Source organism: Xanthomonas sp. NCPPB 2933 (genome assembly GCF_056725225.1).
Genome location: NZ_CM161518.1, coordinates 2,878,061 through 3,339,433 on the forward strand (window position 1 = coordinate 2,878,061; position 461,373 = coordinate 3,339,433).

The following is a 461,373-nucleotide window of genomic DNA, read 5'->3' on the forward strand; positions in this document are numbered from 1 at the left end:
AAGCGGAATTCGGCCACATAGGTATCGGTGCGCCCATCCAGGTGCGCCTGTACGGCGGCACTGACCAGCGCATGGTCGTCGGGATGAATCAACCCGGACAAGGCGGTGAGATTGTTCGGCAGCGGCTGCTCCAAGTAACCGAGCATGCGGGTCCAGCGCTCCGAGCGGTACACCACGTCTGCAGGAATATCCCAATCCCACAAACCGTGATCGGCGCTGTCCAGACCCATTTCCCAACGGCTGGTGCCATCGGCGCCCACCGGCTCGGGAATGCTCAGGGTGAAGGCCATCACCTGGCCGTGTTCGTCGCAGACTGCGCGCAACCAACCTTCCAGACGCCCGCCGCCGGTGCCCGGCAGCACGCAGGCCGCCATGCCGCCGTTATCGGCCACCTGGGCTCGGCTACTTTCCAGAACTTCGGCATAGGCACCCAGGGTTGCCGGCAATCCAAGCGACTGCGCAACGCGGTTGGCCGCCAGAGGCTGACCATGCGCATCCAACAACACCACCGCTGAGGTCAACGGGTGCTGCAGCATGCTTGCAATGACGCCTGAGTCCACTCTGGAACACTCCGAAGAATCGACCCCTGCCTCGGAGTCGCAATGGATAACGGCCGTTTTGGCGATTAGTTGAGGTACCTGTTTGCGGCACGACCGAACCGGGCCGAGTTACGGCTAAGATGTCTGCATCGCCCGCTCCAAAGGTCGTTCGCGGACCCATGCCTGATCCCGTTGCCGCGCCCGCGTTTTCGTCCGCCCCCGTCTCCCGACTTCGCCTCGCCGAACGCCTGCAACAGGGTCTGTGGACGCTAACAGGGCTGTATCTGCTGACTGGTGTGGTGTGGTTGCTGCTGGGCAACCGGCTGCTGCACCTGGCCGGCGCCGCCATGCCGGAGCGCTGGTCGGATGCGAGCTTCCTGGTGGTGTCGAGCATCGTGATCCATCTGGTGCTACGCCGCTTTGTCGCGCTGATCGTGGAAGAGCACGCTCAACTGGCGCAGTCCGAGGCGCTGCTGCAGGCCAAGTTTCTGGCCCTGCCCAGCCCGGCCCTGATCTACGACCTGGCCACGCTGCGCATCCTGGATGCCAACCCGGCAGCGCTGGAATTCTTCGGCTGGGAGCGCGACGAGTTTCTGCAGCAGACATTGCAGGCGATCTGGCCCAATGCCGACGGCGTGCGCCTGGAAGAAATCATCACCCAGATCCGCGCCAAGGGCGATGACACCTGCACCCTGCACGAGGATCTGCTGACCCGCAGCGGCCCGCGCCATGTCGAGATCCGCAGCAATCAGCTGCATCTGGCCAGCGGCCCTGCCCGCCTGGTGGTCACCGTGGACCGCAGCGAGGAGCGCCAGGCGCAACATCTGCGCGACGAAGCGCTTGAGCGGCTGGAAGAAGCGCAAGGCATTGCGCGGCTGGGCTCGTGGCAGCTGGATCGCGCCACCGGCCTGGGCCGTTATTCGCCGGCGGTGTATCGGTTGCTGGGCCGCAGCGTGCCGATGCATCGCCGCGAACATCGACTGGAAGAATTGCTGACCGCCTCGGATACCGCCACCCAGGCACGCATCGAACGGATGATCGAAGACATGTGCACTGGTGGGCAGGTGCAGATCGATGTGCTGCTACCGCTCACTGGCGGCGACTCGCAGCCGCGCACCGTGCACCTGCGTGCCGAGAGCGTCACCACGACGAGCGGCGCACGCCATATCCACGGCACGCTGCAGGATGTGAGCGAGCGCGAACAATCGCGGCGCCTGCTGCGCGAGCGCGAGGAACAGTTCCGCGAGCTGGTGCGTGTGCTACCCGATGGTGTGCTGATCCTGGCCGACGAGCACGTGATGTATGCCAATGCGGCAGGCTCGACGCAGTTCGGCTTCCAGGGCGAGACCATTCTGGGTGAACCGTTGCAGACGCTGGTCGGCGAGCATGATCTGCCGATCGTGCGCGAGTATCTGCGCGCGGGCAGCGACCGCAACGAGCCGGTGTCCAGCGCACGGGCGATGCGCCGTCGCGATGGCAGCACCTTTTATGCCGGCCTGTCGGCTGGCGATATCCGCTATGGCGGGCGCGCCTGCAAGTTGCTGGTGGTGCGCGACTTGAGCGAACCCGAGCGTATGCGCGACGCCCTGGCCGAAAGCAATGCCGAACTTCAGGCGATGGCCAAGCGGTTGTTCTCGTTGCAGGAAGACGAGCGCCGTGCGATCTCGCGCGATCTGCACGACGATATCGGCCAGGCGATCACCGCGATGAAGCTATCCGCACATGCCGCGCTGGACGAGCTGGACCCGGCCGCGCGTCGCGAGGATCTGCTCGAGGTGGTGTCGCTGGCCGACAGCACGGTGACCAAGCTGCGCAATCTGTCGATGCTGTTGCGCCCGCCACAACTCGATGCACTGGGTCTGGAAGCGGCGTTGCGCTGGCAGGCCTCGATGTTGTTCCGCGCCTCGCAGGTGCATCTGGAACTGGATATCCAGGCCCTGGACGTACGCCCCGGCAACGAAATCGAACAGGCGTGTTTTCGCATCGCGCAGGAAAGCCTGACCAATGCGTTGCGACATGCCTGCGCGGGCGAAGTGCGCATGAGCCTGCAGACGATCGACAGCCAGAGCTTTCGCCTGGAAGTGAGCGATGACGGCGATGGCTTCGAACCCGAAGGCCCGCGCGGTCTCGGGCTGATCGTGATGCGTGAGCGTGCGCAAACCGTCGGCGGCGCGCTCGCGATAGAATCAGCCCCCGGAGCAGGCACGCGCGTGACGTTGCGCCTGCCCTATCACCCGGTCGGCGAGTCCGTCCACGACGATGGTGGACGTTGAGTCATGTGGAGCCCGGTTATTCCGCCTGGATTGGAAATCGTCAAACCCACGCGCCTGGGTGCAGGCAATCCCGAACTGCTGCATCTGGTGGACGCTGCCGCATCCGGCGGCCCGCCGTTGATGGTGTTCCATATCGATATCGATCACTTTGCCTCGATCAACGAGAACATGAGTGCCGAGGTCGGCGATCAGGCGCTGACGCTGGTCGCGCGCCGGCTGCAGGATTTCCTTGGCGCGCGCGGCAAGTTGTGGCGTCACGGCAGCGATGAAATGGTGGTGGTGGCGGTGCGTCGCGAAGACACGCCATTGCCGGAAGATTTCGCCGAAGAGATCCGCCAGCAGCTGGAATTGCCGTTGTCGGTGTTGCCGTACACCTTGTTCATGACCGGCAAGGTCGGCATCAGCTTGTGCCCGGAACACTCGAGCTCGCTGTCGATCCTGCTCGATTACGCCGAGGAAGCCAGCTACCAGGCTGCGCGCGAAGGCGGCAACACGGTGCGGCTGTACACGCGCAACTCGACCACCAGTGCGCATAGCGAAAGCATCATCGCGCGGCAGATCGTGGATGCGATTCCGCATGGCGAGCTGCGTCTGCGCTATCAGCCGCTGGTGAGCGCGCGCGATGGCCGCATCGTGGGCATGGAGGCTTTGCTGCGTTGGCAGTCGCCGACGCTGGGCATGCTGGTGCCGGAGCGTTTCATGCGCACCGCCGAGCGCCTGGGCGTGATCGTGCAGATCGGCGAATGGGTGCTGCAGAACGCGGTGCGCCAGGCGCGTCTGTGGCGCGACCAGGGGTTCGACGACTTCAGCATTGCGGTGAATGTGTCCACGCTGCAGTTGCTGCGCCCGGGCTTCTTCAACGAAGTCATGGGCATGCTGCAGACCGCTGGCGTGCCGGCGCAATTTGTCACGCTGGAGATCAACGAAAGCGCGTTGACCAACAACGTCAACTTCGTCCACGAGACGATGGCCAACCTGCGCAACGAAGGCATCAGCCTGAGTCTGGACAACTTCGGTACCGGCGATTCCAGCCTCAGTGCGCTGGTGCGGTATCCGGTGGATCGACTCAAGATCGATCGCAGCTTCATCAAGAGCGCACCGGCCGGCAGCCGCGAGGCGGCGATTGCGCGCGCGATCATCGCGATGGGCCACCAGCTCGGCATGACGGTGATCGCCAACGGTGTGGAATCGCAGGCGCAGCTGGGCTTTCTGCGTCGCAACGATTGCGACATTTTCCAGGGTTATCTGTTCGGCGAACCGATGTCGGCCGAGTCGGCAGGCATGGCGTTACGTCGCCGCTATCTGCGCCCGGAATCGTTTGCCGAAAGTCGCCCCGACCGCACGCTGTTGTTGCTGGACGACGAAGAAAACGTGCTGCGCTCGCTGGTGCGGTTGTTCCGCCGCGACGGCTACCGGATCCTGGCCGCCGGCAATGTCCGCGATGCCTTCGACCTGCTCGCCACCAACGACGTGCAGGTGATCCTCTCCGACCAGCGCATGAGCGACATGAGCGGCACCGAGTTCCTGGGCCGGGTCAAGATGCTCTACCCCGACACCGTGCGCCTGGTGCTCTCCGGCTACACAGATCTGGCCACCGTGACCGAGGCGATCAACCGCGGCGCGATCTACCGCTTCCTGACCAAGCCCTGGAACGACGACGAACTGCGCGAGCATATCCGTCAGGCCTTCCGCACGCACGATGAGCTGCGGAACGGCCGGGAGTAGGGATTCGGGATTGGGGATTTGCTAAAGCAAGGCAAGCGGCAAGCGCGCCGCAAAGCTACCCTTGCCAATCCCTAATCCCTAATCCCTAATCCCCAATCCCCAATCCCGAATCCCGAATCCCTAATCCCTAATCCCGAATCACCAATCCCAGCGCGCCAGCGCTACCGCGGCTGCCGCACCGGCAACACGATGCGGAAGCTCGCGCCCTGCCCCGGTGTGCTTTCGACGTCGATACGGCCGTGGTGCTTGTTGATGATGCCGTAGGAAATCGACAGGCCCAGACCAGTGCCGCTGCCGACCGGTTTGGTGGTGAAGAACGGGTCGAAGATGCGTTGCATCAGGTCCGGGGCGATGCCGGCGCCGGTGTCCTGGAACTGGATCCAGACCTGCTCGGTGCCATCGGTGCTTTCGCGGCCGGTGGTCACGGTAATCGTGCCGCGCTCGACAATCGCCTGGCCGGCGTTGAGCAGCATGTTCATGTAGACCTGATTGAGCTCGGACGGCAGGCATTCCACCAGCGGCAACTCGGCGTAATTGCGCTCCAGGGTCACCTTGTACTTGAGCTCGTTCCAGATGATGTTGATCGTGGATTCGAGGCCGGCGTGCAGGTCCACCATCTTCCACGACTCGGAACGGTCCGAATACGAGAAGTCCTTGAGGTCGCGCACGATGCGGGTCACCCGTTCGATGCCTTCGCGCGACTCGGCCATCAGCTGCGGCAGATCGCGGCTGATGAAGTCGATATCGGCGCGGTTGCGGATCTCGTCGATTTCGGGAATCAGCGCCTTCGGATCCGGCGCCTGCAGCGCGCGCTCGTAGGCTTCGATCAGCGTGAACAGGCTGCGCAGATATTCCTGCAGGCTACCCAGGTTGGAGTGCACATAACCGATCGGATTATTGATTTCGTGCGCCACGCCCGCAGCGAGCTGGCCGATGGAGGCCATCTTTTCCGATTGCAGCAGTTTGTCCTGCGCACCGTTCAGACGCAGGTAGGCCTGGCGCAATTCGGCGTGGCGCTGTTGCAGCTCGCGCTCGTAATCCTGCTGGCCTTCGATGTTGTGAAACAACGCCAGAAAATGCCCGACGCCCTGCTCTTCGTTGTAGTACAGATGCGCGATGACCACGCGGTCGCCGACCGGCAGGCTGCCGGTCCAGGTGCCCTTGCTACGCGCCTGATTGAGCGCATCGGACGGCAAGACCTGCGATATCCGCTCGCCGAGATTGCGATCGTCGTCGGGGTCTTCCTTGCACAGGCTTTGGCGCGCGATGGCGTTGGCCAGAATCAGCTGCCCGTCTGCGCGGAACAGCAATACGCCCTCGAGCATCTGATCGCCGAAGGCGCGCAGCATGTCCGAAGACGGCAATAGGGTCTGATTGAGAAAAAACTTGGCAGTCACGGGAAGAGGCGGCGTAGAAGACGCGTCAATATACGCCCAACCGCCTACGCGCCGTATTGCGCAACGCCACGATCTGGCACGCCGGGCAGCTCGGATTACGCGACGCGTATGCGCTGGACAACGCGCACGCACGCTCTACGCGAGATCAATCGCTCAAGCCACTGCCAGCGAACGTCCGCCGCGCAGTACGCTCGATTGACCCTTGGCGTCATAGGACGGTGCACTCTCGGTGCGGCCCAGGTGACGCAGTGCCCAGTTCACTTCGCGACGCCGACGTGCCAGCAGCGCGCCGTTGGCGCGATTGGCTTCGGCCAGTTCGCGCAGACGCGCTTCTTCGCCTTCGGGCATTCGCGCTTCGAGCGCGCGCAGTGCCGAGAGCTTGTCTTGCGTATGCCGCATCAACCCATCGATGTCGTTCTCGAGTAATGCCTGGCGTTCGCCGGCCAGCGCGTCGCTGAGACGTTGCAGGAACTCGTTCACGTTCATCCTTTCGGCTGGGAATTAACCCGCCAGTTGCTGATTCAGATCCATCATGCGGCTGGCGATGGCATCCGGGTTGATGGAATAGCTGCCGTTCTGCAACGACTCCTTCACTGCCTGGACGCGACCGGTGTCGATCGCCGAGGACTGCGAAAGCGTGCGCTGCAAGTTCTGCAGGTTGGTGGCCTCGCCGGTCAGCTTGACGCTGTCGGTGGGCGGAAGTGCTGCAATCGGGGACGCGCGGTCTTCACCGGCCGAAGCGATCTTGCTGCTTGTGGCGGCGGTACGAAGGGTGGCGGCGGTCGGTAGATTGCCTTCGATTTTCTGGGTCATGTCAGGAACTCCTCTACAGGTCGTAGGGGATAACGGCATGCCAAAAAAAAACTTTATAGCGAATTTCTATCTCGACACCACAACGGTCCCGCTCGCTTCGACGATCCCCTGCACCACCCGGCGCGAGGACGAGTTCTCCACCGAGACGCGCTCGTTTTCGCCAGCGTCCGACAAGGCGCGACCGCTCATGCGCACTTCCAGACCGCCGTTGCGCGACACCAGCGGCACCGTATCGCCGCGCCGCACCAGCCGCTGCGTGACCAGATCGTTCGACGACAGCAGCGACCCGGCCGGCAGAATGCGCCGGGCGGTCTTGCCCACCGCAGCCACCGGATCGGCGAGTACCGCACCGACAATGCGCGCGGCATCGCGTTTCTCGATGCTGATATCGGCCAGCGAGATGGTTTCTCCAGCGCTGATGCCGCGGCGCAACACCAGCACGTCCTGATTGCGACGCACCTTGAGCGGCACGAACAGACGCCAGCCGGCCGGCTGCGGGCAGGCCACTTCGACGGTGTTGGTCCCGGTGGGCTGCGCCTGCAGCGCAATCGGACAAGCCGGCATGCGCAGACCCGGATCGAGCGTGGCCTCGGCCTCGGCATCGGGGCCGACGGTGGCCAGGGCGGCAGCACGGATGGAATCGACAGACTGGTAGCTCTGGGCCCAGGCCGGAGCGGCAGCCAACAGAATGACAAGCAGTAGCAGGCGCATGGGACCAGATCCGGAGGAAGACGAAACAGACAGTGCAAGAGGTGTGCCTGTTTTTTGCCGGGATTGGAAATTCGGGATTGGGGATTCGCAAAGGCGGCTTTGCCGGTGATTCGTTTACTCGTTGCCAAGGCCCTTTCACCCACTGCATCTATCCGACCAACTGTCACTTAAGCTTTCAAGGACGCAGAAGCAGCAGCGGCCTGACCACTCGCTAGTGCACGCCTTTGAGCCAATCCCAAATCACCCAATCCCAGCGCTTGAGCGAATCCCCAATCCCGATTCCCGAATCCCGGTGGCACTCCGCAGCCTGCAAAGCCCCCTCAAGTTATTGGGCCACCCTGTCGATATCTGCCCCATGACCCACGATCTGCTCAACCGCATCGACCAGCGCACCCGTCTGGCTGGCCACAATCGACTGGCCCTGCTGCTGTTCCGGCTGGGCGGGCGCCAGCTTTTTGGCGTGAACGTCTTCAAGGTGCAGGAAGTGCTGCGCCGCCCGGACCTGTTTCAGGTCCCCGGCCTGCCGACCGAGTTCGCCGGCGTTGCCGACGTGCGCGGGCGCTCGGTGCCGGTGCTGGACTTGGGCCTGGCCATCGGCCACCCGGAGCGCGACACGCTTTCCGAAAACGGCCCTGGCTATCTGGTGGTGGCCGAGTTCAACCGCTCGGTCCAGGGATTTCTGGTCAGCGGCGTGGAGCGCATCGTCAATATTGCGGTGGAAGATATCCATCCGCCGCCGGAACTGGGCGCCGAAGCCACTTATTTGACAGCGGTGACCCGTTTCCAGGGTGAGTTGATCCAGGTGATCGACGTGGAAAGCGTGCTCGCCGACATCGCCAAGGTCAGCAAGGACGTGCAGCTGGATCCCTCGCTGCAGCTGGTTGCCTACGACCGGCAGTTCCAGGTGCTGGTGGTGGACGATTCGCGGGTGGCGCGTCAGCAGATCCGCAGCGTGCTCGACCAGCTCGGCGTCGCGGCAACCTTGTTGTCTGACGGCCGCCAGGCGCTGGACCATCTCTTGCAGGTGGCAGCGTCAGGCGAGAATCCGGCCGACCGCTACGCGATGGTGATCTCCGACATCGAAATGCCGGCGATGGATGGCTACACCTTGACGACGGAAATCCGGCGCACGCCGGGGCTGCAAGGCCTGTACGTGCTGTTGCATACCTCGTTGTCGGGTGTGTTCAACAACGCCATGGTCGAACAGGTCGGCGCCAATGCCTTCGTGGCCAAGTACAGCGCGCACGAATTGGCCGATTATGTGTTGGCGCGCCTGAAAGTGGTCGCCGAAGCGGCCTGATCAGGCCAATCGGCTGCTGGATCCGAGCCGATAACAGCAACAAGGCGTCGCGCCGGGCTGCAAAAGGCTTCGCGGCATAGAAGTGGTCAGTGCGTCGACGCGCTTTTGAAGTGACACCTGCCGACTCCAGACCGCCCCAGGATGCCGAACCTTCGGCTTGGCGCGCTTGATTGAACCAACGTCGTGACGGACACAGGTCCATCGCGTTTCGCGGACGGCCAAGGCGCCGTCCGTCGGCAGCACCGATCATTCTTCGCGTTCTGCGGCCCGCACCACCTCGATTGGCACAAACTTTGCTTTCTCCCTGGTAACACTTCGCGGGAGAGCACCGTGTCCAACTCCATTTCGTCCTTCCTCGGCATCCACGGCGATGCTCTGCCGCTGCGCGAGCAGCGCATGAAGCTCATTGCCAGCAATCTGAGCAATGTGGACACCCCTGGCTACAAGGCCAAGGACATGGACTTCGAGGCCGCGCTGAAATCCGCCGAGGGCATGCGCGACGGCAGTCTGATGCAGACCACCGACGCCAAGCATTACGAAATCGGCAGCAGCAGCGGGCTCAACCCGTTCCAGATCACCCGCGAGTCCGATCAGCCCAGCCTGGACGGCAACACCGTCGATGCCGACGCCGAACGCGCTGCCTACGGCCGCGCCGCGCTGGAATATCGCGCCTCGCTGAGCTTCCTCGAATCCAAGGTGCGCTCGATGCTCACCGCGATCACGGGCCAATAAGTCATGAGCAATCTTCCCATCTTCGATGTGGCCGGCTCTGCGCTGCATGCGCAATCGGTCCGGCTGAGCACGATCGCCTCCAACCTGGCCAATGCGGACTCTGTCGCAGGCTCGGCCGAGGCGACCTACAAGCCGATCGAGCCGATCTTCCAGGCCCAGCAGAACCGCCAGGATCCCAGCCTGACCTCGGTAAACGTCAAGGAGATCACCACCACCAACGCACCGCCGATCCGTCGCTACGAGCCCGGCCATCCGCTGGCCGATGCCGACGGCTACGTGTTCTCGCCCGACGTGGACCCGGTGGCGCAGATGGTCAACATGATCTCGGCCTCGCGCAACTACCAGGCCGGCGTGGAAATGCTCAATACCGCCAAGGAACTGGCGCTCGCGACTCTCACGATGGGTCGCTGACCCTTCTTAGCTGACCTTTACTAACGGACCTTTCCAGATGAGCACGATCGGCAGTGACCTCTATAAAACGCTCGGCCTGAGCACCAGCAGCACCGTCGCCAAGAAGGAAGAAGCGCTCGGCCAGGCCGACTTCCTCAAATTGATGACCGAGCAGCTGCAGCACCAGGACCCACTCAAACCGATGGAAAACAGCGCGTTTCTGGGCCAGTTAGCGCAGTTCTCCACCGTGCAGGGCATTGGCGATCTCAATACCAAGGTCAGCAATTTTTCTGCATCGCAAAGCAGCGATCAGGTGCTCAAGGGCGCGGCGCTGGTTGGCCACAACGTGCTGGTGCCATCGGCGCAGGTGTCCATCGACGCCACCAACTCGGCCAAGGGCGTGGTCGCCGCAACAGCGGCCGGCACGGTCAACTTTGAAATCACCGACGCCAACGGCACCTTCGTCAAACAGCTCAGCGTGCCGTCCAGCGCCGCCGGTGAAGTGTCGTTCGCCTGGGACGGCACCGCTGCCAACGGCAACCGCATGGCAGCGGGCAAATACGGCGTCACCGCCACCCAGACCGACACCGCCGGTTCCAAAAGCAAACTGGCCACCTACGTGGACGCACCGGTAGACAGCGTCACGATCGGCTCCGATGGCCTGTATCTCAACCTGACCGGGCTAGGCACTTCCCCGCTCGCCAACGTGCTCCGCGTCAGCTGAGCCGGCAACCGACACTTAAAGGACCTCATCCATGGCTTTCAATACCTCGTTGTCCGGCATCAACGCAGCCAATGCCGATCTGAACGTGACTTCCAACAACATCGCCAACGTCAACACGACTGGTTTCAAGGAATCGCGCGCCGAGTTTGCCGACATGTTCCAGAGCACCAGCTATGGTCTGTCGCGCAATGCGGTGGGTTCGGGCGTGCGCGTCAGCAATGTGGCGCAGCAGTTTTCGCAGGGCAATATCGACCCGACCGGGCGCAGCCTGGATCTGGCGATCTCCGGCGAAGGCTTCTTTGCCGTGTCCTCCAACGGCGCCAAGATGTACACCCGCGCCGGCAACTTCCAGACCGATGCCAACGGGTATGTGGTCAACCCGCAGGGCGCGCGCCTGCAGGTATTCGCGCCCAATCCCAGCGGCAATGGCTTCGACGTGGGCCGTTTGTCCGACCTGCAGTTGCTGACTACCGACAGCCCGCCCAAGTCGACCTCCACGGTCAACCTGGCCTTCACCCTGCCCGGTAATGCCACCGCGCCGACGGTCACCCCGTTCAACCCGGCCGACGACAAGACCTATAGCCATTCCACCGGCGGCATCAACGTCTACGATTCGTTGGGCGTCAGCCATGTGCAGACCTCCTACTTCGTCAAGACGGCCAACCCGAACGAATGGCAGGTGCACAACTACGTAGACGGCGCCGCGGTCGGTGCCCCGACCGCGCTGCAGTTCTCCGACACCGGTGCGTTGACCAACCCGGCTAACGGCATCATCGCGATGGACCCATTCACCCCGAGCACCGGCGCCGGCGTGCTGAACATGCAGCTCAACGTCACTGGCTCCACCCAGTACGGCGAAGCGTTCGCACTGCGCGACACCCGCCAGGACGGTTACGCCAGCGGCAAGCTCAACGAGATCAGCATCGACACCAGCGGCGTGGTGTTCGCGCGCTACTCCAACGGTGCCGACAAGGCGCTGGGCCAGGTCGCGCTGAGCAGCTTCGTCAACCCGCAGGGCCTGCAGTCGCAGGGCAACAACATGTGGGCCGAAAGCTACACCTCCGGCGCCGCCCGCATCGGCGCACCGGACACCTCGGACCTGGGCCAGATCGAATCCGGCTCGCTGGAAGCTTCCACGGTGGATCTGACCGAGCAGCTGGTGAACATGATCGTGGCCCAGCGCAACTTCCAGGCCAACTCGCAGATGATCTCGACCCAGGACCAGGTCACCCAGACGATCATCAATATCCGATAAGCCGGGATTGGTGATTGGAGATTAGGGATTGGCAGGAGCCGGTATTGCGTTATTCGGATACCGGCCCCGCTTCCCTTCTCTCCACTCGCAGCAACCCTGCTTTTACGAATCCCGACTCTCGAATACCGGTGCCCCATGGACAAAGCCCTCTACGTTGCAATGACCGGTGCCCGCGCTTCGCTGCAGGCGCAGGGCACCGTGTCGCACAATCTCGCCAACGTCGATACGGTGGGGTTCAAGGCCGCGTTGGCCAACACCGAGGCGTTCAAGATCCAGGGCAAGGGCTATCCGTCGCGGATCGATGCGCTGCATGTGGACCAGGGTTTCGATCGCAGCCAGGGCCATCAACAGGTCACCGGCAATCCGCTGGACGTGTCGCTGCAACAGGACCGCTGGCTGTCGGTGCAGTCGCCTGACGGCAGCGAGGCCTACACGCGTAACGGCGAGTTGGCGCTCACCGCCAATGGCCAGCTGGTGACCGCCAATGGGCATGCGGTGCTGGATGAAGGCGGCGCCCCGATGACGATTCCGCCGCACCAGGCGATGGAAATCGGCAGCGACGGCAGCATCTCGATCATTCCGCAGGGCGAAGGCCCGCAGACCATGGCCATCGTCGGCAAGATGAAGGTGGTCGATGCCCCCGCCGACCGTTTGACGCGGCGCCCGGACGGGCTGATGCGCAACACCAGCACCGACCCAGCGCAGGCGTTCCAGATCGCCACCGGCAAGACCATCAACAGCGGCATGCTGGAAGGCAGCAACGTGGACGCCGCCGGTGCGCTGGTGGAAATGATCCAGCTGCAGCGTCAGTTCGAAATGCAGGTCAAGATCATCAAGAACGGCGACGACAACGCACAATCTGCCAATTCGATGATGCGGCTGAACGGCTAAAAGTGGCTCACTCTGTGGCTTTGCTGCAGAGCGCTTGCCCGCCCACCGTCGCGGGACACGTCGCAAGTACGTCCCTGCACTCTGTTCTGAACGGCTAAAAGTGGCTCACTCTGTGGCTTGGCTGCAGGGCCCTTGCCCGCCCACCGTCGCGGGACACGCCGCAAGTACGTCCGTGTAGTCTCTTACGCGGCATCCATGCCGCGTAAGGTCCCGCGACAGTGGGCGGGCAAGGACCAGTCGAGTTGATCGGTACGCATGGTTTTTAACAAAGCAGCCAGCAACCTGTCTGGTGCGGTGTCCTCGCTGCGCTCTTGATGCTGTGAGTTTGCTGCAGGGTCCTTGCCCGCCCACCATCGCGGGACACGCCGCAAGTACGTCCGTGTAGGCTCTTACGCGGCATCCATGCCGCGTAAGGTCCCGCAACGGTGGGCGGGCAAGGACCAGTGGAGATGGTCGGTGGGCGTGGCTTTCAACAACGCGACCAGCAATCTTTCTGGTGCGGTGCCCTCGCCGATTGCGGGACCGTGTGGCGGCATGGATGCCGCCACCGAGCCTCCACGGATGGATTCACGGCGTGTCCCGCGAGCGGTGAGGGCACCGCGCCCTCGACCGACCCAGCGTTTGACCTGGCTTCTGACTGCATCCAACAAGATGCAGCCAACGAAACCACTGCGCTCCTCGTCAGCGAGCCCCGCCACGTTCTGTTAGCCGTTCTGAGATGACCGGCAACCGATCTACCGCGCCTGATCTGCAGCGCAAGTTTCCACCGCTTCCGCCTAGCTGCTACCCACCTGCAGCCAGCCCTGCCCTGCGCAGGCCGCCGCGCCCCACTCCGCGTGATCCACCGCACAGCCGGCAAAAATCCGGCGCGGGTTTGGCACGGCACGTGCATATACCCAGCCGTGCCCGGAACACATCCCCGGGTCTAACGAGGAATCGGGTCATGAATCAGGCTTTGTGGGTCGCCAAAACCGGACTGGATGCGCAGCAGACGCGCATGTCGGTCATTTCCAACAACCTGGCCAATACCAATACCACCGGCTTCAAGCGCGATCGTGCTGCGTTCGAAGACCTGTTGTATCAACAGGTGCGTGCGCCGGGCGGTTCCACCTCCGCGCAGACGCAGTTGCCGACCGGCCTGCAGCTGGGTACCGGTGTGCGCGTGGTCTCCACCTTCAAGGGCTTCGACCAGGGCAGCCAGCAGCAGACCGGCCGCGCGCTCGACGTGATGGTCAACGGCCGCGGCTTCTTCGAAGTGCAGATGCCCGACGGTACCTCCGCCTACACCCGCGACGGCACCTTCCAGATCAATGCGCAGGGCGAAGTGGTCACCAACAGCGGCTACCCGCTGCAGCCCGGCATCCAGGTGCCCGAAGGCGCGCAGTCGCTGACCATCGGCAACGACGGCACCATCAGCGTGACCCTGGCCGGCCAGGCCGCCGCGCAGGAAATCGGCGCGCTGACGTTGACCGACTTCATCAATCCCTCGGGCCTGCAGTCCAAGGGCGAGAACCTGTTCGTCGAAACCACCGCCTCCGGCCCCGCGCAGAACGGCACTCCCGGCCTCAACGGCCTGGGCACCACCGTGCAGGGCGCGCTGGAAGGCAGCAACGTCAATACGGTGGAAGAGCTGGTGAGCATGATCGAGACCCAGCGCGCCTACGAAATGAATGCCAAGGCGATCTCCACCACCGACTCGATGCTCGGTTACTTGAACAACAACGTCTGATCGGCTCGCCGCTCGTCGCCCTCTCAGGAACTCACGCCATGTCACGCCTGCCCTCTCTCTCCTCTCTGGGTCTTGCCCTCGCCTGCAGCGCGCTGCTGGGTGGCTGCGTGGCAGCCGGCGATGTGCGGCCGTTTGCCGAACTGGCGCCGATCGTGCCGGTGGTCGCGCCGGTGGCGCAGCCCACTGCCGGTGCCATCTATGCCGCCGGCCCGGGCCTGAATTTGTACGGCGACCGCCGCGCACGCGATGTCGGCGATCTGCTGACGGTGAACCTGGTGGAAAGCACTACCGCCTCGTCCACCGCCAACACCAGCGTCAGCAAGGCCGACACCGTGGACATGAGCACGCCCACGCTGCTCGGCGTGCCGCTCACCGTCAACGGCACCGATGTGTTGCGCAACTCCACCAGCGGTGACCGCAGCTTTGCCGGCAAGGGCAACACCGCGCAGAGCAACCGCATGCAGGGCAGCGTGACCGTCACCGTGATGCAGCGCCTGCCCAACGGCAATCTGGTGATCCAGGGGCAGAAGAATCTGCGCCTGACCCAGGGCGACGAGCTGGTGCAGGTGCAAGGCATCGTGCGCGCCGCCGACATCGCCCCGGACAACACCGTGCCCTCCAGCAAGGTGGCCGACGCACGCATCGCCTACGGCGGCCGCGGCGCGATCGCGCAGTCCAACGCGATGGGCTGGCTGAGCCGCTTCTTCAATTCCCGTTTGTCGCCCTACTGAGCCTGCGACCATGAATCTGTCTTCCCTGCCCTTCCGTCTGCTCGCTGCCGCTGTCGCGGTCTGCGCGATCGCCGCGCCGGCCTCGGCCGAGCGCATCAAGGATCTTGCCCAGGTCGGCGGCGTGCGCGGCAACGCGCTGGTCGGTTACGGCCTGGTGGTTGGCCTGGACGGCAGCGGCGACCGCACCAGCCAGGCGCCTTTCACCGTGCAGAGTTTGAAGAACCTGCTCGGCGAGCTGGGCGTCAATGTTCCGGCGAACGTCAATCCGCAGCTGAAAAACGTCGCGGCGGTGGCCATCCACGCCGAATTGCCGCCATTTGCCAAGCCCGGCCAGCCGATCGATATCACCGTCTCCTCGATCGCCAACGCGGTGTCGCTGCGTGGCGGCTCGCTGCTGATGGCACCGCTGAAAGGCGCCGATGGCCAGGTCTACGCGATGGCCCAGGGCAACCTGGTGGTCGGTGGCTTCGGCGCGCAGGGCAAGGATGGCTCGCGGGTGTCGGTCAACATTCCCAGCGTCGGTCGCATTCCCAACGGCGCCACGGTCGAACGCGCATTACCGGACGTGTTTGCCGGCACCGGCGAGATCACGCTCAACCTGCATCAGAACGACTTCACCACCGTTTCGCGGATGGTCGCGGCGATCGACAACAGCTTCGGCGCCGGCACCGCGCGTGCGGTCGATGGCGTCACCGTGTCGGTGCGCTCGCCCACCGATCCGGGCGCCCGTATCGGCCTGCTGGCGCGGCTGGAAAACGTCGAACTCTCTCCGGGCGACGCGCCGGCCAAGGTGGTGGTCAACGCACGCACCGGCACGGTGGTGATCGGCCAGCTGGTGCGGGTGATGCCGGCGGCGATCGCGCATGGCTCGCTCACCGTGACCATCAGCGAAAACACCAATGTCAGCCAGCCGGGTGCCTTCAGTGGCGGCCGTACGGCAGTGACGCCGCAATCGACCATCACGGCCACCTCCGAAGGCAGCCGCATGTTCAAGTTCGAAGGCGGCACCACGCTCGATCAGATCGTGCGCGCAGTCAACGAAGTGGGCGCGGCTCCCGGCGACCTGGTCGCCATTCTCGAAGCTCTGAAGCAGGCTGGCGCGCTGACGGCGGAGCTAGAGGTCATCTGACATGCGTATCGCAGCCTCGCCCATTGATCTCAACCCGAGCACCAAGGCCGATCCGGCAAAGATCGACAAGGTCTCACGTCAGCTCGAAGGCCAGTTCGCGCAGATGCTGGTCAAGAGCATGCGCGATGCGAGCTCCGGCGACCCGATGTTTCCGGGTGAAAACCAGATGTTCCGCGAAATGTACGACCAGCAGATGGCCAAGGCGCTGACCGAAGGCAAGGGGTTGGGTCTGTCGGCGATGATCTCCAAGCAGTTGAGTGGCGACACTGGCGGCCCGGCGTTGAACACCTCGCTGAGCACCGCCGATGCGGCCAAGGCCTACGCACTGGTGGCCGGCAAGCGCGATGCCTCGTTGCCGCTGCCGGCACGCGATGGCGCGGCAACCAGCGTCGGTGCGAGCCTGGGCGCAGCTGTCGGCACCGCTGCAGGCATCGGCGCAGGCGGCCTGACCGGGATCGGCATGAGCCAGGTGCTGGATCTGATCGCCGGGCGTACCGGCGGTGGCGAGTCCGGCGGCGACGATGCGGCCGCACTGAGCTGGCCGTCGGCCAACGATCGCTGGAGCGATGTGGCGGTCAGCGATGCCGCCGATGCCAGTGCCGCGGTCAATGCGAGCGCGGCCAGCAGCGCCGCCGCCAGCCTGGGCGAGCGCACCCCGGAAGGCTTCGTCGCCAAAATCTGGACGCATGCGCAGAAAGCCGCGCGCGAACTGGGCGTGGACCCGCGTGCGCTTGTTGCGCAGGCGGCACTGGAAACCGGCTGGGGCCGCCGCGGTATCGGCAATGGCGGCGATTCCAACAACCTGTTCGGCATCAAGGCCACCGGCTGGAGCGGCGACAAGGTCACCACCGGCACCCACGAATACGTCAATGGCGTCAAAACCACCGAAACCGCCGATTTCCGTGCCTACGGCTCGGCCGAAGAGAGCTTTGCCGACTACGTGCGGCTGCTGAAGAACAACAGTCGTTACCAGCCCGCACTGCAGGCCGGCACCGATATCAAGGGTTTTGCACGCGGCTTGCAACAGGCTGGGTACGCCACCGATCCGGGCTATGCAGCCAAGATCGCGGCGATCGCCAACGGTCCGACCATCGACCGCGCGGTGGCCGCCATCGGCAACGCGGCGGCCGACCTGTCCAACCGCTATGCCAGCACCGCCGAGCCCGCCGGGCTTGGCACCATCCGTCGTTGAGGTAAACGCTCATGTCCATCATGTCCACCGGGACCAGTGCGCTGATCGCCTTCCAACGGGCGTTGTCGACCGTTAGCCATAACGTCGCCAACATCAATACCGAAGGTTACAGCCGCCAACGTGTGGAATTTGCAACGCGCACGCCCACCGACATGGGCTACGCGTTCGTGGGCAATGGCGCCAAGATCACCGACGTGGGCCGGGTGGCCGACCAGCTGGCCATCTCGCGGCTGCTCGACAGCGGCGGCGAGCTCTCGCGCTTGCAGCAGCTGTCCTCGCTGACCAATCGCGTCGACAGCCTGTACTCCAACACCGCCACCAATGTCGCCGGGCTGTGGTCGAACTTCTTCGACTCCACCAGCGCGGTGTCGTCCAATGCCTCCTCCACCGCCGAGCGGCAGAGCATGCTCGACAGCGGCAACTCGCTGGCGACGCGCTTCAAGCAGCTCAACGGGCAGATGGACAGCCTGAGCAACGAGGTCAACAGCGGGCTGACGTCCTCGGTGGACGAGGTCAATCGCCTGACCCAGCAGATCGCCAAGATCAACGGCACCATCGGCAATAGCGTGGACAACGCCTCGCCGGATCTGCTCGATCAACGCGATGCGCTGGTGTCCAAGCTGGTCGGCTTCACCGGCGGCACCGCGGTGATCCAGGACGGCGGCTTCATGAATGTTTTCACCGCTGGCGGCCAGGCGCTGGTGGTGGGGACCACGGCGGCCAGACTGACCACCGTGGCCGACCCGTATCAGCCGACCAAGCTGCAGGTAGCGTTGCAGACCCAGGGCCAGAACGTCAGCCTCAGCGCCAACTCGCTGGGCGGGCAGATGGGTGGCCTGCTGGAATTTCGCAGCAGCGTGCTCGAACCGACCCAGGCCGAACTGGGGCGCCTGGCCGTGGGCATGGCCAGCACCTTCAATGCCGGTCACGCCCAGGGCATGGATCTGTACGGCGCGATGGGCGGCAACTTCTTCAACATCGGCTCGCCCACCACCGCCGCCAATCCCAAGAACACCGGCACTGCCTCGCTGAGCGCCAGTTTCAGCAACATGAGCGCAGTGGACGGGCAGAACGTCACGCTCAGCTTCGATGGTGCCGCGTGGAAAGCCACGCGCGCCGATACCGGCGCCGCCGTGCCGATCACCGGCACCGGCAGCACGGGCGATCCACTGGTGCTCAACGGTGTCAGCCTGGTGGTTGGCGGCACGCCGGCCAACGGCGACAAATTCCTGCTGCAGCCCACCGCAGGGTTGGCCGGCAGCATCTCGGTGGCCATCACCGACCCCTCGCGGATTGCCGCGGCAACGCCGGTCAAGGCCACCGCAACGCTCGCCAACCTGGGCACCGGCAAGATCAGCGACGTCAAGGTCACCAATGCGCAGAACCCTGCGCTGCTGACGCCGTCGTCGGTCGAGTTCATCGACGCCAACCAGTACACCATCGATGGCAACGGCCCGTTTCCCTACACCGCCGGCCAGACCATCAGCGCCAATGGCTGGAGTTTTGCGCTGGATGGCGCGCCCAAGGCCGGCGACACCTTCGGCGTCGGCCCGATGGGCGCCGGCTCCAGCGACAACGGCAACGCCAAACTGCTGGCCAAGGTGGAAGACGCCAAGGCGCTCAATGGCGGCACGGTCACGCTCAATGGCGCTCTGTCCGGCCTGACCACCTCGGTGGGCTCGGCCGCACGTGCAGCCAGTTACTCGGCCGATGCGCAGAAGGTCATCAACGACCAGGCGCAGGCCAGCCGCGATTCGATTTCCGGCGTCAACCTCGACGAGGAAGCCGCCGACATGCTGAAACTGCAGCAGGCCTATCAGGCCGCCGCACAGATGATCTCCACCGCCGACACCATCTTCCAAGCCATCCTGGGCGCCGTACGCTGATGACCGACCGTATCTCCACCAGCATGATGTACAGCCAGTCGGTGTCGTCGATGACGGCCAAGCAGTCACGGCTGAATCAGATCCAGGCCCAGCTCGCCAGCGGGCAGCGCCTGGTCACCGCCAAGGACGACCCGGTCGCCGCCGGCACCGCGGTCGGCCTGGATCGCGCCCTGGCAGCGATCACCCGCTTTGGCGAAAACGCCAACAACGTGCAGAACCGGCTCGGCCTGCAGGAAAACGCGCTGTCGCAAGCCGGCGACAAAATGGCGCGCGTCACCGAATTGGCGGTGCAGGCCAACAACTCCTCACTCAGCCCCGACGACCGCAAGGCGATCGCCTCGGAACTGACTGCCCTGCGCGACAGCATGGTGAGCTTGGCCAACAGCACCGACGGCACCGGGCGCTATCTGTTCGGCGGCACCGCCGATGGCACCGCACCGTTCATCAAGAGCAATGGCGGGGTCGTCTACAACGGCGACCAGACCCAGAAGCAGGTCGAAGTGGCGCCGGACACCTTTGTCAGCGACACCCTGCCCGGCAGCGAAATCTTCATGCGCATCCGCACCGGCGACGGCACCGTGGACGCGCACCCCGCCAACACCAATACCGGCACCGGGCTGCTGCTGGATTTCAGCCGCGACGCCAGTACCGGCAGCTGGAATGGCGGCAGCTACAGCGTGCAGTTCACCGCCGCCAACACCTATGAGGTGCGCGACAGCACCAATGCAGTGGTCAGCACCGGCACCTACAAGGATGGCGAAGACATCACCGCCGCCGGCGTGCGCATGCGCATCAGCGGCGCACCGGCGGTGGGCGACAGTTTCCAGATCGGTGCCTCCACCACCAAGGACGTGTTCTCCACCATCGACGACCTGGTCGGCGCACTCAACTCCGACACTCTGACCCAGCCGCAGAAGGCAGCGATGATCAATACGCTGCAGACCTCCATGCGCGACATCAGCCAGGCCTCGTCGAAGATGATCGATGCACGCGCCTCGGGCGGCGCGCAGTTGTCGGCGATCGATAACGCCAACTCGCTGCTCGAATCCAACGAAGTCACGCTCAAGACCACCTTGTCGTCGATCCGCGATCTGGATTACGCCTCGGCGCTTGGGCAGTACGAACTTGAGAAGGCCTCGTTGCAGGCCGCTCAAACGATTTTTCAGCAGATGCAGTCGTCGTCGTTGTTCAACCTGCTCCGCTGATTTTGCAGTAGAAAACCAGGGTTTTTCTTCGCTCCTGCGCGTAAGCACCTGCGCAGGCGGACGGAGTTTATTTGTAGAAAGTTATACCAGCGCTAAAGATCTGCGGGGTTCTGCCGAATAAACCAAACCCCTTGATACACAACGTTTCCGTATTTCGTCCTGATGCAGAAAAACAGTAAAAAAATACTGGATTTCGCTAAAGGTTCCCGACGCAACGCCGTTATTCATCTCAGCAGCGGCAACGGCCAACTTGATGGCCCCCCTGCGGAGGCTCCGGGCAAGTCCCCCTTGCCGGAAAAATCGCTTAGGAGAAATCAAAATGGCACAGGTAATCAACACCAACGTAATGTCGCTGAACGCTCAGCGTAACCTCAACACCAGCAGCGCGAGCATGTCGACGAGCATCCAGCGTCTGTCCTCGGGTCTGCGCATCAACAGCGCCAAGGACGACGCCGCGGGTCTGGCGATCTCCGAGCGTTTCACCACGCAGATCCGCGGCCTGGACGTTGCCTCGCGCAACGCCAACGACGGTATCTCGCTGGCCCAGACCGCTGAAGGCGCGATGGTCGAAATCGGCAGCAACCTGCAGCGTATCCGCGAGCTGTCGGTGCAGTCGTCCAACGCTACCAACTCGTCCACCGACCGTGACGCGCTGAACTCCGAAGTCAAGCAGCTCACCGCTGAAATCGACCGCGTTGCCAACCAGACCAACTTCAACGGCACCAAGCTGTTGAACGGCGATTTCTCCGGCGCGCTGTTCCAGGTCGGCGCCGACGCCGGCCAGACCATCGGCATCAACAGCATCGTCGACGCCAATGTCGACTCGCTGGGCAAGGCCAACTTCGCTGCCGCCGTCTCCGGCGCTGGCGTGACCGGCACCGCCACCGCTTCTGGTTCGGTCAGCGGCATCAGCCTGTCGTTCAAGGACGCCAGCGGTTCGGCCAAGAGCGTCTCCATCGCTGACGTCAAGGTCGGCGCCGGCGACACCGCTGCCGACGTGAACAAGAAGGTTGCTGCGGCGATCAACGACAAGCTCGACCAGACCGGCATGTATGCCTCGATCAAGTCCGACGGTACGGTGCAGATCGAATCGCTGAAGGCTGGCCAGGACTTCACCTCGCTGTCGGCCGGTACCTCCAGCGCCACCGGCATCACCGTCGGCGCCGGCATCCAGACCGCTTCGGCCGCTTCCGGCTCCACCGCTTCGACCCTGAGCAGCCTGGATATCTCCACGTTCTCCGGTTCGCAGAAGGCCCTGGAAATCGTCGACAAGGCGCTGACCGCGGTCAACTCCTCGCGCGCCGACATGGGTGCGGTGCAGAACCGCTTCACCTCCACCATCGCCAACCTGAGCGCAACCTCGGAAAACCTGTCGGCCTCGCGTAGCCGTATCCGCGACACCGACTACGCCAAGGAAACCGCCGAGCTGACCCGCACGCAGATCCTGCAGCAGGCCGGTACCGCGATGCTGGCCCAGGCCAAGTCGGTTCCGCAGAACGTGTTGAGCCTGCTGCAGTAACTTTGCAGCAAATCAGCAGCGCTTTGCAGCAAGTCCAAAGCCCCTCCTCGGAGGGGCTTTTTTGTGGCCGCAGATTTGACCCGATGGCGCGGCACGCCGGGTGGCGCGGGTTTCTTGACGCGGCTAGGGCATGGAAATTGCATCACTTCATCCCGTGAGCGAACGCGTCGCCGCCGCTAAAGTCCCCCCGGATGCGGCCGATACCCGTCTCGTAATCCCATGCGTCCATCTTTTTGTGGACGCCCAGACGAGGAATGCAACATGGCATCGGTGATCAGTACTTCCGGCTCCGGCTTGGACATCCCAACTGTGGTGTCCACCCTGGTCTCCCGGCAGAAAGACCCGGAGCAGGCCCGTATCAACAAGGCCGGGACCGCCGCGACGACCCAGTTGTCGGCGATCAGTCAGATCAAGAGCAGCATGACCACGCTCAAATCTGCGCTGGACAAGGTCGTCAGCAGCGCCGACACCAACGCCTACAAGGCGACCGTGCCGACCGATGCCGGCTTCACCGCCACCACCACCAGTTCGGCCGCCCCCGGCAACTACTCGGTGGAAGTGGTCTCGCTGGCCGCGTCGCAGAAACTGGCCTCCGGTGCGTTCACGGCCGATGCCACCGTCGGCAGCGGCACGCTGACGATTGGGTATGGCGACAAAAGCATCACGGTGGACATCACCGGTACCGACAAGCTCACCGACATCGCCGCCGCCATCAACAAGGCCGCCGGTGGCAAGGGCGTCACCGCCAGCGTGGTCACCGCCAACGATGGTCAGCATCTGGTCTTCAACGCGGTCGACTCCGGCACCAAGGGCGCGTTGACCGTCAGTGCCAGCGACCCGAGCCTAAGCAGCCTCACCTATGGCCCCGGCGTCACCGGCGGCTTGAACCAGTCCGTGGCCGCGGCCGACGCGCTGGTGCGTGTGGATGGCTTCGAGCGCACGTCCAGCTCCAACACCATCACCGACATCGTGCCGGGCGTGGTGCTCAACCTCACCAAGGCCGCTGAAGGCACCAAGGTCACGCTGGGCGTTGCAGCAGACACCAGCGGCCTCAAGGCCAACCTCACTGCCTATGCGGCGGCCTACAACACCGCCAACACGCTGCTGGCCAAAAGCACCAGCTACGACGCTGCCACCCGCACCGCTTCGGCATTGACCGGCGATTCGCTGGTACGTGGCCTGCAGCAGCAATTGCGCGGCCAGGTCAGCGGCAACATCAACGAACTCAAATCGCTCGGCCTGACCATCGACAAGGATGGCGTGATGAGCTTTGACGGTGGCAAGTTCGACACCGCCATCGCCGCCGACGGCGGTGCCGCCGCCGAGGTGTTCGGCAAGGACAGCAAGTACGGTTCCACCATGACCAAGCTGCTCGACAGCAACGTCAACGTCACCAATGGCACCCTGACGCTGCGCTCGGACAGCTTGAACAAGCAGATCAAGGGCTATGAGTCCGACCTGGACGACCTCGACGCACGCATGGTCAAGCTCAGCGATCGCTATACCGCGCAGTTCACCGCGATGGAAACCATGATCAGCAAGCTGCAAAGCAGTACCAGTTCGCTCAGCAGCCTGCTGACAAGCTGATTTCCGTGATCGCAGTCCTCAAGTCGTACGCCGATGTTGCCGATACAAGTAGTACCTATCGTGATGTCGGCCTTGCCTCTTGGCAGGAGCGTTGTCGCAGGAGCACCCCGCTCCGGGACCCGCGAAGGCCAGCCAATTGAGGGAGTCATCCATGTACGGTTCCAATCGCCAATATGCCGAGCAATACCGCAAGGTCGGCGTGTCCACCAGCGTGACCGAAGCCGACCCACACAAGCTGGTGTCGTTGCTGTTTGCCGGCGCCTGCCAGCGCATTCGTCTGGCCCAGGCCTGCCTGGCGCAGGGCGACCAGGCGCGCAAGGGCAAGGCCATCGGCGAAGCCTGCGCCATCGTCGGTCACTTGAACGGCTCGCTCGATCACGAAGCCGGCGGCGAGATCGCAGGTAACCTGTCGGCACTGTACGACTACGTCATGCAGCGTCTGACCGCAGCCAATCTGCATAACGACGAAACTGCGTTGACCGAAGCGCTGGAACTGCTCAGCGAAATCGACTCGGCGTGGAACTCCATCCCCCTCGAACAACGCGGCCTTTCTGCCGTTTCGTGAGTCCAGCCATGCATAGCGCGCAAAGCCTTCAAGCCGAAATCGCCGATATCCGCCTCGCCATGGCGCAGGAGGAGTTCGAGGTGATGCCGTTCCTGCTGGACAGCCACGATCTGCACCTGCGCGAATACGCGCAGCACGTGGACCTGAGCCAGGACCGCGACGCGCTGCAGACCTTGCACACCATGCAGCAGGATTTGATGCGGATGATGCTCGAGCGTCGCCGCAAGCTGCTGGATCTGATCCGCGCACAGCGCACCTCATCGACGGCCAGCCGCGCCTACGCCCGGGTCGGACGGATCTGATGAGTACGCTCGGCACACTCGCGCCATCCGCCGATGCCGCGCTGTTCGCCGACACGCTCAGCTGCGAATTGCGTCTGCCGGCCGGTTTTCGCGCCGGTAGCGATGCCGGCTCGCACAGTGCCGCAGAAACCCTGCTGCGTAGCCTGGGCCAGGTGGAAGACCTGCGCAGCGAAGAAACCAGCGAAGACCGCGGCGACCTGCCGCTGCTGGTGCAGCGCATGGATGCCAAACTCGACCTGATGCTGGCCTTGATCGGCCGCCTGGTGCGGCAAGCCGACACCGGCCTGATCCAGGGCACGGTGCGCTGGTCGGTCCGAGGGATCCGCCTGAGTTGCGCAAGCAGCCAGCCGCCAGGCACGGTTGGCAGCGTTTGCCTGCAGCCATCCGACTGGCTTCCTGAACTGGTACAGCTGCCCGCCGAGGTATTGGCGAGCGCCTACGATGGCCACGATCACTGGCTGTGGCTGCGGTTTGCGCCGCTCTCGCCCGGCCTGCAGGACGCACTGGAACGCCATCTGTTCCGTCTGCATCGCCGTCAGATCGCCGACGCCCGCCGCCAGCGCTGACGCCGCCTGTTGGCGCGAGGCGCCGGGTCGGCTAAGGTGCCCTTTACTGAAAAAAGGTCTCTTCTGCGCCGTGCGAGTCATCATCGTCGACGATCACACCCTTGTACGTGCCGGCCTGTCCAGGCTGCTGCAAACCTTCGCCGGCATCGATGTCGTTGCCGAGGCCAGCAATGCGCAACAAGCCCTGGATATGACATCCCTGCACCGGCCCGATCTGGTGTTGATGGATCTGTCACTGCCCGGCCGTAGCGGCCTGGATGCCATGACCGATGTGTTGCGCGCCGCGCCGCGTACGCATGTGGTGATGATGTCGATGCACGACGACCCGGTGCATGTGCGCGACGCGCTGGATCGCGGCGCGGTCGGTTTCGTGGTCAAAGACGCCGCGCCGCTCGAACTGGAACTGGCGCTGCGTGCTGCCGCCGCCGGCCAGGTGTTTTTGAGCCCGCAGATTTCGTCCAAGATGATCGCGCCGATGCTGGGCCGCGAAAAACCGGTCGGCATTGCCGCGCTGTCCCCGCGTCAACGCGAGATCCTGCGCGAGATCGGCCGCGGCCAGAGCAACAAGGAAATCGCCGCCGACCTGGGCATCAGCGTCAAGACGGTGGAGACACACCGCGCGCGCATGATGGAATCGCTCGGCTGTCGGCGTGCCAACGACCTGGTGCTGCTGGCGGCCAAACATCACAACGAGCTGGTCTGAGGCGTTCGCTCGGTTGCGAGCGCCTGGCAGGCCGTTGAAGGCCAAAATAGTGACGGGATTCCGGCGGGCATGCTTGAGCCCGCCTGTAGTGTCAGGAGGTTCCTGACATGCTGTCAGGAATATCATGAGTCACCTCACACCACTCCCTGATTAGAAACCCGTCGCGTTGTCCTGCAAGATGCGTTCCATCGCCGCTACATGCGGCGCCTTACGGAAGCGCTTCGATGAAGACGACCATTTCCGCCCAGCTTGGCCAGCAACTGCACCTGACCCCGCAGTTGCTGCAGTCGATCCGTCTGTTGCAATTGGACGGCATGCAGCTGGAGCTGGAAATCCGTCGCGCGCTGGAAACCAATCCGCTGCTGGAGCTGGAAGAACTGGCCGACAGCAGCGACGACGTCGCGACCAGCGATGATGGCGCCTCCGATATCGCCGCGTTCGACGAGCTGCCCGAGAGCACGATGTGGGACGTGCAGAGCAGCAGCTGGAACGATGGCGACGACGACCGCATGCAGCGCGTGGCCGCTGGCGAATCCACCGACCCGCATGTGCGCATCCTGCGCGAACTGGCGCTGGACCTGGACGAGACCGCGTTGGCCGCCGCCGCGTTCTGGTTGGAGCAGACCGACGACGCCGGCTATCTGAGCGAAGCGTTGGCGACCCTGCAGCAGCTCGGCGCCACTCGCTTGGGTATGACCGTGCAGGCAGTGGAAGCGATCCGTCAGCGCCTGCTGCACGGCGACCCGGCCGGCCTGGCCGCCTGCGACCTGCGCGAGTGTCTGCAGGCCCAGCTGAGCGCCCTGCCCGGCCGCGTGCCGGCACGCCATCTGGCTGCGCGCATCCTTGCAGGCGATCTGGAATTGCTGGCCAGCCACGACTACGCGTTGCTGGCACGCGCGCACGACGCCGAGCTCGACGACGCCCGCGAAGCGGTGCGCCTGATCCTCTCGCTGCAACCGCGCCCGGGCGACGACCTGCTGCAGGAAAGCAACGCCAGCGTGATTCCCGATGTGCTCGCATGGCATGCCGATGGCAGCTGGCGCGTGGCATTGAATCCGGCCACCACGCATCGCGTGAGCATCAATCCCGTGCACGAGCGCGCACTGGCCGAGGCCGGCGAAGCCGCACAACCACTGCGCGACATGCTGCAGGAAGCCCGCTGGCTGACCCGTGGCCTGTCGATGCGTTACGAGACCCTGCTGCGTGCCACGCGTGCCATCGTCGAGCGTCAGGCTGCCTTCCTGGTGCGTGGCGAAGAAGCCATGGCACCGCTGACGCTGAAGGAAATTGCCGATGAGATCGGCATGCACGAATCGACGATTTCGCGCATTACCACCGGTAAATACATCCAGACCCCGCGCGGCACCTTCGAGCTCAAGCATTTCTTTGCCGTGCGTCTGGAAGGCGCCAGCGTCTCCGGCCAGGCAGTCAAGGCGATGGTGCGCAGACTGATCGAAAGCGAACCGGCCGGCCGGCCGCTGGCCGACGAAGCCATCGCCGGGCTGTTGTCGCGTCAGGGCGTTAACATTGCCCGTCGCACTGTGGCCAAGTACCGCGAACAACTCGACATCGCCCCGGCACGCGAGCGCCGCCGCATCAACAAACCGCTGCTTGCCCGGGCAGGATAAGGATTACTATGAGCAAACTCACCGTGCTGCTGGTCGACGACCACGAGGGCTTCATCAACGCTGCGATGCGTCATTTTCGCAAAGTGGAGTGGCTCAATATCGTGGGCAGTGCCGCCAATGGGCTGGAAGCGATCGAGCGCTCTGAGTCGCTGCGCCCCAATGTCGTGTTGATGGACCTGGCCATGCCGGAGATGGGCGGGTTGCAGGCGACCCGCCTGATCAAGACGCAGGACGATCCGCCGTATATTGTCATCGCGAGCCACTTTGACGATGCAGAGCATCGTGAACATGCCCTTCGCGCGGGTGCTGACAATTTTGTTAGCAAGCTGTCCTATATCCAGGAAGTCATGCCAATCCTGGAGGGCCTGACGGAAGGAGCCAGGAATGAGTGAGTCCCGCATTCTGTTGATCGACAGCGATGCCGTGCGCGCCGAGCGCACAGTGTCGCTGCTCGAGTTCATGGACTTCAATCCACGCTGGGTCACCGACGGCGCCGACATCAATCCTGGCCGTCATCGCCACGATGAGTGGATGGCGGTGATGGTGGGCTCGGCGCAGGATGCTGCACAGGCCGACAAGTTCTTCGACTGGCTGGCCGATGCCAAGCTGCCGCCACCGGTGCTGCTGATGGAAGGCAGCCCGAGCGCGTTCGCGCAGACGCACGGGCTGCACGAAGCCAACGTCTGGACGCTGGACACGCCGCTGCGTCACGCGCAGCTGGAAGCCTTGTTGCGCCGTGCCAGCCTCAAGCGGCTGGATGCCGAGCATCAGGCCGGCGTGCAGCAGGACACCGGCCCGACCGGCAACAGCGAGGCGGTGACCCGTCTGCGCCGCTTGATCGACCAGGTGGCGGCGTTCGACACCACCGTGCTGGTGCTGGGCGAATCTGGCACCGGCAAGGAGGTCGTCGCACGCGCCATCCACCAGCATTCGCCGCGGCGCGATGGGCCGTTCGTGGCGATCAACTGCGGCGCGATTCCGCCGGACCTGCTGGAAAGCGAACTGTTCGGCCACGAAAAAGGCGCCTTCACCGGCGCCCTGAGCACACGCAAGGGCCGCTTCGAAATGGCCGAGGGCGGCACCCTGCTGCTCGATGAAATCGGCGACATGAGCCTGCCGATGCAGGTGAAGCTGCTGCGCGTGCTGCAGGAGCGCAGCTTCGAGCGCGTGGGCGGTGGCCAGACCATCCGCTGCAACGTGCGCGTGATCGCCGCGACACACCGCAATCTGGAAACCCGCATCAGCGATGGCCAGTTCCGTGAGGATCTGTTCTATCGCCTCAACGTGTTTCCGATCGAAATGCCGGCGCTGCGCGAACGCGTGGACGACCTGGCCATTCTGGTGCAGACCATCGCCGGGCAACTGGCACGCACCGGGCGCGGCGAAGTGCGCTTTGCCGATGAAGCCTTGCAGGCGCTGCGCAGCTACGACTGGCCGGGCAACGTACGCGAGCTGACCAACCTGGTGGAGCGCCTTGCGGTGCTGCACCCGGGCGGTCTGGTGCGCGTGCAGGATCTGCCAGCACGCTATCGCGGCGATTTTGCCGCGGCCACTGCGCTCGAACTTCCGCCCGAGCCGGCGTTGCTTGCCGCACCCGCAGAGGTCAGCACCTTGCCGAGCAATGTGGTGACGTTGCAGCCCAAATCGGCCACCACCGAACCGGCCACCGCGTCCAGCCTGCCCGACGATGGCATCGACCTGCGTGGTCACATGGCCAACATTGAGCTGGCGCTGATCAACGAGGCACTGGAACGCACCCAGGGCGTGGTGGCGCACGCCGCGCAGCTGCTCGGCCTGCGCCGCACCACGCTGGTGGAAAAGCTGCGCAAGTACGGCATCGATCGCGAGCAAACCGAGCTGGCGAACTAGGACCAGCGCGCCGGCCACGTCTGCTGGCACAGCGCTTGCTTCAGCAGGATCACTCCGTTCGCAGTCATCGGCTGCGAGCGGAATCGACATCGACGTGCCGACTCCACTTGCCGAGTGTTTGATGACCATACCCGTCACCAGTCCGCTGCTGCCGCCGCTGGAAGAATTTCTGCCCTATCTGGAGCAGATCTGGACCAGCCGCATCCTCAGCAACGGTGGCGAGATGCATCGGGCACTCGAGCGCGCACTGTGCGACTACCTGGGCGTGTCGCATCTGGCATTGCTGACCAACGGCACCACTGCGCTGATCACCGCGTTGCAGGCACTGCGCATCACCGGTGAAGTGATCACCACACCCTACTCGTTCGTGGCCACTGCGCACTCGCTGCTGTGGAAAAGCATCACCCCGGTGTTTGTGGACATCGACCCGGTGACGCTCAACATGGATCCGTCCAAGATCGAAGCGGCCATCACGCCGCAGACCACCGCGATCATGCCGGTGCATTGTTACGGCACGACCTGCGACACCGCTGCCATCACGCGCATCGCCGATATCTACAACCTCAAGGTGATCTACGACGCGGCGCATGCCTTCGGTGTGCGCGATGCCGGCGGCTCGATCCTGCGCCATGGCGACCTGAGCGTGTTGAGCTTTCATGCCACCAAGGTGTTCAACACCTTCGAAGGCGGCGCCATTGTCTGCCCGGACGAAAAAACCTATCAACGTATCGGGCATCTGAAGAACTTCGGCTTCGTCGACGAAACCACGGTGGTCGCACCGGGCATCAACGGCAAGATGAATGAGATCAGCGCGGCGTTCGGCTTGTTGCAACTCAAGCACATCGATCACGCCATCGCGCAGCGCAGCGCCATCGATGCGCAGTACCGGCAGCGATTGAACGACATTCGCGGCATCCGCTGCGTTGCCCGGCCCGATCACGCCACTGCCAACTACGCGTATTTTCCGATTCTGGTGCAGGACGATTACCCGCTGGCGCGCGATGCGCTATACCAATTGATGCGCGAGCACGGCATTCTGGTACGGCGTTACTTCTATCCGTTGATCAGCGATTTCCCGATGTATCGCGCCCTGCCCTCGTCCGCACCGGCATGGCTGCCGGTGGCGCGTTCGGTGGCGGCGCAGGTGTTGTGCCTGCCGATCTTTCCTGGCTTGACCCACGACCAGGTCGATACCATTGCCGATCTGATCGCCGGCCAACAGGCAACATGATCGCAACACGCTGCACCTGCATTTCAGACTCCCATTTCTTCAACAGGCAACCAGGCGAGATCGCATGACCCAGGCAACGTTTATCGAGAACTTCATCTCCGCCACCGACTTCCAGGAACCGGTGGAGGTCACGCTGGACACCGTGCTGCTGGAATTGCCGGAATGGGATTCGCTGGCCGCGCTGGGCGTGATCGTGATGTTCGATATGGAATACGGCAAGACCATCACCGGCGAAGACCTGACCACGGCCATCACTGTCGGCGATCTCTACAAAATGACCGAGGCGTAAGCACCATGCCGACCTCCACGCTGCACAACGTTCGCTTTGCCGGCATGGCGACATGCGTGCCGAAGCGGGTGGTGTCCAATCTCACCGATTGCCGGCCGCAGATCCGTTCCGAGCGCGAGCGCCTGGTGCGCAACATCGGTATCGAGACGCGCCGCATGGCCTCGGAGTGGCAGTGCTTCTCCGATCTGGCCTTCGATGCGACGCAGGTGCTGTTGGAAAAACTGCAATGGAAGCGCGAGGAGATCGACGCACTGATCGTGGTGACCCAATCGCCGGATTATCCGATTCCGGCCACCGCGATCATCCTGCAGGACCGGCTGGGGCTCTCGCACGCCACGGTCGCCTTCGACGTCAACCTCGGTTGCTCGGCCTACCCGTTCGGCATCAACCTGCTCGGCTCGATGATCGCCGCCGGCGGCGTCAAGAAAGGCCTGCTGCTGGTCGGTGACCGCAGCGCCACGCTGGAAGACCCGATCTTCTCCGATTCCGGCACCGCCACCGCGCTGGAATTCAGCACCGACGCGCCGCCGATGCATTTCGACCTCAACAGCGATGGCAGCGGCTACAAGGCGATCATCCTGCCGGTAGGCGGACAACGCGAACCGGTCGCCATGCAGCACCTGATTCCATTTCGCGAAGAACCCAACGGCCCATGGCGCCGTGGCGTGGACCTGATTCTCGATGGCGTGGCGGTACTGAGCTTCTCCACCCAACGCATCCCGCCGGCAGTGCAGAAACTGCTCGACTACACCGGCGTGGCCAAGGAAGACATCGACTACTTCGTGTTCCACCAGGCCAACCGGATGATCAACGAAACCATCCGCAAGAAGCTCGGTCTGCCAGCGGAAAAAGTTCCCTCCACGCTGCGCGACTTCGGCAACACCAGCGGCGCCTCGCTGCCGGTGACCATGACCGCGCGCATCAACAAGGAACTGGAATCCGGCCGCAAGCGCGTGCTGCTATGCGGCTTCGGCATCGGGCTGTCGTGGGGCACCTGCCTGGTGGACATCGATGGTGCGGTGTTTCCTGATTTGATCGAGTCATGACGGCCACACCTGCAGCAACCACCGATGCGTTCGGGCTGCAAAACAAGACAGTTATGGTGACCGGCGCGTCGTCGGGCATTGGCGCTGCGGTCGCTAGGTTGTGCGCGCGTCTGGGCGCGAGTGTGGTGCTCACCGGGCGCGATATTGCGCGACTGGATACGGTAGCCGGCGCGTTGCAGGGCAGCAGGCATGCGGTAGTGGCCGGCGATCTGACCGAAGAAGACACCCGTACACGCCTGCTCAACGCTGCAGAGCGGTATCACGGGCTGGTTTCCTGCGCAGGCATCGCGGCGTTGGTGCCGTTCCGCATGGCCGCAGAAAAGCATCTGCAACAGATGCTGTCGGTGAACTATCTGGCACCGATCGCGCTGACGCAGCAGTTGCTGGTCAAGCGCCGCCTGAGCGAAGGCGCATCGCTGGTCTATATCTCGGCATTGTCCGCACGCGCGGCACCTCAGGCTGCCGCCGGCTACGCAGCATCCAAGGCAGCGCTGGAAGCTGCGGTCCGCACGCTGGCGCTCGAACAGGCCAAACACGGCATCCGCGCCAACTGCATCGCGCCAGGCTACGTGGACACGCCCATGCTGAAGAAATTGGGCACCGCAGCAGACCTTGACGACAAGATCGGGCTGACGCCGCTGGGACGCATCGACCCGGATGACATCGCCAAAGGCGCGGTGTATCTGCTGTCGGCGGCCAGCCGCTGGATTACCCGCAGCACCTTGACCATCGATGGCGGGATTTCCCTGCCCATCCGCCTATGAGCATCGACACTACCATGGCAGCAGACGATCCCGTCTCCGCGCTGCTGCGCGACATGTATGGCCTGCACGGCAAGACCGTACTGGTGACCGGCGCATCCAAAGGCATTGGCGAAGCGGTCGCACGTGCATGCGCCGCCGCAGGGGCACGCCTGATCGTCAGCGGGCGCGATGCGGAGCGTCTGCAAACCACGCTGGCATCGCTGCACGGCGATGGCCATCGCCTGTTTGCTGGCGACCTGAGCGATGCAGCTGTCGTGCAACAACTCGCTGCCGATTGCGGGCCCGTCGACGGTGTGGTGCACAGCGCCGGCATTCGCGGGCTGTCGCCCATGAAACTGGTCAGCGAAAAATTCCTGCGCGAGGTCATGGACATAAACTATCTGGCGCCGGTGATGCTGACCCGCCACCTGTTGGCGCGGCAATCGCTGAAGCCTGGAGGTTCGGTGATCTTCCTTTCATCCATCGCCGCACTCACCGGCACGGTGGGTGTGGGCCCGTACGCAGGCTCCAAGGCTGCACTGGTCGGCACGCTACGGCCGTTAGCGCTGGAGCTGGCGCGCCGCAAGATCCGCGCGAACGCGCTCTGCCCCGGCCTGGTCGAGACCTCGTTGATCAATGAGGACAAGGCCTGGTTCGAAGAAAGCCGCAAGCGTTATCCGCTGGGCATCGGACAGCCCGACGACGTGGCGCTGGCCTGTCTGTATTTCCTTTCCGATGCCAGCAGCAAGGTGACCGGACAGGCCTTCAGCATGGATGGAGGCGTGGAATTCGCATGACCGCCGATACACCTGCCCCGCCCTACCACCTGCTGATCGTCAACGCCGGTGGCTTTGGGCGGGATATCGCATCGCTGGCGTATCACGAAGATCCAGCCTACGGGGTGGAGTGGGACATCAAGGGATTTCTGGATAACCGCACGCATCTGCATGGCACATCGCGTTGGCCGATCGTAGGAGACCCCTCCACCTATCACCCCGTCGAAGGCGATATCTTCATCTGCGCGATCGGAGACCCTGCAGCGCGACGGCGCTATTCCCGTGCGCTGATCGACAAGGGTGCGGACTTCATCGTGTTTCATCCGCCGCCGTCGCGTGAGGCCGCTGCCGGCTACATCGGGCGCGGAGGCGTGTTCGATTCGCGCGTCTCTATCGGCTCAGGCAGCCGACTCGGTGAGTTCGTCACTGTGCTTTCCACCTCCATCATTGCGCACGAAGTCACTATCGGTAACTACGTGCAGATTGGCAGTTTCGTTTTCATCGGCGGCGGCGTAGTCATTGGCAACGAGGTAACGATTCACCCGCACGCCACCATCATTCCCGGCATCAGGATCGGCGACGGCGCGATCATCGGAGCTGGCAGCGTAGTTGTGAAAGACGTGCCCTCCAACAGTACCGTGGCTGGTAATCCTGCGCGTGTGATTTTCAGCAGGTAGGCCAGGAAAATGCAGATCAGGACTTTGGGAATATGACGCGCCACGCGCTCGACGTTCAGCACTACACCAATCCGGAGACCTACCGTTTGGAGCAGCAGCGGCTGTTCGGCCGGTTGTGGACATTCGTAGGCTTTTCTTCGCTTGTGTCCGAGCGCAATCAGTTCTTCGCGCGCCAGGTGGCCGGCGTGCCGGTGCTGGTACAGCGCACCGATGCCGGCATTCGCGCTTTCATCAATCAGTGCCCGCATCGCCAATCGGCCATCCAGATCGACAGCCATGGCAAGCGACCGTTGGTATGCCCGTATCACGCCTGGTCGTTCGGGCCGGAAGGCGAGTTGCGTGGGCTGCCCAACCCAGGTCTGTACCAGTTCACCGCTGAAGAGAAGGACGCCATCTGCCTGCGCAAGTTGCATATCGAGCAAGTCGGCCAGCTGTTGTTCGTCAATTTCGCCGAGCAGCCGCTGCCGCTGACCGAACAGTTTTCACCCGAGTATCTGGAGCAGCTCCGCCTGGCGTCCTCGCATCTGGATACGCAGATCATCTATAGCTGCCATCGGGTGCGCTACAACTGGAAGTTGAATATGGAGAACGTCAAGGACTACAACCATGTCCCTTTCGTTCATCCCAAGACCTTTGGCCCGTTGATGACGAGTACGGACAAGGCGGCACGTACGCAAGAGTCCGCACCCGACAATGCTTCGCCGGTGAAACAGCTGCTGCGATCGCAAGCCGTTCCCGCGTTGAGCGAGCTCAGCTTTCCGGTCAAGGCACACATCACCGCGCAAAACAGCTGGTTTCGTGCGCTATGCGATCGCTATGGCGAGGACGAGGCCTACTACAACTGGTTCGTCTACCCGAACGTCAACTTCTGCAGCGTTCGCGGCGACTATTTCCTGCTGCAGCAATACGATCCGGTGTCGCCATCGGAAACCGACTACCATCTTTGGGTGATGACGGCACAACGCAAGCACGAGCGCACCGACTTCACGGCCCTGTTAAGCGATCTGATCCGAGGTGAGCGCACGGTCATTGCTGAGGACACCGCCTTGCTGGAACGCATGCAGGCCGGTTTTGGACCGCACTCCGACCTCATCATGCACGGCGATTACGAGATTCAACTAGTGCGCCAGCACCGTTGGTACCGTGATGCGGTGCTGGAGGACGCGCCGTGACGTCGCTTCTGCTGCTAGGGCAGGACGATGCGCTTGCCCATGCGGTGCGCCTGGCAAGCGCATGTGGATTGGCGCATACCGTCGTTGCGTTGCAATCGGCAGACCGCCACAACTTCGACCTGAGCGAGATTTTGGCTCAGTTTCCGGCGACTGACACGAAAATCTTCGTCGCGCTAGACGCGCGTGCAGTGAACTACACACGCCACAAGCTGATCGCGCAGCTGCGGCTTGCCGGTTATCGACTGGCGAACCTGGTTTCGCCGACGACCATCGTCGACGACGATGTGCGTCTGATGGGCAATGTCTACATCGGGCCCGGCTGCAACGTGGCTGCTGGAACACGCATTGGCGTTGGCAGTTGGCTCGACCGCCAGGTTGTCATCGAGTCCGATGCCCACCTGGGTGCCTGCACGACGATGCATGCCGGCGTCTCCATTGGGCGCGGTGCGGACATCGGGCAAGGCAGCACGCTGGGCAGCGGCAGTATCGCAGGCGCAGGCACCAAGGTTGGTCGACATTGCGAATGGCTGTTGCCAGGTCCGCTGCCGGCCAACCTGCCGGACCGTTCTTTTCACGATGCGCTGATGCCGCAGGGAGCTCGCATTCTATGATTGGCCTGATCATCCGGGCAGCCCCGACGACAGGTTTGCTCACCTACACTTTCTCGAGAATATGTCATGACGCTGGATGAATATCCCCGGATGAGCATCGATCCCAACGGGGACGATCGCATCCTGCGTGAATGCCTTGCTGCCTACGCCGATTCGTATGTGCGCGAGCTAGATTTCTGCGTACCGCAAGAAGCGCGTCGAATTTTGAAAGAGAAAGGCGAGAAGGTGCAGGTGGTGCTGCTCGGCAGCAAACTCTTCGGAAACGTATTCGTACGAGAAGCCGCAGCGCGGGTAGACATTGTTGGCGTGGTCGACGATTACAAGGTCGACAGTGGACATACTTTCCACGGCATCCCGTTTATCAGCTCCGCTACCCTGATCGAGTGGGCCAGTACGCGCCAAATTGTCTGCGTAAACACGTGTCGCTTCGATTACTCACGCCGCTACTTCAAACATCTCGCGCTTGCGCACAAGATCCCTCTGCTCAACTACGAGCAGGCTATCCGCTGGCTAGGCATCACAGCGTGCAGCGATCACCGCGTTAGCGACTGGGGTAGCTACATCGTGCGCAACTTGCCGCGCTTCGATGCTTTGGCTGCCCGCCTTGACGACCCTTATTCGCGTTTTACACTGTTCAGTGTGTTACTGGCGCATTTGACCTGTAACCCGGAGTGGATCCTTCACGCAGCCAAGCCGTATTCGAGTCTGTATTTCCGCTCAGGCCTGTTCGTTCCGGGCTTGAAAGAATGCTTCGCCGACTGCGGTGCATCGATCGCCGAATCGAGCCGCGCCTTTTTAGACAGCGTGGATGGACGATTTGAAAAGATCTGGATGATCGAGCCGGATCAAATCAACGGCAGCACGCTGCAGGAGTTCATTCGGAGCCGGCCTTTACTGAACAGCGATGACGGTCAAATTGAATTGATAGCCTGCGCGTTGGGAGAAGCCGACGGCGAACTGCCGTTTCTGCACGAGGGCGGACACGGTGGCCAACTGGTGTTGGTACCGTCGGGGCAGGCACACTGCCACAACGTCCCAGTGCGCCGTCTGGACGACCTGCTCGATCGCACACCGACACTGATAAAAATGGACATTGAAGGTGCCGAGTTGGGTGCGTTGCGCGGTGCCAGCGCGCACATCGCAAAGGGACGTCCAACTCTGGCGATCTCTGCCTACCACCGCTCTTCGGACCTGCTTGACCTGGTTGACGCAGTTGAAAATATTCGCGACGACTACCGTATCGGCCTACGCCACCACACCGAGGATCGCTGGGATACCTGCCTCTATTTTTATTGAACGATCCGCTTTGCGTATCACTGTCTATTCCAGCCGGAAGCAGTCTGCCTTGGTGGCTGCGTTAATGCATGTCGCGAAGATGGCTTCCAGCCAGGAGCGCTCATGTCGGCAACGGCCCTGCCTAATCCAAGGCCAGAGTAGCCATATGGAACTAAGGACGCGTTTGCCGCAACTCCTATCTGCGGCCACGAATAGGAACTCATCACCATGGCGCTAGCCACCGGCTCCATCGCGCGAGCCAGCATCAAGTATCCGGGCCTGGATCCTGCCAAGACCAAGCTGATTGGTTGGGGCGCGGGGCAGTTTTTCCGCGACTTTTATCCTTGCGTCAGCCAACAGCTGAACTTGCAGTACACCATCTGCCCGCGGCCGGAGAATCAGGGTACGACCGTCCATGGCGTACCAGTCAGATCACCTTCGGCGCTGGAGGAGGAATCGATCGACGATGTGCTGATCGTCATTTTTTCCAATCACTCGCCGGAGGTGATGAATCAAATTGCAAAGGTACATGGTCGTTTCCGTACAGTGCGTGCGGTCGATTACGATCAAGGCAGCATCCCGCTGCTGCAGGAGCTGCAGGACTTCTCCAGCTTGCTACCGGAATTGCAACTATCGCGTCGACTGAAGTCACCAGACACGGGCATTTTCGTGCAGGGACTCGCGTTCGAATTTACGCCATTGGTGCTGGCCTGGAATCGCCTGCGCTTCCCTTGGGCGTATCAGTGCATGGTGACCTGGGACCATCAACCAAGCGCGCTACTCGACCGCTGCCGGCCTTGGCTGGATGCATTGATCCTGGTTCCTCAGCCGGACAATCTTGGCCTGCACTACCGCAATGCGGTGCTGCGCTCCGCGCGCCTGGGCGCCGAGCATCTTGCCGAGCAAGGTATCGAATTTGCGGTGCGGTGCCGTAGCGATAACGTGCTGACCGGCTCAACCAATGACGCCATCAATGCCAACTTTAGAGGTAAACGTAATCAAGGAAAGATCGCAATTTCTTTAGCAGGAGGGTGGCGAAACATCCCGTTCCATTTCACCGAGAAAGCCATGCTTGGTAGGACACAGGACATGCTGGCATTGTGGTCGATGCCAGAGGATCCGCGACCGGCAAATTATGCGGACGACGAATTGTCTCCAATGAACGAACTTGCGCCAAATCGGCATTTTCAAGAACTCAGCCAATACGCCTTCGAATCGTCATTATGGAAGGACTACGCACGCCGGCTTGGATTCCCGGCCGAGACCCTGGTCGATAGCTACCGGTTTGCACAGTCTCGGCTGCTGGCACTGGAGCCGCATCTGAGCTGGTCGTCGTTGAAGTTCGTCCCGTTGTTCAATGTGGCGCGTGACAACAGTTACGGTTTCTCGATGGACTTGTGGAACCGGCTGTTCACCGACAGCGATGCGGTGCTGGAGGCTGCCGAGGCAGTCAGCCGGCTGGATCTCAACTCCACCGATTTTTGGCAAGGCAGAGTCGGCTGAGCCGCCCTCGCCACTCAATGCCATCGGTTGCCAGGAGGCTTCTATGACTTACGCCATCATCATCCCGGCGCGGCGCGACTCCTCGCGTCTGCCCGGTAAACCACTGATCGAATTGGGCGGTGTGCCCATGATCGTGCGTACCTATCAGCAATGCGCCAAGGCCGCGCCGGCCGAGCACATTCTGGTCGCCACCGACTGCGATGTGATTCAACGCACCTGCGAGCAGGCCGGCATCCGCACCTTGATGACCTCAAGCGACTGCCTGACCGGCACCGATCGTGTCGCCGAGGTCGCGCAGCAGCTGGATGTGGATACCTACATCAATGTGCAAGGCGATGACCCACTATTCAATCCGCAAGACGTTCGCTTGCTGATCGATGCGGCGGTAGCGGCGCCGAATGATGTGATCAACGGTTACTGCCCGGTGGCCAACATCGACGAATTCCGTAATCCGAGCGTGCCCAAGGTGGTCGTACGCCCTGACGGGCGCCTGTTATACATGTCGCGCGCGTCGATCCCGATCACCAAGCAAGGCGAGTTCCGGCGTGCCTGGCGGCAGGTGTGTGCGTATGCGTTTCCCAAGCAGGCGTTGCTGGCATTTGCGTCGGTATCTTGCAAGACAACATTGGAAGAAATCGAAGACATCGAGATCCTCCGTTTTCTGGAACTGGGCTTTGAGGTGCGCATGGTGCAGATGAGTGACAAGTCGATTGCCGTGGATACGCCGGCGGACGTGCAGCGCGTGGAGCAGGCGCTGCGCGCCCAGTCGTTAACCGACACGCCAGCAGAGCAGTAATGAACAGAGTAGACAACGATATTCAAAAAGCATAATCGTCGGCCTGCGGTACCGCCGACGCCAGAGAAACCGAACACGCCAACGCCTGCCCGCTGATCGCCATTTTTCTGAGGATATTCGGTCAGTCAGCGCCGCTGGGCAGATCGAAAGAGCCACACGACCACGAAACCGCTCTAGAGCGCCCCTTTGGTATGCTCCGGCGAACGCGCCTGCGTCGTTCGCCGTCTCCAACAGCAAACTCACCTTCCACGAAGCGTAGCTCTAATCCGACTCCGTGAAGTGTGCTGGGCGCCTTCCTAAGGCAGACAATGAAATTCCGGATCAATTACATTGAACTTAAAATACTATTACTCTACATACCAGCGCATAGGACGAATCGTAGAAGTGTTTGAAATCAAATCCCCTGTTTTAATGTTTACAGCAGCCAAAGCATATTGACCCAACGTATTCAGGAGATAATGGTGTGATTGCAAAGGAGACGAAACCACAGCAAATTGACTCCCCACTGTCACATCAACAACAAGATCGGTTTCACTCATACAGACTACGGCCTGTGAAGCATCAAGCCTCAAAGAAGTATGTGTGCACTGCACAGTCCATACGTGTATGTTGGGTGCCGGGACCAGCACCTTGACACTCGCACCAGCGTCCACAGCAGTTCTTAGGCTTCGCAGCGATCCCGAAACAACATTGCCATTTGCATCAGTTTCATATACTAGCGTCCATGCCTTCGAGTTGCCCGCAACCAGAACAAGCACTGTAAAAAGAGCAATTTTCGCAATCATTTTTTGACCTATTGTGGACGTGAGAATACGTATCAGGATTTTCTTACTACTTTTAAACGATTAACTTCGCGAATCGAAAATCTCACCTCACCGTCATTCTGTCAAGCGTGAGCTTGACGTCACAGTCGTTCAATTTTAATTAGAGACTGACAAACCCTATGAGTTACCCCGCCCTCGTCAGCATTGTCATGCCCACCTACAAGCCGCGCTATTTTGCGCAGGCGCTGGATAGCGTGCTGGCGCAGACCTACACGGCATTGGAGCTGGTGATCTGCGACGACAACACCGATGGTGCCATCGAGGCCGTGTTGGCGTCGAGGCTGGCTGACGCCCCATTTCCGATCCGCTACCACCGCAATGCCACCCGCCTCGGTGAACTCGCCAGCACCGTCAAGGGCATCGGCCTGGCGCAGGGCGAGTACGTCAAGTTCCTGCACGACGACGATGTGCTGCAGCCGGACTGCATCGCACAGCTGGTCAGCGCAATGGAGCGCAATCCTGGCACCGTGCTGGCGTCCTCGCGCCGGCTGCGGATCGACGATGACGGTGCGCCGTTGCCCGACATCCTGGCCACCAGCTTCCCGTTCGGCGAGGACGTGCTGATCGACGGGCCGGAGCTGGTGTCGTTCCTGGCCGACCACGCCATCAACTTCATCGGCGAGCCGAGTTGCGTGCTTGCACGGCGCGCCGACCTGGTGGCGCTGGGTGGCGAGCTGATGATGTTGAACGGCAAGGCCATCCACTGGGTTGGCGATCTGGCGATTTACGTCAAGCTGCTGCGTCACGGCAACCTGGCCCTGCTGTCCAGCCCGCTTACGCATTTTCGCGTGTCGAGCGCGCAATTCAGTCAGGCTGGTCGCGATCAGCCGGGCATCGGCGATCAAGGCCACGAAGACCTGCGCGAAGGCATCCGCCAACTCGGCTGGCGGCGCGACAGCGGCGACAATCGCCAGGTGCGCGTCGCGCCGCTCAGCACGCACAAGGCGCGGGTGTTCAAGTCGGTGGATCTGGTCAATGCGCTGATGCAAAGCGCCGGCATGGCCGAGCGCGTGTCGCCGTCCACGTGGTTGGGCGTGCGTCATCCCAGCAACGTGCAGCGCGCACTGATCGAGGCCCGCTTGCGGGCGCATGCGGGCGGCCCGCGGATCGCGGTGATGCTGATCGACAGCAATGGCGATGCGGCAGCGGTGGCCGCAACTCAGGCCAGCCTGGCTGCGGTGGCGTGTTATCGGAATCAGCAGACCTGGGTTTTCAGCAGCTCGCCGCAGCAGGTCGCCGACCACGGCGAGCGCGGTGTGCTGATTGGCCCGCACGGCCTGGCAGCGACACTCAACCAAACCAATGCCACGCAGGAGTCCATCGACTGGGTGCTGCTGGTCGAAGCCGGCAGCCTGTTCACCGCCAGCGGCCTGTTAATGCTGGCGCTGGAGATGCTCGCGCTGCCGGACGATTGCCAGGCCGTCTACGCCGATGAAGTGGTCGCGCTGGACGACGGTCAGCTGGGGCTGGCGATGCGGCCGGCGTTGTATCTGGACATGCTGTTGAGTGCGCCGTCCACGCTGTCGCGGCATTGGCTGTTCCGGCAAGGCACTCTGTTGGCCGATGGCGGATTTCCTACTGGATCAGGCGACGCTTTCGAACTGGATTACCAACTTGGGCTGGTCGAACGCCACGGCCTGGCCTGCATCCAGCATATCGCCGAACCCTTGCTGGTGGCATCGGCCACCACCGCCCGGCACAGCGACGAAGACGAACAACGCGCCATCATCCGCCATCTCGCCACCCGCGGCTATATGGACGCGGTGGTGAGCAGCAACGGCTCCGGTCGTCATGCAGTGGATTATCAGCACGCGCAGCAGCCGCTGGTTAGCATTCTTGTGTTGGTGGATGGACGCCTGGCGCAGGTACAGCGCTGCCTGGAAAGCGTGCTCGCCAATACCGCCTATCCGCACTATGAGTTGCTGTTGCTGGATCGCGGCGACAGCGCCGAGCCGGCGCTACGCGACTGGCTGACGGGCATCGACAACCTGGGCCTGCAGCAGATCCGCGTGCTGCACTTTGAGGGTGAACCTTCGCGCGAGGCGGCCTGCAATGCCGCAGCCGAGCAGGCACGTGGGGACGTGCTGCTGTGGCTGGCAGCGGGCGCGGCAGCGATCAAGGCCGATTGGCTGGCGCAGTTGCTCAACCACGCGCTGCGGCCAGAGGTCGGCGCAGTAGCCGGCAAGTTGCTGCGCGGCGACGGTACCGTGCATCACGCCGGTCTGCTGCTGGGCCTGGGTGCACCGGCAACACGCGCATTCGAAGGGGCCGCGTTCGACGAATCGGGCTACCTGCAGCGGCTGCAACTCGATCAAAACTACAGCGCACTCAGTGGCGAATGCCTGATGCTGCCGCGCCAGCTGTTTCTGGATGCCGGCGGCTTTGCGCAGGAGCCGGCGTTGGCGCAGTGGAGCGATGTCGATCTGTGCCTGCGCCTGCAGCAGGCCGGCTATCTCAATGTCTACGCTGCGCGCGCGCGGTTGTTGATCGACCCGCCCGAAGCGGCGCCGGCCAGCGCTCTCGACGAAGAGGCGATGTACGCACGTTGGCTGCCGGTGATGGCCAACGACCCGGCATACAACCCGGGTTTTTCGCTGGATCCCGGCGCCGGCTTCAAACTGGCCGACCCGCGCGCCAGCTGGCGCCCGTTGCAGTCGTGGCGGCCGCTGCCGAGCGTGATCGCGCTGCCGGCCGATATCGAAGGCTGCGGCCACTATCGGGTGATCCAGCCGCTGCGCGCCTTGCGCGAAGCCGGCATGGTCGAGGGCGTGCTGTTCAACGGCTATCTGGAGATCAGCGAGCTGGCGCGCCAGGATCCCGACGTGGTGATCCTGCAACGCCAGGTCGGCGAGCCGCGGCTGGAAGCGATGCGGCGGATGAAGGCGCTGTCGCGCGCATTCAAGGTCTACGAGCTCGACGACTACCTGCCCAACCTGCCGCTGAAGAATGCCCATCGCGAGCACATGCCCAAGGACATCCTCAAGACCGTGCGGCGCGGGCTGGGCATGGTGGACCGCTTCGTGGTCTCCACACCGGCGCTGGCCGAGGCATTCGCCGGGCTGCACAGCGACATCCGCGTGGCCGAAAACCGCCTGCCGGCACATTGGTGGAACGTATTGCCGGAGCGTTCGCTCGAACGCGGCCGCCGCCCCCGCATCGGCTGGGCTGGCGGCGCCAGCCACACCGGCGACCTGGAACTGATCGCAGATGTAGTGCGCGAGCTGGCCGACGAGGTCGACTGGGTGTTCATGGGGATGTACCCGTTCGCGCTGCGCCAGCACATCCATCACTTCCAGCCCGGCGTGCCGATCGATCACTATCCCGCCGCGCTGGCAGCGCTGGATCTGGACCTGGCGCTGGCGCCGGTAGAGCAGAACCTGTTCAACGAGTGCAAGAGCAACCTGCGCCTGCTCGAATACGGTGCCTGCGGCTACCCGGTGATCGCCAGCGACGTGCGCTGCTACCAAGGCAACCTGCCGGTGACGCTGGTGAAAAATCGCTACCGCGACTGGATCGGCGCGATCCGGGAGCACCTTGCCGACCCGGCCGCTGCGGCGGCAAAGGGCGCGGCATTGCGTGAAGTCGTTCGCCGCGACTGGATGTTGACCGGCAGGAATCTTGATCAGTGGCGTGAGGCGTGGTTGCCGGATTAGCTGGTCAAGTGCGCGGGTGCATGCACTACTGTTAGGACACGTTGTCATCGAAACCAAGCCCGCCGACTCAATCAGCTCACAGCCGCAGAGTTATCGAGTCGTAGCGTCGTTTAGCTACAGTCAAACGAATAGATCAAAAGCCTGGTTGGTCGAGCGCGCGGTTATCAGAACAACGCACCTCATGCCCGCTTGCAACCATGCACACCGACCGTCTCGACTGGTCCTTGCCCGCTCACCGTCGCGGGACCTTACGCGGCATGGATGCCGCGTAAGAGCCTACACGGACGTACTTGCGGCGTGTCCCGCGATGGTGGGCGGGCAAGGGCCCTGCAGCAAACTCGCAGATCCGCCGCCCTGCAATTGATCTATCCGTGCTGACCAACTACATCGGGACACAACAACCCTGGATTGCGAATCGCAGCTTTGTCTATTAGATGCAGTCAAGCTCAGTAGATCGAGGGCGCGGTGCCCTCGCCGCTCGCGGGACACGCCGTGAACCCGTCCTTGGGGGCTCGGTGGCGGCATCCATGCCGCCACACGGTCCCGCAATCGGCGAGGACACCGCACCAGGAAGTTGGTCGGTAGCCAAGTAAAAGGCGGGCCATCTCGCGGGTTGCATTGGCTTGCGAGTACGGGCCGCAACTACAGAGATCCAGCGCATCAGAAGCACGTCATGCATTGCTTACACCCTGCACACCGACTATCTCGGCTGGTCCTTGCCCGCTCACCGTCGCGGGACCTTACGCGGCATGGATGCCGCGTAAGAGCTTACAAGGACGTACTTGCAGCGTGTCCCGCGACGGTGGGCGGGCAAGGGCCCTGCCGCCAAGCCGCAGATCAGTCGCTCTTCGCCAGACAGGCCCGCGTCTTGCTAGACAAACCGGCTGAACAAACGCGCGCCCTGTCGACAAGGCCCGGCTAGAGAAGCACCCGACTCAACAGTAGGTGCCCGCCTCGCTAGCGCAGAGAAAGTTGCGCCCGCAGATCACACTCAGCCCAGCTACGGCAGTCCTCCCTGCCACGGCGCCGGAATCCCGGCGCGGTTTCGGCACGCCGCTTGCATTGGTGTGGATGCCTCCCTGGCTGACCGCACCCATGAGCGATTCCGTTACCTCCATCCTCTCGCAGATCCGCAGCTACCAGACGCAGATGGGCCAAGGCCCCATGGGCGCGGTGGGCGATGCGGCGCGCGGTAATCAGATCCAGGGGCTGGCCGGCACGCAGGGCACCCCGGCCACCCAGGCACCGAGCTTCAGCGAGACCTTGCGCGGCGCCATCGGCGGCGTCAACGAGGCCCAGCAGAAGTCCGGCGCGCTGGCCAAAGCATTCGAAATGGGCGACCCCAGTGCCGATCTGGCACGGGTCATGGTCGCCTCTCAGCAGTCCCAGGTGGCCTTCCGCGCCACCGTGGAAGTCCGCAACCGTCTCGTCCAGGCTTATCAGGACGTCATGAACATGCCGCTGTAAGGGTTAACGACACATGGCACTCGCGATTTCCAAAGAAAACATCAACCAGAACGCCGAAAAGGCCGGGCAATGGTTCGACCGTGTCCGCAGCCTGCAGATCACCCGCAAACTGACCATGATGGCGATGATCGCCCTGGCGGTGGGCGCCGGTCTGGCGGTGTTCTACTGGTCGCAGAAACCCGGCTATCAGTCGCTGTACACCGGCCTGGACGACAAGGGCAATGCCGAAGCGGCCGACCTGCTGCGTACCGCGCAGATCCCGTACAAGATCGACCAGAACACCGGCGCCATCTCGGTGCCGCAGGACCGTTTGTACGATGCCCGCCTGAAGCTGGCCGGCTCCGGCCTGACCGGTAAAGAGACCGGCGGCGGCTTCGAGCTGATGGAAAAAGACCCCGGCTTCGGCGTCAGCCAGTTCGTGGAAAACGCCCGTTACCAGCACGCCCTGGAAACCGAATTGTCGCGCACCATCGGCACCCTGCGCCCGGTGCGCGAGGCCCGCGTGCATCTGGCCATTCCCAAGCCTAGCGCCTTCACCCGCCAGCGTGATGTGGCCAGCGCCTCGGTGGTGCTGGAGCTGCGCGGCGGCCAGGGTCTGGAACGCAACCAGGTGGATGCCATCGTCAACCTGGTCGCCTCCAGCATCCCGGACATGACGCCCGAGCGCGTCACCGTGGTCGACCAGAGCGGCCGCATGCTCTCCATCGCCGACCCCAACAGCGACGCCGCCCAGCACGCCGCCCAGTTCGAACAGGTGCGTCGTCAGGAAAGCTCCTATAACCAGCGCATCCGCGAGCTGCTCGAGCCGATGACCGGCGCCGGCCGGGTCAACCCGGAAGTCAGCGTGGACATGGATTTCTCGGTGGTCGAAGAAGCCCGCGAGCTCTACAACGGCGAGCCGGCCAAGCTGCGCAGCGAGCAGATCAACGACACCAGCACCAGCGCCACCGGCCCGCAAGGTCCCCCGGGCGCCACCAGCAACAGCCCCGGCCAGCCGCCGGCCCCGGCCGCCAACGCCACTGCCGGCGCACCGGGCACCCCGGCCGCTGCCAATGGCCAGGCCGCCGCGCCTGCCGCGCCGACCGAAAGTTCCAAGAGCGCCACCCGCAATTACGAATTGGACCGCACCTTGCAACACACCCGTCAGCCGGCCGGCCGCATCAAGCGGGTGTCGGTGGCGGTGCTGCTGGACAACGTGCCGCGCCCCGGTGCCAAGGGCAAGATCGTCGAACAGCCGCTGACCGCCGCCGAGCTCACCCGCATCGAGGGCCTGGTCAAGCAGGCCGTGGGGTTCGACGCGGCACGCGGCGACACGGTGTCGGTGATGAATGCCCCGTTCGTGCGTGAAGCGGTGGCCGGCGAAGAGGGCCCGAAGTGGTGGGAAGACCCGCGCGTGCAGAACGGTCTGCGCCTGCTGGTCGGTGCGGTGGTGGTGCTGGCGCTGCTGTTTGGCGTGGTGCGCCCCACCCTGCGTCAGCTCACCGGCGTGACCGTGGTCAAGGACAAGCAAGGCAAGGGCGGCAAGGATGGCACTCCGCAGAGCGCGGATGTGCGGATGGTCGACGATGACGACCTGATGCCGCGCCTGGAAGAAGACACCGCCCAGCTCGGTCAGGAAAAGAAAGTCCCGATCGCCCTGCCGGACGCCTACGAAGAACGCATGCGGGTCGCACGCGAAGCCGTCAAAGCCGATTCAAAACGTGTCGCACAAGTCGTAAAGGGATGGGTCGCCAGTGAAGCCTGAAACACCGCCGATGACCGGAGTACAGCGCGCCGCCGTGCTGTTGCTGTCGCTTGGGGAAAGCGACGCCGCCGAAGTGCTCAAGCATATGGACCCCAAGGAGGTGCAGAAGATCGGCATCGCCATGGCCACGATGACCGGCATCTCGCGCGACCAGGTCGAGCGGGTGATGGACGACTTCAACGGCGAGCTGGCCGGCAAGACCTCGCTGGGTGTGGGCGCCGACGACTACATCCGCAACGTGCTGATCCAGGCACTCGGCGCCGACAAGGCCGGTGGCCTGATCGACCGCATCCTGCTCGGCCGCAACACGACCGGTCTGGACACCCTGAAGTGGATGGACCCGCGCGCGGTCGCCGATCTGGTGCGCAACGAGCACCCGCAGATCATCGCCATCGTCATGGCGCATCTGGACAGCGACCAGGCCGCTGAAGCGCTGAAGCTGCTGCCCGAGCGCACCCGCGCCGACGTGCTGCTGCGCATCGCAACGCTGGACGGCATTCCGCCGAATGCGCTGAGCGAGCTCAACGACATCATGGAGCGCCAATTTTCCGGCAACCAGAACCTCAAGTCGTCCAACGTGGGCGGCATCAAGGTCGCTGCCAATATCCTCAACTTCCTCGACACCGGCCCCGAGCAGGGTGTGCTGGGCGAGATCGGCAAGATCGACGCCGACCTGGCCAGCAAGATCCAGGACCTGATGTTCGTGTTCGACAATCTGGTGGACCTGGACGACCGCGGCCTGCAGACGCTGCTGCGCGAAGTCTCCGGCGAGCGCCTGGGCCTGGCCCTGCGCGGCGCCGACACCAAGGTGCGCGAGAAGATCACCCGCAACATGTCCCAGCGCGCCGCCGAAATCCTGCTCGAAGACATGGAAGCGCGTGGCCCGGTACGCCTGGCCGACGTGGAAGCGGCGCAGAAGGAAATCCTCACCATCGTGCGCCGCCTGGCTGACGAAGGCGCCATCAGCCTGGGCGGCGCCGGTGCGGAGGCGATGGTATGAACGACATCGTCACCCGTTGGCTGGCCCCGGACCTGCATATGGCGCCGGCGCTGCCGGAAACCGACTTCGACGAACCGGCGATTTATGAGCCGGTGCTGCGCCCGCCGACCCTGGAAGAGATCCAGGCCATCGAAGACGCCGCCCGTCAGGAAGGTCTGGAGCGCGGGCATGCCGAAGGCTTCGCCCAGGGCCAGTCCGAGGTGCGCCGGTTGACTGCGCAGATCGACGGCATCCTGGACAACTTCACCCGCCCGCTGGCGCGGCTGGAGAATGAAGTGGTTGGCGCGCTCGGCGAGCTGGCCGTGCGCATCGCCGGTTCCCTGGTCGGGCGTGCCTACCAGGTCGAACCGCAGCTGCTGGCCGATCTGGTGCACGAAGCCATCGACGCGGTCGGCAGTGCCGGTCGCGAAGTGGAAGTGCGCCTGCACCCGGACGACATCACCGCGCTGCTGCCGCATCTGGCGCCCAGCAGCACCACCCGCGTGGCCCCGGACCTGAGCCTGAGCCGCGGCGACCTGCGCGTGCACGCCGAAAGCGTGCGCGTGGATGGAACCCTGGATGCGCGCCTGCGGGCCGCGCTGGAGAGCGTCATGCGCAAATCCGGAGCGGGCCTGTGAGCGACGTGTTGGCAGCCACCCCAGCCCCGGCCGATTGGCTGGACGCGCGCAACCTGCGCCTGGCCACGCGCCTGAGCGGGCTGGGACTGGAGCCCACTGCCGGCCGCACCCTGATCCGCGAAGGCATCCTGCGCCGCGCGGTCGGCCTGACCCTGGAAGCCACCGGCTGCGAGGCGCCGATGGGCGCCACCTGCAAGGTCGAAGTCGACGGCGGCTGGGTCGATGCCGAAGTGGTCGGCTTTGCCGGCGAACGCACCTATCTGATGCCCAGCGCCGAGCTGCATGGCCTGCTCCCGAATGCCCGCGTGGTGCCCTCGCGGCGCCGCGGCGGCGTGGAAGTGGGCGAAGGCCTGCTCGGCCGCGTCATCGACAGCGACGGCACCCCGCTCGACGGCAAGGGCCCGATCCGCGGCGAAGGCAGCGTCAGCATGGCCGGCGTGTCGATCAACCCGCTGGCGCGCGAGCCCATCACTACCTCATTGGACGTCGGCGTGCGGGCGATCAACGCGCTGCTGCCGATCGGCCGCGGCCAGCGTGTGGGCCTGTTCGCGGGCTCCGGCGTCGGTAAATCGACACTGCTCGGCATGATGACCCGCTTCACCTCGGCCGACGTGATCGTGGTCGGGCTGATCGGCGAGCGTGGCCGCGAAGTACGCGATTTCGTCGAAACCACCCTCGGCGAAGAAGGCCTGCGCCGCGCCGTGGTCGTGGCCGCCCCGGCCGACCGCCCACCGTTGGCGCGTCTGCATGGCGCCTACCGCGCTACTGCCATCGCCGAATGGTTCCGCGACCAGGGCTTGAACGTGTTGCTGCTAATGGATTCGCTGACCCGTTTCGCCCAGGCGCAGCGCGAGATCGGCCTGTCGGTGGGCGAGCCGCCCACTACCCGCGGCTACCCGCCGTCGGTGTTCGCCAAATTGCCGGCGCTGGTGGAACGTGCCGGCAACGGCGCCAAGGGCCGCGGCTCGATCACCGCCTTCTACACCGTGCTGACCGAAGGCGACGACCCGCAGGACCCGATCGCCGACGCCGCCCGTGCCATTCTCGACGGCCACATCCTGCTCTCGCGTCGGGTTGCCGACAGCGGCCTGTACCCGGCCATCGATGTCGAATCCTCGGTCAGCCGTGTGGTGCAGGACATCGCCGACGACACCTGGCGTCTGCGCATCCGCAAGCTCAAGCGGCTGCTCTCGGCGTATTCGTCCAATCGCGATCTGATCGCCATCGGCGCCTATCAGCGCGGCAGCGATCCGGCCACCGACGAAGCCTTGGCGCGTTGGCCGGACATCGTCGAATTCCTTGGACAGGACGTCCACAAGGCCGCCCACCTGCCCGACAGCCTGTCCGCGTTGCAGCGGCTGGTCGAACCCGAGAACTAATCCATGATGCAGTCCAAACGGATCGACCCCCTGCTGCGCCGCGCCCAGGAACAGGAAGACCAGGTCGCGCGCGATCTGGCCGAGCGTCAGCGCGCGCTGGACACGCACCAGTCGCGTCTGGAAGAACTGCGCCGCTACGCCGAGGAATACGCCAACAGCCATATGGCCGGCACCAGCGCCGCGGCGTTGACCAACCGCCGCGCCTTTCTGGACCGGCTGGACAGCGCCGTGCTGCAGCAGGCGCAGACCGTGGAAAGCAACCGCAACAAGGTGGAGGCAGAACGCACCCGCCTGCTGCTTGCCAGCCGCGAAAAACAGGTGCTGGAGCAACTGGCGGCCAGCTACCGCGCACAGGAGAACAAGGTGATCGAACGCCGCGACCAGCGTGAGATGGACGACCTCGGCGCGCGCCGCTCGCGCCTGGCCCGCAGCGAAGATACCCACGGAGAATCCGCATGAATCCCCTGTCCGCTTTTGCCGCCGGCCTTGGCGCGCTTGCCGGCACCGGCAAGAAGTCCAGCTATAGCGACCCGTCGTCCGAGCCGGACGCCGGCCAGGACCAGTTCGCGCGCATGCTCAATCCGGCCAACACGCCCAACCAGGCCCCGCCGCAGGCGCCCGAGCGCGTGCCGGCCAAGCAGGCCGCGCCCAAGCCCAGCCAGTCCGACAAGCAGCGCGACGACAACGATAACGGCGACGATGCAGCCGGCGATGCCACTGCACGGCCGCGTGCGCAGGAGGGCGACAGCAAGGCTGCAAAGCCCGCCAAGTCCGGCTCCACCAAAGAATCAACTACAGCCGAGAGCAGCTCTGCCGCAGGCACCGCCAAGACCGGCAAGAACGCAAAACCCGCGACCGCCAGCGAAGACGCACCTGCCGAGGCAGCCACCGCGACCGATTCCACCTGGCCGCCGCCAGGTCTGGGCGGCTTCGGCATGGGCCTGCTGGCGCAAGCCCTGCCCGGTGGCGAGGTGCTGGCTGCCGCGGCAGCGGCCCTGACCGCCAGCATGGCCGGGGCAGCGGGCGGCACGGCGAGTGCAACCGCCCTGCCCACCGACGCTGCTGCACCTACCGCCACGGCAACCGCCGGCACCGCCCTGCCCTCGTTGGGCGCACTGGCACCGGCCGCCGCCGCGGGCGCCAAGCCCACTTCCGTCACCGCCTTGAGCGGCGACGCCCAGACCGCCGCGCTGATGAGCATGGCCACCAAGGCACTGGACCCAAGCGCCGACGACTCCGCTGCCCCCGCAGCGCCGGACGCCCCGGCGTTCGTATTGCCGACTACCACGGCCGCCACGCTCGGTCGCCTGCAGGATCCGGCGCCGGTGTTCAGCGCCTCGCCCACCCCGACCCCGGAAATGGGCAGCGACAACTTCGACGATGCCATCGGCGCGCGTATGAGCTGGCTGGCCGACCAGAAGATCGGCCATGCGCATATCAAGGTGACCCCGAACGAGATGGGCCCGGTCGAAGTGCGTCTGCATCTGGATGGCGACAAGGTCAGCGCCAGCTTCACCTCGGCCAACGCCGAGGTGCGCCAGGCGCTGGAACAAAGCCTGCCGCGGCTGCGCGAAATGCTCGGCCAGAACGGCTTCCAGCTGGGCCAGGCCGATGTGGGCCAGCAACAGCAGGGCCAGGCCAGCAACCGCAACGGCAGTGGGCGCGATGGCAACGGCCTCACCCTGGACGACAGCCCGCCCGTCGGAATTCCGTCGGTGGTGTTACGCCAGCGTGGATTGCTGGACGCCTACGCCTGACGTTCTGCGCCGGGCTGGCCCCGGCGACGCTGAAAAACGCGCATCGGCGCCATGTCGACGCGCCTCATATTCCTCGCAGCGCAAGGCCTGCGGGGGTGTTCGTATTAGCGCGCAGGCCGCGCCAGGAAACCGTCACGGTTTTGGCATGCCAATTGCATCCACAGGGTGAGCATTCCCCTGGAGCAGACTGTGGCAGCCGCCGAAAAACCCAAGAAGACCGAAGACAAAGACGAGAAAGGCGAAAAGAAGAAGGGTGGCAAGAAGTCCATCCTGCTGATCGCCATCGGTGTGGTGGTACTTGCGGCCGCTGGCGGCGGCGCCTGGTTCTTCTTCGGCCACAAGGGCGATGAGAAAGGCGGCAAGCACGCCGCACCCAAGGTCGCCGAAGTGCCCAAGCCGGCCCAGTACTTCCCGATGGACCCGGCGATCGTGGTCAACCTGGCCGACCCTGGCGATGGCCCGCAGTACCTGCAGGTCGAAGTGCAGCTGGTCACCCGCGACCCGGAAGAACTCAAGCTCATCACTGAGAACGCCCCGGCCATCCGCGCGCATCTGCTGATGCTGCTGTCGCAGACCAAGGCCACCGACGTGGCCGACCTTGTCGGCAAGCAGAAGCTGCAGAAAGCCGCCCTGGTCGAAGCGCAGAAGGTCATGACCAGCGAGACCGGCAAGAAGTGCGTCGAAGAACTGCTGTTCACCAGTTTCGTTACCCAGTAAGGCCTGCCCATGAGCGTCAGCGATCTGCTTTCCCAGGACGAAATCGATGCCCTGCTGCACGGCGTGGATTCGGGCGTGGTCAACACCGAGCCGGAGCCGTTGCCCGGCGAGGCACGCCAATACGATCTGTCCAGCCAGGACCGCATCATCCGTGGGCGCATGCCGACCCTGGAAATGGTCAACGAGCGCTTCGCGCGGCTGTGGCGCATCGGCCTGTTCAACCTGATCCGGCGCTCGGCCGACCTGTCGGTGCGCGGCATCGACCTGGTCAAGTTCAACGAGTACATGCACTCGCTGTACGTGCCGACCAACCTCAACCTGATCCGCTTCAAACCGCTGCGCGGCACCGGCCTGATCGTGTTCGAACCTACTCTGGTGTTCACCGTGGTGGACAACTTCTTCGGTGGCGACGGCCGTTACCACACCCGTATCGAAGGTCGCGAATTCACCGCCACCGAGATGCGCGTGGTGCAGCTGATGCTCAAGCAGACCTTCGCCGATCTGAAGGAAGCCTGGGCGCCGGTGATGGAAGTGGACTTCGAGTACATCAACTCGGAGATCAACCCGCACTTCGCCAATATCGTCACCCCGCGTGAGTACGTGGTGGTGTGCCGCTTCCATGTGGAGCTGGAAGGCGGCGGCGGCGAGATCCACATCACCCTGCCGTATTCGATGCTGGAGCCGATCCGTGAATTGCTCGATGCCGGCATCCAGAGCGACCGCAACGACCGCGACGACTCCTGGAACGTGATGCTGCGCGAGCAGTTGGACACTGCCGAGGTCACCCTGTCCAGCGTGCTGGCCAGCAAGCGCATGAGTCTGCGCCAGCTCACCGGTTTGAAAATCGGCGACATCCTGCCGATCGACCTGCCCGCACAGGTGCCGCTGTGCGTGGAAGAAATCCCGTTGTTCACCGGCGAATTCGGCGTTTCCAATGGCAACAACGCCGTCAAGATCACCGCCGTACGCCCGCCCGGCGTGCAAGCCCCGCGTGCCGTTCCATCCCAGGACCCCAGCAAATGATCAACTCCGACATCCTCGACGCCGCGCCCGCCACCTTCGACAGCCTGCAGCCCGAGCGCGACCTCAATGCCACCGACCTCAACCTGGACGTCATCCTGGACGTGCCGGTGACCCTGTCGCTGGAAGTGGGCCGCGCGCGCATCCCGATCCGCAACCTGCTGCAGCTCAACCAGGGCTCGGTGGTGGAACTGGAACGCGGCGCCGGCGAGCCGCTGGACGTATACGTCAACGGCACCTTGATCGCGCATGGCGAAGTGGTGGTCATCAACGACCGCTTCGGTATCCGCCTCACCGACGTGGTCAGTCCCAGCGAACGGATCCGGAGGCTGCGGTGATCGGCTTGCTGGCCACTGCCGCGCCGGTCGCGGCCAAGGCCAGCCAGGTCGGCGCGCAGGCGCCGTCCTCGCCCAGCCTGTTTGGCGCGGTCTTTGCATTGCTGCTGGTGCTCGCGCTGATCGTCGGCCTGGGCTGGTTGCTCAAGCGCCTGCCCGGCAGCGGTTTCCGCAATACCGAGGGCCTGCGCGTGGTGACCAGCCTGGCAGTCGGTGCCAAGGAACGCGTGGTGGTGGTGGAGGTGAACGGCCAGCAGTTGTTGCTCGGCGTCACCGCAGGCGGCATCAACACCCTGCACACCTTGTCCGAGCCGCTGCCGACCGCGCCTGCCCCCACCCTGCCCAACTTCAAGCAACTTCCCAATTTCGCCCAGCTGCTGGCACAGAAGCTGCGCAAGGACCCGTGACATGTTCAGTCGTTGGAATCGCTGGGGGCGCAGCCTGCGCCTGATCCTGATCCTGCTGGTGATGAGCTGCCCGCTGCTGGCCGCCGCCGCACCTGCCGCCTTGCCTGCGATGGCCCAGGCCGCCGCTCCCGCTGCGGCGCCCGCTCCGGCCGGCGCCAATCAGTTGCCTTCGTTGCCGAACGTGAGCGTTGGCCGCATCGGCGACCAACCGGTGAGCCTGCCGCTGCAGACCTTGCTGCTGATGACGGCGATCACCCTGCTGCCGTCGATGCTGCTGGTGCTGACCGCCTTCACCCGCATCACCATCGTGCTGGGCCTGCTGCGCCAGGCGCTGGGTACCGGCCAGACCCCGTCCAATCAGGTGCTGCTGGGCCTGTCGATGTTCCTCACCGCGCTAGTGATGATGCCGGTGTGGCAGAAGATGTGGGGCGCCGGCCTGTCGCCGTACCTCAACAGCCAGATCGATTTCTCCACCGCCTGGACGCTCACCACCCAGCCGCTACGCGCTTTCATGCTGGCGCAGATTCGCGAGACCGATCTGATGACCTTTGCCGGCATGGCCGGCGACGGCAAGTACGCCGGCCCGGACGCAGTGCCGTTCCCGGTGCTGGTGGCCTCGTTCGTGACCAGCGAGTTGAAGACCGCCTTCGAGATCGGCTTTTTGATCTTCATTCCGTTCGTGATCATCGATCTGGTGGTCGCCAGCGTGCTGATGTCGATGGGCATGATGATGCTGTCGCCGATGTTGATCTCGGCACCGTTCAAGATTCTGCTCTTCATTTTGGTGGATGGGTGGGTGCTGGTGGTGGGCACGCTGGCAGCGAGCTTCAATGCGTCGTAGCCACGAGGCTTGCATGCGCGCCGCTCTGCCGGGATGTCTACCCGGCTTGCCGATTCGGCATGGGGTCTCGAGGCCGAGCAGCCAATAGAGGCCGAAGCCCACTACTGAGCAATGAGTGAGCTGGCGGAGCCAGACACCACGCGTGGCTTCGCCTCGTACCCTCACCCCAACCCCTCTCCCGCTGGAGAGGGGCTAGTTTCTGCAGACCTCACGTTCTTCAGCTCATATCTTCAGCTCATACACCGTTGCACCAGCTCAGAGCTCATTTCTCTAATTCGCAATCTCGATTTTCGACTCCCCACTCCCGTCCTTTGGCACCCCACTTGCATCAGACCACTCCATGAGCCCTGAAATCGCCCTGACTGAATTGCGTGGTGGCCTGGTCACCGTCCTGTGGATTGCCGGGCCGATGTTGCTGGCGGTGCTGGTGGTCGGCGTGGTGATTGGTGTGGTGCAGGCTGCCACCCAGTTGAACGAACCGACCATCGCCTTCGTCGCCAAAGCCGTGGCGCTGACGGCCACCTTGTTTGCCACCGGCAGCATGCTGCTGGGGCATCTGGTGGAGTTCACCATTGCGCTGTTCCAGCGCATTCCGCATCTGATCGGTTAGCGGGTCAGACCGGATGGATGCTGCCACCCAGATGGTGATCGATGGCCAGCGCGCGTTCGCGATGGTCGGGGCGATCATGTGGACGATGCTGCGCACCGGCGCGTTGCTGACCGCGATGCCGTTGATCGGCACGCGTGCGGTGCCCGGGCGGGTGCGGGTGATGCTGGCCGGCACCTTGTCGATGGTGCTGGCGCCGCTGCTGCCGCCGGTACCGGAGTGGGACGGCTTTACCGCGCAGGCGGTGCTCAGCGTGGCACGCGAGCTGGCGGTGGGCGCCAGCATGGGCTTCATGCTCAAACTGATCTTCGAAGCCGGCGCGTTGGCCGGCGAGCTGGTGTCGCAATCCACCGGTCTGTCGTTTGCACAGATGTCCGACCCGCTGCGCGGGGTGACGTCCGGCGTGATCGCACAGTGGTTCTACATCGGGTTCGGGCTGCTGTTCTTCGCGGCCAACGGGCACCTGGCGGTGATCTCGCTGTTGGTGGACAGCTACAAGGCCTTGCCGATCGGCACCGCAGTGCCGGATGCGGCCGCCTTTGCAGAAGTGGCGCCGACGCTGTTCCTGCAGATCCTGCGCGGCGGGCTCACCTTGGCGTTGCCGATGATGGTGGCGATGCTGGCGGTCAACCTGGCCTTCGGCGCATTGGCCAAGGCGGCGCCGGCGTTGAATCCGGTGCAGTTGGGCTTGCCGCTGACGGTATTGCTGGGCCTGTTTCTGCTTTCCAGTTTCGCCAGCGAATTCGCACCGCCCGTGCAGCGCATGTTCGACACTGCGTTCGACGCCGCCAGAGCATTGACGACGTAAGTGTGAACTGCCTCAAGTTTTTGGCCGGCAAGCCGTCAACGCCACAGGATCACTGACGACGCCAATCGCCAGTCATCACATCCTCACTGCCACGCCTGCGGGAACCGATGCCCAACGTGTCTGCGCTGTTCGCCCGTTCTGCCGTGCGCAGCATTGCGCCATGGGCATGGCTCTGCCTGCTTGTGACCGGCCTGACCAGTATCGCGAGCGTGCAGGCGCAGAGTTACAGCTTCCGCGATTACGCCCAGGCCGATGGCCTGCAAGGCATGACCATCACCGGTCTGGTCGAGGATCGCCGTGGTGTGGTGTGGGTGGCCACCGAACTGGCGTTGCACCGGTTCGAGCGTGAGCGCTTCATTGCCGTCGGCCAGGATCAGGGCCTGGACGCGCGCTTCACCCGCGGCCTGACGCTGGATAGCGCCGGGCGCTTGTGGGTGGCCACCGCCAATGGCGTGTTCGTGCGCGACGGCGAGCAGTTCGTCCAGGTGCTGCGCGAGGGCAAGCGCATTCGCGCCGATGCCGGCAATGTGATCGCCGCCTACCGCGATGGGGTCGCGGTGATCAGCGCAGGGGCGCTGCTGGCGGTGACGCCGGGCGCGGGCAAGCAATGGCAGGTGCAACCGCTGCCGCTGCGAACGCCCGATGGAATCCTGCAGCCATCGGGCAGCACCCTGCTGGCCGATGGGCAGTTTCTGTGGGCGTCGTGCGGCGCTGGCGTCTGCCGGTTAGATGCAGCCGGCAAGGTGGTCGAATCCCTCTCCGAAGCCGATGGCGTGCCAGCGCGCCGCTGGCGGGTGATCTTTCGCGAACGTGGCGGTCGGCTGTGGCTGCGTGGCGGCGGCGCCATCGTGTCGCGCGAGCCGGGCGCGCGCCGCTTCCAAACCCATCCGGCCAGCGCGCACAGCAGCTTCAGCACCATGTCCGGCGCCACCACCATGGTGGAAGATGCGCGCGGACGCATGCTGACCCGCTCCGATCATGGCCTGGTGCGCTGGGACGGCACCCATTGGCACGACATCGGCCCCGACCAGGGCCTGCAGCTGGATGCCATGGTCGGCCCACTGCTGTTGCAGAGCAACGGCACCTTGTGGATCGGCACCCGTGGGCTTGGGGTGCAACGCCTGCTCGGCTACGGCAGCATCGAGCATCTGACCGAGCCGCAAGGCATGCCATCGGCGCCGACCTGGGCGATGCAGCGCCTGCCCAACGGCATGCTGGCGGTTGGTGCCGATGGCGGCGCCGCCCTGCTGCCCCGGCATGCCCAGCGTGCCCAGCCGTGGCTGCTGGAAAACGGCAAGCCGTTGTCGCAAACGCTCAGCCTTGCGGTAGCACCGGATGGCGCGGCCTGGGTGTCGTACTTTTCCGGCGCCATTGCCCGGCGCGATCCGCACACCGGGCTGACCCGCGTGGTGATGGACATGCCCAGGCCTGGCTACAAGTTGTTGTTCGACAACGCCGGTTCGGTCTGGATCTCGACCCCGCGCGGGCTGGCACGCGGTCAGACCACCCCGCCCTATGCGCTGAACTTCGAGCCTGCGCTGCAAGGCAAGTTTGTCGGCGACATCGATGTCGACCGCCAGGGGCGGCTGTGGGCGGCGACCGGCGACGGGCTGTATCGCCGCGAGGGCGCGCAATGGGTGCGCGTGCCGGTGCGCGGCTCGCTGCCCAGCCAGGACATGTTTCAGATCGACTTCGCACCGGACGGCGAAATCTGGCTGTCGCTGCGCGAAGCCGGGCTGTGGCACGGTCGCCTGCAAGCCGACGGCGGTGTGTCGGTGCAGACGGTCGACGACCCGCTGATCTCCAAGGTGATGCCCTTCATCCTGCGCCACGACCGCAAGGGCCGGCTGTGGGTCGGCAGCAGCCAGGGGCTGGATCTGTATCAGCAAGGCCGTTGGTCGCGTATCACGCGCAGCGAGGGTCTGCTGTGGGACGACCTGTCGTCCAACGCGTTTCTGGAAGACGACGACGGCAGCCTGTGGATCGGCAGCAGCCGCGGGCTGAGCCACTTGCTCGACCCGCAGCGGTTGTTCGCCGCACAACCGCTGCAGGTGGAGATCGCGCACGTGCGGCGCGGCACCGAGACGGTACGCGCCGGGGCGGCGCTGGAGTGGTCGGACATTCCGCTGGATATCGACCTGGCCACGCCCGGCGTGGAAGGCGGCGCCGACCGGATCAGCTTCCGCTACCGGGTGGAAGGCCATCAGGCGCGCTGGACCACCACCTCGCTCAGCCACCTGACCTATCCGCTGCTGCCGCCCGGCACCTACACGCTGGAAGTGCAGGTGCTGGATGCCTATCAACGCAGTAGCAGCCCGATCACGCGCTTTCGTTTTGTGCTGCATCCGCCGTGGTGGCGTGGCATTCCCGCGTTGATCGGCTACGTGCTGCTGGGCATCGCAGCCGTGATCGTGCTGCTGCGCTGGCGCACGCGCAAACTGCTGCGGCGCAAACGCGAGCTGGAGCAACTGGTGGCCGAACGCACCGCCGAGCTGGAGCAGGACAAGCGCGAGCTGGAAGCCGCGCGCGCCGAACTGGCGCTCAAGGCCACCCACGACGAGCTGACCGGCCTGCTCAATCGCGCCGGCATCTTGCACGCGCTGCGCGGCATGCTGGCGCGTGCCAAGGTCCAGGCGCAGCCGTTGGCGGTGGTGCTGATCGACCTGGATCACTTCAAGCTGGTCAACGACCAACACGGCCATCTGGCCGGCGATGCGGTGCTGGCCGAGGTCGGCCGGCGCCTGGATACGTTGGTGCGCGGCGACGACCGCATCGGCCGCTACGGTGGCGAGGAATTGCTGGCGCTGCTGCCCGGTCTGAATGCCGACTCCACGCATCGCTTGCAGGCCTTGCATCGCGGCATCTGCGGCGATTACCCGATCGACGGCAGCGTGCTGGCGGTGACCTGCTCGGTCGGCGTGGCCTGGTTTCAGCCGGGCGAAACCCTGGAACAGTTGCTGGCGCGCGCCGACGCGGCGCTATATCGCGCCAAACGCAGTGGACGCAATCGCATCGACTACGACCACACCGCGTCTGAGCACGCCGCTAAGAGTTGAGCGTTAGCGTCGAAGCGCCTTGAAATACATCGAAAGCGGGGTTGCAGTGAACGCACAACTCGATTCGACTGCGCTGCCGGCAAACCGATGCCAGCGCCTGTCGAGCTCGCATGCAATCGACTGCCGGGCGGCAATCACGCCATCGTGTTGCTGCGCGCATTAAAGAAACACGCGTGAACAGCCGTTAGTCGGTTTACTGCGGCCTACTATGGGGGCCGCCCATGGCAAGCGTGAGACACCCGCGCAAAGCGCGGACCACACCTGCCGACGCGTGGGAGAGTGCAACGCTCGTGGGGTGTGAGTACCGCCAGTGGAGGTCGTCGAGCCGGCGCGCGCCGTTTGCCGCGGTGCTGCTGTTGGCGTTGCTGTCGTTGGCCGATCTGGCCGGCGCGCAGACCGCAAGCATTCGCCGCTACGCCCATGACCAGGGCCTGCTCGGGCTGGCCGGCACCTGCCTGCTGCAGACCCGCGCCACGTTGCTGTGGGTGTGCACCGAAAGCGGCCTGTATCGCTTCAATGGGCGCAGCTTTCAGCAGGTGGTGCTGGATGGCCTGCGCAACGAATCGATCAGCTCGATGACCGAAACCGCCGACGGTACGTTGTGGGTGGCCGGCTTCCAGACGCTGTTCGTCGGCAACGAACACGGCTTCCGAAGACTGGCACCGTACGAGGCCGAGCATCTGCAGGAAGGCATGCTGCTGGCCAGCCCGCCGTGGGGTACGGTGCTGGCCAACGGCGGCACGCTGGAGCGGCTGAGTGCACGCGGCAACGGCCGCTGGCATAGCGAGCCGCTACTGGATACCGCCACCCGCGTGCGCGTGCCCGAGTTGTCCAAGGTGTTGAGCCTGTCGGTGGACGGCGACACCTTGTGGGCCGGCTGTGCCAAGCGGCTATGCGCCATCGATGCGCAGCGCAAGGTGCAGGTGTACGGGCCCGAACAAGGCGTGCCGGAAGATCGCTGGTACAGCGTGCTGCGCGACCACGACGGCGCATTGTGGGTACGTGGCACCGGCACCCTGCTCTACCGAGCACCGGGCGCGGCCACCTTCAGCGTGCGGCCGCTGCCGTTGCTGGATGGCAGCACCGTCGGGCAGCAGGCGCCGCTGGTACTCGACCGCGAGGGACGGGTGCTGGTGCGCCGCAACGACGGACTGGTGCGCTGGGAAAACGGCCAGTGGCGCAGTTTCGGCACCGAGAACGGGCTTCCGCCGGGCAGCAGCGATGCCATCGTGGTGGACCGCGACGGCGACATCTGGATGACCGTGGACGGCGAAGGCCTGGTGCGCTGGGCCGGCTACGAGTGGATCGAGAACTGGGACGCCTCGCAAGGCATGCCGGTTGCGCCGACCTGGTCGATCGCCCGCGATGCGCAGGGCGCGCTGCTGGTCGGCAACGAACATGGCGTAGGTCGCCAGGCCGACCCGAAGGGGCGCTTCGTTCCTGCATTACCCAACTCCGGGATCCAGATCGTGGGCATGGCGCGCAGTGCCGACGGCAGCCTGTGGACGCTGAACTCGGCGGGCTTCGTGCGCCGCAACTGGCCGAATGGCCGTAGCGCCGAGATCGCCAAACTTCCGCGTACCGGGCGGCGTCTGATCATCGACCGCCAGGGCCGGCTGTGGGTGCTCACTGCCGGTGGCCTGTTTGCACTCGAACGGCCGCTGGACGGCGGCACGCTGCACATGGTCAGCCAGATGCCGGCCATCGCCTATACCGATATCCAGCAGACTGCCGACGGCACGTTGTGGGTGTCCAGCGCCAATGGCCTGTTTCGGCTGCAGGGCGCGCACTGGTCGAAGGTGAAGGTCAAGGTCAATGGCGGCGCCTCCGACCCGTGGATCAGCAAATTCCATATCAGCGACAGCGGCGAAGTGTGGCTGGCGTTCTATCGCGCCGGGCTATGGCACGGCCTGTTGCTGGACGAAGAAGTGGATCTGCAGGCGGTCAGCGATGAAGCGCTCGCCGACGTCAGCGTGTACCAGTTGCGCGGCGACAGCGTCGGCCGGGTCTGGGTGGGTCACGCACGCGGCGTGGAGGTCTACGACGGCGAGCATTGGGCGCATCTGTCGCAGTCGCAGGGGCTGTTGTGGGACGACGTGTCCGAAGCGGCGTTTGCCGAAGATCCCGATGGCTCGGTGTGGATCGGCACCGCGCGCGGGGTGAGCCATCTGCGCGACCCGGCGCGCTTGTTCGATCAGCGCCAGCCCAGCGTGCGTATCGACAGCGTCAGCCGCGGTGGCGTGCCGGTGCAGCGCGGCCAGTTGCTCGCCTGGAGCGACAGGCCGTTGCATATCGAGCTGTCCAGCATGGAGGTCTACGACGACCCCAGCCGGCTCACGGTGCGCTATCGCCTGCTCGGTCTGCACAACGAATGGATCCAGAGCGACACCCTGTCGATCGACCAACCGCCGCTGCCGTCCGGGCATTTCCGCCTGCAGGTGCAGCTGCTGGACCGCTACCGACGCACCACCTCGCCGATCGCCGATCTGCCGTTCGCGGTAGCGCCGCTGTGGTGGCGCAGCCCACCGGCAATCGCGCTGTATCTGCTGATCGGCAGCGCCCTGCTGGCCGGTTTGTGGCGCTGGCGGCACCGCCATCTGGTGGCGCGCGAACGCATGCTCGCCGAGCTGGTCGCCGAGCGCACCTATCAGCTGGAGCGCGAAAAACGCGAGCTGGAAAGCGCCCGCGCGGCGTTGGCACTGAAGGCCAGCCACGACGCGCTGACCGGCCTGCTCAATCGCTCCGGCGTGCTCGAGGCGATGGCCGAAGAACTGCAGGCCTGCGCCCACGGTGCGCATCCGTTGGCGGTGGTGCTGATCGACCTGGACCACTTCAAGCTGGTCAACGACGAACATGGGCATCTGGTCGGCGATGCGGTGCTGGCCAAGGTCGGCGCGCGGCTGACCGCCTGCCTGCGCGATTCGGACCGCGTGGGCCGTTACGGCGGCGAAGAATTGCTGCTGTTGCTGCCGGGCATGTCGCAACACAGCCAGCACCGGCTGCGCGCCATCCACGAAAAGCTCAGCGTGGCCCCGTACGAAGTGGGCGCCGCCCGCCCATTGCCGGTGACCTGCTCGGTCGGTGTGGCCTGGTTCCGGATCGGCGACACGGCGGCCACGCTGCTGGCGCGCGCCGACGAGGCGCTGTACCGGGCCAAGCGGTACGGACGCAATCGCATCGAACCGGAGGAGCCTGAGTCGTCGGTGGCATGAGCAGTCACTCCCATCACCCCAGTGCCGCGAACGGCTGCCGGGCCGATGTGCGCGATATGCCGCAACCGCCGTGCATGCGTGCGCACTGCATCCGGGCCGAGGGCACGGCTGCCGCGCATCTCGCGCCAGCGAGTCTCTGTGTCGCCACAACCGGCGCGCAGTTGCCATTGTCATGGCTGACCGCAGTAGTGGTGGTGGTGACGCTGGCCTTGCTGGTGTTGGCGCTGGTGATCTCGGTGCTGTCGCGGCGCTTCCAGCAGCGCACCGATGTGCTGGCGCAATCGCTGGCGCAGGCCAATGCCGAGCTGGTGCTGGCCGCGCTGCATGACCCGCTCACTCGCCTGCCCAACCGCGTGCTGCTGCACGAACACGTGCTGCAGAGCATCGACCGCGCCCAGCGCGACGGGCAGCGCTTTGCGGTGATGCTGATCAATCTGGATGGCTTCAAGGCGGTCAACGACGGCTACGGGCATCAGTTCGGCGACCAGCTGCTGGTGGCGGTGGCCGGGCGTATGAGCGCGCACCGCCGCGCCAACGGCAGCCTGGCGCGGCTGGGCGCCGACGAGTTCGCGCTGGTGTCCGACATCGCCGACCCCGAGGACGCCGCCGCGATCGCCGCGCATCTGCTGCAGGCGCTGGCGGTGCCGTTCCTGGTCGGCGACCAGGAGCTGCGCCTGAGCAGCAGCGTCGGCATTGCGCTATATCCCGAAGACGCCGGACCGGAAGACGCCGGCAGCGAGCATCAACTGATGACGCATGCCGATGCGGCGATGCGCCACGCCAAACAGGCCGGGCGCAACCGCTACAGCTTCTTCGAGCGTTCGATGACCGGCACCACCCGCGAGCGCCTGCAGCTGCTGCAGGACCTGCCGCGCGCGCTGGAGCTGGGTCAGTTCGTGCTGCATTACCAACCCAAATACTGCGCCGAGGATGGCCGCCCGATCGGCGCCGAGGCGCTGATCCGCTGGCAACATCCCGAACGCGGCCTGGTGCCACCGGACAGCTTCATCCCGCTGGCCGAACGCAGCGGCATGATCGGCCCGCTCGGCAGTTGGGTGCTGCAGCAGGCCTGCCGGCAGATGCGCGCCTGGCGCGAGGCCGGGCATGGCGACTGGCGGGTGGCGGTGAACCTCTCGGCCACCCAGTTGGCCTCGCCCAGCCTGCTGGACGAAGTAGCCACCACCCTGGCCGAGCATCTGATTCCGCCCGGCCAGCTCACCCTGGAAATCACCGAAACCATGGCCATGCGCGATGCCGATGCCTGCCTGCGCACGCTCGGCCAGCTCAACGCGCTGGGCGTGCGCATCGCCATCGACGATTTCGGCACCGGCTATTCCAACCTGCTCTACCTGCGCAAGCTGCCCGCGCACGAACTCAAGATCGACCGCAGCTTCGTGCAGGCGATGGACACCTGCCCCGAAGACATCGCCATCGTCGCGGCCGTCGTGGCGCTGGCCCACACCATGCGCCTGCAGGTAGTGGCCGAGGGCGTGGAGACCACCGCCCAGCGCAACACCCTGGAACGGCTGGGCTGCGACCAGCTGCAGGGCTATCTGCTGGGCCGGCCAATGGACGCAGAGCGTTTTATCGCCACGGTGGTCGCCCAGCGTGATGGCGTGCGCCGCCAGGCCAGCTGAGCAAAAAGCATCAAAAAAACGACCGTAGACCTGCATCCACGCTCGACGACCCGCCAACCGAGCCGAGCACCAGCCTGCAGTTGGTCAGCCCTCGCGCCCGATTCCCGACCTGCGGCCCTCCCGCTAACCACCCAACTACAACACCCCGCCAGCGGCTCCACGCGCGGCCCCTGCGTCCCGATTCCCCAATCCGAATCCCCAATCCCCCAATCCCCGCCCCATCAACTGGAACGCCGCTTGCATGAGGCAGGGCTGACAAGTCACCGGCACCTCCATGTCCGAGTCCGAAGACGGCGGCGAACGTACAGAGCTTCCCACCGAAAAACGCCTGCGCGAAGCCCGCGAGCAGGGCAACATCCCGCAGTCGCGCGAGTTGTCCACCGCTGCGGTGTTCGGCGCCGGCGTGTTCGCGCTGATGGCCCTGGCCCGCGGCATCGGCGATGGCGCCAGCGTCTGGATGAAGACCGCGCTCAGCCCGGACCCCAAAATGCGTGAAAACCCGATGGCGCTGTTCGGCCACTTCGGCGACCTGCTCCTGCAACTGCTGTGGGTGATGGTGCCGCTGATCGGCATCTGCCTGGCTGCCGGCCTGGCCGGCCCGCTGCTGATGAGCGGCCTGCATTTTTCCGGCAAGGCGATCATGCCCGACCTCAACAAGCTCAACCCGGCCAACGGGATCAAGCGCATGTGGGGCAGCAATAGCCTGGCCGAGCTGGTCAAGTCGGTGCTGCGGCTGCTGTTCGTCGGGCTGGCCGCCAGCCTGTGCATCTCCAAGGGCCTGCACGGCCTGCGCTCGCTGGTGAACCAGCCGCTGGAACAGGCCGTGGGCAACGGGTTGGACTTCACCAAGAGCCTGCTGTTCTACACCGCCGGGGCCTTGGTGCTGCTGGCTGCCATCGACGCGCCGTACCAGAAGTGGAACTGGATGCGGAAGCTCAAGATGACCCGCGAAGAGATCAAGCGCGAGATGAAGGAGAGCGAGGGCAGCCCGGAGGTCAAGGGGCGCATCCGCCAGATGCAGATGCAGATGTCGCAGCGCCAGATGATGGAAGCGGTACCCAAGGCCGACGTGGTGCTGATGAACCCGACCCACTACGCGGTGGCGCTCAAGTACGAGGGCGGCAAGATGCGCGCCCCGATCGTGGTGGCCAAGGGCGTGGACGAAATGGCCTTCCGCATCCGCGAAGTCTGCGAACAGCACCGGGTGTCGATCGTCACCGCCCCGCCTTTGGCACGCGCCTTGTATAGGGAAGCTCAAATTGGCAAGGAAATTCCCGTGAGACTCTATTCGGTCGTGGCCCAGGTGCTGTCCTACGTCTACCAGTTGCGTGGCTGGAACGGCGGCCCGATGCCGGAATTGCCTTCCCTCGAAGTGGATGAGTTCGGCAAGGGAGCCAGCGCATGAGCGCCCAACCCGCACCGCTGAATGCCCGACGCATCATGGAGTTGCTGCGCAACGGCCTGGGCGCCCCGCTGGCGCTGATGGCCATGCTGGCCATGCTGATGGTGCCGCTGGCCGCACCGGTGCTGGATGCCTTGTTCACCTTCAACATCGCCATCTCGCTAATGGTGCTGCTGGCGGTGATCTACGTGCAGCGCCCGCTGGAATTCACCATTTTCCCGATCGTGCTGTTGATGACCACGATGCTGCGCCTGGCGCTGAACGTCGCCTCCAGCCGCGTGATCCTGATCAACGGCCAGGACGGCCATGCCGCAGCCGGCAAGGTCATCGAGGCGTTCGGCCAGTTCGTCATCGGCGGCAACTACGCGGTGGGCATCGTGGTGTTCGCGATCCTGACCATCATCAACTTCGTCGTCATCACCAAGGGTGCCGGGCGCGTGTCGGAAGTGACCGCGCGCTTCATCCTGGACGCCATGCCCGGCAAGCAGATGGCCATCGACGCCGACCTCAACGCCGGTTTGCTGACGCGTGAGGAAGCCAAGGCCCGCCGCGAAGAGGTGCGCGAGGAAGCCGACTTCTACGGCGCGATGGACGGCGCCAACAAGTTCATCCGCGGCGATGCCATCGCCGCCATCATGATCCTGTTCATCAACCTCATCGGCGGCATGGCGGTGGGCATGTTCCAGCACGGCATGAGCTTTGTGGATGCGGCCTCCACCTACACCCTGCTGTCGATCGGTGACGGTTTGGTGGCGCAGCTGCCGGCCTTGCTGGTGTCGTCCTCGGTGGCCTTGCTGGTCACCCGCGCCTCGCGGGCGCAGGACATGCGCGGCGCCATGATCAGCCAGGTGTTCGGCCAGCACCGCGCGTTGGCGGTGGCTGCGGCCATCCTGGGCCTGGTCGGCCTGGTGCCGGGCATGCCGAACGTCGCGTTTTTGACGCTCGGCCTGATCCTGGGCGTGATCGCCTGGAAAATGTACAAGCGCAGCCTGGTCATCCCGCCGACCGGCGACCCCGCCACCGACCCCAAGGCCGCAGCGGCGGCCACCGCCGCCCAGGCCAGCTCGGAACTGAGCTGGGACGAGCTGCGCCCGATCGACCCGCTGGGCCTGGAAGTGGGCTACCGGCTGATCCCGCTGGTGGACAAGAACCAGGGCGGCGAGTTGATGGCGCGCATCAAGGGCGTACGCCGCAAGCTCACCCAGGACATCGGCTTTCTGGTGCCGCCGGTGCATATCCGCGACAACCTGGAACTGTCGGCCAACGCCTACCGCCTGCTGGTGCACGGCGTGCCGGTGGCCACTGCGGAAATCTATCCCGATCGCGAACTGGCGCTGGACCCGGGCGGCGCACTCGGCCAGCTCGACGGCATTCCCGGCAAGGACCCGGCATTCGGCCTGGACGCCACCTGGATCCAGCCGCATCAGCGCGCCTATGCCGAATCGATGGGCTACACCGTGGTCGACCCGGCCACCGTCATCGCCACCCATCTGTCGCACCTGATCCGCGAACACGCCCCGGAACTGCTCGGCCACGAGGAAGTGCAGCAACTGCTGGCGACCCTGGCCAAGACCGCGCCGAAGATGGTCGAAGACCTCACCCCCAAGGCGTTGCCGCTGTCGGTGGTGGTGCGGGTGCTGCAGAACCTGCTGATCGAGCGCATCCCGGTGCGCCAGCTGCGCAAGATCGTCGAAGCGCTGGTCGAGCACGCCCCGCACAGCCAGGACCCCACCACCCTCACCGCCGCGGTGCGCACCTCGCTGGGTCGCTTCATCGTGCAGGAAATCGCCGGCATGTCGGCCGAGCTGCCGGTCTACACGCTGGCCCCGCAGCTGGAGCGCGTGCTGCAGGAATCCACCCACGGCAATGGCGTGGCACTGGAACCCGGCCTGGCCGAGCGCCTGCACCAGAGCCTGGCCGATTGCGTCGGCAAGCAGGAAGCCCGCAACGAACCGGCGGTGGTGCTGGTACCTGGCCAGGTCCGCGCAGCGCTGGCCCGCCTGGTCCGCCATAGCGTGCCGACCCTGTCGGTACTGGCGTACAGCGAAGTGCCGGAAGACAAGCGCCTGAAGCTGGTCGGCACGATCAGCTGAGCCTGACGCACCTCGTAGGAGCGCACCTGGGCGCGACGGGCTCTACCGGGACAGCCCGTCGCGCCCAAGGGCGCTCCTACGACACGCGACGTGCTGCGGACCAGAAAAGCTTGCTGACATCACTGTAGGAGCGACCTTGGTCGCGAGGGCGTTACCGGGAGGGCCCATCGCGCCCGGGTGCGCTCCTACGAACCCACCCGCGCCCGGCCCTCTCGCTGCAGACAGGCGACCGACCACCGCACCCAGCGTCGGAAAGCCGCCACTCGTTCAAACCTCCAATCGATTGCACGACGCTGGCCGTTTCGAGACCTTGCGGGCGCTCCACGCTCGACCTCCCACCCGCCAGCGCATCCACCCACACAGTGGATGCCAACGCATCGCGGTCCCAGAAAAAAGTAAATAAAACCAGTGACTTGAAATCTTGCAGCCGGGCCGATCGCACAGCTCCAGCCTGTCCCAACACTCCAGATCCCCGCGCCGGAACCCCGGCACCGCGTTTTGGCACGCCGCGTGCATTAGCTCTGGCGAGACCGCAGTCAGCTTGATCGCTGCGGGGCGAGCAGCAGCACTTGGAACAACCGAACGGGACAGGCAACTCATGACGCTGGCAACACACCCACATTCATCGCGCACCCGTCCGGCGTCCGGCGGGTCCCGTTCCTGGAGGCACTTCGCATGAAAATCAAACGCTTCGTTGCCCCGGACATGCGCACCGCATTCCGCATGGTGCGTGAAGAACACGGCCCGGACGCAGTGATCCTGTCCAACCGCCGTACCGCCGAAGGCATCGAGATCGTCGCTGCCAGCAACTACGACGAAGAACTCGTGCAGCGCGCTCTGGAAACCGCGCGCTCCGAGACTCCGGCAGCTGCGGCGGCACAGATCGAACAAGCGCCGGTCCAGCAGGCGCCGGCCAGGCCGGCCGCGCCGTTCCACGCCCCGCTGAAGCCGGCCAGTGACACCGGCAGCAGCCAGCGTCAGCGTGTTGCCAGCGCCGCAGACGACATGATCGCCGCGATGGCGCTGCGCCAGCCGGTCAACGTGCCGCGCTCGGCGCCGGTCGCCGCACCGGTGCGGACTGCCGCCGCCCCGTCTGCCGCCGCTCAAGCATTGGCCCACGCCGTTGCAGTTGCCGCCGCACCGCGCCAGGAACATGCGCTGTCGGCAGTGCCGGAACAGCTGTTCGCCGACTTCCTGACCACCGCACCGGTGCAGGCTCCGGTGCACGCTGCCCCGGTGCAGGCACGCACGCCGATCATGGCCGCCGCGCTCGCCACCCACGCCTCTTACGGGCAGGACGACGACGAGCAGGACGACGACGGCTTCGACATGGACGACGCGCTGCCGCAGATCCTGCCGCCGGCCGCATTGCCGCCGCTGGTGGCCGCCCCGGTCGCCCTGGCCGCCGTGCCGGTTGCCGCCGCCCCGGTGCCGCAGAACGACGAAGAACTCAAGCAGCTGCGCGGTGAGCTGGCGCTGATGCGTCAGATGATCGAGCGCGAAATGAACCGCCTCACCGACGAGCGCCTGCGTGGCTCCCCGGTGCGTGCGCAGGCCCTGGAGCTGATGGACGACTACGGCTTCGACGCCGGTCTGATCCGCGATGTGGCCCTGCAGATTCCCGCCGATACCGAATTGCACCGCGGCCGCGGGCTGATGCTGGGCCTGCTGTCCAAGCGTCTGCCGGTGGCCCCGGTCGACCCGCTGGAACGCGGCGGCGTGATCGCCCTGGTCGGCCCGACCGGTGCCGGCAAGACCACCACCATCGCCAAGCTCGCCCAGCGCTTCGCCGCCCAGCACGCCCCGCGCGACGTGGCCCTGGTCACCACCGACACCCAGCGCGTCGGCGGCCGCGAGCAGCTGCACAGCTACGGCCGTCAGCTCGGCATCGCGGTGCACGAGGCCGACAGCGCCGAGAGCCTGCTGGAACTGCTCGAGCGCCTGCGCGACTACAAGCTGGTGTTGATCGACACCGCCGGCATGGGCCAGCGCGACCGCGCCCTGGCCGCGCAGCTGAACTGGCTGCGCGCCGCGCACCAGGTCACCTCGCTGCTGGTACTGCCGGCCAACGCCCATTTTTCCGACCTCGACGAGGTCGTACGCCGCTTCGCCCACGCCAAGCCCCAAGGCGTGGTGCTGACCAAACTCGACGAGACCGGCCGCTTCGGCAGTGCCTTGTCGGTGGTGGTCGACCACCAAATGCCCATCACCTGGGTGACTGACGGACAGCGGGTCCCCGACGACCTGCACCGCGCCAATGCCGCCAGTCTCGTTCTTCGCCTTGAAGATTTGCGGCGCGCTGCCGATAAGCCCTGTACTCCGGAGCACAACCATGCAGTCGCGTGAATACGCCAAGCTGACCAACGCCTTCCCCCTGACGGCGACCCGTCCCGAGCCCTTGGGCCCGGTGCGCACCATTGCCGTGACCGGTGGCAAGGGCGGCGTGGGGAAAACCAACATTTCCGCCAACCTGGCCGTGGCCCTCGCCGAGATGGGCAAGCGCACCCTGCTGCTCGACGCCGATCTTGGCCTGGCCAACCTGGACGTGGTCTTGGGCCTGTCGCCCAAGTACACCCTGGCCGACCTGATCGCTGGCCGCTGCACGCTGGACGAAGTGATCATCGAAGGCCCGGGCGGCGTGCTGGTGGTTCCGGCCGCCTCCGGTCGCCGCCACATGGCCGAACTGGCCCCGGCCCAGCACATCGGCCTGGTCAATGTGTTCTCCGAACTGGAACGCGACCTAGACGTGATGGTCATCGACACCGCCGCCGGCATCACCGACAGCGTGCTGACCTTCTGCCAGGCCGCCCAGGACACCGTGGTGGTGGTCTGCGACGAACCGGCCTCGATCACCGACGCCTACGCGCTGATCAAGGTGCTCTCGCGCGAACGCGGCGTGGACCGTCTGCAGATCATCGCCAACATGGTGCGCGACCCCAACGAAGGCCGCTTGCTGTACGACAAGCTGTCGCGGGTCTGCGAAAAATTCCTCGGCGACGTGTCGCTGAACTACCTCGGCCACGTGCCGCAGGACGACTGGTTGCGTTTGTCGGTACAGCGCCAGCAACCGGTCATCAAGGCCTACCCCGCCAGCCCCTCGGCGCTGGCCATCGCAGAAATCGCGCGGCGTACCTCGCGCTGGCAGGCCCCCACCGTGCCACGCGGCAACGTCGAGTTCTTTGTCGAACGCATCATCCAACGGGGGGTCGCCGCATGAGCACCGCTACCGCAACCGCAACGACGGCCACCGCGCAGTACCGTGCAGTGCAACGCAACAACGCCAACGACATCGTCACCCAGCACGCAGACCTGGTGCGCCGCATCGCCCACCATCTGGCCGCGCGCCTGCCGGCGAGCGTGGAAGTGGACGACCTGATCCAGGCCGGCATGATCGGCCTGATCGAAGCCTCGCGCAGTTATGACTCCGAGCAGGGCGCCTCGTTCGAAACCTATGCCTCGATCCGTATCCGCGGCTCGATGATCGACGAGATCCGGCGTGGCGACTGGGTGCCGCGTTCGGTACACCGCCGTGCCCGCGACGCTGCTGCTGCAGTACGCAAGATCGAACAGAACACCGGCCGCGCCGCCGCCGCCACCGAAGTGGCCGCCGCGATGGAAATGCCGTTGCCCGATTACCTGCGTCTGATGGAAGACGCCGCGCGCGGCCAGGTGCTGAGCCTGGAATCGCGCATCGAAGATCACGGCGAGCTGGACACCACCGCCAAGGGTGGCCCCAACCCGCAGCAGATGATGGAGCGTGGCGAGTTCGGCCGCGAGCTGGGCAAGGCCATCGGCCAGTTGCCCGAGCGCGAGCAGCTGGTGCTGTCGCTGTACTACGAACAGGAATTGAACCTGAAGGAAATCGGCGCCGTGCTCGGTGTCAGCGAATCGCGCGTCTGCCAGATCCACGGCCAGGCCGTGGTGCGTCTGCGCGGCCGCCTCAAGGTCTTCGAACTGGCCGATGCCGGTGTCGAAATTGACGAATGATTTTTTCGCGTATTTTTTAGTGTTAGGAGCTTGATGTGAACAAGAACATGCGGATTTTGATCGTGGACGACTTCTCGACGATGCGACGTATCGTCAAGAATCTGTTGGGCGATCTTGGCTTCACCAATACCGCAGAGGCCGAAGACGGCAACAGCGCATTGGCTGCATTGCGGGCCGGCCCGTTCGATTTCGTGGTCACCGACTGGAACATGCCCGGCATGACCGGCATCGACCTGCTGCGCAACATCCGCGCCGACGCCAAGCTCAAGCACCTGCCGGTGATGATGGTGACCGCCGAAGCCAAGCGCGAGCAGATCATCGAAGCGGCCCAGTGCGGCGTGAATGGCTACATCATCAAGCCGTTCACCGCGCAGACGCTGGAAGAAAAGCTGGGCAAGGTGTTCGAACGTCTGGCGGCGACCGCCTGATGAACGCCACCGTGGAAACCAATGCCGAACGCGCTGCCTTGATCGACCGCCTGCAGGGCGCGCTCGATGCACTGGAAAGCGGTGACGAAGCCGCCTGGAAGCGCGAGGTCGATCACCTCGCCGCCTTGCGTACCCGTCCGATGATGCAGGGCCTGAGCCGGCTCGCACGCGAACTCGGTCAGGCGCTGGGCGAACTGCCCACCGTGCCCGAAGAAGCCGGCGAGCTGGACGATGCGTGTTCGCGCCTGGACCACGTGGTGGAAATGACCGAAAAGGCCAGCCATCGCACGCTGGATCTGGTCGAAGAATGCCGTGAGCTGGCCAACCAGCTGCGCGACGGCGGTCTGAATCAGGACCAGGGCGCGCTGATGGACAAGATGCGCCACAACCTGACCGAACTGTCGCTGGCGCAGAGCTACCAGGACCTGAGCGGGCAGATCATCCGTCGCGTGGCCGGCATCGTGCGGCGCGTGCACGAAGGCTTCGGTGCGCTGGGCCTGCCGCCCAAGAGCACCGAGCCGAAGAAAGACGACGGCGGTCTTGCCGGTCCTGCAGTCAAGGGCCTGGACCGTCACGCGGTGTCGCAAGACGACGCCGATGACCTGCTGTCCGGATTGGGGTTGTAACCATGAGTGCTGTTCCAGACGATATTGCTGCCGATTTCATCGTCGAGGCCCAGGAAATCCTGGATCGCCTCGGCGAACAGCTGGTCGCGCTGGAACAGGCACCGGACGAAGCCGACCAGCTCAACGCGGTGTTCCGCGGTTTCCACACGCTCAAGGGCGGCGCCGGCTTTCTGGCGATCAAGCCCATGGTGGAGCTGTGCCACGCCGCTGAAGAAACCCTCGGCATGGCGCGCTCCGGCCAGGCGGTGCTGCAGGCGCATCACTTCGATGCCGCGCAGCAGTCGCTGGATTATCTGCAGGCAATGCTGGATGCGATGGGCTCAGGCGAAACCGTGCCGCATGCACCGGCCTCGCTGATTGCGCAGTTCGATGCCAAGAGCGGCCCGCCGGCGGTCAAGGCCGCGCCCAAGGCCGCGTTGGCTGCCGTGGCCGCAGCGTCGCACGATGAGGGTCATGCACCCGCGCCCGGTGCCAAGGCCGCACCCAAAGCAGCCGCAAAAGGTGCCGAAGCCGAACAGACCGTGCGCGTGGACACCAAGCGCCTGGACGCCATCGTCAACCTGATCGGCGAACTGGTGCTCTCGCGCAATCGTCTCAAGACCCTGCGCACCCGCCTGCGCGACGAGGAACTCGATCGCGCGGTCAGCGTGCTGGATATCGCCACCGCGCGTTTGCAGACCGCGGTCATGCGCACCCGCATGCAGCCGGTCAGCAAGGTGTTCTCGCGCTTCCCCAAGGTGGCCCGCGATGTCGCGCGCACCCTGTCCAAGGAAGTGGAGCTGGAACTGATCGGCGCCGAGACAGAACTGGACCGTAATCTGGTCGAAGCCCTGGCCGACCCGCTGGTGCATCTGGTGCGCAACGCGATCGACCACGGCATCGAGTCCCCTGCCCTGCGCGAAGCCACCGGCAAGCCGCGCAGTGGTCACGTGCGCCTGTCTGCGCAGCAGGAAGGCGACTACGTCAGCATCGAAATTCAGGACGACGGCGCAGGCATCGACCCCGAGCGGCTGCGCGAAATCGCCCGCAACAAGGGCCTGATCGACGCCGAAGCCGCCGCACGTCTGAGCACCGACGAGTGCCTGCACCTGATCTTCATGCCGGGCTTTTCGACCAAGGCCGAGGTCACCGACATCTCCGGCCGTGGCGTGGGCATGGACGTGGTGCAATCGCGCATCCGCGAACTCAGCGGACAGATCCAGATCCAGTCGGAACTCGGCCGCGGCAGCCGCTTCATGATCCGCGTGCCGCTGACCCTGGCGATCCTGCCGACCCTGCTGGTGCAGGCCGGCGAAGCCGTCTATGCACTACCGCTGGCCCGCGTGGTCGAAGTGCTGCATGCACCACAGACATCGCTGGGCTGGTTCGACGGCCGCGCCGTGCTGGACCGCCGCTCGCACACCTTGCCGCTGATCGACCTGCGTCGCTGGCTGGGCGTCCCGGCCGAACAACCGCCGCTGTTGACCGTGGTGCTGCTGCAGGCCGGCGAAACCCGCTTCGGCCTAGTGGTGGACCAGGTCCGCGGCCGCGAGGAAGTGGTGATCAAACCGCTACCGCGCGCCCTGCGCGGCCTGCCCGGCTACGCCGGCGCCACCCTGATCGGCGATGGCCGCATGGCGTTGATCCTGGATGTGGATGGCTTGCGCTCCAGCGATCATTGAGTTTGGGGATTCGGGATTCAGGATTGGGAAAGTCGGGAATCGGGAATCGGGAATCGGGAATCGGGAATCGTCAAGACGATCCTGGCTGCCTGATCTAACAACAACGGCCGCGTACTGCGGCCGTTGTTGTTTCACTACCAGCATCGCTGTCGATCTATGTCGCTACGCGCGCAAGCATGGGCGCGATCGTTTGGCGACGGTCAGGCTGCCGTGGAAGTGAACCTGGAACCGTTATTTCCCATCCAGCTAATATTTAAGCACCTTAAACCAGCCCGGGTTTTAGAAAAACGGGGGAACATGCGAGCCAGCTGGCGCAAGCATCCCAAGCGCGATATCGTCAACTCCAAAACCCGATGTTTTGTTGATAAACGCGATTGCGGCGACGCGCGTGTCGGCGTTGAAGCCCATGAAGCTACGAACGCCGCCGCCATTTCCATTGCTCCAAGCTATACTCTGGCCATCCGGGTGGACCTTCCGCCAGCCGATACCCATTCTGGTATCGGTATTATCGCCGGGCCTATCTACGGCCAGCATCATTGAAGCCGCCCGCGAGAGGGGACCACTTTCTTTGTTTGTCCAAAGTGTCATGAATTTCGACAGGTCCTTTACCGTCGAAAAAAGGCCGCCTGCCGGCGCAAGCGCACCAAATTCCCAGGGTTGAGCCGAGTGGAAGTCCGCATCGTAACCCCAAATTTCCCGGTGCTGCATCGCCGTTGATAGAGTAAGCGTAGTCTCGTCCATACGAAGCGGTTCAAAAATGCGAGCTCGCAAGAGGTCAGCATACGTTTTGCCAAGGCGCTGTGACAACGCGTAACCCAATAACGCGTAGTCAAAATTCGAGTATTCAAAACTCGACCCCGGTAAGCGCGTGAGATGGACACGACCTAAATCAGCACAAAGATCGCTCTCGGTGTAGCCGGCGTAGGGGTTATCTTGACTGAGGCCGGTGCGACTGGATGGCCGAAGTGGTAGCCCACTCGTATGAGTGGCTAAATCGAGAAGCGTGATCTCATTCCCGTCGAAGGTGACGGGAGGAACTGCAATGTACATTGATAGTGGATCGACGAGATTCACTTCACCCCGCTGAACGCAATCAGCAAGTAATAGTGCCGTAAATATCTTGGTTAGCGAGGCGATCTGAAATACTGACCGATCATTCGGCTGTTGGAGTTTACCTAGGCCAACCGTTCCGTAGTGGAAGGTCTTCAATTCGCCTGCACGCACCACCCCCAATACGGCCCCGGTGCCCTGCTTTTCCTCGGCTACGCGACGGCGAAGGGCCGAGGACACGCTATCAGCTTCAATTCCGGGTTTGGCAAAGCTACGCATCGGCAGGGCCATGGATAATGCCGCAGCCAAAACAGTGCGACGTTTAATTGAGGCGACCATTTTTACTCCTCACTCCAACATCAGCGTTTGAGCCATGCAGAGGTTATCACCCTATTCGGACGGATGCTTCCTGTCCGCATACGCGACGTTGTATGGTGTCGCCACCTCGCACTACAGAAATCTCTCGCCTGTTTGGTGATCCGGCTAAGCGGCGGGAATCGCTTTAGCTGCTTCGAAACCAGCCTTTCCGCATTTCACCAATCCCGGCCATTCAACAATGGCAGCTATTTGTCGAATAACGGGTCCAAACCTCAGGGTCAGGTTGACTTCCTTAAGTGAATCTGAGCCCGTTCTTTTGGCACTGAGGTCAATCGCAAGGCTTATGGCAGCCGCCGCATCATCGCCGCATGCTGCGCGCCTTGGCCGGCACCTCCACCGGCGGCAACACCTCCATCAGCAGCTGCCCTTCGCTGGCGGTGATGCGCAGCTTGGTGCCGATGGCAAAGCCCAGTTGTTCCAGCCATAGGCCGCTGAGGCGGACGTGGGGCACGTGCTGGTCGCCGGCGTGGTCGTGGGCACCGGGGTAATGGGTGTAGCTGACGGTGCATTGGCGCGGGCGGCGGGCGCGGCGGGGTGCGCGTAGCGTGCCGGGGCCTTGCGGGGAGGCGTCCGGGTCGGGTGGCAGCATCGGTGGCAGCTTGGTGCGGTCGGGTTCCACAACGACCCACTGCACCCGCTTGGGCGGCGTGGGGCGTGCACGGTTGCGGGTGGGCCGTGCGCCGGCAGATGCCGTGGGTGGGCGGCGGCGTGTCATGGCGCCTCCGGGTGATGGCCGGTGATGGTTGCAGCGACGTACTGCTGCAATGGCACAGCCCTGCGTGCCGACAGGCGGCGCGAGGTGTGCGGCAATACACCGAGCTGGCGACTCAGCGGATGCGCAGTATGGTCTCTCGCCTGCTCAATAGCTGTGCTTGCGTCGAGCCAGCGCAGCACCTCGCCCACATCCCACCGCAGGCGGTGAGCGGAAGCGGGCAACAGATCAACCGGCACAGATGCCGGTATGGATGGTGCGATAGACATGGCAACGCCCTCCTGGAACAACCCAAGAACCGCCGCCAACGGCGACGGGATGTCGGGAGGTTCGAAACCGCTCATAGCCGGCGGGCGTATTCCCCTTGCGGGTGTTGTATTAGCCGCCCTCCCGACACAGGCATTGCGTCGGCTTGCACCTGCAGGACGCAGGCACAAAAAACCCACCGGTTTGACGGAGGTGGGTACCGCTATGAGAGGAGTTTCGACGCTCCTTGGGCCTAGATTGCAAGTACGCGGTCTGGCGTGTCAAGACACGCTGGCGGGTCTCGCGTGGCTGTGTGCGCCGATGAAGCAGTTCCATACGGGCCACGCAAGCCGAGCGCCCTCGCCTGATAAGTGCACCTGACCCTTCACGGTCCGATGCGAGCGCGGGAGCGTCGCGCCCATACCGCCGCGTTTCAGGCATAGGCGCGTGGTTTGGCGACTGCCAGGCTGCAGTGGAAGTGAACCTGGAACCGTTATTTCAAGACCTCGCATGCGAGGCCTTAGGTCGTCGGCGCTTAAGTGGAGGTTCTCGCCCCCGTCCCCCAGCATGGTGGGTGAAGTGGCCTGGACGACGGGGGTAGCTTGAGGTCGTTCACATGGTACGTCTAGCGCCTGGAACGCATCGCAGCGTCAGAAAACACCATATGCGCATGTCGGGCTTGCCTGACTGCTGCCAAGCAAGTCCAAGGCCAGCCTATGCCAGGAGACAGGGAACGAGCATAAGAGCGCTCTGAGAACTACGCTCCGATCGACCAAGGAAGCACTGAAAGCAATGCTGAATCATACGACCTACCAATGCTCCTAGTCGATTCGGTACCCTTGGACCAAATCGCTTCTGGGGACGCGTGATGTATCTGAGCAGGATTGTCGTCAAGAATTACCGATCTCTTCATGAAATTGACGTCCCCATCAGCAAGGGGGCCTCTGTGGTTATCGGCGAGAACAGCCTGGGTAAGACGAATCTCTTCCAAGCGCTTAGACTCTGCCTAGACGTTCAATTGTCTTCCGCATTCAGAACGCTCATGAAGGAAGACATCCACGCCTTAGTGGATCAGTCCAAGGCGTTCCAAGTTTTGATAGGGGTCGAATTCTCCGATTTCATCGGTAATCAGAACCAAGAAGCCTTGCTGCACGAGGCGCAAATTGCGTCTAACCGAGCTCGCTTGTTCTACAGATTCAGGCCAAAACGCGTTGTGCGTGACGCCTTGAAGAAGGGAACATTTGAAGGTGTTCCGACTTTGGGGGACTACGCGTGGGAGCTAGTAGCTGGAGGAAGGCCTAATGTGGACCTCGCAAGCATCACCTGGGATATGGAGCCGGGTGAATTTGGTGCCACACACATGCATCTCCAGTACCTACAAGCCTACCTCGTGGTTTTCCTTCCGGCGCTGCGTGACGTCGAGAAGGACCTACAATCACGTCGCTCCACCCTCGTCAGATTGATTGAAGCCGCTGAGATAGATATCGCTGAGCAGGAAGTCTTGGTTAACGCAGTTCATCAGGCCAATACAAAGATCGAAGCATCCGAAACTATCAAGGGCTTATCCAAATCAATGGACGCCGCTTTTGGTGAAATTACAGGACCAGCCTTCAAGCTTGCAGTTGACCTCGGACTTTCAGCGCCTACGTTCCAGGCTATCGTGCGCAATCTGGTTGTTTTGCTCAGTGGTGGGTTGGTCAAAAATTTCGAGCCGCAGCGCAACGGCCTTGGCTTGAACAACATTCTCTACATCGCGATTCTGATTGATTACTTCAAGAAGCGCGCATTGAAAGGGAAATCAGCGGGCGAACTGATCCTCATTGAAGAACCGGAAGCACACTTGCATCCCCAGCTTCAAAGTACATTGATGGATGCATTGGGAAACTTTTCCTTTCAAACGATCGTCTCCACTCATAGCCCACAGATCGCCGCAAAAACACCTCTGAAGTTCCACTTGGTGATGACCGGTCAGATGAACGGAACTCCACATATAACTGCGCCCGTTACTTCTGGGGCTCTTCATCCTTCAGATGTTGAGAATTTGGATAGGTACCTAGATGCGACCAAGTCCAACCTCCTGTTTGCCAAGAAGGTCATGCTGGTAGAGGGAGCGGCCGAACTCCTACTGATTCCGCCACTCGTGAAAAAGACAATGGGTGTTGATCTTGAGCGGGAAGGCATAACCGTGATTGCTGTACATGGCACGCACTTCGGCTCGTTTGCGCGACTGTTCTGCGAGAAGTGTCTGCCGAAGTATTGTGCCATCGTCGCCGATGCTGACCAACCACCAAGTCTGCTGGCCCCCGACGATGATCCTATGCTACCTCCGCCGCCTCTATTGGCATTGAGGGGAAAGTATGTTGAGGTCTTTGCAGGAGCGACCACCTTCGAACGTGAATTAGTGATGCGTGACAACCTAAAAATGCTCGATAAAGTCGCAGAAGCACTAGGTGCAACCAAGTTGCGCGCTGCCATATTCGATGAGGAATTGGCTACTGGTCCAATAACCGATGGATTGAAGAGCCGGGTGTTACGCACGTCTATACGCTTTGGAAAGGGGCGTTTCGCACAGATAATGGCAAGGCATGTCGATCAAGCAGGAAGCCTCCCCTCCTACATCCAGGAAGCAGTGACATGGCTGCGCAAGCACTAGATCTCACAGCCGAGCAAGAAAAAGCTGTTGGCGTAGAGACCAATCTGCTGCTAACTGCATGCCCCGGTAGCGGTAAGACCAGGACATTGATCGCGAAGGCAATCAAGGAGCTTGACGGAGTTCGAGGCACGCCAAGAAGGATCTGTTGCATCACCTACACCAACACCGCCGCCCAAGAGATTGAGCATCGCATCAGGCAACAGATGCAGGAAGGCGATCATCTCAACATAACGGTCCTCACGATCCATGCGTTTTGCCTGCAAGAGATCCTGCGTCCCTTTGCATGGCTACTGCCTGGATTTAGCGGGCAGCTTAAAGTACTGACACGTGACAATCCAGACTTTAAGTCGCTAGCAGATGAGGCCGCCTCAGAGGCAGGACTGGGGCCACTGACTGAAAAGGACTACGAGAACTTTGAGCAACTAAGCGTAGGATCGTCGGGTAAGCTGACGGGAGCCTGCGCCGACCATCCTTTTATGAATGAGTTGGCACCTATCTTCTGGCGTCGCTGTTTTGCAAGCGGATATGTCGACTTCTGCTCAATCATGCTCCTTTCATTCCAGATCGCTCAAGATCATAAGCTCGTCGTGAGCTCCTTAAGCTCACGCTATGCATGGATACTGGTAGATGAGTTCCAAGATACCTCTGAATTACAGCTTTGCCTTTTGAGGCATCTGTTTCTTGCCGGCAAGTCAAGATTTTTTCTTGCTGGCGATTTGACGCAGTCGATCTACGGCTTCAGCGGTGCAACACCTGAACTTTTGCAGCCTTTTGCATGCGAAATCGGTGCAAGAGCGGACTTGTCGCTCAGCGTTAATTTTCGCTCGAGCCGACATGTCGTAGCTGACGCGGAGAAGCTTTTCCCAAGGACTCCAGCCATGAAGGCTGAAGGAGAACACCGAGATTTCACCTATGTGCCAAAACTTGTAAAAGGCGTAAAAAGCTTCGATGCAATCAACCGGCACTTCATTCCGACATTGGCCGAGCACGGTATTCCATTAGGGAAGGCAGCCGTTTTCGCTCGGACGTGGTTTAGCCTGGTGCCACTCGCCAAAGGTTTGCGAGAAGCCGGACATCCCGTCGTGGGGCCGGGGGCAAGGCCTTATAGAAAGGCCCGCCTGTTTGCAGCTCTCGCCGAACAGCTCTGTGGCGCCCTGGTTGATCCTCAGCCTGACACGATGCGACGTGTCCAACGGGAGCTCTTCAATACGATAGAACAGTCGATAGGGCACGCACCCTACAGCATCCTTAGTTTCGAAGGGCGAGTCCTTGTCATTGAGCTTCTTCGTCTTGCACACATAGTTCCCAGGTCAATGGGGGCGTTTCCCTGGCTTGAAACTATGGCGCTTCAGACTGCCAAGATCCTATCCAATTATGGCTTGGTCACCGCCCAGACTGCGAAAATATTTAGCGAATCGGTCGAAGAAATGAAAAATGACATGATCCGTAGAAGGTACGATCCCAGCGCTCTGACCGTCGATGACCTCGGTATGTTCGCCTCACCTAGCAAAGCGCTGCGTTTGCTTACCTACCACGCTGCTAAGGGTCGTGAGTATGAGGCGGTCGCTTTGCTGGATTTGCGGGAACGCGCGTTTCCCTTCTACAAGTCAAGTACCAAAGCCCAGATCGATGAGGAAAAGCGACTGCTTTACGTGGGGGTGACGAGAGCACAAAAGATACTGATGTATGTTAGCGAGATTGACAATTACGGCAATGCTCCTAGTAGATTCCTTGGTCCTGGCGGCTTGAATTTGCTGTGAATCGGGTTAAGCCAATGCTTCTGGACGAGACGCATGAGCATCCCATCCAGAAGTTCAATTCTCCCAAGACTATGCCGAGCTCGCCTTAGCGACTGCGATAGGCCCGGCGTCTTGAAGCTCCGAACCCTGCGGTGACGGCTTGAACTCGGCGCCATCTGGTTGGTCGGCAATGCTGTCCTTTTCGGGAGCGACAATGGCTTCGTACGAATTGTTCGGCACCACGTACCACGCGTATATAACTGGTAACCCGTACTGGCTTTCTAATGCTGCAACTGCAGCTAGTCTGATTGGTCATTTGATGTCTCCTATGCAATGACGCACGGAGCCATCGGGCACCCATGCTATTTCTATTTAGTGAAACGCCTCATGGGCTGAATATTTCCTAGTGAGTCGATACGTTAGACAATAATTTTCCATAAAAGTTCCCGTAGACCTTGGAGGCTCAGATTGCCAGTTTCAGATTGCTGCTAGGACTTTGAAATGAAGCGCCCGGGCTTGGTTACTTGCTTGCCCGCTCCAATGTTGAACTCATACGTGTACCGCTTACCGCTCTCACCGAATTCCTCAATAAGAAAATTATGGCCTGAAGATGTCTACGAAATACTGGATGGTCCAGTTTAAGATCGTGACAAGATAGTCGTAGACAACACCTCTGCGACCGGGATAGGCTCCAGGACGCGACTTCGATACCGGGGATATCGACATGCCCATCGTGTTCGTTCACGGCGTTAACAATCGAGACGGCGACGCTTACCGAGAAAACGAGAAGGCGCGGGATGGATTCCTGCGAGAGTACTTGGCGCCAGCGCTCGGCTTGAGTGCCGACAAGCTCACCGTCACCAGCCCGTACTGGGGCGAGTTCGGCGTTACCTTCGCTTGGAACATGGCGGTGCTCCCAAACCCCACCACGAAGTTCCAGGCCTTTGGGGCCGACGAGGAAGCCAAGGCCCGCGGCCGGGTGGTCGGCCTGCTCGCGGAGTCGAACCAAGAGGGCGATCTGCTCGCCCTGGCCAAGACAAACCTGCCCGCCGCGGTCGATCTGCTCTACGCTTCGGCGATGGCCGGCGCGACCACCGAAGACGAGGCGCGATACTTGGCGCGCTCCTACGAGCTTGCGAGCGAGTATGCCAAGGCGAACCCGCATCCGAGCTGGGTCGCCACTGCCGGGCCGAAGAACTTTGCAGACCAGCTCCTCAGCGCGTCCAAGGCCAGCCAGGTACAGAGCTTCGGCCCGGGTAGCAGGATCCTCGACTCGATCAAGGAAGGGGCTTCGCGCCTGTTCAACGTCGCGCCTGACGTCACGACTGAGGTAGCTGGCCTGCTGCTGCGCAAAAAGCTCAATGCCACCGTCACTCGTTTTGCGGGCGATGCATTCGTCTATCTCAATAGCCGTGGCACCGTCGATGCTCCAGGTCCGATCGTCACGACCGTTTTGAAGGCGCTGCGGGAAGCCCAGGCCAAGCGCACCGAGGACGATAAGCTCATCGTGGTAGCGCATAGCTTCGGCGGCGAGATCGTCTACGACATCCTGACCTACTTCGCCCCGTCCCTGAGCATAGACTGCCTGATCACGGTCGGCTCTCAGGTCGGCCTGTTCGAGGAGATGAAACTCTACAAGGTCAGCGACCCCGATATCCCGACCAATCTGAAGACCGATCATGTTGCTCGCCCCGAGGGGATTAAGCGCTGGCTCAACGTGTTCGACACCAACGACATTCTGAGCTACCAACTGGCGCCGGTCGTGGACGCTGTGTCTGACTTCAGCTTCGACACCGGCTACAGCACGCTGGGGGCTCACGGCGGCTACTTCCTGCGCCCCAGCTTCTACAAGCGCCTGGCCGCACGGCTCAAGGAGACAAATCCCGCTGCCGGAGCAGGCACCCCGTGACCGTGCTGCTGGATACAGGAGCAGTTGACCAGCCCGGTACGCACGTCTTGGCCATCGGCGTGGGGAAGTACCCCCATCTGCTGGACGGGACGGGCAATCTCACCGCGGACCCAATGGGGCTCGGGCAGTTGGAATCACCGCCTGTCTCGGCCAAGGCCTTGATCGACTGGTTCCTGTCGTCCGTCTCCGGCGCTGGGATGTTCGAAAACTCGGATGCGCCACTGGCGTCGATCGAGGGACTCGCATCGGCCGAGCAACCGGTGGTCATCGACACGCCCAACGGCTCTATCGCGCTTGCTGAGGCGACTCAGGACGCTATCCAACGGGCCTTCGAGGACTGGCTCGCTCGGCTAAAAGGCCATTCCGACAACGTTGGGATCTTCTACTTCTGTGGCCATGGGGTGATGGTTTCCGACCACTATCTGCTGGCGCAAGAGTTCGGCCATGCAGCGCAGCCTTGGACGAAGGCCTTTAACGTGTCGCTGACGATCCGCGCCGTGGAACGAGAGATTCGCGGGTCCGCCTTCTTTTTCATCGACGCCTGCCGGAAAATCCCGCGTGCCCTGGCAATGTACTTGGGCGCACAGCCACAGCCGCTGCTGCCAGCCGATCTCGGGAGAGACGTGTCGCGCAAGCATGTCACTGTGATTTACGCGACGGGCGAAGGCGAGCTTGCGTTCGCGCCGCTGGGCTTCACGGTGTCTAGGTTCACCTCCGCGCTTATCTGCGCGCTGTCGGGCTACTGTGGCACCAAGGACGTAGGTCAGCAGACCTGGGCCGTCGATGGTGACAATCTCGCGGTGGCGGTTCGTACCTTGCTCGCTGAGAACGAGCCGGATCTAGCGGATGTCGGCTACGGCAAACAGGTCTCAGAGCAGCTCGTCACCGGGCCTGTGGTGCCGTTGATTAGGCGGACGATTGTGCCCAAGGTAAAGGTTCGTCTGGACCTCGCGCCCAGCCAGCGACGGGCGCTGTACGAGCTGTACCTGGAGTCGCCCAAAGGAAACAACCGAGTCGCGCAGACACTGCTAGATCAGGTATTCAAGGTGGAGCTTCCGCGTGGCATCTACGAGGTCGGTGCGCTGGACCCGGCCGGTGCCCTGCCCCAGCTCGTCCATGCGGACGAAGAGTTGTGTCCCCCGATGTACCTGTTCACGATGAAGTCGGAGCCATGAAGCACATCGTCGTCTTGCTAGATTATCCGACCGATGATCACATGCCCGAACAACATGCGGATCCGGGCGCAGTCTTCCCAGTGAAAGTGCTGGACGCCGAAGGCGCCGTGCTGGCAGTCGGCTCTTTGCGATCTGGAGATCGATGCAAGTTGAGCGTGCCCGACGAAGTGAAACTTGCGTTCGTACGGGTGACCTGGCCTTCCGGCCGTGCCATGACGCAACGCGTGGACCTTAGCGGCACGCCAAACGAGGGTGTGGGCCACTATTCCGCGTCATTCAGACCGATAGAGGTATCGGCCAACGAGTGGTCGGCCTGGGCCATCCCCAAGCTCAACCCGGGCAGTCGTCTAGCAGGTCCGCAAACTGACCTAGACCTCGGCATGGATGAGTTCGCGAAGGTCTGGCTCCGGTTGTGGAAGTACCACGACGGTGAGTGGGAGAGCGTGTCCGTGAAACCCGTGGAGGCGCACCGCAGCCGCTCGGCGTGGCAGATGGACCTGCAACTGGACGCGTCGAACTGGCTGATGCAACTCGGTGGATCTAGCGTCACGTGGCGCTTTGTCGCACTGCCTGGGAACGGTCGTGCGCGGGTGCTAATCACGCCAAAGGACTCACGCGATCCGCGAGCGGACGAACTTAAAGTCGTCGTCACAGGTTTCCGCTCCGACGCCGAGACGCTGCTTGAGTTCTTATCCCGGGACGCGATCCGCTCCCTGAACGCGGTCGCCGATCCGGTACAGGTCGCGCGTGATCTGCTTCGCCTGAAGTTCGACGATCCGGCGGGGGCCGTGGCCGCCGCCTACTTCCTGTTGCGCGTCGACGCGGCTAAGCATGTCCCGCTGGCGTGGTTCGAAAACCTGTCGCGTTACTTTTCTTGGTTGCCCGATACCGCCATCGTGCACTGCGCAAGACTGCTTCGTGAGGGAAGCAGCACGCACACGGCGGAGTTCAACCCGCTCAAGCTCCTGCGCGAAAGCCTGTCTCATGGCTGGCCGGTCTTCTCGGAGGGCGTCAACCTGCTCCAAGAAGCAGCCTCGCTGCTAGGCGACAAGCTGATGGAATCTGACCCGGAGGCCTTCCGCAAGGTCCAAGCGCTTGGTGCCGCCAAAGGCTGGGCAGGTGCGACCACCAGCTTCTATGGGCGCCACCCAGGTGAGCCTGATGCACTGCGGTGGTCCGGCATGCCAAGCGCGCCTCGCCTGTGGCAAATCATCCCGCAGCTGACCAAGTCACCGCTGGCCTTGGACAACAGCTTACGGCTCGCGACCGAGCTGCTTGAGGAATTGCCCCGAACCGGAATCCAATTTGGTATCGCGCTAGCTGTCCAACGACTCTTGCTCATTCGCTCGCTTGAATCGGTCCCCGTGGCGGCGGGAAATCCTCGGAGGGAACGACGTCAACAAGACGACGACGAATTCCTGCTGGGAAGCGTGGCTCGGTAGCGCGTTATTTCAGTGAAACGGATAGAACTGCACCAGCCCGCTGTGGGGCGCGTGCGGTGCCTGCCGATTCTGCTCAAGCCGTTACGCTGGACCGTCAGCAGGTTGCGCGGCGCAGCCGAGTTCGTTCCCAGACCCTGCGCGTGCTAAGCCGAGAGCATCGAGATGGATACGTGGTTGAGCGCCTACTCGCCGTCCTCGATGCCTAGCTGTGATGTTTCAAGAGGTTATTCCCACTCACGCTCTCGATTTGGGCACGAGAGCCGTAGAACTTCGAGGCCGTGACACGGCCCTTGAACAGTGCGCAAGATGACGAACTGTGAGGCCCCAATGTAGGTTTCCACTCTCGACTTCTGCCTAATAATCGCTCTCGCGAACCAAGCCCAATTCGCACCTTCTACCGCAACCAACACCGAAGTTAGCGAAAGAGGTATCCCGAAGGTCTCGATTCGCGTGTGGAAGGCCGGCATTGCCGGCCGAAGCCGCGGATCTGGGGCTCGCCGTAGCGCCAACCGGCATAGTGCGCGCCGTTTGGGCTGACCCGGATCATCCCGAACGGCGCAGATGTGCGGGGTAAGGTGTTGCCGTCGTCCTTGCTGCCAATGAAGATGTTGACATCGGCACTGAGCAGCGGTGCGGCGGCCAGCCTCGACGTGGCCAGCAACAGGGACAGGGCGGCAGTTCGCAGCAGGGAAGACACCATGCGATGAGATCCTGCAGTAAACGACCGCGCGCGAAGGTGTTGTCGTGGACGGCGACACTGCAGTCCGGCCGTCGCCAAACCATTGCGCCCATACCGCCACGCGGCAGACATGGGCGCGACACGCTGGGACCTAGAACTTGTAGGTCAGCCCTAGGTACGCCAGCCGGCCTGCGTATCCGCCGGTATAGAAGCGGGCGCGAGTGTCCTCGCCCAGGTGCGAGCGGGACTCCTGCTTGGTCAGGTTCAGCACCGAGGCGGTGAGGCTGAGCGCCGGGGTGATGTTGTACGCCGCGTTCAGATCGATCTGGTAGTACGGCTCCTCAAAGACGTTCAATCCGTTGACCAGGCCTTGCACCAGTTCGCCGCGACGGTTGTACGAGGCGCGCAGCAGCAGGCTGTCGGTCTCGTAGAACACGGTGAGGTTGGTCTGGTTTCTGGCGCTGCCCGGCATGGCGGTCTCGCCGGCCTCAGTGCCGTCTTCCAGCCGCACCGCCGCCTTGCTGGCATCGTTGTAGGTGTAGTTGAACTGCACACCAAGACCGAATGGCAGCGTGTGCTGCGCGTAGAGCTCCACACCCTGCGACACCGCATCCTGGCCGCCGGCCTGGGTGCTGTAGTTCTGCACGGTGACTGGTTGCCCGTCGACCATCATGTTCACGTCGCTGATCACGTCGACCGCAAAGTTCTCCACGTTCTTGCGGAACAGTCCCACGCCCGCCACCGAGCCCGGCTGGAAATACCATTCCAGCCCCAGGTCGAACTGGTTGGCCTTGTACGGCTCCAGGTTCTTGTTGCTGCCCGAGCCGTACCAGCCCTGCTCGCTGGCACCGCCGGTCAGGCGCCGGTCGGCCACGTACTCGGGACTGTAGAACTCCAGGCTGCCAGGCGCGGCGATGTCGTTGTAGCTGGGACGTGCGATCACCTTCGCGGCTGCCGCGCGCAGCAGCAGGTTCTCGGTCAGGTCGTAGGCCAGGTTGAAGCTCGGCAGCACGTCGGTGTAGTTGCGGTCCAGCCCGCTGATGACGAACGACTCGGTGCGTTGCACGCTGTCGGACAAACGCCAGTAGCCTTCGGTCCCGCAATAGGTGTCGGCCGGGGCGCCGCCGGGCATGGCGGCGCCCTGCTGGCAGGCCAGCGGATTGCCGTCGGCGCCATCGAAGAAGTAGTCGTTGTAGGCGGTCACCTTGTCGGTGGAATCGGCACGCTGGCCGGTGCGCGCCACCCGCACGCCGACGTTGCCACGCAGCCGCTCGGTGTGGAAGTTGAGTTGCAGGTAGGTGGAATAGATCTCCTCGTCGACGTTGTAGACGAAGTTGTCTTCGCTGCGGGTCTGCATCGCGCCGTAGGTCTGGTTCAAGTAGCCGATGTAGCCCGGGAAGTTGATCGCCGGGAACGCGCTGGCGTTGACGCCACCGGCCAGATTGTCCTGCGAGAACAGCAGGCCCGGCGAGAACTGGGTGGCAATGGCATTGCAGCGCCCGTTCCAGTAGCGGTTTTCGTAGTCACTTGGATCGGTACCCGGGCACACCCAGTAGTTGTTGCCGGTACTGCGGTGGATGCCGCCGTCGCGACGCTTGAGGCCGAACTGCAGCGAGTCGACGACCTCGCCATCGAAATGCCAGGTGGTATCGATCTGCGCGTACTGCTGCTGATTGGTGTTACGGGTCCAGGACGAGCCGGTCGAGCCCAGGTCGACCTGCAGGATGCCGTCGCGCAGGTTCTGCATCAGCTGCGGCGAGAATGTCATGGACGGCGTGCCGGTCAGGTCCCAGGCGCTGGCAAAGTTGCCGTTGCTCCAGCTGCCGTCGGCGTTCTGCAGGCGCGGCTTGATCGGCAGGGAGAACTGCAGCTCCGGCCCGCCCTTGGCCCAGGTGCGGCCGACCTTGAACGCCACGTCCACCTGCTCGCCACGCCATTCGCCGCCCAGGTCCACCGTCTGCGACTGTGATTTCTCGATGTTGTAGCTGCCGGTGATCTGCGGCGTCGGCACCGTGCAATCGTCCGAGCCCCAGCCGCCCGGCGGCAGGCCGGCCGCGGCGGCCTGCGCCTCGCTGCAATAGTAGGTCTTGCCCGGACGCAGGCTGTAGGCGGCGCCAGTGACGATGGTGCCGCTGGGATCGAACTGCAGCCCGTCGAGCAGACGGCCGCCGCGCCAGTTGCCGTCGCCGTTGTAACGGGCGATGTTCCACTCGGGAATCTTGATGGTATTGGTCTGCGAGTCCTGCGACAGGTCGAAGCGGAAGTAGTTCGCGGTCAGCGTCAGGTCGTCGGTCGGCTTGAACTGCAAGGTCAGTTGCCCACCCTTGCGCTCGCGCTCCTCGCGTTTGGCCTCCAGGCTGACCGCCGTCGGCATCATGAAACCGGTGGAGTAATTGCCGTCCTGGTTCCAGAAACCGGTACCGCCCCACCAGTTGGCGTTGAAGTCCGACGGATTGCCGTTCACGTCGACCGCCGGGCCGACTTCGTCGCGGCCGTACCACTGCCAGCTCTCGGTACTGGCATTGAGCGTGCGCGCGGTGCGCTTCTGCTGCGTGTAGCCCACGAAGACACCGAAGCGGTTGTCCTTGTCGTGCCAAGAGTACGAACCGGAGAACTGGCCGTCGGTCTTCTTGCTGGTATCCGACCAGGTGCCCTCGGCGGAGACGAAGCCGGAGTTTGGCTCCAGTTCCAGCGGGCGCCGCGTCTGCAGGATCACCGTGCCGCCGATGCCGCCTTCGTCGATGCGTGCTTCCGGGGTCTTGTACAGCTCCGCGCTGCCCAGCAGGTTCGAGGGCAGCAGCGTGTAGTTGAACGAGCGCGTCGGGTCGCCGTTGGATTCGGCGGTGGCGATGTAGTTGCCGTTCAATTCGGTCAGCACCAGCTCCGAGGACAGGCCGCGCACACTGACGTTCTTGCCTTCGCCGCCGTCGCGGCTGATGACCACGCCGGGCACGCGCTGCAGCGCATCGGCCACGTTCTTGTCGGGGAACTTGCCCACGTCCTCGGCGGTGATCACATCGACCACGGCGTTGGCGTTGCGCTTCTGCTCCAGGCTTTTTTCGATCGCGTAGCGGTAGCCGGTCACCGTCACCGCGTCCAGGTCCGTGGCCTGCACCTCGGCCTGGCCCGTAGGCGCCGGCGTGCCGTCGGCCTGCTGGGCGGCGGCACTGGAGGCGGTGCCCGCGAACAAGGCGATGGCGATACCGGCGGACAGCGTGCTGCGGTGGCGTGCGAATGGCATGCAGTTCATTTCGATCATGCTCTCCCAAAGGTGATTGGCTTCGGCGGAGTTCTGTCGATCCAACGATCGGCTAGGAACGCTGCGCGAAGTGGCACAAAAATATCCGTCGCCTTTGCGGCAACCCGCCCCCTCCTCTTGCGCCCGCTTCCCCATGCAGATGCAATTAGATCGTTCTAATGGCGTGGAAAGCTAAGTAGCACAGCCCATGCGGCAGCGCATTCTGCCGCGCAACAGACCAGCGGCGTTGCAAGCCGTCAACGATGGGCGGCCGGCCCGCCACGCTTGCACACGGCACGGCAGAACCTGCCGCGTCGCCGGCTGCAGCAGCGTGATCGCTGCAAGCAACACACCCTCGCTTGCAACCGGACGCAAGCGGTTTACCGAAGCGCCAGCGCACACCCTATTTGAAACCGAGCTCAGCAAGAGGCTGGATCGACGTGAGGGCATCGCCCACCACACGCCGCTTGGCGGCCATCGCTAACGCGATCGCCACACCGAACATGCGCGCGCTTGTTGTCTGCGTGCACGCGTACGGGCGGCGCGGCCTGCTGCGGGCTTGATGACACGCCCTGGTCGGAAGCGCATACGCCGATGACCTGGAAACCCTGCATCGATGCCCGAGTGGAAGCGGCCCATGCCGCAAAACGACAACTTTCTGGCGCTCTCAACCATCTGGCTCTATCAAGTCCGCCGCGCCTGGGCCGATACCGCTTGCATAGACAGATTGAGCATCATCGGACTGGTGCTGGCGATCGTGGCGATCGAAGGCGACTACGTCAGCATCGAAATTCAGGACGACGGCGCCGGCATCGACCCCGAGCGCCTGCGCGAAATCGCCCGCAACAAGGGCCTGATCGACGCCGAAGCCGCCGCCCGGCTGAGCACCGACGAATGCCTGCATCTGATCTTCATGCCGGGCTTTTCGACCAAGGCCGAAGTCACCGACATCTCCGGCCGTGGCGTGGGCATGGAGGTAGTGCAATCGCGCATCCGCGAACTCAGCGGGCAGATCCAGATCCAGTCCGAACTGGGCCGCGGCAGCCGCTTCATGATCCGCGTGCCGCTGACCCTGGCGATCCTGCCGACCCTGCTGGTGCAGGCCGGCGAAGCGGTCTATGCCTTGCCGCTGGCCCGCGTGGTCGAAGTGCTGCATGCACCACAGACCTCGCTGGGCTGGTTCGACGGCCGCGCCGTGCTGGACCGTCGCTCGCACACCCTGCCACTGATCGACCTGCGCCGCTGGCTGGGCGTGCCCGCCGAGCAACCGCCGCTGCTGACCGTGGTACTGCTGCAGGCCGGCGAAACCCGCTTCGGCCTGGTGGTGGACCAGGTCCGCGGCCGCGAGGAAGTGGTGATCAAACCACTACCGCGCGGCCTGCCCGGCTACGCCGGCGCCACCCTGATCGGCGACGGCCACATGGCGCTGATCCTGGATGTGGATGGATTGCGCTCCAGCGATCATTGAGTTTGGGGATTCGGGATTCAGGATTGGGAAAGTCGGGAATCGGGAATCGGGAATCGGGAATCGGCATTACGATCCTGGTCGCATGATGTTGATGACAACGGCTGCGTATTGCGGCCGTTGTCGTTTCCACGCGTCGCCTCGCCGAGAACCTAGGCCGCCACACGCGGCTGCACGTTGCGCTCGATCTCGCTGCGGTTGGGCAAGGTCTTGAGTTCATACGTGGCCTGCAGCGCGAGCCAGGACGCCGCATCGCCACCGAAGTGGCGTGCAAGCCGCGCTGCGGTATCGGCGCTGATGGCACGCTCGCCATGCACGATGCTGTGGATGCGCGTTGCCGGTACATCCAGCGCCCGCGCCAGGCCGTTGATGGTCAGCCCCAGCGGCAGCATGAAATCTTCCCGCAGGATTTCGCCAGGATGGATGGCGCGCAGTTTGTTGGTGAGTCGCATGGCAACACCTCAGTGGTAATCGACAATCTCAACATGCTCGGGGCCGGCGTCAGTCCAGACAAAGCACACACGCCATTGTCATTGATGCGGATGCTGTGCTGACCTGCACGCGTACCCGCCAACAGCTCAAGCCGATTGCCCGGCGGGCTGCGCAAGAACTCCAGCGTCTGCGCCGAATCCAGCAATTGCAGCTTCCGTTCGGCCGCTGCCTGCATGGACCGGAATTGCCGCGGGCTAGCGCCTTCGAACAAGGCGCGTGTGTGCTTGCATCGAAACGACTGGATCATCCTGATCACCCTCATTACGTCAGACGGAATATATTACGCATCGCGTAATAGCGCAAGGGTGATCCATACCCTCACCCCAATCCTCGCGCCACGGCCCGGCCCGCGCTTACGGCGCGGTCGCTTCGAGGCACGCGCGCCAATGGAGCGCAAATCGTGCCTTCTCGCCCCGACGGGAGATGGGCTTCAAGCAACTTCTTCATCACCGCATTCATGCCTTCTCGAAGTCACAGCAACAAAGTACCGAGGCGGTAGCGTGGCCGGGGATTGGCGGAGAGCGGCACACGGATGTGCCGCGCGGCGAGTCAGACAGGATGTCTGACCGAGCCGAGGAGCCGATCCCCGGCCGCGCTGCCGCCGCTTACCGAAGCCAGCAACTGACAGGTGGCGCTCAGCACCGGATGAGGTACGGCTGCGGCAATAACATTGGTCAACCGTACCCTCACCCCAACCCCTCTCCCGACGGGAGAGGGGCTTCAGGCAACTTCGTCGTTACCGCGTTCATGCCTTTTCGAAGTCACAGCAACAAAGTACCGAGGCGGTAGCGTGGCCGGGGATTGGCGGAGAGCGGCACACGGATGTGCCGCGCGGCGAGTCAGACAGGATGTCTGACCGAGCCGAGGAGCCGATCCCCGGCCGGGCTGCCGCCGCTTACCGAAGCCGGCGACTCGCAGGCGAGGGCCTGGTCGTACCCTGAAAAACCGTACCCTCACCCCAACCCCCGCTCCGCGCCCCGGCCCGCGCTTGCGGCGAGGGCGCTCCAAGGCACGCGCGCCCATGCCGCGCAAGCTGTGCCTTCTCGCCCCGGCGGGAGAGGGGCTTTAAGCCAGCAGGAAATGGGCCTCCAGCCCCAAACGACAACTTTCTGGCGCTTCAACCAAGCGCGCCTATCAAGTCCGCCGCGCTTGGGCCGATACCGCTTGCATGGACAGACTTAGCATTATCGGACTGCTGCTCGCGATCGTGGCGATCGTGGGCGGTAGCGTATTGAAAGGCGCCGGTATTTCGTCGCTGTGGTCGCCGGCTGCCTTCCTGATCGTGATCGTCGGTACCGTGGCGGCGATTTTGCTTCACACCTCCCCGGCAGTTTTCCGGCGCGCCTTCAAGATCCTGCGCTGGGTGATCCAGCCGCCGGCCAGCGACCGACCGCAGCTGCTGGCGCGCATCGTCGAATGGAGCAACATCGCCCGTCGCCAGGGCTTGCTGGGCCTGGAAGACCAGCTCCCGCGCCAGGACGACGCGTTTCTGCGCAAGGGCCTGCAGATGCTGGTCGATGGCGTGGAGCCCGAATCCATGCGGCATATGCTCGAGATCGAAGTGGACAACCAGGAGCGTCAGGATCTTGCCGCCGCCAAGGTGTTCGAAGGCATGGGCATCTACGCGCCCACGCTGGGCATCATCGGCGCGGTGCTGGGCCTGATGGCGGTGATGAAGAATCTGGCCGACCCTGCCATGCTCGGGCACGGCATCGCGGCTGCGTTCACCGCCACCATCTACGGCATCGCCTCGGCCAATCTGTTGTTTCTCCCTGTCGCCGCCAAGCTCAAGAGCGTCATCCATTGCAGCACCAACGAGCGCGAAATGGCGATCGAAGGCTTGATCGCGATCGCCCAGGGCGAGAACCCGCGCAACATCGAATCGAAATTGGCCGGATACTTGCATTAAGCCCGTCATGGCCCGCCGTCGCAAACATCACGAAGACCATGGCAACCACGAAGCGTGGGCGATTCCGTATGCCGATCTGATGACGCTGCTGCTGGCGTTCTTCGTGGTGATGTACGCCATCTCCTCGCTCAACGAGGGTAAGTACAAGGTCATGGCGCAGGCGTTGACCACCGCGTTCGGTGGCTCGTCCAATGCCGCCAGCCCGGTGCAGATCGGCAAGACCCAGACCTTGGGGGCGGACTACGACCGTCCGTCGGTGATCAAGGCCGGCGCACCGATGGCCGCCTCCAACGGCCCCACCGACCCCACCCTGCTGCCATCGATGGCCGCGCAGATGCGCATGCCGGTGTCGCTGCGCAACCAGGCGCAGCTGGCGCGGGCGCAGCGGCAGATGGATGCGGTGGCCGCGCAGCTGAGCAAGACGCTGGCGCCGCTGATCGACAAGAAACTCATCACCATCCGCCGCAACGATCTGTGGATCGAAGTGGAGATCAACAGCGACATTTTGTTCGGCACCGGCTCGGCCGCATTGGCCGGCACCGCCCGCGACACGCTGTCCACCCTCGCCTCGGTGCTGCGCGATGCGCCCAACGGCGTGCGCGTGGAGGGCTATACCGATAACCAGCCGATCGCCACCGCGCAGTTTCCCTCCAACTGGGAACTGTCGGCCGCGCGTGCCGCCAGCGTGGTGCACCTGTTCGCCGACGATGGCGTTGCCCCGCAGCGATTGGCGATGGTGGGCTATGGAGAATTCCGCGCACGTGCCGATAACAGCACTGAGGCGGGACGGAATGCGAACCGGCGTGTGGTGTTGATCATCCTCGCTGATTCGGCTGGCTCACTCGCACCCGATCCGCCATCGCAGATGCATGCGACCGCCGCCGGGGCGCCGAAGCTTCCCAAGTCTGACGGCGGCCAAACGGCCGTCACCACCGAAAGCGGCACAAGTTCCGTCCCCGCCGTAATTCAAGGAGTGCAGTGAGATGCGTATCTGGGCAATCGCCAACCAAAAGGGCGGCGTGGGCAAGACCACCACGACGCTGGCACTGGGTCGCGGCCTGGCCGCGCTCGGCCACCGGGTGCTGTTGGTCGACCTCGATCCGCACTCCTCGCTCACCCGCGCGTTCGGCGTGGCGGTGGACCCGCCGCCGCGCGGGGTACTGGACCTGTTCGGCACCCCACCGAGCGACCTGGCCAGCCTGTTGCACGAAAGCAGCATCCCCGGCCTGTCCTATGTGTGCGCGCAAGCGGCACTGGCCACGCTGGAACGTCGCAGCGCCAATCAGCCCGGTCTGGGCCTGGCCCTGCAGAACGCCATGACCCGCCACGCCGGCCAGCACGACTACATCCTGCTGGACTGCCCGCCGACCCTTGGCCTGCTGATGATCAATGCCCTGGCCGCCTGCGACCGTGTGGTGGTGCCGACCCAGGCCGAGCCACTCGCCCTGCATGGCCTGGCCAGCATGGTGCGCACCGCCGACATGGTGCAGCGCTCGCGTCGCCGCCCGTTGCCGGTGTCGATCCTGCCGACCTTGTTCGACCGCCGCACCCGCGCCGGCACCGACACCCTCAAGGAAATGCAGGCCACCTATGGCGCAGTGGTCTGGGAAGACGCGGTGCCGGTGGATACCCGTATCTGTAACGCCGCTGCGCTGACCGTTCCCGCCACCGGCGGCGACTATCAGGGCCGTGGCCTGTCTGCTTATCGCCGCGCGCTGGAATGGGTGCTGGCCGATGACGCGATGCCCATGGAGCAAGCCGCATGAGCAACCACACCGCCAATGGTGAGCTCGACGATTATCTGGAAGGCCTGCTGCACGATGCCGGCGTGGATGTCCCCGCTGCCGTCACTGCAGCTGCTGTCACCGCTGCGGTGGCGACTGCCGACATCGCCGCGGCACCCGCGCTTGCCGACACCGATGCAGACGTCGCGCTGGCAGAGCCACCCGTGCAGGCTGTCGCTGTTCCGGAAGCAATCACCCCCGTGCTCAGCGCCGAAGCGATTGCCGCCGATTTCCTGGCCGAAATGGATGCAGACCCCGCCTTCGGCCCGCCAGTTGTTGCCGCGCCGAGCGCTGCAGACATCGCCGCAGATTTCCTCGCCGAAATGGATGCCGACCCGGCCTTCGGCCCGCCGGTCATTGCCGCGCCGAGCGCCGCAGACATCGCCGCCGATTTCCTCGCCGAAATGGATGCCGATCCGGCCTTCGGCCCGCCAGTCGTTGCCGCGCCGAGCGCTGCAGACATCGCCGCCGATTTCCTGGCCGAGATGGATGCCGACCCCGCCTTCGCCACCGCCGCGCCCAGCCCGTTCATGAGCACGGCCGACCTGATGGCCGAAATGGACGCAGACCCGGCCTTCGGCACCGCCGCCTCCAGTGCCGACTTGTTGGCTGCCGATCTGTTGTCGGAGATGGATGCGGACCCGGCCTTCGGTCTTGCCGCACCGCCCGCGCCGGCACCTGCGCGCCCGGCGCAGGCGCCGATCGCACCGCACCGCGCGCCGCCGCCATCGATCTATCCGCAAGGCCTTGAAGCGCTGCTCGCACCCGGCCAGGCCGAGCGCATCCATGCCGAACGGCGCGCGGCCGAACGCAGTACGCGTTGGCTGCGCCTGCGCTGCGGCGAACAGACGTATGCACTCGAATTGCTCAAGGTGCAGGAAGTGGTCTTGCCGGTGCCACTGCTGCCATTGCGCGGCACCCCCAGCGCGATGCTCGGCATCATGAATCTGCGTGGTCAGGTGGTGCCGGTGATGGATCTGGGTATCCATCTCGGTGCATCGGCGGTGGACATGGATCTGCACACCCGCGTGGTGGTGCTGGAAGAAAACGGCGAAACCATGGGTCTGCGCGTGTCGGCGGTGGAAGACGTCACCAGCCTCACCGATCAGCAGATCGAGCCACCGGACAACGCACGCCTGTGCCGCATCTCCAACAACCTGTTCCGCGGCGTCGCGCGCCTGGGTCATCAGCCGATGATCCTGCTCGATGCCAGCCATCTGCTGCATTGATGCGCCGCATAGCTGACGCGCGCATGCACGCGCAGCGATTCAACGTTAAAGCTTTCCCGCCCCCCGCCGTTAGTACGCATAGAACCGTCCGTTCGGAGCAACGATGAGCACAGTGACATTGGGTGAGGATCTCGGCATCGAGACCAGCACCGACCTCAAGCAAAAGCTAGCCGCAGTCCTCGCGGAGGATGGCGATCTGGTGCTTGACGCCGGTGAAGTCCGCCGCATCCACACCGCCAGCGTGCAGTTGCTCTGCGCCTTCGTGCAGGCCCGCCGCCAGGCTGGGTTGAACACCGAGTTCGATGGCTGCAACGACACTTTTAGAGATGCGGTCCGTCTGCTCGGCGTCACCGACGCGCTCGGACTTTCCGCATCCAATGACAACCTGAAATCTGTGGAGAACGCCGCATGAGCGCACGTATCTTGGTGGTGGACGATTCGGCGTCAATGCGCCAGATGGTCTCTTTCGCCCTCACCTCTGCCGGCTTTGCCGTCGAAGAAGCCGAAGACGGCGCCGTTGCGCTGGGCCGCGCGAAGGGCCAGCGCTTCAATGCGGTGGTGACCGACGTGAACATGCCCAACATGGACGGCATTTCGCTGATTCGCGAACTGCGCCAGCTACCGGATTACAAGTTCACCCCGATGCTGATGCTCACCACCGAATCGGCGGCCGACAAGAAATCCGAAGGCAAAGCTGCCGGTGCCACCGGCTGGCTGGTCAAGCCGTTCAATCCAGAACAGCTGATCGCCACCGTCCAGAAAGTTCTGGGTTAATTCTCTCTCGCTTCACCATCGGATTTCGCACCCATGAGCATGGACCTGCAACGTTTCCACGCCACCTTTTTCGAGGAAAGCCGTGAAGGGCTCGACGCGATGGAGGCCGGGCTGCTGTCCCTTGAAGAGGGCAACCGCGACCCGGAAATCATCAACTCGGTGTTCCGCGCTGCGCACTCGATCAAGGGTGGCGCTGCCACTTTCGGTTTCGAGGCCGTCGCCGGCCTGACCCACGTGCTGGAGACGCTGCTGGACGAACTGCGCTCCAACAAGCGCCAGCTCGCACCCAACGCGGTCGATGCCATGCTTGGCTCGGTCGACGTGCTGCGCGCCCTGCTGCGCGAAGCCGAACACGGCACCCCGGCCGACCCGGCTGCGGTCAAGGCCGTGCACACCCGCTTGAACGCGGTGCTGGCTGGCGAAGCACCTGTAGCTGCAGTCGTTGCCAAGCCGAAGGAAGAAGAACCCGAAGCCTGGCACATCGGCTTTACCCCGGCGCCGTCGCTGTTCATGAGCGGCAACGACCCGCTGCGCATCATCCGCGAGCTCGAGCACCTGGGCCCGCTGCAGATTGCCGCCCGTCTTGAGCGCATGCCGGGCTTTGAAAACATCGACCCGCTGGAAGCCTATCTGGCCTGGGATCTGGGCCTGATCGGCAAGATTCCGCGCAGCAAGATCGAAGACACCTTTGCCTGGGTGGTGGACGATTGCGAGCTGGACATCCGCCCGATGGCCGTGCCCGGCCCGCCGCCGAGCCTGGCGGTCGACGCGGCTGACACTGCTGCCGTCGCGGCTGCAGCAACCGCCGCTGCAGAACCTGCGGCCGCCGTTGCCACGCCTGCCAAGGCCGCCGCTGCCGAAGCCGAAAGCTCCATCCGCGTCAGCGTCGACAAGGTCGATGCCCTGATCAACCTGGTCGGCGAACTGGTCATTACACAGGCCATGCTCAAGCAGGTCTCCACCGGCCTGGACCCGGCGCATGCCGAACAGTTGTTTGCCGGTCTGGATCTGCTCGAACGCAACACCCGCGATCTGCAGGAAGCAGTCATCGGCGTGCGCATGCTGCCCGTCGATGCGGTATTCCGCCGCTTCCCGCGTCTGGTGCGCGACCTCTCCAGCCGCCTCGGCAAGCAGGTGCGTCTGCGCACGATTGGCGAAAGCACGGAACTGGACAAGGGCTTGATCGAAAAGATTGCCGATCCGTTGGTGCACCTGGTGCGCAACTCGATCGACCATGGTCTGGAAATGCCCGATGCGCGCCGCGCCTCCGGCAAGGACGAGACCGGCACCATCACCCTGGCGGCATCGCACCAGGGCGGTCACATCGTGATCGAAGTCAGCGACGACGGCCGTGGCCTCAATCGCGCCAAGATCCTGGAAAAAGCGGCCGAACGCGGCATTGCCGTGCCGGATAACCCGACCGATGCGCAGGTGTGGGATCTGATCTTCGCACCGGGCTTCTCCACCGCCGATGCTGTCACCGATCTCTCCGGTCGTGGCGTGGGCATGGACGTGGTCCGCCGCAACATCCAGGGCCTGGGTGGCGAAGTGCAGCTGGAAAGCAGCGCCGGCAGCGGTACCCGCGTGCTGATCCGTCTGCCGCTGACCCTGGCCATCCTGGACGGCATGACCGTGTCGGTGGCCGGCGAAACCCTGATCCTGCCACTGTCCTATGTGCTCGAAGCGCTGCAGCCGGCGCCGGAAGATGTCCGCTCGATGGCCGGCGACGGCCGGGTGCTGCGGGTGCGTGGCGAATATCTGCCGATCCTGTCGCTCACCAATTACTACGGTTTCGGCGGGCAACAGTCCTCCAAGGAATCGCTGGTGGTGGTGGTCGAAGGCGACGGCCAGAAGATCGCGCTGGAAGTGGACGAATTGCTTGGCCAGCAGCAGGTCGTGGTCAAGAACATCGAAAACAACTATCGCCGTATCCCGGGCGTCTCCGGCGCCACCATCCTCGGCGATGGACGGGTCTCGCTGATCGTGGACATCGGTGGCCTGGTGCGTTCGTTGAAAGTGCCGCAGGCGGCGTAAGACGCAAAGCCGCAGAAGAAGGCACTAAGAGCGGCTAACAAAACCTAGCGAGCGCCTGTCAGTGACTGCAGTGGTTTTGTCGGCCGTCTCTTGGTGGATGCAGTCAGACGTCCAGATCAAACACTGAGTGGGTCGAATGCGCGGTGCCCTCACCGCTCACGGGACACGCCGTGAACCCGTCCCTGGGGGCTCGGTGGCGGCATCCATGCCGCCACACGGTCCCGCAATCGGCGAGGACACCGCACCAGAGAGTCTGCTGGTTGCTTTCACGGACTACTTGCGGCGTGTCCCGCGATGGTGGGCGGGCACAAGGGCCCTGCAGCCAGACAGCAGATCAGCCGGCCTGCAGTAGGCTGGCGTGACGTAGTTTTGTTAGCCGCTCCAAACCGCGAAGGCCGCCGATGTTGTGCGGTAACGACAAAGCCCTGGCAGCGATGCCGGGGCTTTGTCGTTACCACGCACCCACTCGCCACACGCTGGCAATGCCGACGTTGCCGCCCGTGCCTGTCCCCATTGCACGACGCAACGCAACGCCTCATACGCAGCGCACCCGCCGCAGAGACGATGAACGCAGACGCATCGACGAACGCGCATCAGCTCAAGAAAACCCGCCAGCGAACGCTACCGCTGTACCTCTTTTCCTCCCTCCTCCCCGAGACCACCATGAAATTTCTGCATTCGCTCAATGTCGGGCGACGCCTCGCCTTGGCTTTTACCTTACTGATCGTCCTGCTGGCCGGTTCGACCAGCCTGGCGTTATACGAATTCAAGACCGTCAAGAACCAAGTCTCGATCATCATCGAAATCAATAACCGCAAGGCGCAGCTGCTCAACCAGATGCGCGAGAGCAATATGCTGGGCGAGCGTTATATCCGCGACTTCATGCTGGCCACGCCGCAGCAACAGCCCACGATCGATGCGCAGCTCAAGGCCAATCGCGCGCACTACGCCCAGTTGTGGACTGCGCTAAAACGCCTGCCGACCACTGCAGATGGCATGCGTGCACGCCAGACCATCGAAGACAGCCTCACCGCCGCACGTGCCACCAACAACCGTCTGCTCGGCATGATCCGCGACGGCAATCTGGACGGCGCCAAGCAGCTGTTGAGCGGTGAAGCACAGCCGCTGCTGGAGCGACGCTCCAACGCGATTGCCGCCGCAGTGGAACTGCAGAACCAGCAGAACGCCGCCGGTGCAGCCGCCATCCTGGGCAGTGTTGCGCTGGCCAACCGTGCCCTGATCGCCTTCGGCCTGCTGTCGGCGTTTCTGGCCGCTGCACTGGCGTGGCTGATTTCGCGCAGCCTGGTGCGTCCATTGACCCAAGCCACGCAAGTGGCCGAAGCGATCGCGCATGGCAAGCTGGACAACCCGATCGGCCCGCAGCCCGGCGACGAACCCGGCCAGTTGTTGACCAGCATGCGTGGCATGCAGGACCAGCTCAAAGCCGTCTCCGCAGCGCAGCAGGACATGGCCCGCCGCCACGACAGCGGGCAGATCAGCTTCCGCATGGACGAAGCGGCATTTCCCGGCGAATACGGCAGCATGGTGCGCGACACCAATGCACTGGTCGAATCGCATATTGCGGTGAAGATGAAGCTTGCACGGATCATGTCGCGCTATGCGATCGGCGATATGAGCCAGGACATGGACCGCCTGCCTGGCGAGAAGGCCGTGCTCAGCGACACCATGGATGCGGTCAAGCGCAATCTCTTGGCGATGAACAGCGAAATCAAATTGCTGGCGCAGGCCGCCGCCAATGGCGACTTCAGCGTGCGCGGCGATACGCAGCGCTTTCAGTACGACTTTCTCGCCATGGTGGAGAGCCTTAATCAGCTGATGGCCACCGCCGATGGCAACCTCGGTGCCTTGTCCAAGGTACTGCAGGCGATTGCCGCGGGCGATCTGACCGAGCGGATGCACGGCCAGTTCCACGGCGTGTTCGCACAGATGCGCGACGATGCCAACGCCACCACCGAGCAGTTGTCCGGCATCGTCGGGCGCATCCAGCACGCGACCACGTCGATCAATGCCGCTGCCAGCGACATTGCCGCCGGCAACAACGACCTGTCGCAGCGCACCGAGCAACAAGCGGCCAACCTGGAAGAAACCGCCGCCTCGATGGAAGAACTCACCTCCACCGTCAGGCAGAACGCTGAAGGCGCTCGCCAGGCCAACCAGTTGGCGATCGGCGCAGCCAGCGTCGCCTCGCAAGGGGGCGAAGTGGTGAACAAGGTGGTCGCCACGATGGCCGACATCGAGGCATCGTCGAAGAAGATCGCCGACATCATCAGCGTGATCGACGGCATCGCCTTCCAGACCAATATTCTGGCTTTGAACGCCGCCGTGGAAGCGGCGCGTGCGGGCGATCAGGGTCGTGGTTTTGCGGTGGTGGCCTCTGAAGTGCGAACGCTGGCTCAGCGCTCGGCTGGTGCGGCCAAGGAGATCAAGCACCTGATCGACGATTCGGTCGGCAAGGTCGCCGAAGGCGCGTTGCTGGTGAATCAGGCCGGCACCACCATGACCGAAGTGGTCGCCAGCGTGCAGCGCGTGACCGACATCATGGGCGAGATCTCCGCCGCCTCGCAGGAGCAATCCGCCGGTATCGAACAGGTCAACCTCACCGTGACGCAGATGGACGAGGCCACCCAGCAGAACGCCGCGCTGGTGGAAGAAGCCAGTGCCGCAGCACGTGCGATGGAAGAACAGGCTGGTGAGCTGTCCGATACGGTGGCGATCTTCAGGATCCAGCCGAACGCTGCGCTGGCTTCGGCAACGAGCACCCCTGCCCCGCGGCGTCTGGTGGTGGTTTAAGCGTCTGACGGTGCTTTGGCATAGGACGTGGGTTTAGGCATCTGACGGGTTTAGGCATCAAAGAGTACTTTTGCTCACAAGGCTTTAAGCACACTAGGCTTCGCCCGTACCCTCATCCGGCGCTTCGCGCCACCTTCTCCCGCAGGGAGAAGGGTTCATAGCCCCTCTCCCATCGGGAGAGGGGTTGGGGTGAGGGTACGGAGCGAAGCCCTGTGCCAATTAAGTTGTCCACCAACTGCTCTGCCAGTTCCAGCGACGCGCTTTTTAGTGCACGAGGCTGCGCCCGTACCCTCATCCGGCGCTGCGCGCCACCTTCTCCCGCAGGGAGAAGGAAACGCACGCTGCGGTTTTACACCCTGTCATTGACGCTCAAAACGCCCCGATCCTGTCGGGGCGTTTTGCTGTGTGGCACTAACCAGCCGATCAAAACTTGCCTCGCAACACCTCTTGCGATTCCCGCGCGACACTGCCGTTGGTCGAAAGGTGATCAAGCGCAAGCTTCTGCGGCCGATACACAGAGCAATGAGGGCAGTCTTGCCCGCGCTACGTCGAAGGAACTCCGCATGCACACCGCCAATTCCACACGCTCTGCCCGCCACATGCTGGGCTCCATGCTCGTCGTCGCGCTGTTGGCTGCCGGTGTGTCGTTGCCCCCCTCTTTCGCCGCACCGGCGGCGCCGGTCTCGGTGCTTCTGGACAACGTCCCGGTGAGCGCGCTGCAGTCGCTTGCCATCGATCTGGTGCAATTGCGCGACGACCAGCGTGCGCAGCTTGCTGCCTCGCATGACCTCGCACGCATCGATGCCTACGACGAGCGTCTGGGCAATCTGCGTCAACGTATCGCGCGGCATGCCGGTTACTTCCAGGCCACCGCACCGCAGGGCGAACAGGCACGGCAGTTTGCGCTGGTGCAGCAGCAGTTGGGCCAGTATCTGGCGCAACACCGTCAGGCCAATCGTGCCCTGCACGATGGCGATCTGCAAACCGCACAAGCCTTGTCGCTCGGCCACGACGGCGATACCCGCCACCAGTTGTGGAGCGAACTGCAGAACCTGCAGCAGTCCGTGGCAAGCGTCAGCAGCACGCAGCGCAACTAAGAGCGGCTAACAACACTACTGCGCATCCGCAAAACGCCTACCCCGCCACTCCTCGGTCGTGGCGGCACCGCAAGCCCATTCCAGCCAGCCCCCACGCTGCGCCGATCCACGCGACCTGACGTCCAGGTCGGCGTGCGGCGTGCGCTGCGCGTAACCCGCCGCAGACTTGCCAGGTCATGTGCCGGCGCGGAACCAGCACTGGCATTCAAAGAATGGCTTCAAAAAAGCACTGCAAATCACCCACACACCAGCCGTCGGGCAACGCTCAACATTTCTGCAATCGGGTCGCTATCCGACATATCCCGGTCACACATCCTTTCACTGGATACCTGCCATGACGTTTAAGACCACGATCGCAAACACGCTGGCCAACGTGCCGCTCAAGCGCAAGTTCCTGTTCCAGACTGCGTTGGTGGCGCTGGGCATCATCGCGCTGGCGGTCATCGCCGCGCGCATGCAGTACGTGGATCTCACCGATACGCGCCGCGATGGGCTCAAGAGCCAGATCGAAATGGCGATCGCGGTGGTCAATGGTTACGCCGAGCGCGCCGAAAAGGGCGAGATGGATGTGGCGACCGCAAAGAGCAGAGCGCTGGCCACCTTGTCGACGATGCGCGCACGCGGCGGTGTGGATTACATCTACGTCACCGACCAGGCACCGGTAATGCTGATGCACCCCACCCGCCCGGATCTCAACGGCAAACCGCTCAACGATGTGCTGAGCCCGGACGGCAAGCGCATCTTTCCGGCATTCGTCACTGCCGCGCAGGCTGGCGGCGGCTACGTCGATTACGCCTGGGCCAAGCCCGGCGAAAAAGAGCCGGTGCAGAAGACCTCCTACGCGGCGCTGTACAAGCCGTGGGGCTGGGTGATCGGCACCGGCGTGTATCTGGACGACACCCAGGCGCAGGCGCTGGCCTTCACCGGCATTGTCGCCGTGGCCGGCGGCGTGCTGGTACTGATCAATCTGCTAGTGGGCTGGCTGATCGGCAACTCGATTCTGGAGCCGGTGTCGCGTGCGCTTGCCGCCATCAAGGGCGTGGCGCGTGGCGATCTGAGCGTGCGCACCGCCCAGCACGGCAGCGATGAAATCGGCCAGATGCTCAAGGCCACCGACGAAATGGTGCACACGCTGGAGCGCTTCTCCGCGCAGACCAAGGTGATGATGCACATGCACGCCGGCGAAGACGTCAGCCATCGCATGCCGACCGATTTCCCCGGTGTCTACGGCGAGCTGGCGGGCGGCATCAACACCATGATCTTCGAACACCTGGACGCCATCATCGATGCGATCGGGGTACTCAACGAATACGCGCAGGGCGACCTGTCGCGCGACGCCGCACGCCTGCCCGGCACGCGTGCCGTGCTGCACGAAGCGATGGATGCGGCCAAGGCCAGCCTGCTGGCGATCAACACCGAGATCAAGCGCCTGGCCCAAGCTGCGGCCAATGGCGACTTCAGCCAGCGCGGCGATGCCACACGGTTCAAGCACGATTCGGCACGCATGATCAACGACCTCAACGCGATGATGGAGGTCAGCGACCGCAATCTGGGCAAGCTATCCGAGCTGCTGGCCGCGCTGGCCGAGGGCGACCTCACTGCGCGCATGGACGGCCAGTTCCACGGCGTGTTTGCGCGCATGCGCGATGACGCCAACACCACTGCAACCCAGTTGGCCGGCATCGTCGGACGCATCCAGCAAGCGGCCAGTTCCATCACCGGATCGGCCAGCGAAATCGCCGCCGGCAACAACGACCTGTCGCAGCGCACCGAACAACAAGCGGCCAATCTGGAAGAAACCGCCGCCTCGATGGAGGAACTCACCTCCACCGTCAAGCAGAACGCCGAGAGCGCACGTCAGGCCAATCAACTGGCGATCGGTGCGGCATCGGTGGCATCACAAGGCGGGCACGTGGTCAGCCAGGTGGTGGACACCATGTCCGGTATCCAGACCTCGTCCAAGAAGATCGCCGAAATCATCAGCGTCATCGACGGCATCGCGTTCCAGACCAATATCCTGGCCTTGAACGCGGCAGTGGAAGCGGCGCGTGCCGGCGAACAGGGCCGCGGGTTTGCGGTGGTCGCCAGCGAAGTACGCACGCTGGCGCAACGTTCCGCCGGCGCGGCGAAAGAGATCAAGCACCTGATCGACGATTCGGTCGGCAAGGTGGCGCAGGGCTCGGCACTGGTGGATCAGGCCGGCAAGACCATGGCCGAGATCGTGTCCTCGGTGCAGCGCGTGACCGACATCATGAGCGAGATCTCCGCCGCCTCCCAGGAACAATCGGCCGGTATCGAGCAGGTCAATCTCACCGTCACCCAGATGGACGAGAGCACCCAGCAGAACGCCGCGCTGGTGGAAGAAGCCACCGCCGCCGCCAACGCCATGCAGCAGCAGGCGCAGCAGCTCGACGAAGCGGTGTCCAGCTTCCGGGTGAGCGCAGCGGTTCCTGCACAGCGCAGCCACAGCCGCGTTGGCGCACGCGCAGGAGCCCTGCTCGCCACCGGCTAAGCAACATCCACACCGTCGCCTTCAGCAGTCCCCCCCTTCTTTCGCAGCGACTCCCATGACCGTGTCTTCCACGCAATCTCGCTCCGGCGGCAGTCTGGCGTACCGCCTGATGCTGGGCACCGCAGTGGCTGCCTTGCTGTGTTTCGGTCTGACTGCGGCGATCAGCTACTGGCAAAGCAGTCGCGCGCTGATCGCCTCGGCACAGACCACGATGCAGAACGCGGCGCGCTATCAGGCCGAGCAGATCGGCAACGAGCTGGGGCAGGCGTTCACCACCGGCCAGTCGGTCGCCAGCGCCTTGCTGGCGCAGCGTGCCCATGGTGGGGTGAGCCGCGATGCGGCGGCGGCGATCGTGCACGACCAGTTGCAGAACCATCCCGAATGGGTGGGCATGGGGACGTTGTGGGAACCGCAGGCCTTCGATGGCAAGGACAGCGACTATATCGATGCCAAGGGCCACGACAACACCGGTCGTTTCATGACCTACTGGGCCTATAACGGGCAGTCGCTGATCCGCGAACCGTTGGTCGGTTACGAAAAACCTGGCGACGGCGACTGGAACCTCAAACCCCGTCAGCTGGGCCGGCAGATCGTGGCTGGCCCCTACGATTACCAGATCGGCGGCAAGCCGGTGCTGATGACCACCTTGTCCACGCCCATCATGGATCAGGGCAAGTATGTGGGCGTGGTCTCGGTGGATTTCGCCCTGGCCGCGCTGCAGAAACGCCTGAGTGCGCTACGTCCGATGGACGACGGCTATGTCGAGCTGATCTCGCCTGCCGGGGTGATTCTGGCCTCGCGTGACGCTGCGCGGATCGGCAAGCCGGCCGACGGCGCCGACTATCGCGCGATGCTTGAGGCGACCAGGGCCGGCAAGGACTATCTGGATTTCACGCCGGATGCAGCCGGCACGGTCAGCGCCTATGTGCCGTTGCAGATCGGCCAGGCGCAGGAGCGCTTTGCGCTGGGTGTGGTGGTGCCGTATGCGGCGATCATGCAACAGGCACATCGCCTGTTGTGGACCATTCTGGCGGTCGGCCTGGGCTCGGCGCTGGTGCTCAGCATTGCGCTGTTTGCACTGTTGCGCCGTCAGGTAGTGGGGCCGCTGGATGCCGCCGCAAAGGTGGCAGGTGCCATTGCCGCCGGCAAGCTGGACAACCAGATTGCCGCGCAGCGCCAGGATGAGGTGGGCCGCCTGATGGGCGCCATGCAGCGCATGCAGACCGACCTGCGCCAGCGCATCGAGCGCGAGGCGCAGATCGCCAACGAGAACCTGCGCATCCGCACCGCGCTGGAACATTCGGAGATGGAAGTGCTGCTCGCCGACGAACAGCACAACGCGGTATTCATCACCGAAGCGCTGCATACCTCGTTGAAATGCGGCGAAGCGGCGTTTCATGCCAAGGGCCAGCAGGGCTTCAGCGCCGATGCGGTGGTCGGCAAACCGCTGGACTATGTGTTCGGCACCGACGCCGACGGCAAGGCGCGTTTGCAGCGCCTGCAGCAGTTGCAGTCCACCTCCCTGGAACGCTACACCTTCGGCCCGGTGACGCTGGACCTGACCATGACCCCGCTATACGCGGCTGATGGCCATCGCAGCGGCAGCATGTTGCTGTGGCGCAATGTCAGCGCCGAGGTCAGCACGCAACAAGAAGTCGCTGCAGTGGTGCAGTCCGCCTTGATGGGCGACTTCGGGCAGCGCCTGGCACTGGACGACAAGCACGGCTTCTATCTGGAATTCGGCCGTCAGCTCAACGGTTTGCTGGACACCACCGCGCAGGGACTTGAGCGTATTTCCAGCCTGCTCAGCGCGCTGGCCGAAGGCGACCTCAGCGTGCGCATGGATGGCGACTTCCAGGGCGTGTTTGCGCGTATGCGCGACGATGCCAATGCCACCGTGGCGCAGTTGACCGAGATCGTTTCCGGCATCCAGACCTCTGCCACGCAGATCAATGCGGCCGCCAGTGAAATTGCCGCCGGCAACAACGATCTGTCGCAACGCACCGAACAACAGGCGGCCAATCTGGAAGAGACCGCCGCCTCGATGGAAGAACTCACCTCCACCGTCAAGCAGAATGCGGAAAGTGCGCGTCAGGCCAACCAGTTGGCCATCGGCGCAGCCGATGTCGCCTCGCATGGCGGCGCGGTGGTGGCGCAGGTGGTCACCACCATGTCCGGTATCCAGACCTCGTCCAAGAAGATCGCCGAGATCATCAGCGTCATCGACGGCATCGCCTTCCAGACCAATATCCTGGCCTTGAACGCGGCGGTGGAAGCGGCGCGCGCCGGCGAACAGGGCCGTGGATTTGCGGTGGTGGCCTCCGAGGTACGCACGCTCGCACAGCGTTCGGCCGGCGCCGCAAAAGAAATCAAACAGCTGATCGACGACTCGGTGAGCAAGGTTGCGCAGGGCGCGTCGCTGGTGCATCAGGCCGGCACCACCATGAGTGAAATCGTGGCCAGCGTGCAGCGCGTCACCGACATCATGGGCGAGATTTCGGCCGCCTCGCAGGAGCAATCCAGCGGGATCGAGCAGGTCAACCTTACCGTCACCCAGATGGACGAAGCCACCCAGCAGAATGCGGCGCTGGTGGAAGAAGCCACCGCTGCCGCGCGTGCAATGGAAGAACAGGCCGGCCAGCTGACCGACGCGGTGGCGGTGTTCAAGCTCACGCAGGCAGCCAGGCCCAAGCCGGTTGCACCCACCGCCAAATCGATCGGCACGTCGAGCGCCAAATCGAGCGTCAAACCGGCCGTCAGCACCGCGCCATCGCCCAAGCGTGCGCCAACAACCCGCAAGCACATGGCAGCGCCGCAGCCTCACGCGGCAGGCAAGACGTCCAGCAACGCTGGCAACGACAGTCAGTGGCACGAATTCTGAGACAGGCGTTGGCTGCATACGCACACGCGTGTGCGTAGCGGCATCCGGTTGCACTCGTCAACCGGATGCAAGCCGCAGCATTGATTGATCCAGGCAGCGCACACGCTGCACAGCCGGCACGTGGCAGACGCCCTCCCCGACTGCAGCTCCGTCCATCGGCCACGCATCAAGATTCATCCGCCGTTGCCGCTAGCGAGGAAGACATCGACTGCCTGCGCCCCACCGCAACAGCCGCTCTAGCACCGCATGCGCGCTGTTGTCAGACAGTGCAAGCAGACGTATGCGTTCCGGATGTTCGCGCGTTTCAGGGGTCGCCATGAAGCCACGTATTCTTGCCAGCTGCCTCATCCTGTTCGGCGTCGTCGGCCATGCCCGCGCCGAAGATCCGATCGCCACCGACCGCCCCGATTTCGTCGAGTCCAGCCTGACCGTCGGCGACCGCCGGCTGCAGGTGGAAACCAGCGTCGCGTGGGAACGCGATGACGCGGTCGATGGCTACGCCACGCCCACCTTGTTCCGCTACGGCCTGGGTCAGACCTGGGAATTGCGGCTGGAAACCGATGGCTGGCAGCGCATCGACGCACCCGGCGAAGACACGCTCAGCGGCATGTCCGATGTCGCGCTCGGCATCAAACACCACCTGGTCAGTTCCGACAGCGGCAAGACCTCGCTGGCCTGGCTGCTGCATGTGGATCTGCCCAGCGGCGCACGTGCGCTGCGCGGGCATGGCGCACGACCATCGTTCCGGCTGGTGGCCGAGTGGGATCTCAGCGACAGCATCTCGGCCGGCATGATGCCCGGCGTGATCCGGGACGACGATGGGCAAGGCCATGGCTACACCGCCGGCATCTTCGGCGCGGTGCTCGGCAAGGCCTGGAATGACCGCGTGCGCTCCTTCGTCGAAGTGGCATTGCCGCAAATCGCCAGCAGCGAGAACGGCGGCACCGTCGCACTGCTCGATGTCGGCTCGGCCTGGCTGCTGAGCAACGATGTGCAATTGGACGCGGTGTACAGCCGCGGGCTCAACCAGCGCTCACCGGATCACGCACTCGGCGTGGGTCTGTCTTTCCGCTTCTGAAACAGGCCGCACAATGAAAATCATGCACATGTTGGGCATTCTGGTACTGGTGGCTGCGCTGGCGCTGCTCGCCCTGGGCGGCGTCGGCTACAACGGCCAACGCGGCTTGCTTGCGGCGATCGCCGCGCAGGTGATCTCTTCCGATGCACTGCGCAACCACATGCAGGCGGACATGATGCATGACGCCTTGCGCGGCGATGTCACTGCCGCCCTGCTTGCCGCATCCAGGCAGGACGATGCCGCCATTGCCGCCGCACGCACCTCGCTGGGCGAACACGCCGCAGAATTTCGCCAGTCGCTGGAGGCCAACCGCACGTTGCCGCTCGACCCGGCATTGCGCAGCGAGCTGGAAGCGGTGACACCGACCTTGCAGGCCTACATCGCCGCGGCCGATCAGGTGATGACACTGGCCGAAACGCATGCCGACAGCGACGCGGCCTACGCCGATTTCAACGACAAATTCGGCCAGCTCGAAACCCGCATGGGCGCGATCAGTGAGCGCATCCTGGCCTTGAACGCGGCCAACCGCAGCCAGGCCGAGCACTACAGCCTGCGGGTGATGTGGCAACAAGGCGGCGCGGTGGTGCTCGCGTTCGTGTGTCTGGCGCTGGCGGCTGGCTGGATTCTGCGCTCGGTGTTCGGCCTGCTCGGCGGCGAGCCGCAGCTGGCCATGGCTGCCGCACAACATATCGCCGAGGGCCGTCTGGATCAGCCGATTCCGGTCGCCGCCAAACACGCACGCAGTCTGATGGCGGCATTGGCACGCATGCAGCGCGATCTGCGCGAACGATTGGAGCGCGAGCGCAGCATCGCCGCCGAAAACCTGCGCATCCGCACCGCGCTCGACAACGCCTCCACCGGCATGTACATCGCCGATCCGGATCTGACCATCATCTACACCAACAACGCGCTGAAGACCTTGCTGCACACCTACGCCGACGACATCCACGCCTGCGCGCCCGCCTTCGACCGCGCTGCACCATTGATCGGCCAACCGGTGTCGCAGCTGGAAGTGGGCAACGCGCAGGACGCGGAAATCTATCAACGCCTGGACCGCCAGGGCTCGGCGCAGCGCGAAGTGCAGTATCGCGCCGCCTGCATCGTGCAGGATGTCTCGGCGATCCGCGACGCGGCCGGCGCACACCTGGGGTTTGTCTGCGAATGGCGCGACCGCAGCGCCGAAGCACAGGTCGAAATCGCCGTTGCCGACGTGGTACGCAGCGCGGCCGCCGGCGACCTGTCCAAGCGCATCGACAGTGCCGGCAAGCAGGGCTTCTTCCTGCAGTTGGCGCAACAGCTCAATGCCTTGCTCGATGCCAATGCAGGCAGCATCGCCGAGGTCTCGCGCCTGCTCAGCGCGCTGGCCGAGGGCGATTTGAGTGCACGCATGCACGGCGATTTCCAGGGCGTGTTCGCCAGCATGCGCGACGATGCCAACAGCACCGCCGAGCAACTGGCGCAGGTGATCGGACACATCCAGCAGGCCGCCGGCAGCATCCATACGGCATCCAGCGAAATTGCCGCCGGCAACAACGACCTGTCGCAGCGCACCGAGCAGCAAGCGGCCAATCTGGAAGAGACCGCCGCCTCGATGGAAGAGCTCACCTCCACCGTCAAGCAGAATGCCGAAAGCGCGCGCCAGGCCAATCAGCTGGCCATCGGCGCAGCCGGTGTCGCCTCGCAAGGTGGTGCGGTGGTGGCGAACGTGGTGACCACCATGTCCGCAATCGCGGTGTCATCCAAGAAGATCGCCGAGATCATCAGCGTCATCGACGGTATCGCCTTCCAGACCAATATCCTGGCCTTGAATGCCGCAGTGGAAGCGGCGCGCGCCGGCGAACAGGGCCGCGGATTCGCGGTCGTCGCCAGCGAAGTGCGCACGCTCGCGCAGCGTTCGGCCGGCGCGGCAAAAGAAATCAAACACCTCATCGACGACTCGGTCGGCAAGGTGACCGAAGGCTCGCTGCTGGTGCACCAGGCCGGCACCACCATGTCCGATATCGTGGCCAGCGTGCAGCGCGTGACCGACATCATGGGCGAGATTGCAGCGGCTTCGCAGGAACAGTCGTCCGGCATCGAACAGGTCAACCGCACCATCACCCAGATGGACGAAGCCACCCAGCAGAATGCCGCGCTGGTGGAAGAGGCCACCGCCGCCGCACGCACGATGGAAGAGCAGGCCGGGCAACTGGCGCTGACAGTGGCGCGCTTCACGCTGGAGACGACGCCCGGCATTGCCGTTGTCGCGCCCACGAAAAAATCGGCCAGCGCCGCAGCCAAGCGTGCAACCGCTACCGCGACGCGTGCACCGGCCTCGCCACGTCGATCGAACAGTACGCCTGCGGCAACTGCCGGCAACGACAGTCAGTGGCAGGACTTCTGAACCCTGTATCGGTCGCGTGCGCAGCGCGGTTCGCGCGACCGTAACGCATGCCCTGCCCTATCGAAACGGCGTATTGCAGCAGCCTGGACTATGGAAACAGCGCGTGCCGCATGACCGATTCTTCTTCATGAATAAAGAATCTTCCGGCCGGGCCGCTAGCGTGCTGGACAACGTCTCTGCGTAACTCCGAGGTAAATAATGAACAAGTTCAACGACTGGCCGATCCGCCGCAAACTGATGTTTGCCTTCTGCCTGAGCGCCGTGCTGACTGCCCTGCTGGGTGGACTCGGCTTTTCACGCATGAAGCAGATGCAGCAGGAAACCGACCTGATCAATCAGGACGTGGTGCCGGTGCTGAGCCGCCTGTCCGAGTTGCGTGGTTTCGCTGGCGAATTCCGCGTCTATGAAGTGGGCCAGTTCGTCAATCTCGACGATCCGGAACGCTATGCGATGTTCTTCAAGCGCATGGACGAGATCCAGGCCAAATATATCGAAACGCAAAAAGTCCTGGATACCAAGATCGGCGCCACCTCGCCGTTGAAGGCCGAGTACGCCAAGCTGACCGATGCCAGCAAGCGCTACTTCGCGGCCAACCAGCAGCTGCGCAAGCTCTACACAGATCCAGACCGCGCCGCGGCGATGGAGTTTTCGCGCAAGCAGTCCGGCGAGATCCGCAAGGAACTGTTCGCCTCGGTCGACAAGCTCTATGCGCAGCAGTCCAAGGCACTGAGCGATATGGTCGCCGCCAGCGCATCCTCGTTCAAACTCACCAGCGCGGTGCTGCTGCTCGGCACGCTGCTGATGGCGGCGCTGTCGGTCACCTTCGGCTGGTTGATCGCACGCAGCATCACCACCCCGCTGTCCAAGGCGCTGGGCGCGATCAAGGCGGTCTCGCGTGGCGATCTGAGCGTGCAGGTCAGCAAGACCAGCAACGACGAAATCGGCCAGATGCTGGAGGCCACCGGTGGCATGACGCAAATGCTGCGCCGCTTCACCGACGAGACCGCGCGCATGTCGCACCTGCATGCGGCCGAAGACATCACCCACCGCATGCCGGAAGATTTCCCCGGCGTGTACGGCAACCTGGCCGGCGGCATCAACACGATGATCTTCGAGCATCTGGATGCCATCACCGATTCGGTGCGCATCCTCAATCAATACGCGCAAGGCGACCTGACCCAGGACGCACGTCGTCTGCCGGCCAGCCGCGCGATCCTACATGAAGCGATGGATGCGGCCAAGGCCAGCCTGTTGTCGATCAACACCGAGATCAAGCAGCTGGCACAGGCTGCCGCCGCCGGCGATTTCAGCGCACGTGGTGACGCAGCACGCTTCAAGTACGACTTCGCGGTGATGGTGTCGGATCTGAACTCGATGATGGAAGTCAGCGACCGCAATCTGGGCAAGCTCTCGCAGTTGCTCGGTGCGGTGGCCGAGGGCGATCTCACCGCGCGCATGGATGGCGAGTTCCACGGCGTGTTCGCGCGTCTGCGCGACGATGCCAATGCCACCACCCAGCGCCTGACCGACATCGTCGGCCGCATCAAGCACTCCACCCTGGCCATCAACACTGCCGCAGGCGAAATCGCCGCCGGCAACAACGACCTGTCGCAGCGCACCGAACAACAGGCGGCCAATCTGGAAGAGACCGCCGCCTCGATGGAAGAACTTACCTCCACCGTCAAACAGAACGCCGAGCACGCCCGTCAGGCCAATCAGCTGGCGATCGGCGCGGCAGGCGTGGCCTCGCATGGCGGCAGCGTCGTCGGCCAGGTGGTCACCACCATGTCCGGCATCGAGACCTCGTCCAAGAAGATCGCCGAGATCATCAGCGTCATCGATGGCATCGCCTTCCAGACCAACATCCTCGCGTTGAACGCGGCGGTGGAAGCCGCACGTGCCGGTGAGCAGGGCCGTGGATTTGCGGTGGTCGCCTCGGAAGTACGCACGCTTGCACAGCGTTCGGCCGGCGCAGCCAAAGAGATCAAGAGCCTGATCGACGACTCGGTGAGCAAGGTCGCCGAAGGCTCGGCGCTGGTCAATCAGGCCGGCAGCACCATGGCTGAAATCGTCTCTTCGGTGCAGCGCGTCACCGACATCATGAGCGAGATTTCCGCCGCCTCGCAGGAGCAGTCGGCCGGCATCGAGCAGGTCAACCAGACCGTGACCCACATGGATGAGGCCACCCAGCAGAACGCCGCGCTGGTGGAAGAAGCCACCGCCGCCGCACGCTCGATGGAAGAGCAGGCCCAGCAGCTCACCGAGGCAGTCGCGCTGTTCCGGCTGTCGGCCGAGCTGGAAGCAGTGACACGCGCCACTCCGGTGGTGCGCCACATCACCGCCAAGCGCCCAGCCGCCAGCACTGCGCCTGCTACCAAGACGCCCGCTGCCAGGTCATCGGTGTCCAAGCTGGCTGCTTCCAAGCCGGCTACCGCACGGTCGACCGCACGCACTGCTGCTGCGGCGGCGCCGTCCAACGAGTCGGATTGGGCGGAGTTCTAAACGCGCAGATCGTCCACATAAAAGTCGCTGCAGTCCAAGCCGCGCTCTTTCGGGAGCGCGGCTTTTTTATTGTCTCAACGTTTCGGAAGCAGTCTCATCAATGCGATACAGATAAAACGCATATCGATAATAATATTTTACTTATGTATTTATTAGCTGGCGGTCGAGTTCGACGTAATCGACAATTGGAAAACTTTAATCCTGACCGCATAACGATTTAGTTGACGACGCCATTTTCACAAGCATGACTTGACTTATATATTTACGCTATTGAGGTATTAAGTAATTGGCATGGCGAGCCGTTACTGCGCATAGCGACGCGGCATACAGCAAGTGGTCGGCGCTACTCGGTCGCTCCCTTTCATCGCATAACGCCATCCAGGATCTGTCATGACCGCACTTCTCCAACGTTACGACGTGGGCCCTCGATTGGCGGCGGCTTTTGCTGTGCTGATCGTGCTGTCAGGCATTATCGCCTTCATCGGCTATCGTGGGCTGACCTCTGCACGCGCACTCGTGGACCATCTGGTGCACCAGAACATGGAGAAGATCCGGCTGTCCAACGACATGATGAATGCCAATTACATCATTTCGATGCAGATCCGCAATATCGTGCTGCCGACCTCCAACGAAGACAATCTCCGATTCATCGAGATCATCAAGGGTGCGCGCGCCGATTACCTCAAGGCACGCGAAACCTTGTATGCAATTCCGCCCTCCGAAGAAGGCAAGGCCATCCGGGCGGAAATCGATCGTCGCCGTGAGATCGCCAAGGGATTTAACGACAAGGTCATCGATCTGGTCATGACCAATCACAGCGACGAGGCACTGCCCCTGCTGCTGACCAAGGCCGCACCGGCAATGCAGCAATGGCAGGACAAGATTGGCGAAAACATCGACCTGCAGGACAAGCTGGCCGGCGAGGCGTCCGCCAGCGCGCTGCAATCCATGGACGACTCACGCAAGCTGCTGATCGGCGGTTCGCTGCTGGTGGTGCTGCTGAGCGGTACGCTGGGCCTGCTGATCACCCGCAGCCTCACCCAGCCGTTGAGCCGCGCCACCCGCGCCGCAGAAGCGATTGCCGGCGGCAATTTGGACAACGACGTCAACACGCAGGCCAATGACGAAGCCGGCCGGCTGCTCAAGGCCATGAGCAAGATGCAGCTGCAACTGCGCAACCTGCTCAGCGCGCAGACCGACATGGCCAAGCGTCACGACGACGGCCAGATCAGCTTCCGCATCGATGCGGCAGCCTTCCCCGGCGAGTACGGCCGCATGGCGCACGACACCAACACCCTGGTGGGCTCGCACATCGCGGTGAAGATGCGTCTGGCGCAGATCATGGGCCGCTACGCGATTGGTGATCTGTCCGAGGACATGGAAAAGCTGCCCGGCGAAAAGGCCGTGCTCAGCGACACCATGGCGCAGGTCAAGGTCAATCTCGGTGCGATGAACACCGAGATCAAGCACCTGGCCCAATCGGCCGCCAATGGCGACTTCAGCGCCCGCGGCGACGCCGAGCGCTTCCAGTACGACTTCCGTGTGATGGTGGAAAGCCTCAATCACCTGATGTCCACCGCCGATGGCAACCTGCAAGCGTTGTCCGGCCTGTTGCAGTCGATCGCTGCCGGCGACCTCACCGCACGCATGAGCGGCGACTTCCGCGGCGTGTTTGCGCAGATGCGTGACGATGCCAATGCCACGGCCACGCAGCTGGCCGAGATCGTGAGCGGCATCAAGGAGTCGGCGATTTCGATCAAGGGCGCCGCCAGCGAGATCGCCGCCGGCAACCAGGATCTGTCGCAGCGCACCGAACAACAGGCCGCCAACCTGGAAGAAACCGCCGCCTCGATGGAAGAGCTCACCTCCACCGTCAAGCAGAATGCCGAAGGCGCGCGCCAGGCCAACCAGCTCGCCATCGGCGCGGCCAGCGTGGCCTCGCAAGGCGGCGAGGTGGTCGGCAAGGTGGTGCAGACCATGAGCGGCATCGAAGCCTCGTCCAAGAAGATCGCCGACATCATCTCCGTCATCGACGGCATCGCCTTCCAGACCAATATCCTGGCGTTGAACGCGGCGGTGGAAGCGGCACGTGCCGGCGAACAGGGCCGCGGGTTTGCGGTGGTGGCCTCGGAAGTCCGCACCCTGGCCCAGCGTTCGTCTGCGGCGGCCAAGGAGATCAAGGGCCTAATCGACGATTCGGTCGAGCGTGTCGCCGAAGGCTCGGCACTGGTGCACACCGCCGGCAAGACCATGGGCGAAGTGGTGGCCAGCGTGCAGCGCGTCACCGACATCATGGGCGAGATTTCCGCCGCCTCGCAGGAACAGTCGGCCGGGATCGAACAGGTCAACCAGACCATCACCCAGATGGACGAAACCACCCAGCAGAACGCCGCGCTGGTGGAAGAAGCCACTGCCGCCGCACGTGCGCTGGAAGACCAGGCCACCCAGCTCACCGACGCAGTGGCGGTGTTCAAGACCGATGTCGCCTATGCCCAGGCACCGGTACGCGCTGCGGTGCTGCGCCCGGCAGTGACCACGGCCGTCAAGGCCAAGGTCGCCGCAGCCGGTCGCAGCGCCGCGTCCAAGCCGCGTGCCGTGGTCACCGCACCCAGCAACGACAGCAGCTGGCAGGAGTTTTGACTGAATGGAGCCGGCCGGCCATCGTGCCGGCCGGCTCAAGGCATAGCAGCTATTGGCCGATAGGTTGCGTACGCCTTCGAGAAGCATCAATGACCACTTCGCCCGCGCTGTCGACTCAGACTGCCCACCCTTCCCCGCGCCGCTGGAGCAGCCGCTGGGACGATCTGGCAATCGCAAGAAAGCTCGGCGCGATCGGTGTGCTTGCCTTGGCAGGCATGGTCATCCCGGTGCTGCTCTATCGCGGCAAGCTCAACGAAAGTGTGGCCATCAGCAGCAACGAACTGCGCAGCTATGCCCCGCTCGGGCAGATGCTGGGTTTGATCACCGACCTGCACGCCGCACATGTGGACAGCGGCAGCGCCGCCAGTAACGCCGCGCAACGCGCCAATCGCGATCTGCAACAGCTGCTCGCCACCACCGCGCGCATGCCCGGTTTCGAACGCAGCCAGAAAGAATTGCTTGCCTTGCAAAAACGCCATATCGCCGGCGTTGCCGCGGAGGGTTATGCCGCAGTGAGCGAGCAGGCGTTTGCCGCACTCGACGCACTGCGCGACGACAGCCAACTGGTCTACACCCCGTATATCGAGAGCTACCACCTGGTGGTCTCCACGCTGATCTACAGCCCCGATGCCACCGAGTCGCTGACCCGGCTGGACGCGGCCAACGACCCCTCGCAGGCAGCGGACAGCCGCGCCATGCTGCGCGAACAACTGGGCCAGCTCGCACGCAACCACCTGCGCTTTCGCCATGAGCTGGACAAGGCGATGGGCTTGCTGGAACACCCCGACCCCGCCCTCGCCACAGCGGCAACAACCGAAGCGGCGCGTGCAGACGCGGCACTGGCTGCACTGCGCAGCGCGCTGGAAGGCAGCGATGCACAGGCCGATACGCGCTGGAATGCCGCGCTCGACGATATCGGCCAGGCCATGCAGGACTTGAGTGGCGTGTCGTTGCAGGCTCTGCAGCGTCAGTCCGAGCGTCACCTGGTCGAAGCCCGCACTGCGATGTGGCAAGCGATCGCCGGCCTGTCGGTGCTGGCCGTGCTGATTGCAGCGCTGGGCTGGTACACCTTGTCCAAGCTCACCCGCAATGTGCGCCGCGCCGCCGCGGTGGCCGCCAACATCGCGCAAGGCCGGCTGGACGAGGGCATCGTCGCGCCCAGCCGCGACGAAACCGGGCAGTTGCTCGACAACATGCGTCAGATGCAGGAACAGCTGCAGGCCGTGCTGGCCGCACAGAGCGAGATGGCGCAGCGCCACGACGCCGGCCAGATCGGCTATCGCATGCAGTCTGAAACCTTCCCCGGTGCCTACGCCACCATGGTGCGCGAGACCAACACGTTGGTCGGCTCGCACATCGCGGTGATGATGCAGTTGGCGCAGATCATGTCGCGCTACGCCATCGGCGATCTGAGCCAGGACATGGATCGCCTGCCCGGCGAAAAGGCCGTGCTCAGCGACACCATGGACACGGTCAAGGGCAATCTGGCGGCGATGAACAGCGAGATCAAGTTGCTTGCGCAGGCCGCCGCCAACGGCGATTTCAGCGTGCGTGGCGATGCGCAGCGCTTTCAATACGACTTCCGCGCGATGGTGGACAGCCTCAATCAACTGATGGCCACCGCCGACGCCAATCTGACCTCGCTCTCCAGCGTGCTGCAGGCGATCGCCGCCGGCGATCTCACCACCCGCATGCATGGCGACTTCCACGGCGTGTTCGCACGCATGCGCGACGATGCCAATGCCACCGTGATGCAGTTGGCCGACATCGTCGGGCGCATCCAGCACTCCACCGATGCGATCAACGATGCCGCCAGCGAAATCGCCTCCGGCAACCAGGATCTGTCGCAGCGTACCGAGCAACAAGCGGCCAATCTGGAAGAAACCGCCGCCTCGATGGAAGAACTCACCTCCACCGTGCGCAACAACGCCGAGCATGCACGCCGCGCCAATCAACTGGTGGTTGGCGCAGCAACGGTGGCCTCGCAAGGTGGCGAGGTGGTCGGGCAAGTGGTCGGCACCATGGCCGGCATCCAGGCCGCCTCCAAGAAGATCGCCGACATCATCGGTGTCATCGACGGTATCGCGTTCCAGACCAATATCCTGGCCTTGAATGCAGCGGTGGAAGCAGCGCGTGCCGGCGAACAGGGGCGCGGCTTTGCGGTGGTCGCCTCCGAGGTGCGCACGCTCGCACAGCGTTCGGCCGGCGCGGCGAAAGAGATCAAGCAGCTGATCGACGATTCGGTGAGCAGGGTCGAACACGGCAACCAGCTGGTCGGCCAGGCCGGCCGCACGATGCAGGACATCGTCAACTCGGTACAAAGCGTCACCGAGATCATGCACGAGATCAGCGAAGCCTCGCAGCAGCAGTCGCAAGGCATCGAGCAGGTGGGCCAGACCATCGCACAGATGGACCAGGCCACCCAGCAGAATGCCGCGCTGGTGGAAGAAGCCACCGCCGCCGCGCGTTCGATGGAAGAACAGGCGCAGCAGTTGCGCGATGCTGTCTCGGTGTTTCAGTTGCAGGCAGCCGTCACACCCGCCCGGCTTGGTCGCGCCGCGTGACGGCGTGACGGCGTGACGGCGTGAGTCCATTGCACGCGACCTTGCATCCATCGGTCTGATGCCGCATGCCAGTACGCCGAAACAACTAGCGTGCATCCAGGCGCACTCGGTGGTTGTTACCCCGCCGTGCTCGATGCGGCACCTTCGCAGTGCTTTTTGAAAGCGTGATCACGAAGTGAATCCGCTGCCATCGGCGCGTGTCTGGATATCGCGCCCCACCGGGCTTTCCGGGCAGGTTGTGCACATCCACGTCACTTCAATGACGGCCACCCATACGCGATGGGCCTTGTGAATCAAGCGGCAAGCAAGCCGGCCGTTACAGATCCCAAGCATGCATACCTGCCCTGCACTCGGTCGCGTCGTGACGACGTATCACATGCACCGACGATCGGCTCGCTCCATGCCCAGCCTCGCGTTACCTCACCTAGTGCCCAACGCGTCCGCGCCGACGCGTCTTGTCCTTCTTGCCATTGCCTCGAGACCCCACAATGATCGCTCTTCTTCAACGGTATAACGTCGGCAAGCGCCTGACTTTCGCTTTCGGCACGCTGATCCTGTTGTCATGCGGGCTGGTCGCCGCGGGCCTCTACACGCTGGCGCAGGCGCGCGATCGCATGGATACGGTGGTCAATCGCCAGATCACGATCATGCAGCACCTGGAAGACATGACCAACGCGACCTCGATCATCGCGGTGCAGCTGCGCAACATCGTGCTGCCGACCTCGCAGGAAGACAATCTGCGCTTTGCCGCCATCATCAAGGACCAGCTGAAGTCCTATGAAGACACGCGTCGCACGCTGTACGTGTTCTCGGCATCGCCGGAAGCGACCGCGATTCGAGTGAAGATCGACCAGGCCAGCGAAGACGCGGTCAAGGCCAATGCCCAGGTTGGCGAGCTTGGATTGAACGGCAAGGCCGAGGAAGCGCTCGCGATACTGCTGCAAAAAGCCGCACCAGCCACCGAGCGCTGGCAGCACGCCATCGCCGAATATTCGGGCCTGCAGCGCCGCCGTGCCGCCACCTCCTACGCCGACACGAACGCCGAGATGGCACGCGGCCGTGCCCTGTTGATCGGCGGCGGCCTGACGGTCGTTGTGTTCAGCATCCTGCTGGGCTGGTTAATCACCCGCAGCCTGGTGCGCCCGCTCACCCAGGCCACCCGCGCCGCTGAAGCGATTGCCAATGGCAACCTCGATAACGATGTGCGTACGCAGTCCAACGACGAAACCGGCCGCCTATTGCAGGCCATGGATCGCATGCAGGGCCAGGTACGCAATCTGATCAGCGCGCAGCTGGACATGGCCAAGCGCCACGACGAAGGTCAGATCAGCTTCCGTATGGATGCCGGCGCGTTCCCCGGCGACTACGGCCGCATGGCCACCGACACCAACGAATTGGTCGCCGCGCACATCAAGGTCAAGATGCAGACCATCCACCTGGTGGAGCGTTACGCGATCGGCGATCTGAGCGAAGACATGCCGCAGTTGCCGGGCGAAAAGGCGGCGATTACCACCGCGATGAATCAGGTCAAGTTGAACCTGTCGACGATGAATGCGGAGATCAAGCAGCTGGCGCAGGCCGCCGCCAATGGCGACTTCAGCGCACGCGGCAACGCCGAGCAGTTCCAGTTCGATTTCCGCATCATGGTGGAAAGCCTCAACCACCTGATGGCCACCGCCGACGGCAATCTGCAGTCGCTCTCCGGCCTGTTGCAGTCGATCGCTGCCGGCGATCTCACCGCCCGCATGAGCGGCCAGTACCAGGGCGTGTTCGCCCAGATGCGCGACGATGCCAACGCCACCGCCGAACAACTGGCCGGCATCGTGGGCCGCATCCAGCTGGCCGCCAATGCGATTGGGTCGGCCTCGGGCGAAATCGCCGCCGGTAACCAGGATCTGTCGCAGCGTACCGAGCAACAGGCCGCCAATCTGGAAGAAACCGCCGCCTCGATGGAAGAACTCACTTCCACCGTCAAGCAGAACGCCGAACACGCAAGTCAGGCCAATCAGCTCGCCATCGGCGCCGCTGCCGTGGCCTCGCAAGGCGGCGATGTGGTGGCCAAGGTGGTCACCACCATGGCCGACATCCAGGGTTCGTCGAAGAAGATTGCCGAGATCATCAGCGTCATCGACGGCATCGCCTTCCAGACCAACATCCTGGCCTTGAATGCCGCAGTGGAAGCGGCGCGTGCCGGCGAACAAGGCCGCGGGTTTGCGGTGGTGGCCTCCGAAGTGCGCACCCTGGCGCAGCGTTCGGCCGGTGCGGCGAAGGAGATCAAGCACCTGATCGACGACTCGGTCAGCAAGGTCACCCAGGGCGCCACCCTGGTCGACCAGGCCGGCACCACCATGGCCGAAATCGTGGCCAGCGTGCAGCGCGTGACCAACATCATGAGCGAGATTTCCTCGGCCTCGCAGGAGCAGTACGCGGGCATCGAACAGGTCAACCAGACCGTGACCCAGATGGACGAAACCACCCAGCAGAACGCCGCACTGGTGGAGGAAGCCACTGCCGCCGCACGGGCGATGGAAGAACAGGCCCAGCAGCTCACCGAAGCGGTTGCAGTGTTCAAGGTTGCCGAGCACACCGCGGTGGCGCGTCAGCTTTCGGCCATTGCCAAGGCACCGGCCAATGCCCGCTTCGCTGCGCGTCCGGCCGCACGTGCCGGCAGCATCGCTCCGCCGCGTCGCAGCGTGACTGGCGCCTCGGCAGCAGCGGCCGACCCGAGCGATTGGCAGGAATTCTGAGCCACGCCCCACCGCTGTCGGCAATGCGGTATTAAGTGCGCCTCAGCGCTTCCACATCGCGCTTGAGACGGTTGCGCACTGCGCTAACGTCCTCAAGCACGCGCTCACACAGGTCTGCATCTGCACCATCTGAATCTGCATCTGCATCTGCATCTGCAAGATGTTCACCACGGCACCGCTCTTGCGGTGCCGTTTTGCGTTGTGCGCGACATCCCTGCCTGCACGCAACCCGCAGGCACTGCGGCAAGCGTGAAATCGCACTTCACATCGTGCACGTCACCCCGCGCCAAGCTGAGGTCAAAACCGCCATTTACGGCTGCTTTTTCAGGGTATTCCTGACACCTCCCCACCAATTCCCTACCCGTTCTACACATGGCGATCACGTGGCTGAGACCGGGCTTTACCAGCAAGTTCTGCTTGCCTCAATGCAGCGCGCCTAACGCCGTTATCTGACCGATGCATCACACAAGGCATGACGTACAACGTGACGCTCCAGCGCTGCGTTGTACGTCATGCCACCCAACGGCACATCCGCTCAGGTCCCTCAATGAACTCCTTCCTGCACCGCTTCAACGTCGGCAAGCGCCTCTCGCTGGCCTTTGGCGTTTTGATCCTTCTCTCGTGCGCGCTGGTGGCCGCCGGCCTGTATACGCTCAGCCAGGCGCGCGAGCGTCTGGACACCATCGTCAACCGCAACATGGCGATGATCCAGTACGCCACCGACATGCTGGACGCCAATGCCACCATCTCGTTGAATCTGCGCAACATCGTGCTGCCCACCACCGCCGAGCAGAACCGGCAGTTCGCCGAAGTGATCGATGCCCAGCGCATCCGCTACAAGGAACTGCGCGAAAAGCTCTATGCGTTTCCTGCCGATGCGCACGACCAGCAACTGCGCAACGCGCTGGATCTGACCCGCGAGCAGGCGCTGTCGCACAACCAGCAGGTGCGCGAGCTGGGGATGGCCGGCAAGGTCGACCAGGCCATGCCGATCCTGCTCGGACGCGCAGCGCCGGCAACCCAGCGCTGGCAGGATGCGATCCGTACCTACTCCAACGCGCAGCGCAAGAGCAGCCAGTTAGCCTATGACCAGGCCAGCGCCTCGATGGCGCGTGGCCGCAGCATGCTGATCGGCGGCGGCGTTGCCGCGGTGCTGCTGAGCGCCCTGCTGGCCTGGATGATCACCCGCAGCCTCACCGGCCCCTTGAACCGCGCCACCCGCGCTGCCGAGGCCATTGCCGAGGGCAAGCTCGACAACGCAGTGCACAGCGAGGCCAGCGACGAAACCGGCCGCCTGCTGCAGGCGATGGACAAAATGCAATCGCAGGTACGCAACCTGATCACCGCGCAGCTGGACATGGCCAAGCGCCACGACAGCGGCCAGATCAGCTTCCGCATGGATGCCGGCGCATTCCCGGGCGACTACGGCCGCATGGCCGGCGACACCAACGCGCTGGTCGACAGCCACATCCAGCTCACACAGCGCCTGGCGCAGATCATGGGCCGCTATGCGATCGGCGACCTCAGCCAGGACATGGACGCGCTGCCCGGCGAAAAAGCCATGCTGACCGACACCATGGCGCAGGTGAAAACCAACCTGGCGTCGATGAATCAGCAGATCAAGCAGCTGGCGCAGTCCGCGGCCAATGGCGATTTCAGCGCACGCGGCGATGCGGCGCAGTTCCAATTCGATTTCCGCGTCATGGTCGAGAGCCTCAATCAGTTGATGGCCACCGCCGATGGCAGTCTGCAGTCGCTGTCGGGCATCTTGCGGTCCATCGCCGCAGGCGATCTGACCGCGCGCATGGACGGCGATTTCAAGGGCGTGTTCGCACAGATGCGTGACGATGCCAATGCCACCTCCACCCAGCTGGCCGGCATCGTCGGGCACATCCAGCACTCGGCGACCTCGATCAATGCCGCCGCCAGCGAGATTGCGGCCGGTAATCAGGATCTGTCGCAGCGTACCGAGCAGCAGGCCGCCAACCTGGAAGAAACCGCCGCCTCGATGGAAGAGCTCACCTCCACCGTCAAGCAGAACGCCGAAAGCGCGCGCCAGGCCAATCAGCTCGCCATCGGCGCCGCAAGCGTGGCCTCACAGGGCGGCGCCGTGGTCAGCAAGGTGGTCGACACCATGAGCGGCATCGAAGCCTCGTCCAAGCGCATCGCCGACATCATCAGCGTCATCGATGGCATCTCGTTCCAGACCAATATCCTGGCCTTGAACGCGGCGGTGGAAGCGGCGCGTGCCGGCGACCAGGGCCGTGGCTTTGCGGTGGTCGCCTCGGAGGTACGCACGCTGGCACAGCGTTCGTCCGCCGCGGCCAAGGAGATCAAGAGCTTGATCGACGACTCGGTGCAGCGTGTGGCCGACGGCTCGCAGCTGGTGGACCAGGCGGGCAAGACCATGGCCGAGATCGTCGCCAGCGTGCAGCGCGTCACCAACATCATGGGCGAGATTTCCGCCGCCTCGCAGGAGCAGTCGGCCGGTATCGAGCAGGTCAACCAGACCGTTACCCACATGGACGAAGCCACCCAGCAGAACGCCGCATTGGTGGAAGAAGCCACCGCCGCCGCCCGCGCGATGGAAGAACAGGCCCAGCAGCTCACCGAAGCGGTGGCCGTGTTCAAGATCGTCGAGCAAGGCCCGGTGGCACGTCAGCCATCGTCGATGGTCGCTGCGCCGGTCAATGCACGCTTCGCTACGCGCCCGGCCGTCGGTGCCACCAGCATCGCCCCGCCACGTCGCAGCGCCAACGGCACGGTGACCGCGGTGGCCGGGCCGAACGACTGGCAGGAGTTCTAAGACACACACCGCAACCCGCAACACACGCCGCATCCAAGAACACCATTCGAGAGTAGTTTGATTCGTGGTCAACGAATCTTGAGGGTCGCTTCCTTGCGAGGGAGGCGGCCCTTTTTTTGTGCCGAGATGCTTCTTCACATCAGCGCCTGATCATGCTGGATGCAGACGCTTCCTCATCGTGAAACCTCACCCATCCTTAACAAACGGCAATCTTGCGCCCCTGCTCTGGAACCAAGCGAACGCGACAATTTGTGCCTAATTCAACATAAAACATCAATTTTGAGCATAGACGGCCGCTATCGACTTCACGCATCCGTAACGCCCTCCCCCGGGCAAGGTCGATTCCTCATGCATTCCTTCAACCGGCTTTCTGTTGGCACCCGGCTCTCCGCGCTGCTGACCCTGGTCATCGCCATTTCGCTGGGCCTGCTGGCCCTGACCATCTACCGCCAGTCCGCTGGCGATATCGAATCCCAGGTCAAGGCCGAACTGCGCTCCAGCACCCGGCTGATGCAGCAGTCGGTGGCGATGTACGACGTCACCCTGACCGAAAGCACCCAGCGCCTGGGCAGCGTGTTCGACGACATGCTCCCCAGCGGCGCACGCACGCTCGATACCGCCAGCACCGTCACCATCGGCGAGCAGGCCACCCCATCCCTGCGCGCCGGCAAGCAGGCGCTCAACCTCAATGTCAACGCGGTGGACCGCTTTGCGCAGGCCACCGGCGGTGTCGCCACGATCTTCGCGCGCACCGGCGAGGACTTCGTGCGTATCACCACCTCGCTACGCAACAAGCAGAACGAACGCGTGATCGGCACCTTGCTCGACCGCAAGGGCAAGGCCTACGCCGCGTTGTCGCAAGGCAAGCCTTTCACCGGCCAGGCGCAGCTGTTCGGCGAGCAGTACATGACCCACTACCAGCCGCTGCGCGATGCCGCCGGCGAGGTAATCGGCGCGCTGTTCGTCGGTCGCAACTACACCCAAGGCCTGGCCGCGCTCAAGGCGCAGGTCGGCACCACCAAGCTCGGCCAGGATGGCTACTTCGTCATCGTCGACATGGCACCGGGCGAACATCAGGGCCAGGTCATCGCCGCCCCGCCGGGCACCCCGGCCACCCTGGCGGCACTGGTGCCGGCCGAGCAGCAGGCGCTGTTGCAATCGGTGCTGGACGGCAAGCAGCCCAGCGCCAACCTGCAGTTGCGCGACGCCAAGGGCAACAGCCAGGCGTTCGAGGTCACCGCCCAGCGCTATGCGCCGTGGCAGTGGGCGGTGATCGGCACCCAGCCGCGCAGCGCCATCGACGGCCCGCTGGACGCGCTGATGGGCAGCATGCTGCTGTTCTCGCTGGTGGTGCTGGCGCTGTGCATCGCGGTGGTCTTTGTGGCGGCACGCAACATGGTCACCCGCCCGTTGCTGGCGGTGGAGCGCGTGCTCGGCGATGTCGCGGCCGGCCGCCTGGACAACCCGATCGAGATCGACCGGCACGATGAACTCGGCCGCCTGCTGCTCAGCGCCCGCACCATGCGCGACGACCTGCGCGCACGTCTGGAACGCGACCACCTGATTGCCAGCGAAGCGCTGCGCGTGCGCACCGCACTGGACGACGTCAGCACCAACGTGATGATCGCCGACGCCGATCGCCGCATCATCTACGTCAATCGACCGCTGCAGCGCATGCTCAAGAGCGTGCAGGAAGAGCTGCGCCGCGACCTGCCCCACTTCGATGCCGATGCGTTGATCAATGCCAGCATCGACCAGTTCCATCGCAAGCCCGAACATCAGGCACGCATGCTCGATCAACTTACCGGCACGCATACCGCGCAGATCCATGTCGGCGGCCGCACCATGCGGCTGGTGGTCAACCCGGTGCTGGGCGCGGCTGGCGAGCGCATGGGCTTTGTAGTCGAGTGGGCCGACCGCACCCAGGAAGTGCAGGTCGAAGAAGAAGTCGCGCGTATCGTGCAGGCGGCCGCCGCTGGCGACCTGAGCGAGCGCGTCGGCACCCAGGGCAAGCAAGGCTTCCTGCTGCTTCTAGCAGAGCAACTCAACGTGCTGCTGGACAACAATGCAGATGGCCTGTCGCGCGTGTCCGCGCTGCTGTCGTCGCTGTCGCAAGGCGATCTGACCGCGCGCATGGACGGCGACCTGCAAGGCGTGTTCGCCACCATCCGCGACGACGCCAATGCCACCGCCGACCAGTTGGCCGGCATCGTGCGCCGGATCAAGGACTCCTCGCTGGCGATCAACTCCGCCGCCAGCGAAATCGCCACCGGCAACAGCGACCTGTCGCGTCGCACCGAGCAACAAGCCGCTGCGCTGGAAGAAACCGCCGCCTCGATGGAAGAGCTCACCGCCACCGTCAAGCAGAACGCCGACAACGCCGACCAGGCCAACCGCCTGGTGCTGGACGCAGCCGGCGTGGCGGCCAAGGGCGGCGATGTGGTCGGCCGCGTGGTCACCACCATGGCCGACATCGACACCTCGTCCAAGAAGATCGCCGAGATCATCTCCGTCATCGACGGCATCGCCTTCCAGACCAACATCCTGGCCTTGAACGCCGCAGTGGAAGCCGCACGTGCCGGCGAACAAGGCCGCGGCTTCGCCGTGGTCGCCTCCGAGGTGCGCAGCCTCGCCCAGCGCTCGGCCGGCGCCGCCAAGGAGATCAAGCACCTGATCGAAGACTCGGTCGCACGCATCGGTAGCGGTGCCGCACTCGCCTCCGAAGCCGGCAACACCATGCAGCAGGTGGTGGGCTCGGTGCAGCGCGTCACCGACATCATGGGCGAGATCACCAGCGCCTCGCGCGAGCAGGCCGCCGGCATCACCCAGGTCAACCAGACCGTCACCCAGATGGACGAAACCACCCAGCAGAACGCCGCATTGGTGGAAGAAGCCACCGCGGCCGCACGCGCGATGGAAGACCAGGCCGCACAGCTGGTGGACGCAGTGGCGGTGTTCCGTCTGGAACAACAAGACCAACTGAGCACCCTGCTGGCCAACGCACGCCACGCCTACCACTGATGTAAGTCAAACGCTCGGTGAGTCGAGGGCGCGGTGCCCTCGCCGCTCAGCACGACCTGTCTGCACTGTCCAATCACTTAGCGAGACAACCAAAGTTTCGAGTTGTGGCGGCGTCTAAATGCGCCCAAGCCTAGTCAATCGAGGGCGCGGCGCCCTCACCGCTCGCGGGACACGCCGTGAATCCGTCCCTGGAGGCTCAGTGGCGGCATCCATGCCGCCACATGGTCCCGCAATCGGCGAGGACACCGCACCAGAAAGTTGGTCGGCTGCTTGAAAACATGCGCACCGACCATCTCCACTGGTCCTTGCCCGCCCACCGTCGTGGGACCTTACGCGGCATGGATGCCGCGTAAGAGCCTACACGGACGTACTTGCGGCGTGTCCCGCGACGGTGGGCGGGCAAGGCCCCTGCAACCAAGCCGCAGTCGATTTATGAGCCGCTCTTAAAGATTTGGTTTTGCCGCCGATATCAAGGCGACGCCGGGACAACCGTCCGGGCCCATTCCCGCATCCACTGTGCTGGTGCTCATGTCCCAAGGCGATACCTCAGAGCTGGACCACGACGCCGATCACCTTGCCGAAGGCGACGAGCGCTATCTGCTGCGCAACAAACGGCAGATCCGTGGCTTGCTGCGCCAGCTGCTCGACCAACGCGCCGTGGTGACCATGCATGTGGCCGGCCGCGACATGGCCGTGCCCACCGCCGTGCTCGAAGTGGACGAAGACGACGACTGTGTGATTCTGGACGGCAGCCATAACGAAGCTTCCAACCGCGCCATCGAAGATGCCAAATATCTGCTGTGCTACGCGCAACTGGAACGGGTCAATATCCGTTTCCGTCTGGAAACGCCCGACCGGCTGGAGCGCGACATCCACGTCGCCTTCCGCGCTGCATTGCCCGACGCCATGTATCACATGCAGCGCCGCGAATCGTACCGGCTGGAAACGCCGATCACCGATTCGCCCATCTGCACCATTCGTCAGGACGACGCACAGGGCGGCACGCTCAACTTGCAGCTGCGCGTGATCGACATCAGCAGCGGCGGCCTGGCGGTAGCGATCACGGACGGCATGCCGCTGCTCGAACCGCAACGCACCTACCGCAATTGCACGCTGCAATTGCCCGACACCGCGCCGATCACGCTACCGCTCACCGTCTGCAGCCAATATAAGCAGTCCCTGCCTAACGGCAGCGAAGGCTTCCGTGTCGGCATGCAGTTCAGCGATCTGCCGCGTGGCGCCGACGAAACCATTCAACGCTATATTTTTCGCGTCGACCGCCAGCGCAACGCGCGCAAGAGCGGCGTGTTCTGAACCCGCCCGTACCACGCACAGCGCACCGCTAAAGTTGCCGTGCGCTGCGCCGATGTTGCTAGGGCAACCTCTTCCACACTCTTTTTCGCACGCTTCTGCCGCATTTCTTCAGCAATCTGACACTCAGCCGCAACGCCCGGAGTTTCCATGAACGACAAAAGCACTGCCACCGGCACCGGTGGTGAATTCCTCAGCTTCGCCTTGGGCGAAGAACACTACGGCGTGGACATCCTGAAAGTGCAGGAAATCCGCGGCTACGATTCGGTCACCCGTCTGCCCGACGCTCCCGATTACATCAAGGGTGTGATCAACCTGCGCGGCACCATCGTGCCGGTGATCGACCTGCGCCTGAAGCTGCGGCTGAAAGAAGCGCGCTACGACGCCTTCACCGTGATGATCGTGCTCAACGTCGAAGACCGCGTGGTCGGCATCGTGGTGGACAGCGTCTCCGACGTGATCCCGCTCAACGACGACCAGATCCGCCCGACGCCGGAATTCGGCGCCGCCGTCGACACCCGTTTCATTTCGGGCATCGGTACCCAGGACGATCGCATGCTGATCCTGCTGGATATCGAAACCTTGTTGGACAGCGCCGAACTCGGTCAGCAGCAATTGGCCGAAGAAGCCGCCTGACGTATAGCGATCAAGGCACGTAACAAGCGCTCGTTATGCATGCTTAGTCAGAGCACGAAAGTCGTCGTGTAGCGCGCTACACGACGACTTTCTGCACGCAGCAAACCCGCCTGGGGGCTGCAGTGGTGCCGGCAGTCGCGGTTACGACCATCTGGTGTCGGGAGCTTCCCGACACGAGACGTGCGCCTAGAGTGAAGTGAGATAGGAATCACGTTTTTTGGATTCAAGTTGAACGGCAGCTAGCCGATAGCTGAATAGAAGCCCGCGCACTTAAACGGGTCACCGTTCGACTTTTGATTCTGGAGAATCCCAATGAAGTTCCTGCTCTCGCTCCTCCCCGTCGCTGCTCTCGTCATCGTTGCTCCCACGCTTTCGGCTCAGTCGCAGGAAATGATTCCGCCGGAAATGGCCACCCGCTTCGTCGGCAAGGACGGCATGGTGTGCGGCAAGGTCGAAAAGGCCAAGTACGCGCAGAGCTCGGAAGGCGAACCCACCTTCCTGTACATGGGTGGCATGTTCCCGCGCCACACCTTCTCGGCCCGCATCGACGGCGCCAACCGCGGCAAGTTCAGCTTTGCTCCCGAATCCCTGGAAGGCAAGGACGTCTGTGTCCTCGGCAAGATCCAGCGCGACAGCTCGCGTGCCGAAATCGAAGTCAGCTCGCCGGCCAGCCTGAAGCTCGCCACCATCAAGTAATCGCCTCGCACATCGCCACGCCCTCGCGCGTGGCGATCTGCTGTTTGCGCTTATGCGGACTGACTTCTACGGGGAATCGTGTCAATGCAATGGATCAACAATCTGAAATTGATGCCCAAGCTGATGCTGGCATTCGGCATCGTGCTGCTGATCTTGCTGGTGCAGGGGATCATCGCTTATTCGGGTCTGGCCTCGCTCAACAACGTCACCAGTGACCTGGCCGGCAACACCATGTCCAGCGTGCGCGAAGCAGGCGACCTGCGCGGCATGCTGGGCGAATACCGTAATGCTTCTTATCAAAGTTTGGTGCGCGCAAGCGACGCGGTGAAGCAGGAAGCCAAGCTCCGCGCCAAGCGGCTCGATGGCGAAATCGAAGCGACGATCAAGGGCTATCCCCGCCTGATCGAAAGCCCGGAGCAGAAGAAGCTGTTTGCGAGCTTCGTGGCAGACTGGAAGAAGGCCTCGGCCTCCTACGCCAGCGTCAACGAAATGCTCGAACTCAATCTGCCCGACGACGCCGTCGACACCTTCGTCGGCGAAACCCGCACCCTGCACAACAAGGCCAAGGATTCGCTGGCCGCGTTGATCGTCGAAGACAACCGCCTGGCACAGGCGGCCAAGAGCAAGGCCGAGAAGGTCCACGCCACCTCGGTCACCTTGAGCATGGTGGTGTTGCTGCTCGGCATCGCCGGCGGCCTGGGCCTTGCGTTTCTGTTCGCCCGTTCCATCGTCAAGAGCATGCGCGGCGCGGTCTCGACTGCCACCGAAATCGCCGGCGGCAAACTCGATGGCCAGATCAACGTGCAGGGCCAGGACGAAGTGGGCGAACTGATGCGCTCCATGCAGCGCATGCAGCGCGATCTGAAGGAACGCATTGAACGCGATCAGAAGATTGCCGACGAAAACCTGCGCATTCGCACCGCGCTGGACAAGTCCTCCACCGCCACCTTCATCACCGATACCGATCGCATCATCATCTACGCCAACGAAGCGTTCATGAAGCTCGTCGCGCATTACGAAGGCAGCATCCGTCTGGCATCGTCGGATTTTGAAGCCAGCAAGATCATCGGTCAGCACATCAGTTATCTCGGCCTGCCCGAGACGACCGTGCGCAAGGCCATCGCCGCACTGGAACGCGACGGCATCACCAGCTTCGAAGAACGCTACGGCGAGTTCGTGATGATGCAGACCGTCACCGTGATCAAGAACGAGCAGGACGAAAGCACCGGCGATGTCTGCGAATGGCGCGACCGCACCATCGAAGTCCAGGTCGAAGAAGAAGTGGCCCGTATCGTGCGCGCCGCTGCCAGCGGCGACATGAGCGGCCGGGTGGAAACCGAGGGCAAGCAGGGTTTCTTCCTGCAGCTGGCGCAGCAACTCAACGGCTTGCTGGATGCCAACGCTGCCAGCCTGGAGCAGATTTCCTCGCTGCTGTCGGCGCTGTCGCGTGGCGATCTGACCGTGCGCATGCACGGCGAATTCAGCGGCGTGTTCGCGCAGATGCGTGACGATGCCAATGCCACCGCCGAGCAGCTGGCCGACATTGTCGGGCGCATCAAGGTCTCCTCCACCGCCATCAACTCGGCAGCTGGCGAGATCGCCTCGGGCAACAGCGACCTGTCGCATCGCACCGAGCAGCAGGCAGCCAACCTGGAAGAAACTGCGGCCTCGATGGAAGAGCTCACGTCCACCGTGAAGCAGAACGCCGAAAGCGCCCGTCAGGCCAACCAGCTTGCCATCGGCGCCACCGGTGTGGCCTCGCAAGGCGGTGAAGTGGTCTCGCAAGTGGTCGCCACCATGTCCGGCATCGAAGCCTCGTCCAAGAAGATCGCCGACATCATCTCCGTCATCGACGGCATCGCCTTCCAGACCAATATCCTCGCATTGAACGCGGCGGTGGAAGCGGCACGTGCGGGCGAACAGGGCCGCGGCTTTGCGGTGGTGGCCTCGGAAGTGCGTACGTTGGCGCAGCGTTCGGCCGGTGCAGCCAAGGAGATCAAGGGACTGATCGACGACTCCGTGCACAAGGTCGCCGAAGGCTCGGCACTGGTGCGCAAGGCCGGTGCGACCATGGCCGACATCGTGGCCAGCGTGCAGCGCGTCACCGACATCATGGGCGAGATCTCTGCCGCTTCGCAGGAACAGTCGACCGGGATCGAACAGGTCAACCAGACCATCACCCAGATGGACGAAACCACCCAGCAGAACGCCGCGCTGGTGGAAGAAGCCACTGCCGCCGCACGCTCGATGGAAGAGCAGGCCGGTCACCTGGCCGAAGCAGTGTCGGTGTTCAAGCTGGACGAGCCTGCCGCACCGGTCGCACGCGCGCGCCCGGTGGCGGTGGCCTCACGTCCGGTCGCAGCCAAGACCGCTGCCAAACCGGCTGCGCGTGCAACCGCCGCGCCTTCGCGCCAGGCCAAGCCGCAGGCCGCACTGGCCGACGGTAACTGGCAAGAGTTCTGATTCACCGCCGTCACCCACACCGCCCCGGCCAAGCCGGGGCGGTGTGTTTCTACGGTGTATTTCTGCCTCTGTTGCGACACGCATCTGCGCCGCCATCCCCTGCTGCCGGCGCCATGCCGTAGCGCCATGCTCCATAAATACTCGGCAACCGGCCCCAACCGCCCGCGACGGCGCAGATTGGTGCTTCAGTTGCATGACCACATGGCCGATATCCAGTACTAGCTAACGACGCGTACGGATATGACGACCACCTCGACTTCCGCTTCAGACACACGCGAATTTGATTTTGGCGACCGCGATTTCAAACGCGTTTGCGATCTGATCTATCAGCGTGTCGGCATCGCCCTGGCTCCGGCCAAGCGCGACATGGTGTATGGCCGGCTGTCGCGTCGTCTGCGCGTGCTCGGTCTGCGCTCTTTCCGCGACTACATCGACCAGCTCGAAGCAGGCAACGACGAGGAAGAATGGCAGGCGTTCACCAACGCGCTGACCACCAACCTGACCTCGTTCTTCCGCGAGCCGCATCACTTCGACAAGCTGCGCGAAGAACTGCAAAAGCGTGCCTCGCAGGCACCGCTGAAGATCTGGTCGTGTGCGGCCTCCACCGGTGAGGAGCCCTACTCCATCGCCATCACCGCCTGCGAAGCCTTCGGCTCGCTGACCCCGCCGGTGAGCATCATCGCCACCGACGTCGATACCCAGGTGCTGGAAACCGCCTCGCGCGGCGTCTACGCCATCGACCGCGTCGCCTCGCTGGATGCATCGATCAAGCGCAAGTATTTCCAGCGCGGCAGCGGCCCCAACGAAGGCAAATGCCGGGTCATTCCGGCGCTGCGCCAGCTCATCGAATACAAGCAACTGAATCTGCTGTCGCCACGCTACGACGTCGGCGGCCCGTATGCGGCGCTGTTCTGCCGCAACGTGATGATCTATTTCGACAAGCCCACCCAGCGCGGCATCCTGTCGCGTCTGGTCAGCCACATGGGCGATGACGGCCTGCTCTATACCGGGCACTCGGAGAACTACCTGCACGCGGCCGACCTGATCCAGCCGTGCGGGCGCACGCTGTATCGGCGCGCTCCGCGCGCGGGAGCCGCTACATGAGTACCGCTGTGCAGGTCGACGATGTCATGCGCTACCGCGACTCGCGGTTCCAGACCATCACCGCCAAGCTGCTGCCTACCCAATACCTGGTGGTGGACGACGACACCGCGTTGACGACCACCTTGGGATCGTGCGTTGCGGCCTGTCTTCGCGACCCGGTGTTGAAGATCGGCGGCATGAACCATTTCCTGCTGCCGGAAGGCCAGGTTGGCGATGGCGCACCCGCGCGCTACGGCAGTTATGCGATGGAGTTGCTGATCAACGACATGCTCAAGCGCGGCGCGCATCGCAAGCGGATCGAAGCCAAGGTCTTCGGTGGCGCCAACGTGCTCAAGGGCTTCACCAGCAACCCGGTGGGCACCCGCAACGCCGAGTTCGTGCGCCAGTACCTGTTGGCCGAGCACATCCCCATCATTGCCGAAGATCTGTGCGGCATCCATCCGCGCAAGGTCTGGTTCTTCCCGACGACCGGACGCGTTGTCGTGCAGCGTTTGCCGCACGCACACGAAGCCGAAGTCGCCGCTACCGAATCTGCCGTGCGCGCCCGTCTGTCCAAAGCACCGGTCACCGGTGGAGTGGAGTTGTTCGAATGACGCTGGAAACCCCTGTTCGCGTATTGATCGTCGACGACTCGGCGGTGGTGCGTCAGATGCTGACCGAGATCCTGTCGCGCGATGCCGGCATCGAAGTGATCGGCTCGGCCGCCGACCCGATCCTGGCGCGCGAAAAGATCAAACGGCTCAATCCGGACGTGATCACGCTGGATGTGGAAATGCCGCGCATGGACGGCCTGGTATTCCTGGAAAACCTCATGCGCCTGCGCCCCACCCCGGTGGTGATGATTTCATCGCTGACCGAGCGTGGCGCCGACACCACCTTGCAGGCCTTGTCGCTGGGCGCGGTGGATTTCATCTCCAAGCCCAAGATCGATGTCGCACGCGGGCTGGAAGGCTATGCCGAAGAAATCGTCAGCAAGGTCAAGATGGCCTCCAAGGCCAAGGTCAGCGCGCTCAATCGCCCCAGCGCGCCCAAGGTCACCCTGGACATGCAGGCTGCGCCGGTGGCTGGCAGCGCCCTGCGCTTCCGCACTACCGACCGCCTGATCGCCATCGGCGCCTCGGCCGGCGGCACTGAAGCCCTGCGCGTGGTGCTCGAACACATGCCCGCCGATGCACCGGCGGTGGTCATGACCCAGCACTTGCCGGCCAGCTTCAGCACCGCTTTTGCCGAGCGACTCAATCGTCATTCGGCCATGTCGGTGCGCGAAGCCAGCGATGGCGAAGCGATCCTGCCCGGCCACGCCTACCTGCCGCCCGGCGGCCAGCATCTGCGCATCATCCGCGACGGTGCCCGCTGGCGCTGCCGCATCGACGACGGCCCGCCGGTCAATCGCCACAAGCCGGCGGTGGACGTGCTGTTCCGCTCGGTCGCCGCCAACGCCGGCCCGAACGCGGTCGGCGCCATCCTCACCGGCATGGGTGACGACGGCGCACGCGGCCTGCTGGAAATGCTGCAGGCCGGCGCGCCCACGCTGGTGCAGGACGAAGCCAGCAGCGTGGTGTGGGGCATGCCCGGTGCCGCCTACAAGCTTGGCGCCGCGCAGGAAGTGGTGCCGCTGGACCGCGTTGCCGAGCGCTTGATCGCGCTGTCGGCGCAGGCACGTTGATCCGGCATGAGCGCCCTGCCCCCGTCTCCGACCGACCAGGCGGAGGTTCCCGGCGCACCGGGAACCACGTCGGTCGCTGCTGCGGATTCAACGGTAGATAGCGCGACAGAACTTGGGGCATTCGACACGCCGTCGATCAAGGCCGGCCCGGTCACTGCCGGCATGGTCAAACCCGACGAACGCCCCGATGCCACGCGCTCGCGCCTGTTGGCCGAAGCGCTGGATGGCAGCAGCAGTGCGATCCTGATCTGCGATCTGCAATCGCACCTGCTGTATGCCAACGACGGCTTCCAGCGCATGTTCGGCTATACCGAGGCCGAACTGGTCGGCAAGCGTCCCTCGGACGTGCTCACCCGCGCGCAGAGCGATCAGGGCGAGGTGGCGCGCATCCGCGATCGCGCCGACGCTTTGCAGCAGACCCAGGCCGACCTGCTGGTCTATCGCAAGGACGGCACGCCGCTGTGGATCTCGCTCAACTTCAATCCGATCTACGACGCCAGGCACAACCCATCGCATTACGTGGCGGTGCTGACCGACATCACCGACACCAAGATGCACGAGGTGCTGCAGCACCGTGTGCTTGAGGCGCTGGTGCAGGAGCGTCCGCTGATCGACGTGATGACGTTGATCTGCACCGAGGTCGAACGCATCGCACCGGACGTGCTGGCCACGGTGATGAGCGCGGACAACCAGGGCTGCCTGCATTCGCTGGCCGCCCCCAGCCTGCCGCCCGAATACGCCGATGCAGTCAACGGGTTGAAGATCGCGCCCGGTGCAGGCGCCTGCGGCACCGCCGCCTGGCGTGGCCGCGCGGTCATGGTGGAAGACATCGCCACCGACCCGCTATTCGCACCGTACCGCGACCTGCTGCTGCCGATGGGCTTGCGCGCCTGCTGGAGCACGCCGATCCGCTCCAACAGCTCGCGCGTGCTCGGCACCTTCGCGCTGTATTACCGCAAGGCGCAACGTGCCGATGCCTGGCATGTGCGGCTCACCGATCTGTGCCAGCAGTTATGCACGCTGGCGCTGGAACGCGAACAGATCCGCCAACGCGTGCATCAACTCGCGTTCTACGATGCGCTGACCGGGCTGCCCAACCGCATCATGTTCAGCGCACGCGCCGAGCAGGCGCTGACGCAGGCCGAATACGCCAGCGAACCGGCCGCGTTGATGTTCATCAACATCGACCGCTTCAAGCTGATCAACGACAGCCAGGGCCATGCCGCAGGCGATGGCCTGTTGCGCGACATCGCATTACGCATTGGCGAACAACTCACCGCCACCGCCATGCTGGCGCGCCTGGCCGGCGACGAATTCGCGCTCGCCCTGCCGCAATGCAGTGCCGAACAGGCCAGCGCCGCCGCGGAGCGTCTGCTCTGCACCATCGCCGTGCCGTTGCCGGTCGGCCACATGACCGTGCATCCGTCTGCCAGCGTGGGCGTGGCGATGTTTCCCGAGGACGGTCGCGACATCAACATCCTGTTGCGGCATGCCGATCTGGCGATGAATCGCGCCAAGCAGGAAGGCGGCGGACGCTTCCGCTTCTTCAGCGCCGATATGAATCGTATGGCGCAGGAGCGCGTTGCGCTGGAAGCGGAGCTGCGCCAGGCCATCGGACGCGATCAGCTGCAACTGCACTATCAACCTCAGCTGCACAGCGCCGCGCCGCACGCGCTGTATGGCGTGGAAGCGCTGCTGCGCTGGAACCACCCGCAACTCGGCGCGGTGTCGCCGGCACGGTTTCTGCCCGTGGCCGAAGAACAAGGCATGATGCCGCAGCTCAACGATTGGGTATTGCGCCGCGCCTGCCAGCAGGTCGCCGACTGGCGCCAACGCGGCGTGCCGGTGGCCCGTGTATCGGTGAATCTGTCGGCCAGCAGTTTCGAAAGTCCGCGCATGCTCAGCGACCTGCTCAGACTCATCGCCGACATGGGCGTGCTGCCCTCCGATCTCACATTGGAAATGACCGAAAGCGTAATGCTCTCGGGGCAACCCGGCGTGCTGGAAAACCTGCATGCCATCCGCGAAGCCGGCATCTCGTTGTCACTGGACGACTTCGGCACCGGCTATTCCAGCCTGAGCCATCTGCACCGCCTGCCGATCGACGAACTCAAGCTGGACATGAGCTTCGTGCGCGACATCGAACACAGCGAAGACGCTCGCGCGCTCACCACCTCGGTGCTGCGCATCGGCGAGCATCTGCGCAAGCATGTGGTTGCAGAAGGCGTGGAAAACGAAGCCCAGCGCTTGTTCCTCGCCGACCTGGGCTGCGAAGTGCTGCAGGGCTATCTGTTCTCACGGCCGTTGCCGGCTGCGGCGTTGGAAGCCTGGTTGGGTGCGCAGCCTTAGAGCATTGAAGCCTCAGCGATTTACTTCAGCCTTCGCTGCTGCCTCAACCTTGACAGCTGTTTCAGCCTCGGCCGTTGCGTAGACCGTAATCGTTGAAGTTCTGATCGCGCTTGGGCTGGTGGCACTCAAGTAACTCGTACCCTCATCCGGCGCTTCGCGCCACCTTCTCCCGTAGGAGAAGGGAACTAAAGCCCCTCTCCCTGCGGGAGAGGGGTTGGGGTGAGGGTACGGGCTTCATCCATGCACTGCTGCACTGACCGACGCCTTCGTCTAAGCGCTGCCTTCAAGCGTAGCTCTCAGCGACCATGCCAACACCTTGCCCCACTGTCCGCTTCAACCATCCCAACAACTGTGCGGTGACGAACGCCGGATTCTCCAGCGACGCGATATGCCCGGCATCGGGCACCAACTCGTAATCGCAGCCGATCACTTCGGCCATCAGCCATAGCTCTTCCGGCGGGCGCGGAATATCGTATTCGCCACCCAACAAGAATGTGTTTGCCGGATTTAGCGCCGACAACACCTCCAACCGATCGGCACGCCCGAAGATCAACCGGCCCAACGGCACCACCGATGCACGCAGCTGCTCGGCCGACATCGCCGCCAATCGTTGCGCAAACGCAGCCGGCAGCGCGGAACTCAGATCGATACCAGGACGGAAAAAGATCGGCACGATTGCCTCGATCAACGCAGGCGTCACCTGCCCCGCCGCTTCGATCGCATCCAGCAGGCCGAAATAGCGCATCTGAGTCGCCTGCGGTTCGGCGCCCAGAAACGTATCCATCAGCACCAGGCTGCGCACGCGCTCCGGCGCAAGCAACGCAAGCTCTGCACCCCACATGCCACCGACCGACAAACCAACTACCGCGCATTGCGGCAGTTCCAGCGCATCCAGCAATAGCAGCATCTGCTCGGCAAGATCGCCAACCGTCTGCGTGCCGGCTGGCAGCGCCGCCGATTGCCCATGTCCCCACAGCTCGGGAACGATGACCCGATAGTGCTGCGAGAGCGCGTGAATCTGCGGCTCCCACATGGCCGCATCCCAGAGGTAGCTGTGGCCGAGCAGAACCGGAAACCCTTGACCGTATTGTGCGTAGTGCAGCGTTTGACCAGCGATCGTGCAAATAGGCATTGGAAATCATGAGAGCCATGGGAGCGGCGCCACTCTAGTCCCCTGCACTTCAGATTTTTGTTGCAATGCGACAGGCGAGTTAACTGCTATTGGCTTTAACTTCCGGCATCGTGCAGACAAAGCGAAGTGACCGCCCGAATAACGAAAAACGCCCGGCATTGCCGGGCGTTTTCGAACACGAGATCAAGCAGCTCGATCAGGCCGCGACGGTATCGGCGACATCCTGATATTCCTGGATCTGATCGAAGTTCATGTAGCGGTAGATCTGGTCGCCACTGGTCTTGATCACGCCCACATCGGCCATGTACTCGTCCTTGGTCGGGATGCGACCCAGACGCGAGCAGATCGCGGCCAACTCTGCCGAACCCAGATACACGTTGGTGTTGCGACCAAGGCGATTCGGGAAGTTACGTGTGGAGGTGGAGAACACCGTGGCGCCCTCGCGCGCCTGCGCCTGGTTGCCCATGCACAGCGAACAGCCCGGCATTTCCATGCGTGCACCGGCCGCGCCGAAGGTGCCGTAATGGCCTTCCTTGGTCAGCTCGGAGGCGTCCATCTTGGTCGGCGGCGCAACCCACAAACGGGTCGGGATATCGCGCTTGCCTTCCAGCAACTTGGCAGCGGCACGGAAGTGACCGATGTTGGTCATGCACGAACCGATGAACACCTCGTCGATCGCCGCACCGGCAACCTCGGACAGCGTCTTGACGTCGTCCGGATCGTTCGGGCAGGCCACGATCGGCTCATGGATGTCGGCCAGATCGATCTCGATGACGGCGGCGTATTCGGCGTCGGCATCGGGCTGCAGCAGTTGCGGATCCGCCAGCCACTCTTCCATCTTGCTGATGCGACGACCCAGCGTGCGCGCATCGGCATAGCCTTCGGCAATCATCCAGCGCAGCAGAGTGATGTTGCTGGTCAGGTATTCGATGATCGGCGCCTTGTCCAGGTGCACGGTGCAACCTGCGGCCGAACGTTCGGCAGAAGCATCGGACAGCTCGAACGCCTGTTCCACCTTCAGATTCGGCAAGCCTTCGATCTCCAGGATGCGGCCGGAGAAGATGTTCTTCTTGCCCTGCTTGGCCACGGTCAGCAGACCGTCCTTGATCGCGTACAGCGGGATCGCGTTGACCAGGTCACGCAAGGTCACACCCGGCTGCATCTCACCCTTGAAGCGCACCAGCACGCTCTCGGGCATGTCCAGCGGCATCACGCCGGTGGCGGCGGCGAAGGCCACCAGGCCGGAGCCGGCCGGGAACGAAATGCCGATCGGGAAACGCGTGTGCGAGTCGCCACCGGTACCGACGGTGTCGGGCAGCAGCATGCGATTGAGCCAGCTGTGGATCACGCCGTCGCCCGGACGCAGCGACACGCCGCCTCGGGTGGAGATGAACTCCGGCAAGGTGTGGTGGGTCTTGACGTCGACCGGCTTCGGATAAGCGGCGGTGTGGCAGAACGACTGCATCACCAGGTCGGCCGAGAAGCCCAGGCAGGCCAAGTCCTTGAGCTCATCGCGGGTCATCGGGCCGGTGGTGTCCTGCGAGCCCACCGAGGTCATCTTCGGTTCGCAATAGGTGCCCGGGCGCATGCCCTGGCCTTCCGGCAAGCCGCAGGCGCGGCCGACCATCTTCTGCGCCAGCGAGAAGCCCTTGCCGGTATCCGGCGGCACCATCGGCAGACGGAACAGATCAGACGCCGGCAGGCCCAGGAATTCGCGCGCCTTGGCGGTCAGGCCACGGCCGACGATCAACGGAATGCGGCCACCGGCGCGCACTTCGTCGAACAGCACGTCCGACTTCATCGCGAACTCGGCGATCACCTGGCCGTTCTTCAGCGCCTTGCCGTCGTACGGACGCAGCTCGACCACATCGCCGTGCTCCATCTGCGATACGTCCAGCTCGATCGGCAACGCACCGGCGTCTTCCATGGTGTTGTAGAAGATCGGCGCGATCTTCGCGCCCAGGCACACGCCGCCGAAGCGCTTGTTCGGAATGAACGGAATATCTTCGCCAGTCCACCACAGCACCGAGTTGGTCGCCGACTTGCGCGAAGAACCGGTACCGACCACATCGCCCACATAGGCGACCAGATGGCCCTTGTCCTTGAGATCGGCAATGGCCTGGATCGGGCCGCGCTTGCCGTCTTCTTCCGGCACGAAGGCAGCGCCGTCGCGTGCGTTCTTGAGCATCGCCAAGGCATGCAGCGGGATGTCCGGGCGCGTGGTCGCATCCGGGGCCGGCGACAGGTCGTCGGTGTTGGTTTCGCCCGGCACCTTGAACACGGTGACGGTCATGCTCTGCGGAACTTCCGGCTTGCTGGTGAACCACTCGGCCTCGGCCCAGCTCTGCAGCACGGCCTTGGCGTGCGCGTTACCGGCTTGTGCCTTTTCCTGCACGTCGTGGAAGGCGTCGAACACCAGCAAGGTGTGCTTGAGCGCTTCGGCGGCGGTGGCGCCCAGCTCGGCGTTATCGAGCAGATCGATCAGCGGCTGGATGTTGTAGCCACCCAGCATGGTGCCAAGCAGCTCGGTCGCATGCGTGGGGCTGATCAGCGCGGTTTTTTCGGTGCCGAAGGCCACTGCGGCCAGGTACGAGGCCTTGACCTTGGCAGCGTCATCGACGCCGGCCGGCACGCGCTGGCTGAGCAGCTCGACCAGGAACTCCGCTTCACCCGCCGGCGGAGCCTTGAGCAGCTCGATGACCTCGGCGGTCTGCTGCGCGGTCAGCGGCAGCGGCGGGATACCGAGCGCGGCGCGCTCTGCAACGTGGTGGCGATAGGCTTCCAACATGCGGATTCTCCGAAAAGACAACGAGTGAATGTGTAAACGTGGATGTGTAAACGTGGATGTGTAAACGCGAAACGTGAATGTGTGCGGACTAACTTGCGGGTTTGGGTACGACGATCTTCAAACCCTTGAAGTAGTCGCGGAAAAAGCCCTCGTCGCGGGTGATCAACCCGTCGCACTGGAGCATCGCGTGGGCGCCGATCAGAAAATCGGCCACCACCCGCTCGCGCTTGCCGCCGCGCGCGCGGAAGCGCTTGTTCATATGGCCGGCGCGTACCGCCGCCGCTTCCTGGGTGGCTTCGTAGCGCACCCCGATCGAGGCCAGGGTTTCCATCAGGTCGACCTGGGTGTCGAGCATGGCCAGCACTTCGGCCACCACGGCATCGCAGACCACCACCTCGTCGCGCGCCAGCGCATCGCCGATGCAGATCTCCGACACCTCGCCGTAGACCGCATCGCCGATCAGGATGTCCAGCAGCACCGAGGAATCCAGGGCGATCATGGGTCGAACGGATCCCCGGGCGCGCGGCCACGGATGGCGCGCATGGCTTCGTCGGTGTTGGTCAGGCCGTCGACCAGCTTGAACTTGCCGCGCACCTTGCGCAGCGCCTCGCTGACGTCCTTGCGCAGGATGATGCGGCCGCCGTCGAGCTCGATCTTGAGCGTGGTGCCCTTGGTCAGGCCCAGGGCATCGCGTACGGCTTTGGGCAGCGTGATCTGCCCGCGTTCGGCAACTGTGGCTTCCATGAAGGTGGCCCCGGCATAAAGTATGCAGCGATTCTACATACTTGACTTGTCGTACTCAAGGCCACATACCCGGTCTTGCAACCGAACGTACACACTGAATTAGTCACACTGTTGAGAAGAAACCTACAGCCTGCTGCCATAGGAGTGATGCATGAGCGATTCCTTTTCCACCCGCACCTCGCTTGAGGTCCACGGCAAGCGCTACGAGTACTACAGCCTGCCAAAGCTGGGCGAGCGCTTCGATATCGGCCACCTGCCCTATTCCATGAAGATCCTGCTGGAGAACCTGCTCCGGCATGAAGACGGCGGTGTCACCGTCGGCAAGGACCACATCGAGGCGGTTGCCAAATGGCACCCCAAGGCCGAGCCCGATATCGAGATCGCCTTCATGCCGGCCCGCGTGGTGCTGCAGGACTTCACCGGCGTGCCGTGCGTGGTCGACCTGGCCGCGATGCGCGATGCGGTGGTCAAGCTCGGCGGCAATGCCGACCAGATCAACCCGCAGATTCCCTCTGAATTGGTCATCGACCATTCCGTGCAGGTGGATGTGTTCGGCTCGGCCGATGCGCTCGACCTCAACGGCAAGATCGAATTCCAGCGCAATCAAGAACGCTACGGCTTCCTGCGTTGGGGCCAGAAGGCGTTCGAAAACTTCAAGGTGGTGCCGCCCAACACCGGCATCGTCCACCAGGTGAACCTGGAAAACCTGGCGCGCGTGGTGATGAGCGCGGACAAGGACGGGACGCAGATTGCGTATCCAGACACCGTGTTCGGCACCGACAGCCACACCACCATGATCAACGGCATCGGCGTGTTGGGCTGGGGCGTGGGCGGTATTGAGGCCGAGGCGGCAATGCTTGGGCAGCCGTCGTCCATGCTGATTCCGCAGGTGGTCGGCTTCAAGCTCAGCGGCAAGATGCCTGAAGGCGCCACCGCCACCGACCTGGTGCTCACCGTCACCCAGATGCTGCGCAAGGCCGGCGTGGTCGGCAAGTTCGTCGAGTTCTATGGCGAAGGCCTGCAGCATCTGCCGCTGGCCGACCGCGCCACCATCGGCAACATGGCACCGGAATACGGCGCCACCTGCGGCATCTTCCCGGTCGACGAAGAGTCGCTGACCTATCTGCGCCTGTCCGGCCGCAGCGAGGAACAGATTGCGCTGGTCGAGGCCTACGCAAAGGCGCAGGGTTTGTGGCACGACGTGAACACCCCGCAGGCGCAGTACAGCGCTACGCTGGAGCTGGATATGGGCGAGGTCAAGCCGTCGTTGGCCGGCCCCAAGCGGCCGCAGGATCGGGTGCTGCTGGAAGACATGCAGACCAACTTCCGCGAGAGCCTCAAGCCGTTCGTCGATGCGCGCAGCAAGCGCCCGACCGACATCAAGCAGGAAGACCGCCTGAAGAACGAAGGCGGCGGCGGCACTGCGGTGGGCGCCAAGGCCTCGCAAGCCGAAGCCTCCAACGACAGCGGCGCCGGCTGGCAGCTGCGCGATGGCTCGGTCGTCATCGCGGCGATCACGTCCTGCACCAACACCTCCAACCCGGCAGTGATGCTCGGCGCCGGCCTGCTCGCCCGTAACGCGGCAGCCAAGGGCCTGAAGGCACAGCCGTGGGTGAAGACCTCGCTCGGGCCGGGCTCACGCGTGGTCACCGATTATCTGAGCAAGGCCGGCGTGCTGGCCGATCTGGAAACGCTGGGCTTCTACGTGGTCGGCTATGGCTGCACCACCTGCATCGGCAACTCCGGCCCGCTGCCGGACGATGTGTCGGCGGCGATCGCCAAGGACGACCTGGTGGTGTCCTCGGTGTTGTCGGGCAACCGCAACTTCGAGGGCCGCGTGCATCCCGAAGTGAAGATGAATTACCTCGCCTCGCCGCCGCTGGTGGTGGCGTACGCGATCGCCGGCACCACCGACATCGACCTGACCCGCGACCCGTTGGGTACCGGTAGCGACGGGCAGCCGGTCTATCTGCGCGACATCTGGCCGAGCAACAAGGAAATCGGCGACACCATCGCTGCCACCGTTGGCCCGGAGATGTTCAAGCAGAACTACGCGGATGTCTTCAAGGGCGACAGCCGCTGGAACACCATCGCCTCGCCGGATGGCGCGCTGTACGAATGGGACGCGGCCTCGACCTATATCAAGAACCCGCCCTACTTCGACGGCATGACGATGCAGGTCGGCCACGTCGAAGACGTGCACGGTGCGCGCATCATGGGCCTGTTCGGCGACTCGATCACCACCGACCACATCTCCCCAGCCGGCAATATCAAGAAGGATTCGCCAGCAGGTCGCTTCCTGCAGGAGCGCGGCGTGCAGCCGGCCGACTTCAACAGCTACGGCAGCCGCCGCGGCAACGATGACGTGATGGTACGCGGCACCTTCGCCAACATCCGCATCAAGAACCTGATGTTCGGCGGCGAAGAAGGCGGCAACACGCTCTATTACCCCGCCGACGGTGGCCAGCCGGAAAAGCTGGCGATCTACGATGCGGCAGTGAAGTACAAGGCCGATGGCGTGCCGCTGGTGGTGCTGGCCGGTAAGGAATACGGCACCGGCTCGTCGCGCGACTGGGCGGCCAAGGGCACCAACCTGCTCGGCGTCAAGGCCGTGATCGCCGAGAGCTTCGAGCGCATCCATCGCTCCAACCTGGTCGGCATGGGCGTGCTGCCGCTGCAGTTCCTCGAGAACGAAAACGCGCAGACGCTGGGCCTGGACGGCTCCGAGGTCTTGGACATCACCGGCCTGCAAGATGGCGCCAGCCGTCGCGCTACGGTGGATGCCAAGAAGTCCGACGGCAGCGTCAAGCAGTTCCAGGTCAAGGTGCTGCTGCTCACGCCCAAGGAAGTGGAGTACTTCAAGCACGGTGGTTTGTTGCAGTACGTGCTACGCCAATTGGCTGCACGCAAAGCGGCCTGATCGCCCAGCGCATTGCGCTTTACACGTTCAACGACACTCCCGCCGCTTGGCGGGAGTGTCGTTTCAGGCAAGCGCTCAAGGCCCGGTCGGCTCCCACTGCGCGTGATACAGCTGCCAGTCGCCGCCCTGCAATCGCCAGCCGGTGGTCACCTGATACGTCTGTGCCTGCTCGGGTAGCCAGCGCCCGCTGCCACCGGTCAGCAACGCAGTGAAACGCACGCTTGCGGTGTCACCGCGCAGTTGCACATCCACCGGCCCCAAGGTCACGCCGATCTTTTGATTGCCCAACATCTGCAGCTGCATCAATCGCCGCAGACCGGCTGCGTCCAGTCCTTGTTCGCCGACGAAATCCTCGGCCACCGGCGCCATCGCATCGCCGATCTCGCGTGCTTCGATCGCCTGATGCAGTTGCTCCAGCGTCGCGCGCAAACGTTGTTCCGGCGCAGGCCGTGCGCAACCGATGAGCGCAAGCATGCACAGTACGGCGAGCCAGTATCGCCATCGCAGTTGAATGCTGCCCTGCATCACACTTCGCCTTTTACATGCATGACGGTATGCTGCCACTTGCAGTCGTGCCGTGGAACACACCGCGTCACGCACCGAACACCCTGGAGGGGGGCAGATGAATCAGGCACGTCCTTGGTTACAGAGTTATCCGGCCGGCGTCGCCGCCGAGATCGATCTTGAGCAGTTCCGCACCGTTGCGGAAGTGTTCGCCACGTCGGTCGCGCGCTTCGCCGATCGCCCCGCGTATCACAGCTTCGGCAAGACCATCACCTACCGCGAAGCCGATCAGCTGGTCGAGCAGTTTGCCGCCTATCTGCTTGGCGAATTGCAGTTGAAAAAAGGCGATCGCGTCGCCTTGATGATGCCCAACTGCCTGCAGTACCCGGTCGCCACGTTCGGCATCCTGCGTGCCGGTCTGACCGTAGTCAACGTCAATCCGCTGTACACCCCGCGCGAGCTGAAGCATCAGCTGATCGACTCCGGCGCCAGCGTACTGGTGGTCATCGACAACTTCGGCACCACCGTTCAACAGGTCATCGCCGACACCCCGGTCAAGCAGGTGATCACCACCGGCCTGGGCGACATGCTCGGCTTCCCGAAAGCGGCGGTGGTCAACTTCGTCGTCAAGTACGTCAAGAAGCTGGTGCCGGAGTATCGCCTCAAGGGCGCGATCCGTTTCCGCGACGCGCTCGCGCTGGGCCGCAAACACAAAGTTCCGACGCTGCAAATCGAGTCCGACGACATCGCCTTCCTGCAATACACCGGCGGCACCACCGGCGTGGCCAAGGGCGCAATGCTGACCCACCGCAACCTGGTCGCCAACATGCAGCAGGCGCACCAATGGCTTGCCAGCACCGGCAAGCTGGAAGAAGGCCACGAGGTGGTGATCACCGCACTGCCGCTGTATCACATCTTCGCGCTGACGGCGAACGGACTGGTCTTCATGAAGATCGGCGGCTGCAATCACCTGATCAGCAACCCGCGCGACATGCCCGGCTTCGTCAAGGAATTGAAAAAGACCCGCTTCACTGCCTTCACCGGCGTCAACACGCTGTTCAACGGCCTGCTCAATACGCCGGGGTTCGATCAGGTCGATTTCTCCTCGCTCAAGATGTCCCTCGGCGGCGGCATGGCGGTGCAACGCTCGGTCGCCGAACGCTGGAAGAAGGTCACCGGCCTGACCCTGGTCGAGGCCTACGGCCTGACCGAGACCTCGCCGGCCGCCTGCATCAACCCGATGGATCTGAAGGACTACAACGGCTCGATCGGCCTGCCGATTCCGTCCACCGATGCCTGCATCAAGGACGACGCCGGCGCCGTGCTGCCGCAGGGCGAGATCGGCGAGCTGTGCATCAAGGGCCCTCAAGTGATGAAGGGCTATTGGAAGAAACCCGAAGAAACCGCCAAGGTCATGGACGCCGAAGGCTGGCTGCACACCGGCGATATCGCACGCATGGACGAGCAGGGCTTCGTCTACATCGTCGATCGCAAGAAAGACATGATTCTGGTCTCCGGATTCAACGTGTATCCGAACGAGATCGAAGACGTGATCGCCGAGATGCCCGGCGTACTGGAAGTGGCCGCCGTGGGCGTGCCGGACGAGAAGTCCGGCGAGATCGTCAAGGCTGTCATCGTCAAGAAGGACCCTGCCCTGACCGCCGACGCCGTGAAGGCGCATTGCCGCGCCAACCTGACCGGCTACAAGCAGCCGCGCGTGATCGAATTCCGCAAGGAATTGCCGAAAACCAACGTCGGCAAGATCCTGCGCCGCGAGCTGCGGGACGCGCCGAAGGGGTAATCCTACCTGCCATCGCAGGATCGAGGCCGTTCAGCCATCATCTCGCGCCCGCAATGCCGGAAGGCCTTGCGGGCGCTTGCTTTTGCACGCATAGAATCAGCTGTCGGCGCACGCTCCTCGTTCCTCTCACTCTCCGTCCGTAAGGCGGCCGGCCGGACGGTCTTCACGGAGAACCACCATGTCTGCAGTTCAACCTTTTGTTCGCACCACGATCGGTTCCACCCTACGCGTCATCGAAGAACTGCAACGCGACGTCTACTGGATTCACATGCATGCCGATCTGGCCATAAATCCAGGTCGCGCCTGCTTCTCTTCGCGCCTGGTCGACGACATCACCGGCTACCAGGTCGAGCTCGGCCAGCGCCTTCTCCATGCCGGTGCGACGTCCCCACACGTGGTGTTGGCATCGGACAGCGACGTTTTCAACCTTGGCGGTGATCTGGCGCTATTCTGCCAGTTGATTCGCGAAGGCGATCGCGCCCGCTTGCTCGACTACGCGCAGCGTTGCGTGCGCGGGGTGCACGCGTTTCACGTTGGCCTCGGCGCACGTGCGCACAGCATCGCTCTGGTCCAGGGCAATGCGCTGGGCGGCGGTTTCGAGGCGGCATTGAGCTGCCATACCATCATTGCCGAGGAAGGCGTGATGATGGGGCTGCCCGAAGTCCTGTTCGATCTGTTCCCGGGCATGGGTGCCTACTCTTTTATGTGCCAGCGCGTCAGCCCGCAATTGGCGCAGCGGATCATGCTCAATGGCAATCTGTACTCGGCTGAAGAACTGCTCGCCATGGGGCTGATCGATCGCGTGGTCCCACGCGGCCAGGGTGTGGCTGCAGTGGAACAGGTGATCCGTGAGAGCAAGCGTACGCCGCACGCATGGGCAGCGATGCAGCAGGTACGCGAAATGACCACCGCCGTACCGCTGGAAGAGATGATGCGCATCACCGAGATCTGGGTAGATACAGCGATGCAGTTGGGCGAAAAATCGCTGCGCACGATGGACCGACTGGTACGAGCGCAGTCGCGCCGCTCGGGACTCGATGCCGGCTGATGCGCCGGCCGCCCTATTCGCTATTACGGGGGGAGCACTCTTCGTCCTTGGCGCGCTTCACGCGTGCGTCGAGTGCGTCCTTTCCGGCCTGCAATTGGCCGCGCAACGCAGACAGCCGCTGCCGCCACTCTGCCTGCAATTGCCAGTCGGCCATGCGCATCAATTCGCCCCCGCTACCGGCAACCTGCGCCAGACCCAGGTTGCTGGCAACGCCACGCAATGCATGCGCGCTCTCACGCAACTGCTCCCAATCCGAACGGGTTCCATCACGCTCGATCGCACCGACGCAGTTCTGCGCATCTTCCAGGCACTGACGCACGAACTGGTGTTCGAACTCATCTCCCATACCCAGTGCAGCCAGCTCGTCCAGCACACTGGCATCGAGCACACCATCGAACATGTCCGGGATCTGCACACTTGTTGTCGGCGTGACCAAGAGCCGCGTACTGACAGCCAGATCGGCCAAGGTATCCAGCAACTTCGCTGCAACAACCGGCTTGGCCAAGAACGCACGCGCGCCGGCTTGTTCGCATGTACGAATCGCGTCGGGCGTGACATCGGCACTCAGTACCACAACCGGGGTATAACGCATTCCGCTGGCCTGCATTACCCGTAATTGCTTGAGCATGTCCAGACCACTCATGCCCGGCATGTGCAGATCGACGATGACCGCATCGAAATCTTCTTCAGCCATTGCGTCCAGCACCTGCTCGGCGCCGTTGACGCACCTCACCTTGTGCCCGGCCTTTTCCAGCAACCGCTGCAACACCATGCGGTTTGCTTCGTGGTCGTCGGCCACCAACATGCGCATGCTGCGCACGCGCGCGCGATGACGCAGAAATGGATTGGAGAACGCGATGACGTTGGAGGCTTCCAGTTCGTCTTGCGTTCCCACGAGTGCGCCGCCAGACACCTGTGCGGGTGCCGCCTGCACAGGTGCGCCGATCGCCATCGGCAGTTCGAACCAGAACACGCTACCGCTGGGCTGGTTCTCCTTGAACCCGATGCTGCCGCCCATTGCCTCCACCAACCCCTTGGCGATGGTGGTGCCAAGCCCGGTCCCCTCATAACGCCGCGACAGGCCAACGTCGGCCTGCTCGAACGCGTCGAACAGCCGCGACCGCATATCCAGCGGCACCCCGATGCCGGTGTCTTCCACATCGAACCGCAGTCGCAGTGCACTGCCGGCGGACACTCGCGTGATCCGCAGCAGCACATGGCCTTGCTCGGTGAATTTGACGGCATTGCCCACGATGTTGAGCAGTACCTGCCGCAGATGGCCATTGTCACCCTTAAGCAAATCGGGAACGTCGGCAGCAACCTGGGTGCTGTAGTGCAAGCCTCGCGCCCTGGCCTGCGGCTGCAGGATCAGTCCAATCGCGCCGAGTAGCTCACGCAGCGAAAAATCGCGCTGGTCGATGCGAATCTTGCCGGCCTCGATCGCTGAAATGTCCAACACTTCTTCGACCAGCGACAGCAGGCTGCGTGCCGACGCCTGGATGGTGTTGACGCACTCCTTCTGCTCAGCATCAAGGCGCGTGGTTGCCAGCACTTCGGTCATGCCCGACAGCCCATTGAGCGGCGTGCGGAATTCGTGACTCATATTGGCCAGAAAACGGCTCTTGGCCTGATTGGCATGACGCGCCTCGCGCACCGCCCGTGTCATCGCACGCAACAGCGAATCGAAGTACAGCGGCACGGCGATCAGGCCCAGCAACAAGCCCCAGCTCAGGTATGGATTGGCTTTCCAATAGGGTGAAATCAGGATGGCGCTGAGGAAGCACAGGCTGCCCATTGCCGTAGCGGCGCGCAGATAGTTGCTGCCGTAGCGCAGACCGTTGCCGATGGTCACCCACATGCACACTGCGTACAACGGTGAGGCAGGCTCGCCCTGGATCGCCATGATGGCACCGGTGCAGGTGTAATCCAGCAGCATGCCGATCAGGCGCCGCGTGTGGGACACCTGCGGTCGCAGCAGGATCGCCACCATCAGGCCAAGCGACACCACCAGTTCGCCCACCAGGATCAACCAAGTGGCAACCAGCGTGTCGCCGTGCGTATGTTGGTAGCGCCAGCCCAGGTAAGAAATAAACAGGGTGGTGATGATGATACGGACCAGATTTTGCGCGTGCTCCGTGTCCGCCCGTCCTGACAGACGTTGCTTCAACCATGGCAGTGGAAACTTCATAGACGCCTCAGACGCGCGGTGGCGTCGATGGGGTTGGGATCCTTCCGTGCTGCGTCGCAGCGTCGATACCTGCAGCGGGCGGTGGCTCAATGATCGCCTGGTCGTGCTCGCGCAGCGTACGCAACAATGACATAGGAATGACGATCAACGCACCCAGCAGCGCGATCGCCAAGCCAAGCCGACCCTGCCAATAGCTACTGTTGGCCAGCGTTGCGCCGAAGCTGAGCGTGGCCATGGCCACTGCGTTGTGCAGAGCCTCGCTACCGAACCGCAGCCCATTGCCGATCGTTATCCAAAGCAACACGACATACAAGAATGCCATTGGCGCCCCCATCCAGGTCATCGCCAGCCCGATCAAGCCGTAATCGGACAGCATCCCTAGCGTGCGACGCAGATGCGAGCGCTGTGGGTTTGCAACAATCCAGCCAAAGAGCACCAGCGCCATCCCCTGACCGATTGCGATCAGGCAGAACAGCTGCTGCAGCTTGTGCCTGGAGACCTGCCACTGCTGAGCGAAGGTCAGCGCATAGACCAGGATCAGCAGAATCAACACGATGCGCACCAGCGCCTGACCATGCTCGCTGTCGGCACGCCGGGCGAGTCGAGCGCGCAGCTGGCCAAGCACCGCCTTCACTTCACACCCCGGGTCGTGCCGATGCGGTCGAGAACTCCCCGCAGATCTGATCCAGCTGCGCGCGGCCGCGTAGCAGTGCATCCACGCAGCGCGGGTCGAACAGGCGGCCGCGTTGGGCGTACAGATACGCAAGCGCAGCGTCCATGGTCCAGGCCTCCTTGTACGGGCGCGGCGACAGCAGGGCGTCGAAGACGTCGGCCACCGCCACGATGCGCGCTTCCAGCGGAATCGCCTCGCCCACCAGTCCGTCCGGGTAGCCGGTGCCGTCGTAGCGTTCGTGGTGACGTAGCGCGATCAGCGCGCCGACCTGGATGAAACGGTTCTGGCTGCCGCTGAGCAGCTCGTAGCCGATGCGCGGATGCCGCTTCATGATGCTCATCTCGTCGTCGGTGAGCTTGCCCGGCTTGAGCAGCACCGAATCGGGAATGGCGATCTTGCCCATGTCGTGCAGCGGTGCGGCCATCTCGATGATGCGCACCTCTTCTTCCGACAGGCCAAGTTGCTCGGCGATCAGGCCGGCCACATGCGACATGCGCTCCAGGAACGCGCTGGTCCCCGAATCGCGGTACTCGATGGCGCGCGCCAGCCGCGACAAGGTTTCGCGTTCGCGCTCTTCGACCTCGTTCATGCTGGCCAGCAGGCGCTGTTCCAGCGACAGCGCGCGTTGCTTGACGCTTTCGCTCTGCTGACGCAGCTGCAGCAAATTGGCGCAGCGCGCGCGCAGTTCGCGCGGGCGGATCGGCTTGACCAGGAAGTCGATCACGCCGGCTTCCAGTGCGGCCTGACGAATCGGTTCGTCACCGACGATGGTGATCAGGATGATCGGAATATCGCGATGGCTCGGCAGCCGCCGTAGCCGGCGTGCGAACTCCAGGCCATCCATGCCCGGCATGCGATAGTCGAGCAGCAGTAGATCCACGCGTCCGGCTTCGCACCAGGCGAGCGCGTCGAGCGGGTCACCGAAGTCATAGACCTTCAACTCCGGTGCGATGTCTTCGATGACGTGACGCAGCATCGTCCGCGCAGACATCTGGTCATCGACAATAACGATGTTCAATCCCAGATCCGCCTTTTCCGACCAGCTTCCCCATGTATCCGTCGACGATACACCGACCGGATTCCCTAAAACATCCTGCATAGCCGTTGCTCCTCTGTCTCGAGAACGGGAAAGCGATAACGCCGACGGTGCTGCCGACTCCCCCGACGATACGCCATTCGGGGCTCCGCTCAAGCATATGCAGTATCTGTGCCGTCGGCGAGCCGACGGCACAGAGCATCAGGCTTCCGGACGCATATACGGGAACAGCAGCACATCGCGGATCGAGGTGCTGCCGGTCAGCAGCATCACCAGGCGGTCGATGCCGATGCCCAGACCACCGGTCGGCGCCATGCCGTACTCCAACGCACGGATGTAATCGGCGTCGTAATGCATCGCTTCGTCGTCGCCACCCTCCTTGGCCTGCACCTGCGCCTGGAAGCGCGCGGCCTGGTCTTCGGGGTCGTTGAGCTCGGAGAAGCCGTTGGCCAGTTCCTTGCCGTTGATGAAAAGCTCGAAGCGATCGGTGTAACCGGGCTCGGTGTCGCTGGAACGCGCCAGCGGCGACACTTCGACCGGATGATCGGTAATGAAGGTCGGCTGCACCAAGGTGTGCTCCACGGTGGCTTCGAAGATTTCGAGCAGCAACTTGCCCCAGCCGTAGGACGGCTTGACCTTGATCTTCAGGCGTTCGCAGTGGGCCAGCAGCGCAGCGCGATCGGTGCAATCGGCCGCGCTGATGTCCGGATTGTGGTGGCGAACGGCCTCATCCATGCGCCAGCGCCGGAAAGCCGGCGCCAGTTCGATGTCGGCGCCATCCCAGTTCACCTGGGTGGTGCCCAGTACCGACTGCGCGGTATCGCGGATCACCTGCTCGGTCAGATCCATGATCTCGTGGTACGTGGCATAGGCCTCGTAGAGTTCGAGCATGGTGAACTCGGGGTTGTGCCGGGTCGACACGCCCTCGTTGCGAAAATTGCGATTGATTTCGTAGACGCGTTCCAGCCCACCGACCACCAGCCGCTTGAGATACAGCTCCGGCGCCACGCGCAGGTACAGATCCAGATCCAGCGCGTTGTGGTGGGTGGTGAACGGCTTGGCGGTGGCGCCACCGGGGATGTAATGCATCATCGGCGTTTCCACTTCCAGGAAACGCCGCGCGTCCAGCCAGGCGCGCATGGCGCGGATGATCTTGGAGCGCTTGATGAAGACCTCGCGCGCTTCCGGGGTCACGATCAGATCGACATAACGCTGGCGATAGCGCTGCTCCACGTCCGACAGACCATGCCACTTGTCCGGCAACGGGCGCAGCGACTTGGTCAGCAGCCGCAACGCAGTGGCCTTGACCGACAGCTCGCCGGTCTTGGTGCGGGTCAACCCGCCCTCCACCGCCACGATGTCGCCGACATCCCAGCCCTTGAAGGCGGTGTAGGCATCGCCGAGCACATTGCCCTGCAGAAACAGCTGCACGCGCCCGGATTCGTCCTGGATCTGCGCAAAACTCGCCTTGCCCATCACCCGCTTGGCCATCAGGCGGCCGGCCATCTTGACCGTGCGGCCGCTCGCTTCAAGCGCCTCGGGGGTCCAGGTCTCGGCATCGGCGAATTCGGCCTGCAGGTCGCCGGCGAACTGTTCGCGCACGAAATCGTTGGGATAGGCGATGCCCTGGCTGCGCAACGCGCCCAGTTTCGCGCGACGCTCGGCGATGAGGCTGTTCTCGTCGGCGGGGATCTGCGGCGCGGGGGTCTGCTCGGTCATGGCGGGAATCGATCTGCTATGGGTCGGGCGCGTGCCCGGTGGGGAGTGAGGAACTGGACTTGCTGGTTCCTGCTTTGTTTTACGGTGGGACCGTGACGACTGCGCGGTGCAGCAGCGTCGACTGTTGCGCAATCTGCAGCCGCTGCATGATCAAGACGCATTGCGGCCGCAGGTAGCGCGAGGTCGATATGCGCGCAGGCACATCGACCTCGCACAGCGGTCAGGCATCCAGGCGTTTGGAGCCTGCCGCCAGACCGGCCTTCAGGCTGGCCTCGACGAATTCGTCCAGGTCGCCGTCGAGCACCTTCTGCGTATCGCTGCGCTCGATGCCGGTGCGCAGATCCTTGATGCGGCTCTGGTCGAGCACGTAATTGCGGATCTGGCTGCCCCAGCCGATGTCGGACTTGGTGGCTTCCAGCGCGTCGCGTTCGACGTTGCGCTTCTGCACCTCCAGCTCGTACAACTTGGCGGCCAGCATCTTCATCGCGTTGTCGCGGTTCTGGTGCTGGCTGCGGCCGGTCTGACAGGCCACCACGGTGTTGGTCGGAATATGCGTGATACGCACTGCCGACTCGGTCTTGTTGACGTGCTGACCACCGGCGCCGGAGGAGCGATACACGTCGGTGCGCAGATCGGCCGGGTTGATGTCGATCTCGATGTTGTCGTCCACTTCCGGCGACACGAATACCGAGGTGAAACTGGTATGCCGGCGGTTATCCGAATCGAACGGCGACTTGCGCACCAGCCGGTGCACGCCGATTTCGGTCTTCAACCAGCCATAGACGAACTCGCCTTCGATGCGGATGGTGGCCGACTTGATGCCCGCGACTTCGCCGCCGGACACTTCCATCAGCTCGGTCTTCCAGCCGCGCGACTCGGCCCAGCGCAGATACATGCGCAACAGGATTTCGGCCCAGTCCTGCGCTTCGGTACCACCGGCGCCAGCCTGGATGTCGACGAACGCATTGGCGCCGTCCATCTGGCCGGAGAACATGCGCTGGAATTCCAGCTTCTCGACGTGCACCTGATACTTGTCCAGGTCGGCAAGCACCGCCACTGCGGTGTCTTCGTCCTGCTCGCTTTCGGCAAGCTCCAGCAGGTCGGCGGCGTCGGCCAGGCCGGCCAGCACGTCGGCAATGCCGATGACGGTCTTTTCCAGCATCGAGCGCTCGCGGCCCAGGGCCTGCGCGCGCTCGGAATCGTTCCACACATCGGGGTTTTCAAGCTCCCGGGTGACTTCCTCTAAACGCTCTTTCTTGACGTCGTAGTCAAAGATACCCCCTGAGCGAGAGCACGCGATCGTTGAGATCGGTGATGCGCTGGCGGATCGGATTGGTTTCGATCATGACGGACTTCCGGCAAACAAGCCCGGTAGTTTAGCAAGCGGGCGGCGGCGGCGGAACGCGGCGGTGGCCATGCCGGGTCGCAGCGTTCTGCGGGCACAGCAAGCATCGATAAGCGCCGGCCGCTGCAGTCGGCAGCCGGGCCGGCGCACAGGTCAGGTGCCGGGGCGCTGACTGACCCAGGCCGGACAAAGGCGGCATTGCATACGATCGGCGCCGCTCCACTCAGCCAGCCGGTGCAGCCTCGACACGTTGCGCGACGGGCGCCTGCCCGGCCACTGTCCGCAACGCAGCCAGATAGCGGCGGCTGCATGGCAGTACCGTTGCATCGGTCAGGTGCACGCGGGCATCGCCGGATTCCAGCGGTTCGATCGCCTGCACACGTGCCAGCTTCACCAGGTAGCTGCGGTGGATACGCACGAACACGGCCGGATCGAGCTTGGCCTCAATCGCGGCCATGGTGCTGCGCAGCGGGTAGTCGTGGCTGCGTACGTGCAGATTGACGTAGTTGCCCGAAGCCTGGACCCATTCGATATCGGCGGTGGCGACCAGGAAGTCGCGTCCCAGCTTACGCACCAGAAAGCGTCGCGGGCGATCCAGCGGCTCCACCGGCGCGCCTTCGTCCGGCGCGGCCAGCAGATGCGCCTCGCCCTGCCGACGCCGCCCATACCAGGCCAGCGTGTGTTGCAGCGCCACCAGCAAGGCGAAGGTGCGCAGATCCTTGGAGAGTTCGTACACCCACTGCAAGCGCCAGCCACCGAAGTCGTAGTGCGCCCCCACCGCGAGATAGACCAGCTTGCGCAGCAGCACCATGCCGCTGACGTGCAGCAACCACCAGACCAGCCCGGCCGCCATATAAAGCGGAATGCGCCGCTGCCAGACATCGGCATGCAACGGCCAGCGCCGGCATAGCCAGAGCAACAGCGGCAGGAGCAGTAACGAGGCGGTTGCGCTACTCAGCTCCCAGGTCAGCACCTGCCATAGCAGCAACGGCTGACCATCGCGACGCGCCGCCAGCCATGCGGTCGCGGTGTTGCCGAGCGCACTGCCATAGAAAACCAGCAGCCAGATCAACGCCACCCAGCGCTTGCCCGCGCTGGCGTTGCTGCCGGTATCAGGTGGAATGGCCCCGGATGCTGGTGAATTCATCCGCGCATTCTAGGCAAACCGTCTGCCTGCCGTCCTCGGTTCGTCCCTGCAGTACCGCAACTGGTCACTCAGGGACAGCGTTGCCACCCTTGGTGCATCTGCATGGGCCGGATGTGCCGAGGATGCAGGCATGCCTTCTATCGACACGACCATGACCGAGCGCCGCCACGATATCGATGCCTTGCGCGTCTTCGCCTTTGCACTGCTGATCCTCTATCACGTGGGCATGGCCTATGTGGCCGACTGGGATTTCCACCTCAAGAGCGTGCACACGGCGCAGTGGTTGCAGTGGCCGATGATCGTGCTCAATCGCTGGCGGATGCCGTTGCTGTTCATGATCTCCGGCATCGCGATCGGGCTGGCGCGGCCGCAGGCGAAGCCATGGCGCTTCGCCTTGCAGCGCTGCGGGCGGTTGCTGCCGCCATTGCTGTTCGGCATGTTCGTGGTGGTTGCGGTGCAGGCGTATTGCCAGGGCGTGAGCAACGGCAAGGTCAGCCCGGGCTTGGGCAGCTTCCTGCTGCGCTACTGGCAGGTGCGTCCATGGCCAGCCGGCAGTTTCGATGGCTGGCAGCACGGCATCACCTGGAATCATCTGTGGTATCTGGCCTATCTGCTGCCCTACACCGTCGCGTTGATGGCGTTGGTGTCGCTGACAACGCGGCTGCGGTTGGCCGCGTTGCCTCGCTTGCCCGCTGCGCTGGCGGTACCGGCACTGCTGCTGTTGCCGATCCTGTGGGAAGCGTTCTGCGTCCTGTGGGTGATGCCGCGCCACCCGCCGACCCACGCGCTGGTCGGCGACTGGTTCGTGCATGCCGAATCGTTCCCGCTGTTTGTGCTGGGGTACCTGCTGGCACGTCGCGAGCGCTTCTGGCAGTTGGCCGTGCGACTGCGCTGGCTTACGTTGGGCGCCGCGCTGGTGGCGATCGGCGCCGAACTGGGCATTCGCTACGCCGGCATCCATGGGCAACCTGTGCAACTGGGTGCAACGCTGAATGCGTTGCCGTGGGAGACGATCGAACACAGCGCACGTGCCGCCTACACCTGGCTGGCGCTGCTGACGATCCTTGGCTGGGCCAGGCACCGTTTGAACCGTCCGTTCCGCTGGCTGCCGTACTGCACCGAAGCCGTGTTTCCCTGGTACATCCTGCATCAGAGCCTGATCATCGTGACGCTCTACTGGCTGATGCCGTTGCAATTGAATGCCTGGCTGGAACCGGCGCTGGTGATCGCCGCCACCGTGATCGGATGTCTGGCACTGCATAAATATGCGATCCGCCGCGTGCGCTGGCTGCGTCCGTTGTTCGGATTGCGTGGGCACCCCCAGCGTTTGGCGAGGCAGGTCGACGTCATGCCGATGCCGTCATGAACGCATTGCGCATGTGTGGCGCTGTTTGGCGCGCGATTCACTGGACGGCCTATCCGCAGCAACGCAAGATGCGCGCCGGACACGCTCTTTCGAAGAACACCATGCGCCCCACCCTGCTCGCCGCCGCCTTGTTGCTGACGCCCGTCGCCGCCCTTGCCGAGGCCCCGGTCGGCATCGCCTTCGACCATGAAGACTGGACCATCGCCTGCGACAACACCCGCACCTGCCGCGCTGCCGGTTACCAGCCGGACGAAGGCGACAGCACGCCGGTGTCGGTGCTGTTGACGCGCAAGGCCGGGGCCGGGCAAGCGGTGACGGCCGAGTTGATGCTGGGCCAGTACGACGAGGTCAAGATGCCGGCGTCGCTCACATTGCGCATCGACCAGCGCGATCTGGGCAAGCTGGCGCTAAATCGCGACAGCGGCACCGCGCCGCTGACCAGCGCACAGGTCACTGCACTGCTGGCCGCGCTGACACGCAGCAGCAAGATCGTGGCGCTCGGCAACGACGGCCGCCGCTGGCAACTGTCCGATCGCGGCGCGGCGGCGGTGCTGCTGAAGATGGACGAATTCCAGGGCCGGCTGGGCACGCGTGGTGCGCTGGTGCGCAAGGGCGATCGCGATGAGGCCGCCGTGCTGCCGGCCGTGCCGGTACCGCAGATACGTGAAGCCAAACTCGCCGCGCCGCAAGCGGCCGATGCGCGCCTGGGCAAACTTCCGGCGCTCTATCAGGCGCTGCGTGCCAGCTTGCCGGCCAACGACGAATGCAAGGGGCTGGACGCAAGCACTGCGCCGGAACCGCTGACGATCACCCGGCTCAGCAGCGACAAATTATTGGTCTCGACCGATTGCTGGATGGGCGCCTACAACGTCGGCACCGGCTACTGGGTCATCAACGCACGGACGCCGTTCGCGCCCACCTTGATCACCACCCAGGCCAGCGATCTGGATGAGGCGACCATCCTCGCATCGCACAAGGGGCGAGGTCTGGGCGATTGCTACAGCCAGGCCAGCTGGACCTGGGACGGCCGCCGGTTTGTGCCGACCTCCAAATCCACCTCCGGCCTGTGCCGGCTGGTGGCCGCGGGCGGCGCGTGGGAATTGCCGACGCTGGTGACCGAGGTCAAGAAGTCACCTTGATCGAAGCGAGGACAGTGCGCGTGTGCACTTGCACTGTCCTGCAAGACGCTTTGACGCGGCGAACGACACTATTTCGCGGTCATCAGGCGTGTGCCACTTGCGGCACACCACCGCACACATGCCACCTGTGAGTACGCCGTCCCGTGCAGAGCGGCTGATCCGCGACTTGGCTGCAGGGTCCTTGCCCGCCCACCATCGCGGGACACGCCGCAAGTACGTCCGTGTAGGCTCTTACGCGGCATCCATGCCGCGTAAGGTCCCGCGACGGTGGGCGGGCAAGGACCATCGAAGATGGTCGGTGTGCGTGGTTGCTAGCAGAGGATGACGTGTGTTTCTCGGATCACGGCGCGTCAGATCAGTTTCCCACAGGCCTTCGAGAAAGCACCTACAGACTTGTCATCGCGAATCGCGTAGGTCACTGGAAAACAAGATGACCAATCGGCTTGCCTTGGCCAGGTCATGGAGACGACAAGCCGAGGCGGCAGCGTGGCCGGGGATTGGCGGAAAGCGGCACAGGGATGTGCCGCGGCGGCGAGTCAGACAGGATGTCTGACCGAGGCGAGCAGCCGATCCCCGGCCGCGCTGCCGCCCCTACCGAAGCCAGCGGCTGCCGCCCCCACCGAAGCCAGCGACTGACAGCCGCGCGCTTAGAACCGTACCCTCAGCGCCCTACACGGACGGATTCACGGCGTGTCCCGCGAGCGGTGCGGTGAGGACACCGCGCCCTCGACCAACGCGGCTCGGAAACATCCAGATGAGGCCAGGTGCAGCCAACAAAACGTAGAACGAACGCTGGGCCCGCAGATCAGCCAGTGACGGTTGCCGGCTCACAATGTTCGACGATCAATTGCACCGCCGTGCCGCCGCGATAATCGTCGCTGACCAGGCGATAGGCCAGCCGCACCATGCGGCCCGGTTCGCTGCCGCGCCAGCCGTTGAAGTGGATCGCGTTGAGCGGTTCGGCGCGCCCGGGGCAACGCAGCGTCAACTTGAGATGGCGCTCCTTGAGCACGCGGCACTGCAACACCTCGAACTGACCATCGAACAGCGGCTCGGGAAAGCCCTGCCCCCACGGCCCGGCCACGCGCAGCGCTTCGGCATGCAGGTGATCTAGTTCGTGCGCGGCCAGTTCGCCATCGCTGTGCAGTTCGGCGTGCAGCAGCGAGGCATCCACCATCGATTGCACTTGCGACCGGAATGCCTGTTCAAACGTGGCCAGCGCGGCGTGATCCATGCTCAACCCGGCCGCCATCGCATGCCCGCCGAACTTCTGGATCAGGCCCGGGTGGCGCGCATCCACCGCCGCCAGCACATCGCGGATATGCAGGCCGGGAATCGACCGCGCCGAGCCGCGCAACAGGCTGCTGCCCGGCTCGGCCGGCGCCAGCGCGATCACCGGGCGATGCAGGCGGTCCTTGAGTTTGGAAGCGACCAATCCAATGACGCCGGGATGCCACTCGGCATCGAACAGGCAGGCCGCGATCGGCAATTCGCCATCGGCATCCAGCACCACTTTGGTGACGGCTTGCTCGGCGTCGTCGGTCATCAACTGCTGCACCGCGCGGCGCTCTGCGTTGATCTCCTCCAGGGTGCCGGCGATCTCGCGTGCGCGGCTCCAGTCTTCGCTGAGCAATAGCTCGATGCCCAAGGCCATGTCTTCGAGCCGGCCCGCGGCATTGAGGCGTGGGGCGAGCGCGAATCCGATGTCGCTGGCGCTCAGGCGCGCCACATCGCGACCGCTGGCATCGATCAGGGCGCGCAGTCCGATACAGCCCCTGCCCTCGCGCAAGCGGCGCAAGCCGGCCGACACCAGCGCACGGTTGTTGGTATCCAGCGGCACCAGGTCGGCGACCGTACCGACGGCAACCAGATCCAGCAACACCGACAGATCCGGTTCGGCGCGGTCGGCAAATGCGCCGCGCGCACGCAGCACACTGCGCAATGCCAGCAGCACATAGAAGATCACCCCGACGCCGGCCAACGACTTGCTCGGGAAGGTGTCGTTGGCCAGATTCGGATCCACGATCGCATCGGCCGGCGGCAACACCTCGCCGGGCAAGTGATGATCGGTGACCAGCACGGTCCAGCCGCGCGCCTTGGCCGCGGCTACACCGGCATGACAGGCGATGCCGTGATCGACGGTGACCAGCAGATCCGGCTGCAACGCGGCCAGTTCGTCCACCAGCGCAGGCGACAGGCCATAGCCGTGCACCATGCGATTGGGCACCGCGTGATGAACATCCAGCGCGCCGAGCATGCGCAAGCCGCGCACGCCAACCGCGCACGCGGTGGCGCCATCGCAATCGAAATCGCCCACTACCAGGATGCGGCGCTGGTGTGCGATCGCATCGGCCAGCAGCTCGGCGGCAGCGCCGCTGTTGTGCAGCAACTCCGGCGACAGCAATTGCCCCAACCGCGGATGCGCGCCGTGCGTATCGGTGACACCACGCGCGGCATAAATGCGGCGCAACAGCGGCAACATGGCATCGGGCCAACTGCCGGCCTGCCCGGGTGGGCGCCGGACGATCTGCGGAGTGGACGTCATTGCGCCAGCTGTAAGCGAGGCTTGCGCCAGAAACGCCAGCGTTGCGCGTGCGTCAGCGAGACGGTTTGCCCGTCCTGGAAATCCAGCACCAGCCGATCCAGCTCGCCACGTGCCATGGCCGCCAACAACGGCGCCACCGCATCGTCGCTGAATTGCTGCAGCGAGCGCAGATGACGCAGATCCACCAAGGCATCCACACGCTGTTCTCCCTGCGCATCCGCGCCGGCCGCCAGGGCCAGCGCACGCAGCAGCGACTCGCGGCTGCGCACTTGCCGATGCGGCGAACTCACCGCATGCGGCAGCACGCCGCCGCCCCAGAACCACAGCGAATTGATCGCCGGTTTGCCGCTGGCCACGCGGCCCTCGTTCCAGGGATGTTGATGCAGCAGCACCTGCGCTTCGGTCAACAACGCGCGCCAGCGCCGGCCGACATCGCCGGCGGGAAGATGCTCGAACAAGTCGTCGCCGATCGCCAGATCCGGCGGCGCGAATTCCGGCAGCTTGGCATCCGGCGACAAGCGCAGATACCAGCGCGAGGGCGTTGGCGCATCCAGCAGAAACCCGGCATCGCCGAACATCGGCTTGAGGATCGGCAACAACACCTCCAGATCTTCTGCCGTGGGACCAAGCGCCTCGCCATACCCCATCAACCGCGCGCCCTGCATGTCCGGCACCACATAGGCCGGATCGGCACGTACCCAGGTCGCACCGGCGGCATCGCCGGCGTCGAGCTGACGGGTCAGCGCGGCCACCGGCCACTGCGCAGGCGTCAAGCTGAAGTGGCGTTGCAACTGCGCCACTTCGCCGGGCGCGGTGCTTTGCTGGTCGGCACGCGCAAGCGCACGCGCCACCGGCGTGTCGCCCAACTCGCCGGGTAGACGGCGTGTTTCCGGCAGCAGCAGCGTTGCGGTCGTCATCGGTCGGTGGCGTCGATCAATGGCAGTCGATCAGTCCAGGCAATCAATCTAGATAGGCAACGCTGACGACTTCGTACTCGCGCTGGCCGGCCGGCGCGTCGATGGTGACCGAATCGCCTTCCAGCTTGCCGATCAACGCACGTGCCAATGGCGAGGAGATCGCGATCATGCCCAGCTTGATGTCCGCTTCCAGATCGCCAACGATCTGGTAGCGCTTCTCTTCGTCGGTCTCGGTGTCGGCCAGCGTCACGGTGGCGCCGAACACGATCTTGTTACCGGCCGACAACTTGGTGATGTCGATGATCTCGGCATGCGAGAGCTCGCCTTCCAGCTGCTTGATGCGGCCTTCGATAAAGCTCTGCTGCTCGCGCGCGGCGTGGTATTCGGCATTTTCTTTCAGATCGCCGTGCGCACGCGCTTCGGCGATCGCGCTGATCACCGCCGGGCGCTTGACCGACTTCAGCTGATCGAGTTCTTCGCGCAGACGCTGGGCGCCCTTCGCGGTCATGGGTGCTCTCATGCTTGCAGCTCCTTGTGCAGTTCCTGCAGCGACCACACAGGGCCGGTGCCGCGGAATTCCAGCGAATGCACCAGCGCCTTGGCGCCGGCGACAGTGGTCGAATAGGTCACGCGATGCTGCAACGCTTCACGCCGGATCGAGAACGAGTCGGAGATGGCGGCGCGACCTTCGGTGGTGTTGACGATGTACACGATCTCGCCGTTCTTGATCGAATCGACGATATGCGGGCGCCCTTCGGCGACCTTGTTGACGATTTCGCAGCTCAACCCGTTTTCCTGCAGCCAGGCGCCGGTGCCACGTGTGGCGACCAACGTATAGCCACGCTCCACCAGCGCCTGCGCCACCGGCAGCACGCGCTTCTTGTCCGGGTCGCGCACCGACACGAACGCCTTGCCCACGGGCGGCGCCTTGATGCCACCGGCCTCCTGCGCGCGCGCGAACGCGGCGCTGAAGCTGCGGCCCACGCCCATCACCTCACCGGTGGAGCGCATCTCCGGCCCGAGGATCGGGTCCACACCCTGGAACTTGGCGAACGGGAAGATCGCCTCCTTCACCGAGTAATAATCCGGCACGATTTCCTTGGTGGCGCCCTGCTCGGCCAGCGTCTTGCCGGCCATGCAGCGCGCGGCGATCTTGGCCAGCGGCATGCCGGTGGCCTTGGACACGAACGGCACCGTGCGCGAGGCACGCGGGTTCACTTCCAGCAGGAACACCACATCGTCGCCGGCCTCATCGACCTGCACCGCGAACTGCGTGTTCATCAGCCCGACCACGTTCAAGCCTTCGGCCAGCATGACGACCTGACGGCGCAGCTCGGCCTGGGTCTTGGGCGAGAGCGAATACGGCGGCAGCGAGCAGGACGAATCGCCCGAATGCACGCCGGCTTCTTCGATGTGCTCCATCAGCCCGCCGATCAGCACGTTGCCGTCCTTGTCGGCAATGATGTCCACGTCCACTTCCACTGCGTTATCGAGGAAGCGGTCCAGCAGCACCGGCGAATCGTTGGAGACCTTGACCGCATCGCGCACATAGCGCGCCAGGTCGGACTCGCCGTAAACAATCTCCATCGCGCGGCCGCCCAGCACATAACTCGGACGCACCACCAGCGGGTAGCCGATTTCACGCGCCAGCACCAAGGCTTCTTCGGAGTTGCGCGCGATGCGGTTCGGCGGCTGCTTCAGGCCCAGCTTGTCGACCAGCTGCTGGAAACGCTCACGGTCTTCGGCCAAATCGATCGAATCCGGCGAGGTGCCGATCACCGGCACGCCATTGGCTTCCAGCGCACGCGCCAGCTTCAGCGGGGTCTGGCCGCCGTACTGCACGATCACGCCCTTGGGTTTTTCCAGCTCGACGATTTCCAGCACGTCTTCCAGCGTCAACGGCTCGAAGTACAGTCGGTCGGAGGTGTCGTAATCGGTAGAGACGGTTTCCGGGTTGCAGTTGACCATGATGGTCTCGTAACCGTCATCGCGCAGCGCCAGCGCCGCATGCACGCAGCAGTAGTCGAACTCGATGCCCTGGCCGATGCGGTTGGGGCCACCGCCCAGGATCATGATCTTGTCGCGATCGGTCGGCAGCGCTTCGCACTCGTCCTCGTAGGTCGAATACAGATATGCGGTGCTGGTGGCGAATTCGGCCGCGCACGAATCCACGCGCTTGTAGACCGGGCGAACTTTCAGCGCGCGACGGAGCGTGCGCACCGATTCTTCATTGGTGCCGGTCAGCTCGGCCAGGCGCGCATCGGAGAAACCGGCGCGCTTGAGCGTGCGCAGGCGCGCGGCATCCAGCGAAGCCATACCGTCGTCGGCGAGCTGCTGTTCGTGGCTGATCAGTTCTTCGATCTGATCCAGGAACCACGGATCGATAAACGACAGCGCGTAGATATCGGCCACGCTCATACCGGCGCGGAACGCATCGGCCACATAGAACAAACGCTCCGGGCCCGGCGCCTTGAGCTCGCGCTTGAGCGCGGCGATGTCGTCTTCGCTGCTCAGATCCAGGCCGGTCGGGTCCAGCCCGATCTTGCCGGTTTCCAGGCCACGCAGCGCTTTCTGCAGCGATTCCTGGAAGGTGCGGCCCATCGCCATCACCTCGCCCACCGACTTCATCTGCGTGGTCAAACGCGCATCGGCCTGCGGGAATTTCTCGAAGGCAAAGCGCGGAATTTTGGTGACCACGTAGTCGATCGACGGCTCGAACGAGGCCGGGGTCAAACCGCCGGTGATCTCGTTCTTCAACTCGTCCAACGTGTAGCCCACCGCCAGCTTGGCGGCGACCTTGGCGATCGGGAAGCCAGTGGCCTTGGAGGCCAGCGCCGACGAACGCGACACACGCGGATTCATTTCGATCACCACCACCCGGCCGTTGGTCGGGCTGATGCCGAACTGCACGTTGGAGCCGCCGGTGTCCACACCGATCTTGCGCAGCACGGCGATCGAGGCATCGCGCAGGCGCTGATATTCCTTGTCGGTGAGCGTTTGCGCCGGCGCCACGGTGATCGAGTCGCCGGTGTGCACGCCCATCGGATCGAGGTTTTCGATCGCGCAGACGATGATGCAGTTGTCCGCCGTGTCGCGGACCACTTCCATCTCGAATTCCTTCCAGCCCAGCACCGATTCTTCCACCAGCACTTCGGTGGTCGGCGACAGTTCCAGCCCGCGGCCGACGATCTCGATCAGCTCTTCGCGGTTGTAGGCGATGCCGCCGCCGCTGCCGCCCAACGTGAAGCTGGGGCGGATGATGGTCGGGTAGCCGACGCGGGTCTGGATATCCAGCGCTTCTTCCAGCGTGTGCGCCACTTCGGCCCTGGGGCAATCCAGGCCGATCTCGCCCATCGCCACGCGGAACAGCTCGCGGTCCTCGGCCATGCGGATGGCTTCACGCTTGGCGCCGATCAGCTCGACGTTGTACTTCTCCAGCACGCCGTGGTCGGCCAGATCCAGCGCGCAATTCAGCGCGGTCTGCCCGCCCATGGTCGGCAGCAGGGCGTCGGGCTTTTCCTTGGCGATGATCTTCTCGACCGTCTGCCAGTTGATCGGCTCGATGTAGACCGCATCGGCCATGTCCGGGTCGGTCATGATCGTGGCCGGATTGCTGTTGACCAGCACCACGCGGTAGCCCTCGTCGCGCAGCGCCTTGCACGCCTGCGCGCCGGAGTAATCAAACTCGCAGGCCTGGCCGATGACGATCGGGCCGGCGCCGATGATCAGGATGGTTTTTAGGTCGGTGCGCTTTGGCATTTCTTTACTCGATTAAGGACTTGCGGCGAGCCGCAAGTGCGGAAGAGTGGCCGCGGCGATCGAATCGCGACGCAGCGTGATAGTGCATCGACTCAGCAGAACCGAAAGCCGGTTCATCCGGCAGATCCATAGCCGAGGCCGTGCAGGGTGTGCTGAAGCCATTGATACAGCCCGAAGGACGCGGCCAAGCTGCCCAGGATCAGCAGCCAGCCGATCGCTGAGGTCTTGCCCCAACGGCGGACCTTGTCCGGATCGGTGTTCTGCATGCGATGGTGAAAGGATTCCCCGCCAGTCACATAGCCGACACCGAAAACGAAGCACATCGGCACCATCAAGGCCAGCTTCATGCCGCCGTGCAGCGTGATCGACTCGGCGCCAGCGCGTGCCTGCTCCAGCGGCATCCACACGCCCCAGTAAGTCAAGGCAACGCCCACCAGCACGATCAGCACACCCATCAACCGAGCGCTCATGCGTGCTCGGCATCCTTGGCCATCAATGCCACAAACCGATCGAACAACGGCCCCACGTCGCGCGGGCCCGGCGAGGCTTCCGGGTGACCCTGAAACGAGAACGCCGGGGCGTCGGTCAATGCGATGCCCTGGTTGGTGCCATCGAACAGCGAACGATGGGTCACCCGCACATTGGCCGGCAACGTGCTTTCGTCAACCGCGAAACCATGGTTCTGCGAGGTGATCATCACTCGCCCGCCATCCAGATCCTGCACCGGATGATTGGCGCCATGGTGGCCGGTGGCCATCTTCACTGTGCTGGCACCAGCGGCCAGCGCCAGCAGCTGATGGCCCAGGCAGATGCCGAAGGTTGGCACCTTCTTGGCGATCAATTCCTGGATCGCGCTGATGGCGTAATCGCACGGCTCCGGGTCGCCCGGGCCGTTGGACAGGAACACGCCGTCCGGATTCATCGCCAGCACCTCGGCCACCGGCGTGCGTGCCGGCACCACGGTGACGTCGCAACCACGATCGGCCAGCATGCGCAGGATGTTGAGCTTGACGCCGTAGTCGTACGCGACAACTTTGTATTTCAGCTCGGCCCGCGCGAAGGTGTCGGAATTGAGATCCAACGAGCCTTCCTGCCAGTTGTAGCTGGCCTCGGTGGAAACCACCTTGGCCAGGTCCATGCCCTTAAGACCGGGGAAGCTGCGCGCCGCTTCCAGCGCCTTTTCGAGGTCTATCTCGCCGGCCATCAGCGCGCCGTTCTGGGCGCCCTTCTGCCGCAGCAGGCGGGTCAGCTTGCGGGTGTCGATGCCGGAAATGGCCACCACACCACGGGCCTGCAGCCATTCAGGCAAAGCCACTTCGCTACGCCAGCTGCTGGGACGACGCGGCACATCGCGCACGATCAGGCCGGCGGCCCAGATCTTTGTGGCCTCGTCGTCCTGATAGGTGAAACCAGTGTTGCCGATATGCGGATAGGTCAGCGTGACCATCTGGCGGGCATAGGACGGATCGGTCAGGACTTCCTGATAACCGGTCATGGCGGTGTTGAACACCACTTCGCCGACGGAAAGCCCGTTGGCGCCTACGGATTCGCCCTCGAACACGGTGCCGTCTTCGAGGACAAGGATTGCGGGTTGGGTCACGTGGGGTCTCGCTCTGGCTGCCTGGGACTCCGATGCGCTTCCGGCCAAATTCCGGTTGCAGCAAAGCGCGGACGCGGTGCTGAGGACCGGTCCGACGCTGGTTCGGGCAAGCGAGAATTGTAAAGGCAAGTGCCCCGGCATGCCAGCCTGAAGAGCGCCCGATGCTGTAGTGACATCGCAACAGCGAGGTGAATGCGCTGCTAGAGCAGCTCGCCATTCATGCGCGGTTGCGCGCCGGGTTACAGCACCAGGTCACGCACCCGATAGCTGCCGGCCGGCTTGCCGATCAGCCGCTTGGCCGCATGCAGCGCACCCCGCGCGAAGATGTCGCGGTTGCTGGCGCGGTGAATCAGTTCCACCCGCTCGCCCAGCCCGGTGAACTGCACCGTATGCTCGCCGACGATATCGCCAGCGCGCAGGCTGGCAAAGCGCGGCTGCGCGCCACTACCGGTGGCCGCTTCGCCCAGCGTCAGTGCGGTGCCGGATGGCGCGTCCTGCTTGTGCACGTGATGCGCCTCGACGATGTCGCAATCCCAACCCGGCAGGCTGCCGGCGGCACGCTCCACCAGCTCGGTGAGCACCGCGACACCCAGACTGAAGTTGGACGCCCACACCAACGGGATCCTGCCTGCGGCATCGAGCAACGCTGCACGCTGCGCTTCATCCAGCCCGGTGGTGCCGGACACCAGCGGTTTGCCGCGCTGCGCGCACAACGCCAGGATCGGCGCAAAGCCCTGCGGCAGGCTGAAATCGATCGCTACATCGAAGGCCGGCGCACCGCCGAGTTCGCTGGCGGCGAAATACGGCACGCCGTCCACCACGCGTTGCGAAGGCGAGCGCCCCACCACCGCGCCCACGACGTGCAAGCCCTCGTCTTCGGCAGCCAAGCGCAGCAATGCCTTGCCCATCCGCCCGGAGGCGCCGTGGATCAGAACTTTCACAGGAGACGTTGTCATGGCGGCAGGCTAGCTAGGCGATGTGGGTTGTACAAGATAGCCGGGATTGGGGAGTCGGGATTGGGGAGTCGGAAATCGCAAAAGCGCCAGCAGTGCGGGCGTTGTCGCGATCGGTGCGCTTTGCAGTGGCGTGCTGGCCGTGGCTATGCGCCCTGCCCTGGTAACTCGGCCAGCGCCTCGCGCAACACCTCGCCCAGGATCCGGATGCCGGCATCGATCTTCTCGCCCGGCACAGTGACGAACGACAGCCGCAAGGTATTGGTCTGCGGCAAGGTGGCGTAGAACGGGGCGCCAGGCACGAAGGCGACATTGCGCGCGATCGCACGCGCCAGCAACGCGGTGCCATCCAGTCCGGGAGGCAGGGTCACCCACAGGAACATGCCGCCTTCGGGGCGATTCCACTGCACCTGTGACGGGAAATGGCGATCCAGCGCTTCCAGCATCAGACTGCACTGGCGCGCGTACAGTGCGCGAATTTGCGGGATGTGCGTCTCGAGAAAATCGTCCTGCAGCGTCTGGTAGACCAGGCGCTGGGTGAAAGAAGGCGTGTGCAGATCGGCCGCCTGCTTGGCCTGAATCAGCTTGCCCAGCACCGCCTCCGGTGCGACCACATAGCCCAGTCGCAGCCCGGGCGCGAGCACCTTGGAGAATGAGCCCATATAGATCACGCCCTCCGGGTTGAGCGAGAGCAGGCTCGGCAATGGCTGGCCGCTGTAGTACAGCTCGCCGTACGGATCGTCTTCAACGATCGGCACGCCCGCTTCAGCTGCGCGTGCGACCAAGGCCTGACGCCGCGCCAACGGCAAGCGGCGCCCGGTGGGATTCTGGAAATTCGGCAGGCAATACAGAAAGCGCGCGTCTGCCAACATGGCAGGATCCAGCGCATCCACCACCACACCGTCGTCGTCCGACGGCATGCCGACGAACGCAGGCTGGAACAACGAAAATGCCTGCAATGCACCCAGGTAACTCGGCGTTTCCACCAGCACCTTGCTGCCTTCGTCGATAAAAACTTTGCCTAGCAAATCCAGGCCCTGCTGCGAGCCGGTGGTGATCAGCACCTGGCTGGGCCGGATGCTGGCGCCGTCGCGACTCAGGCGTGCGGCGACCCATTCGCGGAGCGGCGCATAGCCTTCGGTGGGGCCGTATTGCAATGCCGCCTGTGGCGCATCGCGCAGCACCTGGTCGCTGGCCGCGCGCATGCGCTCTACCGGAAAGGTGGCCGGCGACGGCAAGCCACCGGCGAAGGAAATGACCTCCGGCCGCTCGGTGATCTTGAGGATTTCGCGAATCGCCGAACTGGTCAGCGCCTGCGCACGTCGGGAAATCTGGAAGGAGGTCGTCATCGGTCAAGCATAGCGAAGGCCTGTGGCCGAGGCGCTGTGCACTGCAGCGTTGACGACGGCACTCGGCCAATGCCGGCGTTACCGGTGCATCCACCCTCGCCACGCGTCGCGATGCGCTTTCTCGCGTTGCGCTGGCGCTAGCGACATCGTCCTGCGGCGACGCCGATGTACACGCGTTCGCGCCATCCACCAAGGCAATCGTCACGCGCGCAGCGATGGCGCCGGCCCGACGATGGCCGGCGATGTTGCCAGCTGCGCTTATTCGTACGCCGGGCCAACCCAGGCAGTGCCCTCGCTGCGTTCGATCAAGGTCTTCCAGCGTTTGCGGATCACCTTGTCGCGCGAGCGGAAGGTCATACGCAGGCCCGGCAAACCGAGCGTGGCGCGCGTCTCGACCATGGCCGAGACCTCATCGGGCGCGATTTCGATCTTGGTGATCGAATGTTTGTAGTCGATCAACTCTTCCGGAGGTGCCACATGGCGCATCTGACCCAGCACCTGCGCCCATTCGCCATTGGATTTGCAGTATTTCTCGCGTGTGGCGGTCTGCCGCTTCTGGTGCGAGTCCATGCGGTACAACACCACCATTTCGAATTCCGGCGCGGTCATCGCGCACAGCGCCTCGCCGTCCTGGCTCAGCATCGCTTTATCGTGCGCAGCGTAAAAATCGCGCACCTGCGTTTCGTCCAGCGCATTGCCGCCATAGTTATAGATGCCCGCAACCGCGGCCAAGATTGCCAACAACACCAACAAACGCATCGCCTATCCCCTGTACCGCCGCATCCTGCGGCCGCGCAAGTGTAGGGGACCAGGCGCGTCAGTGACTACGTGGCGGCGTGGGCCCGCAGCTGTCGCAACCACCGCAGGCCGCGGCGCCCTGCGTCGCCGGTGGTGCCACGCGACGGCCCAGCGATTGCATCCACGCAGGTCGCCCATCGCGCAGCAGACCGATCGCCAGCGCGCCACGCATGCGCCGCAAGACGCTGGGGAACTGCTTCTTCAGCACCACCCACAGGCTCAGCAGCACCGCGAATGCGATGACCACGTATTGCAGAGTGAGCGAGAGATCCATCTCAGCCGGCTCCGAGCAGCACGGCCACTTGGTAGGTCACCAGCGAGGCCAGATAGGCCAGCGCGAACAGGTACACCGCGCTGATGGTCATCTGCTTCCACGAGTTGGTTTCGCGCTTGATGGTCGCCAGCGTGGAGATGCACATCGGCGCGTAGATGTACCAGACCAGCAGCGACAGTGCGGTGGCCAGCGACCAGCCATCGCTGATCAGCGGCGACAAGGCTTGCGCGGCAGCATCGTCATCTGCGGCCGACAGTGCGTAGACCGTGGCCAGGGATGCCACCGCCACTTCGCGCGCGGCCAGGCCCGGGATCAGCGCGATACAGATCTGCCAGTTGAAGCCCAGCGGCGCGAAGAAGGTCGACATTGCATGCCCGATGCGGCCGGCAAAGCTGTAGTCGATTGCTGGCAAGGTCGCATTGGCTGGCGCTGCCGGAAACGACAGCAGAAACCACAGCAGCACGGTCAGCGCCAGAATGATGCCGCCGACGCGCTTGAGAAAGATCACCGCACGTTCCCACAAACCCAGCGCCAGATCGCGCAATTGCGGCACCCGGTAGGACGGCAGCTCCAGCATCAACGGATGCTCGCTCTTGTCGCGCCGCCACTTCTTCATCGTCCACGACACCAGCAAGGCACTGACGATGGCCGCGGCGTACAGCGCGAACAGGATCAGCCCCTGCTGATTGAAGATGCCCCACACGGTCTTCTGCGGAATGAAGGCGCCGATCAACAACGCGTAGACCGGCAAGCGCGCCGAACAGGTCATCAACGGCGCGACCATGATGGTGGCGAGCCGGTCGCGCGGGTCCTGGATACTGCGCGTGGACATGATGCCCGGCACCGCACACGCAAAACTCGACAGCAACGGAATGAACGAGCGCCCGGACAAGCCGGCCGCGGCCATAATGCGATCCAGCAAAAACGCCGCGCGCGGCAGATAACCGGATTCTTCCAACGCCAGGATGAAGGCGAACAGGATCAGGATCTGCGGCAGGAACTTGATCACCCCGCCCAGGCCGGTGACGATGCCGTCCTTGAGCAGGCTGTTGAGCGGGCCCTCCGGCAGGGTGGTGCCCACCCACTCGCCCAGCATCGCGGTGCCGACATCGATCAGGTCCATCACTGGAGTGGCCCAGGCGTATACCGCCTGAAAGATCAGGAACATCACCACCGCCAGCGTCACCAACCCCCAGATCGGATGCAGTAACCAGCGGTCCAGTGCGTCGTCCACGCGCGAGGTGCGGGTGGGCATGGTCACCGATGCGCTCAGGATCTGCCGCACCTGCGCGTGATAGTTACCGCCGGCCGGCGGCGTCGCGGTCGGTGCGGCCAGATGCGCGGCCTGCGCATCGATGCGCTCCACCAGCGCCTTGGCGCCGCCGCGGCGTACCGCCACGGTTTCGACCACCGGCACACCGAGCGCTTGTTCCAGCGCCGGCAGATCGATGACGATGCCGCGGCGCTGGGCGGCGTCGACCATGTTCAAGGCCACGATCATGGGCCGGCCCAACTCGCGCAGCTCCAGCGCAAAACGCAGATGCAGGCGCAGGTTGGTCGCGTCCATCACGCACACCAACACGTCCGGCGCCGGCTCGCCCGGATAGAAACCACGGCACAGATCGCGGGTGATCGCTTCGTCCAGGCTGGCCGGTTGCAGGCTGTAGGCGCCGGGCAGATCCAGCACCGCGAAGTCGCGCCCGGACGGCGCACGGAAATGCCCTTCCTTGCGCTCGACGGTGACGCCGGTGTAATTGGCCACCTTCTGCCGGCTACCGGTCAGCTGATTGAACAGCGCGGTCTTGCCACTGTTGGGGTTGCCGACCAAGGCCAGGCGCAGCGGAGCGCTTGCCGCATTCATGCCAGTGCTCCTTCGATGCGCACCTGCACGCGCGCGGCCTCGCTGCGACGCAATGCAAAACGCGTGTAACCGACCTGCACCAGCAACGGTTCGCGTCCAACCGGCCCGGTCGCCAGCACCGTCACTTCTTCGCCGGCGACAAAGCCCAGTTCGCGCAGGCGCCGGGCGATCGTGTCGTTGGGTTGACGATCCTCTACCGAGTCCACGATGGCAGCGCGATGCAAAGGCATGTCGGACAACGTCACAAAGACGGCCTGATTGTTAGGAATGGTTCTCAATTCTAGCATCGACGCACCGCGTCATGGCTCGGGCGAGCGGTGCCGCTATCATGGTTCGCATCCCATTCATGGACGTTGACGCAATGCAGGACACCGGCTTGATCGTGGAGGACCGGGGAGCGGTCCGCACGCTACGTCTGAACCGCCCGGCGGTGCATAACGCCTTCGACGCGACCTTGATCAACGCGCTCACCGAGGCGTTGCAGCAAGCCGGCCAGGCGGCGCAGATCCGGGTGGTCGTGATCACCGGTGCAGGCGGCGCCTTCTCCGCCGGCGCGGACCTGAACTGGATGCGCGGCATGGCTAGCGCCAGCGAGGCCGAGAATGCTGCCGATGCACTGGCGCTCGCACGTTTGATGCGCACGCTCGACGAATTGCCCAAGCCGACCATCGCACGCGTCAATGGCGCCGCGTTCGGCGGCGGTGTGGGCCTGGTGGCGTGCTGCGATATCGCCGTCGGCTGCACCGAGGCGCGCTTCGGCCTGACCGAGAGCAAGCTCGGACTGCTGCCGGCCGTGATTTCGCCGTATGTGATTGCAGCGATCGGCGCGCGCCAGGCGCGGCGCTGGTTCGCCACTGCCGAAATTTTCGACGCCAGCACGGCGCAGTTGCTGGGCCTGTTGCATCAACTGGTTGCCGCCGATCAATTGGACATCGCGGTGGAGCGGCAGGTCCGCTTGCTGCTGGCGGCCGCACCACTGGCGGCGGCCAGCGCCAAATCCCTGGTGCGTTCGGTGTTGCCGCCTGCCGACCGCGATGCCATCGATGCGGCCAATGCCGCGTGGATCGCGCGCCTGCGCGTCTCGCCCGAGGGGCAGGAAGGACTGAGTGCCTTTCTCGACAAGCGCGCGCCGGCCTGGGTGCCGGAGGACATGGCATGAGCGCGTTCGTGCGCATTGTCGAAGTCGGCCCGCGCGATGGCTTGCAGAACGAAGCGCAACCGATCGCGACCGCCGACAAGATCGCCTTGATCGATCAACTCTCGGCCACCGGCCTGCGCAGCATCGAAGCAACCAGCTTCGTCAGCCCGCGCTGGGTGCCGCAACTGGCCGATGCGGCCGAGGTGTTTGCCGGCATCACGCAGGCGCCGGGGATTGCCTATCCGGTGCTGGTGCCGAACCTGCAGGGCTATGTGCGGGCGTGCGCGGCCGGCGCGCAGGAAGTGGCGGTGTTCACTGCGGCGTCCGAAGCCTTCAATCGCACCAATACCAACGCCGGTATCGACGAATCGATCGAGCGCTTTCGCCCGGTCCTGGAACAGGCCGCGCTCGACGGTGTGCGCGTGCGCGGTTACGTCTCCACCGTGCTGGGGTGCCCGTATCAAGGCGCCGTGCCGGTGGCCGACGTGGTCGATGTCGCGCAGCGGCTGTACGCGTTGGGCTGCTATGAAATTTCGCTGGGCGACACCATCGGCGTCGGCACGCCGGTCAAGGCGCGCCAGATGTTGGCCGCCGTGGCGCAAGCCGTGCCGATGCAGGCATTGGCGGTGCATTTTCACGACACCTACGGCCAGGCGCTGGCCAATATCGCCGCCTGCCTGGAGCAAGGCGTGCGCGTGGTCGATGCGGCGGTGTCCGGCGCCGGCGGCTGCCCGTATGCCAAGGGCGCCAGCGGCAATGTGGCCAGCGAAGATGTGGTCTATCTGCTGCACGGATTAGGCATGCAAACCGGCATCGATCTGGCTGCCCTCGCCCGCACCGGCCGCTGGCTGGCGCAACTGCTCGGCCGCGAGACCGGCAGCAAGGTCGGCAAGGCGTTGGCGGCGACTGGCTGAGGCGTTAACGCAACAGCTCGCCCACGGCCTACTCACGCCCCCTGCCGCCAGGGCGATCGCCATGACGCTTCGGCTAGAATTGCCGACCGCTTCGCCCACCGATCGCCGACAGCCTCCATCGGCATCCAACATTTCCCGGGAACCACCGCATGCAGCCATCTTCTGTTATTGCCATTGTCACCGGTGGCGTGTCCGGCCTGGGCCTGGCGGTGGCGCAGCGCATCGTTGCCGACGGCGGCAAGGTCGCCTTGTTCGACGTCAATGCCGACAAGGCCGAGGCGGCGCTGGCCTTGCTCGGCGCCGGCAACGCGCATTACTTCGCCACCGACGTCACCGATGAGGCGCAGGTTGCCGCCAACGTGGCGCAGGCCGCGCAGGCGCTTGGCGGGCTCAACCTTGCGGTGAACTGCGCCGGCATCCTGGGCTCGGGCCGCGTGTTGGGCAAGGAAGCACCGATGCCGCTGGCGACCTTCCGCACCACCGTGCTGGTCAACCTGGTCGGCAGCTTCAATGTCGCCAAGGCGGCGGCCGATGTGATGCAGCACAACGCCGCCGGCGACGATGGCGAGCGCGGGGTGATCATCAATACCGCGTCGGTGGCCGCCTATGAAGGCCAGATCGGTCAGGCTGCCTACGCTGCCAGCAAGGGTGGCGTGGTCGGCATGACCTTGCCGATGGCACGCGAACTGGCGCGCTTCGGCATCCGTGTGATGACGATCGCGCCGGGTGTGTTCTGGACCCCGATGGTGGACGGCATGCCCGAGGCCGTGCAGCAATCGCTGGCCGCGTCGATCCCGTTCCCCTCGCGCCTGGGCCAACCGGACGAATACGCCGACACCGTCGCCTTCATCCTGCGCAATCGCTACCTCAACGGCGAAACGATTCGCCTGGACGGTGGCGTGCGGTTGGCGCCCAAGTAGCGGGGATTGGTGAGTCGGGATTGGGGATTGGTAACAGCACGTATCGCCACACCCTGCCCGCCTGCCGCAATCCTGTTTTTGCCAATCCCGAATCCCCAATCCCTAATCTCCGACTCAATCCATGAAAGCTAACGACATCAAGAAAGGCAACGTCGTCGAATACAACGGCGGCATTTACCAGATCCGCGACATCGAACGCAGCTCTCCGCAGGGCCGCGGCGGTAATGTGCGCTTCCGCTTCATCATGTACAGCGTGCCGGGCGGAGTGAAAACCGACGCCAGCTTCGATGCCGACGACAACCTGCCGGAAGTGGAGCTGCTGCGTCGTCTGTCCACGTTTTCGTACAAGGACGGCGAGGCCTTCGTGTTCATGGACGACGAGGACTTCACCCCATACACGCTGGACGCGGATGTGATCGGCACCGATGCCGGCTACATCACCGACGGGCTGACCGGCATCTACGTGCAGGTGATCGACGACCAGCCGGTGGCCGTGCAGTTGCCGCAAACGGTGACGCTGGAAGTAATCGAAACCCCACCCGAGCTCAAGGGCGGCACCGCCACCAAGCGCCCCAAGCCGGCCAAGCTCGATACCGGCCTGGAAATCATGGTGCCCGAGTACATCACCAACGGCGAGCGCGTGCTGGTCAACACCACCACCGGCGAATTCGCGGGCCGCGCCGACTGATGCGCACGCTGGTGGTTGCCTTGACGCTGGGGTTGCTGACCGCCTGCACGGCGCAACCCGCCCCGGCGCCGACATCCGCATCCAAGCCCGCGCCGGTGGCCTGCACCGACGCCAAGGTGGACGACGAATGGCTGCAACATCCCCCGGGCCTGTGCGGCATGCCGGAGGATGTGCGCACGCTGGTGGAGGACTACGACACCTGCGAGCACTTCGCTGGGGAAGAGCCGTACGATGCCGACCGTCGACACGAGATCGAAGTGGCGATTGCGCAGTTCTGCACACCAGCACCGGCGCGGCTGGCCAAGCTACTAAGGCAGTACCGCAGCGATGCACATGTCATCGAATGGCTGCGCAAGTATTCGGTGCAAGCGGATCTGAAACCAGCTGGCTAAGGTATGCGCGGTGTAGCCCTTCTCCCATCGGGAGAAGGTGCCCCGCAGGGGCGGATGAGGGTACGGGCGAAGCCTCGTGCAGTTGTAATTACACGAGAGCTTCGCCCCGTACCCTCACCCCAACCCCTCTCCCGAGGGGAGAGGGGCTTGTACTGCTCAGCTAACCCGGGAGTCCGGGTCACTATTGCGCTTCCAGCGGCATGCCCATATCCGACTGCACCTTGTCGGCCGCCGCGTCGCCGCGCGCAAGCACGCGCAGTCGCGCGCGCAAGCGCTCCACATTCGCCTCGCCCTGCTCCAATCCAATGCGCACGTCGGCCGGCAATTGCTGCCGGCCCAGCGCTTGCAGCTGCTTCCAACCATCGATCAACACGCCACTTTCTTGCGCCACGCGTGCGGTCAGTTGTTGCTGCTCGTCTGCCTGAGGCACTCCGTAACCGGAAGTGCCCAGCAGCGTGGCCGGGTGACTGAGTTGCGCCTGCCGCGCGAACAACGCCTGCAGTTGGCCTTGCACAACGTCACGCCCGGCAGCACCCGGTTGCAGCAGGCGCTTGAGCGCATCGCGCGCCAGCAATTCCTGTCGCCGCAATGCAGCTTGTTCGAGCAGCAAGGCCGCTGCGGTTTCGCGCAAACCGCCTTGGTCGACCCATTGCGCACGTGCGTCCGGTCGCGCATCCAGCCATTGCTCCACGCTCGTCTGCGGCACCGGCATGCCGCGGCGGATCACCTCGAACATGGTCTGGTAATGCGCGGCCGCCGATTCGAAGTAATAGCCTTGGCGAATCGCTTGCGCACGGTCGTCCAGCACCTGCATGTCGGCGATGCCGGCACGTTGCAGGCGATGCCGCACACCGCGCGGCGTGATCGACGACAACCTGGCTGCGGCCAGGCGTGGCACGCCATCGTGCAGCAGCTTGAAGGTCTCCACCGCACAGTTGTTACCGATGAAGTAATAGCGCCCGTCGTAGCTCCAATGCACCTGCGCCACGCGGGCGAGCAGCGCGGCGATTTCCTCGGGCGTGAGCTTCAGCGGCACCGACGACAAAGCGCGCAGTTCGACCTTGGTGTATTCGTCGACGACCTGATTCAACGGCAGCACGAACAGCCGCGACGGGTAGGAGCCGGTCAGCCCGCGCCAGCTGGAAATCTGCACATCGCCGACAAAGGCGCGGAACGACAGCACGCGGTGATACTGCAGATCCATGCGGCAATCCGGGCCAGGTATACGGCCAGGCGCACAGATCACCAGACGCAACATGCTGTGGCCCCAGCGACTCATCGGCTGCTCGTTGCCCTCTGCCAGCAAATAGTCCACCGCGTACACGCGCGCTGGATCCAGCGTCAGCAGCGACATCGCACCGGCATCGCTATCGGCCTGCAGGTACGGCAGCGTCGTGTCGCATGCGACCACCGCGCGTGGCGCGCCAAGCTGCTCACCGAACCACGCAGACAGCGCCGGGCGCCGACAGTGATAGTCGGCATCCAGCACGTAATGTTCGAGATTCACCGCAACAAACTCGGCGGGGCTACGCCGTTCGTAGTCGTCGGGGCTGCGATCGCTAAATTGATTTTCGCCACGCCCGAGCCGCCATGGACGCACCTGCCAGCCAGCCAGATCGCGCAGACGCGGATCGCGCGACAACCCGCCTTGCGGGCCACGATCGAGCACATGTGCAAGCTCGTGCACCACGGCCGCCATTGCCGCGCGCGTGGCCGGTGCGTCGAGATCCGCCTGCGCCGTCGCCGATTGCGCGCTCCACGCCTGCAGCAACACGCGATCGAGCAGAACGCGCTTGCCGATCGCACGACCATGCACGTGCGCCGGTAGATCCATGCGCCATTGCAGCTGGATCGGTGCGGTGATGCGCTGCGTCCACCCTGACGGCAGACGCTGCGCCACCTGTTCAACTAAGACATGCGTTGCTGCGATCTGCGCCGGACTGAGGTCCAACGGAACAACTTCAACATGCAACTCGGCCTGCGCCGCCGGTGCGATCACGGCGGCCAACCACAGCCACCCGCACCGGCGGCGCAAACTCACTGGGCCAGGATGGACTGAGCCAGTTGCAGGTCGCTGGACAGCCGCGCCGCATCGTTGCGGCTACGCAGCTGCAGCAGCGCCGCTTCCAGACGCGCGCCACGGATGGCGCCATCGCTGGCGACGAAGCCGGCCGCGTCTTCGCGTGCATCGGCAACCACTTTGTCGTCGCCCGAACTGCTGCTGTCGGACGAACCGGCCGACGATGCACCCGCCGAGGTACCGGCCAGGCTGGTTGCGAAAGCTGCCAGCGGCAGCAGCGTCAAAGCGCAAAACACGAGAGAGCGCATCATCGGCGTATCGATTCCATGTGAAGGTGGTGAGAGACTAACCGGCGCGCGTGGTGCCGGGCAGCTCGTCCATCTCGAACAGCTTGCCGGGATTCAGCAAAAGATGAGGATCGAGCACATGTTTGATGCCGCGCATCAAGGCGATTTCCGCCGCAGAGCGCGTGCTCCACAGGTACGCCTTCTTGACCAACCCAATCCCGTGTTCGGCAGAAATACTGCCACTAAAACGCTGCAAGGCCTGCGCCAGCAGCTTGGTGACGTGGTCGCAGGCAGCAACGAAATCGGCCTGCGTCATGTCATCCGGCTTGAGCACATTGATGTGCAGATTGCCGTCGCCGATATGGCCGAACCACACCACATCGAAATGCGGATAGGCGTCGTGCAACAACGCCTGTGTTTCGGCCATAAACGCCGGCATTGCCGAGATGCGCACCGACACATCGTTTTTATAGGGCGTGTAGCGCGCCAATGCTTCGGTAATGCCTTCGCGCAGCCGCCACAGCTGCGCAGCCTGCGCATCGCTCTGGCTGATCACGCCATCGCTGACCCAGCCCTGCTCCATGCAGGTCTCGAACGCGGCCATCGCGGCGGCTTCCTGCACCTCGTCGCCGGCAGCGAATTCGGTGACCACGTAATAGGGGTGGACTTCCGCAAATGGCGCCTGTGCGCCATGCGCCAGCACGTGTTCCAGCGCGCGGTCGGTGAAGAATTCGAACGCTTCCAGACGCAGCTGCGCGCGGAACGCGGCAAACACCTGCATCAATACATCGAAGGACGGCAGCGCCAGCAGCATCACGTTGCTCGGCGGCGGCGGGTCGGTCAGCCGCAGCGTCGCTTCGACCACGATGCCGAGCGTGCCTTCGGAGCCGATCATCAGATGGCGGAAGTCGTAGCCGCTGGAATTTTTCACCAGCGCATTGTTGAGCTCGAGCACTTCGCCCGCGCCGGTGACCACCTTCAAGCCGGCCACCCATTCGCGCGTATTGCCGTAGCGAATCACCCGGATGCCGCCGGCATTGGTAGCGATATTGCCGCCGATCGAACACGACCCACGCGCAGCGAAATCCACCGGGTAGACCAGCCCATGCTCGCGTGCGGCATTGTGCACCGCTTCCAGCGGCATGCCGGCCTGCACGGTGAGCGTGCGGTCCACCGCGTTGAACTCCAGCGGCTTGTTCAGACGCTCCAGGCTCAGCACCAGCTCGCCGTTGGCCGCCACCGCGCCGCCGGACAACCCAGTGCGCCCGCCCGACGGCACCACTGCCACGCCTTGCGCATTTGCCCAGCGCACCACGGCCTGCACTTCGTCCACTGAACCGGGCAAGGCGATCGCGAGCGGGTTGGGCGTCCAGCGCCGCGTCCAGTCGCGGCCGTAATGCTCCAGGTCGGCTGGCTCAGTCTTCAAACGCAACGCGGGCACGGCCTGTTGCAACGAAAGGATGCGGGGATCGGTCATGGCACGCGGCGCTGCGGTAGGAACCGCACAGCCTGCCAGTGTGCGCCAGCCTCGTCCAGCAGCCGCACGTACTGACGCTGCAGTGTTGGATTCAGCTGAAACCGTTGCACCGCAAGGACTTTGCCTGCGCAAACACTGCGTTGCGGCCGCCAAATCCGGCACCCCATCTGGCATAGTTGCCGACCCGATTGCTGCAGTACGCCCCTCATGTCGCCGAAGAGAACCTCGTTTCCCAAGCAGGACATTCGCGTCCTGTTGCTGGAAGGCATCAGCCAGACCGCCGTGGATGTGCTGCGCGCCGCCGGTTATTCGCAGATCGAACTGCATGCCAAGTCGTTGCCGGAAGACGAACTCAAGGCGCGCATCGCCGAGGCGCACATCGTCGGCATCCGCTCGCGCACGCAATTGAGTGCCGAGGTGCTGGCGCATGCCAAGCGCTTGATCGCCATTGGCTGCTTCTGCATCGGCACCAACCAGGTCGACCTGGACGCAGCCGAACTGGCCGGCATCCCGGTGTTCAACGCGCCCTACTCCAATACCCGCAGCGTGGCCGAGCTGGTCATTGCCGAGGCGATCCTTTTGATGCGCGGCATCCCGCAGAAGAACGCCGAATGCCATCGCGGCGGCTGGTCCAAGTCGGCCGCCGGCAGCCACGAAACACGCGGCAAGGTGCTGGGCATCGTCGGTTACGGGCATATCGGCACGCAGGTCGGCGTGCTGGCCGAATCCTTGGGTATGCAGGTGATCTTCCACGATATCGAAACCAAGCTGTCGCTGGGCAACGCACGTGCGGCGATCGATCTGAACGACCTGCTGGCGCGCTCGGACGTGGTGACCTTGCACGTGCCGGAGACGCCGTCCACCAAGGACATGATCGGCGCAGCAGAAATTGCCCGCATGAAGCATGGCGCGCATCTGATCAACGCCTCGCGCGGCACCGTCATCGACATCGGCGCACTGGATGCGGCGCTGACCTCCGGCCAGATCGGTGGAGCGGCGGTGGACGTGTTCCCGATCGAGCCCAAGGGCAACGGCGATGCGTTCGAATCGCCATTGATCGCCCACGACAACGTCATTCTGACCCCGCACGTGGGCGGCAGCACGCTGGAAGCGCAGGACAATATCGGTGTCGAAGTGGCTGCCAAACTGGTGCGCTACAGCGACAATGGCAGCACCTTGTCGGCAGTGAATTTCCCCGAAGTCACCCTGCCCGAGCATCCCGACAGCCTGCGTTTGCTGCACATCCATCGCAACGTGCCGGGCGTGCTGTCCAAGATCAACGAACTGTTCTCGCGCCATAACGTCAACATCGACGGCCAGTTCCTGCGCACCGACGCCAAGGTGGGTTACGTGGTGATCGATGTCAGCGCCAGCGAGGCGCAGGCTACTGCGTTGAAAGAAGGATTGGCGTTGATCGAAGGGACGTTGCGGACGCGGATTTTGTATTGAGCTGATCCCTTCTCCCGCCGGGACATTGGCCCCTTTACGGGGCGAAGGTGGCCCGAAGGGCCGGATGAGGGTACGGATGACTCGAGAACTCTAGCCGCCCGTACCCTCACCCCAACCCCTCTCCCGACGGGAGAGGGGCTTCAAGCAACGCGCCATTAAGTCACTTAAGACTTTCCAAGGTCATGACAAGAAATTGCCGAGGCAGCAGCGTGGCCGGGGATTGGCGGAAAGCGGCACATGGATGTGCCGCGGCGGCGAGTCAGACAGGATGTCTGACCGAGCCGAGCAGCCGATCCCCGGCCGCGCTGCTGCCCCTCATCGAAGCCAGCAATTGACGAGCAGTGCTCCCAAAGGGAGAGGGGCTTCACGCAACGCCCCATTAACTCACTCAAGACCTTCAAAGGTCATGGCAACGACTTGCCGAGGCAGCGGCGTGGCTGGGGATTGGCGGAAAGCGGCACACGGATGTGCTGCGGCGGCGAGTCAGACAGGATGTCTGACCGAGCCGAGCAGCCGATCCCCTGCCGCGCTGCTGCAGCTCACCGAAGCAAGTTAAGTAACAAGCCCGGGCCCGCGCTTGCGGCGCGGGCACTCCCAGCAAGCCGCTTAACTCGCGCGCGCCACCCACTTCTCCGCCATGCGCCGCATCGACGGATCCAGCTCCGGCTCGGCAAGCAGCTCTGCGATCGGCCGCCACGCCAACGCCAGCGACTCTTCGCTGACCTCGAACGCCTCGTCCGCCCCAGCCACTACCACATAGCGCGCGTCGTAGTGCCAATGCCCGGCTACCTCGCCCCTTGCAGGAATCCAGTGCCGGTCCAGGTCGAAGATTGCCGGCTCGGCCAGGCGCAGCCCGCTCAATCCAGACTCCTCCTGCGCCTCGCGCAAAGCGACCTGCGCCAGATCGCGGTCGCCGTCGGCGTGTCCGCCCAGTTGCAGCCAACGCTGCAGCTTGCGGTGATGGGTCAGCAACGTGCGCGTGCCATCGGCGCTGACCACCCACGCAGAACCGGTGAAATGACCTTCGACACGCTCGCGCACGAATGGATTACTGGCATCGTCCAGCAGTTGCGCGAACTGCTCGGCCAACTCGGCTTCGTCCGGCCAGCGTGCGCGGTAGGCAGCCAATTGCTGTTGCAGCGTCGCATCCACCATCTGTCGTTCTCGGTCGCCCGTTGCGGGCCAGGCGACCATTATCGTCGTTCATGCTGCGTACGTGCTTGTCGTGAGCGTGTAGCTTTGGCAAGGTAGGCCGCTTGCCTGTCCCACCGGGATGCGGCGCACCACCTTCGTCCGGGCGCCTGCGCCTTAGCTTTACCACTTAGGGATGTACCGAATGCTGAAGTCTTTGTTGAGGGTCAAACCGATCGAACCCGCCGGACGTGTCGATGCGGGCGAACCGGTCGAAGGCAGCCTGCAAGGCGAGGCCACGCTGCAACGCACCCTCACCGCCAAGCACCTGATCATGCTCGGCATCGGCGCGGTGATCGGCGCCGGCATCTTCGTGCTGACCGGCCAGGCCGCTGCCAACCACGCAGGACCGGCGGTGATGCTGTCGTTCGTGTTTGCCGGCATCGCCTGCGCGTTCGCCGGCCTGTGCTACGCGGAGTTTGCCGCGATGATGCCGGTGTCCGGCAGCGCCTATTCGTATTCATACGCCACGCTCGGCGAGGGCATCGCCTGGTTCATCGGCTGGTGCCTGGTACTGGAATACCTGTTCGCCGGCTCCAGCGTCGCCGTCGGTTGGTCCGCCTACCTGATCAGCTTTTTGACCGGCACGCTCGGATTACCGTTCCCGGCGGAACTGGCCGGTGCGCCATTGGCCTGGGACGGCCACAACTTCGTCAGCTCCGGCAACCTCATCAATCTGCCGGCCGTGCTGATCGTGGCTGCGGTGAGCATGCTGTGCTACGTCGGCGTTACCCAGTCGGCGTTCGCCAATGCAATCGTGGTGGCGATCAAGGTGGTGGTGATCTGCCTGTTCGTCGGCTTCGGCATTTCGTATATCGACCCGGCCAACTGGCACCCCTTCATCCCGGAAAACACCGGGCCGGGCAAGTTCGGCTGGGACGGGGTATTCCGTGCGGCGTCCATCGTGTTCTTCTCTTACATCGGTTTCGACGCGGTCTCTACCTCCGCCGGCGAGACCAAGGATCCGCAGAAGAACATGCCGATCGGCATCCTGGTGTCGCTGGCGGTCTGCACCGTCATCTACATCATTGTCTGTGCCGTGTTGACCGGCCTGCTGCCCTACACCCAGCTTGGCACCGCCAAGCCGGTGGCCACCGCACTGGAAGCGCACCCGCAACTGACCTGGCTCAAGACCGCAGTGGAGATCGGTGCGATCGCCGGCCTGTCCTCGGTGGTGCTGGTGATGCTGATGGCGCAGCCGCGCATCTTCTACACCATGGCCAAGGATGGGTTGATGCCCAAACTGTTCGGCAAGGTGCATCCGAAGTTCCACACGCCCTATGTTGGTACGATCTTCGTCGGCGTGGTCGCGGCGCTGCTGGCCGGGTTGATCCCGCTCAGCGTGTTGGGCGAACTGGTGTCGATGGGCACCCTGCTCGCCTTCGCCACCGTCTGCGCCGGCGTGATGGTCTTGCGCTTCACCAAGCCCGAGCTGGAGCGCCCGTTCCGGGTGCCGTTGGCGATGGTGATCTGCCCGCTGGGCGCGCTGGCCTGCCTGTTCCTGTTCTTCCAGGCCTTCCAGGAGCACTGGAAAGTGTTCGTGGGCTGGACCGTGATCGGTCTGTTTATCTATTTCGGTTACGGCATCCGCCATAGCCGTCTGGCCCGTAGGGTGTAATTGCGAGTCACTACTGCGAGTCCCTCGCAAGAGCCCGCACATCCGTGTGCGGGGATTCAATCACGCGAGTCCCTCGCAAGAGCCCGCATATCTCGCACACGCCCGCACCGCCATGTGCAGGGATTCAACAGGAACCGCTGCATGTTCAAGCAACTCTGGGCCACCAAACACCCGCACGCCAGCCATGAGGCGGCCGACGGGCTGGGCCTGCAACGCGCGCTCGGGCCGTGGGGATTGACTGCACTGGGCATTGGCGCAGTGATCGGCGGCGGCATCTTCGTCATCACCGGCCAAGCAGCCGCCGACCATGCCGGCCCGGCGATCATGCTGTCGTTCGTGCTGGCAGCGGTGTGCTGCGCATTCTGCGCCATGGCCTACGCCGAGTTTGCCGCGATGGTGCCGGTCTCCGGCAGCGCCTACACCTATACCTACGCCACCTTCGGCGAACTGGCGGCCTGGTTTATCGGCTGGATGCTGGTGCTGGAATACGGCGTCTCCGCCTCGGCCGTGGCGGTCAGCTGGACCGGCTATTTCCTCAGCCTGCTGGAACACTTCGGGATTCATCTGCCGGCCGCCCTGGTCAGTGCGCCGCTGGACGGCAAGCTGCAGCGCACCGGTGCGATTGCCAACCTGCCCGCGGCCGGTATCGTGCTGCTGCTGACCTGGCTGTGCTACGTGGGCATCCGCAAGTCGTCGGCGATGAACATGGCGATGGTGATCCTCAAGACCGGGTTGATCCTGCTGGTGATCGGGGTGGGCTGGAAATACGTGGACACCGCCAACTGGCACCCGTTCATCCCGGCCAACGAAGGCCCGGGCAAGTACGGCATGGAAGGCGTGCTGCGTGGCGCGGCGATGGTGTTCTTCGCCTATATCGGCTTCGAGGCGGTGTCGGTGGCGGCGCAGGAATCGCATCGCCCGCAACGCGATCTGCCGATCGGCATGATCCTGTCGCTGGTCATCTGCACCGTGCTCTACATCGCGATGGCCGCGGTGATGACCGGGCTGGTGCCCTACACCTTGCTGGGTACCGACGAGCCGGTGGTGACCGCGGTAGCGGCGCATCCGCAGCTGGCCTGGTTGCGGGTGATCGTGGAAGTGGGTGCGTTGATCGGGCTGTCGTCGGTTGTGCTGGTGATGATCATCGGGCAGCCGCGCATCTTCATGATCATTGCGCGCGATGGGCTGCTGCCATCGATCTTCACCCGCATCCATCCCAAGTACCGCACCCCGCACGTCAATACCGTGATCACCGGTGTCGGTATCGCCTTGCTGGCCGCGGTATTCCCGCTGGATGTGCTGGGCGAGTTGACCTCGATGGGCACGTTGATCGCGTTTGCGGCGGTGTGCGCTGGTGTGTTGATCCTGCGCCGCACCCACCCGGAACTGCCGCGCCCGTTCCGCATGCCGGTAGCCTGGCTGATCTGCAGCGCCGGTGTGTTGAGCTGTCTGGCCCTGCTGTCGGCGATGACGCTGCACAACTGGATGCTGATGGGGGTGTGGACGCTGGTCGGGCTGGTCGTCTATTTCGGCTACGGCTATCGCCACAGCCGTCTGCGGGACGGTCGCTAATTACTTACGTGGGCTGAGAGCGGCTGACAAAACGGCTGCGCTTCGGTGTAGGGCGGAGCGGATGATTTTCGGCTTGTCTCTAGGGCCGATGATCTGGGGCTTGGCTGCGGGCCCCTGCCCACCCACCTTGGCTGCAGGGTCCTTGCCCGCCCACCATCGCGGGACACGCCGCAAGTACGTCCGTGTAGGCTCTTACGCGGCATCCATGCCGCGTAAGGTCCCGCGACGGTGAGCGGGCAAGGACCAGTCGAGATGGTCGGTATGCTTAGCTCTTCTCAAAGCGATCAGCAAACTGTCTGGTGCGGTGTCCTCACCGCTTGCGGGACCGTGTGGCGGCATGGATGCCGCCACCGAGCCTACATGGACGTACTTGCGGCGTGTCCCGCAAGCGGTGAGGGCACCGCGCCCTCGACCGACTCAGCGTTTGCGTTTGACCTGCGCGTCTGACTGCATCCAACAACTGTCAGGCGCGCGCTCTACGTTTTTGCCAGCAGCTTCTCGGTCCGGGCGTGGCAGCAACACACCCTGCTGCGCTGCACCTGGCCGTAATCGGGTGGCGCAGTAGAATAGGTCCATGAATGCGACCACTGCCCCCCTGCCCTATAGCGCCGCGCGTCTGCACGAGCTGGCGCAGTTGTTGATCGGCAACATCCGCGAGCTGGCCCAGGCCGGCTGGACGCCCGCCACCAGCAGCAATTTCTCCCACCGCCTGGACGAACAGCACGCCGCGATCACCGTGTCCGGCCGCGACAAGGGCCGCCTGGTCGAAGAAGACATCATGGTGGTGGACTTCGATGGCCTGGCGGTCGGCCGGCCGTTGCGCCCGTCTGCCGAAACGCTGCTGCACACCCAGCTGTACCGCCGGTTTCCGGAGATCGGCTGCGTGCTGCACACGCATTCGCCGGTGCAGACCATCGCCTCGCGGCTGTACGCCGGTAGCGGCGTGATCCGGCTGGAGGGCTATGAGCTGTTGAAAGCCTTCGAAGGCAACACCACCCACGAAACTGCGGTGGACGTGCCAGTGTTCGCCAATACCCAGGACATGCAGGTGCTGGCCGCGCAGGTCGAAGCACTGCTAGACAAACAGAACCTGTGGGGGTATCTCATCGAAGGACACGGCCTGTATGCCTGGGGCCGCAACATGGCCGAGGCGCGCCGTCATCTGGAGGCGTTCGAGTTCCTGCTGCATTGCGAACTCGAGCTGCTGAAACTGCGCGGCACGCGCTGAGTCCTCGCCACCTCCCCTACACCTTGTGAGCCAGATCGCCATGAGCCGACTTCGCATCTTCAACGATTCCGACCCCAACCTGGCGCAGTTCGATAGCCGCGACGGCGAGCAGATCGCCGCCGAGCTGAGCAAGATCGGCGTGACCTTCGAGCGCTGGCAGGCCACGCAGCCGATCGAGCCGGGCGCCACACCCGAACAGGTCATGGCCGCCTATCGCGAGGATATCGAGCGGCTGAGCGCCGAGCGCGGCTTGAAGACCGTAGATGTGGTCAGCATCGCACCGGACAATCCCAAGCGCGAAGAAATGCGCGCCAAATTTCTGGATGAGCACTTCCACAAGGAAGACGAGGTGCGCTTCTTCGTCGCCGGCTCGGGCCAGTTCACACTGCACGTGGACGACAAGGTCTACGAGATCGAATGCGTCAAGGACGACCTGATCGCCGTGCCCGACAGCACCCTGCACTGGTTCGACATGGGGCCGGAGCCGCACTTCGTGGCGATCCGCTTCTTCACCGAGCCCGATGGCTGGGTCGGCCACTTCACCGGTACCGAAATCGCCCAACAATTCCCCCGCTACGCCCCCGAGAAACCTCACAAGGCCAGCTGACGATGACACGACCGCAAGCGATCCTCACCGATATCGAAGGCACCACCAGCAGCATCTCGTTCGTCAAGGACGTGTTGTTTCCGTATGCGCGCCGCGCCATGCCGGCCTATGTGCAAGAGCACGGCAGTCACCCGCAGGTGCGCCACTGGCTCAACCAGGTGGCCGATGAAATCGGCGAGGACGTGCCCGACGAGGTCCTGGTCAGCACGCTGCAGACCTGGATCGACGAAGACCGCAAGCACACCGCACTCAAGGCCTTGCAGGGGCTGATCTGGGGCGATGGCTACAAGACCGCCGACTTCACTGCGCACATCTATGCCGACGCGGCAATCCAGCTGCAGGCCTGGCATGCGGCCGGCATTCCGCTGTATGTGTATTCGTCCGGCTCGGTGCCAGCGCAGAAGCTGTTCTTCGCGCATAGCGATGCGGGCGACCTGAGCGGGCTGGTCAGCGACTGGTTCGATACCGAAGTCGGCCCCAAGCGCGAGACCGCCAGCTATCGGCGTATTGCCGAACGCATCGGGGTGCCGCCTGGCGAGATCCTGTTTTTGTCGGACGTGATCGAAGAGCTCGATGCCGCCAAACGTGCCGGCATGCGCACCGCGTTGCTGGACCGTCTGGAGGACTACCCCACCCCGCGCTCGGCCGAGGATGTCGGTAGCCATCAGCGCGTGGAGAGCTTTTCCCAGCTGGTGCTGTAAGCGCTCGACAAACCGGCTGGGCGCATTGGCATGTGAGTGCAGTCGGTGTTCGATGCGGCATGTATCGCGCGCATCTGGCATGCGCAGGCTGCGGCCTTGGGCGCGCCGTCCAAATCCATAGGACGACCGCCGGCTTGGTTTTGTTAGCAGGGTTATGCCAGCGGATGATGCCGATGAAGTATCGGCGACGCATGCACCTGGAGCGGCTAACAACACTGTCAGGTGGGCGCGAAGGGCGTGGAGGAACCGAAGTGTACAAGTGGTACATGCCGATTCCGAGCACCGATCGCGCCCGCCTGGCGGCTGCGCAGTAGTTTGCTAGCCACTCTTAAAGGCCCGCTCTACAAAACGTGTTCCGCAAGACCTGTTCTTCAAGACGTGCTTGAAATGGATCAGTGAACGTCGTGCAACGTCGCGGTCTGCGTTGCGATCACTGCGCCCAGGCGCTCCACCCGTTTCTCTCAGACCTCGGCGTTTTTCATGTCGCTGCATTTCACCATCGGACCGAACGCCTTGCTGCGGCGCCTGTCGCTGTTGATCGTCATTGTGACCTTGATGGCCGGCTGCCATCCGGATGCAGGTGCCACGTTGCCGAGCCAATCTGCGACGAGCCAGGCTGCGGCAACTCAGGACGAGGTCGATGCAGTCGACCTAGCCGCACTTGCGCAGGCATTGAAAGCGTTGCAGCCGCAGCGCCCCGGCGTCACCGATCTGTATGTGGTCGGCTTCGCCGGCGATGCCAGCGACGATGTGTTCCGCAACGAGACGCTGTACCTCAAGCAGCTGTTCGAGCAGCGCTTCGATGCGCGCGGCCGCGTGGTCACGTTGGTCAACAACCCGGACAATCTGGGCGAGCAGCCATACGCACCGCTGGCAACCTACGACAACCTCTACGACACACTCGCCGCAGTCGGCAAGCGCATGGATCGCAAGGAAGACGCGCTGCTGCTGTTCGTCACCACCCATGGCACCGAAGACCACGCGCTCTACGTGCAGGTGGACGAAAACGAAGAGGATTTCATCAGCCCGCAGGACCTGCGCAAGGCGCTGGACGATGCCGGCATCGGCAATCGCATCATCGTGTTGTCGGCCTGCTATTCGGGTGGTTTCATCCCGGCACTGCGCTCGCCGGACACGCTGATCCTCACCGCCGCGCGTGCCGACCGGCCCTCGTTCGGCTGCGGCAATACCTCCAACGCGACCTACTTCGGCCAGGCCTGGCTGATCGATGCGATGAACCAGCGCGATGACCCGTTGGCTGCGTTCGATGTAGCCAAGGCCGCCATCACTGCGCGCGAGAAACAGGACGGCGAACTGCCCTCACTGCCGCAGCAATCGCTCGGCAGACGCATCGCGCCGGTGCTGGCACGCTGGCGTGCAGGGCTGCACGCAGGGCCGGCGGTTGCCTATCCGTATCCGCCGCTGGAGGTTGCGCCGGAAACCGAGCAGGACGTCGATCCGAATGCCGACTCCGAGGCTGAGTCAGCGGACAGCCCGACGAAAACCAAGCTGCCGACGGTCTCCACCACTGCGCGCAAACCGTCGCCTGTACCTGCACCGTCGACACCCTGACAGCTGCAACGCACTGAGACTAATTCTCATTTCGTCAGCGCTTGCGCGGCCTCGCTACACTCGCGCAGCCAGCCAGCACACGCCAGCCAGCATCGATCCCCGCCAGCGCGCCATCGCCTGCCAGCCCGGATCCCAACACGCCTCCCTTGTGGAGGCGTTTGTGTTTCTGGCGATAGGGTTGATGCGTCGCATCCAACGCAAACGTTCCGACCAATAAATGCCGTAGGAGCGCATTTATGCGCGATGGGCTACACACCAAGAACCCACGCACGACGCACGCCTCTCCATCAAGGATCGGCACGCTGCAAGCGATACACCGTGTTTGCGCTGTACTCACCAGTCGGCAACGCAGCGCGCACTTCAACGGTGTGCTCGCCAACCTCCAGCGTGGTCGGCAACGCGCCACGCCATAGATGCGTGGACGGTGTGGCCTCTGGCGAGCGGTCGTAACCGCGCAATTGCTCGGCCGCATCGTCGCGCACGTTCTCGGCCAGCAAGCGTGGGTCGGCACGCTCCACCCGCTTCATCGGCTGCCATGCGCCATTGTCGATACGCATCTGAACAACGGTATCGTCCTGCCCCATGAACACATTGGCGTAGATGCCCCACGCCGCATACGCGCCCTGGCGCAGCACCTTGGGCGCATGCAACAGCAGTTGCGCGTCGTCGGCCGCGCGCGCGGCGTGATACGCCAGTGTGTAGTCGCCGCTGGGCGCCACCTGCAGCACCGCATAACCGTTCGGCGTGCCGTCGCTCATCGTGGCGGTGGGAATGCCGTCGGCATCCTTGGCGCCCGACCAGAACGCACCGCAGGCCGCGCCGACGTTGTATTCGTGCAGCGGCTTGGCGCCCTGCCACCCTTCGTCGGCGCCGTGATCGACCTGCCGCTGGGTATGGCTGTGCCCGCTGAGCACCAGTACATGCGGAAACTCCTTCAACAGCGCGAACAGGCGACTGCGATCGGCATGCCGGAAGGTTTCCTGTCCTGGCGCTGCATCGAACAATGGAATATGCATGCCCAGCACCAGCAGGCGCTCGCGCGGCAACTGCGCAAGATACGCCTGCAGAAACACGAACTGATCTTCGCGCAGTCCGCCGACATACGCCGGCTTAGCGCCGGGCGTATATATCACATCGTCCAGAAATACGAAGCTGGCGTTGGCCTCTTCCACCGCATAGGTGTCCGGGCCGTACACCGCACGCCAGCTATCCAGCGAATGCGCATCGTCGCCGGCATCGACGTTGAGATCGTGATTGCCCGGCACATGGAACCATGGCACGCCCAACTGGGTGGTGACCTTGTTCAAGGCCGGATACAGGCTCAGATCGTCGCTGACGATATCGCCCAGCGTGGTGCCGAGCAGGGCCGAGGTCTTGCCGACGATCGGCGCCACGATGTCGCGCTGGTAGTAACCCACGTCAACGAGGCTGGCGGTCTGGCTGTCGGCGAACACCAGCATCTGGAAGCCATCGGCGGCAGCACTTGCGCGCGGGGTCAGTGCGAAATCCCAGTTGCGCGTATTGCGCCCGGTGGCGGCAATGCCTGGGTACTTGCGCTTGGCCGACCCCTTGGGCGCGTAGTGACGCCAGAAACCCGGCAGTCCGTCGGCGGTTGGCACAAAGCTGCGATCGCCCGGCTTGATCACGAACACCGTCTGCCCGTCGCGCACCGGCAAGCGGTAGCGGCCTTGCGCATCGGTACGCACCAGCTGCTCGCCGTTGGAAACGGTCACACCGGCGATGCCCGGCTCATCCGCGCTGCGTCCGGCCCGCCCGTCGCGCTCTTCATAGACGATGCCATCGACAACCGCATCGCGCGCGTATGCGCTTCCCGCGAGCAATCCCAGGGCCAACAGAGCGATACGAAGCTGCATGCGTTTTCCCGCGAAAAGATCAGCGGAAATTGTACCTGTGGTGGCGAGGCGCACGCCGCGGTTTGAAGGCCGAAAGACATACGACACATCCTCGTAGGAGCGCCCTTGGGCGCGATGGGCGTTATCGATGAAGCCCCATCGCGCCCGAGGGCGCTCCTACACAAGCGCGCTATTTGTGCCGCGACTCCAGCAACGCCACCGCATCGCCCAGGCCCAGGCCGCGCGCGCGCAGCAGCACGATCAGGTGATACAGCAGATCGGCCGATTCGCCCAGCAACTCGGCATCGCCCTGCACCACGCCGGCCAGTGCGGTTTCAACGCCCTCTTCGCCCACCTTCTGCGCGATGCGTCGGATGCCCTGCTCGAACAGTTTGGTGGTGTAGCTGCCGTGCGGGCGCTCGTGTTCGCGCGCGGCGATCAAGGCATCCAGACTGCCGAGGAACTGGCCTGGCGCATTCGGGAAACAGCTGGTGCGGCCGAGATGGCAGGTTGGCCCATGCGGCCGCGCCTGCACCAGCAGCGTATCGGCATCGCAATCAGTCTCGATCGACACCACGCGCAAGACATTGCCCGAGCTCTCGCCCTTGGTCCACAAACGCTGCTTGCTGCGGCTGAAGAAGGTGACTTCGCCACGTTGCTGGGTGACCGCCAGCGCTTCGGCATTCATGTAGCCCAGCATCAGCACGCGCAGGTTGTCGGCGTCCTGCACGACCACCGGCAGCAAGCCGTCGCCCTTGCTCCAGTCCAGCGCGGCGAGCGCGTCGCCCGCTGCCGTCTCGTTGTCGTTACTGCCCATCACGTACCTCGATCTGTTGCGCGCGCAGGAATTGCTTGAGTTCCGGGATCGGAATCGCGCCGCTATGAAACACGCTCGCCGCCAGGGCGCCATCGACATCGGCCTGGTCGAATACATCGGCAAAATGCTGCATCTCACCCGCACCGCCTGAGGCGATCAACGGCACGTGGCACAGCGCACGCACCTGACGCAGCTGCGCGATGTCATAGCCACGCCGCACGCCATCGTTGTCCATGCAGTTGAGCACGATCTCGCCGGCACCCAGACGCTGCGCTTCGGCCACCCAATCCAGGGTGCGCATCGGCAAGGCCTGCGTCTTGCTCGGATCGCCGGTGTAGCGGCGCACGCGCCACTGCCCATCGTCCTCGCGGATCGAATCGACACCGACCACCACGCATTGCACGCCAAAGGCATCGGCCAGCTCGGAGATCAACTGCGGCCTGCCAAGTGCCGGCGAGTTGATCGAGATCTTGTCGGCACCGGCATGCAGCACCGCGCGCGCGGTGTCCACATCGCGGATGCCACCGGCCACGCAGAACGGAATATCGATCAGCCGCGCGACCCGCTCGACCCAGGTGTAATCGACCGAGCGTCCCTCCGGGCTGGCACCGATATCGTAGAACACCAGCTCGTCGGCACCTTGCGCGCGATAACGCAATGCCAGCTCGACGATGTCGCCCATGTCGATGTGGTCGCGGAACTTGACGCCCTTGACCACGCGCCCGTCGCGCACGTCCAGGCAGGGAATGATGCGGCGACTCAGCATGCCAGTGCCTCCTTCAACGCCAGATGCCCTTCCAGCAAGGCCTTGCCGAGCACGATGCCGGCGCAGCCTGCGGCCTTGGCGGCAGCCACATCGGCCAGATTGCGCGCACCGCCGGAAACCTGCACCTGCAGTTGCGGCGCCAGCGTGCGCAGGTGTGCGTACAGGTCCATGTTCGGGCCGGACAGCATGCCGTCGCGGGCGATATCGGTACACAACAGATGCTGCAGACCGGCTTGCGCGTAACGCACGGCCAGTTGGTCCAGCGTGGCCTCGGCCGCTTCGGTCCAGCCATGCACCGGCAATTGCCAGACGCCGTGCGCGTCTTGCCTGGTATCCAGCGCGAAGGTCAAGCGATCGGCACCGAATTCCTGCAGCCAGCCGATGACGGTCTCGCTCTCGCGCACGGCCAACGAACCGACCACCACGCGTGCGGCGCCGGCATCAAGGATGCGCGCTACATCCTCGCGTGAACGCACACCGCCGCCGGTCTGCACCTGCAGGCCCGTCTGGCGCACGATCTCGCCGAGTGTCGCGGCCAAGGTGTAGCCGCCCGCCTTCGCCGCATCCAGATCGACCAGATGCATCCACTGCGCGCCAGTATCGGCAAACGCCTGCGCGCGCGGCAGCACATCGTCGCCGTACTGGGTTTCGCGCGCGTAATCGCCTTGCAGCAAACGCACCACGTGGCCGTTGCGGATATCCAGCGCGGGGTAAACGGTGAAACTCATGGGAAGCTCATCTCAAGGAAATTGCGCAGGATGCGTGCACCGGTTTCGGCCGAACGCTCGGGATGGAACTGCGCGCCGCAGCGCAGGCCTTGCTGCACCACCGCGGTAAACAAGCCACCGTGATCGCAGGCGGCCACGGTATCGGCCGTCACCGGTGCGGCGTAACCGTGCACGAAATAGGCACTGGCACGCTCCGGCAGACCCGCCAGCAACGCGGATTCGCGCATCGGCACCAGCTGATTCCAGCCCATATGCGGCACCCGAATGCCCAGCGCAGGCGTCATGTGCCGCACGATACCCGGCAACAGCCCGAGGCAATCGACATCGCCTTCTTCGGAATGTTCGAACAGCAATTGCATCCCCAAGCAGATGCCGATCAGCGGCACCTGCAGTTGTCGCAAAGGTTCGATCAAGCCCTGCGCGCGCAAGCGCGACATCGCTTCGGGTGCGGCGCCAACACCGGGCAGGATGACGCGCTGTGCGCCCTGCAACCCTTCGGGATCACGTACCACGCGCGCTTCCACGCCCAGCCGCTCCAACGCATAGCGCACCGAGCCCAGATTGGCGCCGCCGGCATCGATCAGCGCAAGGTCGGTCATAGCGCACCCTTGGTCGATGGCAATGCGGTACCTTCGCGGCGGATCGCCTGACGCAGCGCACGCGCCAGCGCCTTGAAGCAGGCTTCGACCTTGTGGTGATCGTTCTCGCCGCGCACGCTCAGGTGCAGATTCAAACCGGACGCATCGCAGATCGAACGGAAAAAATGCGGTACCAGTTCGGTGGGCATGTCGCCTACGCGTTCGCGCTTGAAATCGCCTTCGAACACGAAGTACGGCCGGCCACTGAAATCCAGCGCGGCGCTGGCGATGGTTTCGTCCATCGGCAACGTGAAGCCATGTTGCGCGGTGTCGCCGACAACACGCCACGGGCTGTCTTCAGGATCGAAGCCGTAACGGCCGATGCCGCGCTTATCGCCCAGCGCTTCGCGCAAGGCCTGGCCCAGCGCAAGACCGGTGTCTTCGATGGTGTGGTGCTCATCGATATGCAGATCGCCTTCGGCGCGGATGTCCAGCGCAAAGCCGCCGTGTTTGCCGATCTGTTCCAGCATGTGATCGAAGAACGGCAGGCCGGTGGCGGTGTGCGGTTCGGCCACGCGATCCAGATCCAGCTCGACGCGGATCCTGGTTTCCTTGGTATTGCGCTGGACTACCGCGCGCCGTGGCGCATCGGCGAGCTCGTGTGCGATGCCAGGCCAGTCCCACTCGCCACCGAACTCGTCGGTGCGCAGCTGGAAACCGCGGATATTGAGGTTCTGCGCGAATTGGATGTCGGTGATGCGGTCGCCCACCATCGCCGAGCGTGCCCAGTCGATATTGCGATCCTGCAGATACGGCACCATCAGGCCGACGCCGGGCTTGCGCGTGGGCGCGTTGTCGGCGGGCCAGCTGCAATCGATCAACACTTCGCGGAACACGATGCCCTGGCTGGCGAAGATCTGCAGCATCAGGTTGTTGGGGCCATCGAACGATGCGCGCGGATAGCTTTCGCTGCCCAGGCCGTCCTGATTGCTGACGATGACGAACTGGTAGCCGGCATCGCGCAACTTGAGCATCGCCGGAATCACGTTGTCGACGAAGCGCAGTTTTTCGTAGGCGTCGATCTGGTAATCGGCCGGCTCGGTGATCAGCGTACCGTCGCGGTCGACGAAAAGAATCGGGGTCATGCGGCGGCCTCCTGCTTGCGTTGTAGCGCACTCAGCACGCGTTCGTTTTGTTCGTGCGTGCCCAGGGTGATGCGCAGTGCATCGAACAGCTGCGGCACCGCGCGTTGGTCGCGCACCACCACACCGGCCTCCAGCAATGCCTGGAACGCCGCTTCGGCATCGTCGAAGCGCACCAGCAGGAAGTTGCCTTGCGAGGGATACACCTGACGCACACCGGCCAGTTGTTCAAGCGCCTTGTGCACGCGTGTGCGCTCGCTGCGCACCTCCGCAATGCGCCGACGGGTGACTTCCAGCGCCGGCGCGGACAAGGCCTGCTCGGCCATCGCCGCGCACGGGGTCGGCACCGGGTACGGCGCCTGGCAGCGCCGCAGCAAGGCGATCAATTCGGCGTTGGCGATCAGGCTGCCGATGCGTGCCGCCGCCAGCGCATGCGCCTTGGACAGCGTGCGCAACACGGCCAGATTGTCGTAGCGCGCAAGTAGACTCACTGCCGATGGCACATCGGAGAATTCGCCATAGGCTTCATCGACAACCACCAGCGCTTTGCCCTGCAATGCCTGCAAAGCGGTTTCGATCTCGTCCAACGGAATCGCCGAGCCGGCCGGGTTGGACGGCGAACACAGGAACACCAACTTGGCACGCGCGGCCAACGCTGCTTCGACAATCACCGGGATGTCCGCGTGGAAACCCTCAGGCCCATCCACCAGCGGCACTTCGACCAACGGCGCGTTCTGCAAGCGCGCGCACACCGCGTACATGCCGAACACCGGCGGGGTCACCACCACCGCATCGCGCTCGGGCACGCACAGTCCGCGCACCAGCAGATCGATCGCCTCGTCGCTGCCGCGGCCGATCAACAGTTGCTCGGGCGCGCAGCCGTACAGCGTCGCCAGCGCGCTGCGCAAACCCTTGGGTTGCGGATCCGGATAGCGCCGCGTGCTGGCGCCCGGGTCGGCTGGATTTCCCCACGCCGACTCGTTGGCGTTGAGCCACACATCGCCCTGCAAGGCGCTGGTGCGTGCCGACGAGTAGCCGGCAAAGGCGCGCAGGTCCTCTCGCACAAGATCCAGAATCGATGTGGTACTCATGCTGCCACTCCCATCCGCAATGCCACTGCATTGGCGTGCGCATCCAGGCCTTCGGCACGCGCCAGAATCAATGCGCATTCGCCGATGCCGTCGATGCCGGCCTTGCTGGCGGCCTGCACGCTGACCATGTTCTGGAAGCTGGCCACGCTCACGCCGCTATAGGCGCGTGCCGCGCCGCTGGTCGGCAATACGTGGTTGGTGCCGCTGCAGTAATCGCCCAGCGCTTCGGGCGTGTAATCGCCTAAAAACACCGAGCCGGCCGCTTCGACCTGGCTCAGCCAGGTACGCGGTTCGCGCAGTGCAAGAATCAGGTGTTCTGGCGCATAGCGATTGCTGATCGTAAACGCCTCGTCCAGCGTGGTCACCTTGATCAGGCGCGATTGCGCCAGAGCCTGCCGCGCGATCTCTGCGCGCGAAAGTTGCGCCAGCTGAACTTCCAGCTGCGCCTCTACAGCTGCGATCAACGCATCGCTGTCAGACAGCAGCAACACCTGCGAATCCGGGCCGTGTTCGGCCTGCGACAACAGATCCGCCGCGACAAAGGCCGGCTGCGCACCGGCATCGGCGATCACCAGCACTTCCGACGGGCCTGCAGGCATGTCGATCGCCGCCGCACCGGACTGCGCCACCTGCTGCTTGGCTTCGGTAACGAAGCTGTTGCCCGGGCCGAACAACTTGTCGCAACTCGGCACCGATTCGGTGCCATACGCCATCGCCGCAATTGCCTGCGCACCGCCGAGCTTGAACACACGGCGCACGCCGGTGAGCTGCGCGGCGACCAGCACCGCGGGATCCACGCTGCCGTCCTTGCGCGGCGGCGTGCACAGCACCACCTCACGGCAACCGGCCAGGCGCGCCGGCACGCCGAGCATCAGGGCGGTCGACGGCAACGGCGCGCTTCCGGCCGGCACATATAAGCCGACCCGGCCGATCGGCCGCACGATCTTTTCGCACACCACGCCCGGCGCGGTTTCCACCGCATAGCCTGCGCTCATGCCGGCGCGGTGAAAGGTGTCGATCCGTGCCACCGCGTCCTGCATGGCCTGACGCAGTTCCGGGGCCACCGCCGCTTCGGCTGCGGCGAATTCGGCCTCGCTCACGGCGAAGCTCTCCAGCGACACGCCATCGAAGCGCGCAGTGATGGCGCGCAATGCGACATCGCCGCGGGCGCGCACATCGCCAATCAACGCAGCGACCGCATCGCGTGTCTGCGTGGCCACGGTCTGCACCGGGCGGGTCAATGCCTGGCTGCGTGCAGCGGCATCGAGTTGGGACCAATCGAGAATGTTCATGCCAGCGAGCGCTCCACTGTCAACACCATCAGACCTTGCGCACCGGCGCGTTCGAGTTCTTCCAAGCGTTGCCAGGTCACCGCGCCATGACACATGGTCTGCAACCGCAGGACGCCGTTTCCATCGTCTGGCAACTGCACCAGTGGGTCGGCGTCGGGCAGCAGGCGGCGCAACGCATCCACGTTGTCCTGTTCGGCGCGGAACATCAGCAGCTTGCTGTCGCGCAGCTTGAGCACGCCGTCCATGCGCCGCAGCAGCATCGCCAACAAGGCGGCACGTGCATCGGCCGGTTCGCGCACGGCGCCGGCCAGCACCGCTTCGCTTTCCATGACCAGTTCGACCGGCTTGAGCTGGTTGGCGGCCAGGGTGGCGCCGCTGGAAACCAGATCGCAGATCAGATCGGCAGTGCCCAGACGCGGGGCGATTTCCACCGAGCCGGACAATTCCACCACCGCCGCGTCGATGCCCTGGCGCTCCAGCCAGTCGGCCAGGATCGCCGGGTAGCTGGTGGCGATGCGCTTGCCGGCCAGTTGCGCCACACCCTGCCAGTCCCACTCCTCCGGCACCGCGAGCATCAATCGGCACTGGCCGAAACCGACCCCGCGCACCGCGTGATACGCGGCCGGCAAGCCGTTGCGGCGGCGCTCGGATGCCTGCTCCTCGAGCTCGTTCTGGCCGACGATGCCCAGGTCGCAGACGCCATCGGCGATCAGGCCGGGGATGTCGTCGTCGCGCACCAGCAGCAGGTCCACCGGCAGCGATTCGCCATAGCAGAACAATTTGTCGCGGCTCTGCCGCCAGCTCAGCCCGCAGGCGGCCAGCAGGCTGCGCGCCGGTTCGGCCAGACGGCCGCTCTTCTGGATGGCGATACGCAACCGGTCACGTGCCGGTGCTGCCGTGGAAGCACTCATCTTGTTCTCTCAGTGGGATTCGTCAGGGCGCGCCGATTGCTCGCGCAGGGCCGTGGCATAGCCGCCGGCACCGTGTTCCAGGGTGCGTGCAACGCGCCCGATGGTGGTCACGCTGACCTGGGTCAGCTCGTGAATCTCGCGATACGGCACGCCCTTGATCAACAACGGCACCACCCGCCAGCGGTCGGACATGGCCTCCAGCTCGGCAGGCGTGCACAGATCGCGCAGAAAGGCCTCCACCGCGCCGGGCTCCTTCAGGCACGCCAGGGCATCGGCCAGCATCTTGAGGGAGGCAGCGACATCGGCACTTTCGCGGGGAGCGGGTCGTTGTTTCATTGCGTTAATGTAATAGCGTGTTAGTACGTTAACGCAATCAGGGTCCGTAGGACAAGCGCTGCAGTCCGAAGCGTTCAGCGAAGTAGCGGACCCTGCTGCGGATCAGAAACGAAAAACCCACCGACAGCGAGGTGTCAGTGGGTTTGTTTCCGCATCGGTACCCTGGGGCGCCGCCTACGCTGTACCACCCTGGCTGCATTCCCTATCTAGCCGGCCAGCGCCTCAATCGGCCTTGACGCCACCAGCCACCAGCATCGCCTTGGCCTGCTCCAGCTCCACCAGCAAGGTGCTGGCCAGCTCATCGCGGGCGACGTCGAACTGCTGCTCGCGCACCAGGTCCTTGACCGCCACCACCCCGCGCGCCAGTTCGTCGTCGCCGGCGAGCACCACGAAGCGGATGCCCGCGCGTGCGGCGTACTGGAACTGCTTGCCGATCTTCTTCGGCTCCATTTGCACTTCGGTGTTGATGCCGCCGATACGTAGCCGGCGCGCGATATCCAGCGCGTCGCCCAGGCGCGATTCGTCCATCAACGCCACCATCGCGTGCACGCTGCTTTCGGCGATGCCCTGGATCAGGCCGGCCTCGCGCAGCTGCCAGAACAGCCGGGTCAGGCCGATCGAAATGCCGACGCCGGGCAATTTGGACTTGGTGTAGTGGCTGGCCAGGCTCTCGTAGCGGCCGCCCGAGCAGATCGAACCGATCTGCGGGTGGTCGGTCAGCGTGGTCTCGTAGACGGTGCCGGTGTAGTAATCCAGCCCACGCGCGATCGAGAAGTTCAGGCAGTACGCGCTCTCGGGCACGCCCAGCGCCTTGACCAGTTCCAGCACCTCGCGCAATTCGGCAATGCCCTCGCCCAGGGTCGCACTCGCGCCGACCGAAGCCTCAAGCGCCTGCAACTGCGCCAGCGCATCGGCATGTCCGTTCGAGCGCACCGCCACGAAGGCCAGGATCTTGTCGACCTGTTCTGCAGCAATGCCGAAGCCCTCGCCCACCAGCGTATCGCGCACGTAATCGGCGCCGCGCTTGTCGATCTTGTCGACCTCGCGCAGCACCGCCAGCTGCAGCTCGCCCTCGGCCACGCCCAGGCTTTCGAAGAAACCGCGCAGCAGCTTGCGATTATTCAACTGCACCTTGAACTCGCCAATGCCCAGCTCGGCGAACACCGCGTGGATCACCGCCAGCACCTCGGCGTCGTAACGGATGCTCAGCGCATCCTTGCCGATCACGTCGATGTCGCACTGGTAGAACTCGCGGAAACGCCCGCGCTGGGCACGCTCGCCGCGGTACACGCGCTGCATCTGATAGCGACGGAACGGGAAGCTCAACTCGTGCTCGTGCTCGGCCACATAGCGCGCCAGCGGCACGGTGAGGTCGAAGCGCAACGCCAGCTCCGGCAGGCCGCCACTCTCGGCGCCCTCGTCGGCGGCGGCAGCCGCATTGGCCAGCGCGCCGGTGGACTGCACGAAGTACACCTGGCGCTCGGTCTCGCCGCCGGATTTGGTCAACAGCACGTCGGAGAGCTCGAACACCGGGGTTTCGACCGGTAGGAACCCGAACCGCTCGTAATTGCGGCGGATGACGTCCAGCATGCGCTGGAACGCGATCTGCTCGCGCGGCAGCAATTCCATGATGCCGGGCGGCGTACGGGGCTTGATCACGAGCGAAACTCCTGCAGGGCAATGTGGCGAACGCGCAATTCTACCGGCTGGCGGCCGCGCTGACCGCATGGCGTATCATTGCAGCGCCTCTTGGCAATGCGTGGCCCATGTACCGGCAGCTTTCAGATCCCAGCACGAACTGTGCGGTGCCAAGCGCCGTATCGGGCAGCGACGCGCGCCATTCCGAATGCGCGCAGTGCGCGGTGCGCGGCCGGGCCATCTGCGCGGCGCTGTCGCCACAGGAAATGGAAGCACTGGATCAGGCCACCCACGCCCAGACCTATGCGCCCGGCAGCACCCTGGTGCGCGCGGGCGAGAGCCGTCATCACGTCTACACCGTCACCTCCGGCGCGTTGCGGCTGGTACGCACGCTGGCCGACGGGCGCCGCCAGATCACCGGATTCGTGTTGCCCGGCGACTACGTGGGGCTGACCGAAACGCCACAGCACCGCCACGACATCGAAGCCATCATCGACAGCCGGGTCTGCCGAACGCCGATCACACAGATGCGTCAGTTGCGCGATCACTACCCGCAGCTGGAACGCAAGCTGCTGCAGCGGGCCAGCATGGAACTGGCCGCCGCGCAGGACACCGGCCTGCTGCTGGCGCGCCTGCAACCCAGCGAGCGGCTGGCGCATTTCCTGCTGCGGTTGGCGGCGCGCTCCACCCAGCCCGGCGCCAGCGGCGACACCGTGGCGCTGCCGATGAGCCGCAGCGATATTGCCGACCATCTCGGGCTGACCGTGGAGACGGTGAGCCGCACCTTTACCAAGCTCAGGCAACAGCAACTGATTGCGCTGCCGCAACTGCATCTGGTGCAGATCCTGGATTACGCGGCGCTGCGCAGCCTGGCCGGCGATACGGTTTGAGGTGTGGCGGTTGATTGGCTGAAACTGACTGACACGCCACTGCAAGTTTGCCCATCGGACGCAGTAGCTGCGGAAGCCAATACAGCAATGCTATGGGTGCTATATGCCAGCCCGCACTCACTTGGCTGAGAATCAGCCGCAACGTGTAGCAGGCGGCCCGAGTTGCGGATATCGCAAGTGGCCCACTTAGGGATTCGACGGAGATGTTGGCGCTTCAAGCCGATCGCGAGACAACCCACGCCTAGCGACCTGCACGCAACTCCCTCAACGCCCACCCACGTTCGCACTCGCCACCGATGCGCCACATCCGCCACTCAACAGCCGCGATTGCCGCAGCCAGGCACGGTCCGGGTAGTAAGCGAACACGAAGGCGCCTTCACGCAAGGTGTCGATCAACTGTTTGGCCACCGCCGGTCGCACGGCCGGGCAGCCCAGGCTGCGCCCGAGCCGGCCCTGGGAGCGGATCACCGCCTCGCTGACGTAGGGCGCGCCGTGGATCACGATCGCCCGGTCGCGCGCATGGTCGTTGAACCCGGGCTCCAGGCCTTTCAGCCGTAACGAATAGCCGTTGTGGCCGGTGTAGGACTCCTGCGCGGTGAACGCGCCTAGGCTGGACTGGAAACTGCCATCGTCGTTGGAAAACTTCGCCGCCAGGTTGTTGCCGGTGTTGCGCCCGTGCGCCACCCATTCCTGAAACAGCAGCCGCTGCCGCTGCAGATCGAACACCCACAGCCGGCGCTCGGTCGATGGCCGGCTGTAGTCGATAACGCTGAGCACGCGCTCGGCACCCACCTGCTGGCGCTGCCGCGCGCATTGCAGCGCCTCGGCAGCCAAGGCCAGCACCTGGCGGTCCAGCGACGGCGCCTGGCGTGCCAGGGCATCCACCAACCCCATGCTGGGTGTCCCCAACGATGCCAATGGGGCGGCAGAAATGGCATCGGCCGCACTGGCCGTTCCAGCCGCTGCCCAACCGCATAAGGCGATGGCAGCGGCGATCACTCGATAAGACATGCAACAACCCACAGCGGACGCGGCGCCACGCCGGGGCCGCACCCGATAGAGATAGCCTCATGTGCGGAACTTTCCAACCCCTGGCGCCTGAACGCGTTGGGTCAGGCTGCATCCGCAAGCAGACGCTGCCGGAAGGCGGCGTAGTCCGGCGCAAGTGCTTCGGCGTGTGCGGGACGCTGCAACAGCGCGGCCAGCGCCGGTGGAACCTCGACAGCACGGCCGATCAGCGGCTCCACCACGCCTTCGAACTTGGCCGGATGCGCGGTAGCCGCCACCGCCCAGTCGCCGGTTCCGCCCTCGGCCCCTTCTGCGCGTAGTTGTTCGAGCACGTGCACGGCAGTGGCGGTGTGCGGGCAGTGCACTTCGCCGTAGCGCGCAAAGCGCTGCTGCACGGTGTGGCGGATCGCCGCATCGTCCACCGACAACGCACGGAATGCGTCGCGCAACGCGGCATCGTCGCCCTGGTAGAGCCAACGCAGCCGTTCGAAATTGCTCGGCGCACCCACGTCCATCGCATTGGCCAGTGTCGCCACGCTGGGCTGCGGCGCGTAATCGTCGCCGGCAAAATAATCCGGCAACACGTGATTGGCATTGGACGCCAGCGCGATGCGGCCCAGCGGCACACCGAGCGCGCGCGCCAGGATCGCCGCCAATCCATTGCCCAGATTGCCGGTAGGCACCACCAGATTCAGCGCTGCGCCCGCGCCGGCATGGTGTTGCAGAGCGGCATGCGCGTAGTAGCTCATCTGCGGCAGCAAACGCCCCAGGCTGATGCTGTTGGCCGAACTCAGCGGCACCTGTGCCTGCAGCGCGGCATCGCTCAAGGCCTGCTTGACCATCGCCTGGCAGTCGTCGAACGAGCCGGCCACGCGCAAGGCCTGGATGTTGTCGCCGAAGCAGCCCAGCTGATGCGCCTGGCGCGGCGACACCCGGCCATCCGGATACAGCACCACCACGCGCAAGCCCGGCTGGCGATGGAACGCCGCAGCCACCGCAGCACCGGTATCGCCGGAAGTAGCGACCAGGATCGTGAGCGGGCGGTCTTCGGCGCGGCGCAGGCGGGTCAGGCAGGCGGCAAGAAAGCGCGCGCCGAAATCCTTGAATGCGGCGGTCGGCCCATGGAACAGCTCCAGCGCGTAATCGCCGGGCGTAGCCAGCGCCACCAACGGCGCGGGGAAGTCGAACGCTTCGGCGCAGATGGCCGGCAGCTCTGTTGCCAGCGCATCGCCTTCGAAGAAAGGCTGCAGCAACGTAGCGGCGGTATCGGCCAGAGCGGCGCCGGCAGCGAGCGTGCGTGCCGGCGGCAGGATCTGCGGCACGTACAGGCCGCCATCGGGTGCCAGGCCGGCGGCGATCGCCTGACTCAGGCTTGCGGCAGGCGCGCCGCCACGGGTGGAGATGAAGTTCATGGTGACTCCAGACAAAGCGAGAACGAGGCAGGCAATGCGGCATTGCCCGAGAACGCGGAGACCGGGATTGGCGGTTGGGCCGATGTCGGTGCCCTGGCCGCACCCGGCCAGATGGTCATCCACCGCCGGCACCACGGCGCTATGCTGCGGGCACCTTTCCGTGGAGCAGGCAGATGATCAAGGTCAGCGTGATGTACCCGTACCGCGACGGCGCCCGCTTCGACCACGCCTACTACCGCGACACCCACATGCCGCTGGTGAGCGCACGGATGGGCGCGGCCTGCCTCAGTTACACGGTGGATAAAGGCATCAGTGGCGGCGAGCCGGGCAGCACCCCGCCCTACATCGGCATGTGCCACATCTTCTGCGAATCGGTGGAGGCCTTCGGCGCCAGTTTCGGGCCGCATGCCGAGGAAATCCTGGGCGACATTCCCAACTACACCGATCTTGCGCCGGTGATGCAGATCAGCGAGGTCGTGGTCGGTTGAATGCTGCGTCGCAGGTTGCACGGCATGCGTGCACTGCAAGCGTGATTGGTCGAGTACCGCATGCGCGCGCCGACTCATGCGAGCAACCGCGCGGCCGGGCTGGCGATCGGAGACACCCAGTGCTGGCTATCCAGGCCAACGCCTGCGAATGCGGCCTTCACCGATGCGGCCGCAGCGTCGGCGGCCGCGCGCGATTCGAACCAGGCGAACACACTGGGGCCGGCGCCGGAAATGCTGGCACCCAGTGCATCGTGATCCAGCGCAGCTTGCTTGGCAGCCGCGAACCCGGCTATCAACGGCGCGCGGCGTGGCTCGATCAACACATCGCGCAAGCCCGCACGGACCAGGCCCGCATCGCCGGCATGGCAGCCAGCCAACACCAACGCCAGGTTGGTGCTCTGCGCGACGAACTCGCGCAATTGATAGTCGCCAGCCAAGGCTTCACGAGCGCGCCGCGTTTCCAGCACTGCGTCCGGATGCACCAGCAGGCTATGCCACGCCGCCGGCACGCTAATCGGCACCAGCCGCTCCAGCGTGCACAACACCACCCCGCCTAAAAACAGCGGCCCCAGGTTGTCACCATGGCGGCTACCACTGGCCACCGCCTCGCCATCGAGTGCGTACTGGTAGAGCTGCTCGTTGCCCAGCGGCGTGTCTAGCAGCGCATTGGCAGCAACCAATGCCGCCACGCACGAGGCCGCCGAGCCGCCCATGCCCGAACTCAAGGCGATGCCTTTGTCGATCTCTATCTCGAAACCGAACGGCAGCGCCAATGCCGCACGCAACGAGATCAACGCCGCGCCCGCCGTGTTGCGTTCGGCATCCAGCGGCAAGGCCACGGTGGTGCCGCGGATGGCAGCGATACGCACCAGTGGCGCATCGATGCGCCGCACCGTGACGGTGTCGCCGACGCCGTCGATGGGATAACCGAGCAGATCGAATCCTACTGCCACATTCGCCACCGAAGCCGGTGCGAAGGCGCGTGCTTCGTGCAGGCGCTGCGTCGCGGTCGCCACGTGATTCGCTTCGGTTGTTTGGTTTAGTGCCGTTTGATTTACAGCCGCCTGGTTTGCAACCGCCTGATTCACAACCGCGCCCCCTCGCCTGCCGCCACCCGCAGCAGATCGGCAAACACACCTGCCGCAGTGACTTCCGGCCCCGCGCCAGGCCCCTGCACCACCAGCGGGTTCTCGCAATAACGGCGCGTGGTGAATTGCACCACGTTGTCGGTCAAACGCAGATTGGCGAACGCGTGATCGGCCGGCAGCTCGACCAGACCCACGCTGGGCGCCCGATCCGGCGGCAGCTGCGCGACGTAACGCAACACATTGCCGCGTGCACGCGCATCGGCCAGACGCTGCGCGAATGTGGCATCCACTTCATGCAGACGCGCCATGAAATCGTCCACGCTGGCCTGGCGCAACGCTTCGGGCACCAGGCTCTCGACCTGCACGTCCTCCAGGCTGATCTCGCGCCCGGCTTCGCGCGCCAGGATCACCAGCTTGCGCGCGACATCCACGCCGGACAGATCGTCGCGCGGATCCGGCTCGGTATAGCCCATGCCGCGCGCCTGCGTCACCAATTCGGCGAACGGCACGCTGCCATCGTATTTGTTGAACAACCAGGCCAGCGTGCCCGAAAAGATGCCTTCGATCGAGGTCACCGCATCGCCGGTATCGACCAGATCGCGCAGCGTGGTGATCACCGGCAGCCCCGCGCCCACGGTGGCCTCGTAACGGAAACGCGCACCGCTGGCATCGGCCGCCGCGCGGATCGCCTGGTAGCGCGCCAGCGGGCCGGAGCCGGCCTGTTTGTTCGGCGTCACCACGTGGATGCCGGCGGCCAGCCACTGCGCATAGCGGTCGGCCACTTCCGCGCTGCCGCTGCAATCGATGATCACCGTATGCGGCAGATGTGCAGACAGCAGATGCGTGGTGAAACGCTCCAGATCGGTCGCGGTGGCTGCTGCGGCAAACGCATCGCGCCAATTGCCGACCAGGCCGCGCTCGTCGAGCAACATGCGGCCGCGCGAAACCACTGCGCGCAGGCGAAGATCGATGTTGGCCTTGCCCAGCAATTGCAGCTGCGCAATGCGCAGTTGATCCAGCAACGCTGCGCCCACATTGCCCGGCCCGATCACGCCCACCGAAAAGGTCTGCGGCGACAACCAGAAGCCCGCATGCGCCGCACGCAAGGCCTTGGTCGCATGCGCCGCATCGATGGCCACCGAGATATTGCGCTCCGACGAGCCCTGCGCAATCGCGAGGATATTGACCTGCGCACGCCCCAGCGACTCGAACAAGCGCGCCGCCACACCCGGCTGCCCGGCCATGCCATCACCGACCGCGGCCAACACACTGATGCCCGTGGTCAGCTGCACGCGCTGCACCTGGCCGACCGTGAGCTCATGCGCAAACGCCTGCAACAGCGCATTGCGCGCGCGCTCGGACTCATGCTGTTTGACCACGCAGCAGATCGAATGCTCCGACGAGCCCTGCGAGATCATCACCACCGACACCTGCGCCACACGCAGCGCCGCAAACACCCGCTCGGCCGTGCCCGGCACGCCGATCAGGCCGGTGCCTTCCAGATTCAACACCGCCAGATCCGGGCTCAAGGTCAGCCCCTTGATCGGCCCGCTGACCTTGCTGCTGGCGGTGATGCGCGTGCCTGGATGTTCGGGCTGAAAGGTATTGCGGATGATGATCGGCAGCCCGCGCTCGATCGCCGGCGACATCGTCTGCGGATGCACCACCTTGGCGCCGAAATACGCCAGCTCGCAGGCTTCGTCATAGCTCAGCGTTTCCAGCTGCACCGCCTCGGGAACCACGCGCGGATCGGCCGAGAGCACGCCATCCACGTCGGTCCAGATATGTAGCTCATCGGCATCGAACAAGGCCGCGAAGATCGCACCGGAATAATCGCTGCCGTTGCGCCCCAAGGTGGTGATGCGATCAGCGCGGTCGCGCGCCACAAACCCGGTGACCACAACGCGTGTCTGCGGATGCGCCTGGCGCCAGGTCTGCAAGCGCTGCGCGCTGACATCCCAATCCACATCCACGCCGAGTTCGCCGCGATTGACCACCAGCACATCGCGCGCATCCAGCACCGCGCAATCCTCGCCAAGCGCGCGGAAATGATCGCCGAGCAATTGTGCCGAATACACCTCGCCCAGGCCTTGCACGCGGTCGAGCACCTCGCGTGGCAGCTCGCCGATCACCGCCAGCGCGCCGAGGATTTGCGATAGATGCTCGAAGCGCTCGTCCAGCCACTCTACCGTTGGCCCGGAATGTTCGCCCAGCAACGCCACTGCCGCGCCGCGATGGCGGGCCCGCGTTTCATGCCAGCGATCGCGCCACTCGGGGCGGTCTTGCGCCGCCAGTTCGGCCAATTCGATCAACGCGTCGGTCACGCCCTTCATCGCCGACACCACGGTGACCTGCACCGTCTCCTCGCGTGCAAGCAACAGCTGCGCCACATGCCGGTAGCGCTCGGCATCGGCCACCGAGGTGCCGCCAAATTTGTGCACAACGGTGCGCGCAGAGGACGCGAGAACAGCAGCGGGTTCGAGCGAAACAGCAAGCGATGACATCGACAGACCTCGTTAGGGAGGCCCCGTCCGCTTCAGGTGAGAGAGGGAGACCCCCGCATCCTGATCCGGGTGCGGGGCCGTTGTTTTCGGAAATTACGCGAAGACGACGGACCGCACCGGGCGAATGGTGGCGGTGGTAATGGTGGTGCTAATGCCGGCCACGCCCGCACCCTGCCGCAGCTGCGGCTGACAGGTAAGCGAAGCGGTGGCGAAAGCATTAGGCATGTGTGCAAAAGACATCACCGGGCCGAAGGCTGTCAAGCACCGCGTATTACGTCAGCCCTGCGCGACCGCGCACCTATACAGAAAGCCTTGCAGGACAAAGATTTAAGCGACGCAGCCCCAAACGATTGATTGCTATGGAAACTTTTAATGCGCCAGGCCAAGCGGTGCTTGCGCAGCATCCTGTAGCGGAGACCTCGTGCCAGACGAGGTCGGATTCGGCTGATTCCGCCTAGCGGCCGCGCTCCCATCTTGCGCCGAACGCAAAGTGCATCAGCCATTTTTGATCCATACAGCCCTTAGCCAAGCACCTGCGGATTGAGCTGCCACACCGAATAGTTCAACGCCGCCGCAAAACTCACCCACAGCAGATACGGAACCAACAACCACGCAGCAACCCGCTGCCACTTGGCGAACGCTACGATCGTCAGCACCAACGCCACCCACAGCGCCACGATATCGACAAACGCCCAGGCGCCCATGTGCCAGGCAAAGAACAACCAGCTCCACAACCCGTTCAACCCTAACTGCAGCACGAACAGACTCAGCGCCCCACGCGCACTGCTCCACCCACCGCGCCGCCAGACCAGCCACACCGACACCGCCATCATTCCGTACAACGCGGTCCACACCGGCCCGAACAGCCACCCCGGCGGCGCCCAGGCCGGCTGCTGCAACTCGGCGTAGAAGCTCGCCGCTTTGATCGATGCCGCCGCTCCCAGGGCGGCTACTGCGTAGCAAAGTACCAGCCAGCACATCAAACCAAGTCGCTGCATTTTCTTGATCATTTTACTCACTCGATTGGGCGCCAATTCGCGGTCAATTCACACTCAGAATGACGAAATTTTCTAGAGAAATTTCCAATAAACGATAAAAATTGCATTCGAAATAACGCTCCTTGCCTAAGCGAAGTCGGCGCTTGGCTGTTAGATAGCTACACGTGATCTCTCAAACCAAACCAGGCTTTTTTGTGACAAAAATCACAAACTATAGCGAACACAACCGATGAAGATCTCGTTAGCTCCGTGACGACATAGGCTTTACATGGGCATACGCAGTATCGCCAGTCGTCATACGCCTGGAACGCTAATGAACACCCTTTCCCTCCTGCCTACGCAACCACGTGCGTCGCGGCTGTCCTGACCGCAAAGGCGCAGTCACTCCCCTGCTCAGCCTCGCTTTGATTGCCGCATGTGTGCCTCAGGCGCACAGCGGTGAAGTGCGGCCGACAGAAGTGACTGGCGTCTCCATTGCCCACACTCCCATGCAGCAGGCTGAGCAGTTACGCGGCCAGCAGCGCTATGCAGATGCGCTCGCCATCTACGAACGTGTACTACGCCAAGACCCGCGTGATCGTGGTGCCTACACCATGCGTGCGATCACGCTGACCGACCTCGGCAGCGCGCAGCTTGCGGCGGAGGCCGTGTGGCGGCATCCGGACTGGTTCTCGCAGCAAGAACGCGAGCGCATCGAAAACGATCGCGTTGCCCGCATGATCGGTTGGGCCAGTGCCGAACCGATCGATGCCGCGCATCGCTATGCAGAAACCGATCAGGCCCTGGTCAATGTCGCCCGCATCGAGCGCGAAGCACCGCCGAAGGTGGCATGGGAAGCCACGCGATTGCGCGTCGATACCTTGGTTGCACTCAACCAACGTCAGCGCCATCGCGATGTGGTGGCCAACTATCAGGCATTAAGAGCCGAAGGGATCGACGTTCCCGCGTATGTGTTGCCAACGGTCGGCGATTCGCTGATGGGCCTGCGTCGCCCGGCCGAAGCCGAAGCCGTGCTTCGGCAAGCCTTGCAGCACACGCCGAACGACTTCAACAGCCAGCTCCTGCTCGGCTACGCATTGCTGGAGCAGGAACGCTTCGATCTTGCGATGCCACTGTTCGAAAAACTCTCGACCACACAAGCGCCGTGGCCGCGTCGTGATGGTGCGGCCAGCGGTTACGAAAATTGGGATCGCTTCAGTGCAGATATCGCACTGGCCACTGCACGCTCTGCAGCGAACGACAACCGCGACGCAGACGCCTTGCTGCGCGAGCGCTTGGCCATCGGTCCCGACAATGCAGAACTACAGGCCGCACTGGCCTCGATCGAGTTTCGTCACGGGCAACCCACCAAGGCGTTGCAGCGTAACGCTGTCGCATTGACGCTGGATCCGCATCAAAAACAGGCCCGCAGTGGCGTGGTGGAAGCGCAGCGCGATCTGGACCGCCTGGATCTTGCCGATGCCGCATATACGCCGCTTCGCATGGAATACCCGGACGATGCCGGCCTGCAGCGGCTTGGCGCTTCACTGGAACGTCAACGCGGTTGGCGAGTGCACCTCAGCCATGCGCGCGGACGCAGCGACAACGACACCCTGACCAACAGCACCTCGCCGCTCGGCAACGACTTCGGCAGTACGTTGCTGGAAGCCGAGTCGCCGTTTCTTGGCGAGGGCTGGCGTGTGGGCTTGCGCGCGCGCGACGATTGGGCCGACTTCCAGAACACGCGCGTGCGCTATCGCAGCTTCTGGCTGGGAACGCATTACCACTACGACCGTCTGGATCTCAGCGCTTACGGCGGACGTGCGCTCGATGCGTTCGATCGCGACGGCACCGCCTGGGCGCTGGATGCCGGCTGGCGTTTTTCCGATGCATGGTATGGCAGCGTCGCCTGGCGCACGCGTGATCCAGAAGCTTCATTGCAGGCACGCCGCTTCGGCATCACCGGCGACAGCATCGGCGCCGCCGTGCGCTGGACACCCAACGACGAAAGCCGCTGGGAATTGCAGACACGCCAGTTGCGCTATAGCGACGGCAATCGACGCGACCAGCTCGATCTCTCCGGCAGCCAACGCCTGTGGGCCAGCCCGCACGTGCTGCTCGACGGCCTGTTCGCCGCCTCGGCCGGACGCGCCGAAGACGAGCGCGCAGTCAATTACTTCAATCCACGCCGCAGCTCTGCGGTGGCCGCCGGCGTGCGCATCGATCAGATCGGCTGGCGCCGCTACGACTACGCCTTTCGGCAGCGGCTGGAAGTCACTGCCGGGACGACTTATCAATCCGGCTTCGGCAGCCAGTGGGTGCCCAGCGCGGCCTATCGGCACCTGTGGTCGCTGGGCGATGGCAGTGCGCTGAGTTATGGCGTGAGCTGGTCGCGTCCGGTCTACGACGGCCAGCGCGAACAACAACTTGGATTTGACCTGGATTTCCGATGGGGAGGTACGCCTTGATCCGCCTGCCGCTGTTGCTGGTCGCCTTGTTGCTGATGACGTTTGCGTCGTCGGCGCAGGCGGGCCTGCTGGTGCTCAGCTACCACGATATTCGCGACGATGTCGCCGCCAAGGGCGACCCCGATCGTTATGCGGTGTCCACCAGCAACTTCGCCGCGCATCTGGATTGGCTGCGCTCGCATGCCTATCACCCGGTGAGCGTGCAGCAGGTGCTGGACGCACGTGCCGGCAAGCGCGCCCTGCCCTCCAGGCCGGTGTTGCTCACCTTCGACGACGGCTTGCGCAGCGTCTACACGCGTGTCTTCCCGTTATTGCAGGCCTACGGTTATCCCGCGCTGGTCGCACCCGTCACCAGCTGGGTCGAATTGCCGGTTGGCCAAGTGGTGCCCTACGGCCATCGCGATTTCACTCACGATGATTTCGTCACCTGGGCGCAACTGCGCGAGATGCAGGACAGCGGCCTGATCGAAATCGGCTCGCATAGCGATGACTTGCACAAAGGCATCGCCGGCAATCCGTTCGGCAATCAGACGCCTGCAGCTGTCACCCGTCGTTGGGATGCGGGCAAAGGCTATGAAAGCGAAGCGGATTACCGTCAGCGCATCCAGACCGATCTGCGCCATAGCCGCGACGCGATCGTGGCGCATCTGGGCAAGCCGCCGCGCGCCATGGTGTGGCCGTATGCCGCCTACAACCGCGCCAGCAATGAGATTGCCGCGCAACTGGGCATGACGCTCAGCTTCGATCTGGAAGGCCGCTCGCACGAAGCCGATATCGGCCAACAAGGCCGCGATCGCGTGGATGGGCAATCGCTGGCCAGCCTTGGCCGCCTGTTGCTGTTCAACAATCCGGATGTGCGCGATCTGGCCGGCGAACTGCGACGCGATCTGTCGCGCGATGGGTTGCGTGCGATCCAGATCGATCTGGATTACGTCTACGACCCGGATCCGGCGCAGCTGGCACGTAACCTCGACATCCTGGTCCAGCGCGTCAAGGACATCGGCCCCAGCCATGTGTTCCTGCAGGCCTTCGCCGACCCGGATGGAGACGGCGCAGCCGATGCGCTGTATTTCCCCAACCGCCATCTGCCGATGCGCGCGGATCTGTTCGGGCGCGTCGCCTGGCAGCTGCGCACCCGTGCGGGCGTGCGCGTGTTCGCCTGGCTGCCGGTGCTGGGCTTTCATCTACCTGATACCCAGCAGCAGGCCGCACTGCAGATTCGCGGCAAGGATCCGAAGGATGTGCCGCGCCTGGATCCCGGCAATCCGCGCACGCATCAGCTGGTCGCGGATATTTACGAAGACCTTGCCGCAAACACCTATTTCGAAGGCCTGCTGTTCCATGACGATGCCTATCTGCGCGACGACGAAGTGCGTGCTTACGGCAATGGCGATCCAGCCAAACGCACGCAGCAGCTGATCGGCTTCACACAGGAACTCAAAGCGGCTGCCGAACGTTGGCGTCCTAAGCTGGTGACCGTGCGCAACCTGTTCGCGCAGCCAGTGCTGGAGCCGCAGAGCGAAGCCTGGTTTGCGCAGCGCCTGGACGCCTTTGCCGCGGCCTACGACTACACCGCGCTGATGGCGATGCCCTACATGGAGCAGGCCAACGACCCGCAGCATTGGCTGCAGCAGCTGGCGCAGCGTGTCGGCCAGCAGCCGCGTGGCTTCGAGAACACCATCTTCGAACTGCAGACCGTGGATTGGCGCACCGGCAAGCCGCTGCCCGACGGTGTGCTGCTCGAACACACCAAGTTGCTCCTGGCTGCGGGCGTGCGCCACCTGGCCTATTACCCCGACGACTTCATCGGCGGCCACCCGTCTCTTCCTGAAGCGCGCGAGGCCATGTCGGCTCGGCAATTCCCTTATATCGAGCGGTAACCGATGACGACCAGCCTTCTGTTGGGCGCCCTGTTCAACTTCGCGTTTTTCTATCCCATCATCATGGCCTTCTTCTGGATGATCGGAGGCACGTACTACTACTTGCGGCGCGAACGCGGCACGCCGGGTCCTTCATCGCCGCCACCGTTGTCCAGCGAGCCGTTTGTGTCGTTGCTGGTGCCTTGCTACAACGAGGCCAAGCACGTGGGCGAAACCATCGCTGCGATGAGCGCGCAGAACTATCCGGATTTCGAGATCATCGCCATCAACGATGGCAGCAGCGACAACACGGCCGAAGCACTCGATGACCTCACCCACCAGCATCCGCGCCTGCGCGTGGTGCACCTTGAGCAGAACCACGGCAAGGCCAACGCACTGCGCGTGGGCACGCTGGCATCGCGCTCGGACTATCTGGTGTGCGTGGATGCCGACGCCATCCTGGACCCCAACGCCACGCGCTGGATGGTCGGCCACCTGATCTCCGGCCCGCGCGTCGGCGGCGTCACCGGTAACCCGCGCGTGCGCAATCGCACAACGCTGATGGGTCGCATGCAGGTGGGCGAATTTTCCGCCATCGTGGGGCTGATCAAGCGTGCGCAGCGGGTCTACGGACGTTTGTTCACCGTGTCGGGTGTGATCTGCGCGTTTCGCCGTTCGGCGCTGCATCACGTTGGCTTCTGGTCCGACAACATGGTCACCGAAGACATCGACATCTCCTGGCGTCTGCAGCTCGACGACTGGGATATCCGCTACGAGCCCAACGCGCTGTGCTGGATCCTGATGCCGGAGACCTTTCGCGGCCTGTGGATGCAGCGCCTGCGCTGGGCGCGCGGTGGCGTGGAAGTGTTGCTGAGCCATGGCCGCCGAGTGTTGTCCTGGCACAGCCGACGCATGTGGGGCGTGCTGCTGGAATACGCGCTCAGCCTGGCCTGGGCTTACACGATGCTCTTCATCATCGTGCTGTGGCTGCTCGGCAAGTTCATTGCCATGCCGCCTGCGTTGTACATCGACACCATCCTGCCGCGCTGGCATGGCCTGGTATTGGCAGTGGTGTGCCTGATGCAGTTCGCCACCAGCCTGGTGATCGAACGCCGCTACGAAAAAGGCCTGGCGCGCCAGTTCTTCTGGGTGATCTGGTATCCGGTCGCCTTCTGGATGATCGGTATGCTCACTGCCGTCATCGCCTTCCCACGTGCCCTGCTCGCGCGTCGCAGCAAACGCGCCCGCTGGAAAAGCCCCGACCGAGGAATCCAATGACACCGCCCATCATCAACCTGCCGCAACGCCTCGGCCGCTCGCGCCGACTCGCCTACGGCGCCGCTACTGCCGGCGCCTGGATGGTCTACTTCTATCTGTGGGCACCACTGGCAACGCTGATCGCCTGGTTCTTCGGCCTGCGCAGCGCCTATACGGAGCTATATCTCAAGCACAACGCACTGGACCCATTCGCACTGGGCGCCCTGCCGGTGATCGCACTGATGAGCGCCATCACCACCGTCGGCTGGGCCGAATACAACCGCCTGCGCTTTGCCAAAGCAGACCGGCGTAAACGCCGCCGCACTGTGCTGGAACCAGAGGTCGATCAACGTCTGGGCGTTCCCGAGCAGCTTGGTAGCCTGCTGCGTCATAGCCGTATCTCATCGGTGGCGATGGATAAGTTTGCAAGGCCGGTGGGGGTGCGGGTGGTGCGGCATGGGTGAGTTGTTTGGCAGTTCGTGCAACATCCCGCCCCTAATTAACAGGCGCATCGTACAGTTGAGACTTCGCCGGCATAGCCCCCATTGCCACGAGAAGTCAAGTGATGAAGAAGTACGCGATCGCCCTAAGATCGAACCCCGCTCTAGCGGGGTTTTTGCTTTGCGGGCGAGTCTAGCTGCCCATGCTTAGATCGTTCAGCCTGCCAGGTCCTACCTTGGCAGTTCACCTCCCAGAGGCTGCACGACTTGCGACGTCGGCTGCCCAGCACCGTCTAGACGCTGAGCAATAAAGTGAAGCTGCTGCGAGATTGTCGCCAGTGCAGTGTTCGTCTTGCGCTGTTCCGCCAGCAGTTGTCCCAGTAGCGGCTTGATACCAAAAACGGCGAATGGCACCAGCAACCACAAAACCGATAGCACGAGACCGAAGATCGCAGCTGCGAAGTAAATCAGTTCCATGAGTCAGCCCTAAATTAAAATTTTTCGAAAGTTCTTCCGACGACAGGCGTCCGCACAGGTCTATTCATGCATTTGCGGAGTTAGGTGTTGGCGATCAGTTGCGAGGGTCGGCGATCAGCCTGGACGGCGAACCGTACAGAACCAGCACTCGGGCGCCTGCTGCAAATGCAGGTGTTGCACCCTGCACCACTGTCATCAGTGAACCGTTTTCGGTCTGGACGACGTACTCCATGCCATCCGCACGTGATGCCGAACGCTCAGCTGCAGCACCGACAATGGCGCCGGCGACCAGGCCGCCAACTGCTCCGACGGCGTTGGCACGACCACTGCCGCCCATCGATGAGCCGGCAATGCCGCCTGCTGCCGCGCCCGCCGCGGCGCCACCGCCCTGCGTGCCATCGATCGAAACAGCGCGCGCACTGATCACCGTGCCTGCCACGGTCCGATTGACCTGGCCAACCGAACCCACTGAGTAGCTGTCGGTGCGCACGTTAGGTGCGCACCCAACCACTGCGACCGCGAGGTAGGTCGCGACGATGAGCGACTTCACGGAGTCGCCTGGCTGCTCGGGAACATCGGCTTGCTCACGTCGACCGTTTCCAACGCCTGCAGGAACAGCGCGATGTTGTTCTGGGCGGAGCGATTGACAGACTCGCGAGCGCGGATCACGCCGGCGAACGCATAGCCCGCCGGCACAGTGCCCGAAGCGCTCACATCCTGGGTGTAGACGATGCTGCCGTTCGCGCGATCGATCAGCTCGTAGCGCGCGATGGTCTTGGTGGTCATGGACGCGCCGAACGACGGTATGTCGATCGCCAGGATCTTCACCGACAAGCTGAGCTTTCGCGGTGCGTCGTCACGAAAGATCGCCATCCGGTTAAGCGCCTCAGTCAGGGCGTTCTCCCACATGTCCGGTATTTCGTGCTGCGCCTCAGGCGGCACCTTGCCCTTTGCCTCGTCCGGCCGGGCCAGCGTGACCGTGAGCGACTTCAGCTCGGCATCGAGCTTCTTGCTGCTGACTCCTACGCCCGGCACCGAGAAGTTGAGCGGCGGATTGGCCGCACAGCCAGAAAGCGCCGCGATCACGATCGCAGCGGCGAGTAGCTTTTTCATTCCATTCCCCTGTTGCTTCCATTGCGGCATGGGGCCGCATCCCTACAGCTAACGCGATAGTAACAAATGATTCGAACTGCACTAGATGAACATCTCCCCCAACTAGCGATGTCGCAGACCAGCAGCCTGCCCTCCCCACGTTCGGCTGGCGCAGGCCAAGGACAGACATGCGCCAGGAAGCCACGCCCTTGCCGCCCAGCATTCCCGCGTACCAGCCGGGCCACCGCCCGCAGCTGATCACCACACGCGGCGCACCGCATCGCTACCGCATCGGCGGGCCGGCGCCGACCACGTTCCACATCGAGCGCTGCCGCTGCAGCAAGGCCACTGCGCCGAGCACCAGCCGCGCACTCACCGAAGGCCGCTGGACCGAACCCACCGGCCAGCACCGCATCCCGTTGTCCCACCTGAGCCGTACGCTGTTCGCACACTTGGCCACCGCAGCACAGGGCCGCACCCTGCGGCGCACACGTGGTGGCTTCGCCGCCATGCCCGTCCAGATGCAGACCAGCGGCACCGTACAGATTCAGGCATTCACCCGCCGCTGCATCAACTGGCTCGACAACGCCGGCCTAGTGCAGCTAGACGACCCACAGTTCTCCAACACAATCACCCTCAACCAGCGCGGCGGTGCCTACGCCGAGTAGCTGCTGCGCAACGAACCCGCTGCGCGTCGCAAGGCAGGTGCGCAATGAGCGCCTTCGCACTCTCCACCGTCCGCCACAAAGACCGCGAGTGCGCTGACCTCGCGAACGATCTCAAAGTACTCGCAAAGCACGGCGGCAAGGTGCAGAAGCTGGGTACTACTCCGGTGCGTAAGAGCTTGTCGCGACGTGAGGTCAATGACGCGCGGATCGGAAAACCTACAAATCAAGCCAGCCCGAGTCCAGCGGTCCTTGGCGGCACGGAGGCGACATTACAAACAGCTTAGTTATCAACCATGGTTGTTGCCCATCGCAAACCTGCATTGAGTGCGTCACTCAAGGATGGAAAATTTGGGAGATCTGGCGAATTAAAGCTGGGCAGGTCCTCGATCTCGATCAGCGAAACGAAGGCTTCGCCACCCTCAGGTTGACGGGCCTCAACATAAATCCCCTTGCCGTAATAGCTGGTGCTCAGCGAGTCCTCGTGGATTTTAGGTGGCATGACTTTCTCCCATTTGGCAAGCCGATGCTGGATGCAAGACTGGCGCTGGTCAACAGGCATTTCGCATGAGCTCGTCACACGCTTGGAACACTGAAAGTAAATTTTGAAAATAAGCGTCTCAGAGGAAATATCATCGCAGCACCCAGGGCTATTTTATTTCAATACATGCGGCAAACTATGCCGGAGAGGCTAATCTTCAAATGGGGGCGCTTGACCTGTAATAGTAGCCGTCTGTGCTTCGGCAGCAGTAGCAATGTCCAAAAAATGCTGAGTTGCCGTGCGGGAATGAGCGATAAAATCTTCGCTCAAAGCTGCGCTAACCATTGCCGCGTCCATATCCCTGGTAAGAAGCCGGGAAGCTTGGCGTGCCAAATATCCTCCCAACGACACGGCAGCAGTGACCCGCAGCGACATTTCAGCGTCAAGACGACCGCTGGCCGCAGAAATCTTGTCGATCGCATCACGCAACTCTTGAACGGCAGTACCAAGAGTATCGGGTCGCACCCCGCTCGAAAGTTGAAGTTCATGCGAGATAGTCGATGTGCAGCCTGCCGCCTTATGTGCGAACGGCCATATAGAAATCAATGCGAGCTTCGCAGCGGCACGCCTATCTTTAATACGCTGCAGACCGTCGCTCGTCGCGATGGCAAGCGCCAGACAAGTGCCGCTCGCCGTTGCGATTGCAGCCCAAGCGTCCCAGTTCACTTCACAAGCTTTACTTAGCCACCAGCACTGGCTTACTCCATCAAGCATGCCCATTTAACACCTCTTATTCCGGAGAGCATTTTGCCATAAATAATCTTCATACAAGCGGCAATCTGTCGACGCCAGAGTGGGCGAAGTTTGACGCATGCCAGTTCAGAAGGCGCGAATGTCCCTCGCCGAGCCACTGAACCTCGCCGGCAAAGACTGGTTCAAAGTAACCAAGGCTGCTCATTACTGCGGCGCCGCAGAATCCCAGTTCCGCGAGAACGCCCTCGTCTACGGACTAGCTCCGCGACGCTTCATGGGCAAGCAACTCTACAAAAAGTCCGCGCTCCACGCGGCGATCAACGGCGCACCTCAATGGCAACAGTCTCACTCTACTGGCATGGCAACCGCGCCTATCTCGATTGGCGACAGGCCGGCAAACGTTACCGGCTCTCCCTCGGCCGCCTCGGCTCTCATGAAGCTGAAGAAATACGAGCAGCGAAAGAAGCTGGGCTAACGCAATGAAGCGCTTCATCACCAAGTTCGTTCATCGACCGATTGACACGCTGCGCCCCGTGGAAATGTAGGGCTACAAGCATGATCGCCTGATCGACGATAAGGCAGCGCCAGAGACAGTTGGCAAAGAAATCCATCGACTCCAGGCAGCCTTCCGTAGCGTGATGGAATGTAAGGAGATGGACGTTAACCCGCTTGAGAAAGTGAAAGCACCGCGCAGCGTAGCTGTGCGCTTCTACGACATAGCAGCGATGCGAAAGCTTTCTCGCGCCAACCCTGCACGCGCCACTATGGCTGATCATGGCGCACACCGGCTTACGCCGCGGGGAGGCGGCCAATTGCGCAAGTCATCAGTGCTAGGCGGCAGACTACTTATAAAGAGCGAGCCCGATAAAACCGGAAGAGGCCGCACAAAGTCTGGCAAGTGGCGCGAGGTTCTACTTAACCGCTATGCACGACAGGCGTTGAGCCGCTAGCCCGACCGTGTCGCTGATGTGCATAAAGATAAGTTAAGCGACTCGTTTGCAGCATACGCTCGAAGGGCAGGCATTGGGGGCAGTTTGCATCGTTTGCGGCGCACATTTTCGCTCTCATCTCGTCATGGCGGGCGTGCCCTTGCGTCGCATTCAAATCCTGGCCGGGCATGCTGATTACGCGACAACGGAAAATACTACGCACACCTCACTCCCGAAGGGAATGACACGGCAGTCAAAAAATTACGTCACTGAAGGAGAGATCGCAATTCATCAAGCTGATTTTCATCCAATCTTGGAAAAAGATCACTATCAATGGAGAACCTAAAAGTGACGTCATTGTCAGGTGTCTTCTTGGGGCTCGCCACCTTCAATTTAATCCAAAACTCCGCCAGACCAAGATCCATCGTGCATAACACTGCCGTATTGAGATCACTGGCACTAAGTGAGATTAAAAAATCAAGATTGTGGATGTCGGCAACAGCGTTGTACGCATCGCCGTGCAGATATTTCATCTTAGGTTTTAGCAGACGTCGTGCTGCGGATGCTTGACCTCCGCTCTTATCAGCCAAACAGGACATTAGGGCAACCGGCACCAACGAGCTTGTTCCGATTCCATAGTCGTGCGCCACTGCAATGACATCGCGGATTTTGGGCATCAGCTCTTCGCGGGACGGACGATTCGCGGCAATCGATGCTGAGGCTAGCAAGAATTCGATCTCTTTACCCTGCCTCTCAAATTTTATCGCCAAGGCGTCGTAAAGCCCCTCGGCCATCTCGGCAGGATGGTTAATTATCTTCTTGTGGGGATATAGTACTTCTAGCTCCGCTCGAGCCTTCTGAAGCTCAGCTACGAATTCGACCTTACTTGGCTTCCTAGCAAAACATCCTTCATAAGCAGTGAAAATCGGATTGATATTTTGAGCACATCTACTGAATATTGCCAACCAATATTTATCGCCTTCGTTCGCCAGTGCATCAAATTTCTTAAGCTTGGCTAAAACATTTCGATCAACAAGAAGCATTTCTGTTGAAATAAGATTGGCAAAAGTATGTCCCCCGAGATGCAAACAGAAGAGTCTTAGGGGATATGGAACTTGCAAATTAAGTCTCACCCCCTCTCCCTTGGCTTAAAAGACGTTAGATTAATTAATCCAAGTGCCGAAAAGACCGGGCTTCAGCGATCCAATCAGATTGAGTCGATGCTCCGAAGCTCTGTGTCTGCTGTGTCCATAGCATGTGGATATATGCTCCATCATCTCTATTCAACGTGGACATAGACTAGCTTAAGTCACTGATTCCTGGTGACCCCGGCCCGATTCGAACGGGCGACCTTCCCCTTAGGAGGGACAACGTCGCTAGACTAAGACCCAAGCGGGACAAGGCTTTGCGTGAAAGTCTAGCCTGACTGTGGCAAGTCTGTGGTAACGACAGGCCTAGTCATGCCGATTGTCAAAAAAGTGGTGACCCCGGCTGGGTTCGAACCAGCAACCTCGTCCTTAGGAGGGACGCGCGCTATCCAATTGTGCCACGGGGCCATCTGTCTAAGGATACAGGGAGACGCTAAGTGAGCAAAGCCAAAACAGCCGCCAAGCCTGGGCGCACCAAGACCTTCAGCGGCACGCTCCCACGCGGCATCAAGGCCTCTCAGGCCATCAGCTCCGTGGCGGGCGTGACGCTCAGGACGGATGGGCAACTCAGGTGGGAGGCGCGCATCCGAAGGTCCCTCAACGGGCAAGCCTTGAAGTTCCCGCTGGTGCGCTACCCCATCGACCCGAAGGCGTCCCCGAATACCGAGCATCACATTGATGCTGCTCGGCTCATGGCCGAGGCCTATGTCCGCCGAGAACACGCCTCCTTGGAGCTTCGGCAAACGCCCTACGCGCACACGGCAGAGGCCTGGACCTTTGGGGATCTTTTGCGCCGGTTTGTCCAAGAGATCGATGATGGGCTCATCAAGCACGCGTCGGTCAGGACCGACCAATCCAATGCCTATCTCTTCTTGGGAGGTGGCAAAGGCCTTGGGTTGAGCCAGACCGGCCTGCCCCACCTCACCCGCAAGCTGGCCAAGGATTTGACTCAGGATGACTTCTTGGGGCGCCATGCCGGCTCGTTCGTGAACGCCTACATCAAGGTCAAGCGAGACGGCACCACGCTCCCTATGGCCCAGGGCAGCAAAAAGCGAGCCCTGACCACGATCCGAAACCTCTTCCGGATTGCCCACGAAAACTGGCAGATTGATCTGCGCTCGCCGATCAAGAGCTTGAAATCGCTCAATTCGGATGACGCGCGCGACCGGACGCTCACCGAGGAGGAATGGAACGCCATCGTTGCGCAGCTTGATGCTGGGCGGACCGACCCGGCAACGGCCGATGTCATCCGTTTTGCTCGCATGACGGCAGCCCGCCGCTCGGAGTGCGTCAAGCTCGATTGGGCGGACATCAACTTCAAGAAGAAGACCGCGCGACTTCGCGAGACCAAGGCCAAGAATGGCAAATACAACGAGCGCGTGATCCCGTTGACGTCAGAGCCGATGGCCTTGATCGCAGCCCGCTTTGAAGCCAGCGAAACGAAGAAAGGACCCGTCTTTGTGACCTCGCGCGGCAAGCGCATTCGGGCAGACACCGTCACTCAGGCCTGGGATCGCGTCCGTGGGCAGATAGCCGAGAAGCTCGGTGACCCAGAGATCCTGACTGCGCGCATGCACGATCTGCGCCATACGCGCATCACAGAGATGGGACATCACCTCAACCCAGCGGAAGCGGCCAGGATCTCGGGGCATAAGGACTTAAAGACCTTCATGCGCTACTTCAATCCGGATCCTGTCGCGTTGGGCAAGAAGCTCGAACAGCTCGAACGCCAAGGTGGTGCAGGTGCCAACGTAGACGCAGTGGTCACCCAGCTTTTGGAACTAAGCCCCAAGGATATGGCTTCAGCGGTTGCGCTTGCCTTCCAAGCGCGGGCAAAAGCGCAGTGAAAAAAATAGACCATGAGCGCTAGGCCAAGACCACCAACTCGCCTTTGTCAGCCAACCTGCCCGCAAGCCGCAGTGCCTCGATCTGATCCAAAATCAACTGTCTAAGTTGTGTGCTGGTGCTCCGGTAACCGAGCTGACGCGATACGATCAACACCAACTCGTCTCGCTTTGCCCCCAGGTTGTCGGCGACGACTTTGGTGACCGCCACCTTGATCTCTGCGGGTGGCAAAAGCTCTGGCCGGCGCAGGGTCGAGGACTCGACCAATGAACGATCACGCACGTGGACCTCTTTCCCAGGAATGGCCAAGAAGTCCTTGTCGACGACCTGCACACCACCCATCGACACCACTGACCCAATCGCCTCTTCAACCGCCTGTTGGATACGCGAGCCAGCACGCTGCAAGCCCCAAAGCGTCCGAGCGCGCATAACGACCTCGCTGCGATGAATGGGGCTTTCCACTTCAACGATCTGCCGCACGATGGTGGCGAGTTGCCCTGTTGGAACCAAATGCAATTCGAACTGGTTGCTTGGCACGGCGAAGGACGCCTCAATGTAAGGTTCAGTGTCCGGCGGACTTTGCGCCTCAATGAGGCCCATCTCAGTGACCTCACCGCGATCGACGGTGAGAATCTCCACCGGCACCGCACGGTGCGAAGAATTGGGACTGGGCTCTAAGGTGCCTGACTCCGACTTCGCTCTTTCAATGGCTACAACAAGTTTTTCAAGCTCTGCCTCAGGACGGTGGAACCAGTCCGAACTCCAAATCCGATAAACCTGCCAGCCCTTGTCGCGCAGCACGCTGTCACGCAAGCGATCGCGATCGCGCGCGCTTCTGGCATCTCGATACGACTGCCCGTCACACTCAATGCCTAAAATGTAGCGCCCAGGCTCCTCTGGATTAGACACCGCAATGTCGACGAAGAAGCCAGCAAGGCCCACATCGGTGTGCAGATCGTAGCCTCGCGCGCGAAGTGCTTGGGCCACCTCTTGTTCGAATACGCTGTGCTTAGCGTCTCGCGCCTGGGTGGCGAGGGTAAGGCGGCCTGTCCTTGCGTAGTTCAAGAAGAGCTTTAAAGCAAAGGTGCCCTTACCCTTGGCACGATCGGTGTCGATGTCTTCATCGGTGATCGAGGTAAAGACCTCGCAACGCGATTTGGCGCGGCTGATGAGCACATTCAAGCGCCGCTCGCCGCCGTCATTACTCACAGGACCGAAATTCATCGTCATGTGGCGCTGGGCATCACGCCCATAGCCCACAGAGATATAGATGACATCGCGCTCGTCGCCCTGGATGTTTTCGAGGCTCTTGACGAAGAAGGGCTCAGCCGGGTGATCGGCAAAGAACCCTTCTGTTTCCGGGTGCTGTCGGCGCAAGAGTTCCAACTCGTCGAGAATGGCGCGGCGCTGCGCTGTCGAGAAGGTCGCTACACCCAGCGTGAGTTGAGGGGTGTTTTGCGCATGCGCCAGCACTGCAAGTGCAACTGCCTTGGCTTCTTTGGGGTTGGTGCGCGTGTTGCCCCGGTCGTAGATGGCTTCAGGCAAATGATGCAGCCGCAAGCCCACACCTGCTTCACTGGTGTAGGGACTGGGGACGATGAAGAGCTTGCCTTCGTAGAACTGTTGATTGGAAACGGCAATGAGCGACTGATGGCGGCTCCGGTAGTGCCAACGGAGCATGCGCTCAGGTAATCCTCTTGCGCGGCAAAGCCCCAGGATGCTTTCGACATCTGACGCCTGTGCCCCACCCTCATCGTCATCCCGGTCACCGCCATCGCCCAGTGCTTTGGAGAAAAATCGTGTTGGCGGGAGCTGTCGCTCGTCACCCACGATCACTAACTGCTTAACGCGCGCGATCGCACCGAGCGCATCAATCGGCTGCACCTGGCTGGCTTCGTCAATGACCAGCATGTCAAAGTCCAGCGCGCCTGCCGGCAGGAACTGCGCTACCGACAACGGACTCATCATGAAGACGGGTTTGAGCGCTTGGATCGCAGGGGCACACCGTTGCATCAATTGACGAATCGGCAGATGACCCTTTTTCCTGGCCATCTCGCCGATAAGAATAGCTGTTGGGCCGGTTGCACCGCCTTGGCGCGGGATCTTGCTGTGATGCGCCTTGACCACTTCATACCGAGCCAGCTGCATACGCTCCTGGTCAAGGCTTGCAAAGCTTGATACCACCTGAGACTGCCGCTGCCCGTCAAAGCTCGCCAACGCACGATCGCGCTGTACCAGCGCTTGAAGCAAAGCTTCGTAGTAAGACAGATCGAACACGCCCAAGGCATCGGCTCTCGCCAGCTTGCCACTGGCAAGACCATCGACTATTGCACCTAAGCCCTTACGCTCGGCCTCCTTGGCAATGGCAAGGTAAGACACCCAACTCCGAAGTCCTTCCGGGTCGGCTTGCCAGCTTGCCAGCTGGAGTTTGAGTGTTGCCAAAGGTGCATGGCTCGGATCACGCGTGATCTCTGCGTTGCCCTCAAACTGCAAGCCAACCAGAAGATCCATCACTTCGCCGGCCAACAGTCCTGCCGCAGAAGAAACTCCCTCAGCCCGATCAAGCAATGACTCGGGATCAACAATGCGCGCGGCCAACAAGCGAAGCTCTGGATTGTGTTCAATCCAAGACGCGACTTGGCGAAGCTCATGTGCCTTGCTATCTAGTGCTCCCCAGAACGGACCAAAGGCTGAGGTCCCATCAGCGGCAAGAGCGTCGTAAGTGGTAATGGCAGTTTGCGCCAGCTGGACTTCTTCAACGACCGCAAGCGCCTGCTCGATCGTGAGTTCCTGCGCATTAGCCAATAGGGCTGATTGCTGGGACGCAGCTTGCCAAAGGGCAGACTTCTTTTCCAGTTCCGATAGAACAACGCGCTTGAGGACGGTCTCCTCGCCCCATGGGTTGCGCTCAGCAGACAACAACGCCTCATGGACAGGCGCCAAATCGCGAACGAGTTCTTCTAAAACTGGCTTTACGCGTTTGGCGATTTCGGTTGCCAATACGCGATCGCTGATGTCGGCCAAACGCTCACGAACTCCGCTCCCCAAGGGTCGGAGCGTTCGCATCCAGGCCACGACGCCTCTGAGGAAGGATGGGTTGGAGCGCTCGCGCTGCCAGTTTGAGCCAAACGCTTCTTGTCCTTGGGCGTCGTGCTCAACAATCTTCTTCTGAGCGCTCTTGGCATCCAGGAGAACATCGAGCGATCCAAGCATGTCCAACGCCGGAAGCTTAGGGTTAGAAAGGAGTGTGCGGATGGTCTGATTGGCGCGACGCCAATCTCCACTTAGGAAGCGGAACAAGCTCGTGCCGCGCATCGCCAACTGCCCACGCGCCGCTTCAAGCTCCGCGCTGTCTTTGCTCCATGCAGCGTCGCGGAATACAGAGGCCAGGTTCCTCTTCGCCTGCTGGACCGTTTCAACAGCCACAACGACCTCTTCGATTGCATCGACGCCCCGTTCCCAGATGTGGGCGACCAATGCATCGCGGTCAAGTTCCGGAATGGTCGTGGCGCGCTCCGCGATGGCAACGAGCCGAAGCGCCAGATCGAGCGTAAGTGGTGCCTTCTCGGCTAGAAGCTGCGTCAATCGTGTCAGATCAGGCCCGAGCCGAACCAAGGCACTGTGTGCCCCACTCAGCGTTGCCAGCTCTTTCCCTAAAACGAAGCTGTTTGGCAAAACTCGTAAAGTGGCCTTGGTAGCATCCCAGTCTTGCGCGAGCGCCTCCATCTGAATCTTAGCCTCGACCGCAGCTCTGGCCTTCTGAGCGTTTTCAAGCGCATCGATGACTGTCGAAGCGCGACCAGGCGCATCCCAGACCTTGCTTTGAAGCGCATCGGAGCCAAGTTTTGGCGCTTCAAGCAGAGCCTTAACACGCTGAACGGCAAGGCCGGCGTCATCAAATCGGAGTGGAGGTGGAAGATCCAGCGCGCTGTGAAGCTCAGTGGTCGACGCCTCCCAATCGTTCAATCGCTCGGTCAATCCAGCGACCAAGATGAGCAACCGATCACGTTCACTGGGCAAGAGGCCATCGTTCTGAACGCCGCTCCAAGCGTGCTCATCTGGAACGCCAATTTCTTCAATTCGCTCGATCAGTTCGCGCAGGAGCGATTCCCTCTCCTCTTTTTGATGGGACGCCCAGGAGGTCGGCGCTTCAAGGGGCAGGCTTTGTGTCGTGTAGCCCAAGCGACGCAGGCGCACCATGTGTCCGAAGACTTGGTATGGCGTCAGTCCAGAGGGCTGGTGAGCTTCGTGGAGCCGCGCAACATGGGCGTTGAGTGTGTCGCGCTTTTCCGTTAGTTGCTCGATGATTGGCGAAGTGCTGGTTCGTTTGGGCTCGCCTAAGTGCAGCGTTTGCCGAAGCTCCTCCAGTAGAGAACGCTTATTGGCTTTGTTGCTGTGGAGTTCCAAACAGGCCACGCCCACACCGACATGATCCAGTCGGCGCTTCACGACTTCGAGCGCGGCCATCTTCTCGGCCACAAACAACACCCGCTTTCCTTCGGCTACCGCTGCCGAGATGATGTTGGCAATGGTTTGGGACTTCCCCGTTCCAGGCGGACCTTGGACCAAGATGTTGTTGCCTTGAAGCACATCGTGCACAACCAGAGCTTGCGATGAGTCGCAATCAACGACATGGCGCATCCTCTCTGGCGATATGATACGGTCGAGTTCGCTATTTTCGTCGGTTAGGCTCGCACCTGGGAAACCGTCTTGAACCACCCCGCGCAGCATCGGGATGGCGTCCAGTCCGCCAAGCGCCTCCCAGCTTTGTGGGTCAAGATCCCGATACATCATGAACTTAGCGAACGAGAACAAGCCTAGGATGGCGTCATCACGAAGCACGCCCCAGGTCTCCTTACCTTCCAGCATGGCTTCCACAGAGGCCAGGTAGGCATCGACATCGAGCGTTTCGAACTCATCAATGCTCGGCAAGCGAAGCCCAAACTCGCGCTGCAAGAACAACTGCAACGACAAGTTCGCTTGAATATCGTCGCCGGTCCATTTGAGGTGAAACTTCTCGCCTGCCGTGCTTCGCTCCAACTGAACCGGGATGAGCACCAAGGGCGCGAAGCGGTCAGTCTGAGGAGTGGAAGTAGCACGCCAACGCAAGTAGCCGACGGCCAAGTAAAGAACATTGACGCCCTGCTCTTCTTGGAGCGTCCGCGCGTCCATGTAGAGATCCAATAAGCGCTTCTGCAGACCTGTCGGCGTTAGGCGTGTTGTGAGATGCGCATCCCAATGCGCTTTGACACGCCCGTTCTCATCCAGCTCAAAATCGGGTTGCGCGATCAGCTCTGGGTCTTCGGGTGCCTCGTCAAGTAGGACCTCATCACTGTCATCGTCATCGCCAGGGCTACCAGTAGTGTTCGCTTGCTTCGGATCCTCCTTGCCAGGAACAAACGTGAAACGCTTTCCTTCGATCACCAAGGTCTGATACATCGCCTTGGCAAGCTCGTAGACCACCTCGACGGTTTTGGCGCGACCACCTCTGGGTGTATGAAGCAACCGATTGCGTGTAGACAGATCTAAGAGCTCCAAACGAGCCTTCTCAACCTTGTCCTTCAACCCGCCAGCTCCCCGGAGCGAAGAAGTCTCCTCGCCAGCCTGCGCCACCGCCGTCTGATCCATCGACACCCCTGAGAGGAAGCGCGACGCGCGGGATGCAGCACCACGCCTTCCTCAAATGCTTTTGCCTATAATGCGCTCAATGTAACGCGTGTTCCAGCCGATCTGGGTGATCTGTGGGCGATTTGCGCGGTAGCGAGATTCACTGGGTGGTTCACAGCTACATTGGGGTGGAGGGCGGCTACCTGGGCGACTTCTCCTACAAGACACACCGAGAGTTCTACCCTGGCTTTTGTGATCTGGAGCTGGATCCAGATGCCTTCACCGGCAACACGACCAAGGAACGTTTTATTTCAATCCTGACAGGGGTCGAAGGACATCAACAAGCAGCGATCCTTCGCGGCATCGCTCGCAAGTATCCCCAAGGCAGTGAGCATCTTCGAACCCAACAGGCTTACCGCCGGCTGTTGGAATTGGCTACGCGCTGTGCTGACGGACTTTCGGTCCAAGACAGCAGCCCATCTATCACCAGCGATGTCTTGAAGCGCGCACTTGCTGATGCCAACACGCTCATCCAAAGCGCAGGACCGACCCATGCGGTGGACCGAATTCACACCGCACTTCATGCATACCTCAAAGCAGTTTGTTACGCGCAAGAAATTCAGGCCCAACCCGGCGCCACGATCACCAATTTATTCAAGCAGCTTCGGGCAGAGCATCCGGGGGCGCATCCAAACGAGACGTTGTTAGAAAACGATGAGGCAGTCCTCGTTATCAATGCTGCCAGAGCAATTTTCCAGTATTTGGATAAGAAGTTCGCTAAGGACCTATCTCGCCCCCAATGACGGGGTTCCTCAGCAACCACGAAGCCGAGATCTGCCTGTCAGTGTTGCCAATCTCATCCAGATGCATAAAGCGAAAGTCTTGGCCACGAAAAAGAGCCCCGCATGGGGGCTCCTGTGTCGCTGGCGTTGAAGCCTCAGTCTCGGCGCCGGGTGCCAACGGCTGGCGGCGTTGTTCCGATCACTTGGCGAGAACCTTCCGCGACGATCGTAGCTACCAGCCAAATGCCTAGGCGCACCATCAGTCTGCTGCGCAGTCAACGGTCAGAAATATCTGAGCCATCATAGACTTGGCTTCGGTGGCCGGAACTTCAACTCCCAATGCTCTGCCCCACCCTCGGCCTGCGGTGGAAGTGCATCCTCTCCAGATGCCTCAGGCGTCAGCACCTCAATCGGCTGCGGAGAGAAGTTCTTCTCCAAGGCCTCAGCCGTCTCCACCATCGCTTTTCGAGCCCGCTTGATCCGCCCCTGCTGGATCGCTTGGATGCGCGGGGAGACATGCCTCTTCATTCGCGCCAAGCGCCGCTGTGCTCTGGCCACCACTTTTGTATCGGGATCGTATTCTTGCTCATAGAGCTTGGCTTGCGCATCTAGCACGGCCATGCGCGCTTTGTAGGGTCGCACCAGCGTATGGGCATACTTGCTGATTGAGCGAGCAAGCATCTCGGTGTCTTCAAAGAGAAATGGCTTGGTGGCGTAGCTATCCACTCGCCGGCAAACGAGTGTGGAGTGCGCTCGCTGGAACTCGGGTTCAATCTGGATACCCGGGATCTGCCGCAATACTTCGAGAGACTGCTGAGCCACCTCTCGCTGGGCTTCGAGCCAATCTTCGATCAACTGCGCCTGCGCATTGAGCAACTCAGCGTCTTGTCGGCCCGAGGAACGAGCCAAACGCGTCACGCGACTAAGATGTCGGGTCTGACCGCTGTAAGGCGTGTAGAGACCCGGGCGAGGCGCTGGCGCACGCGCCAAGCGCTCTTTGATCTGCCGCACCCGCTCTGCGCCTGACAATCGTGTCTGCCCAACCGCTGTGCATCCGTCCAATCCAGAAGTCTGTGCGTTGGCCCGATCCCGAAGTGCTGTCGCATGGCTATGAGACGGTGGCACCTCGTGCACGAGACCACCGCTTTTTTCCATGTGCTCAGCGACAAGCTTTGAAAGCGCCAGTGCTGCTTCTCGCCCACCTGCTCCTCTCACTTCTGCTGTGAACTTCGTTTTGCGAATCACCGCCACTTTGGCTTTGCCCAAGTGCTTGCCAGGCCGGCGCGTGAGTTCGCGGGCGCGTTCAAACTCTCCATTACGCGCGGCTTCGTGTGCTTGTGCTCGGAGACTGCGATGATCTACCCGAGCCGGGGCGCCCGCATTTTTCAAGTGCGCATTGATGACCATTGCAATGTCTTTGCGGATTTGCCGCAGCGCTCGTGTGCCGCCACCTTGTCGCGCATCAAACTCAGCGCAGGCGCGCTCCCCTAGTCCTCCCGGTCCGACTTGTCGCGCTGACATCAGCAAATGCACATGATGATTGCGCTGATCACCATATTTGCTTGGTGTGTGCACAGCGACCAATACGGCGACTTTGAACCGATTGACCAGCAATTGGCCAAGCGCTAAAGCGAGCGCTCTCCGTTGGTGTTGATCGAGTTGATGCGGAAGCGAAACCTCGACTTCTCGGCAAACGCGTGCGTTCTTGCGCGTCTCGGCCGCTTCGTTCGCGTTCCAAAAATACTGCGCATCGAAACACCACTCGGGCGCTCCTTTCGGCGCAAGCATCTTATGGAAATCGACACCGCCTCGGTGGGAATAATTGTGACCAAGCCCTGTGCTCATATCGAGCAGATCAAACCCTGCGCGGTAAGCAGCTGCTGCGACCGAAGAGTCGCCGTTGCCTCGGCTGAAAGACTTCATTGTTGCGTGATAAATCGCCATTTGTGAAACTCCTGTTTGTGGAGCACACATAGAAGCGGCAGAACATCGCCCGTCGAGAGAAAAGCGAACTCGACAGCACAGAGACCTCGGTCACGAGGTTTTGAAGTGGCTGTGTTGCCTAGCGAAACATAGGCAACGAGGTGGCGAAAGCCACCGCACCGACGCGCAGCGTTGGCGCACGGTTTCTGCAAAGCAGAAACCATAAGTGCGCTCTTGCTCTTTAATTTTTTCTTTGAATTTTTTCGCCACAGTCGGATCAACCATGGCTCTTTTTAGATATAAATATTAGTTATACCAAAGAATGAATAAGACCTGTACGAATCTGATCACGCCTCACGTCGTGTGTCGTTTTTACGCGGACTGTCCATGCAGAAGTGATGTCCCGTGGTCTCCGGAAATCAAAGCAGCAGCAGGACGAATTGCCGTCAGATTGGTAGCATCACCAACGCCGATCGAACGCTAAGTCACAACAGTTGCGGAAACAAGGAAGCGAAATGCCCAATGACTACTGGGACATGGATGACAAGAACGACACCACCCTGTTGAGCCTTGCCAGCGTGAGCACCTCGATGCTCGTGCCCTTTTCAGTGGGAAGGCTGCCGGATGCTTCTTTGCTCTGGCTCAATGAGCGCTGGTTTCACGACTTAGGCATAGCCATCCACGACGCGCCAACTCGGGCCCGCATCTCAGCGTCCTTGCTTGAGCGCTTTGCCGTGACCTCTATCGAAGCCCACTGCGTTGCCGGCACCTTCGGCGGACAGACACTGGGCGCTGATCGCTATGGTGGGAGCGGTGGGGCGATCCACGGAGGGAGTGGCCGCTGTGGCTCCGATGGCATGCTCATCGCCAAAGGAACCGGCCCCACACCACTGGTCTCCAAGGCCCATGATTGGTCACACTCGCATGGGTGTCTCTATCTTTACGATGCCATTCGCGAGGCAGTCGCCAGCGAAATCCTCAACGCAGAACTCCCCCATGGGGCAGTCCCCATCGTTGCCATCATTGATGCCGGCTTCTCCCTGGCGCGCACCGATGCCGACGAACCGGAGCGGTGCGCCATTCTGATCAGGCCTGCTTTCCTACGCTTGGCGCATTTCGAGCGCAGCCTGTATTTCGGGACATCAGGTAGTGCAAACAGCGATCAATTTCAAGATAGCCTGCGAGTCAAAGATGCCATCCACTTTGCCGACGAACACACGCAACGCGATGCCGGCAATCCCAATGGCTTAGGCGTTGACTTGTCCGCGCTCTACCTCCGCCTTGCCGAGCAACTTGCCGCAAGTCGCGCGCATCGCCTCTGGACCGGACGCCCGACAAGCGACAACATCACATCGAACGCGCAGTTCCTGGATTTCGGCGGCTTCCGCGCAGTTCCCAGCTGGAAGCGTGGCACCGATGGGCATCGTCACTTCTTCGGCGATGAGATGCGTGATGTTCGCCACTCGCTTCCCTCGCTTGCCTACTTCTTCAAGAAGTATTCCCGCGTTGACAAGGCAATCGCCAACATCGATCAGTTGCTCATCCAGATCGAGCATCACATGGAAGCTGCGTTTCTACATCACTGTGCAGAAGCGTGTGCCTTGCCTCAGTCAAGCCCAGAGGCGTTGCATTTCAAAGCGCTCATTGCGCGCTACTACCGCGAGCAACAGCACATTGACTATGCGTTCGATCAGCCCACAAAGCACGGCGAGCGCCACGATTGGCTCTCTGACCACATCAAAGGCAAAGCAACCCAGGGCTCTCAGACAGGCGAGGAGATCAACTCGCTCCTGCACGCACTTCCGAATGCAGCTCTCCATCTTTGTGCCGCCAACCGCTGGCTGAGACCACGACCACGCCTTTCCTATCGCGTCTCTAAGCGCCGGGCGATCAAGCTGGTGCGGTCGATCCTTGTCGATCGGTCGTCGGGACCCGAGCGGGTCTCGGCCTTTATCGCAACCGAGGTCGCGGTCTCGCGCCGTGTTTGGAAAGGCTTACCACCACACTGGCTTGTCTTGGGCTACGCAAGCGATCACGTGTCCACCGCTTTGTATTTCTTTGATACGCATCGTATGGCCTATACAGTCCAGCTGGAGGGACCACGCGTGCATGGCGGAACACTGCTTTTCGGCGCCGAAGTCGCAGATGAGAAACTCGGCATCACCAATTCTGGCCATAGAACCGTCGCGCGTGTCGACTGCGAACCCACCAGCTACCTGGTAGGTCTAAGCTTGAACGGGCGTGCATCAATCCCTACCGCACTGCTCACCTTCCCGGACGCTGCAGTTGCAGCGCAGACATTGAGCTCAACCACCGCCCATGCAACCTAATGCCGTTGATGCGCAGGCGCTTGGCCTGGCAATGCAACTCCTGTTCAAGACTGACCGCAAGAAGTTCAGTATCGCAGCGGCTTATGTGTGGCTATGGCCTGCAATTCGCCTAGGCCAGCTCGTCACGATTGAAGACGAAGACGGGGTCTGGACCGGCTACGCCTTATGGGCTTATCTGACGCCTGAAACCGCCAGTCATTTGGTTCTGCAAGATCCGCCGTTCTTGCCAATTAGCGACTGGAACGAAGGTGATCAACTCTGGATCCTGGATTTCGTGGCTGTGCCAGGGCATCACCGACGCCTGGCGAGAGCACTCCGGCATCGCTTGCGCCCTCACTTCAAGCAAGCGCATCGCTTGGTGCGAGATAAGACGGGCGCTATGCTTGGAACCAAGGCTTACACACTTCGCAAAGATGGCTGAGGAAGACACGTTGCTTCCTTGATACGAATGGACGAACCGAAGCGACAAGGCAGTTGCAACCTATGCACGAAGTGACATCAAGGTCGACCAAGGCCTGGACTGGATTTTTGTTCCTGGGCTTCGGTTCTGGTTTGCCCTATCCGCTGATCGGCAGCACCTTAGGCTATTGGCTCAGCGAAAAGTCGCTTTCGATCGCAGTCATCGGTGCCTTGGCTTGGACCGCACTTCCCTACTCCCTAAAATTCCTATGGGCCCGCCATCTCGACCAACGTCGTGCGCCGGTCGTTGGAAGCACCATGTCGCACCGTCAGGGCTGGATTGTCTTGTCTTCGATAATGGTCGCCATCTCTCTCCTAGGCCTTGTCCTGAGCGTTGTCGCTGGCAGCCTTCCGCTGATTGCACTGAGCTGCATCGCAGCAGCCTTTGGCGGTGCGACCTTGGATGCCTCAGTCGATGCGTTCCGGATCGAACAAGAGGCAGTGCACCAGCAGCCAGCCAAGCTCCTCACTGCCTACCAATTTGGCTACCGCATTGCTCTACTGCTGAGCGACGGTCTGGTGTTCTTGCTCGCAGCGCGGCTGTCCTGGCAAGTTGCTTATGCACTTCTGCTTCCCCTGATGTTGGTGCCTATCTGCGGAACGCTCTTTCTGCGATCTGCCCCCGATAGCGTCCTCACCCCAGGTCGCACGAGTGCGGAGAAGCAGGGGTCTCCGCTGATATCCCTTCGACCCTCCACGCTCCAAGGATGGATCGCAGTGGTCGTCTTCATCGGCTGCTATCGCCTACCGGACATTCTTCTGGGTCCCATGATCAATCCCTTCTTCTATGCCCTTGGCATTGGAAAGAATGTGGTCGGTTCCCTGCATATCTGGCTTGGTATCCCAGCAGCCTTCCTCGGAATTTTGGCTGCAGGCACAAGCTTGAAGCGCATGTCCTTGAGCACGACCATTCTTGTTGGCGCAGCTCTCCAAGCCCTTGCCCTCCTCGTTCTTGCATCGCTCTCGTCGAACGAGCAGTCTGCTGAACTGCTTTGGGCTAGCGTTATTCTTCAAAACCTTGCTAGTAGCTATACCGGCATAGCCCTGGTTGCTTACATGTCAAAGCTGGTCACGCTTGGACGCGCAGGTGAGCACTACGCTTGGCTAACCAGCTTTTACTCCATCTTCGGCAGGGTGCTTGCCGGCTTCTCAGGCCTAGCAGTGGCTTATCTCACCACGCTCCATGGACAAAGCCAAGGCTATGGCATGTTTTTCATTGGCATCTGCCTGACGTGCGTGCCCGCCCTCCTCGTCTACTTGCTCATCATTCGGAATAACTTGAAGGAGCGACCAGAGCCGTAAGTGCCATCACGCTGTTGCCTTGCAATGACCTTGGGCTGTTTACGAGAACATGTAATGCGTGAGCTCAGTCGTTATGCACAGGCCGGTGCAAAAATGAACACTATTTGCTTGACGTTTGAGTGACAGCATCCAAACCATCAGTCAGCCTCGTCGAAACCGTCAGCCCAGAAGCACAAGGCGAGGTCACGTTCGTCGTCGAGACATAGATTTTATACGGCCCTTTCGTCAATGTCGCTGGTTGGGTCCAAGCTGCATTTTTTATCACGGCCCGAGGCTCACGTATGCCTTCCACAAAAGCATATTTTTTAACGATATCACTATATCTTTCACAGCTTCGGGCTTTTTTGTCAGTAGAAATTACAGCTAGGGCAGCTACTGTCCAAGCCTGAGAACTTTCATCACTGCGATGAACGCCGAAGCTCAACGCTGCTACCTGGGACTTCTGATCATTCAATGAAACTCGATAGTGACGACGAAGGGGCTCGTCTCTGACAATCTCGGTCTTGCCGGCTCTAATTAATTTGTTGACCTGAGACTCTTCAACAATAACGCCGCTACTGAATAGCGACACCAGTTCGTCAAGCACTTTTTCTGAACCATAGGCGTCACCACAGAATGTGGCCGATACTAAAATAGAAAAGGCCACGATAGCTGAGGACCATACACTACTCTTATAAAATTTCACTCCAGCCCTCATTGCATTTAAAGCGCTTCAAGTGTCGTCTTGAAGCCTGCCCAGGTGTCGGCCCAGATTAGCGCTAACCAATTAGATGCCTAATTGGCTAGCACCAGCGGACCTCATCAGTTTCGACTTCTCGTGAGACCAAGCAAGCACTCGCCCTTCGAACTCGCCTTTACATACACCGACGTTTCACCAAGATTGGTTTTATAGAAGACATCCTTACTAACGTCGGCGAGTGGCGCATGGGGATTGGGTGGCAGGACGTATGGGGTGAGCGCAAATTTCTGCTTGATCTTAGACACTTCATAACAGCGCCCAGGAGCGAGCTCCATATACATAAAACTCACTCCTTTATCGAGTTCAGGCGGGACCCTGAACTCAACGAAAGAGATCGCATACTGATCCCGCGTCTTGAACGTATTTGAGCGAAAAGCAATGTTCAATGATCGACTTGAACTCACCTGATGGAAATCACTGAGTCCAATTTCGCGAAAAAGCTCATAGTTTACCGACTTGCCAGGATCATATATTTTACTAATCACCTCATCCAAATTTAGTTCCGAGTCTTTACTTTCAGCATGTGCGCCAGCACTCATTGAGAAAAACAGAACTACCAACAAGGCCAATTTAGATTTTATATACATAAGCACTCCTCTCACAAACTACAAATTTACCAGAATGTTACCCACCGGCAGGAGCGCGCGTCCTATCCCAGTAACTCCCATAATATTGCTCATACGTCATATCATCTGCAGTATCATTGGGCGTCCCATTTATATCAATTCGCTCGCCATTTCTGAAAGATTCGCCGATTTGCGCTGAAGCGGTATCCCAATTTATCTGACCAGCCTGATATGCGTCATATGTCGCATTATAAGATGCCACATTGGCGGGATTTGCAGGAATATTCAAACTTACTCCCTGCGCTGAAAGTTCTCTTTGGACAGCGATGGAATAGATTGTTGCTTCACCTTCAGTAGCCAGACCCATATTAATTGCTGATGCTCGATCTTTAACTGTATTCCACTCCCCATCAAAGAGGGTATGCCCCAATTCATGCGTCAATTGGGATGCAGTATCGCTTGGACTAGCATAGATTTTAACATATACAGTCCCGCCACCCGTGGCAGCAGGATCCGTACGAGAATACGTATCAGTAGCCACTATGTTAAAACCCTTCGCCTGCGCCAACTGAACCAGCCCTTCCAGGGTTGCTGACTTATTAACTATGACGTCGACCTCTGCGCCTAGTTCCGTCGTCGTATTCTTGTCCGTTGGATTCGGAAGTCCGCCGCCGCCAGTGCCGGGAGGCGTGATCGGCCCCGGCTGCTCAACTGGCGGTGAAGGAGGAATAGTCGGAGGCGGACTCGGAGGTGGACTCGTAGGTGGGTTAACCACAATTGGTGGAATCTCAGTGGGCGGCTCGCTTGGATCGACGTCCGCAGCGGCCGCTGCACCTGCCACTAGGAACAGCTCTTCGTTTGTCAATTCTCTCATTACAGCGCTCCATCCTGTGAGTAGATTTTTTTCCTGATCGTTTTTTCTATTGAATGTTCCATATCTCTTTTTCCTTTGAACTTATTTTGATAAGCGTTGTAACTCCTCATTTTTGACTGGACTTCTCAGCCGTTTCCCCGGCCTCGTCCTGTTCAAATTTGCTGGGCTGCTCTTTGATCAAAGGCCTTAGGATCCCACCCACAAAGAGATAGTGCATATCGCACATCCGAGAGATGTTCTTGTCGTGCGTCACGATGACTGTGGTCGCGCCGATGCTCCTGATGTTCTTCATCAGCTGTATACCCATCTGCTCATCAACCCCAGTCGTTGGCTCATCCATCAACAACAACTTGGTGCGCCTGTAAAAGGCTCTGGCCAAGAAGATCCGTTGTTTTTGACCGCCTGACAGCGTATTTCCCAAGTCGCCGACTCTGGTGTTGAAGCCCATTGGCATGCGCTGAATATCGTCGTGGATACATGCCAATTTCGCAGCCTGCACGAGACGCTCTTGGTCAATGTGCTCATCGAACATGGAGATGTTTTCCGACAGCGTTCCCGATAACAGATTGTCTCCCTGCATGACGATGCTGACCTTGCTCCGGTAGCTCGACTTACCGACCTTGCGCAGATCCTCTCCATTGACTAAGAAGTCCCCGACTTGAAGATCTTCAAGCCCCGCCAGAACGCGGATGAGTGTGGTCTTACCCACGCCTGAGTTCCCGACAATTGCAATCACTTGGCCTGACGGGGCCCTGAGCTGCAAGGCGCTCATGATCCACTTGTCGGTGGACGAGTAGCGGAAGTAGCCGTTAGCAATGGCAATAGCTGGCGCAGCATCCTCCAGCGCGCCGTTGCCATGCAGAAACGACTCAGGCTCGCTGTGCGTGATGTCTGAAATGCGTTCTGTGTGCAAACGAAGCAGCCGGAGCTGCATCAAGTAGTCGGCCAAGTTGATGCTGCGTTGGCTGAACTGGGTCGCATAGATCAAAAAGACCGTCAGCACCCCGAGCGTCATATCCCCACTGAGCACCAACCGGGTGCCTTCCCAGATCACAAAGATGCGGCACAGGCCTTGGATGAGAAGCTGGACAGAATCGAACCCAATGCGGATGCGTTCGGCCCCGATGGTCGCATTTGTCGCTTTCGCGCTGTAGTTCGTGAAGCGCGACGCCCAGAGCGCTGACTTGTTGAACAGCTTGATGGGCTGGATGCTTCGGACCGTTTCGTAGAGCAAGCTTTGTCGGCGTGCATCAATGTTGATCTGATCAAGGTTGGCTTCTTTCAGTTTGGCGTAGTAGGCGTAGCGCGAACCCACATAGGCAATGGTGAAAGCCAACAAGGCGAAGGCAAGCGGCGCGTCGTAGCTCATCAAGAGCAACAACATGAGGAAAGACATCACCCCATCGATGACCGCTTCCATCATCTTCGTCGTGAGTGACTGTTGGATGGAGTAGATCGACTGGAAGCGGCTTGAAATATCCCCGGTGTGCCGCTTTACGAAATACGACTGGGGTAGCGACACCAGGTGACGGAACAAGTTGCTGCTCCACCGTAAGCCAGTGGTCGAAGAGATCCACAGCAAGGTCCACTTCCTGGCAACGGTCAAGACGAGCTGGACCAGGAGCACGATCGAAAAGCCGATCGCCAATGTGGTGACCAGACCATCGTCCTTGACGCTGAGCACCTGATCCATGGTCAGTCTCAGATATTGCGGCGCAATCAGCGCACAGCCTTCCAAGAAGAGCGCCAAGATGCCCACACCCCAGAACGCGGGCACCAGGGACCGAAGCGAGCCTGCCAGATCGCGAAGCGACACCGATGGCACGCTCTTTATCTTCTTGAAGGCCGGACCCGGATGCGCCTCCAACGCAATGCCGCTAAAAAGCTCATCGAACTCATCGAGCTTGATTTTTTTGACGCCTGTTGCGGGATCGCTGATGTGCACATGCCCGCCCCGCACAGCCGTCAACACGACAAAGTGCCCGTGGTGTAGGTGGACCATGCAAGGCAACGACAGCTTGGGCAGTTCGTAAAGCTCCAAGCGAAGCGGACGCGTCGTGAGTCCGTTGGCGTCAGCGATTTCAATCAGCGAAGCGAGCGTTGCCCCACTGGTTGACACCGTAAAGCGGTTGCGAAGCTCCCCGAGGCTCGTTTCATGGCCGTAGTAGGAGAGCAGCATCGCAATGCAGGCCAGGCCGCACTCACTCGACTCCGTCTGACGGATATGCGGCACACGGCGCTTCGAGGAGAACACCAGGCTTGGTTCAGCAGAGCGATCCGTCTCGGCATCGCCATTGGCTGATGGCGTCAAGACGTCCTTCATCGCTTTTCACCCGTCAAGCGTGATCCCATGGTTTGGAAGGGATCAAACATCCACTCCCAGATCTTGCGGCCCTCCAAGATCAGTTCCGCGTCCACTTCCATCCCCGGCAGAAAGGACTTCGCTTCTTGGGCGACTCTGATGGTTTGAGAAGGCAAGGCCACCTTGGCGGTGTAAACCGGTTCGGTGGGTGACTGGCGACCATAGCGGCGCTCCAACTCACCGAGCGGACTTGTTTGCGTCGACAGCGATGCGATGCGCCCCTGGATGGCGCCATATTTTGCTTTCGGGAATGCGGCGATGTTGAGCAGCACCTCGGTGCCGACATTCACATGTCCGATGGCCCTGGAAGGAATAAGAATTTCAGCTTCGAACACCGACTCGCTTGGGGTGATGGACGCGATGATCGAGTCGGTGCCAATGCGCTGACCTTGGGATGCATAGATTGCTGCAACGGTGCCGCTCAAGGGTGAAGTGATGGTTTGCAGCCGGTCGGACTTGGCTCTGGCCACTTGATCTTCGATCGTGGACTTCTCACGCTCGATCTCACTCGCTTGTCTGCTGGCGGTTGTCTTTATCTCGGTGATTTCACCCAGCAATGCGGCACGCTGATTACGAAGTGTGGACTGCTGCGCGCGGGCATCCTGGATCTCCGCTTCTGCATCCAAGAGAGCATTTTCGTAGGTGAGGTAGGTGTATTTGGACACATACTTCTCAGCAAGCAGCGGCTCAATGGTCTTCAAGAGTTCTTTGTTCTTGGCGTATTTCTTTTCCAAGATTGAGATCTTGCGAGCGACTTCCTGCATCGCGCCGGTCGTTTCTTCGACTTGACGCGTCAGTTCCCGCTCGCGCTGGCCAGAAAAGTCATGCGTCTGTAATTGCTCCTTGGTCAGCTCTTCTGATCGGGTGAGCGCACGCTTGATCGTCTCATCGGACAAAGAGCGACCCGCTTCGTCGGTGATGTCGGCTGACAGCTCCGCAAGCACTTGGCCCTTCTTGACCAAGGCATTGGGCTTCAATGTCGTCGACAGGATGAGGCCAGGCGTTCCACTGCGGATATCCACTCGCCCATGCGTCGAAATGATCTGGCCCGACACGTGCTCCCGCTTGGAGTAAGACGCGGTCAGAACAAACGTGGCCAGCAAGAGGAAAAGCACACAGCCACAGCCAATCCAGATCCGGATAGACGAGGGAAACGCATCTTTTAGGTCGCCGAGTGTGGAAGTTGTCTCCGGCCCCTTTCGCTTGCGAAAGAGCGGTTGTTCTGCGTCATCCGTCTGACCTGACTCGCTATCCATAGCACCTACACTTCGAGATCTACTGCACAACTTGCGTAAGTTGAGGCTACCCGCGCAGACATTAAAATTACATTTGCATTTTGTTGATCTGGCGTTGGCATTGGCGCCAAACCTAAGGTTGCAAGCCCAACACTATTGCTTTTTCAGCAACCAAGGTTTGCGTCAAGCGAAGGTGCGTTGCGCAAAGCGCAGCCGCACATTGCGGAGTCGGAACACGGCGGATAGCGCACAAAACGCGTCAACATCAACTTAGAGCACGTGCTGCTCCCAATTGTTATCACGCCGATCCTAGGCTTCCACCACATCAGCCACCGCCCCCATCACCACTGGACGTGTCTGACATCATTTGCTGTTGAGAGCGAGCGGCCATCGTCATCACGGGGCCAGTTGGGCTCTTGTCGATCTCTTCGCGCTCCCGCTGGAACTGCACCATCTCCTGCGCCCGTTGCTGATCCAATGCTTCCGTCTTCTGCAAGGTGTCATTGATTCCAGGCGATGGCGTGTTGAGCGCGACTTCCGAGTGGAAACCCGGCGTTTTGCCAAACACAAATGCGACATCATCTTGGACGGTCACTTTCCGGAGTTCATCCGCGCGCTCGATCCCTGACTCTTTGACGGCATGCAGCACTTCGGCCGTTTTCTCAACGGATGTGCCCCTGGGGAGCTGCGCCTGGATGGCAGAGAACAACGCGTAATCCCGATGATCAGAGGGAAACGCCTGCTGAGCGGCATCTTGGAGGGGCCTTGCTTGCTCAACCCGATCCTCATCGTGTTCGTGTGCGTTAGAGCGGGCAGTTGCACCACCAAAGCTAGGCAATGACGTATAGGAGGATGACGTGCTCTCAGGCAAGACGATCTGTGCCGGCGCATCGCTCTGTGTTGGGATTGTCGGCGACGACGCCTGCATTGCCTCTTGCTGCTCTGCCTGCAATGGAACAGCAGATGGCGCATCGTTCTGTGGCATGACTACTCGGGCTTGCTGCTCACCGCCCTGCTCCACCGCCGCATTCGCCGATGCCGGCGCTGCAGGTTTCAAGGCATCTCGGCGCGCGTGTTGTGTCTGGGACAATGCAGCATCCAGGTCTGGGCCGGCAACGCCCGTTGCCGGCAACCTTTGGTCTTGCTGGAACTGCCTCACGGCATGCTCGGTCTCTGGACCATAGTGCCCGTCTTGCGGCACGGCCTGGCCGTTCGGACCACGGGCATCCACTTGCTGCAAGCGATACTGCAAGAACTCGACCTCCTGCCCTCGATCGCCGAGGCGCAGCCCTTCCACCTCACTTGATGCCGGCGGCTGCGTCGGCACAGTGGCCTGAGTAGGCGCTTGATCGGCAGAGGTCGAAGCGGATGATGCGGGCCCGGCACTCGGCGCAGACGCGCTCGCCGCCGTTGGAACCCATGCCTCCGCCTTAGGCTGGACTGCGCCGGCTGTCGGGGGTGCGGCAACCTCAGGCGCTTGGGTCTCTTGTGGTTTGCGTTGTTGGACAGGTTCGGGCTTCGGCTCGGCAGGCTTGGCGACCGGGCGCGCGTCTTCTGGCAGAGGCGCGTTGACGGGGACAGGCATCACGACCGGAGCAGGTGTGCCGGCCTCTGCTACAGCAGGCTGCTCAGCAGCGCGTGCAACGTCTCTATCCCTCTGCGCATCAATGGCTGCCTGAGGCCCTTGGGTTTCATCCACATGCGGAGCGGTGACCGTCGTTGCGGCGAAGCTTGCGACCTGTTGCGCTTCTTGCGTGGAAACACCCTGCCGATTGGCCTCGCGCAACGCCTGCTCGTAGGCATCGCGCTCTTGTGGCGATTGCGCATCAATGCGCAGGTCTGGTGCACCGGACGAAGGGAATTGTTCTTGCCGAAGTGACTGCACCTCGCCGAGTGCCTGATGGATGTCGGCGGTGCTGGTGGTTGCTGCGACGCGCACCAGACCATCAGCACCACGGCTCAGATGCTGGATGGGGCTGTCCACCGAATATTGGCCGGTCGCATCACGCTCCAACGCCAAAGAGCTGGTCGCGGCATCAATCCCGTTTGCCTCACGGGTTTTTTGCACCGCAAGCTGGATCGCGCCTGCAGTCTGGGCATTGGGCGCAACGCCATAGGCGGCATAGGTCGCTTCGGTATTGGCCTGGTCTTGCTGCTGTGGCGTTGGCGTTGGCCTTGCAGGCATCTGTGCCAACGCCTGCGCGTGCTGCTCCAATGCCGGTTGCAAGCGTTCGCGCGTTGCGTTGAGTTCCAACGGGACATTGCCTTCGGCAGCAACGCCGTCATGGCGCCACTGACCTTGCGTATCGCGCTGATACTGCTTGCCGTCCGAGGCTTGCAACGAGTCCGGGTTCAAGGCTGTTTGCACGGCCGCTGGCACGGGGCCGAAGTCCCCCCAACCATTGCGCTGATACGCAGCTTGATAGGTTGCTGCAATTGCGGCCGGACCTCGGGCGATGTTGGCGTCAACCACCTGGGCTGCTTGCTGGTCCAACGCGGCATTGCGCTCAGGGCTTGCTGGATCCACCGTCCAGATGGGCCGATCGTTCCGATCGACGTCGTCGGCGACCATCCGAGACCACTGGCCACTTGCCGGATCATGCCGCCAATCCCGTGCGTAAAGATGCGCAGCATCTGTCTCACTGGATGGCTGCACATAAGGATTACTGGGTTGCACCTTGCCAAGCGCTTGCTCGGTCGCTTCGCCACTGGCGTGATAGTTCAGCTCGCGCGCTTTTTCGGGCAGCGCGAACATGCCCTGCTTCTGTGGCGTATCCACGCCATCGTCTTGCAAGTCGGCTTTTTCTTGGCGAAGCCACTGGCTGCCGTTGAACTCCCAGCTCACGCCCTGCTTATCGGTCTGTGTATAGATCTGGCGGTTGTCCCAGAGCGTCACGGCCTTGTCGGCAGCAGCACTGAACAGATAACCATCGGCCACCACCAGCGCGACAGGGCCTGCACCGGTTGTGCCAACAATGGCAGCGGCAGCGGCGCCGCCCGCCCAGCCGCCCGCGCCTCGGGCAGCAAAGTGCAACGCTTCTGAGCGTGCAGCAGTGAGGTTGTCTTGTGCCAACAGCGTGCCAACACGCTCTCCGGTCTGCGACGCATCGTAGGCGGTCGCGGCAACACCCAAGCCCGCAAGCCCTGCTGTCATCCCGGCGCGACGCAGGCCTGGGATCTCCGGCTCCGGCACAGGCACGCGTGCAGGCGGAGCCCCTGGCCGCACGAGTTCATCAATAGTGGCGATGCCTTCCAGCCGGCTGTTCACGCCGTCACTGACGTGCAGCTCGGCGTGCTCAGCGAGCAATTTGGCTTGGAGAGCAGGATCGGATCTGGGGACTTCTTGCACGTGTTCCGGCAGATCACGGTGCCAATCGAATTGTTTTTGCCAAGCCTCTCGAAGATGCTCTGTGAAAGCCGGATCTCTAAGCCGCGCGTTGCGCGCTTCTTCCATCGCTTGGCCAGGCATGCGTGCATCGGTGCGGCTGTCGTAAAGCTCGGTGCCCTCACGATTGAAGATGCGGATGGGCACGTTGTTGACTGCATGGATCGTGTCTAAACTACTCGGAATTCTGCTATAGATTGCATCACGCGCGCCCTCAGGCACATAACGACCATAGCCCTCCCTGTCGATATTCGCCGTAAATCGGCTGTCGACACCATGCTCGCTTTCTAGCTTAGGTGACGCAACGGCGCGGACCTCAACTTCATAACCATTGTCTTGAAGACCTTTAATGAGCGTCTTCGATGCCCATTCCCCATTTGCCAAGGTTGTATCGAAGATTATATTTTTCTTTGAAGAGGTAGCTTCCGCTAAAAGTTCATCGGCCCATTGACTTGCGTCGGAATGAGTCCGACTTGACCAAGAGAACGGATTTTCATGCCGAAACTCATCTATCCTTGGATGATATCTGCGAAGCTCGTCAGGATCGATCTTTATGGAATCACCATGCAAATCGCTGCTTGCCGCTCGCGCTAAACTGCCTTTACCAGCTCCAGGCTGGCCCGCCAGAATGATTGCCCTAGGACTTTCATAACTTGAGAGTCCCTCAAAATTCAGGTCAGCTAGAATTTGCTTCCTGAAAATATCTTCGTGCTGTCCCAGATCAAGCGGGTCTTGAATTCCGTTCATGACTGCCGATTTCCGCGTGCTTCAAAGTAGGCAAACATGTTGCTGCCTTTCCAGTTGTGACTGAACCCCGCAGGCCCAAGCTGCCTACGCTTTTTCTCGGCCGCCTCCAATTTTACCGGATCACCGTCCTCCTCAGCTTCCCTAAGCTCCCTGTTGACCTCACCCAAGATGGAATCCAAGCAATCTTCTAGGTTCCATATTGCAATTTCAAGAGGAGGAGTGACCAATGACGGACTATCCACCGACTCTTTGAGGGCCGATTTCAATCTATCCATATATTCAGGGTATTCCTGAAAAATTTTCTGCAACCCTTCGGGAACGGGAGGATATTCGTCAATCGAGCCAGATGAAGGAGAATTTTCCTGTGTCATTTGAACATCCTGATCGGTGCGCTGGCTTTGACCATTGGGATACTTCGAACTTGGGAAGCCAAAATAATCCATCAAGTTCTGCCCCTTCCATGCGCCCTTAGCGGCGCTGTGAAGCATAAGCAGATGCGTTGACCTCGCTAGTGCGATTGCCTCTTGGTCAACTGTTTGCTCCGCAATGCGTAGCTTTTCGCGTGACTCGTCAATGAAAGTATCGATACAGCCCTCGATCGCCCAGATCGCAAACTCCAACGGAGGGGTGATCGGCGATGGCTTATCGACCGACTCTTGGAGGGCGCTTTCCAACCGCGCGATGTGATCGGGGTAATCCTTGAAGCTTTCGCGCAAGCCTTGTGGCACTGGCGGTCGTTTGCCGACCGAATCAGGGGAAGAATCGTTGGTCTGAGTCATAAGAGCATCCTGATTGAGGCCTTGCATTGGACGTGGAAAATTGGGCTTACGCTTAGGTTTTTCTACGGATGCACTTGGTTGCAATTGCCCCAACTGCTGCACAGTGCGCGCATTGATTAATGCCAGGTCGCGCAGCAGCTGTTGACTGTGGCTGCCATCAGCCTTCAATCGACTTTGAGGCTTATTGGAAGGTGTGCTATCGCTCATGCAAGCGCCATCTGTAAGGCTTCAATCTTCACCTTCGGCAACAAGCGCTTGGTGAAGTAGGCATCTTCGTAATACTTGATCTTCTCGCAGAGCACAGGGCTTGGGATGCCTTCATAGAGGAAGACCTCCTTATCAAACCCCATCGCCTTCAACTCCTGCGGCAGCATCAAGGCGCGGCGCTGCTCGGTTTCTGAATAAGACACGCTGCTTTGCTTGCCACTGGTGTGCGACTTGTTCTTCTTGCGCACCGTGGTGTAGCCGAGCATATCCGAGTAGTCGTTGGCGTCTTGCTGCTCGCGTGGGGCGTAGACGATTTGCAAGGCATGGTTGGTGATGATCGTTCGCGAGACATCCTTGCCATAGGTCGCATCCAGCTGCGCCATGCTCTGGATGATCGGCAGCAAGCGGATGTTGTAGCCGGCCATGTAGCTCACCGCGCTTGCAATGATGTCGACCCGGCCGATGGACGTGAATTCGTCCATGAGTAGCAAGCACTGGTGTTTGAGCGCTGGGTTGTTCTGCGGCAGCTCTTTGGTGTTGAGGTTGATGAGCTGACTAAACAGCAGGTTGATCAACAAGCGGCTTTCGGCAAGCTTGTTCGGCTGGATACCGATGTAGATGCTCATCTTCTTCTTGCGCACATCAGTCAACAAGAAGTCATTGCCGCTGGTGGCCGCATCCAGGATCGGATTGATGAACTGGTTGAGCGGTTCCTTAAACGTGCCCATGATCGAGGCGAAGGTCTCTTCGGCTTGCGAGAGCAAATTGTCGAACGCTGTCTTGGCGTCGCGGCCCAGGAACTCGCGCTGCGAGAGCTTTTTGAGGTAGCCCTTCAAGTCGCTCCCATCGCCAGATGACACGCGATAGAGCATCCCAAGGGTTGGGAACATCCAGGTCTCTTTCGGGTGCTTGCGCTTGATCTGATCGTCCAAGCTATCGAACAAATAGAGCGTAAACGCCATGAACGCGTTGCGCGCTTGGCTCACCCAGAACTTCTGGGCGTCGGAGCCATCTGGGTAGAGCATGGCCGCAACACTCATCAGATCCGACACACGAAATGCGGGATCGGGCGAGATGTAGCTCAGTGGATTCCAACGGTGGGTGCGCCCGTCTTCCGCGAATGGGTTAAACAGGAACACCTCTTGACCCTGGCTCTTGCGCCAACCCGAGGTCAGATCAAAGTTCTCCTGCTTGATGTCCAGAACCACCACCGAGCCTTGGTAGTCGAGCAGATTGGGAATGACGATGCCCACGCCCTTACCGGAACGCGTGGGCGCGGCCAGGATCACAAACTGCTGACCAGGCAGGCGCACCAACTTGCCGCCGTGCTTGCCGACCACGATGCCGGTTGGCGACGGTTTGAGCATGTCCTTCTTGGCCAGATCACTGCCCGAAGCAAAGCGCGCGTCGCCATGCAAGGCGGCGGCCTTTGGCTTGAACAGTGGAATCAGCAGTGCGAACCAGGCCAGGAGCGGCACGCCGAAGCCGAGGGCACCAACCAGCTTGATCTTGGTGGCATAGGGAGCGAACTGGGGAAGGTCGAGGGCTTTGACGTAAGACCAATAGGTGCCGACGCTAAGCGGCCCAGCCACCTTCAACAGCATCAGGATCAACTGACCGGAGAGGTAGATGCCTGCGGTGAGGGCAAGAAGCAAGAGCACGATGGCGACGCTGAGCTTGGTCTTGCCGGTCATGACGCGCTGCCTTCCATCTGTGATCCCTGGCTTGTTTGAAAACGACCGTCCGCTCGCAAGATTACAGGATCACACCGCACGTTCAGATCGGATGGGTGTTGGCATCCGTTTAGGAATTGTCTGACGGGAAGCATGCCAAGACAGCAACGGGACCTTTCGCACCATGGACTAGGCGGGCCGCTGCGCTGGGCTGAGCCGCAATTTTGCGACGTCCTTCGCTGCTCCCCGAGTGAGAGCTTGTCCGTCGCCTAGGTTGTTCGGCCTACTCTTTTTCGGCCTTCGAAGGAGACGATGCGGCGAGTGCCGACAAGTGTTTCGCCAGCTCTTCCTGCTGACCCTCGGGCAGCTGGCGCACCAGCTCGATGATCTGACCAAGACGATCAGACTCGGCGACCAGGGAACTGAGGGACACACCAAGTGCATCGGCCAGATCCAAGGCAGTCTTGAGATCTGGGACATGCGTGCCCGTTTCGTAGCGGCTGATGCGAGCCTGAGCGATGCGACTCTCCAATCCAAGAGCGACACCCAAGTCCTGTTGCACAAGGCCAATTGCTAGGCGGCGCGCTTTAAGCCGCGCAGCGAACAACGACAGGATGTCAGGTTGGGGGGTGCTCATCCCTACAAGGATGAACGTGAGTTACGCGCCTTGCAAAAATTCGTTGAACGAATCATTCGTTGAACGCATACTGACGTTGCCCCGGCACGCTGTCAACTGCAACGGGGCCGATGCCTGAGGCGGCCATGCCCGCCTTAAACGGCTATGCATCTGTGCCAATCCGTTTGCTCTCGCTTATCCAAGGATTCCTATGTCCAAAGCTCGCTTTGCCATCATCGGCACGTTGATCGTCTCTCTAGTGGCTTGCTCTGGCGGCGGCCCCGCTGAGACTGAGCGGGAGCACGCTTTTTTGCAGTTCGTCAAAGCGAACAGCAATGAAGAGGCGCGCATCGAAGACTTCGAGAGTAACCAGTGCACGAAGGCGGAAGGTGCGCCCAGCTACACCTGTGACGTAAGTGCCAAGGTTGAAGCCATGGAGCGGGACTTTGGTCATCTAATGGATGGGGTCTACACCTTCACCAAGGTGGGCGGCACTTGGAAGATCACCGGCCGCGTCCAATAGCCATGCGTCTGCAACCCACGATGGTCCCATTCTGTTCTCAGGAGTTCACATGACCGTTAGCACGTTTCTCATCTTGCTTGCCCTGGGCACAGCGGTGCTGGTCGCCGTTGCCGTCAATCGGGCTGACCGATTGCGCAACCAGCGGGAGGTCTTTGGTCGGGAGTTTGATCGCTTCTATTTTGGACGACAAGGAGCTTTGGCGATCTCGATTGAGCGGTCGCGGTTGAAGATTCGTGTCGGCAGGACAGTGAAGATCTACCCGTTGATGGATGTTCGCTCTTGGGAGAAGCACTGGCACAACTCAAGGCGGGAAGGAACGATCACGGTCAGCGTTCGAGATGTGGATCATCCAGTCTGGACGATCAAGTTCGGCAACGAGCGCGAGATGAACCAGTGGTATGAGATCTTGAATCAGGCGATCAATGAGGGCGAGAAGCTCTGACCGACTTCTGTGCAGCCATGACGTCGCCGCCTTGACGATTAGTGATTCTCTGATACGAATCATGGCATGAACCAGAACTCAAAAATCTATAACAGAGCATTGAAGGCCAGTTCGTCGCTTGACAGCGACGAGCTGCATTTCCGCGAGGAGCTTCTGACGCATTGCGTTGAAGAATTCCTGGAGAAGGGCTTCGGCCTAGATCCTCACCTTGAACAAGCGCTCGACGGATACCGAGCTGGCCGCTACGACATGCCTGCATTGCAGCGCGAGATCATGCGGCCCTATCTACATTGACGTATCCGAGGCCGCCTCGCCCGCTTGACCGTCCGTCCTGACCTCACCGCCTGGGTTCTGGGGCGCGAGCACTTCATTGGCGCTGAGAGCAAGACGTCTGTCTGCAAACGCTCGCTCCGCACTGTGCCCTTCCGGAACATCCATGAGCACCCCGCCAGACCGATAACGGTTGAGCAATGATGCAAAACCCGCTTCGCCTTCGACTAGTGCTGAACTATCAGCTCGCATGGCCTGTGTTGGCGTTGTCACTGGATGAGGCTCATCTACTCTGGCTTGAACACCTGCCTTCGACAGATGAGCATTGATCTGAGTGGCGACCATTGCCCGGACCCACTCCACCTCAGTCCGTCCATTAATGGGTCCATCCAGTTCGCGCGTCTTGGCAGCTAGACCTTCGAGGGTCATCTTCCGTGTAGTGGCAAGCAATTGCGCATAGAAGTGCCGTGGATCGCCTTGGACAGGCGCGTGTGAGCTTGCCTGGATCGCAAAGCCATACCGATCCACCAAGCGGTGAGCTAAGTCGTCGACGAGATCCCAGCGCCGCGCATCGTTCAGCTCATGCGGGAGCGAAACGCAGAAGTTCCGACACAGCGTGCTGTCCTTGCGCTTCTCGGCAGCCTCTGCCGCCGTCCAAAGCGCCTGAGGATCATCGGCCCAGGCCGGAGAACCCGTTGGAACAAAACATCGAGTTCTGAGCACGCCCCGGCGCGCGCGATAGTCGTGAAGCCTTCCGTTGGGCTCAGTGAGAAGCATCGCGCCCCGATACGCTGCGGCAGCAATAGCGGATTGATTTTTAGAACGACTGAAAGTTTTGACGCGAACATGAAAGATAGCCATGTGGGACCAAAGAGTGAAGGTCACTCCTGTATGACCTCAAGTTTCTCCCCCAGCAAGAGCAAAAAAGTATAAAAACCGCGCCACAATCGAATGCCTAAAGAGTGATGGTTTTTAAGCCCCGCGACCATCGTTTATATTAAGTTCATTTTCAATGAATGTGAATTAAAATCTGCGAATATCTTCTCCAACGCCTAATCTTGCTCTTATAATAAAATATAATAAGACAGCCTTTAGGCGTCTATTTTCCAAAAATAAACACTATGAAAAGTTGACTAGTGATGAAACCCGGAAGCGCGCGAAAGCGCCACCCCATAAAGGTTTAGCTCAATTAACCTAATTAACTTTTAAAATGCTCTTGCCACTTATTCGACTCAATCATTAAGACACCGAGGCGTCGACTAAATCCATTATTTCGTTTTTTTTATTCTTGACAGCTTAAAGACTGACGTTATCGCTGGATCATCTTCAACCCAAAGGAAAGTCGATGACTCCAACGCAAAACCAACCGCCCGTTGTCCCTCTCATCAATGATGGCGAACAACTTCACTTCAAATCGATTCAAGTCGGAAAGACGCAATTTAACGACGTTACCGTTCGCGGACGACAAGCCGCAATCCAATTGAGCGGAATGCTACAAAGTGCCTGGCAAACTTTCTGTGCATCTCGCACTCGCCGTCCTCGATCACGCTATCCAGAAGCACTTCCCACAGGATCACCTGCCCGGCTGCTCTCTGTGGAGATCGCGGATTACCTCAAAGACATGGCGCGCCGTGATCTGCAGGACACCACGATCAACTCTGCCGCTCGATCCCTCAAAATTTTACGCCTGACCTGTGGAGATGTGCCTGTTTCACAGATCGACCATCAACACATTCACCAGATGTGGGATGTCTTGCGTTGGGCACCACCGGGCCTGACCAGCAACCCACGGTTTGAGTCCATGAGCGCCGAAGACATCATCCGCGAAGGCACAGCACTCAACGTGCCCTGCCCCGCAAGCGCCACGACCGAGCTGCATCGCCGAATGGTGACAAGCTTCTTCAATGCGTTGCTCAAAACGAAAGCTGTTGCGCACTCGCCGATGGCAGCGTTCAAGCCCAAGAAGCCATCACTCCTCACCAACACCACAACGCCATCCAGGCTCCTGTCGTCCAGTGATATTCAGAAGATCTTCGATCCTGCGACATTCAATGCCTGGGCATCTAAGTTCCCTCATCGCTGGTGGGGACCGATCTTAGGCCTTTACACGGGGGCACGTATCAATGAGGTCGCGCAACTGAAAGTTGCCGACATCATCTTGGAACACGGTCAATGGTGCATGGCTATCCGAATGACAGCAGACGACGATCTCGCCCAGTCCAACGGTGCTCAGACTCGCCAACGCCTCAAAGGCAAGAGCGCAATCCGCAAGATCCCGTTGCATCCTGAGGTGATCAATGCCGGCTTCTTGGACTTCGTTGCCGACATCAAGGCCTGTGGCCATCCCAGACTGTTCCCGCACTTGTCTGCTGGCAAGAACAAGAAAAGCGGCGCGAGCAACTGCCGGTATAGCCAAGGGCTTTTGAACCAATTCAGCGACTACCTCAAAGATCTTGGCTTTGCCAAAGGCATCGGTTTCCATGGCTTCCGACACACCCTGGCCACGGCGCTTCATGCGGCAGGCATCACGCCTCAGGACATTGCTTTGCTCACGGGACATTCGCTGGTTAAGAGCGTGCCAGTGCTGCAAGACCACTACATCCATAAGTCCTCTGGCAATGTCATGCAAAGACAACTTGCAGCACTATCACTCTATCAGCCGAGCGTTCAATTGCCGGTGTATCAGCAGGGCCAGTTCAAAGAGAAGCTGCGTAAGGGCGCGAAGATGTATCCCTAAGACGAGCCATGTTGGCTTGCAACGCCATGCTGCACAGATGCGGCATGGCTTGGGATCTTGTTCGAATCAGTGACGACCACACGCACCATTACGTCTTCTTCCATCAACATCCCAACCAGGAGGGGAAAATTGATCGGCGGCCCTTGAACCATTAAGCAATTGAAGAAATAGGAATAAACATTGGCGAAGGCGACGGTGCCGCGTTTCCATTAAGCAAATGGAAACCAAGGCTTGTGTAAAAATTGACGGCACCGGGGTCAGCATCTAAATACATGCCAAAGCTGCCAATTTGCCTTGCAGCATTTTTTGTCAATTCAAGTGCATGCTTCATAAGCATGGATCCGTATTTTTTGCCTTGATAACCCTTATCTACCCCTAACATGATCAGCCGGGAGCAAGGGATAGCATTAGGAAGGGAGCCTGAATATATTGACTCCGGCAACACTTTAATATGATGTTGAGCAATCGTGTAGAAGCCTATGAACTTATCTGACTCACTAGCATCAGTTAGAACATAAGCGACACTCAGACTCTTTCTAACCTGCTGCTTCAGGCTATTCTTTACGAAGTTATTGATTACCTCGACCCCGCAATCAAACTTCTTTTGTAGAGCGTAGGTGACATCGGGATCAAAATGCGAAAGTTGAACTGTCACTTCTGACGCAACGGCAAATCGGGAAGATCCATGAGTTGCCGCATTGCGGCGGTGGGACGTTGAGGGTTAGCCAGCAACTGACTCAGCGCCGCTTGTCCTTCCTGATTGAGCGTGATCGTTGAATGCTCATTAATAACCCGACGAGCTTGCTCTACCGCCGATCCAAGAACAAACGATGTGAGGTCAAGCCCATTCAACGCCGCAGCTTGGCTAAGCAATTCCTTCATAGCACTACTAGTTTTGAACTCCATGCGGGCATCACGGAGATTGAAGGCGGTGGTTGCCACGGTGACACCTAATTTTCAGTGGTTAGGCAAACTATACGGACATTGTCCGTATCTGTCAAGCCTATATTGGGGTCGACTTCTCAACGCTGATATGCCTTCGCCTGTCCCGGCAAGCTCCCAATTCTTTTCTAGAAGCTAAAAAGCATCCCAGCTGTCGTGCTTGCTCAGCGCTAAGGCAAAAGCCGATGCGATCAAGCCCGCGCCAGCTCGGCCTTTTCCCAGGGATTGGCTTCCATGGGCTTCCACAATACATTGAACACGGAGCTACACGCCGCAGGAGTCACACCTTCGGACATAGCGCTAATCACTGTGCATACGCCTGCAAAATCCGCGCCGGTCCTGCAAACGCACTACATTCACCAAGCACCGATGCATGTCTTAGCAAGCACAATCGCTGCTATAAGGAAGTTCAAGCCAAGCGTCGCTTAGCCTCGCTATGTGCCAGGTCAGTTCGCCAGCTAATTCAACAAGCGCACGAAGGTCTATTCCTAGGTCACCAAGAGACACTTTCTGCGTGCTCTTAGAAGCTTGTCAGTGTGGCAGCCTCACTCGAAGCGGCTTTACATCCCCCTCATCGCCCAGAAACTTGGTCAAGTCTTCTGGGATCCCCAACGTCCGAGACCCCAATACAGCGCACCACTGGCCAACAAGTAAGGAATTAGCACCAAGAGCGAGGCCGTCAACATCCATTCGAATTTGCTGAGTGAGTCAACTGCCCGCTCCCATCGCTCCGGCTTAGCCGCTTTTCGACTGGCATCTGCACGATGCTCCTGCATCAGCAGGTCCGAGCGCATGGCCCAGTAGACCTCACGCTTGATGATCTCCTGTTCTCTTTGCTGAGGCGTCGGCCAAACAACCTGTGTGTAGCTCCACTTCGCCTCGTCGCAATACCACACCACCTCTGGGTCTTTGCGTTGCATGGCCCCGATGCAATCATCAATGGCGCTGAGTGCACGAAAACGAAAAGCATCCTCAATTGCCCAACTCTGTTCGGCACTTCGCTGGGAATTGCGACTGTCAATTTCGGCCATCAGGAGCTTGACAAAGATAGATGAGCCAACGCATATCAAGATGCCCATGAGCATCATGAAGCTAATGCGCCGCCACACGGTTTTTCTGCTCTGACCAAGCAATTGGCAAAACAGAGCGAAGCTCGTCTTGGATACTTCCGCAATCAGATCGGTTGCACTCATTACAGCACCAGGGCCACGGCGTGCTATCTGGTCACCCACCCTACGCAAACGCAAACGCCCGCCTGCCATTCCGCGACGAAGGACACAATTCCGCCCACTCTCGATGAGCTGGCTAGAAGCGTGGTTGGGAATTGGCTCTAAAACCCGCACAGAAAACTCGCAAAAATGCCGACGGACTGATTTAACAAAATCCTCGTTTGGCGAAAAACTCGCTAGAAGCTTGACGATGAACGCCGCAGTTACGAAGCTAGGCCTATTCTGCACCTGAGCCCACGGATGAGCCGCCCGCACCTATCTAAGTCCATCGACCAGCTCGAAGAGCTTTACGCTGCATCCCTTTCCGACGAGGCCACGCTTGCAGAACTCGCGGAGGAACTTGGCTTTCGCCGAACTCCGCGTGCCAAGGAGCTTGCTACGGAGGTGGTCAATGCCTTGAATCGCTACCAGGCACAGGACCGGGCTGACCGCGCGCACAACCAGGCGCCGCCTGCGCCACGCCACGCCCCAACCGAGTCAATGCGTTCTCGTCCTGAGCCGGGCGATACGGCAGAGCATCCGGCTGGGCCCACCATCCCCCCGCCTGACCTCGAACCAGTGAACTACACCAATCGCGCTCCCGACATTCTGGATGCTTGGTCGGCTCTGGAAGTGTTGTCTCCTACGACCTTCAAGCGACGCGCAGAACTTGCGAGCAACATCGCGCAAAATATCGTCTCGATTGGACCAGGACTGCCTTGGGATAGCAGCTCAGCCCGCTCCAAGCCGAACTTCAAGGTCTACTTTCATATCATCCTGGGAACACTTGCAGCCGAGCCCGCTTTCAGCAAGCTTCTAACGCGCTTTCAAGATGCACGCCCCAACCCACCCAACATCAAAGGCGAAGTCGTTCTGGCGTCGATCTTGGTCGACAAAGATGGGCTTCTGGCTGGCGAAATGCCGGTGTCCCTCTCGGCGTTCGGCTGGGGCCTACCTGTGGCGCTTGGCGGCTCATTGCAAAGCTTGGCAGCTTGGACACAGGAGGAAGGACGCCTGATTGAAGGTCTGACCAAGCAGCTCCGACCCGACCCAAGTGAGACGGATACACCGATCGCCTACGCCACAATCCAAAAGGCGTTCTCTTGGCTGGTGCAAACCCTCGGACTCCCTGCCGAGCTGGTACAGGGCCCGCAATTTGCCGTCGCTGCCTACATAGGCTTTCGTAGCAGCCTCGTCCCGGACCCGCTCCTGCTCAACAGCTTCTTCTTGCGCGATCTGGCCCGAGCCAAGGATCGCGCAATGCGTCAGGCGCTTCCACCCGCATTAGCGCGCTTCTTAGGCCAGACGAAGCCCTCAGAACGCCATGATCTTTTGCATGATCCCCAAGCGCTCGACCAAGCGCTGTCACCCGCTACTACGCCCTTGGGCCGCTGGATCACCCCACCCAACCAGCGTCCTGCGCTCTTGCAGCAAGCGGCGGTAAACATCGCCTCACAGTTGCCTAAGACGAGCCCCTTGCTGGGCGTTAATGGTCCTCCTGGCACGGGCAAGAGCACGCTACTGCGCGATGTTGTGGCCGATCAGCTGACGCGTCGGGCTAAGGCCATGTGCGCCTTCAATGATCCAAATAAGGCGTTCAAGACCGCATGGAGTAAACGCATCCGAGGCGAAAACCATGAGCTTTTTGCTCTTGATCCGTCGCTTCGTGGTTTCGAAATGGTCGTAGCAAGCTCGAACAACAAAGCAGTCGAGAACATCAGCGAAGAGATCCCGGCTCTCAAATCAATTGCGTCCGGGAGCACGCTTCGCTACTTCGAACCGTTAGCAACCCAGCTGCTTGGAAAAAACGCCTGGGGTCTTTCGGCAGCTGTCCTAGGAAACGGCGCCAATCGCTCACGCTTTCGAAAGGCGTTTTGGACCGAGTCGCATCTCTCATTCAAGACCTACCTGGAACGCGTCAGTGGTATCACGCCGCGCCAAGAAGCCGACCCCGAGGGCTTAGCTGATCTTTGCCAAGCTCCGGCCAATCCAGCTGAGGCGATGGCTCGTTGGCAGCAAACAAAACAGAATTTCCAAACCCGCTCAGCGCAAGTGAGCAAGCGCTTGGCGGAATTGGAGGCACTGCGGCAGGCGCTGAGTGCACTGCCCTCTCTTCGGCAGCGCGAAGAACACGCCTCGCGGCAAAGAGCCGATGCTGAGCAAAGCGCTTCCACAACGATGGAGACTTGGCAGACAGCACAATCGATATCAACCAACGCCAGGAGCCAGCTTGAAGGCAGCCGGGAAGCACTTAGCCAACATGAGCGGGATCGTCCTGGTTTGTTCGCCTTGAAACGCCTGTTTGGTTCGATCAGCGTCAAGCAGTGGGAGGCCGCACATACACCCCTCGCTCGCGAGCATGATCAAGCACAAGTTGCCTATCGGAAATTAAAGTCCGAAGAAGATGCCGCCCTCCAAGCGTCTGAGCAGGCGCGAAAAGCCGCCCATGATACCGCCGCATCTCACGTCACAGCAAAGGATGCGCTGGACAAGGCCCTTGCTCGATGCGCAAGCATTCAAGTGGGCGACGGCGCTTGCGTGCTTGATGCGAGCTTCCACGATCTTGAGCACGGCGCCAAGAATTTGGCGTTGCCTTGGCTGGATCGCGATCTTCAAACCCAGCGTTCTGAGCTGTTTGAAGCGGCAATGGATGTCCACCGCGCCTTTATCGATGCGGCAGCCTTACCACTCCTTCGCAACTTGAATGGGCTTGTCGGCAGCAACTTCAAGCTTGGCACCGATCGCAAGCAACTGGCAGCAGACCTATGGGCGAGCTTGTTCCTTGTGGTGCCAGTCATTTCCACTGCTTTTGCATCAGTCGAACGTATGCTCAACCAGCTTCCTGATGAGAGCCTAGGTTGGTTGCTCGTCGATGAAGCTGGCCAAGCAACGCCTCAGTCGACCGTTGGTGCACTCCTTCGAACCAAGCACGCGCTCATTGTGGGCGATCCATTGCAGGTAGAGCCCGTGGTCCCGCTGCCGCCCGTGCTCACGCAAGCAGTGATGCGCGAGTTCAAGGTCGATCCGGATCGCTTTGCTGCTCCCAACGCTTCTGCCCAAACGCTTGCTGACGATGGAAGCTTGCACTGCGCGCGCTTTGAAACCACCTCAGGTTCTCGCGCGGTTGGCGCGCCTCTTTTGGTGCATAGGCGTTGTGCCTCGCCGATGTTCGATATTTCCAACCGGGTTGCTTACAACAACCTCATGGTTCAAGCCAAAGTGCCTGACGCTTCGCTCATCCGGGATGTCTTGGGGCCTTCGCGCTGGATCGATATTCGCGGAAGTGGGCGCGATAAGTATTCGCCTGAGGAAGGCGAGCAGGTGATCGCGCTCTTGCGTTTGTTGCAGACGGCTAGCATCGCTCCTGACCTCTATGTCGTCACACCGTTTGTCGTCGTGCAAGACGAGCTTCGGGAACTCGTTCGTCGCTCAGGCTTGCTTACCGGTTGGGTGGATAGCCCTTACGAGTGGACCAAAGAGCGCATTGGCACTGTGCACACTGTCCAAGGTCGCGAGGCCCAGGCTGTGATCTTCGTGCTGGGCGCTCCGCAAGCTGCCCAGCATGGTGCGCGCGGCTGGGCTGGATCGACGCCGAACCTCCTCAATGTCGCGGTCACGCGTGCTAAGGAGGCCGTCTATGTGATTGGCAACCGATCGCTTTGGTCAGGAGCCGGCCATTTCGCGATGCTCGATCAAATGCTTTAATAAGGACAGCTACACATCAGGACGGCTTCCTTGCCTAGCTTTTGTGAAGAATTGGGTGTCCCGCAATCCGCCACCACTTGCCATCAGCCTCCACCTCGAAAGCTATACTAGAAACTTCCCTCGCTGAAATATTTGCTCCCTACCCGTTCGACATCTTCCCCACCTAACCGCGCTACTCAGGAGAACACGTGGCGGGAAACGCTCAATTCATTGATGCCGAGTCAACCTCTGGCTGGCTCGCTCAGTTCCTGCCCGATGAGCAAATCATATGGGTTAAGATGCTTCGTCGCATGCTTTTGGTTTCAAGCGATGAGTTCGCCCATGGGATCCACAACTTAGTATTAGCGCGCTTAGCAGAACTCCCGGGGCTGGCCCCCATTGGTCTCTATGCCGAGCGAGAGGTCCGCAAGAACTGGAAGACGAAGGTTGCTCTACCGCTTTTTAAGCAGACCCAGGGCAAAGTCAGAAGCGCAACCTCGACCTTTCGAGCCATTGACCCTGTGCTGACTTGGGTGCCAGAAGTGGGCAGTGAGGGAATCATCGCCCAGCTGGTTACTGAGCTTTGCCGCGTGGACCCAAAGTTCCTTAATCATCCTAATCCTCGCCAAATTCGAAGCAAGCAGATGCGCCGTTTCATTGTCCTAACCGACTTCATCGGAAGCGGTGAGCGCATGGAGCATTTCTTGAACGCTGCTTGGGCGACTTGGTCCATGCGAAGCTGGCACTCATCCAGAGCGCGAAAAGGAATCACCTTTGAGGTGATCGCCTACTCAGCAACCGAAGCCGGCAGACAACGCATTGAAGCGCACAAGTGCAGTCCCAAGATCTCGTTGGTAGCACCCTGCCCGACGATTGGTTCTTCTTTCCCAGAAAGCGAGGCTAACGAAATTCGTCAACTCTGCATTGATCGAGATCCCGGCGATCATGACGCTGTTAAGTCCTTGGGGTATGGAGGAACGGGTGCACTTATCGCATTTGCGCATGGTGCGCCGAATAATGTGCCGCGTATCCTCACAGAACCATCCAAACGAAAGCCTATCCAGATTCCGTTATTCCCCAAGCGCGCCACGGCCGTTACCAGATCTACATTTTCCAGCATCCTGGCCACAAAAGCCGATATCGATGAGGCATTGACGAGAATAGGGCGCGAGCGTCTTGCCCAGTCGGGCTTTGCTTCCGGGCTTCCGCTTCAAACAGCCAAGCGCCTCTTGGTGCTTGCAGCTTTAACTTCACGGCAGAGGCAGATCGAAGTCATCGCCGGACGCACCAACCTGACGATCCCTGAGGTCGAGTCCGCCATAGATGCATTGTCGACGCTTAAATGGATCACACCCCAGCGCCGTCTTACCGACGAGGGCCAACGAGAGCTTCGCAAACATCGTCCTTCCAAGCAGAAGCCGACCATTCCCTTAGAACCGCAAAGGGATTACTATCCAAAGCAGTTGAGGGCGCCAGTTTAGATCTCTAGCGTTAAGGCAGTTCCCGAGCGCAGCTTACTGCGTCTCTCTGAAACAGCTCCCGCTTGCTGCTGACGCATCACGCCTCCTGCCGCTTCGCGGGCGTGTCGGGGTCTCACCTCAGGATGCGTGATACCTCACCAAGAGCAGGTCAAAGTAGATGTCAGACTGGCGTCCTCAACACTATCGAAAAAACGCTCCGGCAGGCTCTCCCGCCAGCACGATCGACGCAGCGCTCGAAGTCGCATCGATCACAAGCACAGCTAATAGCAGGCTTCCACCTATTTTTTCGCTCCGACATCTGGCGCACTACACCTCGATCAACTACAACATCCTCCGTGCGGCGATTTCGCGCTCTGGACCTGAACCCTATCGATCTTTCCGTATTCGAAAGCGCACCGAAAAAAGTAGCGAGCGCTATCGTCACATCAGTGTTCCGAGCCATGCGCTTATGTGCGTGCAACGCTGGATTAATCAGCGCATCTTGCAGCAGTGTCAAGTCGACGATGCGAGCACAGCCTTTGCTAAAGACTCCAAGCTGATTGAGGCAGCGACGATTCATTGTAAAAGTCGCTGGCTAGTTAAAATTGATGTGCGCAACTTCTTCGACTCGATCAATGAGATCAGTATCTATCGCGTATTCAATAGCCTTGGGTATCAGCCTCTTGTTGCCTTTGAGCTTGCTCGGCTTTGCACCAGAAAGAGCGCTCGTCATAGCAAAAATTGGCTGAACTTCCGACCTGAGACCCGTGATGTTTGGGCGGCACCCGATGATGAGGGCAAAGCGTGGTCGTCGGATATGGTTATTAAAAGTTATGACGCGCTTCACCAAGGCTATTTGCCACAGGGTGCACCGACAAGCCCCATGCTATCGAACTTGGCCATGAGGTCCTTCGACGAGAAGGTGCGTGATCTAGCGTTGAAACGTGGCTTTTTCTACACCCGCTACGCCGACGACATTAGCCTCTCAACTGAGCGAACATCTTCACGCGTAACCTGCGTGGAGTTGATACGCGATGTCCATCAGTTGCTTCATGAAGAAGGACTTTCGCCCAACTTCGCTAAGACCAAGATTGTGCCACCTGGCGCGAAGAAGATCGTGCTCGGACTTCTGGTAAATGGTGAGAAGCCACGCCTGACGCGAGAATTCAGACTGTGCCTGAGGCAGCACCTCCATTTTCTAGAAAAGCCCAATGGCCCCGTCGAGCACGCCGCAAAACGAAAATTCGCCTCAGTTTCCGGCCTTCGCCACCACCTATTGGGCTTGGCCGCTTATGCTGCACAAATCGAGCCTGAGTATGGACAAGATATCCAACAGCGCCTGAGGAACATCCCTTGGCCATCGTGAGTGGAGCCCCCATAGCACCGAAGACGCGGAAGTATTCATGCATCCCGACTGATGCGGAGATCAGCGCCTTCACAGGCATGCATTGTGCGCGCTTGTATACCCAAGCGCTTGCACAAAGCTGGCATTGTCCATCGTGTGGCCGACACATCCAACAGCTCATCCGCTGGACTGAGATCAAAGGTCCTTCATGGCGTGCCAGATTCGGTGACGCGCATGGCATGGGGTTTACGATTACATTGACCCAACATCATTGTCACGGTAAGGGCCGCTTTGCTGAAACTCTCATATGCGGCGACTGCAACTCAGCTGATGGCGCTGTCAAGCGCAAGCTTCGTCTTCCAGCAAGTTGGTCCTTCTCGCCACAGGAGATCGGCCAATTTGTGACAGTGACGCCTCATAGCGGCCGGACCACTATTGACTACACTAAAGCGCATAATATTTACGATTTCGCGACTATGCGCGACCCTCTAGGGAAGCTCTAAACAACTCCTTCGCGAGCTTACGATCGAAAGTCGAGGCAATTTCATCTCGCGCAAGTGCTTGATTTCCTGCATTGGTAGTCGCCACGATCAACCTAAATCCCAAGTCTGCTTGCATCTTCGGGCGCCGTCACGTGGCGATTGGGAGATACGGAGAGCAAGTCCTTAGAAGCAACGGAGTGAGGATGCCGATGACATCCAGGCGTCTTTCTACAGCACTCGCTTACAAGCGTGCGCTGCGAGATGAATTCTTCGCTGATGAACTTACCGCCTCGCTCTGCGCAACTCTCTTGCGCTCGTTGGATTCAAGCTCTCGATGCTGTTTGGCTGCATCGACTCTGGCAATCGCTTCATCAAGCTTGGCTTCAACCTCTTCATCTGCGATCAGGTCCCGCACATGATCTAAGTTCACTCGGCGGACCAGAACATCTGCCACTTCATCGTGACCCTTTCGAAGTGCTGCAACCAAGCCGTCTTCCGGATAGCAGGCCTTGTTCGCGAACTCCAAAACCGACTTGACGATTGATGCATTGCCATTGGCTGCCGCAGTGATCATGGCCTGCTGGCCAAAGTCACGAGGCGCATGGCCTGTTCTGACGATTGCCCAGAGCAACGTCCGCACCAGCTGTTCATAGCCTTTCGCAACAGCAACATTCAGCCCTAACGAGAATGTGTCTTCTGGGTCAGGAAGACCGGCTTCGATCAGGAATTCAACGACTTCGACATGATTTTTTTCGGCCGCCGCAGCAAGGCCATGCTGCGCACATTGGATCTTGGATGAGAAAGGCAACAAATGCTTGACCACTTCCAAGTGACCTCCCCGACAAGCGGCGATCAGCGCTCGACTGTCCTGGGCTTTAGCATCTGAAAAAAGGACCAACTGGAAGACCACATCAGCGTGGCCGTTGCGCGCGGCTTCAAACAAGGCTTGGGAGTCGCCTTGCAACGGGTTGCAATCCTTGAGCAGGAGCTTGACGCACTCCACATGGCCATGTCTCGCCGCCAAGCAGAGCGCAGCATCATCTGTGGCATCGCAAAGCGGAATAAGCTTTTTGACAAGCTCGGCTTTCCCCAATTTGGCAGCGGTCTTCAAGGGCTCGCTTTCCCACGAGGGCTTTAACAGCGGCAAGAGCTTTTCGGCGACAGCCTCCTGATCGATGTTGATCGCCTCAACGATGGCCACGCGAGCGGCCTCATCGACATCAGGCTGTGCCCTGCATAGCTTGACCGCTTCCGCTGCGTTATTGGACTGGATGGCCTTCTTTATTTTTTGTTTGAATGTTATTTTCATACCCGCCTCTCTTATCAAGGTAGGGCAGATCGGCTTTCCGTCAAGCAGTGCGGCATCTGATTGGCGACAGATCGCCTCCAACTCTGATTTATAGAGGAAGCGTCCCACCTTGAACACATGTAGTTAATCCTATGTTCCTTCTGAGTGCAAGCACCTACAAATTACTTGCGCTAATCTGATTGTGCACGGCAGAAGCGCTTCACTTAAAAGATGCGCTGCTATCTCATGGAAAATTGCGCCGGCTACAATGCATAGAGCACTTAATAGCGCCGGTGAGACGCTTCAATCACGCCTTTGACAGCCCCAGACGGCGACACCACCACCGCATGGCGTTTCTTGGAAAGCTGCTCGGAGAGCTCACTTAGCGGCATTTCGGGCGAAACGATGGCAAATTTTTTCGCCGTGGCAATGTGATCCAGAAGAACACCGACTGAGTGTGCTGACAGCTCAAAGATGCCATCCTGGTGTGAGAATTTCAGCACAAAGCTTGCAATTTCGTGAGCGGAAATGACGCCTGTGACTCTGCCTGCATCCTCAACGAGCGTGAACTGAGATAGCGAAAGCTCGGACAAGGCCGTTGTCGTTCCCACCACCGTAAAGCGATTGTCGCATCGCTCTCCAACCGTGGGCCCAATGACGCCCTTCTTCGTGGGTTTTGTGCGCAACATTTTGGCCAATGTCGAATGAGCGTCCAGCCAAGTCAGGGCTTCTTTCGAAATGGCGCCCACCAAAAACTCGATGTCCTTGTGCACAGTGCTAACATCTTGGCGACCAGGTAGCGCCAAGATCCCTTCGTGGTGAGCGATGCGATTTCTAAACCGGTGCACCCGCTGAAGCCGATCGCCAAACTCATCAAATGTCACCGCCGGATCAGCCCTCGCCACGCGTGAAAACCGGTCCTTCCAGATCTGGGTGAAGTGATTGGAGCGCAGGAGGTGATACCAAAATCCCAGTTGGAGCTCGGCAACGATGTCATCGACATTGTTCGACCCTGCACTCTCTATTGCGCGGTCCAACATGTCCTTGGTCTTTGGAGCCAGAAGATTGGTCAACGATGAATTGCGATACCACGCTTGGCTGAAATCTTGCTTCAAGACATCATTGACCGCATTGCGCAGAACGATCTCGCACGCATGCAAAGGGAAAAGCATCGCCTTAGCCAAGCGCGAGTTGTAAAGATAGCTGTGCATGGCAAATTCGCGGTCCCGCTCAGCCCGCTTCAAATACGGCTCAAAGCGGGAATCCGACAAACACCGTGCCAGCTCACTGATCACAGCATTGTTGTATGGGTAAGGCTTACCAAGCTCAGCCATCGCACCAGAGTCCTTTCCGCGCCGACATGCAGGCGCTGTCCGGCGATATGATGACATCTACTCGCCATGGCCTGGCGCTATCTGGCCCTGTGGCGCGGGCTTGACATGCACCATCATGTGCTTTATCTTAGATCCATACGGCTAGATGTCTGTTCCGATCCATTGGTGGTGAACAGCGGCCTTAGAAACAGGCCCCGGGTAAGGTGCGTCCTCCCCGGGGTTTTTTATGCCTGTCGCTTGTTCACCCTAGGCAGAGCGTCCCGCTCCCGCCAAACGACCAAGCAGCGCGGCAAAGCACCTAGCGAAGCGCACTTCGGGGCAAAAAAGGCGCAAGTTCTGCTCGATTCTTGAGCGCAAGGTGCTGCTGCCCAGGCGAGCGCACAGCCTCCGGGTCGCCCAAACCTAGCTGTTGGAGCACATAAAACAGCAGTGACTGCCGGCATTTGAGTTCGCATTGCCCTTCACGCATGCCGTAGTCAAGCTCAATCAAAGCTTGGTGTGCGGGCGCGAGTTCAGGATGGGGCACCAAGACCAATCGCACCTGGCGGTGCCAAGCGTCGTCTTCGCCGGCTCGATCTCGGTCGGCTTTGCTCCCAGCAATATCCAATACACGCGATAGCAAAAAATCTCGGAAGTCCTGTCTTTTGTGGCAGTAGGCGCGCATATGCCAGCGGAAGCCGTCACTCACCAATGCATGGGGTGTGACCGAACGGACCGAGGGGCTCTCATCGGAAAAGGACTGATAACGCACATCGAGCTGCTGGCTGTGCCGGATTGCTTGGACCACCGAGATCACGATGCTCGCCTCCAAGCGTCGCCAGGGCCGAGGCAGGGCCGAAACCGGTGGGTGCCAGCCGAGGAAGCTTCCATAGGGCACCTCAGAATCCACCGCCACGCGCAAAAGATCTTCGAGATAGCGCGCATGGTCACTGGTGGGGAAGATCGCAACAAAGTCTGATGCCGCGCGATAGATCCGGGCGCTTGGGTCGTATTCCAAATTGTCGGGCGCACGCTTGCTGTATTCGGCCAAGTCCAAGGATGCCTGAGGCACCGAGATCCCGAAAAAGCCGGTCAGGTCGCTCCGATTGAGCTCCCCACCCCACCGCAGACGGTAATCAATGAATTCAAGCCGTCTTTCCTGACCCCACTTAGCGCGGGGCCTGGTCGCGCCTTCGGGGCTCGGTGAAGGTTCTGTGTGACTACTTTTGTCCATACCGCCTCATGCGTCTACTATCTAGACGGGTCTATTTTTTATTCGTATAGTGACCATACGCGCCCACAACGCTTGGCGCAATGGCACTGTGCCGCCTCACGGCATGGACCAACTCAACTCAACGCGCAGATTTGCCTGTGGCGCTGCGCACGGAACAAGGAGCGCTTCCATGCCACTGAGCAATACGGAGCTTCGCCATTACGACAGCCATGTCCTTCGCTTGCCCGCTGACAAGCGAAGCGAATACCACCAACAGGTTGATCGCCCGATCAATGCCTTGACCAAGCGGCTGCATGAGCAGCAAGTGGTCAAGATCACCAAAGTGGTCAAGGCTGGGTCGTTCGCCAAGTTCACCATTTTGCGCAAAACCTCCGAAGACCCTGTCGACGTGGACGTGGTGTTTTACATTGCCGATCGCAACGCCGATCACGAGACGCTGGCGAGTTTGAGCGAAGAAATCTACAAGGCCCTCATTGCGCTTTACCCCAACAAGGCCATTGAGGATTTCGAAATTCAGCGCAAGGCCGCGACCGTGACCTTCACAGGGTCAGGGCTAAGCGTTGACATTGTTCCGGTGATCGAAGACGCCTCACGCCCGGGCTATGGCTGGCAGTTTGACCTTCAAGATGGGACCAAGGTTCAAACCTGTGCGCCATGCCAGATCAAGTTCGTCAAAGACCGCAAAGACCAAGACGCTGACTTCCGAACCTTGGTGCGCATGGCCAAGCGATGGCGCCGCCATGCGGGCCTTGACCACCTCAAATCGTTTGCTGTCGAACTGATCATGGCGCATGTGTTGGAGATCAATGGGACAGCAGGGAGCATCGAGAAGCGCTTTCGCGACTTTTTGCTTTACATCGCCCAATCTGAGCTTCAAGAACACATCAGCTTTCCGGAAAACGGAGCCGTCAGTACGACCTTCACCTCGCCCGTGGTGATTTTGGATCCGGTGTGCAGCACCAACAATGTCACCAGCCGCCTAAGCGAAGAAGAACGACGAGAGATTGTCACCACTGCCGCAGAAGCCTGGGCGACTGCAAACTTCGCTTCGGCAGAAGACGACTGGGAACTTTGGAAAGAGCTGTTTGGACCGCGCTTTAAAGTCTCGGAGGACGCATGAGCACCGCCACTGCCACATCTACTCAAAGCTACTCCGTTGCCGATGTTGAACTGGTCATGCGCCGCGTGACAGCTGACTTGATCATGATTGCAAGCAGCACCGGAGCGGTAACGGAAAAGCATGCCCAAGACTGGGCGCACGATATCGAGATCCTGGCCAAGAAAGGCTATTTGAAAGCAGTGGATTTGACGCTTTTGAGCGATGGTATCGAACAACGCGCCACGCGATTTGACGTCAATGTGCAATCGGGCGATTTGACCATGAGTCGCCCAGGTGGCGTGCTCTGGCCCAAGGTCCCCAATGCCCATCTTCAAATCGTGCTTTTTTACACGAGCACCTACGATCAATCCGCCCGCCAAGCCATGCGCGACAAGCTCAACATCAGTTGGAGTCCCACAGATGCGGACACCACTCACAGTCAGCTGAGCTCCCACACCAACCGTGATTACGCCAGCAATAGCTTTGGCATGCAGCGCAAGGATTACACCCGATGAGTCAGACCGGAGTATTTGACGCCAAGATCGTTCTGACGGACCCGAAACTCTCTGCTCGTGAGAAGACGCTTCTTGGCTTCGAAGCACGCTTTTCCAAGATCCACAGGCAGCTTCGCTTGTTGCTGAACTTGGGACAGCTCGATGTATGGAGCAAGACGCACCATAAGGCCAAGTTACCGCTGTGCGAGCTTGTTGCTGAGCAGTATCCGTTAGTCATTTTTCATGGCGATGTCGGCACGGGGAAAACCGCAACAGCAGAGTGCGTGGCCAATCGCTTGGCAAAAGAATCAAAGACCGAGGACGCGCAGCTGTTCCGACTGAGCAATCGCGTTCGAGGTGGCGGCAAGGTCGGTGAGATGGGCACGCTGCTGACCCAAGCTTTTCACGAGGTCGTGCAATCGGCCGGAAAGAACCGACGCGCGTTTCTCATCATCGATGAAGGCGACTCCATTGCGGCCTCGCGCAATCAAGACCACAGTCATCATGAAGACAAAGTGGCGGTGAACACGCTCATCCAAGGTGTAGATGACTTGCGCTCTCATGGCGGACGCGTGGTTGTTTTTTTGTGCACCAACCGCCTTTCGGTGCTCGACGCCGCACTTCGTCGCCGGGCTGCTGTTGTTGAGATGTTCACTCGACCTAACGATGCTGAGCGACGGGAGCTCCTTAACATGGACCTGAGCGGCTTGGGACTTGCGCCAAAGCAAATCGAGCAGCTGGTCATGACCACAGGCCCGCAGGGCCAACAGCCTGGCTGGACCTTCTCGGACATTCGCACACGGCTTTATCCTGCCGCCTTGGCACAGGCATTTCCCGATCGCGCGTTGAGCTTTGAAGATTTTTACAGTGCGGCAAGCGCGCTTCGCCCCTCCCCGATCATGGAGGACAAGTGATGGCGCGCTCACCACTTTGGGGCAGGCGCATCCACCTGGCCGGGAGCATCCATGGCGATACGCTGATCGCAACCTCCCATGAGGTCAGCCGCGCCCGCGAGTATGTTCGCGCGTTGGTCAAAGCGCTGATGAAGCTGGGGGCAACATTCGTTGTCCCGGTGGATGCGGAAAAGCTCCGAGAAGACGGCTTGCCGATTTGCTTTGATTGGCTGATCTGGGAAACGATCAACCAAAACCTTTCAAGCAGACCAGCCGACGCCCCCTCCCCGCTTGTGGTTGCGGTGAAGCACCACAAGAACGAAGAGCAAATTCCGGCCCAGTTCTCCGACCTTTGGCAAGCCATGCGCCGCTCTGCCCTCGTTCGGATCGAAAGCGCTGCACACTGGGATATGAACTCCAAGCGCATGGAAGCCCAAGCCCGCCACGGAGATATTTTGATCACGCTTGGCGGGGGCGAAGGCGTGGAGTTTTTGGCCAATCTCTACCACGATGCGGGTAAGCCCGTCATTCCGCTTAATTTCAAGCTCAGCCCTCGGAATTTCGGATCCCAAAAGATCTATGACTTTGGCCTGAGCGGAAGGAACAGCCAAAGGCTCTTTCAAACTCAAGGATCGGTTGACTCGCACAGCTACCTCAATCGCATTGAGATCACTCCGACTAAAGCAGTTACAGAGGCTGTGGAAGACACCATCGATCTGTTGCAGGATCTGGTTGCCCCGCGTGCGTTTGTTGTTCGATTGCTCGCAACCGGTCACCCTGATTACAGCGCCGTCCAAGACTTTTTTGACACCGTTGTGCAACCGGTAATGGAGAACGAGCTTGGCTACAAGTTGACGGTTGTCAACGGGAAGCAGCGCTACGACCATTCGCGCATTGATCAAGAAATTTTTGAGAAGCTCCACCGAAGCGCCGTCGTCCTGGCCGATGTCACGGGCGCCAGGCCCAACTGCTTCATTGAGCTTGGCTATGCACTGGGGCGAGGTTTGCACACAGTGCTCTTAGCGAGAGAAGGAACGGAGCATCCGTTTGACATCACATCTTTTGCAGCCCACCACTGGTCAAGCACCGGTAGCACCGAAGATCGCCGGCGTGCGTTTCGAGAGCACTGGGACGCAATCAAGCTTCGCCCTGCCTTGGTCCAGATGGAGCCTTTGATCCCATGAACGACAAACAAGAAGTCTTCATCTCCGTGGATGTGGAAACCGCAGGCCCGATCCCCGGCATCTACTCGCTCCTTTCCATAGGCGCGTGTGTGATTGAGAACCCAGTTCAAACCTACGCTTGTGAGCTCAAACCCACGACGACGCAGGCCGATCCTGCGGCATTAGAAGTGACGGGGCTATCGTTGGAGCGGCTCGCTCGTGAAGGCTTGGCGCCGGAAGTGGCCATGCGGGAATTTCGGACCTGGGTGCTTGGCGTCTGCGAATCGAAGGGAGAACCAGTGTTCGTCGGGTTCAACGCCGCCTTCGACTGGTCGTTTATCAACTACTACTTCCATCGCTATCTGGGAGACAACCCATTCGGATTTTCCGCACTGGATATCAAGTCGCTCTACATGGGCGCGGTCCAATGTGCGTGGCACGACACGCGATCAAGTCAAATGGCCAAGTCGCTCCAACCCCATCTCGCAGGCAACCATGACGCGATGCAAGACGCGCTTTACCAAGCTGAGCTTTTCCGGTGCGTGCGGGCGCTAACGCCAGCCCGTCCTGTGTGAGCAACCACGCTTTGTCCCGACCCTAAGCCCACAGAAATCTGATCCACCAAATGCTTTCCAAGTTAGGCGCTGATGCTTAGAGCCGTCCGTCAACATCACTATGTATGGGCACACCATCTGCGTCGCTGGTCGATCGATGGCAAACGCGTGTGGCAGACAACGCCTCGCGGCAAAGTGGTTTGTGATAGCGTGGCAGGCGTTGCGCGGGAGCGCGATTTCTATCGCGCCTCAATGCTTACTCCAATCCAAATCGGGCTGATTCGCCGCACCATTGCGCTAGCCGATCGTACTTTGCAAGGCATCCACCTCCGAACCCTCAACCGTTGGTTGACCATCCAGCGGCAACACAAACTGATCACCGAGCGCGGTCTTGGCAGTGCTGAGATTGACGAAGCGTTTGAGGCGTTGCAAAGCAACTTCATCGAAACGCTCCACACAGGCCATGAACTTGGTGCGCGCCCTACGCTTGATGCCTTGGCCCAGCAAGACCTCTCTGTGCTCGAACAACCACAGCACTTGGTCGCTTTAATGTTCTTCTTTGGGCAACAGCTGACTCGGACCAAGCGGTTTAGGACGCTGTTTTTTGCGGCGGCACAAAGTGGCCCAAACCCTGAGTATGCCAATGACTTTGATGACGCCTGGTGGCTTCTGTCTTACATCTTGGGCTCGAATGTGGGTTGGAGCCTCTACGCCGATCGTCGTCAGCACACCCTCTCGCTCCTGACAACCGACCCAGCGCATCCACTGATCATTGCCGATCAGCCTATCGTCAATTTGTTCGACAATCCCGAACCTGGCAAACCACCAGATTTTGGCAACTTCTACTTCCCCATCTGTCCAACCTTGGGTTTAGCCGTTTGCGATCAGGCTGTGTTTTCCATGGGCCTCCATGCACTGAGTGCAGATGAAGTCCATCGACTCAATGCCGCCCAAGCCAAGACCGCCCAAAACTTCATCTTCGGCAATGAACGCGAGATCGTTGAGAAGATGTGCAAACTGATGCCGCGCTTTGCTCAGCCCTGAGATTGATCCACTTGGCGGATCAATCGTGCCTGCCATTGACAAAAGATCACAAGCAAGTAAGGGAGAAAAAGCAGAATCGAGAGCACCAATTTCCAAGGCGACTTGCGCAATCGATCAACCACTTGTTCAAAAATTGACCGGCTGAACACGCTGGCCACTAGCCTGCCGTTTCTAGGCAAGTTGGTTGACGAAAGCTTTGACGTCGCGGTCGTTACTTCCGTCATGAGCAAACAGGCCAACGACGCGAGGCAGTTTCCGCATCAGCTCGTGCATACGCTCCTTCTGATTCAGATATTCCTCATCCTTGAAGCCCATCGTTTCAACGATCAAGCGCTTGCCCTTGGCCTCCAAGATGAAATCAGGGCGAACTCCCTGGCCATCTTGCTTTAAGTCGATCAACGGCTTGATGATCTCGAAGGGCTTATTAATATTATTGAACTTCCAAAGCATTCGTTTAAGCAGATCAAGCGTCTTTCTTTCCAGTCCTGAGTCAACCAGCACATAGCTTTTAAGTTTGGCCAAGGGGTGCAAGTAGGCTTGATAGATCTGCGGCGAAGGCTGTCCTGGCAGCAATGCCACTAGCGCGATGGCAAGCCATGGGCCCGCCGTCCCCTCTCCCGGAACGAGCAACCGCCCCTTAAAGGAATACTTCTGATTTAACCTCGTCAGGACATGCTCACCGCCGGTGGGGTTGTGATCATCGACGACATCTATCACAAAGCCTTGTGGTTGCACCTTCCCAAAAGCTGCTTGCCCTGCAACGATCTTAGCTTTCAACTCATCGAGATGGCTAAACGATAGCCTGAACCAAGGCTTTGCTGGAACCGCTTTATCCGAGTCGAGGAACTGATTATCGAGGTAAGAGGACAACGCTTTCATCTGGTCGCTGATGGGCTTCGTCTCAATGCCAATTCGATTGAGTGATGCTCCTTCCAACACAGTGAACAGAACCCGCGCCAGTGTTGGCATCTTCTGGGCGTGACTCATTCGCTCCGCTGGCTGATGCTTATAACTCGCGACAGCGAAACCTCCTAGTCCCATGGCCTTTAAGACCGCAAGCCCCCTAACCTTCTTGATACGCGGAAGGCCTGAAATACCGCCCAATGACAAGGGCCGCTCTCGCGATAATTTGCAGTCCGGATGATGTGACGGGCGATCGTAGAGGTGCACCATCGTCGCTTTTCGAATGGCGCCGTTGGGCACTTGCTTGGGGAAGAAGACAGGGGAGTTTGTGGAATGCATCCCTCGGCACCCACAGACCAGCCAGCGCTTCTGCAAAGCCAGCTCTTGAAGCTTGCGCACGACTAGCGCATCTTCCTTCGTCCCAAGAGCGCTTTTTTTAATAAAGCGTTCGATGTAGCCAAACCAAACCGGGTCAAGCATTTCAAGCACAACCGGCTCTTGGTCTTCATCAAAACGATCAACGACAGCGATAGCTCTGGGATCAAAGTTCATCTTCGCACTTTGCCCAATGGCAAAGCGCATCGTCAATGCGGCGCTACAACCTTCTTGGCTGGCTTTTACTTTGTGCGAACAGGGTCTCGCTTTCAAGCCATTCTCGCTCAGCCTCACGAAAGAGCTTGGCAAACGCGCGCAAATATTGTTGTGGCCTATCGATGTTGAATTGATCTTCTACGCATACGTCGTGAAGTTCCAAGATCGAGATCTCAATGCCGGCCCTTGGAACATCAGTCCATAGGTCATCGCCCACTTTGAACGCCGAACGCCAGTCAGAGCGTGAGAGGACAGACCAAGGCCAGGGAGACGGCGTGGCGACTTCTGGCAAGATCGCTTCGCTCTCCACCCAGCGTTGAAGAGAAAAGCGTGCTTGCCCGCCTTGCCCAAACGCCTGATCGATCAACGCCCTAGCACAGATTTTCTGCCAGGCGAATTGGCGCTGCTGGCGGCACCATGCCCGCCAAAGCTCTCGTTCTGATCCAAAAATACAGTGCCCGTTTCCTACCCGGTAAAGTCGCGAGCCATTGATCACAGTCAGTGACAAACACTCCTTCCCGCACACCATGCGCCGATCCAGTCGAGCACCTTGTTCTTCGAAGTAGGCGTCCAGCGAATGAGGCTTAGTATTTCGCCGAATCGAATGTCGAGCCGCCGCCATGGAGGATGGCACTCTACTCCCAACATCGTTCGATCCGTACATTCACCACCTCCACCCAGAAACCTAGGGCGAAAGTGGGGCCTGTCAATGGTGCTTTAATCACTCCCGCCCGGCTGCGCCAGCTGTTCATGGAGAAGCGCGTTCAGCGATTGCCCCGCCCTAATGCACCGATCCGAAAATTCATTGGTATTGTCGATCGACCACACGTGGCCATGACGAAATAGCCGCTGAGCCCGATCAGGAGCCGTGCCGGGCCTGGCGTGAAGCAGCCCGTTTCGCAGCTCCCACGACAGCTCCAAACTCCTCTGCTAACGGAAGGATGGGTTCACCCAGCGCTTTGTTAGATAGGTCTATCGCAAGCTTCTTCAAGTTACCGGCCGTCATGCTCGCCGTATTATTCCTCGGCTTGATCGCCCCACAAATTCTCCTACTATGTGCAAGACAAAACGATGCTTCGGAACTCCATGCGTTTGCATTTATGGATCGTCATGACTAGGACTGATCCCCAAGAATCTTGTTGGCACTGATCAGATTTTAGCGCTTGCGAATAAATGCGTAGAGATCCTCGTAAACCCAGCTAAAAGTTAGATTTGGCTCCTTATGATTCGCCAATCTGCTTCAAGTTTGCTTTCAGGCGTGTTGCAGCGGCTTGCTCATTGACCTGCCAAATCTCAGCAAGGCTAACCACAGCCTGCGCGGCCTCCCAGGGCCAAATCGACCGAGAATCCATCTTAGCAAAAGGTCCGTCCGACTCAGTAAGAATACGGTCCTGCGGTATAGCCGCAGCAAGTTTTCTACCTTTCTCGCCGCGCAGCATTGCAGGCCCAACGCTAAACCAGCACCCCATCTCGACTGCGCGATCCAGCTCGCGTTGAGTGCCTGAAAACCAATGCAGGATCGGAACACCTGATTTTGGATGCTTTTCAAGCATATCCAAGACCGCCTTTGTGGCCCTCCTGCTATGCAGAGACATGACCCTACCATCAACCCCCTCGCACAAATCCAAAATTTGTTCGAACACAGCCAGTTGCGTATGCCAGTGCTGTTTCAACTCCGGACTGCCGTCCAATCCGATCTCTCCGACATATCTCACTCGACCTATGAGCTTCTCAAATAACGGCAGCTCAAACTTCCTTTCGTGCGCAATCTGCGGGTGCAAGCCTAGGCTGGTACGTATACGAGGGGCAGCGCCAGCCAGGGCAGAAGTTCCTTCCCAAGCTGACGGCGTTGTGGTTACTGACAAAACATACAAACCTCTCTCGACGCATTGCGATACAACCTGACGAGGGTCGGCATACAAGTCTAGGTGGCAGTGAAAATCGATCAATGCAACCCTACCGATTGATGCAGCGCCATCAATTCACCAAGCCCTCTCTGTATCACATCTCGAAGAGGTGCTCGTGGCCCCGCATGCGGGTAAGACAATGCGGAACGCAGCCATGCTTCCAAACCTTCGCTATTGACTCGCGAGATGGCCATTGCAACCGATCTCACATCATCGAAATGCGCGTAATCCGCTTCTCGACGGCCAATGTCCTTGAAGACGTAATCGGTAGGATCTGGCTGCCCCCAGGCCAGGTAGGCTGAACGACGAATTTGACATGGAATACAACGCCCGCATTGATTGTATCCATATCGACGATAGCGTCCGCAGCTTACGGAAGACGCTGCCAAATTACGTAATAAATCCTGATCTGCGCACTCGCGCGACATCTCACCCTTCGTTTTGTGCTGATATGGGTTAATCAAATTGACGCGCAAACCTGCGGCATCTAGCACTGACTGAACGCCATGAAGGAACTCTGGATGAGCTGTCCTGGTGCTCAGACTGCCAAGCCGCGTCCCTGTCAGTGGCGGATTGAGTGCAATGAAACCATTCTCACAGATGAACAACGGAACTTGCGCCCCATCCTGGTAAGCCTGCAAAGAGGTCGCAGCTAGAACTCCGAATGCCAGAAAGATGATCGACCGAGCACGCTGTGATGGTTCTCGACTCCCATCAGAAGGCGGGCTCGCATTGTGATTCAGAGGGAGATGTTTGAAACCTACGGCCTCAGCAAAACTGTGCTGATTGTGGCCATCGCCAGGCACTGTATTGCTGACCGCGATTGATCGACGCCCCGATTCAGCTAGGTCAATAGCACCGATTAGACTATCCATCCCCCCCGAGAGCAGACACACGCTGTCTTCAGTCGGTCGGAACAGTTCGTCCGGAGGATCAGGACGCCGCCCTTCGCCAACAAACTCCAACGTCCAGAGGTCTGTCGACAAGAACCGAAGCGCCGCTTCGATTGTGTGCGCCTCGGAGTTCCAGAAATCTGGCTCCCCAACTGCTGTTATCAAATCGATTTGGCGAGTCCAGCCATCAGGACTTCCCGCCCTATGAACACTAAGATCCGCCACGACGACAGAGAGGGCAAGCGAAAGAAAGTCCCATGCTCTTGGAGCAGGCGCATATCGCAAACGCTGTATTCGTGTCTCGATGGCCGCGCCTGCACTCCCAACAGAGCGAGCCCCATCAGCGTGCCGATCTGGCTGACCGTAGAGAATTAGTTGAAGATCGGAGACAGCTGGCACTGCAACGCCCCGAGGGGCAGAGAAGATTTTCATTCCATGTATCCCTCGAAAACTTCAAAAGTGTCCCTGAGCGCTTCTCTTACCGCTTGCGACACGTTCGCATCCGTCAGCCCTCTCCCAGACTCGCGTAGCTTACGAAACGACGCGGACACTGTTTGCCTCACGTAGTCTTTGACCTCCTTCAAACGGGCAAGCCCCTCACTAGCCGTGGGAGCGTTGTCTTGAATATGCTGGCCGACATCTAGCTCAAAGCGTTGAAAAACGTCGTATGCAACGAATCGTTCAATCGCGAACTCTCGTTGGTCCATCGACAGTTCCATCAGATCTGCATCCTGATATTGCGTCAGCAAGTCGGTAAGAGCGTCTCGGATGGCCGCGCGTGAAGCTTCGGCATCTTGTGTTCCATCGACGGGTCGAACCGCATCTACTACACGATCCATCACCTCTTCGGCGGATCTACCCGTCAGGAGAGATCGTTCAAGAAGCGTGCCTGTCTGCGCGAAACCACCAGCGCCTAGACCTGCCAGCGCATTGCCGAGCGCATTTGCAGTGCTGCCAGTGCTACTCATACGGCGGGACGCTGTTGCAGCTCCTCCATAGCCAGAGCGCACATAGTGTTTGACGGCTCGTCTTAAAGAGCGGCCATCGCCGTTTCTAGCAAAATCCCCCAGGTTCCGGCGCACACCCGTCCATCGCTGGGGCTGCGCTTGCGGCGACGGAGCGTCCGGTTCAGGTGGGGTGCCTGGTGGAGGTGCAGGTGTGTCGCCACCGCCAGCGGGAGGCGCATCGGCCCAGGGTGGAATCATTGGCCCGCTGGCGGGTGGTCCGCCGCTACTTTGAGAAGTGCCCATCTACTTGACTGTCCTTGTTTTGATGGCTGCCTTTACAGGCTTACTCGTGTCCCCAGCGTCCCAAGCGCCGAATACGTCTTTCGCCCAAGAGTAATCTGCGATTCTCGGAATGATGTTCGGACGGATCTGAGCTACAGGTCGATCTCGCAGAAACGCAGCTAGGCGCGCTCCCAGCGCAGGGTCGGACTCAGCCAGCGCCACGGCAGATTCAAGAATGGCAGGAACGCCCCATTCCTGCTCCTGGCGCGCCTTCTCTAACACGCGATCCATTAGCACGGTCGTCTCTGCCCGAGCTAAGCCAGATAGGCGCGCCTTCAAGCTGCCTGCCATCTCCGGCTGAGTAAGCAAAGCGGTGAGAACTTCGGCGGCATCCGACGACAAGCGGTCCTCGGGTGAGATTAGCGGCGCATGCTCACGACTTACGTAGAGAGCCCCACGCAAATCAATATCTGATAGTGCAGGAGGCAGTCGCAACCACTCTTCGATGAACGGCGCCTTCCAGGGATCTTGAAGAGCAAACTCGGCACCTGCAATTGCGGATTTTTCCCACTCCGCGAGGAACGCTGGCTTTCCGTTGTCGCTGGTGCTCACCTTGGACACCAAATCTGCGAAAGCCTTACTGTCCCCCAGCCGCTCAAACAACATCAGCTTGGCCAATACTGCTTCGTCAACACCAACGCCTTGCGCGTTGGAAATGGCCATCCGGATGGAGAGTGCGTTTAGAAAGCGCTTGATCAGACGTGGGTTGCCCAAAATTCCCGATGCGCCAACCATCAAGGGCGCGAGCCGGTCAGCCGTGTCTAGCTTACCGACAAGTTCGCCTGGCAAATCCGGATGCAGACCTGCAACGAAACCTCGATCCACCCGATTGCCCTGCCATGTCTTCCGCAATTGCTCGCATACACCCAAACGGATCTTATTCTTATCTTCTTGATCCAAGCTACTGTTGTCTACGAACAATAGCATCATGTAAGCGCGAACTTCCTGGGTGCCCAAAGGTGGAACGCGGATGGGAACCTGAATCAGTTTATCGAAATAGTTGATGACTAGGTCATCGGTGATGCCGTCAAAGTGGCGCCTGACGGCATGCTTGATCATGCCATCATCCGCTGCGATCACGAATGCGGTGTGGCGAAGAAATAGAAACAATCGGATTGCTTCTAAGGTAGAGATCGTCGTCGGCGGTAAGCACCGATCGAGATCGTCTATCAGAACAACCAGCGTAATTCCTAGCTCTTCTAGCGCCTGTTCAAAGCTGTTGCGTAGCGCTTGAATTTCCTTTGGTGGCGAGATTTCGAGTCGAGGGTCCAATAGACCAGCGACTTCCTTTCCTGCCTTCTTGACTGCTTTATCGGCAGCCTTCAACTCATCCTCGTTGACTCCATCGGCCATATCCCCGGCAGTATTGAACACCCCGCCAAGAACGCCAATTGGCGGCAACCCCAATGTCAATGCCGCCACATCGGTCGCCACGAGCTTGCCAAGGCGAAGCCACCGGATCCTCTTGACGAATTCCGTGACCTTATCCCCCGCCGTCTCACGCTTCTTGGCTTCTTCCGCAAGTTTATCCGCGATGACATCCATGAGTGCAGCACGCGCGTCATCATAGCCTTGGTACAGCCACGCATTGAATTCAACGACGACGAATTCTCTATCGCCTTCCTGTCTCGGCCGGGCGGAGAGCGAGGCATGGGTAAGCTTAATCATAGAAGACTTGCCCACACCCCATGATCCCGATACCCCAATCGATACTGGGCGCCCGTTGGCCTGCGCGATGATCTCTGCAACCGTATCTGCGATTCCAGAGAAGTTAAGAAAATCTCTCTCTGTCTCGTTGTCAGCCCACATGTCCACCTCAACCTTAGAAAATTCAAAGATGTTCAATGACTATTGGAAATTGGCGAGACAACCCTTCCTGTTATTCGCAAATTACTGCTTCAACTTGCAGATCGTCTTGCATGCAAGCAAGCGTCAGACAGACGATTCAAGTTCGCGCAGGCGTAAATGTGCGTACGAAAGATGATGACCTTGCTAGCGCATAAGTTCATAGCGTTGAGCGCGTGATCTGGCCTCAGCCTCCTGATAGCGAAGCTCTCGTATCACCTGCGCTGCGACCTCAGCTAGCTCATTGGCCAATTCCTGCTCACCGATGGCCCCCATCACTTGTTCCCAGAAACCTGCCGCCCGCACGAAACCCAGACGCGGCCCAATGGCGGATCGTCGTCGCGAGGATGAAGGAGTGATGATGGGGGCAACCGGCTGAGGTGCGGGCGCTGGATCCAAGATCTCGGCCAACGCTTCAAGGGGCATCTGGATCAATCCGTCGATCTTGCGGGCGCCCGGATAGCGACCTGACTGCATGCCTTCGCGAACGCGTTGCACCACCCCTCTCGTGTTCTGCCCGCGAAGCACATGTGCGACCTCGTCCGGCCGAAGTGCATATCGCTGCGGATACAACTCTCGAAGCGTTTGAAGCGCGCTTGCAGACATATGCGTGGGCCATCCTAGACTCATTACAACTGTCTTATAGCGCAGCCTAGGAGAGCATGGAAGCCGTGGCAATGCTGTGGCGAACAAGCGCTGTTAGAAGCTGCTTTAGGTTGTCTAGACCTGCATCACGCCCAATTAATGGTCAGCCGTAGGCCTTATGAAACAGCAGGTTAGACCAGATAAAGGTAGCCCCTCAATTTCCCCTCTTCCTTAGGAGGGGGACGCTCTATCCAGCTGAGCTACGGGGCCAAGGGCGGCATTGTCGCACGATCGTTGCGATTGCCAAGCCGGTGGGTGGTCGGCGGAGCCTGCTAAAATCGGCGGCTACCCGTGTCGCGGGTGGCCCTGTCCGCTGCGCGACCGTCCCGACCTTTGGAGATCCCATGTCCGCTGACCTGCTCAAGGCGCTCGACCTCGCCGCGTCCAATTCCGGTACCTATCTTGGCGAGGCGACCTGGTCGCAGGCCACCGGCGCCGGGGTGCTGCAGCCGCTCAATCCGACTACTAATGAAGTCATCGCCGATGTGCAGGCGACCACGCCGGACGACTACGAGCTGATCGTGCAACGTGCGCAGGCCGCCTTCAAGGTGTGGCGGACCACGCCGGCGCCGCGTCGTGGCGAAGCCGTTCGCCTGTGTGGCGAGGCGCTGCGCGCGCACAAGGATGCGCTGGGCTCGCTGGTGGCGCTGGAAATGGGCAAGAGCAAGCCCGAGGGCGATGGCGAAGTGCAGGAGATGATCGACATCGCCGACTTCGCGGTGGGCCAGAGCCGCATGCTCTATGGCTACACCATGCACTCGGAGCGGCCGGGCCACCGCATGTATGAGCAGTACCAGCCGCTGGGCCTGGTCGGCATCATCAGTGCGTTCAATTTCCCGGTGGCGGTGTGGGCGTGGAATGCGTTTTTGGCGGCGATCTGCGGCGACATCTGCATCTGGAAGCCGTCCAACAAGACCCCGCTGACCGCGATCGCGACGATGAAGATCTGCAATGCGGCATTGAAGGACGCCGGCTTCCCGGACATCTTCTTCCTGATCAACGATGCCGGCACGTCGTTGTCGGAGAAGCTGGTCGAAGACGGCCGTGTGCCGCTGATCAGCTTCACCGGTTCGACCCAGATCGGCCGCGTGGTCGCCGAGAAGGTCGCGCATCGCCTGGGCCGTTGCCTACTGGAATTGGGCGGCAACAACGCGATCATCCTGGACGAAACCGCCGACCTGAAGTTGGCCATCCCGGGCATCGTGTTCGGTGCGGTGGGCACCGCCGGGCAGCGCTGCACCACCACGCGCCGCCTGATCGTGCACGAGTCGATCTACGACAACGTGCTGGCCACGCTGGTCAAGGCGTACAAGCAGCTCGACGGCAAGATCGGCGACCCCACCGACCCGGCAAACCTGATGGGCCCGCTCAACAGCCAGGGCGCGGTGGAGCAGTTCCTGGCCTCGATCGCCAAGGCCAAGGCCGCCGGCGGTACGGTCGAAGTGGGCGGCACCGCGATCGATCGCCCCGGCAACTTCGTGTTGCCGGCCATCGTCACCGGGCTGCAGAACAGCGACGCGGTGGTGCAGCACGAGACCTTCGCACCGATCCTGTACGTGATGAAGTACAGCACGTTGGACGAGGCGATCGAGCTGCAGAACGGCGTGCCGCAGGGCCTGTCGTCGTCGATCTTCACCCAGAACCTCAAGGCGGCCGAGAAGTTCCTGTCGGCAGCCGGCAGCGACTGCGGCATCGCCAACGTCAATATCGGCACCTCGGGTGCGGAGATCGGCGGTGCGTTCGGTGGCGAGAAGGAAACCGGCGGCGGTCGCGAATCCGGCTCGGATGCGTGGAAGGTCTATATGCGTCGCCAGACCAATACGATCAACTACTCCGACTCGCTGCCGCTTGCCCAGGGCATCAAGTTCGATCTTGATTGAAGGCCGCATGGCGCGCCGGGGAATGCCCGGCGCGCTGCCGTATCTGCGGGTGGGCAATGCCGCTGCACTGCACTCGGCAGCTTGCTGGCAGGACAGCCTGACAGTGACGGCGTTGGTCGCCGATGTCCCGCGACCGGCAGCCGATAACCGCCTGCACCAAAGCCACTGGACCAGCAATCTGCGGAGCGTCCGGCACCCTTGGTTGCCGTGAGTAGCGGCGCCCAACGCCGCACACTCAGCCGATTCGAGCGCTCAAACGCGCCAAACGCGCCCACGCGATCGACGTTTGGCCGCAAACGGCACGCCTTTCGGGCGGCCGCTCTGGGATAATCGCGGTACGTCAGCCGTCGGCTGCCGGCCCTTCTACAGGAGTTGCTGATGAACGTCGTCGTTCGACAGACCAGTGCCATGGCCATTGTCAGCCTGGTTGCAGGCATTCTCGGCTGGACGCTGATCCCGTTCCTGGGCAGCCTCTGCGCCATCATCACCGGCCATCTGGCGCGAGCGGAAATCCGCCGCAACCCGCAAGGCCTGGACGGCGACGGGCTGGCCATCGGCGGGCTGATTCTTGGCTGGCTGGCGGTAGCGCTCTGGGTGGCAGGACTCGCGATCTTCATCCTGTTTTTCGGCGGTATGGCCTGGCTTGCGGCCGCAAACAGTTGAGCATGGCCGCGCCCTCCTCTGCCCAGCGCTTCAACGACCGCGTCGCGGCCTACGTGCGCTACCGGCCCGGTTATCCGCCGCAGTTGCTGCGCTGGTTGCACGAAGAATTGGGTGTGACCCCGGCAACCGCAGTGGCCGATATTGGCGCCGGCACCGGCATCTCCAGCCGCCTGTTTCTGGAGGCCGGTTATCCAGTCACGGCAGTGGAACCCAACCCGGCCATGCGTGAAGCCGCGCAGCAGTGGCTGGCGGGGTTCCCCAAGTTTCAGGCGATCGATGGCACCGCCGAGGCCACCGGGCTGGCCGATGCCAGCGTTGGACTGGTGTCTGCCGCGCAGGCGTTCCACTGGTTCGACACGCAGGCCATTCGCGCCGAATGGGCGCGCATCCTGCAGCCCGACGGGCTGGCGATGATCTACTGGAACACCCGCGAGCTGGACACCACCGACTTCTTGCGCGGCTATGAGCAAATCCTGCTGGACTACGGCACCGACTATTCGGCCGTGGCCGAGCGTTACCAGGACGATGCCACGATGCAGGCCTGGTTCGACGAAGGCTTCCGCGCGATGGCACGCTTTCCCAATGCGCAACAGCTGGATTTCGACGCCTTGCGGGGCCGGCTATTGTCGTCTTCGTATGCGCCGCTCGCGCACGACCCGCGCCATGCACCGATGCTCGCCGCGCTACGCACGCTGTTCGATGCGCATGCGCATGACGGACACATCGACTTCCAATACCAGACCCGCGTTTTCGCCGGGAGATTGAACTGACCCGCATGTATTCGCTTGCCCGCCCCTTTCTGTTTTCCCTCGATGCCGAACGCGCCCACGCGCTGGCCCTGCGCTCCATCGACACCGCCTACCGCACCGGCACTACGCCGCTGCTGGCCAAGCGCCCGGTGCCGCTGCCGACGCCCGCATTCGGTTTGATGTTTCCCAATCCGGTCGGGCTCGGTGCCGGGCTGGACAAGAACGGCGAACATATCGATGCGCTGCTGGCGCTGGGTTTTGGCTTCGTCGAAATAGGCACGGTGACGCCGCGTGCGCAGGAAGGCAATCCCAAGCCGCGCATGTTCCGGCTGCCGGAGTATCAGGCGGTGATCAACCGTATGGGCTTCAACAATCTGGGCGTGGATGCGCTGGTGGCCAACGTGCAGCGCGCGCGCCGTCGCGGCGGGCTGCTCGGCATCAACATCGGCAAGAACAAGGACACCCCCAACGAGGAGGCAACCAGCGATTATCGCTATTGCATGGAGCGCGTGTATCCGCTGGCCGACTACATCACCGTCAATATTTCTTCGCCCAACACCGCCGGCTTGCGCGAGTTGCAGGAAGAACAGGCGCTGCGTCGTTTGATTTCCGAGTTGCGCGAAACCCAGGAAGCACTGGCCGCTCAACATGGCAAACGTGTGCCGATGCTGGTGAAGGTGGCGCCGGATCTCAACGACCGCGACATCGATGCTGCGGCGCGCGTACTGGCCGACCTGGCGGTGGATGGCGTGATCGCCACCAACACCACGGTGACGCGCACCTTGATCGCCAACCATCCATTGGCTGGCGAGGCCGGCGGACTGTCCGGCGCACCACTGCTGGGGCAATCCACCCTGGTGCTGCGCCGCTTGCGTGCGCGCCTGCCCGAATCGATTCCGTTGATCGGCGTGGGCGGTATCAACTCCGGTGCCGATGCGCTGGCGAAGATGGCCGCCGGCGCAACCCTGGTGCAGTGCTATAGCGGCCTGGTGTATCGCGGGCCGCAGTTGATCGGCGAATGCGTGGATGCAATTCGTCGTCGCCGCGAAGCGCCGAGCGGCGGTGCGGTGTCGCCGTTATGAGCCAGGCCGTGCAGCCGGGCTGGCAGTTGCGCGAGCACGCGCCGCTGCGTGCGCTCAACACCTTTCATGTAGAGGCCACGGCGCGCTGGTTGCTCAGCATCCATGTGCCCGACGCATTGCCCGAGGCACTGGCCGCTCCCGAGATCGCCGGGCAACCGCTAATGGTCCTGGGCAGCGGCAGCAACGTGCTGCTGGCTGGCGATCCGCCGGGCTGCGTGCTGTGTTTCGAAAACCGCGATCTGAGCATCATCGCGCACCACGCCGACCACGCCATCGTGCGCGCCGGTGCCGGCGTGAACTGGCATGCGCTGGTGCTGTATTCGCTGCAGCAAGGTCTGTCGGGGCTGGAAAATCTGGCATTGATTCCCGGCACGGTGGGCGCTTGTCCGATTCAGAACATCGGCGCCTACGGCGCGCAAGTGGGCGACTTCATCCATGTAGTGGAAGCCTTCGATCGGCACACGCAGCAGTTTGTGCGGCTGGCTGCAGCCGAGTGCGCATTTGGCTATCGCGACAGCGTGTTCAAGCAACTGCCGGAGCGCTATCTGATCGTCGCAGTGGAATTCAATCTGCCACTGCTGCATGAGTTGCGGCTGGACTATGCCGGCATCCGCGAGGAACTCGCCAGCATGGGCGCCGAGCTAGCCGGTGCGGCCGATGTGGCACAGGCAGTGATCAACATCCGCCAGCGCAAATTGCCGGACCCGGATGTGCTGGGCAATGCAGGCAGCTTCTTCAAGAATCCGTTATTGCCCAGCGAACAAATCGCCGCGCTGCAGGCCACGTTTGCCGATATGCCGGTGTATCCCGGCGAACAGCCCGGCCAGGGCAAATTGTCGGCGGCCTGGTTGATCGAGCAGTGCGGCTGGAAAGGCCGGCGCGAGGGCGATGCCGGTGTGTCGCCGGATCACGCCTTGGTGCTGGTCAACTATGGCACTGCCAGCGGCGCGCAATTGCTGGAATTTGCACGGCGCATCGCCGAGTCGGTACGCGAGCGTTACTCGGTGATCCTGGAACCGGAACCGCGCGTCATCGGAGCGCATTGGTGACAGCGCAACAGGCCTCGCGCCGTGCTGCGCTGTGGATGCTCACCAGTACCTTCGCCTTCGGCCTGATGGCCATCGCCATCCGGCTGGCATCAAGCAATATCTCCACCACCGAGATTGCGTTTTTTCGTAACGCGTTCGGGTTATTGGCGTTGTTGCCGCTGATCGTGCGGCCGGGCAAACCGCTGCCGCGTACGCGGCAATTGCCGCAGTATCTGGCGCGCACCTCGATCGGTCTGGCCTCGATGCTGTGCGGGTTCTGGGCGATCGGCCATCTGCCGCTGTCGCAGGCGATTTCGTTGTCGTATTCCACGCCGTTGTTCGTCACCGTCTTGGCGGTGGTATGGCTGCACGAACAGGTGCGCATGCGCCGCTGGCTGGCAGTGGCGGCAGGATTCATCGGCGTGTTGGTGATCCTGCGACCGGGTTCGTCCACCTTTACGCCCGGCCTGTTGGTTGCGCTGTTGGCTGCGGTCATCAGCGCCATTGTCGCGATCCAGATCAAACAGCTCTCGCGCAACGACGACTCCGACACTGTGGTGTTCTACACCTATGTGTTCTGGGTGCCGATGTCATTGATTCCGGCAATGTTTCAATGGACCTGGCCGCAGGGCATCAATTGGCTGTGGCTGGTGGCGACCGGCATCTTCGGCACCGCCGGGCAGTTGTTCTGGACGCGCGCGCTCAAGCTGGGCGAAGTCTCGGCGCTGCAGCCGATCAGCTTCATGCAGCTGCCGCTGGTGGCATTGCTGGGCTGGTGGTTGTTCGGCGAGGCGATCGAACGCCACACCTTGATCGGTGCGGCCATCATCATCGGTGCCAACGTCTATATCGCCCATCGCGAAAGCGTGCTGGCACGGCGCGCTGCCACGCACGCGCCGATAGAGGGCGTAAAACCAGGCGAGTGATCAACCGTCTGTGCGGCGCCTTGCAGGCCCGCGCGGTGGCGTGGCAACGATGCCAACGTACACTGCGCTGTCGGCGCGACCCGGACATTGACGGGACCACGTCGGCAGGCGCACTTTCATTGAATGCTCCGCGATGAGGTCGGCATGCCGGTTCCAAGCAAAACCATTGGCCTGATCGGGGGCATGCGTCGGCCAGCAAGCTGCGCAGGCGATCATCCTGGGCTGCACCGAGATTTCGCTGCTGGTGAGTGCCGCCGATGCGCCGCTGCCGCTATTCAACACCACCGCACTGCACGCTGAGGCGGCGGCGCAGGCAAGCGTGCACGATTGATCGGCATCGAAGGCGCAGCCACCGCGCCTTTACCGAAGTGCATCTGCGTCGTGCTTGCGTGCAAACGTGCAAGCTGTGCCTTGCTGGCACGGCAGCACAGCTGCGTCAAACGTCACCGTTCCCGCACGCGCATGCGCGCCATCACCTGCCACAGGAGGTCACGCCTTGAAGACCGACCCATCACCAGGCACTGCACCAGCAACCCAGCTCACACGCGGCGATTACAAGACGCTGGCCCTGTCTGCGCTGGGCGGCGCGCTGGAACTCTACGACTTCATCATCTTCATTTTCTTCGCGACAGTGCTGGGAGAGCTGTTCTTTCCGCCAGGCATCCCGGACTGGATGCGCCAGTTGCAGACCTTCGGCATCTTTGCGGCCGGCTACCTGATCCGCCCGCTGGGCGGGATCGTGATGGCGCACTTCGGCGATCTGCTTGGTCGCAAGCGCATGTTCGCGCTGAGCATCGGGCTGATGGCATTGCCCACGCTGGCCATCGGCGTGCTGCCAACCTATGCGCAGATCGGCCTGGCCGCCCCGCTACTGCTGCTGACGATGCGGTTGCTGCAAGGCGCGGCCATCGGCGGCGAAGTCCCCAGTGCATGGGTGTTCGTTCGTCGCAGAACACGTCCCGGCGCAGCGCAGAGGACTCGCCTGCGGAACATTGACCGCCGGCCTGGCTGCCGGCGTCCTGCTCGGTTCGCTGAGCGCCGGGGCGATCAACCGCGCCTTCACCCCGCAGGAGATCGCCGACTACGCCTGGCGCCTGCCGTTCCTGGCAGGCGGGGTCTTCGGGCTGCTTTCGGTCTATCTGCGGCGCTGGCTGCACGAAACCCCGGTGTTCGCTGAACTGATGGCCATGCGTGCGATCGCGCGCGAAACGCCACTCAAGGTGGTGCTGCGCGATCATCCACGCAGTGTGGCGCTGTCGTTGTGGCTGACCTGGATGGTCGCGGCCGGGGTGCTGGTGGTATCGCTGATGACGCCCACGCTGCTGCAGAGCGTGTATCGCTACCCGGCAGCGGTTGCATTGCAGGCCAATCTGCTCGCGGTTCTACTGCAGGCCATCGGCTCGATCGTGGCTGGTGCATTGTCCGACCGCTGGGGCAACGGACGCGTGCTGCTTGTCGGCAGTGTGTTTCTGGGCATTAGCGCATGGCTGTTCTATCGGCTGGCGGGCGACCCGCAGCTGTTGTTTCCGCTATATGCCCTGCTGGGCGCTGCGCTCGGCGTCCTGGGTGCGATCCCGCGCATCATGGTCGAAGCATTTCCGCCGGTGGTGCGCCTGTCTGGCGTGTCGTTCGCCTACAACCTGGGCTATGCCGTCTTTGGTGGTCTGACACCGTTGGTGGTGGTGATGTTACTCAAGCAGCACCCGATGGGACCGGCGTACTACATGATTCTGCTGGCAGTGATCGGCAGCGTGATCGGGCTGCAGTTGTCGCGACGGGAGCGAGCAAGTCGTTGCTGAGTCAAAGGCCGTACCTGTCTGCACCACGCTAGGTGCCCGCGCCTGCGCCCACCACGTTCAACGTCGGCGCGGCCGTGTCATCAGCCTGACATGCGATGGCGACGCCAATGTGGACGTCGCGCGCCGCGAAACATCACCAGATACAGCCCGACCACCCACACCAGTGCAGCCGACCAGCCGCCCAGGATGTCGGAGGGGTAATGCACGCCCAGGTAAATCCGCGACACGCCCACCAGCACTGCGAACAGACTGGCGGCAATAGTCACCGGCCAGCGCCAGCGCGTGTTCCAGGCCAGCGCAACGACCACCGCAGCGAGCGTCATCGAGCCCATCGCATGCCCGCTGGGAAAGCTGAAGGTGCTTTCCGGGGCGATCGATTCCCACAAGCTCGGACGATTGCGCTGAAAGAACTGTTTGGCGCCCATGTTCAACAACGCCGAGCCACCGAACCCCAGCGCGGCGAAGGTGCTTTCGCGCCAGCGCCGCAACGCCAGCAATACCAGCACGATCGCAATATCGATCGGAATCACGCCGTACTGGTAGCCGACTCTGGAGATCAGGCCGAAAAACGCATCCAGCCCCGGCGTGGCGATGCTGCGCATGCTCCACAGCAACGGCTCGTCGAAGTAGAAATTTTCCAGTTCGTGGACTTCATCGGCCAGGTCAACAAACAGCCCCAGCGGCAACAACACGCCGGCGAACAACAACGCCATGCGCCACGCATTGTTGCGCAGCCAATGTCTGAAACCGGCCGGCGATTCAGCCGGCGCGGCGGACATAGGTGCGTTCGACATACTGGTCGATCAGATCGATGAACTCGTAGGCGATGTTTTCGCCGCGCAAGGTGACGCTTTTTTCGCCATCGATGAATACCGGCGCCGACGGCGCCTCGCCAGTGCCCGGCAACGAGATGCCGATATTGGCGTGGCGCGATTCGCCCGGCCCGTTGACCACGCAGCCCATCACCGCCAGGGTCATGTTTTCCGCGCCGGGATTGCTGATCTTCCACTCCGGCATCTTGGCGCGCACATGGTTCTGCACCACGCCAGCCAGTTCCTGGAAAAACTCCGAAGTGGTGCGGCCGCAACCGGGGCACGCAGTGACCATCGGGGTGAAGGCGCGTTGGCCGGTGGTCTGCAACAGCTCCTGCGCGACGATCACTTCCTGGGTGCGCGACTGGCCCGGCTCCGGCGTCAGCGAGATGCGGATGGTGTCGCCGATGCCTTCCTGCAGCAGCACGCTCAGCGCCGCAGCCGAGGCCACGATGCCCTTGCTGCCGATGCCGGCTTCAGTCAGGCCCAGGTGCAACGCGAAGTCGCAGCGCGCGGCCATATCGCGATACACCGCGATCAGCTCCTGCACGCCGGACACCTTGGCCGACAGAATGATGCGCTCGCGCGCCAGGCCCAGCTCCACCGCGCGCTCGGCCGAATCCACCGCCGAGCGGATCAATGCCTCGCGCAGCACGCGGCCGGCATCCCAGGGCGTCTCGCGCCTGGAGTTTTCGTCCATCAGCTGCGCCGCCAGCGACTGATCCAGCGAGCCCCAGTTGGCACCGATGCGCACCGGCTTGTCGTACTTGATGGCGAATTCGATCAGCTGCGCGAACTGCAGATCCTTCTTCTTGCCGAAACCGACATTGCCGGGGTTGATGCGGTACTTGGCCAACGCTTCGGCGCAGGCCGGCTCGGCGGCGAGCAGTTGGTGACCGTTGTAATGGAAGTCGCCGATCAACGGGACCTCGATCCCCATCATGCGCAGCTTGTCGACGATGCGCGGAATGGCCGCAGCGGACTCGGCGTTGTTGACGGTCAGGCGCACCATTTCCGAACCGGCGCGCCAGAGCTCGGACACCTGCTTGACGCTGCCGGCGATGTCGGCGGTGTCGGTATTGGTCATCGACTGGACGACCACCGGGTGGCCGCCGCCCACGATCACGCTACCGATCTTGACGCTGCGGGTGATGCGACGCGGCCAGGCGGTGGCGTCGGCGGGAGGGGTTGGGCGGGTCACGGCGTCGTACATCGCGGTATTTTAGCCTGTCATCGGTCCGCTCACAGCTGAAGCGCCGCGCGGGCCGTCTTCCACACCGATGCGACGGTTTGTCGCATACCGCCACCTCCCCGAGCGCATAGCATTGCCGTGATGAACAGCTCCGACGCTTCCTTCCTGCGAACCCTGTGCAGCCTGCGTTGGCTGGCCACTGCCGGCCAGGCCGCCACCATCCTGGTCGCCACCGGGGTGATGGGCCTGAACCTGCCGCAGCAACCGCTGTGGGCCGGCGTGGCCGCGCTGGCAGTGTTCAACCTGTATGCGCAGCTGCGTGTGGCCCACCGCGGCGCGGTCAGCCAGGCCACCGAATTCGGCCACATCCTGGTCGATGTGACCGTGCTGACCTGGATGGTGGGCTGGAGCGGCGGCATCGCCAATCCGTTCGGCTCGCTGTTCCTGGTGTTGATCGCGCTGGCCGCACTGGCCCTGCCGTTGGGCTGGGCGATGGCGGTGGCGGCCTCCTGTGTGGCCGGCTACGTGATCAGCGCCGCCTTCGGCCTGCCGCTGCCTTACGGCAGCTTCGACCCGCTGAGCCTGCACATGTGGGGCATGGCAGCCAACTTCCTGCTCTCCACGGTGGTGGTGCTGGCGTTCGCCACGCGGCTGGCCTTGTCGATGCGCGAGCGCGAGCGCGAGATCTCCATGCTGCGCGAGCGCTTTGCGCGCAACGAGGGCATCGTGGCGCTGGCCACGCATGCGGCCTCGGTCGCGCATGAGTTGAACACCCCGCTGGCGACGATGACCCTGCTGGTCGACGACATCGCCGACCAGTGCGACCAGAACGAGCTGCGCGAAGATCTGGACACCTTGCGCGAGCTGCTGGTGCAGTGCCATGAGCGCGTGCTGGCGCTGGCAGCGCCGGCCGACAACGGCCATCTAAGTCGCGAAGTGGCGGTCACGGACGTGCTGGAACAGTGGCGGCTGGTGCGCCCGACCATCGAGCTGCGCCGCAACGACGACGCGCCGATGCGCCTGCTGCTGCAGCCCGGCGTCAGCCATCTGCTGATGGTGTTGCTCAACAATGCCGCCGATGCCGGCGAACGTGCCGGGCGCCCGCAAATCGATCTGACTCTGCGCATAGAGCAGGACCACCTCAGCGGCGAAGTACGCGACTACGGGCCGGGCTTCGACACCTCGCAGGCCATGCTGCCGGGCACCTTGTTCAACAGCGGCAAGCACGACGGCATGGGTGTGGGGCTGGCCCTGTCGCATGCCACCGTCGAGCGGCTGCAGGGCGAATTGTGGATGTTGCCCGCCGAAGGCAGCGGCGCCCGCGTCGGTTTCCGTCTGCCGCTCTCCGAACACGAGGCACTCGCATGACAAGCACTCCCCTGCGTACCGGCCTGCTGGTCGACGACGACACCTTGTACCTGCGCACCCTGCAACGCAGCCTCGCCCGTCGCGGTGTGGAAACGCTGACCGCCACCGACGCGGCCAGTGCGTTGTCGATCGCGCGCAGTGCATTGCCGGATTTTGCGCTGATCGATCTCAAGCTCGGCAACGATTCGGGTTTGAACCTGATCCAGCCGCTACGCGAGATTCGCACCGACATGCGCATCTTGCTGGTCACCGGTTACGCGAGCATCGCCACCGCAGTGGAAGCGATCAAACTCGGCGCCGACGATTATCTACCGAAGCCGGCCAATATCCCCACCATCATGCGCGCGCTGGGCGAGGAAGACGACGAGCTGCCCGAGCCGGACGAAGAAGAAACCGCGCAGGAAATGATGACACCGCTCAGCCGTCTGCAGTGGGAGCACATCCAGCAGGCGCTGCACGAAACCGGCGGCAACGTCTCCGCCGCCGCACGCCTGCTCGGCATGCATCGCCGCTCGCTGCAGCGCAAATTGACCAAGCGTCCAAGCCCGGGCCCGTTACGCGAGCCGGGGCGTTGAGACCTCGCTAGGTTGTCGTGAGGACGAGCTGGTCGGGGGCGAGCTGGCCGAGGGCGCGGTGCCCTCGCCACTCAGGACGACCTGTCTGCACCGTCCAAGCACTTAGCAAGACAACCAAGATTTCGAGTCGTGGCGGCGTCTAAATGCGCTCAAGCCTAGTCAGTCGAGGGCGCGGCGCCCTCACCGCCCGCGGGACACGCCGCAAGTACGTCCATGTAGGCTCGGTGGCGGCATCCATGCCGCCACACGGTCCCGCAATCGGCAAGGACGCCGCACCAGAAAGTTGGTCGGTAGTTGGATGAAAGCCTGCCTGTTGCTCGGCTTGCTTTGGGAAGCTAATCGGACGCTGCGACAGCCAAACAACGCACGTCATCCATTGTTTGAAACTCTACACACCGACCATCTCCACTGGTCCTTGCCCGCCCACCGTCGCGGGACCTTACGCGGCATGGATGCCGCGTAAGAGCCTACACGGACGTACTTGCGGCGTGTCCCGCGATGGTGGGCGGGCAAGGGCCCTGCAGCAAAACCAAACACCAGCCGCTCTACACCTAGCCTAAGACGCAATACCGATTCAAAAGACCGCCGACGCGCGCCGACAGGTCTGACCTCTCAACGCGGGCCGAACACGCTAGCCCTACGCGAAGTCGCCGCAATCCCATCGGCGCCCAGGAGCAATCTGGTTCCCCAGGTGCTGAGGCGTGCGGCGTTCCAGCCAACTGCAATGTCCAGCGATTTGGTGCTGCTGTCGTTGCCCGACCACGACCAGCCCATGTAGCCGACGCTGTACTCGCGTGCGCGCCGCATGATCGCCGCCTCGTCCACGTGCGCGCCGCGATGGTCTCCACCGAACTCGCCGATCACCAGCGTCAGCTTTTTATCGCGGAAGGCACGCAGATAATTATTGACCGTCGCATCGCTGCCGAACACCTCGTACATGTGCACGCTGAAGATCACATTGCGCTTGCTGTCGCGCGCCAGCAGTGCAGCCGCGTTATCGCGCATGTAGAACTGCCAGTCCTGCCCCCAGTTCGGCGCATCCACCATCAGCGCGTGGGTCAGACCGCTCTTGCGTAACGCAGCGATCGCGGTGGCATGGCCGTTGACCCATTCGCTCGCGCTCAAGCGATTGCCGAACGGCTCGTTGCCGATATTGATAATCACGTGGTCTTCGTTACCGATCAGCGCCTTGCGGATGCTGGTCCAGTAAGCGGTGGCATGGGCCAGACCGGCCGCCGCGCCGTCTTCGCCATAACCGGTGGTGTCGTGCACTTCCAGCACCGCGATCAGGCCCAGGCTCTTGCAGCGCGCGATGATGCGCGCCACCTCGGCCTCCGGTGTGCGGTTCCAGCGGTAGCCGGAGCTGAGCACCACCCGCACGCTGTTGGCGCCGGTCGCAGCGATGGCCACCAAGGCTGCATCGGTACGGCTTGTGTACCAGGCATGCGGCAGATTGACCCCGCGCAACACCAGCGCGTTGCCGTTGGACTCACGCAACTGCGTGCCCGAGACCGACAATCCCGCATGCGCGGCAGACGAGAGCGCCAGACCGGCGGTGATCAGGAGCATGCGTTGAGCGAAAGACTGCAATGATTTCACGATCGGTTTCCAGGCAGGGACGTCGTAACCGCGACGGCGGAATCCACAGCTCGCATGAACACTGTGTCAACTCCCGACAGCGGTGAAGGCAACCCAGATCACAGAAGCAACCACGCGCTGAAATAAATCGGGCTTGTCGCTGGCTCTATAAATCTGCGTACAGCCAGTGATCGGCCGTAAGCCGGCAATGTTTAGCCGCCTCGACGCATTCCGTCGCCGCTTGTGCGACAGGCTTTGCAGATCAGGAATGTCGCCCGAGTCAGACCAATCACCGACGCTGCGAGTCGCGGTAAACACCGCGCGATTGCATCGATCCGGCCAGCAACAGCACATGGCACGCTGCCTGCCGGCAGCACTGCCCGCAATCAACTGAACAAAGTCAGTCGCCCCTGATCAAGGGATCACGCTTCAGGCCGATACGAACACATGCAATCCATGCTCAGCTCTGCCGAATCCCTGCTTTCGCCGATGGCCGATGAGTCGACCCGGCTGGCCGTCCTGCGTGGCTTGTGCCTGCTGGACTCGCCACCGGACCCGATGTTCGAGACCATCGCCGCGATGGCCGCACGCAGTCTGGGTGCGGAAATCGCGCTGGTCTCGCTGGTGGACGAGCACCGCCAGTGGTTCAAGGCGCGTATTGGCCTGGAGGCGCAGGAAACCCCGCGCGACCAGGCGTTCTGCGCCCATGCGATCCGCTCGGACGAGGTGATGGTGGTACCCGACGCGCAGCTGGATCCGCGCTTCTGCGACAACCCGCTGGTGCTGGGCCCGCCGTTCATCCGCTTCTACGCAGGCGCACCGCTGAAACTGCTCGACGGCCACAGCATCGGCACCTTGTGCGTGATCGGCACCAGTCCGCGCCCAGGTCTGGACGCAGCGACCATCGCCCAGTTGGAAGGCCTGCGCGACCTGGCCGTACTGCGGGTGGAAAACCTGCGCAGTACCACCTATCGCGATGGCCCGACCGGTCTGCCCAATCGATCGCGCTTTGGCGAGGACCTGGATGCCTGGCTCTCGCAACGCGAAGGCGCACCTGCGACCACCGCGGTAGCGGTGGATATCTGCGGCAGCGATTACTTCCGCGACATGGTCAAGGCGCTGGGCTGGGATTACGCCGACGGCTATGTGGCCCTGGCGCAACGTCGTCTGGCTGCCTATCTGCCGGCCAGCACCGCGCTGTATCGCCTGGACCCGACCACCTTCGGCTTTCTGGCGCAGGCCGAAGCGCAACGCTTGTCCACGCTGTGCATCAAGGTCTCCAAGGCCTTCGCCGAGCCGCTGGAACACCAGGGTATTCCGCATACGGCAGTGGCCTCGATCGGCGCGGTTGCGCTGCAGACCAGCTATGGCGCCGCCGATACCATCCGCTCGCTCACCACCGCGGTGGATGTCTCACGCGAGCGCGCCTTGCCGTGGAGCATGTACGAGCGCAAGCACGATGTGGCCCAGCGCAATACCTTCCGCCTGCTAGCCGCCCTGCCCGCCGCGCTGGACAGCGCCAGTCAGTTGCGCCTGCACTATCAACCGCGCGTGGATCTGCACGATCACCGCTGCGTGGCGGTGGAAGCGCTGCTGCGTTGGCAGCACCCGATGATCGGCCCGGTGATGCCGTCCGACTTCGTGCCGATGGCCGAGAAGACTGCGCTGATCAATCGCATCACCGCCTGGGTCATCGACAACGGCATTGCGCAGGCCGCGCGCTGGCAGCAACAAGGCCTGGACTTCAACCTGGCCTTGAACGTATCGGCCGCCGATCTGGACCGGCCCGGCTTTGCCGGCCTGCTCAAGCGTGGATTGGAGCGCCACAAGCTGGACCCGCGCCGGCTGGAAATCGAATTCACCGAAAGCGCGATGATCCGCCATCCGGAGCATCTGGCCGAGCAATTGGCAGCCATCGCGGCACTGGGCGTGCATATCGCCATCGACGACTTCGGCACCGGCTACAGCAATTTCAGCTATCTCAAGCAGCTGCCGGCCAGCTCGTTGAAGATCGATCAATCCTTCGTCCGCTCGCTGCCGGACAGCCGCACCGACCGCACCCTGGTGCCGGCGATGATCCAGCTCGGCCACAGCCTGGGCCAGCGCGTGGTCGCCGAAGGTATCGAGTCGGCCGAGGCGTATGCGCAGTTGCGCGCCTGGGGCTGCGACGAAGGCCAGGGTTACTGGATCGCCAAGCCAATGCCGGCCGCCGCGTTGGAAACCTGGCTGCAGACGCCGTGGCATGCGCAATTTGAAGCCCCGGTCAATCTGCTCGCCGCGAGCCTGGCGGCAGCGCGGGTGTAAATCGTTGCGTCGCGTATAAACCACAACGTCCAAACGCACTGCGGCGCGACACCTGCGTGCCGCGCCGCGTGCAACAACCGATGTCAGCCGGTTGCGTTGGCGATTACCAGAACACCGCGTACAGCGCGATCAGAATCACCACCACCCCGATCGCACCGACCTTGAAGCCCAGCGTGGTGCCGTAGGCCACATCATCGGTACGGATCAGGTCGCGCGCCTGGGTGGGCGCGGTCATCAACGACACCAGCACCGCCAGCACCAGCGCCGCCACGAACACCACACCGATGCGGTCCATGAACGGCAGTTCCGGCCAGGCGAACTTGAGCGCGAACGACAGCACCACCGAGCCGATCGCCGCGGTCAATGCGCCAGCTTCGTTAGCGCGCTTCCAGAACAGGCCGAGCATGAAGATCACCACCACGCCCGGGGTAAAGAAGCCGGTGAATTCCTGGATGAACTGGAAGCCCTGATCGAAGTTGCCCAGCAACGGCCGCGCGGTGAGGATGCCGATCACCACCGCCACAATGGCCACGATACGGCCCACGCGCACCAACTGCTTCTGCTCGGTCTGCGGGCGGAACTTGGCGTAGAAATCCAGGGTGAAGATCGTCGCCACCGAATTGATCTTGGAAGCCAGCGAGGCCACGATCGCCGCCACCAGGGCTGCGAACACCAGCCCCAGGATGCCGGTCGGCAACAGCTGCATCATGGTGGGATAGGCCTGATCGGGCTTGGCCAGATCCGGCGCCAGCACCACCGCGGCGATGCCCGGCACCACAATCACCAACGGCATCAGCAGCTTCAGGAACGCGGCAAACACCATGCCCTTCTGCGCCTCACCGATGTTCTTGGCCGCCAGCGCGCGCTGGATGATGTACTGGTTGAAACCCCAGTAACTGATGTTCATCACCCACAGACCGCCGAGCAGCACGCTCAGGCCGGGCAGATCCTTGTAGAACGGGTTGTCCTTGCTCAGGATCATGTGGAAGTGCTCGGGGTGCGCACTCCACAGCTGCTTGAAGCCGACCAGCACGCCGGCGCCGTCGCCGATCCGCGCCAGGGTCAGGCCCGCCACCAGCAGCCCGCCCAGCACCAGCAGCGTGACCTGCACGATATCGGTCAACGCCACCGCCTTCAGACCGCCGTACAACTGATAGACCAGCGCGAACACGCCGATCAGCGTCAGCGCCAGGGTCTGGTCCATGCCGGTGACCTGGCTGACCGCGATCGACCCTAGCCACAGGATCGAGGTGAGATTGACGAACACGTACAGCAGCAGCCAGAACACCGCCATCAGCGTGCGGATCCACTTGCCGTAACGCTGTTCCAGGAACTGCGGCATGGTGTAGATGCCGTTGCGCAGGAAGATCGGCAGGAAGAACTTGCCGACGATCAACAACGTCAGCGCCGCCATCCATTCGTAGGAGGCGATCGCCAGACCGATCGCATAGCCGGAACCGGCCATGCCGATGATCTGCTCGGCCGAAATGTTCGCGGCAATCAGCGAGGCGCCGATCGCCCACCACGGCAACGACTTGCTCGCCAGGAAGTAATCCTCGGCGCTCTTGGTGTGGCCTGCCTTCTCGCGCGAGACCCACTGCGCGAGCACGAAGATGCCGGTCAGATAGACCAGCACAATCACGATATCCAACGTCGCCAAACCCACTGCACTCTCCTGTCTGGCTCTGGGGTGTGCGTCGTGGACCGGACAGGTCTGCAGACTGCCGCCGCCCGCACCGTGTGCGTGGCGGCAGCGCGGCGAACCGCAGCTGCAGGCCTTCCCGGCCGATCGACGCGCGCGTCCCGCGGCGGCTAATGACACCACCGCTGAGGGTGGCCGCTGTAACACGTCGCCGGAGTCGGCGACGCGTGTATTGCTTGATTACCTCAGCGCTCCCGCAAGCGCGCCTGCGGGAGTGCTGCTTACTTGACCGGGCAGTCGAGCGTGACTTCGGCTTCGTTGAGTGCGCCCAGCGCGATCTTGGAGATCGACAGGTCCAGCGCTGCGCCGCTTTCGATGCTGGCGACCTGGCTCAGCTTGGTCACATCGGCACCGGCCACTGCGAAGCACTTCAACGGCACGCCGACCACCTTCCACTGGCCATGCGGCAGCGCGGCCAGGGTTTTCTGCGCATCGACTCGCCCGCCGCACTTGTCGCCACAGCCCACGCCCAGCCACACCGGCGCGGTCACCGCGCTGTCGCGGCGCACGGTCAGCTGCAACTGCACATCGCCGTTGCTCTCGCGCGAGACGTCGACCGGCTTGCCGGACACCAGCAACACGCTGGAGGCCTTGGCACCGGACCAGACCAGACGCCGTGCATCTTCCTGCGCCTTGTGATCGACCGCGGTCATCTTCAGGCTGCCATCGGACAGACCCACCGGCAGCGTGGTCGCCGGCATGTTGGCCTGGCCGGCATTGGACAGCTGCATCGCAATGCCGAGCGCCGGCTTGCCGCGCACGAAGTACACCCCACCCACCGATTGCTCGCCGGACACGCCCGATTCCTCCGGCAGCGCGGCCAGATCACCCTTGTCGGCGTAGGTCAGGCCGAAGCCGAACTTGAACTGCGGGTCGTAATCCTTCTGGCCGACGTTGTTGGCGAACTGCACCGCCGTCTTGGGCCAGGAGAAGCTGAGCTTGCCCTTGAAGTCGTGTTGCACCGTGCCATCGGCTTTGCGCAGCAGCACGTCGGCAATGCCCTCGCCTTCCGAACCCGGCAACCAGGCGGCAACGAACGCATCGGCCGCGTTGATGTACTGGTTCATCCATAGCGGACGCCCGCTCAGGAACACCGCCACCACCGGGATGCCCTCGGCTTTGAGCTTCTTGATCAGTGCCAGTTCGCTCTCGTCGCCCGGCTTGTACAGCAAGGTGGCGATGTCGCCCTGGAACTCGGCGTACGGGTTCTCGCCGAACACCACCACGGCCACGTCGGGCTTGGTCTTGTACGTGCCGTCGACTGCCAGCTCGGCCTTGCCGCCGGCCGCCTTGATCTGCTTGTCCAGGCCTTCCCAGATGGTGTTGCCATTGGGGTAGTCGCTGCGCTTGGTGCCGGTGCCCTGCCAGTTCAGCGTCCAACCGCCGGACTGCTTGCCCATGTCGTTGGCGCCATCGCCCAGCACCAGCACGCGCTTTTTCGGATCCAGCGGCAGGATGCCGGCCTGGTTCTTCAACAGCACCAGCGACTCGCGCACCGCCTGACGGGCGATCGCACGATGTTCCGGCGCGCCCAGCAATTCGTACTTGCCGCCGAGCGGACGCTTGGACGGCTTGCCGGCTTCGAACAGGCCCAGACGCAGCTTGACGCGCAGGATCCGGCGCACCGCATCGTCCAGGCGCTCGGCCGAAATCTGGCCCGACTTCACTGCCGCCAGTTCGGTCTCGTAGATGCCCTTCCAGCTGTCGGAGGCCATCGCCATGTCGACGCCGGCAATGAACGAGGCCGGGCAGTTTTCGTTGGTGCAGCCCTTGACCTGGCCGTGACCATTCCAGTCGCCGACCACGAAACCGCCGAAGTTCATGCGGCCTTTGAGCACGTCGGTCAGCATGACCTTGTTGCCGTGCATCTTTTCGCCGTTGAAGCTGTTGAACGAGGCCATCACCGTCTGCGCACCGGCCGCGATCGCCGGCGGATAACCGGCCGCGTGGATGTCGCGCATGGTGGCTTCGGACACCTTGGTGTCGCCCTGGTCCTTGCCGTCGGTGGTGCCGCCGTCGCCGACGAAATGCTTCACCGAGGAAATCACGTGGCTGCCGTCGAGAAACTGCGGCGTACCCGGCACGCCCTGCACGCCTTCGACCATCTTGCCGGCGAAGCTGGCCACCACGTCCGGCGACTCGGAATAGCCTTCGTAGCTGCGGCCCCAGCGGTCGTCCTGCGGCACCGCCACGGTGGGCGCGAAGGTCCACTCCATGCCGGTGACGCGGGTTTCGGCAGCGGTGACTTCGCCGATCTGCTTGATCAGCTCCGGGTTGCGCGTGGCGCCCAGGCCGATGTTGTGCGGGAACAGCGTGGCGCCGACGATATTGCTCTGGCCGTGCACCGCATCGATGCCGAAGATGATCGGGATCGCGTTGCCGCCCTTGGAGGTGTCCATCGACGCTTCATAGAACGCGTCGGCCAGCTTCAGCCACTCGGCCGGGCTGGCGTTGTACTTGCCGCCGGGATCGGAGTTACCACCGGCAAGCACCGAGCCGATGCGGTACTTACGCACATCGTCCGGGGTCATGCTGGCGATATCGCCCTGGATGGTCTGCGCGACCTTCTCTTCGACACTCATCTTGGCCATCACATCGGTGATGCGCTGCTCCAGGGCCTGGTCCTGCGCGAACGGCCACTTCGGCGACGGCCACTGGTCGGGATGGATCGCGGTGGACGCCTCGGCGGGTGCGGCAGCCGGTGCGGTCTTGCTCGCCTCGGCAGCCGTGTCCTTGCCTTGGCAGGCGGCCAGCATTAGCACTGCAGCGGCGGTGGCCAGAGAGAGGGCACGACGCGCAACGGGCGCGGCGGTACGACGAAGCAGCTTGTCCAAGATCCAGGTCTCCAGGTGGTTCTCCCCACGGCGATGCGTGACGCCGCAGGCCATTAGGCGGCGTACGCTTGCGTGATTCCCCTACCCTGTCAACCGCGCCAGCCCATATGCCAAATGGCCGGCAACTTATTGGCCGCGGCTATAGCCTTGGAATACCGGCAGCACCTGTCAAACCACGGAAAACCGCCAAATCCGGCGCGCTGCTTGGCATTCGACAAATGCGCACTTTGTTGCATCGCACCACTCGGTGCCGCCAGGGATGCGCAGCCGGACTGTGTCGATACAGCGTGGTCGGGTCCGCTGCGATGCGCACATCCAAACCCCAGCCAACGGGTGAGCCCGTCGTCAAACAACTGTCATACGGCCGGCCTAGCGTGACCGGCTTGCCGATGCGCCGCAGGCCATCGTTGATCGTTGTCTTTGCCTGGAGTTTCGATGTCTGCCTCCCCCGATCCCGCTCGCCGCCGCCTCATGCAACTGCTGGCGTCCGTCCCGATGCTGCCGCTTGGCAGCGCAAGCGCCGCCGCTCTGCAGCAACTCGGCGGCGCCGCCTTGGCTGCACGCCCGTTACGGCCGTCGGAAAATCCGACCCAGTTGATGTCGGCCACGTTCCATGGCATGCCCGCGCCCAGTCTGGCCAACCCGGCTGCCATGGCCACCACCACGGTCGGCTCGGCACTGACCATCGCCCGTAGTGACGGCAGCACCCAACGCTACGACTTGGCCTACCACCCGTTCTTCGTCACCGGCGACCAGGTGCCCGACGGCAAGGGCGGCACCGTGCTGGCTGGCGGCTATTACGACATCCAGCACCGGCCGATCATCGACCGCTCCAAACCCGGTGCCGAACGCCCGTTCTTTTCCGATTGCCCGGACGGCTCTTCGCTGCTGACCCTGCCCAATGCCAAGGTGACCGGAGTCAAAGGCAACCACGTGTTCGCGGTGGTGCAGTTCGAATACACCACCCGCGACCAGGCCGGCAACGACACCAACCGCCATCTGCCTGCACCGATCGCGGTGCTGACGCTGGATCAGGACCCGGCCACCGGCAAGCTGTCGCTGGTGAAGTACCACAACGTGGACACCGCGCCGGTGCACGGGCTGTGGACCACCTGCGGCGCAAGCCTGTCGCCATGGAATACCCATCTATCCAGCGAAGAGTACGAGCCCGACGCCACCGCGCTCGCCGGTAACACCCAGTTCCGCAGCTACAGCACGCATCTGTACGGCGACCCGGAGAAAGCCAATCCGTATCACTACGGCCACCTGCCGGAAATCACCGTGCACCCGGACGGCACCGGCAGCGTACGCAAGCACTATTGCCTGGGCCGCATCTCGCATGAGCTGGTGCAGGTGATGCCCGACCAACGCACCGTGCTGATGGGCGACGACGCCACCAACGGCGGTCTTTTCATGTTCATCGCCGACCGCAAGGCGGATCTATCGGCCGGCACCTTGTACGTCGGCAAGTGGCACCAGACCTCCGGCGTCGGCCCGGGCGCCGCCACGCTGAGCTGGATCAAGCTCGGCCACGCCACCAGCGCCGAAATCCAGGCCCTAGCCGATCGCCTCACCGCCGCCGACATCCTCGACGTGCATCTGAGCGACCCGGGCGATTCATCCTTCACCAAGATCCCGTTCAACGGCACCTTCAACTGGATCCGCATCAAGCCAGGCATGGAGAAGGCCGCCACCTATCTGGAAACCCATCGCTACGCGGCACTGGCCGGCGGCAGCCTGGGCTTCACCAAGCTCGAGGGCACCACCGTCAATGCCCGCGACAAGATCGCCTACATGGCGATGTCCTACATCGTCACCAGCATGCGCGACGGCTCGGGCGATGTGAAAGTACAAGGTCCGGACTCCGGTGCGGTGTATGCGCTCAACCTGCGTGGCGGCCGCCACGACAGCAGCGGCGCGCCGATTCATAGCGAGTGGGTACCGATCGACATGGCCGCTCCGGCCGCACTCACCGGCCACGACCTGACCAAGGCCGATGCGCTGGGCAACCTGGCCGACCCGGAACGCCTGGCCAACCCGGACAACCTCAAATTCTCCGAAACCCTGCGCACCTTGTTCATCGGCGAAGACAGCAGCCTGCACGTCAACAATTTCCTGTGGGCCTACAACGTGGACAGCGGCACGCTGACGCGTGTGCTGTCGGTGCCCGCCGGTGCCGAATCCACCGGTCTGCATGCAGTCGACGAGATCCACGGCTGGACCTACGTGATGAGTAATTTCCAGCACCCCGGCGACTGGGAAAGCCCGCTGCACGACACCGTCAAGGCGACCCTGGATCCGCTGATCCGCGCCAACTACAAGAACCGCTTCGGCGCGGCGGTGGGCTATCTCACCGGTGACCCCGTGGCGGTGAAGTTGGGCAAGGCCTAAGCGCATGGTCTCGTCGCTCGCAGTGCTGTCAAAGCGCTGCGAGCGGCATGGTCTTTCGTCCGTTATATCAACTGCGCGACGGGCGCTCGTGTGAGGGCGCGTGAGTCGGTCGAGCGTGCGATGCCCTCACCGCACCAGACAGTTTGCTGATCGCTTTGAGAAGAGCTAAGCATACCGACCATCTCGACTGGTCCTTGCCCGCCCACCGTCGCGGGACCTTACGCGGCATGGATGCCGCGTAAGAGCCTACACGGACGTACTTGCGGCGTGTCCCGCGATGGTGGGCGGGCAAGCGCCCTGCAGCAAACGCGAAGAAGTCGAGTGCGTCGAGGGCACTGTGCCCTCACCGCTCGCGGGACACGCCGTGAATCCGTCCATGGAGGCTCGGTGGCGGTATCCATGCCGCCACACGGTCCCGCAATCGGTGAGGACACCGCACCAGAGAGTTGATCGGTTGCTTTGTTTAAAACCATGCACACCGACAATCTCGACGGGTCCTTGCCCGCCCACCGTCGCGGGACCTTACGCGGCATGGATGCCGCGTAAGAGCTTACAAGGACGTACTTGCAGCGTGTCCCGCGATGGTGGGCGGGCAAGGGCCCTGCAGCAAAGCTGAAGATCACCTGCTCTACAAGTGATCTATCTACATTGTTCAACCAGTCCGTACTTGCAGCGTGTCCCCCGATGGCGGGCGGGCAAGGGCCCTGCAGCCAAGCTAAAGATCATCTGCTCTACAAGTGATCTATCTACATTGTTCAACCAGTCCGTACTTGCGACGTGTCCCGCGATGGTGGGCGGGCAAGGCCCTGCAGCCAGGCCGCAGATCAGCCGGCCCGCAGTAGACCGGCGTGAAGCAGTTTTACTAGCCACTCCTATCTTCAATCAGGCAGGCGACTCGCGCATGTCCGTCCGGATACTCTGCTCAAAACGCGCGGCGCATCTCCAATGCCGCCATCACGATGGGCTTTGCCCAGTCGGGCACCTGCGCCAATTCCTCCAACGTTGTCGGGTAATGCAAGCCGGCACGATCCAGTTCCAGCACCAGCAGCGGCTCGGTCTGCCCCGCCGCATCGGCGGGCGCGCTGTTGTCGTAGACGTGCAGCACCGCCAGATGCGGCAACAGAGCGATCAGATTCGCACGCGAAGCATCGAAGCGTTCGCGGATCTTGTGCTCGGCAATGGCATGCCCGCCAGCGGCAACCCGCGCTGCGACGCGTTCGAGGTGCAGCTCCACCGTCGACAAACCGCAGAACCACACCGCCACCGTGTGCTGCGCGCAGGCCTCGCGCAGCAGGCGCGGGATGGTCGTTGCGCCAAGCGTGGTTTCGAACGCGTAATCGCGGCCATCGGCCATCGCCTGGCGTAGCCGCCGCACGCCTTCCTGCCAGGCTTGTGCGTTGGCCTCTTCGAGCGCCCAACCCTGCTCCACCAGTTGCCTGGTGAACGCGTCCGGGTCGAACCAGGTGGCGCCGTCTTCCCGCAACAAGCTGCCCAGCAGCGAACTCTTGCCGGCGCCGTTGACGCCGGCCAACACCAGGATATTTCCCACGACTAGAGCGACGGCCCCAGGGTGATCTTTTTGCCCCGGCGCGCGGGCTTGCTGATCACCGCAGCCAGGCCCGCGCCTTCGGTCACCGCCGCCAGATGCGCATCGAACTTCAGCTGCAATGCCTGCAGCGACTGCGCCCGCGTCGAGGCATCGGCGGCCGCGCTTGCCTGACGCACCAGGCGCCGGTATTCCTCCGCATCCACCACCACCGCCTCGGGGTGATTGTGGTTGGTGATGACCACTGCGCCATGCGTGCGCACCTTGCGCATCAGGCTGGGCCAGCCCTTTACCTTGATGTCGGCAGCAGGAGATTTTTCCAGGCCGGGCAGATCCTGCGGGTGTGGCATCGGACGGTCCTGCAAGGGTTGACGGGTATCAGCCTACTCCCAATTTACCATTTTTGGTAATTTGGCCATTTTAGCCAGACCAACCTATGCCGGCGCAGATAGCGGGCCTGCAGCCTGCGGGGCGCATGCCCCCGCGCACCGTACCGCTTCCCCCAAACGACAACGAGGCCCGAAGGCCTCGTTGTCCAACACGCTACCGCTGCGCGACTGCTCAGCTACGCAGCTTGGAGAGTAGCTCGCGCGTCACCGGGTCTGCCACGTCGGCCGACTCGCCCTTCAGCGCCGTCAGCAACTGGCTGGCCAACTGCTTGCCCAGCTCCACACCGAACTGGTCGAACGCGTTGATGCCCCACATCACCGATTGCACGTACACGCTGTGCTCGTACATCGAGATCAGCGCGCCCAGCGATTGCGGGGTGAGCGCATCGAGCAGGATCACCGTGCTCGGGCGGCCGCCCGGATAGCTGCGGTGCGGATCGCTGCTGTCCTGGCCGTTGGCCAGCGCCTCGGTCTGCGCCAGCACGTTGGCCATCAGGGCGACATGGTTTTCTGCGTATGGATCGTCGTTATGCACAGTGCCGATGAAATCGGCCGGCACCACGCTGGTGCCCTGGTGCAGCGCCTGGAAAAAGCTGTGCTGCACATCGGTGCCCGCCCCGCCCCACCACACCGACACGGTGTCGCTATCCACCGCAGACCCGTCGAGCTTGACCCGCTTGCCCAGGCTCTCCATCACCAGCTGCTGGAGATACGCCGGCAGCAATGCCAGACGCTGGTCGTAGGTCATCACCGCATGCGTCGCGCTGCCGAGCAGGTTGCGATTCCACACGGCAGTGAGCCCGTGCAGCACCGCGATGTTCTCTTCCAGCGGCGTGTTGAGCGCATGCGCATCGAACTGCGCTGCGCCTTCGAGCAACTGCTCGAAACGTTCGAAGCCGATCGCCAGGGCGATCGGGAAACCCACCGCCGACCACAGCGAATAACGCCCGCCAACCCAGTCCCACATCGGCAGCACGCGGCTTGGCGCGATATCGAAGGCCTTTGCTGCACGCTCCGGGTTCGCACTGACCGCATACAGCCGCTCGCTGCCGCCCAACCAGGCATGCAGGATGCTGCCGTTGAGCAAGGTTTCCTGGGTGCCGAAGGTCTTGGAAATCAGGATGCCGGCGGTGTGCGCCGGGTCCAGCGTCGCCAGGGTGCGCTGCATCGCCGCGCCATCGACATTGGAGACGAAATGCACGCGAAAACGCGCACCCGACGGCGCACGCAAGGCATCGGCCACCAGGCGCGGACCCAGGTCGGAGCCACCGATGCCGACACTGACGATATCGGTGACGTCGGTGGCTTCCAGCTGCGCGATCAATGCGCCCATGCGTTGACGCACTTCGGCAGCCGTTGCATACGCTTCGGAGGCCACCGGAGCGTCGGTCAGATCGCCACGCAACGCGGTATGCAAGGCAGCGCGTTGTTCGGTGACATTGACCTGCTCGCCGCGGAACAGGCGCTGGAACGCGCCGGCCAGATCACGCTCGCGCGCAATGGCGAACAAGGCATCGAGCGCGGCGCGGTCGTACTTCTGCCGCGCGAAGTTGAAATACAACGGACCGACTTGCCTGGCGTACTGCGTCGGCCGTTGCGGCTCGGCGGCAAGCAATGCGGGGATGGCAGCGCCGCGCAGGCGCTGGGCGTGGGCGTGAAGCGCGTCGAATCCGTTGGTGTGTGTCATGCGGCCTGCGTGGGGATGCTGTGGTTGGTGTGGGAGATCGCGTTGTGCGCGTTCACATATACCAGATTGGGCTTGAAGGTCTTGGCTTCGTCTTCGCTCATGCTGGCGAAGGCGGCAACGATGATCAGATCGCCGACCTGCACGTGACGCGCGGCGCCGCCGTTGAGCGAGATGATGCCGCTGCCGTCTTCGGCACGAATGGCATAGGTGCTGAAACGCGCACCGTTGGTGACGTCCCAGATGTGCACCTGTTCGAACTCGCGGATGCCGGTGGCTTCCAGCAGCAGGCCGTCGATGGCGATCGAGCCTTCGTAATTGAGCTCGGAGTGGGTGACGGTGGCGCGGTGGATCTTGGCTTTCAGCAGGGACAGGTGCATGACGGGCAACGGCTAAAGGAAAGCAGGCATTTTAGCGGAAAGCGCCCGCGCCGACCGGCCGGCAGCGCGGTCGGTGGTGAGGGCTTCAGCCCGGCCACAGCGGCGGCCCTCAGAATTCCAGATTGTCGATCAACCGGGTGTTGCCCAGGCGTGCAGCGATCAAGGCAACCCGCGCGCCAGTGTTGCTGTCGCCCGGCTCGCTAAGGTCGGGCAGACGTACCACCGCGTAATCGACGCGGAAACCGGCCTGTTCCAGCGCCTGGGTGGCGGTGTCTTCGACCTGCGCACGCGGCGTACCGGCGGCATAGCGCTCGCGCATCTGCAGCAGCACCTTGCGGATGTGCGTCGACTGCGGGCGCTCGTCGGCCGTCAGATACTGGTTGCGCGAGCTCATCGCCAGGCCATCGGCCTCGCGCACGATGCTGCCGCCCAGGATCTCGATCGGAAACGCCAGGTCGGCCACCATCTGACGGATCACCGCCAGCTGCTGGTAGTCCTTCTTGCCGAATGCGGCCACGTCCGGCTGCACCTGGTTGAACAGACGCGCCACCACGGTGCACACGCCATCGAAGTGCCCCGGCCGGCACACGCCTTCCAGCACATCGCTGACGCCCGGCGCATGGATCGGCGTGGCCAATGCGGTGCCCAGCGGATACATGGTGTCCACGTCCGGCAGCCACAGCGCATCGCAGCCGGCGTCTTCCAGCCCGCGCAGATCGGACTCGGGCGTGCGCGGGTACCGCGCGAAGTCTTCGTTCGGGCCAAACTGGGTCGGGTTGACGAACACGCTCGACACCACACGGTCGGCGTACTGGCGCGCCAGCATCACCAGCGAATAATGCCCGGCGTGCAGGTTGCCCATGGTCGGCACCAGCGCCACGCGCAAGCCCTCACGCTTCCAGCCGGTGACCAGTGCGCGCAGGGTGGAAAGATCGGTAATGGTCTGAATCATGCGGCGTACGCGTGCTCTGCATCGGGAAAGCTGCCGTCGCGCACGGCTTGCGCATACGCGCGTACCGCGCCTGCAACCGAGCCGCCTTCGGCGAGGAAATCCTTCACGAACTTGGGGCGGCGATGGCCGCTGTCCAGGCCCAGCATGTCGTGCATCACCAGTACCTGGCCATCGCAGCCGGGGCCGGCACCGATGCCGATGGTGGGCACGCTGAGTTCGGCGCTGATCTGCGCGGCGATCGGGGTCGGCACGCATTCCAATACGACCAGGCTGGCACCGGCATCGACCACCGCCTGCGCATCGCGACGCAACTGCTCGCCGGCTTCACCACGTCCCTGCACCTTGTAGCCGCCGAAGCGCAGCACCGATTGCGGGGTCAACCCCAGGTGCGAGCAGACCGGGATCTCGCGCTCGACCAGGTAGCGGATGACCTCGAGCTTGTGCCCGGCGCCTTCGAGCTTGACCATCTCCGCGCCCGCCTGCAGCAGCTGGGTGGCCGCATCCAGCGCACGCTGCGGCGTGGCATCGGCCTGGAACGACAGATCGGCCACCAGCAACGCACGCTCCAGCGCACGTGCGACCGAGGCGGTGTGATAGACCATATCGGCGGTGGTCACCGGCAGCGTAGAGGTATGCCCCTGCACCACCATGCCCAGCGAATCGCCGACCAGAATCAGGTCCACGCCATTGGCATCGAAAGTGCGCGCAAAGCCGGCGTCGTACGCGGTCAACATGACCAGTTTTCGACCGTCGCGCTTGGCCTGCGCCAAGGCGGGCACGGTCCAGGGCTTGCTGTCGGTATGGCTGCTCATGAAGTCATTACGTGGGGTGATAAGCCGGCCATTATCTACCCAATCGGCTCCAGCCCGCTGACCTGGATCGATTGCAGGGCGTGCCGCACTGTTCCATGCCCAGGAATGATCACCTCCGGAGCCAGCTCGGACAGCGGCAACAGCGCGAAGGCGCGCACCTGCAGATGCGGATGCGGCACCTGCAGGCGCGGCAGGTCGATCACCTGATCGGCATACAGCAGCAGATCCAGGTCCAGCGTGCGCGGGCCCCAGCGCTCGCCGGCCTGGCGCTGCCGGCCGAAGGCCTGCTCGATGCCGAGTAAAGCGTCCAGCAACTGCAGCGGCGCCAGCGTGGTGTGCAACTGCGCTGCGGCGTTGATGAAATCGGGCTGGTCCTCGCGGCCCCAGGCCGGCGTGCGGTACAGGCGCGATGCCGCAATCAACGTGGACTGCGGCAACGCGCCAAGCGCGGCGATGGCGGCGCGCACGCTGGCCTCGGCCGGGCCCAGGTTGGCACCCAGGCCGACAAAGGCGGTGTGCATGCCCTACTCGCCTGCAGGGGCGCCGGTGCGACGACGGCGGCGACGGCGCTTGCGTGGTGCGCCCTCTTCGCCCTCTTGATCGACCTGCGCGGTTTCGATCGCATCGACCAGCTCCTGGCCGGAGGATTTCTGCGCCTCGCGCCAGAACTCCACGTCGGCGGCGTGATCCGGCGAAGCAAACTGGCGCAACACCAGAAAATCGAACGCGGCGCGAAAACGCGGATGCGACAAGGTGCGGAACACGCGCTTGCGCTGACGCGAGGAAAAGCGCGTCTGCAGCAGCCAGATTTCCTGCATCGGCAGCGAGAAACGGCGCGGCAAGGCCACGCGCTCGAGCTGATGCAAAGTGACCCGGTCGGCGGCGCGACGCTGCGCGTCTTCCGGCTGAACGCCCTGCGCCTGCAGGCCCATCAAGGTGCGGCAGAATGCCGGCCACAGCAGCAAGGCGAACAAGAATGCGGGCGACACCGGCTCGTCGTTGGCAACGCGTGCATCGGTATTGCGCAGGCCTTCCAGCACCATGGCGCGCAATGCGCCGCTGCGGTTGGATTTCAGGGCCGCGGCACTTTCGGGAAACAGCGCGCCGAGCAGGCCATACCGCTCCAGGCCTTCGAAACTGGCCACGCCGTGCCCGGACAGGAACAGCTTGAGAATTTCTTCGAACAAGCGCGCTGGCGCAGCTTCGGACAACAGCCCGGCCAGGCGCGGAATGGGTTCTGCGGTGCCTGCTTCGATATCGAAGTTGAGTTTGGCGGCCAGGCGTACCGCGCGCAGCATGCGCACCGGATCTTCCTGGTAACGCAGCTCCGGGTTGCCGATCAACTTCATCAGCCGCGCCTGCACGTCTTCGAAGCCGCCGCAGTAATCGCGCACCGAGAAATCTTCGATCGCGTAGTACAGGGCATTGCAGGTGAAGTCGCGGCGGATCGCGTCGTCTTCGATGCTGCCATAGACGTTGTCGCGCACCAGCCGGCCGTTATCCAGTTCGCGGTCGCCGCTGCCGTCGTCGACATTGGCGCGGAACGTGGCCACTTCGATGATCTCGCGGCCGAACACCACATGCGCCAGGCGGAAGCGGCGGCCGATCAGACGGCAGTTGCGGAACAGCGCTTTGACTTCTTCCGGCGTGGCGCTGGTGGCGACGTCGAAATCCTTGGGATGCCCGCCGACCAGCAGATCGCGGACTGCGCCGCCGACCAGGTAGGCGCCAAAGCCCGATTCGCGCAGGCGGTACAGCACGCGCAGCGCGTTTGGGCTGATGTCCTTGCGCGAGATGGTGTGCTGGTCGCGTGGAATGACGCGCAGCGTGAACGGAGATGTAACTGAGGGTTCGATGATGGCGTTTCCGTTTCGTGTTGCAGGATTGCCCAACGGCTGTTGCCACACTATACTAGCCCGCTGCACAGGACGCGACAAAACGCTCCCTTCGTCTAATGGTTAGGACGTGGCCCTCTCAAGGCTAAAACAGGGGTTCGAGCCCCCTAGGGAGCACCACTCCCGTCTCGCTGCAGAAAAACGCCAGGGCCCCGCATTGCGGGGCTTTTGCGTTGTGGCGCAGGCGGTACGGCGCAGTTGGTCTGCGGTGCATCGCGGGGGCGTTGCAGATCAACGCCGAGCTGCGCCTGAGCCACCCCTTCAGATGGCGCCTCAGTTGCAGCAGCCCATGTGTCAATCTGTCGCGCTCGCTTGTGGGTGTCGGCTGACTTGCTGCGAAACCTGCAGCAAAACTCAAGCGACATTGCTGCCGATCAGCAGCGATGCACTCTCGTAATCGCACCGATCGCGTTGGCGCGAATGACCACATACGGCCCGGCAACGACGCACGCTTGCGCGGTGGGCTGCGCACTGCGCATCGCAGCCAGATAGACACCGCGTTTGCGTGGACGTGGCGCACAACGCAACGAATTCTTGCACGGCATGGCAAGCCCTCAATCGGCAAATGGATGAAAGCCCTCGGCATCGCTGTCGGTCTCGGCAACCGCGTCGTGGGCATGCAGACTTTCGAAATGGCGAACCGCCACATGGAAGTTGGCATAGCGCTCGGCCAGCATCTTGCGCAGACGCCGCGCAGCGTCTTCGACATACATCAGGTTGGCGCCGTTCAAGCGCGCAAACGCCTGCTCGTCGATGCGCCGCACTGCGGCCTGCACCGGCGTGGCCAGCGCTTGTTCGCACAGACCGACCAACTCGCGGATATCGAACCGCTGCGTGCAGGCGATCAGGTCCACGCGCACCTGCGCCACGCTGCGCTGGCTATGCGGCGTGGCGTACGAGCCGTTGTATTGCAGCCAGTGCGCAACGTCCTCCGGCGCCAGCGCGTCACGCCCGGCGTGTTGCTGCAAGAACGCCTCGCTCAGCAACTGGCGCGATAACGCCGCAGAACATGGGCATGTAGAGGCGTAGAGCACATCGATCTGCAGACGCACATGGCTGCGCCCTGCCCTGCATTGCGCGTCGATCCGCACCGGATAAGCGCGCCAACCGGCCAACCCCTCGCTCAGCAATGCCGGCATCCGCAGCATCAACTCGAAAGCCAGCGACACGCGCGCCGCGCGGCTTCCGCAATCGGCGTGGCTGTCGATCATGGCCTGCAGCAAATGCGACAGCATCGCCGGCGACAACGGTTGCTCCAGGTGCTGATCGAGCAATCGATACAACCGCGACATATGGATGCCCTTGCGCTCGGGCTGTGGCAGATCCACCTGCACAGTGGCGCGCGCGGCCACAGTTCCGCTTGGCTCGGCTTCGTCCAGGCGCACCGGCATGGCGATGTCCTGCATGCCCACCCAACGCAGCGGCGCGCTCAACGTGGAAAGTTCGGTAACGGCAACATCGGGAAGCGTGGCGGACATCGAAAGCTCGTTGAATGAGGAGGGAGTGATCGCGCCTCAGGCGCGACCGGGAACTGCCTGAAAGTAATCGTCGATGCCGGCGTGCAAGGTCTGCGCAAGTTCGTCCTGATGCGCATCGCCACACAGCCGCCGGCAATCGTCGCGATTGCTCATGAAGCCGGTTTCCACCAGCAGCGACGGGATATCCGGCGACTTCAACACCGCAAAGCCCGCCTGCCCGACTTGGTTCTGATGCAGCCGTGTCACCTGCTGCAACCGGCCGAGCATCAAGCTGCCGAACTGCAGGCTGCAGGCGATGGTGCCGCTCAGCGACAGATCGGCCAGCACCTGCGACAACACCGGATTGCTCGGCACCCGCAAACGGCGCGCACTATCTCCCATGTCGTCGGCGGCGTTCTCGCTATCGGCGATCCAGCGCGCCAATGCGGAGCTGGCGCCGTTCTGCGACAGCGCGAACACCGAGGCACCGCGTGCTTCGCTGTTGGGCGCAGCATCGGCGTGGATGGAGACGAATAGATCGGCGTTGTGGCGATGGGCGATCAACACCCGCTCATGCAGCGGCACGAAGCGATCGTCGCTGCGGATCATCGTCGGCCGGTAACGCGGATCGGCCGCCAGACGCTGGTGCAGACGCCCCGCGACCGCCATGGCCACATGCTTCTCGTAGCGCGCATCGGCACTGACCGCGCCGGGATCCTTGCCGCCGTGGCCGGCGTCGATGGCGACCACGTAGGGGTGCAGACGTGAACGCGTGGACGCAACCGCCGGATCGGTGGTATCGGCGGCGGACAACGACCCAGTGCCGGAAGCAACAGCAAGATCCAGCACCAGCGCACTGCCCTCCCACCGCGCAGTCGTTGCCAGCGGCTGCGCCAGATCGAGCACCACACGCAATCCGTCCATCTGCGGACCGCTGCGAATCGCGACGACGGCAAGGCCGCCAGGTAACGGATCGATCCGCGGTGGCTGGCTCGACACGCCGCTCAGGTCGATGACCAAGCGCTCGGGATTGGACAGACGAAAACGGCGGTAGGCGACCTGCGCGTTCAATTCGAGTCGAAGCCGCAGGCCGTCATCGTGCTGCTGTACGCCGCAGCTGCGCAGTTCCGGAACCTCTTGCGCATAGCCCAGACCCGGCGACAGCACCAGCGCCGCGCCGGCGGTCTGCAGCAGCTGTCGCCGCTTCATGCGGCGCACCCGGGACGACAGAGACAGCAGCCTCGCCATCTCCGATCTGGCGACCGACTCGACTTGGAGCACACGAACAACGGCAGTGAACACGACACGGGAGCTTGGCCCAGCGAGGGAGATGAAGTGTTATAAAGTAACAATAACTGCGCAAAAGCAAGCCCATGCTTGCTTGCCTGCGCCTTCAGGTTCATTTCCTTGCCTACCGGAGCCCGCCCAATGTCTGCCGCCCTTCCCGACAGCTACACCGCCTGGCGCCATTGCATCGAAGTCGACTGCGCACAGCCATTGACCGCCCTCTTCATCGCCGAGCGCCTGACCAGCCTGCGCAACTCCAACGACCACCACACCCAGCAATTTCTGCGTCGCTGGGGCCAGGCGCATCACCAGCAGGTGATTGGGTGGTTTGAGCGTGCTCGGATGGATCTGGATCTGGAGCCGGAGCATTAATTCGATAACCCCAAGGCCTTCAGAACACCTTTGCACAGTCGCACTTCTACCGAACTGAGCAATATCTCCGTATGACGAGACAAGACGAGAGTTACACCTTGCGGTGACTCACTACTGCCCGATAAAACCGCCATGCAGCCGTGCACCCGGGTCAGCGCTCCCCGTTTTGTACACATGTCCAAATAAATGACTCTGCATACTCTCTTAGCGCGCAATTGGGCGAATTAGCAATTTGAAGTAGCCTGGAAGAGCGCAAAAGCTTGTGCCAACTCACACGCGAGAACGCATCGAGACAGCATCACCTTAGCCCAATAAATTTTTGCGACAAACACCAACACCGGATAGCCGTATGGACGTACCGTAGGTGAGCCTGAATCGCAGGCAGAATCGTCCCTAGCAGGGGAAGGCGAAAAATTATGGACATGAAAGCGAACGTACTGAGAGCCGTGTGCGTACTGGCGGGCCTTTTGATCTTTGGCGAAGCGTCAGCCCAGGTTTGCTGCCCTAGTGGTGGTGTAGGAGTGCGAGCAACGGGCCTGGGCGACAGTCATCCAAGTGCAACCAACTTGGCATTGGATGCTGCGTGGTCAATTTACGAATTCCAACGCGATGGCGTGACCTACGTGCAGATCAACGATACCGCAGGCGCAGTGCGAGCGGTGGTGGCCCGTGTCGACAATGCACTTTGGGTAGTACCAATGGGCAAGGATGTGGACCGCGTGTCAGTACCAGCATCCAATTCCATTGGGACCAGCAGCAATAACGCTACCGCGAGCAAAACAACAAGTAACAGGGCCCGCATGGTCTACAGGACTGGAAATTTCACTGTGCACGTCGAGCAGCAAGCCAACGGGGAACACTGGAGGGTCTCTCCTTCGAACTAGCAGCTGACATCTCTGCGACAAGGAAGGTGAGCACTAACGCATGGCGGCGACGGAATGTGCCGCTATGCGACTTCAATCGGGCACGAAATTCGGCATCAGCCTCTGGTGAATCGCGCCGCACGGCATCTATCAGGGACGTGTCCGCGAACACGCGCACGGCGACGCCTTGCCCCCCTCGGCCTCGCCATACGCGGGCCTGGATAAAATATTTACTTGCGTGCGGCAGCAGCTCAATTGCACCAAGCGTGCAACGATAGGCAGCTAACTGGAGACCAAGTGAGAGTTGACGGCAATCTCCTTGTAAAAGATGTTCAAATTTTGTGGACTTGAATCGCGCGAGTGCCGGCGAGCGGAGCGACTGAAACAGGCCATGCGTTTCGATCTCCAGCGGATACAGATTTGCGACATATTCCTGAAGAAGTTGGGACTCAATCACTGCGACACGCGTAATCTCCATTGCAGCCGCGTGGTGTCCACGCGCGCGCAGGTCTGCCACGATATCTTTACGCATTCGATTGATCTGAACACTAACATCAGAATAGTCAACGACTTGACTGCGCAATGTTCGCTCTGCGGCCAAATAACTATCTCTTACAGCTTTTTCCGCCTCCGCCCTGATATTGCGAATGGTATCGAAGCGCCTGAAAGGCTTCGTAATCCGCGCCCCAAAAATAAACAGGGCTGTGCTAACAACCAAATGCACCGCTTGAATTATGAATAAATCTTTATCATAAAATCCTACCTTATAGGCAGCAGGGATGCTGATAGCAAGCGCAACACTTGCAAGCAAGGTCCCTAGTACTGTCCCCATTCCGCCATGACGACGAGTCAAGACGATTGCGGGCCCCATTAAAGCGATCATAATAATATTACGGTAATAAACAGGATACACGTAATAAAGCATATAAAACAGTGAAACGATGAAGATAATGGAAAAGCCGAGGTCACGCGGCAAGTCTATCCGAATCGGCTTCAGCTTTTTGGGCGACCAAAGCATCGTAGGAAGCAAGAACATCAAGATGCCAAAATAGCCTCCGAGAGTGTAACGCAGCAGGAAACCCATTGTCTGCGCTGTAGTCGGACCATCTAGGACAGCATTTATCAAAATGCTCCACAACGCGTTGCAGAATGCAACAAAAATGGCAAACGGAATTAACCAACGCGACTGATAAATAATTCCACGTGAATAATGCCGGGCTAGCCAAATGATATAAGCGAGCATCGGCGCGTGCAGGAATGGACTGACGTAAGCCCATGTCAAATCGTAACCCTGCCGTTGCGAGAGGGGAACACGAAGCCAAAGCATCGCTGCCGCATCGCCCGCCAGCAAGAATGGCCACTCGCGATATGGGCGAAACAACAATGTAACGACTCTTAATCCGACTGGCAGATACCATTGATCAATGGAGAAGAACCAAAGCATTACAAACGTTAGCCCGTAGCACACGCTGATCAGCGTGCCTCTCAAGACTTCTTTAGCTACTGCCATTCCACCACTCCTTGGTTCCACGATTCGCCCTAGTCTGGAGGGAACTGTCTGTTCGAGTATAGCGTTGGCGCACAATTTGCACGAAGCGCAATGGACAGACTCCGAGCTTCTAGGCGGTTATCCCCTAGAGCGACCCACTTTGCACTTTACTGGTGCATTGGCTCATACAGCGATGCAGACACATCAGCGCGTAGCGATGAGCTGTGCTGATCGCTTGCAGCACTGAGCGCAAGCGCATAATTGCTTCAAGCGATCACCACCGCCTTGATGGGACAGCTTATGCAGTTGCGCTTCTATGCTCGGCATAAGCAAGACCATCAACGAAGAAGGCCGCGCAATGCGCGGCCTTCTTCGTTTTACATGCCGATATCGGCATAACAGACAGGATCAGCCTTCCATCTGCTCCAGTTCCTTGCCCTTGGTCTCGTAGACGTACTTGAGCACGAAGAACACCGAGATGAAGGCGGCCACGGTGTAGATGCCGTAGGCACCGGCCAGACCGATGCTGCCAAGCAGGATCGGGAAGCTGACGGTGATGGCGAAGTTGGAGGTCCACTGCGCCGCACCGGCGATGGCCAGGCCCGAGCCGCGGATCTGGTTGGGGAACATCTCGCCCAGCATCACCCACATCACCGGGCCCCATGAGGCATTGAAGAACACCACATAGACATTGGCGGCCACCAGCGCGAGCATGCCCATGGCATCGGACATGGCCAGCTTGCCAGCGGCATCCAGCGAGGCGGTGGCGAAGGCATAGGTGACCAGGGCCAGCGACACGGTCATGCCGACCGAGCCGATCCACAGCAACGGCTTGCGACCGATCTTGTCGACCAGCATCACCGTGACCAGGCAGGCGCCAATGCTGAGGCCGCCGGAGAGCACGTTGATCAGCAGCGCGTCCTGCTCGGAGAAGCCCACTGCTTGCCACAACACCGCGCCGTAATAGAACACCACGTTGATGCCGACCAGCTGCTGGAACACCGCCAGGCCCACGCCGATCCAGACGATCGGGCGAACCTTGCCGGTGGCTGTGCTGATCAGGTCGGAGAACTTGGGCTTGTGCTGGTCGGCCGACATGGACGCCGAGATTTCGGTCAACTTGGTCTGCGCCGCAGCGTTGCCGTACAAGCGCTTCAACACCGCCAGCGCCTGCTCGCGACGCCCCTTGACCACCAGGTAGCGCGGGCTTTCGGGGATGACCAGCAGCAACAACAGAAATGCCAGCGAGGGAATCGCCTGCATCCAGAACATCCAGCGCCACGCGGCCTGCCCGCCCCATAACGGCTCGGTGGAGGCACCAGCGGCTTTTGCCAACAAATAGTTGCTCAGGAAGGCGCAGAACAGCCCGCTGATGATGGCGATCTGCTGCACGGTGGCCAGGCGGCCGCGATAGCGCGCGGAGGCGACCTCGGCGATGTAGGCCGGCGAGATGACGCTTGCCGCGCCCACTGCAAAGCCGCCCATCACGCGAGCGAAAATGAAAAACAAGGAGTTGTGCGCGGCGCCAGCGGCGATCGCCGAGACCAGAAACAGTGCCGCAGAAATGATCAGGACCGCGCGGCGGCCCCAACGGTCGGCCAAATAGCCGGCAAAGAAGGCGCCAATAGCGCAGCCCACCAACATTGAGGCGACTTCTAAGCCAGTCAAGAAGGCGCTGGAATTGAAGGTCTGCTTCAGGCCATCGACAGTGCCGTTGATCACGCCGCTATCGAAACCGAACAAAAATCCGCCGATCGTGGCTACACAACTGATCAGGACGATAAAACGGGTGTTCTCACCGGCATCGGGGGCGCCGTTTACGGAGACACTGGACATGGGGTCACCTGGAAGCATGCAAAGGAGCGGCCATGGGGGTGGCCGGCATCGGCCGGCGACGCACAATGCGCCGCCGGCCACGGGACATCAACGCGTCAGATACTGATTGATCAGGTTCTCGTAGGCTTCCTGGCGGCCGCTGATCTGCTTTGGTTCATTGCCGGCCGCATGATTTGCCACATCCACCAGCGTGCTGGTGCCATCGGCGAATGCCGCACCCGCACCGCTGTCGAAACTGGCGTAACGCTCGGCGCGCCATTGCTCCAACGGCGAAGACGTCAGCAACGCATTGGCCACTTCCAGCCCGCGCGCGAACGCGTCCATGCCGCCGATATGCGCCAGGAACAGGTCCTGCGGATCGGACGATTCACGCCGCACCTTGGCATCGAAATTCAGACCACCCGGTGCCAGCCCGCCCTGACGCAGCACCACCAGCATCGCGCCGACGGTGTCGTAGAGATCAGTCGGAAACTGATCGGTATCCCAGCCGTTCTGCGGATTGCCACGGTTGGCGTCGATGCTGCCGAGCAGGCCGGCATCGGAAGCCACCTGCAGATCGTGCTCGAAGCTATGGCCTGAGAGCGTGGCGTGGTTGGCTTCGATATTGAGTTTGAAATCCTGATCCAGGCCGTGCTGACGCAGGAAGCCGATCACCGTGGCGCTGTCGAAGTCGTACTGGTGCTTCATCGGCTCCATCGGCTTGGGTTCGATCAGGAAGTTGCCGGTGAACCCGATCGCACGCCCGTAGTCGCGTGCCAGGGTGAGGAAGCGCGCCATGTTGTCCTGCTCGCGCTTCATCTGCGTGTTGTGCAGGCAGGCATAGCCTTCGCGGCCGCCCCAGAACACGTAGTTTTCCCCGCCCAACTCGACGGTGGCATCGATCGCCGCCTTGACCTGCACCGCCGCACGCGCAACGACGTTGAAGTCGGGGTTGGTGGACGCACCATTCATGTAACGCGGGTGCGAGAACAGGTTCGCCGTACCCCACAACAGCTTGACGCCGGTATCGGCCTGGCGCTGCTTGGCGATGCCGACCATGTGCTTGAGGTTGCTCTCGTACTCACCGATGTCATCGGCATCCGGCGACAGGTCGATATCGTGGAAACAGTAATACGGCACGCCGAGTTTGGTGAAGAATTCGAACGCGGCATCGGCCTTGGCCTCGGCACGGTTCAATGCGGTATTGCCTACATCCCACGGATACGCACGCGTGCCCGGGCCGAACGGATCGGCGCCGTTGCCGCAGAAGCTGTGCCAATAGGCCACCGCAAAGCGCAGATGCTCGGCCATGGTCTTGTCGCCGATCTGCTTGTTGGCGTCGTAGACCTTGAAGGCCAGCGGGTTGTCAGAGTCGCGGCCTTCGAAGCCGATCTTGCCGATGCCGGGGAAATATTCTTTCGCGCCGATGTAGACGGTGTTGCTCATGGGGTGAGATGTCCTTGCTGCTGGGGGAGTTGTAAAGGGTGTTGTCGATCAGCCGGCGTAGAGCGGGCTGACGACCTGCAGGTGCTTGAGGAAGTTCTGGTAATGCTGCTGATACTGGGCCACGCGCTGCGGATCCGGGCGTGCCGATAGCGCCTCGTCAGTCTGCAGATGCTCCAGCACCACATCCGACAAGGCGTCTGCGCCGCCGTCGTCGCGATCGCACGCCCACAACGCCTGCAGCGCGGCGCCGAAGGCGGCGCCTTCGGGCTGGGTCGGCACCACGACCTGCAGATTGAAGACGTCGGCCACCATCTGCCGCCACTGCGCGCTCTTGCTGCCGCCGCCGGTGAGCAGGATGGTGTCGAACTGCAGGCCCGCCGCAACGAAAGCATCGAAGCCGTTGCGCAGGCTGTAGGTCGCCCCTTCCATCGCGGCGCGATAGAAGTGCGCCGGCGTGGTGTTGTGCAACTCCATGCCGAACAGGCAGCCGCGTGCGGACGGCAGATTCGGAGTGCGCTCGCCGTTGAAGAACGGCAGCAACACCAGGCCATCGGCACCCGGTGTGGTGTTGGCGATCAGCGCCTCGGTCTGCTCGCGGGTGATGGAGAACATCTGCATCACCGCCTCGGTGGCGACGGTGCAGTTCATCGTGCAGATCAGCGGCAGCCAACCGCCACTGGATGAACAAAACGCCGCCCAGCGTGCGTCGTCGTCCACCACCGGGTGATCGGCATACGCGAACAAGGTGCCGGAGGTGCCCAGGCTCATGGTCAGGCGACCCGGCACCACATTGCCGGTGCCGATCGCGGCCATCATGTTGTCGCCGCCACCGGTGGTGACACGTACACCGGCTGGCAGATTCAGCGCCTCTGCAGCTGCGTCGGACAACGCATACACCGCGCCGGTTTCCACCAGCGGCGGCAATGCAGTGCGCAGGTCGCGCTGTGCATCCATCGCGCCAAGCATGCGCTCGGACCACTGGCGGGTGCGCACATCCAGCCAGCCGGTGCCGGAGGCATCGCCGACTTCGGTGAAGCGCTCGCCGGTGAGCCAGAAGTTCACGTAATCGTGCGGCAGCATCACCGTGGTCATCGCGGCGTACGCCTCGGGGCGATGCTTGCGCGTCCACGGCAATTTGGAGGCGGTATAGCCGGCCATGATCGGGTTGCCTGCAGTGGCCACAGTGCCGGCCACGCCGCCCACCGCATCCATGATCTCGTCGCACTCCCGCGCGGTGCTGGTGTCGCACCACAGCTTCACCGGTGCGGTGACGCCGCCATCGGCGGCCACCGGCACAAACCCGTGCTGCTGGCCGGAGACCGAGATACCGCGCACCTGCGCACGCAGCTCTCCATCGAGCTGTGCGAAGCAATGCACGATGCCGTCGATCCACCACTGCGCCTGTTGCTCGCGGGTGCCGTCGTCGCGGCTGATCAGCTCCATGGGCGCGGCGATGGTGGCCACCACCTCGCGCTCTTGCGGATCGTAGGCCACCAGCTTGACGCTCTGCGTGCCCACATCCAGTCCTATGTACAAGCTCATTGCGTCACCAATCGGTTGTTGTTGAGGCTGACCTGCTGGGTGCGACCGGCGCCCAGTTCCAGGTCCAGGATCTGCCCTGCGTAAGACAGTTGATAGCGCCCGCCACGGTCGCTGTGCACGCGTGCCTGCTGCAGGCGACCGCCGTCCCATTCCAGGTCCACGCTGGCACCGCCGCGGACGCGCAACCCGCGCACACTGCCGCGCGGCCAGGCACTGGGCAATGCGGGCAGCAAGAACACGCTGCCACCCCAACTTTGTAACAGCATCTCGGTGATGCCGGCGGTGCCGCCGAAGTTGCCATCGATCTGGAACGGCGGATGCGCGTCGAACAGATTCGGGTAGGTGCGTTCGGGCGAGATCAGCAATTGCAGGATGCGGTACGCATGCTCGCCATCGGCCAGACGTGCCCATAGATTCAGGCGCCAGCCGATGCCCCAGCCGGTGGTGTTGTCGCCTCGTGTTTCCAGCGTGCGTTTGGCTGCAGCGGCAAGCTCGGGCGTATCGCGCAGATTGATCTGGCTGGAGGGATGCAGGGCGTACAGATGCGAAACGTGGCGGTGATGGATCTCCGGCGCCTGCATGTCCCAGTCCTGCTGCCATTCCTGCAACTGCCCCGCCTTGCCGATGCGGTTGGGCGGCAATTGCTCGCGCAGCGTGCTCAGGTGTTGCGCAAAGGCATCGTCGACCTTGAGCAGCTTGCTCATGGCGATGCATTGCGCGAACAAATCGCGCAGCAGTTGCGCGTCCATGGTCGGGCCGGCACACAGCGCGGCGTTGAACGGATGCTGGTTTTCCGGCGAGATCGATGGATTGGTCACCATCGCGCCGGTCTGCGGATCCTTGACCAACGTGGCGACGAAGAACTCCGCTGCGCCCTTGAACAAGGGATAGATCTTGCCCAGGTAGGCACGGTCGCGGCCGTAATCCCAGCGGTCCCACAGCTGTTGCAGCAGCCACACGCCGCCCATCGGCCACAGGCTCCACTTGGCGCCATCGATCGGCCCGGCCTGGCGCCACAGGTCGGTGTTGTTGTGCACCACCCAACCGGGCGCGTCGTACATCGCGCGTGCGGTGTGCGCCCCGGTTTTGGCCAGATCGAACAACATGGATTCCAGCGGTTCGACGCATTCGTGCAGCGCGTTGGCCTCGCTGGGCCAGTAGTTCATCTCGGTGTTGATGTTGATGGTGTACTTGCTTTCCCACGGCGGCTGCATCAGGTCGTTCCAGATGCCCTGCAGATTGGCCGGCTGCGAACCGGGCCGCGAGCTGCAGATCAGCAGGTACCGGCCGAATTGGTGATAAAGCGCGGCCAGTGCCGGGTCATTGCCCTTGGCAAACGCCTGCACGCGTTCGTCGGTGGGCAGCTTCGCCGCTTCGCTGGTGCCGAGGTCGATCGCCACGCGCCGGAACAGCCGCTGATGATCGGCCAGATGCGCACGCAGCAATGCGGCGTAGTCCAGCTTGCCTGCTTTTTTCAAACTTGCTGCAGTCAGCGCGAGCGGATCGCCATCGACGGCGTCATAGCGTTGGTAGCTGGTGGCGGCGGTGAGCAGCAACACCACTTCATCGGCGCCTTCGATGCGCAAGCGGTCGCGCAGACCGCTGACCGTGCCGCCCTTGATCTGCGGCAACACGCGCAACGCAAAGCGCAGCTTGCCGTCGATACCGGCGAAGCTGCCGTTGCGACCGCTGAACAGCAGGCCGCCCTGCTCCACCGTGACCTCGCCGGTCTGCGGGCTGTCGATGCCCACGCGCAAGGAAACCGCACGGGGGCGATCGCACGACAGGCGCACCACGATGCATTGCGCTTGCGCCGACACGAACACCTCGCGCTTGTGCACAGCGCCACCGGAACGGAAGGTGGTGGTGACCACGCCGGTATCCAGATCGAGCTGACGGCGATACTCGCTGATGCCGTCGGCACGATCGAAATCCAGCAGCAGATCGCCCAGCGGTTGATATGGCATCTGCTTGAGCGGACGCGAGAGCAACTTGGCATCGGCCAGTGTTTCGGCCTCGGCATAGCGCCCGGCAAAGATCAGCGCACGCACCTGCGGCAAGGCCGCCAGCGCCTCGGGGCTGGTGGCGTCGTACGGGCCGCCTGCGTACAACGTGTCTTCGTTGAGTTGCAGGCGCTCGTGGGCAATGCCGCCCCACACCATCGCGCCCAGCCGGCCGTTGCCGACCGGCAAGGCCTGTACCCACTCGTTGGCCGGTTCGCGATACCACAGCTGCAAGGCATCGCCGGCCGCGGCGGCAGGCAGCGACTGTTTGCCGGCTGCCTTCGCCGGCGCAGCAACAGCGGACGTGGCCGGCGCAGCACCCAGCACCGCGAGTGCGGCACCGGTTGCCTTGCAGACTTCCCTGCGGGTCAGCACGTGCACCACCGTGCTGCATGACCGGACCTGCACGCCCGAGCCTCGCGGCGATCCGGCATCTGCGCACTCACTGACTGACAACGACCTGCGATCATCGACGACGCGCTTTGCCGGACGCAATCTTGCGCTGCAACACGCTGACCGGCTTGCCGTCGTACTGGATGCTGGCGTCGGTCTTGGGTTCGAGCGCACCGGCATCCTCGCGCGGGCCATCGACGAAGCGCACATTGATGGTGCGTTTGGCCTGCATGCCGGTCCAGCTGCCTTCGCGCTTGCCGATGCTCAGCTCGCCCTTGGCCTGGTTCCAGCTCAGCGGAATGCGGCTGAACTCGCCCTTCTCGTAGCCGTAGCCCTTGCCGTCGTCCTCATACAGCGAGAACTGGCCGTCGGCGCCGGTGTAGACCACCACGGTGAGCGGTGCGTCCGGCGTCTGGTCCACGTATTCCTGCACCGGGCCGGTGGGCACGATGGAGCCAGCACGCACGAACAACGGCATGCGCTCGATCGGCGCAGCGGCTTCGATGCTCTGGCCACCTTCGTAGCGCTTGCCGGTGGAAAAATCCAGCCAGCTGCTGCCGGCCGGCAGATACACCTGCCGCGAGGTCGCGCCGAAGCGGGTCACCGGGGCGACCAGGAACGCCGGCCCAAACAGGTACTGGTCGTTGATGTCGCGAACCTTGGGGTCGTTCGGGAAGTCCATCATCATGCCGCGCATGATCACGCCGTCACGCTGATAGGTGTCGCCGGCCAGGCTGTAGATGTACGGCAGCAGCGCATAACGCAGGCGGTTGTAGTAGGCCATGCTGTCGTAGAACGGCGTGCCTTCCGGGGCGATGTTCCAGATTTCGCGGTACGGGAACTGGCCGTGCGAGCGGAAGATCGGCACGAACGCGCCGAACTGGAACCAGCGCGTATTGAGCTCACGCCATTCCGGCAGATGTGCCGGGTCCTGGTTTTCGTAACGCTTCTCCACCGCGAAACCGCCGATGTCGAAGGTCCAGTTGGGCAGGCCCGACAGCGCCATGTTGACGCCCGCGGAGATCTGGTCGTGCATGTCATCCCAGCGCGAGACGATGTCACCGCTCCACACTGCCACCGCATTGCGCTGAGTGCCGGCATAGCCCTTGCGCGACAGGATGAACACGCGCTTGTCGTCGGCCGCACGGTCGCCCACATACACGCCATGTGTGTGCGGCAGCGGATACGAGTTGAAGAACTCGGTGGACGGGCCCAGCGCAGTCGGCGTGGTGCGTGCCTTGCGCTCGCCGATGTCCAGGTTGGAATGCACGTCCGGCTCGTCGGCGTCCATCCACCATGCATCGAAGCCCTTGCTGTTGAGCTTTTCGTTGACCTGACGCCAGTAGATCGCCTGCGCTTTTTCCGAATACGGGTCGTAGAACGAGTTCTTGTAGCCCTTGCCGATCCAGTCCAGCTCACCGACTTCGACATTGCGCTTGTACATGAAACCGGCGGCATCCAGTTCCTTGTAGTTGGCGGTGGTGGGATAGAACTTGGGCCAGATCGAAATCATGATCTGCGCGTGCATGTCGTGCACGGACTTGACCATGCCATCCGGATCCGGGAAGTGCTGCGGGTCGAAATCGTGCGAGCCCCAGGCGTTTTCCGGCCAGTACGACCAATCCAGCACGATGTTGTCCAGCGACAGCTTGCGCTTGCGGTATTCGGCCAGCACGCCGACCAGCTCATCCTGGCTCTTGTAACGCTCGCGGCTCTGCCAGAAGCCATAGGCCCACTTGGGCAGCATCACCGACTTGCCGGTGAGTTCGCGATAACCGGCAATCGCCTGATCGTAGGAATCGGCCGAGACGAAGTAGTAGTCGATCATCTGCCCGGCTTCGGACCACAGCGACAAATCCTTGGCTTCGGTGGCCGGCAGCGGGTCGCGATGCAACAGCGCGATATAGCTGGGGTCGATCAGGTCCCACTCGACCTTGACGGTGTGGCGCTTGCCTGGCTCCAGCTCGAGCTTGAACTCGTGATTCCACGGGTTCCAATTCTGGCGCCAGCGATCGATGATCAGCTTGCCGTCCACGTACAGCTTGGCGTATTCGCTCGAATACAGCGAGAAGGTGTGCTCGCCACCGGTGAGCGCTTCGATCTCGCCCTCCCAGGTGACCTGCATGCGGCTGTCCTTGTCCTTGGTGATCGCCTTCTTGGGGAACTTGGTCAGGTCGCTGAGGTATTGGTAATTCACCTCGCTCTCGCGACGCTCGACGATCTGCTTGCCGTTGATCGCATAGCGCGCGGTCAATGCGCCGGCCTTGCCCTTGGCGTCGTACAACTTGAGCGTCTTGGGCAGCGGCTGCAGGCCGCGCGGGTCGCCCAGGCGGCTGATCGAGTTGTTGTCCCACAGCAGGCCGTAGTTGCGGCTGGAGACCAGATACGGCACCGCCATATCGATATTGTTCTGCTGCAGCTCGACGTTGCGGCCCTTCTGATTCATCCAGCCCTGCTGATGCTGGCCGAAGCCGTACAGCGCTTCGTCATCGGGCGACTGGAAGCGCTGACGCACGCTCAGGTACTGCTTGCCTTCGACCTTGAGCGGGGCAAAGCTGCGCCCGCCGGCCACCTCCGACAACACCGGCTTGCCGTTGGCGTCGGCGAAGCTGACATGGCCATCGACGGTGGAGACCGTGGCGGTGACCTGGCCGGTCTTCAGCTGCACGCTGTCGCCCTGCTCGGCCAGCTGGAACTTGCTGTCGCCCTGCACTGGCACGCGCATCAGGCTGGGCGTGCGCGCGAAGTCGCCATCCGGATCGGCACTGACGCGGATGATGCCGGCATCGACCACCTGCAGACGCACCGGTGCGGCGCCCTTGGCGCTCGGCACCACGGTGACGCCGTCGGCGGCCTTACGCACTTCCTGCGCATGCGCGGCATTGGCCAGCAGGGCCAGCGACAACGCCAGGCACTGAGCGAGCGGTGTACGTCGGATGGCAGGCGCATGCCCGGCGGAACGATTGGTGGTTTGCATGTTCACTCCCTTGGATTTACGAAGCGATGCCGCGGGGGCGGCAGCGCATGGGTTCATTGAATTCAACGTGGCGAACGGCGTGCTGCGCGGCGATCGGGCTGCGCGGCAACGCTGATAGCCGCGCTTATTTGTAGGTGGCCAGCTTGATCTTCAGCAACTGCGGCGCGCTGGAAAAATTGACGCCGTAATCGGTCTGGTCGCCGTTCCAGTTGCGCTCGAACTTCCAGTCGCTGCCCTCGTACACGCCTTCCTCGACACGGTCGTAGAGCATGTTGGCGGTGGCTTCGCTGGCCGGATGCAGGGTCACGCGCACGTGGTAACCGGTGACCAGAAATTCGTCCGGGCCGAGCTCGGCGATCAAGGCCGCGCCGATCGGCTCGGGGTTGCCCGGCGGCTCGCCCTTGAACCAGAACTGCGGCACGCCATAGGTGATGGTGGCGCTCCAGCGATCGTTGAGCCTGAGCTCCTGCACGGCCTGGCCGGGTTCTTCTGCGGTGCCGTGGAGTTTGCCTTCGGACGCGGCCTTGGCGAACGGACGCATGCCGCGTTTGACCAGGTCGAAACCGAGCGCGAACGGCGCCAGCGTTTCTTCGTTGACGTGCTTGGCGCCCAACGGATAGTTGGAATAGCGCGTGTAGTCCATGCCGAACGCCGACCAGCCGATGCCGTCGTGGCCCAGCGTGGGGAACAGATAACGCGCGTACTCGGGGCGGTTGCCGGTTTCGGCAACGAACAAAGCGTTATCCGGCCGCGCGTAACGCTCCAGCACCGTGGTGTACATGCGGTATTCGGGCATGTAGATGTCCGGCGCCAGCAGATCGATATGCGGGCCGGCGGCCTTCCACACATCCAGCACGTTGTCGGTGGGGCCGCCGCTGGCGTATTGACCGGGCTGGCCGGGATTGAACGGGCCACGCAGTGCGGCGTTGACGTACATCGGCAGCGGGTACTCGGCCTTGCCGGCCTCGGCCACTTGATCGATGTAGCGACCGATCGACCAGGCATGGAAAATCTCGTCCGCATCGGCACCGAACACCTGCGCCCAGCTGCCCGGCTGCTTGTTCAAACGCTTGAGCAGTTCGTCCGGCACCGGGCCGTCGAACAGCTTCTGCGCCATCGGCGAGAAGTCGCGCACGCTGCCGTAGGTGCCCGGCTCGTTTTCCGGCTGGATCATGATCACGGTGTGCTGCGGATCGACTTGCTTGAGATGCTGCATGAAGGCAACAAAGGCCTTGCGGTCTGCATCCAGCGTGGCCTGCGCATGCGGCGACAGCGACCCGATCGCCTTGCCCTCGCGCGTCACCACGCGCGGGAAGCGCTGGTTGTCGGTCTTGACCCAGTGCGGTGCGTACGCCGGGCCGTTGTTCTTCCAGGTCGCAAACCACAGCAACACCAACCGCACCTTGTGCTCGCGCGCTTGCGTCAGCAACGTATCGACGAAGGAGAAATCGAACTTGCCTTCTTCCGGCTCAACCTGCTCCCAGGCGATCGGCACCTGCACAGTGTTGGGGCCCAGCACCTGCATCGCCGGCCACACCTTGTCCATCACCCCGGGATAGTTGCTGGAATTGTTGACCTGCGCGCCCAGGATCAGGAATGGCGCGCCATCGACCATCAACGCATGCTTGCCGTCCTTGCTGACGAACTGCGGCATCGGTGTCTGCGCAGACGGCGCCGCCGCAGTGGCAGGGGTGGTCGCTGCGGGACTCGCAGCGGGTGCAACTGCAGCAGGTTTGGCGGCGTCACTTTGCTCACCGGATTGGCACGCAGCCAAGGCCAGCGCCAGCGCGGACAGCAACAGCGGACGCAGGCAACGGCGTGCAGTGGAAGGAGCGATCACACGTGCAACGGGGGAATGCATGGACATAAGACTCCGTGTCACCAGGTATCGGTGCGGAAGGGGGAAACAGGAAGGTGTTCGCGATTGACCAGGTTGGCGTCGTCCGGGTTCTCGCTCCAGCCGTAGCGCACGGCGACCGGTGCGCGCACCGCATCGCTGCGTACGATCACGTGATCGCCATCGAGTTGCGCGGTGGCCGGATGGAACTGCTTGTCGGCACCGGCAACACGGAAGCCTTGCAACGCGCCACCGCCACGCACCTGCAACGCACTGCCTTGCAGATCGAAACTCAGCACTGCCTGGCCATCGGCGAAGCTTGCGCGCTTGAACACCGGCGCGCTGTACACCAGCGTTTCGCCATAAGCCACATGCCGCGCCGCAAGCGCCAGACGATGGCCGACATCGCGCTTGTTAGTGGGATGGATATCGGTGGGGTTGCCGATATCGATGATCACCGCCTGCCCGGTTGCCGGCAGCGCCAGCGTCTTGGATTGCGACTCGCGCAACAGCGCCCACGGGCTCATATCGCCCTTGTCGCCACCGGCTTTGAAATTGGCCAGCTGCACCCACAGAAACGGCAGCTGTTTCGCACCGCGTTCGGCGCGCCATTGCTGGATCATCGCCGCGAACTGCTCACGATATTTCACCGCGCCGGTGTCGCTGGCATTGGTTTCGCCCTGGTACCAGATCACGCCCTTGACCGGGAACGGCTGCAGCGGATGGATCATCTGGTTGTACAGCAGCGTGGGCAGCTGATTCTTGTTGTCGGCCAGCGACACGCGCACGGCCGCGGGGCGGAACTTCCAACCGCTCAAGGCGCGCTTGGCACCAGCGGTGGTCTGCACAAAGCGCTGCTCGTCCGGACCGTGCATGCCGCCGCCACCGCTGAGATCTTCCACCCGTACCGCGATGTGGTTGACGCCTGCATGCAGTGCAGAAGGCGGCACGTTGTAGACGCGCGGCAGGTTCCACTGCTTGGTGGTCTGGCCAACCTGGGTGCCGTTGACATAGGTGATATCGGAATCGTCGATCTGGCCCACGCCCAGCGCAATCCCGGCCTTGGCCTCTGCCGCGCTCAAGGTGACCGTGGTGCGGTACCAGGCGATGCCATCCATGCCGTCATAGCCGCTGAGTTCCCATTGCTGGGTGGTCGGGATGCTGTCCCAGTCGCTGTCATCAAACGTCGGTTCGCGCCACTGCGGCGTGTCGCCGTCCACCTTGGGCCAGCGCGCGATGCGCTTGCCGGTGGCGGCCTGCGCGGCGGCATCGCGTTGCTTGATCGCCTCGATCGCGCCCTGATTCTGGTCGGCGTTCAACCCCAGCGAGGCCGCATCCATCCACGCCTCGATCGCACTGCCGCCCCAGGTGCTGTTGACGATGCCGATCGGCACGCCGGTGCTGGCACGCAGCTCCTTGGCGAAGAAATACCCGACTGCGGTGAACTCGCCGGCGTTGACCGGCGTCGCCGCTTTCCAGTCGCCGCCGGTCAGGCGCGCTTCCGGCTGCACCGACCACGACTTGGGCACCTTGAAGTGACGCAACTGCGGGTCGTTGGCAGCAGCCACTGCCTGCGGACCATCGCTGGCCTGCGCCAAGGGCCACTCCATATTCGATTGACCGCTGGCCAGCCACACATCGCCGACCAGCACATCGCGCACCTGCAATTGCCCGCCATCGCCCTGCACACTCAGCACATACGGGCCACCGGCCTTATGCGCAGGCAAATTCACCTTCCACTGCCCTTTCGCATCGGCCTTGGCGGTGGCGCGCTTGCCGTCGAAGCTGACCGTGATGGCGGCATTCGGCGATGCCCAGCCCCACACCGGCATCGGCTGGTCACGCTGCAGTACCGCGCCATCGGCAAACAACAATGGCAGGGTCGGTTGTGCCAACGCGGCGGGGCTGATCAGCGCCAGGCCCAACAAGTAACCACAGCGGATGAAAGAAGCGGTCATGCAGTGATCTCCAGAGTCGGCGCAGCCACTCGGCGCGCAACAAAGCGACAGCACGCGCCGCCGCATACGGTAAGACAGCGCAATGACGCGCGCAGGTACGCAGCGCTCATCGTGGATCGCCGTAGAAAATGCCACGCCCACCAGTAGCGAAGTACACGCGCCCGGGGATGCGCGGATCGCCGGTCACGCTGTACGGCTTGCCGAAACGGTGCGCGTCGTCGTTGATGCGCAACCAGTGCACGCCTTCGTCGTCGGAGCGGAATACACCGTCCACACCACGCACGCGGCCGGCCAGATACAGCGCTGGCGGTGCACCCTCGCGCAGCGCCTTGCCGATGCCCAACGAACGCGCCTGGTCCGGCTTGGACAAGGTCTGCAAACGACCATCCTGCCAGCGCATCACGCCCAGCGTGGGGCTGGCCAGATACACCACACCCGCCCGCCACGGATCGGGGCGCAGTTGCGGACGCGCACGCTCATCGCGCGCCGGGCTGCCGACCTGCGCAGCGGTGTCGCGAAAGTTCGCTGCGCCATCGCTGCTTTCGAACAAGCGTCCGCTCGCGGTGTCAACCGCATACCAGCGCCGCGCATCGACGCGATCGGCCACCGCCACCGCAGTGTCGGGTAGACCTTGCACACGTTGCCACTGCTTGCCGAAATCGACTGTGCGCCACACACCGCCGTTCTCGGGCGCCCATATAACGTGGGATGCGTCGGCGGAAATGGCGATGTTGCCGGCGCCCTGCCCTGCCGATGGCTCACTGGCAAACGCCGTCCACTGCGCGCCGCCATCGCGCGAGTAGAGCGCGCGGATTTCATTGTTGCGGCGATTACGCACGGTGCCGCTGCGCACCACCCACTGCGCGGCCTGCCCGGCGGCATCGATACTTTCGCCATTGGTCAGGCGCGGGCCGGCGTACTGCAATTGCGCACGGTCCAGATCGTCATGCCGAAAGCCATCGATATCGCCCAGCGCGCTGAGCAGATGCGCGCCCTGCATCGGGCTGAGCAGATCCAGCGGCACGGTTTCTTCCAGCCCGTGGTCCTGAAACCACCACTGCAACGGACGCTGCTGCTTGGCGAAATCCTGCAGATTGCGCGAGGCCCAGATGCCGTAGCCGGTAACGAACAGCGCGTGATTGCTGTCGAACGGATCGATCGCCAATGCGCCCATCCAGTGCGGCGTCGCCTGCACGGTCCACGGCGCGGCGCTGTGATCGAACTGCGAGGCGGCCAACAATGGCGTCCAGCTGCGACCGCCATCGACGCTGCGGAACAAGTCATCGCGCGGTGAGCGGCGGAACGTGCTGGCCAAGAGCACCTGAGGCTGTTGCGGATCCACCGCCACCGCGCCCCAACCGAAGCCATCGCCAGTGGCCGGCTGCGCGATCGGGCTGATCTCGCTCCAGCGCGCCTGTGAACCCGCCTGCGCCGGGGTGTATTTCCATAGCGCGCCACCGGCCATCAGATCCGGGCCGGGCTGGTCGCCGTAACTCAGATACCACTGCCCGTCGCTGCCACCGGCCATATGACTGGGACGCAAGCCCTTGGGTTGCCCGGCCACTGCCGACCAGCTGCGACCAGCATCTTCCGACACATACAGACTGGTCTGCGCAGTGGACACACCCACATAGATCCGCGGCGTGGGCGCACCAGCGCGGCCACTGGCGGCATCGAACACGACAAAGGCGATGCCCACCGCCTGCTCGCGTCCAACATGATTACGCGCAGTGGAACCCGCCAGTGCCTCGGCAGGAAACCCCTCCACACGCGCCCAGTGCGCGCCGCGATCGGTGCTGCGCCACAGACCCGCATCACGCGAACCGAGCAACAGCACGCGGCCATCGTGCGGGTCCACTGCCAAGCGTTCGCCATTGGAACGACCCAGCTGATTGCCACCCAGTTTGAAAGGCAACTCGGCACGCTCGAAGCTGTGCCCGCGATCGAACGAGCGCAGCAGCGCCGCATTGCCGGCGCGCTCGTGCATATAGGTGCCCGCGGCCAGATACAGCGCCTTCGGGTCGGCAGGATCGACCGCAAATGCGTCGATCCCCATCAGATTCCAGTCGTCGGCACCCAACCAATCGGTCAGTGCGATCCACTGCTGCGCACGCGCATCCCAACGGTAGGCGCCACCGACATCGGTGCGCGCATACGCAAGATCGCGCTCTGCGGGATGAAACAGCACACCGGTGACAAAACCGCCACCGCCAATGGCAACGCTGCGCCATTGGTAAGGCCCCTGCGCACCGGAATCGGCGGCATGCAGCCGAAAGACAGACGCCAACAGCAGCAACGCCCAAAGACCGGCCTGCCACGCTTGCGTACGAAGACGACGGCGCTCAGTAGGCGGATCGATCATGACGATCATTCCTCCGGCTCCCTTTGCGGTCGATGATGGCCACCGACTGGAAAAACACCGGTCCAACGAGCTGCCTGCACAGCTCGCCGGACCGGAGACGCACTTCCTACGGCACGTTCTACAGGCTGGCCCGCAAGGTCAGGCCATACCGACGATCGTTGATCACGAAGTCGCGGTAGCGCGACTCGGAACCCAGATAGCTTTCGCGACGGGTATCGAGCAGATTCACGCCATCGAGCGAGATCGACCACACATCATTGATGTTGAAACGCAGCGAGGCATCCAGCTGGCCGAAGCCCTTGTTGTAGACCGGCAGATTGCCGGTGCCGTTGCCTGCGGTGGTCACCAGCCAGTCGCTGCGCCAGTTGTAGGCCACACGGCCCTGGAAGCGCGCCGTTTCGTAGCTGAGGATCGCGTTGTAGCTGTTCTTGGACAACCCTTCCAGCGGCACGGTGAGTGCCTGGCCGTTGGTGTCGGTGGCAGTGGGGCTCGGCGCCTCGCTGTCGACATAGGTGTAGTTGGTCTGCAGGCCGAAGCCGCTCAACCAGCCCGGCAGAAAATCGAAGAACTGCGTATAGCCCAGTTCCGCACCGCGGATCTTGCCGGCATCGCCGTTGACCGGACGGGTGATCTGCCACACGCGGCCATCGTAGACCTCGTTGAACACGCTGTCGGCGATGAAGCCTTCGATCTTCTTGTAGAACAGGGTGCCGTACATCATCGAGCCCTGGCCGAAGTACCACTCCAGCGCGGTGTCGAACTGGTCGGCCTTGACCGGCTCCAGATCGGGATTACCCGCTCTGCCGGTAAAGGTCGAGGCACCGTTGGAGCTGCCAGTGCTCAGGCTCAGGTTCGGATTGAGGCGATCGAAGGTCGGACGCGAGATACCGCGCGAGGCTGCAAACCGCCACTGCAGCGTGTCGCTGAGCATCCAGCGCAGATTCAAGCTCGGCAGCACGTCGGTGTAGGTCTGCTGTGCATCCACCGGAATCAGACCGCCACCCTCGCCATCGGTGCCGGTACGTACGCCGGTCGAGCCAACCTCGGTCCGCACCACGCGCACGCCGATATTGCCGTCGAACGGGATCGAGTCGCTGTCCACGCCGAAGCGCAACACGCCGTAGGCCGCGTAGGTCTTCTCGGTCTGCGCGTTGATGTTGTTCGGGGAAAACTCCAGCGGGCTGGCACCGAAGGTGGCGAGCGTCTGCTGGTAGTTGGCCACCGCCGCATCGGATGCGGTCAGGGTCGGGCCGAAGGCATGACCTTCACCGCGGAAGAAATCGGTGATCGGATTGGTCACGACGCCCACGCTCGGGAACTGCGAGAACGGTGCGCCTGCGCAGTTGTTGATGCACATGAAGCGGTAGATGTTGCCCTTGGTCTCGGCATCGCGGTCGGTGTAGCGCACACCGGCCTTGAAGCTGCGCACGAAGTCGCTGTCAAAGGCCAGGTCCATATCGGCGCGCCAGGCGAACTCGGTGCCCTTGTTGTCGTCCTTGTTATCCAGGTGATAGCGCCAACCGTCGTAATTGTTGACGTCGGCCAGATAGCCTTCCGCACCGCTGGAATCGGTCACCGACAAGCGCGGCAGATCGCCACGGAAATCGACGTTGAACTGCGGGCTGGTGGACTGACCGGTGGACAGGATGTAACGCGTACCGGTGGTGGTGGCATCGACATACTGGAAGTCGGTGCTCAGGGTCAGCTTCTCGTTGACCGTCCACTTGCCGCCCAGCGAGTAATCGGTGGTCACCGAATGACGCTCGGTCAGGCTGGTGTTGGATTCGGTCGGCACATTCTGGAACGAGCCGTTGACGAATTCGTTTCGGTCGTTGACCTGGATGCCGGGCAAGCCCTGCATGTTGTTCGTGCCGGTCAGCGCGAAGAACGAATAGTCGTGCCAGCTGAAGTCGTACTCCGAACGCAGCACCTGCGTATAGACCTCGACCGAATCGTTCGGGCGCCACTGCATCGCAAATGCGCCGGTCTTGCGCTCGCGCTCACCGACGGTGGTGTTGATGCCGGCGCCGTGCGGCACCGACACTTCCTGGCCTTCATAGCCCGGCAGATCGGTCTGCGTGTACCACGGCTCGATCGAGATGGTGTCCTGACGGAACGGGCTCTTCTGCTGCGAATAATTCACCAGCAGGCCGATCTCGCCGATACCGGTCTGCCAGCGATCGCTGAACAGGCCCGAGAACGCCGGCTTGCCGTCGTCGGCCAGGTCGTAATGGTTGTACTGGACGCTGCCGGCGATCTTGCGGCCGTCATAGTCGAACGGCAGGCGCGTGCGCAGGTCGACCGTGCCGCCCAGGCCACCTTCGATCATGTCGGCCGAGGGATTCTTGTAGACGTTGACGCCGCCGAGCAACTCGGCAGAGACGTCTTCGAAGCTCAGGCCACGGCCGTCGTTGGCGGTGAAGATGTCGCGGCCATTGAGCTCGGTCCGCACCTGGGTCAGGCCGCGGATGGCGATCGAGCTGCCTTCGCCGTAATTGCGGGTGATCTGGATGCCGGAGATGCGCTGCAGCGCCTCGGCAACGTTGTTGTCGGGAAGCTTGCCGATGTCTTCGGCAACGATCGAATCGACGATCTGCTCGGCGTTCTGCTTGACCAGCTGCGCCTTGGTGACGCTGCTACGGGTGCCGGTGACCTGCACGGTGTCGAGCTGCTGGGTGGTCGGGTCCTGCGCTGGAGCAGCAGTGGTGGTCGCGTCCTGCGCATAGGCCTGCGCGCTCAACAGCGTGGCCACACTGATGGCCATCACGGAGCGGCGGAAATCACGGATCGAACGCTGACCCACAGTCCGGCCTGCCGGAATGTGGCGATGTTGCACTGACATGGTGCTCCCTCCCAGGACGCATGTACTGCTAATTTTTAGCGGGTGGGTGCGCGAACGCCCTGCCCGTCGTTGTTGCTGGCCCGCATCCGCACACGGCAAAGGCTGCGACTGGTTGGATGCGTGGTAATCCCGATAAGGCTTACCTAGCGGCTGCGGCCGGAGCATAGGGCGCGGCTGTCATGCCACACCAATGAAATATTCCTGGCGAGCTATTCCTGAAACCTATAACAACATGGAGAAACCCGACAGGTCTGGCGTTGCGGGCCAGGCTGCCGGATTCACCGAAACGGGCTCAACTCTGCGAACCAGCGCAGGCCGGAACCGTGATCGAGCACGCTTACCAGTTCATGCGCAGCACCAGTGAATAGCGCCGGTCGTTGACGAACGAAGAACGCGTGTACAAGCGCGGGTCCACTTCGCCCCCTTCGTACGAGGTCGGCCCCATCAACACCTTGGTGACCGTATTGGTCAGGTTGTTGGCCTGCACGCCCAATTGCAGATGGTCGTTGAAGCGATAGAAGAACGAGCCGTCGAGCTGGCCATAGTCGTCGGCCCAGGTCGGCAGACGCGTGGCCGCGTCGCTGGTGGTCAGCAGATAGCGCGAGCGCCAGTTGTAGGCCAGTCGCAGCGACAGCGGACCCTTCTCGTAGATGCCGGCCAGGTTGTAGCTGCGCCGCGACAAGCCTTCCAGCGGCAACTCGACGCCGGTGACGGTGGTGTTGGTGTACGGGTCGGTCGCGGTGTTCGCGCCGCCCTGGCTGTCGACGAAAGTGAAGTTGGCATTGACGCCAAACCCGCTCAGCCAGCCCGGCAACTGATCGAAGAACTGGGTATAGCCCAGCTCCGCGCCGCGGATGGTGCCCTCGTCCATGTTGTACGGGCGCGTCACCAGCCAGGGGCGGTTGTCGTAGATCTCGTTGCGGGCCTGGGTGGAGAAGTAATCCTTGACCTTCTTGTAGAACAGCGTGGCGTACAGCATGTCGCTGGTGTCGAAGTACCACTCCAGCGCGGTATCGAACTGGTTGGCCACCATCGGCTTGAGGTTCGGGTTGCCGGCGGTGCCGACGAAGTCGGTGGCCTGGCCGGCGTCGTTGGTCTCCACGTTGAGCAACACATACGGCTGCAGCTGAGTGTAATCCGGGCGCGCCATCGCCTTGGAGGCGGCAAAGCGCCACTGCAAGGTGTCGGTGAAGCGCAGGCGCAGGTTCAAGCTGGGCAATACATTGGTGTAGCTGCCTTCGGAATTGTTCTCGAAATACTGCCCGGTGTAGCGCGCCTGCAGTTCGGGCGAGACATTGAGCCCGGCCAGATTCTGAAACTGCCCGAAGCCTTCGGCCTGCGTTTTGGTCTGCACCACACGGATGCCGACGTTGCCATCCACCGGAATGCCCCAGGCCTCGTCGTTGCCGAAATACAGCGCCGCATACGCCGCCTGAGTGCGCTCGAACTGGCGGTTGGTGTCCTGCGGCTGATAGGTGTCCGGCGCCCAGCCATAGCCGCGCAACGCCACGATCTGCTGGATCATCTGCGAGGCCGAGCCATAGTTGTTGACCAGGCTGCTGTTGGGCACCACCAGCGTGGTCGGCACGTTCACCCCGCCACGGAAGAAGTTGGAGAAGGTGAACAGCGACGACTGGTCGGTCATGAACTCCGACATATTCGCCAGGCCATTGCTGGTGCCTGGAATCGCTGCCCAGTTGTCGGAGATCACGCCCCAGTTGTAGCCGGAATTCTTGTTGATCTGGTTGCGGTCGGTGGCGCGCATGCCGAAGCGTGCAAAGCGCAGCCAGCTGCTGTCATCGAAGGTGTATTCCAGATCCACGCGGGTGGACAGCTGCCGCCCGCGATTCTTGCCCAGGTGATCCATCGCCGCCGCCCAGAAGTAATTGGACGGATCCTGGGTAAAGGCCGGGTTGGCGATCTGCACGCTGGGATACTTGCCCGACACGTCATAAGACAGCCCAGGCAGATAGGTCGCGCTGAACACGGTGAAATCCAGCTGCTCGTTCTCCGACTGCACCAACTGCATATCACCCTTGATCTGCAGGTTGTCGTTGAAGAAATGGCTGAAGCCCACCGACATGTCGGTGGTGGTGGTGCGCTGTTCGGAATAGCGGTTGTCGGTATTGAAGCGCACGCCATCGCCAGTGAGCACCCCGCGCCACGAGCTGGACACCGGCGAGCCCCGCAGAAACCCGCCGCGATAGTCGTAGTCGAAGGTGGTGCCCGGCGCCGGGGTGATGCTGTTATTGCTGTCGTTGAAGAACGCCGCGCGCTCCTGCCAGTTCATCTCGTAGCGCGAACGCAGGAACTGCGCATAGATCTCGGTGGCATCGCTGGGCTTCCACTGGAAGGCGGCCGCAATGCCGTCGCGCTTGCGCTCGAAATCCAGCTGACGCCAGTTCACCCCGCCCGGCACGAACACCTCGCTGCGCCCGCTGCCGGCCAGCACCGCCTCATCGGTACGCCGCACGTACGGTTCGACCTGGATGCCGTCCGAGCGCGTTGCCAGCTCCGAATGCGCAACGTCGATCATGAAGCCCATCTCGCCGATGCCGGTGTCCCAGCGATCGCTGAACAGGAACGAGGCCGACGGCTTGTACTTCTTGCTCATGTCGCCGTAGTTGTAATCGACGTTGCCGCCGACAATCCGCCCGGGGTTGTCGAACGGCATGCGCGTGCGCAGGTTGACCGTGCCGCCCAGGCCGCCTTCGATGATCTCGGCCGAGGGATTCTTGTACACATCCACACCGGCCATCAACTCGGCCGGCACGTCCTCGAAGCTCAGTCCGCGGCCGCTGGCGGCACTGAAGATGTCGCGCCCATTGAGTTCGCCGCGCACCTGGGTCAGGCCGCGGATCATCACCCCGCTGCCTTCGGCCGAGAAGTGATCGGGGTCGCTGCGCGCGGCGAAGTGATCGATGGTCACGCCGCTGACGCGCTGCAGGGTTTCGGTGACACTGCGATCGGGCAAGGCGCCGATGTCTTCGGCACTGACCGAATCCACGATCTGGCTGGCGTCGCGCTTGATTACCTGCGACTTGATCAGGCTGGCGCGCACACCGCGCACTTCAACCGCATCCAGATCCACGGCGTTGCCGCCGGCATTGGTGAGCGGAGCGTTCTGGGACGTCCGCGCCTGTTGGGCATAAACCGGCGCTGCGAGCAGCAACGCAATGCTGACGGCCATGGCGGAATGAGGCAAACGCAAGGTACGGCGAGCGCGCACGCCCGTACCTGCCGGTGCATGGCTTGAAAAGGTGTACATCCGAATCCCTCCCAGGACGCAAGACGACTGAAGACTGGTTGTCGCGGCACCGCAAGCGGGCCGCACGATCGTGTGGGATCCGCACGCAAGCGTGCGGGTCCACCCTCCCACTGCATGGCGGCTTGGCCGCCGATCACCTGCCCGACTTCACGTGCGCTTCAGCGTGCGATCTGGCTCACAGATATAGGCGCGTGATCTAGCGTCAACCAATGAAAAAATCACGAACCACTATTCCCTGACGGAATAGAAATGGCAGAGCCCGCTTAGCCAAGGGATTCCGGGCCGCGCAAAGCCGGATACAAACGGCGCGCGGTGGTGCGTAGCGCCTGCAAAATGCGCTCGGCACCCGGCGGCAGGATGTAATCGCGCCGGCGGATGATGCCGAACGACTCCATCCGCACCCCCAGTTCGATCGGCAGCACGGTCAGCAGCTTGGCCTGGATCAGCGCCGCCACCGATTCCACCGGCAAGGCGGTCAACATGTCGGTACCGCGCAGCAGCGTCGAGGTGACCGGCAAGGACGAGGTCTCGATCGCATTGGTCGGCGTCTGCACGCCGTGCTCCATGAACATCGAATCCAGCCGCGCGCGCAGCACGCTGTCGGCCGGCGGCAGGATCCAGCCATAGCGCACCAGATCGGCATGCTGCAGACCGGCGCGGCTCGCCAGCGGGTGGCCGGCACGTGCGATCACCGAATGCGGCTCGTCGGCCAGCGGCTCGAACTCCAGCTCGCCCACGCCCTCCGGCCCCAGGATGCGGCCGATCACGATGTCCAGCTGGCCATCCAGCAACTTGGCCACCAAGGGGCGGCTGTAGTCCATTTCCACCCGCACCAGGATGTCCGGGAACTCGCGTTTGACCTCGGCAATCGCCTGCGGCACCAGATTGGTGCCGGGATTGACCACGGTGCCGATCGAGGCCTGGCCCATGCGGCCGGCGCGCAGTGCGGCAATCTCTTCCTGCGCCCGCCCGATCTCCGACATCGCCGCGCGCGCGCGCCGGATCAGCACATGGCCGTACCAGGTCGGCTCGACCCCGCGCGCATGCCGCTCGAACAACTTCACTCCCAGCATGTCCTCCATTTCCGCCAGTAGCTTGGAGGCCGCCGGCTGGGTCATGCTGGCAGCCTCGGCCGCACGCAAGACCGAGCGCTGTTCGTGCAAATGCAGCAGCAGCAACAGCTGGCGTGTCTTCAGCCGGGCTGCGTTGAACCAGGGAGTACCGGAATTTGCCATGGAGGTCGCCGCGAAGGTGTATTCGTAGGAGGAATAGAATATGCCGAAAATTTCATTTGCAGCACATATCTCCCCGCGCGAGGCTATCGAACGCCGCAGCAGGAGCCCCGACCTCCCGGGCGCGGCCAGAACAGACGTGACCCATCTTCCACAAGGTGGCAACACGCATGCCATGACTGCGGAGGTGGACGACGATGACGGCATCTTGCCAGCCCATTGCAGGCTGTTGGAGTGCGCACGCAATTGCTGCAATCGGCCCGTCATTGCGTCGCGGCGCCCTGCCCGCCCCCATGTTCCTGATCTTTCACCGTGCGCCTGCAGACCACGCTTGCAGCGCGCAGTTGCGCAAGCTCCCCCGACGTTGCCGGCCATCTGGTCGCCGACGGCCGCTTTCCGCTCTATCGCGAGTAACCCGATGACCTCAGACACCACTGCCAGCCTGTTCGCCCTGCCGCTGATCGCCATCCTGCGTGGCATCACGCCGGAAGAAACGCTCGACCATGTCGGCGCGCTGATCGATGCCGGTTTCGACGCGATCGAAATCCCGCTCAATTCGCCGCGCTGGGCCGAGAGCATCGCGCTGGCCCAGCAGACCTACGGCGAACGCGCCTGGATCGGCGCCGGCACCGTGCTGCGCAACGAGGACGTCGACACCCTGGCCGAGATCGGTGCGCGCTTCATCGTCACCCCGAATACGCGTCCGTCGCTGATCCGCCATGCGGTGTCGCGCGGGCTCACCGTGGTGGCCGGTTTCGCCACCGCCAGCGAGGCGTTCGACGCCATCGACGCTGGCGCCACCATCCTCAAGCTGTTCCCGGCCGCGACGTATGGCGCTGCACACGTACGTGCGCTGCGCTCGGTGCTGCCCAAGCACATTCCGGTCTACGTGGTCGGCGGCGTCAGCCCGCAGACCCTGGCCGGCTTCCTCGCCCAGGGCGCTGCCGGAGCCGGCATCGGTGGCGAACTGTACAAACCCGCGCAATCGCTCGAAACGACCCAGACGCATGCACGCGCCTTCGTGCAGGCCTACCAGGAACTGCAAGGATGAAAATCACCCGCCTCACCACCTACCACGCCGCCCCGCGCTGGCTGTTCCTCAAGGTCGAGACCGACGAGGGCATCACCGGCTGGGGCGAACCGGTCATCGAAGGCCGCGCGCGCTCGGTGGAAGCGGCCGTGCACGAACTGGCCGGCTACGTCGTCGGCAAGGATCCGGCGCGCATCAACGACCTGTGGCAGACCATGTACCGCGCCGGTTTCTACCGTGGCGGCGCAATCCTGATGAGCGCCATCGCCGGTATCGACCAGGCGCTGTGGGACATCAAGGGCAAGGCACTGGGCGTGCCGGTGTACGAGCTGCTGGGCGGGCTGGTGCGCGACCGCATGAAGACCTACCGCTGGGTTGGCGGCGACCGTCCCGGCGCCATCATCCAGCAGATCACCGACTACCGCGCGCTGGGCTTTGACACCTTCAAGTTCAACGGCACCGAGGAAATGAAGCTGATCGACAGCGCGCGCGCCGTCGACGCCGCCGTGGTCAAGGTCGCCGAGATCCGCGAAGCCTTCGGCAACACCATCGACTTCGGCATCGACTTCCATGGCCGCGTCGGCGCGCCGATGGCCAAGGCGCTGCTGCGCGAGCTGGAGCCGTTCAAGCCGCTGTTCGTGGAAGAACCGGTGTTGGCCGAACAGGCCGAGTATTACCCGCGCCTGGCCGCCAGCACCTCGATTCCGCTGGCTGCCGGCGAGCGCATGTTCTCGCGCTTCGAATTCAAGAACGTGCTGTGCGCCGGCGGGATCGGCATGGTGCAGCCGGATCTCTCGCATGCCGGCGGCATCACCGAATGCGTCAAGATCGCCGCGATGGCCGAAGCCTACGACGTCGGCTTCGCCCCGCACTGCCCGCTCGGCCCGATCGCGCTGGCCGCGTGTCTGCATGTGGACTTCGTTTCGCACAACGCGGTGCTGCAGGAACAGAGCATCGGCATCCATTACAACGAAGGCGCCGACCTGCTCGATTACGTCATCAATAAAGACGATTTTCAGTGTGTGGATGGCAGTATCGCCGCCCTGCCCAAGCCCGGGCTCGGTGTGGAGATCAACGAAGAGATGCTCAAGCGCGCAAACGAAAATCCGCCCGATTGGCGCAACCCGGTGTGGCGTCACAGCGATGGCAGCATCGCCGAATGGTGAGCACGACAGAACACACTGCGGTACTGGCAGTCGACAGCCGCTGCACGCATGGCGAAGGCGTGCTGTGGTGCGAGCAGCGCCAGGCGCTGTACTGGGTCGACATCAGCGAAAAACGCCTGTGGCGCCATCACCCGCAAAGCGCGCATACGCGCTACTGGACGCTGCCCGATCGGCCGGGCTGCATCGGTTTGATGGACGACGGCCGCGTGCTGATCGCGCTGGCCAAATCGATCTGCATCGCCGACCCGGACAACGCCGACGGAGAGGGCGATGCGCTGCCGCTGCAAAAGCTCGCCGATGTCGAAGCCGACAATCCGCTCACGCGCAGCAACGATGGCCGCGCCGATCGCAACGGCAACTTCGTGTTCGGCACCATGGACGAGCACGATGACAAGGCCGCGCGCGGCGCGATGTATCAGTTCTCGCTGCGCCACGGTCTGCGCGCCTTGCCGCTGCCGGGCGTGTCGATCCCCAACTCGATCTGCTTCAGCCCCGATGGCCGCACGCTGTATTACTGCGACTCGGTGCGCCCGCAGATCCTGTGCTGCGACTACGACGCCGACAGCGCGCAGACCGGCAACACGCGCGTGTTCGCCACACTGGATCGCGACGATGCCGAGCCGGACGGCTCCATCATCGACAGCGAGGGTCATCTCTGGAATGCGCAGTGGCGCGCCTGGCGCGTGGTGCGCTATCGCCCCGACGGCAGTGTCGAGCGCAGCGTGCAACTGCCGGTCAAGCACCCCACCTGCAGCGCCTTCGGTGGTGCCGCGCTGGATCGCCTGCATGTGATCAGCTCGCGCTTGGACCATAGCGCCGAAGAACTTGCCCGCACCCCCGAAGCCGGCGGCCTGTACCTCTGCGACCTGCCCATCCACGGCCTGCCCGAGAGCCGGGTGGCCAGCGCATGATCGCCATCGACTGGGGCACCAGCAGCCTGCGCGGGTATCTGCTCGATGCCGGCGGCAAGGTGCTGGAGCAGCGCCGCGGCAGCGACGGCATCCTGGCCTGCCAGGGCCGCTTTGCCGAAGTGCTGAGCGCGCTGATCGATGGCTGGGCCGGCCCGGTTCTGCTCTCGGGCATGATCGGCAGCCGCAACGGCTGGGTTGAACAGGCCTATCTACCCTGCCCTGCCGACACCGCCGCGCTTGCGCAGGCAATGCGCAGCTACGACGACTTGCTGCCCGGACGCACCCTGTGGTTCGTGCCCGGGGTGAGCACGGGCGAACAGCACAGCGTGCCTGATGTGAGCACTGGCGAACGGCGTAGCGTGTCGGATCTGAGCGCCAGCGCACGGCATAGCGTGCCCGATGTCATGCGTGGCGAAGAAACCCAGCTGGTCGGCCTGATCGCCGCACTCGGCGACGGCGAGCACATCGCCTGCCTGCCCGGCACGCACAGCAAATGGGCGCAGATCGCCAACGGCCAGCTGACCGGTTTCGCCACTGTCATGACTGGCGAGCTGTATGCGGTGCTACGCCAGCACAGCATCCTCGGCAAGCTGATGCAAGACGATTACACCGAACTCGACGGCGACGCGTTCCTGCAAGGGGTCGATCGCAGCGCCGACCCCGGCGGCCTCAGCCATCATCTGTTCGGTGCCCGCACGCTGGGTCTGTTCGACCGCCTTACCGCCACCGCACTGCCGTCCTACCTCTCGGGCCTGCTGATCGGTCACGAACTGCGCGAGCACCACGGCAATCAAGGCACCGTCCACTTGGTCGGCAGCCCCGCCCTTGCGCAGCGTTATGCACTGGCGCTGGCGCATTTGGGTATCAAAACCCAGCTGCATCCGGAAGATCTGGCTGCTACGGGGTTGTTCGCGCTGGCCAGGCAGCGCGGGTTGGCTTGATACGCAGCGTGAGTTGATCTGATCAAGCCGCCGGCCGTTGATTTACTTCGGCTGGCGCGTGGCGACGCGTTCGTCATGCCGAACCCTTGAGTAGGGAAATAAAGCCCCTCTCCTGCGGGAGAGGGGTTGGGGTGAGGGTACGGGGGGCGAAGCCGCTACGAATGGTGGGTAACCCGAGGCTTCGCCCGTACCCTCATCCGCCCCTGCGGGGCACCTTCTCCCGATGGGAGAAGGAATCAACCCCAACGCAGAAAACCAAAATCCCCAGCACCCCCACACCCAGCACCCGACTGCTTTAGAATTGGCAGGCTAAACGCCGGATTCCACCATGCCTTTTGTTGTCACCGAAAACTGCATCAAGTGCAAATACACCGACTGCGTCGAGGTCTGCCCGGTGGATTGCTTCCATGTCGGCCCGAACTTTCTGGTCATCGACCCGGACGAGTGCATCGACTGCACCCTGTGCGAGCCCGAATGCCCGGCCAACGCGATCTACCCGGAAGACGACGTGCCAGCAGGCCAGGAAGGCTTCGTCGCGCTTAACGCCGAGCTCGCCAAGGCGTGGCCCGTCCTGACCGTGCGCCAGGAGCCGTTGCCCGATGCCGCCGAATGGGACGGCAAGCCGAACAAGTTGCCGCTGCTGCAGCGCTGACACAGCGTTTCGCTATCCAGTCGGGAATGTGCGAAACCGCATCACCGCAGCAAAACACGGTACTGAAACGCAAAACGGGCGCCCAAAGCGCCCGTTTCGCTATCTGACACTGGCAACTACCAGACTCAGCCGCCCAACTTGCCCTTCAACGCAGCAATCAGCGCCACCGGTGCCGCCAACGTTGCCGGCATGCCACGCGGGTCCACGGCCGACACGTAGCTGCCCGCGTCGGTCTTGACCACACGCACCAGGAAGCTGGCGCCTTCGTAGGTCACGTCGTAGGAGCCGAGCATCTGCGCCTTGCTGGCGATGGTCAGGCCCGGGATATCGGCCAGTGCTGCGCCCACCTTGGCAAATACTTCGTCACGCTCGCCCGGCACGGTAAAGCCGCTGTTGGCGCTTGCCGACGGCGCCGAGGTGGTCTGCTGGGTGGTCGATGCCAGCGTCGGCACCTTCATCGCACCCGAGGTGTCGGGCAGGTTCAGGTCCGGCGGCACTTCCAGCGGACGGGCCTCCGGCGCCAGCGCGTAGTCGCCGCGCGCGCCCTTGTGGAACCAGCTGCAACCGCTCGTGGCGGCGACGGTGGCGGTCGCCAGCAACGCGAGCGAGAGCACGCGGACGGGGGAAACGGAATGACGCATCGATAGATCTCCTGGGTCAGGCCGCGAGCATTTCGCGGCTGGAAAGCGCTTCCAACGCAACAGCGTCGGCGGCAAGGCGGTCGGCAGCAGGCTGGTGCGCCGAAGAAAGTGGCAGTAACGGCAAACGCAGGCCGTGCCCGATCCCGGCCCGCTGCAGCAGCGCCTTGACCGGGATGGGATTGGATTCGATACCGCAGAAGCTGTGGTACTCGCTCAAGCGCGCGTCCCAGGCGAGTGCGGCGTCATGCTGACCGTCGCGGGCCAGATCGCACAGCCGCCGATATGCCGACGGCAACGCGTTGGACGCCACCGAAATCAGCCCATCGGCGCCCGACAGCATCGCATGCGCGGCACTGCCATCGTCGCCACTGAGCACCACAAAGGTATCGCTGCGCAACGCAAGCAGCGCGGCAATGCGCTCGGGTTCGCTACGCGCTTCCTTGATGCCGATGATATTCGGATGCCCGACCAGCTCGGCAACCGTCTCCGGCAACAGATCGCAACCGGTGCGGCCCGGCACGTTGTACAGCACCACCGGCAGCCCGCCGTTGTCGGCGACCGCCAGAAAGTGCGCGTGCAGGCCGGCCTGGGTCGGACGCACGTACGGCGGCGTCACCACCAGCGCGTACTGCGCGCCCAAGGCGGCGGCGCGACGTGTCTGCGCAATGGTCTTGGCGGTGCCCGACAGCCCGGTCCCGGCCAGCACCGGCACCCGGCCGGCGACCTGCGCAACGGCGGCACGCAACAGCGTGTCGTACTCCTCGTCGCTCAATGCCGCGGCCTCGCCGGTGGAGCCGGCAACCACGATTCCCTGCACGCCGCCATGCAACTGCTGCTCCAGCAGCCGCCGCCAGGCATCCAGGTCGAGTGCGCCATCCGGACCGAAAGGGGTCGCCAGCGCGGTGATGATGCCGGAAAGGGACAAGATTCAGCTGCTCTTACGTGACAGGAAAAGGCCCGCGCGCGCGCGGGTTGTGGCCGCCTGCATGTTACTTGCGGCGCGAAACCACGGGCAAGTATGCTGGTCATCGCCAGGGCGCCTGCCCGGGCGGCCATTCAGCCTGATGCAATGCCGGAACCCCCTTTGACCGACACCACACCCCGGCCCTCGCCGACCGAAAATCACCTCCTGATCAACGCCTACACGACGCATCCGGAGTCCCCCCTGTTGCCCGTCACCCGCCGCATCGCCGACAGCGGCTGCAATCTCGTGGACGCCCGCCTGGCCACGGTGGGGCGCGATGTCTCGGTCACCGCACTGGCCACCGGCTCCTGGGATTCGGTCGCCAAGCTCGAGGCGATGCTGACCCGGCTCGAACGCGAAGAAGGCCTCAAGCTGGTCTGGTACCGCACCGGCCCCAAGCAGACCCAGTCCAACCTGCTGCCCTACATCGTCGAAGTCATCGCTGCCGACAAGCCGGGCATCCTGTTCCAGCTGGCCGATTTCTTCGACCGCCAGGGCATCACCATCGAGAACCTGCAGAGCACGCGCTATCGCGCCATGCAGACCGGCGCGGAGATGTTTTCTGCGCAGGTGACGATCGGGGTGCCGGCCAACATGCACATCGCCGCATTGCGCGATGATTTTCTGGAATTCTGTGATCACCTCAATCTCGACGCGATCATGGACCCGATGAAGTTTTAAGGCAGACGTCCCGATGGCCATCGCCCTATCCGCGCTGAAACAGATGTTCGATCACATCCGCTCCGAGACCGACTGGAATCTCGACGGGCCGTTGCGCTGGGAATATTTCTTTGCCGACCCGGCGCAGCAACCGCTGCAAAAACTCGCCGAGCAACTGACCACGGACGGCTATCGCGTCATCGACATCTTCCTCGGTGAACGCGACGAAGACGATGGCGACGACGAAGAATCGTATTTCCTGCATGTGGACAAGCTGGAACAGCACACCATCGAGTCGCTGAATCAGCGCAATGCGGAGTTCGACGCGCTTGCCAAACGTTTCCATGTGGCTGCTTATGATGGGATGGACGTCGGCCCGGCATGACCGAGCCGCACGCCCCTCCACTTTGGGCTGAGCAACGATGACCGACGCTGTCTTTGAATTACCCGCTGCAACCTTCGACCTGCCGCTAGCGCTGTCCGGCGGCATCCACACCAGCTTGCGCGGCTACGCCGGCAAATGGGTGGTGCTGTACTTCTATCCGAAGGACAGCACGCCCGGCTGCACCACCGAAGGCCTGGATTTCAACGCGCTGCTGCCGCAGTTCACACAGGCAGGCGCAGTGATCCTGGGCGTCTCACGCGACTCGGTGAAGTCGCACGACAATTTTTGCGCCAAGCAGGGATTCACGTTCCCGCTGATCAGCGATGGCGACGAGGCCTTGTGCCGCGCCTTCGACGTGATCAAGGAAAAAAACATGTACGGCAAGCAGGTGCTCGGCATCGAGCGCAGCACCTTTCTGCTGTCGCCCGAGGGGCATGTGGTGCAGGCCTGGCGCAAGGTCAAGGTCGCCGGCCATGCCGACGCCGTGCTGGCTGCGTTGAAGGCGCACGCCAAACAGTGACACCCCTCGTTTCCCGTGTCCTCCATCACCCTGCGCCTGCAGGCGTGATGGCTCGCCCCTGCTCCATCACTTGGAAGACCCAATGACCCGAGGCAAGCGCATCTACGTGCTGGACACCAACGTGCTGATGCACGATCCCACCGCGCTGTTCAAATTCGAGGAACACGATGTGTTCCTGCCGATGCAGGTGATCGAGGAACTCGACAACGCCAAGAAGGGCACTTCCGAAGTCAGCCGCAATGCGCGCCAGGTCAGCCGCTTCCTGGACGAACTGCTGGAGAACACCAACGCCGAGCAGATCAAGACCGGCATCCTGCTCAGCCACCCGCAGGGTATTCAGCTCAAGGGCCAGGCCGCGATCGGCCGGCTGTATTTCCAGATCCACCCGATCGACCCGGGCCGCACCTTCGGCGAGATGATTCCGGACAACAAGATCCTGGCATCGGTGCTGGCGCTGTGCGAAGAAAACCCGGACGTGCCGGTCATTCTGGTGTCCAAGGACATCAACCTGCGCATCAAGGCCTACATCAGCGGCCTGAATGCGGAGGACTATCAGAACGACCGCGCGCTGGACGATTTCAGCCTGCTGTTCACCGGCGCTGTCGAGCTGCCGGAAGACTTCTGGCAGAAGCACAACGAAGACCTGCGCAGCTGGAACGAGCGTGGCCGCACCCATTACGAAATCGTGCTGGCCGACGACGAAGACTGGCATCACAACCAGTACCTGTATCTGCCGGGCGAGGACGAAGTGGAACTGCGCGTGGCCAGGATCGGCGGCGGCAAGGCCACGTTGTGCCTGGTGGACGATTTCCGCACCAGCCCACACGCGGTGTGGGGCATCGTGGCGCGCAACCGCGAGCAGAATTTCGCGCTCAACGCGTTGATGGATCCGGAGATCGATTTCGTCACCCTGCTCGGCACCGCCGGCACCGGCAAGACCCTGCTCGCGCTGGCTGCCGGCCTGGCGCAGACGATGGATCAGCAGCGTTACCGCGAAATCATCATGACCCGCGCCACCGTGAGCGTGGGCGAAGACATCGGCTTTTTGCCCGGCACCGAAGAAGAAAAGATGACCCCATGGATGGGCGCACTGACCGACAACCTGGAAGTGCTCACGCACAATCAGGAAGGCGGTGCCTGGGGGCGTGCGGCAACCAACGATCTGCTCGCCAGCCGCATCAAGATCCGCTCGATGAACTTCATGCGCGGGCGCACCTTCCTGTCGCGCTATCTGATTCTGGACGAGGCACAGAACCTCACTCCCAAGCAGATGAAGACGCTGATCACCCGCGCCGGCCCCGGCACCAAGATCGTGTGTCTGGGCAACGTCGAACAGATCGACACGCCCTACCTCACCGAGACCACCTCGGGCCTGACCTACGCGGTTGATCGCTTCAAGGCATGGCCGCACAGCGCGCACATCACGCTGCGGCGCGGCGAGCGCTCGCGCCTGGCCGACTTCGCCTCGGAGGTGCTGTGATGCAGGCGTTGCGCGGCGCTGCGGCGTTCGCACTGATTGCACTGGCCGGCTGCGCAACCACGCCGCCGCCCGCCAGCGTGCCTACCAACATCAAGAGCGGGCAGTCGTGGGTCATCACGCGCCAGGGCATTGCCGAGCAGGTGCTGGACACCTGCTCGCGCGACAGCCCGGCGCGTCATCCGGGCCAGATCACCGGCTATTGGACACCTGGCCAGCAACAGATCGAACAGCTCGAATCCAGGCAGGATGCATTGACGCCGACCATTCCCGAGCCGCGCGATTTCGACCGTCAATATGTGGGCGTGGTGATCCAGGGCCAGCAGCTGATCTACATCAATGCCTTCAAGCTGCCGAACGATCCGCCAGTGAAACCGGCCAAAGAGGCGATCCGGGTGTGCGACGGCGGCAGTGCCTTCTGGGGCGCGCTGTACGACCCGCAAACCGGCGCGTTTTCGCAGATCGCCGTCAACGGCACTCCCTGACCCGACATGGGAATCCTGCTGCCGCGCTGGGTCTGGATTGGCGCGGTGGCATTGTCGGGTGTGGCCGGCATGGTCAACGTGGTCGGCTACCTGGGCTCCGAACATCAGGTGGTCAGCCACCTCACCGGCACCACCAGCCTGCTCGGCGTTGCCCTGGTGCAAGACACCGCGCCGGAGATCGGCTTTCTCTGGGGCATTCTGATCGCCTTCTGCGCAGGCGCCATGCTCAGCGGCCTGATCATCCAGGACGATGTCCTGCGGCTTGGACAGCGCTACGGCGCGGCACTGCTGCTCGAATCGCTGCTGTTGCTGGCCGCGATTCCGCTGTTCAAGCTGCATCACATCGGCGGCGTACTGGTCGCCGCAGGCGCCTGCGGCCTGCAGAACGCCATGGCCACCACCCTCAGCGGCGCAGCGGTCCGTACCACGCATCTGAGCGGCATGTTCACCGACCTGGGCATCGGCCTGGGCCACCTGCTGCGCGGGCGTCCGCTGCAACTGCGCCGGCTCACGCTGAGCGGGCTGATCATCAGCGGTTTTCTCGGCGGCAGCATCCTCGGCACCTGGCTGTTCCAGCGCTGGCACTACGAGGCGCTCTACCTGCCAGCCGGCCTCACCGGATTGACCGGTGCCGGCTACGTTGCCTACCTGCAATGGCGTCGCTGGCGCGCGCGATGACCCGCACATCCAACCGACAGCAGTGCAGAATCCACGCATGACCACGCCCAGCACGCTGTCCGCATTGACCATCGCCGGCTCCGATTCCGGCGGTGGTGCCGGCATTCAGGCCGATCTCAAGACCTTCGCCGCACACCGCGTGCATGGGTTGTCGGCCATCGCTGCGTTGACCGCGCAAAACACCCGTTCGGTCACCGCCGTGCACATCCCGCCGATCGCATTTCTGCAGGCGCAGATCGAGGCGTGTTTCGCCGATTTCGACATTCAGGCGGTCAAGCTCGGCATGCTCGCCAATGCCGAGGTCATCCATTGCGTGGCCGATCTGCTCGAAAAATATCGCCCCCCGTTTGTGGTACTCGACCCGGTGATGGTCTCCACCAGCGGCGCGCGCCTGCTCGAAGACGCCGCACTGGACGCGCTACGTACGCGGCTGCTGCCCCTGGCCACGCTGATCACCCCCAACACGCCCGAAGCCGAACTGCTGACCGGTCGCCGCATCGACGATGCCGACGCCGCCGAGCACGCCACCGCCGCCCTGCTCGACCTCGGCGCCAACGCCGTGCTGCTCAAGGGCGGACATCTGCTCGAAGGCGCACGCGTGATTGACCGCTTCGATGACGGCGTCACCCAGGACGTGTTCATGCATCCACGCCTGCAGGTCGACGCGCACGGTACCGGCTGCAGCCTGTCGGCCGCCATTGCTGCGCAGCTGTGCCAGGGCCTGTCCCTGCTCAACGCCTGCGAAGCGGCGATCGACTACGTTGCGCGCGCAATCCGCCTCGGCCACACCCCAGGTCACAGCGAGGTGCTGGTGCTCGACCACTTCGGCGCCGCGCCCAGCGTATGAGCGCGTGTACCGGCACATCTGACCTGCCGAAATCGGACCACGCACAGCTGGCCGCCTGCAGCGATCACTGCGCATGGATGAAAACACCTGCAGTCGCGCTGGCAGCGCCACGGCGCGGACGCATCGGCAAGGCAGCCGGCAATCGCGTGTCACAAAAGGATTGACGAGTACGCCGGGCATCCGCATAATTCCGCTCCTGACGACGCGCCCGTAGCTCAGTTGGATAGAGTACCTGGCTACGAACCAGGCGGTCGGGAGTTCGAATCTCTCCGGGCGCACCATCATCAGAACAACAAAAAGACAGCATTGCATCGCTGTCTTTTTAGTTAAACGTCCGCTCGCATTGCGACGGATGTGCAAGTCAAAACAAGATAATGCGCCCGTAGCTCAGTTGGATAGAGTACCTGGCTACGAACCAGGCGGTCGGGAGTTCGAATCTCTCCGGGCGCACCAATCTTGAAGAAAACGACCAGCTTGCTGGTCTTTTTTTTGTCCGAATGAAAGCAACCGCAATCAGGCCATCGCTCCAACGGCATCTGGCCCACCAACCACCGCCACCGGCAGCAGCGAGGTCACCGGATGCCCGGCATCGCGCCATGCATCCAGCCCGCCCCGCAACGGACGCACATCGCGATAACCGCGCTCGCGCATTCGCCCCGCCAGCCACGCCGCCGACACCTCATCCGGACACGCGCAATAGATCACCACACTGCGATCGCGCGGCACGGTGGCCAGAATCTGTGCGAGCTGTCGCTCATCGGCAAACACCGCGCCGGGAATCGTGTACGGCTGCAGATCGCGATATCCCGGTGCGCGGATATCCAGCACGGCAGGCCGCAGGCTCTCTTCGCCATCGAGCAAGGGCACCAGCTCGTCGACTGCAATGCGCGCATGCACCAGCGAACGCAGCAGGCTATGCCGTCGCCACCAGCGCCAACCGATGTAGCAGGCCAACAACACCGCCAACACGACAACCGCGCCCGACCCAAGCTCGGACAGAAACGCGAGTACGTCCTGTACCTGGTGGGCGAACAACGCCCCCAGGCCCAGACCGACCAACGCCCACAACGCTGCACCGAAGGCGTCGTAGCGCAGAAATGCCGCCGGGCGCACCCGCATTGCGCCGGCCATCGGCACCGAGACCATCGACAAGCCCGGCACGAACTTGGCCACCGCCAATATCCGCACGCCCCAGCGCGAGAAGAACCGCTCGGTCTTTTTCATGCAGGTATCGCGCGACAGCGACAGCCGGCACAGCGACTGCAAGGTGCGATTACCGAAGCGGCGGCCGGCCAGATACCAGGCCAGATCGCCGAGCAGGCTAGCCAATACCGAAACGCCCAACGCCGCCAACCCGGCCAGCCATGCATCGCTGCCGCCGCGCAGCGCGTAGCCGGCACCGACCAACACCAGCGTTGGCAACGCCGGCACCGGCAGCCCCAGCGACAACGCCAGCACATTGGCGAACACCAGGGCCAATCCGTACTGTTCGATCAAGCCCTGCATGCGACGATCCTGCGCGACGACGAACGCGCATTATCCGCCCTTCCTCACGCACGCGACTGCCCGGCAGCGACGGAACGATACGTCTCGGCAAGCGACTGCAACCAGCCATCGAACAGGCCCTCGCTGCGCAGGGCGCGCCGCCACCAGCCCAATGCCTCACCCTCCTCGCCCGGCCGCCATGCCAGGGAGAACGTCTCGTCGGGCTTGTGGGTTTCTACCTGCACCTCGCACAGCCGGCCGTCCTGCAGCGCGCCACGCGCATACGCCTCAGGCAGAAAACCGTAGCCGGCGCCGGCCAGCTGCAACTGCAGCTTGGCCTGCATGTCCGGCACGGTGAGCACATCGCGTCCGGACAACAGGCCCACTGTGCGCGGCAGCAACCGCCGCGCTGAATCCGCTACAGCGATCGCACGATGCTCGGCCAGCTCGGTCGCACCCAGCATGCCGGCGCCCGCCAGCGGATGCGTGGAGGCCACCGCGAACACAAAACGCAGCGTGCCGATCGGCTCGGCGACATAGCCACCACCGCTCGGCCCCTCGCCCGCCGCGACGATCAGATCCACGCGCCGATCCAGTAGCGCCTCCCAGCTGCCGGACAGCGATTCGCTCACGACGCGCAGGCGTGTGCTATCGGCCACCGTGTAGAAATCCAGGATCTGCGCCTGCAGCAACGCCACCGGCAGAATCGCATCCAGCCCGATCGCAAAGTCCGATTCCCAACCCGATGCCACCCGCCGCACCCGCACCTCCAGCTCCTGCGCGGCACGTAACAGGTGCCGCCCCTCGCGCAACAACTCGCGCCCGGCCTGGGTCGGCGTCGCCTTCGGACCGAGCCGCTCGAACAGTTGCACCCCCAGATCGTCTTCGAGCTTGGACACCGTGTAGGAAATCGTCGACGGCACCTTGAACAGCACCTTGGCCGCCGCCGCAAACGAGCCACGACGGTCAATTGCATCGAGGATTTGCAGCGCTTCCAGGCTGATTTTCATTGTTCGATTTTTTCGATGATAGCGGCCAAATCTACTCGCTTTTTGTCTCCCGCACAGAGGCGGAGACTACGCATCAAGCCGCAGGGACACCGATTCACTCCCCGGCGCCATTCGAGATCTTTCAAGGAGAAGCAACATGTTGAATGTCCGCAAGAGCGAAACCCGTGGCCGCGCCGAGCATGGCTGGCTGTCCTCGCGCCATACCTTTTCCTTCGCCAGCTACCACGACCCGCGCCACATGGGCGTCGGCCCGCTGCGGGTGATCAACGAAGACAAGGTGCAGCCGGGCGAAGGCTTCGGCACCCATGCCCATCGCGACATGGAGATCATTTCCTACGTCCTGGATGGCGCGCTGGAGCACAAGGACAGCATGGGCACCGGCTCGGTGCTGCACTACGGCGACGTGCAGCGCATGAGCGCCGGCAGCGGCGTCAGCCACAGCGAGTTCAATCACTCGGCCAGCGAGCCGGTGCACTTCCTGCAGATCTGGGTGATGCCCGAGCGCAACGGCATCGAACCCAGCTACGAGGAAAAGCATTTCGACACCGACAGCAAGCGCAATCAGCTGCGTCTGATCGCCTCGCCCGACGGCGAAGCCGGCTCGCTGCGCCTGCACCAGGACGCACGCCTGTACGCCTCCATCCTCGACGGCGACGTGCGTCTGCAACACCCGCTGGCACCGGGACGCATCGGTTACGTGCAGGTGTTGCGCGGCAGCCTGAGCGTCAACGGACAGGCACTGTCGGCCGGCGATGCGCTGCAGATCACCGCCGAGCCGGAACTCGCGCTGGCCGACGCACGCGACGCAGAAGTGCTGGTGTTCGATCTGCCGCAGTAAGCGGCAACGCGTGGTAGTGCGGCGCGCCGCATGATCGCAGCTGGCTCGAACAAGCAAGCCGCGCTTGTGGCGCACTGTAGTTCACTTCAAAAAGCGGCACTCCCTTTCTGGGAGCGCCGCTTTTTATTTGGCTTAGCGACTGAGCCGATTGGAGACTATGCCGAGATGCAGGAGCCCTCGATCAGCAACTTCAGTGAACAGCATTAGGTTCTGGCGGTCTTTGTGGTGCGCGGATGTATCTGCTGGCGAGCGCTTTTAGTTTTGCGCAAACGTAGCGGCTGGCACGCGCGGCAACGATGCAACAACGAACGTGCGTGTCACCGCTTCAAAGACGCCGCACAGCGAATGCACCAGACCTCCCACAGTCACGTGGCCTGAGTCACGCGGCCTGCGATTTGGCGAACGGCTCTGCGTGCGCATCCTTTAGTGCAGAAGACCCATCGGCATCGCCGTTGACCAATGCAAACAAGGCATCCGCATCGGCTTCGAGCACATGCGCCGAACGCGCCAGATCATCGACCATCCGCGCCTGATCGCGCGCCTGCACGCCAATGGATTGCAGCGCCGTGTTGGCGGTCGAAATATCCTGCGCCTGCTCCTGGCTGGCGGCGGCGATCTGCTCCACGGTTGCGGTCACGCGAAGCACTGAGCCGACCATGTCCTGCATCACCACACCGGCCTGTTCGGCCAGGCGCGAACCATCGCCAACCTGATCGGTCGCGTTGTCGATCAGGGAACGAATCTCCTTGGCCGACACGCTGCAGCGCTGCGCCAGGCTACGCACCTCGGTCGCTACCACGGCAAATCCACGCCCCTGCTCGCCGGCGCGCGCCGCTTCCACCGCCGCGTTGAGCGCCAGGATGTTGGTCTGGAAGGCGATGCCGTCGATCACCTCGATGATCTGGCCAATGCGATCGGTCGCCGAACGAATGTTGGCGGTGGTCTTGACCACCTCGGCGATGACCTCGGCACCGCGTCGCGCAACATTGGCCGACTCTTCGGCCATGCGCTGCGCCGACCCCGCGCTCTCGGAATTGATGCGCACGGTTTCCGCCAGCTGATCGATGGTGGTCGAGGTCTGCGCCACTGCGGTGGACTGCGAGGATGCGCGGCTCACCAGTTCCTCATTGCTGATCGAAATATGGTGCGCCTCGCGCTGCACGTTCTGCGCGATGCTCATGGTCTGCCGCATCAACTCGCGCATGCGCTCGGCCGAGCGCACCTGATCGGTCACATCGGTGGCGTACTTGACCACCTTGTACGGCCGCCCGGAGACATCCAGGATCGGGTTGTAGGAGGCCTGGATCCACACCGCGCTGCCGTCCTTGCGCAGCCGGCGATAACGGCCCGCATCGAACTGCCCACGCGCCAGCTTCGCCCAGAAATTGCGGTACTCCTCGGAGGCGCCATACACCGCATCCACGAACACGCGATGGTGCTGGCCGATCGCTTCGGCGGCCGGATATCCCAAAATCGCCAGGAAATTATCGTTGGCGCTCAGTACGCGCCCTTCCAGATCGAATTCGATCACGCCCATCACCTTGTCGATGGCCTGGATGCGGCCATCCGCATCGGCAGAATCGATCACCTGACGGGTCACCTCGGTGGCGTACTTGACCACCTTGTATGGACGCCCATGCTCATCGAGTACCGGGTTGTAGGACGCCTGGATCCACACGTCCTGCCCATCCTTACCAACGCGTTTGTAGCGCCCCGCATCGAATGCGCCGCGCCCGAGCTTTTCCCAGAACGCGCGATAGGCCGCCGATTGCCGCGTGGACGCATCCACGAACATGCCGTGATGCTTGCCGCGGATCTCATCGAGCCGGTAACCCATCACCTGCAGAAAATTCTGGTTGGCCTCGAGCACGGTGCCATCCAGCGAAAACTCGATGACCGCCATGACCCTGTCGATCGCATCGATCCGCCCTTCGAAATCGGCGGTCTGGCGCACCTGCGCAGTGATGTCGGTGGCGTACTTCACCACGCGATAGGCGTTGCCGGATCGATCCAGCAGCGGGTTGTACGACGCGTTGATCCACACCTCGCGCCCGTGTTTGTCCAACCGGCAAAAGCGCCCGGCGTTGAAGTCGCCGCGCCGCAGCGCCGCCCAGAACTGACGATAGCTTTCGCTGTCGCGATCACTGGCAGTCACGAACATGCGGTGATGCTGGCCGACCACCTCGTCCAGCCGATAGCCCATCAAGGACAGGAAGTTCTCGTTCGCATCCAGAATGCGGCCATCCAGATCGAACTCGATCACCGCCATCACCCGATCCACCGCATTGGCCTTGTGCTGCAGCCCACGGCCCCAGAAAGAGAACAGGCGTCCAAGCAGTGGCGGTAGGCGCATCACGTTGAAGTCCGAGATATATGTCACGTGTTTAGCGACCTATACCGGAGTTACTTGAACCGCTTCATGCAGCACGTTTGAGGCGATTCAGATGCTGTCGCGACAACCAGATGCCTTATGGAGGATGCGGCGAGCCGACTGGCAGCAAGCATGCTGCACAGCTCACTCAAAAGGGCTTGCAAGCCCGTGCCGCAATGCAAATAAAAACGCCCGCAAATCAGAGATTTGCGGGCGTCTAGAACACTGGCGGAGCGAGAGGGATTCGAACCCTCGATAGAGCTTTTGACCCTATACTCCCTTAGCAGGGGAGCCCCTTCAGCCGCTCGGGCATCGCTCCAGTTTTCACGTCCTGCCGCGTTGTCTGTGGCAGGCCGCGAAGAATACCGGGTAAGGGGGGTTAACGTAAACCCTTTGCGACAATCAATTCGAAGAATCGTCGCCGTGATGCGCGCCGGAAGCGACCGGCTCATCGCCACGCTGAATGCGCTGATAGATTTCTTCGCGGTGCACAGCCACATCTTTCGGTGCGGTGATGCCAATGCGCACCTGATTACCCTTGACGCCGAGCACGGTAACAGTGACCGAGTCGCCGATCATCAAGGTTTCGCCTACCCGGCGAGTGAGGATCAACATTTTTCAAATCTCCTGGAACCGGTGGGTTTCCCACCAGCATCGACGGCCTCCTGATGAGACGCGTCTATAGGTAAAGGGAATAGACCGGAAATGGTAGCGGCAGATCCTGCCAGCCAGCAAGGCATGGCAGGACAAGTGTTCAGCCCAAGTGTTGCTTGACCCAGGAGTGCACGCCGTCGAGCGCGGTCGCAAGGGCGGGCCCGTCCTCGCCACCACCCTGGGCGAGATCCGGACGGCCACCGCCCTTGCCTCCGATCTGACTGGCGATATGGCCGAGGAGTTCCCCTGCCTTCACCTTGCCAGTTGGGCTACCGTTCACGCCGGCAACAAGCGCGACCTTGCCGGCAGATGCTCCGGCCAGCACGATCACCGAATCGCCCAATTGCTGCTTCAGCCGATCCATCGCATCGCGCAGTGCCTTGGCATCGAAGCCTTCCAGACGCACTGCGATGACCTTGACCCCTGCGACATCGACGGCGCTGGCGCCCAGATCTGCAGTCGCACCCGAGGCGAGCTTGGCCTTGAGCGACTCCAGCTCACGCTCCAGACGCTTCTGGCGCTCGGTGAGTGCGCGCACCTTGTCGACGACTTCAGTCGCATTGCCGCCGAGCAGATGAGCGGCCTCAAGCAGACGACGCTCTTCGTCGGCCACATAGTCCAGCGCGCCCTGCCCGGTCACCGCTTCGATACGGCGCACGCCGGACGACACACCGCCCTCGGAGGTAATCTTGAACAGGCCGATGTCGCCCGTGCGGGTGACGTGGGTGCCACCGCAGAGCTCGGTGGAATAGCCACCCATCTTCAGCACACGCACGTTTTCGCCGTACTTCTCGCCAAACAACGCCATCGCGCCGAAATCCAGCGCTTCCTGCATGGCCATGTTGTGCACCTCCACACTGTGGTTGGTGCGCACCTCGGCGTTGACCTTGCGTTCGATCACGGCGAGTTCTTCGGCAGTGATCGGCTGAAAGTGCGAGAAGTCGAAACGCAGACGGTCCGGTGCAACCAACGATCCCTTCTGCTGGACGTGCGTGCCCAACACTTCGCGCAAAGCTGCATGCAGCAGATGCGTAGCCGAGTGATTGAGGATGGTCTTGCCGCGACGCTGCACGTCGATACCACCGGACAGCACATCGCCCAGCGCAAGCGCACCTTCGGTGATGCGCCCTACGTGACCATGGAACTGCCCGGCAAATTTCTGCGTATCGGCAACGTCGATGGAGACACCGGTCCCGCTCAGCTGACCGCTATCGCCGACCTGACCACCGGACTCGGCATAGAACGGTGTGCGGTCGGTGAACACGATGACCTCGTCACCTGCGTCGGCGCGTTCGACCGGACGGCCCTGCTTGAGCAGCGCAACGACCTTGAGCGCATCGGCGTCGTAGGCTTCGTAGCCCAGAAACACCGTCGGCGACATCGTAGCGACCAGATCGGCCGGCAATGCGACGCCACCACCGAACTTGCCTGCGGCACGCGCGGTTTCGCGCTGACGCTCCATCGCGAACTCGAAGCCCTCCATGTCCACACGCAAGCCGCGCTCGCGTGCGATGTCGGAGGTCAGATCGACCGGAAATCCGTAGGTGTCGAACAGACGGAATGCATCGGCACCGGGAATGACCTCCTGCGAGCGCGAAGCGACGTCGTCGAAGATCTTCATGCCGGCGTCCAGCGTTTCGGCAAAGCGCTCTTCCTCGGCCAGCAAGGCGCGCGCGACCGTCGCTTGAGCGACTACCAGTTCCGGATAAGCCTCACCCATCAGCTCAACCAGGGTCGGCACCATCTTGCTGAAGAACGGCTGGCGCACACCGAGCATCCAGCCATGGCGCAGCGCACGCCGGATGATCCGGCGCAACACATAGCCACGACCTTCATTGGAGGGCAGCACGCCATCGACGATCAGGAACGAACAGGCGCGGATGTGATCGGCGATCACCCGCAGCGACTTGTTTTCCAGATCGGCAACGCCGGTCAGCGCGCTGGCCTTGCCGATCAACGCCTGGAACACGTCGATTTCGTAATTGGTATGCACTTGCTGAAGGATCGCGGCGAGACGCTCCAGACCCATGCCGGTATCCACACACGGGGCCGGCAACGGAATCAAGGTGCCATCGGGCTGCCGATCGAACTGCATGAAGACCAGATTCCAGATCTCGATGAAGCGATCGCCATCCTCGTCCGGCGAACCTGGCGGACCACCGGCGATGTGATCGCCATGGTCGAAGAAGATCTCGGTGCACGGGCCGCATGGACCGGTATCGGCCATCTGCCAGAAATTGTCGGAGGCATATGGCGCCCCCTTGTTGTCGCCGATGCGCACGATGCGGCTTTCCGGGATGCCGATCATGTCGCGCCACAACGCGAAGGCTTCTTCGTCGGTGTGGTAGACCGTGACCAGCAGGCGGTCGGCCGGCAGCTTCCAGACCTGGGTCAGTAGCTCCCAGGCCCAACTGATGGCGTCCTTCTTGAAATAATCGCCGAACGACCAATTGCCGAGCATTTCGAAGAAGGTGTGGTGGCGCGCGGTATAGCCCACCGAATCCAGATCGTTGTGCTTGCCGCCGGCACGCAGGCAGCGCTGCACGTCGGCAGCACGCACATAGCTGCGCTTTTCCGCGCCGAGAAAGACGTCCTTGAATTGGACCATGCCCGAGTTGGTGAACAGCAAGGTCGGGTCGTTGCCCGGCACCAGCGGTGCGGACGGCACGATGGTGTGGCCCTTGCCTTCGAAGAAGGCGAGGAAGTCACTACGGATCTGGGAAGTGCTGTATTTGGCAGGTGCGTTCATGTGCTGGCATTGGGCGGGCGGCGGTCCCGGTCACCCAATGAATGTGGGCGCAGACGAGCGGAACAACCTTAAACCACAAAGGGTAGCAGGCCTGACGCCCTCAGTCCTCAAGGTCGAAGCGCGTGGCGCTACGAATGCTGTTGCCATCAAAACCACGCCGGGCCAACAGATCAGCGGCCTTGCGCCGCTGCGGCAGATCCACCGGGCCCTGCTCGCCGAACCGGCGACGGATCAGATCGCGTGCGTTTTCGGTCCAATCGCCTTCAAAGGTCGCCATTGCAGCACTGATGGCCTCGCTATCCAGGCCATGGGTTCCGAGTTCGGCGCGAATATGCAGTGGACCGTAGCCCGAGCCTGCACGATTACGAACGACCGACGCCGCAAACCGGGTGTCGTCCTGCCAGCCCTCACCAGCGAGACGCTCTACGGCAGCCTCGGCAGCTTCCGGCTCTATGCCGCGTGCCAACAGCTTGCGGTTCAATTCTTTGCGCGAATGCTCGCGACGCACCAGCAATCCGAGTGCGCGTTGGACCGGCGTCTGCTCCTTGAACCGGCGTCCCCGCTTTGGCGCGGGCTCTTGCTCGTCCATCGTGAGGTGTCCTGAATCACCAAATCACTGCTCAACCGATGCGCCGTCCATGGCGCCTGCCCTCCTGGCCTTCGATAGATCTACCGCGAAGCGCGGCGGCACTGACTCCACCGTCCCCGCGATAGAAAAACCTTGGAGCGGCCATCGAAACCTGTTGCGCTGCTGTCAGGCAGGTGCGGCCAGCGTTAGAGACGAGCACCTACCACCCGTCGCCTGCGCTTCCTGCGCACCGCCCCACCTATCTGACAGCTATCCGCCAGGTTCTTCTGGCTGCTCTGATCGCTTATTCCTTCTCGGCGTCGTCGCCTGCTTCACGCGGCGCTTCGGCGGGCTGGAACTTCTCGCGCAGCTCGGCTTCCAGCTTGATCGCAACCTGCGGGTTATCGCGCAGATAGGTACGCGCATTGTCCTTGCCCTGCCCGATGCGCTCTTCGCCGTAGCTGTACCAGGCGCCCGCTTTCTCGACCAGCTTGGCTTCCACGCCCATATCGATCAATTCGCCCTCGCGGCTGATGCCTTCGCCGTAGAGAATTTCAGTCACGACCTGCTTGAACGGAGGCGCCAGCTTGTTCTTGACCACCTTGATCTTGGTCTGATTGCCGATGATTTCATCCCCCTTCTTGATCGCGCCGATACGACGGATATCCAGACGCACCGAGGCGTAGAACTTCAGCGCATTGCCGCCGGTGGTCACTTCCGGGCTCTGGCCCGGCATCATCACGCCGATCTTGTGGCGCAGCTGGTTGATGAAGACCACCAGGGTGTTGGAGCGCTTGATGTTGCCGGTCAGCTTGCGCAGCGCCTGGCTCATCAGACGTGCCTGCAGACCCGGCAGCTGGTCGCCCATCTCGCCTTCGATTTCTGCCTTCGGGGTCAGCGCGGCGACCGAGTCGACCACCACGATGTCGACCGAGCTCGAACGTACCAGCATGTCTGCGATTTCCAGTGCCTGCTCACCGGTATCGGGCTGCGAGAGCAGCAGGTCGTCGACGTTGACGCCCAGCTTGGCGGCATAGATCGGGTCCAGCGCATGCTCGGCATCGATGAAGGCTGCGGTGCCGCCCTTCTTCTGGCATTCGGCAATTGCTTGCAGGGTCAGGGTGGTCTTGCCCGAGGCTTCCGGCCCGTAGATTTCGACCACGCGGCCCTTGGGCAGACCACCGATGCCGAGTGCGATATCCAGCATCAACGAACCGGTTGGAATGACTTCGACCGCCTCGATGGCGCGGTCGCCCATGCGCATGACCGAACCTTTGCCGAATTGCTTTTCGATCTGGCTCAGTGCTGCGGAAAGGGCGCGCTTTTTGTTCTCATCCATCTGGGTGATCCTTGTCAGTGATTTCGGTGTAGGGCGAATGTAGCGGCGGTGTATCGCACAGGCTGAGACTGGCGGCGACACACTCAGATTAGGGATGCGGGCAGTGCAATGGCAGCGGGAAATCCTGCGGTGCCGGCTCGGGAAAAAGCCAGCACGCCCATCGGCGCACTGCTCAACGATTTGGCCTCAGTAGCCCGCAATACAAGCCCTCGATCGCGAAATCCTGATCCGGCAACACTTCGATCGGCGCGTAGTCCGGGTTGCGCGGCAGCAGCCGAATGCGGTCCTTGCCGATCTTCAACAGTTTGACCGTGATCTCCTCGTCGATCCGGGCGACCACGATCTGCCCCGAGCGCGCGTCACGGGTGCGGTGCACACCGATCAGGTCGCCGTTGAAGATGCCTTCGTCGCGCATCGAATCGCCCTGCACCTTGAGCAAGTAGTCTGGCGAAGGCGAGAAGAACACCCGGTCCAGCACCACGAAGTCGTCCGAGCCGATATCCGCGCCGATCGGCAGGCCCGCTGCAACGCGGCCCAGCACTGGCAGGCGCAATACGTCATCGCGGACAGGCTCGCTGGCCGGCGGTGTGCGCGACTGTGTGCCCCGCCCGGCCAGGCGGATGCCACGCGCTTGACCGGGAACACGACGGATCGCACCCGCTTGTTCCAGCGCCTCCAGGTGGTACTGCGCTGCGCGCACGCCCTTGAAACCGAACGCACGCGCGATCTCGGTCTGCGAGGGCGGCACGCCGTCGGCATCGATGCGCTCGGCGATCAAGGACAGGATTGCTTGCTGGGTATCGGTCAGTTCCATGGTTAGTAGTATTACTACTAACTGACGCCTGCGCAACTGTTGTTTGCAGCTTTGGTCTGCAACCCGACGAGCGGGTTGCAGACAGCAGCATCGCAGCCGAACGGCTGCGCTAACGCCGGCTGCGCCAGATCGAGAACAGGATCCAGATGCCGCACAGTGCCGCGCCGATGAACCCGCCGACACCCAACGCCAGCAGCCAGCGACTGGCACTGCCGCCGACGCTGTTCATGACGATCGACGAGCCAATCACCAACGCGGCGGTGACAATGCCCATGGTGAGCCGGTTGGCGGCACGATCGACCTGCTCGCCGAACTCGCGCAACGCACGCGTTTCGACATGCAGTTGCAGCTTGCCGCGACGCGCGGCCTGCAGCAGCCGTTTGAGATCGCGCGGCAGGTCGCCAAGTAGATCGATCGCCCCGGTCACGGTACGCCGGCTGCGCCGCAACATCGCGCTCGGTGCGTAACGCTGCAGCACCACGCGTTCAAGATACGGGCGCGCCTCGCTGGCCATATCGAAATCCGGGTCGAGCTGGCGGCCCATGCCTTCGAGCGTGAGAAACGCCTTGATCATCAACGCCAGATCCGACGGCAACGTGAGCCCGTGATCGCGCAGGATGGACGTGACATCGCCAAGCATTGCGCCGATGCGCAGTTCCTTCAACGGCACGCCGCGATACTCGTCGACGAAGGCGCCGATGTCCTGCTGCAAGCGCGACTCATCGATATCCAGATTGGTGCCGGCCCATTCCAGCAGCACGTCGATGACCGCTTCGGCGTCATAGCTCACCATGCCGTGCAGCAGTTGCGCGACCTGGAACCGGCGCTGCTCGGAGACGCGCCCGACCATGCCGAAGTCGATCACTGCAATGCGTCCGTCGCGCAGATAGAAAATGTTTCCCGGGTGCGGGTCGGCATGGAAGCAGCCATCCTGCAGCACCATCTTGAACACGATGCCGGCACCGGTGCGTGCGAGCGCCTTGCGGTCCAGGCCGGCCGCATCGACTGCGGCCAGGTCGCGCCCGGGAATACCGTCGATGAACTCCTGCACATTCAGCGATTCGCAGGTCCACTCCCAATACACCTTTGGCACCACGACATTGGGGTCGTTGGCGAAATTGGCGGCGATGCGTTCGGCATTGCGGCACTCGGCGGCGAAGTCGAGTTCGCGCCGCAGGGACACGGTGAATTGCTGCACGACTTCGGCGGGGCGATAGCGCTTCAGGTCGGGGGCACGTGCTTCCACGATCTCCGCCAGCCGCGCAAGCAAGCGCAGATCCGCATCGATGGTGTCGCCGATGCCGGGGCGACGGATCTTCAACACCACCGGTGTGCCATCGGCGAGCCAGGCGCGATGTGTCTGCGCCAGCGATGCGGCAGCCAACGGTTGCTCGTCCAGGCGCGCGAAGATGCTCTCAGGCTCGGCGCCCAGCGCTGCGACCAATTGCGGGCGGATCTGCTCGAACGGCAGCGCGGGAACTGCGTTTTGCAGCTCGCTCAATTCCTCGATCCATTCCTGCGGCAACAGGTCCACGCGTGTGGCCAGCACCTGCCCCAGCTTGACGAAGGTTGGCCCGAGTTCTTCCAGGGCGCGCCGCACGCGCATCGCGGCGGACATGCGCAAACGGCCCTCGGCGTTATGCCAGTGCAACAGCTTGCCGGCACGCTCGAGCACATCGGCCAAGCCAATGCGGCGCACCACATCGCCGAACCCATAACGAATCAGGACCGCGGCGATTTCCTGCAGACGCCCGAGGTCACGAACGGTGCCGAGCGCTTCCCACATCAGTGCACCGCCTGTGCGTGTGCGGCAGCCAGGCGCTGCACGCTTGCAGAAGGTGCAGCGCGTTGCGGGTCGTCGAAGATCGACCGCATCGGAGCTGTGTTTCGAGACGATCCCGGTGCCATGCAGGCACCTGCATCATCACGCACGCGCGGGGTCATCGAGAGACCGGCAGATGTGTATGCAGGCGGTTGAAAATAGGCGCCCGGGCGATCCAGAGACGCGAGCCGTCTGCCAACTGCCTCTGGCATGGACGAAAACAACACAGGGGCGAAAATCAGATGCATCGGCACGCAGCTCAACAACGAGAGCTTGTTTGTAGCCGATCTGCATGACGATGTCGCGCCTCCCTCAACATCAGGCTTAGCCCACGTTAGATCGTGCTTGCTGTAACGCGTCCGTGTAACGCTGCCAGGAAGTCGGGCGAAACAGGCTCAATAACGCAGCCGCAGCGTCACCCCATACGTGCGCGGCGCACCCAGAAACGCATTCCACGAACCAGCCTGGAGCGGCGCGTCGATGACGATCTGCCGATAGGTTTCATTGCCGAGATTTTCTGCCCATGCTTCCAGCAACCAGTGCTTATCGTTGGCGCCGATGCCGAAGCGCGCATTGAGCAAGGTGTAGCCCGGTTGCGATTTTTGCGGATCCAGATCCGAGCCTGCGTTGTATTCGGAGCTGTACTTGGCGCCAACGTTGAAACGGCCCGTGAGCCGATTGCCAAGCGCGCGTTCGTAGGTCACCGATAGATTGGCCGACCAGCGCGGCGCAAAACTCAAACGGCTGCCCGGCAGCAGCGCCAGATCCGCATCCGGTAAGAGATCGTCGCCATAGCGGGTGTCGGTATAGCTGAGCCCGCCTTGCAGCATCAGGCCGGGCACTGCGCCCTGCCACAGGATTTCGGTATCGATGCCGCGCGACACAACGGTGGGAATGGCACGCACCACAAAGCTGGTCCCCAGAAAGTTGTTGAGCTGAAAATCGCTGAAATCCTGATAGAACAGCGCTGCATTCAACAGCAGGTTGCCACCGAGCCAGGTGCTCTTGGCGCCGAGCTCGTAGCTGTCGACGAACTCGCCCGGGAACGCGGTGTCATCCACCGGCAGGATGCCCTGCACGCCGCTGGACAGGCCATCGGAGGACTGCACGCGATCCAGATTGAAACCGCCTGCCTTGTAGCCACGCGCCGCCGACACATACGTCATCAGCGCATCGTTCCAGCGATACGCCAGCTTGGCGGTACCGGACCACTCGCGCTCGGTGCGTTGCTGCTCGGTCCGACGACCATCATGGGCAACATTGGCCCAAGGCAGACAGGTGAAACCGATCACTTGCGGTGCGATCGACGGCACCGCAGATGCGGGCACACCACGCGCCACCAGCGCCGCACCGATCCGCCGCAACGCAGCCGGATCGACCTGGCCGCTAGGCGCGAAATAACTGGCACATGCCGGGCTTCCATCGGGATTCTGAAATGCCGATCGCAGCGTTTTGTTCTCGTAGGTGTAGCGCAACCCCACCACGACATCCAGCGCGTCGGTGGCGTGCCAGGTGTTGTTGGTGAACAGCGCGGCGCTGGTGCCATCCTGCCGAAAGCGGTCCTGGCTACCCTGGCCGCGGAACAGCGTGCCGGCCGGCAAGCCGGTGGCGTCGGCGAGAAAACGCGTCGCATCCGCACGTGCGGCCAACGCAGGATTGACGCGTGCAAGCAGCACGCTCGACAGATACGGCTCGTACGCACTGCCGAAGCGATAGGACTCGTTGCGATGCAGGGTTTCGTCTGCGTAAAACGCGCCGACCATCCAATCGAGACGCTCACTCGATCCAGCCAGGCGCAGTTCCTGACTGAAGGTCTTGAACCTGGTCAGCATCTCGTCTTCGCGCGGAGCGCGATAGAGAATGTCTGCAGCGCCGTAATCGAAATCCAGGCCGTTGACGGATTTCCAGTCGCGCACTGCGGTGATCGAAGTCAGCACCGCCTCGCTCAACCACGGGGTGGTCCAGTCCACCTGTGCCGAGATGCCCTTGTCCTGAATCTCCTGCGCGGTGCTGCGATTGCTGTAGGCACGCCTGCTCTGCGGGTCGGCACGCGCATTGGTGCCCTGCCCGCCCGGCGTCAGCGCATCGATCAGCGCAGCGGTCGGCCCGCGCTCGGTGGTCACGGTGACGCAGCAATTTTCCTGGCGGCTGGTGACGTCGGCCGCCAGATTGATGTCCAGATCGTCGGTGGGCTCCCAAAGAAGCTGCACGCGCGCGGTGCGCAGATTCTGGTCGCCATCGTCGGTGGCGGTGCGCGGGCCAGCGCCGGTGACCACCTGCTCGAATCCATCGCGACGCCGTCTGGCGGCATACACGCGTAATGCGCTAGTGTCGCCCAGCGCATCGTTGAAGGCGGCGGCAATCCCGAGCGCGCCAAAGTTGCCCGCGGTGATTTCGGCATCGGCACTGCGGGTAAAACTGGGCCGGCGCGTGACCACGTTGATGACACCGGCCGAGGTGTTCTTGCCGAAGACAGTGCCTTGCGGGCCTTTCAACACTTCGATGCGCTCAAGCTCTCCCAGGTCGGCAAAGCTCACGCCGTTGCGCGCGCGGGCCACGCCATCGATGACCACACCCACCGAGGATTCGAGCCCGGCATTGTCGCCAACCGTGCCGATGCCGCGAATGCGCGCGGTGGTTTGCGCTGCACTTTGACTGCTGGTCACGATCAAGCCGGGCACCAGCATCTGCAGCTCCTTGATGTCGTGCACGCCGCTGTCCTGCAGCAGCTGCTCGGGAAGCACCGAAAGCACCACCGGCACGTTCTGCAGCGATTCCTCGCGCTTTTGTGCAGTGACCTTGAGCGCTGCCAGCGTTGCCGGCTTCTTTGGATCTGGCTGCGCTGTTGTCTGTGCACACAGCGGCGATACCTGCATGCCCGCAAAAAGTGCGAGCGCAAGCGTGGTGCCACGTTGCTGATCCATACCCATGTTTATCCCCCGACAAAGCGCGCAGGCGATGCAGTACGGCGAGCGCCGCAGTTCGCGTGGCTTCACACCTTACCGGGTTAACGAGACTGAGCAACGCAGGTAACCGAACACGCGGAGCGTGTGACGAATGCGGCTATCGTTCGATACGCATTGGAGCCATGCGTTAAAACAATGCCACGCATCGTCAGGCGAGAATCGCGGCGTTGGCAATCACACTTGTGCGACACATCAGACAGCTAATGCACCAGAGCGGCTGGCGCGCAGATCACACACCTATAGCAATGCGCTCAAACCGCGCAGCGCCGCAACCACGGTTTGCCGACGCACTGCATCGCGATCGCCGTTGAACTGGAACAGCTGCGCAGTGGCATAACCGCCACGACGCTTCCAGCCGATCCATACCGTGCCGACCGGCTTGTCCTCGCTGCCGCCACCCGGCCCGGCAATGCCGGTCACCGCCACGGCGATGCTGGCGCCGGAATTGACCAGCGCACCGGAGACCATCTCGATCACCGTTTCGCGGCTAACCGCACCATGCACTTCCAGCGTATGCGGCCGCACGCCGAGCAATGCCTGCTTGGCCTCGTAGCTGTAGGCGGCCATGCCGCAATCGAACCAGTGCGAAGAGCCCGCCACATCGGTCACCGCCTTGGCGATCCAGCCGCCGGTGCAACTCTCGGCGGTGACCAGGCGCTCGCGCGCGGCAAGCAGTTGCTGACCAAGGGTTTCGGCCAACTGCTGCAGTTCGAAATCGGCGGACATGGACATAGGCAAGGGAATAAAGAGGCAGCGAACGTTTTAGCCCAATTCGTCCCATCTGTCTGCGGCGGCTGCAGAAACGGGACAGCCACGGCGTGGCAGAGGTTCAGTGGCGATATGCGCAAGGCAGGCGTACTGCTCGGCCCGCGCTGGATCGACTCGGGCGTTGTGCACAGTCGAGCCAACCCGACTGTGCAGTGCCGATCACGATTCCCAGTCTTCGCGGCGATCGGGCAGCATCGCGCGCAGCGGTGCGCCGTCTTCGCTGGCGGCGAGCCGCTCGGCTTCGACCATCGGCAGATCGACGTCCAGCAACCAGCCATCCTCGTCGGATTGCTCGTTACGCACCACTTCCAGCTGATGCAGCTTGGAACGCAAGCGCCCCGCCGACGGCGGCAGCCGCAGCTGTCCGGTCAGATGACGCAGATCCAGCCGCTGGCCGAGTGCGTGTTGCAACTCTTCCAACCCGCGTCCATCGCGCGCAGAGACCCACACGCGTTCGCGCCGCGCCTGGTCGGGGATGCCGTCCTGTGCATCGTGACGCACTTGCGCGCCCTCGATCTTGTCGATCTTGTTGAACACCAGCAGCTGCGGCAGATCGCCCGCGCCGACGGCATGCAACACCTCATCGACCTGGCGGATGCGTTCTTCGCGCAACGGGTCGGCCGCATCGACGATGTGCAACAGCAGATCGGCGTCGCGTGCTTCGGACAGGGTCGAGCGGAACGCGGCGACCAGTTGGTGCGGCAGATCGCGTACGAAGCCGACCGTATCGGCCAGAATCGCGCTACCGCCCGGCAATGCGATGCGGCGCACGGTGGGATCGAGCGTGGCGAACAATTGGTCAGCCACGTAGGCCTCGGCACCGGTCAACGCATTGAACAGCGTCGATTTGCCTGCGTTGGTGTAGCCGACCAATGCAATGCGCGGCAGTTCGCTGCGCATGCGCGCGCGGCGCATCTGGGTGCGCTGCACCTCGACTTTCTCCAGCCGCTGCTGCAACTGCTCCACCCGCTTCTGCAGCAGGCGGCGGTCGGTTTCCAGCTGTGTTTCGCCGGGGCCGCGCAGGCCGATCGCACCGCCGCGCTGGCGCTCCAGGTGGGTCCAGCCGCGCACCAGCCGGGTGGCCATGTGCCGCAACTGTGCCAGTTCGACCTGCAGCTTGCCTTCATGGCTGCGCGCGCGTTGCGCGAAGATGTCCAGGATCAGCCCGGTGCGGTCGATCACGCGCCGCTCCAGATAGCGCTCCAGATTGCGCTCCTGACCCGGCGACAAGGTGTGGTTGACCAGCACCAGATCCGCGCCGGTGGCTTCGGCAGCCGCCTTGACCTCTTCCAGCTTGCCGCTGCCGATCAGGGTCGATGGGCTCGGTTTGTCGATGCGCGCGGTGAGCGTGGCCGCGATCGTGGCGCCCGCCGACTTTGCAAGGTCGGCGAACTCCTCCAGCACATCCTCCTCGGCAGGCCCACCGGAGTGGGTCTGAATCAACAGCGCATGTTCACCCTTACGTGAGCGATCAAACACGCACTACTCCATTACTGCTCGACGTCGTCATCTTCCGCCTGGTTGCCTTCATTGGGTTGCACATAACCACCGCCCGGTCCCACGCGCACATTGCGCGCCGGCACAACCGTGGAGATGGCGTGCTTGTAAACCATCTGACTCACGGTGTTGCGCAGTAGCACCACGAACTGGTCGAACGACTCGATCGTGCCCTGCAGCTTGATGCCGTTGACCAGATACACAGAGACCGGCACCCGCTCGCGCCGCAGCGCGTTGAGGAATGGATCCTGTAAAGATTGCCCCTTAGCCATCGAAAACTCCTCTTCATTATTGTTCTTATTGTCCCGGTCGACACCTGCCATCCCCAGCCGGCCCCGGAAACGGGATGTTACACGCCTGAAGCCTGCGGCACAGCGGGACGATGAGCGAGGAAGCCGACAAGTGCGGCTTCCAATTGATGGCGGTCACGCTCCGGATCGAACCAGCGCGCGTCGAGCTCGCCACGCAGCCAGGTGAGTTGCCGTTTGGCCAGTTGACGCGTCGCATGGATCGCTTTTTCGCGGAACTGCGCCAGGCTGCCGGCACCATCCAGATACTCCCAGGCCTGGCGATAACCGACCGCGCGGATCGCAGGCAGATCCAGCGGCGCGGCAACCGCGCGCAGTTGCGGCAGCGCGCGCAGACGCTCCACTTCGGCCAGAAAATCCTGCGCCAGCATGGCATCCAGTCGCTGTTCGATCCGCGCATGCAGCACGGCGCGCTCACGCGGCGCCAGCACCACTTTCAACACCCGCACCGGCAGGCGCGGGCCTGGCGGTAGCGCCTGCCAATAGCTGATCGGCCTGCCGCTGATGCGGTAGACCTCCAACGCCCGCTGGATACGCTGCGGATCGGTGCTGTGGATACGCGCAGCCGCGACCGGATCGACCTGCGCCAGTTGTGCATGCAGCGCGGCCCAGCCGAGTTGTTCGGCTTCGACTGCGATCGTCAAGCGAACCTGCGGATCGGCTTCGGGCAGCTGCGACAGCCCTTCCAGTAAGGCGCGAAAATACAGTCCGGTGCCGCCGGCGAGAATCGGCAGCTTGCCGCGCGCCACAATCTGGTCGATCGCCTGCCGCGCATCGCTAGCGAACTCCGCCGCCGAATAGATCTGCCAGGGATCGCGCAGATCGAGCAGATGATGCGGCACGGCTGCACGCATGGCGGCATCCGGCTTGGCCGCGCCGATCTCCAGCCCGCGATACACCAGTGCCGAATCGACGCTGACAATCTCGCCATTCCAGCGCTGCGCCGCTTCCAGTGCCAGCGCGGTCTTGCCGCTGGCGGTCGGGCCCATCAACGCGATCGCGAGCGGGCGTCGGTCGGCCGGCATCAGTCCTCGTCCGGCCAACGGATGGTCGGTACCGCAGGCGCACTCACACGCGGCACGGGAATTGCCGACATCGCACTCCACACCTTCAAGGCATCCACGGTCGCGGCCACATCGTGCACGCGCAGCAACAGGGCGCCGTGCTGCGCGGCAATCAGGTGCGCGGCCACCGAGCCATGCACACGCTCGGCCGCACGTTCGCGGCCGGTCAACTCGCCGATGCTGCGCTTGCGCGATAGCCCTGCCAGCACCGGCAAGCCGAATTCCTGCAGGCGCTGCAGCTGCGCCAGCACAGTCAGGTTGTGCGTGGTGGTCTTGTCGAAGCCGAAGCCGGGGTCGAGGATCAACCGGCGTTTGTCGATGCCGGCCATTTCGGCGGCGAAGATGCGCTCGGCCAGAAAGCGGTGCACCTCGGCCACCACGTCGTCGTAGTGCGGCGCGTCCTGCATGGCATGCGGTGCGCTGCGTGCGTGCATCAGTACCACCGGCACGCGCAATTCCGATGCAGCATCCAACGCGCCCGGCGAACGCAGCGCATAGACATCGTTGATCATGCCGGCGCCGGCCGCGACGGCCGCGCGCATCACCTCCGGTTTGAAGGTATCCACACTGATCGGCACGCTGGTTTGACGCGCCAATGCGTCGATCACCGGAATCACGCGCTGCAGTTCTTCTTCCAGCGCGACCGGGGTCGCGCCAGGGCGGGTGGATTCGCCACCGATATCCAGCACCGCAGCGCCCTCCTCGACCAGACGCAGGCCGTGTGCGATGGCGGCCTCGCAGGTGGCGTGCTGGCCACCGTCGGAAAACGAATCGGGCGTGACATTGACGATGCCCATCAACTGCGGCGCATCCAGTCGCAGGATGCGACCGGCGCAATCCAGCTTGAGGGCGGTGTCGAACATCGTGGGGTTCTCCTGCAGGGGTTGCGATGGGTGGCGACCGATGCGCGCTGCCGTGGCGCGCGTGTTTTGCGATCTGCCGAATGAATTATCAACCGAGGCCGCGAAATGACCGAAGCCGGGAGCTGCGTTGGTCAGCGTCCAAACGCATCAAGGCCGGGAATCGCTCCCCGGCCTTGATGGATGCTGCTGCAGCTGACCGATGCGTAGCGTTACAGCTGCTCGGCTGGCCCGGCAATCGGCGGCAACGGACGCGGGCTGCCCTTGTCGTTGTTGTTGCCACCGTCCTTGTCGGACTTGGCCCAACCGGCCGGCGGCGGCGGCTCGCGGCCTTCCATGATGGCGTCGATCTGCGGCACGTCGATGGTTTCGTACTGCAGCAACAATTGCGACATCGCGTGCAGCTTGTCCAGGTTCTCGGTGAGGATCGCCTTGGTCTTGCTGTAGGCCTTGTCCAGGATCGAGCGCACCACTTCGTCGATCATGCGCGCGGTTTCGTCGGAGACATTCTTGTGCTGGGTCACCGAACGGCCCAGGAACACCTCGTCTTCTTCCTCGCCGTAGGCCACCGGGCCGAGTTCGTCGGACAAGCCCCACTTGGTGACCATGTTGCGCGCCATCTTGGTCGCACGCTCGATGTCGTTGGAGGCACCGGTGGTGACCTTGTCGCCACCGAAGATCAACTCCTCGGCAACACGGCCGCCATACAGCGAGCACAGCTGGGATTCGATCGCCACCCGGTTCATCGAGTAACGGTCGCCTTCCGGCAGATACATCGTCACGCCGAGGGCGCGACCACGCGGAATGATGGTGACCTTGTAGACCGGGTCATGCTCCGGCACCAGACGGCCGACGATGGCATGGCCAGCTTCGTGGTACGCGGTCAGCGTCTTCTCGTCCTCGCTCATGGCCATCGAGCGACGCTCGGCACCCATCAGGATCTTGTCGCGGGCACGGTCGAAGTGGTCCATGCGGACTTCCTTCTCGCTACCGCGCGCCGCAAACAACGCCGCTTCATTACACAGGTTGGCCAGATCGGCACCCGAGAAACCCGGGGTACCGCGGGCGATCACCATCGGCACCACGTCGTCGGCCAATGGCAGCTTGCGCATGTGCACACGCAGGATCTGCTCGCGACCCTTGACGTCCGGCAACCCGACCACGACCTGGCGATCGAAACGGCCCGGACGCAGCAGCGCCGGATCCAGCACGTCGGGACGGTTGGTGGCCGCGATCACGATCACGCCTTCGCCGCCTTCAAAGCCGTCCATTTCGACCAGCAGCTGGTTCAAGGTCTGCTCGCGCTCGTCATGCCCGCCGCCGAGGCCGGCGCCGCGATGACGGCCCACCGCATCGATTTCGTCGATGAAGATGATGCACGGCGCGTGCTTCTTGGCCTGCTCGAACATGTCGCGCACACGGCTCGCACCGACGCCGACGAACATTTCGACAAAGTCCGAACCGGAGATGCTGAAGAAAGGCACCTTGGCTTCGCCAGCGATGGCGCGGGCCAGCAGCGTCTTACCGGTACCCGGCGGGCCGACCATCAACACGCCGCGCGGAATCTTGCCGCCCAACTTGGTGAACTTGGTCGGGTCGCGCAGGAAGTCGACCAGCTCGCTGACTTCTTCCTTGGCCTCGTCGCAACCGGCAACGTCGGCAAAGGTGATCTTGACCTGGTCCTCGCCCTGCAACTTGGCGCGTGACTTGCCGAAGCTCATCGCACCCTTGGCACCGCCGCCACCGCCTTGCATCTGGCGCATGATGAACAGCCAGAAGCCGATGATCAGGATAACCGGCAGGAAGTTGAGCACCAACGACCAGAAACCAGGGCCGGTGGAGGGCTTCTGGCGGGTCATTTCGATGTTCTTGCTGTACAGCACGTCGACCAGCTTGTCGTCGCGCGGACCGTACACGGTGGCTTCGCTGCCGTCGGTGCGCTTGAAGCGGATCGCGTTGACGGCCAGGTTGGTCTCATCGGTGTAGTCCACCGACTTGACGCGACCGGAGTCCACTTCCTTCAGGAACTGGGTGTAGGTGATCGAGTCGGGGCCGACGCCGCCTGCCATCCGCGGCGAGAAGCTCTGAAAGACGACCATCAGCACAACCGCGACGACCACCCACAGCAGCAGATTCTTGGTCAAGTCGTTCATCCTCATTGGCTCCGGTGCCCTCTACTCATCAAATTCTTGAAACACGGTGGTCATTGGCAGCTTACTTGATCTGGGCACGCTTGCCCTGACCGAGCGCATAAACTTCCGGGGAGCGCTTGCGCGAGGCCGCCGGTTTGCGAATCGTCACCTTCTCATAGCGGCGGCGAAGCTCGCGAATGTAGTCGTCGGATCCAACACCCTGGAACAGCTTGATCAAAAATGCCCCACCCGTCTTGAGGTGGTTGTCGGCAAATTCCATCGCCAGTTCCGCCAGGTGCATCATCCGCGGTTGGTCGACCGCATCCATGCCACTCTTATTGGGGGCCATATCGGACAGAACAAGGTCCACCGGCACATCGCCCAACATCGCTTCGAATTCCGATAGGACGGCTTGTTCCCTGAAGTCGCCATGAAGGAACTCCACCCCGGCCAGCGGGGGCATCTCCAGGATGTCCAGCGCCAGTACCCGGCCGGTGTCGCCGAGCGACCTGCGCACCTGCTGGCACCAGCCGCCGGGCGCGGCGCCCAGATCGACCACCACCATGTCCGGCTTGAGCAGGCGGTCGCGCTGAAGCAATTCCTCCAGCTTGTAGGCGGCACGCGAGCGCATGCCTTCGGCCTGAGCCTTCTTCACGTAAGGGTCGGCGAAGTGTTCCTTGAGCCAGCGCTGGCTACTTTTACTGCGGGAGGGCATTGGCAAAGGGGTCCGAACGGGTCGCCATGATACCCTGAACACCCTTTGCTTCCCTTTGATCCTGCATGTCCATTGTTCTCACCTCCGCCCAGAACCGTTTCCTGCGCGGCCAGGCCCACGATCTCAAAGCACTGCTGCAAACCGGCGGCAAAGGGGTCACGCCGGCATTTCTGGCCGAACTCGAGGAAGTGCTCGAGCGCCACGAACTGATCAAGGTGAAGGTGGCATCGGAGGATCGCGAGGCCCGCGACGCCATGATTGCCGACATTACTCAAAAGACCGGCAGCGCGCTGGTGCAGCGGATCGGCCATGTCGCCATTCTTTACCGCCCCAGCAAGGAAAAGCGCCAGATCGTGTTGCCGCGCGGCTGACCTGACGAGTTCGTTATGCCTTTAAGCCAGGAACATCCCGACTACACCTATGCGCTGCGCGCGGCCGATGGCCGCCATGCCAAGGTGAACGAGCGCATCTTGCAGCAGAGCTTCATCCTGATGCCCGATGAACTGGTCGAACGCTGGCCGGTGCCCAACCTGGAACAGCTTCAGGCCGGGCATATGGACGCGGTGCTGGCGCTGTCCCCGGCGGTGATCCTGCTTGGCACCGGCGAGCACCAGCAGTTTCCGACCACCGATGTCCTGGCGGCCTGCCTGACCCGCGGCATCGGGCTGGAAGCGATGACCAACGCGGCCGCGGCGCGCACGTATAACTTGCTGGCCAGCGAAGGCCGCCGGGTGGCGTTGGCGATGATTCTGGAAGGCCGGGATTAGGGAATCGGGATTGGGGATTCGCAACTGCGGGCTGGAGCAGATGTCGCTCTCACGCCAGCAGTAGCGACACCTCAAACAATTTCCCAGCCGCTGTCAGCGTCTTGTAAGCAGCGCTGACAGCCCAGCGCCGTTGCCGTTGCGAATCCCAAATCCCGAATCCCGAATCACTTCCTCGGCAAATACAACAGCGGATCGACCGGCTTGCCGTTGTAGCGAATCTCGAAGTGCAGCATGTCGCGGGCGGCACCGCTGCGACCCATCTCGGCGATCTGCTGGCCGGCCTTCACGCTCTGGCCTTCGTTGAGCAGGCGCTTGCGGTTGTGCCCATAGGCAGACAGCCACTGATCATTGTGTTTGATGATGATCAGCTCGCCATAGCCGACCAGGCCGGCGCCGGAGTACACCACCACGCCATCTGCGGCGGCACGTACCGCCTGCCCGCTGGCACCGGCGATATCCACGCCCTGTTTGGTGGTCTCGCCAGCGACGAAGGTGCCGACCACCACGCCATCAGCCGGCCAGCGCCATTGGAATCCACTACTGACCGGTGCAGCGATCGGTGCAGTCGGCCGCGGCGGAACTACCGTGCCGGCCGTCGAGGTGCTGCTGCCCGGCCTGCTGGCACCACCCGGATACAGCTTGAGCGTCTGGCCGGGATAGATGGTGTTCGGTGAAGACAGCCCGTTCCAGGCCGCCAGATCCGGCGCAGTGATATTAGTCCGACGCGAAATGGCGTACAGCGTGTCGCCGCGCTGGACGGTGACGGTCGCACCTGGGCGCGGCACCGACGCACGCGCAGCCGTAGACGGACGCGAGGAAGACGAACCACCGCCGGCGCCTGGCGAACGCACCACCGTGGCGCTGCTGCAGGCGGTCAGCCCGATGGCGACCACGAGCATGACTGCTGTCTTACGTAACGAATTCATCTGCAACGTGCTCATCCGTTCATTGTCTTCCACACCAACCACCCTGCGCCCGCGGCCAGGACGGCCATGGCCACCCAGCCCAGCGGCTCGATCCAGCGATGCAGCGCTGCTTCGGCGCGTGCGCCACCCAACCGGATCGCGCCGGCCACCAGATACACGCGCTTGCCGCGCCCCACCAGCATGCTGGCGATGAAGGGCAGGATCGGCACACCGACCACGCCCGAGGCCCAGGTAAAGATCTTCAAAGGAATCGGGGTGAAACCCACCAGCACCAGTGCCCAGAAGGCCTTCCACGGCGACTCTGCCACCAGCGCGCGCAGCATCTCGATCTGCGCCTGGATCTTCACGCTCCAGCCCAGCCATTCGATCACCGGCTGCAATGCGGCAAAGGCGAAATGGCCGAGCAGATAGCCGACCAGCGCGCCGCACACCGAGCCGATCAGGCTCAAGGTGGCGAACCACAACGCACGCTTGGGCTCGGCCAGCGACATCGGCGCCAACATCACTTCCGGCGGCACCGGAAAGATGAAGCCCTCCACGAAACTGAGGCCGGTCAGTAGCGCGGGTGCGCGCCGGTTGCGCGACCAACGAATGGCCACGTCGTACAACGGCCCGAAGATCTTCATCGAGGAACTCTCATGGATTCAATCCAGCATGCCCGACAACAGCGGGACGAACGTGACCGGCGCCAGAACCTGCTGTTCGATCGCGCCGTCGGCACCACGTGTGAGTTGCATCAGCGATTGCGAAGACGCGCCACCGACCGGGGCGACCAGACGTCCGCCGACCGCCAGTTGATCGACCAGCGCATCCACCAGCGCCGGAGCGGCAGCCGTGACCACGATGGCATCGTAGGGACCATGCTCGGGCCAGCCGATGCGGCCGTCGTCATGCTTGCTGCGCACGTTCATTCCCAGATGGCGGAAGCGCTTGCGCGCCTGCCGCAGCAGGTCGCCGATGCGCTCGACGGTGTAAACCTCCAGGCCCAAAGCGGCCAGGATCGCGCCCTGGTAGCCAGAGCCGGTGCCCACTTCGAGCACTTTGGTCGGGCCAACCTGCAGCACCGCCTCGGTCATGCGCGCGACCACCCAGGGCTGCGAGATGGTCTGGCCGTGGCCGATCGGCAATGCGGTGTCTTCGTAGGCGCGCGAGGCCAACGCTTCATCGATGAACAGATGCCGCGGCACGGTACGCACCGCGTTGAGCGTGGCCTCGTCCTGGATGCCGGCCTCGCGCAGGCGCTCGACCAGCCGGTCGCGCACGCGTTGCGAGGTCATGCCGATCCCCACCGACTCCGGTTGCAGCAGACGCAGCCTCGGCGTCATGCCGGTGCGTCCAGTGCGGCAGTCAGGCCACCGACCCAGCCGGCCACGGTTTCCAGCGCCTGATAGCGGGTGAGGTCGACATGGATCGGGGTGATCGAGATATGCCCGGTGCGCACGGCGTGGAAATCGGTGCCGGTGCCGGCATCCTGCTCGGGACCGGCCGGGCCGATCCAGTACACGGTACGGCCGCGCGGATCGCGTTGCGGCACGCAGGGCTCGGAACGGTGGCGGTTGCCGAGCCGGGTGACTTCGAAACCTAGCAGATCCGACCAGGCCAGATCCGGCACGTTGACGTTGAGAATGGTGTCGGCGGGCAAGGGATCGGATTTGAGCCGCGCCACGATCTCCACCGCTGCGCGCGCGGCGGTTTCATAGTGATGTGCTTCGTGGTTGTGCGTCACCAACGAGACCGCCACTGCGGGCAAGCCGAGAAAGCGGCCTTCCATCGCGGCCGACACGGTGCCCGAATAGATCACGTCGTCGCCGAGATTGGCCGAGTTGTTGATGCCGGAGACCACGATGTCCGGGTCGTAATCGAGCATGCCGGTCAGCGCCAGATGCACGCAGTCGGTTGGCGTGCCGGCCACCGCGCAGGTATGCGCATCGATGCGGCGGGTGCGGATCGGCACGTCCAGCGTCAGCGAATTGCTGGCGCCGGAGCGGTCGCGGTCGGGGGCGACCACCATCACTTCATGACCGGCACGCCGCAGCGCCTCGGCCAGAATCTGGATGCCGGGGGCGTCGACACCGTCGTCGTTGCTAACCAGTACGCGCATGAGACTCCTCGGAAAACCGGGTCATGATACCGGATGCGTCCCTCGCCTTCGCGCTTGATCTTCGCTTGCACCTGAGGTTGGGCACGTTACGCTGTGAGCATGTCGCATCCTGAAGACGAAGACGACGGCGCGTTGTTCCGCGCAGCGATTGGCGCGGTCAATCCGATTCGTGAAGTCGCCCCCCCGGCCAACGCCAAACCGCGCCCGAAGCCGCGCGCGCGCATGGCCGAGCGCGACGACGCCGAAGCGCACACCGAATTCGCACGTCTGCTGCGCGACAGCGCGCCGTTGGAGGCGGGCGACACCGCCAGTTATCGGCGCGAGAATCTTCCCACCCGATTGTTTCAGCGGCTCAAGCGCGGCCAGTTCTCGATCCAGGACGAACTGGATCTGCATGGCGCCACCGCAGCGCAGGCCGAGTCGTTGTTGCGGCAGTTCCTGCTCGATGCGCATGCGCACGAACACGGCTGCGTGCGCATCATCCATGGCAAAGGGCTGCAGTCGGACAACGGCGCGCCGGTGCTGAAGAATCTGATGGACCGGCTGTTGCGCCAGCGCAACGATGTGCTGGCGTTTCATTCGGCGCCGGCCACGCAAGGTGGTACGGGGGCGTTGTTGGTGTTGTTGGCGCGGCGCTAGGCCGATTGCGCGACGAACGGCTGATGTGAGTCGTGGCCGACGCTTACGCCAAGTGAGGCGTTACCGGGCATGCCTCTCGCGGCCAGGGCCGCTCCTACGTGAGGTGACGCGTTCGCCAAGCAACACCTATTGAAGATGTCCATCGCGGGCTAGGCCGCTCCTGCACGTAGATCGGCACTTGGAGATCATCGCTGGCGCCCTGCCGTGTGGCCACCGGCGACCGAACAGGCTACGCCTCGGAACGCACGCTGGCGTTGAAGCGACCTGCGTCGATCACCTCGCCCAGCTCCCACAGCACCGCGGTGGCGTAGCAGCCCGGCGGCAGTGCGAATTCGACCTGCAGGGTCTGCGCATCCAACCAACGGTAGTCCAAGCCTAGCGGGCGCAAACGCAAGGCGCGCCGCTCCTGCTTCAAGCCAGCGGCTTCCAGACCGATCCGCAGCGCCTCGGATTGCGGATCGGACAACGCGCCCCGCTCCACTTCTGCAGCCTGGCCGGTCGAACGCAGTTCGCCCACGCCCCATAACGGGCCACTGGGATGGATATCGAAACGCGCCAGACGCTCGGCCAGCACCTCGCTCCACGGCTCGGGACCGAACACGCTGCGTGAGCCATCCAGCATCCAGGCCTCGCCCTCCAGCGCGGCGTCCCAACTGCCCTGCTCCACGCGTGCAGTGAGCACGCGATTGAACAGTGCCGAGCGCGCCGCCGACAGCAATATCGAACGTTGATCGTTGCGCAGACGCCGCTTCGGTGCCGGCACCAAAGCCCCCTCGGCATCCTGCATGTAGCCGAACATCGCCAACGCCGATGCCACGTTGCCGCCATCGCGACCAAAGCGTTGTTCGCCAAACCAGTTGGGAATGCCGCGTGCGGCGATCGCCTGCAAGCGTTGCTCGATCGCGTCGCGTTCGCCCTGCACCTGGCGCAGCGTCAACACGAAGCGATTGCCGTGCAGCGCGCCGCGTTGCAGCTTGCGGTTGTGCCAGGTGCTGTCGACCACCTGCATTTCGTCGTCGTCGAGCGCAGCGATGTCCGGCGCGATACGTTTTGGCAGATGCACGCTGAAACGCTGCGTGGTCACCGCATGGCGATCCTTCAAGCCGGCGTAGCTGACGCCCATTTCCGCAATGCCCGCCCACAGCGCAAGTTTCTTGGCGATATACGCGGTGTTCTGGCCACGTTTGCGCACGCTGAGCAACAGGTGCTCGCCTTCGCCGGAGGCTTCAAATGCCGGCAGCTCATCGACCTGAAAATCTTCGGGCGTGCTGCGCATTGCTGCGCCAAGGACCGCAGCGCCATGCGCGCGCGGCAGAACAGAGGTGTCGCTCATGCTGTGGTTACCTTCGCGCCGACGTGTCGTGCGCTGTATGCCGAATGCCTCGGCGCGGTGGTGTCGCGTTGCAACGTCGAGGCGAGCCCGGCGTGCGTGACTACGAGTTAGAGCGGCTAAAAACCTGGCCGACAGGCGTCAGGTGAGTGTGGACGGCACGCTCGGAACCGCAGGGTACGCGTGCTACATGCTGTAACGAGCATCGGCCGCGCCTGCATGACGATGAGCGCAGTAGTTTTGTTGGTCGCCGTCAGGCTGCGATCCTGCCGAGCAACACCGCCGCCTGCGCAGCGATGCCCTCGCTGCGACCGGTGAAGCCGAGTTGTTCGCTGGTGGTGGCCTTGACGCTGACCGCATCGAGCTCGATCGCCAGCAGGCCGGCGATGCGTTCGCGCATTGCCAGCGCATGCGGGCCGATCTTGGGGCGCTCGCAGATCACCGTGACATCGGCATTGCCCACGCGCCAGCCACGCTCGCGCAGCAAGTGATCGCAGTGCTGCAGAAACTGCGCGCTGTCGGCGTCCTTCCAGCGCGCGTCGGACGGCGGGAAATGCTGGCCGATATCGCCCAGCGCCAGCGCGCCCAGCATCGCATCGCATAGCGCGTGCAGCACCACGTCGCCGTCGCTGTGCGCGAGCACGCCATGGCTGTGCGCAACGCGCACCCCTCCCAGCATCACGTGGTCGCCCGCGCCGAACGCATGCACGTCGTAGCCCTGACCAATTCGAACATTGAAAGACATGGAAAATCCGTGGTGAGTGAGAGTGCCCAGCAACAGGGAGCAAGCTGTCGTTTAGGTCGGCATGGACGTTGCAAAGTAGAGCGCAGTGTACGAGTGGCCTACACAGCCGGGTCCGCAAACCGGCCTGGCAATCGTTCGACAGCCGCTCTAAAGCGTGTTGACGTCGTGATTGGCACCGGCAGACACCGCATCGTTGCGTGTGGCCACTAATTCGGCATCCACCGCCACGCCGCGACGTGCCAGTTCGAATTCGAACCGCGCCAGGTCAACCGGCGTGGTCACCTTGAAGTTGTCTTCGGCACCCTCCACCAACAACGGACGCAATCCCAGCCGCTCCATCGCCATCGCCTCGTCGGTCACGTCCACACCAGCGGCCGACGCTTCGGTGAGGCCACGGATCAGTTGATGGCGACGAAACAGCTGCGGGGTCAGCGCGCGCCACAGACGCTCGCGCGGCTCGGTGGCATCGATGCCGCCATCGTCGCCGGCCCGCTTGAGGGTATCGCGCACCGGTGCGGCCAGGATCGCGCCAACCGGATCGCCGCGACCGATTTCCAGCAAGCGCTCCAGATCGGCCAGCGCCAGATTGGGCCGCGCGGCGTCGTGCACCAGCACAAAGTCATCGGCGCGCACACTCTCGGGCAAGGCCAGCAATCCAGCCAGCACCGATGCGGCGCGGGTCACGCCGCCAACGCAGGTCAACACCGGTTTGGACTGTACTGCCGTCCAGCCTGGCCAGTCGGCATCGTCGGGCGCGATCGCCACGACAATTCCGGCCACCACCGGATGCGCTGCCAGTGCCGCCAGCGTGTAAGCCATCAAAGGCTGACCAGCAGCATGCAGATATTGTTTGGGGACCTGCCCGCCAAAGCGCGTGCCGCGCCCGGCGGCCGGCACGATCGCCCAGATCGAACCGGTCATGGCTGTTCCGCCGGAGCGGTTGCGGCGGGCGCCTCGGGTTCGGTCGACGGCGCGGCCACTGCGGGCGGCAGCGGCGGCGCATCCTCGACCACGCGATAGAACGTCTCGCCCGGCTTGATCATGCCCAGCTCGCTGCGCGCGCGTTCCTCGATTGCCGCCTCGCCGTCCTTCAAATCCTTCACCTCTGCTGCCAACGCCTGGTTGCGTTGGCGCAGACCTTCGTTGTCCTGTGTCTGATGCGCGACCTGGGCTTCCAGCATCATGACTTCACCGGAATTCCCGGGCCCGAACCAGAAGCGGTACTGCAGCCAAGCCAGCAGCACCGCCAGCACCAGCAGTAGCCAGCGCCAGTTGCGCACGGTTTATCGCTTGATCGAAACGAACGCGTCGCGGCCGGCATAGCGTGCGCCGGAGCCCAACGCCTGCTCGATGCGCAGCAACTGGTTGTACTTGGCGACGCGATCGCTGCGGCACAGCGAGCCGGTCTTGATCTGCGTGGCGGTGGTGGCCACGGCGATATCGGCGATGGTGGTGTCTTCGGTTTCGCCCGAACGGTGCGAGACGATCGAGGCGTAGTTGGCCGCGTGCGCCATCGCGATGGCTTCCAGCGTCTCGGTCAGCGTGCCGATCTGGTTGACCTTGATCAGGATCGCATTGGCAGTGCCCGAGTCGATGCCCTGCTTGAAGATCTTCGGATTGGTGACGAACAGATCGTCGCCGACCAGCTGCACCTTCTTGCCGACACGGTCGGTGAGCAGCTTCCAGCCGGCCCAGTCGTCTTCGGCCAGGCCGTCTTCGATGCTGATGATCGGGTACTGCGCGACCCAGTCGGCCAGGAAGTCGACAAACTGCTCGCTGGTCAGGCGCTTGTTCTCGCCGACCAGGTTGTACTTGCCGTTGTCGTAGAACTCGCTGGAAGCCACGTCCAGGCCCAGCAGGATGTCTTCGCCGGCGGTGTAGCCAGCCTTGCCGATCGCCTCGAGAATGGTGTCCAGCGCTTCGACGTTGCTGCGGAAGTCCGGTGCAAAGCCGCCTTCATCGCCGACCGCCGTGCTCAGGCCATGGCCCTTGAGCACCGACTTGAGCGCATGGAAGATTTCGGTACCGGCACGCAGCGCTTCGGAGAACGAGCTGCAACCGACCGGCAGCACCATGAACTCCTGGAAGTCGACGTTGTTGTCGGCGTGCGCGCCGCCGTTGATGATGTTCATCATCGGCACCGGCAGCGACACATCGGATTCGGTGATGGTGGACAGATACTGCCACAGCGGCTGCTTGCGCGAGGCGGCCACGGCATGCGCGGCGGCCAGCGAAACGCCCAGCAACGCGTTGGCGCCCAGGCGGCCCTTGTTCTCGGTGCCGTCCAGGTCGATCAGGCGACGGTCCAGGCCCTGCTGGTCGGCCGCATCGAAGCCCTTAAGCGTCTCGGCGATGGTGCCGTTGACGTTCTGCACCGCGTGCAGCACGCCCTTGCCCAGGTAGCGGGTCTTGTCGCCATCTCGCAGTTCCACCGCTTCCTTGGTGCCGGTCGAGGCGCCCGAGGGCACAGCGGCGCGGCCGAACGAGCCGTCTTCCAGCGTGACTTCGGCCTCCAGCGTGGGATTGCCGCGGGAGTCGAGGATTTCGCGGGCGAGGATCTTGGCGATAGTGGTCATAGGAACGATCGGTTACCAGTAAGGGGGGAAGTACACCGGAAACAAGCTGCGGGATTATCGCCGCACACCGGCACATTGCCAAATCGCATTCAGCCGCCGCACGCGACAGGCCGGCGAACATGCCGCTAGGCCATCAAGCCCAGCAGCGGTAAACCAGACAGCAACAGCAAGACCGACAGCAACACCAGCGCAACGATCGCTGCGCCGGAGTGGCGAGCCAACCGCAACGCCAGCGGGCCGGCGATCAGGCAACTTGTGATCGCTACCGCAGCCAGCAGCAGCGTGACCAGCATTGGCACCCGCGTGGCCCGCATGGCATGGTCGCCGTCGCCTGGCATGCCCATGCTGGCAGCGACCAGCACCGTCATCGCGGCCATGCACGCCCACGCGGTGATCGATGCGACCAGCGCGATCCAGCCCCAAGGCCAGTGGCGCCACTGCCGACGCTGGCGGCGCGACGCGGCCAGCGCCCAGGGATCGGAACTCATGCGAAGCGCGCGAATCCGTGCTTCTTGGTGACGGCATCCAGTTCCATCAGGGTCTCGAGCAGCTCTTCCATGCGGTCCAGCGGCCACGCGTTGGGGCCATCGGACAGCGCCTTGGATGGATCCGGATGGGTTTCAGCAAACAGGCCGGAAATGCCCACCGCCACCGCCGCGCGCGCCAGCACCGGCACGAACTCGCGCTGGCCGCCGGAGCTGGTGCCCTGCCCGCCTGGCAGCTGCACCGAATGGGTGGCATCGAAGACGACCGGGCAGCCGGTGTCGCGCATGACGCTCAGCGAGCGCATGTCGCTGACCAGATTGTTGTAGCCGAACGAGGCGCCACGCTCGCAGACCATGATCTGCTCGTTGCCGGTCGACTTGGCCTTATCGACCACCGGCTTCATGTCCCACGGCGCCAGGAACTGGCCCTTCTTGATGTTGACCGGCTTGCCGGCCGCGCAGACGTTCTTGATGAAGTCGGTCTGGCGCACCAGGAAAGCCGGGGTCTGCAGCACGTCGACGACGGCCGCGACCTCGTTCATCGGGGTGTATTCGTGCACGTCGGTCAGCACCGGCACGCCGATCTGCTGCTTCACCGCGGCCAGCACCTTCAGGCCCTCTTCCAGGCCAGGGCCGCGGAAGCTGGTGCCAGAGGTGCGATTGGCCTTGTCGAAGCTCGACTTGAAGATGAAGTTGATCCCCAGCCTGCCGGTGATCTCCTTGAGTTTGCCGGCCACGTCGAGCTGCAGCTGCATCGACTCGATCACGCAGGGGCCGGCGATCAGGAACAACGGCTGATCGAGGCCAACTTCGAAGTCACACAGTTTCATCAGGTCACCTATTGATTAAGCCCCTCTCCCGCCGGGAGAGGGGTTGGGGTGAGGGTAAGGTTGGCGAAGCGCTGGTGAAGCCCGATGGTTTGCCCTGGCTGGCGCGTGGCGACGCGTTCGTCATGGTTGCCATCTTCCGGTTTACTGCGGCGCCCCTCATCCGGCGCTTCGCGCCACCTTCTCCCGATGGGAGAAGGAAAATCTCACGCGCGCGCTTCCTTCAACAACTTGCCGCCCGCCTTCTTCTCGCGCGCGGCGCGCACGAAGCCGATGAACAGCGGGTGCCCGTCGCGTGGTGTGGACAGGAATTCCGGGTGCGCCTGGCAGGCCAGGAACCACGGGTGCGTCTCGCGCGGCAGCTCCACCATTTCCACCAGCGTGTCGTCCATCGACTTGCCGGAAATCACCAGGCCGGCATCTTCCAGCTGGGTGCGGTAGCGGTTGTTGAACTCGTAGCGATGACGATGCCGCTCTGCCACCACATCCTTGCCGTATACCTCGCGCGCCAGCGTGCCCGGCTTCAGGCGCTGCTCCTGCAGACCCAGCCGCATGGTGCCGCCCAGATCGGACTTCTCGTCGCGCTTTTCGACTTCGCCGGTGGCAGTGCGCCATTCGGTGATCAGGCCGATCACCGGGTGCGGCGACTGGCGATCGTTCTCGGTGCTGTTGGCCGCATCCAGATTGGCGACATGGCGGGCATAGTCCACCACCGCCGCCTGCATGCCGTAGCAGATACCGAAGTACGGCACCTTGTGCTCACGCGCGTACTTGGAAGTCTGCACCTTGCCTTCGAAGCCGCGATCGCCAAAACCGCCCGGCACCAGAATGCCATCGATGTCCTGCAAGGCGGCCATGTCGCTGCCTTCCAGATCCTGCGCTTCCAGCCACTTCAGATTGACCTTGGTGCGCTGGCGCAGGCCACCGTGCCGCAATGCTTCGGCCACCGACTTGTAGGCGTCCTGGTGATCGACGTACTTGCCGACCACCGCAATGGTGACTTCGTCCAGCGGATGCTTGACCGCATCCACCACCGCAGCCCATTCGGACAGATCGGCCGCGGCGACCTTGTCGCGCAGCTTGAACTGATCGATCACCAACTCGTCCAGGCCCTGGCGGCGCAGTTCCAGCGGCATGCCGTACAGCACGTCGATATCCGGGCAGCTGATCACCGCGCGCTCGGAGACGTTGGTGAACAACGCGATCTTGCGGCGTTCCGAATCCGGCACCGCCTGCTCGGAGCGGCACAGCAGTACGTCCGGCTGGATGCCGATCGAGCGCAGTTCCTTGACCGAATGCTGGGTCGGCTTGGTCTTCAACTCACCGGCAGCAGCGATGTACGGCACCAGGGTCAGATGCATGAACATGGCCTTTTCGGCGCCGCGCTCGGTGCGCACCTGGCGGATCGCTTCCAGGAACGGCAGCGACTCGATGTCGCCCACGGTGCCGCCGATCTCGATCAATGCGACATCGAAACCGGCCGTGGCCTCGTCGATGCAACGACGGATCTCGTCGGTGATATGCGGAATCACCTGCACGGTGGCGCCCAGATAATCGCCGCGACGCTCCTTGCGGATCACGTTCTCGTAGATCCGGCCGGTGGTGACGGAGTTCTTGCGCGAAAGACGCGTGCGCACGTAGCGCTCGTAGTGGCCCAGATCCAGATCGGTCTCGGCGCCGTCGTCGGTGACGTAGACCTCGCCATGCTGGAACGGGCTCATCGTGCCCGGGTCCACATTGATATACGGGTCCAGCTTCATCATCGTGACCTTCAGGCCACGCGCTTCAAGAATGGACGCAAGCGAAGCGGCCGCAATGCCCTTACCCAACGAGGACACTACGCCGCCTGTAACAAAAATCAGGGGGGTCATGGGGCTTGAAGCCTCCCGGAAAGCCATAGTTTAGCGGGTGACGGACGAATGCCCAAGGGTTGCGTGACGCCGCTGCGATCACGCAGTGACAAACGCGCGCCGCGTGGGCCGCAAATGCAGACGCCCCGACCTGGGCCGGGGCGTCTGTGGAGCAGATGACCGATGTGAAGCCTGCCGATGCGCAGCGCGATCAGCGCGCCGGCTTCTTTTCTTCCTCTTCCTCGGGCAGCGCGACATCGGCCTTGGGCTTCTGCGTGGCAGCGGCGGCACGGCGCTCTGCCTTGCGCTCGGCTTCGGTCTTGGCCTTGGCGTCGTCGGCCTTCTGCGCGGCAGCGCCCTGCCCGGTCTGCTGCGGAGCGGCCTGGGCCATGGCAGGAAGCGCCGCCACTGCGGCCGCACCCAGGGTGAGCATCAGAATGTGCTTGAACTTCATGGTGTCCTCCGGTTTCGGTGACATCCTCAGGTGGGGACGTTTGGTTCCGAATCCAACGCCAGGGTATCCAGCCGCACCCCGCCCTGCACTGAACGCCTGTCGCGTGCAAAAAAACGGTTCTGCCCCCACACTTGCGCGTCGTTTCACGTGCCAAGAGATGCATGAACACCCGTTATAACGCCGCCGATATTGAAGTGCTGTCGGGCCTGGACCCGGTCAAACGCCGTCCTGGCATGTACACCGACACTGCGCGCCCGAACCATCTGGCGCAGGAAGTGATCGACAACTCGGTCGACGAGGCGCTGGCCGGTCACGCCAAGCAGGTCGAAGTGACCTTGTTCAAGGACGGCAGCTGCGAGGTCTCCGACGACGGCCGCGGCATGCCGGTGGACATGCACCCGGAGGAGAAGATTCCCGGTGTGGAGTTGATCCTGACCCGCCTGCATGCCGGCGGCAAATTCAACAATCGCAACTACACCTTCTCCGGCGGCCTGCACGGCGTGGGCGTGAGCGTGGTCAATGCGCTGTCGACCAAGGTCGAGCTGTTCATCAAGCGCGAAGGCAGCGAGCACCGCATGGAGTTCCGCGACGGCATTGCCGCCTCCAAGCTGGAAGTAGTCGGCACCGTCGGCAAGAAGAACACCGGCACGCGGCTGCGCTTCTGGGCCGACCCGAAGTACTTCGACACGCCCAAGTTCAACGTGCGCGCGCTGCGCCATCTGCTACGCGCCAAGGCGGTGCTGTGCCCCGGGCTGACCGTCAAACTGCATGACGAAGCGACCGGCGAGCAGGACAGCTGGTACTTCGAAAATGGCCTGCGCGACTATCTGAAGGGCGAAATGGCCGAGCACGAGATGCTGCCGGCCGACCTGTTCGCAGGTAGCCTGAAGAAAGACACCGAGATCGTCGACTGGGCCGCGGCCTGGGTGCCGGAAGGCGAATTGGTACAGGAAAGCTACGTCAACCTGATTCCGACCGCGCAGCACGGCACCCACGTCAACGGCCTGCGTTCGGGCCTGACCGATGCGTTGCGCGAGTTCTGCGACTTCCGCAATCTGCTGCCGCGTGGGGTCAAGCTGGCGCCGGAAGATGTGTGGGACCGGGTCACCTTCGTGCTCAGCCTGAAGATGACCGACCCGCAGTTCTCCGGGCAGACCAAGGAGCGTCTGTCCTCGCGTCAGGCCGCCGGCTTCATCGAAGGCGCCGCGCACGACGCCTTCAGCCTGTATCTCAATCAGAACGTGGAGATCGGCGAGAAGATCGCGCAGATCGCCATCGATCGCGCCAGTGCGCGGTTGAAGACCGAAAAGCAGATCGTCCGCAAGAAGGTCACCCAGGGCCCCGCCCTGCCCGGCAAGCTGGCCGACTGCATCAGCCAGGACCTGTCGCGTACCGAATTGTTCCTGGTCGAAGGCGACTCGGCCGGCGGCTCGGCCAAGCAGGCGCGCGACAAGGATTTTCAGGCGATCCTGCCGCTGCGCGGCAAGATCCTCAACACCTGGGAAGTGGCCTCGGGCAGCGTGCTGGCGTCCGAAGAAGTGCACAACCTGGCGATCGCGATCGGCTGCGACCCGGGCAAGGACGACATCAGCGGGCTGCGCTACGGCAAGGTCACCATCCTGGCCGACGCCGACTCCGATGGTTTGCATATCGCGACCTTGTTGACTGCGCTGTTTCTCAGGCATTTCCCGGCATTGGTGGCCGCCGGCCATGTGTTCGTGGCAATGCCGCCGCTGTTCCGTGTGGACGTGGGCAAGCAGGTGTTCTACGCGCTGGACGAGGAAGAAAAGACCACGCTGCTGGACAAGATCGCGCGCGAGAAGATCAAGGGCCAGGTCAGCGTCACCCGCTTCAAGGGCCTGGGCGAGATGAATCCGCAGCAGCTGCGCGAATCGACCATTCACCCGGACACGCGCCGGCTGGTGCAGCTGACCATCGACGATGGCGAACAGACGCGTTCGTTGATGGATATGTTGCTGGCGAAGAAGCGCGCCGGCGATCGCAAGCAGTGGCTTGAGAGCAAGGGCGATCTGGCTTCGCTGGAAGTCTAAAAAATACGGAAAGGGTAAAAACATCGGAAGTTAAAGCCCCTCTCCCCTCGGGAGAGGGGTTGGGGTGAGGGTACGGGCAAAGCCTCGTGCAATTGAACATTGCGAGAGCTTCGCCCGTACCCTCATCCGCCCCTGCGGGGCACCTTCTCCCGATGGGAGAAGGGTGTGCTATCGGTTTTTTTCGGTAGACGCCGATTTTCAGCGGACTGCGCAAACCCCACCCCTTGGATCAGACCGCCACCTGCAGCCACACGTCGCTTCAAGCCAGCAGGCAAGCCACATCGGTCAACGCGACACACATGCCTTTATGCACATCCACCGAGCGCTGCCGGGGCCTAGCATCGTCGCTCCCCTGCTCGAACCTCGATCTCCATGCCCTCTTTTCTACGAGCCAGCCTGCTGGCCTGTGTCCTGCTCAGCGGGACGGCGCTGGCCGCTGCGCCAGATAAAAACGATAGTAAAAGCGACGCCAAAAGCGATGCAAAACCCGACGCAGCGGCATCCAAGCCTGCGCCGTTGCCGGCCGATGCCAGCGTGCGTCAGAGCACGCGCGTGGCCGGCCGGACGCTGAGTTACACCGCCACCGTCGGTACGCTGCCGGTACGCGACGCGCAAGGCAAGACCACCGGCGAGGTGGTATTCACTGCCTACACCGTGGATGGCAAGGACCGGCCAGTCACGTTCGCATTGAACGGCGGGCCCGGCGCGTCGTCGGTGTATCTGAACATGGGCGCGATCGGGCCGAAGGTGGTGGGTTTCGGCGCCGAAGGCGATAGCGCCTCGGCACCGGCCGCATTGCGCGACAATCCCGGCACCTGGCTGGACTTCACCGATCTGGTGTTCATCGACCCGGTCGGCACCGGCTTCAGCCGCTCCCTGATCGGCGACGACGAGGCCAAGAAGCAGTTCTACAACCCGCAGGCCGACGTGGAATACCTCTCGCGCGTGGTCTACGACTGGCTGCTAAAGAACCGTCGTCTGCAGGCGCGCAAGTACCTGGTCGGCGAAAGCTATGGCGGTTTCCGTGGACCGCGCATCACCCATTACCTGCAAACCCGGCTGGGCGTGGCGATGAACGGTGTGGTGCTGGTGTCGCCGTATCTCAATCCGACCCTGGACGACAACAGCGATGTGTCGCCACTGGCATGGATGATGACGCTGCCCTCGATCGCCGCCGCGCACCTGGAGCGCCAGGGCAAGCTCAGCGACAGCGCCATGCGCGAGGTGATCGATTACACCCGCGGCGACTACGCGGTGGCACTGATGAAAGGACGCACCGACCCGCAGGCCAGCGAGGCGATGCTGCAACAGGTCACGCGCATGACCGGGCTGGATACTGCCTATGTGCGGCGCTCCGGCGGACGCCTGGAAACGCAGGCGTATCTGCGCGAGGTGTTTCGCGACAAGGGCGAACTGGGCAGCCGTTACGACTCCAACGTGACTGCATTCGACCCGTTCCCGAACGATCCGGAGCAACGCGCCAACGACCCGTTGCTGGACAGCATCATCGCCCCGACCACCACCGCGATGGTGGACTTCGTCACCCGCGTGGTCGGCTGGAAGGTCGACGCGCGTTATCAGGCGCTCAATTACGACGTCAACAAGCTGTGGGACTGGAACGACGAACTGCGCAAGGGCGCGGTAACGCAACTGCGTCAGTCGGTGGCGATCGACCCGAAACTGCGCGTATTGATCGCGCACGGCTGGAACGATCTCTCCTGCCCGTTCATGGGCTCGGTGCTGACGGTGGATCAGATGCCGGCGATGGGCAACGACCCGAAACGTGTGCAGGTGCGCGAGTATCCGGGCGGCCACATGTTCTACAACCGCGCCGACAGCCAGACCGCATTCCGCAACGACGTCAAGGCGATGTACGAAACACGTTGAGCGCAAGCATCGCCAGCCGCACACGCGGCTGGCGATGCTGCAGGCCGGTTGCAGCAAGCGAATGCGCAGCAGTCGCAAAGCCACCGTGCCGAGCCGTTACTTTTCCCGGCCGCCGCGCATGCGTTGCTCCCGTCGAGATCTCCACGGCACCAGGCAACGTTGAAAATAAATCAGCCGCGCACACCAGGACGCACGCCGGCTTTTACGAATCTCGAATCTCGAATCTCGAATGAATCTCGAATCCCCACTCCCGGCTCACAACTCCCCGGGCAGCGTAGCCTTCACATTCCAGCCCAACCACTCGTAGACCCGATAGCGCGCAATGCCCAGATACTCGTGCAAGGCAACGTCGGCAACGGTGAAGTTGTAGCTCTGCGGCAACCAGGCCCAGGAGGCGGTCAACCAGTCCGAGCGCACCGGCGTGGCCTCGATGCCGAAGTGACGGAAGTAGAGTTCGGCGCGGCGCAGATGCGTGGCAGAGGACACCAGCACCACCCGATCGGCACGGTACTTGCGCAGCAACGGCTGGCTGAACTGCGCGTTCTGCCAGGTGTTCATGCTGGAGGGCTCCATGATCAGATCGGCCTGATCAATGCCTATCCCGATCAACACCTTTCGATACACCACCGCTTCGGACAGGCCCAGTCCGCGCGCGTCGCCGCCGCTGATCTCGATCTTGCAGTCGCCGCCATGCGCGCGGCATTGCCGATACAGCCGCGCCGACTCGACGATGCGGCCGTAAGCAAACATGTTCGCTTCGGCGGTGGCATCCGGGCCATCGGGCCGCACCGTGCCCGCGCCCAGCAACACGATCATGTTGCGCGCGCGCCAGTCGTTGAAATCGTTGACGCCGGTCTGTTGCAAGCCGTGCAGCATCCAGCTCGACAAGGGACCGCAACCGACCAGCAGCAGCAACGCCAACGTGGCCGCCGCCAGCGCGCGGGCGCTGCGCCGCCAGCGCCAGCGACCGATCAGCCAGGACAGCAGGAACAACACGCACACCAGCGCAAGCATCATCGGCGCGTTTTCCTCAGGCAGAACGCGTTAGAACATCAGTGTCGAACGGGATGACCTGCAACAGGACCACCCGCAATCAGCGCCGTATCGTCGCCGACCGAGGTGACCAGGCTACGACAGCACTCAGGTCCAGCCAAACCATTCGAAGCAACGCAGGATCAGATACGCCACGCCGCCAGCGGCCGGGATAGTCAAAATCCAGGCCCAGACGATGCGCTCGATCACGCCCAGCCGCAGCGAGCGTGGATTCTTGGCAAAACCCACGCCCATGATCGCAGTGGAAATGCTGTGCGTGGTCGATACCGGCATGCCGAAATGCGCGGCCACGGTGAGCACGGTCGCCGAGCTGGTTTCTGCGGCAAAGCCGTGGATGGGGTGCAGCTTGACCATCTTATGGCCGAGCGTCTTGATGATCTTCCAGCCGCCCGAGGCGGTGCCAGCGGCCATCACCACCGCGCAGGTCAGCACGATCCACATCGGGATGCCATCGCCGGCTCCAATGCCGGTACCCGGATGCAGGAAGCTCAACCAGCTCGGCAGATCGTCCAGTGCACCGGCCGACTGCGCGCCGATCAGGGTCATGGCGATGATGCCCATGGTCTTCTGCGCGTCGTTGTGGCCGTGCGCATACCCCATGTAGGCGGCCGAGGCGATCTGCGCCTTGCCGAAGAAGGCGTTGACCCAGCGCGGACGCGCCAGCCGGCCGATCGGCCCGCCGAGCTTGGCCATGCCGGCGATGATCGCCCACAGCAGCAGCATCACCACGATGCCGAGCAGGAAGCCAGCGATCGGCGAGGTGATCATCGGCACGAACACCTTCCACAACAGGCCCTTGTTCTTGGCCCAGTTGCCGATGTTCTCCGACCAGATCAGCGCGTCCCAGTTGTTGTGCGCCGCAGCCAGGCCGGCGCCGCACAGACCGCCGATCAAGGCGTGCGAGGACGACGACGGCAGGCCCTTCCACCAGGTGATCAGGTTCCAGATGATGCCGCCCAGCAGCGCGCACAGAATCACCTGCGGGGTGACCTCGACCACGTTGGTGTTGAGCAGGCCGGAAGCAATCGTCAGCGCCACGGCGGTGCCAGTGAGCGCGCCGATGAGGTTCATGCCGGCGGCCAGCATGACCGCCCAACCCGGCGACAACACCTTGGTGGCGACCACGGTAGCGATGGAGTTGGCGGTGTCGTGGAAGCCGTTGATGAACTCGAATACCAACGCCGCCAGGATCACCACCAGAACTAGGGTAAGCACGCGGCGACCTCAGCTGTTCTTCAGCACGATCTGGTACACCACCACCCCTGCCTCGCGGCAACGGTCGATGGCCTTTTCCAGAATCTCGAAGAATTCCTTGAGCAGGAACATCTGCAGCGTGTCCAGGCGGCCGGAATAGATGTCGCGATACAGCTCGAGCATCAGCCGGTCGGCTTCGTTTTCCAGCATGCGCAGCTTGTCGTTGAGCGCGGTCATGCGATCGATGTTCATCTGCGGCAGGTCAGTCACCATCTCCACCACGACAGCCGCAGCCTGTTCCAGCATCGCCGCGCGCGGCGCGAAGTCGATGTGCTCCAGATGCTTGGTGGCCAGCGAGTAGCGGTCGGCGAATTTCTCGACCTGCTTGGGGATCTTGTACAGCGCCGAACCCAACGCTTCGATGTCCTCGCGCTCGATCGGGGTCATGAAGCTATCCACCAGCGCTTGGCCGATCTTGTCCGAGGCGGCGCGTTCGCGCAGGCGGGCCAGCTTGAAGGCGTCCAGCGCGGGTTGGCGGTCGGACGTGCGCATCATGGCGTGCAAGGCCTTGGTGCTGTCGTAGGCGGCCTGCGCCGCTTCGTTCAGAAGCGCATAGAACTGCTTGCCGGAACCGAAGATGGTCTGCAACGAGAACATGGGTGAAGAACTTCCTGCCGTCGAGGGAGAGACGGACGCCGAGGGCGAATTATGACCGTTCCGTGACGTGTCTGGATATCTCGGTGCCTGGGGCGGCCTTCACATGCGCATTTCCCGGCTCGAACCACCCTGCGGTTTGCTAACATACTCGCGCGCCTTCGGGTGCACCCTATGGAAGACGACCCCCTACCCTCCCGTTGCCGCCCCGCCTTGTCGCGCGCCGGCCAACCTAGTGCTCGCCCGCCCTCCCCTTCACTGACCGGGGAAGACGCCCGTGGTTGAGTTTCTGATCGTTATCGCGCTGATTTTGTTGAACGGCTTCTTCGCCATGTCGGAGATGTCGCTGATGACCTCGCGCAAGAGCCGCCTGAAGCAGATGGCCGGCTCCAGCAAGCGCGCCGCGCGGGCCCTGGCATTGGCCGAAAGCCCGGAAAACTTTCTGTCCACGGTGCAGATCGGCATCACCTCGATCGGCATCCTGACCGGCCTGTTCGGCGGCGAAGCCATCGGCGAGGCCATCGGCGAGCGGCTGCAGCTGGCCTTCCCTGCGTTGTCGGCCACTTTCTCGCTGGTTGGCGAGCCCAAGCCGTATTCGGCGGTGATCGGCAGCACGCTGGCGGTGGCCTTGATCACCTTCCTGACGCTGATCTTCGGCGAACTGGTCCCCAAACGGCTGGCGCTGCGCAATTCCGAAGACATTGCCGGCGTGGTCGCGGTGCCGATGGCGTGGCTGGCAAAGATTGCCGCACCCGGCGTGTGGGTGCTGGCCCGCTCGACCCGGCTCGTGCTGCGCATGCTGGGCATGGGCAAGGACGAATCGGCATCGGTGACCGAAGAAGAGATCCGCATGCTGGTGGCCGAAAGCCACGAGGCCGGCGTGATCGACGCGCACGAGCGCGACATGATGAACCGGGTGATGCGGCTGGGCGACCGCACCGCCGACAGCCTGATGACGCCGCGTAACCGCATCGCCTGGCTGGATGCCAACGCCGAGCCGGAACGCAACCTGCAGATGATGCGCGAGCACGAATTCTCGCGTTACCCGGTGTATCGCGGCAGCGACCAGGACATTGCCGGCGTGCTGGAAGTCAAATCGCTGGTCACGCGCCTGGGCGGGCACGGCGAGAACCTGTTCCAGGCGCTGCGCGACACCTTGTTCGTCTCCGAATCCACGCATGCGATGAAGCTGCTGGAGATCTTCCGCGAAGAACAGCAGTCGATGGCGCTGGTGGTGGACGAATACGGCGAAATCCGCGGCCTGGTGACCATCAGCGACCTGATGGGCGCAGTGGTCGGCCGTCTGCAGGCGGTGGAAAACACCGACGAAGACGCGCTGGTGATCACGCGCGCCGACGGTTCGTTACTGATCGATGGCTCGCTGCCGGTGGAAGAACTGCGCGAAGTGCTGGGCGCCGAATTGCCCGAAGCCGACGAAGGCGATTACCACACGCTCGCCGGGCTGTGCATCTACTACTTCGGGCGCATTCCGCAGGCCGGCGAATTCTTCGATTGGGCCGGCTGGCGTATCGAGATCGTGGATCTGGATGGCGCGCGCGTGGACAAGCTGTTGCTGAGCCGCATCGGCGATGAGGACAGCGATGACATCGTCGGATAACGGCGCGCCGCCATCTGATGATTCCGGCGGCGAACACATGCGGTATCGCAACGAAGGCATCCGCAGCCTGCTGGCGGCCTTCAGCGAGGGCGACCCGAATCATGTGTTGCGTGTACGCGAGATTCTGGCCGATCTGCAGCAGAGCGCGTTCGGCGTGTTTCTGTTTCTGGCGATCCTGCCCTCTTTCATCCCGATTCCCGGCGTGGCCGGTGGCATCAGCGGGCCGCTGACGGTCCTGATCGGCGTGCAGATGATGTGCTGCCTGCGCAAGCCGTGGGTGCCGCGTTTCATCGGCGATCGTGGGCCGCGCCGCAGTACCAGCCAGCGTTTCGTTGCGCGGCTTGCACCGACGCTGCAGCGCCTGGACCGGCTGCTCAAGCCGCGTCTGCACGGCATGCTGGATCGTATTCCGGCGCAGGTGTTCACCGGCTTGCTGCTGGTACTGGTCGGCATCTTGCTGACGCTGCCGATCCCGTTTACCAACTACATTTTCGGCCTGATCCTGCTGTTGTTCGCGCTGGCCCTGCTGGAGCGCGATGGCGCCTTGCTGCTGGTGGGCTGGGCGGCGGCGCTGGTGTCGGTGGCGGTGTTCGGGGTCACTTCCGACCAGCTGCTGGATCTGGTGCGCGATTGGTGGCCGGTCGCCTGGCGCTGATGCGCGAGACGATCGGCACACCCGATCGGTCGCCGTTACTTCAGATCGACCACACGGTTGTCTGACAGGCTGCCCGTGTCGTCGGTGACTGCCGTCATCACGAAGTACAGCGCCTTGCCCAGCAGCCCGCTCGGGCCATCCCAATATTCGGCCGATTCGGCACGCACGTGGATCAGACGCAGATTGGGGTCGTCCTTGCCACCCGGAAAAAACACCTTCATTGCCGGCGACCAGAGTTCATCGATCTTGGCGCGGTCATTGACCACGCGTGCGGTACCGGCGACCGACACATAGCTGTTCTTCGACGCCGAGGCATACGCCACATTCACGCGCGGATCGGCGGCAATCTCTGCCACCTTCGGGCTATCTGCAGCGGTGGCGAACCACAGGTCGCCATCGAACTCGACTTCCTGCGTGCCCAACGGCCGGCTCACCAACTTGCCGTCGGCCGAGACGGTGGTGAACATCGCAATGTCCACGCCGCGGATCAATTCCGCCAACTGCTTGATGCTCTCGCTGCGTTGCTGAAGGTGCATGCTGGTCTTCCCAATGGATGTGCACACATCTGAGCGGATCGCCGCGCAAAGCGACGTGAATCACGCAGTGGTCACGTCCAGTTCGCGGCAGGCGATGGCGGCGATTTCGAACGAGCGCAGACGCGCGGCATGGTCGTAGATGTTGGCGGTGAACAACAGCTCGTCCGGCGTGTGGCGGTCGATGAACTCGGCCACGCCCTGCGCGATCTGCTCGGCATCGCCCAGCACCGTGCAGGCCAACGCGCGCTCCACACCGGCACGTTCGTGCGGCTGCCAGAAGCTGTCGATATCGTCGATCGGCGCGGGAATCTTGCCCGGCTTGCCGCGACGCAGGTTCACGAAACTCTGCTGCTGGGTGGTGAACAGGCGGCGCGCCTGCGCCTCGGTCTCGGCGGCCACCACGTTCAAGGCCAGCATCACGTGCGGCTTGGCCAACTGTGCGGACGGGCGGAACTCGCGGCGGTAGATCGCCACGGCTTCGTCCATCGCATCGGGTGCGAAGTGCGAGGCGAACGCGAACGACAGGCCCATCGCTGCGGCCAGGCGTGCACTGAACAGGCTGGAGCCCAGCAACCACACCGGTACGTCCAGCCCGGCGCCCGGCACTGCCTGCACCAGTTGGCCCGGCACCGCCGGTGCGAAGTAGCGCAGCAGCTCGGCCACGTCCTGCGGGAAGTGATCGGCACTGTCGAAATAGCGGCGCAAGGCGCGCGCGGTGGGCTGGTCGGTACCGGGCGCGCGGCCCAGGCCCAGGTCGATGCGCTTGGGATACAACGACGCCAGCGTGCCGAACTGTTCGGCCACCTGCAGCGGCGCATGATTGGGCAGCATGATGCCGCCGGCGCCGACGCGGATGGTCTTGGTGCCACCAGCCACATGACCGATCAGCACCGCAGTGGCGGCGCTGGCGATGCCTGGCATGTTGTGGTGCTCGGCCAACCAATAACGCTGATAGCCCCAGCGCTCGGCGTGCTGGGCCAGATCGAGCATGTTGGCGAAGGCGTGTGTGGTGTCGCTGCCTTCGCAGACCGGCGCCAGGTCGAGCACGGAAATGGGCGTCATCGGATGACTCCGGGGAATGAATGATGTGCAAGAGATGGGGCTGGCCGGCCGGCATTGCTACCCGCTCAGGTGGCGCTGAGGGGATTACAGCATTCCAGTGGTCGAACAGCGGGGATGGTTTATGGAGGCGTTACTCCCTTCTCCCCTGGGGAGAAGGTGCCCCGCAGGGGCGGATGAGGGTACGTGCGAAGCCTCGTGTGCTCAACTATTGCTAGGGCCTCGCCCCCGCTCCGCGCCCCGGCCCGTGCTTGCGGCGCGGGCGCTCCAAGACAAGCACGCCAGTGGCGCGCAAGCCGTGCCTTCTCGCCCCGCAGGAGAGGGGCTTTTAGAGGGGCTTTTAGATGCCTGTGGCTGCTGGTGCGCGAATGCGTTGAGCGCGCCGCGAAGCACAGCTACTGACCCGTCAGATGGCTGGCTATGATGAATGCCGAACTGACCGCGCTGCATGACAATGGCTTTGACCGCTCCGCTTGACCCTGCTTCCGGCGCTGCGCAGATCGCGGCGCGCATCGATCGGCTGCCGGCCAGTGCCACGCTGTGGCGGCTGGTCGGCTTGCTCGCGCTGGGCGGATTTTTCGAGTTGTACGATCTTTTCCAGACCGCGTACATCAGCCCCGGGCTGATCCGCGATGGCATTTTCGCCAGCGGTGCGGATGGTGTGTTCGGCATGTCCGACCAGGCCGCGTTTGCGGCGGCGACCTTTCTGGGGCTGTTTGTCGGCGCCGCATTGCTGAGTCCGTTTGCCGATCGTTTTGGGCGCAGGCTGGTCTTTACGTTCGCGTTGATCTGGTACACCGCTGCCACTATGGCGATGGGCCTGCAAAGCACTGCCACCGGCGTCATCGTGCTGCGCTTTGTGGTGGGGATCGGGTTAGGCATCGAGCTGGTCACTATCGACACCTACCTGTCCGAATTGGTGCCGCGGCATATGCGTAGCGCCGCATTTGCGTTTGCGTTCTTCGTGCAGTTTCTGGCGGTGCCGGCAGTGGCGCTGACCGCCTGGCTGCTGGTGCCGCATGCACCGCTAGGGGTGAGCGGCTGGCGTTGGGTGGTATTGCTGAGTGGCGTGTTTGCGCTGGCGATCTGGTGGCTGCGCAGCCGTTTGCCGGAATCGGCACGTTGGTTGGCGGCGCAAGGACGCCATGCCGAAGCGGACGCGGTGCTGATCCAACTGGAGGCGCGCTGCGAACGCGATCTGGGCGCGCCATTGGCCATGCCGCAGCAGGTGGCGGTGCCGTTGGCACACAGCGACACGCAGGCATCGCTGTTATGGCGAGCGCCCTATCGCGGGCGCATCGGCATGCTGGTGGTGTTCCATATCTTTCAGGCGATCGGCTTCTTCGGTTTCGGCAATTGGCTGCCGGCACTGATCTCGGCGCAAGGCACCGGCGTGACCAAGAGCCTGGGCTATTCCTTTGCGATCTCGCTGGCCTACCCGTTGGCACCGCTGCTGTTGTTGCGGTTTGCGCAGCGCTGGGAAAACAAGTGGCAGATCACCGCATCGGCGTTGGGCGCGGTGCTGTTTGGCGTGCTGTTTTCGCAGCAGCATCAGGCGACCGGCATGGTGGTGTGCGGGGCGATGATTGCGTTCTGCAATGCCTGGATGAGCTTCGCTTATCACGGCTACCAGGCCGAGCTGTTCCCCACCGAATTGCGCGCGCGTGCAGTAGGGTTCTGTTATTCCTTCAGCCGTCTTTCCACCGCCGTGAGCAGCGTGCTGATCGGTTGGCTGCTTGCCCAGGTCGGCAGCCATGGCGTGCTGGCGTTTATCGTCATCAGCATGTCGATCGTGGCGAGCGTGATTGCGCTGTTCGGGCCGCGTACGCGCAATCGTGCGCTGGAAGAAATTGCCGGTTAATCCCGGTGCCGACGCAATTGAACTGCGCAGCGATTACGCGCGCGAGCTCGCAACTGCATCGACTTTGGCAGCTGCCTGCGCAGCAAGCACGACGCCGAGCGCAACCGTGCGATCTGCCACCGCCGCCAAGCTGGTGCGGTGCGAGACCACCACCAATACCGTCTGCGGCAGACGCTGCCGCAACATGCATAACACCTGATGTTCGGCATCCGCGTCCAGCGCACTGGTGGCTTCGTCCAGCACCGCCAAGGTCGGTTTGCGCAACAGCACTTGCGCCAACAACAAGCGCTGCGATTCGCCACCGGACAGGCGTCCCTCCGGGCCGTTGATCGGCGTGTCCAGACCTTGCCCGTCGCGCTGTAGGCGCGCGCTCAAGCCGACATCGCCCAACACCTCCCACATGCGTGCATCCGCTGTGCCGGGCAGCGCCCAGTCCAGACAATTGCGCACGCTGCGCTGCCATGGCCGCACGCCCTGGCCGATGTAGGCGCTATGCCGAACCAATGCGCGATACGCGCCGAAATCCAGCCGGCGTCCGGCCATATGCGCGGTGAACTGTGCGGGCGGGGTTTGCCCGGAAAGCACATCCATCAGACTGCTCTTGCCGATACCGGACGGCCCGACGACCAAGGTCATTTCGCCCGGCAGCAGAATCATCGGACCCAGATCGAGCCTGGGCAGCGGCGGTGCCAGGCCGATGTGTTCGATATGCAGCGCTGCCGGCAATGGCACTGCCGTCTCGGCCGATGCCTGCGCACGCGTGGTACCGAGTTCCACATAGCGCCGCCACAACTGCAGCGCCGGCCAGGCCGAGCGCAGTTGCTGCACGCTTTGCCGCGTGGTGACCAGATACGGCAGCAAGCGCCCGAGCAGCAGGCTGACGGTGATCAGCGCGGCGCGGTCGGCGCCCTGCCAGAGATTGGCCAGCACCAGAATGCCGGCGATCGCGGCCACGGCAGTGAGTTCGAGCACCAAGCGGCTACCCGCCACCAGCTCCTGCTGTTGTGCATAGCCCTGCCCCAGCCGCGTGGAAATGCGCTCGTAATGGCGGCTTTCGACATCTTCGCGCTGGAACGAGCGCACATGCCGCAGGCGACGCGGGAAGTCTTCGCTCAACCAGAACAACTGCGTCATATCGGCCACGTAGTCGCGGCTGATGCGTGCCTGCCTGTCGCTGCTGGAGATGCGCAAGCCCAACCAGGCCAGGGCGAGCAGCAACGGCATCGCCATCACTAACGCGGGTGCGATCAGCACGGCAATGCAGATGCTCACCAGCGCCGTCATGCCGGCCACCAATAGCTGCAGCACCGCGCTGAAACCTTGTGTGGCGATTTCGATGTTGTAGGTGAGCACGTTGGCGATTTCTGCCGAACTGGCACCGGACAAGGCTGGCAGCGGTGCGTCGATCAGTGCGGCATGCACGCGGCGGCGCAGCCCGATTGCGTAGCGGCTGGTCAGCCGTGCGGCCAGCCGCGCGCTATGCCATCGCAGTGCGGCAAATACCAGGCTGACGCCGGCAAACAGCGCCGCCTGCATCGCCAGACCATCAGGCAACGCCAGCCGATAGCCGGCCAACTGCACGCCATGGCCAGGCTGCACCAAGGGGACCAAGCAGACCGCCACGATGCTGCCGGCCAATGCAGCCGCCAGCGACAGGGCGACATAGAGCGCAATGGTTGGCAGGTCTGCAGGCACCAGCGTGCCGACGAACGTGCGCAAGCTGGCACGCCTACGATCGCGGGGGATGGAGGTCTGCATCTCAGTGATGCATGTCGTGCGAGAGGCGCTTCGGCACGCTGGCAGGCGTATGGATCACACCACAACGCACCGGCATCTGCGCCCTCATCGCAGCAACTGCAGCAGTGCATCCACCGATGCCTGTGGATGCGCGCCGCGCCGCAGCGTGAACATGCCCACGCGCTGCACCTGTTCGACAAAGCGCTGCCACCCCGGTTGACCGGCGGCGTAAGGTTGATCGCGCGCCAGACACTCGGCAATCTGCTCGGCCGGCGTTGGCAGCAGACGCTGCGCCGACGTGCTGGCAGGTGTGCCGGACAGCATCACCACAGCGCACAGCTGCAAGGGCGTGCGCGCCAGCTGTGCACGGCCATGGCGGATATCGATCTCGAACTTCTCCACACCACTGCGGCGACGGATGGTCGGCGATGCGCTGATCCACGCGCGAGTGTCTGCATCGACCAAGCCAAGCGCGTCCGAGCGCAGATGCAGGAAGTTGGCAACGCCGGTGGTCAGCAAACTTTCCGGCGCAACGAACACGCCGTCTTCGGCAATGAAGTCCAGCCCATGCAGCAAGCTGTGCAGCGCCAGCGTCGACTTGCCCGCGCCGCTGGCGCCGAGCAGCAACACGCTGCGTCCGTGCCGGCCCACGCAGGCACCATGCAGCGGCACCAACGCCATGCCACGCGCGGCGAGCAGGAACACCGCAAATTCGATCAGCTCATAACGCACGTGATAGGCGTGGGTGAGCATGTCCTCGGAGACCACCAGCATGGCGCGACGCTCGGGCACCGACAGCATCAGGTAATTGCAGGCATCCATGACGCCGCACAGCAAGCCACCGCTTGCGTGCGTGCGCACCGGTGGCGGTTCTGCGCTCGATGGCGCCTGGCCACGCGGCACCAGATCCAGCGTGATATGGAATTCCGGCGCAGCCGGCAGGCGATGCGCGGGCAAGCCTGCATAGGCGGCATCCACCAACGCCAGCAACGCCTCGCTGTCGCTCTGGAAATGAAACAGCGCGCCGAGAATCTGCCGGCGCACGACGAAGCGACGCGCACTGCGCTCGCCGAACGGGTCTGCAGGCGATAGCGCATTGCCGGGCGCCGCCAAGCGTGCGGTATCGCTCACTGGCAGGAGTTCCGCCAACGCGGCCGAGTGCGGCATGCCTTCCATCCATTGCATCAATCAGCCGGTGGGTGCCGATCCGTTGCTGAAAGGTTGCATCGCTGCCATCGATGAAGATGCACAACGCTTTGCACAGTGTGCATCGCAGCGGCGCAACCAAACGCATCTGCGTGCGCACCTACTGCCGAGCCGAATGCCGGTGTCTGCGCACGCCATTGCTGCGCGTACCTGGCAACAGAACGAGAGCCTTGTGCAGATGCTAAAGATCCAGGTCAGTCATTCGTATTTTCTGCGTTACGACCCAAAGCAATGGGAGCGCGGCAAGCCGTATCCACCGTTGGCAACACTGCAGGTCGCAGCGTTGCTGCGCGAGCGTGGCCACACCTTGAGCCTGTTCGACGCGATGCTGGCCGAGGATGTGCAGGACTACACCGGCGCCTTGCACGCCGCGCAGCCGGACCTGGTGGTGTTCTACGAGGACAACTTCAACTTCCTCACCAAGATGTGCCTGAGCCGCATGCGCGAGGCTGCCTGCCAGATGATTGCGCAGGCGCGTGCGGCCGGTTGCCGCGTGCTGGTGGCCGGATCGGATGCCTCCGACAACCCGGATGTGTTTCTGGCCGCTGGCGCGCATGCGGTACTGATCGGCGAAGGCATCGCACCGCTGCTGGAACTGGTGGCGCGCGTCGAAGCAGATCCCACCATCGACACGGGTACCTGGCTCGCGGGCGTTGCACGTATCGCCACCAGCCCCTCTGCTGAGGCACACGTGCATCGTGGCGCACAACCGCCGGACGCACGCCTGAGCGGCCTACCGGCATGGGACCTGGTCGACATGCCGCGTTACCAGCGTTTCTGGCAGCAACGGCACGGCTACTTCAGCTTGAACATGGCCGCTTCGCGTGGTTGCCCGTTCCGCTGCAACTGGTGCGCCAAGCCGATCTGGGGCAACCACTACAAGCGCCGCGATGCCGAAGATGTGGCTGCGGAAATGATCCACCTCAAGCGCAGTTTTCAACCCGATCATATCTGGATGGCCGATGACATCTTCGGCTTCCATATCGATTGGGTGGAAACCTTTGCGCAGCGTTTGACCGATGCCGATGGCGCGATTCCGTTCACCATCCAGACCCGCGCCGATCTGGCCAGCGAGCGCATGGCCGCGGCACTGGCGCGCGCCGGCTGCGCAGAGGCATGGCTGGGTGCGGAAAGCGGCAGCCAGCGCATCCTCGACAAGATGACCAAGGGAACCACGGTTGGCGAGGTGATCGCCGCACGCCAACGCCTGGGTGCGCGCGGCATTCGCGTGGGTTTCTTCATTCAACTCGGGTATCTGGGCGAGGAACTCGACGACATCCTGGCCACGCGCGCCCTGGTGACGCAGGCCAACCCGGACATCATCGGCGTCAGCGTCTCCTATCCCCTGCCCGGCACCAAGTTCTACGAAGAAGTGAAAAACCAGTTGGGCGGCAAGACCCATTGGCAGGACAGCGACGACCTGGCGATGATGTTCCGTGGCGCCTACGGCTCGGAGTTCTATCGCAGCGTGCGCGATCTGCTGCATACGCAAGTGGATCTGCAACAGGCGTGCGCAACGATGAGTGCCGATGCGTTTGCGCAGGCATCCGATCGCCTGGAAGCACGCTGGTCCGAACTGATCGCCTCGGAAAAACAGCATCGCACCGAACCGCTGGTCAGCGTTGCCGCAGGTCAACCGCGGCAGCTGGCAACCGTGCTGGTCGGCTAGCGCGCAACGCCTCTCGATCTTCTCGCACATCACCTCGCCTTACCGGATCACCTTCGCATGCAGCCTTCCCTTCGCACCATCAAGCACGGCCTGCGCACGGCCACCGAACGGCTGGCGCAGGAATTGGCGCAGCCGGGGGAAGTGGCGCCGCAGTGGGATCGGTTGCAATGGCAGCTGGCAGCCGCAGCGGCGGCAGCGCATGGCGTATCACCGCTGCTGCAGCGTCGCTCGCTATGGCAGAACGCCGAATGGACGACGTTTCTGAGCGAGCAACGCCGCCATGTCGAAGATCGGCATCGGCGCATCGCCCTATTGCTGACGCACATCGATGCTGCGGCGCGTGCTGCAGGCATCGCGCTGGTCGGTCTGAAGGGAACCGCACTGCATCGGCTTGGCGTGTACCTGCCGGGCGATCGGCCGATGGCCGATATCGATCTACTGGTGGAGCCGGGAGACGCACCAGCTGCAGCAGCACTGTTGTGCGGACTCGGTTACGTGGCCTCGTTCGAACAATGGAAGCATCAGGTCTTCAAGCCGATCCAAGGCGAAGCGGTCGCGGGACTGGGCGAGCATCGCGATGCGCCGATCAATATCGAGCTGCATACGCGCATCCAGGAACGCTTGCCGGTGCACAGCGTGGACATCACATCACGCATCCTGCCGGAGCGCCCGCAGCCAGGCTTGAATCCCTATCCGTCCGTCGGCGCATTGATGTGCCATCTGCTGCTGCACGCGGCCGGTGGCATCTGCCATCGCAGCATCCGGCTGATGCATCTGCACGATCTTGCGTTGCTGGCCACGCGCATGGGGCAGCGCGATTGGGACCAATTGTGGGAAGAGACGAGCGTGTCGCCGTGGTGGGCATTGCCGCCGCTGCTGCTGCTGCAACGCTACTACCGCAGCGTGGTGCCGGCGGCGGTGATGGCGCGCCTGCAGGCCGATTGCCCGCGGTTGTTGCGTATGCGTGCGGCCCGCCAGACCTTGACCACCGCCTCGTGCTCCAACCTGTGGTTGCCGGCACTGCCCGGCATCGAATGGTCGCGGTCGCTGAGCGAAGCGCGGCAGTATCTGCACAACCGCGTTGCGCCGTCGGCCGAAAGCCGCAAGGAACGTGCGGACATGTTGCAGACACAGCTGTGGCTTCAAGGGCAACCATGGGTACGGCAGACCCAGGCACGCCGATTGATGACGCGGCTTACGCGACCAGTACCGCGCACCGACATGTTGTATGTGGTGCGTGCGGCATTGGATGGGTATTTGCAGCCAGTTTGAAGGTAGGAGCGACTGACAAAACCACTTTACGTAGGTTTGCTGCAGGGCGGCTTGGCTGCAGAGCGGTTGATCTGCGGCCTGGTTGCAGGGCCCTTGCCCGCCCACCATCGCGGGACACGCCGCAAGTACGTCCGTGTAGGCTCTTACGCGGCATCCATGCCGCGTAAGGTCCCGCGATGGTGGGCGGGCAAGGACCAATCAAGATGGTCGGTGTGCATGTTTTCAAGCAACCAGCAAACTGTCTGGTGCGGTGCCCTCACCGATTGCGGGACCGTGTGGCGGCATGGATGCCGCCACCGAGCCTACATGGACGTACTTGCGGCGTGTCCCGCGAGCGGTGAGGGCATCGCGCCCTCGACCGACTCAGCGTTTGAGCTGGGCTTCTGACTGCATCCAACAAGAGAAAGCCAACAAAACCCATGCGCTCACCGCCAGGCGACCGCTCTTTGCGTTTTGTTGGCTGATCTGAAAGTGGTTTGCGCAAGCCCGCAGTCTATTGCCTACTCCGTGCCCAGGTACCTAGTGCAGCGGGCGCTTCTCGCATAGTTGGCGGTAGAGCTTTTCGAACAGACGCGTGGTCGATGCCGCGTCTTCGCGTACCGCACGGCACTGCGCCGCCCAGGCCAGACGCAAGCGCAGTTCGTCGTCGGCCACCACCTGACGGACGGCTTCTGCCAGCGCGGCCCAATCACCCGGCGGCACTGCCAGTGCGCAGACCGGTGCCCACTCGACCAGATGCCCGACGGCCGTCCCCACTGTGGGAACACCTGCCACCGCAGCTTCCAGCAGCACCAACGGCCCGGCCTCGTGCAAGGACGACAACACCAGCAGATCGGCTGATTGCATGATCGGGCGCAACTCGCGCTGGGTCTTGAAACCCAAGAAACGCACCTGCTCGCTCAGGCCCAGCTGCTGCACCAGGCGATGCATGGCGCCATCCAGGGTATCGACGCCGACCATGTCGAGGGTAAAGGCGACATCGGCGCGTTTGAGCGCCGCCATCGCCCGCAACAACGTGGTCTGGTCCTTGACAGGGTTGAGGCTGGCCACGTGCAGCAAACGTGCAATTGCGCCAGTGCGCGCGCGTGGTGCGGCCGCTGGCCAGGCACGCAGATCCACGCCCAAGGGCACCCGCTGCGCGCGGATGCCGAGTGCTTGCAGCGAATCGACGATGGGCGCGCTGGCGGCGGTGACGCAGTCGGCCAGGCGCAGGATCACCGCTTCGCGCAGACGCCCGCGCCACTTACGCCGGCCGCCGTAGCCGATGGCATGCAGTGCGACCAGCTCGCCACCGGCGATATGCACCATGCTTGGGCGACGCAGTAGTTTTGCCGCCGCAACGGCGATCAAGCTGCAGTAGCCGGAAAAGATCGCCTGGATGACATCGAACGGTGCGCGCCGATGTTCGTCACGAATAGCGGCGATCGCGCGTAGACGGGTACGCTGCGCGCCGATGTTGTGCACGGTGGCGCCGCGCAATGTCCAGGTGCCCGGCATCGGCTCCTGATGCAGCACGAAGACATGCACCTGATGATGGCGCGCCAGCCATTCGATCAGGGTCAGGAACACGGGAATCACGCGGACTTCGCCGCTGCGGTCCACACCGCCCGGTACCACCAAGGCCAGTTTCATGCTGTGCGTCCCGGTGCGGCGGCCAGTAATTGGGTGTAGGCGTTGACCCAGCGCTGCCCCACGGCGGCGAAGGAGAGCCGTGCATCGAAATGCGCACGTATCTGTGTGCGATTGGGTCGCTGCCGGGAGACACGCAATAGCAGTTCCGCCAAGGCCGAGGCATCGCCCACGGGATACAACTCGCCCACCGCACCGGCATCGCTGAGCGCGCGGAAAGCAGGGATATCGGTCAATAGCGGCAAGCTGCCGCAGGCATACGCTTCCACTGCGGCATAACCGCAACTTTCCGCATGGCTGGCCGAGACGAACAGATCGCAGGCGCGCAACAGGGTCTCCACGCGTGCATGCGGCACCTTGCCCAGTAGCTGCACACAGCGCGCCAGCTGCGGATCGTCGCGCAGGCGCTGCTGTACCTGTTCCATCAACGGCGCCTGGTCGAATACGCACCACAGCCGCAGCCCGGGCAACACGCGCGCCGCCAACGCGACGGCATCGAGTACGCATAACGGATCCTTGGCCGCACTCAGATGGCCGACCCACAACACGCATGGGTCGCCATGCAGACGCGTGTGCTCGCGTGCCTGCAAGCGATCGCCCGGCAAGAAGCGGCTGCTCGATTCGGGAATCTCGAATAGCTGCGTGCTGGATCGAAACAGGCTCGCATGCAGAAATGGTTGTGCCAGTTCCAGCGAGGTGAACGCAATCCCGGCAGCCGCCGCATAGCGTGCACGCCACACGATCCGGCGCCACCAGCGTGGCGGGCGATTGGCATGGTCCTGCAGCAGGATGGGACTCTGCGGCAGCAGGCGCCCAAGCCGCCGCGCGTCGCCGGCGAATTCCAGCCCGTGCACGTGGATCACGTCTGCGTCGATCTGGCGCAGCATCGCGGCGAGAACGTGCGCACGCTGCTTGCTACCACGCGCGTCCAGATCGACGAAACGGTAGTCCACACCCTGGCGTGTGAGTCGAGTGTTCAGTGCCGAGGCCTGGATCACTGTCACCCGCACCCCTGCGCTGGTCACCGCCTCGGCGATGTCGGCCAGCGATGGCCATTGCGCGAAGACCTGTTCAACGCTCAGGCCGTCGGGCGTTGGCAGCAGATTGAGTTGCGCCACATGCAGGGTCATGGCGCAGACATCGACTGGCATGCACGTTCTGCAACGCCAATGACGCGCGCTTGCGCGCAACGTAAGCGGCTCGGGTCGTAGTGCTTGCAGGCCGTGCATGCGCTGCCATTTGGAATCGCCATGAACACCACAACACTCACGCGATGCGCCGCAGACGCATCACCAAGGCAACCGGCACCTGCAATGCCGCCTGGTCGAAACGTGCACCGGGTGGAATATCGGCCGGGTCCAGCATCGGTTCGGCCACCGCTTCGATCGCCAGGCCCAGCGATGCGCATGCCGTATGCCAATGGCTGTAGAGATGTTGCGTATGCCGCACTGCGTACTGCCGGCCGTCGGCCTTGAAATCGCGTCGCCAGCCCAGCGCATGGCCGATCGGATGCACATCGCTGCACAGCACGATCCCGCCCACGCGGGTGACGCGATGCAGTTCTTCCAGCGCAGGCCACAGCTGCTGCAGATGCCCGACCACCAGACCGCAGACGCTGAGGTCGGCAAGTGCGTCGGGAAAGGGCAGTTTATCGAGACTGCCTTGTTGCAGACTCACGCGTGCCGCTGGCCAGTCGCGGGCGAGCTCGCTGGCGGCGCGTTGCAGCATCTGCGGCGACAGATCCACACCGGTGACATGCAGCGCGCCACGCTGTAATGCATGCAGCATGTAGCGACCACTGCCGCAGCCGGCATCCAGCACATGTTGGCCCTGCAGGGCGCCGGGCATCAGCGCGAGCATGGCGCGTTCTTCGGCCAGCATCACCGGGTTATGTGCATGCGGCGGATACGCCTGCGCCCACAACGCATACGCCGCTGCCGGCTCAAGTGTCGGCGCAGCGCTCATGACACAGCACCGTTGGCTGCCATCGCGATGGATGGCTTGTGCGCTGCGTGCGGCACACGCTGCAGGCCGGGTTCGAGTGCCAGCACTGCCGGGTCGGCCAGCCTGGCATCGAGCAGTTTGGGGCGACCGTCCAGCAACACCGGCACGGTCTGGATGCCGGCCGCCTCGAACCAGTTGGCGAAATCCGGGTCGGCGATGCGCGGGGCGCCATCGCGTATCACTGCGCGCAGTTCACTCCGTTGGCAGCCGATGACGCTGGTGGCAGGATCGCCACCGCGATCGCGCACGATCAGCAGATCTGCGGCTGCGCCTGGGGCGATGCACCCGCGCGCTTGCATGCGCAGGATGCGCGCAGATTGCTGGGTGACCATGCCGAGCAATAGATCCGGTGCGAGCCCGCTGTCGGCGGCGATGCGCAGTTCTTCCAGCAGATCGCGCGCACCGCTGATGCGCGAATCGTTGCCCAATGCCAGCAGCCCGGCCATGCACAAGCGCCACGGATCGAGCGTGCGGCCCAGCAGCGCGAGATTGCTCGAAGGACACCACACCACCGCCGCGCCGCGTGCGATCACCCGATCGATATCGCATTCGCCCATGCCCACGCCGTGGATCAGCACGCTATTGGAGGCCAGGCAGCCGAGCCGATCCAGCTCGTCGAGTTCGGCAGCCGCCACTGCGTCGGTGCCTTCGGCCAGGTGGATCATCCACGGATGTTCGGGCGAGGTCGCGGCAAAGCTGCCTTGCACCGGCGGTCCGTAGCCTGTCCAGCCCAGCGCGTAGCTCCAACCGAACTCGCGCAGCAGGCCGACCGGAAAGTTCGCCTCGTCCAAGGTGGCGTGCCAAGGGTCGTGCTGCGCCACGCAGGTGACGCCGGCCAGTAGATTCTTCAAACCGCCGTGGCGCAAGCGCACCGCCTTGGGCACGCGCAACGCAGCCGCCACATCGGGATGCTGAAAATGCGCCTGAAACGCCTCGATCCATGCGTAGCTGTTGGCGAACGGTGCGCCTTGCGACAGCGGCGGCACGCAGTTGACCTGCAGATGATCGTGCGCGTTGATCAAGCCCGGCGCCAGCACATGGCCCTGCAAATCCAGCCGCAGGCTGCCGGTGCCGAGCGTGCCGCCGAAGCGGCCCGCGCACATCGTCACTGCAGCGCGCGAAGGACCGGCCAGGGTGATCGCGCGTGCGCCCTGCAAACAGATATCGGCCATGGACATCGGCGTCTCCACTCAGCGCTTGCGCATCACGATCAGGAAGTGGTCGCCCATGTCGCGCAGCAGCGGCAGCCCGCCCAAGCGGTCGTCGCACCGGCCCAGGCGCTCGGACAGACGCGGATGCCGTTCGCAAAAATCCACCAGATACGGCGGCGGCAGGAACAGGCTCAAGGCGCGATAGCTGTCCAGCACGAAGTGCTTGTTGAAGGCGCGGTAGAACTCGCGCGGCAGGTGGTACCAGGTCCAGATGGTGTGGCCGTTCATGCCCACCGCGGTGACCCCGCGCGCGGCACGCACCGCTGCGCGCTTGAAGCGCCCGCGCAGCGTGTAATGACCGATTTCCCACGGGCAGATGCGCCCGATCACCGAGAACACCAGGCAGCCATCGGCGCGCAGCAGACGTGCGCACTCGGCAGCCACTGCCGGCAGGTCGGGAGCGCAGTTGAGCGGGCCGAAGTTGGAGTACATGCCATCGAAGGTGCCGTCCAGCTGATCGAGCTGCTGGATGCCGACGTGGGCGGCGGTCAACCGTGCTTCAAGACCTTGCGTGGCAGCGCGATGGCGGGTGCGTTCGACCATCGCCGGCGACCAGTCGGTAGCCAGCACACTGTAACCGCGGCGTGCGAACTCGCCGGCATCCAGACCGGTGCCGCAGCCCAGATCCACCAGCCGCGACCCCACCGGCAGCTCGGCCGCAACCGTGTCCCACAGCGTGGTGCGCATGCGCTGGATCAGCGCATTGTTGCCGCGCGGGCCATCGTAGTCGGGAGCCACGCTATCGAACGCGCGTTGCGTCTCAAGCAAGCGCTCCGGGGCCACCGTGCCGCCACGCGCCGCATGCTCATTGACCACCGACATGCGCAGCCTCCCACACCAGACCAGTTGTTCTCACGACACTCTCCAGACGCGACACCGCCACCGCGGTATCGCTTGATTGACCCGTGAGTGCCCCGCGCAGCGGCTTTGGTTGCAGCCTGATAAGCGATGTCCCACCAGTAACGCGTTGCCGTTTACATCAGGCGACGGAATGCCCGGCCGCACCCCTGCGACGCCGCCAGGCATTGCGTAACACCGCCGCCAGCACGCCCAACCCGGCGCCAGCGAGCAAACCGGCAGCCCAGGCGGTGATCGCATTCGGAAACGCCTGGCGATCGGGCACATACAGCGGCCACGCCAACGAGGTCTGATACGTGTAGCGCGTGGTAAGGCGGGCGATGAGATCGTCGCGCTCGGCTTTCAACGCGCGGATGGTGGTGTTGCTGTCGGTCAGCAATACACCGGCAACCAGCTGCGCCGGCGTGGCCGCAGCACCGCCCTGCCCGGCCTGCACTTGCTGTTGCAGTTGCGCTCGGTTGACAAGCGCCGCGCGCAGGTCTTCATTCAACCCTTGCAGGCGCGTGCGTGCGAGCTCAAGCGCCACCGCATTGGTCTGGCCGTGCAGCGTCTGCAGCTCGGTCACGGTGGCCATCGCAAGGCGGCGTGCCTGCGCGGACGATTGGGCACGAATGGTCACGCCGATCAGATTCGCGTACGGGTCCGGATCGGGCTTGAGACTGCCGCGATACAACTGCGCAGCGCGGCTGTTGAGCGACACGCCAGCCTTGCGCAGCACCGCATCCTGAAACAGCCGCGTCTTCATGCGATCGATCACGCGTTGGAACGGCTCGACCTTGGGGTCGCGCCCGGCCGGTGTGGGGCCGATTTCGCCGACCTGGATCCAGGCGGTGGCCTCCCACTGCGGTTTGGCCAACCGGGTGAAGGCAAACGTCAGGCCAAGCACCACCACCAGCGCGGCCAGCGCCCAGCGCCATTCGCGGCGCAGGATGTGCCACAGGTCGATCAGGTAGATATCGTCGTGTTGATTCATGGTGCACCGGCTCTGGAACGTGGTGAAAAAACGAAATTGCCGCGCACTACGCAGCAGCGCTAGATGCCGCATTGCGGCTGGGCAGCAACACGGTGCAGGCATGCAACACCAGACACAGCGCGATGAAGCCGAAGTTGGTCCAGGTGAATGCCTGCGGCGCGAACGGCGACATCAGGCAGGCATAGGCGAGGCGCAGGAAGATCAGCACATGAAAGATCGACAGCGAGCTGCTGAGCAGGCGCACGCTCCACACCAGGCCGGCATATAACGCCAGCAGTGCAATCACGGCGCCCGGCGCGCCCCAGGCCATCAGGAACGGAAAGAATTCCGTTCCCACATTGATATTGGGCGCATCCAGCGGAATGCTGGTGCCGGCGGTGGCGATCGAACCACTGAACGGCACCAGTTGATTGACCAGAAAACTGGCGTTGACGTAGCCCTTGGCCAGGATCGCGCCGAAGTTGTACGGCCCGGCGCTGATGTACAGCAGCAGCCACTGCACGCCCTGCGGCATCGCGCGATACAACGCACTGAACGGCAAGGCGACCGTGGCCAACGAGCCGGAACGCAGTGCGCCCAGGATCGAAAACACCCCGCCCCCAGCCAGCACGAGCAGGCCAATGGTCTTCCACGGCAGGCGGCGCGCAGGATCGCGGCGCAACAGCATCACCAGCACGAACGAAAACAGTCCGGCAAAGATGCGGTTGCGGTCGATCACCACGATCGGGAATACGAACCCCAGCGTCACAATCGCCGCACGCAGCCCGCGGTGGCGCACGCACAGCAGCGCGATCGGCGGCAGGATCCAGCACATGTTGGAGATGTGCCGCACATGCGAGCGCAAGGGGCTCAAGGTGGCGTACGAGGACGGATCGCTGAACAAAGGAATCGGAAACAACGCCACATCCACGATGCAGAACACCGTCACCACTGCCGCCAGCGTCATCACCACGAAGGCATCACGCGTGCCGGCGTAGCGATAGTTGCGAAAGCGCTCCACGGCAGGCAGCTGCGTGCGTAGCAACGCATCCAGCACAAACGTTGCAGCGGCAGCGACCGCCAGCAACGCGATGCCGTCCAGATAGTCCCCGGGCAGCGTGTAGGTCAGCAACGTCAGCGCGCAGCTGAGCAGCATCGGCAGTGCCAGATACGTCGCAGGCCGGCGCAACAGCGTGTTCATGCCGGCTCCACCGCGCTACGCGCATGCCTGGGCCGCCATCTGGCCGGCAACGACAACCAGGCATAGGCGAGCAGATGCCCGATCACCCTGTGCGGCCGGCGCTGCAGAAATGCCACCTTGGCCGCGATGTAACGCGATTGCGCCCGCAGCAAGGTGCGCTCGGGCTCATCGAACAACTCCGCACAACGCAACGCCACTTGACGCGACTCGCTCAAGTTGGCAATCCGCGCACGCACGTTTGCGGTCTTGCTGAGGTTGTTGCCATGCAAACGGTACGCACAGACCGGCACGTCGACGAAACCAAGCGCGTTGCGCGCGGCCAGGCGCAGGAAAAAATCCCAGTCCTCGATCCGCAGCGATTCGTCCCACCCGGCGCGCGCATCAAAGGCACTGCGACGCAGCAACGCCACCGCACCACTGACCGCCCACTGCTGGATCACCGCGCGGCGGATGCCCGGCTCTGAGCGGTACATACCGGTATCCACCCGATGCAGGTCGCGCATGGCGCTGCCGTGCAGCAGTCTTCCATGCTGATCGACCACGCAGGCGTCGCCGATCACCGCCAGTTTTTGCGGATGCGCACGTAAGTAACGCACCTGCGCATCCAACCCGCCGGCCAACAGATAATCGTCGCTCGCGCCAAGACGCAGGTAGTCGCCACGCGCACGCAAGGCCAGCTCGTTGAGCGTGGCCGCCACACCCCGATTGTCACGTTGCACGAACTGCACCGGCAGCCGATGACCATGGGTGGCAATCCACTGCGCGATCTTTTCGCCCGTGGCGTCGCTGGAGCCGTCGTCGATGATGACGATCTCCTTGCACGGGTACGGGTCTTCCAACACGCTATCCAGGCACCGTTGCACGAAACGCGCGTGGTTATAGGCCGGAATCAGCACCGACACCAGTGGCCAGCTCGCTCGCCCGCTCGGTTGGGTTTGATCGCTCATGCGGCCTGCACCAGATAGCGACGCACCACCACGATATTGAACAGCAGATACACCACGTAGTTGGCGACAACGGCATACATCGCCCCGATCAGCCCGAACTGCGCCGTGAACAGATACACCAGCGCCAGATAGCTGGCGGCGAACACGCATTCGGAAATCACGAACAGCCGTGTCATCGCCTTGGCCAGCATCACGTACGACAGCACGAACGCGGCAATCTTGATCACATCGCCCAGCAACTGCGGACCATAAAGCGGTGCTGCTGCAGCGAATCGCGCATCGAACAGCAGCCAGGTGACCCAATCGCGGAGCATGTACACGCCTAGCGCCATCGCGATCACCGCCGGCATCACATAACGATACGCGGCCCGCAGCTCGCGCCCGAGCGCCGCACGATCGTGCAGGGAGGCCAGCTTGGGCAGGTAATACACGTTGATGGCGGTGGTGAAGAACAGCAGATAGGCATCCGACACCCGGCTGACGGCCTGCCAATAACCCACCTGCTGCCATCCGAACTGCAACGCCAGATGATCGCGCACCACAATGGCCACCAACTGGGGCACCAGCGTGGCGGTCAGCGTCATCACCGAGAACGCGGCCAGCTTGCGCGTCATCGGCGCATCGAAACGCAGGCGCAGCATCTCGCGTTGGAAATACGGGCTGCGTCGCAGTGCCGGCACGCCGGCCAACAACCACAGCACCTGGCCCAGCACCAGTGCCAGCAATGCGCCCTGCAGCTGCGCCAGGCTGGACAGCCACGCCACCAGCGCAACGCTCACCACCGCGCCGCTCACCTGCACAAATGCCAGACGGCGAACATCCATGAAACCGTTGATCACCGCCAGGATGTAATTGACCAGGGCAATGCCCAGCTGCGCGATCGCCAGCACGCAGATCAGCGGCCGATACGCTGCATCGCCCAACAGGCGCTCGGCGATCACGCCACTGAACAGCACCGCCAACACCGCCATGACGCAAGCCGCACAGAAGGCGTACCAGAGCGCCGCGCTGAGCAAGCGTGCCAGTGCCGGTGCGTCGTTGCGATACTCGGCCACGTACTTGACGATGCCGGCGCTGATACCGCCGCCCGCCAACACCGCCAGCACCGACATCAGATTGAGAAACTGGCCCAAGCGGCCGACACCCTGCGGGCCGGCATAGACGGCTACCAACTTCACCACCACCAGCGCAGCCAGCAGCTTGGCCAGCGTCGCAACGCCGGTGTACACGCTGCTGTGCATCAGATTCATGCAGGGCTGCCGAACGATTGGCATGCGGCAATCACACGTTCCACCGACGCGTCATCCAGTGCCGGGCCCATCGGCAGACTCAACACTTCACGATGCAGGCCCTCGCTCACCGGCAGGCAGGCATCGCCCAGCGTGGTATAGGCCGGCTGCCGATGCGGCGGCACCGGGTAATGGATCTGGGTGTGGATACCCAGCCGCAGCAAATGCGCCTGCAAGGCAGCGCGCTGCGGACTGCGCACCACGAACAGATGCCAGACGTGCTGTTCCTCAGCGACCACCGTAGGCAACGTGATCAACGGGTTATCGATGCCTTGCAGATAATGCTGCGCCACCGCGCGCCGACGCGCGATCTCATCCTCCAGATACCCCAGTTTGACCCGCAAGAACGCCGCCTGCATTTCATCCAGCCGCGAATTCACGCCCTGGCAGGTGTGGTGATATTTCACTTCCGAGCCGTAATTGCGCAGCGCGCGAATGCGCTCGGCCAGGCGCGGATCCGAGGTCACCACCGCACCACCATCGCCGAGTGCGCCCAGGTTCTTGGTCGGAAAAAAACTGAACGCCGCCGCATCGCCGAAGGCACCGGCACGCCGCCCGTGTGCGCGCGCGCCATGCGCTTGCGCGGCATCTTCGATTAGCAGCAGCCCGTAGCGATGGGCAAGCGTTTGCAACGCGGCCATGTCGGCCAGCTGCCCATACAGATGCACCGCCATGATGGCGCGCGTGCGTGGGCCGATCGCCTTCTCCACACTGGCCGGGTCCATGTTGAAAGTCAGCGGATCCGGCTCCACCGGCACCAGCACCAACTGGTTCTGGCTGATCGCCAGAAAGCTCGCGATGAAGGTGTTGGCAGGCACGATGATCTCGTCGCCCTCGCGCAATACCCCCAGCTCGCGATAGCCGCGCAGGATCAGCGACAACGCATCCAGCCCGTTGCCCACGCCCACCGCATGCGCGGCGCCGCAGTAGCTGGCGAATTCTTCTTCGAACGCGGCCAGCTCCTGCCCGAGCACATACCAGCCGGCATCGATCACCCGCGCGGCAGCAGCTTTCAATTCATCCGCGTAGCGCGCATTGACTGCACGCAAATCCAGAAAAGGCACATCCATTACAACGTCCACCGATAGAAATCCTGCACCACGGCACGCGCGCCGAAGCGCTCCTTTTGTTCGACCAAGCCATCGTTGAGCACCTGCCCGCCCTGCTCGGTGGAGATACCGAAGCTGAAGTAATGGCGCTGCGCGTACACCTCAGTGATCAGCTCGGCCAGCAGCAGGCTCAGCGCATCCAGCTGGCGACCGCGTTCGGACACCGCCAGATACTGGGTGTGCACGCTGCGACCGAAATCCAACACCAGTGCGGCGGCCACCAGCTGCCCCTCAGCGCGCGCTTCGTGCAGCACGATCTGCTGCGGAAACCGGCTGTGCAGCAGCTGCAATTCGTCCAGCCGATGGGTCGGCGCCACACCGTGCCGTTGCAACACCTGGGTCAGCAAGGCATGAAACGCCTCCAGCTGCGTGCCGGTCTGGATCTGCACACCGGCCTTGCGCGCCTTGACCAGCGAACGCCGACGCTCGGCACTGAACGCGAACGGCTCGCGCAGCGCGATCACCGACGACAGGTCGCGCCGGAACAGCTGCGCGCCCAACCGATGCAAGGCATACAGATCCTCCTCGGCCGGATACGCATGAAACACATGCGGCACCGGCTTGTACACGATCTGGCGCACGGCGCGCGCGCGATAGTGCGCGGCAATCTGCTCGAGCACCTGCAATGTAGCGCCCGCACGCAACGCCATCGACGACAACAAGCCCGCATAGGTCAACCCGGCGTGGCTGCTGACGCAATCGCCGTGCACGCTTGCCGGAAACACCGCCACCACCTCGCCGCCACGTTCGACCAGTAACGACGCATCCACGAAGCGGTCGGCGTGATAGTCCATATAGCCACGCCGATGCAACAGGTTGCCGTTGCGCGAGGACGCCACCAACGTGTCCCACGCAGGCGCATCGCTGGCGGCATATGGCCTAACCGAAAACATGGCGCCCCTGCAGGTCCACCGGCAACGCGGCCTCGGCCAGACCGAAGCCGGCCTGCCCCATTGCGTTGCCGTTGTAGAACATCAGCACGCGATCGTGCTGCTGGATCAACACCGGGTAGCACAAGGTCTGCGCATCCCAGCCGTGGTCGGAGAGCTGCAGCCCCAACTGACTGTCGTCGCGCTCCCACTGCACACCATCGCTACTGAAGGCGATGCCCGGGAAGTAGCCGCCGTGCGTATCGCCGCGGGTGAAATACATCAGATAGCGATCGCCCAGGCGATACACGCGCGGGCGGCCGATGCGATATTCGTCGTCGCGCGGACGCAGGCACACCACGTCGTCGCTGGGGATGTGGCGCAGATCGTCGGTCTCTGCGTAACGGATGTGGTAACGCGGATACGGCTGGCCGCCGATGGTTTCCCAATCGTCGCCCACCGCGTACCACAATCGCCAACGGCCATCTTCATAGCGGGCCGAATGCACCGCAGCAATCGTGCTGCGACCAGGGGCGCGATCCAGCAGTGGCGTGTCCTGCCGGCGCTGAAAACTTTCGCCACCATCGATGGATACCGCAAGCCCGGTAAAGGCCAGGAACTTGGCCTTGGCCACACGCTGGAAGCCGACATAGAACATATACAGGCCATCCGGCCCGGCCACCACATCGCCCAGAATCATGCCGTTATCGTCGAAGCAGCCATCGCGGCCGATATCCAGCACCGGCTGTTTGCTGACACCGACGATCTGGGTCGGCGCATCGGCGCACACGTCCACATAGCCGATCCGGCTCACACCCTGCGCATCGCGAAAACCTGCATAGACGCGTAGCACCTGCGCAGACAACCGATACGGTGTCGGCGTCAGTGCGGCATGCTGCATCCAGCCGCCCACACCATCGCGCGCGACATCGAACACCAGGCCCCGCTTGGTCCAGGCAAACATGGGTTAGAGCTCCACGTCGAAGCTGGATCTGCCGGCCACCGCACGCGCCGGCGAGCCCACATACACGCGCTCGGCCTCGGTATGCCGGGTGACCAGCGCGCCGGCGCCGATGATGTTGTCTGCGGCAATCCGCACCTTGTCGCTGAGTGTGGCATTGACGCCGATGAAGCTGCCGCGCCCGATCTCGCAATAGCCGGAAATCACCGCATGCGAGGCGATGAACACATTGTCCTGCACCACCGTGCGGTGGCCGATATGGTTGCCACTCCACAACACGCAGTTGTCGCCAATGCGGGTGAACGGCTGGACGACGTTGCCTTCGAAGATGAAGCAGTTGGCGCCGATCTGCGCATTGCGCCAGACGAACGCGCGCGAGCTGACATAGCTGGCGCAGCGGTAGCCGCGGCGCACCATGTCTTCGAAGAAACGTGTGCGCAGGCGGTTGAGCTGCGTGGCCGGAATCGCCACGAAAACCTCGTACTGCTCAGGTGGATAGCGCTGTTCGAGTTCTTCGAATGCCACCACCGGCAGCTCGGCCAGCGTGGGCCGCAGCAGAAAGTCGCGCTCCACGCTGAAGGCGACCACGGTGTAATCGCTGTCGTGCTGGAAATACTCGCAGGCGATCTGCGCAAACTCGCCGTCCCCGATGATCACCAATGGCTTATGCACGTTCATGCTTCCAGCCTGCGTGCGTCCAGGCGATGTTCGCCGCGCACTTCGCTCAGGAATTCGTCGTAATCCAGAATGTAATCGGCCGGGTCGTAGAACTGGTCAGCCAGTACCATCAACACGCAGTCGGGGCTGAAGCGATACAGATCGCGCCACACCATGCGCCCGAGCAGCAGGCCTTGCGAGGGGTCGTCCAGCACCACTTCTTCCTGGCCGGTGCCATCGCCCCTGTCCAGCAGAATCGTCACCGAGCCATGCAAGGCGACGGCGAGTTGATTGAGCTGGCGGTGCGCATGCTGGCCGCGGTGCACGCCGTCGCGGGTGCCGAACAGGTAATACACGCGCCGTATCTCGAACGGGACATTGCGCTGCTGCTCCAACGAGATGAGCAGACCGCGATCGTCACCGTGGGTGTGCAACTGGATGCGTTCGATGGCCATGATTCGGGGGCGTAACCGCTGACTGCACGTAGTGCGACATGCCTGAGTGCACCGGGATGCGCGAAAGGTTGCACCACGTCACGGCACTGCGAATCCATGTGCGCGCAAGCGCAGTTGCAGACGCAGCAGACGTGGATATGCACGGATTGCAGCGTAATGCCCACAGGGCAATGCAACCTTTTACCGGCATCGCCGCACATATCGGTGCACGTTCACCTGGCCGCAGATCGGCCGGCGTGGGGAGCCAGGCCTGGCAGCGCACGACGCACTGCCGGAACCAACGACCAGCACCGGAGCACACCGACCAAATGCGTTCATCCCCTCAGGCGCCAGACACCGCCGCCACCGACAGCGCCACTGTGCTGCCGCAACAGGCGCCGCCCACAGCGCAGGTCATTCCACTTCCCAAATCGATGCGCGTGCTGCACTGGCTGACAGTGCTGTGCCTGGCCATGGCCGCCACACTGATTTTGCTGCGCGCCGAGCTGGAAGGACGCGCATTGCGTCAGTGGCTGATGGAGGGCCATCGCCACTTCGGTTTGATGGTGCTCTTTCTCTTCGTCCTGCGCGTGGGCTTGCGCATCCGCCTGCGCAAGCTGCCGCCGGGCCCGCCGTCGCCGCTGCTGATGCGGCTGGCTGCAGGCGCTACCCATTTTGCGCTGTACGGCCTGATGGTCGCGTTGCCGCTGATCGGTTGGTCGTTGAGCAACGCCTACGCCAAACCGGTCTACCTGTTCGGATTGACGCTGCCGAATCTGGTCGCGCCGGACGAAGATCTGGCCGACACGCTGGGCACCTGGCACTTGAATGCCGCCTGGGTCTTGCTGGCCTTGGTGATCCTGCACATCGGCGCCGCGCTCTGGCATCACCTGGTGCTCGGCGATGGCGTGCTGCATCGCGTGTTGCCGAAAAAAGCCCGATGAATTCCCCCGAGTTGCCAGCCCTCCCCCGCTCCCGCACCGTCGAACAAGGACTTTCCATGCCTACTCCCCAGCCCGCCCCGCGTCGCGTTGCCGCCACGCGCACCGCCTCCCTGACGTCCTTGTTGTGCGTGTCCGGCCCGTTGTTGCTGCTGGCCAGCACGCAGGCGCAGGCGATCCCTTCATTCGCGCGCCAGACCGGCTCTTCGTGCGCAGATTGCCATGTCGGCTCCTATGGCCCCTCGCTCACGCCATATGGCATGCGCTTCAAGCTCGGCGGCTTCACCGATACAGATGGCAACGGCACCAAGATTCCGGTCTCCGGCCAGGTCACCTGGACGCGGAGCAATCCCAGCCGCGGCGACAGCAGCGCACGCATCAACGAAGCCGATCTATATCTGGCCGGCCGGGTCAACGACCACATCGGCGGTTACTCCAAGATCCGCTCCAACAACGGCGGCAACGACACCTTCAACACCCAGTTGGACGATGTGGATCTGCGCTTTGTCAGCAAGCCGTTCCAGCTGGCCGGCAAGGACGCCATGATCGGCGTCAGCGTCAACAATAACCCCGGCGTGTCCGATCCGATCCAGGTGCTGCCCAATGCATCGACCCTGAGCCCGGTCTCAAATGCAGGTTCGGCCAGCATGCTGAGTTCGTCGGCGCTGTCCAACCGCGTGATCGGCGCCAGCGTGTACGGCTTGTTCGACCGCAATTGGTACGGCGAAGTCGGCAGCTACAGCGCATTGTCCGCCGATGCGCAGGACCACCTGGGCTGGAACCCCAACAACGACCCGGGCAAGCTCAGCGACACCGGCTATGCGCGCTTTGCCTATATGAAGGACATGAAGCGGCAGTTCTTCTCGGCCGGCCTCACCGCGATGACCACCCGTCGCCAACGCCTGCGCACCGGCGGTCCCACCGATGACTTCACCGACCTGGGTTACGACCTGAGCTATCAGTTCCTCGGCACCCGCGAGCACGTGTTGTCGCTGGCCTACGTCAACATCTACGAGCGCCGCAAATACGGCAGCCCGCTGCAGCCGACCGACCCGAGCATGTCGCCGCGCGACCGCGGCAGCGTGCGCGACCAGAACATCAGCATGAACTACGCGTTCAAGCAGACCTACGGCGTGCTGGCAGCGCATCTGATCAACAGCGGCTCGTTCGATGTGGCGCGTTATCAGCCCTACGGCATCCCCGACACCACCGCCAATCTGATCCTGCTGTACTGGACCCCGTTCGGTAAGGAAGGCACCTACACCACCAACGCCAACGTGCGTTTCGCGGCCACCTGGTTCCGCTTCGACAAGTTCAACGGCAGCACCACCAACGTGTTCGGTGGCGGCAATCCAATCACCAACCCGCGCGATCTCGACACCTTCTCGTTGTCGGTCAATGTCTCGTTCTGATTCCCCCGCACGCGTAAGGACCCCCATGAAGTCACTCCACAAAACCTTGTTGTGCGCCCCGCTGGCCGGCCTGTTGTTGGCCGGCGCACTGCTTGCCCCGCCCGCGCGCGCGGCCGATGGCAAAGGCGTGTTCATGACCGAATGCGCCGAGTGCCACAGCGCGGCCCAGGGCAAGAACAAGAAAGGCCCGTCCATGTTCGGCGTGGCCGGGCGCCCGGCCGCCAGCCTGGCGGACTACAGCAATTACTCAGATGCACTCAAGGGCAGCAAGTGGCAGTGGACGCCCGCCCAGCTCAAGACCTATCTGTCGCAATCCTCGTCCAAGGCCCTGCCGGGGACCAAGATGAAGTACGAAGGCCTGGAGGATCAGAAAGAGCTAGACGCGCTGATCGCCTACCTCAACACGCTGCACTGACCGTTGCTTGACCGGCCGGCAGTCACCCCTGCCGGCCGGCAACCGGGGCGCGCTGCGCCTGCGGGAATCGCGCCGGCCGCGTTGCCGGCCGCGATTCCTTCGCGTATATGAACGGAACCGTCGTGCCCGCGGCGGTCTGCCCGACGCAATCAGGCACTATTGCGCCCCGCTCACCGTAGACGCTCATCCGTTGCCCCCTGTCTCGCCTGCCAGGTCGTCCCCCTTCCGAACGCGACGCCATTGCGCCTGCGGCGGGCAGCCGTGGGACAGGCCACACCTGAACATGCGGCGGCGGCACTGCACAACGGCCAGCGCCAACCCGCGTTGCCTGTGCTCGCGCGTGCGCCGGCGCAACTCCACATTGCGCCACTGCCTGCTGCTGGCCCTGGTCATCAGCCCCGGCGCCATGGCCGCCAATGTCGGCGGCGCGGTGGCGCTGACCTCGCAGCTGATCGACCGGGGCATCTCGATCGCGCCCAACAAGGCCACGCTGCAGGCGGCCGGCTACTGGCTGCCCTCGCCCGGCTGGTCGGTCTCCACTTCGGTCGCGCTGCAATCGCCTTCGCTGAGCAAGCCGGTGGCAGTCACCGCCCAGGCCGCACGCGCCTGGATGCTGGACGATCGCTGGCAGATGCAGGCCAGCCTGCTGTATTACGGCTACCCGACCAATCAGGCCACACGCACCTTCGACCGCCAGGAAGCCAGCCTGGCCTGGTCCTACCGCGACGTGCTGACCTTTTCGGTGTCGGTGTTCAACTTTCCCCGCGCCGACCAATCGCCGTGGAATGTGGCCATCGACGTCACCGCCAATGTCCCGCTGCAAAACGACTTCAGCCTGTTGGTCGGCGCCGGTTCTTCGCGCTTTCCGGCGATGGCCTACGGCGCTGCCGAATCCGGCCGCTATCAGTACGGGCAATTGGGCCTGAAGTGGAGCCGGGCACGATGGACGCTGAAACTGGAACGCATCGTCACCAGCAGCAACACCCCGCGCCTGCAGGGCGGCCCGGGCGAAACGCCCTGGCTGGGCACGGTCTCCACCACGTTCTGATCCAGCTGCAACCTTTTGCCCCCGTGCGGGCACTGACCTACGTCTTCTGCCGTGCCTGCCTCGATGAATGATTCCGACACCCTGGGTGATGCCACCGACCGCATGCTGCTGCGGCGCATGGCTGCGGGCGATCGTGCCGCCCTGGCGACCATGTACACCAGCTACCACGGCCGGCTGTGCCGGTTCCTGTCGCGGCTGACCCGCCGCCCGGACATCATCGAGGAAGCCATCAACGACTGCTTCTGGATCGCCTGGCAGAAAGCCGGCGACTTCCGCGGCGATTCGCAGGTGTCGACCTGGATCATGGGCATCGCCTATCGCTGCGGGCTCAAATGCCTGCGCCAGCATGACGGCGAGGCCATCGACGACACCGCCGTGGTGGAAGACCACGCCCCCAGCGCCGACGACAACGACGACCGCGAGCTGCGCGACTGGCTCGACAAGGGCATGCAACGGCTCTCGCCGGACCAGCGCATGGTGATCGAACTGGTCTATGGCGTTGGCCACAAGCTCGAAGAAGTCGCCGAAATCATGCAGTGCCCGGTCGGCACCATCAAAGCCCGGCTGTTCCATGCGCGGGTCAAATTACGCAATGTGCTGCCCGGCCTGGCCGGCGGCGCCCCTTACACGGAGACCATGCAATGAAGACGTTTTTCATCGCGCCTGGCAAGGAATGCTCGCACGCCTGGGAACTGATGCCCGCAGTATTGCTGGACAGTGCCACAGAGGAAGAGAACACCTGGCTGATCGCGCACGTGGCCAAATGCCCCTCGTGCAGCGCCGAATTCGCCCAGCAGAATCGCCTGCGGCAAGCGCTTGCACTGCCGTCGGCGGTCAAGCTGGACGCCAACGCCGGCCTGCTGCGCCTGCTCGGCCGCCTGGATGCGCCGGAACAGCACACCGCACCGGCGGCACCGGTGCCGGCAGCACGCCGCTCCGGCAACTGGACGGTGCGCGCCCTGGCCGCCGCCGCCCTGGTGCAGGCCATTGGTCTTGGCGTCATGGGCGTCAAGCTGGCCGCGCCTGCGCCCTCGCACGACTACCGCACGCTCAGCAGCGCCACCGCCTTGCCGGTCCCGCAAGGTGCCATCCGCGTGGTGCCCGACGCCAGGATGACCGTGGCCGACTGGGACAGCCTGCTGCATGCGCAGCAGTTGCAGGTGGTCGGCGGCCCCAATGAAATGGGCGCCTACACCGTGGTGCCTGTCGCACCGCAGCCGCCTGCCCAGCCGCAGCACACCGTGCAGCAGCTGCGTGCGAACCCGCGTATCCGCCTGGCCGAGATCGTGTCGGCACCATGAGCCGCTTCTACGTGATCGGCTTGATCGCCGGCTTCATCGGCCTGGGCAGCTGCACCTGCGTGCATGCTCAGGACACGCCCCAGCATGCTGCGCAAGCTGTCGGCACCAGCACCGCGCCGCCGCAGGCAGATGCACATACGCCCGATAGCAGCCGCGACATCCTGCTGGCGGTGGCCAACCCGCTCACCGCACCGCCCGCACGCGCCGGCTCCAGCCTGATCGGCTACGCCTCCAGCTATTACGGCGCCGGCCATAAGGCCGCCGTGCGCATGGAAGCCATCAAGCAGCGCTACAAGCTGCGCGAAGTTTCCGGCTGGCCGATCACCTCGCTGGGCCTGTATTGCGCCGTGCTGCAGCCGCCGGCTGGCGTATCGCGCGACGAGCTGGTCAGCGCGCTGGCCGACGACGAAGGCGTGGAGCTGGTGCAGCCAGTGCAGGATTTCTCGGTGTTCTCCGCCGATGCATCGGAAAAGACCACGGCGCTGTCCGGCTATAACGACCCATACGTGGACATGCAACGCGGCTTCATCGCCACCGATGCGGCCAGCGCGCAGACCGTCACCCAGGGCCGCGGCGTGGTGGTGGCGGTGGTCGACACCGGCGTGGACACCGCTCACCCCGATCTGAAGTCGCGCATCCGCGACGTGCACGATCTGGTCGACGACACCGCGCTCGCCACCAGCAGCGATTCGCACGGCACCGAGGTGGCCGGCATCATTGCTGCCGGCAGCAACAACCATCAAGGCATTGTCGGCATGGCGCCCAAGGCCATGCTGAGCATCTACAAGGCGTGCTGGTATGCACCGACCGTCGGTGCCACCGCCCGCTGCAACACCTTCACCCTGGCCAAGGCGCTGGCGGCGATCAACAACAGCTCCGCGCGCGTGATCAATCTGAGCCTGGGCGGCCCGGCCGACCCGCTGCTGAGCAAGATGCTGCTGCATCTGGTGCAACAGGGCCGCATCGTGGTGGCCGCAATGCCGCCGAACGGCCGCATGGATGGCTTTCCCAACGATGTGCCCGGCGTGCTGGTGGTGCGCAGCAGCAGCGCCACCGCCGCGATGCCCGGTGTGCTGAGCGCGCCCGGCAAGGACATCCTCACCACCCAGCCCAATGGCCGCTACGACTTCACCTCCGGCTCGTCGATGGCCACCGCGCATGTCAGCGGCATGGCCGCGTTGCTGTTGTCGATGTCGCCGTCGATGGACGCGACCGCCTTGCGCGAACTGATGCAACGTACCAGCAAGATGTCCGACGGCCAGCTGCAGGTCAACGCCGGCGCTGCGGTCGACGCGCTGGCTTCGCACGCCAAACATTCCAACTGACGACACCGGCATGGCCAAGTGGATTCCCTTGTGGCTGCATAAACTCAGCTCGCCGCCCACGTTCTACCGCGTCGCCGGCATCGTGCGCCCGTGGGCGCTGGCGCTGGCGCTGCTGCTCGGCGCGGTGGCCGCTTACGGCGGGCTGGTACTGGCGCCACCGGATTACCAGCAGCACGACGCCTACCGCATCATCTTCATCCACGTGCCCAGCGCCTGGATGAGTCTTTTCATCTACGCGGCAATGGGCGTGTCCGCGTTCATCGCGCTGGTGTGGCGGATCAAGCTGGCCGAAGTGGTGACCATGGCCTCGGCGCCGATCGGCGCGGCCTTTACCTTCATCACCTTGTGCACCGGCTCGCTGTGGGGCAAGCCGATGTGGGGCACCTGGTGGACCTGGGATGCACGGCTCACCTCCGAATTATTGCTGCTGTTCTTGTATCTGGGTGTGCTCGGCCTGTATCACGCAGTGGAAGATCGCCGTCAGGCGATGCGTGCGGCCGGCTTGCTCGCGTTGGTGGGCCTGGTGAATCTGCCGATCGTGCATTACTCGGTGGTGTGGTGGAACACGCTGCATCAAGGCTCCACCGTGCGCCTGCTCGGCCCCTCCAAGATGGGCGCCGACATGCTGTGGCCGCTGCTGACGATGATGCTGGCCACCAAGTTTTATTACCTGGCCAGTCTGTTCGGCCGCGTGCGAGTGGACCTGCTCGCACTGGAAAGCGGCAAGGACTGGGCACGCCGGATCGTGTTGACGGAGCGCACCGCATGAACACCTTTCTGGCGATGGGCGGTTACGGCCACTACGTGTGGACCGCGTACGCGTTGTTCGTGCTGGTGTTGCTGGCCGATCTGGCCTCGCCGTGGTTACGTCGACGCCGCCTGCCACGCGAATTGCGCGGCCAGCTGCAACGACAGACACCGCGACGTGCACGTGATCAGCCAGTTCCCACGCTGGAGCGGGACGCGCCATGAATGCAACACGTAAGCAACGCCTTTGGCTGGTGATCGGCGTCATCGCCGCTGCCGCACTGGCGGTGACGCTGATCGTGCTCGCGCTGCAGCGGAACATGAGCTATCTGTTCACGCCCAGCCAGGTGCACGCCGGCGAGGCGGCCAATTATCAGCAATTTCGCCTCGGCGGCATGGTCAAGGCCGGCTCGATCCAGCGCGCAACCGATAGCCTGGAAGTCAATTTCACCGTGATCGACAAGCACGCCGCAACGCAGGTCGAATACACCGGCATCCTTCCGGATCTGTTTCGCGACAACCAATCGGTGATCGCCAACGGACGCATGCAAGGCGGGCGCTTTGTCGCCAACGAAGTGCTGGCCAAGCACGACGAAACCTATATGCCCAAAGAACTCAAAGACGCGATGGCCGAGGGCCATGTGGGCAAGCCGATTCCCGCTGCCGCGGTGCCGCTGTCGGCGCCGCGTTGATGCCGCGCGCACCGCTTTCCACCACTTCCATGATCTTCCTTGGTTGCACGATGCGATTTGCCCATGACGCCTGAACTCGGCCAGATCGCACTGATCCTGGCGCTGCTGTTGTCGCTTGCCCAGGGCGTCTTGCCGCTGATCGGTGCCTGGCGTGGCAACTCCGCCTTGATGGGCATTGCACGGCCGGCAGCGGTAGGCCAGGCAGTGTTCGTATGGATGGCGTTCGGCCTGCTCGCCTGGTCGCTGCTGTCGCTGGATTTTTCGGTGGCCTATGTCGCTGCCAACGCCAATATCGCCCTGCCCTGGTACTACCGCTTTGCCGCGGTATGGGGCGCGCACGAAGGCTCGCTGCTGCTGTGGATCGCCATCCTTGCAACATGGACGGTGTTGCTGGCCGCCTTCAGCCGGCATCTGCCGCAGCATTTCGCCGCCCGCGTGCTGGCGGTGCTGGGGCTGGTATCGGTGGGCTTTCTGGCCTTCATCCTGCTGACCTCAAATCCGTTCGGGCGGCTGTCGCCGATTCCCCTGGATGGCAACGAGCTCAATCCGGTGCTGCAGGACCCGGGCATGACCTTCCACCCGCCGGTGCTGTACACCGGTTATGTCGGCTTCTCGGTGGCGTTCGCGTTTGCGGTGGCGGCCTTGCTGGGCGGCGAGCTGGAACAGGCCTGGGTGCGCTGGGCGCGGCCGTGGACCAACGTGGCCTGGGCCTGCCTCACCGCCGGCATCGTCGCCGGCAGCTGGTGGGCGTACGCGGAACTGGGCTGGGGCGGTTGGTGGTTCTGGGACCCGGTGGAAAACGCCAGTTTCATGCCGTGGCTGGTCGGCACCGCCCTGATCCACACCCAGGCGGTCACCGAAAAACGCGGCAGCTTGCGTGCTTGGACGATTCTGCTGTCGATCCTGGCGTTCTCGCTGTCGTTGCTGGGCACCTTCCTGGTGCGCTCGGGCGTGCTCACCTCGGTGCATGCGTTTGCCGCCGATCCGCGCCGCGGCCTGTACATCCTCATTTTCCTGGTGGCCGTGGTCGGCGGCTCGCTGCTGCTGTACGCCTTGCGCGCGCCGAAGATCGCCAGCGGCAAACCGTTCGCCGCCGCCTCGCGCGAGACGGCCATTTTGATCGGCAATCTGCTGCTCACCGTGGCCGCCGCGATGGTGTTGCTGGGCACCTTGTTCCCGCTGATCGCCGACGCGTTCGGACTGGGCAAGGTCTCGGTGGGGCCACCGTATTTCGGCCTGTTGTTCCCGTTGCTGATGTTGCCTGTGGTGCTGTTGCTACCGTTCGGCCCTTACCTGCGCTGGGGCAAGGCCGAGGCAGCACCGTTGAAGGCACTTGGCACGCGCGCCGGCATCGCCGCGATTGCGTGTGCGTTGGTCGGCAGCCTCTTCGCCGATGGCCAGATCAAGGCGATTGCCGGCATCGGCGTTGCTGCTTGGGTGGCTGCCGGCACCGCGCTGTACATGCACAAGCGCTGGCGCGAAATGCCGCGCGGGCGGCGCTTTCCGGCTGAAATGGCCGGCATGTTGCTCGCGCATGCCGGCGTGGCGGTATTCGTTGCCGGCGTGCTGGTGTCCGACAGCCTGTCGGTCGAACGCGATGTGCGGCTGTCGCCCGGCCAGAGCGCGGAGATCGCCGGCTACGCGTTCCGCTTCGACGGCGTGCAAATGATCGATGGGCCGAACTGGAAGGCCGAACAAGGCAGCGTGCAGGTCAGTCGCGATGGCAAGGTGATCGCGCTGCTGCATCCGCAAAAACGTCTGTACAGCAGCGAGCGCATTCAGACCGAATCGGCGATCGACCCCGGCATCACCCGCGATCTGTACGTCGCACTAGGCGAGCCGCTGGACGATCAACACATCGAATACGACTGGACGCTGCGGCTGTACTACAAACCCTTCATCCGCTGGATATGGGCCGGCGGCCTGCTGATGATGCTGGGCGGTTTTGTCAGCGCCTGCGCGCGCCGTTTTCGTGCGCCTGCCGTCGCCGGCAAGGCGGCCACCTCGCCGGCACACGATGCCATCGTCACTGCGCAGGAATCGCCCGCATGAACCGTCTGCTGCCCTTGCTGGGTTTCCTGTTGCTGGCGGCGCTGTTCGGCTTCGGCATTTACTGGACGATGCAACACAATCCGCGCGATGTGCCCTCACCGTTGATCGGCAAACAAGCGCCAGCGTTCTCGCTGCCAAGGCTGGATCAACCCGAACAACAGGTCAGCCGCGACCAGCTGCTGGGCAAGCCGTATGTGCTCAACGTGTTCGGCAGCTGGTGCGCCGAATGCGTGCACGAACATCCGGTCTTGATGGCGCAGGCCAGCCGGCTCGGCGTGCCGTTGATCGGCTACAACTACAAGGACGCGCCGGCCGATGCCACCGCGTGGCTCGCACACTACGGCAACCCGTATGCCTTAGTGATCGCTGACGAAGCCGGCCAGACCGCGATCGATTTCGGCGTTTACGGCGCGCCTGAGACGTTTCTGATCGATGCGCAAGGCGTGATCCGCTACAAGCACATCGGCGTGCTCACACCCGATGTCATCAACGACACACTGCTGCCGGCCATCGCCGCGCTGCCCAAGGGCGCGCAGTGATGCCGGCTCGCCCCTGGTGGCGCTGGCACTGGCGTCTGCAAGGCCGTCAACTGCGCTTGCTGCTGGTGTTGCTGCTTGGCGTGCTGCTTGCACCGCCGCTGGCGGCGCAGGCAGTGGACCCACTGCCGTTCAAGAACCGCAGCGAGGAAGCGCGTTACCAGCGTCTGACCGCACAACTGCGCTGCCTGGTGTGCCAGAACGAGAACCTGGCCGACTCCAACGCCGCGCTCGCGCGCGATCTGCGCCATCAGGTGTTCGCGCAGATCCAGGCCGGCCACAGCGACGCGCAGATCAAGCAGTACATGGTCGAGCGCTATTCGGATTTCGTGCTGTACGACCCGCCGGTCAAACGCGGCACATGGCTGCTGTGGTTCGGCCCGCTGTTGATGCTGGGTGCCGGTGCAGGCGTGGTGATCCACACCGTGCGCAAACGTGCGCGTGCCGGGACACCGGTGGCGCCGCAAGCTGAGGAAGAGTGGTGATGAGCGGTTTCTATTTGATAAGCGCGGCGTTGGTGGTGATCGCGCTGCTGTTGTTGCTGGTACCGCTGCTGCGCCGGCCAACGCGCCATCGCAGCACACGCTATGCATTGCCGATTGTGCTGGTGCTGGGCTTGCCGATCGCCACCGCCGGTCTGTATCGCCTGGTCGGCGCGCCCGACGCCATCGCAACGCGCGTGTACGCTAGGCCAGCGCAGCAGACAGTGCAGGCGACGCCTGAGGCGACTGCTGCCGGCAGCACGCAAGCACAAACACCAGCCATCAGTCCGGCTGAAGAAGCACAACTGCAGGCGCTGGACGCCTGGATGCAGCAGGCCAAGGCGCACGAGCAGGAAAACCGTTCGGCCGACGCGCGCGATGCCTATGCGAAAGCACTCAAGCTCGCCCCCGACAACAGCGCCGCCATTGTCGGCTGGATCGCAGCAGACATGGGTACGCGCAGCGATTTCGCCATCGATGCCGCATCGCGCACGCGCCTGCAACAGGTCATCGCACGCGAGCCGGATCATCAACGCGCCCTGTGGCTGCTCGGCATCAGCGACTTCCAGCAGCAGGACTACAGCGCCGCCACCGAACACTGGCGCCATTTGCATGACTTGTTGGACACCGGCTCGACGATGCAGAAAGCGGTCGCGGAAAAAATCGCCGTGGCCGAATCGTTGGCGAGCGCGCGGCAGGCCAAACGCGCTGCTCGCCAGTAACGGCTGACAAAACCCACTTCGCGGCCATCAGCGGGTGCCGCTGCGCTCGGTGTGCGTATACCACGCGTAGATATCGCTACTGAGTGCGCCATCTACATCCATCTGCCCATTGCTCGTGCCCTTGTCCAGGCATTTCGAGGTCGTGAGATCTTGGTTGTCTTGAAAGATCGGACGCTATGAGTACGTAGATTGCAGAGCGGATGATCTGTGGCTTGGCTGCAGGGCCCTTGCCCGCCCACCATCGCGGGACACGCCGCAAGTACGTCCATGTAGGCTCTTACGCGGCATCCATGCCGCGTAAGGTCCCGCGACGGTGGGCGGGCAAGGACCAGTCGAGATGGTCGGTGTGCACGGTTGCAAGCCATGAATGACGTTCTTCTAATTGGCTAGCTATCGTGTCGTTCTGCGACACGCACCTGCAAGCCTACGCAACCTGCGAGACGCGCAGCTTTTTACCCGGCGACCGACCAACATTCTGGTGCGGTGCCCTCACCGATTGCGGGACCGTGTGGCGGCATGGATGCCGCCACCGAGCCTCCACGGATGGATTCACGGCGTGTCCCGCGAGCGGTGAGGGCACCGCGCCCTCGACCGACCAGGCGTTTGACATGGGCTTCTGACTGCATCTAAAAGCCGCGACGACTCAAATCACAGTATGTCGAAATGATTGGACAGTGCGGATAGATCAGTCGTAAAGCGGACACTCTCTGCCTGGCTGCAGGGCCCTTGCCCGCCCACCATCGCGGGACACGCCGCAAGTACGTCCGTGTAGGCTCTTACGCGGCATCCATGCCGCGTAAGGTCCCGCGACGGTGAGCGGGCAAGGACCAGTCAAGATGGTCGGTATGCTTAGCTCTTCTCAAAGCGACCAGCAAACTGTCTGGTGCGGTGTCCTCACCGATTGCGGGACCGTGTGGCGGCATGGATGCCGCCACCGAGCCTACAGGGACGTACTTGCGGCGTGTCCCGCGAGCGGTGAGGGCACCGCGCCCTCGACCGACAGACCGACGCGGCTTGGAAGTATCCAAGCGTAGCGAAGAGTCGCTGACAAAACCCAGAAAGAAACCATCAACAGATGATGGAGCAAGCAAACCAGGGCAACGCCAGATGGATATCGATTCGGCGTTACAGCATTCAAAAGGTTTTTGTTAGCCGCTCTGAAGCCATCGGCAATGCAAAACCGAGTGCACGTGGGTCAAACGTGCTCCGCACTCAGACCGAAGGCCCCAGCACTTCGTGCAACTTGCCGCTGAATTCGCCCAGCGTAAAAGGCTTGGCGATCATGCTCATGCCTTCGCCCAGAAATTCGCCACGATCGCGCGCGGTTTCCGCATAGCCGGTCATGAAGATCACCGGCAGATCGCGGCGTGACTGACGTGCGATTTCCGCCAGCTGGCGCCCGTTGAGTCCAGGCAGGCCCACGTCGGTCACCAGCAGATCGATGCGCCGCTGCGAGGCCAGAATCGGCAGTGCGGCATCTGCATCGGCGACCACATCGGCCTCGTAGCCCAATTCGTTGAGCAGCTCGGTGACCAGCAAGCGCACCTGTTCGTCGTCTTCCACCACCAGCACCTGCTGGCCTCTCCCGGTGACCACCGCACCGGCCTGCGGCAGCGGCTGGGCTGGCTGCAGATGCACGCCCGCCGGCAGATAGAGACTGACGGTGGTGCCCACGCCCATCGTCGACTCCACCCACACCTGCCCGTTGGACTGCTGCATGAAGCCGTAGATCATCGACATGCCTAGGCCGGTGCCCTGCCCGATCGGCTTGGTGGTGTAGAACGGCTCGAACACGCGCTCCAGCACATCCATCGGCATGCCGGTACCACTGTCGGTGACCGACACCACCGCATAATTGCCGGGCGCCAGCGTCACGCCACGGCCAAGTTCGAGCGGCTGCGCATCGACCAGCAGATGACGCGTGGCGATCCGTAATTGACCACCACCGGGCATGGCATCGCGTGCGTTGATCGCCAGATTGAGCAGTGCGCTCTCCAGCTGGTTTTCATCGACATACGCCTGCGGCATGTCGGCGTGCAGATCGGTTTCCAGACGCACCGATTCGCCCAGCGTGCGCGCCAGCAATTCCTGCAGCGACACCACCAGATCGTTCAGATGCAGATGGCGCGCTTCCAGCGATTGCCTGCGCGAAAACGCCAACAACCGCTGCGTTAGCGCGGCGGCCCGCAATGCCGAGGCCGAGGCCACATCCAGAAAGCGGCCCAGTCCTTCGGTGCGGCCTTGATCGATGCGCAGGCGCGCCAGATCCAGCGCGGACAAAATACCGGTGAGCATGTTGTTGAAGTCGTGCGCGATACCGCCGGTCAGCTGGCCCACCGCCTCCATCTTCTGCGCCTGACGCAATGCCGCTTCGCTGGATTCGCGCGCCTGCATCTGCTGCTGCAACTCGGCAGTGCGCTCGGCGACCTTGACCTCGAGCAGATTGGCCTGCTGCTGGATCGATTCCAACGCCAGCGTGCGTGCAGTGATGTCGGTTGCGAACACATGAAAGCCATCCACCACGCCATCTGCATCCAGGCGCGGCATATAGCGGATCTCCGCATCGCGGCGGCGCCCATCGGCGTGTGGCCAGCTTGCTTCCACCGTTAACGTCTGACCGGCCAATGCGGCTTCGATCCAGGCGCGACGCTCCTCCACCACCGCAGGTCCGACCACATCCACCAACGGCCGCCCGATCACATCGGCAGGCGGAATGCCGATCCAGTCTTCGTAGGAGCGATTGGCAAAGCGATAGATCAGGTTCTTGTCGATAAAGGCGATCAGCACCGGCAAGGCATCGGTGACGCGACGCAGTTCGGCTTCGCTCGATGCCAGCGCCGCCTTGCTTTCGGCCAGCTGCGCCATCTGGTCGCGGATCACGAACTGCTTCTGCCGCGAGCGCAACGCAGTGGAAATGGCGCTCAGCAACGAGGCCGAACTCAGCGGCCGTTCCAGCTCGATGACGTTGGTCAGCTCGGCCGGCAGCGTGGCCTGACGCCCGTTGTGGGTTCCGCGCGGGGCACGCAACAGCACGAACGGAATGTCCGACCACGCGGCCTGGCCCCGCAGGATGTGCGACAACTGCTGCAGATCGCCGCCGATCACCTCTTCGGTCAAGACGACCACGCCCGACGCATCGAGCAGTTCGTCCGCCAGCGCAGCCAGCGAACCATAGACCCGACGCGTCAGCCCGCGCTGGCCGACGATGCCGGCAATGCTCTCCGCGTCGCGCCCGAACGGCGCAATGATGTGGACGATGGACCCGTCCGGGTCACGGGTAGTCAAGTGGACGATCCAGCAACGGCGTAGCGTCTCCAACGAACTGCGGCGTGCCGGTCAGCACACCGTGGAATTTCTCCAGCGGCTCGCTCAACTGGATCCCGCCGCCACCGATGCGCAACTCGCGGATCGAATCCTCATGCGCGCCGCTGCGATTCTTGATCACCGACAAGGCCTTGCGAATGCGTCCTTGCGCTTCGAAAAAGCGGAACAGGATGACGGTGTCGGCCATATAAGAAACGTTGAGGTTGCCGGTCGACATCGTGCCCACCAGCCCGTGCTGCGGGTTGATCAGGAACGTGGTGACGCCGCACTGGTTGAGATACGACAGCAACTCGTGCATCTGCAGCATCAGCTGCTTTTCCTGCGGCATCGACGTCAGATAGCCGTTGAGGCTGTCGATCACCAGCACCCGGCAATGACGTTCTTCGACACTGGCACGCACCGTCCAGGCAAACTCGCCCGGTGTCAGTTCGGCCGGGTCCATCTGATGCAGTTCCAGCAAACCCGAATCCAGATGCTTGCGCAGATCCATGCCCAGGCTTTCGGCGCGCGTCAGCAAGGTGCCGGTGCGCTCGTCGAACTCCAGGATGCAGCAGTGCTCGCCACGCTCGCAGGCAGCAACAACGTACTGCAGCGCGATATTGGTTTTGCCCGACCCGGCCGGCCCGGTCAGCAACGTGCTGGTGCCACGCAGCGGGCCGCCATGCAGCAGCGCATCGATGCGTCCCACCCCGCTGGACACCGCTTCGCCAACGAAGGGCACGTGGTGGTCGGAGGCGATCAGGCGCGGATAAATCCGCATGCCACCGGTGACGATGGTCAGGTCGTGATAGCCGGCGATGAAATTCACGCCGCGCAGCTTTTGCACCTGCATGCGCCGACGCGCCGCGCCGAAGTCCAGCGTCATGCGCTCCAGCGAGATCACGCCATGGCACAGGCTGTGCAGATGCGCGTCACGCTGGCCGTTTTCGCCGGTGAGATCGTCGACCAAAAGCACGGTGATGTTGCGCGGCGCGAAAAACTGCTTGAGCGCCAGCACCTGGCGGCGATAACGCAGCGAATCCTGCGCCAGCAGACGCAGTTCGGACAGCGAATCGAACACCACGCGGGTCGGCTTGACCCGATCGATCTCGGCCTGGATGAGCTTGATGGTGCCATCCAGTTCCATTTCCCACGGGTGCAGGATCGACTGCTGCCGCCCGTCGCCCAGAAACGCCTCGGCTGATGCCAGCTCGAAGATATTCAGCGCATCCAGCGTCCAGTCGTGCGAGGCCGCCACCTCGTTGAGCTCGTCGATGGTCTCCGACAAGGTCACATACAGGCAGCTCTCGCCCTTGGCTGCGCCGTCGAGCAGGAACTGCAGCGCCAGCGTGGTCTTGCCCGACCCGGGCTGCCCCTCCAGCAGATACAGCCGATTGGGTGGCAGGCCGCCGCGAAGGATGGTGTCCAACCCCTCGGTACCCGTGGCAATGCGTTTTGCGGTCGTCTGCTTCAAATTTCCCATAGCCTTCAATTTATCACGCGCACGTGATAGCCCGATGCGGACGACTGAATTGATCAGCTTGCTTGCGCGGACCTTTTGCTCACAGCTTGCGTTTGCTGCTGCCATTGCGCGCTCAACCGAGTTTTTCGGCAATGCCTTTATGACAAATCCGACGCTCCCGTCACATCCGCCAGCCTAGCGTTGCGCATGAAGTACATCGCGTTGTTGCGATTGTTCGAGGATAGCGGTGAATCACGCAGCAAGCACCAGACGCATCCTGTTGGTCGAAGACGACGATGCGATCCGCGCCATGACCGAAGATATCCTGGGCGACGAGGGTTACCAGGTCGTCGCCACCGCCGATGCCGAGCATGCGCTGGAACAGCTCAACACGGCGCGCCCGTTCGACCTGTTGCTCTCGGATATCTGCCTGCCGGGCATGAACGGCCGCGACCTGGCCGACGAGGCCCGGTTTCTTTATCCGGCATTGCCCATCGTGTTCATGACCGGCTACGCAGGCGCCATCGCCAAGCGTGCCGACTTTCTGGATACCGGCATGCGATTGCTGACCAAACCGTTCTCGTTGCGCGATCTGCTGGGTATCGTGCAGACCACGATGTAAGCGAGCGGAGCAATTGCGCCATCCGTTCCGTGTGCACGATTACTGCGGCGTCCGCCCCAACAGTTGCGCCACGCGCCGCTCCAGATCGATCGCAAGAAACGGCTTGGTGAGCACTTCCATGCCATCGTCCAACTGACCGGCTCCAACCGCAGCGGTGGCCGCATAGCCGGTCACGAACAGCACCGGTAGCGACGGTCTATACTGGCGCCCCGCATCGGCGACCTGGCGTCCGTTCAAGCCGCCGGTCAGGCCCACATCCGTCACCAGCAAGTCGATCGCTTCCTGCGAGCGCAAGCGCTCCACGGCAGCACTGCCTTCGGCTGTTTCGATGACGCGGTAGCCCGCTTCGGTCAGCACTTCGGACACCAGGACACGGATCGCGGTTTCGTCTTCCACCAGCAGCACCGTGCTGCTGTGCGTGGGCGATTGCAGCGAGGGTTCGACCGGGTGCTGCATCTCATCGGCCGGCAGCAGGCCGGTGAAACGCGGCAGATACAGCAACATGGTGGTGCCTACGCCCTCTTCCGAATCGATGCGCACATGCCCGCCGGATTGCCGGGTGAACCCATAGATCATCGACAAGCCCAGGCCGGTGCCCTGCCCGATCGGTTTGGTGGTGAAGAACGGCTCGAACACCTTGGACATGACCTCGGCGCTCATGCCGGTGCCGCTGTCCTGCACGCTCAGGCACACATAATCGCCAACCGGCAGATCGAGCTGCTGCGCCGCGGCCTCGTTCAACACGCAATTGGCAATGGCAATGGTGAGCTCGCCGCCATCGGGCATGGCATCGCGTGCGTTGATGCACAGGTTCAACAACGCGTTTTCCAGCTGCGGCGCATCCACCAACACTTTCCACGACTCCGCCGCCGGGCGCAGTTGCAAACTGATCGAAGGCCCCAGCGTGCGCGCAATGATGTCGTGCATGTCGCGCACCAGCGCTTCCACCTCCAGCGCGGTCGGTGCCAGGGTCTGCCTGCGCGAAAACGCCAGCAACCGCTGCGTCAGCGCCGTGGCGCGCGCGGCGCTGGATTGCGCCATCTCCACATAGCGCTCCAGACGGTCGTACTTGCCTTGTTCGATGCGCGTCTGCAGCAGCTCCAGCCCAACGCTGATGGCCGTCAGCAGGTTGTTGAAGTCGTGCGCCAGGCCGCCGGTGAGCTGGCCCACCGCTTCCATCTTCTGGCTCTGGCGCAGTTTCTCTTCGGCCAACAGTAAGGCTGCGCTGCGCTCGCGCACGCGCTCTTCCAGCGTTTCGGTCAGCTGGCGCAATTGCTCTTCGGCGATGCGCTTGTCGGTGATGTCCGCTGCGGTGCCAAACCATTCGACGATCTGCTCATGCTCGTTGAGCAGCGGAATGGCGCGCATCAAGGTCCAGCCCACGCGTTGATCGGAACCCGGCACGCGGTATTCCAGATCCAGTGAGGTCTTGTTGACGATCGAATGCGCAATGGCCTCTGCCAGCCGCGCGCGATCGTCCGGATGCACCATGTCCTGCTGCCAGTTCGGCATGGCCGACAACGCATCGCTCAGCGCGCCATCGCCAACCAGCTGACGCAGTTCGCACCAATCGGCACTGGCCGAAAAAATCGATTGCGACGATGCACGCACCAGCGCATCGAGCCGGCGTTCGCTCTTGCGCAAGGCCTCGCTGGCCAGCCGTTCGGCAGTGCGATCGCGCAGCACTTTGACAAAACCGATCGCCGCGCCGGTCTCTTCGCGCAGCACCATCAACGAACCATTGGCCCAGAAGCGCTCGCCGGATTTGCGGATGTGCCAGCGCTCGTCCATGCCGCTGCCGCTTTCCAGCGCCGCAGCCGCTTCGATCAGGATCTGCCGGTGCTCCACATCTTCAGGCGTGAACGTGCGCTCCAACGACTGGCCGAGCATTTCCGTCTCGGTCCAGCCCAGGATGCGCCGCGCGCCTTCGTTCCATGAGGTGACCCGCCCCTGCAGATCGGTGGCGATGATCGCGTAATCCATCACGCTGTCCAGGATCTGCCGGTTGCGCACTTCCGCCTCGCGCACCGCGCGTTCCAGGCTGATGCGATCGGTGATGTCCAGACCCTGCACGAAGATGCCGGAGACGGTGCCGTTGGCACCTGCAATCGGCTGATAGACCAGATCCAGCAGGCGCCGCTCCACCGGGCCACCTGGCGCGGCCTGCACGTTGTACGCAAGCGCATTGGCCGCATAGGCACGCCCCGACTGATAGACCTCGTCCAGGTGGCGCAGATGGCCTTGCTCGACCAGGTCAGGCAAGGCCTCGGCCAATGGCTTCCCGATCACGTCGCGGTGGCCGATCAAACGCGAATAACACGGGTTGGCGAATTCCACCCGGTGCTGCGGCCCGCTCAGGAACGCCATGAACATCGGCGCCTGCTCGAACAACCGGATCAAGCGCTCGTGCTCATCGGCAAGCCGGCTCTGCGCCAGCTTGCGGTCGGTGACTTCGTTGGTCACGCAGAACGCACCGCCGACACGGCCATCGTCCAGATAGATCGGCGAGAACGAGAACGTCCACCAGGTCTCTTCGGGCGCGCCGTAGCGGCTCATGCCGATCGGCACTTCTTCGAAGCGCGATGCGCGCCCTTCGAACGCGGCTTCGATCGGCCCACGCACGGCCTCCCACGCATCGGCCCACAACGCGCGCAGCGGTGCACCCAAGGCCTGCGGCTGACGCGGCCCCAAAATCGGCGCATACGCATCGTTGTAGAAAAAGGTCAGCGCCTCGCCCCACACCACATACATGCTTTCCGGCGAGCCCAGCATCAAGCTGACCGCGTTGCGCAACGGCGATGGCCACTGCGCACTCGGCCCCAGTGGCGTGGACGCCCAATCGTGGCTGCGGACCGCCTGCGCCATGGCGCTGTCGCCGTGCGGAAATGACGAACTCATACGCAATGCGACCGCACTAGCGCCATGCGGCAGCCGCACTGTGTGGACCACGGGCGCAACGCAACGCGGCCCTGGCCCGGATTACCGATCACACCTACCTGCATCTTTTTCAAACCATTGATAGAGAGGCCAGCTGCCAACCTTGCGTATCGCCTATCGCAAGACCAGGCGCACGCGCATCCGGCTATCATCTGGCCTGCGCCCGGCTGCGTCCAGCCGAACCCACCCGGCATTGCTGAATAGCTAGCGCAGGCAACACGCGCTGCACAGCACCCAGACGATGCACTGCCTCGACTGCGCAACGACTGCCTGACCGGCAGCGTACCCAACCGGCGACGGCGTGCCGTGCCAGGCAGCAGAGGTCGCACCGATGCAGGCGTGAACGCGTCGCCGGGAGCAGCACCCATGCCCCGCGCCTTGATGCCCGATAAAATCGCCCGATGGCTGAAAGGCATCACACGGTTGCGCGCATGCAGGATCAAGACGAACGCATTCACCCCCAGGCGGCAGTGGCGCCGGGTTACCTGGCCAATCACGCAGCGCGGGTCTTCAATCGGCTGGTCGACGCCGAACTGCGGCCGCACGGCGTCTCGCTGGCCCTGATCGGACCGATTCTGCTGCTGTCCTGGAAGGGGCCGATGTTGCAACGCGACCTGGTGATCGCCTCTGCGGTCAAGCAGCCCGCCATGGTCGCCCTGCTCGACAAGCTGGAAGCGCAAAAGCTCATCAAACGCGCACCCACCGCGCAGGACCGCCGCGCCGCGCTGGTATCGCTCACCGCGCGCGGTCGCAAGATGGCCGAGCTGGGCGCTCGGGTGCTGATCGATCTGAATGCCGATGCCTTGCAAGGCTTCTCACCTGAGGAGGCCCAGAAAACCGTCGCGTTCATGCAGCGCCTGATCGTCAACCTGGAGCAACGCGGCGCAGACCTGTAATATCACCTCTGATATTTATCTCTACGGGTGATTGTAATGGCGCGTCGCATCCTCATCACCGGCGCCAGCGTCGCCGGCAATACCGCCGCCTGGACGCTTGCCAACCAGGGACTCGACGTCGTGGTGGTGGAACAGGCGGCGCACTTCCGCGACGGCGGCCAGAACATCGACGTACGCGGCGTCGGCCGCCAGGTGCTGCAGCGCATGGGTCTGGAACAGACCGCACTCGACCGTGGCACCGGCGAGCAAGGCACTGCCTGGGTCGACGAACACGGCCATGCGGTGGCCACTTTCAAGACCGACGACATCGACGGCGACGGCCCAACCGCCGAGCTGGAAATCCTGCGCGGCGACCTCGCCCGCCTGCTCTACGAAGCCGCACGCGACAAGGCGACCTATCGCTTCGGCGACCGCATCGCCAGCATCCAGGACGACGGCAACTGCGCGACAGTCAATTTCCACAGCGGAAGCAGCGACCGCTTCGATGCAGTCATCATCGCCGAAGGCGTCGGCTCCTCCACGCGCGAACAGCTTTTCCCGGGCGAAAACGACCCACGCTGGATGGATCTGACCATCGCCTACTTCACTATCGCACGCAGCGCAGACGACGATCGCCTGTGGCGCTGGTATCACACCACCGGCGGCCGCAGCATCTCGTTGCGGCCGGACCGGCACGGCACCACGCGCGCCATGCTGTCGCTGCAGAAGGTCACCGACGGCGAACAGGACTGGGATCAGGCAACGCAGAAAGCGTACTTGCGTGAACAGTTCGCCGACGCCGGCTGGCAGGCAGCGCGCGTACTGGACGGCATGGACAGCACCGACGACTTCTACTTCGACGCCTTGCGGCAGGTGCGCATGCCGCGCTGGCACACAGGCCGCGTCGTCCTGACCGGTGACGCGGCGTGGTGCGCAACCCCGCTGGCCGGTATCGGCGCCACCCTGGCGGTCACCGGCGGCTATGTGTTGGCAAGCGAGATCGCACGCACCGATGATCTGCAGAGCGCATTCGCCGCCTACGCGACCGCCATGCGGCCGATGGTCGAACAGGGCCAGGGCGTGCCCAAGATCGGTCCGCGACTGATGAACCCGCGTAGCCGGCTCGGCATCCAGCTGTTGCACGGCGCACTGAAATTCGCCAGCCAACCGAGTATCCAGACCATCGCTGCGAAGCTGATGACGCCCTCGATCAAGGCGCCGGATCTGGCGCGCTACGACTGAGCCTGCCGGGCTCTCAAGCGCTGCACAGCGCGGTGACGTTGCGACGTGTCGTCCCGATCGGGATGACGTCGCATCGCCACGAAACCAACCACACCTGAATCGGCCGACGCGCCGGTTTCAGTTTCAATGGCTGGGGTCGCTAACGAACACGTAGAGACGCAATCGGAGCAGCGGCAGCCATGTCGCTTCGAGGAGCGTGCACCTGCCTTCGCCTCCCGGCTGCTGCCGGGACTCCCCTGCTCTCCGCTTTGTCGGATCATCGATCGAACCCCCATGCATGTCTTTTTGAATCTGCGTATTGGTCAACGCCTGGCCCTTGGCTTTCTGTCGATCATCGTGCTGATGGTGATCCTGACCGTCGTCGGCATCCACCGCGTGCGCAGCATCGACCAGCAGCTGACCGCCATCAACGAGGTCAACAGCGTCAAACAACGCTATGCGATCAACTTTCGCGGCAGCGTCCACGACCGTGCGATTGCGCTGCGCGATGTGGTGCTGATGGACGAGGCGGCAGACCGGCACGCAGCAGAACAATCGATCGACAAGCTCGCCGCAGACTACGCACGCTCCGCGCAGCCGCTCGACAGCATGATCGCCGCCTCTTCGGATGCCAAAGAGAAAAAGATTCTCCAGCAGATCAAGGCGATCGAGCAGCGCACCATGCCGTTTATCGCCAACGTGCGTGCACTGCGCGAGGCCGGCGACAAACCGCAGGCAGAGCAGCTGCTGTTACATGAAGCGCGTCCCGACTTCATCGCCTGGCTGGCCAGCATCAACGCCTTCATCGATCTGCAGGAAGCCAAGAACCGCGAGGCCGCCAAAGACGCCGTCGCCACCGCACGCGGCTTCGCCATGCTGATGGTGATCTCCACCGTCATCGCGCTGCTGCTGGGCGCCACGATCGCCTTCTTGCTCACCCGCAGCGTGGTGCTGCCCCTGCGCCAATCGCTGCGGCTGGCAGAGCGCATCAACGACGGCGATCTGCGCAGCCAGGACATGCCCACCAGCCAGGACGAATCCGGCCAGCTGCTGCGTGCCATGCAACAGATGCAGCGCCGCCTGCAAGAGGTGATCTCCGCACAGCGTGCCATGGCCGCCCGCCACGAAGCCGGCGAGATCAGCTACCGCACCGACGCCAAGCGTTTCCCGGGCGAATACGGCGATATGGTGCAGGACACCAACGCACTGGTGCATGCGCACGTGCAGACTCAGCTGCGCATGACCGAGGTCATGGGCAGCTACGCGGTGGGCAATCTCGCGCAGGAAATCGAACAGTATCCCGGCGAAAAGGCCGCCATCACCGCCACCATGCAGCAGGTACGGCAGAACCTGCGCGCCATCAACGCACAGATCCAGGAACTCACCCAAGCTGCGTGCGCAGGCAACTTCGCACTCCGCGGCCAGCCGGAAAAGTTCGAGCACGACTTCCGCCTGATGGTCGAAAACCTCAACACCATGATGGCCACCTCCGACACCAACCTGGCCAAGTTCTCCGACCTGCTGCGCGCCATCGCCGACGGCGACCTGACCGTGCGCATGACCGGCAACTTCCACGGCGTGTTCGCCTCGATGCGCGACGATGCCAACAGCACCGTGCATCGCCTGACGGACATCGTCACGCATATCCAGACTACCTCCAACAGCATCGGGTTTGCCGCCGAAGACATCGCCAGCGGCAATCAGGAACTGGCGCGCCGCAGCGAACAACAGGCCGCCAGTCTCGAAGAAACCGCCGCCTCGATGGAAGAGCTGACCTCCACCGTCAAGCAGAACGCCGAGCACGCAGGCCGCGCCAACCAGCTCGCGCTGGGCGCCGCCGCGATCGCCTCGGACGGACGCGACGTGGTCGGCCAGGTCATCGAAAAGATGTCAGGGATCGAAGCGGCGTCCAAGCGCATCGCCGACATCATCTCGGTCATCGACGGCATCGCCTTCCAGACCAACATCCTCGCCCTCAACGCCGCCGTCGAAGCCGCACGCGCAGGCGAACAAGGCCGCGGATTCGCCGTGGTCGCCTCCGAAGTGCGCACCCTCTCGCACCGCTCATCGGACGCCGCCAAGGAAATCAAACGCCTGATCGACGACTCCGTACAACGCGTCGCCGACGGCGCAACGCTGGTGCAAAAAGCCGGCACGACCATGAGCGAGGTCGTCACCAGCGTCCAGCACGTCACCGACATCATGGGCCACATCTCCGCCGCCTCCCAAGAGCAGGCCGGCGGCATCGAACAGGTGAATCAGACCATCGCCCAGATGGATGAAACCACCCAACACAACGTCCGCCTGGTAGAAGCGGCAAGCACCGCCGCGCGTGCGCTCGAAGACCACTCCGTGCAGCTGATCCGCGCTGTGGACGTGTTCAAGGTCAAGGCTGCGGTCATTTAAGCGCGGCGTCCCCAACGTCGCGAGCAGCCGTCGGCCGGGTATGGACGGCACACTCAGAACAACAGTGGACGAGTGGCACATGCCGCACCGAGTACCCGCTGCGCTCGCCTGGTGGTGAGCGCAGTCGCTTTGTTAGCCGCTCTCACACCATCGATTGCCCTCGCTGGACGTCGCGCCACGAATGCGCCGGACCACATGGTCGGCTGAAGATTTCGTCGACTCTGAGACGTTATGTCGGGTTCCCACTGGCGCATCCGACAAGGTTGGCCAACGCATTTTATGCAGCTCCCAACGCTCGTCAGGACATCGATATGCCTATCCACAATCAAGGCATCAAAGCAGCCGTCTTGCTGACGCTGCTTGCGTCAAGTGGTCACGCAACCGCCAGTTGCAACGTTGTCGCCCACATCGAGGGCTCCATCAGCGGCTGGCCCACCCGGGTTGCGAACTCTTCAAATGATCGGCTCAGAACCGCATACGCCGCCAATAGCTGCACCTTCACGAGAGGAGAGCATGGCGGTGGGCAAATACCTCCCGGAGCAGGGGGCGACACCCATGTCACGGTTCGCATCGATACCGCGCCGACCAAGACCTGCCACGTCTTCAAGCTTCCGTCCAATGCACCGCAGGGAAGCAGAAACCCAACCACTTGCATTTGAGCCATTGGTTCGATGGACGTGGTCTCGGAAAAACTCGACGGGCAACGCCAAGCCCTGCCTTGTCACGCGATCACAACCGATGCGTGAATGATTTCGTTCGGCGACCGGTGACGAAACCGCCATCAGGAGTAATCGAAGATGGACCACCTGGTGAGACGTTATGTCGGGTAGCGTTTTTTTTAAACCGGCAAGGTGCAGACAGAGGGAACCTTTGAACGATCCACCGCAAACGCGTCGCCACCCTCGTCAGGATGATCGCTGGGCGCCATGTCTCACGTGTCGCATCGATACCAATTCGGATTCCTTTTCCAACTGTCGTTAGCGCAGCAAGCCAATCGGCAAACGGAGCGAATCACCGTCTCCGTCTCTTCACCTACAACGTCGGGAGCATCTCATGGCAGGCAAAGTCACGGTATTCAACAGCTACAACGAACCCATCACGTCTCTGCTGGTAACCAACAACAATGCCGGCAACATCGCCGGTTGGGCCGCCGGCCCGACGCCGCCATTATATACGCCGAGTTCGCTGGCCGTGCCGCGTTCGAAGTATCCCTCGACGAGCGCGGTGTTCGCATACGGCGACAACACTTTGGTCTTCGCATGGGATAGCCGCACTGGCCACGCCACGGTCACTATTTCACAGGACAGCAGCCTCGACGACGACCTGATTCTGTATATCACGCAGAACAAGGCGATCCTGTTGACGGCGCGCGGCGTGGTGCTCAACACCTTCGATGTCACCACATCGCTGAGCATGGCGGCCAAGGAAGAATCGCAGGACGCGGTCTGATCGACCACGCACAGGCGGCATCTGGCGTACCCAACGTCCGCGGTTGATGCAGGCGCGATGGCCGGCAGACAACCGCCGTCCATCGATGCCGACGACCACGCTGCATCCGGATCGTCGTCATTGCGTCCGTCGGCGCACTCGGATCGAGGTACGTCGCGGCTCACCGGAGATCAGCTCACCGATGCACTCCATGGCAGACATGATCTTCACTCGGATCGCGCTCGACGCTGCCGGCTTTGCGCTCTATTCGGCCGCCGTGGATCAGGCCATTGGTGTCGCGCCCGTCCAGGCAGGCTTTTTGCTGCTGCCGGGCGGTGCCGGCGCATCGCAGACCGGCGTCCGGCGAGACGAGCAGGCGCCGCAGGAGTTGAGCTTGTCGCAAGCCTGGCAACAGCCCGGCTATTTCCTGTTCCATCCGCAATCGCAGGCACTGCCGGCGGAGCCGGCCGACATCGCACAAACCCTCGGGCTCACGCCGCCTTACGCCACGCTGCGTGGGGTGGCCTGGCTATGGCAAGCGGCGCCGCCGCAATCCTGGGCCAGCACGAGCGTGCCGCTGTTCTATTTCTCGCCCACCAGCGGGCAGGTGGCGGGCAGCAACGGCTCGCTGCCGTTCGGTCATGTCGATCTGGTGCTACCGAGCGGTACTCAATGGACGCTGTCAGCAGAGACCGGGCTGGCCACCTTCGTGGGCGATGGCATCGCCCTGCTACGCGACTCCGGCCAGGGCACGCCGCTCTCGCCAGACGCCTACAGGGTGTCGCTGTCGTTCGATCCGGCCGCGGCCGGCCTGCTGCGCTTCACCGCAGAGTGGGACCCGTACAACCTGTTCGGGCTGTTCGCCGACGATCCGCAGGCGCCCGGCCTGCAAGGCGGCGAGCTGCGCTACTTCCATCCGGACCCGCAGGCGCCGCAGGGGTTTGCGCAACTGCGCTATCCGGTGCTACCGCCGCTACCGCCGCTGCCCGCCAACGACTGGCCGGCGTTTCTGCTGGACTGCGAGATGGATCCGCTCGCACCGCTAGACGGGACACGCACCCGTTTTCTGTTCCGGCCGCAGCGGCTGGACAACCTGGCCTCGTCGTTCGGCCGTACCGTGTCTGGCGATCTGGTGACACTGGCGCCGAGTGTGACGTCGAATGGTTCGCGGGTCGGGCTCTATCCGGCTGCACGGCCCGGCGCTGCGCAAGCGCCGGCAGCCTATCTCGCCCCACTTGGCCCGTTCGTGCTGACGGTACCGGGCGGTGCGGCGAAGCTTTCCTGCGGCACGCTCGGCACCGAATACCTGCGCGTCGCAGACGGCGACATTCTCGATTTCGTGCCATCGATGCCGGCCTGCTCAACGGCGTTTGGCACCGCCATGGAACGGCGCATGACGCTGGCCGATGGCGCCGACACCAAGCCATTGCTCGACGGGCCATTTGCCACCTCGTGGGTACGGTTTCGTCCAGGCGCAGCCGCCGCCATGCGCGGCTACTACGCGCAACCTGGCGCGTCGGTCAATTTCGGGCGCGGCGCGGTCTCCCCGGACATGCGCTATCCGGCTGCGGTGTCTGCGCTCGTCTCCACGCTCGCATCGACGACGAAGAGTGACGAGATCCCGGTGGCGTTTCCGATGGTGCAGTACGGTGGCGTGTTCGCGCTCGCCGACGCGACCGTACAGGACGCTCAGCTGCTGGCTGGCTACGAGAAACAGGTGATCGCCGGCCTGCGCGGCGCGCTGATCCGCGGTAGCACGCCTGATCGCCCGGTGTTCGTTGGCGAACAGGGTGCGCCATTGCCCGGCACCCGCACTTCCACACCGCAAGGGCTGCTGGTCCAGCTCAACTCGGCAACGCAGTCAACGCGGGCCGGCATTGCCGCCGCGCAGGCGCCCGAGGTGCAGGCCGGCACCTGGCAGTCGCTATTGCTCGCACGCAGTGCGGAGCAGACGCTGTCGTTCGACGCCGATCCTGCAACCGGCGTAGTGGACGCGCAGTTGGCCAGCACCTTGATGCGCGAACAACTGTTTCTGGTGCTCAACGACTGGAGCCGGTTCCCGAACATCACCCGCATGATCGCGGTGGCAGGCTTCAACTTCGAGATCGCGCCCGACGTCGACGCAACCGATCGCTGGCGCACCGTCCTTGTCTTCAAGTACGCAACGACACAGAGCCTGGCCGAGCTGATCCGTGCGCCGGAGAGTTGGGCCAACACGGACTATTTCATCGGCGACGCTACGCGCGTAACCGACACCCAGTCTGTGCTGATCGATGCGCTGGCCGTTGCAGAAAAAGCGAGCAGCGATGACGACGACCCGTTCGCCGATTTCCGCACCAAGGCAGCCGATCCCGGCTGGACCGGCATGCTTGCCTTCAATGCGCCGATCAATGGCAACGGCATGCCGGACGATCTGCAGATGCTGCTGGCCGGCATCGACGGACAGTTGAGCGCCCATCACTTCGGCGTGCAGGCCAACCGCATCAGCGACGGCGCCGACCAGGAGCCGCAAATCAGCGAAAGCGCGCTGTTCGGGGTGATCTATCACCACGCGGCGACTGCGATATTCAAACGCGAGCCTGCCGCGCCGCACTCGGACCAGACGCCGCCGGACTACGCATTCGTCGTGGAGGAGCTGTCGGTGGCGATCAACCAGTCGCTCGTCACCCAGTTCCATTGCCGGGTGGGAATGACCATCAACACGCTGTTCGGCCGTGCGGTCACGCTGACCGGCGCGGATATCAACGCCGACGTGCCGCCCAACACCGTGGTAGTTGCGGGCCGTTATCAGCGGCACGGCGAGGTCGGCACGGTGACGTTCGACGGCGGCCAGCACGGCAGCTTCGCGTTCAACCCGGACCGCTCACGCATCCGGGTGATCGATACCTTCCAGGTCAGTGGCGCCAGCCTGGTGCCGATTGCCTCTGTCCCGTCTGTCCCCGCCGATGCCGATGCCGGCACCACCATCACCTCGCGCTTTGCACTGAGCGGCACGCTCGCGTTCGCGGCCGATCCGTTTCCTGGCGTGACCGGGCTCGACCTGTTCTCCTACGGCCTGCCCGGTGCCGCACCCGGCACGACCACCACCGGTGTGGCGCTGACAAGCCTGGCGTTTGGCATCAGCTGTCAGCTCGACGCCGACGGCAAGCGCATCGGGCTGCCGCAGATCACGGTGGATTTCTCGGGGCTTCGGGCAACGGACGATCGCAGCGGACGGCGGCCCGGCGCACTGGTGCGCATGCTGCCGCTCACGCTGCAGGCGATCCTGCACGACGAGGCGGGCCTGGATATCAAGGCGCTGGGCGCGTTGCCCGTGCAGGTGCCGGCGCTGACCGGCGTCGCCGCCTGCGTGCCAGGCGGCGGTGGTGTTGCGCCGATGCCCACGCAGGTCGCGTATGTGACCTCCAAGCCGCTGTATGCCCTGCAATTCGCGCTGCCGCTCGGCGCGCTCGGCGCGCTGGCCGATGCCCACGCATCGCTCGATGCCTCGCTGATCGTCGCCTGGGGTGCGAGCACCTACACGCCCGACGACGACGGCGTCGCGCTGTTCGTGCAGTTGCCGCAGGTCACTGCCGGCGCCTTCGGCTTCAACCTGCAAGGCCTGCTCAAGACGACCTTCTCGGCGGCCAACCTCGGGCTGGTGAAGACAAAGAATGGGCCGGCCTACGTGCTGATGTTCAACAACGTGGCACTCAGCGTGTTCGGTATCACGCTGCCGCCGAAGGTACTTGCCGATTTCATCCTGTTCGCCGACGCCAATGATCCGGGCGGCGGCAATCTGGGCTGGAGCCTGGCTGCGACGCAGACGCCATGACCGACACCGATCCGATTCTCGCCGCACGCAGTGTTCCTGTGCTGATGCAAGCGCTCAACGACGTCTACGGGTGGAACCTGCCCGTCGCGATGGCCGCCGGCACGCCGCTGGCGGCACTGTGGGCAATCGCCATCAGCGTGCGCAAGGATCCGGCCACCGGCGTGCTCTACCTCGCCACTGGCAGCACCACCTACCCGGTCGCGGCGATCCTCGAAGGGATCGTCGATGCCCAGGTCCTCAGCGGCGGCACCCACCCGTTGCCTCCCGCGCCCATCACCCACCGCAGTGCCGCACCCAGGAGAACCACCCATGAGCAAGCAACTGTCGCGCAAGGCCGCCGCCGTGGTCGCCGCTGATCCGCCGACCCCGCCGAGCACGCATCTGGTCTTCGGCCTGAACTTCAATCTGCACGGCACCATGGTGCCGGTATCGACCGACGACATCGCCAACGCCAAGACCAACGGAATCGAGTTCACGCTGCCCGCGCCGGTCGATCTCGGCACGCTGGACGACTTTGCGGCATGGTTCAAGACGCAGTTCAACATCGACCTGCCCAGCGCCGACCAATTGCCGGCACCGCTAGACAGCATCATGGGCAAGCTCACCACGCTCGACGTGGCCGTCGACCAATTCCACATAAAGGTACCGGGCACGGCCTCCCCCGACCAGTCCACCCTGTACACACTTGCGATGTCGGCGGTGTGGCCTGACGGCCAGGGCATCCCGCTGATTCCGGGCGTGCTGTCGATCGAAGGCGCGGTGTTCGGCGCCAGTAACGAAACGCCCAAGTCCAACAGCTGACGCGCCGCCCATGAGCAGGTTCACGCTAGGCGTACAAGCCACCTTGCTGCTGCCGTCGGCATCGCACGCACTCGTCGATGCCGATGCGGCCGGCTATGGCCTGCAATTCGGCTTTGCGTTCGGCGATGGCCCTGCCCAATTCGTGGTGGGGCCATCGCCGCGGCAGCCGCCGCTGAGCCTGGGCGCGGTGATCGGACAGATCGCCAAGATGCTGGGGATCGATGCGGTCGGGCAGATTGCGCATCTGAGCGCCTCGCTGCCATGGAGCAAGATCTTCGACGTGAAGATCGCACCCTATTTGACCGTATCGGTCGGTGAGGTGACGGCAGTACAACTGGTGGTGAAACTGTACGACGACGATGGCTACGGCATCCGGCTCGGCGGCAGCTATGGCCCGGTCACCATCGAGCCAAAATTCACCGTCTACGATCTGATCGTCGGTTACGACACGTCCAAGGATGGGCTGGCGGTCAGTGCACGCGTGGCGTTTTCGGAGCAGGACGCGTTTATGCAGACGCGCTTGCTCGCGGCAGGGATCCAACCGGGAACAACGATCGCCGCACCGCTGGACGATGACGCCAAAACCTCGGTCGTCAACTATCCGTTCCCGGTCCCCGCGCAGGGCGGCAGCAATTTCCAGGTGAAGTATCTGGGCCTGGGCCAGCGCTTCGGCCCGCGCGTGGATATGACCAAGGACGATCCGATTGCGGCGATGTTTACCGAACTCGAATCGACGTTCACCACCAACGACCCGCGGCAACTGCTGGATAGTCTTGGCACGTATTACGACGCATCGCGTGACTGGTTCGTGGCCGCACACATCCTGGTGCGTGGCTGGGACATCCGTGCCGTCTTCAACGATCCAGTGCTTTACGGACTGGAAATCACCTGCTCGGCCGACCAGTTCAAAGGGCTGCTGTTCGAAATCCTGTACCAAAAACTCGGCCCACATCTTGGCGTGTATTACGGCGCGCTGACGATGCCCACGCAGTTCCGTCAGATCAACCTCGGCGCGGTGGCGCTCACGCTGCCCTCGTTCAAGATCTGGATCTACACCAATGGCGACTTCAAGGTCAGCGTCGGCTGGCCGCTCGGCGACGATTCGATCGGCGTGCAGGTCTACATCTTCACCGGCGGCTGCGGCTTCTATTTCGGCAAGCTGCGCTGCGGCGACAATCCAGCCAGCGCCACCGCCGCGCTGAAGGCAATCGGCTCGGCGGCGGCCACCGACGTGGTCAGCTACAACCCGATTGTGACCTTCGGTCTGGCGATGTGGTTCGGGGTCGGGCGTTCGATCAGTGCGGGCCCATTCTCGGCGTCGCTGTCGCTGACCGCGCAGGGCACCTTCCAGGGCATCCTGGCATGGCGCGACGCGGCGGATGGCGGCTCGGTTTCCAAGACGCCCGATTATTTCTGGTTCGCCGCCACCGTCGGCATCGTCGGGCAGTTGCAGGGCGAGGTCGATCTGAGCGTGGTCAAACTCTCGGTGCTTGTGCGGCTCTCGGTGGTTGCCGGCATCGCATTCGAAACCGGCTACGGCACGGTCATCAACGTCACCGCGCGCGTGGACGCCGAGGCACGCCTGAAGATCCTGTTTGTCACGATCTCGGTGGGCTTCCACACCACAATTTCCACCTCTTTCGAGATCACCGGCGGCACCCCGGCCAGCCTGGATGGACCGCTCGATCCCGCCTTCCATGGCATGAACGACTGGGCGCATCGCGGCATCGAACAGCATGAGCGCAGTCTGCTCGCCCATCGTCAGCGGCTGCGTGCTGCCACCGCACCGCTGGCCCGGACCGCATGGCACGCAAGTCCGCCGGTCGCGCCGGTCGAGGTGGCGCTGTCGTTCCTGCTGCAGCCGTCGGTGGTGTATACGGCTGACGTCGGCAGCGCAGTCGGCGTGGCGACGCTGATCATCGGTGCGCCCGGCGCCAGCGACGCCGCGCACTTGAGCGCGCTCGAGATGCTGGTCGGCGCGCTCGCATCATGGCTCTTGCGCACCTGGTCCAACGGTACCGGCAGTTGGGCTCAGGTGATCGCGAACCTGGGACAAGGCCGCGCTCTGCCACCTGCCGAGTGGGATAAGACGCTGACCGGTTGCCTGTCCACCGAGGTCCGCTTCACGCTCAATCCAATGGATCTAAGCGTGCATCGCGAGGACGGCGACTGGGCGATGTTCCCGATGTTCGACGCGCTGCAGATGAGCTGGACCGGACACGACACACCGCTGGTGTTCGCCGACCACGCGCGCACCTATCCGGATTACCGTCAGGCCGTCGAGGCCTATTTCGCCCAGCTCTCGCTCAGCGTGCTGACCGACAACCCCGACCTGCGCGGCGCGGCACGCTTCGGCGCAGCCGCCAGCGACGCGCCGCAGGGTCCATCGCTGACCGCTTACATGTTCGACGACTACTTCCTCACGCTGTGCCGCCAGATGGCGAGCAGCCTCGCCGACACAGAGCGCGGGACGGGGCAACCCGGCGCACTGCCGGACACTACGCTGACGCGCACCCTGGGGGGCATGACCTCGCGCTACCTGATGAACGGCATGCGCCTTCCCGACCCGGCCACAACGCCAGCAGATATCGAGAGGGTCGATCTATACACGCTCGACATTGCCGCCGGCTACGCGCTCAACGGGCAGCAGTTCGCAATTGCGACCAACGCAAGCGAGCCGCCCACCAGCGTCTCGGCGACCCTCTCGCTTGCACCCGCCCCGCTCGGCGCGGTGGCGGCAATTCCGGTGAAATTCGCCGGTGGCGGCAGCAGCGTCACCTCAACGATGCCCGTCGAGGCCGTGCCACCGGTGCCCTGCCCGCGATGGAGCCGACGCGGCCTGGCGCTTGCCGCAGCTGCGGCCGTCAGCGTGGCACCGATCCCGCCGGTGCATGGCGAGGCCGTCTGGTATGCCGCGCGCGATCGCCTGCCCTGGACAGCACCAGACGCGCCAGCACGCTTCGTAGTGCCGCTGCCGCCGGCGGTGCTGCAGCAGTCGGCCGGCGCGCCGCTCACCTTGACGGTCCAGACCGGCCGGCCGCAGACCTCGGACCCGGTCGGCCTGCAGCAGGTCAACCCGGCCCTGATGATCCAGGTGCCGATCTGGCTGGTGAATCGCGCCGCAGCCGGCAGTGTGGATGGCGACGGCGGCCCTGCGAATCCGTATTACACCGATATCTACCGCATCGGCGGTGCAGACGACGCCACGCGCGAGCGCATCCATGCCTTACTCAGCGCGCAAGCACTGGCCGGCGCAACGCTTTCGGTGCTCTACGACGCCACCACCACCGGCTATCAGTCCGACGCGATTTCGTTGTCCGCGCAGCCGATATTGCTGGCAAAGACCAACCTGTCGACGAGCAGCGAACCGGCGCTTGCGAATGTGCCGATGCGCCAGACCTTGCTGCGCGCGGGCGACGACCCACTCGGCCCGGTGTCGACACTTTTCCCCGATCCGCAGCACCCCGACGCCCCGGAAAACCAGCAGCGCCTCGAAGCGCTTCTGCAACTGATCTGGGAAGTCAGCGTTACCCAGTCGGACGGTTATTTCCTGCGCTACGCAGACGTCAGCGGCCAACCGCTGCCGGTGCGTATCTTCACCCCCAAGGGGCAAGCGGCGCCCACCGACGGCATTGCCAACGGCGACACCGCCACCCTTACGCTGCTGGTGAGCTTCCCCGCCTCGACCACGTTCCAGCCCTGGCACAACGCGTTCGCGCTCGCGCCACAGGGCAGCGTGGACGGCACGCTGTATCTCGGCGTCGCCGACGCCGCAGGCACGCCGCTGCTGCACTACCAGCCGTCTTATCCGCCCGGCTGTCTTGGCTTTGTGGCCGACTGGTCGCTTGCCAACACGATGCTCGCGCGCGAAGCCGGCACGCTGTACGACGCCGACTGGATCGCCGCCCTCTATCACCTGCTGCAGTTCCGCATCGACGGCGCAGCGGCCGACAGCGCGGTTCCGTTCGGCACCTCGCTGTGGAGTCTGGCGCTGAGCCCGTCGTCCGACAGCGCCGGGGAGGACGCGGCCAACGCTGCGCGCCCGGACAGCTTCGACGCGGCCCAGCAGAGCTATCGGCAAGTGGTGCCTGCCTATCGCTTCGTCACCCAGAATGGACTGGTCAGCAGCACGCCGTTGCCCTACGCGGCGATCGGCGGCAAGCCGAATCTGACGCTGCGCGTGAACGACGTGTTCGGCAACGCGCTCGACGGCGCGACCGACACCTTTACCACCGACTTCCCGGTGCTTTACAACGATGCGCTGCTCGCGCCAATGGAATGGCCTGGCGTGCGCTGCGCCTATCGCTTCGAACCCGGCCAGCTGGACAAGCCTAGCCAGCTGGGCTTGTCGATGCAGTTCGACCCCAGCCTGGTGATCCGCACCGATCCGGCGCTGGCCCACGTGCGCGTACATGGCCTGGCAACTGGTGCGACCGCAACCGACGACGACCGCGCCCAGCAGCAGATTCGCGCAGCACTCGGTCGCTATGCCACGGTAGCCGCGCAATTGGCAGATCCGCATACCTGCGTGACGCTCACCCAATCGGTGTTGCCCTCCAACGGCGGCGAACTCGGCGACGGTAGCGCCATCAAGCAGGCGCTGACTGCGTTCGCAAACGACATCGTGCAGCAGTTGAGCAACGCGCTCGGCGGCGGCACGGCAACGCCCAAAAGCCTGCTGCTGCAGCTCCCCTTCGACAAGACCGATCTGGCAAATCGCGGCGATGATTTGTTTGCGGTAACGGTCACGCTCACCTTCGCCCGACCGCCCGAGTTGGTCGACGAGGTAGCGCGCACTGGCATGCCGCGCGCGGTGTCGGTGGCGATGCCGCTGGCCGCCGATCTCGACCCGCCGTCGCAGGGCACTGCCCGCGCACGCCAGCGCGCTGCTGCCAGCGGCGCGGCGCCGGTGGAAGATGTCGGCCTGGCCTGGTTTGCCAGCCAGTTCGAGGCCAGCTTCGCGGGTTTCGACGGCGCCGACGGCACCACCCGGCTCGCCGTGCGCACAACAGCCGACAGCCCGGCAACCGGCGACGGCGGGGCCTCGCTATGGGGCATGCGCTGGAGCAAGACTCACGGCATCCATGTGCAGTTCCGCCAGGACGCGGCCAGCTACTTCACCCTGCTGCCGCTCAACACCAAGCTGATGTCCGGTCCCGCCCAGGTGCCTGTCTACAATCCCGATACGCTCGTGCCGACCTACACCACGCAGACCTTCAGTGGCGTGGATGTCGATGCCTGGGCGCAGAGTTTTTTATCCGCATTCGACGAACTGCTCGCGCCGGCAAACTGCGCCGCGCTCGCCGCGCTCGACGGTGCCGCCTACCAGACGCTGATGGGGCAGAAAGCCACCCTGGCAAAAGCGCTCGCGCGCGGTGTCGGCCCGGTGTTCCCATCGCTTTCCGGCGGCGATCTTGCCGCCGCGCAGGATCAATTCGAACAAAGCGTGCTGGCCGCACTCTCGACCGCCTACGCAGTCTCCTCGATCGTACAAGTGCCGGCCGACGTCTTCGTGGCCAACACCGCAGAAGCGGGCACGCTGCCACCGCGTTTCTTCGGTGGCCTCACTGCCAGCGCTACGGCAAGTGGCCCGACCGAAACCCTACCCTCCTCCTGCAGCATCAGCAGCGCAAAGCTGCCGATTGCCACAACGACCGCGTCCACGCCTGGCCTGCTCAATTTCCTGGTGACGGCCGCACACGCGGGCAACGATGCCAACCTGCATCTGGACCTGACCTACGGCGCACGTTTCGTCGAGCATCTGATCGACGACACGCAAGCGGCATTCGGCTATACGCCGTCGCAATGGCTGCGCTTCGTGCTCGAACTTCCCAACGATCCGCTGTCCATGCCGCTTGGTGCGATCGACGCACCGGTGCCGGTGCGCGCGTTTCCCGCCTCGCCGGTGCTGCAGACGCAGCGCGCCGAACAGACAAGGCCCGTCCGTTTCACCGCCTCGGCCACCACCGCGTTGCAATGGGATTACTCGACCCGGCTCGTGCTGGCCGAGCAGGAAGCGCAGGACGAACTGTGGCTGACGCTGACCTATAACCGGCCAGTGAGCGGCACGCTGCGCGGCCGGCAGCTCTCCGACCTCGGCACCATCGAAGCCGTGTTCGAGGCGTTGGCCGCGTTCATGGCCGCCTGGCCGGTGTTGCGGCCCGCCGTGCTCGCGCTGCAGCAGAGTGCGTTCGACGCACATGTGGGCATGCCGACACCACAGCAGGTGATCGGCGCACTGCTCGATCAGATCGGCCATGTCACCGCTGCGTGGGCGGCATGGCGCGGCCCGCCCGGCGATGCCGCCCGGGTGCTGCTCGCCAACGCGCCGGTAGCGCAGTCGAGCACGGGCTACGTCTTGAATCTTTCGCATGCGTTCGACGAACAGAAAACCGTGCAGCTGTTCGCCCAGGGTGCGTATGCGAACGGCCAATGCGATGCCGCAAGCATCGTCTGGCCAGCCATTAATGGCCAGATGCACGGCGAGGTGTCACCCGCTGGCGCGGCTGCACCCGACGACACGGCGTGCTGGTTCATGGCGACCTACGCCTACGCGGCGTTGCCGGAAGCAGCCACCGGCACCCTCGACGTCGTCTGGGAGAACCTGGACATCGCCACGCGCCAGACCGGCTATTCGACCTGGTGGATCGTCCGCAACGCCAATCTCGCCAGCGCCAACGGCGTGAGGACCAATCCCGCCCTGATCTACCGGACGCCGGAGGTCTCGTTCGCCTCGCCAGTGGTGCCGATCATCACCGTACCGCGCTGCACGTTCGGCTCCGGCGACGCACTGGCCGACGCAATCGAAAACGCGCTGGCGCCGCTCGCCGAGGCCACCAGCGCAGCGGCCAAGGAACGCCTGCTCAAGATCGCTGCCACGTATAGCTACCAGATTGCCGCGCCGGCACAAGGTGGCACCGGCCTGTGGAGCGACATGCCGATTTTGCTGGCCACCGACGTGCGACTCACCAGCGATGACGCGCAAGCCGTCTCGGATGATGCCGTGACGCTGCCTGTGCTGGCCGGACAATTGGCCAACGACTGCGCGCGCTGGTTCGCGATCATGCAGCCATCCACCGACGTCGCACTGCTGCGTCTGGACGTCACGCTGTTCGCCAATGTGGAAGGCACTCAAGTACCGATCGTGCTTGCGCCCGAGCTGGAGATCCAGGTTCCGCCGGGCGGGTGGAAGCCCTCCCCTTGAACGCCAACGACCGCTCCGACGCCGAGGGCGCAGCGAGGCCGCCCGTTCCGCCTCGCATCATTGAAGGAACCGCATCATGCCTACCACCGTGAAGCAAATCCCCGGCTTCCGCGTCATCGCAAACGGCAACAACATCGTGGTCCAGGCCGGCAACCCGACCCAGTACCTCGTCTCGCATATCGCGCCGTATCCCAACCGGGATCTGGTGGTCGGCAACACCTACAGCATCTCGGACCCGAATTATCCGCCCGGAATCGTAGTAGAGCTGGTGCACGCGCCAGGTGGCGGAATGCTGACCGCCACGTTCCAGCAGCAGACGTAATGTGGACCGGCGGCGACCCTGCCGACACGCCGGGCCGCCACCGGCTTGCGGGCAGTCACGATGCCAGACCACCGGAGTGACACCCATGCGCTATCGGAGGATGCAATGACGGGCAAAGTCTATATCGCAAACATCAGCGCCTCGGCCGCGACGTACTCCATCAACAACACGCCTGTCAGCACGCCCGCGCGCCCGATGAATTCCGCCACATGCACGCCCTACTTCGTCATCGTCGCACGCTCGCGCTACCCGGACCCATCCGGCACCTTCGCTATGGGATCCAACGACTTCTCCGTGCAGTTCGCGGACACGATTCCGCCCGAGCACAAACAAATCGATTGCGTCGTCGTGATTCCCGACAGCAGCTCGATCGACGATGACCTGATTCTCTACGTGTTCCGCAATTCGGTCAGCCTGCTTTCCAGCCGAGGGATCGTGCTGCCCGACACCACACCAGCGGCTTGAGGTAAGCGTCGGAGATGGGTTCTTTGACGGGGCTGAGTCGAACAGATCGGATTGGCCGCCATGCGCACGCCTGCTTCAAGAACGCCAACCGGTTAATGGATGAACTGCGCTCTTGACCAGATAAATTTTGGGCATCGTAAGACGGATGTGGCTCTATAAAGTCGCCAACAGCGCATTGAGCGCTTTGGATAGAGGCTGAACTCAGCCACCTTGCTGCCGGACGCGTTTATAGCCGAACCACCCGCCTAGATTCGGCGCGAAGGTGGCAGCAAATTAGGCAACAGTGGCCTGCGTCAGTCTTGCCAAGAAGTCGAAGATGTCCCGACTTGCGTTCTTCTCGGATCTTCGGGATCTCGAGAAAATCTTAACGCTGTGGTCAAGCAACAACGCACCTTGATTTGGCGGAGAGAGTGGGATCGGATCACGTCCGACTTAACCCATTCAATCCGTTGCAGAAAGCGTGCTCGGCAGGTTTCCTGTCAATGTTTCCTCGATCATAGCGCCGGGCTTGGCTCGATTGCTAGCGCCCGCTTGCCATCGGCAAGTTGCTGACGCCATTGTCTGTCTGCATAAACTGGGACCTCACAGACATGAGCAACTCAAACAGCCCGCTTGAAGCACGTGTCGCCGTGTTGGTCGATTGCGACAACGTCCCGACCGACATCGTGGAGCACGCGTTGCTCATGGTGGCCCAGTTCGGCCGGGTCGTGCTGCGCCGTGGGTATGGCAACCACAACACCCTCGCCAGCAAGTGGCAGGAAGTCCTGGTCCGCCAGGCGTTCACCCCGTGCCTTCAATATCAATACGCCTCCGGCAAGAACACGGCCGACATCGCTTTGGCGCTCGACGCCTTGGAGGCGTTGTTCGATCACCGAGCCGACACCTTCTGCCTAGTCACCAGCGACTCGGACTTTTCTTACCTTTGCCGCAAGCTCCGGGAGCGTGGAGCGACGGTCTTCATCGTGGGCGAGCCCAAGACCCCGGATGCTTTGCGCAACGCCTGCGACCAGTTCTTCGAATGGGACCGGAAGGCCAAGGAAGCGGCAGCACCCGAAGTCCAGGGCAATGAACTTCCTGTCCTGAAATCGGAGGCGGCGAAAGAAGAAGCGCCCCGCGCTGAAGCCAAGCCGCTACCCAAGCGCCGCCCTCGGTTCTTGGTTGAAGCCGTCACCCTACTGACTGGAGACACTTCTGAAGGCAAGGTTGGATTGGGAGCACTGGGCCAATACCTCAAACGCACTGACCCGTCTTTCTCACCCAACCTCTACGGCCACTCCGGTCTGCTCAACATGGTGAAAACCTACGACCTGCTGACCACGCAACGGGAGGAGACCGGCGGCTGGTCGGTCAGCATCGCGCACAAGCCAGAGCCCGCCGATACGGCGTGATTGCTCCCGTTGCCTCAGCGGACCATGTGCTTCTACAAACGACAAATCGGGGACGCCGACCCAGTTGAAATCTTTCCTATTCATCAAATGGCATAACT

General features: G+C 63.0%; 360 protein-coding genes, 5 tRNA genes, 1 other RNA gene and 10 pseudogenes (1 of these 376 running past the window's edge). 203 read left to right on the forward strand and 173 right to left on the reverse strand.

Going from position 1 to position 461,373, the window contains the following annotated elements; translation table 11 throughout:
- Nucleotides 1-560 carry the start of a bifunctional diguanylate cyclase/phosphodiesterase gene (locus tag AC1PLU_RS11715; protein ID WP_481093179.1) on the reverse strand. Its footprint begins 2,227 nt before the window's first position, so the window shows 560 of its 2,787 coding nt (coding positions 1-560); the start codon lies at nt 558-560; the stop codon falls past the left edge of the window.
- A 119-nt stretch (nt 561-679) separates the two neighbouring features.
- Between AC1PLU_RS11715 and AC1PLU_RS11720 the strand changes: the two genes are divergently transcribed.
- Together AC1PLU_RS11720 and AC1PLU_RS11725 are read left to right on the forward strand one after the other, a co-directional pair.
- Nucleotides 680-2,812, forward strand: a complete 2,133-nt coding sequence (locus tag AC1PLU_RS11720) for a sensor histidine kinase (protein ID WP_255085298.1) — start codon at nt 680-682, stop codon at nt 2,810-2,812.
- 3 nt (nt 2,813-2,815) lie between these two features.
- On the forward strand, nt 2,816-4,537 hold the full coding sequence (locus AC1PLU_RS11725) for an EAL domain-containing protein (RefSeq protein ID WP_006450200.1): 1,722 nt from the start codon (nt 2,816-2,818) through the stop codon (nt 4,535-4,537).
- Between the two features lie 161 nt (nt 4,538-4,698).
- Here AC1PLU_RS11725 and AC1PLU_RS11730 read toward each other — a convergent pair whose 3' ends face one another.
- The 4 genes from AC1PLU_RS11730 to flgA all read right to left on the reverse strand — a co-directional run bounded on the left by AC1PLU_RS11730 (nt 4,699) and on the right by flgA (nt 7,458).
- The gene (locus AC1PLU_RS11730; RefSeq protein ID WP_481106312.1) at nt 4,699-5,934 is read right to left on the reverse strand and encodes an ATP-binding protein; all 1,236 of its coding nucleotides are present in this window, start codon (nt 5,932-5,934) and stop codon (nt 4,699-4,701) included.
- 153 nt (nt 5,935-6,087) lie between these two features.
- Entirely contained in the window at nt 6,088-6,420 is a 333-nt protein-coding gene (locus tag AC1PLU_RS11735; RefSeq protein ID WP_006450202.1) for a flagellar protein FlgN, read from the reverse strand.
- 15 nt (nt 6,421-6,435) lie between these two features.
- Nucleotides 6,436-6,747, reverse strand: coding sequence for a flagellar biosynthesis anti-sigma factor FlgM (flgM, locus tag AC1PLU_RS11740; RefSeq protein ID WP_006450203.1), 312 nt, complete (start codon nt 6,745-6,747; stop codon nt 6,436-6,438).
- 66 nt (nt 6,748-6,813) lie between these two features.
- On the reverse strand, nt 6,814-7,458 hold the full coding sequence (gene flgA, locus AC1PLU_RS11745; protein WP_006450204.1) for a flagellar basal body P-ring formation chaperone FlgA: 645 nt from the start codon (nt 7,456-7,458) through the stop codon (nt 6,814-6,816).
- A 355-nt stretch (nt 7,459-7,813) separates the two neighbouring features.
- Here flgA and AC1PLU_RS11750 point away from each other — a divergent pair, with 355 nt between their 5' ends.
- From AC1PLU_RS11750 to AC1PLU_RS11905, 32 genes are all read left to right on the forward strand, one after another.
- Nucleotides 7,814-8,758, forward strand: a complete 945-nt coding sequence (locus AC1PLU_RS11750) for a chemotaxis protein (protein WP_006450205.1) — start codon at nt 7,814-7,816, stop codon at nt 8,756-8,758.
- A gap of 330 nt (nt 8,759-9,088) precedes the next feature.
- A complete protein-coding gene (flgB, locus tag AC1PLU_RS11755; protein ID WP_481106313.1) occupies nt 9,089-9,490 on the forward strand; it encodes a flagellar basal body rod protein FlgB in 402 nt (133 codons plus the stop codon).
- 3 nt (nt 9,491-9,493) lie between these two features.
- Complete coding sequence (flgC, locus tag AC1PLU_RS11760; RefSeq protein ID WP_023903962.1) at nt 9,494-9,901, forward strand: flagellar basal body rod protein FlgC; 408 nt, start codon at nt 9,494-9,496, stop codon at nt 9,899-9,901.
- Nucleotides 9,902-9,938: 37 nt separating this feature from the next.
- Entirely contained in the window at nt 9,939-10,604 is a 666-nt protein-coding gene (locus tag AC1PLU_RS11765) for a flagellar hook assembly protein FlgD (RefSeq protein ID WP_481106314.1), read from the forward strand.
- A gap of 31 nt (nt 10,605-10,635) precedes the next feature.
- Nucleotides 10,636-11,859 (forward strand): flagellar hook protein FlgE, encoded by a 1,224-nt coding sequence (gene flgE, locus AC1PLU_RS11770; RefSeq protein ID WP_481106315.1) that lies wholly within the window; start codon nt 10,636-10,638, stop codon nt 11,857-11,859.
- Between the two features lie 135 nt (nt 11,860-11,994).
- Nucleotides 11,995-12,750, forward strand: a complete 756-nt coding sequence (gene flgF / locus AC1PLU_RS11775) for a flagellar basal-body rod protein FlgF (protein ID WP_006450210.1) — start codon at nt 11,995-11,997, stop codon at nt 12,748-12,750.
- Between the two features lie 943 nt (nt 12,751-13,693).
- Nucleotides 13,694-14,479 (forward strand): flagellar basal-body rod protein FlgG, encoded by a 786-nt coding sequence (gene flgG, locus AC1PLU_RS11780; protein ID WP_006452262.1) that lies wholly within the window; start codon nt 13,694-13,696, stop codon nt 14,477-14,479.
- Nucleotides 14,480-14,517: 38 nt separating this feature from the next.
- The gene (gene flgH, locus AC1PLU_RS11785) at nt 14,518-15,210 is read left to right on the forward strand and encodes a flagellar basal body L-ring protein FlgH (RefSeq protein WP_104550400.1); all 693 of its coding nucleotides are present in this window, start codon (nt 14,518-14,520) and stop codon (nt 15,208-15,210) included.
- 10 nt (nt 15,211-15,220) lie between these two features.
- The gene (locus AC1PLU_RS11790; RefSeq protein ID WP_006452264.1) at nt 15,221-16,339 is read left to right on the forward strand and encodes a flagellar basal body P-ring protein FlgI; all 1,119 of its coding nucleotides are present in this window, start codon (nt 15,221-15,223) and stop codon (nt 16,337-16,339) included.
- 1 nt (nt 16,340) lies between these two features.
- Nucleotides 16,341-17,531, forward strand: coding sequence for a flagellar assembly peptidoglycan hydrolase FlgJ (gene flgJ, locus AC1PLU_RS11795; RefSeq protein WP_023903954.1), 1,191 nt, complete (start codon nt 16,341-16,343; stop codon nt 17,529-17,531).
- Nucleotides 17,532-17,542: 11 nt separating this feature from the next.
- Nucleotides 17,543-19,417 carry a flagellar hook-associated protein FlgK gene (gene flgK / locus AC1PLU_RS11800; protein WP_481106316.1) on the forward strand — a complete coding sequence of 625 codons (1,875 nt, stop codon included), beginning with the start codon at nt 17,543-17,545 and terminating at the stop codon, nt 19,415-19,417.
- On the forward strand, nt 19,417-20,622 hold the full coding sequence (gene flgL, locus AC1PLU_RS11805; RefSeq protein WP_481106317.1) for a flagellar hook-associated protein FlgL: 1,206 nt from the start codon (nt 19,417-19,419) through the stop codon (nt 20,620-20,622). Before flgK ends, flgL begins: the two co-directional genes overlap by 1 nt.
- Nucleotides 20,623-20,941: 319 nt before the next feature.
- A complete protein-coding gene (locus AC1PLU_RS11810; protein ID WP_115038939.1) occupies nt 20,942-22,141 on the forward strand; it encodes a flagellin in 1,200 nt (399 codons plus the stop codon).
- A gap of 261 nt (nt 22,142-22,402) precedes the next feature.
- Complete coding sequence (gene fliD / locus AC1PLU_RS11815; protein ID WP_115038937.1) at nt 22,403-23,728, forward strand: flagellar filament capping protein FliD; 1,326 nt, start codon at nt 22,403-22,405, stop codon at nt 23,726-23,728.
- A 151-nt stretch (nt 23,729-23,879) separates the two neighbouring features.
- Nucleotides 23,880-24,293 carry a flagellar export chaperone FliS gene (fliS, locus tag AC1PLU_RS11820; protein ID WP_023903949.1) on the forward strand — a complete coding sequence of 138 codons (414 nt, stop codon included), beginning with the start codon at nt 23,880-23,882 and terminating at the stop codon, nt 24,291-24,293.
- A gap of 8 nt (nt 24,294-24,301) precedes the next feature.
- Nucleotides 24,302-24,595, forward strand: a complete 294-nt coding sequence (locus AC1PLU_RS11825) for a hypothetical protein (protein ID WP_115038934.1) — start codon at nt 24,302-24,304, stop codon at nt 24,593-24,595.
- Nucleotides 24,595-25,161 (forward strand): PilZ domain-containing protein, encoded by a 567-nt coding sequence (locus AC1PLU_RS11830; protein ID WP_104550393.1) that lies wholly within the window; start codon nt 24,595-24,597, stop codon nt 25,159-25,161. Before AC1PLU_RS11825 ends, AC1PLU_RS11830 begins: the two co-directional genes overlap by 1 nt.
- Before the next feature lie 70 nt (nt 25,162-25,231).
- Nucleotides 25,232-25,864 carry a response regulator transcription factor gene (locus AC1PLU_RS11835; protein ID WP_055854470.1) on the forward strand — a complete coding sequence of 211 codons (633 nt, stop codon included), beginning with the start codon at nt 25,232-25,234 and terminating at the stop codon, nt 25,862-25,864.
- A gap of 224 nt (nt 25,865-26,088) precedes the next feature.
- The gene (gene rpoN / locus AC1PLU_RS11840) at nt 26,089-27,492 is read left to right on the forward strand and encodes an RNA polymerase factor sigma-54 (protein WP_481106318.1); all 1,404 of its coding nucleotides are present in this window, start codon (nt 26,089-26,091) and stop codon (nt 27,490-27,492) included.
- An 8-nt stretch (nt 27,493-27,500) separates the two neighbouring features.
- A complete protein-coding gene (locus AC1PLU_RS11845; RefSeq protein ID WP_005997154.1) occupies nt 27,501-27,884 on the forward strand; it encodes a response regulator in 384 nt (127 codons plus the stop codon).
- Nucleotides 27,877-29,361: a sigma-54 dependent transcriptional regulator gene (locus tag AC1PLU_RS11850; RefSeq protein WP_481106319.1), complete on the forward strand. Its 1,485-nt coding sequence runs from the start codon at nt 27,877-27,879 to the stop codon at nt 29,359-29,361. Before AC1PLU_RS11845 ends, AC1PLU_RS11850 begins: the two co-directional genes overlap by 8 nt.
- Nucleotides 29,362-29,482: 121 nt before the next feature.
- Nucleotides 29,483-30,592, forward strand: a complete 1,110-nt coding sequence (locus AC1PLU_RS11855) for a DegT/DnrJ/EryC1/StrS family aminotransferase (RefSeq protein WP_481106320.1) — start codon at nt 29,483-29,485, stop codon at nt 30,590-30,592.
- 64 nt (nt 30,593-30,656) lie between these two features.
- Nucleotides 30,657-30,881, forward strand: coding sequence for an acyl carrier protein (locus AC1PLU_RS11860; RefSeq protein ID WP_481106321.1), 225 nt, complete (start codon nt 30,657-30,659; stop codon nt 30,879-30,881).
- Between the two features lie 5 nt (nt 30,882-30,886).
- Nucleotides 30,887-31,927, forward strand: coding sequence for a ketoacyl-ACP synthase III (locus AC1PLU_RS11865; RefSeq protein ID WP_481106322.1), 1,041 nt, complete (start codon nt 30,887-30,889; stop codon nt 31,925-31,927).
- Nucleotides 31,924-32,691, forward strand: a complete 768-nt coding sequence (locus tag AC1PLU_RS11870; protein WP_481106323.1) for an SDR family NAD(P)-dependent oxidoreductase — start codon at nt 31,924-31,926, stop codon at nt 32,689-32,691. The genes AC1PLU_RS11865 and AC1PLU_RS11870 overlap by 4 nt, the downstream gene beginning before the upstream one ends.
- Nucleotides 32,692-32,705: 14 nt before the next feature.
- The gene (locus tag AC1PLU_RS11875) at nt 32,706-33,467 is read left to right on the forward strand and encodes an SDR family NAD(P)-dependent oxidoreductase (protein WP_481106324.1); all 762 of its coding nucleotides are present in this window, start codon (nt 32,706-32,708) and stop codon (nt 33,465-33,467) included.
- A complete protein-coding gene (locus AC1PLU_RS11880; protein ID WP_104591692.1) occupies nt 33,464-34,123 on the forward strand; it encodes an acetyltransferase in 660 nt (219 codons plus the stop codon). The genes AC1PLU_RS11875 and AC1PLU_RS11880 overlap by 4 nt, the downstream gene beginning before the upstream one ends.
- Before the next feature lie 32 nt (nt 34,124-34,155).
- Complete coding sequence (locus AC1PLU_RS11885) at nt 34,156-35,295, forward strand: aromatic ring-hydroxylating oxygenase subunit alpha (RefSeq protein WP_481106325.1); 1,140 nt, start codon at nt 34,156-34,158, stop codon at nt 35,293-35,295.
- Nucleotides 35,296-35,363: 68 nt separating this feature from the next.
- A complete protein-coding gene (locus AC1PLU_RS11890; protein ID WP_481106326.1) occupies nt 35,364-35,906 on the forward strand; it encodes an LbetaH domain-containing protein in 543 nt (180 codons plus the stop codon).
- Nucleotides 35,907-35,972: 66 nt separating this feature from the next.
- Nucleotides 35,973-37,202, forward strand: a complete 1,230-nt coding sequence (locus AC1PLU_RS11895; protein WP_481106327.1) for an FkbM family methyltransferase — start codon at nt 35,973-35,975, stop codon at nt 37,200-37,202.
- Between the two features lie 207 nt (nt 37,203-37,409).
- On the forward strand, nt 37,410-38,684 hold the full coding sequence (locus AC1PLU_RS11900) for a hypothetical protein (RefSeq protein WP_268211650.1): 1,275 nt from the start codon (nt 37,410-37,412) through the stop codon (nt 38,682-38,684).
- 43 nt (nt 38,685-38,727) lie between these two features.
- The gene (locus AC1PLU_RS11905) at nt 38,728-39,480 is read left to right on the forward strand and encodes a 3-deoxy-manno-octulosonate cytidylyltransferase (RefSeq protein WP_481093168.1); all 753 of its coding nucleotides are present in this window, start codon (nt 38,728-38,730) and stop codon (nt 39,478-39,480) included.
- 347 nt (nt 39,481-39,827) lie between these two features.
- Here AC1PLU_RS11905 and AC1PLU_RS11910 read toward each other — a convergent pair whose 3' ends face one another.
- Complete coding sequence (locus AC1PLU_RS11910; protein WP_184408581.1) at nt 39,828-40,265, reverse strand: hypothetical protein; 438 nt, start codon at nt 40,263-40,265, stop codon at nt 39,828-39,830.
- Nucleotides 40,266-40,453: 188 nt separating this feature from the next.
- Here AC1PLU_RS11910 and AC1PLU_RS11915 point away from each other — a divergent pair, with 188 nt between their 5' ends.
- The 26 genes and pseudogenes from AC1PLU_RS11915 to AC1PLU_RS12040 all read left to right on the forward strand — a co-directional run bounded on the left by AC1PLU_RS11915 (nt 40,454) and on the right by AC1PLU_RS12040 (nt 74,758).
- Nucleotides 40,454-43,957 (forward strand): glycosyltransferase, encoded by a 3,504-nt coding sequence (locus AC1PLU_RS11915; RefSeq protein ID WP_481106328.1) that lies wholly within the window; start codon nt 40,454-40,456, stop codon nt 43,955-43,957.
- Nucleotides 43,958-45,052: 1,095 nt separating this feature from the next.
- Nucleotides 45,053-45,424 carry a flagellar hook-basal body complex protein FliE gene (gene fliE / locus AC1PLU_RS11920; protein WP_006449786.1) on the forward strand — a complete coding sequence of 124 codons (372 nt, stop codon included), beginning with the start codon at nt 45,053-45,055 and terminating at the stop codon, nt 45,422-45,424.
- A gap of 13 nt (nt 45,425-45,437) precedes the next feature.
- Entirely contained in the window at nt 45,438-47,168 is a 1,731-nt protein-coding gene (gene fliF / locus AC1PLU_RS11925; RefSeq protein ID WP_481106329.1) for a flagellar basal-body MS-ring/collar protein FliF, read from the forward strand.
- Between the two features lie 10 nt (nt 47,169-47,178).
- The gene (fliG, locus tag AC1PLU_RS11930; protein WP_006449784.1) at nt 47,179-48,168 is read left to right on the forward strand and encodes a flagellar motor switch protein FliG; all 990 of its coding nucleotides are present in this window, start codon (nt 47,179-47,181) and stop codon (nt 48,166-48,168) included.
- Nucleotides 48,165-48,785 (forward strand): FliH/SctL family protein, encoded by a 621-nt coding sequence (locus AC1PLU_RS11935; protein WP_481093166.1) that lies wholly within the window; start codon nt 48,165-48,167, stop codon nt 48,783-48,785. Before fliG ends, AC1PLU_RS11935 begins: the two co-directional genes overlap by 4 nt.
- Nucleotides 48,782-50,164, forward strand: a complete 1,383-nt coding sequence (fliI, locus tag AC1PLU_RS11940; RefSeq protein ID WP_006449782.1) for a flagellar protein export ATPase FliI — start codon at nt 48,782-48,784, stop codon at nt 50,162-50,164. The genes AC1PLU_RS11935 and fliI overlap by 4 nt, the downstream gene beginning before the upstream one ends.
- Before the next feature lie 3 nt (nt 50,165-50,167).
- The gene (gene fliJ, locus AC1PLU_RS11945) at nt 50,168-50,623 is read left to right on the forward strand and encodes a flagellar export protein FliJ (RefSeq protein ID WP_006449781.1); all 456 of its coding nucleotides are present in this window, start codon (nt 50,168-50,170) and stop codon (nt 50,621-50,623) included.
- On the forward strand, nt 50,620-51,921 hold the full coding sequence (locus AC1PLU_RS11950) for a flagellar hook-length control protein FliK (RefSeq protein ID WP_481106330.1): 1,302 nt from the start codon (nt 50,620-50,622) through the stop codon (nt 51,919-51,921). Before fliJ ends, AC1PLU_RS11950 begins: the two co-directional genes overlap by 4 nt.
- A 165-nt stretch (nt 51,922-52,086) precedes the next feature.
- Nucleotides 52,087-52,638 (forward strand): flagellar basal body-associated FliL family protein, encoded by a 552-nt coding sequence (locus tag AC1PLU_RS11955; RefSeq protein WP_006449779.1) that lies wholly within the window; start codon nt 52,087-52,089, stop codon nt 52,636-52,638.
- 9 nt (nt 52,639-52,647) lie between these two features.
- Entirely contained in the window at nt 52,648-53,661 is a 1,014-nt protein-coding gene (gene fliM, locus AC1PLU_RS11960; RefSeq protein WP_023903929.1) for a flagellar motor switch protein FliM, read from the forward strand.
- The gene (gene fliN, locus AC1PLU_RS11965) at nt 53,658-53,996 is read left to right on the forward strand and encodes a flagellar motor switch protein FliN (RefSeq protein ID WP_006449777.1); all 339 of its coding nucleotides are present in this window, start codon (nt 53,658-53,660) and stop codon (nt 53,994-53,996) included. Before fliM ends, fliN begins: the two co-directional genes overlap by 4 nt.
- Entirely contained in the window at nt 53,993-54,400 is a 408-nt protein-coding gene (gene fliO, locus AC1PLU_RS11970; RefSeq protein WP_481106331.1) for a flagellar biosynthetic protein FliO, read from the forward strand. The genes fliN and fliO overlap by 4 nt, the downstream gene beginning before the upstream one ends.
- A gap of 1 nt (nt 54,401) precedes the next feature.
- On the forward strand, nt 54,402-55,241 hold the full coding sequence (gene fliP / locus AC1PLU_RS11975; protein ID WP_481093163.1) for a flagellar type III secretion system pore protein FliP: 840 nt from the start codon (nt 54,402-54,404) through the stop codon (nt 55,239-55,241).
- Between the two features lie 340 nt (nt 55,242-55,581).
- Nucleotides 55,582-55,851, forward strand: coding sequence for a flagellar biosynthetic protein FliQ (locus tag AC1PLU_RS11980; RefSeq protein ID WP_005917968.1), 270 nt, complete (start codon nt 55,582-55,584; stop codon nt 55,849-55,851).
- Between the two features lie 13 nt (nt 55,852-55,864).
- Entirely contained in the window at nt 55,865-56,656 is a 792-nt protein-coding gene (gene fliR, locus AC1PLU_RS11985) for a flagellar biosynthetic protein FliR (RefSeq protein WP_006449774.1), read from the forward strand.
- A 107-nt stretch (nt 56,657-56,763) separates the two neighbouring features.
- Nucleotides 56,764-59,712, forward strand: coding sequence for a ligand-binding sensor domain-containing diguanylate cyclase (locus tag AC1PLU_RS11990; protein WP_481106332.1), 2,949 nt, complete (start codon nt 56,764-56,766; stop codon nt 59,710-59,712).
- 290 nt (nt 59,713-60,002) lie between these two features.
- Nucleotides 60,003-62,924: a ligand-binding sensor domain-containing diguanylate cyclase gene (locus tag AC1PLU_RS11995; RefSeq protein ID WP_481106333.1), complete on the forward strand. Its 2,922-nt coding sequence runs from the start codon at nt 60,003-60,005 to the stop codon at nt 62,922-62,924.
- A 101-nt stretch (nt 62,925-63,025) separates the two neighbouring features.
- Nucleotides 63,026-64,561: pseudogene (locus AC1PLU_RS12000) on the forward strand (putative bifunctional diguanylate cyclase/phosphodiesterase); the annotation flags it as partial.
- Between the two features lie 274 nt (nt 64,562-64,835).
- Nucleotides 64,836-65,966 (forward strand): flagellar biosynthesis protein FlhB, encoded by a 1,131-nt coding sequence (gene flhB / locus AC1PLU_RS12005; protein ID WP_115038909.1) that lies wholly within the window; start codon nt 64,836-64,838, stop codon nt 65,964-65,966.
- The gene (flhA, locus tag AC1PLU_RS12010; protein ID WP_023903920.1) at nt 65,963-68,056 is read left to right on the forward strand and encodes a flagellar biosynthesis protein FlhA; all 2,094 of its coding nucleotides are present in this window, start codon (nt 65,963-65,965) and stop codon (nt 68,054-68,056) included. Before flhB ends, flhA begins: the two co-directional genes overlap by 4 nt.
- Nucleotides 68,057-68,731: 675 nt before the next feature.
- On the forward strand, nt 68,732-70,402 hold the full coding sequence (gene flhF / locus AC1PLU_RS12015; RefSeq protein WP_481106334.1) for a flagellar biosynthesis GTPase FlhF: 1,671 nt from the start codon (nt 68,732-68,734) through the stop codon (nt 70,400-70,402).
- Nucleotides 70,389-71,273: a MinD/ParA family protein gene (locus AC1PLU_RS12020; RefSeq protein ID WP_006451802.1), complete on the forward strand. Its 885-nt coding sequence runs from the start codon at nt 70,389-70,391 to the stop codon at nt 71,271-71,273. The genes flhF and AC1PLU_RS12020 overlap by 14 nt, the downstream gene beginning before the upstream one ends.
- Nucleotides 71,270-72,043 carry an RNA polymerase sigma factor FliA gene (locus AC1PLU_RS12025; protein WP_023903918.1) on the forward strand — a complete coding sequence of 258 codons (774 nt, stop codon included), beginning with the start codon at nt 71,270-71,272 and terminating at the stop codon, nt 72,041-72,043. Before AC1PLU_RS12020 ends, AC1PLU_RS12025 begins: the two co-directional genes overlap by 4 nt.
- Before the next feature lie 35 nt (nt 72,044-72,078).
- On the forward strand, nt 72,079-72,471 hold the full coding sequence (gene cheY, locus AC1PLU_RS12030; RefSeq protein ID WP_002813536.1) for a chemotaxis response regulator CheY: 393 nt from the start codon (nt 72,079-72,081) through the stop codon (nt 72,469-72,471).
- A complete protein-coding gene (locus AC1PLU_RS12035) occupies nt 72,471-73,097 on the forward strand; it encodes a protein phosphatase CheZ (RefSeq protein ID WP_006450905.1) in 627 nt (208 codons plus the stop codon). The genes cheY and AC1PLU_RS12035 overlap by 1 nt, the downstream gene beginning before the upstream one ends.
- Before the next feature lie 2 nt (nt 73,098-73,099).
- Entirely contained in the window at nt 73,100-74,758 is a 1,659-nt protein-coding gene (locus AC1PLU_RS12040; protein WP_481106335.1) for a chemotaxis protein CheA, read from the forward strand.
- A 279-nt stretch (nt 74,759-75,037) separates the two neighbouring features.
- On the opposite strand, the gene AC1PLU_RS12045 is transcribed toward AC1PLU_RS12040, so the two are convergent.
- The 3 genes from AC1PLU_RS12045 to AC1PLU_RS12055 form a co-directional block, all read right to left on the reverse strand.
- Nucleotides 75,038-76,147 carry a serine hydrolase domain-containing protein gene (locus AC1PLU_RS12045; protein ID WP_481106336.1) on the reverse strand — a complete coding sequence of 370 codons (1,110 nt, stop codon included), beginning with the start codon at nt 76,145-76,147 and terminating at the stop codon, nt 75,038-75,040.
- A gap of 337 nt (nt 76,148-76,484) precedes the next feature.
- Nucleotides 76,485-76,901 carry a SymE family type I addiction module toxin gene (locus tag AC1PLU_RS12050; protein WP_481106337.1) on the reverse strand — a complete coding sequence of 139 codons (417 nt, stop codon included), beginning with the start codon at nt 76,899-76,901 and terminating at the stop codon, nt 76,485-76,487.
- Nucleotides 76,898-77,242 carry a hypothetical protein gene (locus tag AC1PLU_RS12055; RefSeq protein WP_481106338.1) on the reverse strand — a complete coding sequence of 115 codons (345 nt, stop codon included), beginning with the start codon at nt 77,240-77,242 and terminating at the stop codon, nt 76,898-76,900. The genes AC1PLU_RS12050 and AC1PLU_RS12055 overlap by 4 nt, the downstream gene beginning before the upstream one ends.
- A gap of 770 nt (nt 77,243-78,012) precedes the next feature.
- Here AC1PLU_RS12055 and AC1PLU_RS12060 point away from each other — a divergent pair.
- From AC1PLU_RS12060 to AC1PLU_RS12080, 5 genes are all read left to right on the forward strand, one after another.
- A complete protein-coding gene (locus tag AC1PLU_RS12060) occupies nt 78,013-79,797 on the forward strand; it encodes an ATP-dependent nuclease (protein ID WP_481106339.1) in 1,785 nt (594 codons plus the stop codon).
- Complete coding sequence (locus AC1PLU_RS12065; RefSeq protein WP_481106340.1) at nt 79,779-81,557, forward strand: UvrD-helicase domain-containing protein; 1,779 nt, start codon at nt 79,779-79,781, stop codon at nt 81,555-81,557. Before AC1PLU_RS12060 ends, AC1PLU_RS12065 begins: the two co-directional genes overlap by 19 nt.
- 703 nt (nt 81,558-82,260) lie before the next feature.
- The gene (locus tag AC1PLU_RS12070) at nt 82,261-83,445 is read left to right on the forward strand and encodes a hypothetical protein (RefSeq protein WP_481106341.1); all 1,185 of its coding nucleotides are present in this window, start codon (nt 82,261-82,263) and stop codon (nt 83,443-83,445) included.
- A complete protein-coding gene (locus AC1PLU_RS12075; protein WP_481106342.1) occupies nt 83,442-84,620 on the forward strand; it encodes a caspase family protein in 1,179 nt (392 codons plus the stop codon). Before AC1PLU_RS12070 ends, AC1PLU_RS12075 begins: the two co-directional genes overlap by 4 nt.
- Nucleotides 84,617-86,062: a hypothetical protein gene (locus tag AC1PLU_RS12080; protein WP_481106343.1), complete on the forward strand. Its 1,446-nt coding sequence runs from the start codon at nt 84,617-84,619 to the stop codon at nt 86,060-86,062. Before AC1PLU_RS12075 ends, AC1PLU_RS12080 begins: the two co-directional genes overlap by 4 nt.
- 472 nt (nt 86,063-86,534) lie before the next feature.
- Here AC1PLU_RS12080 and AC1PLU_RS12085 read toward each other — a convergent pair.
- Both AC1PLU_RS12085 and AC1PLU_RS12090 read right to left on the reverse strand, forming a co-directional pair.
- A pseudogene (locus tag AC1PLU_RS12085) lies at nt 86,535-86,762 on the reverse strand (hypothetical protein); the annotation flags it as partial.
- A 130-nt stretch (nt 86,763-86,892) separates the two neighbouring features.
- Nucleotides 86,893-90,045 carry a TonB-dependent receptor gene (locus tag AC1PLU_RS12090; RefSeq protein WP_481106344.1) on the reverse strand — a complete coding sequence of 1,051 codons (3,153 nt, stop codon included), beginning with the start codon at nt 90,043-90,045 and terminating at the stop codon, nt 86,893-86,895.
- 700 nt (nt 90,046-90,745) lie between these two features.
- Here AC1PLU_RS12090 and AC1PLU_RS12095 point away from each other — a divergent pair.
- A pseudogene (locus AC1PLU_RS12095) lies at nt 90,746-91,447 on the forward strand (chemotaxis protein CheA); the annotation flags it as partial.
- Nucleotides 91,448-91,596: 149 nt separating this feature from the next.
- Here AC1PLU_RS12095 and AC1PLU_RS12100 read toward each other — a convergent pair.
- Both AC1PLU_RS12100 and AC1PLU_RS12105 read right to left on the reverse strand, forming a co-directional pair.
- Complete coding sequence (locus tag AC1PLU_RS12100) at nt 91,597-91,896, reverse strand: HigA family addiction module antitoxin (protein ID WP_023903908.1); 300 nt, start codon at nt 91,894-91,896, stop codon at nt 91,597-91,599.
- A complete protein-coding gene (locus AC1PLU_RS12105; protein ID WP_481106345.1) occupies nt 91,818-92,198 on the reverse strand; it encodes a type II toxin-antitoxin system RelE/ParE family toxin in 381 nt (126 codons plus the stop codon). The genes AC1PLU_RS12100 and AC1PLU_RS12105 overlap by 79 nt, the downstream gene beginning before the upstream one ends.
- Nucleotides 92,199-93,104: 906 nt before the next feature.
- Between AC1PLU_RS12105 and AC1PLU_RS12110 the strand changes: the two genes are divergently transcribed.
- The 28 genes and pseudogenes from AC1PLU_RS12110 (at nt 93,105) to AC1PLU_RS12245 (ending at nt 138,933) form a co-directional block, all read left to right on the forward strand.
- Complete coding sequence (locus tag AC1PLU_RS12110) at nt 93,105-93,845, forward strand: flagellar motor protein (RefSeq protein WP_006452732.1); 741 nt, start codon at nt 93,105-93,107, stop codon at nt 93,843-93,845.
- A gap of 7 nt (nt 93,846-93,852) precedes the next feature.
- Nucleotides 93,853-94,827 carry a flagellar motor protein MotD gene (motD, locus tag AC1PLU_RS12115; protein ID WP_349779054.1) on the forward strand — a complete coding sequence of 325 codons (975 nt, stop codon included), beginning with the start codon at nt 93,853-93,855 and terminating at the stop codon, nt 94,825-94,827.
- A gap of 1 nt (nt 94,828) precedes the next feature.
- Nucleotides 94,829-95,611: a ParA family protein gene (locus AC1PLU_RS12120; RefSeq protein WP_006452730.1), complete on the forward strand. Its 783-nt coding sequence runs from the start codon at nt 94,829-94,831 to the stop codon at nt 95,609-95,611.
- Entirely contained in the window at nt 95,608-96,858 is a 1,251-nt protein-coding gene (locus AC1PLU_RS12125; RefSeq protein WP_349779053.1) for a chemotaxis protein CheW, read from the forward strand. The genes AC1PLU_RS12120 and AC1PLU_RS12125 overlap by 4 nt, the downstream gene beginning before the upstream one ends.
- 103 nt (nt 96,859-96,961) lie before the next feature.
- Entirely contained in the window at nt 96,962-97,270 is a 309-nt protein-coding gene (locus AC1PLU_RS12130) for an STAS domain-containing protein (RefSeq protein WP_006448510.1), read from the forward strand.
- Nucleotides 97,267-97,632 carry a response regulator gene (locus tag AC1PLU_RS12135; RefSeq protein ID WP_002806565.1) on the forward strand — a complete coding sequence of 122 codons (366 nt, stop codon included), beginning with the start codon at nt 97,267-97,269 and terminating at the stop codon, nt 97,630-97,632. Before AC1PLU_RS12130 ends, AC1PLU_RS12135 begins: the two co-directional genes overlap by 4 nt.
- Nucleotides 97,633-97,665: 33 nt before the next feature.
- Nucleotides 97,666-99,666 carry a chemotaxis protein CheA gene (locus tag AC1PLU_RS12140; RefSeq protein WP_023903903.1) on the forward strand — a complete coding sequence of 667 codons (2,001 nt, stop codon included), beginning with the start codon at nt 97,666-97,668 and terminating at the stop codon, nt 99,664-99,666.
- Nucleotides 99,667-100,329: 663 nt separating this feature from the next.
- A pseudogene (locus AC1PLU_RS12145) lies at nt 100,330-102,465 on the forward strand (methyl-accepting chemotaxis protein); the annotation flags it as partial.
- Nucleotides 102,466-103,040: 575 nt separating this feature from the next.
- Nucleotides 103,041-103,574 carry a hypothetical protein gene (locus tag AC1PLU_RS12150; protein ID WP_255085281.1) on the forward strand — a complete coding sequence of 178 codons (534 nt, stop codon included), beginning with the start codon at nt 103,041-103,043 and terminating at the stop codon, nt 103,572-103,574.
- Between the two features lie 511 nt (nt 103,575-104,085).
- Nucleotides 104,086-104,430 (forward strand): annotated as a pseudogene (locus AC1PLU_RS12155) (cache domain-containing protein); the annotation flags it as partial.
- 183 nt (nt 104,431-104,613) lie between these two features.
- Nucleotides 104,614-106,086: pseudogene (locus tag AC1PLU_RS12160) on the forward strand (methyl-accepting chemotaxis protein); the annotation flags it as partial.
- 55 nt (nt 106,087-106,141) lie between these two features.
- Nucleotides 106,142-108,967 (forward strand): methyl-accepting chemotaxis protein, encoded by a 2,826-nt coding sequence (locus AC1PLU_RS12165; protein ID WP_481106346.1) that lies wholly within the window; start codon nt 106,142-106,144, stop codon nt 108,965-108,967.
- A 316-nt stretch (nt 108,968-109,283) separates the two neighbouring features.
- On the forward strand, nt 109,284-110,045 hold the full coding sequence (locus AC1PLU_RS12170) for a transporter (RefSeq protein WP_481106347.1): 762 nt from the start codon (nt 109,284-109,286) through the stop codon (nt 110,043-110,045).
- A 13-nt stretch (nt 110,046-110,058) separates the two neighbouring features.
- The gene (locus tag AC1PLU_RS12175; protein ID WP_481106348.1) at nt 110,059-112,428 is read left to right on the forward strand and encodes a methyl-accepting chemotaxis protein; all 2,370 of its coding nucleotides are present in this window, start codon (nt 110,059-110,061) and stop codon (nt 112,426-112,428) included.
- 198 nt (nt 112,429-112,626) lie between these two features.
- Nucleotides 112,627-114,930 (forward strand): methyl-accepting chemotaxis protein, encoded by a 2,304-nt coding sequence (locus tag AC1PLU_RS12180; protein WP_481106349.1) that lies wholly within the window; start codon nt 112,627-112,629, stop codon nt 114,928-114,930.
- Nucleotides 114,931-115,320: 390 nt separating this feature from the next.
- Nucleotides 115,321-117,570, forward strand: a complete 2,250-nt coding sequence (locus AC1PLU_RS12185) for a methyl-accepting chemotaxis protein (RefSeq protein ID WP_481106350.1) — start codon at nt 115,321-115,323, stop codon at nt 117,568-117,570.
- A gap of 89 nt (nt 117,571-117,659) precedes the next feature.
- On the forward strand, nt 117,660-120,134 hold the full coding sequence (locus tag AC1PLU_RS12190) for a methyl-accepting chemotaxis protein (protein ID WP_481106351.1): 2,475 nt from the start codon (nt 117,660-117,662) through the stop codon (nt 120,132-120,134).
- Between the two features lie 488 nt (nt 120,135-120,622).
- Nucleotides 120,623-122,881 carry a methyl-accepting chemotaxis protein gene (locus AC1PLU_RS12195; RefSeq protein WP_481106352.1) on the forward strand — a complete coding sequence of 753 codons (2,259 nt, stop codon included), beginning with the start codon at nt 120,623-120,625 and terminating at the stop codon, nt 122,879-122,881.
- A 547-nt stretch (nt 122,882-123,428) separates the two neighbouring features.
- Complete coding sequence (locus tag AC1PLU_RS12200; protein WP_481106353.1) at nt 123,429-125,687, forward strand: methyl-accepting chemotaxis protein; 2,259 nt, start codon at nt 123,429-123,431, stop codon at nt 125,685-125,687.
- 348 nt (nt 125,688-126,035) lie between these two features.
- Nucleotides 126,036-128,708, forward strand: coding sequence for a methyl-accepting chemotaxis protein (locus tag AC1PLU_RS12205; protein WP_481106354.1), 2,673 nt, complete (start codon nt 126,036-126,038; stop codon nt 128,706-128,708).
- Between the two features lie 528 nt (nt 128,709-129,236).
- A complete protein-coding gene (locus AC1PLU_RS12210; RefSeq protein ID WP_043889772.1) occupies nt 129,237-130,022 on the forward strand; it encodes a flagellar brake protein in 786 nt (261 codons plus the stop codon).
- Nucleotides 130,023-130,169: 147 nt separating this feature from the next.
- Nucleotides 130,170-130,655 (forward strand): chemotaxis protein CheW, encoded by a 486-nt coding sequence (locus AC1PLU_RS12215; RefSeq protein WP_006451575.1) that lies wholly within the window; start codon nt 130,170-130,172, stop codon nt 130,653-130,655.
- A gap of 312 nt (nt 130,656-130,967) precedes the next feature.
- Nucleotides 130,968-131,351: a hypothetical protein gene (locus AC1PLU_RS12220; protein WP_005993867.1), complete on the forward strand. Its 384-nt coding sequence runs from the start codon at nt 130,968-130,970 to the stop codon at nt 131,349-131,351.
- A gap of 84 nt (nt 131,352-131,435) precedes the next feature.
- The gene (locus AC1PLU_RS12225; protein ID WP_481106355.1) at nt 131,436-133,814 is read left to right on the forward strand and encodes a methyl-accepting chemotaxis protein; all 2,379 of its coding nucleotides are present in this window, start codon (nt 131,436-131,438) and stop codon (nt 133,812-133,814) included.
- 240 nt (nt 133,815-134,054) lie between these two features.
- A complete protein-coding gene (locus AC1PLU_RS12230; protein ID WP_023903866.1) occupies nt 134,055-134,918 on the forward strand; it encodes a CheR family methyltransferase in 864 nt (287 codons plus the stop codon).
- Nucleotides 134,915-135,511 carry a chemoreceptor glutamine deamidase CheD gene (gene cheD, locus AC1PLU_RS12235; protein ID WP_006448345.1) on the forward strand — a complete coding sequence of 199 codons (597 nt, stop codon included), beginning with the start codon at nt 134,915-134,917 and terminating at the stop codon, nt 135,509-135,511. Before AC1PLU_RS12230 ends, cheD begins: the two co-directional genes overlap by 4 nt.
- On the forward strand, nt 135,508-136,584 hold the full coding sequence (locus AC1PLU_RS12240) for a protein-glutamate methylesterase/protein-glutamine glutaminase (RefSeq protein WP_006448344.1): 1,077 nt from the start codon (nt 135,508-135,510) through the stop codon (nt 136,582-136,584). The genes cheD and AC1PLU_RS12240 overlap by 4 nt, the downstream gene beginning before the upstream one ends.
- A gap of 6 nt (nt 136,585-136,590) precedes the next feature.
- Entirely contained in the window at nt 136,591-138,933 is a 2,343-nt protein-coding gene (locus AC1PLU_RS12245) for a putative bifunctional diguanylate cyclase/phosphodiesterase (RefSeq protein WP_481106356.1), read from the forward strand.
- Nucleotides 138,934-139,216: 283 nt separating this feature from the next.
- On the opposite strand, the gene AC1PLU_RS12250 is transcribed toward AC1PLU_RS12245, so the two are convergent.
- The 4 genes from AC1PLU_RS12250 to AC1PLU_RS12265 all read right to left on the reverse strand — a co-directional run bounded on the left by AC1PLU_RS12250 (nt 139,217) and on the right by AC1PLU_RS12265 (nt 143,597).
- Nucleotides 139,217-140,065: an alpha/beta fold hydrolase gene (locus tag AC1PLU_RS12250; RefSeq protein ID WP_481106357.1), complete on the reverse strand. Its 849-nt coding sequence runs from the start codon at nt 140,063-140,065 to the stop codon at nt 139,217-139,219.
- A gap of 196 nt (nt 140,066-140,261) precedes the next feature.
- Complete coding sequence (gene acnB / locus AC1PLU_RS12255; protein ID WP_481106358.1) at nt 140,262-142,853, reverse strand: bifunctional aconitate hydratase 2/2-methylisocitrate dehydratase; 2,592 nt, start codon at nt 142,851-142,853, stop codon at nt 140,262-140,264.
- 88 nt (nt 142,854-142,941) lie between these two features.
- On the reverse strand, nt 142,942-143,352 hold the full coding sequence (locus AC1PLU_RS12260) for a type II toxin-antitoxin system VapC family toxin (RefSeq protein ID WP_006451233.1): 411 nt from the start codon (nt 143,350-143,352) through the stop codon (nt 142,942-142,944).
- Nucleotides 143,349-143,597 carry an AbrB/MazE/SpoVT family DNA-binding domain-containing protein gene (locus AC1PLU_RS12265; protein WP_002806474.1) on the reverse strand — a complete coding sequence of 83 codons (249 nt, stop codon included), beginning with the start codon at nt 143,595-143,597 and terminating at the stop codon, nt 143,349-143,351. The genes AC1PLU_RS12260 and AC1PLU_RS12265 overlap by 4 nt, the downstream gene beginning before the upstream one ends.
- Nucleotides 143,598-143,748: 151 nt before the next feature.
- Here AC1PLU_RS12265 and acnA point away from each other — a divergent pair, with 151 nt between their 5' ends.
- Nucleotides 143,749-146,517 (forward strand): aconitate hydratase AcnA, encoded by a 2,769-nt coding sequence (acnA, locus tag AC1PLU_RS12270; protein WP_481106359.1) that lies wholly within the window; start codon nt 143,749-143,751, stop codon nt 146,515-146,517.
- A gap of 75 nt (nt 146,518-146,592) precedes the next feature.
- Here acnA and AC1PLU_RS12275 read toward each other — a convergent pair whose 3' ends face one another.
- Nucleotides 146,593-147,042 carry a nuclear transport factor 2 family protein gene (locus AC1PLU_RS12275; protein ID WP_481106360.1) on the reverse strand — a complete coding sequence of 150 codons (450 nt, stop codon included), beginning with the start codon at nt 147,040-147,042 and terminating at the stop codon, nt 146,593-146,595.
- Between the two features lie 97 nt (nt 147,043-147,139).
- On the opposite strand from AC1PLU_RS12275, the gene rpfB reads away from it, so the two are divergent.
- Nucleotides 147,140-148,822: a fatty acyl-CoA ligase RpfB gene (rpfB, locus tag AC1PLU_RS12280; RefSeq protein WP_481106361.1), complete on the forward strand. Its 1,683-nt coding sequence runs from the start codon at nt 147,140-147,142 to the stop codon at nt 148,820-148,822.
- A 178-nt stretch (nt 148,823-149,000) separates the two neighbouring features.
- Complete coding sequence (rpfF, locus tag AC1PLU_RS12285; RefSeq protein ID WP_268211683.1) at nt 149,001-149,870, forward strand: diffusible signal factor synthase RpfF; 870 nt, start codon at nt 149,001-149,003, stop codon at nt 149,868-149,870.
- A gap of 13 nt (nt 149,871-149,883) precedes the next feature.
- Here the strand turns inward: rpfF and rpfC are convergent, their stop codons facing one another.
- From rpfC to AC1PLU_RS12315, 6 genes are all read right to left on the reverse strand, one after another.
- Entirely contained in the window at nt 149,884-152,058 is a 2,175-nt protein-coding gene (rpfC, locus tag AC1PLU_RS12290; RefSeq protein ID WP_481106362.1) for a sensor histidine kinase RpfC, read from the reverse strand.
- A 7-nt stretch (nt 152,059-152,065) separates the two neighbouring features.
- Complete coding sequence (locus AC1PLU_RS12295) at nt 152,066-152,683, reverse strand: RpfH protein (protein WP_176341877.1); 618 nt, start codon at nt 152,681-152,683, stop codon at nt 152,066-152,068.
- A 10-nt stretch (nt 152,684-152,693) separates the two neighbouring features.
- Complete coding sequence (gene rpfG, locus AC1PLU_RS12300; protein WP_006451240.1) at nt 152,694-153,830, reverse strand: cyclic di-GMP phosphodiesterase response regulator RpfG; 1,137 nt, start codon at nt 153,828-153,830, stop codon at nt 152,694-152,696.
- 138 nt (nt 153,831-153,968) lie between these two features.
- A complete protein-coding gene (gene lysS / locus AC1PLU_RS12305; protein WP_481106363.1) occupies nt 153,969-155,486 on the reverse strand; it encodes a lysine--tRNA ligase in 1,518 nt (505 codons plus the stop codon).
- A gap of 220 nt (nt 155,487-155,706) precedes the next feature.
- Nucleotides 155,707-156,832, reverse strand: a protein-coding gene (gene prfB / locus AC1PLU_RS12310; protein ID WP_104591659.1) for a peptide chain release factor 2 whose coding sequence is annotated in 2 segments (ribosomal slippage) — nt 155,707-156,756 and nt 156,758-156,832 — 1,125 coding nt in all. Because the reading frame shifts where the segments join, the coding sequence is not laid out codon by codon here.
- A gap of 222 nt (nt 156,833-157,054) precedes the next feature.
- Nucleotides 157,055-157,978 carry a LytTR family DNA-binding domain-containing protein gene (locus AC1PLU_RS12315; RefSeq protein WP_481093135.1) on the reverse strand — a complete coding sequence of 308 codons (924 nt, stop codon included), beginning with the start codon at nt 157,976-157,978 and terminating at the stop codon, nt 157,055-157,057.
- Between the two features lie 151 nt (nt 157,979-158,129).
- On the opposite strand from AC1PLU_RS12315, the gene AC1PLU_RS12320 reads away from it, so the two are divergent.
- Both AC1PLU_RS12320 and AC1PLU_RS12325 read left to right on the forward strand, forming a co-directional pair.
- Nucleotides 158,130-159,344, forward strand: a complete 1,215-nt coding sequence (locus tag AC1PLU_RS12320) for an acyltransferase family protein (RefSeq protein ID WP_481108519.1) — start codon at nt 158,130-158,132, stop codon at nt 159,342-159,344.
- 101 nt (nt 159,345-159,445) lie between these two features.
- Nucleotides 159,446-160,483, forward strand: coding sequence for a DUF1176 domain-containing protein (locus AC1PLU_RS12325; RefSeq protein ID WP_481106364.1), 1,038 nt, complete (start codon nt 159,446-159,448; stop codon nt 160,481-160,483).
- 805 nt (nt 160,484-161,288) lie between these two features.
- Here the strand turns inward: AC1PLU_RS12325 and recJ are convergent.
- From recJ to AC1PLU_RS12385, 12 genes are all read right to left on the reverse strand, one after another.
- Complete coding sequence (gene recJ / locus AC1PLU_RS12330; RefSeq protein WP_481106365.1) at nt 161,289-163,028, reverse strand: single-stranded-DNA-specific exonuclease RecJ; 1,740 nt, start codon at nt 163,026-163,028, stop codon at nt 161,289-161,291.
- The gene (locus AC1PLU_RS12335) at nt 163,025-163,945 is read right to left on the reverse strand and encodes a hypothetical protein (RefSeq protein WP_023903846.1); all 921 of its coding nucleotides are present in this window, start codon (nt 163,943-163,945) and stop codon (nt 163,025-163,027) included. Before AC1PLU_RS12335 ends, recJ begins: the two co-directional genes overlap by 4 nt.
- A 43-nt stretch (nt 163,946-163,988) precedes the next feature.
- Nucleotides 163,989-164,453 (reverse strand): transcription elongation factor GreA, encoded by a 465-nt coding sequence (greA, locus tag AC1PLU_RS12340; RefSeq protein ID WP_172453391.1) that lies wholly within the window; start codon nt 164,451-164,453, stop codon nt 163,989-163,991.
- An 8-nt stretch (nt 164,454-164,461) separates the two neighbouring features.
- Nucleotides 164,462-167,704, reverse strand: a complete 3,243-nt coding sequence (carB, locus tag AC1PLU_RS12345; RefSeq protein WP_023903844.1) for a carbamoyl-phosphate synthase large subunit — start codon at nt 167,702-167,704, stop codon at nt 164,462-164,464.
- Between the two features lie 113 nt (nt 167,705-167,817).
- On the reverse strand, nt 167,818-168,174 hold the full coding sequence (locus tag AC1PLU_RS12350; protein ID WP_104549448.1) for a hypothetical protein: 357 nt from the start codon (nt 168,172-168,174) through the stop codon (nt 167,818-167,820).
- Nucleotides 168,171-169,304: a glutamine-hydrolyzing carbamoyl-phosphate synthase small subunit gene (gene carA, locus AC1PLU_RS12355; RefSeq protein ID WP_481106366.1), complete on the reverse strand. Its 1,134-nt coding sequence runs from the start codon at nt 169,302-169,304 to the stop codon at nt 168,171-168,173. Before carA ends, AC1PLU_RS12350 begins: the two co-directional genes overlap by 4 nt.
- Nucleotides 169,305-169,543: 239 nt before the next feature.
- Nucleotides 169,544-170,260 carry a 4-hydroxy-tetrahydrodipicolinate reductase gene (gene dapB, locus AC1PLU_RS12360; protein ID WP_481106367.1) on the reverse strand — a complete coding sequence of 239 codons (717 nt, stop codon included), beginning with the start codon at nt 170,258-170,260 and terminating at the stop codon, nt 169,544-169,546.
- Between the two features lie 143 nt (nt 170,261-170,403).
- Nucleotides 170,404-171,606 (reverse strand): aminotransferase-like domain-containing protein, encoded by a 1,203-nt coding sequence (locus tag AC1PLU_RS12365; protein ID WP_481106368.1) that lies wholly within the window; start codon nt 171,604-171,606, stop codon nt 170,404-170,406.
- Between the two features lie 258 nt (nt 171,607-171,864).
- Nucleotides 171,865-172,365: a nuclear transport factor 2 family protein gene (locus AC1PLU_RS12370; RefSeq protein WP_481106369.1), complete on the reverse strand. Its 501-nt coding sequence runs from the start codon at nt 172,363-172,365 to the stop codon at nt 171,865-171,867.
- Between the two features lie 58 nt (nt 172,366-172,423).
- Nucleotides 172,424-172,678: a DUF6587 family protein gene (locus AC1PLU_RS12375; protein WP_481106370.1), complete on the reverse strand. Its 255-nt coding sequence runs from the start codon at nt 172,676-172,678 to the stop codon at nt 172,424-172,426.
- Nucleotide 172,679: 1 nt separating this feature from the next.
- A complete protein-coding gene (gene feoB, locus AC1PLU_RS12380) occupies nt 172,680-174,539 on the reverse strand; it encodes a ferrous iron transporter B (protein WP_481106371.1) in 1,860 nt (619 codons plus the stop codon).
- Entirely contained in the window at nt 174,536-174,784 is a 249-nt protein-coding gene (locus AC1PLU_RS12385) for a FeoA family protein (RefSeq protein ID WP_104549454.1), read from the reverse strand. The genes feoB and AC1PLU_RS12385 overlap by 4 nt, the downstream gene beginning before the upstream one ends.
- 116 nt (nt 174,785-174,900) lie before the next feature.
- On the opposite strand from AC1PLU_RS12385, the gene AC1PLU_RS12390 reads away from it, so the two are divergent.
- The 5 genes from AC1PLU_RS12390 (at nt 174,901) to AC1PLU_RS12410 (ending at nt 178,591) form a co-directional block, all read left to right on the forward strand.
- The gene (locus AC1PLU_RS12390) at nt 174,901-175,698 is read left to right on the forward strand and encodes an enoyl-CoA hydratase-related protein (protein WP_481093440.1); all 798 of its coding nucleotides are present in this window, start codon (nt 174,901-174,903) and stop codon (nt 175,696-175,698) included.
- The gene (locus AC1PLU_RS12395) at nt 175,695-176,591 is read left to right on the forward strand and encodes a hydroxymethylglutaryl-CoA lyase (RefSeq protein ID WP_481106372.1); all 897 of its coding nucleotides are present in this window, start codon (nt 175,695-175,697) and stop codon (nt 176,589-176,591) included. The genes AC1PLU_RS12390 and AC1PLU_RS12395 overlap by 4 nt, the downstream gene beginning before the upstream one ends.
- Nucleotides 176,592-176,740: 149 nt before the next feature.
- Nucleotides 176,741-177,511 carry an SDR family oxidoreductase gene (locus AC1PLU_RS12400; RefSeq protein ID WP_481106373.1) on the forward strand — a complete coding sequence of 257 codons (771 nt, stop codon included), beginning with the start codon at nt 176,741-176,743 and terminating at the stop codon, nt 177,509-177,511.
- Nucleotides 177,512-177,632: 121 nt separating this feature from the next.
- Nucleotides 177,633-178,199 carry an elongation factor P-like protein YeiP gene (gene yeiP, locus AC1PLU_RS12405; RefSeq protein ID WP_055823478.1) on the forward strand — a complete coding sequence of 189 codons (567 nt, stop codon included), beginning with the start codon at nt 177,633-177,635 and terminating at the stop codon, nt 178,197-178,199.
- The gene (locus tag AC1PLU_RS12410) at nt 178,199-178,591 is read left to right on the forward strand and encodes a hypothetical protein (protein WP_481106374.1); all 393 of its coding nucleotides are present in this window, start codon (nt 178,199-178,201) and stop codon (nt 178,589-178,591) included. The genes yeiP and AC1PLU_RS12410 overlap by 1 nt, the downstream gene beginning before the upstream one ends.
- Before the next feature lie 181 nt (nt 178,592-178,772).
- Here the strand turns inward: AC1PLU_RS12410 and AC1PLU_RS12415 are convergent, their stop codons facing one another.
- Genes AC1PLU_RS12415 through AC1PLU_RS12425 form a run of 3 tightly spaced genes read right to left on the reverse strand, consistent with a single transcriptional unit; the run spans nt 178,773 to nt 182,375 of the window.
- On the reverse strand, nt 178,773-180,632 hold the full coding sequence (locus tag AC1PLU_RS12415) for a DUF7844 domain-containing protein (protein ID WP_481106375.1): 1,860 nt from the start codon (nt 180,630-180,632) through the stop codon (nt 178,773-178,775).
- Nucleotides 180,629-180,922 carry a DUF2388 domain-containing protein gene (locus tag AC1PLU_RS12420; protein ID WP_006451514.1) on the reverse strand — a complete coding sequence of 98 codons (294 nt, stop codon included), beginning with the start codon at nt 180,920-180,922 and terminating at the stop codon, nt 180,629-180,631. The genes AC1PLU_RS12415 and AC1PLU_RS12420 overlap by 4 nt, the downstream gene beginning before the upstream one ends.
- A 34-nt stretch (nt 180,923-180,956) precedes the next feature.
- A complete protein-coding gene (locus tag AC1PLU_RS12425; protein ID WP_481093124.1) occupies nt 180,957-182,375 on the reverse strand; it encodes an FAD-binding oxidoreductase in 1,419 nt (472 codons plus the stop codon).
- Nucleotides 182,376-182,582: 207 nt separating this feature from the next.
- On the opposite strand from AC1PLU_RS12425, the gene serA reads away from it, so the two are divergent.
- Complete coding sequence (gene serA, locus AC1PLU_RS12430; protein WP_481106376.1) at nt 182,583-183,824, forward strand: phosphoglycerate dehydrogenase; 1,242 nt, start codon at nt 182,583-182,585, stop codon at nt 183,822-183,824.
- A gap of 606 nt (nt 183,825-184,430) precedes the next feature.
- Here serA and AC1PLU_RS12435 read toward each other — a convergent pair.
- On the reverse strand, nt 184,431-185,018 hold the full coding sequence (locus AC1PLU_RS12435) for an NUDIX hydrolase (RefSeq protein ID WP_317062802.1): 588 nt from the start codon (nt 185,016-185,018) through the stop codon (nt 184,431-184,433).
- Between the two features lie 142 nt (nt 185,019-185,160).
- Between AC1PLU_RS12435 and AC1PLU_RS12440 the strand changes: the two genes are divergently transcribed.
- The 5 genes from AC1PLU_RS12440 (at nt 185,161) to mtnC (ending at nt 190,741) form a co-directional block, all read left to right on the forward strand.
- On the forward strand, nt 185,161-186,633 hold the full coding sequence (locus AC1PLU_RS12440; protein WP_481106377.1) for an amino acid permease: 1,473 nt from the start codon (nt 185,161-185,163) through the stop codon (nt 186,631-186,633).
- 141 nt (nt 186,634-186,774) lie between these two features.
- Nucleotides 186,775-188,205, forward strand: a complete 1,431-nt coding sequence (locus AC1PLU_RS12445) for an amino acid permease (protein WP_104549461.1) — start codon at nt 186,775-186,777, stop codon at nt 188,203-188,205.
- A gap of 574 nt (nt 188,206-188,779) precedes the next feature.
- On the forward strand, nt 188,780-189,433 hold the full coding sequence (locus AC1PLU_RS12450) for a methylthioribulose 1-phosphate dehydratase (protein WP_023903823.1): 654 nt from the start codon (nt 188,780-188,782) through the stop codon (nt 189,431-189,433).
- Between the two features lie 40 nt (nt 189,434-189,473).
- Nucleotides 189,474-190,040 carry a 1,2-dihydroxy-3-keto-5-methylthiopentene dioxygenase gene (locus AC1PLU_RS12455; protein ID WP_043889181.1) on the forward strand — a complete coding sequence of 189 codons (567 nt, stop codon included), beginning with the start codon at nt 189,474-189,476 and terminating at the stop codon, nt 190,038-190,040.
- A gap of 2 nt (nt 190,041-190,042) precedes the next feature.
- Nucleotides 190,043-190,741, forward strand: coding sequence for an acireductone synthase (gene mtnC, locus AC1PLU_RS12460; protein WP_176341832.1), 699 nt, complete (start codon nt 190,043-190,045; stop codon nt 190,739-190,741).
- A gap of 204 nt (nt 190,742-190,945) precedes the next feature.
- Here the strand turns inward: mtnC and AC1PLU_RS12465 are convergent.
- Nucleotides 190,946-191,009, reverse strand: a non-coding RNA gene (locus tag AC1PLU_RS12465) — sX9 sRNA.
- A gap of 212 nt (nt 191,010-191,221) precedes the next feature.
- Between AC1PLU_RS12465 and AC1PLU_RS12470 the strand changes: the two genes are divergently transcribed.
- Nucleotides 191,222-192,313, forward strand: a complete 1,092-nt coding sequence (locus AC1PLU_RS12470; protein WP_481106378.1) for a C13 family peptidase — start codon at nt 191,222-191,224, stop codon at nt 192,311-192,313.
- Nucleotides 192,314-192,600: 287 nt separating this feature from the next.
- Here the strand turns inward: AC1PLU_RS12470 and AC1PLU_RS12475 are convergent, their stop codons facing one another.
- The 11 genes from AC1PLU_RS12475 to hisS form a co-directional block, all read right to left on the reverse strand.
- Nucleotides 192,601-194,187 carry a calcineurin-like phosphoesterase C-terminal domain-containing protein gene (locus tag AC1PLU_RS12475; RefSeq protein WP_481106379.1) on the reverse strand — a complete coding sequence of 529 codons (1,587 nt, stop codon included), beginning with the start codon at nt 194,185-194,187 and terminating at the stop codon, nt 192,601-192,603.
- A 169-nt stretch (nt 194,188-194,356) separates the two neighbouring features.
- A complete protein-coding gene (hisIE, locus tag AC1PLU_RS12480; protein ID WP_481106380.1) occupies nt 194,357-194,983 on the reverse strand; it encodes a bifunctional phosphoribosyl-AMP cyclohydrolase/phosphoribosyl-ATP diphosphatase HisIE in 627 nt (208 codons plus the stop codon).
- Nucleotides 194,973-195,749 (reverse strand): imidazole glycerol phosphate synthase subunit HisF, encoded by a 777-nt coding sequence (gene hisF, locus AC1PLU_RS12485; RefSeq protein ID WP_023903818.1) that lies wholly within the window; start codon nt 195,747-195,749, stop codon nt 194,973-194,975. Before hisF ends, hisIE begins: the two co-directional genes overlap by 11 nt.
- Nucleotides 195,743-196,477 (reverse strand): 1-(5-phosphoribosyl)-5-[(5-phosphoribosylamino)methylideneamino]imidazole-4-carboxamide isomerase, encoded by a 735-nt coding sequence (gene hisA, locus AC1PLU_RS12490; RefSeq protein ID WP_481106381.1) that lies wholly within the window; start codon nt 196,475-196,477, stop codon nt 195,743-195,745. Before hisA ends, hisF begins: the two co-directional genes overlap by 7 nt.
- The gene (gene hisH / locus AC1PLU_RS12495; protein ID WP_205391613.1) at nt 196,474-197,076 is read right to left on the reverse strand and encodes an imidazole glycerol phosphate synthase subunit HisH; all 603 of its coding nucleotides are present in this window, start codon (nt 197,074-197,076) and stop codon (nt 196,474-196,476) included. Before hisH ends, hisA begins: the two co-directional genes overlap by 4 nt.
- Nucleotides 197,073-198,200 (reverse strand): bifunctional histidinol-phosphatase/imidazoleglycerol-phosphate dehydratase HisB, encoded by a 1,128-nt coding sequence (gene hisB / locus AC1PLU_RS12500; RefSeq protein ID WP_481106382.1) that lies wholly within the window; start codon nt 198,198-198,200, stop codon nt 197,073-197,075. The genes hisH and hisB overlap by 4 nt, the downstream gene beginning before the upstream one ends.
- Complete coding sequence (hisC, locus tag AC1PLU_RS12505; RefSeq protein WP_481106383.1) at nt 198,197-199,288, reverse strand: histidinol-phosphate transaminase; 1,092 nt, start codon at nt 199,286-199,288, stop codon at nt 198,197-198,199. Before hisC ends, hisB begins: the two co-directional genes overlap by 4 nt.
- Nucleotides 199,285-200,580, reverse strand: coding sequence for a histidinol dehydrogenase (gene hisD, locus AC1PLU_RS12510; RefSeq protein WP_481106384.1), 1,296 nt, complete (start codon nt 200,578-200,580; stop codon nt 199,285-199,287). The genes hisC and hisD overlap by 4 nt, the downstream gene beginning before the upstream one ends.
- Nucleotides 200,577-201,491 (reverse strand): ATP phosphoribosyltransferase, encoded by a 915-nt coding sequence (gene hisG, locus AC1PLU_RS12515; protein ID WP_023903812.1) that lies wholly within the window; start codon nt 201,489-201,491, stop codon nt 200,577-200,579. The genes hisD and hisG overlap by 4 nt, the downstream gene beginning before the upstream one ends.
- 9 nt (nt 201,492-201,500) lie before the next feature.
- Nucleotides 201,501-201,827 carry a YerC/YecD family TrpR-related protein gene (locus tag AC1PLU_RS12520; RefSeq protein WP_168959725.1) on the reverse strand — a complete coding sequence of 109 codons (327 nt, stop codon included), beginning with the start codon at nt 201,825-201,827 and terminating at the stop codon, nt 201,501-201,503.
- Nucleotides 201,828-202,049: 222 nt separating this feature from the next.
- The gene (hisS, locus tag AC1PLU_RS12525) at nt 202,050-203,486 is read right to left on the reverse strand and encodes a histidine--tRNA ligase (protein ID WP_481106385.1); all 1,437 of its coding nucleotides are present in this window, start codon (nt 203,484-203,486) and stop codon (nt 202,050-202,052) included.
- Between the two features lie 203 nt (nt 203,487-203,689).
- Here hisS and AC1PLU_RS12530 point away from each other — a divergent pair, with 203 nt between their 5' ends.
- Entirely contained in the window at nt 203,690-204,355 is a 666-nt protein-coding gene (locus AC1PLU_RS12530; protein ID WP_481108520.1) for a Crp/Fnr family transcriptional regulator, read from the forward strand.
- 264 nt (nt 204,356-204,619) lie between these two features.
- Here the strand turns inward: AC1PLU_RS12530 and AC1PLU_RS12535 are convergent, their stop codons facing one another.
- Nucleotides 204,620-205,366 (reverse strand): murein L,D-transpeptidase catalytic domain family protein, encoded by a 747-nt coding sequence (locus AC1PLU_RS12535; RefSeq protein ID WP_481095470.1) that lies wholly within the window; start codon nt 205,364-205,366, stop codon nt 204,620-204,622.
- Nucleotides 205,367-205,467: 101 nt separating this feature from the next.
- On the reverse strand, nt 205,468-206,775 hold the full coding sequence (thrC, locus tag AC1PLU_RS12540) for a threonine synthase (protein WP_481106386.1): 1,308 nt from the start codon (nt 206,773-206,775) through the stop codon (nt 205,468-205,470).
- Between the two features lie 173 nt (nt 206,776-206,948).
- Here thrC and AC1PLU_RS12545 point away from each other — a divergent pair, with 173 nt between their 5' ends.
- Entirely contained in the window at nt 206,949-207,263 is a 315-nt protein-coding gene (locus AC1PLU_RS12545) for an EthD family reductase (RefSeq protein WP_176341821.1), read from the forward strand.
- 74 nt (nt 207,264-207,337) lie between these two features.
- Here the strand turns inward: AC1PLU_RS12545 and AC1PLU_RS12550 are convergent, their stop codons facing one another.
- The 3 genes from AC1PLU_RS12550 to AC1PLU_RS12560 form a co-directional block, all read right to left on the reverse strand.
- Complete coding sequence (locus AC1PLU_RS12550; RefSeq protein ID WP_481106387.1) at nt 207,338-208,279, reverse strand: homoserine kinase; 942 nt, start codon at nt 208,277-208,279, stop codon at nt 207,338-207,340.
- Between the two features lie 68 nt (nt 208,280-208,347).
- The gene (gene thrA / locus AC1PLU_RS12555; RefSeq protein ID WP_481106388.1) at nt 208,348-210,855 is read right to left on the reverse strand and encodes a bifunctional aspartate kinase/homoserine dehydrogenase I; all 2,508 of its coding nucleotides are present in this window, start codon (nt 210,853-210,855) and stop codon (nt 208,348-208,350) included.
- Nucleotides 210,856-211,376: 521 nt separating this feature from the next.
- Entirely contained in the window at nt 211,377-211,865 is a 489-nt protein-coding gene (locus AC1PLU_RS12560) for a TspO/MBR family protein (RefSeq protein WP_481106389.1), read from the reverse strand.
- A gap of 476 nt (nt 211,866-212,341) precedes the next feature.
- Between AC1PLU_RS12560 and AC1PLU_RS12565 the strand changes: the two genes are divergently transcribed.
- Genes AC1PLU_RS12565 through pgaD form a run of 4 tightly spaced genes read left to right on the forward strand, consistent with a single transcriptional unit; the run spans nt 212,342 to nt 217,880 of the window.
- The gene (locus tag AC1PLU_RS12565) at nt 212,342-214,300 is read left to right on the forward strand and encodes a tetratricopeptide repeat protein (RefSeq protein WP_481106390.1); all 1,959 of its coding nucleotides are present in this window, start codon (nt 212,342-212,344) and stop codon (nt 214,298-214,300) included.
- Nucleotides 214,282-216,180 (forward strand): poly-beta-1,6-N-acetyl-D-glucosamine N-deacetylase PgaB, encoded by a 1,899-nt coding sequence (pgaB, locus tag AC1PLU_RS12570; RefSeq protein ID WP_481106391.1) that lies wholly within the window; start codon nt 214,282-214,284, stop codon nt 216,178-216,180. Before AC1PLU_RS12565 ends, pgaB begins: the two co-directional genes overlap by 19 nt.
- 3 nt (nt 216,181-216,183) lie before the next feature.
- On the forward strand, nt 216,184-217,437 hold the full coding sequence (gene pgaC, locus AC1PLU_RS12575; RefSeq protein ID WP_481106392.1) for a poly-beta-1,6-N-acetyl-D-glucosamine synthase: 1,254 nt from the start codon (nt 216,184-216,186) through the stop codon (nt 217,435-217,437).
- Entirely contained in the window at nt 217,434-217,880 is a 447-nt protein-coding gene (gene pgaD / locus AC1PLU_RS12580) for a poly-beta-1,6-N-acetyl-D-glucosamine biosynthesis protein PgaD (RefSeq protein WP_176341808.1), read from the forward strand. The genes pgaC and pgaD overlap by 4 nt, the downstream gene beginning before the upstream one ends.
- A gap of 207 nt (nt 217,881-218,087) precedes the next feature.
- Here pgaD and AC1PLU_RS12585 read toward each other — a convergent pair whose 3' ends face one another.
- The 3 genes from AC1PLU_RS12585 to AC1PLU_RS12595 form a co-directional block, all read right to left on the reverse strand.
- On the reverse strand, nt 218,088-218,333 hold the full coding sequence (locus AC1PLU_RS12585; protein ID WP_481106393.1) for a hypothetical protein: 246 nt from the start codon (nt 218,331-218,333) through the stop codon (nt 218,088-218,090).
- Between the two features lie 94 nt (nt 218,334-218,427).
- Nucleotides 218,428-218,883 (reverse strand): outer membrane lipoprotein, encoded by a 456-nt coding sequence (locus tag AC1PLU_RS12590; protein ID WP_075285747.1) that lies wholly within the window; start codon nt 218,881-218,883, stop codon nt 218,428-218,430.
- A complete protein-coding gene (locus tag AC1PLU_RS12595; protein WP_064628895.1) occupies nt 218,880-219,446 on the reverse strand; it encodes a hypothetical protein in 567 nt (188 codons plus the stop codon). Before AC1PLU_RS12595 ends, AC1PLU_RS12590 begins: the two co-directional genes overlap by 4 nt.
- Before the next feature lie 167 nt (nt 219,447-219,613).
- On the opposite strand from AC1PLU_RS12595, the gene AC1PLU_RS12600 reads away from it, so the two are divergent.
- The gene (locus AC1PLU_RS12600; RefSeq protein ID WP_481106394.1) at nt 219,614-220,093 is read left to right on the forward strand and encodes a hypothetical protein; all 480 of its coding nucleotides are present in this window, start codon (nt 219,614-219,616) and stop codon (nt 220,091-220,093) included.
- Nucleotides 220,094-220,373: 280 nt separating this feature from the next.
- Here the strand turns inward: AC1PLU_RS12600 and AC1PLU_RS12605 are convergent, their stop codons facing one another.
- Both AC1PLU_RS12605 and AC1PLU_RS12610 read right to left on the reverse strand, forming a co-directional pair.
- Nucleotides 220,374-220,652 carry a hypothetical protein gene (locus AC1PLU_RS12605; protein ID WP_481106395.1) on the reverse strand — a complete coding sequence of 93 codons (279 nt, stop codon included), beginning with the start codon at nt 220,650-220,652 and terminating at the stop codon, nt 220,374-220,376.
- Between the two features lie 129 nt (nt 220,653-220,781).
- Entirely contained in the window at nt 220,782-221,351 is a 570-nt protein-coding gene (locus AC1PLU_RS12610; RefSeq protein ID WP_481106396.1) for a hypothetical protein, read from the reverse strand.
- Nucleotides 221,352-221,463: 112 nt separating this feature from the next.
- Between AC1PLU_RS12610 and AC1PLU_RS12615 the strand changes: the two genes are divergently transcribed.
- Complete coding sequence (locus AC1PLU_RS12615) at nt 221,464-221,799, forward strand: hypothetical protein (protein WP_481106397.1); 336 nt, start codon at nt 221,464-221,466, stop codon at nt 221,797-221,799.
- 720 nt (nt 221,800-222,519) lie between these two features.
- Here AC1PLU_RS12615 and AC1PLU_RS12620 read toward each other — a convergent pair.
- Nucleotides 222,520-223,296: a hypothetical protein gene (locus tag AC1PLU_RS12620; RefSeq protein WP_481106398.1), complete on the reverse strand. Its 777-nt coding sequence runs from the start codon at nt 223,294-223,296 to the stop codon at nt 222,520-222,522.
- A gap of 436 nt (nt 223,297-223,732) precedes the next feature.
- Nucleotides 223,733-223,809 (reverse strand) — tRNA-Arg (locus tag AC1PLU_RS12625).
- 29 nt (nt 223,810-223,838) lie between these two features.
- Here AC1PLU_RS12625 and AC1PLU_RS12630 point away from each other — a divergent pair.
- A complete protein-coding gene (locus tag AC1PLU_RS12630) occupies nt 223,839-225,248 on the forward strand; it encodes a tyrosine-type recombinase/integrase (protein ID WP_481106399.1) in 1,410 nt (469 codons plus the stop codon).
- A 19-nt stretch (nt 225,249-225,267) separates the two neighbouring features.
- Here AC1PLU_RS12630 and AC1PLU_RS12635 read toward each other — a convergent pair whose 3' ends face one another.
- Nucleotides 225,268-230,874, reverse strand: coding sequence for a DUF3320 domain-containing protein (locus AC1PLU_RS12635; protein ID WP_481106400.1), 5,607 nt, complete (start codon nt 230,872-230,874; stop codon nt 225,268-225,270).
- 113 nt (nt 230,875-230,987) lie between these two features.
- Here AC1PLU_RS12635 and AC1PLU_RS12640 point away from each other — a divergent pair, with 113 nt between their 5' ends.
- The gene (locus AC1PLU_RS12640) at nt 230,988-231,656 is read left to right on the forward strand and encodes an abortive infection family protein (RefSeq protein WP_481106401.1); all 669 of its coding nucleotides are present in this window, start codon (nt 230,988-230,990) and stop codon (nt 231,654-231,656) included.
- A gap of 1,245 nt (nt 231,657-232,901) precedes the next feature.
- Nucleotides 232,902-233,126: a hypothetical protein gene (locus tag AC1PLU_RS12645; protein WP_258077297.1), complete on the forward strand. Its 225-nt coding sequence runs from the start codon at nt 232,902-232,904 to the stop codon at nt 233,124-233,126.
- Here the strand turns inward: AC1PLU_RS12645 and AC1PLU_RS12650 are convergent.
- Nucleotides 233,019-233,609 (reverse strand): annotated as a pseudogene (locus AC1PLU_RS12650) (MobA/MobL family protein); the annotation flags it as partial. The gene AC1PLU_RS12645 and the pseudogene AC1PLU_RS12650 overlap by 108 nt on opposite strands.
- Before the next feature lie 464 nt (nt 233,610-234,073).
- Here AC1PLU_RS12650 and AC1PLU_RS12655 point away from each other — a divergent pair.
- The 3 genes from AC1PLU_RS12655 (at nt 234,074) to AC1PLU_RS12665 (ending at nt 237,649) form a co-directional block, all read left to right on the forward strand.
- A complete protein-coding gene (locus AC1PLU_RS12655) occupies nt 234,074-235,888 on the forward strand; it encodes a protein adenylyltransferase SelO family protein (RefSeq protein ID WP_481106402.1) in 1,815 nt (604 codons plus the stop codon).
- The gene (locus tag AC1PLU_RS12660) at nt 235,878-236,309 is read left to right on the forward strand and encodes a toxin-activating lysine-acyltransferase (RefSeq protein WP_481106403.1); all 432 of its coding nucleotides are present in this window, start codon (nt 235,878-235,880) and stop codon (nt 236,307-236,309) included. Before AC1PLU_RS12655 ends, AC1PLU_RS12660 begins: the two co-directional genes overlap by 11 nt.
- Nucleotides 236,310-236,371: 62 nt before the next feature.
- Nucleotides 236,372-237,649 (forward strand): MFS transporter, encoded by a 1,278-nt coding sequence (locus AC1PLU_RS12665; protein WP_481106404.1) that lies wholly within the window; start codon nt 236,372-236,374, stop codon nt 237,647-237,649.
- A 100-nt stretch (nt 237,650-237,749) separates the two neighbouring features.
- Here the strand turns inward: AC1PLU_RS12665 and AC1PLU_RS12670 are convergent, their stop codons facing one another.
- The 9 genes and pseudogenes from AC1PLU_RS12670 to AC1PLU_RS12710 form a co-directional block, all read right to left on the reverse strand.
- Entirely contained in the window at nt 237,750-238,334 is a 585-nt protein-coding gene (locus AC1PLU_RS12670; protein WP_481106405.1) for a hypothetical protein, read from the reverse strand.
- A gap of 116 nt (nt 238,335-238,450) precedes the next feature.
- A complete protein-coding gene (locus AC1PLU_RS12675) occupies nt 238,451-238,975 on the reverse strand; it encodes a hypothetical protein (RefSeq protein WP_481106406.1) in 525 nt (174 codons plus the stop codon).
- 37 nt (nt 238,976-239,012) lie between these two features.
- On the reverse strand, nt 239,013-239,828 hold the full coding sequence (locus tag AC1PLU_RS12680) for a hypothetical protein (RefSeq protein WP_481106407.1): 816 nt from the start codon (nt 239,826-239,828) through the stop codon (nt 239,013-239,015).
- Nucleotides 239,829-239,934: 106 nt separating this feature from the next.
- Nucleotides 239,935-242,151, reverse strand: coding sequence for a peptidase domain-containing ABC transporter (locus AC1PLU_RS12685; protein ID WP_481106408.1), 2,217 nt, complete (start codon nt 242,149-242,151; stop codon nt 239,935-239,937).
- Nucleotides 242,148-243,446, reverse strand: coding sequence for an HlyD family secretion protein (locus AC1PLU_RS12690; RefSeq protein ID WP_481106409.1), 1,299 nt, complete (start codon nt 243,444-243,446; stop codon nt 242,148-242,150). Before AC1PLU_RS12690 ends, AC1PLU_RS12685 begins: the two co-directional genes overlap by 4 nt.
- 304 nt (nt 243,447-243,750) lie before the next feature.
- Nucleotides 243,751-247,557: a zeta toxin family protein gene (locus AC1PLU_RS12695; protein WP_481106410.1), complete on the reverse strand. Its 3,807-nt coding sequence runs from the start codon at nt 247,555-247,557 to the stop codon at nt 243,751-243,753.
- 503 nt (nt 247,558-248,060) lie between these two features.
- A pseudogene (locus AC1PLU_RS12700) lies at nt 248,061-248,273 on the reverse strand (hypothetical protein); the annotation flags it as partial.
- Nucleotides 248,274-248,539: 266 nt separating this feature from the next.
- A complete protein-coding gene (locus AC1PLU_RS12705) occupies nt 248,540-250,237 on the reverse strand; it encodes a type IV secretory system conjugative DNA transfer family protein (protein WP_481106411.1) in 1,698 nt (565 codons plus the stop codon).
- 262 nt (nt 250,238-250,499) lie between these two features.
- A complete protein-coding gene (locus AC1PLU_RS12710) occupies nt 250,500-250,853 on the reverse strand; it encodes a helix-turn-helix domain-containing protein (RefSeq protein ID WP_181120328.1) in 354 nt (117 codons plus the stop codon).
- Between the two features lie 190 nt (nt 250,854-251,043).
- Between AC1PLU_RS12710 and AC1PLU_RS12715 the strand changes: the two genes are divergently transcribed.
- The 3 genes from AC1PLU_RS12715 to AC1PLU_RS12725 all read left to right on the forward strand — a co-directional run bounded on the left by AC1PLU_RS12715 (nt 251,044) and on the right by AC1PLU_RS12725 (nt 252,091).
- Nucleotides 251,044-251,355 (forward strand): hypothetical protein, encoded by a 312-nt coding sequence (locus AC1PLU_RS12715; protein WP_481106412.1) that lies wholly within the window; start codon nt 251,044-251,046, stop codon nt 251,353-251,355.
- 49 nt (nt 251,356-251,404) lie between these two features.
- Nucleotides 251,405-251,797: a hypothetical protein gene (locus AC1PLU_RS12720; protein WP_481106413.1), complete on the forward strand. Its 393-nt coding sequence runs from the start codon at nt 251,405-251,407 to the stop codon at nt 251,795-251,797.
- 66 nt (nt 251,798-251,863) lie between these two features.
- On the forward strand, nt 251,864-252,091 hold the full coding sequence (locus tag AC1PLU_RS12725; protein WP_481106414.1) for a hypothetical protein: 228 nt from the start codon (nt 251,864-251,866) through the stop codon (nt 252,089-252,091).
- On the opposite strand, the gene AC1PLU_RS12730 is transcribed toward AC1PLU_RS12725, so the two are convergent.
- On the reverse strand, nt 252,083-252,952 hold the full coding sequence (locus AC1PLU_RS12730) for a MobA/MobL family protein (RefSeq protein ID WP_481106415.1): 870 nt from the start codon (nt 252,950-252,952) through the stop codon (nt 252,083-252,085). The genes AC1PLU_RS12725 and AC1PLU_RS12730 overlap by 9 nt on opposite strands.
- A gap of 460 nt (nt 252,953-253,412) precedes the next feature.
- On the opposite strand from AC1PLU_RS12730, the gene AC1PLU_RS12735 reads away from it, so the two are divergent.
- Nucleotides 253,413-254,804, forward strand: coding sequence for a site-specific integrase (locus tag AC1PLU_RS12735; RefSeq protein ID WP_481106416.1), 1,392 nt, complete (start codon nt 253,413-253,415; stop codon nt 254,802-254,804).
- A 151-nt stretch (nt 254,805-254,955) separates the two neighbouring features.
- On the opposite strand, the gene AC1PLU_RS12740 is transcribed toward AC1PLU_RS12735, so the two are convergent.
- The 3 genes from AC1PLU_RS12740 to AC1PLU_RS12750 form a co-directional block, all read right to left on the reverse strand.
- Complete coding sequence (locus AC1PLU_RS12740) at nt 254,956-255,459, reverse strand: GNAT family N-acetyltransferase (RefSeq protein ID WP_011269846.1); 504 nt, start codon at nt 255,457-255,459, stop codon at nt 254,956-254,958.
- Entirely contained in the window at nt 255,456-255,746 is a 291-nt protein-coding gene (locus AC1PLU_RS12745) for a type II toxin-antitoxin system TacA family antitoxin (protein ID WP_138922043.1), read from the reverse strand. The genes AC1PLU_RS12740 and AC1PLU_RS12745 overlap by 4 nt, the downstream gene beginning before the upstream one ends.
- A 590-nt stretch (nt 255,747-256,336) precedes the next feature.
- The gene (locus AC1PLU_RS12750) at nt 256,337-256,939 is read right to left on the reverse strand and encodes a hypothetical protein (protein WP_481106417.1); all 603 of its coding nucleotides are present in this window, start codon (nt 256,937-256,939) and stop codon (nt 256,337-256,339) included.
- A 276-nt stretch (nt 256,940-257,215) separates the two neighbouring features.
- On the opposite strand from AC1PLU_RS12750, the gene AC1PLU_RS12755 reads away from it, so the two are divergent.
- The 3 genes from AC1PLU_RS12755 to AC1PLU_RS12765 all read left to right on the forward strand — a co-directional run bounded on the left by AC1PLU_RS12755 (nt 257,216) and on the right by AC1PLU_RS12765 (nt 263,464).
- Nucleotides 257,216-260,659, forward strand: a complete 3,444-nt coding sequence (locus AC1PLU_RS12755) for a DEAD/DEAH box helicase (protein WP_481106418.1) — start codon at nt 257,216-257,218, stop codon at nt 260,657-260,659.
- A 188-nt stretch (nt 260,660-260,847) separates the two neighbouring features.
- Nucleotides 260,848-262,119 (forward strand): phosphoribosyltransferase-like protein, encoded by a 1,272-nt coding sequence (locus tag AC1PLU_RS12760; protein WP_011269849.1) that lies wholly within the window; start codon nt 260,848-260,850, stop codon nt 262,117-262,119.
- 157 nt (nt 262,120-262,276) lie between these two features.
- Nucleotides 262,277-263,464, forward strand: coding sequence for a reverse transcriptase family protein (locus AC1PLU_RS12765; RefSeq protein ID WP_481106419.1), 1,188 nt, complete (start codon nt 262,277-262,279; stop codon nt 263,462-263,464).
- Nucleotides 263,465-264,166: 702 nt separating this feature from the next.
- On the opposite strand, the gene AC1PLU_RS12770 is transcribed toward AC1PLU_RS12765, so the two are convergent.
- From AC1PLU_RS12770 to AC1PLU_RS12780, 3 genes are all read right to left on the reverse strand, one after another.
- On the reverse strand, nt 264,167-265,234 hold the full coding sequence (locus AC1PLU_RS12770) for an ankyrin repeat domain-containing protein (RefSeq protein ID WP_289362136.1): 1,068 nt from the start codon (nt 265,232-265,234) through the stop codon (nt 264,167-264,169).
- A gap of 260 nt (nt 265,235-265,494) precedes the next feature.
- On the reverse strand, nt 265,495-266,547 hold the full coding sequence (locus AC1PLU_RS12775) for a CBS domain-containing protein (protein ID WP_011269853.1): 1,053 nt from the start codon (nt 266,545-266,547) through the stop codon (nt 265,495-265,497).
- 298 nt (nt 266,548-266,845) lie between these two features.
- Nucleotides 266,846-267,760 carry a helix-turn-helix transcriptional regulator gene (locus AC1PLU_RS12780; protein WP_011269854.1) on the reverse strand — a complete coding sequence of 305 codons (915 nt, stop codon included), beginning with the start codon at nt 267,758-267,760 and terminating at the stop codon, nt 266,846-266,848.
- A gap of 169 nt (nt 267,761-267,929) precedes the next feature.
- Here AC1PLU_RS12780 and AC1PLU_RS12785 point away from each other — a divergent pair, with 169 nt between their 5' ends.
- The 6 genes from AC1PLU_RS12785 to AC1PLU_RS12810 all read left to right on the forward strand — a co-directional run bounded on the left by AC1PLU_RS12785 (nt 267,930) and on the right by AC1PLU_RS12810 (nt 273,007).
- Nucleotides 267,930-268,880 carry a CBASS oligonucleotide cyclase gene (locus AC1PLU_RS12785; protein ID WP_481106420.1) on the forward strand — a complete coding sequence of 317 codons (951 nt, stop codon included), beginning with the start codon at nt 267,930-267,932 and terminating at the stop codon, nt 268,878-268,880.
- Complete coding sequence (locus AC1PLU_RS12790; protein WP_167762676.1) at nt 268,877-269,374, forward strand: HORMA-1 domain-containing protein; 498 nt, start codon at nt 268,877-268,879, stop codon at nt 269,372-269,374. The genes AC1PLU_RS12785 and AC1PLU_RS12790 overlap by 4 nt, the downstream gene beginning before the upstream one ends.
- A complete protein-coding gene (locus AC1PLU_RS12795) occupies nt 269,371-270,267 on the forward strand; it encodes an AAA family ATPase (RefSeq protein WP_011269857.1) in 897 nt (298 codons plus the stop codon). The genes AC1PLU_RS12790 and AC1PLU_RS12795 overlap by 4 nt, the downstream gene beginning before the upstream one ends.
- On the forward strand, nt 270,267-271,430 hold the full coding sequence (locus AC1PLU_RS12800) for a hypothetical protein (RefSeq protein ID WP_167762677.1): 1,164 nt from the start codon (nt 270,267-270,269) through the stop codon (nt 271,428-271,430). Before AC1PLU_RS12795 ends, AC1PLU_RS12800 begins: the two co-directional genes overlap by 1 nt.
- Nucleotides 271,427-271,984 carry a 3'-5' exonuclease gene (locus AC1PLU_RS12805; RefSeq protein WP_011269859.1) on the forward strand — a complete coding sequence of 186 codons (558 nt, stop codon included), beginning with the start codon at nt 271,427-271,429 and terminating at the stop codon, nt 271,982-271,984. Before AC1PLU_RS12800 ends, AC1PLU_RS12805 begins: the two co-directional genes overlap by 4 nt.
- A 72-nt stretch (nt 271,985-272,056) precedes the next feature.
- The gene (locus AC1PLU_RS12810; RefSeq protein ID WP_481106421.1) at nt 272,057-273,007 is read left to right on the forward strand and encodes a DUF4238 domain-containing protein; all 951 of its coding nucleotides are present in this window, start codon (nt 272,057-272,059) and stop codon (nt 273,005-273,007) included.
- A 171-nt stretch (nt 273,008-273,178) separates the two neighbouring features.
- Here the strand turns inward: AC1PLU_RS12810 and AC1PLU_RS12815 are convergent, their stop codons facing one another.
- From AC1PLU_RS12815 to AC1PLU_RS12845, 7 genes are all read right to left on the reverse strand, one after another.
- Nucleotides 273,179-274,492 carry a hypothetical protein gene (locus tag AC1PLU_RS12815; protein WP_481106422.1) on the reverse strand — a complete coding sequence of 438 codons (1,314 nt, stop codon included), beginning with the start codon at nt 274,490-274,492 and terminating at the stop codon, nt 273,179-273,181.
- Between the two features lie 13 nt (nt 274,493-274,505).
- On the reverse strand, nt 274,506-275,009 hold the full coding sequence (locus AC1PLU_RS12820; RefSeq protein WP_481106423.1) for a hypothetical protein: 504 nt from the start codon (nt 275,007-275,009) through the stop codon (nt 274,506-274,508).
- A gap of 712 nt (nt 275,010-275,721) precedes the next feature.
- Nucleotides 275,722-276,450, reverse strand: coding sequence for a Qat anti-phage system TatD family nuclease QatD (gene qatD, locus AC1PLU_RS12825; protein ID WP_011269864.1), 729 nt, complete (start codon nt 276,448-276,450; stop codon nt 275,722-275,724).
- A complete protein-coding gene (qatC, locus tag AC1PLU_RS12830) occupies nt 276,447-277,733 on the reverse strand; it encodes a Qat anti-phage system QueC-like protein QatC (protein WP_005916301.1) in 1,287 nt (428 codons plus the stop codon). The genes qatD and qatC overlap by 4 nt, the downstream gene beginning before the upstream one ends.
- On the reverse strand, nt 277,730-278,269 hold the full coding sequence (qatB, locus tag AC1PLU_RS12835; protein ID WP_238377993.1) for a Qat anti-phage system associated protein QatB: 540 nt from the start codon (nt 278,267-278,269) through the stop codon (nt 277,730-277,732). Before qatB ends, qatC begins: the two co-directional genes overlap by 4 nt.
- A gap of 282 nt (nt 278,270-278,551) precedes the next feature.
- Complete coding sequence (locus AC1PLU_RS12840) at nt 278,552-280,435, reverse strand: KAP family P-loop NTPase fold protein (protein ID WP_005916294.1); 1,884 nt, start codon at nt 280,433-280,435, stop codon at nt 278,552-278,554.
- A 147-nt stretch (nt 280,436-280,582) separates the two neighbouring features.
- Nucleotides 280,583-280,912, reverse strand: coding sequence for a hypothetical protein (locus AC1PLU_RS12845; protein WP_327197853.1), 330 nt, complete (start codon nt 280,910-280,912; stop codon nt 280,583-280,585).
- A gap of 512 nt (nt 280,913-281,424) precedes the next feature.
- Here AC1PLU_RS12845 and amaB point away from each other — a divergent pair.
- From amaB to AC1PLU_RS12885, 8 genes and pseudogenes are all read left to right on the forward strand, one after another.
- A complete protein-coding gene (amaB, locus tag AC1PLU_RS12850) occupies nt 281,425-282,960 on the forward strand; it encodes an L-piperidine-6-carboxylate dehydrogenase (protein WP_481106424.1) in 1,536 nt (511 codons plus the stop codon).
- A 378-nt stretch (nt 282,961-283,338) separates the two neighbouring features.
- Nucleotides 283,339-283,623 carry a DUF4190 domain-containing protein gene (locus tag AC1PLU_RS12855; RefSeq protein ID WP_006449325.1) on the forward strand — a complete coding sequence of 95 codons (285 nt, stop codon included), beginning with the start codon at nt 283,339-283,341 and terminating at the stop codon, nt 283,621-283,623.
- Between the two features lie 2 nt (nt 283,624-283,625).
- A complete protein-coding gene (locus AC1PLU_RS12860) occupies nt 283,626-284,393 on the forward strand; it encodes a class I SAM-dependent methyltransferase (RefSeq protein ID WP_481106425.1) in 768 nt (255 codons plus the stop codon).
- A gap of 5 nt (nt 284,394-284,398) precedes the next feature.
- Nucleotides 284,399-285,454 (forward strand): quinone-dependent dihydroorotate dehydrogenase, encoded by a 1,056-nt coding sequence (locus AC1PLU_RS12865; RefSeq protein WP_006449323.1) that lies wholly within the window; start codon nt 284,399-284,401, stop codon nt 285,452-285,454.
- A complete protein-coding gene (gene murB / locus AC1PLU_RS12870; protein ID WP_481106426.1) occupies nt 285,451-286,503 on the forward strand; it encodes a UDP-N-acetylmuramate dehydrogenase in 1,053 nt (350 codons plus the stop codon). Before AC1PLU_RS12865 ends, murB begins: the two co-directional genes overlap by 4 nt.
- Nucleotides 286,497-287,408, forward strand: coding sequence for a DMT family transporter (locus AC1PLU_RS12875; protein WP_481106427.1), 912 nt, complete (start codon nt 286,497-286,499; stop codon nt 287,406-287,408). The genes murB and AC1PLU_RS12875 overlap by 7 nt, the downstream gene beginning before the upstream one ends.
- A 187-nt stretch (nt 287,409-287,595) precedes the next feature.
- Nucleotides 287,596-287,739: pseudogene (locus AC1PLU_RS12880) on the forward strand (aspartate/glutamate racemase); the annotation flags it as partial.
- A gap of 300 nt (nt 287,740-288,039) precedes the next feature.
- Nucleotides 288,040-289,207 (forward strand): annotated as a pseudogene (locus AC1PLU_RS12885) (MFS transporter).
- 80 nt (nt 289,208-289,287) lie between these two features.
- Here AC1PLU_RS12885 and AC1PLU_RS12890 read toward each other — a convergent pair.
- Together AC1PLU_RS12890 and ispG are read right to left on the reverse strand one after the other, a co-directional pair.
- Nucleotides 289,288-289,986, reverse strand: a complete 699-nt coding sequence (locus tag AC1PLU_RS12890) for a phosphatase PAP2 family protein (protein ID WP_176341799.1) — start codon at nt 289,984-289,986, stop codon at nt 289,288-289,290.
- Complete coding sequence (gene ispG / locus AC1PLU_RS12895; RefSeq protein ID WP_481106428.1) at nt 289,967-291,232, reverse strand: flavodoxin-dependent (E)-4-hydroxy-3-methylbut-2-enyl-diphosphate synthase; 1,266 nt, start codon at nt 291,230-291,232, stop codon at nt 289,967-289,969. Before ispG ends, AC1PLU_RS12890 begins: the two co-directional genes overlap by 20 nt.
- Before the next feature lie 120 nt (nt 291,233-291,352).
- On the opposite strand from ispG, the gene AC1PLU_RS12900 reads away from it, so the two are divergent.
- Both AC1PLU_RS12900 and AC1PLU_RS12905 read left to right on the forward strand, forming a co-directional pair.
- On the forward strand, nt 291,353-292,579 hold the full coding sequence (locus tag AC1PLU_RS12900) for an ATP-binding protein (RefSeq protein WP_255085246.1): 1,227 nt from the start codon (nt 291,353-291,355) through the stop codon (nt 292,577-292,579).
- Nucleotides 292,576-293,154, forward strand: coding sequence for a response regulator transcription factor (locus AC1PLU_RS12905; RefSeq protein WP_006449316.1), 579 nt, complete (start codon nt 292,576-292,578; stop codon nt 293,152-293,154). Before AC1PLU_RS12900 ends, AC1PLU_RS12905 begins: the two co-directional genes overlap by 4 nt.
- Nucleotides 293,155-293,766: 612 nt before the next feature.
- Here AC1PLU_RS12905 and AC1PLU_RS12910 read toward each other — a convergent pair.
- Nucleotides 293,767-294,753 (reverse strand): glycoside hydrolase family 5 protein, encoded by a 987-nt coding sequence (locus AC1PLU_RS12910; protein WP_168957824.1) that lies wholly within the window; start codon nt 294,751-294,753, stop codon nt 293,767-293,769.
- Between the two features lie 435 nt (nt 294,754-295,188).
- On the opposite strand from AC1PLU_RS12910, the gene AC1PLU_RS12915 reads away from it, so the two are divergent.
- Entirely contained in the window at nt 295,189-297,036 is a 1,848-nt protein-coding gene (locus tag AC1PLU_RS12915) for a putative bifunctional diguanylate cyclase/phosphodiesterase (RefSeq protein WP_268215166.1), read from the forward strand.
- Nucleotides 297,037-297,139: 103 nt separating this feature from the next.
- On the opposite strand, the gene AC1PLU_RS12920 is transcribed toward AC1PLU_RS12915, so the two are convergent.
- Together AC1PLU_RS12920 and AC1PLU_RS12925 are read right to left on the reverse strand one after the other, a co-directional pair.
- The gene (locus AC1PLU_RS12920) at nt 297,140-298,702 is read right to left on the reverse strand and encodes a sodium/sugar symporter (protein WP_481106429.1); all 1,563 of its coding nucleotides are present in this window, start codon (nt 298,700-298,702) and stop codon (nt 297,140-297,142) included.
- Nucleotides 298,703-298,959: 257 nt separating this feature from the next.
- Entirely contained in the window at nt 298,960-301,572 is a 2,613-nt protein-coding gene (locus tag AC1PLU_RS12925) for a glycoside hydrolase family 3 protein (RefSeq protein WP_481106430.1), read from the reverse strand.
- A 435-nt stretch (nt 301,573-302,007) separates the two neighbouring features.
- On the opposite strand from AC1PLU_RS12925, the gene AC1PLU_RS12930 reads away from it, so the two are divergent.
- Entirely contained in the window at nt 302,008-303,963 is a 1,956-nt protein-coding gene (locus tag AC1PLU_RS12930) for a PhoX family protein (RefSeq protein WP_481106431.1), read from the forward strand.
- A gap of 922 nt (nt 303,964-304,885) precedes the next feature.
- Here AC1PLU_RS12930 and AC1PLU_RS12935 read toward each other — a convergent pair.
- The 8 genes from AC1PLU_RS12935 to pcnB all read right to left on the reverse strand — a co-directional run bounded on the left by AC1PLU_RS12935 (nt 304,886) and on the right by pcnB (nt 311,618).
- On the reverse strand, nt 304,886-305,512 hold the full coding sequence (locus AC1PLU_RS12935) for an ATPase (RefSeq protein WP_481106432.1): 627 nt from the start codon (nt 305,510-305,512) through the stop codon (nt 304,886-304,888).
- Between the two features lie 2 nt (nt 305,513-305,514).
- Complete coding sequence (locus AC1PLU_RS12940; RefSeq protein ID WP_074057623.1) at nt 305,515-305,859, reverse strand: type II toxin-antitoxin system Phd/YefM family antitoxin; 345 nt, start codon at nt 305,857-305,859, stop codon at nt 305,515-305,517.
- 211 nt (nt 305,860-306,070) lie between these two features.
- Nucleotides 306,071-307,585, reverse strand: a complete 1,515-nt coding sequence (gene pgi / locus AC1PLU_RS12945) for a glucose-6-phosphate isomerase (protein WP_481106433.1) — start codon at nt 307,583-307,585, stop codon at nt 306,071-306,073.
- Nucleotides 307,582-307,962, reverse strand: coding sequence for an aspartate 1-decarboxylase (gene panD, locus AC1PLU_RS12950; RefSeq protein ID WP_268211741.1), 381 nt, complete (start codon nt 307,960-307,962; stop codon nt 307,582-307,584). The genes pgi and panD overlap by 4 nt, the downstream gene beginning before the upstream one ends.
- Nucleotides 307,963-308,071: 109 nt before the next feature.
- A complete protein-coding gene (gene panC / locus AC1PLU_RS12955; protein ID WP_268211742.1) occupies nt 308,072-308,914 on the reverse strand; it encodes a pantoate--beta-alanine ligase in 843 nt (280 codons plus the stop codon).
- Nucleotides 308,911-309,726 carry a 3-methyl-2-oxobutanoate hydroxymethyltransferase gene (gene panB, locus AC1PLU_RS12960; RefSeq protein ID WP_268211743.1) on the reverse strand — a complete coding sequence of 272 codons (816 nt, stop codon included), beginning with the start codon at nt 309,724-309,726 and terminating at the stop codon, nt 308,911-308,913. The genes panC and panB overlap by 4 nt, the downstream gene beginning before the upstream one ends.
- Before the next feature lie 35 nt (nt 309,727-309,761).
- Nucleotides 309,762-310,247: a 2-amino-4-hydroxy-6-hydroxymethyldihydropteridine diphosphokinase gene (gene folK / locus AC1PLU_RS12965; protein WP_481106434.1), complete on the reverse strand. Its 486-nt coding sequence runs from the start codon at nt 310,245-310,247 to the stop codon at nt 309,762-309,764.
- Nucleotides 310,248-310,250: 3 nt separating this feature from the next.
- Nucleotides 310,251-311,618: a polynucleotide adenylyltransferase PcnB gene (gene pcnB, locus AC1PLU_RS12970; protein ID WP_115039041.1), complete on the reverse strand. Its 1,368-nt coding sequence runs from the start codon at nt 311,616-311,618 to the stop codon at nt 310,251-310,253.
- A 48-nt stretch (nt 311,619-311,666) separates the two neighbouring features.
- Between pcnB and AC1PLU_RS12975 the strand changes: the two genes are divergently transcribed.
- A tRNA-Glu gene (locus AC1PLU_RS12975) sits at nt 311,667-311,741 on the forward strand.
- Between the two features lie 434 nt (nt 311,742-312,175).
- On the opposite strand, the gene folE2 is transcribed toward AC1PLU_RS12975, so the two are convergent.
- Both folE2 and AC1PLU_RS12985 read right to left on the reverse strand, forming a co-directional pair.
- Nucleotides 312,176-313,099 carry a GTP cyclohydrolase FolE2 gene (gene folE2 / locus AC1PLU_RS12980; RefSeq protein ID WP_481095444.1) on the reverse strand — a complete coding sequence of 308 codons (924 nt, stop codon included), beginning with the start codon at nt 313,097-313,099 and terminating at the stop codon, nt 312,176-312,178.
- 36 nt (nt 313,100-313,135) lie between these two features.
- Entirely contained in the window at nt 313,136-314,287 is a 1,152-nt protein-coding gene (locus tag AC1PLU_RS12985; RefSeq protein ID WP_481106435.1) for an N-acetylmuramoyl-L-alanine amidase, read from the reverse strand.
- Nucleotides 314,288-314,506: 219 nt separating this feature from the next.
- Here AC1PLU_RS12985 and AC1PLU_RS12990 point away from each other — a divergent pair, with 219 nt between their 5' ends.
- On the forward strand, nt 314,507-314,737 hold the full coding sequence (locus tag AC1PLU_RS12990; RefSeq protein WP_481095442.1) for a hypothetical protein: 231 nt from the start codon (nt 314,507-314,509) through the stop codon (nt 314,735-314,737).
- 822 nt (nt 314,738-315,559) lie between these two features.
- Here the strand turns inward: AC1PLU_RS12990 and AC1PLU_RS12995 are convergent.
- The 12 genes from AC1PLU_RS12995 to AC1PLU_RS13050 form a co-directional block, all read right to left on the reverse strand.
- Nucleotides 315,560-317,110, reverse strand: coding sequence for an MASE1 domain-containing protein (locus tag AC1PLU_RS12995; protein WP_481095441.1), 1,551 nt, complete (start codon nt 317,108-317,110; stop codon nt 315,560-315,562).
- Between the two features lie 387 nt (nt 317,111-317,497).
- The gene (locus tag AC1PLU_RS13000; protein ID WP_481095440.1) at nt 317,498-318,925 is read right to left on the reverse strand and encodes a sugar porter family MFS transporter; all 1,428 of its coding nucleotides are present in this window, start codon (nt 318,923-318,925) and stop codon (nt 317,498-317,500) included.
- A gap of 87 nt (nt 318,926-319,012) precedes the next feature.
- A complete protein-coding gene (gene xylA / locus AC1PLU_RS13005) occupies nt 319,013-320,350 on the reverse strand; it encodes a xylose isomerase (RefSeq protein WP_481106436.1) in 1,338 nt (445 codons plus the stop codon).
- 48 nt (nt 320,351-320,398) lie between these two features.
- Complete coding sequence (gene xylB, locus AC1PLU_RS13010; RefSeq protein ID WP_481106437.1) at nt 320,399-321,892, reverse strand: xylulokinase; 1,494 nt, start codon at nt 321,890-321,892, stop codon at nt 320,399-320,401.
- Nucleotides 321,889-324,270, reverse strand: coding sequence for a glycoside hydrolase family 95 protein (locus AC1PLU_RS13015; RefSeq protein WP_481095205.1), 2,382 nt, complete (start codon nt 324,268-324,270; stop codon nt 321,889-321,891). Before AC1PLU_RS13015 ends, xylB begins: the two co-directional genes overlap by 4 nt.
- Before the next feature lie 91 nt (nt 324,271-324,361).
- Nucleotides 324,362-327,265, reverse strand: a complete 2,904-nt coding sequence (locus tag AC1PLU_RS13020; RefSeq protein ID WP_481106438.1) for a TIM-barrel domain-containing protein — start codon at nt 327,263-327,265, stop codon at nt 324,362-324,364.
- Between the two features lie 124 nt (nt 327,266-327,389).
- Nucleotides 327,390-329,060, reverse strand: a complete 1,671-nt coding sequence (galD, locus tag AC1PLU_RS13025; protein WP_481108521.1) for a GH35 family beta-galactosidase GalD — start codon at nt 329,058-329,060, stop codon at nt 327,390-327,392.
- Nucleotides 329,061-329,143: 83 nt separating this feature from the next.
- Nucleotides 329,144-331,060: a sialate O-acetylesterase gene (locus tag AC1PLU_RS13030; RefSeq protein WP_481106439.1), complete on the reverse strand. Its 1,917-nt coding sequence runs from the start codon at nt 331,058-331,060 to the stop codon at nt 329,144-329,146.
- 106 nt (nt 331,061-331,166) lie between these two features.
- Nucleotides 331,167-333,431 carry a WD40/YVTN/BNR-like repeat-containing protein gene (locus tag AC1PLU_RS13035; RefSeq protein ID WP_481106440.1) on the reverse strand — a complete coding sequence of 755 codons (2,265 nt, stop codon included), beginning with the start codon at nt 333,429-333,431 and terminating at the stop codon, nt 331,167-331,169.
- Nucleotides 333,432-333,540: 109 nt separating this feature from the next.
- Nucleotides 333,541-336,264, reverse strand: a complete 2,724-nt coding sequence (locus tag AC1PLU_RS13040; protein WP_481106441.1) for a TonB-dependent receptor — start codon at nt 336,262-336,264, stop codon at nt 333,541-333,543.
- Nucleotides 336,265-336,601: 337 nt separating this feature from the next.
- Nucleotides 336,602-339,532, reverse strand: coding sequence for a TonB-dependent receptor (locus tag AC1PLU_RS13045; RefSeq protein ID WP_481106442.1), 2,931 nt, complete (start codon nt 339,530-339,532; stop codon nt 336,602-336,604).
- A gap of 263 nt (nt 339,533-339,795) precedes the next feature.
- Nucleotides 339,796-340,767 (reverse strand): LysR family transcriptional regulator, encoded by a 972-nt coding sequence (locus AC1PLU_RS13050; protein ID WP_043889174.1) that lies wholly within the window; start codon nt 340,765-340,767, stop codon nt 339,796-339,798.
- 415 nt (nt 340,768-341,182) lie between these two features.
- Here AC1PLU_RS13050 and AC1PLU_RS13055 point away from each other — a divergent pair, with 415 nt between their 5' ends.
- The 5 genes from AC1PLU_RS13055 (at nt 341,183) to fdxA (ending at nt 345,464) form a co-directional block, all read left to right on the forward strand.
- A complete protein-coding gene (locus tag AC1PLU_RS13055) occupies nt 341,183-341,815 on the forward strand; it encodes a 2-dehydro-3-deoxy-6-phosphogalactonate aldolase (RefSeq protein ID WP_115038736.1) in 633 nt (210 codons plus the stop codon).
- On the forward strand, nt 341,812-342,960 hold the full coding sequence (gene dgoD, locus AC1PLU_RS13060) for a galactonate dehydratase (RefSeq protein ID WP_023903771.1): 1,149 nt from the start codon (nt 341,812-341,814) through the stop codon (nt 342,958-342,960). The genes AC1PLU_RS13055 and dgoD overlap by 4 nt, the downstream gene beginning before the upstream one ends.
- Nucleotides 342,954-343,871, forward strand: coding sequence for an SMP-30/gluconolactonase/LRE family protein (locus AC1PLU_RS13065; RefSeq protein WP_481106443.1), 918 nt, complete (start codon nt 342,954-342,956; stop codon nt 343,869-343,871). Before dgoD ends, AC1PLU_RS13065 begins: the two co-directional genes overlap by 7 nt.
- A complete protein-coding gene (locus AC1PLU_RS13070; RefSeq protein ID WP_481106444.1) occupies nt 343,868-344,812 on the forward strand; it encodes a 2-dehydro-3-deoxygalactonokinase in 945 nt (314 codons plus the stop codon). Before AC1PLU_RS13065 ends, AC1PLU_RS13070 begins: the two co-directional genes overlap by 4 nt.
- Before the next feature lie 328 nt (nt 344,813-345,140).
- A complete protein-coding gene (gene fdxA, locus AC1PLU_RS13075; protein WP_006453280.1) occupies nt 345,141-345,464 on the forward strand; it encodes a ferredoxin FdxA in 324 nt (107 codons plus the stop codon).
- A gap of 125 nt (nt 345,465-345,589) precedes the next feature.
- On the opposite strand, the gene AC1PLU_RS13080 is transcribed toward fdxA, so the two are convergent.
- Entirely contained in the window at nt 345,590-346,105 is a 516-nt protein-coding gene (locus AC1PLU_RS13080) for a hypothetical protein (protein ID WP_317061496.1), read from the reverse strand.
- Between the two features lie 16 nt (nt 346,106-346,121).
- Nucleotides 346,122-347,030: a 4-hydroxy-tetrahydrodipicolinate synthase gene (gene dapA / locus AC1PLU_RS13085; RefSeq protein ID WP_481106445.1), complete on the reverse strand. Its 909-nt coding sequence runs from the start codon at nt 347,028-347,030 to the stop codon at nt 346,122-346,124.
- Between the two features lie 93 nt (nt 347,031-347,123).
- Between dapA and AC1PLU_RS13090 the strand changes: the two genes are divergently transcribed.
- The 9 genes from AC1PLU_RS13090 to AC1PLU_RS13130 all read left to right on the forward strand — a co-directional run bounded on the left by AC1PLU_RS13090 (nt 347,124) and on the right by AC1PLU_RS13130 (nt 352,574).
- A complete protein-coding gene (locus AC1PLU_RS13090; protein ID WP_023903766.1) occupies nt 347,124-347,750 on the forward strand; it encodes a glycine cleavage system transcriptional repressor in 627 nt (208 codons plus the stop codon).
- Between the two features lie 13 nt (nt 347,751-347,763).
- Entirely contained in the window at nt 347,764-348,114 is a 351-nt protein-coding gene (locus AC1PLU_RS13095; protein ID WP_023903765.1) for a ribonuclease E inhibitor RraB, read from the forward strand.
- 37 nt (nt 348,115-348,151) lie between these two features.
- Nucleotides 348,152-348,634: a peroxiredoxin gene (locus tag AC1PLU_RS13100; RefSeq protein ID WP_317061499.1), complete on the forward strand. Its 483-nt coding sequence runs from the start codon at nt 348,152-348,154 to the stop codon at nt 348,632-348,634.
- A gap of 82 nt (nt 348,635-348,716) precedes the next feature.
- Entirely contained in the window at nt 348,717-350,114 is a 1,398-nt protein-coding gene (locus tag AC1PLU_RS13105) for a PhoH family protein (protein ID WP_006453286.1), read from the forward strand.
- Nucleotides 350,114-350,596: a hypothetical protein gene (locus AC1PLU_RS13110; protein ID WP_481106446.1), complete on the forward strand. Its 483-nt coding sequence runs from the start codon at nt 350,114-350,116 to the stop codon at nt 350,594-350,596. Before AC1PLU_RS13105 ends, AC1PLU_RS13110 begins: the two co-directional genes overlap by 1 nt.
- Nucleotides 350,597-350,602: 6 nt before the next feature.
- On the forward strand, nt 350,603-351,274 hold the full coding sequence (locus AC1PLU_RS13115) for a YoaK family protein (protein WP_481106447.1): 672 nt from the start codon (nt 350,603-350,605) through the stop codon (nt 351,272-351,274).
- A gap of 37 nt (nt 351,275-351,311) precedes the next feature.
- Nucleotides 351,312-352,121 carry a bifunctional hydroxymethylpyrimidine kinase/phosphomethylpyrimidine kinase gene (thiD, locus tag AC1PLU_RS13120; RefSeq protein WP_180314601.1) on the forward strand — a complete coding sequence of 270 codons (810 nt, stop codon included), beginning with the start codon at nt 351,312-351,314 and terminating at the stop codon, nt 352,119-352,121.
- A 204-nt stretch (nt 352,122-352,325) separates the two neighbouring features.
- Nucleotides 352,326-352,402: transfer RNA gene (locus AC1PLU_RS13125), tRNA-Arg, on the forward strand.
- A gap of 95 nt (nt 352,403-352,497) precedes the next feature.
- Nucleotides 352,498-352,574 (forward strand) — tRNA-Arg (locus AC1PLU_RS13130).
- Nucleotides 352,575-352,634: 60 nt separating this feature from the next.
- On the opposite strand, the gene AC1PLU_RS13135 is transcribed toward AC1PLU_RS13130, so the two are convergent.
- Both AC1PLU_RS13135 and AC1PLU_RS13140 read right to left on the reverse strand, forming a co-directional pair.
- Nucleotides 352,635-353,627: a DedA family protein/thiosulfate sulfurtransferase GlpE gene (locus AC1PLU_RS13135; protein ID WP_481106448.1), complete on the reverse strand. Its 993-nt coding sequence runs from the start codon at nt 353,625-353,627 to the stop codon at nt 352,635-352,637.
- Nucleotides 353,628-353,671: 44 nt separating this feature from the next.
- Entirely contained in the window at nt 353,672-354,616 is a 945-nt protein-coding gene (locus AC1PLU_RS13140) for a LysR substrate-binding domain-containing protein (RefSeq protein WP_481106449.1), read from the reverse strand.
- 136 nt (nt 354,617-354,752) lie between these two features.
- Here AC1PLU_RS13140 and AC1PLU_RS13145 point away from each other — a divergent pair, with 136 nt between their 5' ends.
- A complete protein-coding gene (locus tag AC1PLU_RS13145) occupies nt 354,753-355,454 on the forward strand; it encodes a pirin family protein (protein WP_481106450.1) in 702 nt (233 codons plus the stop codon).
- 379 nt (nt 355,455-355,833) lie between these two features.
- Here AC1PLU_RS13145 and AC1PLU_RS13150 read toward each other — a convergent pair whose 3' ends face one another.
- The 16 genes from AC1PLU_RS13150 to rlmE all read right to left on the reverse strand — a co-directional run bounded on the left by AC1PLU_RS13150 (nt 355,834) and on the right by rlmE (nt 376,081).
- Nucleotides 355,834-357,780, reverse strand: coding sequence for a methyl-accepting chemotaxis protein (locus AC1PLU_RS13150; protein WP_481108522.1), 1,947 nt, complete (start codon nt 357,778-357,780; stop codon nt 355,834-355,836).
- Between the two features lie 271 nt (nt 357,781-358,051).
- Nucleotides 358,052-358,144: transfer RNA gene (locus AC1PLU_RS13155), tRNA-Ser, on the reverse strand.
- 83 nt (nt 358,145-358,227) lie between these two features.
- Nucleotides 358,228-358,440, reverse strand: a complete 213-nt coding sequence (csrA, locus tag AC1PLU_RS13160) for a carbon storage regulator CsrA (protein WP_003481884.1) — start codon at nt 358,438-358,440, stop codon at nt 358,228-358,230.
- Nucleotides 358,441-358,579: 139 nt separating this feature from the next.
- On the reverse strand, nt 358,580-361,228 hold the full coding sequence (gene alaS / locus AC1PLU_RS13165; protein ID WP_481106451.1) for an alanine--tRNA ligase: 2,649 nt from the start codon (nt 361,226-361,228) through the stop codon (nt 358,580-358,582).
- 100 nt (nt 361,229-361,328) lie between these two features.
- Nucleotides 361,329-361,817: a recombination regulator RecX gene (gene recX, locus AC1PLU_RS13170; RefSeq protein WP_023903754.1), complete on the reverse strand. Its 489-nt coding sequence runs from the start codon at nt 361,815-361,817 to the stop codon at nt 361,329-361,331.
- 283 nt (nt 361,818-362,100) lie between these two features.
- Nucleotides 362,101-363,135, reverse strand: a complete 1,035-nt coding sequence (gene recA / locus AC1PLU_RS13175; protein ID WP_006453296.1) for a recombinase RecA — start codon at nt 363,133-363,135, stop codon at nt 362,101-362,103.
- Nucleotides 363,136-363,307: 172 nt separating this feature from the next.
- Complete coding sequence (gene lexA / locus AC1PLU_RS13180; RefSeq protein WP_481106452.1) at nt 363,308-363,949, reverse strand: transcriptional repressor LexA; 642 nt, start codon at nt 363,947-363,949, stop codon at nt 363,308-363,310.
- A 109-nt stretch (nt 363,950-364,058) separates the two neighbouring features.
- Nucleotides 364,059-365,735 carry a 2-polyprenylphenol 6-hydroxylase gene (gene ubiB, locus AC1PLU_RS13185; RefSeq protein ID WP_481106453.1) on the reverse strand — a complete coding sequence of 559 codons (1,677 nt, stop codon included), beginning with the start codon at nt 365,733-365,735 and terminating at the stop codon, nt 364,059-364,061.
- 431 nt (nt 365,736-366,166) lie between these two features.
- A complete protein-coding gene (locus tag AC1PLU_RS13190; protein ID WP_481095223.1) occupies nt 366,167-368,701 on the reverse strand; it encodes a TonB-dependent receptor in 2,535 nt (844 codons plus the stop codon).
- Nucleotides 368,702-368,974: 273 nt separating this feature from the next.
- Entirely contained in the window at nt 368,975-369,469 is a 495-nt protein-coding gene (locus AC1PLU_RS13195) for a CinA family protein (protein WP_023903749.1), read from the reverse strand.
- Between the two features lie 195 nt (nt 369,470-369,664).
- Nucleotides 369,665-370,984 carry a ribosome rescue GTPase HflX gene (gene hflX, locus AC1PLU_RS13200; protein WP_023903748.1) on the reverse strand — a complete coding sequence of 440 codons (1,320 nt, stop codon included), beginning with the start codon at nt 370,982-370,984 and terminating at the stop codon, nt 369,665-369,667.
- Between the two features lie 11 nt (nt 370,985-370,995).
- On the reverse strand, nt 370,996-371,274 hold the full coding sequence (gene hfq, locus AC1PLU_RS13205; RefSeq protein ID WP_043889764.1) for an RNA chaperone Hfq: 279 nt from the start codon (nt 371,272-371,274) through the stop codon (nt 370,996-370,998).
- Nucleotides 371,275-371,351: 77 nt separating this feature from the next.
- The gene (gene miaA / locus AC1PLU_RS13210) at nt 371,352-372,335 is read right to left on the reverse strand and encodes a tRNA (adenosine(37)-N6)-dimethylallyltransferase MiaA (RefSeq protein ID WP_481106454.1); all 984 of its coding nucleotides are present in this window, start codon (nt 372,333-372,335) and stop codon (nt 371,352-371,354) included.
- Nucleotides 372,335-373,237 carry a dihydropteroate synthase gene (gene folP / locus AC1PLU_RS13215; protein ID WP_481095225.1) on the reverse strand — a complete coding sequence of 301 codons (903 nt, stop codon included), beginning with the start codon at nt 373,235-373,237 and terminating at the stop codon, nt 372,335-372,337. Before folP ends, miaA begins: the two co-directional genes overlap by 1 nt.
- 209 nt (nt 373,238-373,446) lie before the next feature.
- Nucleotides 373,447-375,387 carry an ATP-dependent zinc metalloprotease FtsH gene (gene ftsH, locus AC1PLU_RS13220; protein WP_006453305.1) on the reverse strand — a complete coding sequence of 647 codons (1,941 nt, stop codon included), beginning with the start codon at nt 375,385-375,387 and terminating at the stop codon, nt 373,447-373,449.
- A gap of 61 nt (nt 375,388-375,448) precedes the next feature.
- A complete protein-coding gene (gene rlmE, locus AC1PLU_RS13225; RefSeq protein ID WP_043889169.1) occupies nt 375,449-376,081 on the reverse strand; it encodes a 23S rRNA (uridine(2552)-2'-O)-methyltransferase RlmE in 633 nt (210 codons plus the stop codon).
- 65 nt (nt 376,082-376,146) lie between these two features.
- Between rlmE and yhbY the strand changes: the two genes are divergently transcribed.
- Both yhbY and AC1PLU_RS13235 read left to right on the forward strand, forming a co-directional pair.
- Complete coding sequence (gene yhbY / locus AC1PLU_RS13230; protein WP_006453307.1) at nt 376,147-376,452, forward strand: ribosome assembly RNA-binding protein YhbY; 306 nt, start codon at nt 376,147-376,149, stop codon at nt 376,450-376,452.
- A gap of 15 nt (nt 376,453-376,467) precedes the next feature.
- Complete coding sequence (locus AC1PLU_RS13235) at nt 376,468-376,848, forward strand: Mth938-like domain-containing protein (RefSeq protein WP_481106455.1); 381 nt, start codon at nt 376,468-376,470, stop codon at nt 376,846-376,848.
- Between the two features lie 164 nt (nt 376,849-377,012).
- On the opposite strand, the gene AC1PLU_RS13240 is transcribed toward AC1PLU_RS13235, so the two are convergent.
- The 4 genes from AC1PLU_RS13240 to surE are packed head-to-tail and all read right to left on the reverse strand — an operon-like array spanning nt 377,013 to nt 379,875.
- On the reverse strand, nt 377,013-377,789 hold the full coding sequence (locus AC1PLU_RS13240; RefSeq protein ID WP_481106456.1) for a peptidoglycan DD-metalloendopeptidase family protein: 777 nt from the start codon (nt 377,787-377,789) through the stop codon (nt 377,013-377,015).
- The gene (locus AC1PLU_RS13245; protein ID WP_006453310.1) at nt 377,786-378,400 is read right to left on the reverse strand and encodes a YqaA family protein; all 615 of its coding nucleotides are present in this window, start codon (nt 378,398-378,400) and stop codon (nt 377,786-377,788) included. The genes AC1PLU_RS13240 and AC1PLU_RS13245 overlap by 4 nt, the downstream gene beginning before the upstream one ends.
- An 18-nt stretch (nt 378,401-378,418) precedes the next feature.
- Nucleotides 378,419-379,099, reverse strand: a complete 681-nt coding sequence (locus AC1PLU_RS13250; protein WP_006453312.1) for a protein-L-isoaspartate(D-aspartate) O-methyltransferase — start codon at nt 379,097-379,099, stop codon at nt 378,419-378,421.
- Nucleotides 379,096-379,875: a 5'/3'-nucleotidase SurE gene (gene surE / locus AC1PLU_RS13255; RefSeq protein WP_481106457.1), complete on the reverse strand. Its 780-nt coding sequence runs from the start codon at nt 379,873-379,875 to the stop codon at nt 379,096-379,098. The genes AC1PLU_RS13250 and surE overlap by 4 nt, the downstream gene beginning before the upstream one ends.
- A gap of 99 nt (nt 379,876-379,974) precedes the next feature.
- Here surE and AC1PLU_RS13260 point away from each other — a divergent pair, with 99 nt between their 5' ends.
- Nucleotides 379,975-380,514, forward strand: a complete 540-nt coding sequence (locus AC1PLU_RS13260; protein ID WP_481106458.1) for a Smr/MutS family protein — start codon at nt 379,975-379,977, stop codon at nt 380,512-380,514.
- A 229-nt stretch (nt 380,515-380,743) separates the two neighbouring features.
- Here the strand turns inward: AC1PLU_RS13260 and truD are convergent, their stop codons facing one another.
- The 9 genes from truD to AC1PLU_RS13305 form a co-directional block, all read right to left on the reverse strand.
- Entirely contained in the window at nt 380,744-381,847 is a 1,104-nt protein-coding gene (gene truD / locus AC1PLU_RS13265) for a tRNA pseudouridine(13) synthase TruD (RefSeq protein WP_481106459.1), read from the reverse strand.
- A gap of 250 nt (nt 381,848-382,097) precedes the next feature.
- The gene (gene ispF / locus AC1PLU_RS13270; protein WP_481106460.1) at nt 382,098-382,589 is read right to left on the reverse strand and encodes a 2-C-methyl-D-erythritol 2,4-cyclodiphosphate synthase; all 492 of its coding nucleotides are present in this window, start codon (nt 382,587-382,589) and stop codon (nt 382,098-382,100) included.
- A 147-nt stretch (nt 382,590-382,736) separates the two neighbouring features.
- A complete protein-coding gene (gene ispD, locus AC1PLU_RS13275; protein ID WP_104549338.1) occupies nt 382,737-383,510 on the reverse strand; it encodes a 2-C-methyl-D-erythritol 4-phosphate cytidylyltransferase in 774 nt (257 codons plus the stop codon).
- Nucleotides 383,507-383,869: a cell division protein FtsB gene (gene ftsB, locus AC1PLU_RS13280; RefSeq protein WP_055828664.1), complete on the reverse strand. Its 363-nt coding sequence runs from the start codon at nt 383,867-383,869 to the stop codon at nt 383,507-383,509. The genes ispD and ftsB overlap by 4 nt, the downstream gene beginning before the upstream one ends.
- A 3-nt stretch (nt 383,870-383,872) precedes the next feature.
- Nucleotides 383,873-385,165, reverse strand: a complete 1,293-nt coding sequence (gene eno, locus AC1PLU_RS13285) for a phosphopyruvate hydratase (protein WP_006453319.1) — start codon at nt 385,163-385,165, stop codon at nt 383,873-383,875.
- Between the two features lie 125 nt (nt 385,166-385,290).
- Complete coding sequence (locus AC1PLU_RS13290; RefSeq protein ID WP_481106461.1) at nt 385,291-385,653, reverse strand: hypothetical protein; 363 nt, start codon at nt 385,651-385,653, stop codon at nt 385,291-385,293.
- Entirely contained in the window at nt 385,650-386,480 is an 831-nt protein-coding gene (gene kdsA, locus AC1PLU_RS13295; RefSeq protein ID WP_481106462.1) for a 3-deoxy-8-phosphooctulonate synthase, read from the reverse strand. Before kdsA ends, AC1PLU_RS13290 begins: the two co-directional genes overlap by 4 nt.
- 203 nt (nt 386,481-386,683) lie before the next feature.
- Nucleotides 386,684-388,348 carry a CTP synthase gene (locus tag AC1PLU_RS13300; RefSeq protein ID WP_023903735.1) on the reverse strand — a complete coding sequence of 555 codons (1,665 nt, stop codon included), beginning with the start codon at nt 388,346-388,348 and terminating at the stop codon, nt 386,684-386,686.
- Between the two features lie 190 nt (nt 388,349-388,538).
- Nucleotides 388,539-388,781, reverse strand: coding sequence for a hypothetical protein (locus tag AC1PLU_RS13305; RefSeq protein WP_481106463.1), 243 nt, complete (start codon nt 388,779-388,781; stop codon nt 388,539-388,541).
- A 161-nt stretch (nt 388,782-388,942) separates the two neighbouring features.
- Between AC1PLU_RS13305 and parE the strand changes: the two genes are divergently transcribed.
- Complete coding sequence (parE, locus tag AC1PLU_RS13310; protein ID WP_074057659.1) at nt 388,943-390,832, forward strand: DNA topoisomerase IV subunit B; 1,890 nt, start codon at nt 388,943-388,945, stop codon at nt 390,830-390,832.
- A gap of 372 nt (nt 390,833-391,204) precedes the next feature.
- Entirely contained in the window at nt 391,205-392,719 is a 1,515-nt protein-coding gene (locus AC1PLU_RS13315; protein WP_481106464.1) for a S10 family peptidase, read from the forward strand.
- Nucleotides 392,720-392,974: 255 nt separating this feature from the next.
- On the opposite strand, the gene AC1PLU_RS13320 is transcribed toward AC1PLU_RS13315, so the two are convergent.
- The 3 genes from AC1PLU_RS13320 to AC1PLU_RS13330 form a co-directional block, all read right to left on the reverse strand.
- A complete protein-coding gene (locus tag AC1PLU_RS13320; RefSeq protein WP_481106465.1) occupies nt 392,975-393,736 on the reverse strand; it encodes a YdcF family protein in 762 nt (253 codons plus the stop codon).
- 123 nt (nt 393,737-393,859) lie between these two features.
- Entirely contained in the window at nt 393,860-394,987 is a 1,128-nt protein-coding gene (locus AC1PLU_RS13325; RefSeq protein ID WP_104549334.1) for an inorganic phosphate transporter, read from the reverse strand.
- A gap of 9 nt (nt 394,988-394,996) precedes the next feature.
- Nucleotides 394,997-395,623: a DUF47 domain-containing protein gene (locus AC1PLU_RS13330; RefSeq protein ID WP_006452783.1), complete on the reverse strand. Its 627-nt coding sequence runs from the start codon at nt 395,621-395,623 to the stop codon at nt 394,997-394,999.
- 274 nt (nt 395,624-395,897) lie between these two features.
- Between AC1PLU_RS13330 and AC1PLU_RS13335 the strand changes: the two genes are divergently transcribed.
- Together AC1PLU_RS13335 and AC1PLU_RS13340 are read left to right on the forward strand one after the other, a co-directional pair.
- Complete coding sequence (locus AC1PLU_RS13335; protein WP_481106466.1) at nt 395,898-397,238, forward strand: hemolysin family protein; 1,341 nt, start codon at nt 395,898-395,900, stop codon at nt 397,236-397,238.
- Entirely contained in the window at nt 397,222-397,893 is a 672-nt protein-coding gene (locus AC1PLU_RS13340) for an exopolysaccharide biosynthesis protein (RefSeq protein ID WP_023903729.1), read from the forward strand. The genes AC1PLU_RS13335 and AC1PLU_RS13340 overlap by 17 nt, the downstream gene beginning before the upstream one ends.
- Before the next feature lie 35 nt (nt 397,894-397,928).
- Here AC1PLU_RS13340 and AC1PLU_RS13345 read toward each other — a convergent pair whose 3' ends face one another.
- Together AC1PLU_RS13345 and AC1PLU_RS13350 are read right to left on the reverse strand one after the other, a co-directional pair.
- The gene (locus AC1PLU_RS13345) at nt 397,929-398,429 is read right to left on the reverse strand and encodes a pyridoxamine 5'-phosphate oxidase family protein (protein ID WP_006452786.1); all 501 of its coding nucleotides are present in this window, start codon (nt 398,427-398,429) and stop codon (nt 397,929-397,931) included.
- 60 nt (nt 398,430-398,489) lie between these two features.
- A complete protein-coding gene (locus AC1PLU_RS13350; RefSeq protein ID WP_481095232.1) occupies nt 398,490-399,491 on the reverse strand; it encodes an LLM class flavin-dependent oxidoreductase in 1,002 nt (333 codons plus the stop codon).
- A gap of 445 nt (nt 399,492-399,936) precedes the next feature.
- Between AC1PLU_RS13350 and AC1PLU_RS13355 the strand changes: the two genes are divergently transcribed.
- Complete coding sequence (locus tag AC1PLU_RS13355) at nt 399,937-401,349, forward strand: MFS transporter (RefSeq protein WP_481095233.1); 1,413 nt, start codon at nt 399,937-399,939, stop codon at nt 401,347-401,349.
- A gap of 33 nt (nt 401,350-401,382) precedes the next feature.
- On the opposite strand, the gene AC1PLU_RS13360 is transcribed toward AC1PLU_RS13355, so the two are convergent.
- Together AC1PLU_RS13360 and AC1PLU_RS13365 are read right to left on the reverse strand one after the other, a co-directional pair.
- The gene (locus tag AC1PLU_RS13360; RefSeq protein WP_481095234.1) at nt 401,383-403,107 is read right to left on the reverse strand and encodes an ATP-binding cassette domain-containing protein; all 1,725 of its coding nucleotides are present in this window, start codon (nt 403,105-403,107) and stop codon (nt 401,383-401,385) included.
- 84 nt (nt 403,108-403,191) lie between these two features.
- The gene (locus AC1PLU_RS13365; protein ID WP_481095235.1) at nt 403,192-404,253 is read right to left on the reverse strand and encodes a phosphoenolpyruvate carboxykinase (ATP); all 1,062 of its coding nucleotides are present in this window, start codon (nt 404,251-404,253) and stop codon (nt 403,192-403,194) included.
- A gap of 154 nt (nt 404,254-404,407) precedes the next feature.
- On the opposite strand from AC1PLU_RS13365, the gene AC1PLU_RS13370 reads away from it, so the two are divergent.
- Both AC1PLU_RS13370 and AC1PLU_RS13375 read left to right on the forward strand, forming a co-directional pair.
- Nucleotides 404,408-405,961: a B12-binding domain-containing radical SAM protein gene (locus tag AC1PLU_RS13370; RefSeq protein ID WP_481095255.1), complete on the forward strand. Its 1,554-nt coding sequence runs from the start codon at nt 404,408-404,410 to the stop codon at nt 405,959-405,961.
- 57 nt (nt 405,962-406,018) lie between these two features.
- Complete coding sequence (locus AC1PLU_RS13375) at nt 406,019-407,233, forward strand: nucleotidyltransferase family protein (protein WP_481095236.1); 1,215 nt, start codon at nt 406,019-406,021, stop codon at nt 407,231-407,233.
- Nucleotides 407,234-407,752: 519 nt separating this feature from the next.
- On the opposite strand, the gene AC1PLU_RS13380 is transcribed toward AC1PLU_RS13375, so the two are convergent.
- From AC1PLU_RS13380 to AC1PLU_RS13445, 14 genes are all read right to left on the reverse strand, one after another.
- A complete protein-coding gene (locus AC1PLU_RS13380; protein ID WP_481095237.1) occupies nt 407,753-408,865 on the reverse strand; it encodes a glycosyltransferase family 4 protein in 1,113 nt (370 codons plus the stop codon).
- The gene (locus AC1PLU_RS13385; protein WP_481108523.1) at nt 408,862-409,992 is read right to left on the reverse strand and encodes a glycosyltransferase family 4 protein; all 1,131 of its coding nucleotides are present in this window, start codon (nt 409,990-409,992) and stop codon (nt 408,862-408,864) included. The genes AC1PLU_RS13380 and AC1PLU_RS13385 overlap by 4 nt, the downstream gene beginning before the upstream one ends.
- Before the next feature lie 136 nt (nt 409,993-410,128).
- The gene (locus AC1PLU_RS13390; RefSeq protein ID WP_481106467.1) at nt 410,129-410,827 is read right to left on the reverse strand and encodes a class I SAM-dependent methyltransferase; all 699 of its coding nucleotides are present in this window, start codon (nt 410,825-410,827) and stop codon (nt 410,129-410,131) included.
- Entirely contained in the window at nt 410,824-412,044 is a 1,221-nt protein-coding gene (locus tag AC1PLU_RS13395; RefSeq protein ID WP_481106468.1) for an amidohydrolase family protein, read from the reverse strand. Before AC1PLU_RS13395 ends, AC1PLU_RS13390 begins: the two co-directional genes overlap by 4 nt.
- A 12-nt stretch (nt 412,045-412,056) precedes the next feature.
- Entirely contained in the window at nt 412,057-412,899 is an 843-nt protein-coding gene (locus AC1PLU_RS13400) for a class I SAM-dependent methyltransferase (protein ID WP_006452975.1), read from the reverse strand.
- A 157-nt stretch (nt 412,900-413,056) separates the two neighbouring features.
- Complete coding sequence (locus AC1PLU_RS13405; protein ID WP_481106469.1) at nt 413,057-413,908, reverse strand: Wzz/FepE/Etk N-terminal domain-containing protein; 852 nt, start codon at nt 413,906-413,908, stop codon at nt 413,057-413,059.
- Nucleotides 413,909-413,954: 46 nt separating this feature from the next.
- Entirely contained in the window at nt 413,955-415,088 is a 1,134-nt protein-coding gene (locus AC1PLU_RS13410; protein ID WP_481106470.1) for a hypothetical protein, read from the reverse strand.
- Entirely contained in the window at nt 415,085-416,035 is a 951-nt protein-coding gene (locus AC1PLU_RS13415) for a glycosyltransferase (protein ID WP_481095243.1), read from the reverse strand. Before AC1PLU_RS13415 ends, AC1PLU_RS13410 begins: the two co-directional genes overlap by 4 nt.
- Entirely contained in the window at nt 416,032-417,285 is a 1,254-nt protein-coding gene (locus tag AC1PLU_RS13420; RefSeq protein ID WP_481106471.1) for an O-antigen translocase, read from the reverse strand. Before AC1PLU_RS13420 ends, AC1PLU_RS13415 begins: the two co-directional genes overlap by 4 nt.
- A complete protein-coding gene (locus AC1PLU_RS13425; RefSeq protein ID WP_481106472.1) occupies nt 417,282-418,394 on the reverse strand; it encodes a DegT/DnrJ/EryC1/StrS family aminotransferase in 1,113 nt (370 codons plus the stop codon). The genes AC1PLU_RS13420 and AC1PLU_RS13425 overlap by 4 nt, the downstream gene beginning before the upstream one ends.
- Nucleotides 418,394-419,326 carry a GNAT family N-acetyltransferase gene (locus tag AC1PLU_RS13430; protein ID WP_481106473.1) on the reverse strand — a complete coding sequence of 311 codons (933 nt, stop codon included), beginning with the start codon at nt 419,324-419,326 and terminating at the stop codon, nt 418,394-418,396. The genes AC1PLU_RS13425 and AC1PLU_RS13430 overlap by 1 nt, the downstream gene beginning before the upstream one ends.
- Complete coding sequence (locus AC1PLU_RS13435) at nt 419,313-420,266, reverse strand: hypothetical protein (protein ID WP_481106474.1); 954 nt, start codon at nt 420,264-420,266, stop codon at nt 419,313-419,315. The genes AC1PLU_RS13430 and AC1PLU_RS13435 overlap by 14 nt, the downstream gene beginning before the upstream one ends.
- A gap of 3 nt (nt 420,267-420,269) precedes the next feature.
- On the reverse strand, nt 420,270-420,941 hold the full coding sequence (locus tag AC1PLU_RS13440; RefSeq protein WP_481106475.1) for an acetyltransferase: 672 nt from the start codon (nt 420,939-420,941) through the stop codon (nt 420,270-420,272).
- Nucleotides 420,938-421,375, reverse strand: coding sequence for a sugar 3,4-ketoisomerase (locus tag AC1PLU_RS13445; RefSeq protein ID WP_481106476.1), 438 nt, complete (start codon nt 421,373-421,375; stop codon nt 420,938-420,940). The genes AC1PLU_RS13440 and AC1PLU_RS13445 overlap by 4 nt, the downstream gene beginning before the upstream one ends.
- A 308-nt stretch (nt 421,376-421,683) precedes the next feature.
- Here AC1PLU_RS13445 and AC1PLU_RS13450 point away from each other — a divergent pair, with 308 nt between their 5' ends.
- The 14 genes from AC1PLU_RS13450 (at nt 421,684) to AC1PLU_RS13515 (ending at nt 433,027) form a co-directional block, all read left to right on the forward strand.
- Entirely contained in the window at nt 421,684-422,298 is a 615-nt protein-coding gene (locus AC1PLU_RS13450; RefSeq protein ID WP_084217869.1) for a cytochrome b, read from the forward strand.
- 56 nt (nt 422,299-422,354) lie between these two features.
- The gene (locus tag AC1PLU_RS13455; protein ID WP_481106477.1) at nt 422,355-423,707 is read left to right on the forward strand and encodes a cytochrome C; all 1,353 of its coding nucleotides are present in this window, start codon (nt 422,355-422,357) and stop codon (nt 423,705-423,707) included.
- A 25-nt stretch (nt 423,708-423,732) separates the two neighbouring features.
- Nucleotides 423,733-424,122 carry a c-type cytochrome gene (locus AC1PLU_RS13460; protein WP_023903703.1) on the forward strand — a complete coding sequence of 130 codons (390 nt, stop codon included), beginning with the start codon at nt 423,733-423,735 and terminating at the stop codon, nt 424,120-424,122.
- Nucleotides 424,123-424,405: 283 nt separating this feature from the next.
- Entirely contained in the window at nt 424,406-425,170 is a 765-nt protein-coding gene (locus AC1PLU_RS13465; protein ID WP_481106478.1) for a TorF family putative porin, read from the forward strand.
- Between the two features lie 63 nt (nt 425,171-425,233).
- On the forward strand, nt 425,234-425,815 hold the full coding sequence (locus AC1PLU_RS13470) for a sigma-70 family RNA polymerase sigma factor (protein WP_006452988.1): 582 nt from the start codon (nt 425,234-425,236) through the stop codon (nt 425,813-425,815).
- Nucleotides 425,812-426,471 (forward strand): zf-HC2 domain-containing protein, encoded by a 660-nt coding sequence (locus AC1PLU_RS13475; protein WP_481106479.1) that lies wholly within the window; start codon nt 425,812-425,814, stop codon nt 426,469-426,471. The genes AC1PLU_RS13470 and AC1PLU_RS13475 overlap by 4 nt, the downstream gene beginning before the upstream one ends.
- The gene (locus tag AC1PLU_RS13480) at nt 426,468-427,796 is read left to right on the forward strand and encodes a S8 family serine peptidase (RefSeq protein WP_481106480.1); all 1,329 of its coding nucleotides are present in this window, start codon (nt 426,468-426,470) and stop codon (nt 427,794-427,796) included. Before AC1PLU_RS13475 ends, AC1PLU_RS13480 begins: the two co-directional genes overlap by 4 nt.
- A gap of 10 nt (nt 427,797-427,806) precedes the next feature.
- Nucleotides 427,807-428,565 (forward strand): heme ABC transporter permease CcmC, encoded by a 759-nt coding sequence (gene ccmC, locus AC1PLU_RS13485; protein ID WP_006452991.1) that lies wholly within the window; start codon nt 427,807-427,809, stop codon nt 428,563-428,565.
- A complete protein-coding gene (gene ccmD / locus AC1PLU_RS13490; RefSeq protein ID WP_023903698.1) occupies nt 428,562-428,768 on the forward strand; it encodes a heme exporter protein CcmD in 207 nt (68 codons plus the stop codon). Before ccmC ends, ccmD begins: the two co-directional genes overlap by 4 nt.
- Nucleotides 428,765-429,235 carry a cytochrome c maturation protein CcmE gene (gene ccmE, locus AC1PLU_RS13495; protein ID WP_481106481.1) on the forward strand — a complete coding sequence of 157 codons (471 nt, stop codon included), beginning with the start codon at nt 428,765-428,767 and terminating at the stop codon, nt 429,233-429,235. Before ccmD ends, ccmE begins: the two co-directional genes overlap by 4 nt.
- 63 nt (nt 429,236-429,298) lie before the next feature.
- Complete coding sequence (locus AC1PLU_RS13500) at nt 429,299-431,287, forward strand: heme lyase CcmF/NrfE family subunit (protein WP_229009251.1); 1,989 nt, start codon at nt 429,299-429,301, stop codon at nt 431,285-431,287.
- Nucleotides 431,284-431,826: a DsbE family thiol:disulfide interchange protein gene (locus tag AC1PLU_RS13505; RefSeq protein ID WP_481106482.1), complete on the forward strand. Its 543-nt coding sequence runs from the start codon at nt 431,284-431,286 to the stop codon at nt 431,824-431,826. The genes AC1PLU_RS13500 and AC1PLU_RS13505 overlap by 4 nt, the downstream gene beginning before the upstream one ends.
- On the forward strand, nt 431,826-432,308 hold the full coding sequence (locus AC1PLU_RS13510) for a cytochrome c-type biogenesis protein (protein WP_268211823.1): 483 nt from the start codon (nt 431,826-431,828) through the stop codon (nt 432,306-432,308). The genes AC1PLU_RS13505 and AC1PLU_RS13510 overlap by 1 nt, the downstream gene beginning before the upstream one ends.
- A complete protein-coding gene (locus AC1PLU_RS13515) occupies nt 432,308-433,027 on the forward strand; it encodes a tetratricopeptide repeat protein (RefSeq protein WP_481106483.1) in 720 nt (239 codons plus the stop codon). Before AC1PLU_RS13510 ends, AC1PLU_RS13515 begins: the two co-directional genes overlap by 1 nt.
- Nucleotides 433,028-434,239: 1,212 nt before the next feature.
- Here the strand turns inward: AC1PLU_RS13515 and AC1PLU_RS13520 are convergent.
- Together AC1PLU_RS13520 and AC1PLU_RS13525 are read right to left on the reverse strand one after the other, a co-directional pair.
- On the reverse strand, nt 434,240-436,312 hold the full coding sequence (locus AC1PLU_RS13520; RefSeq protein WP_481106484.1) for an ATP-binding protein: 2,073 nt from the start codon (nt 436,310-436,312) through the stop codon (nt 434,240-434,242).
- On the reverse strand, nt 436,299-437,813 hold the full coding sequence (locus AC1PLU_RS13525) for an ATPase domain-containing protein (protein WP_043889158.1): 1,515 nt from the start codon (nt 437,811-437,813) through the stop codon (nt 436,299-436,301). The genes AC1PLU_RS13520 and AC1PLU_RS13525 overlap by 14 nt, the downstream gene beginning before the upstream one ends.
- Nucleotides 437,814-438,069: 256 nt before the next feature.
- Here AC1PLU_RS13525 and AC1PLU_RS13530 point away from each other — a divergent pair, with 256 nt between their 5' ends.
- The gene (locus AC1PLU_RS13530; RefSeq protein ID WP_043889761.1) at nt 438,070-438,414 is read left to right on the forward strand and encodes a response regulator; all 345 of its coding nucleotides are present in this window, start codon (nt 438,070-438,072) and stop codon (nt 438,412-438,414) included.
- A 39-nt stretch (nt 438,415-438,453) separates the two neighbouring features.
- On the opposite strand, the gene AC1PLU_RS13535 is transcribed toward AC1PLU_RS13530, so the two are convergent.
- A complete protein-coding gene (locus tag AC1PLU_RS13535) occupies nt 438,454-441,312 on the reverse strand; it encodes a hybrid sensor histidine kinase/response regulator (RefSeq protein WP_481106485.1) in 2,859 nt (952 codons plus the stop codon).
- Between the two features lie 470 nt (nt 441,313-441,782).
- Between AC1PLU_RS13535 and AC1PLU_RS13540 the strand changes: the two genes are divergently transcribed.
- From AC1PLU_RS13540 to AC1PLU_RS13590, 11 genes are all read left to right on the forward strand, one after another.
- Complete coding sequence (locus AC1PLU_RS13540) at nt 441,783-442,247, forward strand: MarR family winged helix-turn-helix transcriptional regulator (protein WP_481095608.1); 465 nt, start codon at nt 441,783-441,785, stop codon at nt 442,245-442,247.
- Nucleotides 442,248-442,283: 36 nt separating this feature from the next.
- Nucleotides 442,284-443,468 (forward strand): FAD-dependent monooxygenase, encoded by a 1,185-nt coding sequence (locus AC1PLU_RS13545; protein ID WP_481106486.1) that lies wholly within the window; start codon nt 442,284-442,286, stop codon nt 443,466-443,468.
- A 273-nt stretch (nt 443,469-443,741) separates the two neighbouring features.
- On the forward strand, nt 443,742-445,853 hold the full coding sequence (locus AC1PLU_RS13550) for a methyl-accepting chemotaxis protein (protein WP_481106487.1): 2,112 nt from the start codon (nt 443,742-443,744) through the stop codon (nt 445,851-445,853).
- A 1,053-nt stretch (nt 445,854-446,906) separates the two neighbouring features.
- Nucleotides 446,907-447,302, forward strand: coding sequence for a hypothetical protein (locus tag AC1PLU_RS13555; RefSeq protein ID WP_481106488.1), 396 nt, complete (start codon nt 446,907-446,909; stop codon nt 447,300-447,302).
- Between the two features lie 190 nt (nt 447,303-447,492).
- Nucleotides 447,493-451,095, forward strand: coding sequence for a hypothetical protein (locus AC1PLU_RS13560; RefSeq protein ID WP_481106489.1), 3,603 nt, complete (start codon nt 447,493-447,495; stop codon nt 451,093-451,095).
- Entirely contained in the window at nt 451,092-451,451 is a 360-nt protein-coding gene (locus tag AC1PLU_RS13565; RefSeq protein WP_176341731.1) for a hypothetical protein, read from the forward strand. Before AC1PLU_RS13560 ends, AC1PLU_RS13565 begins: the two co-directional genes overlap by 4 nt.
- Entirely contained in the window at nt 451,405-451,896 is a 492-nt protein-coding gene (locus AC1PLU_RS13570; protein WP_268211845.1) for a hypothetical protein, read from the forward strand. The genes AC1PLU_RS13565 and AC1PLU_RS13570 overlap by 47 nt, the downstream gene beginning before the upstream one ends.
- A 10-nt stretch (nt 451,897-451,906) precedes the next feature.
- On the forward strand, nt 451,907-459,100 hold the full coding sequence (locus AC1PLU_RS13575; protein WP_481106490.1) for a hypothetical protein: 7,194 nt from the start codon (nt 451,907-451,909) through the stop codon (nt 459,098-459,100).
- Between the two features lie 76 nt (nt 459,101-459,176).
- A complete protein-coding gene (locus AC1PLU_RS13580) occupies nt 459,177-459,422 on the forward strand; it encodes a hypothetical protein (RefSeq protein WP_481106491.1) in 246 nt (81 codons plus the stop codon).
- A 105-nt stretch (nt 459,423-459,527) separates the two neighbouring features.
- Complete coding sequence (locus tag AC1PLU_RS13585; RefSeq protein ID WP_481106492.1) at nt 459,528-459,887, forward strand: hypothetical protein; 360 nt, start codon at nt 459,528-459,530, stop codon at nt 459,885-459,887.
- A gap of 590 nt (nt 459,888-460,477) precedes the next feature.
- Nucleotides 460,478-461,275, forward strand: a complete 798-nt coding sequence (locus AC1PLU_RS13590; protein ID WP_481106493.1) for an NYN domain-containing protein — start codon at nt 460,478-460,480, stop codon at nt 461,273-461,275.
- Nucleotides 461,276-461,373: the final 98 nt, after the last annotated feature.

Excerpts from the sequence above, each read along its gene's own strand:
- AC1PLU_RS11720 (WP_255085298.1), top strand. The coding sequence starts at position 680 with ATGTCTGCATCGCCCGCTCCAAAGGTCGTTCGCGGACCCATGCCTGAT.
- AC1PLU_RS11725 (WP_006450200.1), top strand. The coding sequence starts at position 2,816 with ATGTGGAGCCCGGTTATTCCGCCTGGATTGGAAATCGTCAAACCCACG.
- AC1PLU_RS11735 (WP_006450202.1), bottom strand. The coding sequence starts at position 6,420 with ATGAACGTGAACGAGTTCCTGCAACGTCTCAGCGACGCGCTGGCCGGC.
- flgM (WP_006450203.1), bottom strand. The coding sequence starts at position 6,747 with ATGACCCAGAAAATCGAAGGCAATCTACCGACCGCCGCCACCCTTCGT.
- flgA (WP_006450204.1), bottom strand. The coding sequence starts at position 7,458 with ATGCGCCTGCTACTGCTTGTCATTCTGTTGGCTGCCGCTCCGGCCTGG.
- AC1PLU_RS11750 (WP_006450205.1), top strand. The coding sequence starts at position 7,814 with ATGACCCACGATCTGCTCAACCGCATCGACCAGCGCACCCGTCTGGCT.
- flgC (WP_023903962.1), top strand. The coding sequence starts at position 9,494 with ATGAGCAATCTTCCCATCTTCGATGTGGCCGGCTCTGCGCTGCATGCG.
- AC1PLU_RS11765 (WP_481106314.1), top strand. The coding sequence starts at position 9,939 with ATGAGCACGATCGGCAGTGACCTCTATAAAACGCTCGGCCTGAGCACC.
- flgE (WP_481106315.1), top strand. The coding sequence starts at position 10,636 with ATGGCTTTCAATACCTCGTTGTCCGGCATCAACGCAGCCAATGCCGAT.
- flgF (WP_006450210.1), top strand. The coding sequence starts at position 11,995 with ATGGACAAAGCCCTCTACGTTGCAATGACCGGTGCCCGCGCTTCGCTG.
- flgG (WP_006452262.1), top strand. The coding sequence starts at position 13,694 with ATGAATCAGGCTTTGTGGGTCGCCAAAACCGGACTGGATGCGCAGCAG.
- flgH (WP_104550400.1), top strand. The coding sequence starts at position 14,518 with ATGTCACGCCTGCCCTCTCTCTCCTCTCTGGGTCTTGCCCTCGCCTGC.
- AC1PLU_RS11790 (WP_006452264.1), top strand. The coding sequence starts at position 15,221 with ATGAATCTGTCTTCCCTGCCCTTCCGTCTGCTCGCTGCCGCTGTCGCG.
- flgJ (WP_023903954.1), top strand. The coding sequence starts at position 16,341 with ATGCGTATCGCAGCCTCGCCCATTGATCTCAACCCGAGCACCAAGGCC.
- flgK (WP_481106316.1), top strand. The coding sequence starts at position 17,543 with ATGTCCATCATGTCCACCGGGACCAGTGCGCTGATCGCCTTCCAACGG.
- flgL (WP_481106317.1), top strand. The coding sequence starts at position 19,417 with ATGACCGACCGTATCTCCACCAGCATGATGTACAGCCAGTCGGTGTCG.
- AC1PLU_RS11810 (WP_115038939.1), top strand. The coding sequence starts at position 20,942 with ATGGCACAGGTAATCAACACCAACGTAATGTCGCTGAACGCTCAGCGT.
- fliD (WP_115038937.1), top strand. The coding sequence starts at position 22,403 with ATGGCATCGGTGATCAGTACTTCCGGCTCCGGCTTGGACATCCCAACT.
- fliS (WP_023903949.1), top strand. The coding sequence starts at position 23,880 with ATGTACGGTTCCAATCGCCAATATGCCGAGCAATACCGCAAGGTCGGC.
- AC1PLU_RS11825 (WP_115038934.1), top strand. The coding sequence starts at position 24,302 with ATGCATAGCGCGCAAAGCCTTCAAGCCGAAATCGCCGATATCCGCCTC.
- AC1PLU_RS11830 (WP_104550393.1), top strand. The coding sequence starts at position 24,595 with ATGAGTACGCTCGGCACACTCGCGCCATCCGCCGATGCCGCGCTGTTC.
- rpoN (WP_481106318.1), top strand. The coding sequence starts at position 26,089 with ATGAAGACGACCATTTCCGCCCAGCTTGGCCAGCAACTGCACCTGACC.
- AC1PLU_RS11845 (WP_005997154.1), top strand. The coding sequence starts at position 27,501 with ATGAGCAAACTCACCGTGCTGCTGGTCGACGACCACGAGGGCTTCATC.
- AC1PLU_RS11850 (WP_481106319.1), top strand. The coding sequence starts at position 27,877 with ATGAGTGAGTCCCGCATTCTGTTGATCGACAGCGATGCCGTGCGCGCC.
- AC1PLU_RS11855 (WP_481106320.1), top strand. The coding sequence starts at position 29,483 with ATGACCATACCCGTCACCAGTCCGCTGCTGCCGCCGCTGGAAGAATTT.
- AC1PLU_RS11860 (WP_481106321.1), top strand. The coding sequence starts at position 30,657 with ATGACCCAGGCAACGTTTATCGAGAACTTCATCTCCGCCACCGACTTC.
- AC1PLU_RS11865 (WP_481106322.1), top strand. The coding sequence starts at position 30,887 with ATGCCGACCTCCACGCTGCACAACGTTCGCTTTGCCGGCATGGCGACA.
- AC1PLU_RS11870 (WP_481106323.1), top strand. The coding sequence starts at position 31,924 with ATGACGGCCACACCTGCAGCAACCACCGATGCGTTCGGGCTGCAAAAC.
- AC1PLU_RS11875 (WP_481106324.1), top strand. The coding sequence starts at position 32,706 with ATGGCAGCAGACGATCCCGTCTCCGCGCTGCTGCGCGACATGTATGGC.
- AC1PLU_RS11880 (WP_104591692.1), top strand. The coding sequence starts at position 33,464 with ATGACCGCCGATACACCTGCCCCGCCCTACCACCTGCTGATCGTCAAC.
- AC1PLU_RS11885 (WP_481106325.1), top strand. The coding sequence starts at position 34,156 with ATGACGCGCCACGCGCTCGACGTTCAGCACTACACCAATCCGGAGACC.
- AC1PLU_RS11895 (WP_481106327.1), top strand. The coding sequence starts at position 35,973 with ATGACGCTGGATGAATATCCCCGGATGAGCATCGATCCCAACGGGGAC.
- AC1PLU_RS11900 (WP_268211650.1), top strand. The coding sequence starts at position 37,410 with ATGGCGCTAGCCACCGGCTCCATCGCGCGAGCCAGCATCAAGTATCCG.
- AC1PLU_RS11905 (WP_481093168.1), top strand. The coding sequence starts at position 38,728 with ATGACTTACGCCATCATCATCCCGGCGCGGCGCGACTCCTCGCGTCTG.
- AC1PLU_RS11910 (WP_184408581.1), bottom strand. The coding sequence starts at position 40,265 with ATGATTGCGAAAATTGCTCTTTTTACAGTGCTTGTTCTGGTTGCGGGC.
- AC1PLU_RS11915 (WP_481106328.1), top strand. The coding sequence starts at position 40,454 with ATGCCCACCTACAAGCCGCGCTATTTTGCGCAGGCGCTGGATAGCGTG.
- fliE (WP_006449786.1), top strand. The coding sequence starts at position 45,053 with ATGAGCGATTCCGTTACCTCCATCCTCTCGCAGATCCGCAGCTACCAG.
- fliF (WP_481106329.1), top strand. The coding sequence starts at position 45,438 with ATGGCACTCGCGATTTCCAAAGAAAACATCAACCAGAACGCCGAAAAG.
- fliG (WP_006449784.1), top strand. The coding sequence starts at position 47,179 with ATGACCGGAGTACAGCGCGCCGCCGTGCTGTTGCTGTCGCTTGGGGAA.
- AC1PLU_RS11935 (WP_481093166.1), top strand. The coding sequence starts at position 48,165 with ATGAACGACATCGTCACCCGTTGGCTGGCCCCGGACCTGCATATGGCG.
- fliJ (WP_006449781.1), top strand. The coding sequence starts at position 50,168 with ATGATGCAGTCCAAACGGATCGACCCCCTGCTGCGCCGCGCCCAGGAA.
- AC1PLU_RS11950 (WP_481106330.1), top strand. The coding sequence starts at position 50,620 with ATGAATCCCCTGTCCGCTTTTGCCGCCGGCCTTGGCGCGCTTGCCGGC.
- fliM (WP_023903929.1), top strand. The coding sequence starts at position 52,648 with ATGAGCGTCAGCGATCTGCTTTCCCAGGACGAAATCGATGCCCTGCTG.
- fliN (WP_006449777.1), top strand. The coding sequence starts at position 53,658 with ATGATCAACTCCGACATCCTCGACGCCGCGCCCGCCACCTTCGACAGC.
- fliP (WP_481093163.1), top strand. The coding sequence starts at position 54,402 with ATGTTCAGTCGTTGGAATCGCTGGGGGCGCAGCCTGCGCCTGATCCTG.
- AC1PLU_RS11980 (WP_005917968.1), top strand. The coding sequence starts at position 55,582 with ATGAGCCCTGAAATCGCCCTGACTGAATTGCGTGGTGGCCTGGTCACC.
- fliR (WP_006449774.1), top strand. The coding sequence starts at position 55,865 with ATGGATGCTGCCACCCAGATGGTGATCGATGGCCAGCGCGCGTTCGCG.
- AC1PLU_RS11990 (WP_481106332.1), top strand. The coding sequence starts at position 56,764 with ATGCCCAACGTGTCTGCGCTGTTCGCCCGTTCTGCCGTGCGCAGCATT.
- flhB (WP_115038909.1), top strand. The coding sequence starts at position 64,836 with ATGTCCGAGTCCGAAGACGGCGGCGAACGTACAGAGCTTCCCACCGAA.
- flhA (WP_023903920.1), top strand. The coding sequence starts at position 65,963 with ATGAGCGCCCAACCCGCACCGCTGAATGCCCGACGCATCATGGAGTTG.
- flhF (WP_481106334.1), top strand. The coding sequence starts at position 68,732 with ATGAAAATCAAACGCTTCGTTGCCCCGGACATGCGCACCGCATTCCGC.
- AC1PLU_RS12020 (WP_006451802.1), top strand. The coding sequence starts at position 70,389 with ATGCAGTCGCGTGAATACGCCAAGCTGACCAACGCCTTCCCCCTGACG.
- AC1PLU_RS12025 (WP_023903918.1), top strand. The coding sequence starts at position 71,270 with ATGAGCACCGCTACCGCAACCGCAACGACGGCCACCGCGCAGTACCGT.
- AC1PLU_RS12035 (WP_006450905.1), top strand. The coding sequence starts at position 72,471 with ATGAACGCCACCGTGGAAACCAATGCCGAACGCGCTGCCTTGATCGAC.
- AC1PLU_RS12040 (WP_481106335.1), top strand. The coding sequence starts at position 73,100 with ATGAGTGCTGTTCCAGACGATATTGCTGCCGATTTCATCGTCGAGGCC.
- AC1PLU_RS12045 (WP_481106336.1), bottom strand. The coding sequence starts at position 76,147 with ATGGTCGCCTCAATTAAACGTCGCACTGTTTTGGCTGCGGCATTATCC.
- AC1PLU_RS12050 (WP_481106337.1), bottom strand. The coding sequence starts at position 76,901 with ATGACACGCCGCCGCCCACCCACGGCATCTGCCGGCGCACGGCCCACC.
- AC1PLU_RS12055 (WP_481106338.1), bottom strand. The coding sequence starts at position 77,242 with ATGAGCGGTTTCGAACCTCCCGACATCCCGTCGCCGTTGGCGGCGGTT.
- AC1PLU_RS12060 (WP_481106339.1), top strand. The coding sequence starts at position 78,013 with ATGTATCTGAGCAGGATTGTCGTCAAGAATTACCGATCTCTTCATGAA.
- AC1PLU_RS12065 (WP_481106340.1), top strand. The coding sequence starts at position 79,779 with ATGGCTGCGCAAGCACTAGATCTCACAGCCGAGCAAGAAAAAGCTGTT.
- AC1PLU_RS12070 (WP_481106341.1), top strand. The coding sequence starts at position 82,261 with ATGCCCATCGTGTTCGTTCACGGCGTTAACAATCGAGACGGCGACGCT.
- AC1PLU_RS12080 (WP_481106343.1), top strand. The coding sequence starts at position 84,617 with ATGAAGCACATCGTCGTCTTGCTAGATTATCCGACCGATGATCACATG.
- AC1PLU_RS12100 (WP_023903908.1), bottom strand. The coding sequence starts at position 91,896 with ATGCGACTCACCAACAAACTGCGCGCCATCCATCCTGGCGAAATCCTG.
- AC1PLU_RS12105 (WP_481106345.1), bottom strand. The coding sequence starts at position 92,198 with ATGAGGGTGATCAGGATGATCCAGTCGTTTCGATGCAAGCACACACGC.
- AC1PLU_RS12110 (WP_006452732.1), top strand. The coding sequence starts at position 93,105 with ATGGACAGACTTAGCATTATCGGACTGCTGCTCGCGATCGTGGCGATC.
- motD (WP_349779054.1), top strand. The coding sequence starts at position 93,853 with ATGGCCCGCCGTCGCAAACATCACGAAGACCATGGCAACCACGAAGCG.
- AC1PLU_RS12120 (WP_006452730.1), top strand. The coding sequence starts at position 94,829 with ATGCGTATCTGGGCAATCGCCAACCAAAAGGGCGGCGTGGGCAAGACC.
- AC1PLU_RS12125 (WP_349779053.1), top strand. The coding sequence starts at position 95,608 with ATGAGCAACCACACCGCCAATGGTGAGCTCGACGATTATCTGGAAGGC.
- AC1PLU_RS12130 (WP_006448510.1), top strand. The coding sequence starts at position 96,962 with ATGAGCACAGTGACATTGGGTGAGGATCTCGGCATCGAGACCAGCACC.
- AC1PLU_RS12135 (WP_002806565.1), top strand. The coding sequence starts at position 97,267 with ATGAGCGCACGTATCTTGGTGGTGGACGATTCGGCGTCAATGCGCCAG.
- AC1PLU_RS12140 (WP_023903903.1), top strand. The coding sequence starts at position 97,666 with ATGAGCATGGACCTGCAACGTTTCCACGCCACCTTTTTCGAGGAAAGC.
- AC1PLU_RS12150 (WP_255085281.1), top strand. The coding sequence starts at position 103,041 with ATGCACACCGCCAATTCCACACGCTCTGCCCGCCACATGCTGGGCTCC.
- AC1PLU_RS12165 (WP_481106346.1), top strand. The coding sequence starts at position 106,142 with ATGACCGTGTCTTCCACGCAATCTCGCTCCGGCGGCAGTCTGGCGTAC.
- AC1PLU_RS12170 (WP_481106347.1), top strand. The coding sequence starts at position 109,284 with ATGAAGCCACGTATTCTTGCCAGCTGCCTCATCCTGTTCGGCGTCGTC.
- AC1PLU_RS12175 (WP_481106348.1), top strand. The coding sequence starts at position 110,059 with ATGAAAATCATGCACATGTTGGGCATTCTGGTACTGGTGGCTGCGCTG.
- AC1PLU_RS12180 (WP_481106349.1), top strand. The coding sequence starts at position 112,627 with ATGAACAAGTTCAACGACTGGCCGATCCGCCGCAAACTGATGTTTGCC.
- AC1PLU_RS12185 (WP_481106350.1), top strand. The coding sequence starts at position 115,321 with ATGACCGCACTTCTCCAACGTTACGACGTGGGCCCTCGATTGGCGGCG.
- AC1PLU_RS12190 (WP_481106351.1), top strand. The coding sequence starts at position 117,660 with ATGACCACTTCGCCCGCGCTGTCGACTCAGACTGCCCACCCTTCCCCG.
- AC1PLU_RS12195 (WP_481106352.1), top strand. The coding sequence starts at position 120,623 with ATGATCGCTCTTCTTCAACGGTATAACGTCGGCAAGCGCCTGACTTTC.
- AC1PLU_RS12200 (WP_481106353.1), top strand. The coding sequence starts at position 123,429 with ATGAACTCCTTCCTGCACCGCTTCAACGTCGGCAAGCGCCTCTCGCTG.
- AC1PLU_RS12205 (WP_481106354.1), top strand. The coding sequence starts at position 126,036 with ATGCATTCCTTCAACCGGCTTTCTGTTGGCACCCGGCTCTCCGCGCTG.
- AC1PLU_RS12210 (WP_043889772.1), top strand. The coding sequence starts at position 129,237 with ATGTCCCAAGGCGATACCTCAGAGCTGGACCACGACGCCGATCACCTT.
- AC1PLU_RS12215 (WP_006451575.1), top strand. The coding sequence starts at position 130,170 with ATGAACGACAAAAGCACTGCCACCGGCACCGGTGGTGAATTCCTCAGC.
- AC1PLU_RS12220 (WP_005993867.1), top strand. The coding sequence starts at position 130,968 with ATGAAGTTCCTGCTCTCGCTCCTCCCCGTCGCTGCTCTCGTCATCGTT.
- AC1PLU_RS12225 (WP_481106355.1), top strand. The coding sequence starts at position 131,436 with ATGCAATGGATCAACAATCTGAAATTGATGCCCAAGCTGATGCTGGCA.
- AC1PLU_RS12230 (WP_023903866.1), top strand. The coding sequence starts at position 134,055 with ATGACGACCACCTCGACTTCCGCTTCAGACACACGCGAATTTGATTTT.
- cheD (WP_006448345.1), top strand. The coding sequence starts at position 134,915 with ATGAGTACCGCTGTGCAGGTCGACGATGTCATGCGCTACCGCGACTCG.
- AC1PLU_RS12240 (WP_006448344.1), top strand. The coding sequence starts at position 135,508 with ATGACGCTGGAAACCCCTGTTCGCGTATTGATCGTCGACGACTCGGCG.
- AC1PLU_RS12245 (WP_481106356.1), top strand. The coding sequence starts at position 136,591 with ATGAGCGCCCTGCCCCCGTCTCCGACCGACCAGGCGGAGGTTCCCGGC.
- AC1PLU_RS12250 (WP_481106357.1), bottom strand. The coding sequence starts at position 140,065 with ATGCCTATTTGCACGATCGCTGGTCAAACGCTGCACTACGCACAATAC.
- acnB (WP_481106358.1), bottom strand. The coding sequence starts at position 142,853 with ATGTTGGAAGCCTATCGCCACCACGTTGCAGAGCGCGCCGCGCTCGGT.
- AC1PLU_RS12260 (WP_006451233.1), bottom strand. The coding sequence starts at position 143,352 with ATGATCGCCCTGGATTCCTCGGTGCTGCTGGACATCCTGATCGGCGAT.
- AC1PLU_RS12265 (WP_002806474.1), bottom strand. The coding sequence starts at position 143,597 with ATGGAAGCCACAGTTGCCGAACGCGGGCAGATCACGCTGCCCAAAGCC.
- acnA (WP_481106359.1), top strand. The coding sequence starts at position 143,749 with ATGAGCGATTCCTTTTCCACCCGCACCTCGCTTGAGGTCCACGGCAAG.
- AC1PLU_RS12275 (WP_481106360.1), bottom strand. The coding sequence starts at position 147,042 with ATGCAGGGCAGCATTCAACTGCGATGGCGATACTGGCTCGCCGTACTG.
- rpfB (WP_481106361.1), top strand. The coding sequence starts at position 147,140 with ATGAATCAGGCACGTCCTTGGTTACAGAGTTATCCGGCCGGCGTCGCC.
- rpfF (WP_268211683.1), top strand. The coding sequence starts at position 149,001 with ATGTCTGCAGTTCAACCTTTTGTTCGCACCACGATCGGTTCCACCCTA.
- rpfC (WP_481106362.1), bottom strand. The coding sequence starts at position 152,058 with ATGAAGTTTCCACTGCCATGGTTGAAGCAACGTCTGTCAGGACGGGCG.
- rpfG (WP_006451240.1), bottom strand. The coding sequence starts at position 153,830 with ATGCAGGATGTTTTAGGGAATCCGGTCGGTGTATCGTCGACGGATACA.
- lysS (WP_481106363.1), bottom strand. The coding sequence starts at position 155,486 with ATGACCGAGCAGACCCCCGCGCCGCAGATCCCCGCCGACGAGAACAGC.
- AC1PLU_RS12315 (WP_481093135.1), bottom strand. The coding sequence starts at position 157,978 with ATGAATTCACCAGCATCCGGGGCCATTCCACCTGATACCGGCAGCAAC.
- AC1PLU_RS12320 (WP_481108519.1), top strand. The coding sequence starts at position 158,130 with ATGACCGAGCGCCGCCACGATATCGATGCCTTGCGCGTCTTCGCCTTT.
- AC1PLU_RS12325 (WP_481106364.1), top strand. The coding sequence starts at position 159,446 with ATGCGCCCCACCCTGCTCGCCGCCGCCTTGTTGCTGACGCCCGTCGCC.
- recJ (WP_481106365.1), bottom strand. The coding sequence starts at position 163,028 with ATGACGTCCACTCCGCAGATCGTCCGGCGCCCACCCGGGCAGGCCGGC.
- AC1PLU_RS12335 (WP_023903846.1), bottom strand. The coding sequence starts at position 163,945 with ATGACGACCGCAACGCTGCTGCTGCCGGAAACACGCCGTCTACCCGGC.
- greA (WP_172453391.1), bottom strand. The coding sequence starts at position 164,453 with ATGACCGCGAAGGGCGCCCAGCGTCTGCGCGAAGAACTCGATCAGCTG.
- carB (WP_023903844.1), bottom strand. The coding sequence starts at position 167,704 with ATGCCAAAGCGCACCGACCTAAAAACCATCCTGATCATCGGCGCCGGC.
- AC1PLU_RS12350 (WP_104549448.1), bottom strand. The coding sequence starts at position 168,174 with ATGAGCGCTCGGTTGATGGGTGTGCTGATCGTGCTGGTGGGCGTTGCC.
- dapB (WP_481106367.1), bottom strand. The coding sequence starts at position 170,260 with ATGACAACGTCTCCTGTGAAAGTTCTGATCCACGGCGCCTCCGGGCGG.
- AC1PLU_RS12365 (WP_481106368.1), bottom strand. The coding sequence starts at position 171,606 with ATGACGACCTCCTTCCAGATTTCCCGACGTGCGCAGGCGCTGACCAGT.
- AC1PLU_RS12370 (WP_481106369.1), bottom strand. The coding sequence starts at position 172,365 with ATGCGTTTGTTGGTGTTGTTGGCAATCTTGGCCGCGGTTGCGGGCATC.
- AC1PLU_RS12375 (WP_481106370.1), bottom strand. The coding sequence starts at position 172,678 with ATGGATCTCTCGCTCACTCTGCAATACGTGGTCATCGCATTCGCGGTG.
- feoB (WP_481106371.1), bottom strand. The coding sequence starts at position 174,539 with ATGAATGCGGCAAGCGCTCCGCTGCGCCTGGCCTTGGTCGGCAACCCC.
- AC1PLU_RS12390 (WP_481093440.1), top strand. The coding sequence starts at position 174,901 with ATGCAGGACACCGGCTTGATCGTGGAGGACCGGGGAGCGGTCCGCACG.
- AC1PLU_RS12395 (WP_481106372.1), top strand. The coding sequence starts at position 175,695 with ATGAGCGCGTTCGTGCGCATTGTCGAAGTCGGCCCGCGCGATGGCTTG.
- AC1PLU_RS12400 (WP_481106373.1), top strand. The coding sequence starts at position 176,741 with ATGCAGCCATCTTCTGTTATTGCCATTGTCACCGGTGGCGTGTCCGGC.
- yeiP (WP_055823478.1), top strand. The coding sequence starts at position 177,633 with ATGAAAGCTAACGACATCAAGAAAGGCAACGTCGTCGAATACAACGGC.
- AC1PLU_RS12410 (WP_481106374.1), top strand. The coding sequence starts at position 178,199 with ATGCGCACGCTGGTGGTTGCCTTGACGCTGGGGTTGCTGACCGCCTGC.
- AC1PLU_RS12420 (WP_006451514.1), bottom strand. The coding sequence starts at position 180,922 with ATGATGCGCTCTCTCGTGTTTTGCGCTTTGACGCTGCTGCCGCTGGCA.
- AC1PLU_RS12425 (WP_481093124.1), bottom strand. The coding sequence starts at position 182,375 with ATGACCGATCCCCGCATCCTTTCGTTGCAACAGGCCGTGCCCGCGTTG.
- serA (WP_481106376.1), top strand. The coding sequence starts at position 182,583 with ATGTCGCCGAAGAGAACCTCGTTTCCCAAGCAGGACATTCGCGTCCTG.
- AC1PLU_RS12435 (WP_317062802.1), bottom strand. The coding sequence starts at position 185,018 with ATGGTCGCCTGGCCCGCAACGGGCGACCGAGAACGACAGATGGTGGAT.
- AC1PLU_RS12440 (WP_481106377.1), top strand. The coding sequence starts at position 185,161 with ATGCTGAAGTCTTTGTTGAGGGTCAAACCGATCGAACCCGCCGGACGT.
- AC1PLU_RS12445 (WP_104549461.1), top strand. The coding sequence starts at position 186,775 with ATGTTCAAGCAACTCTGGGCCACCAAACACCCGCACGCCAGCCATGAG.
- AC1PLU_RS12450 (WP_023903823.1), top strand. The coding sequence starts at position 188,780 with ATGAATGCGACCACTGCCCCCCTGCCCTATAGCGCCGCGCGTCTGCAC.
- AC1PLU_RS12455 (WP_043889181.1), top strand. The coding sequence starts at position 189,474 with ATGAGCCGACTTCGCATCTTCAACGATTCCGACCCCAACCTGGCGCAG.
- mtnC (WP_176341832.1), top strand. The coding sequence starts at position 190,043 with ATGACACGACCGCAAGCGATCCTCACCGATATCGAAGGCACCACCAGC.
- AC1PLU_RS12470 (WP_481106378.1), top strand. The coding sequence starts at position 191,222 with ATGTCGCTGCATTTCACCATCGGACCGAACGCCTTGCTGCGGCGCCTG.
- AC1PLU_RS12475 (WP_481106379.1), bottom strand. The coding sequence starts at position 194,187 with ATGCAGCTTCGTATCGCTCTGTTGGCCCTGGGATTGCTCGCGGGAAGC.
- hisIE (WP_481106380.1), bottom strand. The coding sequence starts at position 194,983 with ATGGGCAGTAACGACAACGAGACGGCAGCGGGCGACGCGCTCGCCGCG.
- hisF (WP_023903818.1), bottom strand. The coding sequence starts at position 195,749 with ATGCTGAGTCGCCGCATCATTCCCTGCCTGGACGTGCGCGACGGGCGC.
- hisA (WP_481106381.1), bottom strand. The coding sequence starts at position 196,477 with ATGAGTTTCACCGTTTACCCCGCGCTGGATATCCGCAACGGCCACGTG.
- hisH (WP_205391613.1), bottom strand. The coding sequence starts at position 197,076 with ATGACCGACCTTGCGCTGATCGATGCCGGCGGCGCCAATCTGGGCTCG.
- hisB (WP_481106382.1), bottom strand. The coding sequence starts at position 198,200 with ATGACCCCGATTCTTTTCGTCGACCGCGACGGTACGCTGATCACCGAG.
- hisC (WP_481106383.1), bottom strand. The coding sequence starts at position 199,288 with ATGAGTACCACATCGATTCTGGATCTTGTGCGAGAGGACCTGCGCGCC.
- hisD (WP_481106384.1), bottom strand. The coding sequence starts at position 200,580 with ATGAACATTCTCGATTGGTCCCAACTCGATGCCGCTGCACGCAGCCAG.
- hisG (WP_023903812.1), bottom strand. The coding sequence starts at position 201,491 with ATGAGTGCTTCCACGGCAGCACCGGCACGTGACCGGTTGCGTATCGCC.
- AC1PLU_RS12520 (WP_168959725.1), bottom strand. The coding sequence starts at position 201,827 with ATGAAACAACGACCCGCTCCCCGCGAAAGTGCCGATGTCGCTGCCTCC.
- AC1PLU_RS12535 (WP_481095470.1), bottom strand. The coding sequence starts at position 205,366 with ATGTCTTATCGAGTGATCGCCGCTGCCATCGCCTTATGCGGTTGGGCA.
- thrC (WP_481106386.1), bottom strand. The coding sequence starts at position 206,775 with ATGAACTTCATCTCCACCCGTGGCGGCGCGCCTGCCGCAAGCCTGAGT.
- AC1PLU_RS12545 (WP_176341821.1), top strand. The coding sequence starts at position 206,949 with ATGATCAAGGTCAGCGTGATGTACCCGTACCGCGACGGCGCCCGCTTC.
- thrA (WP_481106388.1), bottom strand. The coding sequence starts at position 210,855 with ATGTCATCGCTTGCTGTTTCGCTCGAACCCGCTGCTGTTCTCGCGTCC.
- AC1PLU_RS12560 (WP_481106389.1), bottom strand. The coding sequence starts at position 211,865 with ATGATCAAGAAAATGCAGCGACTTGGTTTGATGTGCTGGCTGGTACTT.
- AC1PLU_RS12565 (WP_481106390.1), top strand. The coding sequence starts at position 212,342 with ATGCAGCAGGCTGAGCAGTTACGCGGCCAGCAGCGCTATGCAGATGCG.
- pgaB (WP_481106391.1), top strand. The coding sequence starts at position 214,282 with ATGGGGAGGTACGCCTTGATCCGCCTGCCGCTGTTGCTGGTCGCCTTG.
- pgaC (WP_481106392.1), top strand. The coding sequence starts at position 216,184 with ATGACGACCAGCCTTCTGTTGGGCGCCCTGTTCAACTTCGCGTTTTTC.
- pgaD (WP_176341808.1), top strand. The coding sequence starts at position 217,434 with ATGACACCGCCCATCATCAACCTGCCGCAACGCCTCGGCCGCTCGCGC.
- AC1PLU_RS12585 (WP_481106393.1), bottom strand. The coding sequence starts at position 218,333 with ATGGAACTGATTTACTTCGCAGCTGCGATCTTCGGTCTCGTGCTATCG.
- AC1PLU_RS12595 (WP_064628895.1), bottom strand. The coding sequence starts at position 219,446 with ATGAAAAAGCTACTCGCCGCTGCGATCGTGATCGCGGCGCTTTCTGGC.
- AC1PLU_RS12600 (WP_481106394.1), top strand. The coding sequence starts at position 219,614 with ATGCGCCAGGAAGCCACGCCCTTGCCGCCCAGCATTCCCGCGTACCAG.
- AC1PLU_RS12605 (WP_481106395.1), bottom strand. The coding sequence starts at position 220,652 with ATGCCTGTTGACCAGCGCCAGTCTTGCATCCAGCATCGGCTTGCCAAA.
- AC1PLU_RS12610 (WP_481106396.1), bottom strand. The coding sequence starts at position 221,351 with ATGGGCATGCTTGATGGAGTAAGCCAGTGCTGGTGGCTAAGTAAAGCT.
- AC1PLU_RS12615 (WP_481106397.1), top strand. The coding sequence starts at position 221,464 with ATGTCCCTCGCCGAGCCACTGAACCTCGCCGGCAAAGACTGGTTCAAA.
- AC1PLU_RS12620 (WP_481106398.1), bottom strand. The coding sequence starts at position 223,296 with ATGCTTCTTGTTGATCGAAATGTTTTAGCCAAGCTTAAGAAATTTGAT.
- AC1PLU_RS12635 (WP_481106400.1), bottom strand. The coding sequence starts at position 230,874 with ATGGATCAGACGGCGGTGGCGCAGGCTGGCGAGGAGACTTCTTCGCTC.
- AC1PLU_RS12655 (WP_481106402.1), top strand. The coding sequence starts at position 234,074 with ATGCCCAATGACTACTGGGACATGGATGACAAGAACGACACCACCCTG.
- AC1PLU_RS12660 (WP_481106403.1), top strand. The coding sequence starts at position 235,878 with ATGCAACCTAATGCCGTTGATGCGCAGGCGCTTGGCCTGGCAATGCAA.
- AC1PLU_RS12665 (WP_481106404.1), top strand. The coding sequence starts at position 236,372 with ATGCACGAAGTGACATCAAGGTCGACCAAGGCCTGGACTGGATTTTTG.
- AC1PLU_RS12675 (WP_481106406.1), bottom strand. The coding sequence starts at position 238,975 with ATGTATATAAAATCTAAATTGGCCTTGTTGGTAGTTCTGTTTTTCTCA.
- AC1PLU_RS12680 (WP_481106407.1), bottom strand. The coding sequence starts at position 239,828 with ATGAGAGAATTGACAAACGAAGAGCTGTTCCTAGTGGCAGGTGCAGCG.
- AC1PLU_RS12685 (WP_481106408.1), bottom strand. The coding sequence starts at position 242,151 with ATGAAGGACGTCTTGACGCCATCAGCCAATGGCGATGCCGAGACGGAT.
- AC1PLU_RS12690 (WP_481106409.1), bottom strand. The coding sequence starts at position 243,446 with ATGGATAGCGAGTCAGGTCAGACGGATGACGCAGAACAACCGCTCTTT.
- AC1PLU_RS12695 (WP_481106410.1), bottom strand. The coding sequence starts at position 247,557 with ATGAACGGAATTCAAGACCCGCTTGATCTGGGACAGCACGAAGATATT.
- AC1PLU_RS12705 (WP_481106411.1), bottom strand. The coding sequence starts at position 250,237 with ATGACCGGCAAGACCAAGCTCAGCGTCGCCATCGTGCTCTTGCTTCTT.
- AC1PLU_RS12710 (WP_181120328.1), bottom strand. The coding sequence starts at position 250,853 with ATGAGCACCCCCCAACCTGACATCCTGTCGTTGTTCGCTGCGCGGCTT.
- AC1PLU_RS12715 (WP_481106412.1), top strand. The coding sequence starts at position 251,044 with ATGTCCAAAGCTCGCTTTGCCATCATCGGCACGTTGATCGTCTCTCTA.
- AC1PLU_RS12720 (WP_481106413.1), top strand. The coding sequence starts at position 251,405 with ATGACCGTTAGCACGTTTCTCATCTTGCTTGCCCTGGGCACAGCGGTG.
- AC1PLU_RS12725 (WP_481106414.1), top strand. The coding sequence starts at position 251,864 with ATGAACCAGAACTCAAAAATCTATAACAGAGCATTGAAGGCCAGTTCG.
- AC1PLU_RS12735 (WP_481106416.1), top strand. The coding sequence starts at position 253,413 with ATGACTCCAACGCAAAACCAACCGCCCGTTGTCCCTCTCATCAATGAT.
- AC1PLU_RS12750 (WP_481106417.1), bottom strand. The coding sequence starts at position 256,939 with ATGAGTGCAACCGATCTGATTGCGGAAGTATCCAAGACGAGCTTCGCT.
- AC1PLU_RS12755 (WP_481106418.1), top strand. The coding sequence starts at position 257,216 with ATGAGCCGCCCGCACCTATCTAAGTCCATCGACCAGCTCGAAGAGCTT.
- AC1PLU_RS12765 (WP_481106419.1), top strand. The coding sequence starts at position 262,277 with ATGTCAGACTGGCGTCCTCAACACTATCGAAAAAACGCTCCGGCAGGC.
- AC1PLU_RS12770 (WP_289362136.1), bottom strand. The coding sequence starts at position 265,234 with ATGAAAATAACATTCAAACAAAAAATAAAGAAGGCCATCCAGTCCAAT.
- AC1PLU_RS12775 (WP_011269853.1), bottom strand. The coding sequence starts at position 266,547 with ATGGCTGAGCTTGGTAAGCCTTACCCATACAACAATGCTGTGATCAGT.
- AC1PLU_RS12780 (WP_011269854.1), bottom strand. The coding sequence starts at position 267,760 with ATGGACAAAAGTAGTCACACAGAACCTTCACCGAGCCCCGAAGGCGCG.
- AC1PLU_RS12785 (WP_481106420.1), top strand. The coding sequence starts at position 267,930 with ATGCCACTGAGCAATACGGAGCTTCGCCATTACGACAGCCATGTCCTT.
- AC1PLU_RS12790 (WP_167762676.1), top strand. The coding sequence starts at position 268,877 with ATGAGCACCGCCACTGCCACATCTACTCAAAGCTACTCCGTTGCCGAT.
- AC1PLU_RS12795 (WP_011269857.1), top strand. The coding sequence starts at position 269,371 with ATGAGTCAGACCGGAGTATTTGACGCCAAGATCGTTCTGACGGACCCG.
- AC1PLU_RS12800 (WP_167762677.1), top strand. The coding sequence starts at position 270,267 with ATGGCGCGCTCACCACTTTGGGGCAGGCGCATCCACCTGGCCGGGAGC.
- AC1PLU_RS12805 (WP_011269859.1), top strand. The coding sequence starts at position 271,427 with ATGAACGACAAACAAGAAGTCTTCATCTCCGTGGATGTGGAAACCGCA.
- AC1PLU_RS12810 (WP_481106421.1), top strand. The coding sequence starts at position 272,057 with ATGCTTAGAGCCGTCCGTCAACATCACTATGTATGGGCACACCATCTG.
- AC1PLU_RS12815 (WP_481106422.1), bottom strand. The coding sequence starts at position 274,492 with ATGCGCTTTGCCATTGGGCAAAGTGCGAAGATGAACTTTGATCCCAGA.
- qatC (WP_005916301.1), bottom strand. The coding sequence starts at position 277,733 with ATGAAAATCTTCTCTGCCCCTCGGGGCGTTGCAGTGCCAGCTGTCTCC.
- qatB (WP_238377993.1), bottom strand. The coding sequence starts at position 278,269 with ATGAGTAGCACTGGCAGCACTGCAAATGCGCTCGGCAATGCGCTGGCA.
- AC1PLU_RS12845 (WP_327197853.1), bottom strand. The coding sequence starts at position 280,912 with ATGCAGTCAGGTCGCTATCCGGGCGCCCGCAAGATCGACGGATTGATC.
- amaB (WP_481106424.1), top strand. The coding sequence starts at position 281,425 with ATGTCCGCTGACCTGCTCAAGGCGCTCGACCTCGCCGCGTCCAATTCC.
- AC1PLU_RS12855 (WP_006449325.1), top strand. The coding sequence starts at position 283,339 with ATGAACGTCGTCGTTCGACAGACCAGTGCCATGGCCATTGTCAGCCTG.
- AC1PLU_RS12860 (WP_481106425.1), top strand. The coding sequence starts at position 283,626 with ATGGCCGCGCCCTCCTCTGCCCAGCGCTTCAACGACCGCGTCGCGGCC.
- AC1PLU_RS12865 (WP_006449323.1), top strand. The coding sequence starts at position 284,399 with ATGTATTCGCTTGCCCGCCCCTTTCTGTTTTCCCTCGATGCCGAACGC.
- murB (WP_481106426.1), top strand. The coding sequence starts at position 285,451 with ATGAGCCAGGCCGTGCAGCCGGGCTGGCAGTTGCGCGAGCACGCGCCG.
- AC1PLU_RS12890 (WP_176341799.1), bottom strand. The coding sequence starts at position 289,986 with ATGTCCGCCGCGCCGGCTGAATCGCCGGCCGGTTTCAGACATTGGCTG.
- ispG (WP_481106428.1), bottom strand. The coding sequence starts at position 291,232 with ATGTACGACGCCGTGACCCGCCCAACCCCTCCCGCCGACGCCACCGCC.
- AC1PLU_RS12900 (WP_255085246.1), top strand. The coding sequence starts at position 291,353 with ATGAACAGCTCCGACGCTTCCTTCCTGCGAACCCTGTGCAGCCTGCGT.
- AC1PLU_RS12905 (WP_006449316.1), top strand. The coding sequence starts at position 292,576 with ATGACAAGCACTCCCCTGCGTACCGGCCTGCTGGTCGACGACGACACC.
- AC1PLU_RS12915 (WP_268215166.1), top strand. The coding sequence starts at position 295,189 with ATGCTCAGCTCTGCCGAATCCCTGCTTTCGCCGATGGCCGATGAGTCG.
- AC1PLU_RS12930 (WP_481106431.1), top strand. The coding sequence starts at position 302,008 with ATGTCTGCCTCCCCCGATCCCGCTCGCCGCCGCCTCATGCAACTGCTG.
- AC1PLU_RS12940 (WP_074057623.1), bottom strand. The coding sequence starts at position 305,859 with ATGCCACACCCGCAGGATCTGCCCGGCCTGGAAAAATCTCCTGCTGCC.
- pgi (WP_481106433.1), bottom strand. The coding sequence starts at position 307,585 with ATGACACACACCAACGGATTCGACGCGCTTCACGCCCACGCCCAGCGC.
- panD (WP_268211741.1), bottom strand. The coding sequence starts at position 307,962 with ATGCACCTGTCCCTGCTGAAAGCCAAGATCCACCGCGCCACCGTCACC.
- panC (WP_268211742.1), bottom strand. The coding sequence starts at position 308,914 with ATGATTCAGACCATTACCGATCTTTCCACCCTGCGCGCACTGGTCACC.
- panB (WP_268211743.1), bottom strand. The coding sequence starts at position 309,726 with ATGAGCAGCCATACCGACAGCAAGCCCTGGACCGTGCCCGCCTTGGCG.
- folK (WP_481106434.1), bottom strand. The coding sequence starts at position 310,247 with ATGCACACCGCCTTTGTCGGCCTGGGTGCCAACCTGGGCCCGGCCGAG.
- folE2 (WP_481095444.1), bottom strand. The coding sequence starts at position 313,099 with ATGTCCGCCACGCTTCCCGATGTTGCCGTTACCGAACTTTCCACGTTG.
- AC1PLU_RS12985 (WP_481106435.1), bottom strand. The coding sequence starts at position 314,287 with ATGAAGCGGCGACAGCTGCTGCAGACCGCCGGCGCGGCGCTGGTGCTG.
- AC1PLU_RS12990 (WP_481095442.1), top strand. The coding sequence starts at position 314,507 with ATGTCTGCCGCCCTTCCCGACAGCTACACCGCCTGGCGCCATTGCATC.
- AC1PLU_RS12995 (WP_481095441.1), bottom strand. The coding sequence starts at position 317,110 with ATGGCAGTAGCTAAAGAAGTCTTGAGAGGCACGCTGATCAGCGTGTGC.
- AC1PLU_RS13000 (WP_481095440.1), bottom strand. The coding sequence starts at position 318,925 with ATGTCCAGTGTCTCCGTAAACGGCGCCCCCGATGCCGGTGAGAACACC.
- xylA (WP_481106436.1), bottom strand. The coding sequence starts at position 320,350 with ATGAGCAACACCGTCTACATCGGCGCGAAAGAATATTTCCCCGGCATC.
- xylB (WP_481106437.1), bottom strand. The coding sequence starts at position 321,892 with ATGAGCTTGTACATAGGACTGGATGTGGGCACGCAGAGCGTCAAGCTG.
- AC1PLU_RS13020 (WP_481106438.1), bottom strand. The coding sequence starts at position 327,265 with ATGCAAACCACCAATCGTTCCGCCGGGCATGCGCCTGCCATCCGACGT.
- AC1PLU_RS13030 (WP_481106439.1), bottom strand. The coding sequence starts at position 331,060 with ATGACCGCTTCTTTCATCCGCTGTGGTTACTTGTTGGGCCTGGCGCTG.
- AC1PLU_RS13035 (WP_481106440.1), bottom strand. The coding sequence starts at position 333,431 with ATGATCGTCATGATCGATCCGCCTACTGAGCGCCGTCGTCTTCGTACG.
- AC1PLU_RS13040 (WP_481106441.1), bottom strand. The coding sequence starts at position 336,264 with ATGTCAGTGCAACATCGCCACATTCCGGCAGGCCGGACTGTGGGTCAG.
- AC1PLU_RS13045 (WP_481106442.1), bottom strand. The coding sequence starts at position 339,532 with ATGTACACCTTTTCAAGCCATGCACCGGCAGGTACGGGCGTGCGCGCT.
- AC1PLU_RS13050 (WP_043889174.1), bottom strand. The coding sequence starts at position 340,767 with ATGGCAAATTCCGGTACTCCCTGGTTCAACGCAGCCCGGCTGAAGACA.
- AC1PLU_RS13055 (WP_115038736.1), top strand. The coding sequence starts at position 341,183 with ATGACCTCAGACACCACTGCCAGCCTGTTCGCCCTGCCGCTGATCGCC.
- dgoD (WP_023903771.1), top strand. The coding sequence starts at position 341,812 with ATGAAAATCACCCGCCTCACCACCTACCACGCCGCCCCGCGCTGGCTG.
- AC1PLU_RS13065 (WP_481106443.1), top strand. The coding sequence starts at position 342,954 with ATGGTGAGCACGACAGAACACACTGCGGTACTGGCAGTCGACAGCCGC.
- AC1PLU_RS13070 (WP_481106444.1), top strand. The coding sequence starts at position 343,868 with ATGATCGCCATCGACTGGGGCACCAGCAGCCTGCGCGGGTATCTGCTC.
- fdxA (WP_006453280.1), top strand. The coding sequence starts at position 345,141 with ATGCCTTTTGTTGTCACCGAAAACTGCATCAAGTGCAAATACACCGAC.
- AC1PLU_RS13080 (WP_317061496.1), bottom strand. The coding sequence starts at position 346,105 with ATGCGTCATTCCGTTTCCCCCGTCCGCGTGCTCTCGCTCGCGTTGCTG.
- AC1PLU_RS13090 (WP_023903766.1), top strand. The coding sequence starts at position 347,124 with ATGCTGGTCATCGCCAGGGCGCCTGCCCGGGCGGCCATTCAGCCTGAT.
- AC1PLU_RS13095 (WP_023903765.1), top strand. The coding sequence starts at position 347,764 with ATGGCCATCGCCCTATCCGCGCTGAAACAGATGTTCGATCACATCCGC.
- AC1PLU_RS13100 (WP_317061499.1), top strand. The coding sequence starts at position 348,152 with ATGACCGACGCTGTCTTTGAATTACCCGCTGCAACCTTCGACCTGCCG.
- AC1PLU_RS13105 (WP_006453286.1), top strand. The coding sequence starts at position 348,717 with ATGACCCGAGGCAAGCGCATCTACGTGCTGGACACCAACGTGCTGATG.
- AC1PLU_RS13110 (WP_481106446.1), top strand. The coding sequence starts at position 350,114 with ATGCAGGCGTTGCGCGGCGCTGCGGCGTTCGCACTGATTGCACTGGCC.
- AC1PLU_RS13115 (WP_481106447.1), top strand. The coding sequence starts at position 350,603 with ATGGGAATCCTGCTGCCGCGCTGGGTCTGGATTGGCGCGGTGGCATTG.
- thiD (WP_180314601.1), top strand. The coding sequence starts at position 351,312 with ATGACCACGCCCAGCACGCTGTCCGCATTGACCATCGCCGGCTCCGAT.
- AC1PLU_RS13135 (WP_481106448.1), bottom strand. The coding sequence starts at position 353,627 with ATGCAGGGCTTGATCGAACAGTACGGATTGGCCCTGGTGTTCGCCAAT.
- AC1PLU_RS13140 (WP_481106449.1), bottom strand. The coding sequence starts at position 354,616 with ATGAAAATCAGCCTGGAAGCGCTGCAAATCCTCGATGCAATTGACCGT.
- AC1PLU_RS13145 (WP_481106450.1), top strand. The coding sequence starts at position 354,753 with ATGTTGAATGTCCGCAAGAGCGAAACCCGTGGCCGCGCCGAGCATGGC.
- csrA (WP_003481884.1), bottom strand. The coding sequence starts at position 358,440 with ATGTTGATCCTCACTCGCCGGGTAGGCGAAACCTTGATGATCGGCGAC.
- alaS (WP_481106451.1), bottom strand. The coding sequence starts at position 361,228 with ATGAACGCACCTGCCAAATACAGCACTTCCCAGATCCGTAGTGACTTC.
- recX (WP_023903754.1), bottom strand. The coding sequence starts at position 361,817 with ATGGACGAGCAAGAGCCCGCGCCAAAGCGGGGACGCCGGTTCAAGGAG.
- recA (WP_006453296.1), bottom strand. The coding sequence starts at position 363,135 with ATGGATGAGAACAAAAAGCGCGCCCTTTCCGCAGCACTGAGCCAGATC.
- lexA (WP_481106452.1), bottom strand. The coding sequence starts at position 363,949 with ATGGAACTGACCGATACCCAGCAAGCAATCCTGTCCTTGATCGCCGAG.
- ubiB (WP_481106453.1), bottom strand. The coding sequence starts at position 365,735 with ATGTGGGAAGCGCTCGGCACCGTTCGTGACCTCGGGCGTCTGCAGGAA.
- AC1PLU_RS13190 (WP_481095223.1), bottom strand. The coding sequence starts at position 368,701 with ATGGGTATGGATCAGCAACGTGGCACCACGCTTGCGCTCGCACTTTTT.
- AC1PLU_RS13195 (WP_023903749.1), bottom strand. The coding sequence starts at position 369,469 with ATGTCCATGTCCGCCGATTTCGAACTGCAGCAGTTGGCCGAAACCCTT.
- hfq (WP_043889764.1), bottom strand. The coding sequence starts at position 371,274 with ATGGCTAAGGGGCAATCTTTACAGGATCCATTCCTCAACGCGCTGCGG.
- miaA (WP_481106454.1), bottom strand. The coding sequence starts at position 372,335 with ATGCCGGCCGACCGACGCCCGCTCGCGATCGCGTTGATGGGCCCGACC.
- folP (WP_481095225.1), bottom strand. The coding sequence starts at position 373,237 with ATGTTCGACACCGCCCTCAAGCTGGATTGCGCCGGTCGCATCCTGCGA.
- ftsH (WP_006453305.1), bottom strand. The coding sequence starts at position 375,387 with ATGAACGACTTGACCAAGAATCTGCTGCTGTGGGTGGTCGTCGCGGTT.
- rlmE (WP_043889169.1), bottom strand. The coding sequence starts at position 376,081 with ATGCCCTCCCGCAGTAAAAGTAGCCAGCGCTGGCTCAAGGAACACTTC.
- yhbY (WP_006453307.1), top strand. The coding sequence starts at position 376,147 with ATGTCCATTGTTCTCACCTCCGCCCAGAACCGTTTCCTGCGCGGCCAG.
- AC1PLU_RS13235 (WP_481106455.1), top strand. The coding sequence starts at position 376,468 with ATGCCTTTAAGCCAGGAACATCCCGACTACACCTATGCGCTGCGCGCG.
- AC1PLU_RS13240 (WP_481106456.1), bottom strand. The coding sequence starts at position 377,789 with ATGAGCACGTTGCAGATGAATTCGTTACGTAAGACAGCAGTCATGCTC.
- AC1PLU_RS13245 (WP_006453310.1), bottom strand. The coding sequence starts at position 378,400 with ATGAAGATCTTCGGGCCGTTGTACGACGTGGCCATTCGTTGGTCGCGC.
- AC1PLU_RS13250 (WP_006453312.1), bottom strand. The coding sequence starts at position 379,099 with ATGACGCCGAGGCTGCGTCTGCTGCAACCGGAGTCGGTGGGGATCGGC.
- surE (WP_481106457.1), bottom strand. The coding sequence starts at position 379,875 with ATGCGCGTACTGGTTAGCAACGACGACGGTGTCGACGCCCCCGGCATC.
- AC1PLU_RS13260 (WP_481106458.1), top strand. The coding sequence starts at position 379,975 with ATGTCGCATCCTGAAGACGAAGACGACGGCGCGTTGTTCCGCGCAGCG.
- truD (WP_481106459.1), bottom strand. The coding sequence starts at position 381,847 with ATGAGCGACACCTCTGTTCTGCCGCGCGCGCATGGCGCTGCGGTCCTT.
- ispF (WP_481106460.1), bottom strand. The coding sequence starts at position 382,589 with ATGTCTTTCAATGTTCGAATTGGTCAGGGCTACGACGTGCATGCGTTC.
- ispD (WP_104549338.1), bottom strand. The coding sequence starts at position 383,510 with ATGACCGGTTCGATCTGGGCGATCGTGCCGGCCGCCGGGCGCGGCACG.
- eno (WP_006453319.1), bottom strand. The coding sequence starts at position 385,165 with ATGACCACTATCGCCAAGATCCTCGCCCGCGAAATCCTCGACTCCCGC.
- AC1PLU_RS13290 (WP_481106461.1), bottom strand. The coding sequence starts at position 385,653 with ATGAGTTCCGATCCCTGGGCGCTGGCCGCGTCGCGCCGCCAGCGTCGG.
- kdsA (WP_481106462.1), bottom strand. The coding sequence starts at position 386,480 with ATGAAACTGTGTGACTTCGAAGTTGGCCTCGATCAGCCGTTGTTCCTG.
- AC1PLU_RS13300 (WP_023903735.1), bottom strand. The coding sequence starts at position 388,348 with ATGACCCCCCTGATTTTTGTTACAGGCGGCGTAGTGTCCTCGTTGGGT.
- AC1PLU_RS13305 (WP_481106463.1), bottom strand. The coding sequence starts at position 388,781 with ATGAAGTTCAAGCACATTCTGATGCTCACCCTGGGTGCGGCCGCAGTG.
- parE (WP_074057659.1), top strand. The coding sequence starts at position 388,943 with ATGAACACCCGTTATAACGCCGCCGATATTGAAGTGCTGTCGGGCCTG.
- AC1PLU_RS13315 (WP_481106464.1), top strand. The coding sequence starts at position 391,205 with ATGCCCTCTTTTCTACGAGCCAGCCTGCTGGCCTGTGTCCTGCTCAGC.
- AC1PLU_RS13320 (WP_481106465.1), bottom strand. The coding sequence starts at position 393,736 with ATGATGCTTGCGCTGGTGTGCGTGTTGTTCCTGCTGTCCTGGCTGATC.
- AC1PLU_RS13330 (WP_006452783.1), bottom strand. The coding sequence starts at position 395,623 with ATGTTCTCGTTGCAGACCATCTTCGGTTCCGGCAAGCAGTTCTATGCG.
- AC1PLU_RS13340 (WP_023903729.1), top strand. The coding sequence starts at position 397,222 with ATGACATCGTCGGATAACGGCGCGCCGCCATCTGATGATTCCGGCGGC.
- AC1PLU_RS13345 (WP_006452786.1), bottom strand. The coding sequence starts at position 398,429 with ATGCACCTTCAGCAACGCAGCGAGAGCATCAAGCAGTTGGCGGAATTG.
- AC1PLU_RS13350 (WP_481095232.1), bottom strand. The coding sequence starts at position 399,491 with ATGACGCCCATTTCCGTGCTCGACCTGGCGCCGGTCTGCGAAGGCAGC.
- AC1PLU_RS13355 (WP_481095233.1), top strand. The coding sequence starts at position 399,937 with ATGACAATGGCTTTGACCGCTCCGCTTGACCCTGCTTCCGGCGCTGCG.
- AC1PLU_RS13360 (WP_481095234.1), bottom strand. The coding sequence starts at position 403,107 with ATGCAGACCTCCATCCCCCGCGATCGTAGGCGTGCCAGCTTGCGCACG.
- AC1PLU_RS13365 (WP_481095235.1), bottom strand. The coding sequence starts at position 404,253 with ATGCCGCACTCGGCCGCGTTGGCGGAACTCCTGCCAGTGAGCGATACC.
- AC1PLU_RS13370 (WP_481095255.1), top strand. The coding sequence starts at position 404,408 with ATGCCGGTGTCTGCGCACGCCATTGCTGCGCGTACCTGGCAACAGAAC.
- AC1PLU_RS13375 (WP_481095236.1), top strand. The coding sequence starts at position 406,019 with ATGCAGCCTTCCCTTCGCACCATCAAGCACGGCCTGCGCACGGCCACC.
- AC1PLU_RS13380 (WP_481095237.1), bottom strand. The coding sequence starts at position 408,865 with ATGAAACTGGCCTTGGTGGTACCGGGCGGTGTGGACCGCAGCGGCGAA.
- AC1PLU_RS13385 (WP_481108523.1), bottom strand. The coding sequence starts at position 409,992 with ATGACCCTGCATGTGGCGCAACTCAATCTGCTGCCAACGCCCGACGGC.
- AC1PLU_RS13390 (WP_481106467.1), bottom strand. The coding sequence starts at position 410,827 with ATGAGCGCTGCGCCGACACTTGAGCCGGCAGCGGCGTATGCGTTGTGG.
- AC1PLU_RS13395 (WP_481106468.1), bottom strand. The coding sequence starts at position 412,044 with ATGTCCATGGCCGATATCTGTTTGCAGGGCGCACGCGCGATCACCCTG.
- AC1PLU_RS13400 (WP_006452975.1), bottom strand. The coding sequence starts at position 412,899 with ATGTCGGTGGTCAATGAGCATGCGGCGCGTGGCGGCACGGTGGCCCCG.
- AC1PLU_RS13405 (WP_481106469.1), bottom strand. The coding sequence starts at position 413,908 with ATGAATCAACACGACGATATCTACCTGATCGACCTGTGGCACATCCTG.
- AC1PLU_RS13410 (WP_481106470.1), bottom strand. The coding sequence starts at position 415,088 with ATGAACACGCTGTTGCGCCGGCCTGCGACGTATCTGGCACTGCCGATG.
- AC1PLU_RS13415 (WP_481095243.1), bottom strand. The coding sequence starts at position 416,035 with ATGAGCGATCAAACCCAACCGAGCGGGCGAGCGAGCTGGCCACTGGTG.
- AC1PLU_RS13420 (WP_481106471.1), bottom strand. The coding sequence starts at position 417,285 with ATGAATCTGATGCACAGCAGCGTGTACACCGGCGTTGCGACGCTGGCC.
- AC1PLU_RS13425 (WP_481106472.1), bottom strand. The coding sequence starts at position 418,394 with ATGGATGTGCCTTTTCTGGATTTGCGTGCAGTCAATGCGCGCTACGCG.
- AC1PLU_RS13430 (WP_481106473.1), bottom strand. The coding sequence starts at position 419,326 with ATGTTTTCGGTTAGGCCATATGCCGCCAGCGATGCGCCTGCGTGGGAC.
- AC1PLU_RS13435 (WP_481106474.1), bottom strand. The coding sequence starts at position 420,266 with ATGTTTGCCTGGACCAAGCGGGGCCTGGTGTTCGATGTCGCGCGCGAT.
- AC1PLU_RS13440 (WP_481106475.1), bottom strand. The coding sequence starts at position 420,941 with ATGAACGTGCATAAGCCATTGGTGATCATCGGGGACGGCGAGTTTGCG.
- AC1PLU_RS13445 (WP_481106476.1), bottom strand. The coding sequence starts at position 421,375 with ATGGCCATCGAACGCATCCAGTTGCACACCCACGGTGACGATCGCGGT.
- AC1PLU_RS13450 (WP_084217869.1), top strand. The coding sequence starts at position 421,684 with ATGCGTTCATCCCCTCAGGCGCCAGACACCGCCGCCACCGACAGCGCC.
- AC1PLU_RS13455 (WP_481106477.1), top strand. The coding sequence starts at position 422,355 with ATGCCTACTCCCCAGCCCGCCCCGCGTCGCGTTGCCGCCACGCGCACC.
- AC1PLU_RS13460 (WP_023903703.1), top strand. The coding sequence starts at position 423,733 with ATGAAGTCACTCCACAAAACCTTGTTGTGCGCCCCGCTGGCCGGCCTG.
- AC1PLU_RS13465 (WP_481106478.1), top strand. The coding sequence starts at position 424,406 with ATGCGGCGGCGGCACTGCACAACGGCCAGCGCCAACCCGCGTTGCCTG.
- AC1PLU_RS13470 (WP_006452988.1), top strand. The coding sequence starts at position 425,234 with ATGAATGATTCCGACACCCTGGGTGATGCCACCGACCGCATGCTGCTG.
- AC1PLU_RS13475 (WP_481106479.1), top strand. The coding sequence starts at position 425,812 with ATGAAGACGTTTTTCATCGCGCCTGGCAAGGAATGCTCGCACGCCTGG.
- AC1PLU_RS13480 (WP_481106480.1), top strand. The coding sequence starts at position 426,468 with ATGAGCCGCTTCTACGTGATCGGCTTGATCGCCGGCTTCATCGGCCTG.
- ccmC (WP_006452991.1), top strand. The coding sequence starts at position 427,807 with ATGGCCAAGTGGATTCCCTTGTGGCTGCATAAACTCAGCTCGCCGCCC.
- ccmD (WP_023903698.1), top strand. The coding sequence starts at position 428,562 with ATGAACACCTTTCTGGCGATGGGCGGTTACGGCCACTACGTGTGGACC.
- ccmE (WP_481106481.1), top strand. The coding sequence starts at position 428,765 with ATGAATGCAACACGTAAGCAACGCCTTTGGCTGGTGATCGGCGTCATC.
- AC1PLU_RS13500 (WP_229009251.1), top strand. The coding sequence starts at position 429,299 with ATGACGCCTGAACTCGGCCAGATCGCACTGATCCTGGCGCTGCTGTTG.
- AC1PLU_RS13505 (WP_481106482.1), top strand. The coding sequence starts at position 431,284 with ATGAACCGTCTGCTGCCCTTGCTGGGTTTCCTGTTGCTGGCGGCGCTG.
- AC1PLU_RS13510 (WP_268211823.1), top strand. The coding sequence starts at position 431,826 with ATGCCGGCTCGCCCCTGGTGGCGCTGGCACTGGCGTCTGCAAGGCCGT.
- AC1PLU_RS13515 (WP_481106483.1), top strand. The coding sequence starts at position 432,308 with ATGAGCGGTTTCTATTTGATAAGCGCGGCGTTGGTGGTGATCGCGCTG.
- AC1PLU_RS13525 (WP_043889158.1), bottom strand. The coding sequence starts at position 437,813 with ATGGGAAATTTGAAGCAGACGACCGCAAAACGCATTGCCACGGGTACC.
- AC1PLU_RS13535 (WP_481106485.1), bottom strand. The coding sequence starts at position 441,312 with ATGAGTTCGTCATTTCCGCACGGCGACAGCGCCATGGCGCAGGCGGTC.
- AC1PLU_RS13540 (WP_481095608.1), top strand. The coding sequence starts at position 441,783 with ATGCAGGATCAAGACGAACGCATTCACCCCCAGGCGGCAGTGGCGCCG.
- AC1PLU_RS13545 (WP_481106486.1), top strand. The coding sequence starts at position 442,284 with ATGGCGCGTCGCATCCTCATCACCGGCGCCAGCGTCGCCGGCAATACC.
- AC1PLU_RS13550 (WP_481106487.1), top strand. The coding sequence starts at position 443,742 with ATGCATGTCTTTTTGAATCTGCGTATTGGTCAACGCCTGGCCCTTGGC.
- AC1PLU_RS13555 (WP_481106488.1), top strand. The coding sequence starts at position 446,907 with ATGGCAGGCAAAGTCACGGTATTCAACAGCTACAACGAACCCATCACG.
- AC1PLU_RS13560 (WP_481106489.1), top strand. The coding sequence starts at position 447,493 with ATGGCAGACATGATCTTCACTCGGATCGCGCTCGACGCTGCCGGCTTT.
- AC1PLU_RS13565 (WP_176341731.1), top strand. The coding sequence starts at position 451,092 with ATGACCGACACCGATCCGATTCTCGCCGCACGCAGTGTTCCTGTGCTG.
- AC1PLU_RS13570 (WP_268211845.1), top strand. The coding sequence starts at position 451,405 with ATGAGCAAGCAACTGTCGCGCAAGGCCGCCGCCGTGGTCGCCGCTGAT.
- AC1PLU_RS13575 (WP_481106490.1), top strand. The coding sequence starts at position 451,907 with ATGAGCAGGTTCACGCTAGGCGTACAAGCCACCTTGCTGCTGCCGTCG.
- AC1PLU_RS13580 (WP_481106491.1), top strand. The coding sequence starts at position 459,177 with ATGCCTACCACCGTGAAGCAAATCCCCGGCTTCCGCGTCATCGCAAAC.
- AC1PLU_RS13585 (WP_481106492.1), top strand. The coding sequence starts at position 459,528 with ATGACGGGCAAAGTCTATATCGCAAACATCAGCGCCTCGGCCGCGACG.
- AC1PLU_RS13590 (WP_481106493.1), top strand. The coding sequence starts at position 460,478 with ATGAGCAACTCAAACAGCCCGCTTGAAGCACGTGTCGCCGTGTTGGTC.